394 protein-coding genes, 34 tRNA genes, 9 rRNA genes and 4 riboswitches (2 of these 441 cut by a window edge) are annotated in these 461,373 nt (G+C 47.7%); of the genes, 319 read left to right on the plus strand and 118 right to left on the minus strand.

Annotated elements, in window-relative coordinates; genetic code table 11:
* Window positions 1-375 carry the 5' portion of a uridine kinase gene (gene udk, locus V6669_RS01295; RefSeq protein ID WP_017691162.1) on the minus strand. The gene continues 258 nt to the left of window position 1, outside the view, so the window shows 375 of its 633 coding nt (coding positions 1-375); its start codon is at window positions 373-375; its stop codon lies off the left edge, out of view.
* A 313-nt stretch (window positions 376-688) separates the two neighbouring features.
* On the opposite strand from udk, the gene V6669_RS01300 reads away from it, so the two are divergent.
* The 4 genes from V6669_RS01300 to V6669_RS01315 all read left to right on the plus strand — a co-directional run bounded on the left by V6669_RS01300 (window position 689) and on the right by V6669_RS01315 (window position 6,114).
* Window positions 689-1,534, plus strand: a complete 846-nt coding sequence (locus V6669_RS01300) for a PRD domain-containing protein (protein WP_235200849.1) — start codon at window positions 689-691, stop codon at window positions 1,532-1,534.
* A 138-nt stretch (window positions 1,535-1,672) separates the two neighbouring features.
* Window positions 1,673-3,601 carry a beta-glucoside-specific PTS transporter subunit IIABC gene (locus V6669_RS01305; protein ID WP_338590043.1) on the plus strand — a complete coding sequence of 643 codons (1,929 nt, stop codon included), beginning with the start codon at window positions 1,673-1,675 and terminating at the stop codon, window positions 3,599-3,601.
* Window positions 3,602-3,690: 89 nt separating this feature from the next.
* The gene (locus V6669_RS01310; protein WP_338590045.1) at window positions 3,691-5,148 is read left to right on the plus strand and encodes a family 1 glycosylhydrolase; all 1,458 of its coding nucleotides are present in this window, start codon (window positions 3,691-3,693) and stop codon (window positions 5,146-5,148) included.
* Window positions 5,149-5,154: 6 nt separating this feature from the next.
* Entirely contained in the window at window positions 5,155-6,114 is a 960-nt protein-coding gene (locus V6669_RS01315; protein WP_338590047.1) for a 2-keto-3-deoxygluconate permease, read from the plus strand.
* 103 nt (window positions 6,115-6,217) lie between these two features.
* Here the strand turns inward: V6669_RS01315 and V6669_RS01320 are convergent, their stop codons facing one another.
* Window positions 6,218-6,901, minus strand: a complete 684-nt coding sequence (locus tag V6669_RS01320; protein ID WP_338590049.1) for a type 1 glutamine amidotransferase domain-containing protein — start codon at window positions 6,899-6,901, stop codon at window positions 6,218-6,220.
* Between the two features lie 384 nt (window positions 6,902-7,285).
* On the opposite strand from V6669_RS01320, the gene V6669_RS01325 reads away from it, so the two are divergent.
* The gene (locus tag V6669_RS01325; RefSeq protein WP_338590051.1) at window positions 7,286-7,750 is read left to right on the plus strand and encodes a hypothetical protein; all 465 of its coding nucleotides are present in this window, start codon (window positions 7,286-7,288) and stop codon (window positions 7,748-7,750) included.
* A gap of 145 nt (window positions 7,751-7,895) precedes the next feature.
* Here V6669_RS01325 and V6669_RS01330 read toward each other — a convergent pair whose 3' ends face one another.
* The gene (locus V6669_RS01330) at window positions 7,896-10,916 is read right to left on the minus strand and encodes a DEAD/DEAH box helicase (RefSeq protein WP_338594806.1); all 3,021 of its coding nucleotides are present in this window, start codon (window positions 10,914-10,916) and stop codon (window positions 7,896-7,898) included.
* A 5-nt stretch (window positions 10,917-10,921) separates the two neighbouring features.
* Window positions 10,922-12,700: a hypothetical protein gene (locus V6669_RS01335; protein WP_338590053.1), complete on the minus strand. Its 1,779-nt coding sequence runs from the start codon at window positions 12,698-12,700 to the stop codon at window positions 10,922-10,924.
* A gap of 280 nt (window positions 12,701-12,980) precedes the next feature.
* On the opposite strand from V6669_RS01335, the gene V6669_RS01340 reads away from it, so the two are divergent.
* Complete coding sequence (locus tag V6669_RS01340) at window positions 12,981-13,799, plus strand: endonuclease/exonuclease/phosphatase family protein (protein ID WP_133387229.1); 819 nt, start codon at window positions 12,981-12,983, stop codon at window positions 13,797-13,799.
* A gap of 162 nt (window positions 13,800-13,961) precedes the next feature.
* Here the strand turns inward: V6669_RS01340 and V6669_RS01345 are convergent, their stop codons facing one another.
* The gene (locus tag V6669_RS01345) at window positions 13,962-14,789 is read right to left on the minus strand and encodes a methyl-accepting chemotaxis protein (RefSeq protein ID WP_249913659.1); all 828 of its coding nucleotides are present in this window, start codon (window positions 14,787-14,789) and stop codon (window positions 13,962-13,964) included.
* A 564-nt stretch (window positions 14,790-15,353) separates the two neighbouring features.
* On the opposite strand from V6669_RS01345, the gene V6669_RS01350 reads away from it, so the two are divergent.
* From V6669_RS01350 to V6669_RS01525, 36 genes are all read left to right on the plus strand, one after another.
* Window positions 15,354-17,597 carry a glycoside hydrolase family 88 protein gene (locus V6669_RS01350; protein ID WP_338594807.1) on the plus strand — a complete coding sequence of 748 codons (2,244 nt, stop codon included), beginning with the start codon at window positions 15,354-15,356 and terminating at the stop codon, window positions 17,595-17,597.
* A gap of 343 nt (window positions 17,598-17,940) precedes the next feature.
* Complete coding sequence (locus V6669_RS01355) at window positions 17,941-19,281, plus strand: ABC transporter substrate-binding protein (protein ID WP_338590059.1); 1,341 nt, start codon at window positions 17,941-17,943, stop codon at window positions 19,279-19,281.
* Between the two features lie 47 nt (window positions 19,282-19,328).
* Window positions 19,329-20,279 carry a sugar ABC transporter permease gene (locus tag V6669_RS01360; protein WP_315939021.1) on the plus strand — a complete coding sequence of 317 codons (951 nt, stop codon included), beginning with the start codon at window positions 19,329-19,331 and terminating at the stop codon, window positions 20,277-20,279.
* The gene (locus tag V6669_RS01365) at window positions 20,276-21,124 is read left to right on the plus strand and encodes a carbohydrate ABC transporter permease (RefSeq protein ID WP_338590064.1); all 849 of its coding nucleotides are present in this window, start codon (window positions 20,276-20,278) and stop codon (window positions 21,122-21,124) included. Before V6669_RS01360 ends, V6669_RS01365 begins: the two co-directional genes overlap by 4 nt.
* Before the next feature lie 28 nt (window positions 21,125-21,152).
* Entirely contained in the window at window positions 21,153-23,021 is a 1,869-nt protein-coding gene (locus V6669_RS01370; protein WP_338590066.1) for a histidine kinase, read from the plus strand.
* Window positions 23,018-24,622: a response regulator gene (locus tag V6669_RS01375; RefSeq protein WP_338590068.1), complete on the plus strand. Its 1,605-nt coding sequence runs from the start codon at window positions 23,018-23,020 to the stop codon at window positions 24,620-24,622. The genes V6669_RS01370 and V6669_RS01375 overlap by 4 nt, the downstream gene beginning before the upstream one ends.
* Window positions 24,623-24,674: 52 nt before the next feature.
* Window positions 24,675-25,220, plus strand: coding sequence for a GNAT family N-acetyltransferase (locus V6669_RS01380; RefSeq protein WP_338590070.1), 546 nt, complete (start codon window positions 24,675-24,677; stop codon window positions 25,218-25,220).
* A 631-nt stretch (window positions 25,221-25,851) separates the two neighbouring features.
* Window positions 25,852-27,404, plus strand: a 16S ribosomal RNA gene (locus tag V6669_RS01385).
* A 308-nt stretch (window positions 27,405-27,712) separates the two neighbouring features.
* Window positions 27,713-30,639 (plus strand): 23S ribosomal RNA (locus tag V6669_RS01390).
* 74 nt (window positions 30,640-30,713) lie between these two features.
* Window positions 30,714-30,830, plus strand: a 5S ribosomal RNA gene (gene rrf, locus V6669_RS01395).
* The 16S, 23S and 5S rRNA genes sit together here with 17 tRNA genes alongside, the layout of an rRNA operon.
* Before the next feature lie 38 nt (window positions 30,831-30,868).
* Window positions 30,869-30,942 (plus strand) — tRNA-Ile (locus tag V6669_RS01400).
* Between the two features lie 34 nt (window positions 30,943-30,976).
* Window positions 30,977-31,052: transfer RNA gene (locus V6669_RS01405), tRNA-Ala, on the plus strand.
* Between the two features lies 1 nt (window position 31,053).
* Window positions 31,054-31,129 (plus strand) — tRNA-Asn (locus V6669_RS01410).
* A 4-nt stretch (window positions 31,130-31,133) separates the two neighbouring features.
* A tRNA-Glu gene (locus tag V6669_RS01415) sits at window positions 31,134-31,205 on the plus strand.
* Between the two features lie 122 nt (window positions 31,206-31,327).
* Window positions 31,328-31,403: transfer RNA gene (locus V6669_RS01420), tRNA-Val, on the plus strand.
* 16 nt (window positions 31,404-31,419) lie between these two features.
* Window positions 31,420-31,493, plus strand: a tRNA-Met gene (locus V6669_RS01425).
* 26 nt (window positions 31,494-31,519) lie between these two features.
* Window positions 31,520-31,597 (plus strand) — tRNA-Asp (locus tag V6669_RS01430).
* A gap of 16 nt (window positions 31,598-31,613) precedes the next feature.
* Window positions 31,614-31,689, plus strand: a tRNA-Phe gene (locus V6669_RS01435).
* A gap of 19 nt (window positions 31,690-31,708) precedes the next feature.
* Window positions 31,709-31,784: transfer RNA gene (locus V6669_RS01440), tRNA-Thr, on the plus strand.
* A 9-nt stretch (window positions 31,785-31,793) separates the two neighbouring features.
* Window positions 31,794-31,879, plus strand: a tRNA-Tyr gene (locus tag V6669_RS01445).
* Between the two features lie 10 nt (window positions 31,880-31,889).
* Window positions 31,890-31,965: transfer RNA gene (locus V6669_RS01450), tRNA-Lys, on the plus strand.
* A 6-nt stretch (window positions 31,966-31,971) separates the two neighbouring features.
* Window positions 31,972-32,052, plus strand: a tRNA-Leu gene (locus tag V6669_RS01455).
* Window positions 32,053-32,062: 10 nt separating this feature from the next.
* Window positions 32,063-32,137 (plus strand) — tRNA-Gly (locus V6669_RS01460).
* Window positions 32,138-32,144: 7 nt separating this feature from the next.
* A tRNA-Arg gene (locus V6669_RS01465) sits at window positions 32,145-32,221 on the plus strand.
* Window positions 32,222-32,238: 17 nt separating this feature from the next.
* A tRNA-Leu gene (locus tag V6669_RS01470) sits at window positions 32,239-32,317 on the plus strand.
* Between the two features lie 7 nt (window positions 32,318-32,324).
* Window positions 32,325-32,398 (plus strand) — tRNA-Pro (locus V6669_RS01475).
* A gap of 10 nt (window positions 32,399-32,408) precedes the next feature.
* A tRNA-Gly gene (locus V6669_RS01480) sits at window positions 32,409-32,479 on the plus strand.
* A 402-nt stretch (window positions 32,480-32,881) separates the two neighbouring features.
* Window positions 32,882-34,747 (plus strand): 3D-(3,5/4)-trihydroxycyclohexane-1,2-dione acylhydrolase (decyclizing), encoded by a 1,866-nt coding sequence (gene iolD / locus V6669_RS01485; RefSeq protein ID WP_338590072.1) that lies wholly within the window; start codon window positions 32,882-32,884, stop codon window positions 34,745-34,747.
* Between the two features lie 53 nt (window positions 34,748-34,800).
* Window positions 34,801-35,703, plus strand: a complete 903-nt coding sequence (gene iolE, locus V6669_RS01490) for a myo-inosose-2 dehydratase (protein WP_338590074.1) — start codon at window positions 34,801-34,803, stop codon at window positions 35,701-35,703.
* Between the two features lie 199 nt (window positions 35,704-35,902).
* Entirely contained in the window at window positions 35,903-36,913 is a 1,011-nt protein-coding gene (gene iolC / locus V6669_RS01495) for a 5-dehydro-2-deoxygluconokinase (RefSeq protein ID WP_249913850.1), read from the plus strand.
* A 99-nt stretch (window positions 36,914-37,012) separates the two neighbouring features.
* Complete coding sequence (locus V6669_RS01500) at window positions 37,013-38,488, plus strand: CoA-acylating methylmalonate-semialdehyde dehydrogenase (RefSeq protein ID WP_338590077.1); 1,476 nt, start codon at window positions 37,013-37,015, stop codon at window positions 38,486-38,488.
* A gap of 68 nt (window positions 38,489-38,556) precedes the next feature.
* Entirely contained in the window at window positions 38,557-39,609 is a 1,053-nt protein-coding gene (gene iolG, locus V6669_RS01505) for an inositol 2-dehydrogenase (RefSeq protein WP_338590079.1), read from the plus strand.
* A 111-nt stretch (window positions 39,610-39,720) separates the two neighbouring features.
* Window positions 39,721-40,527, plus strand: coding sequence for a 5-deoxy-glucuronate isomerase (gene iolB, locus V6669_RS01510; protein WP_338590081.1), 807 nt, complete (start codon window positions 39,721-39,723; stop codon window positions 40,525-40,527).
* A 120-nt stretch (window positions 40,528-40,647) separates the two neighbouring features.
* Entirely contained in the window at window positions 40,648-41,655 is a 1,008-nt protein-coding gene (locus V6669_RS01515) for a LacI family DNA-binding transcriptional regulator (protein WP_338590083.1), read from the plus strand.
* A 333-nt stretch (window positions 41,656-41,988) separates the two neighbouring features.
* Window positions 41,989-42,516: a hypothetical protein gene (locus tag V6669_RS01520; protein WP_338590085.1), complete on the plus strand. Its 528-nt coding sequence runs from the start codon at window positions 41,989-41,991 to the stop codon at window positions 42,514-42,516.
* A complete protein-coding gene (locus V6669_RS01525) occupies window positions 42,513-43,019 on the plus strand; it encodes a GNAT family N-acetyltransferase (RefSeq protein ID WP_338590087.1) in 507 nt (168 codons plus the stop codon). Before V6669_RS01520 ends, V6669_RS01525 begins: the two co-directional genes overlap by 4 nt.
* A gap of 146 nt (window positions 43,020-43,165) precedes the next feature.
* On the opposite strand, the gene V6669_RS01530 is transcribed toward V6669_RS01525, so the two are convergent.
* The 3 genes from V6669_RS01530 to V6669_RS01540 form a co-directional block, all read right to left on the minus strand.
* Window positions 43,166-43,525 (minus strand): hypothetical protein, encoded by a 360-nt coding sequence (locus V6669_RS01530; protein ID WP_338590089.1) that lies wholly within the window; start codon window positions 43,523-43,525, stop codon window positions 43,166-43,168.
* Window positions 43,526-43,786: 261 nt separating this feature from the next.
* On the minus strand, window positions 43,787-44,587 hold the full coding sequence (locus V6669_RS01535; RefSeq protein ID WP_338590092.1) for a DUF4261 domain-containing protein: 801 nt from the start codon (window positions 44,585-44,587) through the stop codon (window positions 43,787-43,789).
* A 115-nt stretch (window positions 44,588-44,702) separates the two neighbouring features.
* Window positions 44,703-45,059, minus strand: coding sequence for a DUF1304 domain-containing protein (locus V6669_RS01540; RefSeq protein WP_036608019.1), 357 nt, complete (start codon window positions 45,057-45,059; stop codon window positions 44,703-44,705).
* Window positions 45,060-45,324: 265 nt separating this feature from the next.
* On the opposite strand from V6669_RS01540, the gene V6669_RS01545 reads away from it, so the two are divergent.
* Complete coding sequence (locus V6669_RS01545) at window positions 45,325-45,858, plus strand: MOSC domain-containing protein (protein ID WP_338590097.1); 534 nt, start codon at window positions 45,325-45,327, stop codon at window positions 45,856-45,858.
* Window positions 45,859-45,875: 17 nt separating this feature from the next.
* Here the strand turns inward: V6669_RS01545 and V6669_RS01550 are convergent, their stop codons facing one another.
* The gene (locus V6669_RS01550) at window positions 45,876-46,715 is read right to left on the minus strand and encodes a helix-turn-helix domain-containing protein (protein WP_338590098.1); all 840 of its coding nucleotides are present in this window, start codon (window positions 46,713-46,715) and stop codon (window positions 45,876-45,878) included.
* Between the two features lie 28 nt (window positions 46,716-46,743).
* On the minus strand, window positions 46,744-47,481 hold the full coding sequence (locus tag V6669_RS01555; protein WP_249913854.1) for a WecB/TagA/CpsF family glycosyltransferase: 738 nt from the start codon (window positions 47,479-47,481) through the stop codon (window positions 46,744-46,746).
* Window positions 47,482-47,738: 257 nt separating this feature from the next.
* On the opposite strand from V6669_RS01555, the gene V6669_RS01560 reads away from it, so the two are divergent.
* Window positions 47,739-48,188 carry an SRPBCC family protein gene (locus V6669_RS01560; protein ID WP_017691129.1) on the plus strand — a complete coding sequence of 150 codons (450 nt, stop codon included), beginning with the start codon at window positions 47,739-47,741 and terminating at the stop codon, window positions 48,186-48,188.
* 177 nt (window positions 48,189-48,365) lie between these two features.
* Complete coding sequence (locus V6669_RS01565; RefSeq protein ID WP_338590105.1) at window positions 48,366-49,895, plus strand: PAS domain-containing protein; 1,530 nt, start codon at window positions 48,366-48,368, stop codon at window positions 49,893-49,895.
* 144 nt (window positions 49,896-50,039) lie between these two features.
* Here the strand turns inward: V6669_RS01565 and pyk are convergent, their stop codons facing one another.
* Window positions 50,040-51,455, minus strand: coding sequence for a pyruvate kinase (gene pyk / locus V6669_RS01570; RefSeq protein WP_338590107.1), 1,416 nt, complete (start codon window positions 51,453-51,455; stop codon window positions 50,040-50,042).
* Window positions 51,456-51,567: 112 nt separating this feature from the next.
* On the opposite strand from pyk, the gene V6669_RS01575 reads away from it, so the two are divergent.
* Window positions 51,568-52,347: an AraC family transcriptional regulator gene (locus tag V6669_RS01575; protein WP_338590109.1), complete on the plus strand. Its 780-nt coding sequence runs from the start codon at window positions 51,568-51,570 to the stop codon at window positions 52,345-52,347.
* Window positions 52,348-52,481: 134 nt separating this feature from the next.
* On the opposite strand, the gene V6669_RS01580 is transcribed toward V6669_RS01575, so the two are convergent.
* Window positions 52,482-53,153: a phosphatase PAP2 family protein gene (locus V6669_RS01580; protein WP_338590111.1), complete on the minus strand. Its 672-nt coding sequence runs from the start codon at window positions 53,151-53,153 to the stop codon at window positions 52,482-52,484.
* 306 nt (window positions 53,154-53,459) lie between these two features.
* Between V6669_RS01580 and V6669_RS01585 the strand changes: the two genes are divergently transcribed.
* The 4 genes from V6669_RS01585 to V6669_RS01600 all read left to right on the plus strand — a co-directional run bounded on the left by V6669_RS01585 (window position 53,460) and on the right by V6669_RS01600 (window position 55,646).
* Window positions 53,460-54,248: a CPBP family intramembrane glutamic endopeptidase gene (locus V6669_RS01585; protein WP_338590113.1), complete on the plus strand. Its 789-nt coding sequence runs from the start codon at window positions 53,460-53,462 to the stop codon at window positions 54,246-54,248.
* 150 nt (window positions 54,249-54,398) lie between these two features.
* On the plus strand, window positions 54,399-54,635 hold the full coding sequence (locus V6669_RS01590; protein ID WP_036607962.1) for a hypothetical protein: 237 nt from the start codon (window positions 54,399-54,401) through the stop codon (window positions 54,633-54,635).
* 395 nt (window positions 54,636-55,030) lie between these two features.
* Window positions 55,031-55,231, plus strand: a complete 201-nt coding sequence (locus V6669_RS01595) for a cold-shock protein (protein WP_024633772.1) — start codon at window positions 55,031-55,033, stop codon at window positions 55,229-55,231.
* A gap of 187 nt (window positions 55,232-55,418) precedes the next feature.
* The gene (locus tag V6669_RS01600) at window positions 55,419-55,646 is read left to right on the plus strand and encodes a cold-shock protein (RefSeq protein ID WP_017691121.1); all 228 of its coding nucleotides are present in this window, start codon (window positions 55,419-55,421) and stop codon (window positions 55,644-55,646) included.
* Window positions 55,647-55,892: 246 nt separating this feature from the next.
* On the opposite strand, the gene V6669_RS01605 is transcribed toward V6669_RS01600, so the two are convergent.
* Entirely contained in the window at window positions 55,893-56,237 is a 345-nt protein-coding gene (locus V6669_RS01605; RefSeq protein ID WP_091039268.1) for a hypothetical protein, read from the minus strand.
* 164 nt (window positions 56,238-56,401) lie between these two features.
* Between V6669_RS01605 and V6669_RS01610 the strand changes: the two genes are divergently transcribed.
* Window positions 56,402-57,136, plus strand: a complete 735-nt coding sequence (locus V6669_RS01610; protein ID WP_133387561.1) for a class I SAM-dependent methyltransferase — start codon at window positions 56,402-56,404, stop codon at window positions 57,134-57,136.
* Between the two features lie 58 nt (window positions 57,137-57,194).
* On the opposite strand, the gene V6669_RS01615 is transcribed toward V6669_RS01610, so the two are convergent.
* Entirely contained in the window at window positions 57,195-57,839 is a 645-nt protein-coding gene (locus V6669_RS01615; protein WP_338590119.1) for a GntR family transcriptional regulator, read from the minus strand.
* 328 nt (window positions 57,840-58,167) lie between these two features.
* Here V6669_RS01615 and V6669_RS01620 point away from each other — a divergent pair, with 328 nt between their 5' ends.
* From V6669_RS01620 to V6669_RS01740, 25 genes are all read left to right on the plus strand, one after another.
* Window positions 58,168-58,989: a transporter substrate-binding domain-containing protein gene (locus tag V6669_RS01620; RefSeq protein ID WP_338590121.1), complete on the plus strand. Its 822-nt coding sequence runs from the start codon at window positions 58,168-58,170 to the stop codon at window positions 58,987-58,989.
* 23 nt (window positions 58,990-59,012) lie between these two features.
* A complete protein-coding gene (locus tag V6669_RS01625; protein WP_338590123.1) occupies window positions 59,013-59,669 on the plus strand; it encodes an amino acid ABC transporter permease in 657 nt (218 codons plus the stop codon).
* A gap of 141 nt (window positions 59,670-59,810) precedes the next feature.
* The gene (locus tag V6669_RS01630; protein ID WP_338590125.1) at window positions 59,811-61,031 is read left to right on the plus strand and encodes an ornithine--oxo-acid transaminase; all 1,221 of its coding nucleotides are present in this window, start codon (window positions 59,811-59,813) and stop codon (window positions 61,029-61,031) included.
* Window positions 61,021-61,986 (plus strand): arginase, encoded by a 966-nt coding sequence (gene rocF, locus V6669_RS01635; RefSeq protein WP_338590127.1) that lies wholly within the window; start codon window positions 61,021-61,023, stop codon window positions 61,984-61,986. Before V6669_RS01630 ends, rocF begins: the two co-directional genes overlap by 11 nt.
* Window positions 61,987-62,602: 616 nt before the next feature.
* Window positions 62,603-64,155: ribosomal RNA gene (locus V6669_RS01640) — 16S ribosomal RNA — on the plus strand.
* Between the two features lie 308 nt (window positions 64,156-64,463).
* Window positions 64,464-67,389 (plus strand): 23S ribosomal RNA (locus V6669_RS01645).
* A gap of 80 nt (window positions 67,390-67,469) precedes the next feature.
* Window positions 67,470-67,586: ribosomal RNA gene (gene rrf / locus V6669_RS01650) — 5S ribosomal RNA — on the plus strand.
* 57 nt (window positions 67,587-67,643) lie between these two features.
* Window positions 67,644-67,717, plus strand: a tRNA-Ile gene (locus tag V6669_RS01655).
* A 34-nt stretch (window positions 67,718-67,751) separates the two neighbouring features.
* Window positions 67,752-67,827: transfer RNA gene (locus V6669_RS01660), tRNA-Ala, on the plus strand.
* A 1-nt stretch (window position 67,828) separates the two neighbouring features.
* Window positions 67,829-67,904: transfer RNA gene (locus V6669_RS01665), tRNA-Asn, on the plus strand.
* 3 nt (window positions 67,905-67,907) lie between these two features.
* Window positions 67,908-67,999: transfer RNA gene (locus V6669_RS01670), tRNA-Ser, on the plus strand.
* A 17-nt stretch (window positions 68,000-68,016) separates the two neighbouring features.
* Window positions 68,017-68,088: transfer RNA gene (locus V6669_RS01675), tRNA-Glu, on the plus strand.
* 6 nt (window positions 68,089-68,094) lie between these two features.
* A tRNA-Val gene (locus V6669_RS01680) sits at window positions 68,095-68,170 on the plus strand.
* Window positions 68,171-68,186: 16 nt separating this feature from the next.
* Window positions 68,187-68,260: transfer RNA gene (locus V6669_RS01685), tRNA-Met, on the plus strand.
* Between the two features lie 27 nt (window positions 68,261-68,287).
* Window positions 68,288-68,365, plus strand: a tRNA-Asp gene (locus V6669_RS01690).
* A 22-nt stretch (window positions 68,366-68,387) separates the two neighbouring features.
* Window positions 68,388-68,463: transfer RNA gene (locus tag V6669_RS01695), tRNA-Thr, on the plus strand.
* A gap of 97 nt (window positions 68,464-68,560) precedes the next feature.
* Window positions 68,561-68,636 (plus strand) — tRNA-His (locus tag V6669_RS01700).
* 11 nt (window positions 68,637-68,647) lie between these two features.
* Window positions 68,648-68,722: transfer RNA gene (locus tag V6669_RS01705), tRNA-Gln, on the plus strand.
* 10 nt (window positions 68,723-68,732) lie between these two features.
* A tRNA-Lys gene (locus V6669_RS01710) sits at window positions 68,733-68,808 on the plus strand.
* 9 nt (window positions 68,809-68,817) lie between these two features.
* A tRNA-Leu gene (locus tag V6669_RS01715) sits at window positions 68,818-68,905 on the plus strand.
* An 8-nt stretch (window positions 68,906-68,913) separates the two neighbouring features.
* Window positions 68,914-68,988, plus strand: a tRNA-Gly gene (locus V6669_RS01720).
* A gap of 6 nt (window positions 68,989-68,994) precedes the next feature.
* Window positions 68,995-69,071: transfer RNA gene (locus V6669_RS01725), tRNA-Arg, on the plus strand.
* A gap of 16 nt (window positions 69,072-69,087) precedes the next feature.
* Window positions 69,088-69,161, plus strand: a tRNA-Pro gene (locus V6669_RS01730).
* A gap of 12 nt (window positions 69,162-69,173) precedes the next feature.
* Window positions 69,174-69,244: transfer RNA gene (locus V6669_RS01735), tRNA-Gly, on the plus strand.
* A gap of 184 nt (window positions 69,245-69,428) precedes the next feature.
* Window positions 69,429-70,034, plus strand: coding sequence for a short chain dehydrogenase (locus V6669_RS01740; RefSeq protein WP_338590129.1), 606 nt, complete (start codon window positions 69,429-69,431; stop codon window positions 70,032-70,034).
* Between the two features lie 138 nt (window positions 70,035-70,172).
* Here the strand turns inward: V6669_RS01740 and V6669_RS01745 are convergent, their stop codons facing one another.
* From V6669_RS01745 to V6669_RS01760, 4 genes are all read right to left on the minus strand, one after another.
* On the minus strand, window positions 70,173-71,225 hold the full coding sequence (locus V6669_RS01745; protein WP_338590131.1) for an ABC transporter substrate-binding protein: 1,053 nt from the start codon (window positions 71,223-71,225) through the stop codon (window positions 70,173-70,175).
* 94 nt (window positions 71,226-71,319) lie between these two features.
* The gene (locus V6669_RS01750; RefSeq protein ID WP_338590133.1) at window positions 71,320-73,002 is read right to left on the minus strand and encodes a helix-turn-helix domain-containing protein; all 1,683 of its coding nucleotides are present in this window, start codon (window positions 73,000-73,002) and stop codon (window positions 71,320-71,322) included.
* Window positions 73,003-73,315: 313 nt separating this feature from the next.
* Window positions 73,316-74,176: a hypothetical protein gene (locus V6669_RS01755; protein ID WP_338590135.1), complete on the minus strand. Its 861-nt coding sequence runs from the start codon at window positions 74,174-74,176 to the stop codon at window positions 73,316-73,318.
* 128 nt (window positions 74,177-74,304) lie between these two features.
* The gene (locus V6669_RS01760; protein WP_338590137.1) at window positions 74,305-75,231 is read right to left on the minus strand and encodes a LysR family transcriptional regulator; all 927 of its coding nucleotides are present in this window, start codon (window positions 75,229-75,231) and stop codon (window positions 74,305-74,307) included.
* 354 nt (window positions 75,232-75,585) lie between these two features.
* Here V6669_RS01760 and V6669_RS01765 point away from each other — a divergent pair, with 354 nt between their 5' ends.
* From V6669_RS01765 to V6669_RS01780, 4 genes are all read left to right on the plus strand, one after another.
* A complete protein-coding gene (locus tag V6669_RS01765; RefSeq protein WP_338590139.1) occupies window positions 75,586-76,602 on the plus strand; it encodes an ABC transporter ATP-binding protein in 1,017 nt (338 codons plus the stop codon).
* Window positions 76,603-76,672: 70 nt separating this feature from the next.
* Window positions 76,673-77,746: an ABC transporter substrate-binding protein gene (locus V6669_RS01770; protein ID WP_338590141.1), complete on the plus strand. Its 1,074-nt coding sequence runs from the start codon at window positions 76,673-76,675 to the stop codon at window positions 77,744-77,746.
* A 66-nt stretch (window positions 77,747-77,812) separates the two neighbouring features.
* On the plus strand, window positions 77,813-79,498 hold the full coding sequence (locus V6669_RS01775) for an iron ABC transporter permease (protein ID WP_338590143.1): 1,686 nt from the start codon (window positions 77,813-77,815) through the stop codon (window positions 79,496-79,498).
* A complete protein-coding gene (locus V6669_RS01780; RefSeq protein WP_338590145.1) occupies window positions 79,495-81,084 on the plus strand; it encodes an MBL fold metallo-hydrolase in 1,590 nt (529 codons plus the stop codon). The genes V6669_RS01775 and V6669_RS01780 overlap by 4 nt, the downstream gene beginning before the upstream one ends.
* A gap of 75 nt (window positions 81,085-81,159) precedes the next feature.
* On the opposite strand, the gene V6669_RS01785 is transcribed toward V6669_RS01780, so the two are convergent.
* Together V6669_RS01785 and V6669_RS01790 are read right to left on the minus strand one after the other, a co-directional pair.
* Entirely contained in the window at window positions 81,160-81,720 is a 561-nt protein-coding gene (locus V6669_RS01785) for a GerMN domain-containing protein (RefSeq protein ID WP_338590147.1), read from the minus strand.
* Between the two features lie 34 nt (window positions 81,721-81,754).
* Complete coding sequence (locus V6669_RS01790; RefSeq protein ID WP_338590149.1) at window positions 81,755-83,167, minus strand: N-acetylmuramoyl-L-alanine amidase family protein; 1,413 nt, start codon at window positions 83,165-83,167, stop codon at window positions 81,755-81,757.
* 282 nt (window positions 83,168-83,449) lie between these two features.
* Here V6669_RS01790 and V6669_RS01795 point away from each other — a divergent pair, with 282 nt between their 5' ends.
* Window positions 83,450-84,679, plus strand: a complete 1,230-nt coding sequence (locus tag V6669_RS01795) for an anhydro-N-acetylmuramic acid kinase (RefSeq protein WP_338590151.1) — start codon at window positions 83,450-83,452, stop codon at window positions 84,677-84,679.
* Between the two features lie 125 nt (window positions 84,680-84,804).
* The gene (locus tag V6669_RS01800; RefSeq protein WP_036616797.1) at window positions 84,805-85,644 is read left to right on the plus strand and encodes a MurR/RpiR family transcriptional regulator; all 840 of its coding nucleotides are present in this window, start codon (window positions 84,805-84,807) and stop codon (window positions 85,642-85,644) included.
* Window positions 85,645-85,790: 146 nt separating this feature from the next.
* Here V6669_RS01800 and murQ read toward each other — a convergent pair whose 3' ends face one another.
* Together murQ and V6669_RS01810 are read right to left on the minus strand one after the other, a co-directional pair.
* Complete coding sequence (murQ, locus tag V6669_RS01805) at window positions 85,791-86,696, minus strand: N-acetylmuramic acid 6-phosphate etherase (protein ID WP_338590153.1); 906 nt, start codon at window positions 86,694-86,696, stop codon at window positions 85,791-85,793.
* Between the two features lie 22 nt (window positions 86,697-86,718).
* The gene (locus V6669_RS01810) at window positions 86,719-87,681 is read right to left on the minus strand and encodes a BadF/BadG/BcrA/BcrD ATPase family protein (RefSeq protein ID WP_338590155.1); all 963 of its coding nucleotides are present in this window, start codon (window positions 87,679-87,681) and stop codon (window positions 86,719-86,721) included.
* 358 nt (window positions 87,682-88,039) lie between these two features.
* Between V6669_RS01810 and V6669_RS01815 the strand changes: the two genes are divergently transcribed.
* The 7 genes from V6669_RS01815 to nagZ all read left to right on the plus strand — a co-directional run bounded on the left by V6669_RS01815 (window position 88,040) and on the right by nagZ (window position 96,511).
* A complete protein-coding gene (locus V6669_RS01815; protein WP_338590157.1) occupies window positions 88,040-89,392 on the plus strand; it encodes an extracellular solute-binding protein in 1,353 nt (450 codons plus the stop codon).
* Window positions 89,393-89,447: 55 nt separating this feature from the next.
* Window positions 89,448-90,371: a sugar ABC transporter permease gene (locus V6669_RS01820; RefSeq protein WP_289390902.1), complete on the plus strand. Its 924-nt coding sequence runs from the start codon at window positions 89,448-89,450 to the stop codon at window positions 90,369-90,371.
* A 64-nt stretch (window positions 90,372-90,435) separates the two neighbouring features.
* Window positions 90,436-91,269: a carbohydrate ABC transporter permease gene (locus V6669_RS01825; protein WP_338590161.1), complete on the plus strand. Its 834-nt coding sequence runs from the start codon at window positions 90,436-90,438 to the stop codon at window positions 91,267-91,269.
* 43 nt (window positions 91,270-91,312) lie between these two features.
* Window positions 91,313-92,422 carry a sn-glycerol-3-phosphate ABC transporter ATP-binding protein UgpC gene (gene ugpC, locus V6669_RS01830; protein ID WP_338590163.1) on the plus strand — a complete coding sequence of 370 codons (1,110 nt, stop codon included), beginning with the start codon at window positions 91,313-91,315 and terminating at the stop codon, window positions 92,420-92,422.
* Window positions 92,423-92,854: 432 nt separating this feature from the next.
* Complete coding sequence (locus V6669_RS01835; RefSeq protein WP_338590165.1) at window positions 92,855-93,565, plus strand: hypothetical protein; 711 nt, start codon at window positions 92,855-92,857, stop codon at window positions 93,563-93,565.
* On the plus strand, window positions 93,565-94,761 hold the full coding sequence (locus V6669_RS01840) for a DUF1343 domain-containing protein (RefSeq protein ID WP_338590167.1): 1,197 nt from the start codon (window positions 93,565-93,567) through the stop codon (window positions 94,759-94,761). Before V6669_RS01835 ends, V6669_RS01840 begins: the two co-directional genes overlap by 1 nt.
* 31 nt (window positions 94,762-94,792) lie before the next feature.
* A complete protein-coding gene (nagZ, locus tag V6669_RS01845; protein ID WP_338590169.1) occupies window positions 94,793-96,511 on the plus strand; it encodes a beta-N-acetylhexosaminidase in 1,719 nt (572 codons plus the stop codon).
* Window positions 96,512-96,679: 168 nt separating this feature from the next.
* Here nagZ and V6669_RS01850 read toward each other — a convergent pair whose 3' ends face one another.
* Window positions 96,680-98,080 carry a serine hydrolase gene (locus V6669_RS01850; RefSeq protein ID WP_338590171.1) on the minus strand — a complete coding sequence of 467 codons (1,401 nt, stop codon included), beginning with the start codon at window positions 98,078-98,080 and terminating at the stop codon, window positions 96,680-96,682.
* 267 nt (window positions 98,081-98,347) lie between these two features.
* Here V6669_RS01850 and V6669_RS01855 point away from each other — a divergent pair, with 267 nt between their 5' ends.
* The 3 genes from V6669_RS01855 to V6669_RS01865 all read left to right on the plus strand — a co-directional run bounded on the left by V6669_RS01855 (window position 98,348) and on the right by V6669_RS01865 (window position 102,005).
* Complete coding sequence (locus tag V6669_RS01855) at window positions 98,348-100,321, plus strand: methyl-accepting chemotaxis protein (RefSeq protein WP_338590174.1); 1,974 nt, start codon at window positions 98,348-98,350, stop codon at window positions 100,319-100,321.
* Window positions 100,322-100,538: 217 nt separating this feature from the next.
* Entirely contained in the window at window positions 100,539-101,732 is a 1,194-nt protein-coding gene (locus tag V6669_RS01860) for a DUF2087 domain-containing protein (RefSeq protein WP_338590176.1), read from the plus strand.
* A 99-nt stretch (window positions 101,733-101,831) separates the two neighbouring features.
* Window positions 101,832-102,005, plus strand: a complete 174-nt coding sequence (locus V6669_RS01865) for a hypothetical protein (RefSeq protein WP_176873052.1) — start codon at window positions 101,832-101,834, stop codon at window positions 102,003-102,005.
* 188 nt (window positions 102,006-102,193) lie between these two features.
* Here the strand turns inward: V6669_RS01865 and V6669_RS01870 are convergent, their stop codons facing one another.
* On the minus strand, window positions 102,194-103,690 hold the full coding sequence (locus tag V6669_RS01870) for a monooxygenase (protein ID WP_338590179.1): 1,497 nt from the start codon (window positions 103,688-103,690) through the stop codon (window positions 102,194-102,196).
* Window positions 103,691-103,835: 145 nt separating this feature from the next.
* On the minus strand, window positions 103,836-104,117 hold the full coding sequence (locus tag V6669_RS01875; protein ID WP_338590181.1) for a Rid family hydrolase: 282 nt from the start codon (window positions 104,115-104,117) through the stop codon (window positions 103,836-103,838).
* Window positions 104,118-104,404: 287 nt separating this feature from the next.
* Between V6669_RS01875 and V6669_RS01880 the strand changes: the two genes are divergently transcribed.
* Window positions 104,405-104,884 carry a MarR family transcriptional regulator gene (locus V6669_RS01880; RefSeq protein ID WP_235193904.1) on the plus strand — a complete coding sequence of 160 codons (480 nt, stop codon included), beginning with the start codon at window positions 104,405-104,407 and terminating at the stop codon, window positions 104,882-104,884.
* Between the two features lie 475 nt (window positions 104,885-105,359).
* On the opposite strand, the gene V6669_RS01885 is transcribed toward V6669_RS01880, so the two are convergent.
* Entirely contained in the window at window positions 105,360-107,360 is a 2,001-nt protein-coding gene (locus tag V6669_RS01885; RefSeq protein WP_338590185.1) for a methyl-accepting chemotaxis protein, read from the minus strand.
* A 446-nt stretch (window positions 107,361-107,806) separates the two neighbouring features.
* Between V6669_RS01885 and V6669_RS01890 the strand changes: the two genes are divergently transcribed.
* The 7 genes from V6669_RS01890 to V6669_RS01920 all read left to right on the plus strand — a co-directional run bounded on the left by V6669_RS01890 (window position 107,807) and on the right by V6669_RS01920 (window position 116,326).
* Window positions 107,807-108,511 carry an AzlC family ABC transporter permease gene (locus tag V6669_RS01890; RefSeq protein ID WP_338594809.1) on the plus strand — a complete coding sequence of 235 codons (705 nt, stop codon included), beginning with the start codon at window positions 107,807-107,809 and terminating at the stop codon, window positions 108,509-108,511.
* Window positions 108,502-108,831 carry an AzlD domain-containing protein gene (locus V6669_RS01895; protein ID WP_076319591.1) on the plus strand — a complete coding sequence of 110 codons (330 nt, stop codon included), beginning with the start codon at window positions 108,502-108,504 and terminating at the stop codon, window positions 108,829-108,831. Before V6669_RS01890 ends, V6669_RS01895 begins: the two co-directional genes overlap by 10 nt.
* Before the next feature lie 289 nt (window positions 108,832-109,120).
* Entirely contained in the window at window positions 109,121-109,918 is a 798-nt protein-coding gene (locus V6669_RS01900; protein WP_338594811.1) for an NAD(P)-dependent oxidoreductase, read from the plus strand.
* 300 nt (window positions 109,919-110,218) lie between these two features.
* Window positions 110,219-110,875, plus strand: coding sequence for an SGNH/GDSL hydrolase family protein (locus V6669_RS01905; RefSeq protein ID WP_338590190.1), 657 nt, complete (start codon window positions 110,219-110,221; stop codon window positions 110,873-110,875).
* Between the two features lie 364 nt (window positions 110,876-111,239).
* Complete coding sequence (locus V6669_RS01910) at window positions 111,240-113,171, plus strand: heparinase II/III family protein (protein WP_338590192.1); 1,932 nt, start codon at window positions 111,240-111,242, stop codon at window positions 113,169-113,171.
* The gene (locus V6669_RS01915) at window positions 113,164-115,116 is read left to right on the plus strand and encodes a glycosyl hydrolase (protein WP_338590194.1); all 1,953 of its coding nucleotides are present in this window, start codon (window positions 113,164-113,166) and stop codon (window positions 115,114-115,116) included. The genes V6669_RS01910 and V6669_RS01915 overlap by 8 nt, the downstream gene beginning before the upstream one ends.
* Window positions 115,117-115,189: 73 nt before the next feature.
* Window positions 115,190-116,326 (plus strand): glycoside hydrolase family 88 protein, encoded by a 1,137-nt coding sequence (locus V6669_RS01920; RefSeq protein WP_338590196.1) that lies wholly within the window; start codon window positions 115,190-115,192, stop codon window positions 116,324-116,326.
* A gap of 300 nt (window positions 116,327-116,626) precedes the next feature.
* Here the strand turns inward: V6669_RS01920 and V6669_RS01925 are convergent, their stop codons facing one another.
* Window positions 116,627-117,232, minus strand: coding sequence for a class I SAM-dependent methyltransferase (locus V6669_RS01925; protein ID WP_036616541.1), 606 nt, complete (start codon window positions 117,230-117,232; stop codon window positions 116,627-116,629).
* Between the two features lie 208 nt (window positions 117,233-117,440).
* Between V6669_RS01925 and V6669_RS01930 the strand changes: the two genes are divergently transcribed.
* Window positions 117,441-119,816: an Ig-like domain-containing protein gene (locus V6669_RS01930; protein ID WP_338590199.1), complete on the plus strand. Its 2,376-nt coding sequence runs from the start codon at window positions 117,441-117,443 to the stop codon at window positions 119,814-119,816.
* 158 nt (window positions 119,817-119,974) lie between these two features.
* On the opposite strand, the gene V6669_RS01935 is transcribed toward V6669_RS01930, so the two are convergent.
* From V6669_RS01935 to V6669_RS01970, 8 genes are all read right to left on the minus strand, one after another.
* Window positions 119,975-120,520 (minus strand): chromate transporter, encoded by a 546-nt coding sequence (locus V6669_RS01935; RefSeq protein ID WP_145152194.1) that lies wholly within the window; start codon window positions 120,518-120,520, stop codon window positions 119,975-119,977.
* A 2-nt stretch (window positions 120,521-120,522) separates the two neighbouring features.
* Complete coding sequence (locus tag V6669_RS01940) at window positions 120,523-121,110, minus strand: chromate transporter (protein ID WP_338590204.1); 588 nt, start codon at window positions 121,108-121,110, stop codon at window positions 120,523-120,525.
* Between the two features lie 12 nt (window positions 121,111-121,122).
* Complete coding sequence (locus tag V6669_RS01945; protein ID WP_062837151.1) at window positions 121,123-121,617, minus strand: Lrp/AsnC family transcriptional regulator; 495 nt, start codon at window positions 121,615-121,617, stop codon at window positions 121,123-121,125.
* Window positions 121,618-121,884: 267 nt separating this feature from the next.
* On the minus strand, window positions 121,885-123,000 hold the full coding sequence (locus V6669_RS01950; RefSeq protein ID WP_338590209.1) for a PAS domain-containing protein: 1,116 nt from the start codon (window positions 122,998-123,000) through the stop codon (window positions 121,885-121,887).
* A complete protein-coding gene (locus V6669_RS01955; protein ID WP_017691068.1) occupies window positions 122,993-123,643 on the minus strand; it encodes a response regulator transcription factor in 651 nt (216 codons plus the stop codon). The genes V6669_RS01950 and V6669_RS01955 overlap by 8 nt, the downstream gene beginning before the upstream one ends.
* Before the next feature lie 122 nt (window positions 123,644-123,765).
* Entirely contained in the window at window positions 123,766-124,764 is a 999-nt protein-coding gene (locus V6669_RS01960; protein WP_338590212.1) for an ABC transporter substrate-binding protein, read from the minus strand.
* Between the two features lie 117 nt (window positions 124,765-124,881).
* Window positions 124,882-126,492, minus strand: coding sequence for an AraC family transcriptional regulator (locus V6669_RS01965; protein WP_338590214.1), 1,611 nt, complete (start codon window positions 126,490-126,492; stop codon window positions 124,882-124,884).
* A gap of 215 nt (window positions 126,493-126,707) precedes the next feature.
* Entirely contained in the window at window positions 126,708-127,139 is a 432-nt protein-coding gene (locus V6669_RS01970) for a GAF domain-containing protein (protein ID WP_338590216.1), read from the minus strand.
* A 378-nt stretch (window positions 127,140-127,517) separates the two neighbouring features.
* Here V6669_RS01970 and V6669_RS01975 point away from each other — a divergent pair, with 378 nt between their 5' ends.
* Window positions 127,518-128,294, plus strand: a complete 777-nt coding sequence (locus V6669_RS01975) for a Crp/Fnr family transcriptional regulator (protein ID WP_240768291.1) — start codon at window positions 127,518-127,520, stop codon at window positions 128,292-128,294.
* An 89-nt stretch (window positions 128,295-128,383) separates the two neighbouring features.
* Here the strand turns inward: V6669_RS01975 and V6669_RS01980 are convergent, their stop codons facing one another.
* The 3 genes from V6669_RS01980 to V6669_RS01990 form a co-directional block, all read right to left on the minus strand.
* Complete coding sequence (locus tag V6669_RS01980; RefSeq protein WP_338590220.1) at window positions 128,384-128,938, minus strand: GNAT family protein; 555 nt, start codon at window positions 128,936-128,938, stop codon at window positions 128,384-128,386.
* 124 nt (window positions 128,939-129,062) lie between these two features.
* The gene (locus V6669_RS01985) at window positions 129,063-129,218 is read right to left on the minus strand and encodes a hypothetical protein (RefSeq protein ID WP_017691064.1); all 156 of its coding nucleotides are present in this window, start codon (window positions 129,216-129,218) and stop codon (window positions 129,063-129,065) included.
* Between the two features lie 153 nt (window positions 129,219-129,371).
* Window positions 129,372-129,665, minus strand: a complete 294-nt coding sequence (locus tag V6669_RS01990; RefSeq protein ID WP_338590222.1) for a hypothetical protein — start codon at window positions 129,663-129,665, stop codon at window positions 129,372-129,374.
* Window positions 129,666-129,889: 224 nt separating this feature from the next.
* Between V6669_RS01990 and V6669_RS01995 the strand changes: the two genes are divergently transcribed.
* The 4 genes from V6669_RS01995 (at window position 129,890) to V6669_RS02010 (ending at window position 135,928) form a co-directional block, all read left to right on the plus strand.
* Entirely contained in the window at window positions 129,890-131,404 is a 1,515-nt protein-coding gene (locus V6669_RS01995) for a DUF6359 domain-containing protein (RefSeq protein ID WP_338594813.1), read from the plus strand.
* 206 nt (window positions 131,405-131,610) lie between these two features.
* Window positions 131,611-132,240, plus strand: a complete 630-nt coding sequence (gene cdaS / locus V6669_RS02000) for a sporulation-specific diadenylate cyclase CdaS (RefSeq protein ID WP_338590224.1) — start codon at window positions 131,611-131,613, stop codon at window positions 132,238-132,240.
* A 287-nt stretch (window positions 132,241-132,527) separates the two neighbouring features.
* A complete protein-coding gene (locus V6669_RS02005; protein ID WP_017691060.1) occupies window positions 132,528-133,634 on the plus strand; it encodes a Glu/Leu/Phe/Val dehydrogenase in 1,107 nt (368 codons plus the stop codon).
* Between the two features lie 227 nt (window positions 133,635-133,861).
* The gene (locus V6669_RS02010; protein ID WP_338590227.1) at window positions 133,862-135,928 is read left to right on the plus strand and encodes a methyl-accepting chemotaxis protein; all 2,067 of its coding nucleotides are present in this window, start codon (window positions 133,862-133,864) and stop codon (window positions 135,926-135,928) included.
* Window positions 135,929-136,258: 330 nt separating this feature from the next.
* On the opposite strand, the gene V6669_RS02015 is transcribed toward V6669_RS02010, so the two are convergent.
* The 4 genes from V6669_RS02015 to V6669_RS02030 all read right to left on the minus strand — a co-directional run bounded on the left by V6669_RS02015 (window position 136,259) and on the right by V6669_RS02030 (window position 140,452).
* The gene (locus V6669_RS02015) at window positions 136,259-136,831 is read right to left on the minus strand and encodes a nitroreductase (protein ID WP_338590229.1); all 573 of its coding nucleotides are present in this window, start codon (window positions 136,829-136,831) and stop codon (window positions 136,259-136,261) included.
* Window positions 136,832-136,837: 6 nt separating this feature from the next.
* Window positions 136,838-137,854 carry an iron-siderophore ABC transporter substrate-binding protein gene (locus tag V6669_RS02020; RefSeq protein WP_338590231.1) on the minus strand — a complete coding sequence of 339 codons (1,017 nt, stop codon included), beginning with the start codon at window positions 137,852-137,854 and terminating at the stop codon, window positions 136,838-136,840.
* 87 nt (window positions 137,855-137,941) lie between these two features.
* The gene (locus tag V6669_RS02025; protein ID WP_338590233.1) at window positions 137,942-139,525 is read right to left on the minus strand and encodes an AraC family transcriptional regulator; all 1,584 of its coding nucleotides are present in this window, start codon (window positions 139,523-139,525) and stop codon (window positions 137,942-137,944) included.
* 63 nt (window positions 139,526-139,588) lie between these two features.
* Window positions 139,589-140,452 (minus strand): LysR family transcriptional regulator, encoded by an 864-nt coding sequence (locus tag V6669_RS02030; protein ID WP_338590235.1) that lies wholly within the window; start codon window positions 140,450-140,452, stop codon window positions 139,589-139,591.
* Window positions 140,453-140,617: 165 nt separating this feature from the next.
* Between V6669_RS02030 and V6669_RS02035 the strand changes: the two genes are divergently transcribed.
* The gene (locus V6669_RS02035) at window positions 140,618-141,670 is read left to right on the plus strand and encodes an alkene reductase (protein WP_338590237.1); all 1,053 of its coding nucleotides are present in this window, start codon (window positions 140,618-140,620) and stop codon (window positions 141,668-141,670) included.
* 141 nt (window positions 141,671-141,811) lie between these two features.
* Window positions 141,812-142,180: a VOC family protein gene (locus tag V6669_RS02040; protein WP_338590239.1), complete on the plus strand. Its 369-nt coding sequence runs from the start codon at window positions 141,812-141,814 to the stop codon at window positions 142,178-142,180.
* Window positions 142,181-142,322: 142 nt separating this feature from the next.
* On the opposite strand, the gene V6669_RS02045 is transcribed toward V6669_RS02040, so the two are convergent.
* Entirely contained in the window at window positions 142,323-143,537 is a 1,215-nt protein-coding gene (locus V6669_RS02045) for an MFS transporter (RefSeq protein ID WP_338590241.1), read from the minus strand.
* Window positions 143,538-143,805: 268 nt separating this feature from the next.
* On the opposite strand from V6669_RS02045, the gene V6669_RS02050 reads away from it, so the two are divergent.
* Window positions 143,806-144,384, plus strand: coding sequence for a TetR/AcrR family transcriptional regulator (locus tag V6669_RS02050; RefSeq protein WP_338590243.1), 579 nt, complete (start codon window positions 143,806-143,808; stop codon window positions 144,382-144,384).
* A gap of 96 nt (window positions 144,385-144,480) precedes the next feature.
* Here V6669_RS02050 and V6669_RS02055 read toward each other — a convergent pair whose 3' ends face one another.
* Window positions 144,481-145,605 carry an LLM class flavin-dependent oxidoreductase gene (locus V6669_RS02055; protein WP_338590245.1) on the minus strand — a complete coding sequence of 375 codons (1,125 nt, stop codon included), beginning with the start codon at window positions 145,603-145,605 and terminating at the stop codon, window positions 144,481-144,483.
* 264 nt (window positions 145,606-145,869) lie between these two features.
* On the opposite strand from V6669_RS02055, the gene V6669_RS02060 reads away from it, so the two are divergent.
* The 10 genes from V6669_RS02060 (at window position 145,870) to V6669_RS02105 (ending at window position 156,957) form a co-directional block, all read left to right on the plus strand.
* Complete coding sequence (locus tag V6669_RS02060; protein ID WP_338590247.1) at window positions 145,870-147,255, plus strand: transcriptional regulator; 1,386 nt, start codon at window positions 145,870-145,872, stop codon at window positions 147,253-147,255.
* 209 nt (window positions 147,256-147,464) lie between these two features.
* The gene (locus V6669_RS02065; RefSeq protein ID WP_338590249.1) at window positions 147,465-147,989 is read left to right on the plus strand and encodes a pyruvate kinase; all 525 of its coding nucleotides are present in this window, start codon (window positions 147,465-147,467) and stop codon (window positions 147,987-147,989) included.
* 310 nt (window positions 147,990-148,299) lie between these two features.
* Window positions 148,300-148,488 carry an aspartyl-phosphate phosphatase Spo0E family protein gene (locus V6669_RS02070; protein ID WP_036673231.1) on the plus strand — a complete coding sequence of 63 codons (189 nt, stop codon included), beginning with the start codon at window positions 148,300-148,302 and terminating at the stop codon, window positions 148,486-148,488.
* A gap of 241 nt (window positions 148,489-148,729) precedes the next feature.
* Window positions 148,730-150,553, plus strand: coding sequence for a sensor histidine kinase (locus V6669_RS02075; RefSeq protein ID WP_338590252.1), 1,824 nt, complete (start codon window positions 148,730-148,732; stop codon window positions 150,551-150,553).
* Between the two features lie 5 nt (window positions 150,554-150,558).
* On the plus strand, window positions 150,559-151,326 hold the full coding sequence (locus V6669_RS02080; RefSeq protein WP_338590254.1) for a response regulator: 768 nt from the start codon (window positions 150,559-150,561) through the stop codon (window positions 151,324-151,326).
* A gap of 103 nt (window positions 151,327-151,429) precedes the next feature.
* Window positions 151,430-152,725 (plus strand): sugar ABC transporter substrate-binding protein, encoded by a 1,296-nt coding sequence (locus tag V6669_RS02085; protein WP_338590256.1) that lies wholly within the window; start codon window positions 151,430-151,432, stop codon window positions 152,723-152,725.
* Between the two features lie 30 nt (window positions 152,726-152,755).
* On the plus strand, window positions 152,756-153,457 hold the full coding sequence (locus tag V6669_RS02090) for a hypothetical protein (protein WP_338590258.1): 702 nt from the start codon (window positions 152,756-152,758) through the stop codon (window positions 153,455-153,457).
* A 350-nt stretch (window positions 153,458-153,807) separates the two neighbouring features.
* Complete coding sequence (locus V6669_RS02095; protein ID WP_338590260.1) at window positions 153,808-154,722, plus strand: sugar ABC transporter permease; 915 nt, start codon at window positions 153,808-153,810, stop codon at window positions 154,720-154,722.
* Window positions 154,706-155,560 (plus strand): carbohydrate ABC transporter permease, encoded by an 855-nt coding sequence (locus V6669_RS02100; protein WP_338590262.1) that lies wholly within the window; start codon window positions 154,706-154,708, stop codon window positions 155,558-155,560. The genes V6669_RS02095 and V6669_RS02100 overlap by 17 nt, the downstream gene beginning before the upstream one ends.
* 59 nt (window positions 155,561-155,619) lie before the next feature.
* The gene (locus V6669_RS02105; RefSeq protein WP_338594815.1) at window positions 155,620-156,957 is read left to right on the plus strand and encodes an FAD-dependent oxidoreductase; all 1,338 of its coding nucleotides are present in this window, start codon (window positions 155,620-155,622) and stop codon (window positions 156,955-156,957) included.
* Between the two features lie 507 nt (window positions 156,958-157,464).
* Here the strand turns inward: V6669_RS02105 and V6669_RS02110 are convergent.
* The 4 genes from V6669_RS02110 to V6669_RS02125 form a co-directional block, all read right to left on the minus strand.
* Window positions 157,465-158,115, minus strand: a complete 651-nt coding sequence (locus V6669_RS02110) for an amino acid ABC transporter permease (RefSeq protein WP_036673117.1) — start codon at window positions 158,113-158,115, stop codon at window positions 157,465-157,467.
* Window positions 158,116-158,339: 224 nt separating this feature from the next.
* On the minus strand, window positions 158,340-159,062 hold the full coding sequence (locus V6669_RS02115; protein ID WP_036616642.1) for an amino acid ABC transporter permease: 723 nt from the start codon (window positions 159,060-159,062) through the stop codon (window positions 158,340-158,342).
* A 101-nt stretch (window positions 159,063-159,163) separates the two neighbouring features.
* Entirely contained in the window at window positions 159,164-159,994 is an 831-nt protein-coding gene (locus V6669_RS02120) for a transporter substrate-binding domain-containing protein (protein ID WP_047840395.1), read from the minus strand.
* A gap of 39 nt (window positions 159,995-160,033) precedes the next feature.
* Complete coding sequence (locus V6669_RS02125) at window positions 160,034-160,762, minus strand: amino acid ABC transporter ATP-binding protein (RefSeq protein ID WP_051449904.1); 729 nt, start codon at window positions 160,760-160,762, stop codon at window positions 160,034-160,036.
* 480 nt (window positions 160,763-161,242) lie between these two features.
* Here V6669_RS02125 and V6669_RS02130 point away from each other — a divergent pair, with 480 nt between their 5' ends.
* Window positions 161,243-162,856, plus strand: coding sequence for a glycoside hydrolase family 28 protein (locus tag V6669_RS02130; RefSeq protein ID WP_338590271.1), 1,614 nt, complete (start codon window positions 161,243-161,245; stop codon window positions 162,854-162,856).
* Between the two features lie 152 nt (window positions 162,857-163,008).
* On the opposite strand, the gene V6669_RS02135 is transcribed toward V6669_RS02130, so the two are convergent.
* Complete coding sequence (locus V6669_RS02135; protein ID WP_017691033.1) at window positions 163,009-163,860, minus strand: AraC family transcriptional regulator; 852 nt, start codon at window positions 163,858-163,860, stop codon at window positions 163,009-163,011.
* Window positions 163,861-164,117: 257 nt separating this feature from the next.
* Here V6669_RS02135 and V6669_RS02140 point away from each other — a divergent pair, with 257 nt between their 5' ends.
* Window positions 164,118-164,576 (plus strand): cupin domain-containing protein, encoded by a 459-nt coding sequence (locus V6669_RS02140; protein ID WP_076216501.1) that lies wholly within the window; start codon window positions 164,118-164,120, stop codon window positions 164,574-164,576.
* Between the two features lie 153 nt (window positions 164,577-164,729).
* Here V6669_RS02140 and V6669_RS02145 read toward each other — a convergent pair whose 3' ends face one another.
* From V6669_RS02145 to V6669_RS02155, 3 genes are all read right to left on the minus strand, one after another.
* Window positions 164,730-165,581: a hypothetical protein gene (locus tag V6669_RS02145; protein WP_338590274.1), complete on the minus strand. Its 852-nt coding sequence runs from the start codon at window positions 165,579-165,581 to the stop codon at window positions 164,730-164,732.
* Window positions 165,578-166,096 carry a sigma-70 family RNA polymerase sigma factor gene (locus V6669_RS02150; protein WP_338590276.1) on the minus strand — a complete coding sequence of 173 codons (519 nt, stop codon included), beginning with the start codon at window positions 166,094-166,096 and terminating at the stop codon, window positions 165,578-165,580. Before V6669_RS02150 ends, V6669_RS02145 begins: the two co-directional genes overlap by 4 nt.
* A gap of 275 nt (window positions 166,097-166,371) precedes the next feature.
* Window positions 166,372-167,199, minus strand: a complete 828-nt coding sequence (locus tag V6669_RS02155; protein WP_338590278.1) for an aldo/keto reductase — start codon at window positions 167,197-167,199, stop codon at window positions 166,372-166,374.
* Window positions 167,200-167,653: 454 nt separating this feature from the next.
* Between V6669_RS02155 and V6669_RS02160 the strand changes: the two genes are divergently transcribed.
* The 4 genes from V6669_RS02160 (at window position 167,654) to V6669_RS02175 (ending at window position 171,221) form a co-directional block, all read left to right on the plus strand.
* On the plus strand, window positions 167,654-168,910 hold the full coding sequence (locus V6669_RS02160; protein WP_338590280.1) for a DUF445 domain-containing protein: 1,257 nt from the start codon (window positions 167,654-167,656) through the stop codon (window positions 168,908-168,910).
* Between the two features lie 379 nt (window positions 168,911-169,289).
* The gene (locus tag V6669_RS02165) at window positions 169,290-169,571 is read left to right on the plus strand and encodes a hypothetical protein (protein WP_017691026.1); all 282 of its coding nucleotides are present in this window, start codon (window positions 169,290-169,292) and stop codon (window positions 169,569-169,571) included.
* 31 nt (window positions 169,572-169,602) lie between these two features.
* Window positions 169,603-170,892 (plus strand): hypothetical protein, encoded by a 1,290-nt coding sequence (locus tag V6669_RS02170; protein WP_338590282.1) that lies wholly within the window; start codon window positions 169,603-169,605, stop codon window positions 170,890-170,892.
* 56 nt (window positions 170,893-170,948) lie between these two features.
* On the plus strand, window positions 170,949-171,221 hold the full coding sequence (locus V6669_RS02175) for a hypothetical protein (RefSeq protein ID WP_338590284.1): 273 nt from the start codon (window positions 170,949-170,951) through the stop codon (window positions 171,219-171,221).
* 232 nt (window positions 171,222-171,453) lie between these two features.
* Here V6669_RS02175 and V6669_RS02180 read toward each other — a convergent pair whose 3' ends face one another.
* From V6669_RS02180 to V6669_RS02195, 4 genes are all read right to left on the minus strand, one after another.
* Entirely contained in the window at window positions 171,454-172,215 is a 762-nt protein-coding gene (locus V6669_RS02180) for a YcnI family protein (protein WP_243391377.1), read from the minus strand.
* 385 nt (window positions 172,216-172,600) lie between these two features.
* Window positions 172,601-174,316: a copper resistance protein CopC gene (locus V6669_RS02185; protein ID WP_338590288.1), complete on the minus strand. Its 1,716-nt coding sequence runs from the start codon at window positions 174,314-174,316 to the stop codon at window positions 172,601-172,603.
* A gap of 249 nt (window positions 174,317-174,565) precedes the next feature.
* Window positions 174,566-175,222 carry a response regulator transcription factor gene (locus tag V6669_RS02190; protein ID WP_036616682.1) on the minus strand — a complete coding sequence of 219 codons (657 nt, stop codon included), beginning with the start codon at window positions 175,220-175,222 and terminating at the stop codon, window positions 174,566-174,568.
* A 1-nt stretch (window position 175,223) separates the two neighbouring features.
* Window positions 175,224-176,054 carry a histidine kinase gene (locus tag V6669_RS02195; protein ID WP_338590292.1) on the minus strand — a complete coding sequence of 277 codons (831 nt, stop codon included), beginning with the start codon at window positions 176,052-176,054 and terminating at the stop codon, window positions 175,224-175,226.
* Window positions 176,055-176,359: 305 nt separating this feature from the next.
* Here V6669_RS02195 and V6669_RS02200 point away from each other — a divergent pair, with 305 nt between their 5' ends.
* On the plus strand, window positions 176,360-176,527 hold the full coding sequence (locus V6669_RS02200; protein ID WP_017691019.1) for a hypothetical protein: 168 nt from the start codon (window positions 176,360-176,362) through the stop codon (window positions 176,525-176,527).
* A 133-nt stretch (window positions 176,528-176,660) separates the two neighbouring features.
* Here V6669_RS02200 and V6669_RS02205 read toward each other — a convergent pair whose 3' ends face one another.
* From V6669_RS02205 to V6669_RS02215, 3 genes are all read right to left on the minus strand, one after another.
* The gene (locus V6669_RS02205; protein WP_338590294.1) at window positions 176,661-178,493 is read right to left on the minus strand and encodes a diguanylate cyclase; all 1,833 of its coding nucleotides are present in this window, start codon (window positions 178,491-178,493) and stop codon (window positions 176,661-176,663) included.
* 494 nt (window positions 178,494-178,987) lie between these two features.
* The gene (locus V6669_RS02210) at window positions 178,988-179,578 is read right to left on the minus strand and encodes a DUF5317 domain-containing protein (protein ID WP_338590296.1); all 591 of its coding nucleotides are present in this window, start codon (window positions 179,576-179,578) and stop codon (window positions 178,988-178,990) included.
* 242 nt (window positions 179,579-179,820) lie between these two features.
* A complete protein-coding gene (locus V6669_RS02215; protein WP_338590298.1) occupies window positions 179,821-181,242 on the minus strand; it encodes a hypothetical protein in 1,422 nt (473 codons plus the stop codon).
* 276 nt (window positions 181,243-181,518) lie between these two features.
* Here V6669_RS02215 and V6669_RS02220 point away from each other — a divergent pair, with 276 nt between their 5' ends.
* The 7 genes from V6669_RS02220 to V6669_RS02250 all read left to right on the plus strand — a co-directional run bounded on the left by V6669_RS02220 (window position 181,519) and on the right by V6669_RS02250 (window position 188,648).
* Window positions 181,519-182,550, plus strand: coding sequence for a BMP family protein (locus V6669_RS02220; protein ID WP_017691014.1), 1,032 nt, complete (start codon window positions 181,519-181,521; stop codon window positions 182,548-182,550).
* A 331-nt stretch (window positions 182,551-182,881) separates the two neighbouring features.
* A complete protein-coding gene (locus tag V6669_RS02225) occupies window positions 182,882-184,381 on the plus strand; it encodes an ABC transporter ATP-binding protein (protein WP_338590303.1) in 1,500 nt (499 codons plus the stop codon).
* Complete coding sequence (locus V6669_RS02230) at window positions 184,378-185,445, plus strand: ABC transporter permease (RefSeq protein ID WP_062837193.1); 1,068 nt, start codon at window positions 184,378-184,380, stop codon at window positions 185,443-185,445. Before V6669_RS02225 ends, V6669_RS02230 begins: the two co-directional genes overlap by 4 nt.
* Complete coding sequence (locus V6669_RS02235; RefSeq protein ID WP_338590306.1) at window positions 185,429-186,352, plus strand: ABC transporter permease; 924 nt, start codon at window positions 185,429-185,431, stop codon at window positions 186,350-186,352. Before V6669_RS02230 ends, V6669_RS02235 begins: the two co-directional genes overlap by 17 nt.
* Window positions 186,353-186,398: 46 nt before the next feature.
* Window positions 186,399-187,070: a sulfite oxidase-like oxidoreductase gene (locus V6669_RS02240; protein ID WP_017691010.1), complete on the plus strand. Its 672-nt coding sequence runs from the start codon at window positions 186,399-186,401 to the stop codon at window positions 187,068-187,070.
* A gap of 1 nt (window position 187,071) precedes the next feature.
* Window positions 187,072-187,830: a nucleoside phosphorylase gene (locus V6669_RS02245; protein ID WP_338590308.1), complete on the plus strand. Its 759-nt coding sequence runs from the start codon at window positions 187,072-187,074 to the stop codon at window positions 187,828-187,830.
* Between the two features lie 206 nt (window positions 187,831-188,036).
* The gene (locus V6669_RS02250) at window positions 188,037-188,648 is read left to right on the plus strand and encodes a hypothetical protein (RefSeq protein ID WP_338590310.1); all 612 of its coding nucleotides are present in this window, start codon (window positions 188,037-188,039) and stop codon (window positions 188,646-188,648) included.
* Window positions 188,649-188,713: 65 nt separating this feature from the next.
* Here the strand turns inward: V6669_RS02250 and V6669_RS02255 are convergent, their stop codons facing one another.
* Window positions 188,714-188,899 (minus strand): hypothetical protein, encoded by a 186-nt coding sequence (locus V6669_RS02255; protein ID WP_101314872.1) that lies wholly within the window; start codon window positions 188,897-188,899, stop codon window positions 188,714-188,716.
* A gap of 159 nt (window positions 188,900-189,058) precedes the next feature.
* On the opposite strand from V6669_RS02255, the gene V6669_RS02260 reads away from it, so the two are divergent.
* The 8 genes from V6669_RS02260 to nfsA all read left to right on the plus strand — a co-directional run bounded on the left by V6669_RS02260 (window position 189,059) and on the right by nfsA (window position 196,355).
* Window positions 189,059-189,247, plus strand: coding sequence for a hypothetical protein (locus V6669_RS02260; RefSeq protein ID WP_244898276.1), 189 nt, complete (start codon window positions 189,059-189,061; stop codon window positions 189,245-189,247).
* A gap of 123 nt (window positions 189,248-189,370) precedes the next feature.
* A complete protein-coding gene (locus V6669_RS02265; RefSeq protein ID WP_338590317.1) occupies window positions 189,371-189,859 on the plus strand; it encodes a GNAT family N-acetyltransferase in 489 nt (162 codons plus the stop codon).
* Window positions 189,860-189,985: 126 nt separating this feature from the next.
* The gene (locus tag V6669_RS02270; RefSeq protein ID WP_289392660.1) at window positions 189,986-190,387 is read left to right on the plus strand and encodes a metal-sensitive transcriptional regulator; all 402 of its coding nucleotides are present in this window, start codon (window positions 189,986-189,988) and stop codon (window positions 190,385-190,387) included.
* Between the two features lie 59 nt (window positions 190,388-190,446).
* Window positions 190,447-190,647 (plus strand): copper ion binding protein, encoded by a 201-nt coding sequence (locus V6669_RS02275; protein ID WP_017691004.1) that lies wholly within the window; start codon window positions 190,447-190,449, stop codon window positions 190,645-190,647.
* Window positions 190,648-190,864: 217 nt separating this feature from the next.
* Window positions 190,865-193,351, plus strand: a complete 2,487-nt coding sequence (locus V6669_RS02280; protein ID WP_338594817.1) for a heavy metal translocating P-type ATPase — start codon at window positions 190,865-190,867, stop codon at window positions 193,349-193,351.
* 352 nt (window positions 193,352-193,703) lie between these two features.
* A complete protein-coding gene (locus tag V6669_RS02285) occupies window positions 193,704-194,864 on the plus strand; it encodes an ABC transporter permease (RefSeq protein WP_338590320.1) in 1,161 nt (386 codons plus the stop codon).
* 155 nt (window positions 194,865-195,019) lie between these two features.
* Window positions 195,020-195,619 carry a TetR family transcriptional regulator gene (locus V6669_RS02290; protein ID WP_315939289.1) on the plus strand — a complete coding sequence of 200 codons (600 nt, stop codon included), beginning with the start codon at window positions 195,020-195,022 and terminating at the stop codon, window positions 195,617-195,619.
* Entirely contained in the window at window positions 195,612-196,355 is a 744-nt protein-coding gene (nfsA, locus tag V6669_RS02295; protein WP_338590324.1) for an oxygen-insensitive NADPH nitroreductase, read from the plus strand. Before V6669_RS02290 ends, nfsA begins: the two co-directional genes overlap by 8 nt.
* Window positions 196,356-196,470: 115 nt before the next feature.
* Here the strand turns inward: nfsA and V6669_RS02300 are convergent, their stop codons facing one another.
* The 7 genes from V6669_RS02300 to V6669_RS02330 form a co-directional block, all read right to left on the minus strand.
* Window positions 196,471-197,301, minus strand: a complete 831-nt coding sequence (locus V6669_RS02300) for a TatD family hydrolase (protein WP_338590326.1) — start codon at window positions 197,299-197,301, stop codon at window positions 196,471-196,473.
* Window positions 197,302-197,382: 81 nt separating this feature from the next.
* Window positions 197,383-198,291 (minus strand): ABC transporter ATP-binding protein, encoded by a 909-nt coding sequence (locus tag V6669_RS02305; protein ID WP_338590328.1) that lies wholly within the window; start codon window positions 198,289-198,291, stop codon window positions 197,383-197,385.
* Between the two features lie 37 nt (window positions 198,292-198,328).
* Complete coding sequence (locus V6669_RS02310; RefSeq protein WP_338590330.1) at window positions 198,329-199,087, minus strand: ABC transporter permease; 759 nt, start codon at window positions 199,085-199,087, stop codon at window positions 198,329-198,331.
* Window positions 199,087-199,377 carry a thiamine-binding protein gene (locus tag V6669_RS02315; protein WP_127551654.1) on the minus strand — a complete coding sequence of 97 codons (291 nt, stop codon included), beginning with the start codon at window positions 199,375-199,377 and terminating at the stop codon, window positions 199,087-199,089. Before V6669_RS02315 ends, V6669_RS02310 begins: the two co-directional genes overlap by 1 nt.
* A gap of 216 nt (window positions 199,378-199,593) precedes the next feature.
* A complete protein-coding gene (locus V6669_RS02320) occupies window positions 199,594-200,634 on the minus strand; it encodes an ABC transporter substrate-binding protein (RefSeq protein ID WP_338590334.1) in 1,041 nt (346 codons plus the stop codon).
* Window positions 200,635-200,943: 309 nt separating this feature from the next.
* Window positions 200,944-201,056: riboswitch (TPP riboswitch) on the minus strand.
* 145 nt (window positions 201,057-201,201) lie between these two features.
* On the minus strand, window positions 201,202-201,957 hold the full coding sequence (locus tag V6669_RS02325) for an NAD(P)-dependent oxidoreductase (protein ID WP_338590336.1): 756 nt from the start codon (window positions 201,955-201,957) through the stop codon (window positions 201,202-201,204).
* Window positions 201,958-201,974: 17 nt separating this feature from the next.
* Window positions 201,975-202,361: a VOC family protein gene (locus tag V6669_RS02330; RefSeq protein WP_338590338.1), complete on the minus strand. Its 387-nt coding sequence runs from the start codon at window positions 202,359-202,361 to the stop codon at window positions 201,975-201,977.
* A 173-nt stretch (window positions 202,362-202,534) separates the two neighbouring features.
* On the opposite strand from V6669_RS02330, the gene V6669_RS02335 reads away from it, so the two are divergent.
* Window positions 202,535-203,044: a hypothetical protein gene (locus tag V6669_RS02335; RefSeq protein ID WP_338590340.1), complete on the plus strand. Its 510-nt coding sequence runs from the start codon at window positions 202,535-202,537 to the stop codon at window positions 203,042-203,044.
* Window positions 203,045-203,483: 439 nt separating this feature from the next.
* On the opposite strand, the gene V6669_RS02340 is transcribed toward V6669_RS02335, so the two are convergent.
* Window positions 203,484-204,719 carry an MFS transporter gene (locus V6669_RS02340; RefSeq protein ID WP_338590342.1) on the minus strand — a complete coding sequence of 412 codons (1,236 nt, stop codon included), beginning with the start codon at window positions 204,717-204,719 and terminating at the stop codon, window positions 203,484-203,486.
* A gap of 388 nt (window positions 204,720-205,107) precedes the next feature.
* Between V6669_RS02340 and serS the strand changes: the two genes are divergently transcribed.
* The 29 genes from serS to V6669_RS02485 all read left to right on the plus strand — a co-directional run bounded on the left by serS (window position 205,108) and on the right by V6669_RS02485 (window position 235,897).
* A complete protein-coding gene (gene serS, locus V6669_RS02345) occupies window positions 205,108-206,406 on the plus strand; it encodes a serine--tRNA ligase (protein WP_338590344.1) in 1,299 nt (432 codons plus the stop codon).
* Between the two features lie 273 nt (window positions 206,407-206,679).
* Window positions 206,680-207,786 carry an Ig-like domain-containing protein gene (locus V6669_RS02350; RefSeq protein WP_338590346.1) on the plus strand — a complete coding sequence of 369 codons (1,107 nt, stop codon included), beginning with the start codon at window positions 206,680-206,682 and terminating at the stop codon, window positions 207,784-207,786.
* Window positions 207,787-207,972: 186 nt separating this feature from the next.
* Window positions 207,973-208,173, plus strand: a complete 201-nt coding sequence (locus V6669_RS02355) for a hypothetical protein (RefSeq protein WP_036673178.1) — start codon at window positions 207,973-207,975, stop codon at window positions 208,171-208,173.
* Window positions 208,170-208,721 carry a GrpB family protein gene (locus tag V6669_RS02360; protein ID WP_338590349.1) on the plus strand — a complete coding sequence of 184 codons (552 nt, stop codon included), beginning with the start codon at window positions 208,170-208,172 and terminating at the stop codon, window positions 208,719-208,721. The genes V6669_RS02355 and V6669_RS02360 overlap by 4 nt, the downstream gene beginning before the upstream one ends.
* A 4-nt stretch (window positions 208,722-208,725) precedes the next feature.
* Entirely contained in the window at window positions 208,726-209,133 is a 408-nt protein-coding gene (locus V6669_RS02365) for a DUF2809 domain-containing protein (RefSeq protein ID WP_338590351.1), read from the plus strand.
* Between the two features lie 27 nt (window positions 209,134-209,160).
* Window positions 209,161-209,718: a GNAT family N-acetyltransferase gene (locus V6669_RS02370; RefSeq protein WP_338590353.1), complete on the plus strand. Its 558-nt coding sequence runs from the start codon at window positions 209,161-209,163 to the stop codon at window positions 209,716-209,718.
* 51 nt (window positions 209,719-209,769) lie between these two features.
* Window positions 209,770-210,099, plus strand: coding sequence for a DUF952 domain-containing protein (locus V6669_RS02375; protein WP_091038169.1), 330 nt, complete (start codon window positions 209,770-209,772; stop codon window positions 210,097-210,099).
* 68 nt (window positions 210,100-210,167) lie between these two features.
* Window positions 210,168-210,758 carry a DUF1572 family protein gene (locus V6669_RS02380; RefSeq protein WP_338590357.1) on the plus strand — a complete coding sequence of 197 codons (591 nt, stop codon included), beginning with the start codon at window positions 210,168-210,170 and terminating at the stop codon, window positions 210,756-210,758.
* Window positions 210,755-211,345 carry a histidine phosphatase family protein gene (locus tag V6669_RS02385; protein ID WP_338590359.1) on the plus strand — a complete coding sequence of 197 codons (591 nt, stop codon included), beginning with the start codon at window positions 210,755-210,757 and terminating at the stop codon, window positions 211,343-211,345. Before V6669_RS02380 ends, V6669_RS02385 begins: the two co-directional genes overlap by 4 nt.
* A gap of 3 nt (window positions 211,346-211,348) precedes the next feature.
* Window positions 211,349-212,182 (plus strand): DUF2785 domain-containing protein, encoded by an 834-nt coding sequence (locus V6669_RS02390; RefSeq protein ID WP_338590361.1) that lies wholly within the window; start codon window positions 211,349-211,351, stop codon window positions 212,180-212,182.
* A 37-nt stretch (window positions 212,183-212,219) separates the two neighbouring features.
* Window positions 212,220-212,936, plus strand: coding sequence for a 5-oxoprolinase subunit PxpB (pxpB, locus tag V6669_RS02395; RefSeq protein WP_338590363.1), 717 nt, complete (start codon window positions 212,220-212,222; stop codon window positions 212,934-212,936).
* Window positions 212,933-213,964 carry a biotin-dependent carboxyltransferase family protein gene (locus tag V6669_RS02400; RefSeq protein WP_338590365.1) on the plus strand — a complete coding sequence of 344 codons (1,032 nt, stop codon included), beginning with the start codon at window positions 212,933-212,935 and terminating at the stop codon, window positions 213,962-213,964. Before pxpB ends, V6669_RS02400 begins: the two co-directional genes overlap by 4 nt.
* Entirely contained in the window at window positions 213,964-214,737 is a 774-nt protein-coding gene (locus V6669_RS02405; RefSeq protein ID WP_338590367.1) for a 5-oxoprolinase subunit PxpA, read from the plus strand. The genes V6669_RS02400 and V6669_RS02405 overlap by 1 nt, the downstream gene beginning before the upstream one ends.
* 86 nt (window positions 214,738-214,823) lie before the next feature.
* Window positions 214,824-215,282, plus strand: a complete 459-nt coding sequence (locus tag V6669_RS02410) for an NUDIX domain-containing protein (RefSeq protein ID WP_091038181.1) — start codon at window positions 214,824-214,826, stop codon at window positions 215,280-215,282.
* A 457-nt stretch (window positions 215,283-215,739) separates the two neighbouring features.
* A complete protein-coding gene (locus V6669_RS02415; RefSeq protein ID WP_074093246.1) occupies window positions 215,740-216,156 on the plus strand; it encodes a pyridoxamine 5'-phosphate oxidase family protein in 417 nt (138 codons plus the stop codon).
* Between the two features lie 477 nt (window positions 216,157-216,633).
* Window positions 216,634-218,883: a bifunctional 2',3'-cyclic-nucleotide 2'-phosphodiesterase/3'-nucleotidase gene (locus V6669_RS02420; RefSeq protein WP_036673194.1), complete on the plus strand. Its 2,250-nt coding sequence runs from the start codon at window positions 216,634-216,636 to the stop codon at window positions 218,881-218,883.
* Between the two features lie 214 nt (window positions 218,884-219,097).
* The gene (locus tag V6669_RS02425; protein ID WP_338590373.1) at window positions 219,098-220,165 is read left to right on the plus strand and encodes an EAL domain-containing protein; all 1,068 of its coding nucleotides are present in this window, start codon (window positions 219,098-219,100) and stop codon (window positions 220,163-220,165) included.
* Between the two features lie 173 nt (window positions 220,166-220,338).
* A complete protein-coding gene (locus V6669_RS02430; protein WP_338590375.1) occupies window positions 220,339-222,426 on the plus strand; it encodes a methyl-accepting chemotaxis protein in 2,088 nt (695 codons plus the stop codon).
* Between the two features lie 187 nt (window positions 222,427-222,613).
* Window positions 222,614-223,906 carry an arsenic transporter gene (locus tag V6669_RS02435; protein ID WP_338590377.1) on the plus strand — a complete coding sequence of 431 codons (1,293 nt, stop codon included), beginning with the start codon at window positions 222,614-222,616 and terminating at the stop codon, window positions 223,904-223,906.
* Window positions 223,907-224,468: 562 nt separating this feature from the next.
* Window positions 224,469-225,395 (plus strand): phosphate ABC transporter substrate-binding protein PstS family protein, encoded by a 927-nt coding sequence (locus V6669_RS02440; RefSeq protein ID WP_338590379.1) that lies wholly within the window; start codon window positions 224,469-224,471, stop codon window positions 225,393-225,395.
* Between the two features lie 142 nt (window positions 225,396-225,537).
* Window positions 225,538-226,446 (plus strand): phosphate ABC transporter permease subunit PstC, encoded by a 909-nt coding sequence (gene pstC / locus V6669_RS02445; RefSeq protein WP_100528178.1) that lies wholly within the window; start codon window positions 225,538-225,540, stop codon window positions 226,444-226,446.
* Between the two features lie 2 nt (window positions 226,447-226,448).
* Window positions 226,449-227,336 carry a phosphate ABC transporter permease PstA gene (gene pstA / locus V6669_RS02450; protein ID WP_026081329.1) on the plus strand — a complete coding sequence of 296 codons (888 nt, stop codon included), beginning with the start codon at window positions 226,449-226,451 and terminating at the stop codon, window positions 227,334-227,336.
* Window positions 227,337-227,348: 12 nt separating this feature from the next.
* Complete coding sequence (pstB, locus tag V6669_RS02455) at window positions 227,349-228,104, plus strand: phosphate ABC transporter ATP-binding protein PstB (protein WP_036616781.1); 756 nt, start codon at window positions 227,349-227,351, stop codon at window positions 228,102-228,104.
* A 195-nt stretch (window positions 228,105-228,299) separates the two neighbouring features.
* Window positions 228,300-229,316 (plus strand): phosphotransferase, encoded by a 1,017-nt coding sequence (locus V6669_RS02460; RefSeq protein WP_338590386.1) that lies wholly within the window; start codon window positions 228,300-228,302, stop codon window positions 229,314-229,316.
* A 77-nt stretch (window positions 229,317-229,393) separates the two neighbouring features.
* On the plus strand, window positions 229,394-231,694 hold the full coding sequence (locus V6669_RS02465; protein ID WP_338590388.1) for a collagen-like protein: 2,301 nt from the start codon (window positions 229,394-229,396) through the stop codon (window positions 231,692-231,694).
* A gap of 134 nt (window positions 231,695-231,828) precedes the next feature.
* Window positions 231,829-231,953: riboswitch (glycine riboswitch) on the plus strand.
* 280 nt (window positions 231,954-232,233) lie between these two features.
* On the plus strand, window positions 232,234-232,923 hold the full coding sequence (sdaAB, locus tag V6669_RS02470; RefSeq protein ID WP_338590390.1) for an L-serine ammonia-lyase, iron-sulfur-dependent subunit beta: 690 nt from the start codon (window positions 232,234-232,236) through the stop codon (window positions 232,921-232,923).
* Window positions 232,913-233,851: an L-serine ammonia-lyase, iron-sulfur-dependent, subunit alpha gene (gene sdaAA, locus V6669_RS02475; protein ID WP_036672202.1), complete on the plus strand. Its 939-nt coding sequence runs from the start codon at window positions 232,913-232,915 to the stop codon at window positions 233,849-233,851. The genes sdaAB and sdaAA overlap by 11 nt, the downstream gene beginning before the upstream one ends.
* A 264-nt stretch (window positions 233,852-234,115) precedes the next feature.
* Window positions 234,116-235,330 carry an ABC transporter permease gene (locus V6669_RS02480; protein WP_338590394.1) on the plus strand — a complete coding sequence of 405 codons (1,215 nt, stop codon included), beginning with the start codon at window positions 234,116-234,118 and terminating at the stop codon, window positions 235,328-235,330.
* 54 nt (window positions 235,331-235,384) lie between these two features.
* Window positions 235,385-235,897 carry a PadR family transcriptional regulator gene (locus V6669_RS02485; protein ID WP_338590396.1) on the plus strand — a complete coding sequence of 171 codons (513 nt, stop codon included), beginning with the start codon at window positions 235,385-235,387 and terminating at the stop codon, window positions 235,895-235,897.
* Between the two features lie 142 nt (window positions 235,898-236,039).
* Here V6669_RS02485 and V6669_RS02490 read toward each other — a convergent pair whose 3' ends face one another.
* On the minus strand, window positions 236,040-237,794 hold the full coding sequence (locus V6669_RS02490; protein WP_338590398.1) for an alpha-glycosidase: 1,755 nt from the start codon (window positions 237,792-237,794) through the stop codon (window positions 236,040-236,042).
* 215 nt (window positions 237,795-238,009) lie between these two features.
* On the opposite strand from V6669_RS02490, the gene V6669_RS02495 reads away from it, so the two are divergent.
* From V6669_RS02495 to V6669_RS02520, 6 genes are all read left to right on the plus strand, one after another.
* Window positions 238,010-238,693 carry a response regulator transcription factor gene (locus V6669_RS02495; RefSeq protein ID WP_192135550.1) on the plus strand — a complete coding sequence of 228 codons (684 nt, stop codon included), beginning with the start codon at window positions 238,010-238,012 and terminating at the stop codon, window positions 238,691-238,693.
* A gap of 44 nt (window positions 238,694-238,737) precedes the next feature.
* Window positions 238,738-240,255 carry a HAMP domain-containing sensor histidine kinase gene (locus V6669_RS02500; RefSeq protein WP_338590403.1) on the plus strand — a complete coding sequence of 506 codons (1,518 nt, stop codon included), beginning with the start codon at window positions 238,738-238,740 and terminating at the stop codon, window positions 240,253-240,255.
* Window positions 240,256-240,335: 80 nt separating this feature from the next.
* Complete coding sequence (locus V6669_RS02505; protein WP_036672188.1) at window positions 240,336-241,250, plus strand: ABC transporter ATP-binding protein; 915 nt, start codon at window positions 240,336-240,338, stop codon at window positions 241,248-241,250.
* Complete coding sequence (locus V6669_RS02510; protein ID WP_338590406.1) at window positions 241,247-241,963, plus strand: ABC transporter permease; 717 nt, start codon at window positions 241,247-241,249, stop codon at window positions 241,961-241,963. The genes V6669_RS02505 and V6669_RS02510 overlap by 4 nt, the downstream gene beginning before the upstream one ends.
* Before the next feature lies 1 nt (window position 241,964).
* Window positions 241,965-242,699: an ABC transporter permease gene (locus V6669_RS02515; protein WP_338590408.1), complete on the plus strand. Its 735-nt coding sequence runs from the start codon at window positions 241,965-241,967 to the stop codon at window positions 242,697-242,699.
* 643 nt (window positions 242,700-243,342) lie between these two features.
* The gene (locus tag V6669_RS02520) at window positions 243,343-246,051 is read left to right on the plus strand and encodes a PAS domain S-box protein (RefSeq protein ID WP_338590410.1); all 2,709 of its coding nucleotides are present in this window, start codon (window positions 243,343-243,345) and stop codon (window positions 246,049-246,051) included.
* 162 nt (window positions 246,052-246,213) lie between these two features.
* Here V6669_RS02520 and V6669_RS02525 read toward each other — a convergent pair whose 3' ends face one another.
* Window positions 246,214-247,167: an L-lactate dehydrogenase gene (locus V6669_RS02525; RefSeq protein ID WP_338590412.1), complete on the minus strand. Its 954-nt coding sequence runs from the start codon at window positions 247,165-247,167 to the stop codon at window positions 246,214-246,216.
* A 544-nt stretch (window positions 247,168-247,711) separates the two neighbouring features.
* Here V6669_RS02525 and V6669_RS02530 point away from each other — a divergent pair.
* Both V6669_RS02530 and V6669_RS02535 read left to right on the plus strand, forming a co-directional pair.
* The gene (locus tag V6669_RS02530; RefSeq protein WP_338590414.1) at window positions 247,712-248,398 is read left to right on the plus strand and encodes a hypothetical protein; all 687 of its coding nucleotides are present in this window, start codon (window positions 247,712-247,714) and stop codon (window positions 248,396-248,398) included.
* Window positions 248,399-248,533: 135 nt separating this feature from the next.
* Window positions 248,534-249,355 carry a protein kinase gene (locus V6669_RS02535; protein WP_338590416.1) on the plus strand — a complete coding sequence of 274 codons (822 nt, stop codon included), beginning with the start codon at window positions 248,534-248,536 and terminating at the stop codon, window positions 249,353-249,355.
* A gap of 216 nt (window positions 249,356-249,571) precedes the next feature.
* Here the strand turns inward: V6669_RS02535 and V6669_RS02540 are convergent, their stop codons facing one another.
* Window positions 249,572-249,781 (minus strand): hypothetical protein, encoded by a 210-nt coding sequence (locus V6669_RS02540; protein ID WP_017690946.1) that lies wholly within the window; start codon window positions 249,779-249,781, stop codon window positions 249,572-249,574.
* Between the two features lie 207 nt (window positions 249,782-249,988).
* Here V6669_RS02540 and map (V6669_RS02545) point away from each other — a divergent pair, with 207 nt between their 5' ends.
* Together map (V6669_RS02545) and V6669_RS02550 are read left to right on the plus strand one after the other, a co-directional pair.
* Window positions 249,989-250,735, plus strand: coding sequence for a type I methionyl aminopeptidase (map, locus tag V6669_RS02545; RefSeq protein ID WP_211084250.1), 747 nt, complete (start codon window positions 249,989-249,991; stop codon window positions 250,733-250,735).
* Between the two features lie 174 nt (window positions 250,736-250,909).
* A complete protein-coding gene (locus V6669_RS02550) occupies window positions 250,910-251,923 on the plus strand; it encodes an NADP-dependent oxidoreductase (RefSeq protein ID WP_036607487.1) in 1,014 nt (337 codons plus the stop codon).
* 119 nt (window positions 251,924-252,042) lie between these two features.
* Here the strand turns inward: V6669_RS02550 and V6669_RS02555 are convergent, their stop codons facing one another.
* Window positions 252,043-252,528, minus strand: coding sequence for a cytochrome c biogenesis protein CcdC (locus V6669_RS02555; protein ID WP_338590424.1), 486 nt, complete (start codon window positions 252,526-252,528; stop codon window positions 252,043-252,045).
* 217 nt (window positions 252,529-252,745) lie between these two features.
* On the opposite strand from V6669_RS02555, the gene V6669_RS02560 reads away from it, so the two are divergent.
* Genes V6669_RS02560 through V6669_RS02570 form a run of 3 tightly spaced genes read left to right on the plus strand, consistent with a single transcriptional unit; the run spans window position 252,746 to window position 256,508 of the window.
* Complete coding sequence (locus V6669_RS02560; protein WP_338590426.1) at window positions 252,746-253,900, plus strand: HEAT repeat domain-containing protein; 1,155 nt, start codon at window positions 252,746-252,748, stop codon at window positions 253,898-253,900.
* A complete protein-coding gene (locus V6669_RS02565; RefSeq protein WP_338590428.1) occupies window positions 253,881-255,323 on the plus strand; it encodes a glycosyltransferase family 2 protein in 1,443 nt (480 codons plus the stop codon). Before V6669_RS02560 ends, V6669_RS02565 begins: the two co-directional genes overlap by 20 nt.
* A 54-nt stretch (window positions 255,324-255,377) precedes the next feature.
* Window positions 255,378-256,508, plus strand: coding sequence for a hypothetical protein (locus V6669_RS02570; RefSeq protein ID WP_338590430.1), 1,131 nt, complete (start codon window positions 255,378-255,380; stop codon window positions 256,506-256,508).
* A 492-nt stretch (window positions 256,509-257,000) separates the two neighbouring features.
* Here V6669_RS02570 and V6669_RS02575 read toward each other — a convergent pair whose 3' ends face one another.
* Window positions 257,001-257,573 carry a TetR-like C-terminal domain-containing protein gene (locus V6669_RS02575; protein WP_338590432.1) on the minus strand — a complete coding sequence of 191 codons (573 nt, stop codon included), beginning with the start codon at window positions 257,571-257,573 and terminating at the stop codon, window positions 257,001-257,003.
* The gene (locus V6669_RS02580; protein ID WP_338590434.1) at window positions 257,570-258,301 is read right to left on the minus strand and encodes an MBL fold metallo-hydrolase; all 732 of its coding nucleotides are present in this window, start codon (window positions 258,299-258,301) and stop codon (window positions 257,570-257,572) included. The genes V6669_RS02575 and V6669_RS02580 overlap by 4 nt, the downstream gene beginning before the upstream one ends.
* 431 nt (window positions 258,302-258,732) lie before the next feature.
* Between V6669_RS02580 and V6669_RS02585 the strand changes: the two genes are divergently transcribed.
* The 3 genes from V6669_RS02585 to V6669_RS02595 all read left to right on the plus strand — a co-directional run bounded on the left by V6669_RS02585 (window position 258,733) and on the right by V6669_RS02595 (window position 260,086).
* Complete coding sequence (locus tag V6669_RS02585) at window positions 258,733-259,197, plus strand: Rrf2 family transcriptional regulator (RefSeq protein WP_338590436.1); 465 nt, start codon at window positions 258,733-258,735, stop codon at window positions 259,195-259,197.
* Window positions 259,198-259,262: 65 nt separating this feature from the next.
* Window positions 259,263-259,394, plus strand: coding sequence for a hypothetical protein (locus V6669_RS02590; RefSeq protein ID WP_268745231.1), 132 nt, complete (start codon window positions 259,263-259,265; stop codon window positions 259,392-259,394).
* A 65-nt stretch (window positions 259,395-259,459) separates the two neighbouring features.
* Window positions 259,460-260,086, plus strand: a complete 627-nt coding sequence (locus V6669_RS02595; RefSeq protein WP_076215923.1) for a nitroreductase family protein — start codon at window positions 259,460-259,462, stop codon at window positions 260,084-260,086.
* A gap of 194 nt (window positions 260,087-260,280) precedes the next feature.
* Here V6669_RS02595 and V6669_RS02600 read toward each other — a convergent pair whose 3' ends face one another.
* Window positions 260,281-260,964 (minus strand): S-layer homology domain-containing protein, encoded by a 684-nt coding sequence (locus V6669_RS02600; protein WP_282319572.1) that lies wholly within the window; start codon window positions 260,962-260,964, stop codon window positions 260,281-260,283.
* A gap of 146 nt (window positions 260,965-261,110) precedes the next feature.
* Complete coding sequence (locus tag V6669_RS02605; protein ID WP_338590447.1) at window positions 261,111-261,971, minus strand: AraC family transcriptional regulator; 861 nt, start codon at window positions 261,969-261,971, stop codon at window positions 261,111-261,113.
* A 235-nt stretch (window positions 261,972-262,206) separates the two neighbouring features.
* Here V6669_RS02605 and V6669_RS02610 point away from each other — a divergent pair, with 235 nt between their 5' ends.
* The 6 genes from V6669_RS02610 (at window position 262,207) to V6669_RS02635 (ending at window position 269,333) form a co-directional block, all read left to right on the plus strand.
* Window positions 262,207-263,262: a lactonase family protein gene (locus V6669_RS02610; RefSeq protein ID WP_338590449.1), complete on the plus strand. Its 1,056-nt coding sequence runs from the start codon at window positions 262,207-262,209 to the stop codon at window positions 263,260-263,262.
* Between the two features lie 500 nt (window positions 263,263-263,762).
* Window positions 263,763-265,508 (plus strand): rhamnogalacturonan lyase, encoded by a 1,746-nt coding sequence (locus V6669_RS02615; RefSeq protein ID WP_338594820.1) that lies wholly within the window; start codon window positions 263,763-263,765, stop codon window positions 265,506-265,508.
* 482 nt (window positions 265,509-265,990) lie between these two features.
* Window positions 265,991-267,070, plus strand: coding sequence for a sulfate ABC transporter substrate-binding protein (locus V6669_RS02620; protein ID WP_338590451.1), 1,080 nt, complete (start codon window positions 265,991-265,993; stop codon window positions 267,068-267,070).
* A gap of 87 nt (window positions 267,071-267,157) precedes the next feature.
* Window positions 267,158-267,994 carry a sulfate ABC transporter permease subunit CysT gene (gene cysT / locus V6669_RS02625; RefSeq protein WP_017690928.1) on the plus strand — a complete coding sequence of 279 codons (837 nt, stop codon included), beginning with the start codon at window positions 267,158-267,160 and terminating at the stop codon, window positions 267,992-267,994.
* 67 nt (window positions 267,995-268,061) lie between these two features.
* Window positions 268,062-268,937, plus strand: coding sequence for a sulfate ABC transporter permease subunit CysW (gene cysW, locus V6669_RS02630; RefSeq protein WP_074093283.1), 876 nt, complete (start codon window positions 268,062-268,064; stop codon window positions 268,935-268,937).
* A gap of 156 nt (window positions 268,938-269,093) precedes the next feature.
* Window positions 269,094-269,333 carry a YezD family protein gene (locus V6669_RS02635; RefSeq protein WP_036607453.1) on the plus strand — a complete coding sequence of 80 codons (240 nt, stop codon included), beginning with the start codon at window positions 269,094-269,096 and terminating at the stop codon, window positions 269,331-269,333.
* A 93-nt stretch (window positions 269,334-269,426) separates the two neighbouring features.
* Here the strand turns inward: V6669_RS02635 and V6669_RS02640 are convergent, their stop codons facing one another.
* Both V6669_RS02640 and V6669_RS02645 read right to left on the minus strand, forming a co-directional pair.
* Window positions 269,427-271,067 (minus strand): extracellular solute-binding protein, encoded by a 1,641-nt coding sequence (locus V6669_RS02640; protein ID WP_338590457.1) that lies wholly within the window; start codon window positions 271,065-271,067, stop codon window positions 269,427-269,429.
* Between the two features lie 288 nt (window positions 271,068-271,355).
* Window positions 271,356-273,677, minus strand: coding sequence for a helix-turn-helix domain-containing protein (locus V6669_RS02645; RefSeq protein WP_338590459.1), 2,322 nt, complete (start codon window positions 273,675-273,677; stop codon window positions 271,356-271,358).
* Window positions 273,678-274,041: 364 nt separating this feature from the next.
* Between V6669_RS02645 and V6669_RS02650 the strand changes: the two genes are divergently transcribed.
* Complete coding sequence (locus V6669_RS02650) at window positions 274,042-276,753, plus strand: S-layer homology domain-containing protein (RefSeq protein WP_338594821.1); 2,712 nt, start codon at window positions 274,042-274,044, stop codon at window positions 276,751-276,753.
* Window positions 276,754-277,530: 777 nt separating this feature from the next.
* On the opposite strand, the gene V6669_RS02655 is transcribed toward V6669_RS02650, so the two are convergent.
* Entirely contained in the window at window positions 277,531-278,418 is an 888-nt protein-coding gene (locus tag V6669_RS02655; protein WP_338590461.1) for a hypothetical protein, read from the minus strand.
* Window positions 278,419-278,529: 111 nt separating this feature from the next.
* On the opposite strand from V6669_RS02655, the gene V6669_RS02660 reads away from it, so the two are divergent.
* The 10 genes from V6669_RS02660 to V6669_RS02705 all read left to right on the plus strand — a co-directional run bounded on the left by V6669_RS02660 (window position 278,530) and on the right by V6669_RS02705 (window position 290,680).
* Window positions 278,530-278,943: a GNAT family N-acetyltransferase gene (locus tag V6669_RS02660; protein WP_253429549.1), complete on the plus strand. Its 414-nt coding sequence runs from the start codon at window positions 278,530-278,532 to the stop codon at window positions 278,941-278,943.
* A gap of 155 nt (window positions 278,944-279,098) precedes the next feature.
* Complete coding sequence (locus V6669_RS02665; protein ID WP_047840324.1) at window positions 279,099-279,476, plus strand: hypothetical protein; 378 nt, start codon at window positions 279,099-279,101, stop codon at window positions 279,474-279,476.
* A complete protein-coding gene (locus V6669_RS02670) occupies window positions 279,466-280,737 on the plus strand; it encodes an MFS transporter (protein WP_338594822.1) in 1,272 nt (423 codons plus the stop codon). Before V6669_RS02665 ends, V6669_RS02670 begins: the two co-directional genes overlap by 11 nt.
* 186 nt (window positions 280,738-280,923) lie before the next feature.
* A complete protein-coding gene (locus V6669_RS02675; protein ID WP_161799395.1) occupies window positions 280,924-281,061 on the plus strand; it encodes a hypothetical protein in 138 nt (45 codons plus the stop codon).
* Window positions 281,062-281,179: 118 nt separating this feature from the next.
* Window positions 281,180-283,924 (plus strand): lanthionine synthetase LanC family protein, encoded by a 2,745-nt coding sequence (locus V6669_RS02680; RefSeq protein WP_338590471.1) that lies wholly within the window; start codon window positions 281,180-281,182, stop codon window positions 283,922-283,924.
* Complete coding sequence (locus V6669_RS02685) at window positions 283,902-284,702, plus strand: hypothetical protein (protein ID WP_338590473.1); 801 nt, start codon at window positions 283,902-283,904, stop codon at window positions 284,700-284,702. The genes V6669_RS02680 and V6669_RS02685 overlap by 23 nt, the downstream gene beginning before the upstream one ends.
* Window positions 284,699-286,165, plus strand: a complete 1,467-nt coding sequence (locus V6669_RS02690) for a hypothetical protein (protein ID WP_338590475.1) — start codon at window positions 284,699-284,701, stop codon at window positions 286,163-286,165. Before V6669_RS02685 ends, V6669_RS02690 begins: the two co-directional genes overlap by 4 nt.
* Window positions 286,147-287,901, plus strand: a complete 1,755-nt coding sequence (locus tag V6669_RS02695) for a prolyl oligopeptidase family serine peptidase (protein WP_338590477.1) — start codon at window positions 286,147-286,149, stop codon at window positions 287,899-287,901. The genes V6669_RS02690 and V6669_RS02695 overlap by 19 nt, the downstream gene beginning before the upstream one ends.
* A gap of 263 nt (window positions 287,902-288,164) precedes the next feature.
* Window positions 288,165-288,797: an NAD(P)H-binding protein gene (locus V6669_RS02700; RefSeq protein ID WP_338590479.1), complete on the plus strand. Its 633-nt coding sequence runs from the start codon at window positions 288,165-288,167 to the stop codon at window positions 288,795-288,797.
* Window positions 288,798-289,000: 203 nt separating this feature from the next.
* Window positions 289,001-290,680, plus strand: a complete 1,680-nt coding sequence (locus V6669_RS02705) for an NAD(P)H-hydrate dehydratase (RefSeq protein ID WP_338590481.1) — start codon at window positions 289,001-289,003, stop codon at window positions 290,678-290,680.
* Between the two features lie 1,037 nt (window positions 290,681-291,717).
* Here V6669_RS02705 and V6669_RS02710 read toward each other — a convergent pair.
* The 4 genes from V6669_RS02710 to V6669_RS02725 form a co-directional block, all read right to left on the minus strand.
* On the minus strand, window positions 291,718-293,370 hold the full coding sequence (locus V6669_RS02710) for a methyl-accepting chemotaxis protein (RefSeq protein WP_338590483.1): 1,653 nt from the start codon (window positions 293,368-293,370) through the stop codon (window positions 291,718-291,720).
* 26 nt (window positions 293,371-293,396) lie between these two features.
* Window positions 293,397-294,410 carry a BMP family ABC transporter substrate-binding protein gene (locus tag V6669_RS02715; RefSeq protein ID WP_338590485.1) on the minus strand — a complete coding sequence of 338 codons (1,014 nt, stop codon included), beginning with the start codon at window positions 294,408-294,410 and terminating at the stop codon, window positions 293,397-293,399.
* A gap of 366 nt (window positions 294,411-294,776) precedes the next feature.
* Window positions 294,777-296,387: a gamma-glutamyltransferase family protein gene (locus V6669_RS02720; protein WP_338594823.1), complete on the minus strand. Its 1,611-nt coding sequence runs from the start codon at window positions 296,385-296,387 to the stop codon at window positions 294,777-294,779.
* A 124-nt stretch (window positions 296,388-296,511) separates the two neighbouring features.
* Window positions 296,512-297,411 carry a glucose 1-dehydrogenase gene (locus V6669_RS02725; protein ID WP_338590487.1) on the minus strand — a complete coding sequence of 300 codons (900 nt, stop codon included), beginning with the start codon at window positions 297,409-297,411 and terminating at the stop codon, window positions 296,512-296,514.
* Between the two features lie 155 nt (window positions 297,412-297,566).
* On the opposite strand from V6669_RS02725, the gene fosB reads away from it, so the two are divergent.
* Together fosB and V6669_RS02735 are read left to right on the plus strand one after the other, a co-directional pair.
* Window positions 297,567-297,986 carry a metallothiol transferase FosB gene (gene fosB / locus V6669_RS02730; protein WP_338590489.1) on the plus strand — a complete coding sequence of 140 codons (420 nt, stop codon included), beginning with the start codon at window positions 297,567-297,569 and terminating at the stop codon, window positions 297,984-297,986.
* A gap of 141 nt (window positions 297,987-298,127) precedes the next feature.
* On the plus strand, window positions 298,128-299,939 hold the full coding sequence (locus V6669_RS02735) for a S9 family peptidase (RefSeq protein WP_338590491.1): 1,812 nt from the start codon (window positions 298,128-298,130) through the stop codon (window positions 299,937-299,939).
* Window positions 299,940-300,109: 170 nt separating this feature from the next.
* Here V6669_RS02735 and V6669_RS02740 read toward each other — a convergent pair whose 3' ends face one another.
* Both V6669_RS02740 and V6669_RS02745 read right to left on the minus strand, forming a co-directional pair.
* Window positions 300,110-301,147, minus strand: a complete 1,038-nt coding sequence (locus V6669_RS02740; RefSeq protein ID WP_338590493.1) for an aminoglycoside phosphotransferase family protein — start codon at window positions 301,145-301,147, stop codon at window positions 300,110-300,112.
* Between the two features lie 21 nt (window positions 301,148-301,168).
* The gene (locus V6669_RS02745; protein WP_338590496.1) at window positions 301,169-302,143 is read right to left on the minus strand and encodes an SMI1/KNR4 family protein; all 975 of its coding nucleotides are present in this window, start codon (window positions 302,141-302,143) and stop codon (window positions 301,169-301,171) included.
* A 60-nt stretch (window positions 302,144-302,203) separates the two neighbouring features.
* On the opposite strand from V6669_RS02745, the gene V6669_RS02750 reads away from it, so the two are divergent.
* Window positions 302,204-302,785 (plus strand): hypothetical protein, encoded by a 582-nt coding sequence (locus tag V6669_RS02750; RefSeq protein WP_338590498.1) that lies wholly within the window; start codon window positions 302,204-302,206, stop codon window positions 302,783-302,785.
* A gap of 386 nt (window positions 302,786-303,171) precedes the next feature.
* Here the strand turns inward: V6669_RS02750 and V6669_RS02755 are convergent, their stop codons facing one another.
* Both V6669_RS02755 and V6669_RS02760 read right to left on the minus strand, forming a co-directional pair.
* On the minus strand, window positions 303,172-304,203 hold the full coding sequence (locus tag V6669_RS02755; RefSeq protein WP_036607380.1) for a ribonucleotide-diphosphate reductase subunit beta: 1,032 nt from the start codon (window positions 304,201-304,203) through the stop codon (window positions 303,172-303,174).
* A 209-nt stretch (window positions 304,204-304,412) separates the two neighbouring features.
* On the minus strand, window positions 304,413-306,731 hold the full coding sequence (locus V6669_RS02760) for a ribonucleoside-diphosphate reductase subunit alpha (protein WP_047840293.1): 2,319 nt from the start codon (window positions 306,729-306,731) through the stop codon (window positions 304,413-304,415).
* Window positions 306,732-307,504: 773 nt separating this feature from the next.
* Between V6669_RS02760 and V6669_RS02765 the strand changes: the two genes are divergently transcribed.
* Window positions 307,505-307,831, plus strand: coding sequence for an MTH1187 family thiamine-binding protein (locus tag V6669_RS02765; RefSeq protein WP_017690882.1), 327 nt, complete (start codon window positions 307,505-307,507; stop codon window positions 307,829-307,831).
* A 175-nt stretch (window positions 307,832-308,006) separates the two neighbouring features.
* Here the strand turns inward: V6669_RS02765 and V6669_RS02770 are convergent, their stop codons facing one another.
* A complete protein-coding gene (locus V6669_RS02770) occupies window positions 308,007-309,131 on the minus strand; it encodes a PsbP-related protein (RefSeq protein WP_338590505.1) in 1,125 nt (374 codons plus the stop codon).
* A gap of 347 nt (window positions 309,132-309,478) precedes the next feature.
* Here V6669_RS02770 and V6669_RS02775 point away from each other — a divergent pair, with 347 nt between their 5' ends.
* The 6 genes from V6669_RS02775 to V6669_RS02800 all read left to right on the plus strand — a co-directional run bounded on the left by V6669_RS02775 (window position 309,479) and on the right by V6669_RS02800 (window position 314,737).
* Window positions 309,479-309,583 carry a hypothetical protein gene (locus tag V6669_RS02775; RefSeq protein ID WP_017690880.1) on the plus strand — a complete coding sequence of 35 codons (105 nt, stop codon included), beginning with the start codon at window positions 309,479-309,481 and terminating at the stop codon, window positions 309,581-309,583.
* A 43-nt stretch (window positions 309,584-309,626) separates the two neighbouring features.
* Entirely contained in the window at window positions 309,627-309,734 is a 108-nt protein-coding gene (locus V6669_RS02780) for a hypothetical protein (RefSeq protein ID WP_017690879.1), read from the plus strand.
* 265 nt (window positions 309,735-309,999) lie between these two features.
* Complete coding sequence (locus V6669_RS02785; protein WP_017690878.1) at window positions 310,000-310,311, plus strand: hypothetical protein; 312 nt, start codon at window positions 310,000-310,002, stop codon at window positions 310,309-310,311.
* A 1,146-nt stretch (window positions 310,312-311,457) separates the two neighbouring features.
* Window positions 311,458-312,054: a sigma-70 family RNA polymerase sigma factor gene (locus V6669_RS02790; protein ID WP_338590510.1), complete on the plus strand. Its 597-nt coding sequence runs from the start codon at window positions 311,458-311,460 to the stop codon at window positions 312,052-312,054.
* Complete coding sequence (locus tag V6669_RS02795) at window positions 312,051-313,034, plus strand: anti-sigma factor (protein ID WP_338590512.1); 984 nt, start codon at window positions 312,051-312,053, stop codon at window positions 313,032-313,034. Before V6669_RS02790 ends, V6669_RS02795 begins: the two co-directional genes overlap by 4 nt.
* Before the next feature lie 191 nt (window positions 313,035-313,225).
* Entirely contained in the window at window positions 313,226-314,737 is a 1,512-nt protein-coding gene (locus V6669_RS02800) for an HD domain-containing phosphohydrolase (protein WP_133386881.1), read from the plus strand.
* Window positions 314,738-314,741: 4 nt separating this feature from the next.
* On the opposite strand, the gene V6669_RS02805 is transcribed toward V6669_RS02800, so the two are convergent.
* On the minus strand, window positions 314,742-315,395 hold the full coding sequence (locus tag V6669_RS02805) for a phosphatase PAP2 family protein (RefSeq protein ID WP_083657323.1): 654 nt from the start codon (window positions 315,393-315,395) through the stop codon (window positions 314,742-314,744).
* 478 nt (window positions 315,396-315,873) lie between these two features.
* Here V6669_RS02805 and V6669_RS02810 point away from each other — a divergent pair, with 478 nt between their 5' ends.
* From V6669_RS02810 to V6669_RS02825, 4 genes are all read left to right on the plus strand, one after another.
* Entirely contained in the window at window positions 315,874-317,289 is a 1,416-nt protein-coding gene (locus tag V6669_RS02810; RefSeq protein WP_338590518.1) for an ATP-binding protein, read from the plus strand.
* A gap of 154 nt (window positions 317,290-317,443) precedes the next feature.
* Window positions 317,444-318,655 (plus strand): MFS transporter, encoded by a 1,212-nt coding sequence (locus tag V6669_RS02815; protein ID WP_338590519.1) that lies wholly within the window; start codon window positions 317,444-317,446, stop codon window positions 318,653-318,655.
* A gap of 113 nt (window positions 318,656-318,768) precedes the next feature.
* Window positions 318,769-319,449 (plus strand): oxidoreductase, encoded by a 681-nt coding sequence (locus V6669_RS02820; protein ID WP_338590521.1) that lies wholly within the window; start codon window positions 318,769-318,771, stop codon window positions 319,447-319,449.
* Between the two features lie 148 nt (window positions 319,450-319,597).
* Window positions 319,598-319,972 carry a RidA family protein gene (locus V6669_RS02825; RefSeq protein WP_338590523.1) on the plus strand — a complete coding sequence of 125 codons (375 nt, stop codon included), beginning with the start codon at window positions 319,598-319,600 and terminating at the stop codon, window positions 319,970-319,972.
* Window positions 319,973-320,084: 112 nt separating this feature from the next.
* Here V6669_RS02825 and V6669_RS02830 read toward each other — a convergent pair whose 3' ends face one another.
* The gene (locus V6669_RS02830; protein ID WP_338590525.1) at window positions 320,085-320,843 is read right to left on the minus strand and encodes a tryptophan-rich sensory protein; all 759 of its coding nucleotides are present in this window, start codon (window positions 320,841-320,843) and stop codon (window positions 320,085-320,087) included.
* 227 nt (window positions 320,844-321,070) lie between these two features.
* Between V6669_RS02830 and V6669_RS02835 the strand changes: the two genes are divergently transcribed.
* Window positions 321,071-322,036: a bile acid:sodium symporter gene (locus V6669_RS02835; protein ID WP_338590528.1), complete on the plus strand. Its 966-nt coding sequence runs from the start codon at window positions 321,071-321,073 to the stop codon at window positions 322,034-322,036.
* A 358-nt stretch (window positions 322,037-322,394) separates the two neighbouring features.
* Here V6669_RS02835 and V6669_RS02840 read toward each other — a convergent pair whose 3' ends face one another.
* Window positions 322,395-324,023: a response regulator gene (locus V6669_RS02840; RefSeq protein ID WP_338590530.1), complete on the minus strand. Its 1,629-nt coding sequence runs from the start codon at window positions 324,021-324,023 to the stop codon at window positions 322,395-322,397.
* Between the two features lie 5 nt (window positions 324,024-324,028).
* Window positions 324,029-325,858 (minus strand): sensor histidine kinase, encoded by a 1,830-nt coding sequence (locus V6669_RS02845; RefSeq protein ID WP_338590532.1) that lies wholly within the window; start codon window positions 325,856-325,858, stop codon window positions 324,029-324,031.
* Between the two features lie 143 nt (window positions 325,859-326,001).
* Between V6669_RS02845 and V6669_RS02850 the strand changes: the two genes are divergently transcribed.
* The 15 genes from V6669_RS02850 to V6669_RS02920 all read left to right on the plus strand — a co-directional run bounded on the left by V6669_RS02850 (window position 326,002) and on the right by V6669_RS02920 (window position 346,321).
* Entirely contained in the window at window positions 326,002-326,883 is an 882-nt protein-coding gene (locus V6669_RS02850) for a sugar ABC transporter permease (protein WP_036607341.1), read from the plus strand.
* Window positions 326,883-327,719 carry a carbohydrate ABC transporter permease gene (locus V6669_RS02855; protein ID WP_091038297.1) on the plus strand — a complete coding sequence of 279 codons (837 nt, stop codon included), beginning with the start codon at window positions 326,883-326,885 and terminating at the stop codon, window positions 327,717-327,719. The genes V6669_RS02850 and V6669_RS02855 overlap by 1 nt, the downstream gene beginning before the upstream one ends.
* A gap of 882 nt (window positions 327,720-328,601) precedes the next feature.
* Window positions 328,602-329,900, plus strand: a complete 1,299-nt coding sequence (locus V6669_RS02860; protein ID WP_036672088.1) for an ABC transporter substrate-binding protein — start codon at window positions 328,602-328,604, stop codon at window positions 329,898-329,900.
* Between the two features lie 314 nt (window positions 329,901-330,214).
* Window positions 330,215-331,438 (plus strand): ATP-grasp domain-containing protein, encoded by a 1,224-nt coding sequence (locus tag V6669_RS02865; RefSeq protein ID WP_091038299.1) that lies wholly within the window; start codon window positions 330,215-330,217, stop codon window positions 331,436-331,438.
* A 22-nt stretch (window positions 331,439-331,460) separates the two neighbouring features.
* Window positions 331,461-332,513: a YqcI/YcgG family protein gene (locus V6669_RS02870; RefSeq protein WP_338590538.1), complete on the plus strand. Its 1,053-nt coding sequence runs from the start codon at window positions 331,461-331,463 to the stop codon at window positions 332,511-332,513.
* Complete coding sequence (locus tag V6669_RS02875; RefSeq protein ID WP_338590540.1) at window positions 332,510-333,778, plus strand: ATP-grasp domain-containing protein; 1,269 nt, start codon at window positions 332,510-332,512, stop codon at window positions 333,776-333,778. Before V6669_RS02870 ends, V6669_RS02875 begins: the two co-directional genes overlap by 4 nt.
* A complete protein-coding gene (locus V6669_RS02880; RefSeq protein ID WP_338590541.1) occupies window positions 333,775-335,007 on the plus strand; it encodes an MFS transporter in 1,233 nt (410 codons plus the stop codon). Before V6669_RS02875 ends, V6669_RS02880 begins: the two co-directional genes overlap by 4 nt.
* Before the next feature lie 338 nt (window positions 335,008-335,345).
* Window positions 335,346-335,912 (plus strand): TetR/AcrR family transcriptional regulator, encoded by a 567-nt coding sequence (locus V6669_RS02885; protein ID WP_338594825.1) that lies wholly within the window; start codon window positions 335,346-335,348, stop codon window positions 335,910-335,912.
* Window positions 335,913-335,972: 60 nt separating this feature from the next.
* Window positions 335,973-337,964, plus strand: a complete 1,992-nt coding sequence (locus V6669_RS02890) for an alpha/beta fold hydrolase (protein ID WP_338590543.1) — start codon at window positions 335,973-335,975, stop codon at window positions 337,962-337,964.
* Window positions 337,965-338,056: 92 nt separating this feature from the next.
* Entirely contained in the window at window positions 338,057-339,004 is a 948-nt protein-coding gene (locus tag V6669_RS02895; RefSeq protein WP_338590545.1) for an aminopeptidase, read from the plus strand.
* A 612-nt stretch (window positions 339,005-339,616) separates the two neighbouring features.
* Window positions 339,617-340,048: a chemotaxis protein CheW gene (locus V6669_RS02900; protein ID WP_176873076.1), complete on the plus strand. Its 432-nt coding sequence runs from the start codon at window positions 339,617-339,619 to the stop codon at window positions 340,046-340,048.
* A gap of 205 nt (window positions 340,049-340,253) precedes the next feature.
* Window positions 340,254-343,457: a DEAD/DEAH box helicase gene (locus V6669_RS02905; protein ID WP_076215546.1), complete on the plus strand. Its 3,204-nt coding sequence runs from the start codon at window positions 340,254-340,256 to the stop codon at window positions 343,455-343,457.
* 46 nt (window positions 343,458-343,503) lie between these two features.
* The gene (locus V6669_RS02910; RefSeq protein WP_338590550.1) at window positions 343,504-344,304 is read left to right on the plus strand and encodes a hypothetical protein; all 801 of its coding nucleotides are present in this window, start codon (window positions 343,504-343,506) and stop codon (window positions 344,302-344,304) included.
* 407 nt (window positions 344,305-344,711) lie between these two features.
* On the plus strand, window positions 344,712-345,686 hold the full coding sequence (locus V6669_RS02915) for a M15 family metallopeptidase (protein WP_338590552.1): 975 nt from the start codon (window positions 344,712-344,714) through the stop codon (window positions 345,684-345,686).
* A 233-nt stretch (window positions 345,687-345,919) separates the two neighbouring features.
* Window positions 345,920-346,321 carry a RidA family protein gene (locus tag V6669_RS02920; RefSeq protein ID WP_091038316.1) on the plus strand — a complete coding sequence of 134 codons (402 nt, stop codon included), beginning with the start codon at window positions 345,920-345,922 and terminating at the stop codon, window positions 346,319-346,321.
* 651 nt (window positions 346,322-346,972) lie between these two features.
* Here V6669_RS02920 and V6669_RS02925 read toward each other — a convergent pair.
* Window positions 346,973-348,037 (minus strand): copper amine oxidase N-terminal domain-containing protein, encoded by a 1,065-nt coding sequence (locus tag V6669_RS02925; protein WP_338590555.1) that lies wholly within the window; start codon window positions 348,035-348,037, stop codon window positions 346,973-346,975.
* Between the two features lie 249 nt (window positions 348,038-348,286).
* Between V6669_RS02925 and V6669_RS02930 the strand changes: the two genes are divergently transcribed.
* Complete coding sequence (locus tag V6669_RS02930) at window positions 348,287-348,763, plus strand: GNAT family N-acetyltransferase (RefSeq protein WP_017690853.1); 477 nt, start codon at window positions 348,287-348,289, stop codon at window positions 348,761-348,763.
* A 47-nt stretch (window positions 348,764-348,810) separates the two neighbouring features.
* Complete coding sequence (locus tag V6669_RS02935) at window positions 348,811-349,881, plus strand: Gfo/Idh/MocA family oxidoreductase (protein ID WP_047840275.1); 1,071 nt, start codon at window positions 348,811-348,813, stop codon at window positions 349,879-349,881.
* Between the two features lie 93 nt (window positions 349,882-349,974).
* Here the strand turns inward: V6669_RS02935 and V6669_RS02940 are convergent, their stop codons facing one another.
* The 3 genes from V6669_RS02940 to V6669_RS02950 form a co-directional block, all read right to left on the minus strand.
* Window positions 349,975-350,343, minus strand: a complete 369-nt coding sequence (locus V6669_RS02940; RefSeq protein ID WP_076332722.1) for a hypothetical protein — start codon at window positions 350,341-350,343, stop codon at window positions 349,975-349,977.
* A gap of 93 nt (window positions 350,344-350,436) precedes the next feature.
* Complete coding sequence (locus tag V6669_RS02945) at window positions 350,437-350,754, minus strand: hypothetical protein (RefSeq protein ID WP_338590559.1); 318 nt, start codon at window positions 350,752-350,754, stop codon at window positions 350,437-350,439.
* 20 nt (window positions 350,755-350,774) lie between these two features.
* A complete protein-coding gene (locus V6669_RS02950) occupies window positions 350,775-353,354 on the minus strand; it encodes a UvrD-helicase domain-containing protein (protein ID WP_338590561.1) in 2,580 nt (859 codons plus the stop codon).
* A 349-nt stretch (window positions 353,355-353,703) separates the two neighbouring features.
* On the opposite strand from V6669_RS02950, the gene V6669_RS02955 reads away from it, so the two are divergent.
* Window positions 353,704-354,519, plus strand: a complete 816-nt coding sequence (locus V6669_RS02955; protein ID WP_315939146.1) for a zinc ribbon domain-containing protein — start codon at window positions 353,704-353,706, stop codon at window positions 354,517-354,519.
* A 73-nt stretch (window positions 354,520-354,592) separates the two neighbouring features.
* A complete protein-coding gene (locus V6669_RS02960) occupies window positions 354,593-355,399 on the plus strand; it encodes a helix-turn-helix domain-containing protein (RefSeq protein WP_338590564.1) in 807 nt (268 codons plus the stop codon).
* A 269-nt stretch (window positions 355,400-355,668) separates the two neighbouring features.
* Here the strand turns inward: V6669_RS02960 and V6669_RS02965 are convergent, their stop codons facing one another.
* Window positions 355,669-356,364 (minus strand): NUDIX domain-containing protein, encoded by a 696-nt coding sequence (locus V6669_RS02965; protein WP_338590566.1) that lies wholly within the window; start codon window positions 356,362-356,364, stop codon window positions 355,669-355,671.
* Between the two features lie 79 nt (window positions 356,365-356,443).
* Here V6669_RS02965 and V6669_RS02970 point away from each other — a divergent pair, with 79 nt between their 5' ends.
* Window positions 356,444-356,746 (plus strand): hypothetical protein, encoded by a 303-nt coding sequence (locus V6669_RS02970; protein WP_017690846.1) that lies wholly within the window; start codon window positions 356,444-356,446, stop codon window positions 356,744-356,746.
* 241 nt (window positions 356,747-356,987) lie between these two features.
* Here the strand turns inward: V6669_RS02970 and mscL are convergent, their stop codons facing one another.
* Window positions 356,988-357,482 carry a large conductance mechanosensitive channel protein MscL gene (mscL, locus tag V6669_RS02975; protein WP_338590569.1) on the minus strand — a complete coding sequence of 165 codons (495 nt, stop codon included), beginning with the start codon at window positions 357,480-357,482 and terminating at the stop codon, window positions 356,988-356,990.
* 271 nt (window positions 357,483-357,753) lie between these two features.
* Window positions 357,754-357,853: riboswitch (purine riboswitch) on the plus strand.
* A gap of 300 nt (window positions 357,854-358,153) precedes the next feature.
* Between mscL and V6669_RS02980 the strand changes: the two genes are divergently transcribed.
* Both V6669_RS02980 and V6669_RS02985 read left to right on the plus strand, forming a co-directional pair.
* Entirely contained in the window at window positions 358,154-358,741 is a 588-nt protein-coding gene (locus V6669_RS02980; RefSeq protein ID WP_036613196.1) for a xanthine phosphoribosyltransferase, read from the plus strand.
* Between the two features lies 1 nt (window position 358,742).
* Window positions 358,743-360,104: a nucleobase:cation symporter-2 family protein gene (locus V6669_RS02985; RefSeq protein ID WP_338590573.1), complete on the plus strand. Its 1,362-nt coding sequence runs from the start codon at window positions 358,743-358,745 to the stop codon at window positions 360,102-360,104.
* Between the two features lie 287 nt (window positions 360,105-360,391).
* On the opposite strand, the gene V6669_RS02990 is transcribed toward V6669_RS02985, so the two are convergent.
* From V6669_RS02990 to V6669_RS03000, 3 genes are read right to left on the minus strand one after another with little or no spacing between them, the layout of a single operon-like run.
* The gene (locus V6669_RS02990) at window positions 360,392-360,730 is read right to left on the minus strand and encodes a hypothetical protein (protein WP_338590575.1); all 339 of its coding nucleotides are present in this window, start codon (window positions 360,728-360,730) and stop codon (window positions 360,392-360,394) included.
* Between the two features lie 28 nt (window positions 360,731-360,758).
* Window positions 360,759-360,911, minus strand: coding sequence for a hypothetical protein (locus V6669_RS02995; RefSeq protein WP_338590577.1), 153 nt, complete (start codon window positions 360,909-360,911; stop codon window positions 360,759-360,761).
* An 11-nt stretch (window positions 360,912-360,922) separates the two neighbouring features.
* Window positions 360,923-361,198 carry a transposase gene (locus tag V6669_RS03000; protein WP_338590579.1) on the minus strand — a complete coding sequence of 92 codons (276 nt, stop codon included), beginning with the start codon at window positions 361,196-361,198 and terminating at the stop codon, window positions 360,923-360,925.
* Window positions 361,199-361,597: 399 nt separating this feature from the next.
* Here V6669_RS03000 and V6669_RS03005 point away from each other — a divergent pair, with 399 nt between their 5' ends.
* The 9 genes from V6669_RS03005 (at window position 361,598) to V6669_RS03045 (ending at window position 369,214) form a co-directional block, all read left to right on the plus strand.
* A complete protein-coding gene (locus tag V6669_RS03005) occupies window positions 361,598-361,786 on the plus strand; it encodes a hypothetical protein (protein WP_017690840.1) in 189 nt (62 codons plus the stop codon).
* Window positions 361,787-361,919: 133 nt separating this feature from the next.
* Complete coding sequence (gene map / locus V6669_RS03010; RefSeq protein ID WP_091038334.1) at window positions 361,920-362,681, plus strand: type I methionyl aminopeptidase; 762 nt, start codon at window positions 361,920-361,922, stop codon at window positions 362,679-362,681.
* Window positions 362,682-363,246: 565 nt separating this feature from the next.
* Window positions 363,247-364,299, plus strand: coding sequence for a cytochrome c oxidase subunit II (gene coxB, locus V6669_RS03015; RefSeq protein ID WP_047840266.1), 1,053 nt, complete (start codon window positions 363,247-363,249; stop codon window positions 364,297-364,299).
* A gap of 32 nt (window positions 364,300-364,331) precedes the next feature.
* The gene (gene ctaD, locus V6669_RS03020; protein WP_338590583.1) at window positions 364,332-366,221 is read left to right on the plus strand and encodes a cytochrome c oxidase subunit I; all 1,890 of its coding nucleotides are present in this window, start codon (window positions 364,332-364,334) and stop codon (window positions 366,219-366,221) included.
* Window positions 366,218-366,844, plus strand: a complete 627-nt coding sequence (locus V6669_RS03025) for a cytochrome c oxidase subunit 3 (RefSeq protein ID WP_047840264.1) — start codon at window positions 366,218-366,220, stop codon at window positions 366,842-366,844. Before ctaD ends, V6669_RS03025 begins: the two co-directional genes overlap by 4 nt.
* Before the next feature lie 3 nt (window positions 366,845-366,847).
* Window positions 366,848-367,168 carry a cytochrome C oxidase subunit IV family protein gene (locus tag V6669_RS03030; protein WP_036613178.1) on the plus strand — a complete coding sequence of 107 codons (321 nt, stop codon included), beginning with the start codon at window positions 366,848-366,850 and terminating at the stop codon, window positions 367,166-367,168.
* A gap of 108 nt (window positions 367,169-367,276) precedes the next feature.
* Window positions 367,277-368,200, plus strand: a complete 924-nt coding sequence (gene ctaG / locus V6669_RS03035) for a cytochrome c oxidase assembly factor CtaG (RefSeq protein WP_338590585.1) — start codon at window positions 367,277-367,279, stop codon at window positions 368,198-368,200.
* 35 nt (window positions 368,201-368,235) lie between these two features.
* Window positions 368,236-368,700 (plus strand): DUF420 domain-containing protein, encoded by a 465-nt coding sequence (locus V6669_RS03040; protein WP_036613174.1) that lies wholly within the window; start codon window positions 368,236-368,238, stop codon window positions 368,698-368,700.
* Between the two features lie 142 nt (window positions 368,701-368,842).
* Window positions 368,843-369,214, plus strand: a complete 372-nt coding sequence (locus V6669_RS03045; RefSeq protein ID WP_074093350.1) for a hypothetical protein — start codon at window positions 368,843-368,845, stop codon at window positions 369,212-369,214.
* A 113-nt stretch (window positions 369,215-369,327) separates the two neighbouring features.
* Here the strand turns inward: V6669_RS03045 and V6669_RS03050 are convergent, their stop codons facing one another.
* On the minus strand, window positions 369,328-369,654 hold the full coding sequence (locus tag V6669_RS03050) for a hypothetical protein (RefSeq protein WP_338590591.1): 327 nt from the start codon (window positions 369,652-369,654) through the stop codon (window positions 369,328-369,330).
* Window positions 369,655-369,854: 200 nt separating this feature from the next.
* On the opposite strand from V6669_RS03050, the gene V6669_RS03055 reads away from it, so the two are divergent.
* From V6669_RS03055 to V6669_RS03100, 10 genes are all read left to right on the plus strand, one after another.
* Window positions 369,855-370,568 (plus strand): hypothetical protein, encoded by a 714-nt coding sequence (locus tag V6669_RS03055; protein WP_338590593.1) that lies wholly within the window; start codon window positions 369,855-369,857, stop codon window positions 370,566-370,568.
* Between the two features lie 89 nt (window positions 370,569-370,657).
* On the plus strand, window positions 370,658-371,047 hold the full coding sequence (locus tag V6669_RS03060) for a GntR family transcriptional regulator (protein WP_091038380.1): 390 nt from the start codon (window positions 370,658-370,660) through the stop codon (window positions 371,045-371,047).
* A 15-nt stretch (window positions 371,048-371,062) separates the two neighbouring features.
* A complete protein-coding gene (locus V6669_RS03065) occupies window positions 371,063-371,959 on the plus strand; it encodes an ABC transporter ATP-binding protein (RefSeq protein ID WP_338590596.1) in 897 nt (298 codons plus the stop codon).
* Window positions 371,960-371,979: 20 nt separating this feature from the next.
* A complete protein-coding gene (locus V6669_RS03070; protein WP_338594826.1) occupies window positions 371,980-372,882 on the plus strand; it encodes an ATP-binding cassette domain-containing protein in 903 nt (300 codons plus the stop codon).
* The gene (locus tag V6669_RS03075; RefSeq protein WP_338590598.1) at window positions 372,875-374,170 is read left to right on the plus strand and encodes an ABC transporter permease; all 1,296 of its coding nucleotides are present in this window, start codon (window positions 372,875-372,877) and stop codon (window positions 374,168-374,170) included. The genes V6669_RS03070 and V6669_RS03075 overlap by 8 nt, the downstream gene beginning before the upstream one ends.
* Window positions 374,171-374,319: 149 nt before the next feature.
* Window positions 374,320-375,540 (plus strand): TraB/GumN family protein, encoded by a 1,221-nt coding sequence (locus V6669_RS03080; RefSeq protein ID WP_338590600.1) that lies wholly within the window; start codon window positions 374,320-374,322, stop codon window positions 375,538-375,540.
* A 540-nt stretch (window positions 375,541-376,080) separates the two neighbouring features.
* Window positions 376,081-377,633, plus strand: a 16S ribosomal RNA gene (locus V6669_RS03085).
* 305 nt (window positions 377,634-377,938) lie between these two features.
* A 23S ribosomal RNA gene (locus tag V6669_RS03090) occupies window positions 377,939-380,864 on the plus strand.
* A gap of 77 nt (window positions 380,865-380,941) precedes the next feature.
* Window positions 380,942-381,058 (plus strand): 5S ribosomal RNA (gene rrf / locus V6669_RS03095).
* A 279-nt stretch (window positions 381,059-381,337) separates the two neighbouring features.
* On the plus strand, window positions 381,338-381,691 hold the full coding sequence (locus V6669_RS03100) for a FlxA-like family protein (RefSeq protein ID WP_338590602.1): 354 nt from the start codon (window positions 381,338-381,340) through the stop codon (window positions 381,689-381,691).
* Window positions 381,692-381,851: 160 nt separating this feature from the next.
* Here the strand turns inward: V6669_RS03100 and V6669_RS03105 are convergent, their stop codons facing one another.
* Window positions 381,852-383,207, minus strand: coding sequence for an MATE family efflux transporter (locus tag V6669_RS03105; protein WP_338590604.1), 1,356 nt, complete (start codon window positions 383,205-383,207; stop codon window positions 381,852-381,854).
* A gap of 162 nt (window positions 383,208-383,369) precedes the next feature.
* Here V6669_RS03105 and V6669_RS03110 point away from each other — a divergent pair, with 162 nt between their 5' ends.
* The 11 genes from V6669_RS03110 to V6669_RS03160 all read left to right on the plus strand — a co-directional run bounded on the left by V6669_RS03110 (window position 383,370) and on the right by V6669_RS03160 (window position 393,975).
* Window positions 383,370-384,104 (plus strand): class I SAM-dependent methyltransferase, encoded by a 735-nt coding sequence (locus tag V6669_RS03110; RefSeq protein WP_338590606.1) that lies wholly within the window; start codon window positions 383,370-383,372, stop codon window positions 384,102-384,104.
* 228 nt (window positions 384,105-384,332) lie between these two features.
* Window positions 384,333-384,911, plus strand: a complete 579-nt coding sequence (locus V6669_RS03115; RefSeq protein WP_338590608.1) for an RNA polymerase sigma factor — start codon at window positions 384,333-384,335, stop codon at window positions 384,909-384,911.
* Window positions 384,908-386,179: a hypothetical protein gene (locus V6669_RS03120; RefSeq protein WP_338590610.1), complete on the plus strand. Its 1,272-nt coding sequence runs from the start codon at window positions 384,908-384,910 to the stop codon at window positions 386,177-386,179. Before V6669_RS03115 ends, V6669_RS03120 begins: the two co-directional genes overlap by 4 nt.
* Before the next feature lie 58 nt (window positions 386,180-386,237).
* Window positions 386,238-386,696: a DUF523 domain-containing protein gene (locus tag V6669_RS03125; protein WP_338590612.1), complete on the plus strand. Its 459-nt coding sequence runs from the start codon at window positions 386,238-386,240 to the stop codon at window positions 386,694-386,696.
* A 192-nt stretch (window positions 386,697-386,888) separates the two neighbouring features.
* Window positions 386,889-388,634, plus strand: coding sequence for a methyl-accepting chemotaxis protein (locus V6669_RS03130; RefSeq protein ID WP_338590614.1), 1,746 nt, complete (start codon window positions 386,889-386,891; stop codon window positions 388,632-388,634).
* Window positions 388,635-388,844: 210 nt separating this feature from the next.
* Entirely contained in the window at window positions 388,845-389,522 is a 678-nt protein-coding gene (locus tag V6669_RS03135) for an NAD(P)H-dependent oxidoreductase (RefSeq protein WP_338590616.1), read from the plus strand.
* Between the two features lie 181 nt (window positions 389,523-389,703).
* On the plus strand, window positions 389,704-390,126 hold the full coding sequence (locus V6669_RS03140; RefSeq protein WP_338590618.1) for a MarR family transcriptional regulator: 423 nt from the start codon (window positions 389,704-389,706) through the stop codon (window positions 390,124-390,126).
* A gap of 165 nt (window positions 390,127-390,291) precedes the next feature.
* Entirely contained in the window at window positions 390,292-390,873 is a 582-nt protein-coding gene (locus V6669_RS03145) for an NAD(P)H-dependent oxidoreductase (RefSeq protein ID WP_338590620.1), read from the plus strand.
* A 115-nt stretch (window positions 390,874-390,988) separates the two neighbouring features.
* Window positions 390,989-391,300 carry a metalloregulator ArsR/SmtB family transcription factor gene (locus V6669_RS03150; protein ID WP_036668255.1) on the plus strand — a complete coding sequence of 104 codons (312 nt, stop codon included), beginning with the start codon at window positions 390,989-390,991 and terminating at the stop codon, window positions 391,298-391,300.
* Window positions 391,301-391,459: 159 nt separating this feature from the next.
* Window positions 391,460-392,494: an LLM class flavin-dependent oxidoreductase gene (locus V6669_RS03155; RefSeq protein WP_051449565.1), complete on the plus strand. Its 1,035-nt coding sequence runs from the start codon at window positions 391,460-391,462 to the stop codon at window positions 392,492-392,494.
* Window positions 392,495-392,814: 320 nt separating this feature from the next.
* Window positions 392,815-393,975, plus strand: a complete 1,161-nt coding sequence (locus V6669_RS03160) for an AI-2E family transporter (RefSeq protein WP_036614215.1) — start codon at window positions 392,815-392,817, stop codon at window positions 393,973-393,975.
* A 151-nt stretch (window positions 393,976-394,126) separates the two neighbouring features.
* Here the strand turns inward: V6669_RS03160 and V6669_RS03165 are convergent, their stop codons facing one another.
* A complete protein-coding gene (locus V6669_RS03165) occupies window positions 394,127-394,498 on the minus strand; it encodes a metalloregulator ArsR/SmtB family transcription factor (protein ID WP_100526808.1) in 372 nt (123 codons plus the stop codon).
* Between the two features lie 345 nt (window positions 394,499-394,843).
* On the opposite strand from V6669_RS03165, the gene V6669_RS03170 reads away from it, so the two are divergent.
* The 7 genes from V6669_RS03170 to V6669_RS03200 all read left to right on the plus strand — a co-directional run bounded on the left by V6669_RS03170 (window position 394,844) and on the right by V6669_RS03200 (window position 403,137).
* Entirely contained in the window at window positions 394,844-397,183 is a 2,340-nt protein-coding gene (locus tag V6669_RS03170; protein ID WP_338590628.1) for a heavy metal translocating P-type ATPase, read from the plus strand.
* A gap of 215 nt (window positions 397,184-397,398) precedes the next feature.
* Complete coding sequence (locus V6669_RS03175; RefSeq protein WP_338590630.1) at window positions 397,399-397,761, plus strand: SdpI family protein; 363 nt, start codon at window positions 397,399-397,401, stop codon at window positions 397,759-397,761.
* 190 nt (window positions 397,762-397,951) lie between these two features.
* Window positions 397,952-398,404, plus strand: a complete 453-nt coding sequence (locus V6669_RS03180; protein WP_338590632.1) for a MerR family transcriptional regulator — start codon at window positions 397,952-397,954, stop codon at window positions 398,402-398,404.
* 219 nt (window positions 398,405-398,623) lie between these two features.
* Window positions 398,624-399,844 (plus strand): MFS transporter, encoded by a 1,221-nt coding sequence (locus tag V6669_RS03185; protein WP_062837652.1) that lies wholly within the window; start codon window positions 398,624-398,626, stop codon window positions 399,842-399,844.
* A gap of 21 nt (window positions 399,845-399,865) precedes the next feature.
* Window positions 399,866-400,288, plus strand: a complete 423-nt coding sequence (locus V6669_RS03190) for a universal stress protein (protein ID WP_338590636.1) — start codon at window positions 399,866-399,868, stop codon at window positions 400,286-400,288.
* Between the two features lie 241 nt (window positions 400,289-400,529).
* On the plus strand, window positions 400,530-401,954 hold the full coding sequence (locus tag V6669_RS03195) for an aldehyde dehydrogenase family protein (protein ID WP_338590638.1): 1,425 nt from the start codon (window positions 400,530-400,532) through the stop codon (window positions 401,952-401,954).
* 370 nt (window positions 401,955-402,324) lie between these two features.
* Window positions 402,325-403,137 (plus strand): TipAS antibiotic-recognition domain-containing protein, encoded by an 813-nt coding sequence (locus V6669_RS03200; protein ID WP_315939908.1) that lies wholly within the window; start codon window positions 402,325-402,327, stop codon window positions 403,135-403,137.
* Window positions 403,138-403,288: 151 nt separating this feature from the next.
* On the opposite strand, the gene V6669_RS03205 is transcribed toward V6669_RS03200, so the two are convergent.
* Window positions 403,289-403,786 (minus strand): GAF domain-containing protein, encoded by a 498-nt coding sequence (locus tag V6669_RS03205; protein WP_338590641.1) that lies wholly within the window; start codon window positions 403,784-403,786, stop codon window positions 403,289-403,291.
* Window positions 403,787-403,971: 185 nt separating this feature from the next.
* On the opposite strand from V6669_RS03205, the gene V6669_RS03210 reads away from it, so the two are divergent.
* The 3 genes from V6669_RS03210 (at window position 403,972) to V6669_RS03220 (ending at window position 406,593) form a co-directional block, all read left to right on the plus strand.
* Window positions 403,972-404,268 carry a hypothetical protein gene (locus V6669_RS03210; RefSeq protein WP_036614170.1) on the plus strand — a complete coding sequence of 99 codons (297 nt, stop codon included), beginning with the start codon at window positions 403,972-403,974 and terminating at the stop codon, window positions 404,266-404,268.
* A gap of 199 nt (window positions 404,269-404,467) precedes the next feature.
* Window positions 404,468-405,040 carry a GNAT family protein gene (locus V6669_RS03215; RefSeq protein WP_338590643.1) on the plus strand — a complete coding sequence of 191 codons (573 nt, stop codon included), beginning with the start codon at window positions 404,468-404,470 and terminating at the stop codon, window positions 405,038-405,040.
* Between the two features lie 47 nt (window positions 405,041-405,087).
* A complete protein-coding gene (locus V6669_RS03220; RefSeq protein ID WP_256332459.1) occupies window positions 405,088-406,593 on the plus strand; it encodes an MDR family MFS transporter in 1,506 nt (501 codons plus the stop codon).
* Between the two features lie 465 nt (window positions 406,594-407,058).
* Here the strand turns inward: V6669_RS03220 and V6669_RS03225 are convergent, their stop codons facing one another.
* A complete protein-coding gene (locus V6669_RS03225) occupies window positions 407,059-407,520 on the minus strand; it encodes a MarR family transcriptional regulator (protein ID WP_338590645.1) in 462 nt (153 codons plus the stop codon).
* A gap of 472 nt (window positions 407,521-407,992) precedes the next feature.
* On the opposite strand from V6669_RS03225, the gene V6669_RS03230 reads away from it, so the two are divergent.
* The 3 genes from V6669_RS03230 to V6669_RS03240 all read left to right on the plus strand — a co-directional run bounded on the left by V6669_RS03230 (window position 407,993) and on the right by V6669_RS03240 (window position 412,618).
* Complete coding sequence (locus V6669_RS03230; protein ID WP_338590647.1) at window positions 407,993-409,324, plus strand: MFS transporter; 1,332 nt, start codon at window positions 407,993-407,995, stop codon at window positions 409,322-409,324.
* A 207-nt stretch (window positions 409,325-409,531) separates the two neighbouring features.
* A complete protein-coding gene (locus V6669_RS03235) occupies window positions 409,532-410,884 on the plus strand; it encodes a hypothetical protein (protein ID WP_338590649.1) in 1,353 nt (450 codons plus the stop codon).
* Window positions 410,885-410,929: 45 nt separating this feature from the next.
* A complete protein-coding gene (locus tag V6669_RS03240; protein WP_338590652.1) occupies window positions 410,930-412,618 on the plus strand; it encodes a hypothetical protein in 1,689 nt (562 codons plus the stop codon).
* Between the two features lie 80 nt (window positions 412,619-412,698).
* Here the strand turns inward: V6669_RS03240 and V6669_RS03245 are convergent, their stop codons facing one another.
* Both V6669_RS03245 and V6669_RS03250 read right to left on the minus strand, forming a co-directional pair.
* Entirely contained in the window at window positions 412,699-413,091 is a 393-nt protein-coding gene (locus tag V6669_RS03245) for a type II toxin-antitoxin system death-on-curing family toxin (RefSeq protein WP_338590654.1), read from the minus strand.
* Between the two features lies 1 nt (window position 413,092).
* On the minus strand, window positions 413,093-413,386 hold the full coding sequence (locus tag V6669_RS03250; RefSeq protein ID WP_176873173.1) for an AbrB/MazE/SpoVT family DNA-binding domain-containing protein: 294 nt from the start codon (window positions 413,384-413,386) through the stop codon (window positions 413,093-413,095).
* Between the two features lie 195 nt (window positions 413,387-413,581).
* On the opposite strand from V6669_RS03250, the gene V6669_RS03255 reads away from it, so the two are divergent.
* The 3 genes from V6669_RS03255 to V6669_RS03265 all read left to right on the plus strand — a co-directional run bounded on the left by V6669_RS03255 (window position 413,582) and on the right by V6669_RS03265 (window position 416,241).
* A complete protein-coding gene (locus V6669_RS03255) occupies window positions 413,582-414,313 on the plus strand; it encodes an ABC transporter ATP-binding protein (RefSeq protein WP_338590657.1) in 732 nt (243 codons plus the stop codon).
* Between the two features lie 21 nt (window positions 414,314-414,334).
* A complete protein-coding gene (locus tag V6669_RS03260; protein ID WP_338590659.1) occupies window positions 414,335-415,582 on the plus strand; it encodes an ABC transporter permease in 1,248 nt (415 codons plus the stop codon).
* Between the two features lie 275 nt (window positions 415,583-415,857).
* Window positions 415,858-416,241, plus strand: a complete 384-nt coding sequence (locus V6669_RS03265; protein ID WP_338590661.1) for a hypothetical protein — start codon at window positions 415,858-415,860, stop codon at window positions 416,239-416,241.
* 148 nt (window positions 416,242-416,389) lie between these two features.
* On the opposite strand, the gene V6669_RS03270 is transcribed toward V6669_RS03265, so the two are convergent.
* Window positions 416,390-417,658: an NAD(P)/FAD-dependent oxidoreductase gene (locus V6669_RS03270; RefSeq protein ID WP_338590663.1), complete on the minus strand. Its 1,269-nt coding sequence runs from the start codon at window positions 417,656-417,658 to the stop codon at window positions 416,390-416,392.
* A gap of 195 nt (window positions 417,659-417,853) precedes the next feature.
* Here V6669_RS03270 and V6669_RS03275 point away from each other — a divergent pair, with 195 nt between their 5' ends.
* The 3 genes from V6669_RS03275 (at window position 417,854) to nadE (ending at window position 421,153) form a co-directional block, all read left to right on the plus strand.
* Window positions 417,854-419,548 (plus strand): ATP-binding protein, encoded by a 1,695-nt coding sequence (locus V6669_RS03275; RefSeq protein WP_338590665.1) that lies wholly within the window; start codon window positions 417,854-417,856, stop codon window positions 419,546-419,548.
* Between the two features lie 221 nt (window positions 419,549-419,769).
* Window positions 419,770-420,204, plus strand: coding sequence for a BrxA/BrxB family bacilliredoxin (locus tag V6669_RS03280; RefSeq protein WP_091038991.1), 435 nt, complete (start codon window positions 419,770-419,772; stop codon window positions 420,202-420,204).
* Between the two features lie 139 nt (window positions 420,205-420,343).
* Window positions 420,344-421,153, plus strand: coding sequence for an ammonia-dependent NAD(+) synthetase (nadE, locus tag V6669_RS03285; protein ID WP_338590668.1), 810 nt, complete (start codon window positions 420,344-420,346; stop codon window positions 421,151-421,153).
* A 160-nt stretch (window positions 421,154-421,313) separates the two neighbouring features.
* Here the strand turns inward: nadE and V6669_RS03290 are convergent, their stop codons facing one another.
* Entirely contained in the window at window positions 421,314-422,129 is an 816-nt protein-coding gene (locus tag V6669_RS03290; protein ID WP_338590670.1) for an alpha/beta fold hydrolase, read from the minus strand.
* Window positions 422,130-422,378: 249 nt separating this feature from the next.
* On the opposite strand from V6669_RS03290, the gene acpS reads away from it, so the two are divergent.
* On the plus strand, window positions 422,379-422,777 hold the full coding sequence (acpS, locus tag V6669_RS03295; protein WP_091038994.1) for a holo-ACP synthase: 399 nt from the start codon (window positions 422,379-422,381) through the stop codon (window positions 422,775-422,777).
* A 29-nt stretch (window positions 422,778-422,806) separates the two neighbouring features.
* Window positions 422,807-424,174 carry an A/G-specific adenine glycosylase gene (gene mutY, locus V6669_RS03300; RefSeq protein ID WP_338590673.1) on the plus strand — a complete coding sequence of 456 codons (1,368 nt, stop codon included), beginning with the start codon at window positions 422,807-422,809 and terminating at the stop codon, window positions 424,172-424,174.
* A 316-nt stretch (window positions 424,175-424,490) separates the two neighbouring features.
* Here the strand turns inward: mutY and V6669_RS03305 are convergent, their stop codons facing one another.
* Window positions 424,491-425,102 (minus strand): superoxide dismutase, encoded by a 612-nt coding sequence (locus V6669_RS03305; RefSeq protein ID WP_338590675.1) that lies wholly within the window; start codon window positions 425,100-425,102, stop codon window positions 424,491-424,493.
* A gap of 420 nt (window positions 425,103-425,522) precedes the next feature.
* On the opposite strand from V6669_RS03305, the gene V6669_RS03310 reads away from it, so the two are divergent.
* From V6669_RS03310 to V6669_RS03345, 8 genes are all read left to right on the plus strand, one after another.
* The gene (locus V6669_RS03310; protein ID WP_017690782.1) at window positions 425,523-425,948 is read left to right on the plus strand and encodes a GNAT family N-acetyltransferase; all 426 of its coding nucleotides are present in this window, start codon (window positions 425,523-425,525) and stop codon (window positions 425,946-425,948) included.
* Window positions 425,949-426,272: 324 nt separating this feature from the next.
* Window positions 426,273-426,878 carry a signal peptidase I gene (lepB, locus tag V6669_RS03315; protein ID WP_240768333.1) on the plus strand — a complete coding sequence of 202 codons (606 nt, stop codon included), beginning with the start codon at window positions 426,273-426,275 and terminating at the stop codon, window positions 426,876-426,878.
* A 171-nt stretch (window positions 426,879-427,049) separates the two neighbouring features.
* Entirely contained in the window at window positions 427,050-428,930 is a 1,881-nt protein-coding gene (gene queG, locus V6669_RS03320) for a tRNA epoxyqueuosine(34) reductase QueG (protein ID WP_338590677.1), read from the plus strand.
* Window positions 428,931-428,945: 15 nt separating this feature from the next.
* Window positions 428,946-429,977, plus strand: coding sequence for an HD domain-containing phosphohydrolase (locus tag V6669_RS03325; RefSeq protein WP_017690779.1), 1,032 nt, complete (start codon window positions 428,946-428,948; stop codon window positions 429,975-429,977).
* 165 nt (window positions 429,978-430,142) lie between these two features.
* A complete protein-coding gene (locus V6669_RS03330; protein ID WP_017690778.1) occupies window positions 430,143-430,406 on the plus strand; it encodes a YneF family protein in 264 nt (87 codons plus the stop codon).
* A gap of 113 nt (window positions 430,407-430,519) precedes the next feature.
* Entirely contained in the window at window positions 430,520-431,113 is a 594-nt protein-coding gene (folE, locus tag V6669_RS03335) for a GTP cyclohydrolase I FolE (RefSeq protein WP_036668229.1), read from the plus strand.
* Window positions 431,114-431,300: 187 nt separating this feature from the next.
* Window positions 431,301-432,155, plus strand: a complete 855-nt coding sequence (locus V6669_RS03340; protein WP_338590680.1) for a lipoate--protein ligase family protein — start codon at window positions 431,301-431,303, stop codon at window positions 432,153-432,155.
* Window positions 432,156-432,225: 70 nt separating this feature from the next.
* Window positions 432,226-432,450 (plus strand): hypothetical protein, encoded by a 225-nt coding sequence (locus V6669_RS03345; protein ID WP_036614132.1) that lies wholly within the window; start codon window positions 432,226-432,228, stop codon window positions 432,448-432,450.
* Window positions 432,451-432,598: 148 nt separating this feature from the next.
* Here V6669_RS03345 and V6669_RS03350 read toward each other — a convergent pair whose 3' ends face one another.
* Entirely contained in the window at window positions 432,599-433,879 is a 1,281-nt protein-coding gene (locus tag V6669_RS03350) for a Fe-Mn family superoxide dismutase (RefSeq protein WP_338590682.1), read from the minus strand.
* 149 nt (window positions 433,880-434,028) lie between these two features.
* Window positions 434,029-435,054 (minus strand): alpha/beta fold hydrolase, encoded by a 1,026-nt coding sequence (locus tag V6669_RS03355; protein ID WP_289391078.1) that lies wholly within the window; start codon window positions 435,052-435,054, stop codon window positions 434,029-434,031.
* Window positions 435,055-435,413: 359 nt separating this feature from the next.
* Here V6669_RS03355 and V6669_RS03360 point away from each other — a divergent pair, with 359 nt between their 5' ends.
* On the plus strand, window positions 435,414-436,157 hold the full coding sequence (locus V6669_RS03360; RefSeq protein WP_017690772.1) for an IclR family transcriptional regulator: 744 nt from the start codon (window positions 435,414-435,416) through the stop codon (window positions 436,155-436,157).
* A 149-nt stretch (window positions 436,158-436,306) separates the two neighbouring features.
* Window positions 436,307-436,420: riboswitch (TPP riboswitch) on the plus strand.
* Between the two features lie 450 nt (window positions 436,421-436,870).
* A complete protein-coding gene (gene thiC, locus V6669_RS03365) occupies window positions 436,871-438,628 on the plus strand; it encodes a phosphomethylpyrimidine synthase ThiC (RefSeq protein WP_338594829.1) in 1,758 nt (585 codons plus the stop codon).
* Between the two features lie 531 nt (window positions 438,629-439,159).
* Here the strand turns inward: thiC and V6669_RS03370 are convergent.
* The 4 genes from V6669_RS03370 to V6669_RS03385 form a co-directional block, all read right to left on the minus strand.
* Complete coding sequence (locus V6669_RS03370; RefSeq protein ID WP_338590687.1) at window positions 439,160-439,849, minus strand: hypothetical protein; 690 nt, start codon at window positions 439,847-439,849, stop codon at window positions 439,160-439,162.
* A gap of 178 nt (window positions 439,850-440,027) precedes the next feature.
* On the minus strand, window positions 440,028-440,195 hold the full coding sequence (locus V6669_RS03375) for a hypothetical protein (RefSeq protein ID WP_017690769.1): 168 nt from the start codon (window positions 440,193-440,195) through the stop codon (window positions 440,028-440,030).
* A gap of 469 nt (window positions 440,196-440,664) precedes the next feature.
* The gene (locus V6669_RS03380; RefSeq protein WP_338590690.1) at window positions 440,665-441,483 is read right to left on the minus strand and encodes a zinc ribbon domain-containing protein; all 819 of its coding nucleotides are present in this window, start codon (window positions 441,481-441,483) and stop codon (window positions 440,665-440,667) included.
* A 73-nt stretch (window positions 441,484-441,556) separates the two neighbouring features.
* The gene (locus V6669_RS03385) at window positions 441,557-442,507 is read right to left on the minus strand and encodes a YafY family protein (RefSeq protein WP_338590692.1); all 951 of its coding nucleotides are present in this window, start codon (window positions 442,505-442,507) and stop codon (window positions 441,557-441,559) included.
* Window positions 442,508-442,591: 84 nt separating this feature from the next.
* On the opposite strand from V6669_RS03385, the gene V6669_RS03390 reads away from it, so the two are divergent.
* The 7 genes from V6669_RS03390 (at window position 442,592) to V6669_RS03420 (ending at window position 447,106) form a co-directional block, all read left to right on the plus strand.
* On the plus strand, window positions 442,592-443,287 hold the full coding sequence (locus tag V6669_RS03390) for a response regulator transcription factor (RefSeq protein ID WP_338590694.1): 696 nt from the start codon (window positions 442,592-442,594) through the stop codon (window positions 443,285-443,287).
* Window positions 443,280-444,368 carry a HAMP domain-containing sensor histidine kinase gene (locus tag V6669_RS03395; RefSeq protein ID WP_338590696.1) on the plus strand — a complete coding sequence of 363 codons (1,089 nt, stop codon included), beginning with the start codon at window positions 443,280-443,282 and terminating at the stop codon, window positions 444,366-444,368. Before V6669_RS03390 ends, V6669_RS03395 begins: the two co-directional genes overlap by 8 nt.
* Before the next feature lie 99 nt (window positions 444,369-444,467).
* A complete protein-coding gene (locus V6669_RS03400; protein ID WP_338590698.1) occupies window positions 444,468-445,331 on the plus strand; it encodes a M15 family metallopeptidase in 864 nt (287 codons plus the stop codon).
* A 28-nt stretch (window positions 445,332-445,359) separates the two neighbouring features.
* Window positions 445,360-445,920 carry a VanZ family protein gene (locus V6669_RS03405; RefSeq protein WP_338590700.1) on the plus strand — a complete coding sequence of 187 codons (561 nt, stop codon included), beginning with the start codon at window positions 445,360-445,362 and terminating at the stop codon, window positions 445,918-445,920.
* 13 nt (window positions 445,921-445,933) lie between these two features.
* Window positions 445,934-446,143 (plus strand): hypothetical protein, encoded by a 210-nt coding sequence (locus V6669_RS03410; protein ID WP_338590702.1) that lies wholly within the window; start codon window positions 445,934-445,936, stop codon window positions 446,141-446,143.
* Window positions 446,144-446,360: 217 nt separating this feature from the next.
* Entirely contained in the window at window positions 446,361-446,759 is a 399-nt protein-coding gene (locus V6669_RS03415) for a hypothetical protein (RefSeq protein WP_338590704.1), read from the plus strand.
* A gap of 32 nt (window positions 446,760-446,791) precedes the next feature.
* The gene (locus tag V6669_RS03420; RefSeq protein ID WP_338590706.1) at window positions 446,792-447,106 is read left to right on the plus strand and encodes a hypothetical protein; all 315 of its coding nucleotides are present in this window, start codon (window positions 446,792-446,794) and stop codon (window positions 447,104-447,106) included.
* Between the two features lie 132 nt (window positions 447,107-447,238).
* Here V6669_RS03420 and acnA read toward each other — a convergent pair whose 3' ends face one another.
* A complete protein-coding gene (gene acnA / locus V6669_RS03425; RefSeq protein WP_338590708.1) occupies window positions 447,239-449,953 on the minus strand; it encodes an aconitate hydratase AcnA in 2,715 nt (904 codons plus the stop codon).
* A gap of 377 nt (window positions 449,954-450,330) precedes the next feature.
* Between acnA and V6669_RS03430 the strand changes: the two genes are divergently transcribed.
* The 10 genes from V6669_RS03430 to V6669_RS03475 all read left to right on the plus strand — a co-directional run.
* Entirely contained in the window at window positions 450,331-451,335 is a 1,005-nt protein-coding gene (locus tag V6669_RS03430; RefSeq protein ID WP_338594830.1) for an amidase domain-containing protein, read from the plus strand.
* Window positions 451,336-451,472: 137 nt separating this feature from the next.
* Complete coding sequence (locus tag V6669_RS03435) at window positions 451,473-452,573, plus strand: D-alanine--D-alanine ligase (protein ID WP_338590710.1); 1,101 nt, start codon at window positions 451,473-451,475, stop codon at window positions 452,571-452,573.
* A 30-nt stretch (window positions 452,574-452,603) separates the two neighbouring features.
* On the plus strand, window positions 452,604-452,927 hold the full coding sequence (locus tag V6669_RS03440) for a hypothetical protein (RefSeq protein WP_338590712.1): 324 nt from the start codon (window positions 452,604-452,606) through the stop codon (window positions 452,925-452,927).
* Window positions 452,928-453,082: 155 nt separating this feature from the next.
* A complete protein-coding gene (gene uvsE / locus V6669_RS03445; protein ID WP_338590714.1) occupies window positions 453,083-454,084 on the plus strand; it encodes a UV DNA damage repair endonuclease UvsE in 1,002 nt (333 codons plus the stop codon).
* A gap of 98 nt (window positions 454,085-454,182) precedes the next feature.
* Window positions 454,183-455,055, plus strand: a complete 873-nt coding sequence (locus V6669_RS03450) for an inositol monophosphatase family protein (protein WP_338590716.1) — start codon at window positions 454,183-454,185, stop codon at window positions 455,053-455,055.
* A gap of 230 nt (window positions 455,056-455,285) precedes the next feature.
* Window positions 455,286-455,576: a hypothetical protein gene (locus V6669_RS03455; RefSeq protein ID WP_338590718.1), complete on the plus strand. Its 291-nt coding sequence runs from the start codon at window positions 455,286-455,288 to the stop codon at window positions 455,574-455,576.
* Window positions 455,577-455,777: 201 nt separating this feature from the next.
* On the plus strand, window positions 455,778-457,100 hold the full coding sequence (locus tag V6669_RS03460; protein ID WP_338590720.1) for a stalk domain-containing protein: 1,323 nt from the start codon (window positions 455,778-455,780) through the stop codon (window positions 457,098-457,100).
* A gap of 250 nt (window positions 457,101-457,350) precedes the next feature.
* Window positions 457,351-459,138, plus strand: coding sequence for a histidine kinase (locus V6669_RS03465; protein ID WP_338590722.1), 1,788 nt, complete (start codon window positions 457,351-457,353; stop codon window positions 459,136-459,138).
* Window positions 459,113-460,666 (plus strand): response regulator, encoded by a 1,554-nt coding sequence (locus V6669_RS03470; protein ID WP_338590724.1) that lies wholly within the window; start codon window positions 459,113-459,115, stop codon window positions 460,664-460,666. Before V6669_RS03465 ends, V6669_RS03470 begins: the two co-directional genes overlap by 26 nt.
* A gap of 221 nt (window positions 460,667-460,887) precedes the next feature.
* Window positions 460,888-461,373, plus strand: partial view of a sugar ABC transporter substrate-binding protein gene (locus tag V6669_RS03475; RefSeq protein ID WP_338590726.1) — the 5' end (the start) only. The gene runs 798 nt beyond the window's last position; the window shows 486 of its 1,284 coding nt (coding positions 1-486); its start codon is at window positions 460,888-460,890; the stop codon falls past the right edge of the window.

Below are 461,373 nucleotides of genomic sequence, written 5' to 3' on the forward strand. Positions count from 1 at the left end.
TTTGATGTCCATTAGACTGCGAAGGTGTTCGTCAATCAGCACATGCAATCCTTCTACAATGACAATATGGTTCGGTGCCAGTTCAACCGTCTCATTGGCAGCACGGTTATCTATGGTGAAGTCATATACGGGAGCATACGCCGCTTGGCCTTTTTTCAACAAGGTGAGATGCTCAATCAACAGATCATTATCGAATGCAAACGGGTGATCGTAATTGGTGAGTCGGCGTTGCTCAGGTGTGAGCTGCGACTGGTCTTTGTAATAATTGTCTTGGGATATAAAAGTAACCTTACCTGATCCCAGACGGTCTATGACGGAGCGAGCTACCGTCGTTTTACCGGAGCCGGTTCCTCCGGCGATACCAATGATGAGCATGGTTGTTCCATAAGCCTCCCTAGAATGGCAGCATAATCATGAATAAAAAGCGCTGTTCCACAATCGATTCAGCACCTTTATTCACATGTCTGTCTCTGAATACACAATTCCTTCATTGTACCACAGCGCTTTGCTTTTTTCATCTGCTATGCAGAGGCATGTTTTCCCTAAGATTGGATGATTGACTTTTTCAAAAACAGCACTATAATAAACTTATATTCATAACACGGACTGTTACTGGGGAAACCAGGCATGACCGAATTCGATTGCTTTACTGTAATCGCTTTCGGTCTTTTTTTATTTTTGTTGGGGGGTGAGAACATTGAAGGTTATCAAGAAAGTAAACAATAACGTAGCCATCGCTATTAATGAACATAACGAAGAGGTTTTTGTCGTAGGCAAGGGTGTAGGATTTCTGAAAACGCCTTACGAGCTGACGGAGACGGACTTAGTGGAGAAAATATTCGTAGCACCAAAGAACATCCGTATGTATGACCTGCTGAACAGTATTCCGATTGAGGATATTTATCTCGCGGAGGAAGTCATTAAGCTGGGCAGTCAGATCCTGAATAAAACATTTAACCCGAATCTGCTTCTCACCCTGTCCGACCATATCAGTTTTGCATTAACCCGAACCAGAGAAGGCATCCGAATCAAAAACCCGCTGGAATGGGAAGTGCGGACACTCTATCCGGACGAGACCCGGGTGGGGGAGGCTGCGCTGAAGCTGATTCAGGAAAAAACGGATATCGCTCTGCCAACAGCCGAAACAACACTGATTGCTCTGCATTTTGTTAATGCACAGGTGGGCTCTGGAGAGATGACGGATACCACCAAGGTAACCACAGTTACGGGCGAGATCCTGTCCGTGATCAAATATGCGCTCAAAATTGACTTTCAGGAGGATTCCATCCATTTCATGCGCTTTGCCACACATATCCGGTATTTCATTCTGAGGCAGATGAGCGGCAAGTCGCTCAAGGATGAGAATGAATCGCTGTTCCTGATGGTGAAGGAGAAGTTTCCGAAAGAACTGGCTTGTGTGGAGAAGATTGCTGACTTCCTGAAAAATAATTACGGCTGGACCTGTTCCGATGATGAAAAATTATATTTGATTCTGCATATCCAACGATTGATTTCGAATGAACCAACGGAATGAACTAGTGAAGGAACTAACCGAATAATCCATATTGGACTGTTACTGATTCGATCAGGCATGACCAAGCGTAGGGAATGACGATTCCCCGGCTTGGTCATTTTTTATATATCCAATTTATTCATGTAGAGGAGAAGGGTCATGAACAACAAAGACTTGGCTAAAAACGTACTTGATCTCGTTGGCGGCGAGCAAAATATATCCGGTCTGACACACTGTGCAACCCGTTTGAGATTCGTATTGAAGGATGATAACAAAGCAGACCTCAAGGCGCTGGATCAGCTCGAAGGCGTGCTCAAGGCACAAAATTCCGGTGGACAGGTTCAGGTTGTTATCGGTGCTAAAGTAGACGCGGTATACAGTGAAGTGAAGAATTTAACTTCTGACAAGATTGGCGAGCTTACAGAGTCTACAGACAGTGGACCGAAAAAGAGACGTAACCCCGTCAACGTAGTGCTTGAAACCATCGCAGGTATATTCACCCCTGTTCTGCCAGCACTTGTTGGTTGCGGGATGATCAAGTGTTTGGCTACCGTTATAACTGCCATGGGTTACCTGGAAGGCTCCGGTTTCTTGACGATCATTAACATGATCGGGGACTGTATTTTCTACTTCATGCCATTCTTCCTGGCTGTTAGTGCAGCAAACCGTTTCAAAACCAATCCCTACTTGGCGGTAGCTCTTGCTGCGGGATTAATGCATCCAACCATTTTGAACGCTGCGGCTCAGATTGCTGAGACGGGTGTAAACAGTATTGATTTTCTCGGTATGCCGATTCTGTTAATGAAATATTCCTCTTCCGTCATTCCAATCATTCTGGCGGTGTGGATTATGAGTTATGTGTATCCGATCGTCAATCGAGTGATTCCCAAGTTTCTACAGGTCCTGCTTACCCCAATGATTGTTTTGTTTATTATGATTCCAGTGGAACTAATCGTGCTTGGCCCAGTAGGATCATATATCGGTGACTGGTTGACCAATGGTATCAACTCATTGTTCTCAACCGCAGGTGTTCTTGCTGGTGCGATTCTTGGATTTTTCAAACCGATCATGGTCATGTTTGGTATGCACTATGCCATCATGCCGATTCAGGTTCAACAAGTGGCTACATTGGGTGCAACCGTGCTGTTACCAACGGCACTGGCAGCAAATTTGGCACAGGCTGGAGCAGCCTTCGGTGTGTTTGTACTGACGAAGAGTAAAACGATGAAATCAGCCGCTGCTTCAAGTGGATTCACCGCTTTGTTCGGGATTACTGAGCCGGCGATCTATGGTGTTACGCTCAAATATAAACGTCCCTTTTTCGCAGGTTGCCTGGCAGGTGGATTAGTCGGTGGATTCTACAGCTTGGTGCATACAACAGCGAATGCAATTTCACTGCCAGGTGTATTGGCAATTGGTACGTATACATCAGATCGTTACATGTATGTCGTTATTGGTTGTATTGCCGCAGTTGTACTCGGGTTTGTGTTCACGCTATTGGCTGGCATCAAGGAAGATACAGATGGAAATAAATCAAAGCAGCAAGCTACGAATAGAGTAAATAGCAATCAGGCGGCAGTTGCAACGGACACTACTCCGGAGTCAGTGCCATCACAGACATCCACATCTTCTGACATGCTTATCGTTAGTCCAATGACAGGGGAGATCAAACCGATCTCTGAGGTGGAAGATCAGGCGTTTGCCCAAGAGTTGATGGGTAAAGGCATTGCAATCGTTCCGACAGATGGCAAGGTATACGCTCCATTTGACGGAGTAGTTGAGGCGCTTTATCGCACCAAACATGCCATCGGTTTGAAGGCAGCGAATGGTGTCGAGATACTGATTCATATCGGGGTGGATACCGTCAGTTTGAAAGGCAAATATTTTAACGCCCATATCGAGCAGGGACAGACAATCAAGGCCGGGGATTTATTGGTGGATTTTGATCCGGAGGGCATTACTTCAGCGGGCTACAACACCATTACGTCCATTGTCGTTACCAACATGCAACAGTACGGAGATGTGCTGACTACAGCGACCAGCGGCCCGATCCGGGAGAGTGAACCTTTGCTTAAGCTGATTCCGTAAGAACTGCTCATCTTTTCATTAAGCTACAAGTTACAAGCTAGATGGTCTTAATAAGACTTAATAACACGTAATAACAGGAGGAAACTAAAATGACAAATTCCAATTTTCCAAAAGATTTTTTATGGGGCGGTGCACTGTCTGCCTGTCAGGCCGAGGGAGCTTATAATGTGGATGGCAAGAGCCTGACCATCCCAGAAGTGATGAAATTTAACGAGAAGAACGATCGCAAAGTGACCAAGCAGATCAGAGTGAATTGGGAGATGATTGAAGAGGCCAGGAATGACCCGGATACCGTGAAATATCCGAAGCGCCGGGGGATCGATTTTTATCATAACTTCCGTAAGGATATCGCTTTATTTGCCGAGATGGGATTCAAAGTCTTCCGTTATTCCATTTCATGGGCCAGAGTATTTCCAGGTGGCGACGATGCCGCTCCAAACGAAAAGGCACTAGAGTTCTATGATCAGGTTATTGATGAATGTCTTAAGCAGGGTATGGAGCCCCTGATCACCATCAGTCACTTTGATACGCCAATTGTACTTATGGACAAGTTCGGAGGATGGTATAACCGCAAATTGATCGATCTGTATGTGAACTATTGCGATGTGTTGTTTAATCGATACAAGGGCAAAGTGAAATATTGGGTGACGTTCAACGAGATCAACATGAGCGTGAAAGCATCGGCCAAGACGCTGGGAATCATTGATTATGATGCTCCGAATTATGAGGAAATGTTGTTCCAGGGGTTGCATCATCAATTTGTAGCTGCGTCCAGAGCAACCAAGATGGCTCATGAGATTGATCCGAATAACCAGATCGGAAGTATGGTCGCTTATTTTACAACGTATCCTTACACTTGCAAGCCGGAGGACGCACTTCAGATGCAGCAGGATGATCAGATGAAAAATCAGTTCTATCTCGATGTGCTCAATAAAGGCGAGTATCCTTACTATAGTAAAACGTATTTCAAAAACAAGGAGATCCAGTTGAATATCGAAGATGGCGATCTGGATAGCATTCGCGCACATACGGCTGACTTTGTGGGGATGTCGTATTACAACTCGATGATTTCCAGCAGTGATACGGAGCAGCTCGAACTAACAGCAGGCAATGTACACAGTGTATATAAAAACCCGCATCTGCCTGCAAACGAGTGGGGTTGGCAGATTGATCCGATTGGCCTGCGTTATACGCTTAATCTTGTCTATGATCGGTATCAAAAACCAGTCTTCATTCTGGAGAACAGCTCAGGCTTCTACGACAAGCTGAATGAGGACGGAACGATCAACGATCCATACCGGATTGATTTCCTGAGTAAACATATCGAACAGATGGGACTCGCCATTGCGGATGGGGTCGAGGTGTTGGGATACACGATGTGGGGACCAATCGACATGATCAGTTCAGGGACCTCCGAGATGAGCAAACGGTACGGATTTATCTACGTCGATCAGGACGACTATGGCAATGGTACGCTGAAAAGATATCGTAAGGACTCCTTCTTCTGGTATCAGAATGTGATCCGTACCAACGGAGCAGAACTGTAACAGACCATGAACATTCTGGGTCGTATCAAAAAAATACCCGGCGGCTTGCTGATCGTTCCTATGCTGGCCGCCGCGGTCATCAACACGGTGTTTCCATCGTTTTTTCAGATCGGAGATCCAACAACAGCGCTATTCACATCGAAAGGTACCATGGTGCTGATCGGTATGATTTTACTGATATCAGGAACACAGCTTAACTTGTCACAGCTTCTAGTGACCTTGAAGAGAGCAGGGGTGCTCTGTATTTCACGTATCCTCATCAGCTGTCTGTTCGGCTGGGCGTTTGTACACTTTTTTGGCATAAGTGGGGTCGGGGGAGTTTCTGCGGTAGCCTTCATTGCCGTTCTAACCAGTTGTAATCCGGGATTATATCTGGCCTTGATGAACACGTACGGAGATGATGTGGATCGTGCTGCGTTTGGTATTCTGAATCTGATCGCCGTACCGGTTATTCCGGTTATGATATTAAATTCGGCGAGTGGTGTTGGTATTGATTATCTCAGTGTACTTGCTACGCTAGTACCTTTCTTGATCGGGATACTGCTTGGTAACCTGGATAACAACATACAGAAGATGTTCGCTCCGGGAACACTGATTCTGCTGCCTTTCCTGGGTACAAGCTTTGGGTCCAATATTGATCTGCGTATTGCATTTCAGTCCAGTCTGTCCGGCTTGTTGGTCACGGTATTATTTTTGCTGATCTGCATGCTACCGCTCATTGGAATCGATCGCGCGATGCTAAGGCGGCCCGGTTACGCAGCGGCTGCGACATGTTCGGTAGCTGGATTATCCATGGTGGTGCCTTCGATGGCTGCCGGGTTCAATCCGGCGTATGCGCCTTATGTGGACACAGCTATCGCTCAGATTGCCTTTGCCGTGATCCTGACGTCGGTGACCGTGCCTTATATCGTGAAACGTCTGGCTGGAGGAACAACGACGGAAGCTTCTGCATCAACAAATCACTAGAAAAAACAGCACGTGTTCTGTCAGGTCATGACGGATCACGTGCTGTTTTGCTTTATACATCTATATGATCTCCTGGGGGAGGAGGGGGATAGATCGGTTTATTTTACAGACCCAGCAATTGTTTAACACTTTCGGCTACAGCTTTGCTGGATTGCGGATTCTGTCCTGTGACCACGCGGCCATCTGTTGTGATATAAGAGCTGAAGGCAGCCGCTTTATCGTATTGTGCAGCACGTTCTCTCAAAGCATCTTCCAACAGGAATGGAACATACTCGGTTTGTTGAGCCAATGCTTCCTCTTCATTCGTGAAGCCGGAAACGGTTTTGTCGTTGATCAAAAGCAGACCGTTGGACAGCTTCACGTTCAGCAAGGCTGTAACCCCGTGGCACACGCCGGATACAACGCCACCTTTTTCATAGATATCACGAGAAAGCTCTTGAAGTTCAGCATTGTCCGGGAAGTCCCACATCGTACCGTGACCGCCAGTGAAGTAGATCGCATCGTAGTCACTCGCGTTTACTTCGCTAGGTTTCAGCGTATTTTTCAATTGGTTCATGAACGTTTCGTTCTCGAAATAGGCTTTGGTGCTTTCATCCAGAGAGTCGCCGAGGCTTTTCGGATCAAGAGGTACGTTACCACCTTTAGGGCTAACCAGATCGATCTGAACATTGTCGTTGTGATCAAACTCTTCAATAAAGTGAGTTGCTTCGCTCAGCCATAAGCCAGTAGGCTCGTCCTTCGTTGCGTATTTATCTACATTTGTTAGGATAACCAGTATCTTTTTCATATAAAAAACCTCCCGTAAAGTATATAACATTAATTTATATTAAATATTACAAAATTAAATTGTGTAAAACCTATAATCAAATATAACACAACTATTTTTTAAAGTAAAATCATGAACGTATCTTCGATCTCTAATGTGACTTTCAAGTGTAGGAGTAAAGAACAATCTAGTCGTAGTAAATATGCCCGTAAGAATGCACTTTTACTTATAATGCCCTGTTTATTTTACTCATATTGTAAGCCGAGGTAGGCGTGTGTAAGGTATATCAAAATTAATTCAAATTTGATGTTAATTTGATTGAACAACTAGTACTTTTGATTTAGAATGACGGAAGATGCCAACAAAAAACTGGTACATATTACATATGGACTCGGAGGAACAGTTATGAAACGTTCAGGTAAATTTTTCGCTTCATCCGTAGTTGCTGCTGTCGCTGCAGTATCTATCGTCTCTTCAGCTTCAGCGAGCACAGTTTCCGTCTCCAACATCTCTGGCGTAACACCTATCAACTTTAGCAGTATGGATATCGAAACAGCATTGATGATGGTCCAACAAGAACGTACCAAATTACTGGATGCACAATTGCAAACGCAAATCCAGGAGGTACAGAACCGTAATCAACAGATCGCGGATTTGAACTCTCAATTGCAGATAGCCCAGCAAAACGGGGATGAAGCAGCTGTTCAAAAGCTGAAAGGCCAAATTGACGCAGCGAGCAACTCCCAACAGATGGACATGCTTCGTCTGCAGTCCATGTCCAACAAGCGTAATGAAGCATTTGATGTCATGACGAACTTTATCAAAAAAATGCAGGATTCAAGATCATCTATCATTGGTAACATGCGTTAAGAACGGATGATTAACTGCAACAAGACAAAAAAGAGCGGAGCCGGAATTTTAATTCCGAAACTTCGCTCTTTTTGTGTTTCTTATTTATTTTATTTGATTTCTCTGAAATCTGATTTTTGGCCTGTACTGTAAATCTTCTATTAAGTTAGCCCGACCAGTCACGACGCCGCGTGAACAGATCTTTCAGCTCATCTGTCGACAATTCCGTAATCCAGTTCTCGGAGCTTGTGATGATGTTATCGCTAAGCTGCTGTTTGCTCTCCAACATCTCGTCGATCCGCTCCTCCAGTGTGCCAAGAGAGATGAACTTATGCACCTGAACATCCTTGGTCTGACCCATCCGGTAAGCCCGGTCGGTGGCTTGATTCTCAACAGCAGGGTTCCACCAGCGGTCAAAGTGGAAGACATGATTGGCTGCGGTCAGATTCAATCCCACGCCGCCTGCCTTGATGGACAGAATGAAGACGGACGGTTGTTTGTCCTCAGGCAGTGTGCGGGATTGGAATTCCTCAATCAAGCGATCCCTTGCCGTCTTGGATGTGCCCCCGTGCAGATACAGCACAGGTTCCTGCAACTCTTGACGCAGTACTTGTTGCAGCATCTGACCCATACCGATGTATTGGGTGAAAATCAGGCATCGCTCGCCCTCGTCCCGCAATTCTCGGACAAGCTCCATCAGTCGTTCCAGCTTTGCGGAGCGGCTGATCAGCATCGCCATATCCTGCGGGCTGTACACGTCATAAGCAGATGTCAGTGCACCGTCTTCGGGCAGTTCCTCCGGCAAAGCTTCTTTCGTTAACAGCAGAGGGTGATCACACAACTGTTTAAGCTGGGTTAACGCCGATAGAATTGCACCTTTGCGCTTGATACCTTCCAGCTCTTTCATTTTATCCATCAGGGCCTGTACGGACTGGTCATATAATGCACTTTGTTCGCCCGTAAGGTGAATGTAAGTTTTCATCTCGTTTTTGTCCGGCAGATCAAGCTGGATATTGGGATCTTTTTTCTTGCGGCGCAACATGAACGGTTTCACGAGCTGTTGCAGATCTTGCATTCGCTGCTCATCCTTATCTTTCTCTATGGCACTGATAAAGCGAGTCTGGAATGCCCGGGCACTGCCCAGATATCCTGGATTGGTAAAATCATAGATCGACCACAGCTCAGACAACCGATTCTCGATTGGTGTGCCTGTCATGGCAATGCGGTGTTTCGCCGGAAAACTGCGAACAGCCAGGGACTGTTTGGTCTGGGCATTCTTGATATTCTGTGCTTCATCGAGACAGATGCATGACCACGTATAAGTTTGCAACATTTCCTGATCCAGTGTAGCGGTAGCAAAAGATGTGATGATAATGTCCACTTGTTCTGTCTGCTCCCGGAATTCTTCCCCGCTTAATCGGCGTGCGCCATAATGCAGACTGACATGAATGGAGGGTGCGAAGCGGCTAATTTCCTTTTGCCAGTTGCCCAGTACGGAAGTTGGACAGATCAGAAGTGCCGGAGCTTGTCCCGGCTTACGTGGTTCATGTTCTTTGATGTGTAACAGATACGTGATGAACTGAATGGTTTTCCCGAGACCCATATCATCGGCAAGACATGCCCCAAGTCCGAATCTGCGCAGGAAACCAAGCCATGCAAAACCTTCCTTCTGATACGATCGCAGCTCGGCATGAAGCCCTGTAGGAATGGGTAGGGAAGGCGCACCGCCTTGTCCGCCCCCCAGTTGTGCAATGACCCGGTTCAGGTGTTCGTTAAGTTCAACTTCCAGCCGAATGTTCTCATTAGCCTGTGGTTGCTCTTCCTCTTCGGCTTGTTGTCCTTCCTTCCATTTCTGGTTGCGGTATTCCCGTTGCTCATTATGCAGCAGATGCAGGTGCAGAATATCCTGAAATGAGAGTCCCTGTTCCCGGTCTACACCGCCCATGGCACGACGTATCTGTTCCAGCAGGTCGGGGTCGAGAGGAACCCATTCTCCGCGGAAGCGAACCAGTCGTTCATTACGGGCAACAAGGTCGGCGAATTCATCTTCGCTAAGATCCGTGTCACCAATCGCAATTCGCCAGTCAAAATGAATAATCGAGTCCAGTCCAAAGAATGATTGTCCCCGCTCACTGCCTTCCTCCGGCTGCACCTTGGCACGCAGCTTTGGTTTCTTCTTACGGGCTGCTTCCCACCAACCAGGCAGCAGAACTTGCCAGCCCGCTGCGAGCAACCGCCCACTATCCTGCGTCAGGAACTGCCAGGCTTCCTGATCTCCCAAAGGATCACTCAGCACATCCCGCCTGCCGCTAATGGAGCTTCCAAGACGCGGCAGATGTGCACGCAGCTGATCCAGCCATCCGGCGGAGCGATCCAGAATGAACGGTGTCCATACCTCTGGCCATTCGCCTTCAAGGCGGCCCCGTGAATCCAGCATGACGGGCACCAATACGGCGGCATCCAGCTTATGCTGCAATACCAGTCGCAGCCGCCAAGATGGCTCATCCTCGTCTGGCTCCTGCAATTGCAGCATGGGTCTGAATGGTGCGGCATCTGCTTTCCAGCCAATGGATACGAGCCAGGACTGAGCATCCATCCCGGCTGTCTTGGGTAGAGTGCCGCGCTCTGGGAACAACTGCGGGAATTCACGCCGAAGATCCGTTGCAGCTTCTTCCGAACTGTACCAGCGCTGGAATACAAAGGCGGAATAGGCCGCCCCAAGTCCTTCGGCATAACTCTCGTCCGTTTGCTGAATCGCTTTGGTAAGCGATGCCCGCTCCTGCTTTTTCAAGCTATCCGGGTCCCAGGTCCACTGAAGCTGTCCTGCACGGTATGCCTCGAAGCTAGGTACGTATTTTCGTTTCTCTATGGAGGATGCCAGTGCTGGAGCTAGTCGAATCAGATGTTCCGCTTGCTCGTCCCACTTCCATTCAATATGAAGCAGAGTATGCATCTCGGCAAAAAAGGGAATCACTTCTTCCGCAGGCAGAACAACCAGCTCAATCTCCTCGATCTGCCGAACTTCCAGTTCGGTACCGTAGAAGGAAGGCACATGCCAGGCGAACAATCGCTGCTTAAGCGACTGTCCCGATACAAAGTGGTGTGTGTTGAGTGCTCCGTAAAACAAAGCATCGCCATATCCGGTTAAAGCGACGTGAACCTCAATCGTTTCAGTGTAAGGATGAATTAAGCTCATGAGATCAGTTTACCTTTCCGAAGCTCTTCCTGCAGGGCGCGCAGCCGACTGTTACGAACGGCAAGTGTGGTGATGAATTGCTCCCAGTGCTCTTCTTGCTTCAACTTTTTATAGATTTTGGACAGACGTTTCAGCAGCTTCACCGCCGCTTTGTATCCATCCCTGTTCTTGTGTCCGATATAACGCTCCACCGCCTGGTGATAGAAGGGGAGCAGCAGTTCAGGTGCATCTTTTTCAATTGGTTGCAGCATGGCTACGCGGAATTCGAGAGGTTCCGTTCCCGTACTCAGCTGAAAATCAATCCACCTGCGCCATTGTCCACGCGAATGCATGGCATCCTCGTAGGCGGGGCGGGAGTGGGGAAGCATACTGACAAGCGTGTCCCACATGCGGTTCTCTGTATCTGGCAGATGCTGAATGGCCGTGTCCCACAGATGCATGTAATCATTCAAAGGTGTGTTACGCCGATTCGCCAGCAGGGGACCAAGTTGTACCAACCAATCCCCAAGCCGCTTCCATTCAGCCAAATCTGTGAGTACATGGAGAAAATGCAGCAGATGTTCTGGTGGGATGCCATAGGCTGAGCTTCCATGGACGAGTCGTTGCCACGCCTGATCATCCTGCCGCAGATGGAAATGCATCCAGCTTTGCGCGAGTACTAGCGGCAGGGGCAGTGTTACCGCTTTGCTTGGTCTATCAATACTACTTTCATTACTCTGAGCGCTACCCAAGACACTTTCACCTGACTGGGAGGGTATTGAAGCGGCGGTTATATTGCGCTCTATATCATTTAAGATGGCCTGTTCCGACGTTAACATGTCCCGCGACCCTTGAAGCTCAGGTACGATCCAGTTCAACCACAGCTGTCGATAGATCGGAGTGAAGAACATCATGCTGGCTGTCTCAGGCATCATCTGTTTGCGTAAATAAGCTGAGGTTTCGGACAATCTATTCCATAGTTGTTCAAGCTTGTTTCCCTTTAGACCGGACAGATCGAGCGGGTGGTTAAAGATCCGTTCAATGTCTTTCAGAAGTGCATCCACCGCGAGCTGAGCAGGGTAGCTCAAGTACACGGGGGTATGCGTGATTGAGTTACGAGCTGGCGGCACGCAGAATCGGATGAGGTGCAGCTGCACATGTAGTTCAAAAAGTTGGTCCATCGCAGCGGTCAGCCTTGGCTTAATCGCATATAACTCGTCCGTTGCTTCCTGCACGTAGGATGTGCTGGCTGTGCCGGTACCCAGCCGTCTCAGACAGGAGTGGAATAGTTCGTGCCATTCCGAGATTTCGAGATCGGCAAGCTCTATTGCACGCTCCTTGATCTGGCTGTATTGGTTGTCCGGAATGTCCATATCCTGCTGTTCATCGGCATCTGCGTAGCTGGATAGTCCTGCGGACATGGCCCCGACAGGTTTGGTCGTTTGTTTGAGCGCAGTACTGGAGTGCGCATTCACAATCGCATGTACAGGTCGCTCCAGATGCTCGGCATAACTCATCAAGACAGCCGTCATATGTTTGCATACGGAACTCACCGGGCAGGTACAATGACTTGTAGACAGGGATTGTATGCTCAGGGTGACCTCATATTCTTCCGATCCTTGTACAACCGCCGAGATCCCTTGTTGTTCGGAATAGGTTAATGGTCCGACACGTTTCTGTTTATAATATTGGAATCCGCGCATGATCGTCAGGTTATTAAAATGCTCTGCAACCTGCCTGATCAACTGTTGCCACTGCGCATCATCCATCCTCATGTTATTCGGTATGTTCATCATTCCATCTCCTGGGGTAAACATAGGTTCAGTAGTCACCACGTCTATGACGTGATGTTGTAAATTTGTTGTATCCATCATATCAGTTATGAGCCAATCCGTGCATGGGTTATGAAGAATTTGAAGTTATTTTAGACCAACTGGAATCAGGATGAACACGTCGGTTCTGCTGGCGGCCGACATGCAAGAATGCACCATATTGTGTATGCTTATGGTATGTATTCCTATCAGGAACGATGCAGGCCGGGGAAACGGCCATATTACACACAACAGGAGAGAGCATATGAAAATACTTACGTTAAACACACACGCTTGGGCGGAAGAGGATCAACTGAACAAGATCAGTCAACTGGCTGATTTTATTAATACACATCAATTTGATGTGATCTCCATGCAGGAGGTCAACCAATCCATGCAGGAAGCGGCGCTTTCTGAAGAAGAACTGAAGATGTATTATGCTACTGAATCCGATGCTGTGATTAAAAAAGACAACTATGCCTACGTTCTGCTTCAGCAGCTGACAGAGCAATATCACTGGACGTGGATTCCCGCGCATGTCGGGTTCCAAAAATACGATGAAGGACTGGCGATCCTTAGCCGGACGCCGATTACACAGGCTTTTGGGGAATACGTGTCCCACATGCGGGATTATAACAATTACCGTACACGCAAGATTGTGGGAATCCAGACGGTCGTCCAAGGTGAAGCAACCTGGTTTGTGAACGGACATTATAACTGGTGGGATGATGCGCAGGAACCTTTCAAGGGACAGTGGGAGTTGACGGAGAGCAAGCTTGCCCCCTACATGGATCAGCCGTTATATATAATGGGTGATTTTAATAATGTCGCGGAAGTGCGTGATGAAGGTTACGATTATATGATGAGCAAAGGATGGAATGACCTGTACACCACAGCATTGCAAAAGGATGAAGGAGCAACCGTGGTGAAGGCCATTGCCGGCTGGGCAGATAACAAACGCGATCTGCGGATCGACTATATTTTCTCCAATCGTCCGATTCAGGCTAAATCTTCTACCGTGGTCTTGAACGGTAAAAACGGACCGGTCGTATCTGACCATTTTGGCGTAGCTGTAGAGATATAACAGCCATTTGACCATAAACCATAAAGGTGATATCACCGCAAATACGAAACAAAGCCTCCGCTGACTTCCTGCAAAGGGAAGTCGCCGGAGGCTTTTCGCATTCTAAATCATTTTCTATGTACATTTCATATCGTTTGTTCTTTCTGTTGTGGAACTGTATTATTATTCGAGCGCCAGCATCTGATGTACAAACTTTTTCAGATTCGCGCTTGTCTCACTAAGCTGTTCGATACTTTCCATGAACTCGGTAACAAGTTTGGCCTGATCCACTGTTGCAGTTGTAATCTGACCGATCTCCTGCTCCATATGTTTCATGGAATCTTGTACACTACCGAGGGATGTTTCGATATCAGCTGCTGCTTGTTTCGTGTGATCCGACAGCTTGCGTACTTCACTGGCAACTACACCGAAGCCGGCTCCCTGATCGCCCACACGAGCTGCCTCGATCATGGCGTTGAGTCCAAGCAGATTGGTTTGTTCCGATACTTCACGAATGACGTTTGTTACTTTAGACACACTGACGGAGTTCTCTGAAGCTTTTTTGGAGTTGCGTAGAATCTCTTCCGAGGTTGCAGAGAGTTCTTCGGAATGTGCTGCAATCTGCTGAATGCCGCCGACGAGCGCATTAATGGTAGTTTCATTTTCACGTATCAGCGTTTCCAGTGTCATGTGACTATCCAGTGCGTAGTTCACACCCAATATACCCACGACCTGATCGTTTTCCTTAATGGGAATAAGGATGGCGTCGAAGGGTCTGCCTTGCAGATCACCAGGCATACGTGCCACGGTACGTGTATCCTTGTTGGTGAGCATTTTGAAATTTTTATAATCGTCATGCAGCTCATCCCCAACCTTCACACCAATCTCCAGACTTTTTGCTTCGGAAAAATACAATACTTTCTCATGATCATTAATGGATATGGATATGTCGTCACGGAACATTTGGCTAACAAAAGGCATAGCATTTACCAGAGATTCAAGAGTATTCAATGTGCATCTTTCCTTCCCGTTACAAAAAGTGGAATTTTCCAATCTATATAAGTTGAACTAAAGATATATTCACACGTACACTCCGATGACAGAATAACCTTCCAATCGCTGTTATCTCCAGATTTTTTGATTCCCTTTTCTCAAGGGAAAAATCCGGTGATAAAGGCGAACGCTTCGCTTTTTCAGGTTTTTTCTGTCCTCTACGTTTCGGTGTAAATGATTAGTTCAACTTATATAGTCTCTATATCGGTAACATTTTCCGTTTTTTTGAATTAATGTCTCAATGAAGGTGTAATTGGCGAAGGAAAAACCGAATTTCCTGATTTTTTGTAAGCGTAATCAAAAATCTGTAGCCACCACAGAACATGTCAGTTATACTGGGATTATTAATTGGTGTCTGAGTAAACTAGAAGGTATTAACGTTCAGGACAAGGGAGTTTCTTACGAAGGTTAAGCGCTATATCTCCTGAAGCTGTTATAGCAGAATACGGATCTGGCTTGCCCAGGCGAACGTTTTATTTCGGATAAGATTTTATTTCAACGGGAGAAGGATGTGTGCCATCGATGACGACCTATTTCAGTGAACCACAGAGCATGTATTACCGATTTGGAGAAGATCAGGATCAGGTGCTGAAGGTGCTGGCCGAGAGATATATTGGGGCCAATGCGCAGGCAGATTTTGTATATCGGGTATTCCAGAAGTCTGGTATTTTGCAAAATGAGAAAGGACTTTATGATCTGAATTTAGGTAAACGCTTTCCTGATGCACCTAAAGACCATATATCCTACGCAGCTGCTCTGGTTTGGGGGGACGAGGACCGAAACCTGGATGTACTGGTCCGCTGTTATGGACCTGTTCGTTTCTATTTTAATGAGCAGATGGTCTATCGCTCTACCGTGATGGATGAGATTAGTCCTGATGCAACGGTGAAGCTCAGCATCGACATCAAACCCGGTTGGAACACCATATGGCTCGAAATGAAAAATACCCCTGCCGGATTTGGCTGCCAGTTTGGTTCAGATGAAGGTAAAGTGCGTATTCTGAACGTATTTGCTCCATTTCAGGAGAGACAGGGACAAGCGGGCTGGGTATTCTCCCAACCGAACCGAACCGCGAGTAAGCAACCAGACCTGCTTGGAACAGAAGCAGATTACAGTTTGAAGTGGCTGCCTGAGACAGGCTGGTCTGATAAAGATAAAACCAAGCCAGCTCTCGAACGAATATACGGGAATCTTCCTGGGCGGCATGTGTATGCTTGGACTCATCTGAACAATAACGATTCAACCGGAAGTCAGGTACGATTGTCAGGTCAATCCTCCGGTTCTCTAAGTATATGGATTAGCGGCAAGCCTGTGGCGCAAATGAAAGAGGCGGGTCCGTTCGAGGTGGATGTACCAGCCTCTTTTGGACGGAGTGATCTGCTTGTCCGAAGTGAATGCAACGCTACCGAGGGACCTTGGCATTTTAATTTGAACGCAACCGTTTCGGGTAAGCCACTTTCACTGGAACTTCCTCAGCGTGTGCACGGTGCTTCCGGAGAGTCTTGGTTATATGTCGGCCCTTTTGAGTCGGAGGTTGAACCGGATTTGCAGGATCTGACTCGAACGGACCGAGTGTATCAAACGGGGCAAGGACAGACATATTGGCGCTTAGATCGACCGGATGCTTGGATCAGACCTTATTATGAGAACGCGATGTTAAGCAACAAATGGACAGTGGGCAGTGTGACCAATTATGGTCGCTGGGATTATCCATTGGGTGTCACTGTATATGGTCTATTACGGACGGGGCGTTATTTGCAAAGACCGGACATTACACGTTATGCGGCTGAGCATGTGCAGGCCTGTACCCAGATGTATGAATACTCCTTATGGGATCGGGAGCAGTATGGTTTCCCGGCAGTCAATCAACAATTGGTCATGCTGAAAATGCTGGATAACTGTGGTTCTTTTGGTTCGGCCATGCTAGAAGCGTATTCAGAGTGTCATGAACCAACGTTTCTTCCGATTGCTGAACGGATTGCAGATTTCATGCTTTCCCGCCTGGAACGGCAGGAGGATGGTGCATTTTATCGCACATGTGTAGGGGAGTATGCCGAGAATACCATGTGGGCAGATGACCTCTATATGAGCACGCCGTTTCTCGTTCGTTATGCACGGGTGACAGGCAACTCAGCCGCATTGGATGAAGCCGCCAGACAATTTTCATTGTATCGGAAGTATCTGTTTATGCCTGAGTTCAAGATCATGTCCCATGTGTATGATTTCAAATACGGACAGGCAACGCAGATTCCATGGGGACGGGGAAATGGCTGGACACTGTTTTCCTTGACAGAGGTATTGGAAGCTTTGCCAGCAGAGCATCCTGAGCGCCCAGCCTTAATAGATTTCTTCAATGAGCTGTGTGAAGGGTACGCAGCGCTTCAAGGGGAAAGTGGGTTGTGGCATCAGGTGTTAAATGTTCCGCAGACGTATGAAGAAGCCTCCTGCACGGCAATGTTTGCCTATGGTTTTGCGAGAGGTGTACGCTTTGGCTGGTTCAAAGACCCTGAAGTTTACGTCACAGCTGCCGAGCGGGCTTGGAAAGGACTCATCTGCAAAGCAATTGACCGTCAAGGGAATGTCCATGGCGTGTGTAGCGGATCACGATATGCGTTTACGGCAGAGTATTATGATCAGGACTTGCGTACCGTCACCAATGACAATCACGGAATAGGCATTATGATGCTGGCTGGAACTGAGGTAGCCAAAATGAAGGAACATCTGGCTGAGCACAGGGTGTCTTCACCTGCCGTCTCACACTCCTGACAGACCATATCTATACGGAATACAACGGGGGTGGGTGTTAACAGCTCATCGCCACGCAATGAGTCTGATTGATGTAAAGGAGATACGAGGTCTGATTTTCATACTATCGTTCCTATACAACAAGTTGTCTTCTGCTCCACGTAGTACGGTTGTATACCCGTAATCATATCTGAGACGGGAACATCACCGCCGGGAATGGTATTCCCGGTGGTTTTTGATTCCTTCAACTCCTTACTTTTTTGACAGGAAAGCTTACTTTTGTTTATGTCATGTGCAGCAATGGACCGATACAATAGATTTTGTAAGCGATTCCATAAATGCAAGAAGGGGAGGAAATTCATTTATGATGATCACTAAAAAGTGGGTAACCCTGTTCTGCCTGTCCCTGTTATTGTTCGCTACAGCCTGTTCGGGAGGGGCCGCCGATACACCATCTTCTTCTGGTGAAGCAAGTGAAAGTGAAGGAGACTCTTCAGGCAAGATTGAACTGCGTATGACCTGGTGGGGATCACAGACCAGACATGATCTGACGACCAAAGTCATTCAATTATTTGAAGAGAAACATCCGGGAATCACCATCAAGCCTGAATATTCCGGTTGGGATGGTTACTTTGACAAGTTGACCACACAGGTAGCTGGTTCGAATGCACCGGACATCATCCAGATGGATTACGCCTTTTTGACTGACTTTGCCCGGCGTGGTGCTTTGCTTGACTTAACCCCGTTTGCAGAGAGCAAAGAGCTGCGGACAGAGGACCATGATCAGAGCATGATTACAGCCGGATCAATTGACGATAAATTATATGCGATTACCCTCGGAGTAAACGCACCAGGTGTCATATATGACGCCACGGTATTTCAGGAATTAGGTATTGAAGAACCGCAAGAGAGCTGGACATGGAAGGATTTTGGGGATATTGCAACCAAGATTGCCGCAGCCAAAGGTGAGGGGTTCTATGGATCTGCAGACATTTCCGGTACAACAAACATGTTTGAAGTGTTTATCCGCCAATCCGGGAAAGGATTGTTCGACGGTGGCACAATGACCGCTACCAGCGAGGAGCTTCAGCAATGGTTCGATATGTGGGGCGCACTACGCGAGAATGGTGGAGTGACCACAGCGGAGATAACGGCATCCACAACCAATGCGCTGGAGACACGCCCGATTTCTCTAGGTACAGCTGCCATGGATTTTGCCTGGTCCAATCAATTGCTGACATTCCAGCAGGTGAACAAAAACCAGGACCATAAGCTTGGCATCCAAGTACTCCCGCATGGTGTTAACGAGAAGCAAATTGGCGAATACCTGAAACCAGGCCAGTTCCTCTCCGGTTATGGCAAAACCAAACATCCGAAGGAAGTTGCCATGTTCATTGATTTTATGGTCAATGATCCGGAAGCAACCGCTATCCTTGGTTCTGAACGTGGTGTGCCGGTTAACTCCAGCATTCGTGAGCAGATGCAGCCAACGCTGCCGGAAGCGGAGCAAGTCATTTTCCAATTTATCGATACCGTATCGAAGCACTCCAGTGCGATTGATCCACCATACCCGCAAGGATTTGCTGAAGTGGACACAAGTTTCAAGAGCGCAAGCGAGCAGATCGCTTTCGGTCAAGGCAATACTCCAGATGTCATTGCCCAGTTTATTGAAGGAGCCAAGGCTACGCTTGGATCAAGTCAATAACGGTTGGAACGGTCTCAGACTTCTAATTCTGCGGGGAGGTTGCGAAGATGAACACATCACAAGTCAGTCAAGCCCGAATCGAGCGTGTAGCTACCCGGCGGGTCAAACGGAGATATGCGCATAATGGAGCCGCGCTTCTGTTCCTCGCCCCATGGCTTGTCGGATTGTTATTTCTAACCCTTGGTCCCATGTTGGTATCCTTGTACATTTCGTTCACCGATTACAGTATCCTGGCCGCCCCTTCCTGGGTCGGTCTGGATAACTACACGACGATGTTTACATCCGATAAACTGTTTACCCAGTCGCTCAAAGTCACATTCACGTATGTCGCTGTATCCGTACCGGTCAAATTGATTTTCGCGCTGCTTGTAGCGATGTTGCTCAACAAAGGGATTCGAGGATTAGGTATTTATCGGACAGTGTATTACATCCCGACATTGCTTGGAGGTAGCGTGGCGATTGCGATGTTGTGGCGTAAAATGCTGGGTGGGGACGGGCTACTCAATAGTGTTCTTGCCATGGTAGGCATTAAAGCGCCCGATTGGGTAGCGAATCCGAAATATGCGCTGTACTCCATCGTGCTGTTATCCGTGTGGCAGTTCGGATCGTCGATGATTATTTTCCTGGCAGGCCTGAAGCAGATTCCACCCGAGTATGATGAAGCCTCAGCGGTAGATGGTGCAGGTCCTCTGCGGAGATTCTTCTATATAACGTTGCCGATTCTGTCACCCGTTATCTTCTTCAATCTTGTCATGCAGCTGATTACGTCCTTTCAATCGTTCACACAGGCTTTTGTTATCAGTAATGGTAGCGGAGGACCAGTGAACTCAACCTTAATGTACTCTCTGTATCTGTACAAAAAAGGATTCTCATTCTTTCAGATGGGTTATGCTTCTGCGATGGCCTGGGTGCTGGTCATCCTGATTGGCGTATTTACATTGCTCGTATTCCGCAGCAGCAAGCTGTGGGTGCACTATGAGGATGGTGGGAAATCATGATTGGACAACGGAACTCTACAGCATGGGTCGTCAGCAAACATGTGTTAATCTCAGGCATCGCCTTTGTCATGCTCTACCCGATCCTCTGGATGCTGGGTAGTTCATTTAAACCGGGACATATGATCTTTACGGAAACCTGGTTTTGGCCACAGGAATGGAATTGGCAAAATTATATGAATGGCTGGTCGGGTATTCAGGGCAATCCGTTCTCCCGCTTCCTGACCAACTCTGTCATCCTGTCGCTTGGTGCCGTGCTGGGCAATGTCATCTCCTGCTCTATGGCGGCATATGCCTTCGCCCGATTGAATTTTCGTTTCAAAGCCATCTGCTTCGGCCTGATGCTCATGACAATCATGCTGCCCCATCATGTGACGCTGATCCCGCAGTATGTCCTTTTCAACCATCTGGAGTGGGTGAATACGTATCTGCCGCTTGTCGTGCCAAAATGGTTGGCGACCGACGCCTTCTTCATTTTCCTCATGGTACAGTTCTTCCGGGGATTGCCCAAAGAGCTGGATGAAGCGGCAACTATTGATGGATGCGGTCCTGTGAAAATATACACCAAAATCATCATTCCACTTGCTTTTCCAGCGCTGGTTACCACGATGATCTTTACGTTCTTGTGGACATGGGACGACTTCTTCAGTCAGTTGATCTACTTGAGTGATGTGAGCAAATACACCGTACCGCTGGGTCTGCGTCTGTTCCTTGATTCCAGTTCTCAATCCGATTGGGGTCCGATGTTTGCCATGTCGGTGTTGTCGTTGGTGCCATGTTTCATTGTGTTTATCGTGTGTCAAAAGTACTTCGTGGAAGGAATCGCGACCTCTGGGCTCAAAGGGTAATTCCAAGACGAAACGAGTTGATTTTTCCATGGGGAAAGGAAGATGGTCTTCATTCATTAATCAAAAGCTGCAACAAAGCAAGCTCTCCACGTTGATGGTGACTTGCTTTATTGCGTTTAACCTGTTGCTCGTCTCGGTTGTTGTCTGGCTGGCATATCAGTCTTTCTCTGCGGTCACATTTGCCGAGATTAGCAAAGCACGTCTGGCTCTTCTGAACGAAAGTACACGTCGGGGATTTGATTTCATCACAGGGGTAACAGGAACCGCATACGGTTTAGCAAGCAATCGGGAACTGTCCAATCTGCTCGAAAAGGCCGATACGGGCAGGCTTGCACAGATTCACCAGCGGAGAGAGGTCTCTCGAATCCTGGATCATACCATGGTTGTGAGTGAAGGCATCACCTCCATTGAATTGTATACGGATGTCTTTAATGAAGTGACAGTCACTATGGCTGATCGCATATTTCCGGTGGACACCATCACGCACGACTCTTGGTTTGCTGCGCTGGAAAAGGCTGATGCAGCTTGGGTTCCGTTGCGTGAGAACGAATCGGGCCAATCCCTGGTCGGATACGCTCAGCGAATTTTTGATAGTCGGGGCGGAACGGTTGCCTATGTGCTCATTCGACTGAGCAGAGCGGACATCGTACGCAGGTTTGCTGATGTACCCATGGTGCTTGATGGAAAAGTGCTGTTGGTCGATACGGCTGGTAATGTCGTAATGCAGATGGGGAGAGTTGATCCAGCAGGTGAGAATGGACGAGCGGATAGAAGAAATGAAGCGAGTGCAGTACAGGAAACGGGTGAAGCTGTAAGTTCATCTTCTTCTATTATAGATAGCGCATGGATTCAGGAACATGTCCAACCTGGTGAAGACGGATACGAAGTGGTTTCCGGCCAACCCGGAGGTGCTCAATTGGTGCTGTACTCCAGACCAGCCATGCTTCAGTGGCGCCTCGTTCAGACTATTCCGGTATATACACTGTTATCTCCGCTCAGACAAGCGGGCTGGCAGATCCTCGGCATCGCCGTGCTGGGACTATTATGCTCGGCTGTACTTGCGTACCTGTTTGTAAGGCAGATCATCCGTCCTCTGCGACAATTGATCAAGCGAATGAGACAACTGGAGAAAGGAGACTTTGATACCCGGGTGCAACTTTCGTTTACGGAGGAATATGCCCACTTGGCTTATGGCTTTAATCACATGGCTTCACAGCTCACAACGCTGATGGAACAGGTGAAGGAAGAGAGCCGAGCCAAGCGCGAAGCCCAGACGGGCTTGCTTGAGGCCCAGATCAAACCCCATTTTCTATACAACACCCTCGACATGATCCACTGGCGCGCGCTCGATTACGAAGCCAAGGATATCAGTCGTATGATTGTGCAGCTCAGTAAGCTGTTACGGATCGGACTGAGTGGAGGGAGATTGTTTATACGGGTTCGAGATGAGTTGGAGCATGCCCGTTGCTACGTCAACATACAGTCAGAGCGGCTACCGTTCTCCATTCAATATCAGGAGCAGATCGATCCGCGTATTCGCGGTTGTTACATTCCCAAGATCATTTTGCAGCCCTTTATCGAAAATGCCGTTATGCACGGGCATCCTGAAGAGGGCACACTTCGAATTCAGGTGCATATGCACGAAGAGGTTGGCCCACATGAGGATATCGTCATTCGTATCACGGATAATGGGCGGGGTTTGCCGGAGGGGTGGAAACTCGAAGGGACGTGTGGCATCGGTGTACGGAATGTACATCAGCGCATTCAGCTTTATTGCGGGAAGAGGTATGGCGTTCAACTGAGCGATAGAGAGACAGGTGGCGTGGAAGTGACCATTACGCTGCCGCGTATTGAGACCGACGAGCAATTAAATCTATGGCTGGACGGTGAAAAATGATGAAGACCATTATGCTTGTTGATGACGATCCTCATATTGTAAAGGCATTAACAGATCATATCGATTGGCCTTCTCTGGGCCTCAGCATTGCAGGCACTGCTTCCAATGGCTTGGATGCACTGGAGCTGTTTCACAGCATGCATCCAGATGTCGTTATGACTGACGTTTATCTACCGGGGATGACCGGGCTTGAGATCACACAGACGTTGCGACGTGACCATCCCCACCTGCCGATCATCATTCTTAGTGGATATGATGAATTCGAGAACGCCCGGGCAGCCATGCGCTGGGGTGTGAATCACTTTTTGCTGAAGCCGGCGGAGGTTGAGGAGATTGAGTCTGTGCTGCGGGAGGTGCTACTGGAACAAGATGTGCGGGAGCGGCATGAGCGGCTGGAGCGGACGTACAAGCAGGAGGTTGGACGGGTGCTTCCGTATTTGCGCAAACAATTCCTTCACGAACTGCTGACTACGCGATATCGGGCAGACGAACTGCCTAAAGAACGCATGGACTATATAGGCATTCATATGTCCTCACAGACACGCGCCATTAGTCTGCAACTGAATCGCCCCGTATTTTTGACACGGATGAAAGAACGGGATTGGCAGCTTCTCCGCTATGGGGCGGCTGATATTATTCAGGAGACGGTGAAGGAGCAAGCGGCGCGCATGAATGGTCAGGTAGAGATCGTTGATTATTCGGATCAGGTATTTGTGTTGCTTCTATTAGGAGATAAAGATCATCTGGAGGAATGTCTGCCACTTGTGGAGCGGATGATCGATCAGATCTTTACGTATCTGAAAATTGAAGTGAGTGCTGGAATCGGGAGATCCAAGAGTCACCCCTGTGAGGTGATAGATTCTTATCTAGAGAGCAGGGAAGCGGTGGAAACGGCAGAGTTTCAAGGTGGAAGTCGTATCTACCACTATGAAGCGTCTGAGGATACAGAACCAAGTGTGACCGATTATTCAGTATTGCTTCGTCAATGGAATGAGGCTTGGGCGGACATTAGACCTGATATGGCGGAAGAGGTATGGCATCATATTTGCCTTTTGCTGAAAGAAGGCAACTGTGTTGGCATACAGGATGTACAGGTGGTGGCCGTCAGTCTGTTTGACACGTTGATTCATAGCTGGAACCGACTTCACCCGATGTTACCCCCGCCGCTGGCGATGAGTGATTTTTTGCGTGAAATTCAATCGAAATATGCGTTGCATGATCTGGTAAGCTGGATGGATCGTATTATCTGCAACTGGCTAGAACAGATCCGCAAGGAGATGGGCGAGAAGAAAAGCAATAAACTTATCGAGCAGGTGAAACAGTATGTAGAGCTTCATTACGCCGAAGAGATTAGTTTTGAAGCGATAGCCAAGGGGCTGTTCGTACATCCGAAGTATCTGAGTCAACTGTTCAAAAGGGTGACCGGTGAGAATTTCGTGAGTTATTTGAACGGGTACCGGATTCAGAGAGCGTTGGAACTGTTGCAGTCGGGACATTACATGGTATATGAGGTGAGCGAGATGACGGGGTTCCGTAATGCGACGTATTTCAGCCAGGTGTTCAAAATGCTTACGGGCAAGAGTCCGTCTGAGGTGGGGTAGAGCGATACAGGTACAGTATTTTAAATAAAGTGGAAGAGGCGGAATGGTTCTTATGATTATCGATCAGCAGGAATATAACATTAAAGGCTTATCTTACTCAATTAGATCGGCAGAGGAAAAAGATGCTGAGGCCCTGTCTTCAATTCGTGTACAAATGGACGGGGAAACCGAGAACATGGATCGTGAAGAGGGCGAGGCGTATATCGACGCAGCAGAGTTTAGTCGGGTCATCCATTCGGACACTGAGAAGTCACGGAATCTGTTCCTTGTTGCAGTAGTGGCGGGCGAGATTGTGGGGTGCTCCCGATGTGAAGGCAGAGAGTTGAAGCGCTTTTGCCATAAGGTTGAGTTCGGCGTGTGTGTAACCAGACAGTTCTGGGGACATGGAATTGGCAAGAACTTGTTGGAGAAGTCGATAGAATGGGCAGACCAGACTGGTGTAGAGAAGATGACGTTGAACGTGCTGGCATCCAATGAAAAGGCAATCGAGTTACACCAAAAGAGTGGCTTCGAGATCGAAGGTATTTTGAAAAAGGATCGGCGACACGCGGATGGACAGTATCATGACACGATAGTGATGGGCAGCTTCAGAGACTAATAGTATAAAAAGTGAAAAGCACAATCTATATAAGCCCACAGCTTATGGAGTTCAGTTATTAGATTCGAAATCCACATAACAGATAGCAGCATTATTGAGTAGAGGTATTATGTTTCTTATTTTATTGAACGAATGTAATGATGTTGAATGGGTCTGTTCACAACCTATATTGAGACAGGTTAGACTGGTGAGTGTATATAGGATATAGTAAGAGGATATTGCCATTGGAAAAAGAGATTATGAAGAGATTGAATCAAATATATAGTTAGTTTGCTGATGGGATATTTTACAAGTAGTAATTGTATTGTGTATATGATATATTCTATTTCCGGCCAAAAAAACACGAGAAACAAAGTGCCGCAGGCAAAACAAATAAGCTTCGAAAGAAACTTAAAAAAAGAGCTTGCTAAGTTGGATCGGAAGTGTTATGATATAAAAGTTGCTGAGGAGAACAACGCTCGGTAACAAAAACAATTTTGATCTTTGAAAACTGAACAACGAGTGAGTAAACATTCTGCTTGCAGAATGAACGCGAAAGTTTGAGACAAGCCTTGGCTTGAATCGACTGGAGCACAAATGAGATTTTTAATCTCGTCAGATTCAAAATGAGCTTATCGCTCTTTTCAATACTTTATTGGAGAGTTTGATCCTGGCTCAGGACGAACGCTGGCGGCATGCCTAATACATGCAAGTCGAGCGGACTTGATGAGAAGCTTGCTTCTCGGATAGTTAGCGGCGGACGGGTGAGTAACACGTAGGCAACCTGCCCTCAAGTTTGGGACAACTACCGGAAACGGTAGCTAATACCGAATAGTTGTTTTCTTCGCCTGAAGGAAACTGGAAAGACGGAGCAATCTGTCACTTGGGGATGGGCCTGCGGCGCATTAGCTAGTTGGTGGGGTAACGGCTCACCAAGGCGACGATGCGTAGCCGACCTGAGAGGGTGATCGGCCACACTGGGACTGAGACACGGCCCAGACTCCTACGGGAGGCAGCAGTAGGGAATCTTCCGCAATGGGCGAAAGCCTGACGGAGCAATGCCGCGTGAGTGATGAAGGTTTTCGGATCGTAAAGCTCTGTTGCCAGGGAAGAACGCTTGGGAGAGTAACTGCTCTCAAGGTGACGGTACCTGAGAAGAAAGCCCCGGCTAACTACGTGCCAGCAGCCGCGGTAATACGTAGGGGGCAAGCGTTGTCCGGAATTATTGGGCGTAAAGCGCGCGCAGGCGGTCATTTAAGTCTGGTGTTTAATCCCGGGGCTCAACCCCGGATCGCACTGGAAACTGGGTGACTTGAGTGCAGAAGAGGAGAGTGGAATTCCACGTGTAGCGGTGAAATGCGTAGATATGTGGAGGAACACCAGTGGCGAAGGCGACTCTCTGGGCTGTAACTGACGCTGAGGCGCGAAAGCGTGGGGAGCAAACAGGATTAGATACCCTGGTAGTCCACGCCGTAAACGATGAGTGCTAGGTGTTAGGGGTTTCGATACCCTTGGTGCCGAAGTTAACACATTAAGCACTCCGCCTGGGGAGTACGGTCGCAAGACTGAAACTCAAAGGAATTGACGGGGACCCGCACAAGCAGTGGAGTATGTGGTTTAATTCGAAGCAACGCGAAGAACCTTACCAGGTCTTGACATCTGAATGACCGGTGCAGAGATGTACCTTTTCTTCGGAACATTCAAGACAGGTGGTGCATGGTTGTCGTCAGCTCGTGTCGTGAGATGTTGGGTTAAGTCCCGCAACGAGCGCAACCCTTATATTTAGTTGCCAGCACTTCGGGTGGGCACTCTAGATAGACTGCCGGTGACAAACCGGAGGAAGGTGGGGATGACGTCAAATCATCATGCCCCTTATGACCTGGGCTACACACGTACTACAATGGCCGGTACAACGGGCTGCGAAATCGCGAGATGGAGCCAATCCCAACAAAGCCGGTCTCAGTTCGGATTGCAGGCTGCAACTCGCCTGCATGAAGTCGGAATTGCTAGTAATCGCGGATCAGCATGCCGCGGTGAATACGTTCCCGGGTCTTGTACACACCGCCCGTCACACCACGAGAGTTTATAACACCCGAAGTCGGTGGGGTAACCGCAAGGAGCCAGCCGCCGAAGGTGGGATAGATGATTGGGGTGAAGTCGTAACAAGGTAGCCGTATCGGAAGGTGCGGCTGGATCACCTCCTTTCTATGGAGAATCGTTTCCTGCAACGGAAACATTCAAATAAGCAGCTTAGCTGCACAAACTACTCACTCGTTGTTCGGTTTTGAGAGCTCAAACTCTCAAACAGCTTGCTTTTGCATGGAGCTTGTTCTTTGAAAACTAGATATCGAAACGAAACAAACGCGAATTAGAACATTCCTTTTTAGCTGAACTTGTGTTAAACAAGTTTCAATAAAAACGGTAGATTGCACGTACGATGGTATCGAATGGGAGCGACTTTTGGCTTTGCGCAAGCAAAACAAGGGAAGCGAGCAGTCGAAACCGGAGCACGAGGTTAAGCTACTAAGAGCACACGGAGGATGCCTAGGCGCTAGGAGCCGATGAAGGACGTGGCGAACAACGAAACTGCCTCGGGGAGCTGTAAGCAAGCTTTGATCCGGGGGTGTCCGAATGGGGAAACCCAGCTGGGGTAATTTCCAGTTACTCATAACTGAATACATAGGTTATGTAGAGGCATACCAGGGGAACTGAAACATCTAAGTACCCTGAGGAAGAGAAAACAATAGTGATTCCGTCAGTAGCGGCGAGCGAACGCGGAGAAGCCCAAACCAGAGAGCTTGCTCTTTGGGGTTGTGGGACGTCTCACATGGAGTTACAAAGGAACCGGTTAAGCGAAGAGGTCTGGAAAGGCCCGCCAAAGAAGGTAAAAGCCCTGTAGTTGAAAGTCTGTTCCCTCCGAGACGGATCCCGAGTAGTGCGGGGCACGTGAAACCCCGTATGAATCCGGCAGGACCATCTGCCAAGGCTAAATACTTCCTAGCGACCGATAGTGAAGCAGTACCGTGAGGGAAAGGTGAAAAGCACCCCGGAAGGGGAGTGAAATAGAACCTGAAACCGTGTGCTTACAAAAAGTCAGAGCCCGTTTTAGGGGTGATGGCGTGCCTTTTGTAGAATGAACCGGCGAGTTACGTTCCCGTGCAAGGTTAAGGTGAAGAGCCGGAGCCGCAGCGAAAGCGAGTCTGAATAGGGCGACATAGTACGTGGACGTAGACCCGAAACCGGGTGATCTACCCCTGTCCAGGGTGAAGGTGCGGTAACACGCACTGGAGGCCCGAACCCACGCATGTTGAAAAATGCGGGGATGAGGTGGGGGTAGCGGAGAAATTCCAATCGAACTCGGAGATAGCTGGTTCTCCCCGAAATAGCTTTAGGGCTAGCCTCGGAAAACAGAGTCGTGGAGGTAGAGCACTGATTGGGTGCGGGGCCCGCAAGGGTTACCAAGCTCAGTCAAACTCCGAATGCCATAGACTTACTTCCGGGAGTCAGACAGTGAGTGCTAAGATCCATTGTCAAAAGGGAAACAGCCCAGACCATCAGCTAAGGTCCCCAAGTGTGTGTTAAGTGGGAAAGGATGTGGAGTTGCACAGACAACCAGGATGTTGGCTTAGAAGCAGCCACCATTGAAAGAGTGCGTAATAGCTCACTGGTCGAGTGACTCTGCGCCGAAAATGTAACGGGGCTAAACACACCACCGAAGCTATGGCTTGATGCTTTGCATCAGGGGTAGGGGAGCGTTGTATAAGGGTTGAAGGTGTACCGTAAGGAGCGCTGGACATTATACAAGTGAGAATGCCGGTATGAGTAACGAAAAGATCAGTGAGAATCTGATCCGCCGAAAGCCTAAGGGTTCCTGAGGAAGGCTCGTCCGCTCAGGGTAAGTCGGGACCTAAGGCGAGGCCGAAAGGCGTAGTCGAAGGACAACAGGTCGAAATTCCTGTACCACCGTAAGCCGTTATGAGCAATGGGGGGACGCAGTAGGGTAGTGACGCGGACTGATGGATGTCCGTCTAAGCAGTGAGGCTGATGTGTAGGCAAATCCGCACATCATTAAGGCTGAGCTGTGATGGGGAGCGAAAATTGTAGTAGCGAAGGTCATGATCTCACACTGCCAAGAAAAGCCTCTAGCCAGGTGATGGTGCCCGTACCGCAAACCGACACAGGTAGGCGAGAAGAGTATTCTAAGGCGCGCGGAAGAACTCTCGTTAAGGAACTCGGCAAAATGACCCCGTAACTTCGGGAGAAGGGGTGCCCCGGTAGTGTGAATAGCACGAGGGGGCCGCAGTGAAAAGGCCCAAGCGACTGTTTAGCAAAAACACAGGTCTGTGCGAAGCCGTAAGGCGAAGTATACGGGCTGACGCCTGCCCGGTGCTGGAAGGTTAAGGGGAGTGGTTAGGAGCAATCCGAAGCTGTGAACCGAAGCCCCAGTAAACGGCGGCCGTAACTATAACGGTCCTAAGGTAGCGAAATTCCTTGTCAGGTAAATTCTGACCCGCACGAATGGCGTAACGACTTGGGCGCTGTCTCAACGAGAGATCCGGTGAAATTTTAATACCTGTGAAGATGCAGGTTACCCGCGACAAGACGGAAAGACCCCATGGAGCTTTACTGCAGCTTGATATTGAATTTGGGTACGATCTGTACAGGATAGGTGGGAGCCTTTGAAGCATGAGCGCCAGCTTGTGTGGAGGCAACGTTGGGATACCACCCTGATCGTATCTAGGTTCTAACCTGGTACCGTAATCCGGTGCGGGGACAGTGTCAGGTGGGCAGTTTGACTGGGGCGGTCGCCTCCTAAAGAGTAACGGAGGCGCCCAAAGGTTCCCTCAGAATGGTTGGAAATCATTCGAAGAGTGCAAAGGCATAAGGGAGCTTGACTGCGAGACCTACAAGTCGAGCAGGGACGAAAGTCGGGCTTAGTGATCCGGTGGTACCGCATGGAAGGGCCATCGCTCAACGGATAAAAGCTACCCTGGGGATAACAGGCTTATCTCCCCCAAGAGTCCACATCGACGGGGAGGTTTGGCACCTCGATGTCGGCTCATCGCATCCTGGGGCTGAAGTAGGTCCCAAGGGTTGGGCTGTTCGCCCATTAAAGCGGTACGCGAGCTGGGTTCAGAACGTCGTGAGACAGTTCGGTCCCTATCTGTCGTGGGCGTAGGAAATTTGAGAGGAGCTGTCCTTAGTACGAGAGGACCGGGATGGACGTACCGCTGGTGTACCAGTTGTTCCGCCAGGAGCACCGCTGGGTAGCTATGTACGGACGGGATAAACGCTGAAAGCATCTAAGCGTGAAGCCCCCCTCAAGATGAGATTTCCCAGTATGTAAGACCCCTTGAAGACGACGAGGTAGATAGGCTGGGGGTGGAAGTGCAGCAATGCATGGAGCTGACCAGTACTAATCGGTCGAGGGCTTATCCAATAGCAAGTTCTAAATCGCGTGTTTCGTTTCGAATCTAGTTTTCAGAGAACGATCTCTGAAATGTAAGCTACGCGTTTGGTGGCGATGGCGGAGGGGTTCCACACGTACCCATCCCGAACACGACCGTTAAGCCCTCTAGCGCCGATGGTACTTGGACCGCAGGGTCCTGGGAGAGTAGGACGCCGCCAAGCGAAACCCCATTGGGGTATTTTTTTTCGAAAATTGATAAGGGCCCTTAGCTCAGTTGGTTAGAGCGCACCTCTGATAAGGGTGAGGCCGGTGGTTCGAGTCCACCAGGGCCCATAGCAAGACCACAACAAGAAATACACCAGAGTATGGGGCCATAGCTCAGCTGGGAGAGCGCCTGCCTTGCAAGCAGGAGGTCAGCGGTTCGATCCCGCTTGGCTCCACCATTCCCTGATAGCTCAGTTGGTAGAGCACTCGACTGTTAATCGAGTTGTCACAGGTTCGAGCCCTGTTCGGGGAGCCAGTAAGGCCCGTTGGTCAAGGGGTTAAGACACCTCCCTTTCACGGAGGTAACAGGGGTTCGAATCCCCTACGGGTCATAGCAATACCTATTGCTTCAACAAGGGATGAGAATCCCAAAGGTTCGTCGGAGGATGTACTTCGTTAGCAACAGCTTCGCAGTCTCGAACGAAGTGAGAGTATCCCCTACGGGTCATATTATGGAGGCTTAGCTCAGCTGGGAGAGCATCTGCCTTACAAGCAGAGGGTCGGGGGTTCGATCCCCTCAGCCTCCACCATATAACTTTATAACGACGCGGGGTGGAGCAGCCCGGTAGCTCGTCGGGCTCATAACCCGAAGGCCGCAGGTTCAAATCCTGCCCCCGCAATTATACTTTCCTTGAGAAAGTGATCTGGAACCGTGGTGTAGTTGGCCTAACATGCCTGCCTGTCACGCAGGAGATCGCGGGTTCGAATCCCGTCGGTTCCGCCATTTTTTGATTTAGTAAGGCTCGGTAGCTCAGTCGGTAGAGCAGAGGACTGAAAATCCTCGTGTCGGCGGTTCGATTCCGTCCCGAGCCACCATATATAACACCTTTAATACGCCGGTGTAGCTCAACTGGTAGAGCAACTGACTTGTAATCAGTAGGTTGGGGGTTCAAGTCCTCTCGCCGGCACCATGTAATCCTGGAGGATTAGCGAAGCGGCCAAACGCATCAGACTGTAAATCTGCTCCCGTACGGGTTCGGTGGTTCGAATCCATCATCCTCCACCAGTTTTTCTATGAGTCATTAGCTCAGTTGGTAGAGCACCTGACTTTTAATCAGGGTGTCGAAGGTTCGAGCCCTTCATGACTCACCATTATATGCGCGTGTGGCGGAATTGGCAGACGCACTAGACTTAGGATCTAGCGTCTTTGACGTGGGGGTTCAAGTCCCTCCACGCGCATTCTTTATTTGCGGAAGTGGCTCAGCGGTAGAGCATCGCCTTGCCAAGGCGAGGGTCGCGGGTTCGATTCCCGTCTTCCGCTCCAATATTTTGCGCCCTTAGCTCAGCTGGATAGAGCGTTTGACTACGAATCAAAAGGCCGGGAGTTCGAATCTCTCAGGGCGCGCCATTATAACTTCATATTTTGCCGGCGTGGCGGAATGGCAGACGCGCTCGACTCAAAATCGAGTGGGAAACCGTGGAGGTTCGAGTCCTCTCGCCGGTATAGATAACGGGATGTAGCTCAGCTTGGTAGAGCACCTGGTTTGGGACCAGGGGGTCGCATGTTCAAATCGTGTCATCCCGATTGTTGTTATGCGGGTGTAGTTCAATGGTAGAACTTTAGCCTTCCAAGCTAATAGCGTGGGTTCGATTCCCATCACCCGCTTACATATTGAAAAAGAAAGAGATGGTACTCACCGTCTCTTTCTTTTTTTTGCATTCACAGGCATATTGGCCAAGATTGTATACAAAGATCACGGATTCACGGATTATTTGGCTGAATATAATGTACCAACATGTATCCCATCCTCACGATATATTTCCCCCTTTTTTAAGTCTGTTCTTAGTCATTGTTGAAGTGTACGAATAGAGAAGGTCTAACACATGTTCGAACACAAGAATATCTTTTCTTTACCACATTTCATAAAAACGCTTACAAAAATAGCTTGCGTAAATCATTAACCTGTAATACCATATCAATTAAGCGCTTAACCTTCAGGGGTAAGGCGCTTAAACTTAACGTAGATTAAGCGCTTAACCCGTAAAGGAAAGGACGGCGATCAAACTCATGAAAACAATTCGATTAACGATGGCTCAGGCACTGCTTCGATACCTGGATCAGCAATATATCTCGGTTGACGGAGTGGAAACCAAGTTTGTGAAGGGCATCATCGGTATTTTTGGACATGGCAATGTAACAGGGATTGGAGAAGCGTTGGAGCGCAGTCCGGGAAGCCTGACGTATATGCAAGGCAAGAACGAACAAGGTATGGTGCATACGGCAGCGGCTTATGCCAAGCAGAAGAACCGCAGACAGATCTATGCATGTACAACATCCATTGGACCTGGTGCTTTGAATATGATTACGGCGGCAGCTACTGCAACGGTGAACCGAATTCCGGTTTTATTGCTTCCTGGAGACAACTTTGCTACACGGGAACCGGACCCGGTACTTCAACAGTTGGAAGTGAGCAGTGATTATACAATCTCAGCCACTGACCCATTCAAAGCCGTCAGCAAGTACTGGGATCGCATTGTTCGTCCCGAACAGCTGATGATTGCTGCTACACAGGCCATGCGTGTGCTTACCGACCCGGCAGAGACGGGAGCTGTTACGCTCGCACTGCCGCAGGATGTGCAGGCAGAGGCGTACGATTATCCAGAATCGTTCTTTGCCCGCAAAGTACATTATCTGGACCGTCGCCCCCCGGTACAGGCAGCCATTGAGCGGGCAACGGAGCAGATTGCCCGAGGCAGAAAGCCGATGCTCGTTGCAGGCGGCGGTGTGTTGTACTCTGAGGCGTCCGTTCAACTCGTGGAGTTCGCCGAAGCATTTGGCATTCCGATCGCCGAGACGCAGGCGGGCAAGAGCGCAGTCTCTTGGGACCACCCACTGAATGTGGGGGCCATCGGGGTTACCGGCTCTCTGGCAGCCAATAGGCTGGCGAGAGAAGCAGACGTTGTGATTGGCGTCGGTACGCGGTTCTCGGATTTCACGACGGCGTCCCGCTCTGCTTTTCAGCATCCGGAAGCTTCATTCATCAACATCAACCTGAACGGCATGGATGCCGCCAAGTTAGGCGGAGAAGCCATCCTGGCAGATGCGCGCGAAGGATTGCAGGCTTTGCAGAAGGAATTGCAGCAAAGACAATACCGCAGTGCATATGGTGCATCCGAAATCGCTGATCTCCGCGCTGAGTGGAATGCAGAAGTGGATCGGCTGTATGCAGCTCAACATGAAGCAGGGCTGGCACAGACAACGGCAGTCGGCATAGTTAATCGGACGATTGATCCTTCCTCCGTTATTGTGTGTGCGGCAGGCAGTCTGCCAGGAGACCTGCATCGTCTGTGGCGTGCGGCTGAACCAAAGACGTATCACATGGAGTATGGATTCTCCTGTATGGGGTACGAGGTAAGCGGAGCGTTCGGAGCAGCACTTGCTGAGCCGGATCGTGAAGTGTACGCCATGGTGGGGGATGGCAGTTATCTGATGCTGCATTCGGAGTTTGTGACCAGTTTGCAGGAACAGAAGAAGATGACCGTTCTATTATTCAACAACAATGGATTCCAGTGTATTCATAATTTGCAGCGGGAACATGGTAGTGACGGGTTCGGCAATGAGTTCCGTTATCGGGAATCCGAGAGTGGACGACTGACCGGGGATTACATGCCAATGGACTTTGCTGCACACGCACGAAGCATGGGAGCCAAATCCTATAGAGCGGAGACAGCAGAACAGCTGGAACAAGCACTCCGAGATGCGAAGAACGAAACAGTGAGTACGCTGATTGAGATTCCGGTCGTGCCTGGGACCAACGCAGGTGGATACGAGTCGTGGTGGAATGTAGGTGTACCAGAAGTATCTGCCGAGGAAAAGGTAGTTCATGCCCATCAAACCATGCAAGCCAACCGCGCTAAAGCAAGACTTATTTAATCCGGTTTAATATAGTGAACCACAATGTTGAACGACAAAGGAGACGTGGGGCAATGAGCAAGCTGCCATTCCAGCTTGGGATTCATCCGATCAATTGGGTCGGTGAAGATGTGAAGGAGCATGGTGATGCGACAACGTGTGCACAGATTCTGGATGATATTCAGCGTCTTGGGCTGACAGGTACAGAGATGGGACGTAAATATCCAACTGATCCTGCTATATTGCGTGAGGAATTGAGTAAAAGGAATATCAATCTGGTCTCCCAGTGGAAATCGGTACTTTTCTCCGATCCGGCGTATCGTCAGTCGGAGCTGGACAGTTATCGCAGACATGCGGAATTTCTGCAATCCATGGGCAGTAAGGTGATCAGTACGGCGGAGGTAGGCGGGTCACTTCATTTTGATCCAAGACGGACAACGAATGAAAAAGAAGTGCTTAGACTCAGCGAATCTGAATGGCATATCCTCGCTGAAGGATTGAATGAAGCAGGAGCCATTGCCCGTGAACATGGGTTGAAGCTTACGTACCATCATCATGGAGGCACAGTGGTAGAACAACCGGATGAGATTGATCGACTGATGGAGCTGACAGACCCTTCTCTCGTGTATCTGCTCTATGATACTGGTCATGCCTATTATGGCGGAGCCAATCCACTTGAACTGTTGCGCAAACATTATGATCGGATCGCCTATATCCATCTGAAAGACATTCGCCCTCATGTGCTGGATGAAGCACGCGCGGAGCAGTCTGATTTTGTCGGATGTATTCGTAGAGGCGTGTTCACTGTACCAGGAGATGGATGCATTGATTTTGCACCAATTCTGCAAGAACTGATCACACGAGGGTACGATGGCTGGGCGATGCTAGAAGGAGAGCAGGACCCTGCGATTCATAACCCTTATGAGTATGCCAAGCGATCGTTGAACTATATGGAATCGTTATACCAACACAGCTGAATCGTTCAGTATTGCAGCGGTCAGAGGCCACACCCATGAAGTGAAAAAGGAAGAAGGCCAGCAAGAGTATAACGTTACGATTGGAAAATAAAACTGACTTACTCTAGACGTTTACGAGTCCTTACAATGGAATGAGTAACTAGTCTAGATATCCATATACAACATGTAAAATCCCACCACAGAAAGGGGCTCACATGCAATGACTTACGTATCCTTTCCAGAATCCAGGAAGAAGGATTTCACCGCGATTGGTCGCTTGTGCATCGACTTGAACGCCAATGAGATCAATCGCCCGATGGAAGAGACGATGACGTTCACGAAGTATGTTGGCGGCTCTCCGGCCAATATTACGATTGGCATGTCCAGACTGGGTATGGAGACGGCTTTTATCGGTAAGATCGCCAATGACCAGATGGGCAGATTCATCCAGAGTTATTTGGAGAAGAACGGCATCGACACATCAAATGTAGTTACAGATGACACCGGAGCGGTGACAGGGCTTGCTTTTACCGAAATCAAAAGCCCAACGGATTGCAGTATCCTGATGTACCGAGACAACGTAGCGGATCTGTTACTACAGGCGCAAGAGGTACAAGAGCAGTTGATTGCTGACTCCAAAGTGCTGCTAATCTCAGGCACAGCCCTCGCGCAGAGCCCATCCCGTGAAGCCGTATTACAGGCACTTACGTATGCGAAAAAACATGGTACAGTTATTGTGTTTGATCTGGACTATCGCCCATACACATGGACATCGGACGAAGAGACGGCGGTCTATTATAACCTCGCAGCCGAGAAATGCGATATCATTCTGGGCACACGTGAAGAGTTCGACATGATGGAGACATTCGACCACAATCCGGATCATAGCGATCAGGTAACTGCACAGAAATGGTTTGATTTCTCAGCGAATATTGTAGTAATCAAACACGGCAAGGAAGGGTCCATTGCTTACACACGTGAAGGGCTTTCTCACCGTGCGGACAGTTACCCGGCAAAAGTGGTCAAAACGTTCGGTGCAGGCGATTCCTACGCAGCCGGGTTCCTGTATGGATTGATGCAGGGCTGGACGATTGAGCGCAGTATGGCGTATGGCAGTGGCGCAGCAAGTATCGTCATTTCAAGCCACAGCTGTTCGGATGCGATGCCAACGGTGGAACAGGTGAATGACTACATTGAACGTTGCAATCGGGGCGAGATCACCGTGTCTTGAAGCTCGTTGCAATATTTTGAATAACACACTCATACAGATCAACATCAATGATATAAGTTGAACATACGGGATCACACATAAGCGGAGGGAGACAGTGCTATGGGAAAAGGAATTTCTGAAGCGTCTGCAACAGCGACAATGGTACAAAACTGGATCGGAGGTGCCTGGGTAACCCCAGTGGCAACTCGTACGGAGCCGGTTGTGAATCCGGCTACAGAAGAAGTTATTGCACATGTGCCACTGTCCGAACAAGCGGACGTGGATCTGGCGGTTCAGACAGCACGAGAAGCGTTCAAGTCATGGAGCAGCACACCGGTTCCACGCCGTGCACGTATTCTGTTCCGCTACCAGCAGCTGCTGGTGGAACATTGGGAAGAGCTCGCTCGCCTGGTGACACTGGAGAACGGTAAAAGTTATGCCGAAGCGTACGGCGAGGTATTGCGTGGCATTGAATGCGTCGAGTTCGCGGCAGGTGCCCCGAATCTGATGATGGGCAAACAACTGCCTGACATCGCGACAGGACTGGAGTCGGGCATGTACCGCTACCCGATCGGTGTTATTGGGGGAATTACCCCATTCAATTTCCCGATGATGGTGCCGTGCTGGATGTTCCCACTGGCTATTGCGTGCGGTAACACCTTTGTTCTGAAGCCGTCCGAGCGCACACCGCTACTGGCAGGCCGCCTGGCTGAGCTGTTCAAGGAAGCGGGGCTTCCGGACGGCGTGCTCAACATCGTTCACGGTGCGCATGATGTCGTGAACGGGTTGCTGGAACATAAGGATATTCAAGCGATCTCCTTTGTCGGATCACAACCTGTGGCTGAATACGTTTATACCACTGCATCCAAGCATGGCAAACGGGTACAGGCACTGGCTGGTGCCAAAAACCACTCCATCGTTATGCCGGACGCCGATCTCGATCTAACCGTGAAAGAGATTACCAGTGCAGCCTTTGGTTCAGCAGGGGAGCGTTGCATGGCATGTGCGGTTGTTGTGGCTGTGGGTGATGTGGCTGACGAACTGGTACAAAAGCTGGTGGAAGCGGCAGACCGCATCACCATTGGTAACGGCATGGATGAGGGCGTGTTCCTAGGTCCTGTCATCCGTGGACCACATAAAGAGCGTACACTCAGTTACATTGAATCCGGAGAGCAGGAAGGCGCGGCATTGATTAGGGATGGACGTAAGGATCAGGCGACAGGTGAATCCGGTTATTTTGTAGGGCCTACGGTATTTGACCAAGTTGATAGCAATATGAAAATCTGGCAGGATGAGATCTTTGCTCCAGTACTCTCGGTGGCAAGAGTGTCTACGCTGGAGGAAGCCGTTGAGCTGGCAAACCGTTCTGATTTTGCCAACGGGGCGTGTCTGTTCACCCGCAGCGGAGCGAGTATGCGTCAATTCCGCGAGACGATTGATGCGGGCATGTTGGGTATTAACCTGGGCGTACCTGCGCCAATGGCATTCTTCCCGTTTTCCGGGTGGAAGAAATCCTTCTACGGTGATCTGCATGCCAATGGCACGGATGGTGTTGAATTCTACACTCGCAAGAAGATGGTAACGGCGCGCTGGTAACAACCAGAGCATCACTCGGGCTAAGGGAACGCCTAGCCCATATGGACGCACATAGGGAGGATAACGGAATGGGCAAGGACAAAGTGAGAATTGGCATCATTGGTGCTGGACGGATCGGCAAAATTCATGCAGACAATCTCCTGCGCAACCCGCATGCCGAGATTGTGGGAATCAGTGACTTGTTTGCAGGTCCTGAATTGGAGGCTTGGGCCTCCGACCGTGGCATCCCTGTGGTAACAACGGATAGCAGCCAGTTGATCTCGATGCCTAATGTAGACGCGGTGCTGATCTGTTCTTCAACTGATACACATGTGCCGCTGATCGAACAGGCCGCTCAGGCGGGCAAACATATCTTCTGCGAGAAGCCGGTCAGCATGGATCTGGCACAGACCCAAGCGGCGGTAGCAGCAGTTCAGAAGGCTGGTGTGAAGCTGCAAATTGGTTTTAACCGTCGATTCGATCACAACTTCAGACGGATACGTGCACATGTGCAAGATGGTACGATTGGTGATCCGCATATTATCAAAATTACGTCTCGCGACCCGAGTCCACCGCCTGCGGAGTATATTCGGGTGTCTGGCGGGATCTTCATGGACATGATGATCCACGATTTTGACATGGCCCGTTATCTGTCCGGGAGTGAAGTGGAAGAAGTATACGCCCAGGGCAACGTGCTGATTAATCCGGTCTTTGCAGAACATGGTGATGTGGATACAGCGATTGTAACGATGACGTTTGTCAACGGTGCGATTGGTGTTATTGATAACAGCCGTCAGGCAGTATACGGATACGATCAGCGTGTTGAAGTATTTGGTTCGATGGGCAGCGCCGCAGCGGCGAATGATCATCCAAATACGGCTGAGATCAGTACAGCGACTGGGCTCATGCGCGACAAACCATTGCACTTTTTCCTGGAACGCTACAATGAAGCGTATGTGCAGGAGACGGCTTTGTTTATCGATGCGATCATTCATGATACACCAGTTATCGTAGATGGCCACGATGCAGTACAGGCAGAACGAATTGCACTGGCAGCAAAACTGTCCATGGAGCGGGGAAGACCTGTGAAGCTGAGTGAAGTCCCTGGGGTGTCACTGGAATCGCAAACGGCAACGCCTTAGGTGGATGATTAAAGTCACTTTTTTCTAATAGAGCGCATGAATGGTCCAGGTTTTTGTTTTTTATAAGTATCAGGTTGTTGTGGACGACTACAGAAAGGAGTGGATGGCAAGATGTCAGAACGTATTGTGAAACCCGTGGTCAACCCGGAGGGGGACGGTACACTTATCAACGTAACACCGGAGTCGGCCGGGTGGGAATATGTTGGATTTCAGGTAGCGAAGTTGGCAGAAGGGGAGACGTTAACCCGTGAGAGCGGTGATCAGGAACTCTGTGTGGTGCTTCTCAGTGGTTTCGCCAATGTAAGTACCCGGGAGCACACATGGGATAATATCGGAAAAAGAATGAGTGTTTTCGAGAAAATTCCGCCGTATTCGGTCTACGTCTCAACTTCCGATCAAGTACAGATCACAGCACGTACCGAACTGGAAATCGCTATATGTGTTGCACCCGGTAAAGGCACGTACCCGGCTCGTCTCATTGCACCCGAAGATGTAGGGGTAGAGACGCGAGGATATGGTAATCTGGAACGCCAGATTCACAACATTTTACCGGAACAAAAGGAAGCGGACAGTCTGCTCGTTGTTGAGGTATTCACACCAGATGGGCATTGGTCCAGTTACCCGCCACATAAGCATGATCGGGACGCACTTCCGGATGAATCTTTGCTGGAAGAAACGTATTATTTCCGTGTGCAGCCTGAGCAGGGATTTGCCATTCAGCGCATATACACGGATGATCGCTCTGTGGATGAGACGCTTGCAGTGAAAAACGGTGAAGTGGTGCTTGTTCCGGACGGATATCATCCGGTAGGTGCTCCTCCGGGGTATGAGGTCTATTATTTGAACGTGATGGCCGGCCCTACTCGGACCTGGAAATTCCATAACGACCCTGACCATGAGTGGTTGATGAAAAAGTAAAACAATTCATGCTACGCACAATGTGCTCAATTCAAGTTGCGTATGCAGACTTCCCCCTGCATAATGAGAAGAGAACAATTATCTATGTATATTATATATAGCACAAATGGGGAAAAAACAATGAAAGCAACCATATACGATATAGCACGCGAGGCGGGTGTATCCATTGCAACCGTCTCGCAGGTCATTAATGGAAAAGGTAAGATCAGTGAGAAGCGGCGCGCCGAGATTATGGAGATCATGGAACGCCTTCACTATCAGCCCAGCGCGATCGCAGCTGCACTTACAGGCAAGCAGACGTATACATTGGGGCTGCTCGTACCGGACATCTCAAACCCGTATTTTGCAGAACTGGCGAGAGCGGTCGAGGATCGAAGCCGTCAATTGGGCTACAGCGTGGTCATCTGCAGTACGGATAATAAGGACGAGCGGGTAGAGCGTTACCTGAATCTGCTTCAGCAAAAAAGGGTCGATGGCATGATGATCGGAACCGGGATCGATAATGCCGAAATTTTGTCACCCCTCTTGCAACAGTCAATACCTGTTGCTCTGATTGCCCGTCATATGCCATCGCTGTCGGTACATACGGTCACCATTGACGACATACTCGGCGGAGCACTCGCAGCGGGGCATCTGCTTGAACTTGGGCACACCCGTGTAGCGGTATTGTCGGAACCGTCCAAAGTCAGCAGCAGTCAGGAACGTGTACGTGGATTCCGTGAAACACTGATTAAGGCAGGTCATACGCTGGAACCGACTCAGATCCGAGAATCGGCAGCAGACCTGAGCTCGGCCAAAAAAGAGGCGCTACTGCTGCTCGGTGAGAACGATCACCCGACAGGTTTGTTCTGTTGTAATGACATTCAGGCCATTGGTGCTCTTCAGGCAGCCAAAGAGCTGGGGCTACGCGTGCCAGAGGATGTGTCGATTATCGGGTTTGATAATACCATTCTGGCTTCGGTAACCAGTCCACCACTTACAACCGTGGCCCAACCAATTGAAGAACTGGGACATCGCGCTGTAGATCTGTTGATTGAAGAGTTAAAGGATGAGCGTAAAGAACCGCAGAAGATTGTCCTGAAGCCCGAGCTGGTTATCCGAGAATCTGCAGGCCATATATTGCTCTAAAAAATAAGGTTTCGGAAGTAACCTGACCAGTTGTGAGTCCAAGCCCACGTGTGTCATATTCATTGCTCGGGATAAGGGTTATCGTCTTACCTTGTTCTGAATAGGTAATAAAACAATATAACAAAGTTAACAAACAAGCCGCGTTCACCCTATGGGAGAACGCGGCTTGTTCATTTAGATCTTTAATTTTTAGTGTAGCTCATAACGTCATCTTCATTGAGGGACACCAGAGATGAGAAATGACATTGGAACAGAAGGAATGAGATGTTATACTGGAATGTATCAATAATTACCAATTTATATGTTTTATGTAGATATAGAAGGGGGATTGGGATGATTAAACGAGTCAAGATGATTATGGGTATCGCTATGATTATTGTTTTTTTAGCTATTGCAGTGCGTATGTATACCTCTGGTCAATATACTATGTATATCCCCAGCAAACATACCACGTTTCGGGCTGAGGTCACAGATCATATGACGATGCTGGATAAATTGGATCGACTGACGATTAAAAAGGTTTCAAATCATGAACCGTATAATGAAGATGATGAAGTGACGATTAAAGACTCCAAAGAGATTAGAGACATGCTGAAGCTATTAAAGGATGTTGATCTTAAAAGAGTACGGGAATTCGACGTTTCTGAAAGGAATCCGCATTACTATGAGTGGCAACTTACCATAAATAAAGAGGGTCGCTTTACTGAAGATTTCGGAATCACGTTTTATAATGAACAATCTATCTCCATCTACAGCGGTGCGAAAACGAGAGACCAACTTGAGGACTACGAAATTACCAATGAGTTTAATCTGAGTGAGATGGACCGCCTTTTTGAAAAGTTGAAGGAGGAGCAAACATGACCAAGACCAACTATTATATACGTGCGATCGAGGAAGACGATATCCCCTTTCTGTGGGAAATGTTATACGCATCCCTGCATAGGAGAGAAGGTGATGAACCTTTTCCAATCGAAAGTGTACATACTCCTGAGCTGTCCAAATATGTTGAAGGCTGGGGAAGAGAAGGGGACTTCGGGTATGTTGCAGTTGACCAGCAAGGTAAGAGATTAGGTTCAATAACATTAAGATTCTATACGGATCAGAATGCGGGATACGGTTATGTGAATGCAGCTACGCCAGAGATGGGGATGGCTGTAACGGAAGATGCACGTGGAAAAGGAGTAGGTACCTTACTGCTTCAGACCGCATTAGATGAGGTCGAACGGCGGGGAATTGAAGCAGTCTCGCTCAGTGTTGACCCGGATAACCAAGCGATTCGCTTATATAAGCGGTTAGGATTTGTGGAGGAGTGCCTAAATGGTACATCTGTAACGATGGTGCGTGTAAGTAAACTTGAATCTTAAATGATGAGCGGTCGTATCACTGGCAAAACTAAGTAAGCCACGTAGAACTGCAAAAGAAAAAGGCGCTTCCTCACGGGAACGCCTTTTTCTTTGTGCAAGGTACAGCATCAGTAGCTCTCTTATACTGAGTCCGTATCACTTCAATATTATTTCAACAAAAATGCCAAAGCCTCGTCATACGTTTCCCATTGGAATTCAGTCTGGTGCGCCGACTCTTTGGAGATCCGATTCAATTGCATTTTGGCGATCGCACCACCTACGGCTACACTGGCTCGCTTCATACCCCACTGTGTCAGTAGTTTCTGGTGTTCCACAATTTTTTCTTTGGTGTCCTGAGGGAAAGCCTTCATGTTCCGCATATCTACTAGCACATCAAACGAACTTCCCAATTGTTCAGCTATTCTCTGAATTTCTGTATTTGCTTGTTCGACATGTTCAGGAGAAACAATACCTTCCCAGATAATTTCAATAATAGGTTTAGTTGAATCCAAACGTCTAACAGACATGTAGGCAACTCCTCGATAATAAGATAATATGTAATATATGAGACTATAAGCCTATTAATTATACCTTTTTATAGCGAGAATGAAAACTGAATTCACAATTTAGTGGTTCTTATGGACTACTTATTCCTAAGGAAGTTAAATTCAGGGATTGTTATCATATCTTCATTGGAAGGAAGGTTAAATAGCTAAAAGCCGCCCAGAGTATGAACTCCAGACGGCTTCTACAACTGTGACACGATAAAGTTAAGATAACTACGTAAGTTAGAAGCCAATCTTCAAACTGTTACCTTCCGTTGCTACACCTTTGGAAAGGGAAATGCTCAGCTTTTGCTCTGCCGAGAAACCAAGTGTTTCCCCGTCATGCAGTGTGACGTCGTTCTCAACCACATACGTTGTGGTCATGAACATCATCTCAAATACATCGCTTAAGGACTCCGACGATTGCATAATCTCCATCTCTTCTTTACCAAAGTTACGTAGTCCGTAAGTATAAGCTGAAGCGCCTTCGGCATTTTGGTATAATCCGATAAAAATCCAGAGCGAGACGGGCAACTCATCATGTTTGATCCCACGGCTGATTTCGACATACTGACTGGCTTCAACGACAAGCGGGGCCATGTATATTGCCAGCGCGTGATCCAACTGTAATAAGGCACTCGCTGTTTGAGTGAACAGAACATGTCCCTCAATAGCATTTGTTGCGTTCAGAACAGAGACAATAATCTGAGACTGGTGCCGTGAGGTAACTTGCTCCGCTTCTCGCCAAAGGATGTTGAGTTTGGCATTCTCCTCAACTTCACGGTCAGGCACAGGCGCAGCAATGTGAGCACATACCACCTGCATCCCATTCACTTCGAAAAAGAGATTGCCCTCCTCCGGGCGTTCTTCAATCTCGATATCCCATTCGTTCTTCATGTTCCTGATGAAGAGGTCAAAATCACAATCGTCACGCTCCAGCAGGACAAAACCCACGATGGTTTCACTGTAATTCGTCGATTCGACAGCACCACCTGCAGGTACCTTCTCCTTTTTGCGCCGCCGAAGCTTGTCAAACAATCCCATGACATGTTCTCCTTCCAATTCCAGAACGATTCTGGTCATTGTACACTGCTATCTATTCACTACCTTACCATAAAGGAGTTAACATGAATCGAAGCAATGCACCATTCGACAGAAATTACAGGAACAGAACTAGCAACAATGCAATAATCGCAGGCAATCCTTGTTTGATAATGATCGACCGTGAGGAAGTTGCTCCCCCATAAAGAGCCGCGATAATCACACACGCCAGGAAGAAAATCTGAATATGCTGTCCAACGGCAGCATCCGGATATACGAGTCCCCAGATCAGACCTGCCGCAAGAAATCCATTGTAAAGGCCTTGATTGGCCGCAAGGGATTTGGTGGATTTGGCGAATTCCGGCGTGAGATTAAAGGTTTTCATTGTGCGTGGACGAGTCCACATAAACATCTCCATCACCATGATATAGAAGTGTTCGACAGCTACAAGAGCTACAAAAATGATACTAATCAAAGGAAACACCTTGCTTTCTGATATGTAATTTATTTACTTGTCCATTCTAGTATAAATGTTTGCAACGAGAACGGAAAGAGTGAAATTAATTTGTAACAATTTAATTGTGTGTTATATAAAATATTTATCGTTTTCCAAGTGAGTTATAATGTTGAAATAAAAAAATCGTACAAAGGTAAGCATACGCCGATTGTCGACAATCCATTCATTGGGTAATAATGAACAATAGAGAAGTGATAATGCTCAGGAAAGGGAGGAGATTACTATGGGAACAGTTCAATTCGTCTTGTTGGCTGATGATCCATCCACATTTGTGACCCGAGTTGTACCTTTTGTCGACATTGAGCTCGCAGGAATTCCGGGTGACCGTCATTATGGTCTGCTACGTCCAGCGGACTCGCGTCAGAAAATCTACAAGCGCGGTACACCGATTGCGAATCGCCGCCAGATCAGTATTGTGTCTGAGGAAGAATGTGCTCTTATTGCTGAGAAAATGAACATTCCTGAAGTGCGTCCAGAGTGGCTTGGTGCCAATATACTGGTCCGTGGCATTGATCGATTGACGGAACTGCCTGCCGGAACACGGCTTCTATTTCCGAACGGGACAGGGTTAATATGTGAAGGGGAGAACCTTCCCTGTGTACATCCGGGGAAAATGATTGAACAATTCTACGAACAGGATGGTTTGCGCAAAAAATTCGTGCCTGCCGCTCGCAAAAAACGTGGGATTGTGTGCTCGGTCGAACGGGAAGGTGTCATTCATACGGGGGATACCATAGAAGTCATTCGCCTGTCCTGATTTTCAGGACAGGTTTCTTAATTGATCAGCCCTCGGCGCTCACCATTCGGATGTCTAGAGTGTAAGTACTCCTCTGGTGTACTGCCAATAATAGACTTGAAATCTCGGATGAAATGGGATTGATCATGATATCCAAGGTCCTGAGATAGCTTAATCAGGTCACATTGAAGACCGCGGTCCATCATTTCTGCAGCATTTTGCAGACGAAACAACTTAATTACCGTTTTGGGTCCGATGCCCACATACTGATTAAACAGGCGCTGAAGCTTTCGGGTATGCATATTCCAATAGGAAGATAGATCATCTACTCTTAGCATCTCCCGGTTCTGTTCAATCTGCTGCACAATATCGTTAACCATTCTCGCTTGAGCATCTTCAGCAGGAAGGTGTGCACATAATAGCTGGTCGATGTAACTGGTTTTATCCGCATCATCCCCCGCCCCAAGAAGTCGGTCTTCCAGGGAGTCCGCTGTGACGTCAAGAATATTGGATACATTCATCGGCTGTCCGTACAATGAAGAGACAGGAACCCGCAGGAAGGGATAAAAACCTCCTGGTTTGAACTTCACGCCAAATACACGACCTTTCCCGCTCACAAGATAGGAGAATTTACGTCCCGATGGTCCGAAGAAAAACGTATTGTTTCGTTCCACGACCAGATTGACACAGGGGTTAGGCACGACATGTTGGGGATACGGTTCAAGTCCAGTCAGATCCCACGATACGATCCAGTAATGTTTAACAAAAGGGCGAAGTGCTTCGGATGGAGCATGGCGTGTCAGTTGATATTTATGATCACCTTTATTAAGATCCAGCAGGCCCATACTTGGTCTGTCTCCTTGTTCTACCTGTTTCATTCGAGTCATCCCTCCTGCTCATCTCACATTATTTAGGTTCTCTGAACAACAATGCCCGCACAGCAAAACGGGGTAAAATGAGTTGCCTGCGCCATCTCGAAGGTTGACTGAAGAGGCGATAGAGCCATTCCAGATTAAGCTTCTGCCATATCGCAGGGGCACGTTTGGTTTTGCCTGCCACGATATCGAGACTGCCTCCAACACCTATGGCTACACGAGCGTTCAACTGGTGGCGATACTTGTTAATCCAGTGTTCCGCATGGGGTGCGCCAAGAGCCACGATAAGAAAGTCTGGTTGAGCAGTACAAATCTCTTCCACAATCTGTTGTTCCTCATCTACCTGGAAATAACCATGGTGTCTGCCTTTTACAACAACTCCCGGATAACGTTGCGCAATAACTTTCACGGCCTGTTCACTTACGCTTTCCTCTGCTCCCAGCATGTAGAATGACCAGTGTTTTTGATCGCCTTCCTCTAATAAACGAAACAGCAGATCACAACCCGTTACCCGTTCAGTTAATTGTCCGCCCCGAAAACGGGATACCATCACAATGCCGGCACCGTCAGCCGTGACCAACCCGGCTTGATCGACGACTTTGCGAAGAGAGGCATTCTTTTGACAGGACATAACAATCTCGGGGTTACCTGTGATGACATGGAATAGTTCATTGCTTTCCTGACCTACGACTTCACCAAGGATTGCAACAGTTTGATTCATCGTTACATTGGGAAAAGGGATGCCCATAATATTCGTTGATTGGCTCATATCTCAATTCCTTTCAAATTTCGTCCTATCACCTTGAACAGTCCTGTTATTTCATTCCAGTTTAGTATATCTGATCTTCTAGGAAAGCACTATATGGGCGCAACCCGTTTGGATCATGGTATAACATTCCCGAAAATATAAAGAGCTTATATTTTACCTGATGTCGCGTTTTTACAATACGGCCTTTGGGGTATAACGATAGGATAGGAGTGCGAGGTTGGCAGATCGCTTATCCAATACATAAAGGGAGTGAGTCCATGGAACTGAAATATGAATTCTATATCAACGCAGGACTGGAAGAGGTGTGGAATGCTTTAATATCACCAGACGGCACACGGAACAGCTTTTTCGGCAGCGAACTTCGTACCAATTTCCAACCAGGTCAGCCGTTTGCTTATGTAGGGCCGGGCAATGATGGTGCAGAGACTGTCCATGTGTATGGAGATATATTGGAATTTGAACCGTTGTCCAGACTTAGTTACCAGGAGCATCCCGGACCGTCATACCATGCCAATCATGCCGAGCTTCAATCCAGAGTGGTCTTCCAGTTGGAGACTGTGGGGGAGTGTACGAAGCTGACACTGATTAATGATCAATTTACAGATAACCATCCTTCCATTGCGAATGCACAGAGTAGTTGGTGGATGATTCTAAGCAGCATCAAAACTTGGGTGGAGACGGGGAAAACACTGAATTTTGGCTGGTAGCTGGTAAGAGGCAGTCATTTAAGATTTATTTTCATAAAAAATAAAGGCATTTAATATAAGAACCAGTGCTGATTCAGCGCTGGTTCTTGTTTTTATGCAAAATTAAAACCATTGCTCTACATTTAATGTCTGATAATGTCGAAATATATATCATATGAGCTAAGAGGAGAAATGAGCATGTTTCGTAAACGTACTGAATCGACCAAACACCTTCGTACAGATGCGCATCAGAATTTACTGGAGTATAGTCGTAAACTGGTAGCAAATACAGAAAAGGGCAACTATGACGCATGGATCGAAGATGGCATTGAGTTTCAGGATACCGATGAAATAGCTAGTAATATCAAAAAAGCAGTACATATGATGAAAGCACAAAACGAAGCCGTGGAAATGCGCCTTAGAATGCTGAATCAGGCAATGAATGTGGGATTATGGGAATCTGAAATTGTTGCTGGTGATCCACTGGATAACAATAATATCGTCACATTTTCGAATGAATTCCGCCAAATGTTAGGGTTCCATAATGCCAAGGATTATCCCGATTCATTTGCAAGCTGGGCCAAATCGATATATCCGGATGACAGACCCCAACTGGTGCAGGAGATTATGAAACATGTGAATGACACAAGAGCAACAACTGCCTATAACGTCATCAGCCGTATGATTACAAAAAGTGGAGAAATCCGCTGGTTCCGATGCCTTGGACAAGTCATCCGAAATCAGGCTGGCGTTCCGGTCAAACTTCTGGGCATCATGTTTGATATTCATGAGGAGAAGAGCAAGTCTGATGAGCTGGAAGCACTCGTTACCCGATATGATCTGGTTAACCGCGCCTTGGTGGAGGCACCGTGGGATATGACCGTTGTGGCTGGAGATGTAGTTAATCCGAACAATGAATTTTGGTGGTCACCCCAGTTCCGTAGAGAATTAGGGTTTAAAGACGAGCAGGATTTCCCGAATGTGTTCAGCAGCTGGAGCAGCCGACTTCATCCGGAAGACCATGATCGGACGATCAACGAATTTGCCAGACATATGAACGATTACAGTGGTCGTACACCGTACGATCTGGATTATCGTTTGCAGCGCAAAGATGGGGAGTACCGTTGGTATCACGCGGGTGGGGAGACCATTAGGGATCAGGATGGAGTACCGCTCCGTGTAGCTGGAACCATTCGGGATGTCACCCATGAGAAGAATAAGGAACAGATCGTGGAAGCCATGAATCTGAAAACAAAACAATTGTCGGAGTCCATTGGCGAGATGGTACGTGGAATCAACTCGATCACCGATCAGGCACAGGATCTGGTTACTGCTCAAGAGTTATCTGCCGATGCAGCTATTCAAGTGAAAAGCAGTGCAGATGATACGAAGAATATCACGGTGTTTATTCGAGAGATTGCCAGTCAGACCAATCTGCTGGGGTTGAATGCAGCAATTGAAGCTGCACGAGCGGGGGAGCTGGGACTGGGATTTGGCGTCGTTGCAGGTGAAGTGCGGAAACTGGCTGATCACAGTTCGGAGGCCACAGTAAATATCGAAGATAGCATGCAGAAGATGAAAACACTGATTGATCAGATTCTTGAACATATCGGTAATATGTCCACGTTAACGCAAAATCAGGCTGCCCTGACACAGCAGGTGAATGCTTCAATGGATGAGATCAACACCATGTCACAGGATCTGGTTGATTACTCGCGGAATCTATAATTTCGAAGCCGATTGTTGTAACATCACCATCATTGCCACACATCATCTAACAAAAAAAATACACCGGGATGCATTTCTGCTCTCGGTGTATTTTTGTATTTCTATATATAATTAAGATGTATAGCTTCAGTTTCAGCTATTGAATTAAACTTGTTGAACTTTGATCAGGTTTGTATTACCGGATTGACCGATTGGAACACCAGCGGACAATACAATGATGTCACCTTCTTCAATGTAACCTGTTTTGATTGCGTTACGCGTAGCAGATTCGAACATTTCATCCGTTGTCGTTACTTTGTCGCCCATAACCGGAATAACACCGGAGAGCAGGCAGATTTTCGCCAATACTTCTTCATGTTGTGTAACTGCGATGATTGGCGCTTTTGGACGATATTTGGAGATCATACGTGCTGTGAATCCACTCTCAGTCGAAGTGATGATTGCTTTTGCATTCAGTACGAGGGAAGAACTTACAGCGCCCTGACTGATAACTTCAGTAATATCAGCGATTTGTTGAGCCGATTTTTGTGCGAATTGCTCTTTGTAATCGATCATTGTTTCAGCACGGCGAGCAACAGCAGCCATCGTACGCACGGATTGTACCGGATATTTACCAGCAGCTGATTCACCGGACAACATCACAACGTCAGCACCTTGAAGTACAGCGTTTGCCACGTCACTAACTTCGGAACGAGTAGGGCGTGGGTTCACTTGCATGGACTCCAGCATGTGTGTAGCTACGATAACCGGTTTACCAGCGCGGTTACATTTATCGATCATTTCTTTTTGCATCATCGGCACGTCTTCGATGGGTACTTCAACCCCGAGATCTCCACGAGCTACCATGATACCGTCAGATGCTTCAATAATATCGTCCAGGTTAGTCATACCTTCCTGGTTTTCAATTTTGGAGATGATCTGTACGTGGTCTACACCGCGTTCTTTCAAAATGCTGCGGATTTCACGGATGTCATCGCCTTTACGAACAAAGGATGCTGCGATAATTTCGATATCGTTTTCGATCCCAAATCCGATGTGCATAACGTCACGCTCGGTTACACCTGGCAATGTCGTTTTGATTCCTGGCAAGTTAACCCCTTTGCGTGGTTTCAGAATGCCGCCACTGATGATTTTACAATGGATATCGGATCCTTCCACAGACAGTACAGTCAGATCCACAAGGCCATCATCGATGAGGATACGATCGCCAGGTTTCACAACGAGGTTCAGTTCTGGATAGTTTACCGAGATACGCTCAGCGTCACCAAGAATTTCTTCGGTAGTCAGGATCAGCTCTTTACCGGCTTGCAGATGGCAGGATGCTTCTTTCAGTTTACCGATACGTACTTCCGGCCCTTTGATGTCCATCATGATCGGTACATAGGTGTTCAGTTCGGAAGCTGCTTTACGGATATTGTTAATCCGTGTCACGTGATCTTCCAGTTCGCCATGAGCCATGTTCAGACGGGCAACGGTCATACCTTCCTGAATCATTACTTTTAACAATTCGATTGAGTCACAAGCAGGTCCCATGGTACAAATAATTTTTGTTTTTAACATGCTAATTTCCTCCTCATATTTAAGCTTATATGTGTATTGTAGCGTTTTCTGTCGAATCAGGGTATGAACTATAGTACAATGATTAGAGTATAGTCCGATAATGAGGTGTGTTATGGTCACTCCACTTGAAGTACGACATATTAATGGTGTCGGTTGGTACGAAGAAGCTGTACAATCTCAAGAAACTTGGCGGCTTAGCTTGGTTACTTATGGAAAATGTGTATATTGGGTGAACGGTGATAAACAGATCATGGAAAAGGGTGAATTGCTCCTCATTCCAGGTGGTGTCCCATATTACGGCAAAAGTATTCCTACAGTAACGCACACACAGATTGTAATTCAACTGCAACGCGACCATACGGAAACTTTGCCAGCATTGGAACGGTATGAGGCTTTGCGGCATAAACCTGGATGTTACGAACTGATCCATCAACGCATGAGCGCTATTTATCAACAATGGCAGGAGCGTCCGTCTTATTATGTCATGATGAGCCAAGCCTTATTGATGGAAGTGTTGATTTATATGAACAGGGAGCTTGATCGTGGAGTCATCCCGCCGGAGAGGCATAATCATGTTGAACGGATGAAGCGGTATATTGAGCGGCATTATCGGGAGAAAGTGACGAAGGAAGAACTCGGGGACGAGATCAATAAAACGCCCAATTATGCTGCTGCATTATTCAAAAGCATGACAAATCAGACCATCAGTCAATATGTCCATGATCAACGGATGAAACGAGCCATATATCTGCTCACTGAGTCGCAACTCTCCATCCAGGAAATTGCCGAATTTCTCGGCTATCGGGATCTGTCTTATTTTTACCGCATATTCAAACGTATAACCGGAAGTCCACCGTCTGACCTTCTTCATGAACGGCCACCTATAGTATGAAACGCGTAGTCCAACCCAAATAAAGTTCTTCTATATAAGTAGGTTTAATTAAATGAGTACAAAAAAAGAGGGCCTATGCCCTCTTTTGCTGTATAGCAGGATCATCATCCCACCTGTTACATATATAAATGTCGTTATACATGACTGCTTGGATTAGAAGCTGTAAGTGGCTGCTTGCTTTTTTTTCGTGCCTGCCCAAGACGAAGAGCAAAGACATGTACAGTCCAATACGCCGCCTCAGCAAACAAAATGCCTCCAGCGATGTCCAGCAAGGAATGCTGTTTTACAAACACCGTTGATGCAATAATCAACCATAGCCATACCGACCAAGAAATCCGTGCCAAAGGCCTAAAGTTCAAGTGTCTGTTAATCACAATAAACAGCAAATAGCTGGTCAGAACATGAACACTTGGGAAACAGTTGAAGGGCGCATCATTTGTATAGATAAACTGCACTAACACGCTGCTCAGATCAGTTCCGCCGACCTCCGGACGTGGGACATGGGTAGGGAACACCGCAAAACAGACATTGGCAGCCATGACACCAACATTATAGGTAATCAACGTACGCCAGAATAGCGACTTGTTCGTCAGACCCAAATAGAGAAATCCAAGATACAGAATGGGCATCCAGCTAATGTACGGATAAATAAATTCTTTGAGAAAAGGAATCTGTGTATCAATCCAAGCATAATTGTAGAAGACATCACTTCCGGTGTTACTGCCTAGAAATACGTAAATGGAGCCTTGGAGCGGTATGCACAGAATAGCCAGTAAATGCCCCCAGCGCTGAAAGAATGCTTTCATAGTATCCCCCTGATTTCATTATGCATTGTAAAACTATCGTTAATGGGTACTTCATAGATATATGACGTTGGAGAGTCGCCACACCCCTGCAGCATTGAACTCTTGTAATACTATAATGGACAGATCAAGGTATAAGCCATACCTGATTTTAGGGGAAAAGAAGTCAGGATAAGTCTCTTTTTTGTTACTTTTATAGTTTTATCCATAATAGGGATATTCAATATACGGATGATGTGATACAACTATATTGGCATATAAATTCATATGACAACGAAAAAAAGTAAATGAAACGAGGTAGGGAAATGTATGATTAATCCGCAATCCAAGCCAAAACATTCCTTTTCCGAGCGCAAACCTGTGCTCACCGTTGTGATTATTGAGCTACTTCTCTTGTTAGCCGTATTTGCTGCAGGAGCCATTGCGACGATAAAACAACTGGACTACACTTCCCCTGTACTCATTTCCTTTACACCCATCGCAATTGTTCTGATGATCTATCTGACGTTAAGGCGCAAGTGGGGAGAGACTGGCTTCCGATCTTTGCGAAGTATCCCGGCTGGCCACGCAAAGTATTATATTCCACTACTCCTTGTACTGGGTACACTTTCCCTGAAAGGATTTGGGGAGCTGAGCTTGTCTAGAGTAGCTTTTTTCATCTTTTTTACCTTGCTCGTAGCTTTTGTAGAGGAAACGATCTATCGTGGACTTATTTTCAAAACATTGCTTCAAAAAAGTGCAGTGGCCGCAGTTGTGACCTCCAGCATATTGTTTTCGATTACACATCTGCTGAACGCATTGTCTGGTCAGGATATGACGGATACGATCATGCAATTGATCTATGCGCTGCTCCTGGGAGCTGTACTGGCGCTATTGATGCTGAAGAACGGCAACATCGTACCGCTTATATTTTTTCATTTCATACATAATCTGATTCAATTTCTAGCGAATGATCTGGAGGACACAGGTACACTTCCTTACGATCTGTTCATACTGGTAGTACTGATTTCTTACTGTGCATGGTTAGTGTGGAGCAATCGAACAAATTTGTCCATTCCTCCCAAAGGGAGTAAGCAAGCAAATACGGTTGTTGATTAAGGGTATTGCGGGTATTGCTTAAAAGTAGTTATCATACAGTTTCCCGTCAGCAGTTGGATCATGGTATACTTCAGTCTGGCGGGAAGACAGATATGTTCATGATACGAGGTCTGCCTATCCGTACATTAGGTTTAGACAGTAGGTGATATAGTGGAGAAGACAGCACAAGGTGTAGCAGAATGGATGGTACAGGAGATTAAATTCACAGGAACACTTCATCAGGAAGCTGCCATAGAATATGTGAAGACCCATTTTGGCGAAGAGTTTGTTTTTGTGAACGAGAACGGCAATACATCATTGTCCAAAGAAGTGAAGAAAGCTTTCCGAAAGCTTCATCGTGGGCAGATCGCCTGGGATCGGGATGCATTTATGTGGGCATGGACATAGTGTGTTATACTGGAGTAAGATGATTCATTGGTTGTGTTGGATATGCATGTCAGAATATTATATAAAAAATGTATAAGATGGATTAGATCTGCATATCCTTTCATAAGACCGTACACAAGCGACCAGGCACATAAGCGTTATGAACCCTGGCCCCACGCGTGTTAATAACATGTATTTCCAAAGCTGTTTGAAAAGAAAATACAAAGATTTGCTTTTTGGCTGAAATGGAGTTATAATAAAAACAAGTTGTAGAGAGTGGAAAACCTAATTCATATATTGTAAAGGGCGATCACTTATAGGTTTATGACTGGTACCTTTTTCAATGTGTGAATTTTTATTTGCTTGCTGCAAAGAACAAAGGAACATGTTAATCTTTATTTGGAGGTGTAATTCACATGCAAAACGGAACAGTAAAATGGTTCAACGCTGATAAAGGCTTCGGTTTCATCGAAGTTGAAGGCGGAGAAGATGTATTCGTACACTTCAGCGCTATTACAGGCGAAGGCTTCAAAACGCTGGACGAAGGTCAACGCGTGCAATTTAAAATTGTACAAGGAAACCGTGGTCCTCAAGCAGAAGAAGTTGTAAAACTGTAATTAAAGCATAGCTGCCTTTAACATGTTATAATGGTAAAGGCAGCTTCTTTTTTTTGATCAGTTATATAAAAGTCGACCCATTAGTTGTCGAGGCAGGGTCTGGTGGGACGTGAAACTTCCGCTAAGTGTAGGCTTCTGTGAAATAACGTCGGTTAGATGTTTTTCCATAACAAAGGGGGTAGAAGTCATGTATAATCGCAAAAAACCGTTGGAAGAGATTCCACAAGCTGATGCGGCAATCTGGGAATGTACGAGTGATACGTGCAAAGGATGGATGCGGGACAATTTTGCGTTTGATAACGTACCTACTTGTCCGATATGTGCTTCTGAGATGGTCAGCACGACTAGGATGCTACCATTGCTTGAGAATTCGAATAGTAATCTGAAAACGATGCCTAAAGGAAATCGGATTTAACATAGCTTACCCGCCTCTAACGAGGTGTTTTTTTTTAAGATCAAATTGACACCCTGTGCGAAGGTAAGGGTATTAAATATGAAGTTCCCGGCATTCGTTTTAGCGAATGCCTTTTTTTGTATCATTTTTTAACAGAAAATATAATGTAAATGACGAGAATCACATGAAAAAAACAAAGACCCTTTTTGCTTATAGCAAAAAGGGTCTTTGTTATGACTACAATCTTACCGCTAGCAGATTTGAGTTTTAAATGAACAGGAATGGCAGCAAAAACAGAGTTGCTACCAGAGCCAGTTCGATCCCTGCTCCTGCTCCATAGCCATAACCGCGACCGTATCCATATCGACCGTAGGCTGAAGATTTAACTTTTTTTGATGCAACAGCGTTTTTCTTGCTGCTTTTTACCAGCTGTTGTTTGGACTTGACTGAACATAGACGTGGTCCCTCGAAACATCCGTTCAAATAAACTTTGCCATCACGACATTGACTAAGCGTACCATACATATGCTTACCGTCTTTCATAACGAGACAAACGGAACGTCCAACGTGCGGAGAAACCGTTTCTTCACATACTCGATTAATTCTGTACATGCAAATCCTCCTCATTAGATGCGGTTGCCGCTTGAATTCAACGGTTTGTATATCATAGTAAAAAGAAGACCAATTGGTATGGACGAGTACCCGGGAAATCGAATAGGGAGGAGCCGTTTTTGAGTTTATTCCATACACTGGGAGGAGTGAGGAGGGGATGTCGCGTGGATTATCATGACATGCTGGCTCGGTTAGGGGAGGGGAGTGCCCATCCCGGAGGATTTTTGGCAACGCTGAAGTTGCTGGAGAGTTTATCTCTGCCTGTGGATAGTCATATCCTTGAGATAGGATGCGGGACTGGGAGGACTGCGTGTTACCTGGCTAAAAGGGGTTATCAAGTAACGGCCATTGATCTTAATCGCCAGATGCTGGATAAGGCCGTTCGGCGAGCAAGACGAGAACGGGTGGATGTTCGATTTGTTCAGGCTGATGTAGCATCGTTGCCTTTCCCGGAAAATCATTTTGATATGGTATTCGTGGAGTCGGTTACGATCTTTACTCCATGGCGGAGTGCACTAACTGAGTATAGAAGAGTGTTGAAGCCCGCTGGACTTTTGGTGGATCGGGAGATGGTTCTATCAGGCCAAAAGACCGAATTGATGTGTCGCCGGTTAAAGCAATTTTACGGTATACGAACTCTGGTAACGGCCACAGCATGGAGAAAACGCCTCAAGCAGTGTGGTTTCACCAAGGTAGAGGTCAAGGAACATTCGCGATCCATGGGAAAATGGGGCGTTGATCATGATCCACATCGTGAGATCGATATGAATTGGTTTGAGGATGAACGTATGCAGCGAATGAGTCAAACCAATGATAGGTTGCTCGCGAAATACGGCAAAAAGTTGGGGTATGCTGTTTTTGAAGCAAGGGCACCGTTGGAGGTCAAAAAGGAAAAATAGGAAAAAGGCAACTCACACAATCGTGTGGGTTGCCTTTAGTTTGTTTCGACAGAACGTACTACAGCATATCGTTGTCGATAATCCGCCAGTGGTGTTTGAGCAGGGCTTCCAGTTGGCTCTTATCCTTAGCTCGAAAAGCACTTAAAATTTGCCGGTGCTCTTCATTAACTTCGAGCAGTACCTCAGATAGCTTTGGTTTATTATCACTAACATACGACTGCCGGATGAAACTGTTCTTCAATGTGTTTAACATCTCAATGACTGTGGCGTTACCACATCGCTGAATGTACAGATTATGGAACTGATATTGGTTCTTGTTGTAGGCAGCAAGATCAAGTTGGCTGATATCTTCGTCCATTCGGACAACGAGAGTTTCCATCTCCAAAAGTTCAGATGGTCTGAGATGGTCTGCTGCAAGTGTGGCAGCAAGTGCCTCCAGCACACCGATCGCTTGGGAGAACTCCAGTTTTTTGCCTGCATCAAAAGGAGTGACAATAAATCCCCTGCGTGGGATGTATTGCAGCAGATTGTCTGAAGCCAGCTGGAAAAGGGCCTCCCGAGTAGGCGTGCGACTGATGTCCAGCTTTTTGCATATTTCGGCCTCGTTGATCTTCTGGTTGGGAAGTAACGTCCCGTCCTGAATCTTCTGGGCAATGTAATCGTATACGTGATCTTTCAAGGACCGGTATTTGGGTACCTCCATACCGAATCCTCCTTTCTATGTATAGTGAATAAATAGTTGGGTGTAAGGCCGTACTGTACGCGCCGTTCAGGCGTTTCAAGTTTTTATCATCTTAACACCGAGGGGGAAGTTGGGCAAGCAAACTTCATGTTTCAGCCGATGTAAATGCCGTGTTATATATAGCACATTTTATGGAATTATAGTGTATAATTGTTTAAAAAAATGATTGTGATAAATCAGAATGTTTGTTAGTATTACTTACATATAAGTCCATATATTGTCTTATGTATATTGTATACAAATTTATCATTATGCTACTCAGTCTAAAAAAAGAATAGGGGTATGCTGTGTGAGAAAAGTATTGTTGCCAATGATGCTGTTGTTAATCGTTGTAATCATGTCCGCATGTGGTCAGGAAAAAACGACAGGAACCGAATCGGATGCTACTTCGTCTTCGGGTAGTAGCTCTGAGGAAAAGGAAGTAATTGTACTTGGAACGAGTGCGGACTATGCACCCTATGAATTTCATAAGAAAATTGATGGTAAAGATACTATCGTAGGTTTTGACATCGAGATTGCCAAAGCGATTGCGGCTGATCTGGGAGCCGAGCTGAAGATTGAGGACATGGACTTTGATGGCCTTCTTATGGCTCTCGGTACCGATAAGGTTGATTTTGTAATATCAGGCTTAACCCCTACCGAGGAACGAAAGAAGAACGTTGATTTTACGGATATTTACTATTATGCAGAACAGGCTGTCCTTGTTAGAGGAGGGGAAGGTGCGGCATTAAAGTCCATAGATGATCTATCAGGCAAGCAGGTTGGCGTACAAAAGAGTTCCATTCAGGAAGGCATCGCTCAGGAAATAGAGGGAGCAAAGCTCACTTCTCTGGCCAAAATACCTGAACTGATTCTGGAGTTGCAGACGGGGCGGGTAGACGCACTCATCCTGGAGAAGCCGGTGGCTGAACAGTATGTGAAGAACCAAGAGGGGCTTGTTGTTGCGGATGTAGAGATTGAACAGGCTGAAGATGAGGGTGGTTCGGTCATCGCGGTGAAGAAAGGTAATCAGAAGCTGCTGGATCAGATCAACACTACATTGGAAAAGCTCAAAACGAACGGAGATATTCAACGGTTCGTCGTTGAAGCGAATGAGATGCTCGGCGAATAAACCGGACGAGTGAGGGATATGCCGTGAATTTAGATTTTTCCTTTCTATTAGAACATTGGCAGGATTATGCACGAAGTGCGTGGGTCACGCTTGAACTTTCCTTCTTCGGTGTATTGTTTGGTACGTTACTTGGTGTGATCATGGCATTAATGCGAATATCCCGAATATGGCCAATTAAATTTGTGGCATCGGCGTATATTGAACTCATTCGAGGAACACCGATGCTCGTACAGATTCTTATTATTCATTATGGTCTGACGGTTGTAGGTGTGAACTTGCCGGCATTTATGTCGGGGGTGGTAGCTCTCACGATGAACAGCTCCGCTTATATGGCGGAGGTGTTTAGGGCCGGGATTCAAGCGATTGATAAAGGACAGACCGAGGCTTCGCGCTCCCTTGGTATGACACATGGTATGACACTTCGCTATATTATACTGCCGCAGGCTTTTCGTAACATGCTTCCAGCCATCGGTAATGAATTCATTATTATCATTAAAGATTCTTCGCTTGTCTCCATGATCGGCATAGCCGAGATTATATACACGGCCAGAACAATTCAGGGTGTTACGTTCCAGCCGCTTGCTCCGCTGCTTGTTGCCGCTGGCCTCTATTTTATAATTACATTTACACTGGCTAATTTACTCTCTTGGTTGGAACGTAGACTTTCTACTTCTCGCTAACTATGGATAAAGGATTGGATTCGAGAAAGGCTTGGATTAGGCTGGAGTGGAAAAAGAGGGATGTAGTCGTAAATGGCGATGGCATCGCATACATTGTTATTGTATTTTGTATACAATATTTTGGAAAGGTGTTGGGTGTGTATGTCAGATTCCAAAATGTTAATGGATTGGTCGGAGCGTTATGCTGCACCTAATTATCATCCGCTCCCTATTGTTATTGAACAGGCGGAAGGGGTATGGGTGGAAGACCCTGAAGGCCGCCGTTATATGGATATGTTAAGTGCATACTCTGCATTGAATCATGGTCATAGACATCCTGTGATCATACAGGCGCTCAAGGATCAGGCAGATCAGGTTACGCTGACATCACGGGCATTCCATAGCAGCTCCGCTTCTCTTTTTTATCAAAAACTCTCACAATTCACGGGGAAATCGAAGATTCTCGCCATGAATACAGGAGCAGAAGCGGTGGAGACTGCCGTGAAGGCGGTACGCAGGTGGGCTTATCGTCGAAAAGGTGTACCGGAAAATCAAGCCGAAATTATCGTATGCTCTGGTAACTTTCATGGAAGAACTCTGACGGTTACATCCTTTTCTTCCTCAGCGGAGTATAAAAAAGATTTTGGACCGTTCACACCTGGATTCCGGATTATTCCCTATGGAGACATTGAAGCGCTGAAGCAGGCCATTACGCCAAATACGGCTGGTTTTCTTGTAGAGCCTATTCAGGGCGAAGCTGGAATCGTTATCCCGCCTGATGGATATTTGGCTAAAGCCTTTGCTCTGTGTAAGAGCCAGCAGGTGTTGACTGTAGCTGATGAGATCCAGACCGGATTTGGAAGAACGGGTCGCCGTTTTGCCTCCGACTGGGAAGGGGTTGAACCAGATATCTGGATTATGGGCAAAGCGCTGGGGGGAGGAGTCATGCCCATCTCGGCTATCGCTGCTGATGCGGAGATACTTGATTTGTTTGAGCCGGGGTCTCATGGTTCTACGTTTGGGGGTAACCCACTCGCCTGCGCCGTGGCTATAGCAGCTCTGAAAGTTCTTGAAGATGAGAAGCTTGCCGAGCGATCGGAGCGTCTGGGGAACTATTTTATGAAAAGACTTCGAGATATTCGCAGTTCAGCCATACGGGAAGTTCGGGGCAGAGGGTTATTTATTGGTGTTGAGCTGCATGAATCAGCACGTCCCTATTGTGAGCGATTGATGTCTGCTGGTTTGCTATGTAAAGAAACCCATGAAACGATCATTCGGTTTGCTCCACCACTGACGATTAAAGATTCCGAGATTGACTGGGCACTGGAGAGAATTGAGCAGGTGTTGATCAACAATGAGGGAGCTGACCTAGATGAAAAATGATGATGATGTACATGGTGGAATAAAAGATACTTCTATTGATACAAGTCAACCATCTGTGCGACGTAATATTGCTATCATTAAGGTTCCTTTTGGACTCGGTGGAGCAAGAGGTGGAGCAGAGTTGGGGCCTGATGAATTGATTACAGCTGGACTGAAGCGGGAGATTGCGAGTCTTGGGCTAGTACTTTCCAAAGAAGTGCGGGTAGATTGTCCTTCTGAACCGGCTGCCACTATTGAGCGAAATCGTGTAAAACATTTAAATGAGGTACGTCAGGTCAGTCAGAAGGTGTGTAGTGAAGTATCAGGCGCAGTAGAGGAGGGGGCTTTTCCACTTGTGCTTGGGGGAGATCATAGTGTGGCGATTGGTACTTTTGCCGGGCTAACAGCGCATTATTCGAATTTGGGTGTGATCTGGTTTGATGCGCATGCAGACTTGAATACGGAAGAACGTAGCTTATCCGGTAATATGCATGGGATGAGCGTGGCTGCATCCTTGGGGCATACTGCATTCAATCTGTCACACATTGCTGGAGCAGGCGCGTTTATTGATCCGTCCAACTTGGTCTATATTGGTCTGCGTGATTTGGATGAGTATGAGAAAGAGCAGATTAAGGGACTGGGAATCCGAGCATTTACGATGCATGATATTGACCGTATGGGAATACAGCAAGTTATTGAGCAAGCAGTAGCTACAGCGGGAAAAGGGACAGATGGTATTCATGTCAGTTTTGACATGGATTGTCTGGATCCGCGGGAAGCTCCGGGTGTAGGCACCCCAGTACCGGGTGGTTTGAATTACCGAGAGGCACATTACGCATTGGAGATACTTGCTTCCACAAATCAAGTTACGTCGATGGAACTGGTTGAGGTGAATCCGTTGTTTGATCATAATAGACATACGGCAAGGCTTGGTGTGGAACTGATCGCTTCGTTACTTGGTAAGCGCATATTGTAAGCACTGAGAAGTGAAGCGGAGTGTGCAAGCTGTGCCCAAGGAATATACTTTCTTATCTATTATAGAAGGAAAGAAAACTGAGATCCCGATAAACCCGGGGCTAGTCACAAGAAATTGTTCACTGCAATCGCAGTGGAAGTGACTTCCCTGGTTATGTTTAATGGATGTGTATATTAGAAGCAATGTAATAGGGGTGCTGAGAGTTATTTGTATGTACAGGAGCGTCAGATTACATATGGTACCGATGTTGTGGGTGATTATCATTTTTTAAAAAAAGACTTGCAATTGAAATCTGTACATGATATATTCTAATTCCGGCCAAGAAAACACGGTTTACACGGTGCGGCAAGCAAATGAAATAAGCTTCGAAAGAAACTTAAAAAAAGAGCTTGCAAAGTTGGTTCGGACATGATATTATATAAGAGTTGCTGAAGAGAACGACATTCGGTAACAAAAACAAGTTTGATCTTTGAAAACTGAACAACGAGTGAGTAAACATTCTGCTTGCAGAATGAACGCGAAAGTTGAGACGGGCCTTGGCTTGGATCGACTGGAGCACAAATGAGATTTTTAATCTCGTCAGATTCAAAATGAGCTTATCGCTCTTTTCAATACTTTATTGGAGAGTTTGATCCTGGCTCAGGACGAACGCTGGCGGCATGCCTAATACATGCAAGTCGAGCGGACTTGATGAGAAGCTTGCTTCTCTGATGGTTAGCGGCGGACGGGTGAGTAACACGTAGGCAACCTGCCCTCAAGTTTGGGACAACTACCGGAAACGGTAGCTAATACCGAATAGTTGTTTTCTTCGCCTGAAGGAAACTGGAAAGACGGAGCAATCTGTCACTTGGGGATGGGCCTGCGGCGCATTAGCTAGTTGGTGGGGTAACGGCTCACCAAGGCGACGATGCGTAGCCGACCTGAGAGGGTGATCGGCCACACTGGGACTGAGACACGGCCCAGACTCCTACGGGAGGCAGCAGTAGGGAATCTTCCGCAATGGGCGAAAGCCTGACGGAGCAATGCCGCGTGAGTGATGAAGGTTTTCGGATCGTAAAGCTCTGTTGCCAGGGAAGAACGCTTGGGAGAGTAACTGCTCTCAAGGTGACGGTACCTGAGAAGAAAGCCCCGGCTAACTACGTGCCAGCAGCCGCGGTAATACGTAGGGGGCAAGCGTTGTCCGGAATTATTGGGCGTAAAGCGCGCGCAGGCGGTCATTTAAGTCTGGTGTTTAATCCCGGGGCTCAACCCCGGATCGCACTGGAAACTGGGTGACTTGAGTGCAGAAGAGGAGAGTGGAATTCCACGTGTAGCGGTGAAATGCGTAGATATGTGGAGGAACACCAGTGGCGAAGGCGACTCTCTGGGCTGTAACTGACGCTGAGGCGCGAAAGCGTGGGGAGCAAACAGGATTAGATACCCTGGTAGTCCACGCCGTAAACGATGAGTGCTAGGTGTTAGGGGTTTCGATACCCTTGGTGCCGAAGTTAACACATTAAGCACTCCGCCTGGGGAGTACGGTCGCAAGACTGAAACTCAAAGGAATTGACGGGGACCCGCACAAGCAGTGGAGTATGTGGTTTAATTCGAAGCAACGCGAAGAACCTTACCAGGTCTTGACATCTGAATGACCGGTGCAGAGATGTACCTTTTCTTCGGAACATTCAAGACAGGTGGTGCATGGTTGTCGTCAGCTCGTGTCGTGAGATGTTGGGTTAAGTCCCGCAACGAGCGCAACCCTTATATTTAGTTGCCAGCACTTCGGGTGGGCACTCTAGATAGACTGCCGGTGACAAACCGGAGGAAGGTGGGGATGACGTCAAATCATCATGCCCCTTATGACCTGGGCTACACACGTACTACAATGGCCGGTACAACGGGCTGCGAAATCGCGAGATGGAGCCAATCCCAACAAAGCCGGTCTCAGTTCGGATTGCAGGCTGCAACTCGCCTGCATGAAGTCGGAATTGCTAGTAATCGCGGATCAGCATGCCGCGGTGAATACGTTCCCGGGTCTTGTACACACCGCCCGTCACACCACGAGAGTTTATAACACCCGAAGTCGGTGGGGTAACCGCAAGGAGCCAGCCGCCGAAGGTGGGATAGATGATTGGGGTGAAGTCGTAACAAGGTAGCCGTATCGGAAGGTGCGGCTGGATCACCTCCTTTCTATGGAGAATCGTTTCCTGCAACGGAAACATTCAAATAAGCAGCTTAGCTGCACAAACTACTCACTCGTTGTTCGGTTTTGAGAGCTCAAACTCTCAAACAGCTTGCTTTTGCATGGAGCTTGTTCTTTGAAAACTAGATATCGAAACGAAACAAACGCGAATTAGAACATTCCTTTTTAGCTGAACTTGTGTTAAACAAGTTTCAATAAAAACGGTAGATTGCACGTACGATGGTATCGAATGGGAGCGACTTTTGGCTTTGCGCAAGCAAAACAAGGGAAGCGAGCAGTCGAAACCGGAGCACGAGGTTAAGCTACTAAGAGCACACGGAGGATGCCTAGGCGCTAGGAGCCGATGAAGGACGTGGCGAACAACGAAACTGCCTCGGGGAGCTGTAAGCAAGCTTTGATCCGGGGGTGTCCGAATGGGGAAACCCAGCTGGGGTAATTTCCAGTTACTCATAACTGAATACATAGGTTATGTAGAGGCATACCAGGGGAACTGAAACATCTAAGTACCCTGAGGAAGAGAAAACAATAGTGATTCCGTCAGTAGCGGCGAGCGAACGCGGAGAAGCCCAAACCAGAGAGCTTGCTCTTTGGGGTTGTGGGACGTCTCACATGGAGTTACAAAGGAACCGGTTAAGCGAAGAGGTCTGGAAAGGCCCGCCAAAGAAGGTAAAAGCCCTGTAGTTGAAAGTCTGTTCCCTCCGAGACGGATCCCGAGTAGTGCGGGGCACGTGAAACCCCGTATGAATCCGGCAGGACCATCTGCCAAGGCTAAATACTTCCTAGCGACCGATAGTGAAGCAGTACCGTGAGGGAAAGGTGAAAAGCACCCCGGAAGGGGAGTGAAATAGAACCTGAAACCGTGTGCTTACAAAAAGTCAGAGCCCGTTTTAGGGGTGATGGCGTGCCTTTTGTAGAATGAACCGGCGAGTTACGTTCCCGTGCAAGGTTAAGGTGAAGAGCCGGAGCCGCAGCGAAAGCGAGTCTGAATAGGGCGACTTAGTACGTGGACGTAGACCCGAAACCGGGTGATCTACCCCTGTCCAGGGTGAAGGTGCGGTAACACGCACTGGAGGCCCGAACCCACGCATGTTGAAAAATGCGGGGATGAGGTGGGGGTAGCGGAGAAATTCCAATCGAACTCGGAGATAGCTGGTTCTCCCCGAAATAGCTTTAGGGCTAGCCTCGGAAAACAGAGTCGTGGAGGTAGAGCACTGATTGGGTGCGGGGCCCGCAAGGGTTACCAAGCTCAGTCAAACTCCGAATGCCATAGACTTACTTCCGGGAGTCAGACAGTGAGTGCTAAGATCCATTGTCAAAAGGGAAACAGCCCAGACCATCAGCTAAGGTCCCCAAGTGTGTGTTAAGTGGGAAAGGATGTGGAGTTGCACAGACAACCAGGATGTTGGCTTAGAAGCAGCCACCATTGAAAGAGTGCGTAATAGCTCACTGGTCGAGTGACTCTGCGCCGAAAATGTAACGGGGCTAAACACACCACCGAAGCTATGGCTTGATGCTTTGCATCAGGGGTAGGGGAGCGTTGTATAAGGGTTGAAGGTGTACCGTAAGGAGCGCTGGACATTATACAAGTGAGAATGCCGGTATGAGTAACGAAAAGATCAGTGAGAATCTGATCCGCCGAAAGCCTAAGGGTTCCTGAGGAAGGCTCGTCCGCTCAGGGTAAGTCGGGACCTAAGGCGAGGCCGAAAGGCGTAGTCGAAGGACAACAGGTCGAAATTCCTGTACCACCGTAAGCCGTTATGAGCAATGGGGGGACGCAGTAGGGTAGTGACGCGGACTGATGGATGTCCGTCTAAGCAGTAAGGCTGATGTGTAGGCAAATCCGCACATTGTAAGGCTAAGCTGTGATGGGGAGCGAAAATTATAGTAGCGAAGGTCATGATCTCACACTGCCAAGAAAAGCCTCTAGCCAGGTGAAGGTGCCCGTACCGCAAACCGACACAGGTAGGCGAGAAGAGTATTCTAAGGCGCGCGGAAGAACTCTCGTTAAGGAACTCGGCAAAATGACCCCGTAACTTCGGGAGAAGGGGTGCCCCGGTAGTGTGAATAGCACGAGGGGGCCGCAGTGAAAAGGCCCAAGCGACTGTTTAGCAAAAACACAGGTCTGTGCGAAGCCGTAAGGCGAAGTATACGGGCTGACGCCTGCCCGGTGCTGGAAGGTTAAGGGGAGTGGTTAGGAGCAATCCGAAGCTGTGAACCGAAGCCCCAGTAAACGGCGGCCGTAACTATAACGGTCCTAAGGTAGCGAAATTCCTTGTCAGGTAAATTCTGACCCGCACGAATGGCGTAACGACTTGGGCGCTGTCTCAACGAGAGATCCGGTGAAATTTTAATACCTGTGAAGATGCAGGTTACCCGCGACAAGACGGAAAGACCCCATGGAGCTTTACTGCAGCTTGATATTGAATTTGGGTACGATCTGTACAGGATAGGTGGGAGCCTTTGAAGCAGGAGCGCAAGCTTCTGTGGAGGCAACGTTGGGATACCACCCTGATCGTATCTAGGTTCTAACCTGGTACCGTAATCCGGTGCGGGGACAGTGTCAGGTGGGCAGTTTGACTGGGGCGGTCGCCTCCTAAAGAGTAACGGAGGCGCCCAAAGGTTCCCTCAGAATGGTTGGAAATCATTCGAAGAGTGCAAAGGCATAAGGGAGCTTGACTGCGAGACCTACAAGTCGAGCAGGGACGAAAGTCGGGCTTAGTGATCCGGTGGTACCGCATGGAAGGGCCATCGCTCAACGGATAAAAGCTACCCTGGGGATAACAGGCTTATCTCCCCCAAGAGTCCACATCGACGGGGAGGTTTGGCACCTCGATGTCGGCTCATCGCATCCTGGGGCTGAAGTAGGTCCCAAGGGTTGGGCTGTTCGCCCATTAAAGCGGTACGCGAGCTGGGTTCAGAACGTCGTGAGACAGTTCGGTCCCTATCTGTCGTGGGCGTAGGAAATTTGAGAGGAGCTGTCCTTAGTACGAGAGGACCGGGATGGACGTACCGCTGGTGTACCAGTTGTTCCGCCAGGAGCACCGCTGGGTAGCTATGTACGGACGGGATAAACGCTGAAAGCATCTAAGCGTGAAGCCCCCCTCAAGATGAGATTTCCCAGTATGTAAGACCCCTTGAAGACGACGAGGTAGATAGGCTGGGGGTGGAAGTGCAGCAATGCATGGAGCTGACCAGTACTAATCGGTCGAGGGCTTATCCAATAGCAAGTTTTAATTCGCACACTTTCGTTTCGAATCTAGTTTTCAGAGAACGATCTCTGAAATGTAAGCTAAGCTATGCGTTTGGTGGCGATGGCGGAGGGGTTCCACACGTACCCATCCCGAACACGACCGTTAAGCCCTCTAGCGCCGATGGTACTTGGACCGCAGGGTCCTGGGAGAGTAGGACGCCGCCAAGCGATTTCCCTTTGGGGTATTTTTTTTGCCCCCCTTGCCAAGGAATAAGGGATATATAAGGGCCCTTAGCTCAGTTGGTTAGAGCGCACCTCTGATAAGGGTGAGGCCGGTGGTTCGAGTCCACCAGGGCCCATAGCAAGACCACAACAAAGAAATACACAGTGTATGGGGCCATAGCTCAGCTGGGAGAGCGCCTGCCTTGCAAGCAGGAGGTCAGCGGTTCGATCCCGCTTGGCTCCACCATTCCCTGATAGCTCAGTTGGTAGAGCACTCGACTGTTAATCGAGTTGTCACAGGTTCGAGCCCTGTTCGGGGAGCCATATGGAGAGGTGTCCGAGCTGGCCGAAGGAGCACGATTGGAAATCGTGTAGGCGTCACAAGCGTCTCGAGGGTTCGAATCCCTCTCTCTCCGCCAGATAATTTTTTTAGCAAGGCCCGTTGGTCAAGGGGTTAAGACACCTCCCTTTCACGGAGGTAACAGGGGTTCGAATCCCCTACGGGTCATATTACGGAGGCTTAGCTCAGCTGGGAGAGCATCTGCCTTACAAGCAGAGGGTCGGGGGTTCGATCCCCTCAGCCTCCACCATATAACTTTATAACGACGCGGGGTGGAGCAGCCCGGTAGCTCGTCGGGCTCATAACCCGAAGGCCGCAGGTTCAAATCCTGCCCCCGCAATTATACTTTCTTTTGAGAAAGTGATCTGGAACCGTGGTGTAGTTGGCCTAACATGCCTGCCTGTCACGCAGGAGATCGCGGGTTCGAATCCCGTCGGTTCCGCCATTTTTAATTAAATATACACCGTGCCGGTGTAGCTCAACTGGTAGAGCAACTGACTTGTAATCAGTAGGTTGGGGGTTCAAGTCCTCTCGCCGGCACCATTTTTAGTATTTACATCTGGATTTGTGATAGAATGTATATTATAAATACAGTTGCTAATACTAAGATTCTCTTAGTGGATGAATGGCTTACTCTATGGCGATCGTGGCGAAGTGGTTAACGCACCGGTTTGTGGATCCGGCATTCGGGGGTTCAATTCCCCTCGATCGCCCCATGATTTTTTAATGGGGATTAGCCAAGCGGTAAGGCAACGGACTTTGACTCCGTCATGCATAGGTTCAAATCCTATATCCCCAGCCATTTCATTTATGAGTCATTAGCTCAGTTGGTAGAGCACCTGACTTTTAATCAGGGTGTCGAAGGTTCGAGCCCTTCATGACTCACCATTATATTTTGCGGTCGTGGCGGAATTGGCAGACGCGCACGGTTCAGGTCCGTGTGGGCTAACCCCCCGTGGAGGTTCGAGTCCTCTCGACCGCACCATATGTTTTGCGGAAGTGGCTCAGCGGTAGAGCATCGCCTTGCCAAGGCGAGGGTCGCGGGTTCGATTCCCGTCTTCCGCTCCAATATTTGCGCCCTTAGCTCAGCTGGATAGAGCGTTTGACTACGAATCAAAAGGCCGGGAGTTCGAATCTCTCAGGGCGCGCCATTATTCTCATAAGTATCGGGATGTAGCTCAGCTTGGTAGAGCACCTGGTTTGGGACCAGGGGGTCGCATGTTCAAATCGTGTCATCCCGATTTTTTTATTTTGCGGGTGTAGTTCAATGGTAGAACTTTAGCCTTCCAAGCTAATAGCGTGGGTTCGATTCCCATCACCCGCTTCCGAGTAACATACAGAAAAGCCTTTGCTTATAGCAAGGGCTTTTTTTGCGTTAAAAAGAATAAGTGGATTCCTTTTAAAATAGAGTCAATTGTCATTTGATTAAGGATGGAATCTTTGTTTTAATAAATAGAACAATTCGTATCTGATTTACCGTGTTTATTTATAAAGGAGGACAAACAGTAATGAAAAGAGCTCTGGTCATTGGTGGAAACGGAACGCTAGGTAAAGCTGTTGTTGCGAAACTGAGAGATTATTCCGTTGAGGTTATTACAGCAGGTAGACAATCCGGGGATGTTCAGGTGGATATGACTTCGACAGAGAGTATTACTACCCTCTTTGAAACGGTGAGTAATATTGATTACGTCATTGTGGCGGCAGGTCAGACCCATTATGCGAAACTCGAAGAACTTACACCTGAGAACAATATGATTAGTGTGCAGGGTAAACTGCTAGGACAGGTTAATATCGTGTTGATTGGTCAGCACTATATTAATGACAAGGGGAGTTTCACGTTGGTCAGTGGCATAATACAAGACCACCCTATTGAGAAAGGCGCATCAAGTGCTATGGTCAATGGGGCTATTGATTCGTTTGCCAAAGCGGCAGCGTTTGAGTTACCAAGAGGCATCCGTTTGAACTCAGTTAGTCCTAACTTGTTTGTAGAGTCGGCGGAGAAATATAAGGATTTCTTTATTGGATTTAATCCTGTACCTGTAGAGAAAGTGGCTAATACGTTTATCCAGAGTGCACTTGGGATCGAAACAGCCCAAAACTTTAAAATATATTAAAAGCCTGATGTGAATGAAGAATTACTGGAATGAAGAACTGCTGGATGAGACCATTTGGAATATTAAATATAAAGGAGATCCACCGAAAATCCGGTGAATCTCCTTTTGTTTGTTGTGGATGAAACAGAGGTATGTTTACTATTGTGAAGCAGGTAGTCCAAGAACTTCGAGCATTTCATTACGTTTGAGCGATTCGGCAATGGGGCCGTCAATAAGCCATTTCTTAGCATTGAGGACATAGACATGACCATTTTGAACAGCGGGTAGGCTTTTCCATACTTGGAGTTGCTGGATTTCGTTGAGTTCATCTTTTGTTTTTTGCAAAGCTTCAGCTGATCCATCTGAGCTAATGGACACAATGAACAGATAGTCTGCTTTGATTTCAGGCAAAAGCTCAACCGAGATACTGGCATTCATCCGATCTGGATTCTCAGCCTCGAGTTTGGTAACGAGAGCATCGGGAGTGAATCCAATTTCATAGCCCGCTCCTACATAACTAGAAGCTGGGAATGGCGTAGATGGAATGGACGAGAAGAACAAACGCATATCTTTCTCTTCCAGGCGCAGGAATGCAGCTGTTGGTTTGGTCTTGGTGATATCGGCTGCGAGTTTCTGAGCTTCAGTTACCTGATCTTTATTTTTTTGTAAAAGCTGTTCAGCCCGCTTTTCAATATCCAATGCAGTAGCTACCTGTACGATAGATTCCTGCCAATTACGGCGATCATAAGTGATCGTAGGCGCGATTTTCTCAAGTTGTTCGAGAATTTTGGCATCCAAACTGGCATTGGCAATAATGAGGTCCGGATTGGCGCTGACTACAGCTTCAAAATTGACACTTTCATTAATGGGTTCGACAGCCACGCCTTGGGCTTCAAGTTGCTCATTCAGGTAATCTTGCCGGCCAATAGGTGTAGCAAGTACCAGTGGTACCTCCAAGGAGAGGAGAATGTCCTCCATATTAATGGACACAATCCGTTCGGGATGTGCTGGGATTTCTTTGCTGCCACTGGCGCTCTCCACGGTTTTAGTAGTTGATTCAGTGGATGAGTCCCCATCTGTCCCCGCAGCTGATTTTACGCCATCTGCAGATGGCTGCGAAGTGCTTGCAGGTGTCTGTCCACACGCAACAAGTAACATGGCGAGTATGAACAGGATCCCCGTTATTTTGACATAATGCTGTTTGTACATCATAATCCCCCTGTGTTTCTAATGATATTGATTCTCAGTACACTTTATATTGTAGCGGTCTCATGTTGGGGGAGACATAGCCTTCTGTGCTATCCGGTCATGGATTAATGTGCTGAGTACCACCAAAAAGTTTCAGGGTTTCATCAATAATTTGATCATGGGCATATGGTGAATAATCCAACCAAGGCATTTCATCTAGCAGATATACATGCTGGTTCTGCACGGGCATCAATTGTTGCCATAGCTGAGTATGTTGTAGTTTATGCCAACGTTGCTGGGATTCTGAGTCCTGGTCCACAATCAGTAACATGCGATCTCCAACCATTTGAGGCAACTCCTGTTCATCCAATGCACGATAGACTTGCCCTGGAAGCAGATCGTATGAAGGGGACACGCCCAGGTCGTTATATAGAACAGCGCCCCCATTGCGTCGCCCGTAGATTAACAGATGACCCATCATGATATGAATGATGGAGACCGTATCCTTACCGATGAAATGAGTAAGCTGCTCTTTGGCATGGATTACCTTGTCATCATACTGCTCCAACCACTGCTGAGCATCCTGTTGCTGTCCCACAATGGAGGCAACTTGTACGAAGTGTTCGCGCCAGCTCAATCCTTTCCAGGGGATAACGATGGTAGGAGCAATTCGCTGCAGCGTTCTTTTTAACGTATGGGCTTCGTACTCATTACAGAGTATGAGATCCGGGCTCGCTTGCATCAACAACTCAACGTTGGTTTGCCAGATATGAGGATTCATGCGTTTGCTACGTCCCAGATGATAAGGGATATTGGAGAAAAACAGATTCCTATGTTGATCCCGTCGATTATCAATCAATGCCGCATGCGGGATGATCTGTAATGCCAGCAGATGGCCAGTGGTTCCGAAGGAGAGAGCAGCAATTTTACTGCGTTTCTGCCGTTGATAGGTAGAGGGAGACACACCAACATATTTTTTGAATTTACGACTAAAGTAAAACTCGTCCTGAAAACCAACCTGTGAGGCGATATGTTTGATAGTTTGGCCGGGGACGAGCAGCATCTCTTTGGCCCTGTCCATGCGGATGTTATTCACGTACTCCATGGGACTGATGCCAGTGCGGTTTTTAAATACCCGTGAATAGTGCCATACACTCATGCCTGCCACACCGGCAAGAACTTCACGAGAAAGATGCTCAGCATATCCAAGCTCAATAAGTTCAAGCGTTTGATCCAAAGCAGAGGTGTGTTCGGAATCTCCTACTGTACTTTCTTTGGGAGGAGCATACACATGGGTCAACAATTCATGCATCAAAGTCTGAATACGAAATGGACGATTTTCTTGAGGTACAGAGATGCATTCATGGAGCTGTGAGGCAATTCTGGTACATTCCTGAAAAAGTTCATGCGGTAATTCATCGGCATAAGACGAACGAAGTAACCCTTTTTGGTAAATCTCCATTACAGTAGAGCCGGAAGTAGCTTTATTGATTTCGGAGAGAGGCTTCAACATATCAAAATATATCGCGATGCCCTGTAAAGGATGAACCTCATCCGGTGTATATTCTATCGCTGTTCCTGGCAGGATCAGATACATTTTGCCGAGTGTGGCATGATTCAGCCTGTGCCCAATACGGATATCGGCCTCACCACCAGTACAGATGAGCAGAAGATGTGAGTCCGTTAATACGAATGGGGGAAGAAAAGACGCTTGATCTAGAACTTCGGATGTCTTGAATCTTGCATATAGGTCACGGGTATGTTCACCGTTAGATATCAGTGGAAAGACTTGCAAAGTCACCAGAATCCCTCCTTAACTTGCAATAGTAACATTACATATGATGTATTTGAGAATCATTATCAATCATCGCATATTGTCATACAAATAAGAAGTCCATATGATAATATGAAATGAAATAGCGAAGAGAATACAAAGGTGGTTTCAGGGCTTCAAGTTTGTTACAGAAGGTAGGCAGATAGATGTTTTGTTAAAGCATGGAATTACACGATATATATAATCCAGGGCATTCATTAATTCACTACGCAAAAAAGACAAGCCCTCTCCTACGATGTCCGCAGGAAGAGGAACTTGTCTTTTGTGTTAGATCTAGCGATTAGTATCTTTCCAGAATCGTCTGTGTTTTCAAGCCATCTGCAGGAATCAGCCAGTTGTTGTTCTCCAGCAATTGCAGCAGTTGGGTACGCAGTCCGGATACGGCTACAGCATCATCGGTTTTGAAAGAAATCTCTACGATATTCTCAATACCTGTACCTGCTGCGTCACGGATCGGCCATACTTCGAGTGTAAGCTCTTGACCATTCCATGTACCTTCATATCGTTGGAACGTTATCGGACCATATGCACGGGATTGAGTCAGTTGCTGCTTGCCCCAGTTGGAGGAAGTCCAGTTTTTCAATTTGCCCGGAAGCTTGTCCAGTAACATGTTCAAGGCTTCTTGCTGCGAAGGAAGTTGAACACCTGTCGTTTTGGTATCGACTTTTTTAGTATTGGAGAAGCTTAGTGTCTGTTTGCCGTATCCCCAATCAATTTCAGCCTCGTAGTTATCATCTGATTTATCAAAACCCTCTTGGTTAGCCAGAGTCAGCGCTGCGTTGATATCGCCATTGATCACAGGGTAGCGTTTTTTATAAGTCAATTCGTAGTTATTCTTGTCATCCTTTTTGCGAAAACGAACGTTCCATCCTTGTTGATCCAATCCGAGAGCATTGGTGTCGAAGTACTCTACGTTAATGTTTCTTGGCGTGGAACTCAGGCCGAGTGTCTGAATCACTTCACTGCGTGGTGTCCCATCTGTATTCAAAACCAGTTCCGGCTTGGCCAGAAACTTCACTTCATAAGCAGGAACGGCATTGGCAGCAGCTGAAGCCTGGGGTGCTCCCAGAAATGTCATTCCACTTCCCAATGTTACGATGCTTAGCATCAATGAGGCGGTTACCTTTTTCCACTTTTTCAAAACCAATCACTCTCCTAATCTGGATTAACGTACAGATCCCACTTTATCGCCCGAGTATCTGAAAGCGATTAACGGGGAGCGCACATTGCGTTAACCCTGCATAGATTTGATGAATGGCAAACGATAGTTTATAGCGGATCAAGGCAATCAGCCATAGAAAGGGGGGAGCCGTGACTCACCTCTCGTAGGACTTCTTTGAAGCGGTTTACCTGAACTGAAGGGTGGCGGTCCTTGTTATGTACCGTATAGATATGGCGCGGCGCTTGCTCTCCCGGAATGGGAAGAACTTGAATGAGCCCGTGCTGTTCCTCCCACTGTACCGCCATCCGAGACATGAATGAGACATGCCCCCCGATTAACACCAGCTGTTTGATCGCTTCTAGAGAATCCATCTCCACCGTGCTCCGCAAACGTATATCATGTTGCGCGAGCCATTGGTTGGTTAACCGACGAGTACTGGATTCATTGCCGTGTAAGGCAAAAGGAATCTGCGCGATATGATCAGGGGTTAATGCATCCTTCTGGGCCAACCCATGTTGCGGAGAACAGATCAATACCAGGTCGTCTTCACACAACGTCTCAGCTTGCAGTGCGGGTCCAACAAATGGCTCGGAAGAGATCACCCCCAGATCAATCTGATGTCGAATCAACATCTCGCGAATAACAGGTGATGGTTTGACGGATAAGACGATACGAATGCCCGGGAATTCCTGCGAAAAGGTATTGAGTATGGTGGGAAGCAAATATGTAGCCGGTACATAGCTTGCCCCAATGTGCAGGGTGCCCCGATAGAGACTGTCATATTCCTTCACAACCCGCCGTGCCTCTTGGGTAAGAGCATTGATTTTGACGGAATAGTGGAGCAGAGCTTGTCCGGCCTCGGTTAAAAAAGTCTTCCCGCTGCGTGATTCAAATAATCGCACACCCATCTCTTCCTCCAATGACTTCATATGAAATGTAACGGTCGGTTGTTTGATTCCCAGTAACTCGGCCACGCTTGTCATGTGATGATGCTTGTCGATCAGCTCAACAATTTGCAATTTGATCAGATTCAATGTCCCGACACTCCTCTCACTTCTACTATATAAATTGAACTAAAGATTTACACAGACACTACGATGACAGAACAACCTTCCAATCGCTGTTATCCCCAGATTTTTTTGATTCCCTTTCTCAAAGGAAAATCCGGTGATAAAGGCGAACGCTCCGCTTTTTCAGGTTTTTTCTGTCCTCTCCGTTATCGTGCAAATGATTAGTTCACCTACTATAGATTTAATCTATGAACATCAACAGAATTCATCTAAAAAGTTAATTCCAATTTTACATACAAGACATACAACTCGCGAAAGCGGACGTTAGACTGAGAACAGTGCAAGAGATCAAGTAACAGAAGACAGGCAGGGATGCTTATGAAATTAGAGATGACAGGAATTCAAAAATCATTTAATCAAACACCCGCGCTGCTGCCGACAGATCTAACGCTTGAACATGGAAAGTTCACGACACTGCTCGGCCCATCAGGCTGTGGCAAAACAACACTGCTCCGTATGTTGGCCGGGCTGGAACAGCCGGACGCGGGGGAGATTCGTGCAGATGGTCAGTGTATCTACTCTGCGGCGAAGCGGATTGATATACCAACACACAAGCGTAATCTGGGCATGGTGTTTCAGGATTTTGCATTATGGCCGCATATGACTGTATACGAAAATGTAGCATTTGGCCTGAAGGCCGGAAAACAGAAATCTGATCTCCGGCAAAAGGTGAACGAGGCGCTTGGCATGGTTCGCCTGCAAGGCATGGAAGATCGATATCCTCATCAGCTGTCTGGTGGACAGCAGCAACGGGTTGCTTTTGCCAGAGCCGTAGCGGTCAGACCTGGTGTGATCCTATTCGATGAACCACTGAGTGCACTGGATGCTGTACTTCGGGAAGAGATGCGGATTGAGATGATGTCCTTGGTTCGGGATATGGGACTGACTGCGCTGTACGTCACACATGATCAGATTGAGGCGATGTCGATGTCGGATGAGATTGTGGTGATGCAGAAGGGGCGGATATTGCAAAAGGGAAGCCCGGAAACGATCTACTCGGCACCAAGTGATCCGTATGTCGCTTCGTTTATCGGAAAGTCCAACTGGCTCACGCCTAATCAATCGATGGTGCGTCCAGAACATGTCACTTGGAACAAAACAGGTCATGATGATCTGTGTTATCCAGGGACGGTACTTAGTGTCAGCTATGTAGGTGAGCGTTATGAAGTACGGGTGCAGATGGAAGGGCTGGGCGTATGGACAGCCTATATGAACCAAAGAGTGCGTGTGGGAGAGCGGGTTCAGCTTCATGTAGCCCCCGAGCGGATATGCCGAATGGACGGTTATGACCACCCGAGTATGAAGCAGAACGAAGCGATCGCAGTGGCATATTAAATTGTTGAACAAGCACGCAGTTGGAAGCAGGAGTACACATTTTATAAGAAACCAGGGGAGATGGACGAATATGTTGAATATGAAAACACGGAAAAAGAGCGCAATGCTGTTATTAACAGCGGTCATGAGTATCAGTTTGTTCGGATGTAGTACAGGGAACTCGACCACAGGCAACGCGGCACAACCCGCGGGTGAAGGAAACACAGCAGCAGCGGCGGAAACAACGAAACCGGCTGGCGGCAAGCTGGTTTTGTACAGTGCTGGCCCACAGAAGCTGGCGGATAACATCGTGAGTGGATTTACGGACAAAACGGGAATTGAAGTCGAGATGTTCCAGGGAACGACAGGCAAAATTCTGGCTCGTATGGAAGCAGAGAAGTCCAATCCGGTTGCAGACGTTGTAATTCTAGCCTCGCTGCCTTCAGCACAGGCTTTGAAAGCAGACGGACTGACCATGCCTTACCCTGAAGCAGCCAATGCAGACAAGCTGAACAAGGATTGGTCGGATGCAGAGGGCAACTATTTCAGCAGCAGTGCTTCCGCACTGGGTATTGTGTATAACACCAAACTGGTATCTACACCACCAACAAGTTGGGCAGAGCTGGCTACGCCTGCGTGGAAAGATGCAGTGAACATTCCCGACCCTACATTATCAGGTTCAGCACTCGACTTTATCACTGGATACCTGAGTGCAAATGGTGAAAAAGGATGGGATCTGCTGAGTGCCTACAAAGCCAATGGTGTAGCGATGGCAGGCGCCAATCAGGAAGCACTTGATCCAGTCATTACGGGTGCCAAAAGCATCGTAGCAGCAGGTGTGGACTACATGGCGTATTCCTCTAAGGCAAAAGGCGAACCACTGGATATCGTATACCCTGAGGAAGGCACGGTAATCAGCCCAAGACCAGCAGCGATTCTGAAATCCAGTCCAAATGTAGAGAATGCCAAAGCGTTCATTGACTACTTGTTGTCCGATGAAGCACAGAAGCTGGTTGCAGATGCTTATCTGATCCCGGGCCGCGAAGACATTGAAGCGACTAACCGTGCCAATGTGAAGGATATTCCACAACTTAAAGTGGATTGGAACTGGATGAGCGAACATGGCGAAGAGACAGCGGCGCGTTTTTCCGAAACTTTTAAATAATAGGATAGAGACAACTAGGCAAAAGGAATACCTGCTGTCTGTGGAAAGTCATGTGAGGTGAACGTAGTGAAACCTGTTGTATTGGACAACAACCGAATTTTTCGGAGAGTGGGCGTGATTCTGGCCCTCTTTCTGCTGACCATAAGTATTGGCGTGCCGCTCTTGCTGATCTTCTGGCAAAGTGTGTATCCGGACGGGCAATGGGACTGGATGGCTCCGATTCGCACGATTACAGGTCATCATCTATCAGGTGTATTGCTGAACTCCGTCTGGCTTGGCATCTGCGTTGTAGCGGTAACCACACTGCTGGCGCTGCCGCTAGCCTGGATGATGGCGAAGACTCGGATGGGTGAGTATCGCTGGGTCGATGTAATCCTGATGATTCCGTTCATGACCCCGCCGTATATCGGCTCGATGGGCTGGATTCTGTTTATGCAAAAAGGGGGATACCTTCAGCAATGGGTGCCATCATCTGCGGGCTGGAGTGAGCTGTTCTTCAGCTTCTGGGGCATGGTGCTCATCATGAGCTTGCACCTGTTCCCGTTCCTGTATCTGCTGCTTCGAGATGCATTGATCCGCATCGGTGGCAATCTGGAAGAAGCGGGAGCCGTGCACGGTGCGCGTGCAGGGTGCCGTTTCAGACGCATTATTTTACCCTTATTGTTGTCGTCTTACGGCATGGGGATCATGCTGGTCTTTGTCAAAACGATTGCGGAATTCGGAACACCGGCAACCTTCGGGCGCAAGATTGGCTATTATGTCATGACCTCCGAAATTCATAAGTACATCTCCAGTTGGCCGATTGACTTCGGCAAGGCGACTTCGCTGGCATCGGTGCTGCTGTCCGTCTGTCTGGTGATGTGGTACATGCAGTCTGCGATGAGTCGAAAGTTCACGTATCGTCTGGTTGGTGGCAAAGGGCAACGTTCAAAGCGATATTCTCTTCGTGGCGGAGCAGGATGGTTGTGTGGGGCGTATCTTGCAATCCTGTTGATCCTGTCGATAGGTATCCCGTATTTCTCCATCATCGCCGCTTCGACCATGAAGTTACGGGGATCAGGAATTGCTTTTGATAATCTGACCTTGGATCATTACAAGGAGCTGTTATCTTGGGGATCGGTGAGTATGAAGGCTATCGGGAACAGTCTGGGATTATCCCTCGCGGCTTCAACCGTTGCTGTTATTATCGGTACTGGGTTTGCACTCGCGATCGGCAGATCATCTTCATTCATGCAGCGTGTGATTGACTTGTTCAGTCTGTTGCCTAATACGGTGCCGGGCATCGTGATGGTCGTGGGTCTGATTCTCTTCTGGAACTCACCCTGGATGCCAGTCACGTTGTATAACACCTACGGCATGGTTGTGCTCACGTACGTTGTTCTCTTCTTGCCTTACACCGTGCAGTATGTAAAATCGAGCTTTACCCAGATTGACGGAACGTTGTTCCAGGCTGGGCAAGTGTTTGGCGGGAAACCGCTGTATATTCTGCGGCGAATCCTGATCCCGCTGATCCTACCCGGCATGCTGGCCGGATGGATGATGACCTTTACGATTGCTACCCGGGAGTTGGTAGGTTCGTTATTGATTCTTCCGCCATCGATGCAGACGTCCGCTACGTATATTTTTGCCCAGTTTGAGCAAGGTCAGGTATCCCTCGGCATGGCGATGGCCGTCGTGACAGTAGGTATGACGGTGTTCATGCTGCTTGGAATCGAAATGCTGAATTCAAAGAGAAAGTGGAATGCATCATGATCAAACTGAACGTATGGGGCGGCGCAGGGGAACATGGACGTTCCGCCTATCTCCTGAGCGGGAGCCGGTTTCGGCTTTTGCTGGATTGTGGTGTGAAAAAAGAAGGCAAAGGCCAGTATCCGCTGATCGATCCGGAGATTGTCCCACAACTGGACGCGGTCCTCTTGTCCCACGCCCATGAGGATCATTCGGTCGCCATCCCTTTGCTGTATAAGATGGGCTACCAGGGTGAAGTGTGGACGACGAGAGAGACGAGGGCGCAGCTGCGTACGTATTTTGCCAACTGGCGTAGGTTTGTAGAGCGTATAGGCGAAGAACTTCCTTATGATGAAGTAGATGAGCAGGCTATTCGTTATCGGTATCTGGAAGATGAGGTCGTATCCCAAACCTGGTTTGAACCTTTTCCAGAAGTAAAAGTGATGTGGGGCCGGAGTGGACATCTGGCTGGATCGGTGTGGTTTGGGGTTGAAATGGAAGGTAAGCGGATTTTCTATTCCGGGGACTACACGTCCGAATCGCTGCTTTTACAGGAGGATTGTCCAGCGGAGGCGTTCTGGCAGACAAACATGCTTCGTGAGAATCCTGTGTTCGATGCTCCGAGCAGCGAACGGTGGGGTACAGAGGAACTAATCGCCATAAACAGTGGGCAAAAGGCTGGAGAATTCATAACGTCACAAGATCATACATCTGTTGCATCAGAGGCATCGTCAAGAACACTTGTATCCATGGAGATACCCATGAAGCAGAGAAATTTCACATCCAACGGAGCAGATGGAGCAGACAGAGCAGACAGAGCAAACGTAGCAGACGCTGCGCCAATATCTTCCGTCGGGCTAGTGGATCTGGCGATCGTTGATGCGGCCTACGGTACGGACCAGGATACACAGGCCGACAAACTGGAACAGCTTGAACGAGCCATTCGCCAGACGATTGCTCAAGGCGGAAAGGTGCTCTTACCCATGCCTGTCGTAGGTCGTGGACAGGAGATCATACTGTGGGCACAGCAACAATTCCCGGCTATCCCAATCGTAGTGGAACACGGGCTGGTAGACGGCATGAAGCAGCTTATGCATGTTCCGTATTGGTTGAGGGAGAAGGGAGAGCATGTCATCGGAAGTTCGTTGAAAGACAAAATTGATGGCTTTCTGACTGGACGAGGATGGGATCTGCCTACGACCACCCAAGAGCGGGAACAGCTGTTGGAACATCATGCTGCTTCGCTATGGTTCATTCCGGACGGCATGATGCAGTCCTCGCTTGCCCGTTGGTATTATAGTCAATTATCGGACAGGGAGGAGAATCTGATTCTGCTCACCGGGCATGTTGCTCATGGTACATTTGGTGATAAGCTGCTACGGGTTCCTGACAAGTATGGAGTGTGTGTGGTGCGGAAAATACGTTATAAAGTGCATCAGGGCTGGAAGGATGTTGAACGGATGCTGCATCAGGTTCCAGCAAGGCATACGGTCCTTGTGCATACTGACCGGGCAGAGACGGACCGTTTAAAAGAAGGTTTGCTCAGAAATAGCCCGTCACCGGGAACAGTTATACATTCACTGTCTGCTGGTGACGAGCTATATGTGTGAATTGTGCATGAATCGAATTGATGCGTCAGATTGGAACGTCCCTGGGGACGTTCTTTTTCCATTGTTGTGTGATCTTTAGGGTTCGCGATGAATAGGGTGTTCCAGTTCGGCATGACCCATCAAACTATCCACGGCTTCACCATCCACCAGTATATCCAGGCTGTTCACTTCATCAAATTGAAACATCGTTGTAGTTAAAGCTTCCAATGCGAGCAATTCTCCACTGGTACCAAGATTGGCTTCAGCGGGGATATGAACATCCAAAGTCACTGTACCCTCAGCATATTGTATAGAGAGCAATTCAACCTGCTCCCAGAGGGAAACAAGCTCTGAATCGGTGTTCGTTTGCAACGCTGCAAATGTTTTTTCATATTTTTCGGAATCATCCTTGTATTCAATTTCCTGCTCTGTTTTCTCAAGCTCAAGTACCTGAGAATCTGCCAAATAAACATCGACGACTTGTGTATTCATTGTGCCCAGATCCACCTCCGTTTCGGATGGGTTTGGTGCCTGCACCTGTCCCCCCTGAACAGCAGGTTCATTTGAGCCGGATTGGCTCACTGGCTTCTGGGCACATCCAACTCCGATAAGGATCAAGCATGATAATATAAGTGCACAACCTAGCTTCTTATTCAAAGAATCACTTCCTTTATCTGATTTATTATATGATTTATAGGCCCAAATACTCCTTGATTCCATCGGCTATCGCTTGAGCGGCTTTCATCTGAACAACTTCGGACGACATCAGTTCTTCATCGAGTACATTACTCAAGAATCCCACTTCCAAAAGCACTGCAGGCATGGTCGTGTCTCGGATCACTTCCAAGTTTCCATTTTTCACACCACGATCTCTGAGACCCATGGCTTTCACCAAACGTTGATGAATGATAGTGGCTAATTCCTTGCTATTACTGCGTTGATAATAATATGTCTCTGTACCTGTGGCTTGGGGGGCGGACTTCACACTATTGCCATGGATAGATACAAATACATCTGCATTTAATTGATTGGCGAGCTGAACACGCTCAGGACGGGTCGGATAGGTATCACCTTCACGAGTCATCACCAATTCGATATTGGGTTCATTGAGCAACAGGGCTTGTACTTTGTGAGCCAATGCCAGGTTGTATTCTTTTTCGGGTTTGTTCGTGATGCTGATCGTCCCCGGGTCACTGCCACCGTGTCCTGGATCGATGACCACGACCTTGCGTCCTGAATCGCCTACTGGAGTGACTGGAGCAGGTGTGACATTGTCTCCCGCAACATTCAGATCAATAATCAGTTTGTCGGCAATCACATTGTGGTTGTACTGGACATTCTTCACATTATTCAATTCCACGACAATGCGAACTTGTGCCGGTTCTCGTTTGAACAGTGAATATCTCACTTCTGTCACATTGGGATAACCGCTCACATCCAACTTGCCATTGAGTCCTTGATCCAGCGGTTGGGAGATATCACCAAAGGTGGCTCCGGGCAAGTCCACAACCAGACGATCAGGGTACTTGAGGGTCGTTACTATCGGCTGAACGGCCCCATCGGTGGATAAAACGAGCTGATTATTAGCAAATTGGATATCGGTAACCTTAGCGGTAGACGTTGAATCCCCTTTTCCAGAACTGTTGCCTGGGTCGATAGCAGGTCCCTTACTGGTGTTTGTTAAGTATACGATCTTGTCTTGATTGTTCCATCTTACCTTAAGCCCCATTTGTTCACTGACAAATCGAATGGGCACCACCAGCGTTTTATTCAAAATTTGCGGTGCTGTGTTCAAAGTGACTTGTTTGTCAGCAACCATGGCTTGCTTTTGGTCCACGGTTAGGGAAATCGTCTGTTGATCTTGCTGAATTTTTACAGTGCGTGCTTGTTGGTTCCAATCAACTTTGAATTTCAAATTTTCGGCAACGACACGAATCGGGATCATCACGTTTTTATTGATAATCGTCACCTGTACATCACTTGGGAGGACTAATTCCTCTCCATCCATAAAGATTTTCGACGAACTTGCAGCGGCATTTCCCTGATTAGGGAACAAAACGAGTAAGAACAGGCTCAGAAACAATAGTAAAATGGTTTTCTTCATTATGCACCTCGACTAGTATTAGATCTATATATGACTACCAAAATATACCTACATATTATAAACGGTAAAAATGTAAAAATGTTTCTCTTCTGATATCTAATTATCAATTGATGGAAGAAAACATGATGTGTGATCGCAAATGGGATGAATATCTCTCTTTTTATTTTCAATAATGTAATTAAATTTCATATAATGTTTGACTTGTGAAATTTAATATCATATACTGGGTGAAATTATGGCAGGATGACGTGTTTATCGGGTCTTGCAGGAGGTTGGAAGTGGATGGATACAGGCAGCTATCCGATGTGGGAGAAGTATCGTTTGAAGCAGGAGCATCTGGTCATCGGACTAATGTCAGGAACGTCACTTGATGGAACTGACGCGGCATTGGTGCGTATTCAAACCGATATGAGCGGAGCATTACAGCAGATAGAGCTGGTTGATTTCGTCTGTGTGCCGTATTCGAATGGATTGAGAGACGTGATGATCCGGTTATGTTCACCGGGGACAGCTCGTGTCGACGAGCTGACAGCCGCGCATTTTGGTGTATCGGAGTGGTATGCGCATAGCGTTACGGAACTGATGCGGTCTGCCGGTATTTCAACGCAGCAGGTGGATGTGATTAGCATGCATGGACAGACGGTATGGCATGCTCCTGTAGCCTCTGCATTTCCAGGGCCAACGGGAGCCAGTATTGATGTGGTATCGACATTGCAGATCGGTGAATGTGCTGTCGTTCGAGAACGGACAGGGCTGCCAGTGATTGGTAACCTACGAGCAAGGGATATGGCGGCTGGTGGGGAAGGTGCCCCGCTTACGCCTTATGCGGATGCTCTGATGTTCCGCAGCCCGACGGAAGGACGGCTGGTGCAGAATATCGGCGGCATTGGCAATGTGACGGTGCTTCCATCCGAGTCATCTACCGAAGGTATTTCGGCATTTGATACGGGACCGGGGAATATGGTGATGGACGCCATTGTGCGGCAGGCAACGGATGGGCGGCAGCATTATGATCCGAATGGAAGTATTGCCGCACAGGGGAAGGTCGATCAGGGTCTGGTAGAACTGTGTTTGGAGGATGAGTACTTCAAAAGACTTCCGCCGAAAAGTACCGGGCGAGAAGTATATGGAGCCGCATATGCAGTGAGACTGATGGAGATGGCCGCAGCGCGTTCCTTAACGCTTGAAGATACGCTGGCTACTGCCACCTGTCTGACCGCGGAGACCATCGTGCGTGCAGTGCAGGATTTTATCCTGCCCAAGGTGCAAATATCGGCCATGCTTGCGTGCGGTGGTGGCACTTCCAATGCCACGTTAATGGAGATGATCCGTCAGAGACTACCGAAAGATATCCGTTTGGAACGAACAGCAGATTATGGCGTACCTGATGATGCTCGGGAAGCCATTGGATTTGCTCTACTTGGCCATGAGGCACTTATGGGAAGAACCAATACACTCCCGGCAGTAACCGGAGCGAAACACGCCGTAATCTCAGGCAATCTCACACTCTAGTGAGGCCTGACTTTAATTGGAGTTCAGTTATGGAAGGGCGAGGGATTCGATTAGACGCGAGTGGAATTATAAGATAAAATGCTTGTACATGAATGCAGTACGGAAAGGAGGAGCGAATGGAAGGCATGAAAGGTGGACTTGTACGTTTACGCGCATTAATGGATGACTTGACCCCGTCCGAACGGAAGATCGGAGCTTATATTCTCGATCACCCGCAAGAAACTGTTCAATCCTCGGTGGCCCAGTTGTCTGAACGGAGTGGAGGCAGCCCAGCTGCCATTATCCGTCTCTGCAAATCACTGGGTGTAACGGGTTTTCAGGAGCTGAAGCTGAAGATTGCCGGAGATTTGCAGACGAGTGAGCCATATCAATATACGGAGATTCGTCCCCAGGACTCCATGGAGAGCATTATTCAGCATGTGTCCGCAAACAATATTCAGTCGGTGAAGGATACGGTTCATATTCTGGACCCACGTCTGGTGGAAAAAGCCGTGGACGTGCTTCATCAGGCAAACCGGATCTTTTTCTATGGAGTAGGGGCCTCCAACCTGATTGCGCTGGATGCACATTACAAGTTCATGAGAATCAATCGTACAAGCTTTTCGTTCGCCGATCCGCATATGCAGATTTCGTCCGCAACGACGCTTCGTGAGGATGATGCGGTGGTATGTATCTCGTATTCAGGGGAGACTTCAAACGTAATCTCCTGTCTCAAGCATGCTCACGATGGCGGTGCAGCGACAATCAGCATTACCAAGTGGGGCAGCAATACACTCAGTAGTATGGCGGATGTGCCTCTGATGATTACTTCCACCGAAAGTGATATTCGGAGCGGAGCCACATCGTCACGGATTGCTCAGTTGAACGTGATCGACATTTTGTATCTGGCGATTGCCAGTCGGGATTACAACCAGTCGGTGGAGTATTTGGAGAAGAGCCGACAGGCTATTCTGGAGCACAAGTGAAGTAGAACCATATGAATCCCTTTCTGTTTATACAGGAGGGGATTTTTTGACGGATTATATCCGCTTTTAGAATGAAAAAATAAAAAAAGAGCCCAGACCAATGTTGGGCTCCTCTCTTACCACCTCTAATGATATCCCTGTACGGCTCAGGAAGGCTTCGCAATGGCGCTGCGGACAAATCCGTTAGCCAGATCAAGCCTGTGCTGGGCTTCTGTTGCATCCACGCCTGCCATCAGCATGACGATTGCCGTTTTTACATGACCGTCTGCACCGGTAAAAGCCTCTTCAATATCTGCTTCATTCGCTCCGGTTGCCAGATGGATCATGCGTTTGGCCCTATGGACAAGCTTCTCGTTCGAAGGGTTCAGATCAACCATGAAATTACGGTAAACCTTGCCCAGACGAATCATGGCGGTAGTGGTGAGCATGTTCAGAATCATTTTCTGGGCGCTGCCTGCCTTCATACGTGTTGAACCCATGACAACCTCTGGGCCGACAACAGCCTCAATGCTCACATCAGCCAACAGGGTCATCGGCGTGCCTGCATTATTACTCAGGCTGATCACCGTAGCCCCAATCTCCTTGGCGTGTCTCATCGCACCCAGCACATACGGCGTTCGTCCACTGGCTGCAATGCCAACCACGACATCTTTTTTGTCTAAGCCATGTTCATCAAGGTCCGCAGCTCCCAACTCCTCACTATCTTCAGCACCTTCAACCGGGTCCTTCACTGCCCGGAATCCCCCTGCAATAATACCCTGCACCATGGAGGGCGGGGTTCCGTAGGTAGGCGGGCATTCCGAAGCGTCAAGTATTCCTAATCGTCCACTGGTACCTGCGCCTACATAAAAAAGCCTGCCGCCAGACTGAAACGCCTTCAAGATCCGATCCGCAGCCTGAGCAATGACCGGAATTAGGGGCTGAATGAGCTCCGCAATCCGTTGATCTTCCTTATTAATTAGCTCCATAATTTCTGCCGAAGGCAATTCATCTATATGATCCGTTAGTGGATTGGGTTGTTCTGTTATTAGTGAATTCAGCATGTGATTCATCTGTATGGCCTCCTTCTCTCTTTTAAAATGATTCATTCAGGGAACAGCGTTTTCTTGCCAGTTGTGCTGCGCCAACCGCTGGAGCGGGGGCATCTTCACGATATACAAAGTCCAACTCTCCATAATATCCCGATAACTTCTGAATAAATGTATTTCGGAAAAGTGCAGCGTATCGAAAAAGTGATCCGGACAGGACAACCTGAGTGGATGCAAATTCCCGATGACGGGCAATCAGCGCCTTGGCGGTATCCGCCAATTGGGAGGCTTCGTCGATGATCAGTGCCCGGGCGGCCTCATCTCCGAGTTCAGCTGCTTCTATAGCTAAGCGGGCGATGGATGCGGTCTCGGTTTTGCCCCAATCCGTCTGATACACCCGTGTCTTTAGCTCCGATATATCCCGAAGGTTCAGTTTCTTTAGAAGAAGCGGGGTTAAACGGGTTGGAGGAAGAACACCGTCATAACTCTGCATAACCACTTGGAGTGCACGCTGCCCAATACGATAGCCGCTCCCCTCATCTCCGAGCAGGTGACCCCAGCCTCCTGCACGGTATCGCTCGCCTTCCCGCGTAAATCCGTACACGATGGACCCTGTTCCAGAGATGCATAATACACCGTGCGTATGTCCGAGAGAGGCCATCAGAGCAATCTCTCCTTCGGATACAACCCAGACTGGACAACCTCCTGATGCCTGTCGATTACGACTCTTCATATAGTTATTTACTGCTTTGGCTATAAGTTGCCGCTCTTGGATCGTATCTACACCTGACATACCAAGGCATATACCCTCACAATTTGTCGATAAATCACTTATTAGATTAAATAGCTGTTCCAGCACTCGTTGCAGTTCGGAAAGGGCCTGTTCAGTTGATACGCTATGAGGATTCGTGGGACCTCCGCTGAGTCGGGAAAGAATTTCACCAGATTCGGAAATGATTGCTGCATCAGTATTGGTACCGCCTCCATCTACGCCTACATATACTCGCAAAGTGGCTCACCTCGCTTGCTTGGGTTTTCTTTTTACATAGTATAGTGGCATGAAAAGAAAAAGTAAAATTAAATTTTATAATAAAAAATAATGTTGAATTTTTATTTTACAACTCATATAATGAACTCAATCTACAATTTTGGAAGGAATTAATACTGTTAATGTCAATTAAGTTGACGTTAATATTGCATTTAAGAGATTTAGCCTGCGACTGGCAGGTCCAATCTCCAGGGGAGGTGCTTTTCCTTACTGCCGAGTTTATGGGTGGATGCCGTTTAAAAGGCTGAATGATCAAAAAAGGGGTAGCATGGTTAGGCAATGAAAGAATCGGATGATGACATGCAAAGGAGATGAAGGGATGAAAAAGAAGGGTCTGGTATGGACGATGTTGTTGATGATGGTCTTGGTTACTGCCTGTGGGAATAGCGGGGGTGCTGCTTCAGATGATCCGAATGCGGAAGATACAGTGACGGTATGGACCTATCCTGTACATGGCACATATGAAGATGAACTCAAGGATCTAATCGTTGATTTCAATAAAGAACACCCCAACATTACCGTGAAGACGGAAATGCTCTCCTGGGCGGAAGGCCCCAAAAAATTCGATGTCGCTTTGAACGCGGGCAACCCGCCGGATCTTTACTTTCACAGCGTAGACGGCACATATGTGAATACGGGATTGGCACTTGAATTGGACAGTTACCTGACACCTGAGGTTAAGGACGACTACCTGCCAGGTACGCTGGATTTAGGCCAGATTCAGGGGAAACAGTATGGTCTGCCCTTGTATCAATTCCAATGGGCTTGGGGTGGTAACAAACGCATTCTGGAGGAAGTGGGCATTGATTGGAAGTCCATTCAGCAAAATGGCTGGACCTGGTCCGAATTCAACGATGCTGCTGCCAAGCTGACCAAAACGCTGGATGGCGGGGCCAAGCAATATGCACTGGTTACCGACGGAACCTCGCTTGACTTCATTGAAATGCTGTCCCGAAACAACGGGATGATTGATGTTCTTGATAAAGACGGCACGTTCCAATGGAATGATGGTCGGATTCTGGATACCCTCTCTTTTATCAAAAACCTGATGGATCAAGGGTATATGCCGAAGGAAACGGCGGCTCTCGCGCCAGCAAAACGGACGGATATGTTCTACGCGGGGGAAACGGCGATTATCTCCAAAGCGATTCCTTATTATGATGTGATGATTCAGAACCGCAACAAGGACATCGATGATGGCAAGGTGCAGGGAGAGAAGATTGATTTTGTCCTGTTGCCTGTACCGCATAATGATGATCAACCTGCAGCAACAACGATGGGCGGCGAAGGGTATGTAGCCTTCAAACAGAAAAAGGACAAGGGCGAACAGCATGCCAAAAATACGTTCCTGGTGATGGAGGCGCTTAGTGGTGCCAAAGCAGGGAACTCGGCCAATGAACTGGCGCTTCCATTCGTAAGACAGTCCCAGGTGGAACTGTTTAAAGGAAAAGAGCTTGGTCAACCGGATAATCTGGCTGCTGCAAAAGTCATGGCAGAGAATATCGCGATGCCGGTTGTACTGGAACTGGATATCGACAAAGCATCCCAGCAAAAACAATTCAAGGAACAGGTTGTGAAGCCAAACATCCAGGCGCTGTTCTCGGGAGAAAAATCACCAGAGCAGATCGCAGAAGACTTCAAGAGCAAAGGCCAGCAGATGTTTGGACAATAACTCGGACAATCAAACATAACGCAAAACCACACTGATTAGGAGAGGAGGATTCGCCATGCAGACCGCCCTTGCGCCAAAACCGTCCGTGCCTCGGACTTCCCGGGTTGCCCGGTTTTGGCGAGACTACGGGTGGGCGTATTTGTTTATTTTGGCGCCTGTCCTGCTGTTTCTCATTTTCACACTGTATCCTGTTCTGACGGCTCTTGTGATGAGCTTCCAGAAATACAACATTATGAACTCAACGTGGGTTGGATTGGATAACTACGAGCGTTTAGTGAAGGATGAGACGTTCTGGAAATCGATTAAAAATACAGTGATCTTCACCGTAGGCACAGTCCCGGTCAATATTCTCATTACATTTGTACTGTCTTATTTCATCTATCAAATGAAAACTAAATGGCAGACATTTTTCAAAGCTACAATGTATCTGCCTGCGGTAGCCTCCGGGGTAACCATCTCCATTGTATGGCTGGCGATCTTTGACCCGACGGATTCAGGACTGCTGAACCGCTTCCTCGGCCTGTTCGGTCTTGACCCGGTAATCTGGCTGGGCCAATCGGGAACGGCACTTTTTTCCCTCATTCTGATGAACTGGCTTGGATCACACGGAGCGGGCATTATTCTGTATCTGGCAGCCATGGGCGGTATTCCGAAATCGCTGTATGAAGCGGCGGATATTGATCATGCCAGCGGCTGGACCCAGTTCAGCAAGATTACATGGCCGCTGCTCAAACCAACGACGCTGTATCTGCTCGTCACGGGTGTCATTACATCCTTCCAGGTGTTTATCTCGGTATATCTGATGACACAGGGTGGACCGAACTTTGCGACAACAACGATCGCTTATCTGATCTACGAGACGGCATTTAAGTTCTATGAGTTCGGATTGGCTTCGGCACAGTCGTTCGTATTGGCAATTATCATCATTGTCATCTCCGTCATTCAGTTCAAATATTTCTCCAGCGATATTGAGTATTAGAGGTAGTTCAAAACACGTGCTATTAGAGCACATTGCATTAAGCATCCGGGGGTGAATGAAATCCATGAAATCAACACAGAAAAAGATCCTGCTCGTTGTTGCATCCTTTCTGCTGGTGGTCTGGGCACTGGTGACGGTCATTCCGATGTATTGGATGCTCGTTGGTTCGGTGCAGGATAGCGCGATGTCGGCTTCGTTTAAACCACAGATGATTCCAGAGCAGCTGTCGTTATCACCATATGAGCGCTTTTTTGCCAAAACCGATGCCTGGCGCTGGTTATACAACTCGCTGCTCATCTCGATCATTCTGACCGTTACAAATGTATTCTTCGCCTCCTTGGCGGGATATGCGTTCGCCAAACTGAAGTTTCCGGGTAGTCAGGCGGTATTCTGGACGTTGCTTGGGACAATGATGATCCCGGCACAGGTGACGCTGATTCCTTTGTACATTCTGATGGTCAACGTGTTTGACCTGGGGGATACGTATACGGCCATTATTCTGCCTGCTGCCGTTAGCGTAGGGAACATATTCTTGATGAAACAGTTTATGTCCACGCTGCCCACATCGCTGATCCATGCGGCACGTATCGATGCATGCAGTGAGTTCGGTATCTTCTGGAAAGTCATTCTGCCGATGGCAAAGCCGGGAATCGCGGTGCTGGCGATATTCACGTTTGTGGCTTCGTGGAACGAATTCTTCTGGCCCTTCCTCATTACCAATTCCAGCGAGATGCGTACCATTCAGGTGGGGTTGGCCTCGTTTGTATTTGCCGAATCAACGGACTTCGGCGCAATGATGGCAGGGGCAACAATAGGTGCGTTGCCAATGATTATTCTGTTTTTCTCACTGCAACGTTACTTCCTGCAGGGCATTACGATCGGTGCGGTTAAAGGTTAACTGTTAGTTCAGGACAAGCGACAACGTAAAGGGGGATCTACCTATGGCACGCGTGGAGTTTCGCCAAGTGCGCAAAGAATTCAAAGACGATCATAAAGGAACGTTCACGGCTGTGGCCGGCTCGGACTTTGTTATAGAAGATAAGGAATTCGTAGTGTTTGTGGGTCCTTCGGGCTGTGGCAAGACAACGTCACTGCGGATGATTGCCGGACTTGAAAAACAAACGAGCGGTGATATTGTGATCGGTGACCGGCTTGTTAACGATCTGCATCCGAAGGATCGGGATATCGCGATGGTGTTTCAGGATTATGCACTTTATCCGCATATGACCATCCGTGAGAATCTTTCCTTTGGCCTGAAAAATCTGAAAAAGCCAAAGTCCTATATTGATGAACAGGTGCAGAATGCGGCCTCCATTCTTGGACTGGAAGCGATGCTGGAGCGCAAACCACGCGAGCTGTCTGGTGGTCAGCGCCAGCGTGTTGCGGTGGGACGGGCGATCGTCCGTGATCCGCAGGTGTTTTTATTCGACGAACCACTATCCAATCTGGATGCTAAGTTGCGGGTACAGATGCGGGTGGAGTTGGGTGAGTTGCATAAACGTCTCGGTGCCACGATTGTATACGTGACGCATGATCAGGTAGAAGCCATGACACTTGGGGAACGCATCGTGGTCATGAATCATGGAGATATTCAGCAGGTGGCTTCACCGAAAGAACTGTATGCGAGTCCGCGGAATATGTTTGTTGCCGGATTTATCGGTTCCCCGGCGATGAATTTCATTGATGCGCGGATTGAAGGCACGCAGGTTGTCGTGGACGGTGCATCATTCACCTTGCCAGAAGATGTACTCGCTCGTCTTCAGAGTCATCAAGGCAAACCGGTGATTATGGGTCTGCGTCCAGAGCATATTTTTGGTGATGATGTCGCTCCGAATATCCCGACAGACCACATGCTGCAGGCGCGAGTTCAGGTTGTAGAACATCTGGGCTCCGAGAATTTGGTGTATTTCCATTCTGGTGCCCGTACCGTTACGGCCAAGGTTCACCCCGAAACACATGCTTATGTAGGTATGGACAAAAAGTTTGTGCTGGACCTGCGTAAGGCACACTTTTTCGATCCAGAAACGGAGCTTGCGATTGGACGGGAGTAAGTGGGGCTGTCCTAAAAGCAATGAGCGTGAATGTGTACTATTTTTTCTCGTTATAATTTTGTTTTAAGGAACCTTACACACGTTATTCGCTCCCATTTGCACCGGTTTGAAATGTAACGAATCACAGAGACGTTATTTACTCGAAGATGTTGTTTTTTAGGCTCTGACGCCTTGGTTGTACCGAAATAACGGCACTGAAGTTCGTTAAAATTGGCATGCCTCGAAAATCTGTCGTTTAAGGTGCGGTAGATTCGTTAGCACGTTGCAAGTTTGGTACAACATACTGACCGGCGGTGCGGCCAAGCCAACCCAAATGGGGAGCCCTTTTAAGATAGCCCTTTGTTGGCGAACGCTTCTCTTCTCCATATTTGTTATGTTTTCTCCGTTATTGAGTAAATGTTTAGTCCAACTTATATAGAAGGGAGAATAAAAATGCGTAAGCTAAGTGAAGTATTGATCAAGTCGGGCGCGGAAATCTATCGGGATATTATTCCGGTGGCCTTGTACAGTGTCGTTAGCTCTATCGTATTGGTTCCCATTCTGATGTTTGCTCCGCTGCCGATCGCTATACTGCTCCTGGCCTTAATATATATGCCCATCCTGTTCGGTGTTTGTTATGCCGTGCATCACAGATTGGAGCGTAAGGAACGGCGCAATGGGCTTAAGGATATATGGATCGGAACGTTGAAGGGAATAATCCCTGGAGTGTCGGTGGGGGTGCTTTTCGCGGTGCTTGGCTTCATTCTATGGTCAACCTGGTGGTATTACGGTGGACAGGGTGGAATTACAGGTACAGCAGTGGGTGTATTCCAGACGTTCTTTGTTCTCATGGCGCTGATGTCACAGTTCTATACCTGGCAGCTTGTTTTACAAAAAAACATGGGCATCGTTCAAGCGATGGGGGAAAGTGTAAAGCTGTTCTTCCGTCACCCGGGGTACACGATGGGCGCTTGTTTTCAGGCCATGTGCCTGACTGCGCTGCTGATGCTGACTGTCGTTGGTTTCGGAGCACTGTTTGGAGGTATGTTTGCCATCTATCAGCATAAGGTTGCTCTTAATGTGCTGGAGCCTCAAGAAGAGCCTGTCGTAACAGGCGGTAATGATCACCAGCATACAGGCTGGATAAGCCAGGGGAATGTGTGATGGGCCAGTTGAAGGGGACCGAGCAGATCCCGGCTGTAAAAACGGGAGTTGATCTTCTGTCCGGAGGGTTATCGCATCCGTGGTTAATAGGTGCTCGAATCGGTCTAATTACAAACCCGACTGGTATTACAGCGGATTTTGTATCGACAATAGATGTGTGCACCGGACTGGCTAATACTGAGCTTACAGCGCTCTATGCCTGTGAGCACGGACTGGATGGAGAGCTTCAGGCGGGTGTCAGATTCGGAGACATGCTTCATCCACGTCTGGACATTCCGGTGTTCAGCCTGTATGGAGATTACAAGAGACCTACGCCTGCAATGCTGGCTGGAGTGGATACGGTGCTATTCGACATTCAGGATGTGGGCATCCGTTATTACACGTATGCCTCAACCTTGTTCCATATGATGGAGGTCTGCGCTGGAGCGGGCAAACGCATGCTGATTCTGGACCGTCCCAATCCGCTGGGTGGAAACGTTGTGGAAGGCGGTGTGCTGAACGCGGGGTATGAATCACTCGTTGGCGCTTGGCGTGTACCTGTACGTACCGGATTGACGGTAGGTGAACTCGCCCTGATGGTCAACAGCGAGATGGATGTACCTTGCGAATTGGACGTGGTTGCCATGGAAGGATGGCAGCGCTCCATGGAGTATGCGGATTGTGGTCTTCCCTGGATGTTACCCTCTCCCAATATGCCCACGCTGGACAGTGTGCGGGTATATGCGGGGACGTGCCTGTTCGAAGGCACTAATGTATCGGAGGGTAGGGGCACGACCCGCCCATTCGAGTGGATTGGGGCCCCCTGGGTTGAGGGTGAACGTTTGGCGGAACGATTTCGGGAATACAAGCTGGAAGGTGTGCATGTGCATCCAGTGTACATGTCCCCAACATTCTCCAAACATACAGGTGAGCTGTGTGGTGGTGTAAGGATTTTTGTAACGGACAGCAGGAAATTCCGGGCGGTAGAGACAGGGTTGGTGCTTTTACATGAACTGGTATCACTCTATCCGGAGCAATTCTGCTGGCTGGAGCCACCAGAGCCGGGTTCAAGGTACTTTATCGACCTGCTGGCAGGGGGTAAGGAAGTCAGGGAAACGATTCATGACTGGGCGGGCTTCGTTCGTTTAATGGAAGCGTGGAATGTACAGGCAGCGGAATGGAAGGAGCGGCGAAAGCCGTTTTTGTTATATCAATGAATGGATGTTTGTTATCGGAGGGAGGCATGAAATGAGTGGGCTAAACGAGTTATACCAGTCGAGGCTGAAACAGATGACTTTGCGTGAGAAAGTTGGGCAAATGCTGCTTTGTGGCTTTCATGGCACCGAAGCTGTTGGCGATGTGGAATCCTTTCTCCGAAAGTATCCAATTGGTGGCGTAATCTACTTTGCTCGCAACGTTGAGTCGCCAGAGCAGGTAGAGCGGTTATCGTTAGGGTTACAGCAGATTGCCAAAAGCAGTGGTAATGTGCCGCTCTGGATCTCCATTGATCAGGAGGGCGGCATGGTTGCTCGAATCACCGAAGGGATCGCCTTGATGCCTGGACCAATGGCCATTGCCGCTGCCGGTTCCATTGAAGATGCGTATCAGGCGGCATATATCAGTGGGTTGGAGCTGAAGTCCATGGGCATTAACATGAACTTTGCTCCGGTATTGGATGTGAACAATAACGCGGTTAATCCGGTCATCGGTGTGCGATCATTCGGCGAATCTCCACAATCCGTTGCAGAATATGGGGCCAGAACCATCGCGGGAATACAGGACGCTGGGATTGCAGCGACAGCCAAGCACTTCCCGGGGCATGGGGATACGGATACCGATTCCCATCTGTACCTCCCAATCATCACTCATGATCGTGAACGGGTAGAGCGTCTGGAGTTGATTCCATTCCGAGCCGCTATCGCCGAAGGTGTCGATGCCATGATGTCGGCGCATATTTATTTCCCTGCACTGGAGCCAGAGCGTCTGCCCGTAACGCTATCGCAAACCGTATTAAGCGGTCTGCTTCGCCAGGAACTGGGTTATGAGGGCATGATCGTGACAGATTGCATGGAGATGGATGCCATTGCCGTGAACTATGGCACTGTCGATGCAGCCGTAATGGCGGTAGAGGCCGGGGCAGATCTGGTGTTAATTAGCCATACGGCTAAGCTTCAGGCAGAAGCATTTGAAGCGTTGATAGCAGCTGTGAGAAGCGGGCGGATTAGCGAGAGACGTATTGATGAGTCGGTGAATCGCTTGCTGATGTACAAGGCGAAACGTGGTTTGCTGGAGAGTGAAACAGGTGGTGCAGGTGATGAGGAATTGGACAGTGTAGTATCGAATGCACCTTCGTCAAAGGCATCAAATGATCCTGCTCATTCCAGTGGGCCTGAACGCAACAGTTTATTACACCAAGAGGTTGCCCGCCGTATTAGCGAGAACAGTATCACACTGGTGCGCGATCAGCTGAATATGCTGCCTTTGAAGCCGGAACGCACGCTGGTCATAACGGTTGCCACGTCCGTGACGACAATTGCCGACGAACAGCTGACTCAGACGTTCACCTTGGGCTCAGCCTTATCCAATTATGGTCTGGATGTTGTTGATCTGACGGTCACACCCGAGGACGTTGCCATTCGTTCCGCACGTCTGCTTCAGGCAGCGGAAGCAGATGACATTCGGCAGATTGTGGTGGGAACCTACAATGCGGGAAGTCCCTCCGGCGATCCACAGTGCAGGCTGATTGGTTGGATACAGCAATTGGGCAAACCACTGGCTGTTGTGGCATTGCGAAGCCCCTATGATCTGCTGGCGCTTCCGGATGCCCAGGTCTATGTAGCGGCTTACGAGAGCCGGCCACTTGCCGTGGATAGCGTCGCTCAGGCGCTGATGGGGTGTATTCCTTTTGCGGGGAAACTTCCTGTAACATTAAAGCAGACAGATGATGAAAGAGCGGATGTCTCCTAGGCAGTAATAAGAATATGAGTAAATCTACCTTTTGCAGGATGGAGAAGAGATGGATTGTGGGTTGAGCGAAACGGAAGTGTGAGTCGTTAAAATGAGAACATATACAACACAAAGAGACGATCCTTTAAAGGACCGTCTCTTTGCTCATTATAAGCTATAAATTATAGATTATTGCAATTGCAGTGCTTTGGCTGTTTGTGCCTCAACTTCATCCAAAAGTGAAGTCATGTCCATGCCTGCGTGGTTGCCGAGCAGGATAATCGTGATATCATCGGACAGATTACGTGAAAAGGCTGTAGCGAACCCGCCACCACTACCGTTGTGGAAGACGGTACGGTTTGTGCCGTTCTCTTTGAGAATCCAGGCGTAGCCATAGTTTTTATCGGAGTAGGGCTCATACATCTGTTCAATCGTATCTTGGCTTAGAATCTTGTCCGTATACAACGCACGATCCCATTTCAGCATATCGTCCACCGTGGAATATATGGTTCCTGATCCGGATTGGGAAACATAATATGGGGCAGTTACCCATGCGTTATCTTGTTGAACAAAACCACTAATCGTGTGCACTTTACGGGAAGCCTCTCCCGAATTCTTCATGCCAAGTGGTTTCAATATCGTCTGCTGCACGTAGTCGGCATAACTCATGCCAGATACCTGTTCAACGACGTATGCAAGTAAAACATACCCGCTGTTGCTGTACAGATAGGCACTTCCTGGTTCAAACTTCAGCGTTTTGTGGCGAATCTCCTCTACAGTCTCTTCCATAGAAGTTCCTTCACCCCGACCGAATGCCGATGGCAGACCTGAAGTCTGGGATAACAGCATATGCAGCGTGATCTGATCTCCCTTCGGTATACCGGAGATGTACTTAGAGATTGGATCTTGCACATTAATCTTACCATCCTCCACGAGACTCAGAATGGACGCGGCTGTGAAGGATTTGCTCAGCGATGCGATTCGAGTCTTCTGATCCGGACGATTCAGCGTCTGTTCGTCGGCAAGTCCGTAGCCTTGTCTTAGCAGAACTTCGCCATCACGGGCAATCAGCGCCATACCTGGATAGTTGATCTCGCGCAGATACGCATCTACACTGGCAACTTCGCTGTTCAGCAGGCTAACTTGATCAGTGATCATACTGACACTCATCTGCCCCGTGGCTGTGCGTTGGACCTTGATGTCTGCCTTGATTGCATTAGCCATAGCCCGGACAGGTATCATCAACGTACCGTTAACGGTACGTGAATTCACACCTGTGGCCAGATCGACCTTGTTTACCTTAATGGAATTGCTGCCAGCCTGATGGATCAGCTTGTCTCTGCCAACGGTAATGGTAGCCGTCTTGGTGCGATTATCCCATTTCAACGTGCCTTTAACCGATGTGACCACATCCCGTAGTGGAACAAACGTTGAGCCTTTGATTATAAGTGGTGCGTTCTTCCAAGATTGTTGCTCACCATTCACTTCAATGTGAACTGCTTGCGTCGTCTGCGCTGCGGATGCCGTAATACCAGCTTGTCCCAGAATCGGGCCTGCGCACAGGATGAGCGCTAACAGAATGCGGAACATGGATGAATATAACGTGGAAATACGTTGTCTTTCATTTGACTTGCGTAAGATGTGAATCCTCCCCTTCCAATCGTTTCATGAATAGTCAACTTATGAGCATTGTAAACGATCTCGCGTAGACGGTCAAAACGATTAAGCGGATATAATCCATATCATCTGATCAGATCATTTAAATTAAATTTGTACTAATTTAGTATCGATACATAATATTTTTACAGCGATTGTCCGATAAAAGGATGGGTGAAGATTATGATGGGGGATAGTTAAATGAAGAAAAGGATTCGAAATTGGTTTACTTTAACCGTAAAAAAACGCCTGATCGCTGCATTGCTCCTGTTCCTGATTGTACCGAGCATTACCGTGGGATGGTTGTCTTATCAAAAAGCTGCTGACCAGGTTAAAATGGAAATTATTCGTTCCGCACAGGCCAAAACAGAAATGCTTAGTCTGCAGATAAATCAAATGCTGGATATGGAGAAGGATAACGCAGCGCAGATGGCTGCGGGTATTACTTCAAACGATATTATTAATAAATCCCCTGCACTGCAAAGGCAGATGGATCGGATGTCTCAGAATCATAAGGAACTGGGTGTACTCACCGCAGGTGCGGAAGATGGCAGCTGGATGAAATCTCCTGATCCTGGGGAACAGATCTATGATCCGCGTGAACGTTCATGGTATACGATGGGCATGTCTCAGGACGAACCTGTAATCTCGGATACATTCCAGTCGGCCACGACAGGTGAATGGGTCGTAACGGCGGCTGCCAAGCTGGCTGATGGCAAAGGGGTATTCGGGGCCAATGTCAGTCTCAATCATCTGAAAGAATCCGTTGATCAGATACGTATTGGTAAAGAAGGCAAACTGTACATGCTGGATAACGGGGGTAAATTCCTGTTCCACTACAATATTGAATCCGGTACACAGTCGGATCAACCTTACATCAATGAGATGTATACGAAGGAAAGTGGAACGGTGAAGTATACATATGATGGTCACGAAGTGGAAGCTGTGTATTTCACCAATCCGGTGACAGGTTGGAAAATTGTTGGCGAGATGGTTCCTTCCGAAGCAAGTGAAGCCGTAATGCCTATTTTGATCCGTGCAATTACAATTGTTGCATCTGCATTGGTTATCGGGTTGATTCTGCTTATATTCATTATCCGCAGCATTCACCGGCCATTGCTGCAATTAACGCAGGCAGCATCCAAAGTAAGCGCCGGGGATCTCACCGTTCGGGTTGGTTTGCAGCGCAAGGATGAGTTCGGACAGCTTGGAGATAGCTTCGATACGATGACGACTTCACTTCGTAATGTGCTTGGAGAGGTGCATGATACGTCCAGCCAGCTGGCGGCATCTTCTGAAGAGTTGATGGCAAGTTCCGAGCAGACATCCAAAGCGACAGAACAGGTGGCTGAACTGATGCAGGATGCAGCTGCAGGAACGAGTTTGCAAAACAATAGCCTTGCTGCTACAGGCCAACTCGTGGGCGAAATGTCCATTGGAGTCAAAGAGATCTCATCCAGTGCTGAAAACACCGCTCGTATCGCTCTGGATGCTTCCACCAAGTCGGAAGCGGGTATGGTTACAGTAGAAGAAGCGGTTACCCATATTCAGCAGGTGAATGATGAGAGCAAAGCCATGTCTGTCGTCATTGAGGATTTGCGCGCGAAAAATGAAGAGATTCTTGTGATCGTGGCCGAGATTACGGCCATTGCCAAGCAGACGAACATTCTCGCTTTGAATGCATCTATTGAAGCTTCAAGAGCTGGTGAGCAAGGGCGTGGATTCGCGGTTGTAGCCAACGAAGTGAAGACACTGGCTCACAGTTCAGGCGCTTCAGCCGAGCGGATTAATGAACTTATGCATGAGATGCAGGAGAAAACCAATGCGGTGCAATCCACTTTTGCCCGTACGGGAGAAGGTATGGTGAAGAGTTCGCAGATGGTTACAGAAGCGGGCGAAGCATTCAATAACATTCGTACTGCGGTTCAGTTGGTGGCTGCACAAGCTGGAGAAGTATCCGCGGCTTCCCGTCAAATTGATGGGGGCATGAGTCATATCAACAAGGCAGTAAGTGATACAATGGTTCTGTCGGACAGAATTGCCTCTGGAACGGAAGATGGATCAGCGGCTGCTCAAGAGCAGTTGGCTACAATGGAAGAGGTTGCAGCTTCTTCGGCAGCATTGTCACGTATGGCTGAAGATCTGCAAAGCATGATTGAACGGTTTAAGTTGTAACAGGGATTGAAATGAGACTGCAGGGTTGCGACCCTGCAGTCTTTTTTCTGTTGAACAAGGGGCATCCGTTATGTATTTAAACACAGCATTCTTTTTCGTTATATTGACATATAACAAACAAAATTATATTATATCTATAAATAAACAAACAAAATTATATTATATTTGATTATTATACGGTTGAAATGACCATAACAATGATAAAAGGAGCTTTTACATGAAATCATCGGAATCCTGGTTGCAAACAGCTTCATTGGAAGAGATCAAGCGTGGTTATATGGAGGAGGGTCCCGCCTATATATGTGTCTGCTGCGGATACAGGACGGAATCTGGGATTATCTACCCTGAAGAAGGAGTGCTCTATGAGGCAGCCCGTTATATGCGAGTGCACATTGAGAAGGTTCATGGATCGGTATTTGAGTATTTGTTGGAGCTGGATAAAAGCGTAACCGGATTGTCTGATGTCCAGCGTGGATTGCTGGCCCAGTTTTATGAAGGAAAGAAGGATGCTGAAGTACAGAAGGCCCTTGGTATCGGGAGTGCCTCCACGATCCGTAATCATCGGTTTGTATTAAAGGAGAAGGAACGACAGGCCAAGATATTCCTGGCATTAATGGAACTGCTCAAAAGTAAGGATACCCAGGCTCCAGCCGAATGGGTGTCACCGGTGACAAGACATGGACATACCATCCATCGTGATTCATTTGATATTACAGAACAGGATCGGGAGAAGGTGCTGAATAAGTATTTTCCAGAGGGTACTGGCGGTCGGCTGACGACGTTTCATATGCAGCAAAAGCATAAATATATTGTGCTCACCGAGATTGCCAAACGATTCGATACAGAGCGCAAATATACCGAAAAACAGGTCAATGAGCTACTGAATGAAGTTCATGATGATTACGTGGAAATACGGAGGTATCTCATCGACTATGGTTTGCTGGAACGTGAGCCAGACGGCAGTCAGTATTGGCTGGCAAGCAGCGCAGATCAACAGATCGCCGGAGATGGAAAACAGGAACGCAAAGAAAAGGGGGAGCAGGAGAAGATGAATCGTCGCAAAGAATTGCAGGAACAGGCCAAAGAAGTTAAAACGGAAGCGGGCGTCTACCAGATTCGGAATGAACGTAACGGTAAAGTTTATATCGACAGCACACTGAACCTGAAAACCATTAACGGACAACGGTTTATGTTACAGATGGGTAGCCATCTGAATCGAAGATTGCAGGCTGAATGGAATGAATATGGAGAGACTGCGTTTGTGATCGAGGTGCTGGAGACATTGAAACAAGACGATAACCCGTATTACGATTCCAAAGATGCACTCGCCAAATGTCTGAATCGCTGGTTTGAACAGTTAGAGCCCTATGGAGATCAAGGGTACCACGGAGATAAAAAGCAATCGGTTTAACTCCGTTATTCCGTACCAAACCCCTCTTATTCAAGCGAATGCATAGAATTGCTTAATTTTCTCAGGCTTCAGGGATCATCATGAGTTCGAATAATTCTATTGTGCAGTTGGGCAGCTGTAGAGGCTGTAATCGGAGGTATTGTTGTAGAAAGCATCTCGCTAGCATCCGTTGGTTTGCTTGGTGGAGCTTTGGTTGCCATTGGACTGATCCCGGCAATTATTTCATTGTCCCTGCGTCGCCGATCTGCAGCTGCGGAACGAAATGGAGCGTAAAGTACCTTCTTTCTCAGAAATGAAAATACCGCCTGAGCGTTGTTGAATAACGCTCAGGCGGTATTTCCATACTCATGGAGAACATTGCATTGCGTTTTTTTAAGTGCAGTATACCGTGATAGTTCATTCAGACGCCCCAAATACAAGTTCATCCTATGGGAAGTCAGTTGTGCACCTCGAACGAATGACTACACGGTAATGTCTCCGCACCAGCGAGTGATTCCTTCATTTATGGTTTGCATTGGATTTGGATCGGATAGAGAAATCGCCCAGGCAATATGCCCATCCGGCCGAATAAGCGCCGTGTGGATGTCGTTCCAATCCGCGTCAGCCTCAGCCAAAGAGGCATGTACAACTTGAAGGTTGTTATACGATTCCCATTGACCGCTATTCTGTTCATTAGAATGGAAATGCAGCAGAAGAAAAGTACCTTTGTGTAGTAACGGATAGGCGTTGATCAATTGCCCGTCTTTCAGCTTTAAGCTTAGATCCTTAAAACGTTTCCCATTTAAAGGATGGGGAGGCGCTTCGGCGTCTGGAGCATAATGTACATCCATTGCGGAAACTTGTGCGGCGATTTGATAATTTGCCTCCGGTATTTGAATCAGTTTAGCTAACATGCTTCGAAGTTCCGTGATAGGGGGAGTCACGTCCAGAAGCAAGGTTTGGACCTCGGTATTCCGGAGCAAGGCCGTATTCCATGGAAAGCGTTCGGCATGATAACTGTTCAATAGCCAGTCCGGAGCCCAGCCTTTGATTGCTCCTGCAAGCTTCCAGCCTAAGTTCATCGCTTCTTGTAAGCCAACGTTCATTCCCTGTCCACCAGCGGGAAAATGAATGTGCGCCGAATCTCCCGCCAAGAACAATCGACCATTCCGATATCGTCCCGCTTGCCGCGTCGCGTTTCCGAAACGGGACATCCATTTCACATCGTTCAATCCCAGGTCGCTTCCGGTCGTACGGATGAGCGATGAACGAAACTCTTCCAATGTAACGGGCTCATCCTTAGAGATGTTACTTCTCTCCATATCGATCATCAAGACCCGATACATATGATCATTGATCGGCATGATGCTGACCAATCCTTTTTCTGTAATCCGGGATATGACACTCATAGGAGCCAAATCAGATAGAATGGCATCCCCCAGAATTGCCGTGAAGGTCGCATCTGTACCTTCAAATGATATATTTGCATGCTTGCGAACCAAACTTCTGGCTCCGTCTGTACCTACCACATAAGCTGATCTTAACGTTGTTTCTCCATGAGGTCCTGCGATCTTAACGTCAACCCCATCCTCATCCTGGTGTACAGATAGAGCCTCAACCTCTCTCCAGACCTCTGCGCCAAGGCTAAGCGCCCATTCCTCCAATACCTTCTCCGTCTCACTCTGCGGTAAAAATAGAGTGTGATTGGAAGAAGAATCCAAAACGGTGAAATCCAAAGGAGTTTCTAATCCGGCGAAATGTCCTCTCGAAAGTAAGCGGCCTTGACTGATTAATTGTGATTTCACTCCACGCATATCTAATATTTCAAGAGTTCGAGGATGTACGGTAAGCGCGCGTGAATAAGGGGTTGTCTCTTTTAATCGCTCAATGACGCAGACCTTTACACCGGCTAATGCCAATTCCCCAGCCAGCATCATGCCGACAGGTCCGCCACCAATCAGGATGACTTCATATTTCATATCAAAACCCTCTTTTCTTATACATTATGGGAAAATCACGATAGCGTCTATTTCGATAAGCCATTCAGGATCGGCTAGTGCTTGAACGCCTATATACGTACTTGCTGTCTTCGGCCAGTTAGGGCCAAACACATGAAATCCTGCCTCAAAAATAATAGAAATCAATTCCGGGTTGTGGTTTACAACAAAAATATTCATTTTTTACAATGTACAAGGGATCCGCTCGCACGGCTTCCAATGCATACTTAAGGTTGGTGAACACTTGAATCGCTTGCGCGTAATAGTCCCCTGAACCGACCAATAATCCTGTTTCATCTACAGAAACCTGACCTGAGATGAAAGCCAATTTGGAGGCAGTAGTCACCACGACATGAGAAATTACAGATGTAACCTTATCCGTCAAGGTCTTCGGATTTACGACTTCCATAGGCAGGTATGCTCCATTTCCATATTTTATAAATTTCCTCTTGAAAAGTGGGCAAGTATTTCCGTCAAACCTCCTTCATCAATTATTGTTTCGTTAGAACCTTTTTTATTGCCTGTTAAAACAAGTGTGATGAAAATTATATATAATTTTAGTTTCATACGAAACAATATAACTTTACTTGGTTTCTATTTACCATGTCAACCCCAATCCCAATATGGGTATGCCCATATGTTTCTCAGAGAACAATCTATGATATAATAAAACAAATAAGTCGAGGAGCCAGCATAATGATGGATACTGCCAGTAAAAACAAAACGGCCATTCATGAATTTTTCGTTCAGTTTCTTGAGCAAAAAGAGCAATATGAAACCCGAATAACTGCCTCATACCTGGAGGATATCCGGAAGCATATTGAATCAGAATTCAGCTTGAATATGACGGAACTGCACACCATTGCATGCATCGGAGAGCAGGAGCCGATCAATCTCACTTCCATCGCGGAGAGAATCAATTTAAGTAAAGGAAATACCTCCAAGATCGCAAATAAATTACTAAAGGCAGGTTGGGTGCGAAAATCCCAGTTCAACGACAACAAAAAGGAAGTGTATTTTCGGCTAACGCCTATCGGCAAAAAGCTATTTGCTGCTCATGATGAGCTTCATACGAAGGAAAAGCAAAGAATGTACGAATTTTTGGAAAGATATAACGAAAGCGAGCTCGAATTTATTAAACGGCTGTTTGGAGATATGGTGGACTTCTATCGGTAACGTACCCAATAAATTGTTGTACATAGGTTAGACATCAATAACAATTGGGGATACAGTTCAAGTGGGAGGCTGCTTATAATTAATTCATCGGGCGGTCTATTAAAGTGAAGAACTGACAGAAAACAAGACATGCACAAAGTATGCAGAAAACAAAGGAACCGAGGGCAAGAATATTACACGCTTAACCTCGTCCGCAAAATGCAATATTTTAGCGAAGTATTGATCTTAAGTTGAAACACGTTGGTGAACACATCGATGATGCTCATCAGGAAGAAGAAGCGTCCTTCGCCTTCGATCCAGCCATATTTCACGTCCTATCATTACCAAAATCCCCTCTGCCAACGTGATGGCAAAGGGGATTTTGATGTAACAGACTATTTATTATATAAGTTGAACTAATCTTTTACACGATAACAGCGATTGGATGGTTATTCTGTCATCGTAGTGTCGGTGTAAACCATCTTTAGTTCAACGATTACAGCTTGAATTGTTCCACCAGCTTCTGCAGCTTGTGAGCCAGATGTGCAAGGGAATCAGCAGAGGATGATATCTCCTGCATGGAAGCCACCTGCTCCTCCGTAGCAGCAGAGATGTTCTCCGTTCCATCGGCATTGGTTTCCGATATCGCGTGGATCTGATCAATGGATTGCACCACTTCGGCTGTACTTGCAGACATCTGTTGTGAGGCAGCTGCAATGTTCTCAAGCTGATGATTGACGACCCCAACAGCCTCACTAATCTGGGCAAAAGCTTCATCTGCAAACTGAACGGCACGAATGCCGTTGCTTACATCCTGTTGCCCGATCTGTACATTGTGATTGGCCATGGAAATCTCCTGTTGAATCGCTCCGACCATCTCTACAATCTTCTGGCCTGAAAGGCTGGATTGTTCCGCGAGCTTGCGGACCTCGCTGGCAACAACGGAGAAGCCGCGTCCATGCTCACCTGCACGAGCTGCTTCAATGGAAGCATTGAGAGCAAGCAAATTGGTCTGTGCAGCGATATCTGTAATGACAGATACCATCTCACCAATTGATGTGGAATGCTGTTCAAGTCGTCCAGCAGTATCTGCCATACCTTGCACAAAGCGACTCACGGAACTCATCTCGGATACGGCCGTCTGCATGGTGGCATTCCCTTTATCCGCGAGCTCACTTGCTTGCATGGCAGCTTCGGATACTTGCTGTGTGCTGTTCGTTACCTGTCCTACACCTCCAGCAAGCTCATTCATCTGTAGTGCCGTATGTTTCAGGCTGCTTGTTTGTTTCTCAAGTCCAGCTGCGGATTCTTCCGTGATTAAGGCGACTTGCTCTGTTGCTTTGGTTGTCTCCGATGAGTTGACTGCCAATTGTGTAGATGAGGCGGTTAACTCGTCAGCCGTGTGTCGCACGTCCTGAATAACGGTTCGCAGGGATTCGCTCATTTTATTGAAGCTGGTGCTCAGCTTGCCAAATTCATCCTGTCCCAATACAGCAACCTCGATGGTCAGATTACCATTACTAATTTCGTCAGATGCCTTCACCAAGCGGTTCAGTGGTTTGGTGATTGATTGCACAATCCAGAAAATAATGATGGAGCTTACCGCAATTGCAATCGCTACAACAATAAGTGTGGTGTATAGGATTGGACGGACAGAAGCCGTCACTTCCCCACTGTCAATGACACCAACCACGGTCCAACCCGTCGTTTCATTGGTGGAGAAAAAGGCGTGTTCCTGGTTTCCATTTAGCGTATAAGTCAGACTTCCGTTTTTCTGTGCAAAAATATCTTTATAGGGTGCCATGGTTCCTTCGGTCCCCGGTTTTTCGGTAGGATGTACAATGATTTTATTCGCATTATCAATGATATAGATATAACCCTTCTCGCCAATCTTTGTGGAATTAACCGTCTTCGAGAGAGCTTCAAGCGATAGGCTGACAGAGACGACACCATGGCCATCCGCTGAGGTCTGAGCTACCGAAGCAACAACATTGCCGGTATTGCTTGATATGTAGGGGGTGATTACGGTAGGGACATCTTTGTTCTGTGTAGCAGCCTGATACCACGGGCGTTCGCGCGGGTCATATCCTTCTTTGTTCACCGCAGTTACAGGGGAGTTAATATACACACCCTGATCAGTACCGATGGAGGCAAGTTCCACGTCATCATGGGTTTCCTTATACGCGTCGAGCAAGGTACGGATGGTCTCCGTTTCGTCACCCTGATTAGGTCCGACATTGCCTGCGTCCAGCTGACTTGCCAGGAAATCAACATTTTTGCGTGTTGCACCAATGATCTGGTCAATGGTCTGGTTGAGCACCGTAACACTGCTGATCGCGTTCTCATACATTTTCTCTTCAACCTTGGCTTCGGCTGTTTGGAAAGAGATAATGCCCAGACTGATTGTTGGAATGAGTAGCACGATGGCAAATGACAAAATCAGTTTCTCTCTCATCTGCATCGTTCTCTCGGCCCCTTGTTTACGAATCTTTTTCATACACATTCCCCCTCTGTGTAACTCATCCCCATGTCTAGTGGACAAGTCCAACTGTTAAAAGATATTTCGTTCCATTCTTTCCAGAAGTTTCTGGTGCTATCGTATGACAAAATTCGAGTTTATTCAACATTTTTTATGAGTTTCACGAAAATTTTTTTCGTTTTTATAGGTATTTAGGATCACATCTGTTCTATGAAAATTAAACTGTCTCTCCCTTAGTGCACATCTTGTGGTATATTTCTAGATTAATGTGAAGTGAATACTGCAGATTGCGAAATCCATAAGGCATGTACCTGGTCATGTTGAATACATAAAGAAGTTGTTTTCATGGAGAATGTACCTGGATGGATCTACATCCATATATATCGGTTTATGGAGACAGAAATTGGAGAGGGGTTGTACCGCAGTTGGACCAAAGTACACTACAGATATCTGGACAGGAGAACATGGAAGAGGTCCAGGATCAGGCTACATTCATGCAGGGGGTCAAAGATTGTATCCCAACCCTGCTTGGTTATTTGAGTATTGGTTTTGCAGCGGGTGTCATTGAAATGACCGCAGGTCTGAGTCTGGCGGAAACGGCACTGCTCAGCCTGATTTTATATGCAGGATCGGCTCAGTTCATTGCAGCAGGCATGCTCGCATCGAATGGGTCAGCAGTAGCGATCATATTCACCATATTTTTTGTGAATCTTCGCCATTTGCTGCTCAGCGCAGCTGTATCGCCGTATTTTCGGCATCTGACCCCGCTTAAAAATATGTGGATTGGTTCATTGCTTACGGATGAGTCTTTTGGCGTAGCGATGACACGTGCGATTGGCAGAGGAAGGCTCAGTGAACGCTGGATGCATGGTCTGAATATTACTGCGTACCTGAACTGGTTCGTGGCTAATATGGCGGGAGCATACTTTGGACGCTGGATTACCAACCCGGAACGACTGGGTCTGGATTATGCCCTGCCTGCGATGTTTATCGGACTGGTTGTACTCCAGTTGGTGCATCGTAAAAACAAAAAAATACACATTAATGTGGCAATTATCGCCGTTGTCTGTGTAATCTTCGCCAGCATGGCTTCACTTGGCAGCATGAGTGTCATTGTGGCTGCGGTCATTGCGGCAACGATGGGAGTGTTCATGGAACGATGGAAGTAAGATGGGATGTATTCTGGATTATTATGGGCTCGGCGCTATTAACATTTATCCCGCGTGTACTGCCACTGATGCTGTTCAGCAAGATACAGATTCCAATGTGGTTGTTACGCTGGCTGGAGTATGTACCCGTAGCGGTCATGGCAGCACTGATTGGTCAGGAACTCTTCATGTCGGACAACCAGTTAGTGCCGATTACGCAAAATGCAGCTCTGTGGGCTTCCCTGCCTACGATTGCAGTAGCGATCTGGACACGCAGTCTGCTTGGAACGGTATTGGTCGGTATTGTGGCTATGATGATTTTGCGATATTGGATCGGATAGTTGAACTAAAGAATATTTACACTAACCACTTCGATGACAGAACAACCTTCCGATCACTGTTATCCCCAGATTTTTTAATTCACTTTTATAAAGGTGGAAATCTTGTGATAAAGGCGAACGCTTCGCTTCTTCAGGTTCTTTCTGTCCTCTACGTTCTCGTGTAAATGGCTAGTTCAACTTATATAGGTTGTATTGTAATATCCGGTAACTCTTTCGCAGGATCGGTTAATACTGTTCTATAGAGGACAGATAGCCTATCTGAGCGAAGGGAGCTGGATTCATGAGTGAACTGAGGCGCAAGTTGTTAATTACGGGAGCTGCCGGAGTCATTGGTCGCAGTCTGCTGGAGGGGCTGAGAGCCAAGGGTGCGTATGACATCGTTGCAGCTGATCTGCGTGAAGACGAGGAAGCTGGCATTGTAGCCATGGATGTGACAGATGGGGAACGTCTGAAGGAACTAATGCAGGGGGTTCACACCGTTCTGCACATTGCATGGGCCAAGGATGAGGAAGATTTTCTGGGCAAAGTTCTGCCGATCAACCTAACCGGAGCTTACCATGTGTATGAAGCTGCACGGTTAAACGGTGTTCAGCGGGTGATCTTTGCAAGTTCCAACCATGCGACAGGCTTCTATCCTACAGGTGAAGATATTGAAGTGGATGACCCATACCGGCCGGACAGCTTCTATGGACTTAGCAAATGTTATATCGAACTGCTGGGACGTTATTACGTCGACAAATATGACCTGTCCTCATTCAACATTCGGATCGGAAACTTCTCAGGTGATACATACCCGCACTCGGAGCGCTCGGCTCATATTTGGATCTCACCAAGGGACATGGTCCAGCTCGCTGAGTGTTGTATTGAAGCGGATTCGGATATGAAGTATCTGAATCTGTACGGGACTTCAGCGAATACAGACAATTACTATGATATTGGCTATCTGGCGCAGAAGATTGGATACCGCCCACAGGATGATGCAGCCGAGTTGTGGGAAGAGGCAAAGCTTAGAGGCGTACCCGACAAACAGGATGAGACAGCCTATCAGGGCGGAGGCCATGTGGAGAAAGAACCAAAGGATTCATAGATGGGTATCTATATAAGATGAATTAATCATTTATACGATAACGGAGAGGGCAGAAAAAACCTGAAAAAGCGAAGCGTTCGCCTTTATCCTCGGATTTTTCCCTTCGGAAAAGGGAATCAAAAAAATCTGGGGATAACAGCGATTGGAAGGTTGTTCTGTCATCGAAGTGGCGGTGTAGATATGTAGGTTAACTTATATAGTGATGAAAACGCTATTTTCTATTTTAGCCGAAGGGGATAAAATGGAGACTGAGGTGTTCAGTGTTTCCATTTTGCACAAGAGGAAGGAACGATTTCAATCATGAGTACTAGTCCATCCGTTATATTGTTTCAGGGAGACTCGATTACAGATGGGGGAAGATCACGCAATGATGATCCGAATCATTTTCTCGGACACGGATATGCGTATCTGATCTCCAGCAAACTGGGTATGGAACTCGCGGGCAAGGATAAGACGTTTTATAACAGAGGTATCAGCGGGGATCGGGCATCGGATCTGTACGCACGCTGGAATGAGGATACAATTAGTCTGAAACCGGACCTGATCAGCATCCTGATTGGGGTTAATGATGCATGGCGCACGATGAATGGTGAACCTAGCGGGGTAACGGATCGTTTCGGACGGGCGTATCGCCATTTGCTCGAAGAAACTCGGGAAGTGATGCCGGATACGGGGCTGATTTTGATGGAGCCGTTTATTCTGAGAACCGGAGCGACCGCGGAGAAATGGGAAGCCTGGGAAGAGTATGTCGGTCAGTATCAGAAACTGGCCCGAGGTCTTGCTGAAGAATTTGGCGCTGTGTGGGTGCCATTACAGCAGACGTTTAATGACGCTCTGAAACAGGCGGATGCAGCGTACTGGTTATGGGATGGCGTACATCCAACCGCAGCAGGTCATGAGCTGATTGCACGCCAATGGTTGTCTGTTGTACAGAATTCTTCGCTTGCGATTGTGTAATAACAACAGCGGACAGTTACAATATGGGCAACAGCATTATAGGTATACAGGATTAGTTGAGGATATAAGATAGTTAAGAATATGAGATAGCCATAAAAAGCCTGTAGTGACAGGCAGAATGCAACGGAGGACCTGACGAAGGTTCTTCGTTTTTTGGTGTTGGGAAGGAGAAGGGTGTAACGTCGTGGAAAGGGTTCTAATGGATAATTCTTCAAAAGTGCTATCATATCCGGTAAAATGAAATCGATTACATTATAATATTGATATGACAATCCATTAACAAAGAGTGGTGAATCCAGTGGAAGATTCCATTCACGAAGTCGAAAATGAAAATATAAACCAATGTGGAAATGAGAGCAGAGCATTGAGATCCTTAAGTGCCGACAGACTCTTAGAGAAGTTATCCCGGCCTGAGTTGGCTACGTTATACACAGACGTGAAGGTTTACGCTGAACGTGCCTTGAAAGAACCGATGCCTTCCTTGTCGTTCCGTCTATATCGACAGTTCGGCGATACGGGGGAGCGGAAAGCCTATGAGCAGGCTTATTTCGATCGAAGAGGCAGACTTGCTACTGTGGCGATGCTCGCCTTGGACACGGCTAGGCCGGATGCACTGCAAGCGCTGGAAGAAATGTTGTGGGACGTGTGTGGTGAGTATACGTGGTGTTTGCCCGCACATCTGGGTACGGGCGAGGTCAACCAAGTGGCTGGAAACATCGATCTGTTCGCCGCAGAGACGGTACATATGCTGGCCGAGATTGTGACCATTCATGCCGAGCGGCTGGACCGCCTTGTCATAGAACGGATCCGGTTCGAAGCAGAGCGGCGAATCTTCACTCCGCTTTACCGGGATCAGCAGAAGTTCCACTGGCAGACAGCGGATCACAATTGGTCGGCCGTCTGTGGTGGGTGCTGTGGCATGGCCGCGTTGTTGCTGCTCGAGGATGAGTTCACACTACAGGAATCGATCTCCCATACGGTCAGCTGTATGAACGCATTCTTGAGCGGATATGGCGAGGATGGCGGCTGTGCAGAAGGCATTGGATATTGGGTATATGGATTCGGTTATTTCACCTATTATGCCGAGATGCTTTGTGAGTACAGTGAGGGCGAACTAGATCTACTGACGGGTTCCAAAATAACAGCTATCGCAGCCTTCCCACTGCAAGTTCATCTGTCAGGTGGAACATTCGTAAATTATTCGGACAGTGCCGAGCAGGAAGAGATCCCTTCTGGATTGCTTTCCCTGCTCGCGTCCCGGGTTGGGTTGCAGATAGATCTTCCGTTTCATATTCCACTGCTTACTGATGATCCATGTCATCGCTGGGCTCATCTATTGCGGAACGTGATGTGGAGCGATCCGGCAGTATACGGTGATGAAGGTGCCTCTGGGCAGGCTGAACGAGGATTTATTTTTCAAAATCTGGGCTGGATGATTGCAAAGGGATCGTTCGATTCTCCGGATACAAAACATGCGAACGGCGCACCCCTTCATGTGGCTATTTCCATTAAAGGCGGGCATAACGATGAACCTCACAACCATAATGATCTGGGGCAGTTCATTATCCATTGCGGTGGTGAGAATATTCTGTGTGATCCAGGAGCAGGGTTGTATACCCAAGCGTATTTTGCACCAGGCAGAGAGCAGTTGTTCCACATCTCATCATCCGGGCATAACGTTCCGCTCATTGAAGGCCAGGAGCAAAGCTCGGGCCGGCAAGCGCAAGCCCATGTGTTAGAGGCAAAGCTGGCAGAGGGTGGCGGCGAGCTGAATGCAACAATGGATCTAACAACCGCATACTCTGGAGCTGCTTCACTGGCTCGTTATACGCGCCAATTTCATTGGAAGATGGCTGCTGACGGTAGCGGGAATGGAGCGGAATTGCGTCTGATTGACCGTTTTCAATGGAAGAGCAGGATTATGCCTTCGGCTAAACGATCATCTTCAGTGGACGATTCAGTTTCACATGCAGAGTGTTCAAGTGTTGTGGAGCGATGGATGAGCAGAGTAAAACCTGAGGTGGTGAAGAGCGGTAATCTTCGCTGGCAAGGCATACATGGAACGGTCCATATGATGTATGATGCGAACCAGTGGCAGGTCTTTACGGAGGCAATAGACACAGTTGATCATGATAATGTTCCGGTCACATTCTATCGGACGTCACTATCATGGACAGGTGTGATCGATGAGACGGATGTTCGGATAGAAAGTTCTGATCTGATTGAAACGATATGTGAGGTACGCTTCATCATTAATCCGAAAATGGGAGAAACCGAGGTGAGCATGCGTGATTAAATATACATCTGCGTCCACGTATCCATGGAAAGACGAACTCGAACATTACCGTACATTGGCAGAACAAGAGGGCCCTCCTCCGGCAGACGGCTGGAATAGGGAGCGCAAGTTGGCACTTGTTGAAAGTGTTGTTCGCGCTTACACACCATATCAGGACAGCCAGGGTGCAATTATCGACCCGTTCTCGGGTGTGGAGAGATATTATTCTACACCGGCCTATGCGATGGCTGCGGCAGTTCTGGTTGATGCGGGGCGTACAGATCTGCTGGATTCCGCAGCGGCAGCGCTATCACAGAGCATTGATGCCGTAGTCAATGGTAGTGCACCTGACAATCACCCTGATTTTTTTCCGGTGCTCATGATGAGAGCTTATATGTTGTTGAAGTCACATCTGCCTGAACAAGCACAGATCTGGGCTGAGGCACTCAAGACGATTGATCCAGAACAAGATTATGTATTTACGATGAGCAAGATGAATAATCCCAATCGCATGATTAACTGGAACGCCATTATGATCTCTGGCGAGTATCTACGGTGGCGTGAACAGCTGGCGAGTGAGGATACAGCGTGGATGGATCGTTATCTGGAAGCCTATCATGTGCCCCGATTTACAGCACTCGGATTGTATCAGGATGGACCGCTGGACCGCCCGAATTGTCCATTTTCCTATGATATTGCTACCCGTTATCACCTTGGGGTGATGCTTGAAGCTGGTTACGAAGGTGCCACTGCCGACAGGTTGCATGAGCAGCTGCGCCATGGTGCCTTCAGCTCGCTACTGACGCTCTCGCCGCTAGGTGAGATTCCGCCGCGTGGTCGCAGCTCCCAGCACCAGTGGAATGAAGCAGCCGCAGCTTATGTATGCTCCACACATGCAACGCAGGCTCTGGAGGCGGGAGATCCGGTGATGGCGGGTGCTTTTGCACGTGCGGCCAATCGGTGTTTTGCTGCTGTTGAGCGCTGGAAGATGGATGATGGACGTTTGAAAATCGTGCGCAATGAATACTCGCCAGAAGATCGGCACGGGTATGAAATCTATACCAACCACACCTGTTACAACCTGTGGACGGCAGCAGCGCTGGCTCACGCTTGTCTCAGTGATCCGGGAGACGATGTGGGCGAAGTGTATCTTCCTTCCGAGGTGGGCAGCCGGGTTTTGCAGACCGATGGGTGGTTTGAAACTGTGATTGCTTCCATACCTGGTCAGCAACTGGTATTACACACGGCGATGAATGATCCGTATACGATCCCTGGTTTGGTACGGATTCAGCAGATGGGGTTACCTGGTCTGATTGGTCCGTCCGCTGCCAGCCATGTGCAGGCCGGGTTTACGGAATTTGCCGAAGGGGAGGTCCGTCCGCTCAGCTACTGTCCTGCCTGGAAGACACCAGATGGGGTATGGCACAGTCTTGCAGAGGGGATTCCATCCGGTGGTGCATATGATCGTGACGTTGGATTGGACCCTGCACAGGGAGGAGGTTCCATTGTGTATGAGAAGGCGGACCATGATACCCGGAATCAAGTGGAGCAGTATCTGGCGGAAAGAGCGGCGGAAGATGTGGTAAACGCCTCGGAAAATTCTTTTGCCGTGACATGGGTTGGTCCATTACCCGGAATTGAAACATTGCGTACTCATTATGTGCAACAGGCAGACTTGCTGACCATAACGTATGAATTCGAAGGTGAGATCGCGGCGGCAGGTGCACTCATTCCGTTGATGTTCCATGATGGTCGTGAACAGGCGGTGATTACCCACACGGATTATAGTGTGCGAACGGAGTATCGCGGGGCATATGTAGAATCCACAGCGCTGGATCAGGGAGCCATTATACATCTGGAGGAGCAGGCCGTGGCTTCACGTAATGGGTTGCTGAAGGAAGCATGGATTGAAGTGAACGGAGCACGTAGTCTGACATTTTCGATCCGATTGGGCGAGTTTAACTGAAGGTGTTCAGGTTGAGGATGAGCTGGAGCATCAAGCATAGATGTCTGGTATTGAATCGAGGAGGGATATGTTCATGAACACATCAACATCGGTAAAATGGCTCGAGGAAGCGTGGCAACAGGGTGCTGCCAAAACGATTCGGAACGCAAAGCGGATCAAGGATACATTTCCACACATTGCCCCTCAGGGGATGTATGATCGAAATGATCCGGAATGGTGGACAGCAGGTTTCTGGCCTGGATTGTTATGGCTGGTCTATGGGGATACGCCGGAAAGTGAAGCGGCGGCTCCACTACATCGCATTGCCGAAAGCTGTGAGCGGCAACTGGAAGGTTGTCTGCGTGATCCCGAATCGGTGGATCACGATCTGGGGTTCATCTGGCTGCTTAGTGGCGTAGCCAACTACCGCCAGACGGGCAGCATGGATGGACGGCGGCGTGGAATGCTTGCCGCCAACCTGCTCGCTGCCCGGTTCCACGTGCGCGGTGAGTTCATCCGCGCCTGGAACTTCAGCTCGTCAGCAATGGATACGCGCGGCGTAGCCATCATTGACAGCATGATGAACCTGCCGCTGCTCTACTGGGCATCTGAGCAGAGCGGCGACCCTCGCTTCCGCTGGCTGGCGGAAGCACATGCGGACACCGTGGCGCGCGAATTCATCCGCGCTGACGGGTCCATCTGCCACGTGGTGGAGTTTGATCCACACACGGGGCAGAAGTTGCGAGAGCATGGCGGACAGGGCCATGCTCCAGGTTCCGCCTGGGCGCGGGGGACCGCCTGGGCGTTGCATGGGTTTGCGCTGTCTTTCCGGTATACGGGCGAAGCCCGATATCTGGAGACAGCGGAGCGTGCGGCCGATTTCTTCCTCGCCATGCTTGGCGAAGAGATCGTGCCGGTGTGGGATTTCCGCGCACCTGCGGAGCATCAGGTGGCGTGGGACTCGTCCGCTTCGGCGATTGCCGCGAGCGGGTTGCTCGAGCTGGCGAAGCTGTCGCCACGCGGGGAAACCTATGCCGCCGCGGGAGAGCGTATCGTCCGCGGCTTGCATGAGCACTATAGCTCTGGCGACTCGGCAGCGGAAGAAGGTCTGATCATGCAGGGAACGGTGCATTACCCGGAAGGGCGAGGGCTGAATGTGCCGATTATATACGGCGATTATTTCTATATGGAAGCGCTGGCGAAGCTGCGTGGATATGCGGGGTTATTTTAAAAAAAGATTTGAGTGCTATGAACAAGAGGAACTGAAGGTGAGAACGGATCAGTAGGGTTGTGTTCGTGTTATAAGCCTTCGAGTTATTTCATTAGATTCAACCAGTTAACCAGTTATATATTCAGTATGTAATTGTCAGTAGCATCATTAGCAAACCATCATCACCTGTCCGCGTGCGGTTGTCTCTAGGATTAGGAACGATATCCCTTCTATTGGAGACGGAGTATACCTAAGTTTGAGCTTTGAATAGAAAATCAAGGTGAGCGGACAGGCGGATGGCCCTACTGAAAGAATCGATTTTCACTTCGAAGGCGTACGTCTCAGGATGACAAAGTCGGCAGAAGATTGATCTGGATAACGCTGCGGAATAATCTCATGAACTTTGAAATCAGGGTAGTCGAAGAGATATTCGAACAGATTACGGTCCTGGATTGTATCAATCCCCGGGTTGCCGTTTTCTTTCAAACGGGTGTAAAGCACCACCCATGCTGTTGAGGAGTGCAGAATATCATAGAGGGTATTGCGAAAATCTGTTTCATCCGTGATGTGATATAACACATCCAGACAGACCGTCAGATCGGCTTGCAGGAAACCTCGGTTAATCCATAGGCCTGGTGTATACAGCATGAAGCTCTTGGACGAATCCTTGGCAAATTGGGAAGCACAACGCTTTACTGAAGAAGCCGCTACATCCACGCCCAGGTAGTCCTCATAATTCATGTATTGCAACTGGTTGCCATCCCCACACCCAAACTCAATGACACGATGAATACCTTCACGTTGAATCAGTCCATTCACGACCTCGGCCTTAAATTCAGCCAAAACGCCGTATGAACCCCTCCCAGAAGTTTCACCCGAACGATATGTTTCCTCCCAATACCCGATGTAATCAAAAGGCTGATGCATTATGTTTCCTCCAATCCTGTTAAAAGAAGTTCAAGACAGTCAATATACATAGGTATGCGTAATATACGCAGGTATGATCAGTTGAAACAGGAATAGAAGATAAATTAATTTCCATAGAATTCCCTGAAAATTTCCTGAAAGTCTAAACATCTGGAAAGGACTTGCCGACATAAAACATAAGGAAAAAAATGATGATAATCGGGGGGAAATGATGTTAAAGCCAAGATTGACCAAGTACATGGTGATGATGCTGGTGTTGATGCTGAGTATTTCCAACGTAGGCTTGGCCGCTGCGGCAGATAAAGAACTGTCCAAAATTGTGGTTTCCAAGAATGAGATGTCGCTCGAAGTTGGTGATTCCAGTTCCGTTACGGTGACAGGTGTATATTCTGATAATACGTCGGCAAACGTAACGATCAGTTCATCCTGGAGTACCAGCGATGCTTCGATAGCAACTGTATATAATGGCGCAATTACAGCCAAAAAAGAAGGTACAGCGACGATTACCGCAGCTTACCAGGGTCAGAGTCAGACCGTTCAAGTGAAAGTGACGAAGAAAGTCAAAGCCCTTTCGAAAAACGTGCAAAGTCTGGATTTGCGCACGGGAGATACAAAAGAAATTATTTTGACAGCAACGTATAGTGATAATGAAACAAATAATGCAGCAGCAAGTACCGCAGAATGGTCTACCAGTGATGAGAAGGTTGCTACCGTGGTGAATGGTAAAGTAACTGGACAAAGCGCGGGTACGGCAGTTATTACTGCGAAAGTTGGCAGCCAGAGCGTGACGGTGGATGTTAACGTTGAAGTGGTTAAACGTGTAGATGTAGATAAACAGCAGGTTAACCTGTTGTTGAACAAAAGTGAAAGTGTGAAAGTGACGGCTACGTATCCAGATGGCACAACCAAAGATGTAACGGATCTGGCGGAGTGGACATCCAGCAATGAGAAGGTCGCAGACGTTCTCAAAGGCGAAATTACAGGATACTCGGCAGGTTCTGCCAAGATCACAGCCAAATACGGTACGAAATCCGTTTCCGTTGACGTGGATGTAGATCTGACCAGCAAGCTGAGTGTGGAGAAACAAAGTATTTTCTTCCGTTTGAGTGAGACAACCAAAACGGCTAATGTCGTTGTAACGGCTTCTTATCCAAACAGCAGCGATGTGAATGTAACGGATCAGGCAACATGGACATCCAGCAACGAGAAGGTTGCAACGGTGTTCAAGGGACAGATCACAGCCATTAGTGCAGGTTCAACAACGATCAAAGCAACCTATAGTGGCAAAACTGTAGAAATTGCTGTGGATGTAGATACGGCAAGATATTTGGATATCAAAGATGTAAATGACAAACTCGCCATGAGTGTTACGGGTGATAACAAGTCCAAGACATTGGTAGCCAATGCAGAGTATATTGATGGAAGCACAGAAATTGTAACTTCCAAAGCAACGTGGACTTCAAGCAATGCAGACGTTGTATATGTATCCAACGGCGATCTGATCGCATACAAATCCGGTACGGCTACGATCTCTGTAACTTATGGCGGTAAAACAGCTAAGTTTACAGTAAATGTTGACGTTCCGGACAAGTATGAAATGGATAAGAAAAAAGCATCCGTAGCTGTTGGTGGAACGACTTCTGCCAAAGTACTGGCGTTGTATGGTGAAACATCCAAAGATGTATCTGAAGATGCAACCTGGAGCAGCAGCAGCGACAAAATCGCTGAGGTAGATAGCAAAGGGGTTATCACAGGTGTTGCCACAGGTAAGGTAACCATTACTGCGAAAATTGAAGGCAAAACGCTGACTCTGCCTGTTGAAGTAGGTATGGCTAGTGGACTGGAAGCAGATGTGAACTTCGTTGTTCTGTCTGCCAAAGAAACTCAGACGATCCTTCTAACAGGTACGGATGAGGACGGCAACACGCTGGATGTTACATCCGAAGCAACCTGGAAATCCAGCAATGCACGTGTAGCGGATGTGAAAAAAGGCGTGATCACAGGTAACAGCAGTGGTAAAGCCAACATCACAGCAGAATACGGCTCCAAAAAAGTGACGATCCAAGTTGAAGTGGATGTCATCTCACGTATTGAAGCTTCCGAGCCGGCTCTGTCCCTGAAATCAGGCGATACAGCTGATCTGACAGTAACTGCTATCTTGAGCGATGGTAGCGAGCGTGATGTTACGGACAAAGCTGAGTGGAAAACGAACAGTTACAAAGTAGCTCAAGTGACCAAAGGTAAAGTCAAAGCTACAGGTTCAGGTAAAGCCAAAATCACGGCCAAATACGGCAGCAAGTCTGTCACGATCGCTGTAGATGTGGATACACTGAAATATTTGCAGACGGATAAAGTAACGTTGACCATGAAACCTGGTGAAAAGGTAACTGTGGCGGCAACTGCAACGTATGCCGATGGCAGTGAAGCCAATGTATCCAAACCGGCTCTCTGGAAATCTTCCCGTATTGCAACAGCATCGGTGAAAGATGGAGTTATTCAGGCGAACGGCAAAGGTAAAGCAACGATTACGGTGACATTTGCAGGTATGAAAACCAAAGTCACGGTAGTGGTTGAAGCGAAGTAATTGCTTTTCCAAATGTGAGCGTGAAACACACAAATAAAAACGGTGATGCCAGCTAATAGCTGGTATCACCGTTTTTGGTCTATAAACTAGAACGTGTCTTCAAGCGCTAACGAATCTGAAACGTCTTATTCAGGGATCGTTCCCTGTATGTTCTATAACTACATCGTGTGAGACAGTACCAGCGCACCATAGGCAAAAGCGATCACGATTAGAATGGCTGGATGCAGCTTGGTCTTGGTCATGACCCAGAGCGAGATGCCTGCAATGATCAACGTCTGCCAGATGCCGATGGAATCGGTGGATAGCTGGCCGAATTCCCATGTGAGCAGAATCATGAGTACAGCGATAACCGGCTGCACGAGTAGGGTCATACCTTTGACTTTTGGTGACGTGCGATGTTTGTTCAACAGACGAAGTAATAAAATTAATGCCGTTGCGGAAGGTACGATCGTGGCAAAACTTGCGATAAATGCCCCAAACCAGCCTGCCACGTGATACCCGACAAATGCAGCGATTTTGGTTGCAATTGGGCCGGGAAGGGCATTACCAATCGCCAGTACATCCCCGAATTGCTCTGTGGTCATCCATTGGTAATGGTTCACAATCTCTTCCTGCATAAGCGGAATGGAAGCTGGACCACCCCCATATCCCAAGATGTTGGCTACAAAAAATCCCCAAAATAATTCCCACCATGTCTGGAGCATCCTTAGGACACCCCCTTATCGGACTTGCCTTTGGATTTGAAGCGCTGGACTAGCTCCAGATGGAAGACACCATATCCAAGGAAAACAGCGATCACAATCCCCGGATGGATATCCAGAAGCTGCAACAATACAAAGGCAATCACGCCGAATAAGGCGGCAAAAACTTTACCGAGTCCCTTCCAGGCTTTCATGGCAAATTCATAAGCCATCATGCCCAGCATGACAAAAATGACCGGCCGCACGGCGGCTACCATGCCTGCTACCACTTTTGACTCGCGCAGCGCGTACATGGAACCGAGCAGAGCAATAATGGCAATGCTTGTCGGTAAAATATGAGCGAGTACGGACACAATCGCGCCCAGCACACCTTTGATTTTATAACCGAGATATGCGGCCATCTTGGTTGCGATGGGACCCGGCAGGGCGTTGGCGATAGCCAAAATCTCGCCGAACTCCTCATCACTGACCCATTTGTAGCGCGTAACGGCTTCGTAACGGATTAATGGGATCACCGAAGGGCCACCGCCATATCCGAGAATTCCGGTTCGTACCATTCCGATGACGAGACCGTTGTAATCTTTCCAACCCATGCTGATTTCCTCCTAGAGTCTCATGCCCATCCGGCTTTTATAACGTTTCAACAATAGCTGTGATTCCACTTTGACGATACCTGGCATCTTATAGAGCTTCTCCAGCAAGAACTGCTCCATCTCTTCCATATCCGCAAAAATACCGTGCATGTGCAGAGTACTCGGACCTGTCATATGATAAAGGCTGGTGACGGCTGGCTCTTCGTCCAGTTTCTCAGCGACTTCATCCAGGAAGGGCGGTTCAACATCGACATTAAAAAAGGCGGAGACCTGAAGCCCAACCTTGCCAGGGTTGATCACCACGGTGAAACGTTCGATGATTCCTTTTTCGGATAACGCATTAATGCGCGCCTGAACAGCTACACGCGACAACCCAATCTGTGTACCCAGGTCCGTGTAGGATATCCGGCTGTTCTTGTGAAGCGCGGCGATGATTTTGCGATCCATCTCGTCGAGATTGTACATTTGTGGAATTTCTCCTCCTTTGGAGGAGCGTTTCTCTGACATGTTGACCATCCTTTTCTCTCGCTATATGAAATGAACAATGAAATTTTACTAAACATACAATGTGTATGTGGCATTCATAGTTTAATGACGAATCGTAACTGGAGTCAATCTATTTATCTTGATTATTGAATTTAACCGATTTTGAGCCTTCATTTTGTCATTTTGACCAATCGGAAATAAAAAAGACCACTCGCACAGTCCAATAGCGAGCAGCCGGTTAATAGGTAGCTGAAGTGAAGCGAAGAGCACGATACGAAGCATGTCCGGTTATACTTGGGCTGTCTTGGGCAGTAAAAGGGTAACTGTCGTGCCTTCGCCAGGCTCGGAAGAAACTCTCAACGTTCCTCCTGCACCACGGGCACGCTCTTCCATACTGAACAATCCAACGCCATTGCCAGCAGTCGCTTCGCTGAATCCGGCACCCTGGTCTTCAATAATAACCATCGTCATGTCCTCAGCGTCTTCTATAGTAACACGTGCCTCGGCAACATCGGCATACTTCGCGACATTCGTTAAGGCTTCCTGAATAATTCGGTAGATGGCTATCTCCCGGTTCATCTCCAGTCGTTTGCGCAAATTACATTCCAGATCAACTTCGATCCCGTAGTGACGGGTGTAATTCTCGATATACGTACGAATCGCCGGAACAACACCCAGGTCATCCAGAACGGACGGTCTCAGCTCCCATGCCATACCACGTACATCTTCCATAATACCCGTGACCTGCTTACGAAGTGCTTCAACCCCGGGTTGAGGCTGGTCTGCCAGCAGTCGGTCCATCTGAATCACCAGAGAGAAGAGACTCTGTCCAATCCCGTCATGCAGTTCACGCGAGATTCGGCGTCGTTCCTCTTCCTGAATATTCATGACCTGGGACATCATCTTCTGCAATTCGGCTTCAACGGATTTCAGCTTGGTGACTTCACTACGTACAGCCAGGTATTGATATGGCTCGCCGTCGTTATCAAGGAAAGGCACGATGGTGGTGTTGACCCAATAATGACTGCCATCTCTGGCACGATTGCGAATTTCCCCGTTCCATACCTTACCTGAGGATATCGTGTCCCACAGGTTTTTCATAAAACTTTTGCCATGGTATCCGGAATTAATGATTCGATGATCCTTACCGATCAGTTCCTCACGCTCATACTGCGAGATTTCACAGAATTTATCATTAACATATTGGATTTTCCCTTTGCGGTCCGTGAGGGCAACAATGGAGGACTCATCCAGAGCGAACTTCAGATCACTCAGTTGATGCAGGGAACCCTTCAACCTGCTGCGAAATTCATTATCCGTAATGTGATTATCGATTTCGTTCAGCAGGAGGCGTACGGGCTGGTCTGCGAGTCCACTTAGTCTGTTCTTGCGTGCACTACTCAAAGTTCAGCAACCCCTTTTTCATGGCGAACTTCACCAGTTCCGGTCGTGTACGCAGGCCAAGTTTCTCCATCAGATTGCTTTTGTGGGATTCGACCGTTTTGACACTGATGATCAGATGTTCGGCGATTTCCTTGTTGGCGTAACCTTTGGCAATCCAGGACAAAATCTCTTTCTCCCGCTCGGATAACGTGTCATACGGTCCGGCGTTTTCCTGTTTGGCTTTGTCCAGGTATTCACTCATCAGCCGTTTGGTCGCACTGGGGTACAGATAGGCGCTACCCTCTGCTACGGAACGAATCGCGGCAAGCAATTCTTCATGCGGCGCACTTTTGAGTATGTATCCGGATGCTCCTGCATGGATGGCGCGGAACAAATATTCTTCATCGTCATGCATGGTCAGTATCAAAATGGAGACATCTGGCATCAATTTCTTCAATTCAGCAGTAGCGGTCAGACCGTCTTTGCCTGGTGGCATGCTGAAATCCATCAAGACCACATCTGGCTTCAACTCTTGTGCCTTGGCAATGGCTTCATCGCCATCTGCGGCATCTCCAACGATATGTATATCATTCTTTCCTTCAAGTAAGGCGATCAGCCCGGAACGCACGACAACATGGTCGTCTACAACTAATAGTTGAATCACATGATTTCCCCCTGTCCGCTTCCTTAGTTCTTATCTATATCATAACAAAAAAAGAAGCCATTCAGAGCTTTAATCTCCGAATAGCTTCTTTCTCTCAACTTGTGGGATAGAAACATTGAACCTTAATGTTCTGTTTGGCCGAAACGTTCCTGAATCATATTGGCAATCTCCTGGACCTGTGCCTCCACGGCAAGAGGATCATAAGGCCAGAACCGTTCCCCATCCAGCTTAAACACTCGATTGTTCTTCACAGCGTCCAGGGATGACCAGACGGGTGATGTTTCATCCAGCGAACCTCCATTGGATAAATCGAGGAAAATATAATCACCTGCATAATCCGCCAGTTTCTCCTCGGATACAGTTACAGTATCTTTATCCTGATCAATCAGTTCCTTTTGCACAATGTCTGGTGCTTTCAGTCCGAGCTGTTGGTAGATGGCTTGTCCACCGCGGTTGACACCATCTCCGTTGATGTACCAATCCTTACCAAAGAGACTGAAGTTGGAAAAGGTCGTACCTTCCTTGACCAGCCCTTGAATGGAGTCCTTGGCTGACTTCACTTTTACTTCGAATTGGGATAACCAGTCTGCAGCTTCCTTTTGTTTGTTTAGGATTTCCCCAAAGGCAGTGATTTCCTCATGCACATTGTCGTATGTACCATAAGGGATGATGAGGGTTGGTGCGATTTTGCGATATTGCTCATTCAGCTTCTCATCCCCACCTACAGTGACGATCAGGTCGGGCTCAAGCGAAAGAATTTTTTCGACTGAACCGCCGTCGATACGACCAATGTCTGCTACGCCTTCAATCAGATCAAGCACATAAGGGCTTTCCAGCTCATAATCCGGTGCGCCTACTGGCTTGACGCCAAGTGCGAGAAAATCAGCGAGGTAACCCTGCGTCACAATCCGCTGCGGGTTCGTGGGTATTTCAACGTCTCCATTAACGGTGGATATGATCTGCGTTTCTGCGGAGCTGTCTGCCGTTTGTTCTTTTGTAGTAACATATGAGGAAGTTTTATTTTCTCTTGTATCATCCGCTTGGCTTGAGCAGCCAATAATTCCAATCACCAGTACCAGGAACATAAGCCCAGTCCACCATTTTGATTTAACCCCTGTCATTCTGCTTCTCCCCAATCAATAATGATTATCTTTCTCAATAAAACCTCCTTAGTATCGTAGCTTTTGGATACAAGTATCGTCCATCTCAAAATGTGACCTCTTGAGCATGGACAATGGTTACCTGTTCTTTTCACCATTCTCCCGAATCAGGATATCTACCATAAGCTGAAGCTGCTTTTCCAGAGCCAGCGCATCATTACACCAGAATTGTTCCAGCTTGAGCGGATATATCCGGCTATTTCCGTTATTCATAATCTTGTTCCAGTATGGTCTTTCCCTGAGTTTGACTTGTGCATCATGATACAGACCGCCTTCATGTGAGGGAAGCACGAGAAACATATGGTTTGCCGCATAATCCGTCAATTGATCTTCCTGGATAGACTGATGATTGTGGGATTCCAGAACGTCACGCAGGATATTGGGGGCAGGTGTAAGATTAAGTCCGTAGTATACGTTGTATGCCGCTCTGGCGGTTACATTCCAGATACAGATCGTGCCATCTTCCCAGAGTTCATATAACCCAACGGTTTCATCAGGCTGGATTGCAGCACCAAGTCGTTCAGCTTCACTGCTGACCAGTGCGGTGTAATGCTCTATCCAGTCTTCGGCAGCCTGCTCTCGACCTATGATTCGTCCGATGAGTTGAACGGTCTCCAGTCGATTTAACTGGTCCCATGGCAGGACCATAACCGGAGCAATCTGTTCCAGTTGTTCGAGCTTATGGGGCAAATAGTATAGATAATCTGGCGCAATGATCAGATCAGGTGGTTCAGTTCGGAGGATTTCTTCCACACCATGTTCATCCAAATCCAGCACATCATGCAACTCGTCTTGGATCAGCGGTGACATCGCCCAGGGTAGGAATGAGGCGGCAATGGGTTTAACGCCTAAGGCTAACAGATCTCCTGTGTACTGTACGGTAGCAATTCGTCTTGCGCGGGGCTGTAGTCGGTATTCACTTGGGCTAATCCCAGTAAACTGTTTGAATTTTCGACTTAAGTATAAACCATCGGAGTACCCCACAAGCAGCGCAATTTCATTCAAGGTGGCCTGCGTAGACAACAGATATTGCTTCGTCTTGTCCATACGAACTCGGGTCAAGTGAGCCTGGAAGCTGCGTCCAACCTGTTTTTGAAAGAACCTCGAGAAGTAACTCGCATTAAACCCGGTTAATCTGGCGAGTTCTTCACGGGTGAGATGGCTGTCATAGTGATGGTTAATATAGCGAAGTGCTTCACGAATTATACTGTCTACCATCTCTGTAGAAGGTTTAATCGCCAGCTTGAATAATTCGAGCAATTCACTCAGCAGATAATGGGATCTGGCTTCTTCGGTCTGGGCACTTCCTGTCCTCGTTTCGGAAAGCTCCTGGATGATTGCGAGCATTCGCAGAACCTGTGGACTTGCTCCGGTCTTCGAACCATGTGAGGGCAAGTTCATTGATGTAAGCTGATAAACACGCTTGTCAGGACTCTCTTCCGTTAATGCGTAATCCTGAAAACCGATATGATACAAGGTGAAGACAGAAGGCGGGATATGTATAAGCTCCAGGGAGCACTGGGAATGTAGAAAAAGTAACTGCCCTTTATGTAGAACACCGTGTTCATTACCATATCTATAGTTCACCGTCGCCGTGCAGGTAACCAACGAAGGCGTTTTTATGGAAATGGCACTGTTGTGCTGTGTGGATTCCCATGGAATAACACTGGCATTTGTCAGTACAAACATATCTGTGGCCTCCTTAGCTGTATATACTATCTATGAACATATGGATGTATGGACTCGATTATATCAATCTGTGTAAGAGACGTCGATGTATACAGATGAGCGAAGACAGGTGAACAGACTAAGGCTTGCTCCGCTGTGAATAACTATAATAAAAAAAGCCTTGATACTCCCCTAAGGAAATAACAAGACTTCTTCCATATTAAAGACAGATGTCGTTATCCATATACGTACGGCTGAAGATGTAGAGCGACTTGCTCCGTCTGCCGGACCATGTCGGGTGAGAAGGTGCAAGGCAGTCTGCTGCCAACGAGCAGCACGGCGCCAGGCACGCTTCCTTCCTGGAACACAGGTACCGCTATGGCACTTACCAACCGCTCAGCAAGCATTAACGGGCAACGACCGGGTGTATGCTCCCCGGTGGATTGTGCATCAGATCGGGCTGTGCGTCCAGTCCGAAGGGCTGTGCCCACCAGATCTTGTCCGGGGCGCATTTCCATGCGCTTCACCCGTTCATTACTAGCCCCGGAGGTATACTTCCAGCGTAGCATCGTCCCGTTCAGACAGGCAAGTCCACAGAAGTCGCTGGATGTGTTCAGGCGCAGGCCGTCGATCATCTCCTGAATGCCAGATGGCAGTTCATCATGCATGAGAGGACACTTCCTTTTTCGGATTATATCGATCATTCCTGTGTAATTAATATCGGTAACCTTGGTTCAAGGATCATCTTCCAAGTAAGGGTATTAGGATGTTAGTTCTATTGTAGACCCTTTCTCGTACATTGTAATTCAGGGAAAACCCCTATTTCCGTTCCGTAATTTACTGAACTTGGGCAGTGGAGGACTCCTGAGTCAGGTGCACCAAGGGATTGAAGAAATGCGAAGGATGAGGCATATCGGTGAAATGTGACTTTTCTCACAGCAAATTCAGGGAGTTTCTCGTCAAGGATCAGGTAATCCCCCGATAACCCTCGCGTTACTTTCGCGGTATGATGGATACATAAGGAATCACCGAGGGGGACGAAGGTTATGGGTACAGTATTTGTAGAAAGAACAACCCAAAGAGCAGAGCAGAAACAAGCGGAGGCGGGCAAAATGACACGGGAAACAGGCGGAATCCTTTCGTTCGTTACATCTGAGCAATGGGACCTGATTGAAGCAAAAATGCAACCCAAACGGGTGAAGTCGGGATATAGTCTCTTTCTCGAAGGCGATGAAGCCGGATATCTGTACTACATTCGTTCGGGACGAGTGAAAATGACCAAGTCGACGGAGGATGGCAAGGAAATTATTTTATCCATTCAACAAAGCGGCGATCTCATCGGTGAATTCGGAGGCATCGGCGGATTGAATCATAGCTACAGTGCAGAGATGGCGGAAAAAGGGGAACTGGCCATTATCTCGCTTAGCGATCTGGAAAGTATACTCAGCAAACATGGCGACCTTGCCTTGAAATTCCTGCAATGGATGGCACTGTCGCAGCGGATTACCCAGTCGAGATTCCGTGATTTGCTGCTCTATGGCAAGGCGGGTGCCCTCGCTTCGACACTGATCCGTGCCAGCAATTCGTATGGCAGGGTTACACCGGATGGTATTGTGCTGGACATGAAGCTGAACCATACCGATCTTGCCGAGATGATTGGAGCTACCCGGGAGAGCGTAACGCGGATGCTGGGGGCATGGAAAGAACAAGGTACGCTGGATATGATGGACGGCAAACTGATGATTCGGGATCTGGCAGCCTTGCGTTGTATGTGTGGATGTCCGACATTCCCGAGCTGTCCGGTAGAGCTGTGCCGACTGTAAATTAGTTTGTTCAGAGGCTTCACCTCCATTGGCGATTGGGGTCGTTACGGAGAAAAAGAAAAGAAAAGCTGGCGTCCCATATATGGGAGTCAGCTTTTTGAGTTTCCGTGAAATTGTTCATGTGCATATTCCTTTGCAAGAATCGAATATAGACACGAATCATGATATTCCCCTTTGTAAAACCAATGCTCTCGCATCAGACCTTCACGCTGCATACCAATCTTTTGCATAACGTTCTCTGAAGCTTTGTTGTTCGGGCGGCATTTCGCATAAATTCGGTGTACACCAAGTGTATTGAAGCCAAAGCCAAGAATGGCTCGGGCTGATTCGGCAGCATACCCTTTTCCCTGATAAACGGGATTGAGCACATAACCGATCTCAGCGTTCGTGTTTTCGATGTGAAGGCCAACACCACCGATCAGTATGCCCTCCTTTTTCAAACATATCGCCAGTTCAAAGCCCGCTCGTGGTTGTGTTTGCTGCATGTCCAACACAAACTGCACGTATGCTCGAGTATCCTCTTCGGTATTTGGTCCCCATGCCGTGTGTTGAGTAACCTCTGTCATGGATGTGTAGTTATGTATACTCTCCCAGTCTGTCTCCAGAATATCCCTGATGATGAGTCGTTCAGTCTCCAATTGCATCGTTGTTCACTCCTTCACGTTTGAATAACTTTACTGTACATTGTACAACAAAAATAGCCCATAACAGATTCAACGAATGAATCGGTCATGAGCCGTAATGTAGATCTATGATGTATAAGGCATGCTATTGTGGTTGTTTACATTGAACTGCGGGATAAGTATAAGCCAGCTTACGGATAATTTCCTTTTGCCATCTCGTATCACCCAGATTGGTTGCCAGGTTCAGAAGATCCAAATAATCGTCAAGCTGCAGATCAGCCTTTTGCAGAGTTGTATTCATTCGATGTTCGTTCCCCTTTATCTATAAAATCGTAAAATCATATGCAGTAGAAAGTTACAAAGAGACAAGTTCAAGAATGATAATCATTATCACATTTATATATTCATTATGCAATGAACGCTGGCAAAATGCAATCCCAAGTCCGCAACGAATTTAACTTTTTTCTGAAAATAGGCTCATCCACAGCACATAGGGAATGTATACACCGAGATATGCAGACGGATACAGGAACCAGCCATTCAGCAGGAAATGGTGAATCTCGGTGGTGAATGTGGTCATATGCGCATTCGTCGCATACACATCACCTGCGATGACCGTTGCCGCACTATAGAAGCAGAGCAGCGCAAGAATATGAAACAATCGTCTAACCATCCGGGAACGAAGAGCAACATAAGCCATAATCAGCGGAACAATCAACAAGATTATCAAAAATACCAATTTCATCATCGTTTTACTCCTTCGGTAAATGGAATTCTAATGATAATCAGTATGGGCCAATAGACTCAACTTCTAAACTTTTTCATAAACTTTACAAAAAGAAAGAGGAATTCAGCATATGAACAATTAAATTAAAGGAGGATAACCCATTATCAGGTAATTATGAGGAGGAGAAAGGGAATATGAAAAAGGCGTTATGGCAGCACTGGATCGGGGCATTCCTGGTCTTTATCATGATGGCAACCGCACTGCTGGGGCTGGGTTCACAGAGTCCGGTACAAGCTGCAGCACCACTTACGGTATCTCAGGCCATCGCTGCCCAGAGCGGTGGAGGAACAGCGACGGTTGAAGGAATCATTGTTGGACATGCTACCGGGTCACTTACAGCCAAGTTTACATCTCCGTATGCCAATGATTTTAATGTTCTGATTGCCGATTCAGCGTCAGAGCGAACTAACGCCAGATTATTGGATGTGCAGATTCCCTCATCTTTCCGATCGCAATATGGATTGGCGTCCAACCCCAGTCTTGTAGGCAAAAAGATCATCGTAACCGGAACCCTTGGTGCTTACAACAGCTATGCAGGAGTCAAAAACCCAACGTCCATCGCGCTTTCCTCCGGAACAACCAATCCTGATCCAGAACCGAACCCGGGCACAACACTGCCGGATGGTACCGGTAAGAAAGTATTGTTCGATAATACCCACGCCCAGACAGCAGGTGCTGCCGACTGGATTATTGACGGGGCATTTTCGGATTTTGCCAATGGTTTGCGAAACGCAGGCTTTGCCGTGGATCAGCTGGAACGCAGCATCCCGTATACATTCGGTGAGCAAGCCATCACCTATAATAAATTGAAAGATTACGACGTCTTTGTCATTGGCGAAGCCAACGTACCGTTCAAAGCGACAGAACAGGCTGCGCTGGTGCAGTACGTACAGAACGGAGGAAGTGTTTTCTTCATCTCCGACCACTACAATGCAGACCGCAACAAAAACCGCTGGGATTCTTCTGAAGTATTCAACGGCTATCGCCGCGGTGCCTTCCTGAATCCAGCCAAAGGCATGTCTTCGGCTGAAGCCGAATCACCAGCGATGCAGAGTGTGACGAGTTCAGACTGGCTCGCGACGAACTTTGGTGTCCGTTTCCGCTACAATGCTCTTGGAGATGTAAATGCATCGGATATCGTTGCACCTGCACAATCCTTCGGCATTACGGCTGGTGTTAATTCTGTAGCGATGCATGCGGGATCGACCATTGCGATTATAGACCCTAACAAGGCTAAAGGCTTGGTCTATGTACCAAGTGGTGTGTCCAAGTGGGGTAATGCCGTGGATCAGGGCGTATATAACGGTGGTGGACGAGCTGAAGGAGCCTATGCTGCCATTGCAAAGGTTGGTGCGGGCAAAGCCGCATTTATCGGTGACTCTTCACCTGTAGAAGACGCGACTCCGAAATATTTGCGTGAAGAGACCGGTGCTACGAAGAAGACCTATGATGGATTCAAAGAAGTGGATGATGCAACGTTCCTTGTGAATACTGTGAAATGGCTTGCGGTCAAAGAGAGCTACACCAGTCTGGCACAAGTGCCAGGACTAACATTGGATACGGCAACAAGCCTGCTTTCGATGGAAGCTCCAGCTGCATCAACCGAGCCGCAACTTGAGCCATGGGCTGCACCCGCGGCAGGGTACAAATGGTATGACCCAACTACATTTAAAGCAGGTTCATACGGAAAAGCACAATAAGTGAAGTAGACATCAACTCAACATGTGAATAGGGCCTGGCCGTGGAGTTTTGCGGACAGGCTCTTTTTTTGCTTGTTATATCAGTGACATTCACGAACATGATTAGCTCATACCACCCTGCCATTGCATAAATATCTGCTACGGAGGGGAAGGTATGGGTACTAATGATGCGGCGTGAAGCCCAACCCAACCAGAGGAGGCGGCGAATGATGACTCACCAAGCAGACTGTGACAGTTCCTCGATGAGACAGAAGCTCAAGGCAGATCTGCATCGTGTGGCGGATCGAATGAACATGACGTTATCCCGTTTTGACAATGACAGTGTCTGTCTGTTGGGGCAGTTTGCAGAGATTCGAGCGGAAATTAAGCAGATTGAGGTGCTCGCCTCTTCGTTTTATCTGGATTGTTATCTGTCACCCTTTACCGAGAAGTTTGCCGAATTAACATCGAGCGTACAGCATCTATCTGACCGGAGATATGGGGCGTTGATTGTGATTGAACGGGAGATTCCGTTGGAGTCGATCATTCACTCAGGCGTGACTGTGGATGCAAGAGTGACACATGCGTTGCTGGAATCATTGTTTATCCCCGGTGCACCTCTGCATGATGGGGCTGTTCTGATTCGTGGCAATCAGATCGTATCCGCTGGCAATGTGCTGCCGTTGTCGCAAGCGGAAGTGCATGAACGAAAAATAGGCACTCGTCATCGGGCAGCACTGGGACTCAGTGAATTGACGGATGCGGTTGTGCTGGTTGTCTCCGAGGAGACAGGACAGGCTTCATTTGCTGTGGATGGGGATTTGCATCCAATTAATGTGGTTGAAACGCTCCCTTAAATGTGAACGATCAAGTAGCCTACTTGGGGCTATTAAGTTGATGCAGTTGAAGGAAGTGTACCTTTCTCCTGTAAGGGAGAGAGGTTTTTCTATTGATAGACGATAAAATTAAAATCTGAAATTCGACAGCTTTGCTCCCCCCATACGAGAAGCATCGTTCGATGCTTCTCTGACATTGCGATGTGATTTTGCACAAACTGGGTATTCATGGGTACAATAGAGGATGGTCAATGAATAGAGAACAATGCGATTGGATCGCAAAAATGGTTGGAGGAGACGGTTAGCACATGAGTTGGTTTGAAGCAATGGAGCATCACGATTATGAGGAACTGGTTCTGTGCCAGGATCGAAATTCAGGGTTAAAAGCAATTATCGCCATACACGACACAACACTCGGCCCTGCGCTGGGAGGCACACGGATGTGGACTTATGCTTCAGAAGAAGCCGCCATTGAAGATGCCCTGCGCCTTGCCCGTGGTATGACATATAAGAATGCGGTATCCGGACTGAATCTGGGCGGCGGCAAAACCGTTATTATCGGAGATCCAAGGCGCGACAAAAACGAAGCCATGTTTCGAGCGTTTGGACGATATATTCAAGGGTTGAACGGACGTTATATCACGGCCGAAGATGTGGGAACAACGGAAGAGGACATGAACCTGATCTATCAGGAAACCGATTATGTGACAGGCATCTCGGCGAGCTATGGTTCATCCGGTAATCCATCACCTGCAACGGCTTGGGGTGTATATCGGGGGATCAAGGCAGCAGCGAAAGAAGCATTTGGTACCGATCTGCTGGAGGGTAAAACGATAGCGGTCCAAGGTGTCGGCAATGTGGCGATGCATCTGTGCAAATATCTGTATGAGGAAGGTGCACATCTGATCGTTACGGATATCCATAAGGACTCGGTGAAACAGGCTGTGGATCGCTTCGGCGCGACAGCTGTTGACCCCGCAGACATTACTAGTGTGGATTGCGATATCTATGCACCATGTGCACTGGGCGGCACGATTAATGACGATACGCTTAAGACACTTAAAGCGAAGGTTGTAGCGGGCTGTGCCAATAATCAGCTGCTGGAGACCCGGCATGGGGATCAACTGTATGATATGGGCATCGTTTACGCGCCTGACTATGTTATCAATGCAGGTGGTGTCATTAACATTGCGGATGAGCTGAACGGTTATAATGCGGATCGGGCCTGGAGCAAGATCGGAGAGATCTATTCCAATCTGGAGAAAATATTCGAAAGCTCACGTACCGAGGGCATCGCAACCTATGTTGCCGCAGATCGACTGGCTGAGCGACGGATAGAACAGATGAAGAATACGCGCAGTACATTCCTGCAGAATGGTCACCATGCACTGAGTTCCCGGAGATTGCGCAAGTAAACGTAATTGAATCATTACCAAATCTGTAATTGGTCTGTTAGATAACGGCAACATCCATTCCCAAGATGGATAGTCGATCTGACAGGCCATTTTTTTATGTTGCTATCAGAAAAAAAGAAAACAGTGGCAATATCTCCCTAAATGATCAATTCTACTATAGATTTTTCCGATAATGTATGTACATCGTTCAGATGCATATGGTTCAGGGAAGTGGGGAGAAGTGGGAAATGGGGAAAAGAAAAGGGTTAGGGCATAGGATCAAAAATATGTCGCTTAAAATCAAACTGCCTTTCATGATCAGTGTATTGGTTGTTTTGGTTCTGCTTGGTGCAACGACCACAAGTTATATGATCTCATCTGATGTTGTGGTCAGGAAAAGCAAGGATGAGATTAATGTGATGGCTGACCGCCTTGGGGAAGGGCTTTGGACAGCGATGCAACTTCAGCAACAATTGAGTCATGCGATATCCGTACATAATACCTTCAAGGAACTCTTGGAGCTGCGTAATACAACTGACATGACGGATGAAGAATTTTTATCGGATGAGAACCCATATTTTAATAAGGCCAATACGATCTTGACCGACAGTATATCGGAAACGGAAGGAAGTAAGCCAGATCTGTTCGTGTTTGATAAGGAAGGAATCATGGTGGCGGGAACCATGCCGGAAGTGATTGGACAGTCACGGGGAGATCGGGAATATTTCCAGGAGTCCATACAGGGGAAATCCTTCATCAGTGATGCGATCGTTTCGAAGAATAGCAAGAAGCTCATTATTGCATTCTCGGAGCCCATCATCGATGAAGAGGGGAATATCCTGGGTGTGCTTGCTATGTCGGTGGACAGCAGCTTTTTCCTGGGCCAACTCGGGGACATCCAGATCAATGGTCAGGGCAGAGTTGAAGTGCTGAGCCGGAGCGGTATCATTATGTATGATTCATTGGATCCTTCCATTGTGGGACAAACGCTGGAAGAGGACAAGGAAGCCATGGAACTTATGGAGGCCAGAGCCACCGACAAAGTGAAAATCAATTCGATGGATCGAGATGATACCTACTATCGTATCAATCAGATTCCTGGTGCAGATCTCTCCGTGGTCATTATTGACGATTATGATGATATTAAGCGCCCGGTAGAGGATATACAGCGCCAGATGCTTATCGTGACCTTGATTGGAATTGCTCTGGCTATTGGCGTGGGATTGTTGATCTCTCGTAGTATAACGAGACCTATCATTCGTCTGATCGGGCTGTTCAAACAGCTTGCTCAAGGGGATCTGACCGTTAAGGCCAATGGCAGATATAACAGTGAATTCAAGGATCTGGCTGAGAGCTTTAATGGTATGGTGGAGCAGAACAGGAACCTTATTACCGATATGAATAATTCGATTCATGTTCTTCAGGACAGCACTCAGGAATTGGAGGAGACATCCAGACAGACGGCAAGATCCATTGATGAGACCTCGGCGACGTCCATGGGGATTGCAAAAGCGATGGAGGCTCAATCGGAAGATACCGAGCAGATTGCAAGTAAATTCAACAGCTTTGGCGATAAAGTGGCTGCCATGAACAGCAGTGCACAGGATGTGAAGGCAAGAGCGGATGAGATCGAAACGGTATTCCACAACGGGAATGAAGTCGTCAATGAACTGATGCGTATCAATGAGGTGAACGAACGGGAAGTGGAGAAGATCTCTGAGATTACCGTCAAACTTCAAACGAGTTCGGGCAGTATTAGTCAGATCACGGAAGCCATCAGCCAGATTGCGAAGCAGACCAATCTGCTTGCATTGAATGCTTCAATTGAAGCATCACGGGCGGGGGAGCATGGCAGAGGATTTGCAGTTGTAGCCGAGGAAATCCGCAACCTGGCAGAGCAGAGTTCCCGCCAGTCCAAGGAAATCTCCAGCATTATCGAGCAGAATCTGGCCGATGTCGCCGAGAACAACCAAAGTGTTGCAGAGATTCACACCATCTCGTCCAGACAGGATGAGCTTGTCATTCAGACCCGTCAGGCGTTTGATGTGATTTTGGAGAAGGTATCGGTCATTAATCAACAGATCGCTACAATGGCAGGACAGATGCAAGAGATGTTGCAGAACAAGGATGTTGTACTGGAGTCAGCCCATAGTTTGTCGGCTTCAGGAGAGCAGGTATCCGCTTCGGTTGAAGAAGTAACAGCAACCATGATGGAGCAGTCTTCCACGGTGCAGCAGTTGGCAAACATGGTCGATACGATCGATCAATTGACGCAAAAGCTGGCCGAATCGGCTGCGCGATTCAAGGTGGAGTAAGAGTCTGTCTCAAAAGGAATTCCGCCTCGCTCCAAGCGCTAACGAACCTACCGCACCTTAAAAGGCGGATCATCAGAGCTTGCAAGATTTAAAGAATCTCAGTAACGCTATTTCGTCAAAAACGTTGTCAAAACCTAAAAAATCGAGCGAACCGACGAAATAACGTCTCTGTGATTCGTTAAATTTCAGATTGGGGCAAATGGGACCGAATAGCGTGTCTCAGGTTCATTAAAACAAAATAACACGAACAAGGGATGTCCCCTGTCATATTCATGACTTATAGGACATCCCCTTCTTTTTTATGGTCCAGATCAATGTGCTCTAATCCATTTAGTGATCAATGAGATGCAACAGTTGAGGGAGCGGTGTGCGAGGCTTGGGCATAGGCTGATCTTCAGCGTTAAAATACCCCATGTGAAGTGTGCCTACTATTTTTTCCTCTGATGTCACACCAATGGCTTCACAGAATAGTGGATTTTCGTTGAAAGGACTTGTCTTCCATACGACGCCGATCTGTTGTTCCCAGGCGAGCAACTGTATGTTCTGAATCAGTGCCGAGGTTGCAGCAAAAGCCTCTTCCCACGCTTTGGAGGGCAGGTTGGCTGTCATAACCACAACCAGATGCACAGGTGTCTGTTCACAATAGGCTGCTCTGATTTGTTGTCCGTACTTTGCTACAAATTTAGGATTGCGTGTACTCAATACAGCGCTCGCGAATGTTTCTCTGCCCTCATTCATAAACAGAATGAAGCGCCAAGGTTCCTTTTTGGAGTGAAAAGGAGCCCATATCGCGTCCCCCAGAATCTCATGAATCGTTTCCAAGGGAATGGGTAGGCCATTAAATTCCTGAATCGTGCGTCGTTCGATCACGGTCTGCCTAAGGCTTGTTTTGGGTTTCATCATGTCCATCTATAACTCGAAGGAAGCAGCGATCTCATCAATAATTTTGCTAAGACCGATGGGACCGTATCCTGCAAACCACAGGTTGGCATCACCGATATATACATGATCGTTCTTGACTGCATTCAGATTGGACCAGATGGATGTATCCATGATGTTATTAAGCACAACCTTGTTTTCTTCCCCTGGACGAAGAATGATAAACAGTCGATCCGGGTTCAGCTCAGGCAGAATTTCCTCGGAGACTGCCACATTCCATGATCCCTGGAAGTCTACACTGTCTACTGAAGCAGGGGTTAATCCCAGAGCACCAAACAGAGTGAAGTTATCATCAGGTTTAATCAACTGAAGCTGTTTATCCTGTACGCGCATGTAGGCCACCGTTTCGTTTTTGGCTTTTACGGCAAGCTCATCATGGGTTGTGGTCACTTTGGCATCATAGGCATCTTTGACCGCTTGGGCTTCTTTTTCTTTGCCAAGAACGGTTGCCGTTTCCATGAATCGCTCCCAGTCTCCTTTTTCTTCATTATCAAAAAGGATCGTTGGAGCAATCTTGGAGAGTTGCTCATAGTTTGCTTCATTTAACGTTTTGGAGGCCAGAATGAGATCCGGCTCAGCCTGGAGCAATGCTTCAAAATTGGGAGACTCGCCGGATCCTATGGCAGTGGTATCTTTCATCTGATCTGCCAGATATTCAGGGAATCCGAGATCGTTATACGTTACCATGGCTGTCGGCTCAATGCCGAGAGCGAGTAATTGGTCAGCAAAGACGTAGAGCATACCCGCTATTTTTTTGGGTTCAGCAGGAATTTCGATGTCCCCTTTAATCGTGGAAATGGTACGTGTATTCTCACTTCCCTGTTCAGCCGTTGATGGTTCTGCCCCATTGGATTCGGGTGAAGCGGAGCTCCCGCTGTTCTGGGAAGTCCCACAGCCCGCAAGCATGCTGCATAGAAGAAGAACGGTTATAAGGAATCGTCCTGATTTGAAAAAGGTAGAGAAGCGTTGGTTGTTAGGTAAAGACACGTTGTACACACCCTTTAACTGATTTTGATTATCATTATCAAAATAATTATAGGTGCATTCCAAATCGTAATCCATGGATATTCCTGTTTAATCCATGGACGTTTGGCTCAGGAACAACTGACTAACCCGATTGAGAAACAGATTATGAGCCAAGGAAGTATAACAGGAGTAGGGGGAGGAATCGCCCAATTCATAGACTTGATTCGTACGAACCGCCTTCCATTGCTGCCAGATTGAATTTTGCATAAGCAACGCTACAGTGTGCGCACGCTCGTCTGCTCGGCCACTTGTAAACAGAATGAAGTGTTCAATATCGGACTGGACCAGCTGTTCCAGTGACATTAAACGGGAATGGGATACGTGGTGTAGAGCTTGGGGTACGGATAACTGCAAATCATCATAGAGTACCGTCCCCAGATTACGGTTGCCGTAGACCCGGAACTGTCCATCCTCGTATTGCGCCACAGCCACAGGACGGTCATCCAGGGCATGTTGTATTCCGGATATGTTTCGGTTGACCGATAACTCATAACGTTCCAGCCATTCTTCACCAGCTGTCATTTTGCCCACGGATTGTGCAATGGAGTACAACTGTGTACGCCAATCTCCTGCAAAAGGTATGGTACAAGTGGAGGCAATATGCCGAAATAATTCGGCTTTTTTGGGCTCTTCATAATCGGTTCCTTCATAACCAATGATTAGTTCCGGGTGTGCGTTCATTAATAGTTCCAGATCAGGCTGATCTCTGCCCACTTGAATCACATTTTTGAATTCATATGAGGTTCTATGGACCGGATTAATCAGTGCCGCATATGGCTCAATACCAAGGGCAAGCAGATGCCCCGTATATGGATGGGCAAGTGAAGCGATACGTGTTACGGAGCGATGCTTTTTAATATAAACCATGGGAGACAATCCGGTGGTTGCTTTGAATTTTCGGCTGAAATAGAATTCATCTTCATACCCGACCTGGCGTGCTGTTTGTTTGATCGTGTTGTCTGAGGCCAGTAGCAGATCGCCGGCTTCCCGGATACGTACGGCATTCAAATATTCGATGGGGCCTTGTCCAATCATTTTTTTGAACAATCTGGAATAACGGTTGACACTCAGTCCAGCCATTTCAGCCAGTTTTTCGCGTGTGAAGTTCTCCTGATAATGTGTATGGATATATTTTTGGCTCTGCCTTACCGCTTCAATTGCTGTATCTTCCTGGAATTTCTGCTTCTTCTGCTTCAATAGGACAAGACAAAGTTCCTGAAAGAGGATCTGACGTGCCATTCCAGCCCATGGATCTTTCTTCTGCCCACCTTCATGGATTTGAATGGCGAGAACGGGAGCTGAGGGAACAACAGTGGCAATGCATTCAAGATGTGGATCAATAACTTGCTGCATGTTGCCATCCAGTTCTTCGTTGTAGACATTGTAGGTTAAGGTGACACATTCAAAATCAGGCTGTACCTCGGTAGTTGCGATACAGGTGTGAGAAGGCGGGACGGAAAGGACTTGAGGAGCGCATAGGGAGATGATTTTGTCTTCGACTTTGACGGTCAAGCTCCCTTTGATCACAATAAGCAGCGTATGATGTGGTTGGGATGGAAAGGACACTTGTTCAGCATTGTTGTCGATACGCCGGGCATCAATGAGCCTATATAAAAGATTCATGAGTTTCATCTAATCTTCTCCTGACTGCTGTGAATGTACATACTATACTGCTGCTTGTAAAAGTTCTCTATATCAAAACGTAATGCACTTCTGGTTCAGCAGCTTCATGAATTGATCCAGCGCACTGCTGACATACCGATCCTCACCGCGGACAAAGGTTGTCGTGGTATGAGTAAAGCGATCTGCGAGATCAAATACGGAGAATTCATCCGGTTTCTTGTGAATAACGTTGCACGGCATAATGGTAAAAGCAATTCCAGACTCCACACAGCTAAGCAGGTTTTCCATCGTACTCACTTCGATAATATTGCGAGCGGACAACCCCTCTTCCTGCAAAAATTCTTCGGTCATTTCACGATACGGGCAGCCCTCGGGGAAAACAACCCATGATACTTGGCACAGGCTTTCGGGTGGTGTATCCATGCGCTTGGAGATGATATGAACCGTGTCCTGCATCTCATATTCCACCTTCAGACCCTCTTTCACACAAGCCCCGCTGATAAAAGCACCATCAATCTCATAGTTCTGTATTTTCTTGCGCAGTACTTTGGGTGAAGTGGCGTTAACAAGTGAAATGGACACCTTCGGGTAGGTTATTTGATATTCATTCAGAATCTCCATAAAGCGGCTGGATGCCGCCGTTTCTACAATGCCGATTTTCAGCGTACCGGAAGGTTCACCGGGATCGGTCATATCCTGCTTCAGATCGTGTAAAAGGTTGTGAATGCGTGTGGCGTACTCAACAAACTGCTCACCTTTGGAGGTCAGGACAACGCCTTTGGGAAATCGGTTGAACAGCTGGATTTGATATTCCTGCTCCAGTTTTTTGATGCGTGTAGTGACATTGGATTGTGCGTAATTCAGTTCTTTGGCAGCCTGTGAGATTTTGCCTGAACGTGCCACCGCGAGAACAATATCGATATCGGAAAGTTCCATGCTGTATCCTCCTGAACGTGGATTAACTTACATTGCTTCCGCAGATGTTGATGTTAGGTATCTCTCTGAGAGATACAAGTATATATTTCAATCATTTTACGATATATCAGAGCCGCCGTACAATATCCCTAATGACAAAGAGAGTAGGGATATGAGATGGATAACATGAATACACGTTCAACACTATTAAGCCCGGTGACGATTCATCAGTGGCAATTAAGGAATCGAGTGGTGATGGCACCGTTGACCCGGGGATTTGCTGATGATCAGGAGGGGACCGTGACGGATGAGATGGTGGCATATTATGAGCAGCGTGCGCGGGATGGTGTGGGACTGATCATTACCGAGGGTATTAACCCGAATCTGGCAGGCAAAGGCACTTACGGCATCCCCGGTTTATATACAGATGAACAGACGACTTCTTGGAAAAGGGTAACGGATGCTGTTCACAGACATGGCGGCACCATTATTGCTCAACTGTGGCATGTCGGCAGGTTGTCCCATTCCGATCTGATCGGAACCGCTCCACTGGCACCCTCCAGCCTTGCAGCAGAAGGAAGAGTGCATAAGCTGCATAAGCCGTATCAGGTGCCCCAAGCGATGAGTACACAGGATATAGCGGATACGATTCAGTATTTTCAGACGGCCGCCCGCAATGCGGTTCTGGCAGGGTTCGACGGGATCGAGCTGCATGCTGCGCATGGGTATCTAATCGACCAGTTTATCAATGAGAAGACCAACCACAGAACAGATGAATATGGAGGAGACACTGCGGGTAGATTGCGGTTCCTGCGGGATATTATTGTGGCTGTGAAAAAAGAGATCCCTGTCGATCTCATATCGGTACGATTTTCCGAGAAAAAGGATGATGATTCATCCTATGCATGGGCAGATAAAGCTGGAATGATCGATGCATATCTGAACTTGTTCCGCGAGACGGGAATTACGATCTTGCATCCCTCAACAGATCATTATGCGAAAGCGTGGGATGGTGAGCAGTCCTTTCACGAGCGGATTCGAAGTCAGTGGGATGGAATCATCATTGGTGTGGGGGATCTGGATGTTCATGCTGCAGAGCACGCTATTGGCAAGGGAAGTATAGATCTGGCTGCGTTCGGAAGACCGTTTATCGCAAACCCTGATCTGGTGCGTAAATTGAATGCGGGTGAGCAATTGGTCGAGTATGATGCGACTACGCATCTGCCCGTGTTGGTGTAAAAGAGAAAATCGAGTAAGAGAAGAAATCGAAAAAATCGAAAAAAGTAGAAAACACTACTGACATACTGTTGGCAAGAGCGGTCTTGTATGATCAAGATAACCTAAACAACCAACCCCATATATAAAGGAGATCATTACATTATGTCAGTAATTGGACCGGATTTCATTTCACTTCAAGTGAGCAATCTTGAAGGCTCTGCCGAATTTTATCAAAACTATCTTGGCCTGGTACGCTCACAGGCGGGACCACCTCATGCGGTGGTCTTTGACACCAAGCCGATTGCATTTGCTCTACGTGACCTATTGCCAGGAACAGAACTCGGTTCAAGTGCGCAGCCAGGACTTGGTGTTGCTCTGTGGCTTCATGCCCCGGATACGCAAGAAATTCACGACAAGCTTGTTGCAGCAGGCGTGAAAATTACATCTGCACCAATAGATGGACCATTCGGACGAACCTTTACATTTGCCGATCCAGACGGGTATCAAGTTACCATTCACAGTAAAGCCTAATACGTAGATGTATCCATCTTAATAACAGTGATACCTTCCTGTCACAGGGAGCCAAGTGAGTATTACAACAATAAGGGCAGAGCTAATCTTGATGATTAGCTCTGCCCTTATTCCGTTATTCGGATTCAGCGATATATTCATTCTATTCATTGCTGACAACTACCGCTTTCTTTTCCGTAAAGTAATACACCAAAGCGAGCAGCGGCATGATCAGGCCAATCAGCGTTGTGAGACTCCAGCCTCCGTGAGCATAAGACCAGCTTCCAAGAGATGAACCAATCGCACCGCCGACAAAAAAGATCGACATGAATATGCCATTCACACGCCCTCTCGCTTCACTTCCTAAGGAGTAGATGATGCGTTGACCCAGCACCAGATTTCCTGAGACAGCCATATCCAGTGTGATTGCCACGATAACAAGCAGGATCAATGCAAACGTGGAGTGGCTCTGGAACACATAAGCAAGACCGAATGAAGCAGCAGCGATCACCATGGCAGCACCCGTCAGAATACGCGTTAGCCCACGATCGGCCAGTCTTCCGGCAATGGGAGCGGCAACAGCACCTCCGACACCAGCCAGAGCGAACCAGGCAATGCCTTGCTGTGACATGCCAAAATCGTTAGCCAGTCTCAGCGGAACCGTGGTCCAGAACAAGCTGAAAGCACCAAACAGACTGGCCTGATAGAACGCCCGGCGGCGCAGCAGCGGCATCGTTCTGAACAGTGTGCCCAAGGACACGATTAATTGCCCGTATTTCAAGGTGGGTTCAGGTTGGCGAGCAGGAAGAGCACGTGACAGGAGCAGCATGAGAAGTGTTATGACAATGGCGGAGAATACAAAAACTGTCTGCCATCCGAAGAGGCTGGTGATAAAGCTTGCGACAGGACGAGCCAGCATAATGCCCAGCAGCAGACCACTCATTACATTGCCCACAACACGCCCGCGCTGCTCTTCGGAAGTAAGATATGTTGCATAGGGCACCAGAATCTGAGCGACAACAGAACCTATACCAATGAATAGAGAGGCAGTCAGAAATACAACAGCTGTAGGTGAGAAAGCCGCAGCAATCAGGGCAACAACCAGTACGATGAGGAAAAGAACGACCAGGCGTCGATTCTCGGTAATGTCACTGAGCGGCACGATGAATAACAAACCAATAACATAACCAATCTGAGTCAACGTTACGATCAATCCGGCAGCGGCAGAAGATAGCCCCGTGGTTATGCTGATCGGTCCGATAACGGTCTGAGCATAATACAGATTTGCCACGATCAATCCACAAGCGGATGCCAGCAAAAAAATAATCCAGGTGGGTACAGGTGCCTTCTTCACTTGTTGTCTCATATCCATATCCATGATAATCATCCTCCACAATTCTACATTTGTATTCGCAATAAACAGTTAATATTAAAATCGTCAATTACTAAACGTTGTGTTCACTAATTACAAATATATAATAAACTAAACGTACAGTATTGTAAATAGGCGGAATATATTTGTGGAAAAAATACATATGCGGAGGATAGAATTGTGTGTACTCATGGCAGTTTAGTATAATGAACGTATCGTTTTTATGAAAATTACTGATGATTAAATATATTTTATACATCCAGGAGGGCTCAAGATGACTGCCAAAAGAGGACGTCCACGTAACATGGAAACCCAGAATGCCATTCTTACAGCATCGTATGATTTGTTGTTGGAGCACGGATTCGGGGCGGTTACAATCGAGAAGATTGCTGAACGTGCACAAGTGAGCAAAGCCACTATCTACAAATGGTGGCCGAATAAAGGCGCTGTCATCATGGACGGATATATGTCTGCTGCAACGGCAAGATTGCCAGTGCCGGATACAGGCTCGGTATTGGAGGATATACGCATACATGCGAGTAATCTGGTTCGTTTTTTGACCAGTCGGGAAGGAAAAGTGATTACGCAGATTATTGGGGAAGGGCAGTCGGATGAAGGGCTTGCCGAAGAATACCGCACAAGATATATCCAACCACGTCGGCGTGAAGCTCGGGGAATTCTGGAGAAGGGTGTGGAGCGTGGCGAATTGAAAAGTGGGATAGACATTGGACTGTACATTGATCTGATCTACGGGCCGGTGTTCTATCGCATGTTAGTGACGGGTGAAGCGATGGAGGATGCGTTTGTAGATGTGTTGCTCCGTTCCTTGTTTGAAGGCATTCAGGCCAAATAGGTACAGAGAGAGCGGCGATACAAGTGGGAGGAAGAGGGAAGAGGGCGATTCGTAGGAATCACCCTGGAAGGAACCGAAGTGTATTGTCGGGGAGAACTAAACCTGGAATATAGGTGAGATGGCTGTGGGCCATGAATCTGTAACATTAGAGGAAAGGAAGGATGAGTGCTGGGTTAACATCGGGGGTTCATTCCATACCGAACTGGGCAGTTCGCGGCGTAATACAGGGGCAACTTCCTTGGCAAAACGCTCCACTTGCTCCAACTGCTCGCTATGCGTCAGTCCATCTACGCTGATACTCAGCACCTGATGTCCGTAAGCGGCATGGTAGTCCAGAATTTTCTCAATGACCTGCTCCGGACTCCCGATTAACGCTGGACCTCGTGCAATGTTATCCTCCAGATCGGTAAAAGGAGACTGGTTATGCTGTGCGGCGGCGGTGGCATGGAACGCTTCATAATATGGCTTATAACGGCGAATGGCTTCTTCACCCGTATCCGCCAGATAGAGACTGCCGGCACCAGAGCCAATTACGGCTTGCTGCGGATCATGACCATAATAATCGAGGCGCTCCCGATAATGATCAATTAACGCTTTGTATTTGGCCTGAGGGTGAAAAGAATTCGACGTGAAGAGCGGCTCGCCATATTTGGCAGCGAGTTCGGTCGAGACCGTGCTGGACGCGCTACCATGCCAGATCGGGATGGATTGCTGAAGCGGCCTGGGCCACGTGGTCACTCCCTCAAGAGGAGTGCGATACGTTCCCTGCCAGGTTACATTCTCTTCAGACCAAAGTCGTTTTAGCAAATGATAGCGTTCATCAAGTGAATCCCATTGTTCCTCTTCGCTTATGCCGAACAGCGGATAGTGCCGAGGGTCATTGCCTTTCCCGATGATCATCTCCAGCCGTCCGCCCGATAATTGATCCAGCGTGGCATAATCCTCGGCAACCCGGACCGGATCAAGTATACTAAGAACAGTAACGGTGGTTAGTAACCGAATGCGTGTGGTTGCTGCGGCTATTGCGGTTAATACGACAGGTGGCGAGGAAGATAGAAAAGGCGCACCGTGTCGTTCACCGATTCCATAGGCATCGAATCCCAGTCGTTCAGCCAGCTTTGCTTGCTCTAATATATTGTGGAATTTCTGCTGAGTCGTCAGAGCTTCCCCGGTTACGGCATTAGGCAGATTCATCATGAGACTAAACAAGGCAAATTTCATCTGACCTTCTCCTCGAACTGAATTGATAGTATCTGTGTCGTATAATCCTATTGAAATAGTAGGATATGTAAGTTGGATTAAATGTATCACGTTCTCACGGATTCTTCTAATGGATTTTTTCTATAAGCAGGAACAGCGAGGCCTCCTTGCATAAATGTGAAGGGAATTGCCACGATTTTTATTGACCGCTGTAAAATTTAGGATTAAAATTGTGCTTATCATATAAATTCAAAATTATGGATTTTCATTGTGGAGGTGGGATACATGGAACCTACAACTACGATACGCTCATATATTGAGGACTACATCAGGAAACAGGGGTACACCCTGCAGTATTTTGCCGATATATCGGGAGTTAACGCTGGAACGCTTAGTGCAATTATTAAGGGGACTCGGCCCATCGCTATGGCGCAACTGGATCTGATTACCCAAGGCATGAAGCTGGAAGAGGGGTATTTCTACGAGATTTATGGGGCTGAATGTTTCGTGGAATCGGCACCTCATTGGAGGAGACTGGAACCATTCCTGCAGCGCTGTGCTGAATTGGACAAGCTGGAATGTATTCATAAGGTTATCCAGGAAGTGACGGATGATCGCTCGTATATCTCGGAGTTGTTTGAGATGGCTGAAGGCATGCTTGAACGTGGACAGACGAAGGCTGCACGGATGTTGTACGAATGTGTGGCGGAGTGTGAGAAATATCAACACTCGGAACGTCTGGCTCTGTGCCAGTATCGCATCTTCACCCTCTCACTCGGTCAGAATCAGCATGATAATCTCCGGGCCGCTGTGCACTTTGAGCCGTATATTAATCGCTTGGATGAAGAGAGGCAACTGGATGCGATTAAGGATTTGGCGAATACGTATGCTTCACTTCGATATCGGGACAAGGCTTTTGATCTGGCTGAAGAATTAGATCAGAAAACAAAAATTTTACAATCGTATACAAAGAAGAAAATAGATAAAAGCGATAGACTCACTGCCTATCCTTTATTCGTATATAGAGCATATTCCAATTTGCTTAAATCATCGGCATGTGAGAAGCAGGGACGTTATGAAGAAGCTTTGCTCTATACAGAAGTCTATGCCAAGCTTGCTAAAGTCTCTGAACCGGATGAAGAGGATCAGATTTTTATTGATAAATTTGCTGGTTGGGCGGAAGCCAATACTTATTTATATAAATTGATGATGGGTGATCAAAACGTTTTACCTGCATATGTGGAATTTATTGAAAGAAATGAAGAGGAAATTTTACCTGCGATAATTAATATTTTGGAGGTAGCTAATAAGTTTGATAGAAATATTGATGATATTTTGAATAGGTTCAGCGATCGGATTAACTCCGAAATAAATGGTTTAAAAGGGTACACTGAGCAGATGAAAAATGAAATTTATGCAGCATTCTTGTTGGAACGTTCACTCTACCACTTAAATCGCCATGAATATCCGGAGGGTTTAAAGCAACTTATGCACTGTCTGAGAGAGTCTGTACGATTTAACAATCAAACAGATATCATTCATTGTATTTCGCTTTATGAGAATTACAAAAACATGGGTACGACTGAAATCGAGCATCAGTACAAACTTATCATGATGGAGGTTCAGAAATCTTATGAAAAAAAAGAAGATCTTCTATGTAATCTTGCTTAGCATAATGATTATTAATATAGATCAATTAGTTAATTTGGATAGTGATGTTATTACACAAATAATGTCTGTAACGCATGGCGAAGGAAGACTATAACAGCTAAGATATATTAAATCCTTTCATTAACATGCGTCTTATTTCCGGGATATGGAGATGGGGCGCTTATTTGTACTATCCATTAGATCATCCATAACGAAAAGAGGATTTATCATTGCAGATTGATATTCAGAAGCTTTACGACAAATATATAACTTTGGACATTCCTAATCCATTCACTTTAGAGCAGATTCATGACCGACTAACCAAGAAATACTACGCTGATAAGGTAGATTTAGAGGAGTTTTCCGACTTACGTAACGATCCTTATGCGGGATTTGATCAGGCGATTGCAGCTTATGTATTTAAGGATGAGAGGGGAACCAAACAATTAATTAGCCTGAACAAGGAAGAAGATATCCATGAACCATTAGAGTTTGCATGGATCATCAATTCCGCTGTGCGAGGATTTTCTCTTCTATTAGTTCTTGAAATCGAAGTATTTTACGGAATGGAAGAGAGTGAAATGACTCTGGGCAATCCACGTTTTGAGGAATATCTGATCCTACTCTATTTAACAGGTTACATTGAGTTTGAGAATGACTCCTTCATTAATCCATTGCGTGCTCGTTATCGAGAGGGCTACAGACTTCGTTATTTTGGTATGCAGAACGGTGATGAAAATTATCTATACAATTAGATTACTTTTCGATAAAATTATTAACTTCTCGCGAGAGAAAGGTGCAAGAGATACTTAGGATAAAATGGATAATATGTCCATAACGCACTTTAACGGTAAAGGATTCGTGTATTCTCGAATACGATATGTAGACATGTTATAATTTTCTTTTCCCACATCTTGTAGAAAAGAAGGGACGTCAACTCTCTATGCAAATTGCTTGATGTTGAAAGTATCTCTATGTAAATAAATATTTTATTCTGCAAAGGAATATAATATGAATTTTTTGGCAATGTATCCTAAAATGTTATACAAAGAGGGGGTGCATGCTGTGAGTGAACCGATACAGATCACAGATAAAATCGAACGGAACAGGCAAGAGTTGAGTCGTTTGGCGGAGAATCATGGCATGCAGGACAACCAAGTCCTCCGACAGTCCATGGTACTGGACGAGCTTATTAATGAATATAATCGATTCAAATATAAAAGCCATCTTAGGAACAGACAACCGATTGCATAATGCAGTCGGTTTTTTTGTCTAATTAGTGTTCTATAGAAATAGCGTAGTCGACTGTAGCGATACAGTCGGCTTTTTTGCGTTCATCTGAAACTAATGCGGATAACTTGAAATTCCGTACCAATTCCAGGATTGGCAGGATAGCGAATGATCCTTAAAACTGGATATGATGACCCCAGTTATATCCAGATTGATCTGTGAAGGGGGCTCATACAATGATCGGGAGAGGGAGGGATAAACGGAAATGATGGACAAGGTACGCATTTTTTTCGGAAAAGACCTAAACCTGCGCACCAAGTTGCTCCTGTTGTTCCTGGCGCTGACGTTGCTGCCGCTAAGTTTGCAGGGAGTGATGAACTACAAGCATTTCTCGCAGACGATGGATCGCAAGACCGAGCAGTTCACCATTGAACTGGTTCGCCAGATTAACGCCAATCTGAATCGGCTGCTGAAGGACTTTGAGCGGTTGTCGCTCTTGCCGCTTTACGATCAGATGGTGCTTGGCATTCTGGGCAAATACAACGCTTCAATGGGTTCGGGTACATGGGCGAGGTCTGAGGATTATCTGAAAATGAAGCTTTACACATCTGGTCAAGCTTATGACCGGCCCGAGATTCGGGGGATTCACCTGATCAGCAACAGCGGCATTTTGTTCTCCAATCTCGATTCCCTGGCGGTCAAGCCGGTATGGGACAGTAGGCAGGATGATTGGTTTGCAGAGCTTGAAGGCTCGGAAGGGACATGGCGCCTGCTTCCTCCGCATCAACCCAGCTATTACACGGGTGGTCAGCAAGAATCGTATATATCGGTGGGCAGAGTGCTTCGAGATCCGGGTACGCTCCAGCGATTGGGTTACATTCTGATTGATATCCGTCTGGAGGCCTTCGGTCAACTGTTATCCAATCTGAATTATGAGCAAGATGCAAGTCTGATGATTGTAGACAGCAAGCAGCGTCTGCTGTTCGAACGGACCTCAATCGGAGGAATGTCTGCGTACGACCAGTTGCTAATGCAGGGACAGCTTCAAAGCTATGCAGGAAACCAAAAAGTTGTTCTGGATGGGCAGGCCTATCTCTATGTACAACACCATTCCAGTTATTCCGGGCTTTCGGTAATCAGCCTTACACCTATTGCCGTGATTCAAAAGGAGTCAGGTGAGATGCTCACCTTCACGATATGGTTCGCAGTGTTGTGTATGGCGGGGATAGCGATTCTGGCGGTTCTGTTATCCTTTCGTATCACCCGGCCGCTGATTCGACTGAAGCACCACATGATTCGGGTGGAGCAGGGAGATTTTAGCCAGCGGGTAGCACACTTCAGCAGTGATGAATTCGGACAGATAAGCCGGGGCTTTAACCGAATGATGGAAGAGATTCATCGACTGTTCAATGAGGTGTTTCTGCTGGGCATTCAAGAGCGGGAGGCAGAGTTGTCAGCGTTGCAAAGCCAGATGAACCCACATTTTATATACAACACGCTGGAGTCCATTAACATGATGGCTATTCGCCAGAAGCACGCAGAGGTGTCGGACATGGTGACGGCGCTTGGCAAGCTGCTGCGCTATACGATTGATAAGGTGGACCGGATGGTTCCACTTGGGGACGAACTTGCTTTTGTACAATCCTATGTACGCATTCAGCAGGTCCGTTACAACGGCAAGTTAGAGATTATCTATGACATCGAAGAAGGGATAAACGAGTATTTGATTCCTAAGCTGGTACTGCAACCGCTGGTGGAAAATGCCGTCTACCACGGCATTGAAGGGCAGGAAAATGGAGGAGTAATCTGGGTATCTGCCTTGAAATTCGATCATGAGCTACTGATTAGCGTACGAGACAACGGTAAGGGGATGACTCAGGCTAAGATTGACGAGTTAAACGAGTCCATATCAAAACAGCCTTCCAATGAGGCATTACGTTGCCATGCCGGTGATAGTCTGGGGCTTAACAATATCGCCCAGAGGCTTCGCCTCATGTATGGAGAAGGCGGCAGCCTAAGCATTGATGGAAGTCCCGGGCAAGGCCTGGTGGTCACGATATCCATTCAACTTCTACCGAAAGGGGATTGAAGCGCATGTATAAAGTATTGCTTGTAGAGGATGAGACGGTCATCCGTCAGGGACTGAGGGAGCTGATCGTACAAGTGTCTTCTCAGTTTCAGGTAACGGGCGAAGCGTCGAGCGGTACCGAGGCGCTGGATTTTCTGAGATCTGAGGTGCCGGACGTGTTAATCACGGATATTCGTATGCGTGAAATGGACGGATTAACTTTGGTAAGCAAAGCCAGAGACATGTATCCTGAATTGCTAATGCTCATCATTAGCGGCTACGGCGAGTTTGAATATGCACGCAGAGCGATGGAGTTTGGAGTGTTGAACTATTTGTTGAAGCCAATCGATCGTTATGAACTGGCATTATGTATACAAAAGATTCAATTGCTGCTGGATCGCAGATACGGTATTACAACTCTTTCTATCCCTGAGCCATCTGGGAAAACAGAACACGCTGGTGGAGATACACGGAAGATTATCCGAGATGTGAAGGAGCATATCAAGCAACATCCCGATGGAGATCTGCGACTTCAGACGATAGCAGATCTTGTTAACTTGAACCCTACTTATTTAAGCCAGTTGTTCAAGAATGAAATAGGCATCAATTATTCCGAATACATCACAGAGGCACGTATGGAGCGGGCCAAGTGGTTGCTGATCAATACGGGTCTCAAAATCTATGATGTGGCACGGTTATCCGGGCATCAGAGCCCGAAACACTTCATGCTGGTGTTCAAGCAGCAGGTGGGATGGACCGCAGGAGAATATCGAGACCGATTCAGTATCTCTTGAAAAACCATACCATTTCTGTAGTTGACGTGATTTAAGGGGGAACCATGCTTTCGTTATACTTTGGTTGCACATGTATACCACGACGTCCATAAGGGGGATTTACATGAAAAAAGCAGGACTGATACTGGTGTTTATACTCATGATGATGGCTTCAATCGCGTGCGCAAGCTCCAATTCTAACAGTGAATCTGGCAGTGCAGGCGGGGAGAATGGAGAGGTGGAGCTGAAGTTCATGATGTGGGGCAACCAGGCACATATGGATGTATACAACAAGCTGATTGATGGCTTCACCAAGGAAAATCCAGGCATCAAAGTAACGATGGAATCCGTACCTTTCGCAGAATACCAGCAAAAAATTTCGGTGCTTGCCGCCGGAGGCTCTCTTCCCGATCTCGCCTGGGTATCGGAGCGAATGGTGCCTCAATTCAAGTCCAATCACATTCTGGCCGATGTATCCGAGTTCAAGGATGATGCTCAGTTTAAGCTGGATGATTATATTCCAAGTACATTGGATTTGTTCCGTGATGGCGATGAACTGCTGGGATTACCTTTTTCTACACCTCCGGTGGTCATGTTTTACAATAAAACGCTGTTTGATCAAGCCGGCCTGAATGATCCAAACACACTTGCTACCCAAGGACAATGGACATGGGAACAGTTCGAAGAGTCCGCCAAAGCCATTGCCAGTAAGGATGCGACTAACCGAGTCTATGGTGCCAACTTTTTTCGCGATTGGAAGACCTGGGCGGTGCTTTCCTCCTACTCCTGGTCCAATGGAAGCGGTCCATTCGACGAAGGCATGACTAAGTTCACCTGGAACGATGACTATGGCGTACAGACCTTTGAATTGCTGGAACGCATGATGTTCACCGATGAATCACACCCGAAGGCGGGCGAACAGGTCAGCTTTGATGCGGGTAATGTGGGCATGTTCTTTGATAATTACAGCTATGTTTCCAAAGCAAGAGAAATTACGGATTTTGAATGGAGCATCGCTCCTATGCCTTCCGGTTCACAAGGCAGTGTACCGATGCTGGGGCAGGCCGGATATGCCATGTTCAACGACAGCAAACATCCAGAGGAAACGAAGAAGCTGTTGAAGTATTTTGCCAGTGAGCAGGGGATTCAGGCGACAGCCACCTACTTTGTGCCTCCGCGTACCTCTGTTCTGAACTCAGATGCATTCATTCTTCAGCCGAATAATCCAAGCAAAGAGCATATCGTGCAGGCCGTTATTGATGAAATGCCAAAAGCGCGCTTAATTCCCGGTCATATCCGTTGGCAGGATATCGACAATGCGGTATTGCAGGGATTTGACCGACTATTTGCAAAAACAGCGACAGCTAAGGATAACCTGAAACAAATGCAGGAAGAGATCCAAAGTGTGTTGCAACCCTAAATCATTCGATCGAAACCGGAGGTGAGAACGATGGGCAAATTCAAAGAATTACTTGAACGGAGACCGCTGTCGCTGGTGGTCAGTCTGCCTGAGAATGATATTGGTTTGGCTCGGGCAGCCATGGAAGAGGGCGCTGATGCACTGAAGGTGCATTATAATGTCGGTCATCGCGCCAGCGGGAATCATTTTGGTCCATTAGACATGTATGCCGAGGTGTTTCAGGCGATCCGCAGTGAGTTTGGTGGTCCACTTGGGGTTGTACCTTCTGGCAGTATTGATGGGGCACAAAGGGAGGATGTGGAGGGGCTTTCCGGGCTGGGTTTTGATTTCTATTCCATCTATGCACATCACTTGCCATCCTTCATGTTGAATGACTTGGGGCTGGACCCAACGTTTGCGATCAATGAAGAATATGATGCTTCCCTCGTAACATCGGCAGCGTACTTCGGCTTCACCGCTCTGGAGGCATCCATTGTACCTGGAAAAGAATATGGTACACCGCTCAGCTTCGCGGATGTGCTTAAGTATCGCCGTCTGGTCCTGCAAGCCCAGATACCGGTATTGGTTCCTTCCCAGCGAAGGCTGGTGCCGGAGGATGTTCGGGTGCTGCGCGATACCGGGGTAAAGGCGATTATGCTTGGAGCGGTCGTGACTGGCAACACGGAGGAACAGCTGCGAAGGGCTGTGAACGGGTTTCGCAATGCAGTGGACAGTCTGAACCGTCCGAATTAATCAGTTGAAAGTCACGTGAATCACGGGGGCACCCCATGTTAGCATTCATTTGTTCTAACGAATCGAGAACATGTTATTCACGTCCATTTGTACGGATCTGAAATTTAAGGAATCAGAGAGACGTTATTTCGTCCATTTGGTCGATTTTTAAAATTCTGGCGACATTTTATAGAGATATAAGATGACTGAGATTCGTTACCCGGTGCATTCTTTAAAAATCTGCCTTATAAGATGCGGTAGATTCGTCAGCGCTTGGAGCGAGGGAGATCAGTCCTTTTGATACAGCACCTTATATAGAATCGTCGCAGAGTTCAGCTTCGGAGGAAATTGGATTAAAAGGGGGCCTGATTGTGACCCATTCACGCAAGCGCAAAAGAGGGGGGCCGCTCGCCAGAGAGGCACAGATCGCAGGTTGGCTGTTTGTATCGCCGATGGTGCTTGGGTTTACCCTGCTGCTGTTATTTCCCATGGGTCTCGCGTTATATATGAGCCTGACCGATTGGCCGTTGCTGGGGGATCATCATTTTATTGGATTGGAGAATTACCGGAATATTATGACAGACGCGATGTTCTGGAAAGTGCTTGCCAATACGGTTTATTTCACAGCGGGGCTGGTGCCGCTTAATATTGTGCTCGCCTTGCTACTTGCGTTGCTGCTATCCAGAAATCTGCGGGGCATCGGAATTTTCCGAACCGCCATCTTTGTTCCGGTCATGACCTCATTGATCGTATGGGCCATCGTGTGGAAGCTGATGTATGCGACAGACTCGGGACTGATTAATCAGCTTCTGTTGATGGCCGGCATCAAGGGTCCGGCCTGGCTTTACAATCAGGATTTGGCAATGCCGGCGGTGATTGTGACAAGTGTGCTGAAAAATGTCGGTCTGAATATGGTGCTGTTCATTGCAGCGATTCAGCAGGTACCGCGTTCACTGTACGAAGCAGCAACATTAGACGGGGCGGGCAAAAGGGGAACCTTTTTTCACGTCACGCTGCCCATGATCACGCCAACCGTGTTTTTGACCGTAGTTATGACCGTGATTGGTTCACTCAAAGTATTTGGGCAGATCTATGTGATGACACAGGGCGGGCCGAGCAACAGCACAAAGGTATTGGTTTATTATATCTGGGAAAAAGCATTCAAACTATTTCAGTTCGGCTATGCTTCTGCCCTTGCGTATGTACTGTTCTTTATCGTGCTAATTCTGACGCTGCTGCAATGGCAGCTCCGAAAGAGGTGGGTATTCAATGAAGGCGATGCCTAGTCCTTCGGGGCGGAAGATAGGAAGTACCCTGGGGACGTATTTGTTGCTGACTCTGATTTCCCTCATTATGATTGTGCCATTTATCTGGATGATATCGACATCATTCAAGGAACCCCAGAGCATATTCACCTATCCACCGCAGTGGATACCGGAAACATTCCGATTTCAGAACTATATCGATGTCTTTCAATTGATACCGTTTCACCGTTTTTATTGGAACAGTATCTACATTTCTGCGTTGGTTGTGCTGGGAACGGTATTTTTTGCTTCCCTCGCCGGTTACTCATTCGCCAAAATTCCGTTTAAAGGACGTAATGTGGTATTTCTCATCCTACTGAGTGCGATGATGATTCCCCATGAGGTGACGGCGATACCGATGTTTCTGTTCATGCGGCAGCTGGGGTGGATTGATACCCATCTTCCGCTGATATTATTGCCGATCTTTGGCGCGGGTGGTGTGTTTGGCATCTTTGTGATGCGGCAGTTCTTCATTACGGTGCCAACGGAGCTGGAGGAAGCGGCGATGATTGACGGCTGCAATCGCTTCCGAATATATGCACGAATTATGCTGCCGATTGCCAAGCCCGGTATGGCTACGCTGACGATCTTCACGTTTGTGACGATCTGGAATGAGTTTTTTGATCCGTTGATCTTCATTAACTCGCGTGATCTAATGACGCTGCCGCTTGGTTTATCCCTGTTTACAGATGAAGTGGGTACAGCCTGGCAATATCTGATGAGCGCCACCGTCATGGCGACCTTGCCACTGTTAATTGTTTTTTTCCTGGCACAACGGCGCTTCATTGAGGGCGTTGCCATGACGGGACTGAAAGAGTAAGCCGTGCAATACGTGCAATAGAAAGGAAGGAGGAACAACATTTGCGTGAACGGATGAGCATGAAAAAGGAAGAGGCAGATGTCGTTATTGTGGGAGGGGGCCCTGCGGGTATAGCGGCAGCCATTGCGGCTGGACGGCAGGGTATACGAACAGTGCTGGTGGAGCGATATGGATTCGTTGGCGGGATGTCAACCGCTGCTATGGTTTATCCCTGGATGACTTTCCATACGGAGCGTGGGGAGCAGGTTATTAAAGGCATTGCGCAGGAGATTGTGGATCGATTGCAGGCACATGGCGGCTCTCCGGGGCATCTACGCGATACGGTTGGATTTGTGCATACCGTCACGCCGTACCATCCAGCCATCTTTCAGGTGGTTGCGGCAGAGATGTTGCAGGAGGCCGGTGTCCGGCTTCTGTTGCACAGCTTTGTGGACGAGGTGGTCGTTGTAGATGATCGGGTGGAAGCGGTGCGAGTGACCAACAAGTCTGGACGAAAGGAGTTCCAGGCGAACGTATTCGTGGATGCCAGCGGTGATGCGGATCTGGCTTATCTTGCGGGTGCTTCTGTGGCAAAGGGACGAGACGGCGACCATCAGTCACAGCCGATGACCATGAAATTTCGCATGCGTGGTGTGGATCTTGGACGAGTGAAACAGTATATGCTGGAGCACCCGGAGGATTTCTATGTGAAAACTCCCTTTGCTGAACTGGACAGCATTCCGTTAACCGGGGTGAGCGGCTTCTATTCCCAATGGAAAAAAGCGGGTGTACCGATTAATCGCGACCAGGTATTGTTTTTTACCGGACCGGCAGAGGATGAAGTGCTGATTAATTGTACGCGGGTGCAGGGACTTGATGCGACAGATGCCGAGGATCTGACCTCTGCGGAACAGGAAGGGCGGAAGCAGGTGCTGATGATTGCTGAGTTTTTGCAGCGTGATGTGCCTGGATTCGAACGGGCTTCGATCTCGGCAGTAGCGCCGCAGATTGGTATCCGTGAATCCAGGCGGATTATAGGTCATTACGCTTTGACCCAGGTGGATGTGGTTGCAGGACGGAAATTTGACGATGTGATTGCCAGAAGTGGTTATCCGATTGATATCCATGACCCTTCGGGTCAAGGTGTTGTGGCTGCCTTTATAGAGAGGGATGGGGCATATGATATTCCGTATCGCTGTCTGATCTCTAGCAATATCCGCAATCTGCTGGCGGCAGGACGCTGCATCTCTACCACACATGAGGCGCATGCAACGACAAGGCTGACTCCAAGCTGCATGGCTACCGGGGAGGCCGCGGGGACAGCGGCTGCACTAACAGTGAAGATGAAGCTGGACCCGGTTGATCTGCCAATCGAGCTGTTACAGGCGGAATTACGTCACAACGGAGCAGCGATCTAGCGGATGAGCTGATTGTGGACGAATTGGGCGAATCGGTGAATCATTAATAGTGGGAGTGGGTGTTTATTTAATTCGCGGTGGCGTACGTTTTAACGAACCTGAGACGTCTAATTCGGGGCTATAAGCTGAAATAAAAAATGTAACGAATCTCAGTGAAGCTATTTTTGCTCAAAATGCTCCAATAGGGGGTAATAGCGGGGTAAATCGGAAGAATAGAGCGTCTAAGATTCGTTAGATTAGGAAATGTCCCAAAAATGGCTAAATAAGCTTCTCTCAGTTCGTTAGAAATTGGTGGGAAGCTCGTGAATTGATGAGCGTAACTGTAGCCCCAATGACTCCAATTCCACTGCATGGGTGGATTTAGAGTCTTTGGGGCGCTTTCATACTTTTCATACATTTGGTTCTTTCCTTCATCTCTATTCCTTCATATCTAATCAATCACGAGGTCTCGGTTCCTTGATGTTCATTCATGCATCGTATTCTTTCATGCCCTATTCCTTCCGATTATCAATTCATCCGTGCCTCAAGTCGTCTTGCAACAATGGACAACGCGTAGTTGATGACAAAATACAATACGGCTGCGAGTAGCAGGGCCGGGATAATGTAATCGAAACTTTGACCGCCAAGGATCTGCACGTTGTGCATCAGCTCCGGCAGAGAGATGATGATCGCCAGTGAAGTATCCTTCAGGAGTGAGATGAACTGGCTGACCATCGGCGGGGACATGCGACGTAGCGCCTGTGGCATGATGATGCCACCGAGTGTCTGCATGTAGCTGAGGCCCGAGGAGCGGGCGGCTTCTACTTGACCGCGCTCAACGGACTTCAGACCGCTACGGACGATCTCGGCGATCATCGCGCCTTCAAACAGACTCAGTCCAACGACCGTGGACCAGAAGACGGACATTTTAATCCCGAGCTGTGGTAGTACCATGTGGATGAAGAAAATGATAAGCAACAGCGGCAGATTCCGGATCGTATCCACAATCACTGCCACGATCTGTGACAGAACAGGGATACGGGTAAACCGGATCGTACCCAGCACAGTACCAAGCACAAAGCTGAATATAATGGATAGCCCTGCTACCTGCAGGGTGATCAGGAATCCGTGGAGCAGGAAACGAAGGTTGGGCCACGCATAGGCCCCGCTAAAGTCCATATTTTATTAGCCTCCTTCTGTATGCAGGAATGGAATATTGAAGATCAATAGATGGGGCATGGACTGTGTATAAAGCAACTTAAGCACTGTAGCAGTGAATTACAATATGCACTGTGACATGATCACCAATGCCAGCAAAACACAGACGATCCAGTACTCATTTAAACCACATGGACAAGCCAATATATCTCCCTAAAAATCTACGCCAGGTACAAGTCGATCTGTTACATGGTAACCTGACCTGCCGGTTTGTTCTTTTTCGGTTTGCCCTTGGTGCTGCGCGCCTCTGCATCGCTCTGTCCAAACCTGCGCTCCATATAATGCACCAGGAAGCTGAGTGGTAGTGTCAGCACCAGATAGAACAGCGCAACAATGGTGTACACACTTAGCGGTTGGAACGTATCCGAGTTAACCAAGTCGGCAAAATACATAAGATCCATACCGGCGACAACGGCAAGAATGGATGAGTTTTTGACCAGATTGATGAACTGGTTGCCGATGGATGGCAATACAATCTTGATGGCCTGGGGCAGAATGATCAGGTTCATGGCCTGTACATAGGACAAGCCGGAAGACCTTGCTGCTTCCAGTTGTCCACGCGGCACGGTCTGAATGCCCGCTCGGATCGCTTCGGCAATGAAAGCGGCGGTGTAGATGGTCAGACCCAGAGTACCGGAGACAAACCCATCCAGCGAGATGCCTAGTGCAGGCAGTCCAAGATAGAAGAAAAACACAACCAACAGCAATGGGATGTTTCGGATAAATTCCACAAAAGCCGTGCCGATCCAGTTCAGCGGTTTCACAGGGGATATCCGAAAGATAGCCAGGATTGCGCCAAGGATAAAGCTGCCAATGAGAGCCATAATGCTCACTTGAATCGTATTCAGGAACCCTTCCAGAAAACGATCCGAGTGTCGCATTAGTACGCTGAAATCCAATGTGCCCATATAGGCGAAGCCTCCGTTCTCCAGATGTAGAAACGGCGATTACGTCTGCTCATGCTTCGCATCCAGCAGACGAATTCGCCGCTTACCTATCTTAATTCGGGTTACTCGGGCTTCGCGCCCAGCCATTTCTCATGTAAAGTGTCATATTCCCCGCTGTCTTTCATGCTTTTGAGCAGCGTGTTGACTTCCTCCACGAAGGCAGTGTCGCCTTTGCGAATGGCCATACCATAAGGTTCGCTTGTGAAATTGCCACCAACCAATTGGAAGCTGTTATCCGTCTGTTGCATGCCGATGAGGATGATGTTATCTGTGGTCAGCGCCTCGCCTTTACCTGCTTTGAGAGCAGTGAATGCATCCTGATAGTTATCGAATTCAAGCACCTCAGCATCCGGGGCTTTCTCGCGAATATTCTGAGCGGATGTGGAGCCTTTCACCGCGAGTACTTTCACCCCGCTGAGGCTTTCCAGGCCGGTAATCGCACTGTCGTTTTTCACCAGCAGGGATTGGCCTGCTTCAAAATAAACATCACTGAAATCTACCTGTTCCTTACGCTCATCCGTAATTGTCATTGTGGCGATGATGATGTCGATGTCTCCATTTTGCAGCATGGGAATACGTGTCTTGGAAGTGACCTCTTTCAGTTCAACCTTGGTCTCATCTCCAAGGATCTGTTTGGCGAGTGCCTTGGCGATATCAATATCGAATCCTTCAACGTTGCCACTTGCAGGATCTTTCAAGCCAAACAGCTTCGTATCGTATTTTACACCGGCGATGAGCTTGCCACGTTCCTTAATCCGCTCAATCGTGCCTTTCGCCTCGGCGTCACCACCACCGCTCGCTGAAGGTGTATCTGTACCTGTACTACAACCTGACAATACAAGGGAGAGAATGAGGACAAGCATAAATGATGGCCATTTCAATAATTTCTTCATGAATAAAGACCCCTTTCAAAATGGAATAGTGGATTATTCTCAATGATGAATCAGACGGCTCAGGAATTGCTGTGCTCGTTCTTCTCTGGGGTTGTCAAAAAATTCGGCAGCGTTGGCCTCTTCTACAATTCGGCCTTCGTCCATGAAGATGACCCGGTCCGCAACTTCGCGGGCGAATCCCATCTCATGGGTAACGACGACCATGGTCATGCCATTATGGGCAAGGGAACGCATAACATCGAGGACTTCCCCGATCATCTCGGGATCGAGAGCAGAGGTAGGTTCGTCAAAAAGCATGATTTTGGGCTCCATGGCGAGTCCTCTGGCGATGGCTACCCGTTGTTGCTGTCCACCGGACAATTGGGAGGGATAACTGTCTGCTTTGTCAGCAATGCCCACCCGGGTCAGATACTTCATTGCTGTTGCGGCTGCCTGTTCTTTGGGTTGTTTGCGCACCTTCATGGGTGCAAGGGTAATGTTATCGATGACTTTTTTGTGAGGATAAAGATTGAAGTGTTGAAATACCATGCCGATGTCACGGCGGAAGAGGTTAATGTCCACCTTTTTCTGATGTAGAGGAATCCCACTGACGACAAGTTCACCTTCGGTAATGGTCTCCAGGCGGTTAATACAGCGGAGTAACGTACTTTTGCCGGAGCCGGAAGGTCCGATAATGACAACGACTTCTCCTTCTTCAATGTGAAGATGGATATCCTTGAGGACATGAAAATGACCGAAATGCTTCTGGACACCCCTAAATTCAATCAAGAGTACACCCCATCCTTTCTGCAACGTCTGTGTGTAAAAGGAATAATAAGGAATAAATTGAAACTAGTTATTTAATCATACATAGTCATCCTGCTTATGGCAATTGGTTTGTGATAAAACATGACATAAGTAATGGGTTTTCTAGGGCTATAGCCAGAAAATATGTTATATATCTGTCATGTTATTAAACCCCTTGTGACGAATCCTGACAGAAAAATGAATCTATTCTCCTAGTTGTTTTCCAACCTTTGGAATAGTTGTATAGAGTATACTGAAAGTGATGTTTGATTTATGACTCTGATTAACAAAACAAATAGCATCAAGTTCCACGTGTACATGGCAAGAAAGCTCAACCCTACACGTCATGCCATTGATATGATGGAGCGAGAGAGCGTCCGTTTGAACGTAAGTAAGGAAAGTAAAAGCGATGTATTGACCCTATAACAATTCCAATACATGTAGAGAGGATGATTCTGCACGATGAATACATATCACTCCCCAATGTCGACAGGAGCAAGTACCCAGTCCGATGTTCGAGCTTATGAAGCCAATTTGCCTGTCATTCCTGCTCAGGATTTTCAGCTTACAGACTATGGAGCTGTTGGAGACGGCGTAACAGATAATACGGAGATGTTCCGACTTGCCATCGCTTCATGTGCTGAAGCAGGAGGTGGGAGAATCGTAATTCCTGCCGGGGTATGGCTCACAGGCCCGATTGTAATGCGCAGCCGTATCGAACTACATGTGGAAGCAGGGGCACTGGTTACATTTAGCCGAGATTTTGATCAATACCCATTAATTGTATCAAGCTTCGAAGGCTGGCAGGTGGTACGTTGCCAATCCCCGCTCGATGGTGATCAACTGGAGGATATTGCGATTACTGGTGAGGGGATATGGGATGGTGGCGGGGAAGCGTGGCGTCCGGTGAAACGCTCCAAAATGACCACTTCACAATGGAACCGATTAGTCGCTTCTGGTGGTGTTGTAGAGCAATTCGGTGGAGATGAAGAAATCTGGTGGCCTACCACAGCTGCACTTGAGGGCGGTACTATCGCGAATCGGTTGCATCAAGAGCAGGTACGTGATGTCTCTGCCTATGAAGAAGTCAGAGACTTTTTACGTCCCAACATGGTCAGCTTGCGCAGATGCAAACGGGTATTGCTGGACGGTCCAACGTTCCAGAACTCGCCTGCATGGAATCTGCACCCCTGGGCATCCGAGCATGTCACCATTCGTAACGTGAGTGTGCGTAATCCGTGGTTTTCACAGAATGGAGATGGGCTGGACATTGAATCCTGCCGTCATGTGGTGGTGGAGAAGAGTGTATTCGATGTCGGTGATGATGCGATCTGTCTGAAATCAGGCAAGGATGCCGAAGGCCGTGAACTGGGTCTGCCATCGGAGTACATCACCATTCGGGATTGCACGGTGTATCACGGTCATGGCGGGTTTGTAATTGGCAGTGAAATGTCCGGTGGTGTGCGGCATGTGCGTGTGTCGGATTGTACGTTCATCGGCACGGACATTGGACTTCGCTTCAAAAGCGCACGTGGGCGCGGCGGAGTGGTTGAGGACATTCAGATTGAGCGCATATATATGAAAGATATCATTATGGAAGCGATCTCGTTTTCCTTTTTCTATGCAAATCAGGAAGGGTCTGCCCGGGGCAGTGATCTATCTCAGGAGATTAGCGAAGAGACGCCAGTGTTCCGGGATATTCGAATATCGGATGTGGTCTGTGCCGGTGCCGACACTGCGTTGCTTGTGAGTGGATTACCGGAACTGCCTTTGGATGGGGTGATCATCCAGCGTTACAACGTGCAAGCTCGCAGTGGTATCCAATGTGCTCATGCGAAACATCTGCATATCGCTGAATTGCAGGCGCAGATCACCGAAGGTCCGCTGGTTCATTTGCACCAGTGCAAAGGGGCAGAGTTAGAGAGCATTCAGGGCAAGGGTGCAGATGGGCGACTTCTGATGGTGACCGGACACGAGTCCGCAGGCATTGTATGTCGTGAAGGCGATGCTGACACAGATGGTCGTCAGATCTCTGTGGGTCCTGAAGTACGAAGTGGCGTGATCATTCGCAGGTAAAAAGTATGTAGTAGGGTTTAGACAAGTTGGTCCAATTCAGCCGTAGTGGTGCAGCCATAGATCCAGTAATCGCGATGCCTTTTGATATAAGGAGTACGTAATCTCTGGAGCGAGGCTACCCACTCGGCTTTTATATGAAGTGATCTGATGATCTACCGGTGTTCCTTGCGATAGCGCAGCGGTGTTGTACCGGTAACCTGTTTGAATGTTTTGTTAAAATGAGCCGTATGCTCAAATCCTACCTTCTCTGCGATCATCTGGACACGCTCTTGTGTGGACAGTAATCTTCGTTGTGCTTCCCGGACACGAACAACCCGCAAATATTCGCTAAATCGAAACCCGGTAAACCGGCTGAACATTCGGCTCAGATAAGATGGACTGATATAAAAACGATTGGCTGCACCCTCCAGCGTAAGTGGTTCGGTATAGTTTTTATTCACATAAGTGACAATTTCACTGATTTTGTCCTGCATTGGATGCAAGGGACCGGGGCATGACTGCCGAATGTTCTCCTCTACCCGATGAATACGGATCAAAAGTTGGGCAAGAAGACTTCTTACGGCGATCTCATAGTGAGGGCGTCGCTCTTTGCATTCTTGCAACATCTGCCACAATATACGCTCCATCTCAGGCTGTTCCGCTTCAGGCAGGCGAAGGAGTCTTGAACAGTTAAAAGGCAGCAGACCACATATGCCGAGTTCCATCCCCGTTGCAAAAGCAGGCGAAAAACCGATTAGAATTCGTTCGAAGCCGGGAATGCTTCCTTTGGAGGTGGTATGTACATCGTGTGGATTAATCAGAATGAAATCACCCTTGCGGGCGGACAGAATCTGACCATTCATGGAATACACTCGTTCACCTTCAAGTAAGTAATACAGTTCGTAGAATGGATGAGCGTGAGGTTGTGGCATACCGTTCCCATCATGTCTTCTCATATGTTCAATGGTAAATGAATGTTCACCGATTCGATATTTGGGTCCAATCCGATCCTCTATGAGACTCATGGTACAGCTCCCCTCTGCTTCACGGATTAACAACGATATCCATATCATAACGGAAAATCCATCTTTTTGTAAACGCTATCATTGGAAATGAAATATTTCTTTAATCCTATCGTTAAATACCCAGAGAACGAATCTGGCATGACCCATATGTGCTGTCAAGGTGACAAAACTTGAATGATGTTTTAGAGTAGGGGGAGAGAGGCGAAACTCTGGTTAAGGAGTGTCTCCAATATGATTTGGAAGGAAGGAAACAGGTTATGACGACACATGAATTATCGCCATTGGTTGCTGCGCTCAATATGCAGCCTCACGTTGAAGGCGGTTGGTATAAGGAAGAATGGAAGGCATCTTATCAGATTCCACAGTCCGTTCTGCCGGATACATACTCCGGCCCACGATTCTCGGCAAGTTCCACGTATTTCCTGCTGCACGCACATGAAATCTCCGAGTGGCATACGGTTCTGTCCGATGAACTTTGGCTGTGGCACAGCGGCAGTCCAGTTGAACTGAAGCTGGGTGGCAACGGGGAGAATCCGGAGAACGAGGAAGTTCTTGTTCTGGGGATGGATATTGCTGCGGGGCAATCACCACAGGTGCTCGTTCCTGCCGGCGTATGGCAGACAGCACGTCCGCTGGGCGATGAGCCTGTACTGGTAACTTGCGTAGTAGCGCCAGGTTTCCACTTTGATGATTTCAAGCTTGTATCCAAAGGCTAAGTATAATTTTTATCACGAAATCCCGATCCAGATGCATAGGCATCCGAATCGGGATTTTTTTTGGATCGAGCGTATTAAGTATGCTGAGGTCTATACCCAGTTCGGGGATGTAGGATTCCCTTTTGGACCAGCATCACTTTTGGCAATGACTAATCACTTCGGATTCTCGTTACTCATCCAGCTGTCCACATAAAACTCCTCATGATAATCCGGTTGCTGAGCGAGTTCTTCGAGCTTCTGTTCAGCTTCTTCAGCGGTAAGATATTCTCCAATAACTGCTGTAAACTCACCAGTGGACGTTTTGAGGAAAGAGATGTCCTCATCCGGATAAGATTCTTTAATTATACCCATCGATTCTCCAAAAGGCATTGATTCTGTGCGGAGAGAGTATACCTTCCGAGGTGTGACCGGTTTGCCGTCGGAAGTCAGTTTCACTTCCAGGTATCCAGGGTTCTTGAATTCCGTTACGGCATACTGTACCCCTTCTTTTAAAACAACTACGAATCCGACGGAAGAGTCGTCTAAAATCATGGAACCATAAACATCTTTCACTAAAGGCTGGGTCATGAAGTCGGCTTTGACTTTCTCTATATCCATGTAACGTGCACCGCTAAAAGTGAAGAGGATACGATTCGGTGCTTCTTTGTGTATTACATTATAATGGGGTGCATCATTAGTCTGATCTTGCTCGTCGGTGCTAAAATTGATTTTAAGCGTATTTTCGGTTGCTTCCGATCCCACAGTTACTCCATCGGTAATCTTGCCTCCATCGCCAAATTGCAACACCTGAACAATAGAGCCGACCACAGGTATTTTGACCATGGCGTTTGCGACAGTAGGAATGTTGACTATGAAGAGAAAAGCAGCACATGCTGCCAGAATGGAAGCAGAGCGAATGATACGGGAGGAGCTTTTGCGAGCGGCAGCCTTTTGCTGGGCTTGATTAATAACATCTGTAAGTTGAGCTGGAATTTCAATGTTTTCGTAACGTTCTTTACCTGTCATAGATCTCCAACCTCTCCTTCAATTAAATCCATTTTTAATTTGTTGATAATCCGATAGAATTTTGACTTAACGGTATTCTCCGACAGGGAGAGCACTTCAGCGATCTCCCGGAAACGCATATTACCAAAGAACTTTAATATAATATAGGCTCTATCTTCGGGCACGAGTCGATCCAGTGCATCATACAGATCCATTTTCTCTTCCACGGATGCCCCTCGCTCTGGAGCCACAAACTCCTGCGCATGATCCTCCATATAGGTCACTCGCTGGTTGCGTCGAATATGATCTATCGCTGTGTTAATCACAATTCGTGACATCCAGGAATCAAAATAAGTCATGGACTCCATCTTTCCATAAGCGATGTACCCTTTATAGACCGCTTCGGATACGATATCCAGCGCTTCTTGTTCATTTTTAACATAGCAGTATGCCAGTCGATATAATTTATTTTGAATCTCTGTTATTTTTTCGCTGAACTGTTCTTCTTTTGTCTTTCTATGGTTCAGTCTAATCACTCCTGATCCCCCCTGATAAACCTAAATATTCAAGTCACCGCTCGTTCCAGGCCTGGATTCCATATAAGTGCTTGAGTTCGCTTGACACTCGTTAGACTGATGAGGAGACAAAATAGTTCTAAACGGTCTAAAAAACTTTTTTTCTTTCGGCTCTGAATAGGATAACGAACCTCGCCTCCATTCTTAACAACGAAGAGACTGCCTATAACATCACATACCAAAACACCCGCTCTTCTAAGATCGAAGGCGGGTGTAATCGAATTAATTTGCTTATATTAGAAGTTAAAGTTGTCTGGATCAGAACCAAAGCGTTTATTCTCATTCAGGCCGTTAATCTGCTCTACTTCTTCCGAAGTTAACTCAAAATCGTAGAGATCGGCATTCGCGTGAATACGCTCAGGCGTGACGGATTTGGGTATGGTCACGATGCCGTTCTGCAGATCCCAGCGCAGAATCACTTGTGCGGGGGACTTGCTGTATTTCGCGGCGATATCCTTCAGCAACGGATGGTCCATCAGATGACCTTGTCCGAGCGGAGACCAGGCTTCGATCTGAATCTGATGTTTGTTGCAGTACTCACGAAGCTCTGACTGAATCAGTAGTGGGTGAAGCTCCACCTGATTAACGGCTGGTTTGATCGTGGCATCGATCATCAAGTCTTCCAGATGGTGAATCTGGAAGTTGCTCACACCGATCGCGCGGATGCGTCCTTCTTTATGGAGTTTCTCCAGCGCTCGCCATGTATCTTTGTACTTGCCTTTAACCGGCCAGTGGATAAGATAGAGATCCAGATACTCCAGTTCGAGTCGTTTCATGCTGGCTTCAAAGGCAGCTAGCGTGGATTCATATCCCTGATCACTATTCCATACTTTAGTGGTAATGAACAGATCCTCACGAGCTACTCCAGATTCACGAATACCCTGAGCGACACCTGTTTCGTTGTTATAAGCTTTGGCTGTGTCGATGCTGCGATAACCAGCTTGAATGGCTGTTTTGACAGCATGAACGACTTCGTCTCCGTCTTTAACTTTGAATACCCCAAAACCCAGCCATGGCATTTTGACTCCATTATAGAGCGTGGTTGTGTCCTGCACGTGTTTCATGGTCCGAAATTCCTCCTCTTATTGATTCATTGTTCCACTATGTAATTACCCTGCTGTTCAGCAGCCAATCGATATCGAAGGGCCGTCTTGAATGATTATACTAAAATCTGCCTGGTCTTGGAAAAGGGAGCGAACCATTTTACGAAGTAAACGCCGTTATTATCCTTTTTCTTCAACCAGAGGTTTGGTTTTGACGCTTGTGGGTGATAAGATGAAGTATACGATATATGGAAGTCAAGACTTTGCTATGGAGAGTTTACATAAGCATTTTGCATAAATCCCATGAGCGTCTTCCGATCAGCAAGATATAGATCGAAAAGATCCTGTTCGTCTATATCTTGTACCCGTGAGCGTTTAGAATCGAATTATGCAAGATGCCGACATAAGAACAGACGAAGTGCGGAATCGGACTATTCCGGACCGTACGATTTAATCATAAAGGAGAAAGAATACAATGGCTAAACCTAAACAAACCAAAAAAGCAGCTGCTTGGTCTCTCGTAGTAATGGGAGCGGGATTTGCTGCATCCTTGCCGTTCCAGGGCGTTCCCGTGGGCAAGTTGCTGGTAGGATCATTTGAAGCGGGACTCGTGGGTGGACTTGCCGACTGGTTCGCCGTTACCGCACTATTCCGTCACCCGCTGGGTATTCCAATTCCGCATACAGCTTTGTTGCCAAAAAATCGGGATAAAATGACGGAAGGTCTGGTCTCCGCGGTAGAGAATAACTTGCTCAACAAAGACAGCATTACCGAGAAAATTGCAGATTTCAAAGCAGCAGAGACGGTGCTCGATACGTTGACACGTGAGCTTCACAGTGACGGGATCAAGATCATGGTTGATACGCTCTGCAAACGAATTCTGGCTGGTCTGCCGTTAGAGCAGATTGCTCCGCTCGTAGCACGTGAGATCAAGTCACAAGCGGGCGCCTTCGATCTGGGTCCGATTCTGGAACGAGCTGCCCACCAGATGACAGAGCGGGGTTACGACGCCAAAGCGCTGGACTACGGACTGAAGCAAGCCGAGGAGTGGCTGGTTAAGCCCGAGACAATCATGTTTTTAGGTGAAAGCGGCATGAAAGCCATCAGCGGCATTCAGATGAACGGATTGATGCAGTTTGCGATGAATGCGTTCTTGGGTTATATGAACGAGGAGCGTCTGGGTGGCATTTTACAAGGATATCTCTTCGATCGGGTAGAGGATATGAAACGTGAAGGCAGCGCTCTAAGGTACAAGGTGCTTGATATGGTACGTACCCAGACGGTGCGTCTGGCAATGAGCGAGGCTATGCAAGATGGAATCAACAGTTGGAAGAACAATATGCTGGAGGGCTGGAACGCAGAGGAAACGGTGCTGAACAAACTCACCGAACTGAGAGACAAGGCGCTCGCCGCGATGGAAGATGGACAGTATGTAGATACGTATGCATTGCCTGCCATTGAGCGGGTATTGGTTGATCTGCGGGCAGATGACGAGTTGATGACAGGCATGAATGCCAAGATCGTAAATGGCGTCACAACACTGCTGGAGAAAAATCATTCCAAAATCGGTAAACTGGTACGCGAAAATGTGGACAAAATGGACAATGCCACTTTGGTTTCAATGATTGAGGATAAGGTTGGACAGGATTTGCAATGGATTCGGATCAACGGAGCTGTTACCGGATTTGTTATCGGGATTGCGCTGACTGCGCTGCAAATGGCATTGGCATAACAGTTCAACATGGCAGAAATGAGGGCCGCTCTTTACGAGAGCAGGCTCTTTTTGCCGTGGATGGGAAATACGAAATACTTTAAACATTCATGATGCAAAATTCAGGAAATCGGGTAATATACACGCGAACACGCGTATGAATCATATAGGAAGAAAGATACATAAAAACGATGCTCTCAGCCGATGTGGTCATGTTGATTTTGTACTATGATTCAGTTAACAGAAGCAGAAGGCATGGGTGAATGATCCTGATTCATTGGGTGCACATATACATTGAAATCATAAGAAGAAGGTGATTGGTATGAGGCCAATACAAAAAAAGGTATGTGTATTCTTACTAATTGTGCTATCTATCTTTATTTTGGGAGGCTGTCAGAACATGAAAGAAAGTGAGAAACAGGCACTTTTTCAGGAAGCAGAGGCGAAAGCGGTCAAATATTTCAAAGACAAGTATGAGATGAATGTTGTTATTACCAGCAAGGAGTTGCTACCCGAAATGGCACTGGACTCGATTGCAATGGAAGGGCATGTGGTAGAGCAGGAGGATCAGGAGTTCACTATTTCCTATGACTATAATGATAAAAAAATCAAAAATTTTGGAATGAGCCCTGCAATCAAGGCAGCCATCATTGAGAAAGGCTACGATCCTTTTGCCAAGTAGATTGTATTGAATTTTGGGAGGTGAACATAACATGGGAGATACACCACGAATTGATGATGAAACATACCGTCTGATGTCGGAACTGGCTTACGAAAATGCCAAAGCAGGCACCGAATATGCGAATCTACCAGGATGGCAAGTGCTTGAGGATACCCATGGCAACGGTTATTCCGGGTTTGACGCAGTGACTTTTTACAATCAGGAAACGGGGCAGGCGGTCATTTCTTACCGAGGAACAGAAGGAAGTGCCGGATGGGATCGTAAAGGGCTTGATTTTCTGGCGGATGGTCAGATTGCGATCCCCGAACTGGGCAGAAAAATTGAACAGTCTACCGATTTTACACCCGATTGGTTATCAGGTGGAATCCAAAAGGTAAAAGACGTCACTGGACTGACCCATTTGGATAATGCTGTGGGTGAGCTGGATAGGCAGATTGATAAAAAGCTGAATCCTTTTCCGAATCAAATGTACGAAGCAGAAGACTATGCGAAGGATATGCAGAACAAATACAAGAATTTGGACTTCTCTCTGACAGGGCATTCACTAGGCGGCGGAAATGCTCAGTATGCAGCAGCCCATACGGGAATGACGGCAGTGACCTTTAGTGCGCCATCTGTAATATCCAGCTTGACACCATCACTGAAACGCAAGGCAGAAGAGGGTGGATTCGATAATCAGATCGTAAACTTCGGTCACCCGGGTGACTTTGTTGCCAGTGGATTCTTTGGTGGCTATGATCGTCATGTGGGTTCCATGTATTACATCAACTCTAATTACAAGGACATGAATGACAACATGAGCATGGGGGATAAGATTGGTAACACCTTTGGTGGGAAGGAATACCACGACCTGAAGCAGTATCAGTTCGAGAATGGTTATATTTCCAATGATCTATACGACCCTACCACTGGTGAGAAAATCAATAAAACTCCCCGTGAACCTTCCAATATCATGACGGAGCTTGCGGATATTATGCGTAGCTTTGGTGTGCAGACCAGCAAGATGGTTGCAGGTGTCGGTTCAGTGGGGGGAGCTTCTGGACTAATTCAGGTAACGCCGGAAGAACTGAAAAGTGTCGCTTCACGGTGGAAGCAAAATGCACAACAGTGCAATGCGGAGCTGAATCAGGTGCGAACCCGCATGGCCCAATATCTGCATACAAGCCGCAGTCGCAGACTGGAGCCAATTGTCACCCAATTGGACGCATCCATTCATGAGCTTGGCACATGGCATATGAAACACACCAGCCAGTTCCTGAACTTTATTGATGAGAAGGCGGATGCCTTCCGGCAGGCTGACGAGAGTCCGGTTCATTTTTAATTCGGATTTCTGGGTGGCTAGCGTTGATATCACGTACATAGGGGAGGGGAACACGAGTGGGTGGACAATTGCTGGTGGAATTGAATGATCTTCGGATTGCGGAAAAAGAACTGACACAGCTTCTTGCCCGTCTGCAAGCCGATGAGCAAGAAGCGCGGGCGCTATACAGTCGGCTGAACGATTGGAAAGGCCAGTCCGCAGATCATACACGGCAGCAGATTGAAGAGTTTTTTGCGGGCCTGTCCAAACGTATTCAATCCATCGAAATGCAGAAGAAAAGCTTGTTGCAATATATTGAGATTATGATCCAGACGGATCAGGAACGCTAGCTAAAGAGTGGTTTGGCTGATGCCATATTGCGGATGGCAATCAGCGTGGATAAGAGTGTGACCGTGGAGCGGCATGATTAGTGCTTTAACCACGGATTGTAAAGAACATGGGTAGCCAATCAAGATGATGATAGCTAAAAAGCCTATGGCACATCGGGTTTGATCCCGTATGCCATAGGCTTCTTTGTTATCTGAATTTTTCTCAGGTTTTCGTAAAACTGTAAGTTAGTTCTTAACGTTTTTTGCGACGTGTAGCCAACGCAATCCCCAAGAAGGACAAGATCAGGGCCAGAATGGATACAATCAATGTTGCTTGTTGAAGCTTCAGTGTACCCGGATCTGTATCCGTGTTGTTTGGCTCACCTGTAACGGTGTCATTAAGTGCATCGCCCAGCGTGGTGTCATCATTTGCTTTGCTATCGTCGGTAGCTGCATTATCCCCAGTGCTTCCTTCTGTACCTGCACTATCATGTCCGCCACCTGCCGCAGCATTATCAGCAGCAGCCGGATCTTCGCTAATCGTCGTGATACTGTGCGGGTTGGCGTCACTTGGTTGACCTGTCCATTCTACGATGCTACCATCACTGTAGTATTGGAAGGCATCCCAAGCTACTTCAGCTTCCGCCTTAGGGTTCTGTGCAACGAAGTTGAACTGCTGGAATTGTCCTGCCAGAATCCCTTCGTTATCGCCGTCAATTTCCCACGTAATCGATGTTACTTCATTGGAATCGTTTTTCTCTGTAGTGATTTTCCAGCCTGCCAGTGGTTGATATTGCTTGAATGCAACACCTTCCGGAACTTTCATGGTGATTTTGGTTGTAGGCAGTTCTTTCTCGGATGGAATCTTAATCGTGTACGTCTGCCATGCGCTTGTCTGTGCAACGGATGGGCTAACGGTAACGTGAGCGCTCGCGAATCCGGCGAATAACATGAATGCTGCGGTACCTGTTGCGATAGTGGATGTTAGTTTGGAAATCCATGATGTTTTCTTCAAAATAAATAACCCCTCTCAGTTCTTATCATATATGATGCGGCCCATTTTCTTAAATGAGTGTCTACGTTCTGCAAAGGCACCGTTCGGTTACGAATGGTCTTTCGAGTGATTAAAAGCAGGTTACACTTGCTACTTCGATGACAAAATAACCTTCCGATCGCTGTTATCCCCAGATTTTTTGATTCCCTTTTCTTAAAAGGTAAAATCCGGGGATAAAGGCGAACGCTTCGCTTCATCACGCTATTTCTGCCCTCTCCGTTCTCGTGTAGATCAGAAAGCTTTTAGCTTCGCTTCTCCAGAATCAATTTCGTTCCCTTCACTGCATTTGCAGTGTGTAGAAACACTAATTTTAGATTGGGTCACTTTTCAATACAAACGTGTGTAACTATGGCTTGGCAGTGTCGATCTCAAATTCGGCATCCAGTGCATCCAACGTTTTGGTCAGAAGATGCACCTTGATATTCCAACGTCCAGGCATGGAGATGTAATCTTCAGCCTTGTACACACCGGTGTCGTTTTTCGGAATGGTAATCTCATAGATCCCCATATCCATGTCCAGATGTGTGAGTGACAGTGTGATCTGTTCCAGATCGTTAACGATACTTCCATCTGCTCGTTTCACATCGACTTCAAATTGGTTCTCTCCCGTTACATTGGGACTCACCTGAAGTGTGATCGCCGAGCCATCTTCTGTAGTCTTTGTCTCCTGATACGGTCCGACCGCAGCCGGTTGTCCTGGAGACAGGTGTGTCAGTACGGCAGCAAGAGCGAGAATCACAGCACCAGTAGCAAGCTCGGCTTTCAGGCTGCCGGATAATCTGCTTCCCGTTGCTGCTCTTGCTAATCTGGCATGACGCCATGCAAAGAGAACCATCACAATCAGCAGAATGATCTTGCCGATCAGGACAAGGCCGTAGGCTGTAGTGAACAAGGAGGTCAGCACAGGTGCTGGTAGAATAATCAGACTGCTGTATATTCCTGTAGCGACCAGAGCGGCTACGGCGCCAATCCCCCAGGCGGTAAACCTGCGAATGGCAGTCCAGTAGACTTCTCCTCGTACCTTCGAAGGTAGCTTGTCGGCGAGTGGAGGCAGACATATCGCCATGGCGGTTAGTGCACCAATCCAGAAGGCTGCCCCGATCAGATGCACGAAGTCCATGGCAATCGCGAGAGCTCGTTGATCCGCCGCAGCTGGATGTCCCGTCATGGCATGAGTGAACAGCCATCCAAGCACGAGCACGAGTGACCCGTAAGAAGACCAGATGCGAGCACGGATGGATCGATCGCGATCATATCCAGAGAGTATCGTGACGGCCAGCAGCATTACAATGAGTATCTGTAACATCCAGATCTGACCAAAGGATGTCAGCTTGAGCGCACTTCCGATTAGTCCCCAGCTTAGCTCGCCCAGAGCCACACCAGATTCATATAACGTATTTAGTGGCAGGCTGATCAGAGCGGCAAAGGAAGCAGCAGCATAGCTGATCCATAACAGTCTGTAGCTGCCCGGAACATCCATAGGTTCTCTTGTCATGGATGTCGGTGCGATTCGCAGCAGCAAGAATGCAAGTGTCCCCAGAATGACAGACAATCCGAGATACTGAATCCAGTCTGTCAGGGATACGATCCATTTCAGCGGCCCACCTGTTGAGCCGGAACCGGATGTAAGATCACTTAGTCCGGCAGGAGAACCGGATGGTTCACCGATATGGAAAACATATGCTCCTTGAATCGGGTGTCCATCGGCAGACACAGCTTTCCAGTTAACGGCATAAGTCCCGTTCCCGAGTCCAGCCCGCAGGCCAGTCTCCAGAATATGAGGGCGATCCACATCAATCTGAACTTTTCCATCGTCTGCCTGAGTACCGTCAGGACCGGTAATTTTGATATCATAAAAGGCCGTCTGCAAGGACTCGTTGAACTCCATTGTCAACCGCTCCGGAGCAGCTACGAGGATCTCATTTTCTCCTGGCGAAGCCTTAACAATATAAGCATGGGCAGATGCCCACTGTGGCATAACAAGGCAGCACACAAGCAACAGGCTGGTGACCAATGCCCAGTGCCGTTTGCCCCATTTCAGGGTAAAGCGTGTAAAAATCAAAAAATCATCACCCTCAGGTTATAGATTTGTAGTCATTCATGGCCTTTAAACACAATCTAACCTATTATAACTTTGTCCAAAATGCCTGCGTATGACTACATTGGGCTATAAAAAAACGATTTGGTCTACATAATTGTGACAAAAGCATGAATGTGTAAGGTGCAAAGCGCCCTCTCGTCTTATGTTACAAATCTCATATTGGTGTGCGATACGTTCGTGCTACCATTCACATATTGTTACGAAGCCACATTATTTGCGAAGTTTACGTCCTGCAAGCCCGCTCTCTAGCGCGTAGCGGGTGAGTTGTACCCGGTTTTCAAGCTGCAGCTTCTGCAAAATGTTCTTCAGATGATTCTTCACCGTCTGGTCTGAAATACCGAGCTGATCAGCGATCTCCCGATTGGTATATCCCGCGGATACCCATTGCAGAATCTCAAGCTCCCGCGCTGTTAGCGGGTTATCTTGCACATCTTCACTGCGTGGTGCGGGAAACTCCTGCAAAATCCGGTAGGCCAGTTCCTTACTGAGCGGTGCATCGTCACTGACGATGGCGCGCAGGTACTCCAGCCAGGTGGAAGGTGTTAGATTTTTGAGCAAATAACCTTGAGCGCCTTGTTTCAATGCTTCGAACAGAAAGGTCACATCATCCGATACCGTGACCATAACAACAATAACATAAGGGAATCGCAGCTTGATCTGACGGGTGGCTTCCAGCCCATCCATGCCCGGCATCTGCACGTCCATCAGGATCAGGTCAGGCATCCATTGTCCGGTGAGCTCCAGCGCTTCCTGTCCATTCGAAGCTGTACCAATCACTTCAAACAGGCTGTCCTCGGATAAAATGCTACAGATCGCTTCACGCGCATGCGCATGATCATCAACAACCAATACACGTACATGTTCCATACTAAGCATGCTCCTTCCCTATCGTCATTCGTGTATGCCCCGGTCTTGAATCGAGGGTAAAAGACCACCCCATCTCGGCAGCACGCTCCTTCGTAATTCGCAGTCCGTACCGATCCTTCAGATGAAGAGGATCTTCACTTAGTCCATTCCCATTATCCTGAATATAAATGAACCAGGCAATCGGGTTGCCCTCCGCGTGAACCTGAACGTGGGTAGCCTGTGCATGTTTGCGTACATTCAGTAAACCCTCCCGAATACAGGCGAGCAGTTCCACTTGCTCCTTGGCAGAGAAGGTTACACCCCTCAGGTCCCAATGAATCTGTGCACCAGGTACCGTTTCCTTGACGAGCACTTCGACCTGCGCATGCAGTGAAATAATCTCGGGTGCCACGTTAGAGGAAGGAACATAACGCAACTGGGCAATGGCTTGCCTTACATATGTATTGACTTCATGCACGGTTTTTTGAATCTCCTGGATCTCATGCTCATACCCGCTCCCTGCCAGACTACGGCCTGCTTTATCGGTCTTTACTGACAGTAGGAAAAGAGACTGAGATATGCCATCGTGTAGCTCTCTGGCCAATTGGTCACGAGCTTCCAGAGCTGCTTTCGCGGCACGTTCCTGCTCCAGAGCAGCCCTGGCACCTTCGAGCATGTGGAACAATCGGCTGAGCAGTGTCACGCTGACGAGGTAAACGATGACGGGTGTTAACCAGTTACCGGCATCCATCGAAAGGTACGGCATCAGAAACTGATGGCGAATATATTCCCAGATGCCAACCGTGAATGTGGGGATCAGCAGAATCATCCATTTAATTTGTTTATAGGACATGAATGCAGAACTCCTTTGATCTAGGATTAGCTTAATTAGGTACTTTATTTATACAGGGATGGGACCATTATAACGCAAGCTTGTCCAAGACCCTAGTCTGTGACTTTGAAGAAAGCTGGGGAGGATCAGGGAGTATTTAGAAGGATATCTAAGAATGACAAGGGGTGAAATGTTGTCACGCTAGGTGAGGGTTGGTGTGTCCAGCTGAGGAAGGCTGAGTCCGTTTTCCCTATCGGAGAAGGTCCTCTATACTTAATATAGAACGTGAATTCATTACAAAACATGTTAAGGAGTGACGCAACAACATGAGTCAAGAAGTATTGGAACGTCGCAGTGAATTGCTCAAAAAGAACATTCATCAGATGCTTGTTCAAGACAATCAGCACGGTATCAGTCGCCAAGACAACATGTTTTTGCAGCAGATGATTAAAGAGCTGCATCAGACCTCACATGAGCTGAATACCAAATCTTAATGTAGAATCTGCACGAGAATGAAGTTGTCTGGTGTACGATTCATTCCATGAAAATGAAAATGGCGCTATCTCCGATCAGACCGGGGATAGCGCTTTTACTTTTTCTGGGCTTATAGAAGAAGAACTGTTTATTTTACTGCAACTGTTGCTGAGCGGTTCTTTTCTCAATATATTGAATGAACAACTCGGCAAGCTCCGGATCGAACTGTGAACCCGAACATGAGCGTAGCTCCCGAATCGCTTCTTCCACGTTCTTGGTTTCCTGATACGGCCGCTCTGTCGTCATGGCATCAAAGGAGTCAATCACGGTCAGCATGCGGCAGAGCCGGGGAATCTCGTTACCCTTCAGTCCGTAAGGATAGCCCTTGCCATCATAACGCTCGTGGTGAAGTTCAATGTACGGAATCAGATCGGCGAAGCGATCGTTTGTGATCACCATTTTTTTGCCCCAGGTGACATGTCCTTTGATCGTTTCCCATTCTTCTGCGGTGAGCTTGTCCTTTTTGTTCAGAATGGACCAGGGAATCTCCAGTTTTCCGATGTCATGAATCAGTGCTCCCAGCACGAAACGACGCTTTTCCGCATTGTCCAGTGCGAGCAATTCACTGATATCCAGTGCATATTTGTAGACCCGTTTGGAATGTTTAAACGTATCCATATCCTTGTATCTGAACAGATTAAGCTGCTGCTCGATGTCTCGAACGTCCTGTACCAGATCAATCTCGTGTTCCATGCCATCATTGCTTCCGTGGCGGTGCACGTTGTTTTTGCCCTGTTTCTTCGCATAATACAGTGCTTTATCCGCCTGATCTACGAGCTGGGATTTGTTATACATGTCCACCTGATAGGGGGCGACGCCACCCGAGAAGGAGAGACAACCGTGTGGAAACACTTCAACGCCTTCAAACGGCGTGTCGTTTAGTTGTTTGCGCAGCTTATTCATAAACTTGTAGGATTCGTCCAATTCCATTCCTGGCATGAGCAGAGTGAACTCTTCCCCTCCATAACGAAAGGCGGTAACAGGTGTACCTTCCGTCTTTCGCATCAGAAAATCCCCCAGCAGAGCCAGCAGACTGTCGCCTTGAAGGTGGCCAAACCGATCGTTATACTTTTTGAAATCATCGATATCAATAAGTCCCAGACAGAGTGGAGTTCCTTGCGTACGAGCGGTAGTGAGTTCATTTTCCAGCATACTTTCAAAATAACTATGGTTGAACAGACCTGTACGTTGATCCGTGTTAGCTTTCTCCTCAATAGTCTGATACATGACAAACAACTGCTTGAATGCATGGGAGAGCAGAATACTGAGACTCAGATACAATAACAGACCGAGCACGCCATTGTGCACAACCAGAATCGTCAGGACAAGAGCCAGAATGAGCGTACATAAATAAACCAGCAGGGATTCGGTAACGAATGCCCGCTTCATCTGCTGTAATGCATCCTTCGTTGAGAAATGAAAGAATAAGCCAAGCGTAATCGTGTTGATGATGAAGTAGGCTGCGAGCGCTGCAAAATAAGGAATCAGATTATAGCCGTCCAAAGTTCCCGATTGCCCGCCAGTCCACTCAAACACGGCAGCTGCTCCCGTAATCATGAGACTGTAGATGCTGAAATTGACAATGTGTTTCCACCAGGTGAGCTTGCGGTCTTTAATTAACAGGATGATGGAGACAGGAAGCAGGACAGATAAACTGAAAGCTCCGCCAAACATGAATATACAGGCAAGGTATACCGATGAGTCCATGGATTGCTGATTGCCTTTAGGTGGAATCTGGAACGTGAAATAATCCAAAATTAACGCCGCACCCAGCATGGTGTAGACCATGACCCAATCCGCCGTGGTTAGATGAAGGTAAGACCACTTGTTCATGTACAGAAAAACACCGATCCCGGTACAACTAAGCAAAATAACATACAGACTGCTTCGATCTGCCTTATGGATAAGGTTACGAATAAAGTTCATAAAAAATCTCCTGCTTGGGTTTAGTCTACTCTTGATGTGTATATAAATTGAACTGATAGGTATTAACACTTACACTTCGATGACAGAACAACCTTCCGATCGCTGTTATCCCCAGATTTTTTGATTTCTTTTCCAAAAGGGAAAATCCCGGGATAAAGGCGAACGCTTCGCTTCTTCAGGTTATTTCTGTCCTCTCCGTTTTCGTGTAAATGTTCAGTTCAATATATAATTGGTGTTCTTGTATAGGGGTATACTATATAGATGTATAACATAACAAGTTGCCTGGCAAAAATCCAGAAAGAAAAAACAGGCCGCTGGCAGCCTGTTTGTCTTGTTTGGCGGTATGGATACTAGCCGCCCAGCTTGTATCCCGAAGTTAATGCTACAACGACAGAAGCCACGATGATTGCGTTGATGACAATGCGGGAATATTTCACACCTTCAAATTTTTTCATGGAGAAGACCTCCCTTCCTTGGAGTCTACCTGGTTCTCATTAAGCCTGATGAGTTTTAGCAGGTTGCACAGCCTTTTTGTCCCGATTCACCATCATGTACTGGATAAAAAGGAATATGCCCACGTTCATGACTACGTCACCGATGCTGATGACTTGAGTCCGTGGATAAGGGCTGGAGAGTGGGATGATATCACCGAGAAAAGGCAAACGTGTAGACGCATCCATCATAAAATGCTTTGATACGGCGCCGCCTTCCCGGAGCATGTCTACATAGTAGGGTCCCAGTACAGCAGAAGCTTCTACAGAAACTGGCATTCGCCCACCATTTACAGCCATAACGGCAAAATTGAGAAATACCCCAATCCAGATGAGCATGAAACCGGTGTGGTGTCTGTTAAGCCACAGGAAAGCGAGCCCTGTAATGTAGACGGCAGCAAAGAGATATCCATTAATGGATGCCACCCATTCGAATCGTTCCTGGAGGTAGAAAATAAAGAACTGGATTAGCAACAATACAGGGAAAATCCAGCCACTTCGCAGCTTGAGTGCTGCAAACTGGTTGAGCCCATGCCGCAACCCGCCCCGAAAAAATCCAACGATCAATCCTAGTAGAATACCGTCATATACCATGGAGTAACTCCTGTTCGTGCGGAGATATGCAATATGATTGCGTGTTTGTGTACATAAAGGATTCGACCTTATATTGGTAATTCCTGCATGAGAAAAATGATTTTTTAGAAGAAATTTGCAAAATGCTGAACAAAAAACCGCCTTTACGAATCCAGGGGTCGAAATCCCTGTAAAATTCGGTAAAGACGGAGGTTTATAATGGCAAAATACGAGCTTTAATTCGGTTGGAGTTGGAACTTATCTTATTCGGAACCACCGTTCAGATAATTGAAGAAAGGCTGGTCCACCCAGAAGTCATAGGTCGTAATGTCTGCATCAGGTGCCAGTTTCAGGAAACCTTCCCGAATGGCTTTCGCATTTTCTTTCAGCGAGAAGGACTGAGCATAGTAATTGCCAAGCGCGATCTTATTATTGGAAATGACCGGATAGTTGGCTAATGCAGTTGGTGAGTAATAAAGTGGTTGCCACCAGGAACTGAGAATCAATGGCGATGTACTGTCACTGTTCTTCTTGGCATATTTCAGCACAATGTCGTTGAAGCGAACTTTGTCTGCCACATTGTTGAACTCGAACTGAATATCATATTCCTTCGCAGAAGCAATATAGTTGCCGTTCTCGATCTGTGTCACTTTATAGTCTGGTGTTTCCTTCGGCTCGCCCCATTCCTTCAAATAAATGAAGGCAGATGTCTTCGGCTGGAATTGTACATCGGCGTCAATGCCTTCGCTACGCAGCAAACCAACCAACTGTACAGCATGTTGAATATTATCGTGGCCGTAGGTAAGTGTCAGTTCATCGATAAAGTTGGAATCAAAGCGGCTATCCTTCAGGTTGTAACCTGTTACGAGATCATCTCGCAGGGCCTGATCCACAATCTTTCTCAGCTCAGGTGATTCGATCAGATCCGCTGTGCGATATGCAGCATACAGTTTGGAATAGATGTCCGCATCGCCAGAACGCCCAATCTCATGTTTGTATTTCCCTTGGCTGACTAGCACGCGTCCAAGCAAAGTATTAGCAAAATCTTTACTTGCCACGCCACCCTTAAGGAGAGCAGGGTAAAGGCTCTCGGGAATCAGGCCTGTATCAATCGCTGCAGCCAGTTCCTGTGCGGCTTGTCCCTGAACACGGTTCGGGCTAATGCCAACTTTGGCAAGTGCTTTGGCCGTTTTCTCTGTGGGATATGTATAAGCGAGTTCCTTGAATCCGGCTGCTTTCACCGCGATGAAGACGGTGGCATAAGTGCTCAGTTGATCCTTGGCACGTACTTCTGTACCCGTAAGAACCCCATTATTGTATAAGGATACGGCAGCATCATAGGAAGAATCACCAGAAGACAGATCGGTAAAGACAGGAGTTTTGGCTTCACTGTCACTTGTTTGAGTTGCTTCCGTGATGGCTGCAATGGCTTGAATGAAATCACCTTTGGTAATCTGTTGCGGCAATTGAACGTTGTATTTCGCTTGCAAGAATTGAGCAAAATCCGCTGCGCTTTCCGTGTAAGCAACTGGAGCCTGAGCTACCGGTCCTTTGACACTTTGTGAGGTGGTTGGTTTAGCCGGAGTTGCAGATGCTGCAGAAGCAGAAGCGGGCAAGCTAAGGCTGCCGAGTGTTACCGGAGCGGCGAGTAGGGCCGCCAACGTGATCTGGGTGATCTTTTTCAAATGAATAGCCTCCTTAAGATGGGTTGGAAAATGATCAGCTTTGGGTTATAATTCTGACAATTCCTATCAGAATAGAATAATTGGATTGACTTTAGCACGGAGACGCGCTGGATGTCAACGAAAAAAAGCTTGATACAGAGCGGTTTCCAAAGCTTGGTAGAAAGCGAGTTGTCAATTATATTCTATTTGAGTGTATACGCTCAAAGATTTATTGACAAGGATCGACAGTATCCGCTAGGATAAGAAAAAAGAATGTTGAAAAGGGGTATTTTCAAAATGAAAAGAGGTTTATCGTTCGTCTTATCGATCATCATGTTGGCTATTTTGTTGGCAGCTTGTGGGAATTCGGCTTCCAAAGACGAACAATCCGCCCAAGGCAGTGATTCGGAGAAATCTCTTCGGATGGCCCTCGTACTTCCCGAAAAAATAGGGGTTAACCCTTTCTTTGTACAGATGGATGAAGGCTTCAAAAAAGCAGGCGAAGAATTCAAAGTAGACACCAAGACGATTGAATCGACAGATCCGGCAGCATTTGAACAAAATCTGCGTGCTGCGGTTGCCGAGAATTATGATCTGATTATTACAGCCACTTTCCAGGCAGAAGATGCATTGAAGAAAGTTGCTGCAGAAAATCCGGACAAGTCCTTTGCAATTGTAGATACAACAGTGGATCTGCCTAACGTACGTAGCGTTGGTTTCCGTGAATATGAAGGGGCGTATCTGCTTGGTGCAGCTGCTGGATTGTCCACCAAAACAGACAAAGTCGGCATGATCGCAGCAATGGATGTACCATTGATCAAGAAATATACGGAAGGTTTCAAAGCAGGATTGGAATCCGTGAATCCAGACGCAGAATTCCTCGTGAACTATGTAGGTGGATTTAATGACCCGGCCAAAGCAAAAGAATTGGCACTGGTACAATTCGGCAAAGGCGCTGACTTTATCGCTGGCGCATCCGCTGTAGGTGACCTTGGTGTGTTCGAAGCAGCAAAAGAAAAAGGCTTCTACACTTCCGGTCAGGATACGGACCGTACCGTTGAAGACCCGGAACATATCGTATTGTCTCAATTGAAATCAACCGATACGGTTGCTTATGAGACTGTGAAAGATTTTGTAGAAGGCAACTTCAAAGCAGGCGCTGTTAACTACGGTTTGAAAGAAGACGGTGTGGGCCTGACTTACGTTACACGTGACAGCGAATCTCCATTGAATGCTTTTGTTGGACAAGAAGTGATCGACAAGGTTAAAGCAATCAAGGATGATATCGTATCCGGCAAAATTGTAGTCAAAGATCCATTGCAACAATAGTTTTGATTGTTCTTTTCAATGAATGAGTGATGGAATTGATCAGCCGGCTGCCCGATCAGGCAGCCGGTTTTGCTGCTATTAAATGACCAGTATATGTTCAACTTATCGTTTACACGATAACGAAGAGGACAGAAATAACCTGAAGAAGCAATGCTAAAAGCTTTCTGAAAGAAAGCTGCTTCGGAAGCATACACCTCGCCTTTATCACCGGATTTTCCCCTTTATAAAAGGGAATCAAAAAATCTGGGGATAACAGCGATCGGAAGGTTGTTCTGTCATCGTAGTGGCGAGTGTAACCTTTAAGTTGAACTGAGGGGAGCGAACGCGAGATATGCTGTTGGAGATGGAGCACATTACGAAGAAATACGGCGGCTTCACCGCTAACCGTGACATCCGTTTTAATTTGCGTGAGGGAGAGATTCATGCCCTTGTCGGTGAGAACGGAGCCGGTAAAACAACCTTGATGCGTATGCTGTACGGTATGGAACAGCCTACGTCAGGCACAATCAAAGTCCGTGGACGCGAGGTAAGCTTTGCTACGCCTTCCCAGGCGATGGCAAGTGGTATCGGCATGGTGCACCAGCATTTCATGCTGTTCCCTTCCTTTACGGTGGCGGAGAACATCGTGATCGGACGCGAACCGGCTAAGGCAGGCGCATTTGACCGCAAAAAAGCAGCGGCTCAGGTAAATGAGCTGGGCAGACAATATGGCATGCCGGTTGACCCGTGGAAAAAAGTGTCCGAGTGCCCGCTTGGCATGCAGCAACGTGTTGAAATTCTCAAGGTGCTGCATCAGGGCGCAGACATCATTATATTGGACGAACCTTCAGCGGTACTGACACCGCTTGAAGTGAAGGAACTGCTGGCGAATATGAAATCTCTCGCCAAGCTGGGCAAAACCTTTGTACTGATCACGCACAAGCTGCAAGAAGTCATGGATGTAGCCGACCGGATCACGGTACTTCGGGATGGTCAGGTGACAGGTACGTTGGAAGCGAAGGATACACATGTGGAGGAATTGTCCCGTCTGATGGTTGGTCGTGAACTTGTGCGTATGGACAAGCAGCCATCGGTTCCAGCGGAAGCGGTGCTTCAGGTGGAAGGGGTCAATCTGTCCGGAGCGAAGGATCGTTCCGCGCTCAAGGACATCCACATGGAGGTACGAAAAGGCGAGGTTGTTGGTATAGCAGGTATCTCGGGTAACGGCCAGTCTGAATTGATTCAGGTCATTGCCGGACTGCGTAAGGCGGATAGTGGTCGCGTTGTGCTCTCCGGGCAGGATACAACCAACTGGCCTGTACGGCGCATCCGGGAGCATGGACTTGCTCATATTCCGGAAGATCGTTACATGTGGGGAGCGGCCAAGGATGCGAGCGTTCGCGAGAACGGGTTAATGGGACACCATCATCGCTTACAATCACGCGGCATTATCAAAGCCAAAGCAGCAAGAACGATGGTAGAGAGCTGGATCAAACAGTTCAGCATCAAGACAGGTTCTGCGGAAACCAAGGCACAGTTCCTGTCCGGAGGAAACTTGCAGAAGCTGATTGCTGCCCGTGAATTTGCACAGGATACACCGTTTCTAATTGCAGCCGAACCAACACGTGGTGTGGATATCGGAGCGATGGAGACGATCCATGCCGAATTGCTGCGCAAACGCAGTGAGGGTGCGGGTATTCTGCTCGTTTCATCAGAGTTGTCCGAAATTTTGCAATTATCTGATCGCATTATTGTCATGTATGAAGGAGAAATTGCCGGAGAATTGAGAGCAGAGGAAGCGACTGAGGAACAGATCAGCTTGTTAATGGCAGGAGGGAAAGAGCGGATATGAATCGGGTAAAAGAAACACTTCGCGGACTCGTACAGCCGCTGCTTGCCGTATTCATCGGTCTGCTTGCAGGGGCTGTGGCGATTCTGATCGTTGGCGGTAATGTGGTGGATACGTATGCGGAGATGTGGAAAGGGGCCTTCGGCAACTTCTACTTCTTCACCAATACGTTGGCTCGTTCCACACCAATCATCTTGGCGGGACTTGGCGTAGCATTGGCATTCCGTGCCGGATTTTTCAATATGGGAGCCGAAGGTCAGATGATTCTTGGCGGGCTCAGTGCGGCGCTCACGGCGCTTTATCTGCCAGGCCCGGGCTGGTTTGTGTGTATTGCTGCGATTGTGGCTGGTATTGTTGCCGGTGGAATCTGGTCCCTGTTTGCAGGTTGGCTGGATGCTCGGTTTGGCATGAACTTGTTAATCACAACCTTACTACTTAATTATATTGCCATTTATTTTGGGGGCTACATGGTCTCCTATCCATTTAAGGATCGGACTGGATCAGCAGCGATGGCGCAGACACCCATGATTGATCAGAGTATCTGGTTGCCGAAGTTGTTCCAAGGTATGGGGCTACATGCTGGCTTCATTATTGCCATCGTAGCGGCTATTCTGATCTACTGGTTCACCCACAAAACGGTGACTGGTTACGAGATCCGCATGCTCGGAAGTAACCCGTCCTTTGCAACCTACGGTGGTGTTCGCCGCATTCGCATGATGATGTTGTCCATGGTCATTAGTGGTGGACTTGCTGGACTGGCAGGTGCGGGAGAAGTGCTCGGTACACAGTACCGTTTCCTTGATGGCTCACTGTCATCGGCAAGTTACGCATGGAGCGGCATTATGGCAACGCTGCTTGCCCGCTCGCATCCACTCGGTACAGCTGTGGCAGCTATTTTGCTGGCTGCGTTACAGACAGGTGCCATGGGGATGGAACGGAATACGGATGTGCCGCTGGAAGTTGGCAGTGTCATCCAGGCTGTATTGACGTTATTTGTATCAGCTCAGATCGGTTATTCATTCCTGAAGCGGAGAAAGGAGAAAAAGTCCAATGCAACAACTGTTTGATGCAGCCATGTTTGGCTCAACCTTGCGGATTATGACTCCAATCCTGCTTGCAGCGCTCGGTGGGGCTTTATGTTCCCGTGTCGGTCTGTTCAACGTGGGTCTCGAGGGACTGGTTTTGATCGGTGCGTTCTCCGCCATTGTCGGCAATTATCTGTTCGGCAATGTGCTGCTTGCTGTACTCTTTTCCATTATTATTGTGATGTTATTCTCGGCGCTCTTTGCCTTTATAAGTATTAACCTCAAGGCTAACGCCATCGTGGTCGGGATCTCGCTAAACTTCCTGGCTGCGGGAGTGACGACCTTTGCACTGCGTGCGATTTTTGATGTAAAAGGTGCATACTACGACAAAGACATGGTGGGACTTCCCAAGTGGGATATTCCGCTAATTAAGGACATTCCGTGGGTCGGCGATGTATTATCGGGACATAGTCCCCTGGTCTACCTCGGCATTGTGCTCGTGATTGCATTACAATTCTATCTGTTCAAAAGTGTATCTGGCTTCCGCCTGCGCTCCGTCGGTGAGAACCCGATTGCAGCACAGAGCATCGGGATCAAGGTACGTGGCATCCAGTATGGTGCCGTTCTGATGTGCGGCGTGTTGTGTGCCCTCGCTGGAGCACAGTTGTCGCTTGGTCAGGTGACGATGTTTACTGAAGGCATGACTGCGGGTCGTGGTTTTATCGCACTGGTAGCAACGATGCTGGGGCAAGCGAATCCGCTAGGCGTGATGGGCTCCAGTGTGCTGTTTGGCTTCATGGAAGCATTGAGTATTCGTCTGCAAGGATTCTCCTTGCCAACCCATTTCACGTTGATGCTGCCGTATATTGTGACGCTGGTCGCAATGTTCTTTTTCAAAGACCGTACCTATGCACAGGATGCACTGAAAGCGGGCGGAAGCTCGCGTTAATTCTGAATGTCTATGTTAGAGACAGTAAAAGAAGGAGGAATTCCACTTGCATAACAAGGCTGAACGTTTGAAAAAAAGTAAAACCCCGGCACCCAAAACAGGTAACGATCACGGAGATCGTTTGCCGCCAGGGCAGATGCTGACGGAGAAATTCCCGATTCTGCATGAAGGGGAAGTGCCGGAATATGACCTGTCCACATGGGACCTGAAGGTATTCGGCGAAGTGGAAGAGGAGAAGGTGTTCTCTCTAGCTGAGTTACAGGCGATGCCACAGGTGAACACGGTGAGTGATATCCACTGTGTCACACGCTGGTCGAAATTCGATACGCCGTGGGAAGGTATTCGCTTCTCCGATTTTGTAAAACTTCTGGGGGTTAAACCGGAAGCGAAATACGTCATGATCCATGCCGATCACGATTATGAGACAAATGTACCGCTTGAAGAGTTGATGCATGATGATGTACTGCTTGCATTCAAATATAACGGCGAGCCACTAACACCCAAGCATGGTTTTCCACTGCGTATGGTCGTGCCACAACTCTACTTCTGGAAGAGTGCGAAGTGGATACGTGGTCTGGAGTTTATGACAGAAGACCGTAACGGCTTCTGGGAAGTGAATGGTTTCCACCATTTTGCCGATCCGTTCAAGGAGCAACGCTTCTCGGGTGAAGATCTGCCGATTCCGGAAGACGAGTGGACGAAGAAGGAGTTTGATTAATATGTTGATGCCTATTTTGCAGATTCATTCGGAAGACATGCCGGCATATGCCATCGTCTGTGGTGATCCGGCACGTGCGGAGAAGATTTCCCGTAAGCTGGAGCAGGCGAGAGAACTGGCGTTCAGTCGGGAGTATCGTACATTTGTTGGATTGTATGAAGGGGTACAGATCGCTGTGGTCAGCCATGGTGTAGGTTCACCTGGAGCAGCTGTCTGCTTCGAGGAATTGATTCGCGCGGGTGTAACAACTCTGATTCGTGTAGGTACCGCAGGGTCGTATACAGCCGATTATCCGGCAGGCAGTGTGATTGTGAGTACAGCCGCTGTTCGTACGGACGGGTTGACTCGCCAACTGGTGCCGGATGGTTTCCCGGCGGTAGCGGACATTGGGGTGACACAAGCGTTGATCGAAGCTGCTCGTGAGCAAGAAAGCGCGGATGCTGCAACGTTTGCAGGCAAAGTGGGCGTTGGTATCACCGTAACGCTGGATGCGTTCTTTGCAGGTGTGGAAGAGATTCCACACCGCAAGTACAAGCAGGCTGGAGCACTTGCAGCCGAGATGGAAATTGCTGCGCTCTACATCGTCAGCACCTTGCGTGGCGCTCGCGCCGGAGCGATTGTCGCGATCGATGGATTCGCGGACAGTGATCTGGCTGCCGAGTATGATCCGCATACGGATGCGGTTGGACAAGCGGTGGAGCGCGAGATTAATGCAGCGCTACGCGCGCTCGCCGCACTTGCTCGCCAGGATGAGGCATAGTTGGTGAAGGCAAGTATGCATTTTTGCTCATAGTTACAAGCAAAACAGTAGATGATGTCCATTTGAGGTGGACAATATAAAAAGGGCGTCCCGAAAGGTCACGAATATGACCTAGGGGGCGTCCTTTCCTTTTTAAGAGGGAGATGCAGGTACAGTAGCGAATTGTATTTGCATGGCATGTCATTAAATTAGGAGAGTGATTAAATATGGGCTGGAGTGAATTACGTGAAATTCCTAATGAATACAGCGATGAGGTACAGCGGATTGATGAGCAACTTTTGAAACTGGTTGCAGCCAGAAAGGACATAACCGGAGCTGCCCAATACCAACCCCCTCAAAATACCATCGATGAATGGGTGAGCTTACTGGATATGAAGGAGGAAGATATCCGATATGTTCTCCGTAGCGTGCAGCCGATGCCGCAAAGGCACTACTTTCCAAGTGAACCTCTCCAATTGACAAGTGTGGTGCCGATTATGAAGAAAATGTTCAAAGATTCGTGTGAGTATATGATTACGCATTCAATGCAATATGAAGGCGAAAGCCTCGTTTACGTGGAAATTCGATATAAGGGGAATGAAGCTGAGCGTATACAAATGGTTCCACATTTGGCTCTGGAAATATTCAGCGAACAGAGACATATAACCATGAGACATGGTAGTCGAGGAGGAGGTGGGGAGACTCAAATTAGTTTCCGAGTGGTTCCTGCTCTTCCTTCTTCTCTGGATAACGTTCGATTCTCCTTGATTCCCTCAATACCAGAGATGGAATACAAAGTAGAGGAAATCATTTTGGATAAACAGGTTGATTTCGATTAACGGGGAACAGGATATATCATGAAAAATGACGTATGGATAATGCGCATGTACTAAGGGCGCAAAATCTATACGTCATTATGTGTATCAGGGGTAATAACACCTTGTTCTTTCTCAAATTCTTCAATATGTTGTTCAATAAGATACTCAATTTGCATTGCAATAGATCGTTTGTTTTTGTCCGCAATCACTTTAATTTTCTCAAAATTCTTTTCTCGCAACCTAAGTGTAAAAACTCTTTTATCTGTAGCCATGAAATAAAATCTCCTCAAAAAGTAATGTTCATATTGTATCATTAATTCAAGTAACACATAACTTGGGGACGGCCTGATCCTCGAAGAGAATGATAATGCAGAAAGTGGGCACGTTATATAAAGGAACATCAACCATGAATACGAAAAAGGGAGGACTCTATGATGACACAGAACAATCAACCTCAGGACGAGGCGGAAATTCGCAACAAGCTGGATGAAGACGGGGATTCCTTGATGGAGAAAAAGAAGATTTTGAGCGGAGTAGACATTGAGCCACAGGCGGACGAATGGGCAGCGAAGCCATCACCTGTTGCATTTAATGAAGGAAATGCTTCTTCGAAAAAATAAACAACATGAGCATCACATTCGCTTTGTGGAATGAAAATAAATTTAGCGAAGCAGGTACCCTTATGGTATCTGCTTTTTGGTTGTATAATAATGTAAAATTCAGTAGATGAAAGAGTGATGGGGATGAGTACGGGTACGATTAACATCAGAAAGGCAGAAATGAGGGACTACTCTGGCGTGTCATTATTGATGGATGAACTACACCAGATGCATGTCGAGGGGCGGCCCGATCTATACAGAGCGTTGGAGACGAGAATGGAGGAAAAGGAGTTCACCGAACTGCTGGAAACGGACAAGCGTTATCTGTATGTTGCCGAGTCCTCGGAAACGGGTTTGATTCTGGGTTACGGGAGCGCGCAGTTAAGTGTAATTCAGGATAACCAATTGATGGTGGATCGCAAGATGTTGTACATCCATGAACTTGTAGTTGATACCAAACATCGGGGCCAAGGAACAGGCAAACGGTTACTACAAGCATTCATCGAGCTAGGGAGAGAGCTTCAGGCAGACAGTGTGGAATTATCCGTGTCGACGTTTAACTCTGGCGCACAGGCTTTCTATGAACAGATGGGTCTGGTCGTTCGCAGCAGCAGAATGGAGTATACCTTGTAAGATGCATCGCCCTATTTAATTTTAGGGAGTAATTCATCCATTTTTAATAAAATATCAGAATACTCTTGAATACCCCCATGGGGTATGTTACTCTTAGAAAAGAACGAAAGAAAAGGGGTGTTCATGATGGATCATCAGAGCCATCCCGAGGAACCTTTGCAATCCTCCAAGTCCGATTCAACGGAAGTTTTGGCTACAGTTCAAGAAGAAGCGGTATCCTGTCATGCCGAGGGCAGTGATGGGAAGCATGTGCGCAAGAGTCACCATTCGCAGGAGATGAAGAGTAACCTGGTTTCTCGTTTGAACCGTGTGGAAGGTCAGATTCGCGGGATCAAGGGATTGATCGAGAAGGATACGTATTGTGATGATGTGCTGACGCAGATCGCGGCGGCTCAGTCTGCTCTTAATTCAGTAGGCAAACTTTTGCTTGAAGGCCATATGAAGAGCTGTATCGTTGAGCGTATTCAGGCTGGTGAACATGAAGTTGTGGATGAACTGCTGGTTACGATGCGGAAGTTAATGAAGTAAGCTGAATCAATTCACCTATTTAATTTATCATTTTAATATACCCCAAGGAGGAATTTACAATGTCTAATGTTACATTGAACGTTACGGGAATGTCTTGCAATCACTGCGTGAAATCAGTTGAAGAAGCTGTGAAGAATACCGGTGCGAGTGGTAAGGTTGATCTGGCAGCGGGGACAGTAGCGGTGGAATATGATGAGCAGACGGTGAACGTGGATCAGATCAAAGCTGCGATTGAAGATCAGGGATACGATGTAGTCTAACGGGATCACAGGCTTAAACCGAACATGCTCATGGGCGAAAAAGAGGTCAGAGTACCTTTTTCCAAGAGTCAGGTTTAAGCCTAATTTTCTGTCTGATATATACCCCTTGGGGGTATAATGGAATGCAACATACAAAAATTGAATTGACATGAAAGGAGCTGACATGATGGATAACTCAACGAATAAACCAATGGATAGATCATCCGAACCCACACCAATGCCACCTATGGCAGAAGCACCAGGACTAAAGGCAACACTGCACATCACGGGAATGACCTGTGCTGCATGTTCGACGCGAGTGGAGAAGGGATTGACCCGCATGGAAGGGGTACATGAGGCCAATGTGAACCTTGCCATCGAACAGGCAACCGTATCTTATGATCCGAAGACAACCAACGTGAATGCGTTGCGGGATAAAGTAGAGGCGCTTGGCTACGGTACGGTGTCCGAATCAGTTGATTTGAACATCACCGGTATGACGTGTGCTGCCTGTTCTGCCCGGATTGAAAAAGGTCTTTCTCGACTACCGGGGGTATCTCAGGCGAACGTGAATTTGGCACTGGAGACAGGGCATATTGAATATGCCGCAGGCACATTGAAACCTTCGGATATTACCGCCAAGATCAAGCAAATGGGCTACGGTGCTGAACTGCAATTGACGCAAGAAGAGACCACATCGGTTCGTGAACGTGAGCTGCAACGCAAAAAGTGGAAATGGATGATATCTGCGTTGTTATCGATTCCTTTGCTGTGGGCAATGGTCGGACATTTCTCGTTCACATCCGGAATCTATGTCCCAGATCTGTTCATGAACCCATGGTTCCAACTGCTGCTGGCAACACCGGTACAGTTCGTGATTGGGTGGCAGTTCTATGTAGGGGCGTACAAAGCCCTACGCAACCGCAGCGCGAATATGGACGTTCTCGTCGCACTGGGTACCAGCGCAGCGTTTTTCTACAGTCTGTATCTGACCTTATCCAGTGGGTACTTACCTTCTACAACGATGGATCATGGTGCAATGGGAACAAGCACAGCCGCCATGCCTTCGGTAGAACTCTATTATGAGACAAGTGCAATTCTGATTACGTTAATTTTACTGGGAAAATGGTTCGAAGCTGTGGCGAAAGGTCGCTCTTCACAGGCGATCAAAAGCCTGATTGAACTGGCTCCACGTGAAGCCCGTGTCATTCGTGATGGACAGGAAGTGTTGGTTCCTGCCGCATATGTGGCGGTGGGTGATCTGATCATGGTGAAGCCGGGGGACAGCATCCCGGTGGATGGTATCGTTGAAGAGGGGCAGTCCTCTGTGGATGAATCCATGCTAAGCGGAGAGAGCCTCCCCGTGGATAAAAAACCGGGAGATGCCGTTACAGGTGCTACGCTGAACAAAAACGGGGTATTACGACTGCGTGCGACTCGAGTGGGATCGGACACGGCTTTATCCCAAATCATCAAAGTGGTGGAGCAAGCTCAGGGCTCCAAAGCACCGATCCAGCGGATCGCCGATGTCATATCAGGCATATTTGTACCGATTGTCGTGGGTATTGCCGCGTTGACATTCCTGATCTGGTATCTGTTTGCAAGTCCTGGTGACTTCGCCGGTTCCCTTGAAAAAGCGATTGCCGTGCTCGTTATTGCCTGTCCATGTGCATTGGGGCTGGCAACGCCAACCTCCGTCATGGCTGGATCAGGACGTGCGGCTGAATATGGTATTCTGTTCAAGGGGGGCGAACATCTGGAGTCGGCACAACAGATTCAGACCGTGGTGCTCGACAAAACAGGTACAGTAACCCAAGGTAAACCCGTCCTTACTGATGTTGTTACGGCTCCGAATTGGACGGAATCCGATCTGCTTGAGCGAGTGGGAGCGGCAGAACAGAGTTCCGAGCATCCGCTGGCAGAGGCGATTGTTGCGGGTATCCGTGCCAAGGGTCTGGAGTTAACCCCAACAGAGAAGTTTGAGAACATACCGGGATACGGTGTGCGAGCTTCAGCAAAAGGGCAGGAAATACTGGTCGGCACGCGTCGTTTGCTTGCAGATGCAAAGGTGAATGTCTCTGAGGAAACCGTTCAGCAGATGAACCGTCTGGAAGAACAAGGGCGTACAGCGATGCTGGTCGCGGTGGATGGTCAGTGGGCAGGGATCGTGGCTGTGGCTGACACCATCAAGGATACTTCTCGTGAAGCCATCGGTCGTCTTCAAGCGATGGGGATCGATGTCATTATGATCACGGGAGACAATGAGCGGACTGCTCGCGCTGTAGCAGAACAGGCAGGGATCGGTAAAGTTCTGGCTGAGGTACTGCCGGAAGGTAAAGCTGCGGAAGTGAAGAAACTTCAGGAGAGTGGCCTGAAAGTTGCGATGGTAGGTGACGGCATTAATGATGCTCCGGCACTCGCTACTGCTGATATTGGGATGGCCATCGGAACAGGAACGGATGTAGCGATGGAAGCAGCGGATATTACGTTGATGCGTGGTGATCTGAACAGCATTGCAGATGCGATTGAGATGAGTAGGCGCACGATGGGTAACATCAAACAAAACCTGTTCTGGGCACTCGGATACAATGTTATTGGTATTCCCATTGCGGCAGTTGGCTTCTTGGCTCCATGGCTGGCAGGGGCGGCGATGGCGTTCAGCTCCGTGTCGGTTGTCCTGAATGCGCTACGTCTGCAACGCATGAAGCTAAATAGAAACGGCTGACCAACTTTTGTTTGGAGATATATTCAACGCCTCATTGTAATAAAGTGAGGATAATAAATGCACGGTTCGCTGCAGCGGGCCGTGTTTTTTGTTAAGAAAACAGAGTTTGAATCGCCAGACAAGAGCGGCCTCAATTGTTGGTATAGATTTTCTTTTCTACAGAGAAATGATAGCATAATACTCTTTTGTGAAAACGAATCAATTGCATTCATGAATAAAGCTTATATTTTCTGAATTTTTCAAAAAATGAGTTGACAATATGGACATATTCACATAAAATTTAAACGATCGTTTGATTCAAACAACTGTTTAAATCAAATTAGAACTATTTGAGTAATGGAGGACACCTTTTATGTTACAGGCTTTACGTACATTGTTTAAAAAACCGCCAGTGATTGTAGGGATCGTAACAGCACTTATGTTTCAAGTGATCTTTAGCGTGATCTGGATGACCGCATATTCTGGAGTAAATGACCGTACGAAAGAATTGACGGTTGCGATTGTGAATGAGGACGGCGAAATGTCCAAAGGAATTGCAGACTCCCTCGCAGGAACACTGCCTTTCCACACCGTATCCAATCTGAGTGCGGCTGAAGCGTTGGATCAGCTGAATCATCACAAAGTACACATGGTGCTGGATATCCCGGCAGGGTTTAACGAATTGCTTCAGACGGCTGGTTCAACCGCCGAGATTAAATACACCATTAATGAAGCGAACCCGGTTACGATTAAAAGCATGATGCAAGGTGTATCACAAAGTGTGACAAACACAATTAACAAACAAGCTACAGCACAAGGGGTACAGACGGTGTTGACTGCTTCAGGCGCTCCTGCCGAACAGGCTGCTGAAGCCGCGACAAACCTGACTACCCGAGTAGAAGGAACAACAACGTCCATCAACCCGGTTAACGGGATGAATAATCAGATGGTGCCGATGATGATGGTACTGGCTTCCTATGTAGGTGCCATGATCATGGGGATGAACCTCCAGACAGCGATGGGTATGCTGTCATCTACCTATTCCCGATTGACTTTGTTTGGCGCGAGAGTAGTCATTAACGTGGGTTCTGCATTGGTCGTTTCCTTGCTGGGATCTTCACTGATTGTGGCACTGGGAGGACAGATTGCACAAGGATTCGTTGCATTCTGGTTGTTCCAGGCGCTCTTCCTGTGCACGTTCATGTTCTTCTCCCAGTTCTTCCTGATCTGCTTTGGACCAGCAGGAAGTCTGTTCAACATCATCTCACTGTCCTTGCAACTGGTATCTTCCGGTGCAATGGTACCACGTGAATTGCTGAACAGCTTCTATAGTGGCATTGGGCAGTACCTGCCTGCAACATACGCCGTTCAGGGTATTCTGAGCGTGCAGTTGGGAGGCCCAGGGGTTCAGTCTGCTGCGGGCTCTATCGTCATTGTACTGTTGGTTGCTGTTGCTTTGTCACTGGTCGTGACGTTATTGAAAAAACAACGCATGCCAGCTATGGCTCCAAGCCCTGCTCAAGCAAACAACTAATACAGCAGATGCATACCATTGCATCATAGGATAGGACAAGCACCCCGATGATTTTCATCGGGGTGCTTGGTGTAATATAATAGACAGATGAGTCGCTGGCTGCAGTCCTTGAGCTGGAGCGAATGAGATGAACGGACAAGAGGGAGCGGAACGGAATGACGGAACCGGAGTTGGATATCAAAACGAGGATATTGCTTGCAGCCAAGAAGCTTTTTGCACAGCAGGGGTATGACGGGACGAGTGTTCGTCAAATATGTGATGAGGCAGGTGCCAATGTGTCGTTGGTGTCTTATCATTTTGGCGGCAAAGAAAAGGTGTTCGAAGCGTTATTTGAGCATTTTTTTCCTGGGCATATGATGAACGCGCTGGCTGAAGAGTCCGTGTCCTCGCCTGTGGAAGGTATCCGCCGAATTATTGGTGAAGTTGTGAAGTTCACGATGACGGATCGGGAGATGAGCGATATTGTGCAGCTTGAAATTACACTGCGTACACATCGCACAGCTACCGTATTTCGTTTTTTGGACCCTGTCTGGACCCGAGTGAGGGAACTGCTGCAAGAAGGAAAAGACCAGGGGTTGTTCCGGGTCGAGTCCGTATCTTATGCGATGCTTCAGGTTATGGGTGTGGCTTTGGCGCACAAACGGGCCAAGAATTCACGATTTGGCTTTGATTATCAAGATATGAATACAGACGAGCTCGCTGAGCAGACAATTGAGTTCGTACTTCGAGGATTGGGAGTGAACCACCATGAATGAAACCATTGAGTTGATGATGAAACACCGCTCTGTACGCAAATTCAAGCCAGACCCGGTAAGTGAAGAGCAGCTTGCAGCCATCGTAGCGGCTGGACAGATGGCTTCCTCTTCAAGTAGTGTGCAAGCCTATACCGTAATTGCTGTGACTAACTTAGAGCAGAAAGCCAAGCTGGCTGAATTGGCAGGCAACCAGGCCTATGTCAATGAATGTCCGGTATTTCTCGTATGGTGTGCTGATCTGTATCGGCTGAGTGATGCTGCGAAACGTCATCTTCCTGAGAAGGAATCGTATGCCGATTCAACCGAGAATTTCATGGTAGCTACGATTGATGCTGCATTGGCTTCCCAGAACGCCGCTCTTGCAGCGGAGTCACTAGGGTTCGGAATCGTATATATTGGCGGGCTTCGTACCCGAATTGAGGAAGTAGCCGAGTTGCTGGGTTTGCCGGAAGGAGTATATCCGGTGTATGGCATGTGTATTGGTGTTGCAGATCAGGAAACGGGAATTCGCCCGCGTCTGCCACTGGATGCAGTGCTGCATCATAATCGCTATAATGCCGAGCAGAGCATCAAAGGTGTTGAGCAGTACGACGAGACAACGACGGCGTACATGAAAGAACGGACCAATGGTGAACGAACGACCCCATGGTCCGAACTGATGGCGAAGCGCCTGACTGAGCCGACAAGGTTGCAAGTGAGACCGTTCCTGGAAGGCAAAGGATTCTTGAAGCGTTAAGTTATATAGTAAATTAGAAGTCAGTCGGAGCGAAACCGACTGGCTTCTTTGTGCTTTGTTGTAAAGTGCTGTGTTGGCAGGGCAAGCGAGAGTGCTTGCTGCTACCAGCTGGTACTTAAGTTAAGCCATAGAAACGCTTTGTGTTCTGATAAAAGAGACGGGCGGCCCGCTCGGTTCCCATGCCAGTGATTTCACTCCATGCCTGGATGACCTGTCTGGTCATGGCCGGGTGTGTTATTCGTCCCTGAAATGGCCCTTCGAAGGGCCAAGGTCCGTCGGTCTCGGCCATCACTTGTTCTGATGGATATTGCCGGGCGAGTTCACGAATCTCTTCTTCATACCGAATATCCGGCGTGAAAGAGATGAAATAACCGTTGTCAGCCATACGCCGTATCGTTTCGCGGGATCCTTTGAACCAATGGAAATGGGCGCGTCGGAACTGATATTGCTCCAGCAGATCACAGACGATATCTGCATCATCGTATACCGCATGAAGTACAAGTGGTTTGTTATACTTTTTGGCGAGTTGGATGAAACGTTCAAGCAGCTTGATATACCCGCTCTGATCGAAGCGCTGCCCTGCCTGTTCCGCTTCCAGACGGTTGTAATAGGGAAGGCCGACTTCTCCTATTGCTATGGCTTGTCCCATATGCTTCTCGATCCATTGGAAGAACAGGTCCATTTCTTCAGCGGACGGCAGTTCCTGTTCCGGATGGAAACCGAAGGCTGGATAGATGGTGCGTGGATGTTGCTTGGCAAGCTCCAGATTGGCCTGGGCAGAAGCGAGATTCATGGACACGGCTATGACGGCTTCGACCTGCTGAGACGGGAAAGATAGCAGCATCTCGCGTTGTTCGTCAGGGGTATACTGATCGAAGTGAATATGAGCATCAATTAATGGTGCAAAAGCTTGAGAATGCACGAGGGAATTCCTCCTTGTGTTCATTTATATTCTAACTATGTTACGCAGAATTCCTTGTAGTGGATCACCCATTAAAGGAAAATAATAACTTAAAAACCCGCGCTATCAAGATAGGCGGGCTTTCTGCTGTTCTTCTCTCATCCACTGTGAAATCTGCCGTTTACGCTCCAGAAAAGCGGATTCCTCCGTAATTTCTTCTCGTCTTGGGCGATCAAAAGGAACATGTACCTCGTGCAACACTGTTGCAGGTCGGTTGGATAACACATAGACCCGATCCGCAAGCAGCAGTGCTTCTTCGATATTATGGGTGATGAACAGCACCGAGCGGCGGTTCTGTTCCCAGATATCGAGCAGCCAGCGTTGCATGTCGCTACGTGTCAGTGCATCCAGCGCGCTGAAAGGTTCGTCCAGCAGCATGAGTTCCTGCGGACTGAGCAGGGCACGCAAAAATGCAGCACGCTGCTGCATTCCGCCAGACAGCATATGAGGGTATGCTTGCTCAAACCCGGCAAGACCCACGCTGCTTAACCACTTACGAGCTTCTGCAAGTGCTTCAGCCCGAGGGGGAGCACTCGAAGCTACTTCACCAGCAAGCAGTACATTGTCTTCAATGGTACGCCACGGGAAAAGGGCGGGCTGTTGTGGCATATAACTGATCTTGCCCCGTTGGCCCGTCACATCATGACCGTTCATGAGCACTTGCCCTTCCTGTGGCTTCAGCAGACCGCCAATGATATGGAATAGGGTGCTTTTACCACAGCCGGATGGTCCAACGATTGCGACAAACTCGCCTTGCTCCACAGTCAGGGACAGGCCGTTCAGAACCGGTAACCTGCTCCGCCGTTCACGGAATGATGCATGAACATGAACAACGTCCAGTGCAGGTGGAACCGGAGTAGGAGTCGTATTGGCAGGTCGATCAGGCGTAGCCGAGTTTAACTTTTCACCGTGCGTTGGCTCCACTACACTTGCTCCTCGTCCAGGCTGGACTTGTTCGTCCTGTTGCCGATTCATATGGTCATCACTTCCTAATATACAGATTACTTCTTTATTATCGCTTCTGTGGCCGCCAGCGCACGAGTAGCTTCTCCAGCAGGGCAATGAACAGGAAGAGCAGCAAGCTGAGCGCGACAATAATCATGATCGCCACGAATAGGCGGTCCGTACGATAAGCCGACTTTTGCAGCATCATATAATAACCAATACCCTTGTCTGCACCAATCCATTCGGCGATGATGGCACCCATCACGCTATAGGTAGCAGCGATTTTGACACCGGAGAACACGGATGGCAGCGCATGGGGGAGCTCCAGCTTCCAGAAGATCTGATGACGTTTCGCACCAGCCATGCGCATATAGTTCATCATCGCCGCGTCAGTACGGGTCAAGCCATCCATGGCCGCCACTGCAACGGGGAAGAAACATACCAGGATGATCGTAATCAGCTTGGGCAACAGCCCGAATCCGAACCAGATTAACAGAAGCGGTGCGAGCGCGATGGTTGGGATATTTTGACTAAGAATAAGTAAAGGATACAGGGCTGACTTGAGAAAAGGGACCAAATGCAGCACCATCGCAATTAATAAACCAACCGCGGTGCCAGCCGCGAATCCGATCAGCGTTAACTGAATGGTTGCGGAAGCGTGCATGCCAAGCCGCTCGGCCTGGGTTGCCGCTTCGCGGGCGATGTCGGATGGTGCAGGTAGCATCCATTTCTCAATATGGAAGAGGGAGACGGCTCCCTGCCATATCGCTATAAAGAGAATAACCGCCACAATGGGCGGCCATACATTTTTGAAATAGGCATGCATTAGCGATACTTCTCCGTCAGGGTATCCATGCTGAAGCCAGCAGGGCTATGGGCGATTTTGATCTGGGAGATGATGCTTGGGCTGCCAGCCTCCACAAGTACCTCGTGCATTTTACGGACAACCTCGAGCAGTTCCTCCAGTTCTCCCTCCATCGTGGTGTCGAGCGCGTTCACCTGATATTTCAGGCCGGATTGCTGAATAACTTCAATGGCGCGATCTACGTAAGGATAAGAATTCTCGCCATTTGGCGTTTTGGGAATAACCTGAATGCTAAGTAGTGTGCTTGCCATGAGAGATCACGGCTCCTTTCGTGATAAATTGCATGAATTGAACCAGGTTTACACTTATCACTCCGATTGCAGTACCCTCTTCTGATCGCTGTTATCCCCAGATTTCTTGAATCCATTTTCAATGGGGAAATCCGGGGATAAAGGCGAACACTTTGTTTCTTCAGATGGGTTCTGCACTCTTCGTTCTTGTGTAAAAAAGTTAAACTTAAGCAATTTTTATTGGGGTAAAAACTCGTTTGTATATGCTTTGCTTACATCGATCTGTTCATCGAGCAGTTTTTTGCTAAACATCCAGTCGGTGTAGTTCTGCCACACTTCCTGTTTTTGCTCACCCCAGCGCGTGGCGTCATCTGTGTACTTGGGACTAAGCCACTTCTGGCTTGCCAGGACCAATTCCTTGTCCAGATCCGGTACAGCCTTGATCAGAATGTTCGCCGCGTCTTCGGGATGATCAATCGCATATTGATACCCTTCGGAGGTGGCTTTCAGGAATGCTTTCACCAGCTCAGGGTCGTTTTGGATCGTCTGCTCGTTTGTTACAAGGACAGGTGTGTAATAATCCAATGCTTCTGAATAATCCTTCACATATAACATGTCGATTGGTTCCCCGCGAAGTTCGGCTTCAATCCCCGTCCAAGCGTAGAAAATCCATGCGAAATCAATGTCCCGTTTCACTGCGGTGAAAAAGTCAGCGTCACCCATGTTAATGTTTTTCACTTTGGATACATCTGCTCCGTCGCCTTCCATAATGGATTGCATCACGGCTTCTTCGACTGGGGAACCCCAACCGCCATAGGTTTTACCTTCAAAATCCTTCGGTGATTTGATATTCCGATCCGCCGGAGCAGCGAACCCGGATGTATTATGCTGAATAACTGCTGCGATGGAGACGAGAGGAACACCCTGTGTGCGGGCTTGAGTTACACTCTCCTGATAACTTACGCCAAACGGTACTTCATTGGAGGCAACCATCGTATCCGCGCCACCGGCACCTGGTTGAACAATCTCTACGTTTAAGCCTTCGGCCTTGTAAAAACCTTGATCTACAGCCGCATACAGGCCGGTATGATTCGTATTTGGTGTCCAGTCGAGCACCACTTTAATATCCTTTAAGGCGGCAGTGTCACCTTCGTTGCTGCTTTCCTTATTTGTGTTGCTGTTCTGTTCTGCCGGGGCAGCTTCTTTGCCGCCACATGCGGCTACAGTCACCATAAGCACGCATAAGAGCAACAATCCTATCGTTTTACGCCATTTCATCTGTGATTCTCTCCTTCGGTATGTCCGGCCGATTGGCACGGGGTACTCCTTGGCTTCATATCCAATCATCTTGCATAAATCGACAGATTTATACCAGTTGAGATCTGGATGACGTTATTTTTGAACGAAAATAAAACGTCCATCGATGTCATTCAAGGAAGCCAGACCGCGTTTAGCGGCAGTTTTTCATGCAATATCAGAAAGGTGATGCTTCCAAACTTATACTTTCTGATAGTAACAAAAAAAGCGTCCCGTAATCCGGGACGCGTGCAGGCGTTAGAGAGGTGGCGTTCAGCCATAGGGCTGTGCCATTTCGATATACTCCGATTCCTACGCTGGCATGATCCAGATCAGGTCTAAGGGTTAGTATCTTGGTGGGATACACTCTCAGCCGGCCAATTCCGACTCCCCTGGGAAACTATGAAGTTACGGGCATTACTAGGTGTAATTATAGGCCAGCCGGTGGAACGTGTCCAGTCAGGAACTGGATGGGGACACGTATGAACTTATCAAACAGACCGTTATACATATGTATAACAGTCTGTTTGGATGTGTTATTTTCAATAATTATCGTGGGGAATCATATAAGGCAATCTGACTGAGTGCAAAAGCATCGGATTTGGGCTCATAACCTACCTGTTTCTGAGTGGTTTCCAGATTCAATCGTTTAAACCGATTATTCGAGATCCCATGCAGTATGGTGAAGGGTTCCAGATCAGTAGTTGTAATTGCTTTGAACATCAAATCACACAAGTCAGCCGGACTAATATACGCGCTCATATCCCTTGCCTCCAGCACGGGTCCGTCTGGTTGAAAATCATCATATGCACCTATACGTATCGCAACACTTTGTAAACCCTCGGTATACGCAAAATAGGAAGCGAGTGATTCTCCAAAACATTTGCTAACCCCGTACAAATTCCGTGGGCGTGTTGGCATGTCCGGATAGACTTGAGCATCAATGGGATACCCCTCAATCGTCTGTGCACTGCTTGCAAGAATGACTCTTCGTACACCTTGGTCTTTAGCTGCACGGAATACATTAAATGTACCTTTGATATTGATATCCAACAACGATTCATAGAATCCGGCATGCGGGGAAGGGTCTCCCGCCAGATGTACAACCACATCCATGCCTTCGCATGCATGCTGACAGGCTTCGGGGTCTGTCACATCCAGTGTCATGATCTCATGACGGGTTTCTTGATACGTTTGCAGTCTGTCGGTATTCAAATCCGTTAGTCGCAGGTGATATGCTTCTGACAAGTATTGGGACAAATCACGTCCAATTTTCCCGGCTGCGCCCGTAATTAAAATGTTCATGAAATCAACTCCAATTCTTAGCGCTGGAAGAACTCAATCCATTCCTTTTCAGGTCCATAGATGAAGAAGTAGCGGTAACCGTTAGGCAGTGTGATAATCTCTCCATCGATAAATTCGGCTTCGGTGGCTTGGATACGTTTGTACTCAGAATCAAGATCATCCACGTGGATCGCAAAATGGTGCACCGTACCTTCGGAAGGCAGCTTGTCGCTGTATCCTTGAATTAACTCAATCTCAGTCTCGTTACTTCCATTGAAGCCGAGGAAGGCAAGCTGAATAACGCCGTTGGTATGCGTCACCCGGTCTTTCAGTTCCAATCCAACAACCTCTGTGTAGAAACGCAGCGTGGTCTCCAGATCACGAACGGCAATGCCAACGTGGTCAATGCGCTTTTGAAAACTCATAATTATATTCCTCCAAATGTAGTAAATTCTCTACCATTTTAAGGGATATCATAGGGCTGTACTACGAGGTTGTCAAATCGGATTTTAATTTGAAAAAACCATAAATGTTCACATAATGTTCACTTATGTGGAGGGTTTCCTCATCTCTATAATTACGAAGGTAAACAGAGAGGATGAGAGAATTGCCAGCAAGCAAGAAGGAACAAATTATTTTCGGATTAATGATGTGTACAGGAATGGTCTTGGTCATGATGTTCTTCAATCTATGGCACAGTGGGTTACTCGGCAAGATGTCCCCGCTTGAGATACTGCTTCAATTCATATTATGTTTTGTCATCGCGTTTCTGGTGGAGTCTTTCATTGTTGGCCCTGTGGCGAGAAAGATTGCATTCTCCTTGCCCTTCGACAAGTCCAACAAGATTTTGGGTGTGCTTGCTATGTCATTTTTTATGGTGATTGGCATGGTACTGATCATGTCCATGTATGGAATGATCTCGGCATATCTCGCGGATCAATTAAGTGGGTCATTCGTACTCCGTACGTACCTTCATACAATCGCTCGTAACTTCAGCCTGGCGCTTCCATATCAATTGATCATTTTGGGGCCACTCGTCCGATATGTATTTGGTAAATTCATCAAGGATAACGGGCCCGTAATGCCTGTCGTTAACAAAAGTGTGTGATTCGGTTGGCCATAAGTATTTCCTGGGCAATCTTGTGCAAATGAATAGATCATATGCTCACCTTTAATGAAAGGTGATCAGAGAATAAAGATAGGACACTTTCCACCATGATAACAGCGCTAACGAATCGAGGACACCTTATTAGGCCAGTTTTTAGGGAATGAAAAATCTAACGAATCTCAGCGGCGTTATTATGCAAAAAACCTTCAACGAGACCTTGAATTTTAGATAATTACCTATAATAACGTCTCTAGGATTCGTTAGATTTCAAATATCCTGAAATGCAGATAAATAGCGTGTGCTAGGTTCGCTAGAACAGAGTAACGCTACAAAAAAATGTCCATCGCCAATTCATGGCGGTGGACATCTCAATCTCTATAATAGGTATTCTATTTCTGATTCTAATTCTCAGGTTCAGGCCTGCATCGACACATAACTGTTAAGTCGCTGTATCTACCACATATTTGTTCTGCCATTGATACGTGATCACGCTAATAACAAGCAGGCCAACTGCAAAGATCGCAAGCATCCATGCAGATTGATTAACCGCCAGATGATCCAGACTCCATCCCGTGGTCAAAGGCAGAATGGCACCGCCAACCCCACCTGAGGCAATCAAAATACTGGGTGTGGATTCTTCGGTTCCGGGCAGCAGTTTACTGGCGAAGACAAGGGCAATAGAGAAAATGCCTGACATCGCAAGTCCAAGCAGCAAGATGATGAGAAATGCAGACCAGATTTGGTTTGTAAATGGAAATACCATTAACAAAAGAACAGATGCGAGACAACTGTACAGAACGTAGACGCGGTATTGGAATTTCTCTGCGACATACCCGGCGAAGAGTCGTCCTACGGACATGGCAATCCAGAAACAGGTGACACTAAGCGCTGCTCCGGCTTCTTTCATGTTCATTTTCTCAATCAGAATCGCTGGCATGAAGTTCGCAAGACTCATCTCGGTGCCAACATATAGGAAGAAGAACAGGACGAATAACACCAGAAGAGTTCTGTTACGGCCACGATAGGTTGGACTGGGCGTACTTGCAGATGCGGGATGCATCTCACCCGATGTCCCAGCGGTGTGGGCATGTACTGAACTTTTATTTGAACTCTGTCGCTCCAGAAACTTATCGAGTTCACCGAATGATCCTTTTGCCCAGAAAACAAAGGTCAGCGCTGCGCAGATCGCAACAACGAGAAAGGAAAGGCGCCAGTATCCGGCAGCAATCAGACCGCTGGCAATGAGCGGCATGACCATCGCTCCGATCCCAAATAACACTTCCAGTCGACTCATGGCAACGGCTGTATTGTCTTTGATTGCAGCGATGATAATGGTACCAATGACTGCTTCAACCATTCCGAACCCAAAGCCGGCAGCGGGTGCAATGACGAACATCCAGCCCCATGGTGGCAGCAGCATATAGGATAATTCTGCAATACAGAGCAACGCTGTGGCGATTAACAGGCCCCCGCGTTTACCAAAGCGTCTGTTCAGCCATGGAGATAACAATACACCACCGAGGAATCCGGCAAATTGAGCAAAAATCAGCGTTCCGCCTTGGCTATAATCTTTGCCGTAATGTTCAAGTGCAACCGGTAGAATGGAACCGAGCACAACGTGGGCAAGTCCAATCAGGAAATAGGACAGACATCCGATCCAAAGTAATTTTTTCATAAAGAACTCCTTCTACTTATATACACAAATTGAGGATCACAATAAAGCGCAATCTTGAAGACAAAGTCTATCATAACAGGACGTGTTAAGTTGTGCCATGAATTCCTGATCGATACAAAAGGTTGCAATTTGGTCCGGCGTTCATATATACTGAGACACAACAATTACAGATCGGACCATGCCGTTGAAGAGAATCCAACTCGGAGGCGTTTTCGCCAGGGGAGCGATATTTCCCCAAGTTAACCGGAACCGCCCGTTATCGCGGACCAAGAGGCTGGAAGCAGGATATCCTGATTCAGCAAGTTGGGTGGCACCGCGAGCAGAGCGCTCCTCGTCCCAAGGGATGAGGGCGCTCTTTGCATTTTTACAGCCAAAGGAGACGGTGACCATGTTGGAAATGAAGTGGATTCGTGCACATGAAGAAGAGGTTCAGGCGGCAGCGGACGGGAAAAAAATTAATATCAGCATTCGCACATTGCTGGAGCGGGATGAGGAACGCAGAGCACTTTTGCAGGAATCGGAAGAAGGGCGCAGATTGCGCAATACGTTATCTGCAGACATTGGCAGACTCATGCAAGCTGGGGATCGGCAACAGGCTGAGGGTTTGCGGGCCCAGGTGAAACAGCTCAATGAACAGTTGGAACAGGTGGAAGCGAGGCTGGCCCCTGTGCAGGAGGAAGTAACCAAGCTGCAATGGCTGGTACCCAATATCGTATCCCCGGATACCCCCAATGGCTCGTCGGATGCGGATAATGTAGAGCTGCGACGTGTGGGAGAGGTGCCAACGTTCGAGTATAATACCAAAGATCACGTGGAACTTGGGGAGTTGCATGATCTCATCGATATTCCCCGTGGAGTTAAGATTGGTGGTACACGAAGCTATGTATTAAAAGGCGCTGGTCTGTTATTACATCGGGCAGTACAGCAACTTGCCTTGGATCTGTTGCTGAAGCATGGGTTTACACCAATGGAGGTACCGCTGATGGTCAGGGAGGATGCACTGGTGAACACCGGATTCTTCCCAACCGGTCGAGATCAGGTCTATGAACTCGAAGGGGAGAACAAGTGGCTGGTGGGAACTTCTGAAGTGCCGCTGGTATCGTATTATGCGGATGAGATTGTTGATGTTCAAGAGCCTGTGAAGCTGGCCGCGGTATCGACGTGTTTCCGCAGTGAAGTTGGCTCCGGCGGACGTGATGTACGCGGATTGTATCGGGTGCACCAATTTGCCAAAGTTGAGCAGGTCATCCTCTGTGCCCCTGATGCGGAAGAATCGGAGCGCATGCTGCAAGAGATTACAGGACACGCTGAAGAATTGCTGCAATTATTGGAACTGCCGTATCGTGTTGTCGCTGTATGTACCGGGGATATGTCGCAGAAAACGTACAAACAGTATGACATTGAGACCTGGATGCCAAGCCGCGATGCATATGGAGAAACGCATTCGTCGTCGAATCTGCATGATTTTCAGGCGCGCCGTTCGAATATTCGTTGCCTGGATGCCGAAGGTAAGTTGGCCTATTGTCACACGCTGAATAATACGGCCGTAGCGTCGCCGCGTATCCTGATACCTTTGCTTGAGAATCATCAGCAGGAGGATGGAAGCATTCGCATTCCGGCAGCCCTGCGGCCCTATATGGGCGGGGCCGAGAGCTTGATTTTGCCAGAGCAGGATGAAGTGAAGTAGAGAGGTTAGGTAACGCTCTAGTAATTCAAAAAGGGGATGTTCCAAACGTCATGTTGCATGTGACGATGGACATCCCCTTTTCAACTGAAATAGTATTTACATAAACCAAGCTCCTACTATGTTGGGCTAGATTCAAAGGTTTTTATAACGATTACACGCTGATCTCATGAATTGTTCAAAGACTCCCACTTATGTTATTCAACTTTATGCAATTCGTATCCGATATAATATAATAGAAGTAAAATATTGGATTATGGGAGTTGGAAATTAAAAATGAATAGAATCAAACTGGCGCTTCGAGGCACGCTTGCTCTAATTATGGCATTGACCGTACTAGTCCCTTCGTTGGCCTTGGCGGCTACCGGTGACGTGAAATCGATTGAAATAACCAATAACAGCCCGCAGAAGATGAGTGTTTCCGAAACAGCTGCGCTTCAGGTGATGGCAACGGTAGAAGGTTTTGATAACAAGCAGGATGTTACCGAGGGCGTGACTTGGTCCACCAGTAATGCAGCGGTTGCGACGATGGTGAAAGGCAAAGTCAAGGCTGTAGCCGCAGGCGAAGCAACCATTTTTGCAGAGGTAGACGGGGCTAAAGCCCAGTTGGTTGTCCAGGTGCAGGAGAAGATCAAAAGCATCAAAGCTTCACCGAAATCCTACAGTTTTGTAAAAGGCAGTGAAAGCAACCTTCCGAAAGTAAGCATTACCCGTGCGAATGGTAAGGAAGAGGATGTGACGTCTGAGATTGTGTGGTCCGTATCCACTTCTTCGGCTGTGCTGGAAAACGGTAAAATCAAAGGCGTTACACCTGGCAGAGTATTGCTGCAAGGCAAATATGGAACAACGATCGTGAAAGTCCCCGTTGCTGTGACGGATGAGATTACCAAAGTTGAAGTCACTCCTGCCACAATGCAGCTGAACATCAAGAAGTCCAAAGCGTTGAAGGTGATCGGCACCTACGCGAATGGCAAAACCATTAACCTTTCGAAACAAGTGATATGGACCTCTTCCAATACAAATGTAGCTATCGTGAAAAATGGAGCAGTCAAAACGCTGACTGAAGGACAAGCGACCTTGACAGGAATTTATCAAAATCAGACAATAAAGGCAGAGGTTACCGTTGTACCTTTGCTCAAAAAGTTGATTACAGGGCAGAAAAAACTGGTTTTATCCCCACAGGGAAGTACAACGCTGAGTGTGATGGCACAGTATGATACTGGCAAAACCACTGTTGTGACGAACAGTGCGGTGTGGAGCAGCACAAAGCCGGGCGTAGCGACAGTAACAAATGGCAAGATCGTGGCTGTAGGCAAAGGTAAAACGTCTATCACGGCCAAGTGGGGCAACAAAAAAGTGACGATCCCTGTGACGGTAAAATAAATCTTCATATAATGAAGTGCTTTGCATCAATTCAAAGATAAAATCAGTACATGACACGTTAAAATCATCAATATCATCAATGTAACAGACAACTAGGGGCGTAGACATACGCTCCTTTTTGGATATATAGAAATATGTATCTGAAATGCCTTCTGCTTTAACAACTATATAAGGGGATTGGATGGGATGAAAATGAAAGCATCGATTATAAGCTCAGACGCTAACTCTAGTGATCTGGCTTACCTGAAATATCTTCTTTTATCCCTAAGTTCCACACTTACATTTCAACGGAGTACTACGATTGAGCGCATGAAGCAACGCACCTATGAAAAATACAGAGAAGGTTACCATTTAAAATGTCATGGTGAAGAGGAGGTGCCTGAATGAAAGATCCAATGCAACCGGAAAACTGGCCTGCCTGGGCGACAGAGTCGGTAGAGATTGCTCCGGCCAACCCCAATTGGGATGCGCAGGCTCAGGATGAAATCCGGCAAATCAAACACTTTTTACAGCAGTTTAATATCCATCAATTCGAACATATTGGAAGCACGTCCATTCCAGGGTTACCCGCCAAACCCATTATTGATCTAATGGCAGAGGTACAGTCATGGGACGACATGGATTTGATTGCCGATCAGTTGAATCCGTTGGGCTGGAACTATGTTCCGCCTGAACTGGATGGCCGGGATTATAGACGATTCTGGGTGAGAGTTAAGGATGGCAAGAGAGCTGTGCACCTTCATCTTATGCGCCCGGGAGAGGACCGTTGGGATCGTCAAATTCGGTTTCGGGATGTGCTGAGAAAACGCCCAGATCTGGTGGAAGCTTATGCCGTCCTGAAGATGAAGCTTGCTGATGAGAATAAAGAAGACAGGGAATCGTATACCGCTGCCAAAACGCAATTTATTTTACAAGTGCTTGATGAAGGCGTGTGATTGATTGAAAAGCGTACTTATCAGAGACAGGCTGATCTATTTCTTCGCAGTCATGATGACCATGGCGGCAGGGCTCGCATCCAGACACTATGGTGAACGATTGCCGGGTTGGGTGCATGAACATTTCGGGGATGCATTATGGGCGGGCATGATTTATTTCGGAGTACGCATGGTGTGGCCTCATCGCAGCTTGGTATGGGCGATGTGTTTGAGCTGCGTATTCAGCTGGATGATTGAGTTCTCACAGTTGATTCAGACGCCTTGGCTGATTGAGATACGCTCAACCGTATGGGGTGCTCTTATTTTGGGACATGGTTTTCTGGTAATCGATCTGATTCGATACTCGGTCGGTATTCTGTGCATGGTTATGATAGATCGTTATTTCCTGAGAAATAAGATGGCTGGATCCTGAATTCAAGTGAATCATGGAGGTGCGCTGATGAATGTAGAAAAACTTTTTGCCGAATCGCCCGAATTCGAAACACAGAGGTTAAAGCTTAGACGCCTTGCGATGGATGATCTTGAAGATTATTATGCATTTGCCTCTGATCCGCTAGTGAGTCAGCAAAGCTTGTGGAACTGCCATGAGTCAGTGGAGGATTCAATTCAATATATTCAGCGAGTACTGGATAATTATGAACGAAAAACGGTACATATCTGGGCTTTTGTTTTGAAGGAAACAGAGACCTTGATCGGGAGGGGTGGCATTTTTCATCTCAACGAACCCATGCAGAGTGCTGAACTGGGGTACGCGATAGCCAGCAGTCAATGGGGTAAGGGGCTTGCAGCAGAAGCGATGCAACCTATCGTGGATTATTGCTTTCGGGAACTGGACTGCAATCGGCTGGAGGGAAAATGTAATGCAGGCAACATAGGCTCTGCACGCGTAATGGAGAAGCTGGGCATGTCGTACGAAGGTTTGATACGCAAACAGTTGAAGATCAAAGGTGTATTTACAGATCAAAAATTGTACTCCCGTATTCGGGATGATCTATAATACTTCCAATGACACATAGGGTACATCGCAGAAATTGAAGGAGGCGGAACCATGATCTATAGTATTATTTCCCGTTCGTTGTGGGAGCAAGTGTCAAAGGGGAGTGAGTATGCACCAGATAGCCTGGAGACGGACGGATTCATTCATTGTTCCACCAAGGAACAGATCCCATGGGTAGCCGGGCAATATTATGCAGGCCGCACGGATCTATTATTACTTAGTATTGATGAGAAGGCGTTAAAGCCAGAGTTGGTATATGAGGATCTCTACGAATTGAATGAGCTATTTCCACATATCTATGGAGAACTCAATCTGGATGCGGTTCGCAAAGTCATTCCATTTGAACCGAATGCAGACGGCACATTCTCATTTCCTGAATAAATAACATGTGACGCTTCTGTTTGGACGTGATCAGGGGACAACATACTTTTCCGAAGGGTGGTTAACGGATGGATATGAATCAGGTTTTTCTGGAGACAGCCGAGAAACAATTCCTGTATTACAAGCAGCTCGGGGAAAAAGCTATGGCACAACTGGATTCCGAGCAATTGTTTCAATCCTGGAATGAAGACGCGAACAGCATTGCGGTTATCGTAAAACATCTATGGGGCAATATGCTGTCCCGTTGGACGGATGTACTGACAACAGATGGTGAGAAACCGTGGCGTGAACGGGACGCCGAGTTCGTGAATGATATTTCTTCCCAGGAAGAGTTGCTCGTCAAATGGGAGGAAGGCTGGAATTGTCTACTCGAAGCCATTCGTTCGTTTACCCCGGAACAATTGTCTCATATCATATATATTCGGAATGAAGGTCATACCATTATGGAGGCCATTATTCGGCAATTAGCACATTATCCGTATCATGTTGGGCAGATTGTATTTGCCGCGAAAATGCTCAAAGAAACAGCTTGGGACAGTCTCTCCATTCCGAGAAACGGGTCTTCTCAATATAATGGCGGCAAATTTGCCAAGCCGAAGGCACGCAAACATTTTACAGAAGATGAACTTCATATAGAAAAAGGTGAGGAACAACAATGACTCAAATTGCATTGATTCGCCATGGAAGCACAGCGTGGAATAAGGAAAAACGTTCACAGGGCCAGACGGATAATCCGCTGGATCAGGATGGAAGGGAACAGGCTGTTTTACTTGCTGCTAGACTCGCCGAAGAATCCTGGGATGCCATCTATGCAAGTGACTTGGAGCGCGCAAGTGAGACGGCTCGCATCATCGGTGATCGCTTGGGGATTCAGGAAATTCATCTGGACCCTAGACTCCGCGAGATGGGCGGAGGACAGGTCGAAGGAACGACGGAAGAGGAACGGTTAGCCAAGTGGGGAGTGGACTGGAGTACTCTGGATCTGGGACGTGAGCTTGCAGATGCAGGGACTGTTCGAGGCAGTGCTGTGCTTGAGGATATTGTACAGCAGCACCCCGATGGAAGAGTGATCGTTGTCAGTCATGGGGCCGTCCTGCGGAACACACTGCGAGGTCTGGTGCCTGAACTGGATATCAGCGTGAAGCTGTCCAACACATCCATTACTCGGATTGTCAAAAAAGATGATACGTGGCAATGCGAACTGTACAATTGCAGCGTGCATTTGGATTCGTCCAGGGAGTCTTAATAGATGGATGCTCTGATATTAAAACAAAAATTACAGCATATTCAGTCGTCTAATCATGCCATTGATCACGAGGAACAGCCTTACGAATTGGCACTGCATATGATGAAACATATTGGCAGTACTGACCCTGTCCTGCGGGATGAATTGATCTATGTTACGTTTGCAACATGGATTGGACAAGGTGTATTTTCGGAAGATCAGCTAAGGCATGTGTTGCAGTTGGCGCTGGACGATCAGCACCTGTTCTATGGGATCGGAGAGCAGGGAACGGATAGTGTGTTTACGCGGACATTCTCCGTATTGTTACTGCCTCCCATTCTGAATGTGGATCGTGAGAAGCCTTTCCTGAACGAGGAGGATATCGCAGGGATTCATCATCGGTTGACTACATATCTGGAATGCGAAAAAGATCTTCGCGGCTATGCCGATGAGAAAGGCTGGGCGCATGCCCCTGCACACGCGGCGGATGCGGTTGAAGATCTGGCACAGTCGCCATATCTGAAGCAGGCGGATCTTTTGGAACTTTTGCATGCAATCAGTCTGAAAATAACCGAATCAAGTGAAGTTTACATCCACGATGAAGATCAGCGAATAGCGCATGCCGTAACAACCATTCTGCGTCGCAATCTGTTGGAGCAAAAGGATATTACGGCGTGGATCGATTCCCTTCATCAAGGGGATATGGCAGTGAACAGATCATTTCTGGAAACCAGTCATAGGAGCCTGAATGTGCGTCTGTTTTTGCAGACACTGTATCTTGCGATACGTACAGAAGAAGATGAGCCGTTTCCGGCGGTTCGTTCACTGGTACTGCAGGCACTGGAGAGAGATAAATAACGATACGCTAAACGTGTGGATAAGGGGGAGATGGCGCATGACCGAATTGACGTATGCATGGACAGAGGAGATTTTATCTCCGCTGGGTGAGGCAGCGGTTATCATCCAGTGTGGAGATCAATTGTCTGACGCTGTGCAGCGCAGAGTGATGTCTGTATGTGCTTTGCTGGAAAAAAGCACTTTGCTAGCCATGATCGAATGGGTGCCTTCATATACATCCGTTACAGTATTTTATGATCCGTTCATCTCCCCGTACCCCGAGTTATGCCGTATTTTGCTTCAGCAGTTGAATCAAATGAAGGAATCCATACAAGACAAACCCAGAACGGTCACGATTCCCGTATGTTATGGTGGCGAGTGGGGGCCTGATCTGGACTACGTTGCCAGTGAACATGGACTGACCCCAGAAGACGTTATTGCGATTCATACATCCGGGGATTATCTCGTACATATGATTGGATTTGCACCGGGTTTTCCGTATCTCGGCGGGTTGTCTGAACAGATTGCTACGCCCAGACGGGCAACGCCAAGGCTTCGGGTTGAGGCGGGTACAGTAGGTATCGGTGGCAAACAGACGGGAATCTATCCGGTGGATACACCCGGGGGATGGCAATGTATTGGACGAACGCCACTCCGGTTGTTTCGGCCGGATGAGAACGTACCGAGTTTGCTGGCAGCAGGTGATCGGGTTCGATTCGAACAGATTACGATGCAGGACTATCTGGCGTTGAAGCGGAAGGAGGGCGAACGATGAGTATTGAAGTGATTCGCCCTGGTCTGTTATCTACCGTTCAGGATGAAGGCAGAACCGGCTATCGCCGGTATGGTATTCATCCTGGCGGGGTCATGGACACCTTTGCAGCCAGAGCAGCCAATATGCTTGTGGGCAACTCCCGACATGCGGCAGTGCTAGAGTTGACGATGACGGGGCCGGAGCTTCGATTTCAGGAGAGCCAGCTCATCTCATTATGTGGGGCCGATCTGACGGCAACGGTGGATCATCTGCCTGTACCTTTGTGGCGTCCCGTGCTGGTGCAGGCTGGAAGTGTACTGAAGTTTGGTCAATGTCGTCATGGTTTGCGTGGATATCTGGCGATTGCGGGTGGAATAGCTGTGCCTGAAGTGATGGGCAGTCGAAGCACAGACCTCAAGACAGGTCTTGGCGGTATGGATGGGCGAGCCTTACGCGTGGGGGATCTGTTATCCATAGGTGAACCTTCTGGTGAAGCGCAAGGTTGGATGCAGCGTATGGAGCAGCAGGTAAAGGAGAGTGAGCGGGATCAACGATTTTTGGCCCCTGCGTGGTTTTTATCTGAACGTGAGAGACCTGACTATTATGGGAGATCTGTTATTCGTGTGATGGAGAGCAAGGATAGTTCGCTGTTCAGTGAGGCAAGTCTGGGACAATTCTATGCCGAAAAATACGTGATCTCTCCGCAATCCGATCGGATGGGCTATCGCTTGCAAGGCTCCAGACTGGAGCTGGATCAGGCCCTGGATCGGCTGTCAGAAGCCGTTACCTATGGCACAGTGCAGGTGCCACCTGATGGCCAGCCCATCATCTTGATGGCGGACCATCAGACGATTGGAGGTTATCCTGTCATTGCACAGGTAGCTCGGGTGGATATACCTATCCTGGCTCAGGCTAGGCCAGGAACCCAAATTTCTTTTAAAAAGATTATGCATGATCAAGCTGGACAGTTGTATATGCAACAGGAAATCAATATGCAGCTCATGGATAAGCTGATACGCAGAAGAATGGCAGGATTGGAGGGCGCTTAATGAATAACCCGAAAACCTTGGATATCAATTGTGATCTGGGCGAAAGTTATGGTATATATCGCACTCTGTCTGACGAAGCCATTCTACCCTTGATTACATCAGCCAATATTGCCTGCGGGTTTCATGCAGGAGACCCGGCTACAATGCGGCTGACGGTGGAGAGGGCATTGGAGCATCGCGTTGCGATTGGGGCCCACCCCGGGTTGCCGGATTTGCAAGGGTTTGGCAGAAGACGTATGGACATTACCCCACGGGAAGCATATGACATGGTGGTATATCAGATGGGTGCGCTGGATGCCTTTGTCCGTGCAAGTGGGGGGCACATGCATCACGTAAAACCACATGGTGCCTTATACAATATGGCCGCAGAAGATGCGAAGCTTGCTGAAGCCATCGCCGAGGCGATCTATCAAGTAAAGCCTGACCTGTATTTGTATGGTCTGGCGGGCAGTGAGTTGATTCACGCTGCGGATCGCATCGGTATGCGCAGTGTGAGCGAGGTGTTTGCAGATCGAACCTATGGGGCGGATGGTAAGCTAACCTCTCGAAGCCAAGCAGGAGCTGTCATTGAAGAGTCGGGACAAGCGATTGCTCAAGTACTCCAGATGGTGAAAGACGGCGTGGTTGTATCCACGGACGGTACGCTGGTTCCCATTAAGGCAGAGACGGTCTGTATCCACGGTGACGGAGCGAATGCTCTCGCATTTGCTCAAGAGATTCGTCGTGTGCTGGAATCGGAAGGCATTAAGTTATCCACGCATACAGCTGGATGATACGCCTGTTCAGTAGAACAATAGTAGTATCAGGTTGTTCGGATTGAACTTTGAAATCTTGGAATGACAAGGAGTGAATGAACAGAATGAAACCCATACGCAACTCGGCGAAAGCTGTCATTGTGCAGAATGGACAATTGCTGGTCATCCGGCTGGAAGATCAATATGGTACTGCTTATGTGTTCCCAGGTGGAGGACAGGAGAAAGGTGAAGAACTCAAGGATGCGGTCGCGCGCGAATGTCTGGAGGAGATTGGTCAGGCCGTGAACGTGGGAGAGCTGTTACATATCCGGGAGTATATCGGAAAAAATCATGAATTCGCCGAGTGGGATGCAGACATCCACCAGGTTGAATTTTATTTTGCGTGCAGCCTGATAGATCCGGAGGCAACCGTTTTTGAAGGCTCCAATCCAGACGACCACCAAGTCGCTGTGGAATGGATTGCACTTGAAGAGCTGTCCCAGATTCGTTTATATCCAAAAACAATTGGCGAATTGCTTCTTAAATCGGATTCTTCATCAATCTATCTTGGAGATCTGAATTAAATCAGCGATGAAGAATTTAAGCGATAACCCCTTTATGTAAACAATTTTATAAAGAACTTTTCCAATTTTGTCACGTTAGCGTATCGGTTCATGGATTCACCATAGGTGAGGTGGGTACACTATAAGTACAGGCTTATTACAAAAGCATTTGCATTAAGCTGTCTATAGTAATACGAGAATAATGAACTGTCATTAAACACAAAGAGGTAGTAACAACTACACTACTCTTTGTACTTTTATTATTCACACTTAATTGGAAGAACGGTAGACGTAGTGGAGGGGACGGAATCGATTCTGAGGAAGCGAAGCGTTCGCCTTTATCACCGGATTTTCCCTTTGAGAAAAGGGAATCAAAAAAATCTGGGGATAACAGCGATCCAAAGAACGATCCGTACCCGAAACGGCCGCCTACAAGAGTCCTTCCAATATACCTCCAAAACCGAAAGGAGCACTTCCCATGAACCAGACTGAATTGGAACAAAACATTGTAAAAGCATTGGAAAACAACCCTTTTTGCAGCTTCTCAACTGTGGAGAATGGTAAACCGAAATCCCGCTATATGGCGCTTTTCAACGATGGACTGAACATTCATCTGGCAACGAACCGCCGTACACACAAAGTAGAGGAACTGGAGAATAATCCGAATGTTAGCCTGCTACTTGGTTACGAGGCTGGTGGTTCCAAGGAAGTAGTTGAGATTGAAGGAACCTGTGAAGTGACAAAGAACGAAGGTTTGCGTGAGCAAGTGTGGAACGATGAACTGAAGGCGTGGTTCGATGGACCTAATGATCCGAACTATGTCATTCTGGACATCACCCCGACTCGTATTGAATACACAGGGAAAGATCATGAGCATCATGTGTGGGAACAATAATCCGAATATGAAAATAACCTCTGCAAAGTAGCGTCCTTATGCGAAAATACGCGCAGAGTTTAATCCAACCGTGAAAGCCCTTAAGGTTTCACGGTTTTTGGTATGGATGAATAACGCTTAATTGGATTTACATGTAAGACACGTGTAATATACGTATTTTAAAGATAATAAGCACTATATACCTACTAAAATGTTGAAAAAAATGTCGAAATCACGCATGATAATGTAAACTCGCCTATGTATGTGCGGGTAATGTAAAAAATAATGCTTTTCAATGTCTGAACATTGCGTTATGATTTGGAATGTAAACGACAAGCACAGACATAAATAGATGTTCATGTGAGATAAACTTACCTGAAATTCCGATGCATGTCATCAGAGCGTCAGTACGCACAACCCATGAAATCTATCTTTTTTCTGCGCTCTTCGTTTGCCCATTAATGCATGATTCAATGTACATAACCGGGAGGGGTTATTTTGAAGACGAGTAAAAAAGTATTATCAAGCCTGACTGCCGCTTTGGTTGCATTAAACGTGCTTGCGGTGTTTCCAGTACCTGTATCGGCTGCGGATGCTGCCAAGGTAAAACTGCGGATCATGGAAACCACAGACATTCATACCAACCTGGTTAACTATGACTACTATTCCGACAAAGAGACAGACCAGTATGGACTCGCCAAAACAGCTACACTGATTAAGAAAGCCCGTGACGAGGCGAAGAACAGCCTGCTGTTTGATAACGGGGATCTGATTCAGGGGAATCCGCTGGGAGACTACTCTGCGAAAATTGATCCACTGAAAAAGGGTGAGACTCACCCTGTATATAAAGCGATGAATCTGCTCGATTATGATGCAGGTAACATCGGTAACCATGAGTTCAACTATGGTCTGGACTTCCTGGACATGACGCTGGAGGGAGCGAACTTCCCTTACATTAATGCCAATGTTTATGTAGACGATGGTGATGATGATGAGACAAATGACAAGAACTATTTCACACCGTATGAGATTTTGGATAAAAAAGTAACGGATGAGACTGGCAAAGAACATACGATCAAAGTAGGTGTGATCGGATTTGTACCGCCACAAATTATGCAGTGGGACAGCGCTAACCTTGAAGGCAAAGTAATCGCCAAGGATATTATTGCTACCGCGAAAAAATTCATTCCGAAAATGAAGGCCGAAGGTGCCGACATTATTGTAGCTATTCCTCACTCCGGATTTGAGGAAATTCCTCAAACGGATCTGATGGAGAACTCCGTACTGTATCTGAGCCAAGTTGAAGGCATTAATGCCATTCTATTTGGACATGCCCACAAAGTGTTCCCAAGTGCTGATTTTGCCGGCAAAAAAGGGGTAGATCTGGAAAAGGGCACCATTAACGGCGTTCCTGCTGTAGAGCCAGGATTCTGGGGTGATCACCTGGGGATTATTGATCTGGATCTAGAACAAGTGGATGGCAAATGGAAAGTGGTCGATTCCAAAACGGAAGCACGCCCAATCTATGACACAGCGGGCAAAAAACCATTAGTAGAGGCTGATCAGGACATCATTGATGCGGTTCATGAAGAGCATGAAGGTACATTGGAGTATGTTCGTGGTCCGGTGGGCGAAACGACTGCACCTATCAACAGCTTCTTCGCTCTGGTTCAGGATGATCCATCCATTCAGATCGTAACGAATGCACAGAAATGGTATGTCGAAAAACATATGCAAGGTACGGAATATGAGAAAATCCCTGTATTGTCCGCAGGTGCACCATTCAAAGCCGGTGGACGTTCAGGCGCTTCGTATTACACGAATATCCCTAAAGGCACCATTGCGATCAAAAACGTTGCTGACTTGTACGTGTATCCAAATACGGTACATGCTGTAATGGTTAACGGCGCAGAACTGAAAGAATGGCTGGAATGGTCTGCAGGCCAGTTCAACCAGATCGACCCGGCTAAAGGTGGACAACAACAACTGATCAACAATGACTTCCCGACGTACAACTTCGATGTTATCGATGGTGTAACGTATCAGATTGATGTGACCCAACCAGCCAAATACGATAGCAAAGCTACGATTGTTAATGCATCTGCAAGCCGGATCAAGGATCTGAGCTTTAACGGCAAACCGGTTGACCCAGCGCAAAAATTCATCGTAGCGACGAATAACTACCGTGCTTCTTCGTCCAAGCTGGCTAACCCGGACGGCAAACGGATCGTTCTGGCTGCACCGGATGAGAACCGTCAAGTGATCATCGACTACATTCGTGAAAATAAAACGATTAATCCGGCAGCGGACGGCAACTGGTCCCTGGCACCAATCAAACCATCTGCTGGTGTAACCGCAGCAGCGCTGAACGATCTTGAAGTTGTGTTTGCTTCTTCTCCGGATGCGAAAGATCTGGTTGAAGCGAACCCGGCGATGTCATTCATCGGTACAAACAATGAAGGTTTTGCAGAGTATGGCTTGAAACTGACAGGTGAAGCAACGACAACACCTGAAACAGGTGCGGAGCCAGCTCCAACGCCTAAACCAACGCCAACACCGACGCCTAAGCCACAACCTGAGAAACCGGCAACCAACAACAAGGTTGTATATGTAGTGAAAAAAGGGGATAACCTGTACCGCATCGGTTTGAAATATGGTGTGGACTGGCGGAAACTTGCGACAGCTAACAAGATCTCAAATGTGCATAACCTGAAAGTTGGACAGAAAATCGTGATTCCCGCTTCTTAAAGTTTAATAAGCTGAGGAGGAGACCGACAGTCATCAGACTGCCGGTCTTTTTTTCTGCAAATTTGAATATATTTGTTCCAAGAACCGTCATACAGGAAGTCATCAAAACAGTAGAGATTAATTTTAAGACCCATGATATAATATTTACAAACTTTGGGTATATACAAGTGAACATTAATGGACATGGAATCTAAATTGGCAAGGGGGGTCCTACATGAATTGCAGTGGCTGCAGTCCAATCTATCCTATAGAGGGCCAAGGTACCTTGTACTTGCGTCCCATTTCCCCCGCTTTGCTGGAAGCGCTACAAACGCTACAAACGCCGGGAAGACTTATCGAGACGTCGAATGACATGATGTGGATGCATTTTTCGAATCTTGAGACAGTTCAGAGCTTAATAGAAGAGATCGGCGAAATTGATCCGACATTACGTGATTCCCTAACTGTTCAGATTATGCCTATTTACGAACAGGCTAATGAAGAAAGCTGGATTAGTCTAACCATGCAGGAGTCCCGTTTCAAACATGCGGAGCTTGTTTCCATTATTCTCGAGCATCAATTCAGCAGTCATATGCAACCCATCGTTGATGCATCGGAGCAGATTATCGGATATGAGTTTTTGCTTCGTCCTGCTGAGAATGGAAAATCCTTCAGTTCCTATGAATTATTTGAAGTTGCGCGTGAGACTGGACTACATTCTTTTCTGGATCGATTGGCGCGTATTACTGCTATTGAGACCAGTGCCCTTTTTCTGCCGCATGGTGTCAAACGCTTCGTAAATTTTCTGCCTTCCTCCATATATAATCCCGAATATTGTCTGACACATACGTTTGAAGCGATTGAACGTCTTTCGCTGGACCCTAAAGATTTTGTGTTTGAAGTCGTGGAAACAGAGCAGATTCAGCATATGCCCATCTTGCAGCAAATATTTGAGGTATATCGTTCTCGTGGAATGTCGGTTGCACTGGATGATGTGGGTGCCGGATATTCGACAATAGAGTTGATGAATCGGTTAGAACCGGATTTTGTCAAAATAGATCGAAGTCTTATTGACCGTTGTGATCAGGATTCGACCAAACAACAGAAAATTCTTCATATTGTTGAGATGTCGAGTCGATTTGGAGGGCAAGTCCTTGCCGAGGGGATCGAACGAATGGAAGAGTTTGAATTCTGTCGTTCCATAGGTATTGAGCTTGCACAGGGCTACTATTTTGGTAAACCCTCGGCAAAACCCCCAAGCGGTCCATACTCCAATACTTCATCTAATTCATGGAATAATTAGTAACCTGTACCTTGTACAAGTCGCTTCTGATCAGAGGTGGCTTGTTTGGCGTGCATGCACATTTTTCTCTCAAATAAATACCCTCATTTAGCCGATATATAAGATAAGCCTTTGAGATTGATCCATACATACAAAGAAAGAGGGCATTTTTACATTTTGAGGGGGAGAAAGACATGAGTGAAACTCAGGATAATAAACCAATGAAAGCAGCGAAACCTGCCAAACCAAAACATAATCAAAATAAAAAGAAGAAAAAGAAAGGTTTCGTCTGGAATATAAGGAACAAACTATTGGTCTCCTTCCTGGCCGTTCTACTCCTGCCAAGCTTGGCAGTCGGTTTGATCACACTAACGATGGCTGAAGATGGCGTACAAGGACAATTAGTAGATAGTGCCATGCAAAGTGTGAGCACTGCCAATACCATTGTAGAAAGCCAAGTGAATTACAAGATTCATGACATTAACTATTTCGCGGATGCCCTTGATCCGAGCCTGATCAAAGGGGAGAACGATAGTCCGGAGCTTCAGGTGAAGCTGGAGCAATACCTGGGCTTGCATCCCGATGCCATGAATATTTTTGTGGGAACAACAGACGGAGTCATGGTTCGAGGTAAACCAACAGCGAGCAGTACGCGGGGAGATGCTTATGATCCTAGGGAGCGGGAGTGGTACAAACTAGCGATGGAAAAGCCAGGTACAGCTGTTGTATCAGCTGTGTCTGTTAATACCGATGGTGTTGCAGTTGTATTTATTTCCAAAACATTAAAGGATCAATCCGGTGTTATCGGTTTGTCTCTGGATCTGACAGACCTGCGAGAGCAGGCATCCATTAAGGTGGGCAAAGAAGGTTACGTCATTATTATGGATGCAAACAAAAACTATGTCGTTTCCCCTATAGCAGATGCAGGTACACAGGAAACTAGCGGCACCCTTGATGAGATGTATCAGAGTCAAGAAGGTCAATTCGATTACGTGTATAACAATCAGCCGAAAATGATGATTTTCTCAACAAATGAAGCAACGGGCTGGAAAATTGCCGGCACGATGTTCAAGAGTGAAATAACCAATGCGAGTAAGGATATTCGCATGGCCACATTTATTGTTATTCTGGCGGCTACGTTCCTTACGCTCATCTTTATTATCTGGTTTACACGCTCCATGCTGCGTCCAATTAAACGACTGCAGGAATCCGCCAGAGCCGTGAGTAAAGGTGACTTGACCGTGAAAATGGAAACAGGGCGTAAAGATGAAGTCGGAGAACTTGCGAAGTATTTTGAACGTATGGTCGATAACCTTCGAATGATGATTCTGGGCGTACAGGAAACGACAGAGCAGGTATCTGCTTCTTCTCAAGAGTTGTCTGCCAGTGCAGAACAAACCACCAAAGCGATTGAACATTCAACACAGGCCATTCAGGAACTGGCTGAAGGTGCAGAGCAGCAGGTAAACAGCGTGAAAGACGGATCGGGACAGATGAGCCGAATGGCAGAAGATGTTCGAATGATGTCGGAGCGTGTGCAATCGATTACGGCGAATATGCGGAATACGTCCGGAGCAGCTACTTCTGGTAATGAGGCAGCAGGACAGGCTGTGGTGCAGATGAACAGTATCCAGGAAACGGTGGAGCAGTTGGGGACTGTGGTTCAATCTCTGAATGCTCGTTCCGTTGAGATTGGTAGTATGGTTGATGTCATTGCATCCATCTCCAAACAAACGAACTTGCTCGCATTAAATGCTTCTATTGAAGCGGCAAGAGCGGGAGATGCGGGTCGTGGGTTTGCAGTTGTAGCCGGTGAGGTACGCAAACTGGCAGAAGAATCCGGAAGTTCGGCAGCGCAGATCGGTGAGGTGGTTCATAATATCCGTCAGGAGATGGATGCCGCTCTAATCGCGATGAATGCGGCTCAGACTCGGGTAGGAGAAGGAATTCAGGCCGTGAATACGTCAGGACAATCCTTTGCTCAGATTCGGGAGGCGGTGGAAGATGCGGTTCATACATTGGATGACTTGTCCGCAACAACGAAACAACTGGAGAGTGGAGCTTCCCACGTTGCCAAGGCGATGAGTGATATTTCGAATGTGACCCAGGAATCGGCTGCGAATACAGAATCCGTGTCTGCATCTTCGCAAGAACAACTGGCATCGGTAGAAGAGATTGCATCATCGTCGGCACATCTGAATAGCATGGCAGAACAATTACAAGGACTGCTTGGCATGTTCAAGATGGTAGAGGATACACCGAAGGATAAGGGCAAAGAATAAATCCTAGCATTTTACCACCACAATTTACCATAGATTTTATAATAGAAGAAAATAAAGATAGACATTGCTCCTGTAGCCCTGTATAAATATATCGTCTGGTTATTCTGCGCATATAGCGGTGTAATCTTACAAAACAAGATCGAATTAACGAAATAATATATGGATACAGGGTACAGCAGGAGGCTCTATGGTATACGTAGCAATACTGATTTTTGTAGTGACAATCACCTTGGTAATCTGGCAACCTCGTGGGTTGGGTATCGGTTGGACTGCCTCGGGCGGGGCATTGCTTGCCCTGCTATGTGGAGTTGTCAGCTTAAACGATGCCTCGGATGTGGCATCTATTGTATGGAATGCAACGCTGGCCTTTGTCGGCATTATTATGATTTCTCTCATTCTCGACGAGACGGGTTTCTTCGAATGGGCTGCCCTTCATATGGCAAGGCTGGCTGGAGGAGATGGTCGCAGACTATTCTTCTACTCCATTCTGCTGGGAGCGGCGGTGTCTGCTCTGTTCGCGAATGATGGTGCGGCGCTCATTCTGACGCCAATTGTGCTGGCAATGGTGCGTGCATTGAAGTTTGATGAGCGCATGGTACTGGCTTTTGTGATGGCGAGTGGATTTATCGCCGATACCACGTCGTTACCGCTGGTAGTCAGCAATCTGGTTAACATAGTATCGGCCGATTTCTTTGGTATTACCTTTGTGGAGTATGCGGTACGCATGGTTGTACCCAATCTATTCTCAATCGTAGCGAGTACGGGGATGTTGTTCTTGTTCTATCGCAAAAGCATACCCCTTCGCTACGACATCTCCGCGGCACGTGACCCGAAGGAAGCGATACGTGATCCACGGATGTTTCGAATCGCTTGGTACATGCTTGGGTTGTTACTGGTTGCCTATGCATCCAGTGAGTTTCTGCCGATTCCCGTGTCGGTTATCGTTGGCTCCGTTGCCTTGCTGTTCGCCTTGTTGGCACGCAAGAGCGAGGCTGTTGATCTGAAACGGGTCATCAAGGAAGCGCCATGGTCGATTGTGGTGTTCTCGGTGGGCATGTATATCGTCGTATATGGACTGCGTAATGCAGGGTTAACGGATCATCTGAGCCGCTGGCTGGATGCCATAGCAGAGCATGGTCTGCTGGCTGCTTCGCTCGGGATGGGCATCATCGCTGCTGTATTATCATCAGTGATGAACAACCTGCCAACCGTGTTGATTAACCTTCTGGCCATCCAGGGCGCGCATACCGAAGGTATTATTCAGGAAGCATTGATCTATGCCAATGTCATTGGTTCTGACCTGGGTCCCAAAATGACCCCGATTGGATCACTTGCCACATTGCTGTGGCTGCACGTGTTATCCCGTAAAGGTGTGAAGATCACATGGGGGTATTATTTCAAAGCAGGCATCATCCTGACGATTCCAACATTGTTAATTACCCTAGCCGGGTTGGCATTGTGGTTATGGATCCTAGGTTAGTAAAATTAGATTTTACATTAAGTATCAATAAGGTAATTCTGTTGTAATGTAAAAGCTGCTCTCACAGCTGGTGCTACGCACTGGCAGCGAGGCAGTTTTTTGTTCCTCTTTCATTTCTTCTATAGAAGAAATGAAGTTTCTATTTCAATTAAGCGCCTAAGCATTGAAAGAAGGCCAGCCCATTGTAGGGCTGGCCTTCTTTGCCTACTCCCCAGGCAGGAGATTGAAATGCCTGAGATCCAACAAGCGCTGACACAGCGCAGGGAGCGGAACGATTGTGGAAAAGCGAAGCGTTCGCCTTTATCCCCGGATGTATTCTATATAAAAAGTAAATCATATAAATCCGGGGATAACAGCGATTGAAGCAACGTCCACTCCCGAAGCGGCCACCTCAGCGCCAAATAAATCCCAAATGTTTCAATATACAGCCGATATTTTTAACATTGCGTTTACAAAACATTGATTTTAAGATGACATACCGAAACTACAATGAGTAAAGAGTTGATGGTGAACAAACAAATTCACAAAACGCCATCACTACATTGGGGGAGGAAAACAAAACATGTTTAAAAAGTTGCCGTTTATTTTGATGACCTTAACGTTCGTACTGGTACTCGCAGCATGCGGATCGAAAAATGACGCTGGTACAGAGGGTGCCGCAAGCAATGGATCAGGAGAAGCTGCTACTGAGCTTAGCGGTAACATTCTGGCAGTCGGATCGACAGCATTGCTACCTCTGGTAGAACAAGCTGGACAGAAATTTATGGCAGTTGATGAATATAAGAACGTAACGGTTCAAGTTCAAGGTGGCGGTAGTGGTACTGGTTTGACACAAGTATCTGACGGACAAGCTACAATCGGTAACTCTGATGTATTTGCAGAAGAGAAACTGGAGGACGAAGCCAAAGTAAAAGAACTGGTTGACCATCAAGTAGCAGTAGTAGCTATGGCGCCAGTTAGCAACAAAGATGCAGGTGTAGAAGATTTGACGAAGCAACAACTGGTCGACATCTTCTCCGGTAAAGTAACAAACTGGAAAGACGTTGGCGGCGCGGATAAAGCAATTGTTATTGTAAACCGTCCGAGCAGTTCCGGTACTCGTGCAACTTTCGAGAAGTATGCATTGGGTGCAAAAATGGGTGATATCCAAGGTTCGATTCAAGAAGATTCTTCTGGTAACGTAAAAAAATTGGTATCTGAAACGCCAGGTGCTATTGGTTACCTTGCCTTGTCTTATTTGGATGACAGCTTGCAAGTGTTGAAATACGAAGGTGTAGAAGCAACAGTTGAGAACGTAGAAGCAGGAACTTATCCAGTATGGGCTTACGAGCACATGTACACGAAAGGTACGCCAGATGCAGCAACACAAGCATTCCTGGACTACATCTTGAGTGACGAAATTCAACAAAATGACGTGACAGAACTTGGATACATTCCAATGTCAGGTATGAAAGTAAAACGCGATGCAGCAGGTAATGTGGTTCAATAATCTTTGAACTTGCGCATACAGCGAAAGAGGCGGACTTAGGTCCCGCCTCTTTACGCGGTTTGCTCTAAAATAATCCCATATTTTGCATTAATTCTACTATAGAAGGATGGTTGTTATGGAACAGACCGAAGGGGGAACGGTAATGAATAACAAGTTGAAACCGCGCCGGCCCTTAAAAGAGAAACATTATTGGGAAGAGTGGACGGGACGGATCTATACGTCGATTTGTGTCGTTTTCCTGATCGTTGTCATGTTTTCCATTGTTTATTTTGTAGCGTCCAAGGGACTATCAACATTTTTCCAAAATGGAATAAGCATAAGTGAATTCCTTGGTGGGAAAACGTGGAATCCAACGGGGGAACCTGCTTTCTATGGGGCATTGCCGTTCATTACAGGTTCTTTCATTACAACCTTGCTTGCAGCGCTTATTGCAAGTCCGCTTGGTCTGTGTGCAGCGCTCTTCATGACAGAGATTGTACCGGGTAAGGGGAAAAAGATCTTGCAGCCTGCGATTGAGCTCTTGTCCGGAATTCCGTCTGTTGTATACGGATTTATCGGTCTGAGTGTCATCGTACCTTTGCTTCGCAGTATCTTTGGTGGAACAGGCGTCGGGATTGCAGCCGGATGTCTTGTTCTCGCGGTAATGATTCTTCCTACGGTGACAAGTATTATGGCAGATGCATTGTCCGCATTGCCAAAAGGATTACGTGAATCCTCCTATGCACTCGGTGCCACTCGCTGGCAAACCATCTACCGTGTCATTATTCCAACGACTTTGCCAGCTTTGTTGACAGGTGTCGTTTTGGGTATGGCCCGTGCTTTTGGTGAGGCACTTGCTGTGCAGATGGTTATTGGTAATGCACCGCATGTTCCAACATCCTTGCTTGAATCAGCTTCAACATTAACAAGTGTAATTACACTCAGCATGGGTAACACCACGATGGGTTCTGTTCATAACAATGCACTGTGGAGTATGGCGCTTGTCCTGCTGGTGATGACATTTGTCTTCGTCATTCTGGTTCGCCTGCTTGAAAGGAGAAACCGGGTATGAAAATGAAGGCAAAGACGGTAGATAAAATTGCAACATCCGTTATCGTTGTACTGGCCCTGTTCATTGTTATTCTATTGCTCGGTCTGCTTGGTTTTATCATGTATAGAGGTATTGGACATATCAGTTGGAACTTCCTGACAAGCGCACCACAGTTGCTTAAGGGTGGCGGCGGGATTGGTCCACAGCTCTTCAACTCCGTATTCTTGCTTGTCCTGACCTTGATTGTTACCATTCCACTCGGATGGGGTGGCGGGATTTACATGGCGGAATACGCCAAACCAGGCAAGATTACCAGCTTCATTCGTCTGGTCGTTGAAGTATTGTCATCATTCCCATCCATCGTTATCGGTTTGTTTGGTCTCTTGCTGCTAGTAAATCAATTTGGTCTTGGTTTCTCCCTGATCTCGGGTGCCTTGGCTCTGGCGATCTTTAACTTGCCACTGATGGTACGGACAACGGAGCAGGCCTTCCGGGCCGTTCCGAAGGAACAGAAGGAAGCAGGTCTGGCGCTTGGACTGTCCAAGTGGAAGATTATCACTTCCATTCTGCTGCCTGTGGCATTGCCGAGCTTGATTACGGGTACGATCCTGGCATCGGGCCGGATCTTCGGTGAAGCAGCCGCGCTGATGTTCACCGCAGGTATGAGTAGTCCACCATTGGACTTTACAGATTGGAATCCGACGAGTCCAAGGTCACCGCTTAATCCTTTCCGTCCGGCAGAGACACTTGCTGTCCATATCTGGAAAGTGAATAGTGAAGGTATTGGACCAGATTCCAAAGAAGTGGCAGCAGGGGCATCCGCCGTGCTTGTCATTCTCGTGCTGGCGTTCAATCTAAGTGCACGCTGGATCGGTCGGGTTGTATTCCGCCGCATGACAGCTTCGAAATAAGGAGGAACCAACATGGCCATACCTTTTGGTACGGAACAGTTAAGCATATATTATGGACATTTCCAGGCGGTCAAGCAGATTAGCCTGACGTTTCCTGAAGCAAGCGTAACGGCTCTTATTGGGCCGTCTGGTTGCGGTAAATCCACGTTCCTCCGGTCGCTGAACCGGATGAACGACGAGATTGCCGGTTCCCGTACAGAGGGACATATCTGGATGGACGGGAACGATCTGAATGAGCCTGGAACCGATGTAATCAAGCTTCGCCAGAAGATTGGCATGGTGTGGCAGAAGCCGAACCCTTTTCATAAGTCCATCTACAACAATATCGCGTTTGGCCCCCGCTACCGCGGTACGAAGAGTAAGAAGGCACTGGATGAAATTGTGGAAAAAAGCTTGCGTCGTGCTGCGCTCTGGGACGAAGTAAAAGACAGACTGCATGAGTCAGCTCTGTCTCTCTCTGGCGGACAACAGCAGCGCCTATGTATCGCTCGCGCTTTGTCTGTTGAACCACAGATTCTGCTGCTCGATGAGCCGGCATCTGCACTTGACCCGGTATCTACGGGTAAAGTTGAAGAGTTGATTACCGAGCTCAAGAAGGAGCTGCGGATTGTTATTGTTACCCATAACATGCAGCAGGCGGCACGCATCTCGGATTATACAGCTTATTTCTATCTGGGAAGCATGATTGAGCACGGGGATACAGAGCATATTTTCACGAACCCGGACAATCGTCTGACGCAAGAATACATTATGGGTCGTTTCGGTTAATTGGATCATGGAGTGTCACATAGAGTAACAGACAGAGAGATTAAGAAATAAATAGAGACAAAAGAAAGCACAATGCCTGGACGGTTGTTCGGGAGTTGTGCTTTTTTAATTTCATTTTGGAAAAAATTGCTGTATGTAAAGCAATCATGCTACGATATTTAGTAATAAGAGAACGTTTACATTACTTTGAAGGAGATGTTGATAATCACTACGGATCAGACGTCTTACGACCATATGGCAGCTCAGATTATACAGAACTACGCTATTGAGAAACCTGTCGTTTCATATATTCGTCATAATGAGAATCTGACATATCATGTCGTCGATGAAGCAAGCGGGCAGAAGTATCTGTTACGTATCCATCAAGCCGCATATGCAGGTATGTCAGGGATTCAACATACGCTTCCTGCGCTGGAGGCAGAGATGAACCTGCTTCATGAGTTAAATGCAACGACAGCATTGCGCGTGCAGCATCCGGTACGGAATGTATCGGGAGAGTGGGTAACGGTATGGACAAATGAGGAAGGGAAAGAGATTTGTTGTACGGTACTGGAGTGGATTGAGGGAAGGGACATCCAGCAGGGAGAACGCCTGACAACAGAGCAGATCTATGATCTTGGGGCACAACTGCAGATGCTTCATCAATATGGGCGTGAGCAGAATCAGACAGATCGAACAAAGGTGCGGCCGGCATATGGCAATAGCCATGAGAACTTGGTCATGCTAGGGCAGCTGGAGGAAGGCGTCCGACTGGGGATTTTTACAACGGAAGACTTCGATCTGCTTCGTGAGACGTTTGAGAACATTAATGAGCAGTTAGAAACATACCCGCATCACGCAGGGACATGGGGGATCATTCATGGGGATATTACTCGCAACAATCTGCTGATAACGGAGCAGGGGATTTCCATGATTGATTTTTGTCTACACGGTTATGGTTATTATCTTTTTGATGCCGGAGGGGCAGCACTTATGTTCAATCGGGAGGAACGTGACATATTTTTATCCGGTTATACCCAACAGATCGCACCACTGACGGATCGTGATATTCGATTGATGGAAGGGTTCATGTTGATCTTTACACTGGGTTATTATGCCTTTCAGATGGCGAATGAGTCGAGGCACGAATGGATGAAAGATCACATGCCGAAGCTGTGCAGCAAGTATTGCCGACCTTATGTGCAAAATGAGCGTATTTTCTATGAACTGTGACGACATCTACCTGTTTGCTGCATATACATAAAGGATGATCATGACCCGGCGAAGGCTGGCAGAGGAGGCATCCATGTATGGCTGTTTTATCAACAGGACCCATTGAAAATAATATTGTGGGGGGAAGTGGGCGCCCTACCCAAAGAATTACGGTAAGACTGGATAATCGGAATATGGTTAGTATTTATACGGTTCTTGTTCAAGGATACTATTTGGTAGGTGTACGCACATTATATATCGAAGAGTTGTTCAATGTTCTGCCTAATCAGGTAATAACCAAAGATTTTTATGCGGATTTGGACGGGTTTGAATTTGTTTTTACAACGGGTGATGCTGCTGTGGAAGAGGTGCAGATTTCGGTCTGGGGGAAAAACCAGAATGGAGAACTGGTCACCGCCCATCGTCTCGTATCCGAGGAATTACTGGGGGCAGAAAGTGCTATTCCAGGTGTAACAGGAGCCACTGGAGGTACCGGTGCTACTGGAAGTACGGGAGCGACAGGACTGACGGGAACGACAGGAGTCACCGGTGTTACAGGTGTAACAGGCCCGACTGGATTGACAGGAGTCATTGGGGCTACCGGAGGGACTGGTGTAACTGGCACAACGGGAGCGACCGGAGTAACAGGTACGACGGGGTTTACCGGGGTTACAGGTGCAACAGGTGTGACAGGAACGACAGGAGTCACCGGTGTTACAGGGCCGACAGGACTGACGGGAACAACCGGAGTCACTGGTTTTACAGGTGCGACAGGCGTAACGGGGACGACCGGAGTTACTGGAGATACAGGCACAACAGGCGTAACGGGTGCGACCGGAGTTACTGGAGATACGGGCGCAACAGGAATGACGGGAACAACCGGAGTCACTGGTGTTACAGGTGCAACAGGCGTAACAGGGACGACTGGAGATACTGGGGCTACAGGTGCAACAGGCGTAACAGGGGCGACTGGAGATACTGGGGCTGCAGGTGCAACAGGCGTAACAGGGGCGACTGGAGATACTGGGGCTACAGGTGCAACAGGCGTAACGGGTGCGACCGGAGTTACTGGAGATACGGGCGCGACAGGACTGACGGGAACAACCGGAGTCACTGGTTTTACAGGTGCGACAGGTGTAACGGGGACGACCGGAGTTACTGGGGTTACAGGTGCAACAGGCGTAACAGGGGCGACTGGAGATACTGGTGTTACAGGTGCGACAGGCGTAACGGGGACGACCGGAGTTACTGGAGATACTGGTGTTACAGGCGCGACAGGACTTACAGGAACGACGGGAGTTACTGGGGCTACAGGTGCAACAGGCGTAACAGGGGCGACTGGAGATACTGGTGTTACAGGTGCGACAGGCGTAACAGGGACGACCGGAGTTACTGGAGATACTGGTGTTACAGGCGCGACAGGACTTACAGGAACGACGGGATTCACTGGGGTTACAGGTGCAACAGGCGTAACAGGGGCGACTGGAGATACTGGTGTTACAGGCGCAACGGGAGTAACGGGAACGACTGGAGGTACTGGGGCTACAGGAGCCACAGGCGTAACAGGGGTTACAGGTGCAACCGGATTGACAGGAACAACAGGCGTAACGGGTGCGACCGGAGTTACTGGAGATACGGGAGTGACAGGACTGACGGGTACGACGGGAGTCACTGGTGTTACAGGCGCAACGGGAGTCACTGGTATTACAGGTGCAACAGGCGTAACAGGAGCAACAGGAACGACGGGAGTCACAGGTGCAACAGGAACGACGGGAGTCACAGGTGCAACAGGGACGACGGGAGTCACAGGTGCAACAGGGACGACGGGAGTCACAGGTGCAACAGGAACGACAGGAGCCACAGGTGCAACAGGAACGACAGGAGTCACAGGTGCAACAGGAACGACAGGAGCCACAGGTGCAACAGGAACGACGGGAGCCACAGGTGCAACAGGAACGACGGGAGCTACAGGTGCGACTGGATCAACAGCTGCTTCTGCTCCTGCGGATTCTTCCCTGTTTGCTGACAGTCAGACAACGGCATTGCCTCTTCCATTGACCGGTGAAACGACCATTCAGACACTTAATGTACCCGTGGTGGCAGGTCAACGCGTGAAAATCGATAATAGTACACAAGTAGCAGTAGTTGTAGGGTCTAACTGGAGTATCGCATATAACGTTAACTTGAGACGTAACGGAGTTCTAATTAATCAATTGCAGCTCTCACGAACCGGTAATGCTTCGGGAACGTTGAGGTTTCTTTCTTCCAACACCTACGTGGATACTGCTCCTGCGACAACCACTAACGCATATACGATAAGTATTGAATTTACGACAACTAGCAGCGTCACTAGTGCTTCAGCGGAAGTGAGAAATATTAATGCTATTCGCTTCAGCTAAAATAGACATCGAACTTATGATAATTACACGTTACTTTTGTTGACATATATGATGTTGTACATTACTCTATGGGTATACTTGATCAAAAACTTAGAAATGTACCAATTCGAATCGAATTAAAATAATACAGCGGATGATAACGAGCGGGAGAGACCTGGATTAGCCGAGCAATATGGCTAGTGTTCAGGCACCGAAGGAGCAAGCTGTTGCGCACCCGGCGCAGTCGTTAATCTCTCAGGTAAATGTACCATCGTTGGACGCAACTCTGGAGAGTGCGCGAATTGCGCCACCCAAGGGGTATATGATCAGTTAGCCCAGTGAACTTGTCTGTAATCGCAGGCAATGCACCTTGTCGTGAGACACTGCTGATCGTGAAACTCTCAGGTATCGAGGACAGAGAGAGGGCCTAAGGCCTTCTTCTGTCCTTTTTTGATGTCATCATACCCCTAGATAAGGGTCATTGTGGATGGAACTCCTGGATCGAAATGACGAATACATTTTACAAATATGAATCATGATTAATAATGGAGGGTTACAAGGTGCGATTTAAAGATGTTTTCTCAATTATTGGTCCGTCGATGACGGGGCCTTCAAGTTCACATACAGCTGGAGCGGCAAGGTTAGGGAGAATTGCTCGACAGTGGCTGGGATGTACGCCAGATCGTGCACGGCTGACGTTATACGGTTCATTCGCTGATACGTATCAGGGGCACGGAACAGATTTGGCACTGATCGGCGGTCTGCTGGATTATGTCACAGACGATCCACGTATCCCGGATGCAGAGCAATACGCAGAGGAAGCGGGCATGGAGGTTGAGTTCTATACAAGTGGAATACCTGCTCCTCATCCTAATACGGTCAAAATTGAGTTGTGGCATGGAGAACGTGTCTGCTCCTTAATCGGTGCATCCATTGGTGGTGGAAGCGTATCGGTGCATTCGATGAATGATTTTCGTGTTCAGATTAGTGGTGAGTTTCCAACACTCGTTCTGCGACATGCAGACAAAGCAGGGGTGCTTGCGTCGGTAACGTCCACGATCAGTTCATCCGGGGTTAACATCGGGTATATGCAGGTGGACCGGAAAGCCCGTGATGGCGAAGCGCTTACCGCGATGGAAATGGATGGTGTGCCTAATCCTGATATGCTCAAGCGTCTAAGGGAGCTGGACCATGTATTGGACATTCGTGTCATTGATTTGAAGAGAGGAGTTGATTCGGATGCGGTTTAAACATTTGCACGAACTGAATACGATCTGTACAGCAGAATCCAAAACCATTGCTCAGCTGATGATCGAGGAGCAGGTTCAGGAGACCAATACACCGGAAGCGGATGTTGTGAAGCAGATGTCTGAATATTATCAGGTGATGAAGGAAGCGGTACGCAAAGGGTTAACGGAAGATACGACATCACGCAGTGGATTAACAGGTGGAGACGGCAAAAAAATGGCTGAGTACATTCGCAAGGGCGAGACTTGCTCGGGAGATGCTTCCGCACTTGCCATGGCGTATGCCCTGTGTGTATCTGAAGTTAATGCCTCCATGGGTCGGATCGTGGCAACACCAACAGCCGGTTCCTGCGGCATCATCCCCGGTGTGTTTATTAGCTCACAGGAGCGATTTGGCTGGACGGACGAACATTTGGTGAACGGGTTGTTCTGTGCGGGAGCGATTGGTTATGTTATTGCCAACAATTCATTTATCTCCGGGGCCGAAGGTGGCTGCCAGGCGGAAGTGGGTTCCGCGATCGGCATGGCTGCGGGTGCCATGGTTGAACTGCGTGGAGGTACACCGGAACAGGTCGTTCATGCCGTTGGTTTGGCGTTAAAAAATACACTGGGCCTTATCTGCGATCCGGTCGCAGGCCTTGTTGAAATCCCCTGCATCGTCCGTAATGGACTGGGTGCAGTTACGGCGCTGGCTGCGGCTGATATGGCCCTGGCCGGAGTGCGTAGTGCCATTCCGTCAGACGAAGTCATCGATGTCATGCTGGAAGTAGGCAGTGCGATGCCGAGCCGCCATCGGGAGACAGCCCAAGGTGGACTGGCCCAGACACCAACCGGCCGAAAAATGATGCAGAAGCTGGCTAAACCAAAGGCCAAGCGTGCCGAGCCTGAGCCTGAGTCCCCTGCTGAAAATGACGTAGAAACTAAGGCATAAATCGGATTGATATGAATTAAATCTAACGCTAACTTGTGGAGCCTTTAGCCTTGATTATTAAAGGTGAAGAAGAGTTCCTTACATGATACGAAAAGCCGATACAAACCTTCCTGGTGAAGAGATGTATCGGCTTTTTTTGTCTTTTTCCAACGAAGAAAAACAAAAAAACATTGACGATCTATATATCGGTTAGATATATTAATTATTGTCATATATCAATTCGATATATATAGGAGCGAAACAAAATTAAAGGAGATGGATAGAATGAAAGGTATTTTCCAGACGAGTCTATTGTTTTTGAAAAACGGAGCCACCATTGTAGGTTTAATTACGGCTGTACTGTTTCAGGTTTTTTTTAACATCATCTGGCTTAGCGGATACGACCAGGTTAACGAAAGAATGACTCAATTGGCTGTCACCATCGTGAATGAAGATGGGGTAGCGGCTGAACCAGTGGCTAAGTCTTTGGCGGCAGGTCTGAATTTCGAGATCAAACCATCTGAATCGATGCAAGAAGCACGACAGATGTTAACGGATCGGAATGTGTACATGATTATTGAGATTCCATCAGGTTTCATGCAACAGGCAGAAGACTTGTCAAAACCGATGACAGTGAAGTATGTGATGAACGAATCAAACGTGGCTACCGTGAAAAGTGTGATGCAGAACGTAGCCGCACAAGTTACAGCGACGTTGAACCGTGAAGTACAAGAGAATGGCATTCGCGGAGTGCTGAATCAGTCCGGTATGACTGCTGATCAGTCCGATGCGCTTACGGTAGGGTTATCTTCACGCGTGGAGGCAGAGGTGGAGCGACTGAATCCTGTTGATAATTTTGCTTTCTCCATGGTACCGATGTTGATTGTAACCGCTACGTTTACCGGAGCAATGTTGCTTGGCATGAATCTGCAAAAAGTGTCTGGAGAACTGAGTGGCAGGGCAGGGAAATGGGAGCGCTTCTGGGCCCGCAACATCGTTAATGTTGGTGCGGCATTTATCGTCTCGCTTGTTGGATCGGGGATGATGCACATTATGGGGGTATCGTCAGCAGCCGGTTGGTTCATGTTATGGCTGTTCCAGTTGCTGGTCACCATATCTTTTATACTCATGGCTCAGTTGAGCTTGTTGTTGCTTGGCAATGCTGGGGCTTGGTTAAACAGTGCGCTGTTGCCTCTGTTGATGCTGTCCTCGGGATCAACGATTCCGCGAGATGTAATGCCTGACTTCTACCAAGTGATCGGTCATTATCTGCCAGCGACTTATGCCGTAGAGGGGATGATGAACCTTGTACTCGGAGGAAACGGGATCGGCCGGGATGCGATGTTGCTTGCCGTAATCGGTGGAGTAACACTGACCCTTGGTGCGCTTTGCACCTGGATCAGACGCTCCGGCCCGGTACGTTCTGAAGCTCGTAGGGAGGACCAGCCTGCTGCTGTGCCTGTTGCTCTGAAAGCAACCGTTTCGTCATCTGATCATTGAACAAGGGGTACTGATTGTGATACGTTAAGGGGAATGGAAAGGAGCGGTACACCGATGAACACGCAGCATGTCATCCTCGGAATACTGCACAATCAGCCAAGTTCCGGATACGAGATCAAGCAGTACTTTGAACATTATTTTTCATTTTTCTTTGATGCCAGTTTCGGCACCATATATCCTACACTTGCGAAGATGGAAAAGTCAGGATTGCTGACTAAGGAATCGGTAAAGCAGGAAGGGAAACCTGATAAGAACGTGTATTCATTGACCAATGAAGGAGCAGCGCAATTTCACACCTACCTGATGAGTCCCCTGGAAGACGAGGTGTTCCGTTCTGATTTTCTGATGCGGTTGTATTTCGGAGAGTTGGCGGATGAGGCCACTGTAACGGGGTGGGTTTCGTCAGAGTTGAAACGCAAGGAATTGTTATATGACGAACTTCAGCGTCAGATGAAGGAATTCGGCGAATGGATTTCGCCTTCACAACGTTTGTGCATGCAAGTGGGACTTGTGCAGTATGAGGCCACCATCGAGTTGCTCAAGAAGCAACTGGCTCAGCCGGAGTAATCCATGGTCATAATGAATTACGTCAAAATCAAATAGGCACTCATCAGATCCGGAACAGGTCTGTGAGCGCCTATTTGGTTTTTATATTCCGATGAAGTGGACCCATGTCCGGTCTTGCATAAAAGCAAATACATCTTGGTGTTTATGTGAGACTAGTACTCAGTACGGCATATCCATACGCGGGCAATTCGATGGCCAGTACGCCATCTTCCTTGGCGGTACGATGGTTTCCGCCGAATAACTCGGTCCATTCCTCGTCACCGGCCTCCAGCTCGACAATAGCCGTCTCTTCTGATCGGTTGAACAGAACCAGAATGCGTTCCTCCTCATTTTGCCGCTCAAATACCAGTTGGCTACCATCGGGACGAGCCTGTAGGAAACGAACGGTACCTTCTGCACGCAGGGCAGGATGAGCATGACGCAGAGAGATCAGTTTCTGATAAAAGTCGAACAGCTCTCGGTCTTGCTTCGCTTCATCCCATTCCATACATTTACGGCAGCCCGGATCATGTTCGCCGTCCATGCCAATCTCGTCTCCGTAATAGATGCATGGAGCACCCATGTAACTGAACTGGAATAACGCAGCCAGCTTCATCTTGCGCTGGTCGCCTTCACACAGCGTAAGCAGCCGCGTGGTATCGTGGCTGTCCAGCAAGTTAAACGCCACTTCGCTGGCCTGAAGCGGATAACGGGATAACTGTCGCCCGATGGAGTTTGCGAACTGTTCGGCGTGCATCGTATTTTTCACAAAGAATGCATTCACGGCATCGGTAAACGGATAGTTCATGGACGCATCGAACTGGTCGCCTTGCAGCCAGGAGGAAGACTCGTTCCATACTTCGCCCAGAATGTAGGCATCCGGATTAGCGGCTTTGACTACACGGCGGAAATCGCGCCAGAATGCATCGTCCACTTCGTCTGCCACATCCAGCCGCCATCCGTCCGCGCCCACTTCCTTGATCCAGTACTCAGCAACCTCCAGCAGATAGGCCTTAACCTCGGCATTCTCCGTATTCAGCTTTGGCATGTGAGCTTCGAATCCGAAGGTCTCATACGTAGGAATGCCGTCCTTCACGTCCAGCGGGTATTCATGTACATGGAACCAGTCCTTATATTTGGATTGTTCTCCGTTCTTCTGCACATCCACAAACGGCGCAAATGTCTTCCCGGAATGGTTGAACACAGCATCCAGAAGTACACGAATTCCACGTGCATGGCACAGCTCAACCAGTCGTTTCACGGTATCTGCGTCACCAAAATGCCGATCTACCCGCAGATAGTCTTCGGTGTCGTATTTGTGATTGGTGGTGGCTTCGAAGATGGGTGTGAAGTAGATCGCATTAATGCCAAGATCGCTGATGTAATCCAGATGGTCGATCACGCCCTGAAGGTCACCGCCGAAGAAATTGAAAGGTGTTGGCTCGCCGCCCCACGGCTCTAACTTTTCCGGACTGATATCCGGGTTGCCGTTGGCGAATCGTTCAGGAAAAATCTGATAGAACACCGCATCCTTAACCCATGCAGGGGGTGTGAATACAGCTCTGGCATGAATATAAGGGAACTGGAACATACGACCCGGATCGTCCGGTTCTTCTTCCTGGAAGTCCGTCTCGGTCATCCAGATCTGTTCTTCGCCGCTTTTGAGCAGAAAAGAGTATTTGAGTCGGTGGTAGGGAGGTTTCACTTCGCCTTCGAAGTAATCGAACATGGAGTCAGAGGTGAACTTCGTTAAGGGAACCAGCACTTTGGTTGCATCCCACGCATATTTATCCCCGGTCAGGGCATGTACCTCGGTCAGATCATTCTTTTTGGCACGCAAACGCAGATGGATTGTATCTTGGTCATAGGCATAGGCCCAGTTTCGTTTCGGTTGATGATAGATGGCTTCCAGCAGCATAATGAATTTCCTCCCGTCAGGTGTAGAACTAGTATGTACTTGGTAGACTTGATGGATATGACGTTACCCGAGTTAATGGATAAGCTATAATTAGAATGCGTGATAACGCGAGACTTCAACAAGACATGAATCCATATGGTATAGACAGCTTTTATCATGATGATGCTCAGATATATCATTAACCCAATGAGGGCAGAAAGGAAACGATTATTCGGATGAAAACCAAACTGTTATATATTGAAGATGATACGGAAATTGCGACTTGGGTCAGAGCCGATCTGGAGGAGCGCGGTTATGAGGTGGTATGGCTCGGCAGTGGTGAAGGTGCAGCGGAGGCTGCTGTCGGTTGCTCACTCATTATTCTGGATGTCATGCTGCCCGGGCTGGATGGATTTACGGTAGGCCAGCGACTGAAAAAAGAACATCCTGCCGTGCCCATTGTCATGCTCTCGGCCAGAACGTCTATTGACGACAAGTTACACGGTCTTGATTTTGCCGATGACTATGTGACCAAACCATTTCACCCCGATGAACTGGCTGCCCGGATTGAAGTACAGCTGCGTAAGGCAGGAACAGCGGTATCCACGGATGCTGCCCTGAAGCTGGATCATCTCTCCATCTATGAGAAGGACAACCGGATCGTTAATGAGGAGACGGGGGATGAGATTATTTTATCGGGAAAACAGTTCCACATCTTCGCCTACCTGCTACGACATATGGGCATGATTCGAACCAAAGAGCAGATCTATGAAGCCGTTTGGAACGAGCCCTATCTGGATGGGGACAAAACTTTAATGGTACATATTCGGCATCTACGCGAAAAGCTGGAGCTTGATCCGGCCAATCCTGCAATTATTCAGACGGTCCGTGGTGTGGGATATCGTGTGAAGAAGCCATGATCCGGTGGTTCAGGGAACGGAAGATCATGAAGGGAGAACGAAGCATGATTCAAAAGCAATCCGGGCGGCGCAAGCTTCGCTTTGGGCGGTCCTTGATGTCCAGATACATCCTCCTGATCTTGGCGGCTGTATTATTTGTGCCCGTTGTGCTTCCGATCATATCCGTTATATATATTGTCGTAGTGAATAACACGGACACGAATACGAACCGAGCGGCACCTTATGGTGATGTTACTCGGATAAGTAACCTCTGGTCACGTGAAGCGAAGAACCTGGATGGTGCTTCGGATGAAGAGATTAAGGCCCGGTTGGAGCAATTACATGGCTCGTATCCCAAATCTTCGATGTATCGTGTGAATGTGAAAGGGGAGACCCTACTTATTCTCGGTGGTGAAGATGTAACGCTTCTAAAATCCACGTCGCCGGATGGCAGGACAGACACGACATTGAGATGGTCATTGGATTCCGGGCAAACGACAGAGACTCATATTCCAGCCTTATGGAATGTAAATAATACAGTGCAATTCATGAAAGAAGCTTCCTTTCGCGATCCACTCACCGTAGTTGCATATATTGGCGGAGATGAGCAGGACAAAGGACAGGGATTCATGATCATTGAAGTGCCGCGGTCACTTCTGCAAATGAATCAGAGTAACTGGCCGATGGAACTCTTGTATCTTGGTATCGTAATGACCCTCATCTTTCTGATCTTCATCATTATGTCGATTCTCTTCTTCGCACGCATTCGCAAACGACTTATTCGTTTGCAGACGGCCATGATGACCACAGGCAAGGAAGGCCTCCCGCTTCCGGTAGATATCCGCCGGTCAGACGAGATTGGTCAACTGGAAGAATCCTTCAATCAGATGGTGCATCAACTGTCCAACAGCCGCCACCGTGAACGCGAGGAAGAACAATTGCGCAAACGTCTCATTGCGGGGCTTTCCCACGATCTGCGTACCCCGCTAACGGTAATTCGTGGACATATGCATGCTTTGCACAAGGAAGAGCTGAGCGAGCAAGGTGACCGTTCATTACATCGCATGGAAGCGAAAATGGAGGACCTCGGTGGGCTCATTGACAACATGTTATCCTACAATTTGCTCACGAGCGGGAAATATACACTGAAGCTGGAAGAGAAAGATATACTGCGGATCGTCAGGGAAACGGCGGCGGCCTGGTACCCGGTCTGGGAGAAAGAGCAATTTGATATTGATATTGACCTCCCGGAGGAACCGCTGATCTGGCATATGGATGAACAGGGCATGCGCCGTGTACTCGATAATTTGTTTCAGAACGTAATCCGTCATGCTGCTAGCGGGAAATATATTGGCATAACAACCCAGGAGATTCAGGGTGAGACGGCTATCGTTATTCAGGATCGGGGTCCGGGTATGCAACCGAATTCCGACACAAAAGGCACAGGTCTAGGCTTATCCATTGTAGACCTGTTGATTCGTGAGATGGGTCTGCGCAAGCGGGTAGACAGTTCCGAAACGGGTGTCCAGACATATATCTACAGTGGTAAGGGAAACAGGGAAAACAACAAACCGCTGAAATAGCTTTTTTAAACTAAACTTAAACTAGAGACTACTTTGGCTTTAACCTTGGAAGGTTACGATAGTTCCGAGGTGATCATACAGTGAGTGAAAATATAATTCAAACGGCGAATTTATGGAAAACATACCGGGACCGTGCAGCGGTCCGTGAACTTGATCTGCACATTAAAAAGGGAGATATCTACGGCTTCCTCGGTCCCAACGGTGCCGGCAAAACAACAACGATTCGCATGCTTCTCGGCTTGATTAAACCAACCAAAGGCGTGATCCGTGTCTTCGACAAGGATATCCGCAAGGATCGCATGGATATTTTGCGCCGTGTGGGCTCTTTGGTCGAATACCCGTCCTATTACGGACATCTGAACGCAGTAGAGAATCTGGAAACTTTGCGCCGCATCATCAATGTACCAAAATCAAGAATTGCTGAAGTGCTGTCCATTGTAGATCTGACCAAGGATGCCAAACGTTCGGTAAAGGGATACTCCCTTGGGATGAAGCAACGTCTAGGTATTGCCAGCGCTTTGCTGGGTGAACCGGAGTTGCTGATTCTGGACGAACCAACGAATGGGCTTGATCCTGCCGGTATTCAGGAGATTCGGGAACTGATCAAACGCATGCCTCTGGAACATGGCATTACCGTTCTGGTTTCTAGCCACTTGCTGAGTGAAGTCGAACAGATGGCAAGTCGCGTTGGTATTATCCGTGAAGGCAAGATGGTGCTTCAGGATACCATCGCAAGTCTGCATAGTCAGACGGGTAGCTCTATCCGGTTAACGGTTTCCGAGCCGGAAGAGGCTATGAAGCTGGCGAGAGAACAGGGACAATTTGGTCAGCAACAAGGCTCTGCTTTAACGTTCCCTTATATGGATAACAGTTCAGTGGCACTGCTTGTGCGCCGATTAATTGAGCAGGATCATGATGTGTATCGTGTAGAGGAACAGCGTCAGTCGCTGGAAGATCTGTTCATGCGGGTCATTGGCGAGGGGGCTTCCATATGACCGGGCGTGCATTATCGTCGGACTGGCTCAAGATTCGGGGGAAAGGGATCTGGTTTCTTGTTTTTCTGGCCCCTCTTGGATTGACAGCGATGCAGGCGCTTAATTTTGGCTTACGGCTGGACTATCTGAAAGAGCAGTATGCAGATAACCTGTGGGGCGGATTGCTCGGCAATGTGGTGGTCTTTGTTCCCTTGTCTCTGATGCTGGGAGCAACCATTCTCAGCTCCATGATCGCTAATGTTGAGCATGAACAGGGATCATGGAAACAGCTGCTCGCGATGCCGATTCCCAGACCAGCCGTGTATTTAGCCAAGTTCCTGCTTGCTTGTGTGCTGCTGGTAATCTCCTGCCTGCTGTTAACCGCAGGAATAGTAGGTCTGGGTCTGATCCTCGGATTCCATGCCAGCGAAATACCTTGGACACATGCGATCAAGCTGGGGCTATTGCCTTTGGCTGGTGCACTTCCGGTGTTGTCACTGGAGTTGTGGCTCACGATGGTTAACAAGAATCAGGCACTTCCCGTCACCCTGGGCATCGTTCTCGCGATAACGGGCATGTTCGCACTCAGTATCTCACCGAACTTTCCACTCGCTTGGGCGCAGATGGCCTGGAATGGACCCAATCCATATCTGTATGCAGGCATGGGTGCAGGTCTGGGAATCTTGATTCTGTTGCTGGGTATGGTGCACTTTAGCCGGAAGGATGTGGCCTGACATGAGCTTTGCGACAACGTACTTCCGAATTTTGTCCGCTGAACGATTGAAAATGGGCAAGTCCCCCATATGGCTTCTGATTCTGCTGAGTCCACTCATTGCGCTGCTCATCGGACTGTTGTCCACGCCATCGGGAAATTGGCAGGTATTGATGACCACGATGGTTTTCCTGCACGGATTGTTATTGTTACCGATGCTGACTGGTGTGTTTACGTCCTTTGTCTGCCGTTTTGAACATGCAGGTGGAGGGTGGAAGCAGATGCTGGTTTTACCGCTCACACGTTCAGGCGTATATGCAGGTAAACTGACAATTGTGCTCATGCTTCTGGCGGGTACACAAGTATTATTGCTGATGTCCATTCTGCTGGCAGGCATGATTCACGGCATTACGATGCCTGTACCTTGGGGATTCTTGGCGAGCAAACTGCTGCTTGGGTTGCTAGCTTGTGTACCCTTGGCTGCCCTGCAGATGTTCGTTTCATTGGCGTGGAGCAGCTTTGCCGCACCGCTCGCACTGAATTTTGCACTGACCATACCGAATATTCTCATTGTAAACTCGGCGACATATGGGCCATATTATCCATGGGCACAACCGATGATTCTGATGACACCCGTTGATGGCGGAGGTTTCGGAGCCTACAACGTGCCACTGATGACAATGCTGGCGGTTGTTGGAGGCAGTGCTGTCATTTTCATTGGAATCGGCATGATGTATTTTGCGAAAAAAGAAATCTGAATAATCCGTTACACACTTGGTTATCGTAATCAAAATCCTCTTTAAGCAAAACATGCAAAGCTCTATTGTATGTATGCTTCAGGAGGATTTTTTCTAATGTCTGACCCACCCATCATGAATGGTCACCTCGCTAACGAATCTGAGGAGTCTTATTCAAGGATTTGAAGTGATCTCAGAAATCTAAGGAACTTGAGACATGTTATATCCAATGAAACAACCGTTTGCAGCGTTTTTGTCAGGAGATTATGGGGATTAACGTGTCTGATGTTCTTTAAAATTTTAAAAGGGGACCTGGACACCAAATAAGATGTCCTGAGTTCTTTAGAAAATCGTTTAGCCATTCGTCAGAATCAGCTGACATGGAATTGAACTTCAAGCTTGTTAGAGGCTTAATTTGATCCTTGTATAAATTGTCTGCCTTTGCAGGCACCTCCTAAGTAAAATCAAAATTCCAAGTATTACATCACACATTATGTGAATTGGATCATAGATTGTAAGCAAAATGAGACGAGAATCTGGTAAAATAAAAAAAGCTGTTTCTAGGCAGGCTTACATGGTTATTCGAGGGTAGGCCCATTTTTGTAAGGGATAATTAATCCCTGCTGTTAGATGAAGATATTGGCTGAGAAAAGAGGGGTAAGCCTTGGATATTAATAAAACGGAAACCCTGAAGCGCATTATTTCTGAGGGAAGTTCTTACCAATCACTGTTTTTTAACCATCCGGATGCCATTTATGTAATGGACATCCATGGAAACTATATTGATGCTAATCCCTCGGTAGAGCGGATATCTGGGTATACACTGGATGACTTGATTCGTATGAATCAGAGTGAGATCTGTCCTCCGGACAGTGAAAATTCACGCAAACAATACATTAAAGAGGTACTGGCTGGACGTTCAGTCAGTAATCCCATTACTTTTTATCATAAAGACGGTTCCCTGAAACACGCAGAAATAACGTATGTGCCTATAACGGAGGGAAAAGAAGTCGTAGGAATCTATGGCATTGCCAAAGATGTTACCGATATCCTGGAAGTGCAACGTGAGCTTAAGGAGGCACAGGAGAAATATCAGGTGCTGGCTGACCATGCACAAGATCTGATTACCACTTGTGCTACGGATGGCGAGTTGTTATACGTCTCCCCTTCCGTGTACACCCTACTGGGTTATAAGCCGGATGAAGTCATAGGAAAGTCCTTCAAGGATTATTGTTATCCGGGAGATTATCCGGACCCTATGGATCTTTCCAAGATCGGCAATGGCTGCAAGATGCGTGTGTTGCACAAGAAGGGACATTATATCTGGATGGAGACATTGGCGAAGCCTGTGGTTGGAGAGCGTGGCAAGAGTGTCCAGATTGTAAGCATCAGCAGGGATATTACCCAGCATAAGGATGCGGACAGACGTCTTCGAGAAAGTCGTCAGCGATACAGATCGTTGTTCGAATATAACCCGGCAGCTGTTTATTCATTGAATCTGGAAGGTAAATACAGCGCAGTGAACAGCAAACTGGTGCAAATGCTGGATATTCCGCGCAATAAGCTGATTGGCCAATCTTTTTTATCTAATCTGGATAAATGCGAAGTTCAATATGGCAAACATTATTTTGACATGGTGAAGCAAGGCGAACCGCAATATTATGAGACCCGAGTCGTTAATTCAAGTGGTCGGAAGATTGAAGTATCTGTTACGAATGTGCCCATTATTGTGGATAAGGAAATGGTGGGCGTCTATGGGATCGTGTCCGATATTACCGAGCGCAAGGAATACACGGAACGGATTCAGGAGCTCAGCAAGCAACATGAGCTAATTCTCAACACGGTTACGGAAGGAATATTTGGTTTGGATGCGGATGGAATCACCATGTTTATGAATCCAGCAGCAGCTTCGATGTTCGGTTATGAGGCGCAAGAATTCATTGGCAAAAACTCACATCCTATCATCCATCACACCCGTGCAGACGGAAGTCATTTGCCACAAGAAGAGTGCCCGATCCACATGACTGTGTTGGATGGACAGAGACGTTCAATCAAGGAAGATGTATTCTGGCGTAAAGATGGCAGCAGCTTTCTGGTGCAGTATCAGGTGACGCCGATTATTGAACAGGGACAGATTCAGGGCGCGGTGGTTGTATTTAATGATGTGACTGGCGAACGTGAAATTGTACGTGCCAAAGAAACAGCTGAGCTGGCGGCTCAGGCCAAGTCAGAATTTCTGTCAATGGTTAGCCATGAGATCCGGACACCGATGAACGGGATCGTGGGGATGACAGAATTGTTGATCGGTACCGATTTATCGGAAGAACAGCGTGAATATGCCGAGATTATTCGAGACAGCGGTGATGCTCTGCTGAACATCCTTAATGATATTTTGGACTTCAGTAAGCTGGAATCCGGGAAAATGGCACTGGCTTATGAACCATTTGCATTACGCAAGATGCTGGAACAGGTTGCCGAACTGTTTAAACCGCGTGCAGATGAGAAACATCTGGAGATCAGATATCGCCTCAATCCGAGCATCCCTGAGTTCATGGTTGGTGACGCCATACGTATCCGGCAGATTCTGGTGAACTTGGTTGGTAATGCGCTCAAGTTCACAGATCAGGGAAGCATTGATGTTGCCGTGGATATTATCAAGGGCAGAAAGCCTGAAGACAGCGTTCTTGATTTTGCGGTGCAAGATACGGGAATTGGCATCCCGGCTGACAAGCTGGATCAGTTGTTTCAGTCCTTCTCTCAACTACATCCGGTGATTAACCGGAAATATGGTGGTACCGGACTGGGACTGGTCATTTCCAAGCGACTCGTGGAGATCATGGGAGGCAGCATCAGTGTCGAGAGTATAGAAGGCGAAGGCTCAACCTTCCGGTTTGCTGTTCCTGCGGCGAGTGTAGATGCTTCAGCAGAACAGACAGCAAGTCAGTTCCATCATGATCGTACACGTCAGAGTGATAAGGTTGCCATGCGTATTCTGGTGGCGGAGGATCATCCGGTAAACCGGAAGATTTTGCGAGAATATCTGGAGAAGCTTGGATACCAGGCAGATGTGTGCACTAATGGCGTGGAGGCGATTGATGCCATCTCTCAGAATGCTTATGATATTGTCCTGATGGATATTCATATGCCTGTGATGGATGGACTGAAGGCGACAGACCTGTTACACCGCCTAATTCCACAGGATCGCATACCTCCAATTATCGCAGTTACAGGCAATACCAAACGTGAAGATAAGGAAGCTTGTCTGGAGATTGGAATGCGTGACTTTATTAGCAAACCGGTTATGCTGAGTGAGTTGAAGCGGGTGTTACAGCAATGGGGGCCAAGGGACGAACCTCAGCTTGCACCAAATTGAACAACTACTCAAATCAATTATGAATTTGATTCATCTGGCTGTGAAAATAATAAACGCAAACACGCCAATAATCCTCCACTGATGGAGTGTTATTGGCGTGTTTGCGTGGACAGGCTTTTGAAGTTGAGCTGAAGCGTATGCAGTGATCTGTATACGAATGAGTTATGCCAATGTCAGGCGATTAATGTTACCAGATAATATTTCACAGGAGCTGTTGAATTTCTCACGTTCCGTTGCATCCAGATGCAATTCGATAATCTCTTGAATACCATTACCACCGATGATTGCAGGAACACCAACGCAGACGTTGTGCTGCTCATACTCTCCGTCCAGAATAGCCGATACGGCGATGATCTTGTGTTCATCATTGAGGATGGAACGGGTGATATGCGCGAGGGCATTACCGATTCCGAATTGGGTAGAACCTTTACGGGTAAAGATCTCCCAGCCAGCATCCTTTGTTTTGCGCGCAATATCGTCCAGATCCAGATGTTTGAAACGCTCCTTGTGCTGATCCATGATGTGCATAATCGGTTTGCCGCCGATGGTCACATGTGACCAGGCCACGAACTGGGATTCTCCGTGCTCTCCGAGAGCATAACCATGCACACTGCGTGGATCAATGGAGAAGACTTCAGACAGCAGCGTTTTAAGCCTTGAAGAGTCAATGGATGTTCCTGTGCCGATGACATGCTCACGCGGAAGACCAGATAATTTCCATACCATATAAGTTACTATGTCAACCGGATTGGCAGCGACGACAAAAATCCCGTTAAATCCACTGTTCATGATCGGGATCACGATGTCTTTGGCAATCGATTCCGCTTCCTCCAGAATATCCAGTCGTGTCTGTCCTGGCTTGGGATTCGCCCCGGCAGTTAAGATAATAACATCCATATTGCCACAATCGGCGTACGTGCCTGCATATACCTTGGTGCGGTTATGTGTAAAGTCCATACAATGGGAGAAATCCAGTGCCTGCGCTACAGCACGGTCATACGTCCGGTCCACCATCATAATTTCCCTGCATATCGATTGATTAATCATGGAATACGCACAACTCGAACCGACAAGACCCGCCCCGATCACCGCTACTTTTCCTGATTTGCCTAACACTGCCGTTCAGCCCCCATTTAGATTGATATTTATTCGTCACTTACGCGTCCTATGTTAAGTATAGTCCTTTATTTTATGCTGGAATGCACTTCTACGTTACATAAGATAACACATGGAAAAGCTGTGCAGCAATGATATCCGCTATCGCGGGAGCGTATTGGAGTAACGGAGTTAACAAAATTGACATGAATAATTCATAAACATAAGATTTGACGGCGTTTGCACCTGTGTCATTCGACATGACAGCATTCATGCTCGTTGTCGGATTGGGGGTTATTTATGCAGATTATATACCTGACAAAACTTCTTAGGAATCCGCAGAAACAGAACAAAACCGCCAAAGGGATCTGCCGAGGAGCTGACGAATACATACGGACAAGCAAAAGATAAGCATACTTGATCCATGAGACAGATTGCCCCGATCCGATGATGGTTCCAAAAAGGAACGCTGAAGCCATAATGTTTTTATCCAAGAATCAATTTCATAACTCAATAAAGTTATATGAAGTTGATTCCCAAAAGACTTCATTCCGGGAGGGAATTAATGATGATTGAAGAAGCAGGAGCAACGACGGAAACGGCCAAGAGCCTGGGCATAGGTGCCAGTACTCTTCGTAAATATGCGGCGGCACTGGAAGAACAGGGATACCGGTTCGAACGGTCCGCCAACAAATCCAGACTATTCAAATCCGACGACATCGAGTGCATTGAACGCCTGATGACCGAACTCAGAGAGCATAATCTACCTCTGGCTGATGCTGTGGTGACTGTATTGGCTCCAGAAGTACCTGTAGCTGTAGTTGAAGTAGATGTTCCGGTGGTGGGAATTGAAGGTCTGTCAGAGTCGGAATGTGCAGCGACAGTCATGCCATCCGTATTCCCTGAAGAACCTGAAATAATGGGTAATCTGAGATCCTATGAAGGTCTGGGGCAACTTGTAAGTGAGGTGACTTATGGTGCTGTAGAACAACAGCAGGATGATCGGGTACAGCTGCTGCAACAGCGGGTCGATGAACTGGAGCTGACCCTTCAGCATCTGGCGGAGACACATATGGCGCTCCAGGAACAGATGGAGAAACAACGCGTGTGGATGAATGAGAAGCTGGAGGAAGAGCGGGATCGTGAACTGGTGACCAACTTGCGCAGCTTCCAGGGAAGAAAACGCAAACCAAAAGGAGTATCCCTGCGTATGTTGTTCGGGTTCCTGCCGAAGAAGCATAAGGAAGCTTGAATGACAGGCTCTTGCTCATCGTGATTTTGCATTATGGGCCTGATATAATAAGCTCCATACAACATGAAGACTGGCAACGGACTGCTCAGTATAGATAAAGACTGAGTGGATCAGGAAGCTGGCGTGGGAGGATCTGTGGAGCTGCGACGAAGTTGGCAAAGATTGCTTGGACTATGGACGGATCGTCCTCGGCGGGAAGGCACGACCATTGCTGAGCGTTATACAATACAGGAACTGCTGGGTATGGGGAGCTATGGGCTGACATACCTGTGTACAGATGACCAGAATGGCAGGGAAGTGGCGTTGAAGGAGTCCAAGCCTAGCAAGGGAAGACTCTCTGCGAAGCTGTTGGAGAGGGAGGCGGACGTGATGAACCGTCTGCATCATCCGGCGATCCCTGATCTATTGGATGTGTTCACATCCGGGAGACGAAGTTATATCGTTACCGAGTATATTCGTGGACAGACGCTGGAAGATTGCATATTTGAGCAAGGTCTTCGATATACGGAGCGGGAATGTCTGGAATTGGCAGGTCAACTGCTGGCTCCGGTGGCTCATGTGCATGAGCAGGGATATATTCATGGAGATGTGCGGATTCCCAATGTTATTTTACGTGAAGGGACGGTACATCTGATTGACTTTGGCCTGGCGAGACGCTTGGGGGAGCCGTTGTTGCCAGAGTTAAAGCGACGTATGCGTGAAGTCCCTGAGCCTGAAGATGAACCGGCTACACCGGATCATGATCTGCAGGATATCGGCCACTTTCTTCTCTTTATGCTGTATTCGGCTTATGAGCCAGAGAAGGGCCGTGAACCCGCCAGCTGGCAGGAGGAACTCAAGCTTACGCCGGAATTACACCAGATGTTGGAACGACTCCTTGGACTCCGTCCAGGTTATGAGGGTGGGGCGAGGGAGTTACAGGCAGTTATGGAAAATGTGTTGCTGAAATTACCATGAAATAAGCTCTGTAGGCGGGCCTATATTTGTTATCCGTGACCTCTTCGTATGATATCTGTAGGGGTCTTTTTCCTTTTTGCTATATAGAAACAATAAAGGGGTGTTCTGTTAGCCGTGTGTATGGCTAGCGAACCCCCCTTTATTACATATTCATTTATTGTAGCGTCTAATAAGCTGGCACGATCATTGCTCTTTAAAAGCAGTCGTGAGAGCAGCTTAGCTGGAGCTGTATTTTCTGCTTTTGTAATACCCGGAGCCACTGCGGCTGTCCCGGTATTTCACATCCGAAGAAGAATAGCGCTTGTAGGAACGCTTGCCTGAGGAACTGCTGTGACGTTTATATGAGCGCCTGTCCGAGGAGCTGTAACGTTTGCGGTGAGATGAAGATTTGGAATCAATAAGTTTGCCGATAATCTTTTTGAACATGAGCTTTCACCCTTTCGACTTCAACTGTTTTAAGCATATACGTGGCTAGATCAGAAGGGGTTTCGATTTTTTCATGGATAATTGTATTCATTGGACAGGAGCTTGGCGTATAATAGGATGTTGCTGATTGTACGGAATTTTTTATTTTGAGCGTTTAGCGTTACAATAGAGGACAGGATAAGATTTTAACGGACAGGAGTAGTTATTATGATTACATTGAAGACCAAAGAACAGATTGAATATATGAAAAAAGCCGGAGAAATTCTCGCCGCATGCCATAGAGAAATTGCAAAGATGATTCGTCCAGGCATTACGACACAGGAGATCGACCAGTTTGCAGAAGCTTTTATGAAGAAAAATGGCGCTACGCCGGAACAAAAGGGATATAACGGATACCAATATGCGACATGTGCGTCGGTTAATGATGTGATCTGTCACGGGTTTCCGGGAAAATATGCACTGAAAGACGGCGATATCGTTACAATCGACATGGTGGTTAATCTGAATGGCTGGTTGGCCGATTCGGCCTGGTCTTATGCTGTAGGTGAAGTGACTCCGGAAGCACAACATCTGCTGGATGTAACCAAAAACTCTCTCTACAAAGGCATTGAACTTGCCGTGGTGGGCAACCGGATCGGGGATATCTCCAATGCGATTCAAGTGTATGCAGAAGGTGAAGGCCTATCGGTTGTGCGTGAGTTTATCGGACACGGCATTGGTGAGAAGATGCATGAGGAACCACAAGTCCCTCACTACGGTCCGCCTCATCGGGGTCCGCGTCTCAAGGAAGGCATGGTTATTACGATCGAACCGATGCTGAATATTGGTACGTTCCGAAGTAAGCTGGATTCAGATGGATGGACTGCTCGTACTTTGGATGGAAGTCTGTCTGCCCAGTATGAACATACGATTGCGATTACGGCGGATGGTCCAGTGATTTTGACAGCACAATAATAGCCAAAAGCAGCTACAATGTGACGATATTTGCATATTTCAAGGCGGCCCACGTTTGTGAACCGCCTGTTTCGGTTTAAACTATTAAGAAGTGATAACACAGAGCCAGTGGTAAGTGATCTCAGCTGACAAGGGTTAACCTTGCGTCCACTTGGCAACAAGGAGGTAATTTTGGTGTCTTTAAATAAACAGATCGTACTTGCTTCTCGTCCCGAAGGTGCCCCATCCAGAGAGAATTTCAAATTCATTGATGCACCTCTTCCTGAACCGGAAGCTGGGCAAGTCCTGGTACGTACATTATATTTGTCGGTTGATCCATACATGCGGGGCCGCATGAAAGATACAAAATCCTATGCTGCACCGTACGCGTTAAATGAAGTGATTAAGGGTGGAGCCATTGGACAGGTTGTGGAATCTTCGGAACCGAATCTGCGCAAAGGTGACCTCGTATCCGGTATGTGGGGCTGGCAGCAATATGCCGCAGTGAATACGGCTGATCTTTCGCTAATTGATACCGAAGAAGCACCAATCACGGCTTATCTGGGTGCGCTGGGCCTGACGGGTCTGACGGCTTATTTTGGTATGGAGGATATCGGCAAACCGAAGGACGGCGAAACGGTTGTTGTATCGGGAGCAGCCGGAGCGGTAGGCATGATTGCTGGTCAGATTGGTAAAATTGTGGGAGCACGTGTGGTTGGTATTGCAGGCTCTGATGAGAAATGCGCTTATTTGAAAGAGAAGCTGGGCTTCGACGTGGTGTTGAACTACAAGAAGGAGCAGGATATGTCAGCGGCCATTGAACGGGCTTGCCCGGATGGTGTAGATGTCTACTTTGACAATGTGGGCGGTGACATCTCGGATGCAGTCTTGCGCCACATCAATCGGAATGCACGTATTCCGTTATGCGGTCAGATCTCATCCTATAATCTGGAGAAACCGGATATCGGGATGCGCCCACAGACGTTGCTGTTAACAAATACAGCATTAATGAAAGGTTTCCTGCTGGGTGACTATACGAAATCCTTCAAAGAAGGCCGCGCCAAGTTGGCGAAATGGATCAAGGAAGGTCATATCCAGTATGAAGAAAACATTGTGGATGGGTTCGAACAGACGCCGGAAGCATTCATGGGCCTCTTCTCGGGAGATAATCTGGGCAAGCAGCTGGTTAAGGTTGCAGATCCTGAATAGATATTGAATGGTTTACATGTACTATTAGTTTGAAAACGAAAAGACACGTTCTGCACACCGAGGGTGCTGCAGAACGTGTCTTTTTATCTGTAAATCTGTGCGTGGTCTATGTAGGGTGACTAGTGTTCGGCGACCAGCACTTCTTTGTAGTGTTTGTACATATATACACGCCAGCGTACAATCATGCCAAAAGCCAGCAGGAAGAACAATCCGCCCGTTTGCGGGATGCTTACATATCGCTGAATGACTTCATGCAGGATCAGACGTACGGCCAGCAATCCAAGCAAGATAAAAGCAAAGCTACGAGAACGTGTGGCAAAAATTTCTTCGCCTACTCGTTCAAACCGTGTACTGCGAATGAGGGGATAGGAGAAGAGGAACCAGCCCACCAGAAACGCAATGAATGCCCAGAGTAGAGGAATATGAGTTTCCGGTACAACAAACATAAGAAATCCTGTGCTCATGCCGAGCGGAGGAATAAGGATTTTGCGAATGGTCACCGGTCTGTGACTGGCTTTCATGCGGATGAAGATGGCAAGCAGTGCCATGACGAGCATGCCCACGGTTGCTCCGATTTGCAGGTAGTACGGACTGATTTGAGCCACGTAGAACTCCCTCTTTCTGGAATAATATGTTATCCGGAGATCCGGAACTCAGTACGAATTGCCGGAATTTTCAGTTCCTATTATATCACAAACGTAGAAAGCCGATAGAAAGCTTAGTGTATCATATACCCGATATGTATTCACAGGGTGTATTTGAAAATTTTGTATTATTGTGCCCGTTGTAAGGCCGTTTATTCGATTAAGGGGAAATCATGCAATGATTGGACAACAATGGATGTATTTCAAGCTTATAGGCTCACATCATAGAGGGTGGCTTGTGGGTAATACAGATTGGTTAGTACATGTGGTCAGCCTTGTATGTGCAAGTGTACTGGCTTTTTTGCTGATTATCTACGGTTACATCTTATGGATGAAATATAGCAGTAGGCGCAGGGAAAAGGTTAAGACGGTACTGATGCAGGAATTAATTTCTGAAGATTCGGTGCTACAGCGGTATCTGGGCCAAGGAGAAGTAAAAGTAGACTTATTGAATATGAGTGGAGATCAACAGAGTGTTTTGCAGCAGCTGTTATTGCAACGGCTCACTCAAGGTCCGGTAGAGCACGAGACTCTGCGAATTCGTCTGTTATCCTGGCAAGTCTTTGGAAGTTCATACCGGTCGGTTTTGAAGACGGGAAAGTGGAGTGAACGGGTCAACACGTTGTTATATATTGAACAGTTTCATATGGTGGAGCTCCTGCCCAGGTTAGAGGATATGCTAAGGGTTACCTCCTGTACGCCGCTTGAACGCTTCATCATTTTGCGCATATATGCCAGAACCGGTTATTTCAGAATCGTGAAGGAATTGTTGCGTGAGCAATATGTATGGTCCGATTCGCAGTATCTGCAGATTCTGCTGTTGCTTACCGATTCATCCTGGACTCGTCTTAAGGATCATTTCAAGGAGGTACCTTATCAGGTCCAGTCTAATATCGTACATGCCATTCGTATTCGGGATGACCAGACGGAGGGTGCTGTTGTTCTACTGGAGAAGCTTATTCTTGGAGAGGATGCATTGCTGCGTACCTACGCTTATCAGGCATTGGCTCAAGTGGGCAGAGGTCGCGAAGAGTTGCTGAAGGGGCTATTGCTGGTATGGAACGAATCTGGCGAGGAAAGGCAACGCTCTGAAAGACTAACAGTGACCCAGCTTATGGGCACTGTTCATGCGGATGCTTTTATTCCTAGACTGAAGGTAATGATGGGTGATCCTTCTTTTCAGATCAGACAGGAAGCGGCGAACTCCCTTGCCCGGTACGAGCAGGGACTTGAAGAACTCCGGGATACGGCTGTAAACCATCCGGATAGATATGCAAGGCAGATAGCGGAAGAAACGCTGGAAAGGATGCAGTATGGACGAAAGATGGATTGAGATGCTGCGGAGTTTTGTTTTGGCATGTTACGAGGGTATATTTATCTATCTGGTGCTTGCGATTTTGACGTGCAGTGTTCTGGTAGTTGCTGCCGCTCGCACATTGATCCCGAGAAGGGATCTGGACCCGCTGCAATATCACGAGATGTTGGATGAAGAATTGGCTCCGGCGGTATCCCTGCTTGTCCCCATGCGTAATAGCGAGAATACGATCGTACAGCGAATTAATTGTCTGCTGGATATTCAGTATTCACGCTATGAAGTGATTATCATTAATGATGGATCAGAGGATGGAACAATGCCACAGTTAATAGAAACCTATGATCTGATGCCGATTCGGAGTAAAGTTCATTACTCGGGACTCGGTCAGGAGACGGCTCAGATTAAATGTGTCTACCAATCCAGGCTGCATCATCGTCTGATTGTGATCGACAAGGCGTATGGAGGACGAATGGACTCCTTGAATGCAGGTCTGAATATCTCGCAATATCCTTATATCGCCTCAGTTGGACCCCGGACATTTCTGGAACGGGATGCATTGGTGAAGATTATGAAACCCGTTATGGATGCTCTCCCAGGAGAAGAGGTCGTTGCTTGTAGTGGACGAGTAGATCTCATGGCCCCCAGAAATACGGATCAAACGGATTCAGCCGACAACAGCACAAAACTTACGGGCAGTACGTTGTATGTTATGCAGACCATTGAATACTTGCGTGCTTTTCTGATTAGCGGCGTGGGACTCGTTCGTTATAATATTAATGTGCTTTTATTTACAGCAGAAGTATTCGGTGTATTCAAAAAGAACCGGGTGATGGAAGTTGGGGGTTACAAGAGCGATGACCAGGTTGCTCACATGGAACTGGTAATGCGGTTACAGAAACATATGAAGCAGATCCGGGAACCTGGCCGTATTATATATATTCCCGATCCGATCTGCAGGGTAGAAGTACCTGGTACATGGCGTAAGCTGTGCAGACAGCGTATCGGTTGGCACATGCAGCTTGCAAGCAGTCTATGGACTCAGCGGAGCATGATCTTCAATCCGGCCTATGGCTGGATGGGGATGGTATCCATCCCGTATTTTATTTTGATCGAATTGCTGGGACCTGTGATGGAACTGGGAGCGATTTTGCTGTTCATCTCAGGCATAGGGCTACAATTGGTGGATATCAACCTATGCATCATTCTCGCTCTACTGCTGACGCTCTATGGTTCACTGTTGTCCGCAGGTATGTTAATGTTCGAGGTATGGTGTTCACGCAAAGCGTACACGTCCAGAGAGGTGACGCGTCTGTTATTGTATGCTTGTTCGGAGACGTTCTGGTTCAGACCACTGAATAACATATCCCGTATATATGGCATGTTTCAGGCTATGGGATTGCGGAAGGCAGAGGAAAAGGACAGCAGACATGGATTAGGGTAATCTAACGACCGATCCTGACAATACCTTGGAACAGAGCAAGGAGGAATACGCTTCATGAAAAAAAGTTACAGGCCAGCCACGATGTGGACGCTGGCTTGTTTTACAGTGGTATCAGTGGTGCTGGTTGTCCCCTGGATTATGTGGCAATCCCAGGCCCCGGTTCCACTGAACATCATGATTATTGACAAGAGCAGACCAGACTTATCCTATCAGGGGCACAAGGGGTTGGTTTGGCTTCTGAATCAACAGAAGATTGTACAGCACACAGGGGAATACTACTCGTATGAAGAGGATTATTACGGCTATGATCTTCAGGACGGGCTTCCACGGATGAAACAACTGCTGCCTGATGAGGTGACGGATACGGATCTGATCTATCTGACGGCGAATCGGAGTAGTCTGTCTGCACACAAGAATGAACGGAAGCAAGACGAAATTTATGAAGGATTAACGATATATGATGTGCAGAAGATCCGTGAGGCTGCTTATAAAGGGGTAACGGTTGTCGCCGAATATAGTGCATTGGCAAATACGGCTTCGAAAATGACCAGAGAGCAGCTGTATCCCATTTTGGGAGTGAACAGCAGTGGATGGCAGGGGAAATCGGTATCTAATCTGCAAAGTATGGAAGAAGTCCCCCGGTGGGTTCGGGCGAATTATGAGCAGCGGGAGAAGAAGAAATGGTCTTATCACGGAGCGGGTATGCTGCTGATCCATATGGATGGACAGGTCATGGTACTGGAGAAAGGTCCGGATGTGAAGACAGGCAATATACAGATTGCATTTACACCGGCAGGCAGCGATTGGAGCGGTATAACCCAGGATATACATTACAATGGCTGGTTCGATATCATTGTCCCGCAACAGCAGAATTCCATACTGGCCTGGTATAAGACGGATCTGACGGGGACAGGCGAGCAGAAGCTGGTGGATGCAGGAATTCCCGCGGAATTTGCTGCACTTGTCCGATATGACGACTATAATCGGTCGTATTACATGGCAGGGTCATTCGGAGAGATGAAGCATTATTCCTTCTGGCGCCGAATCCGGGGTTGGGAGGTCGTCAGGTCCAAGCTTACGCCAGATCAGAAAGATGTTCCGGACATGTTCTACTGGAAGGTGTATGTGCCCGTGATGAAGCATATTTTGAATGAAGTGCAGGATGGACGGCAACAATGGCCATAGGGTGAGTGTAAAGAAAAACGTTCGGATGGAGAGCAGGTAGTGAAAGGCCGTTGTTCTGGAGTGAGGACCGGGGATGTACATATTAGAGAAGCGCGTAGATGTGAGGGGCAGAAGTTTTGAGCGGAGCACGATATGTATCAGGCGGAAATTAAATTGCAATGTGTAATGCGATGCCGCTATGGCATCATGAACTGAAGTAACATATGTAGCAGACTCTAACGAACTTAGCACGTCTTATTCGGCCTGATTTGCTACGTTGGTAGATCTAACGAATCACAGACACGTTAAATGATGGAATATGCTCATTTTGCCTGTCCCACTGCCAGTTTTCTGCGAAATAGGGTGTGTGGGGTTCGTTAGATTTTTCTATCCGCTCTAATTGGCGTTATAGCGTGTCCTGGGTTCGTTAGATTTTGGCAAGAAGGTGGAACAGCAACGTAAAAAGGACTGCAGCGAATCTGCAGTCCTTTTTTATGATACAACCCGTGCGTACTAGTTTTCGTGAAGATGCCGGAGTCCGTGCAGAAATGCGGATACGGTCAGACGCAGACTTTCGTCCGGATCAAAGTCCATGCCGAAGCCGCCTTGTGCCTCAATGGAGGCAAATCCATGGCAGAGGCTTCGCAAACCACGAACGGCGTGTAATGCTTCCGCTTCGGTTAGCGGGTAGGGCTGCAAGCTGCGCAGCAGCAACTCCAGCGTGGCTGTGCTGGCCGCGGCAAGCTGTGGCTCCTCGCGGTCCGGGGCATGGAATGAGGCTTCGTACAGCCCGGGGTGCTCGCGGACGAAGCCAATGTATGCCGCAGCGATGGCCTGGATGGCATCATCGCCAGTGCGGTCAGCAGTAGCCGCGGTTAATGCGCGGCTGAGCTGTTGTACGGACATCAGCGCCATTTCCTGGCGAAGCCCGGGAAGTCCGCTGATGTGGTTGTAGAGCGACGGCGAGCGCACATCCAGCCGCTGGGCGAGTGCGGCCAGTGTCAGCGCCTGAAAGCCGTCGCTGTCAGCAAGCTGGGCTGCAGCGCTGAGCAGAGCGCCGCGATCCAGCCCTTGCCGGGGGCTCATCGTTGCCCCCCGGCAAGATCGAACCGCTGCTGTGCATCAGCGGTTGCCGCGCGCATGGCGCCCGCGGGCTGGCGTTGCATCCGTCCGTGGCCTACAGCCAGCACGGACGGTTCCAGCTCCGCCAGGCGCTTCGCGCTGGCCAGAGCCGCTTCGCGGTTCCACGTTGCCAGCGCGGGGAACGGGAAGAGCGGGCGCACGCGGCCGGATACGGCAAGGCCGCCGTGCAGCTGGTACGCGTCGCCAGCGATGAGCACGCGGTTGCGCGTATCCATGAAGGACATATGTCCCGGCGTATGTCCTGGTGAGGCAATGGCGACCAGTGAACCAATCTGGTCACCGTCATCCAGCAAGTGGTTTGGCTGGGTGCGCACCGCTTTGGGCTTGGGCACGCCGCCGCGTACCGGGGTTTGAGGCTCACCGGGAAGAAGGGAAGTATCACCCGCCAATAGCCGTGCATCCCGTCTGGAGATGAAGACCTCAGCTTGGGGTAGTGCCTCTTTGAGACGATCCAATGCACCAATATGGTCGCTATGAGCGTGAGTCAGAATGATCTTGGTAATGGGTTTTCCAAGGGACTGGGCAGTTGCCAAAATCCCCTTAAAACTGAATGGTATTCCGGCATCAATCAGGGTTAATCCATCTTCCTCTTCAACCAGATATACGTTCACAGGGAAGAGTCTTGGAAAAAACGTAACTTGAACGACATCAAACTCTCGGGTAATGCGCATCGATAAACCCTCCTTAAAACTAATGATATTAGTATAATAACTAATGGCATTAGTTTTAGCAATACTTGTTGTTCATTTTATTCAAATAAAAAAAAATTGAAATAATGATTCACTTTACAAAAAAAGCGTTTTCAAATTGGAGATTACCGATTATAATAATCACGTAAGCCCTTTCATATGTCTATCTTATTGGAGCCCTTCGCGTAGCGGAAGGCTCACTTTTTTTGTCTTTTTTAGATTAGAATGAAGACGGGATGTTAATCCCAGCTTAATTGTGTTGATGAGCTGTAAGTATTGGTATAACAGGAAAAATCACGTTTGATCTCCATCCTGGTTGAAAGTTGACAAACATAACTGTTATTCATATAATGACAGTTATACTTACCTTGGGTTGGAGTTCATCGGTGTTGTAAGCCGGGAAGGAGTAAGTTATGAACAGCGAATTTACCATAGCGGTGCATTGTCTTGTTTTTCTGTCGATGAGAGATGAGTGTATGGCCAATAGTGAAGATTTGTCCCAGAGTGTGGGTACACACCCGGCCAGAGTCCGTAAGGTACTTAGTGTTCTGCGCAAGCATGGTTACCTGACGACCAAGGAAGGTGCTCATGGTGGGTACTTGCTTAGCCGTCCAAGTGAAGAGATCAAGCTTGGAGAATTGTACAGACTGGTAGCTGGTGGCTCACTCGGTCCCAATTGGTGCTCAGGGGAGTCCGGTTCATCGTGCGTGGTATCTTCCAATATGCAGGATGTGATGGGGAACATATATAACGGAGGCGAAGAGGCGCTCAGCGCTTATTTTGACCGTATATCGATTCAGGATGTGAAAGAGCGTATAGGTCATGGGGAAGCGATAAACTTGTCGCTGAATGGATTGCCTGCAAAGGAGAAGTCCTGACGGAGTCCACAACGAATGGTCCTTCATGACATGGCCTTGGTTTAGTCAGGCATGGTGGACAAGTTATGGCATTGGCGTGTGCTCCGGTGAAAGATCCATTGATGTTCTCAGGCGATTCCGGGCATAACGTGAACACAGATGGGGAGAGATCGTCTGCGCTGATGTTATTTTCGGAAGGCAAATCCTTGGTAGAGTAAACTTCGAGATCACCTTGCGGAAGTAAAAGTAGAATAAACAAATTAGATTCTGGGGAGTGGAACACATGTCAGGCATTGAAAAAAATGAAACACTTCGCGTCATTAGCGAACGCCATGCTGTCAAAAAGTACGAAAAAGGGTTTGAATTGCCTGAAGCTGATCTCAATGCGATTCTGACAGCAGCTGCGGAAGCACCATCTTCATGGAACCTGCAACACTGGAGATTCCTCGTGATTGAATCCGAAGCAGACAAAGCGAAATTGCTGCCAGTTGCTTACGGTCAAAGTCAGATCGTGGAAAGTTCGGTTACGATTGCTGTTCTCGGAGATTTGGAAGCAAACCGTAACACGGTAATCTACGATCAAGCTGTTGAAGCAGGCGCACTGACTGCTGAGGTTCGTGACGCATTGGTTGGACAGATCAACGGTGCTTACCAAAGCCCGCAAATCGCTCGTGATGAAGCGATCCGCAATGCATCCTTTGCTTCCCAAAATATTATGCTTGCTGCACGCTCCCTGGGTTACGATACATGTCCAATCGGTGGATATAATCCACAAAAACTGATCGAAACATTCAACATTCCTGCACGATTTGTGCCAACGTTGTTGATCACTGTAGGTAAAGCGGCACAGCCAGCTCGCCCGTCAGGACGTTTGCCGTTGTCTGAGGTTGTTGTTAAAGGTTCTTTCTAAGTTAGAAAGTTAAATCTGATGATTTTGCATCAGTGATATAAGTATAATACAAACAGCCGTACTTTCCTGTTGAGGGAAAGTGCGGCTGTTTGGCATATTGGGGTTGTATGGAAAAGTCCAAACTCACTTTAGTGGTGACTCCAATAGATCAGATTCCACACTAAAGTGAGTTCGTAGCTTCCAACATGAAATGATTACTTCTCAGGTGTTTCCGGGATTTGTGGTGCATGGAACGATTCCATGTACTCGATTGCGTTATACATCATCACTGCTGCTTCGGCACGGGTAATCGTTTGTTTGGGATTGAAGTTTCCGTCGGCATCCAGTTCATTGATTTTGAGAACAAGTGAACGCTGAATGGCACCTTGATACTCTGGCGTAAGTTCCTGTTCGTCGGTAATGTCCACAGGTTTGATATTAATCATTGGCAGACCGCCTTTGGCCTCGATGCCTTGCATCAGGAACAGTGTGAATTGTTCACGAGTAAGCGGTTTGGACGGATCGATACCCTGTGACATCTGAATGCCATTATATTGCGCGCGGATAAATGCATCACTGTACCATACGCCATCTTTTACAGCAGAGAAGTAGTCACTTGGTACCGGCATTTTGATAAAACGAATCGTGTCCAGATTCAGATTCAGGCCGTCCGCAATCAGTTGAATGCCCTGAGCGGTATTTAACTCCAGTTCAGGTTTGAACAAGCTGTCACTCACGCCTTTGATGAATCCATCTTTATGGAGAGATTCGATTTTGTCAGCTCCTGCGATACCTTGAATATCCGTGAATTGGGCCTGCGCCGCGTTGATCGGTCCTGCACTTAGAGACAGCGTGAGCAGAGCTCCCGCAGTTAATGTAGCAAGTATATTTTTTTTCATGATAGGTTCGCCTCACTTTTCCAGGGATGATCCCTTTATATAAAAGTTATTTGCCCCTATAGACGACCCTTCTGTTCAAAAGGTTGCTGCAATTTTCCAACTGAAATTCATAATCATTTAGAAAGGGCTAAGTGAAGGCACTGCATCTATCCTTTGGATTTATTTCGATAATCCGTGGGTGAACGTCCCATCATTTTGCTGAACAGACGGGAGAAGTAGTACGGGTCTTTGAATCCAAGCTCGGAGCTGATCTGCTTCACGGTCCAATCGGTAAAATCCAGATAGCGGCAGGAATGCTGAATCTTCAGCCGCAGAAAATAATCGATGGGCGAATGCCCAGTAGCTTGCTTGAATAACTGAGAGTAATGAGGGACAGACAGCCGCGCATGAGCCGCCAGTTCCTTGAGGGTGATTCCATTCTCCAGGTGCTCCAGCATATATTGAACGGATTGTTCAGCCGCACGTTTGCTGCTCACGATCCCGCCATCCGTTCCGGTTGTCTCCGGTCCATAAGCGAGCATGCCAAGCATATAGCCAATAATCTGGGAGGCATACGTCATCGTCTGCATGGAGTAACCTGTCTCTAACGCGCCGTAACATTCATGGAACAGCTCAAGCCATTTTTGAGCCTTGGCCGGTGGCATGGTAGTGATATGATGGGTTAACAATGGTTCTATGTAGGTTAAAGCGTGTTCCCCGCGCAGATGTATCCAGAAGATGCTCCATGGTTCAGCTGTGTTGGCTCCGTACACATGAGGAACGTGTGCAGGCAATATGACGAGGTTTCCCGGTCGGACATCATATGTCTTGCTACCATCCATCGTATACCAGCCTGTGCCTTGGGCACAGTACATCAGAATGTGTGACTCACAACCATCGGGACGGTCACGGTAATGATGCTCCGCTTCGTGAAAGTAACCGATATCGGTAACGTAGAGTCCAGACGTGACCGGATAAGCTGCGGTTTCTTGCAGCAGTGAGTCTGGAAGCACAATGAGTTTTTGCATACGAAATCCGTCAGATTTACGCTGTAGGGGTGGTCTGTTGTTAGGTCTCATACTTTGTATTATGGTGAGAGGGGATAAGGGAGTCAATGCCAGATATGAGAGCGCTCACCGGGGGGTGTTCTCAATATAGAAAGCCACGTTACAGGAAGTGAAGCAGTTGCCCGTGAATTGGGTAAGTACATACCAGTGGAAAGAATCAGACCAATGAATATATAGGATAAGGGAGAGATTAGATATGGAACCAGTCACAACTCAGGAAACACTTTTCTATACAGGTACGTATGCGTCAGCGGATGAACCAGGAATATTCCTATGTGCGTTGAATGCGGATTCAGGAGAGATGCGGATCGTCAATCACATGGATGGCGTGGATAATCCGTCTTATCTGGCGCTATGCCCGGATGGAAACTGTCTGTATGTGGCGAGTGAGACGGACGAGGGAGAGGTGTTGGTCTATCGTAGAGATGCAGCAACGAGTGAGCTGCACCTGATGGATCGAAAACAGACCAGAGGGGCTTCTCCATGTTATGTGTCTGTCTCCACGGATGGTCAGTGGGTGTTCTCATCCAACTATAGCAGCGGCAGTGTCAATGTATTCCCGGTTGGCGATCAGGGGACGCTTGGTGAGATGAGTGCATGGGTGGAGCACACGGGAAGTGGAATCAACGAAGAACGGCAGGAAGGGCCGCATGCACACTCCATTCAGCCAGATCCGTCCGGGCAGTATGCTGTCGTATGTGACCTCGGTCTGGATCAGATCATTGTGTATCGGTTGGAAGAGGGACGTCTGGTAACCCATCGTGAGATGGATCAGCCACCAGGCGCAGGGCCAAGGCATCTGGTGTTCCATCCCAACTCGAAGTGGGCATATGTAATCAACGAGTTGAACAACACCGTTACGGCATTCCTATATGATGAGCGCAGAGGAGAGTTCACTACGGTGCAGCACATCTCCACACTTCCAGAAGGGCACAAAGGAGAGGGGACGGCTGCAGACATCCGTATATCTCCATGTGGACGTTTCCTGTATGCATCCAATCGGGGAGATGACAGCATCGTCCTTTATCATATTGACCAGGAGAGCGGCGAGTTGGAAGCTGTAGAGTGGACGTCTACGATTGGGCAGACACCGCGTAACTTTAATATTTTGCCAGGTGGGATTCTGGTCGTGGCAAATCAGGACAGTAATAACCTCGTAGGTTTCCAGATCAGTGAAGAAGACGGACGCCTGACGCATAACGGGTTCAAGCTGGAACTGCCTCGTCCGGTATGTATTGCGCCTGTGGTATAAAAGTTGTAATACCGTGAAGAGAACGTGAAATACTACATCTAAAAAGTGGTCTAATAAGCTGTGAAATCATGGAGAAACACATGGTTTTACAGCTTTTTTAGGCTTTTTATGCGAACATGGGAATCGTCCCATATCCGTGAGTCAGTTGATTGCGATTCCAGTTGACTGAAGCAATTCGAAGAATGGACAACGGCTAACCGAAGGAGAAATCCTTCGGCTTTTTTATGTACCAACCATTCATTTACTAAATTAGACCTATAGATGGAATTATATGTTTAATTTAAAATGAGTATATTAAAGCGCTTACATAAAAAGATGGCGCTACAAGGGCATCGGGCTTACCAAACCAATTGGGGAGGCAATTGTTTATGGGGAATCGATCATCATTGTGGAAGCGCACATTACGTACAGCGGGAGTATCCCTGCTGAGTTCCGCGCTACTGGTTACTTCGTTTGGTCTTGGCAACACGTCGGTAACACATGCAGCAGGTGCAAGACAGATGGAATATCTGGATCGTGGTGTGGTGGCTGTGAAGACCGGGACAGGTGTGTTTGTCAGCTGGCGGCTTCTGGGAACGGAAGGATCGAATGTATCGTTTAATGTCTATCGGGATGGAACCAAGGTGAACGCTACGCCTATAACAAACAGCACCAACCTTCAGGATGCAAGCGGGACAAGCAGTTCCAAATACACGGTTCGCGCTGTAGTGAGTGGAGCGGAGCAGGCTGCTTCAGCGGCAGCGAGCGTGTGGGGCAACAACTATTTGTCTGTTCCTCTTAGTGTACCCGCTGGTGGGACAACGCCTGATGGAGTAGCCTACACCTACAGTGCCAACGATGCCAGTGCAGGTGACCTGGATGGTGATGGTGAGTATGAATTGATTGTGAAGTGGGACCCTTCCAACTCCAAGGATAACTCCCAGAGCGGTTATACCGGGGAAGTGTTTATCGATGCCTACAAATTAAACGGAACACGCCTCTGGCGAATTAGTTTGGGCAAAAATATCCGTGCTGGCGCTCACTACACCCAATTCATGGTGTATGATCTCGACGGTGATGGCAAAGCCGAAGTTGCGATGAAAACGGCAGATGGCACCAAGGATGGCACCGGCGTGGTCATCGGGGATGCAAGCAAGGATTACCGCAATTCCAGCGGTTATGTGTTGTCTGGTCCCGAATTCCTGACGGTTTTCAATGGGCAGACTGGCAAAGCTTTATCCACGGTGAACTACGAACCGGCGCGTGGCAATGTGTCCGACTGGGGAGATAACTACGGCAATAGAGTGGACCGATTCCTTGCCGCCATTGCGTATCTGGATGGAGAGCGCCCAAGCCTGGTCATGGCGCGTGGATACTACACCCGTACCGTACTGGTAGCTTATAACTGGCGGAATGGACAGCTGACCAAACAATGGACATTTGATTCCAATACGTCCGGTAACTCAGGTTATGCCGGGCAGGGTAATCATAATCTGAGTGTGGCGGACGTAGACGGAGATGGGAAAGACGAGATCGTTTATGGTGCCATGGCGGTGGATGACAACGGCAAAGGATTGTACACAACAGGACTTCATCATGGCGATGCCATGCATCTGAGTGACCTCGACCCGGACCGCCCTGGACTTGAGGTATTTCAGGTTCATGAGACACCGTCCAATGCCGGAGTAGAATTCCGTGATGCAGGTACAGGCCAATTAATCTGGGGAGTCAAAACAACAAAGGATATTGGACGCGGCATGGCGGCAGATATCGATCCAAGATATAAAGGCGCTGAAGTATGGGCAGACGGCAGTCTGTATACAGCCAAAGGGCAGAAACTCGGGACAACCCTGCCGTCCTCCACGAATTTTGGCATCTGGTGGGATGGGGATCTGCTCCGTGAACTGCTGGACAGCAACCGAATCGATAAGTGGAACTATGCCAATAACACAACGGTGAATCTGCTCACCGCTTCCGGCGTATCTTCGAACAATGGAACCAAGTCTACGCCGAATCTGCAGGCCGATCTGTTCGGGGACTGGAGAGAAGAAGTGGTATGGCGGACGAATGACAGTTCTGCACTGCGGATCTATACCACAACAGCAATTACGGACAAACGCATCTACACGCTGATGCAAGATCCAGTGTACCGTCTTGGCATCGCTTGGCAAAATGTAGCCTACAATCAACCGCCGCACACCGGTTTTTATCTGGGAGAAGGCATGAGCACACCACCGGTGCCCAATATCCGGTATGCGGGCAGATGAGGAATGGACAAGGTGTGGCCGTCCAATTCCGTTCATGTTTACAATAGCCAGCGAAGCATGGGATTCGCTGAAGGGAACAACGGACGATGGTTCGTTGTTCCTCTTTTTTTTGCCAATGGTGCAGAAATACGGTAAAAATCGGAAAAAACGTTTGACAGGTATATAGACTGCCTTTATTATACGTATATAACTTACTAAACAGGTAGGAATAATAAAAATGGGTCTGTTTTCATTTTGAGAACGGTCATTTTACAGACAGATGCAACCATGCAACCTGAACAGAATAACGTTCTCACCGTATAGACGGAGGAACACCGCAGCGCATCCTTTCCGGATGAAGCATGCACGGCCTTAAGCCGGCATGACTTTATGGGGAGAAGTGCGCGGGGGTTCCTCCGTCTTCTTGTTTTTTTACGGGGCGTTCGATCCTGTTCAGCCGGCCTGAGGTAGTCATGCAGATCTATATCGGGGGAGTGTTATTCATGAAAAAGAGAATTCATAAGGGTATTTTGGTTGGTCTGGCACTGGTATTAACAGGAGTTCTGGCAGCATGCGGATCGGATAGTGGCGGGTCCAGTGCGGCAGGAACATCGGGGGGAGCGGAAGGCGGCACAGAAGGGCCCAAGGCCATCGAACTGCTGAATGTTTCCTATGATCCAACGCGGGAACTCTATGAACAATATAACAAAGCGTTTGCGGCGCATTGGTTGAAAGAGAAAGGCCAGGAAGTGACCATCAAGCAGTCCCATGGGGGATCGGGTAAACAGAGTCGTTCTGTTATTGACGGACTGGATGCAGACGTGGTGACGCTGGCGTTGGGATACGATATTGATGCGATTGAAGATAAAGGTCTGATTAACGAAGGCTGGCAGGATAAATACGAGTATAACAGCTCTCCGTATACCTCTACGATTGTATTCCTTGTACGTAAAGGTAATCCAAAAGGCATCAAGGACTGGGATGATCTGATCAAAGGGGATACACAAGTCATCACACCGAACCCAAAAACGTCCGGCGGGGCGCGCTGGAACTATCTGGCGGCATGGGGATATGCCCTTAAGCATAATAACAATGATGAAGAGAAAGCGAAGGAATTTGTTGGTGAATTGTTCAAACATGCGCCTGTGCTGGATTCGGGTGCTCGCGGGTCTACGACAACGTTTGTTGAACGTGGCATTGGGGATGTGCTTCTTGCTTGGGAAAATGAAGCTTTCCTATCGGTAAAAGAGTTGGGTCCGGACAAATTCGATATTGTCGTGCCTTCGGTTAGTATCTTGGCTGAACCACCCGTTGCAATTGTGGACAAAAATGCAGACAAAAAAGGAAGCCGCGACGTGGCGGATGCCTATCTGAAATATTTGTACAGTGAAGAGGGACAGACGATTGCGGCTGAAAATTATTACCGCCCAACGCTGGACAGCGTGGAGGAAAAATTCAAGGATCAGTTCCCGGCGCTTGAACTGTTCACGTTGAAAGATGTATTCGGCACATGGCGGGATACTCAGGCCAAACATTTTAATGACGGTGGTATCTTCGACCAGATCTATGTTCCAGGCAGCTAAGATTGCTCTGTTTAGTGAACACCCGATCAATCGCGCTGTGAGCGGCCAACCAGCCCTACCGGCTGAAGGCAGAGAGGATGAACGTGCATGAGCAAGGTGATGGTGGCGCGGAGACGCACATTGCCGGGATTTGGATTAACGATGGGTTACAGTGTGTTCTACCTAAGCCTGGTTGTACTTATTCCACTGGCTGCGCTGTTGTTTAACTCCACAGGACTGACGTGGGCAACCATGATTGAAGTTGCGACCAATCCCAGGGTGCTGGCTTCATTCCAGGTCAGCTTCCTGACCGCAGGTGCAGCGGCGCTGATTGATCTCGTGCTGGGGTTACTCCTGGCATGGGTGCTTGTTCGGTATGAATTCCCGGGTAAAAGGCTGTTTGATGCGGTCATTGATCTGCCTTTTGCCTTGCCGACAGCGGTAGCAGGGGTTGCTCTTACGGCGATCTATGCCGGCAATGGCTGGATTGGTCAGTTTGTAGAGCCTTTGGGCATCAAGCTGGCCTATTCACAGGCCGGGATTACGCTGGCGCTGATGTTTATCGGAATTCCATTCGTAGTTCGCACGGTGCAACCGGTGTTAGAGGAGCTGGAGGCGGAGGTGGAAGAGGCGGCTGCCACACTGGGAGCAGGAAGATGGCGGATATTCCGTACCATTCTGCTGCCGGATCTGATTCCGCCACTGCTGACCGGTTTTGCTCTGGCCTTTGCCCGGGGCATTGGTGAATATGGCTCGGTTGTATTTATCTCAGGTAATATGCCGATGAAAACGGAGATTGCCCCCTTGCTGATCATGGCTAAGCTGGAGCAGTTCGATTATGCAGGCGCTACAGCTGTAGCTCTGCTGTTGCTACTGGTTTCTTTCATCCTGCTGCTGATTATTAATTCCTTGCAACGTTGGAGCCGGAAGGCGGGCAGGGCATGAGAATGAAACATGATGCAATAAGGATATTAAAAGACGTCACTCACCCAAACCAAAGGAGGTGCGGCATATGGCGGGTTCCGTTCCACTGAGCCCTGTTCCACCCGTACGAGCTGGCCGCGGAACGAACCGTGCAACAACGGAAGCTCCATGGGTCAAATGGTTATTGATTGGACTGGCGAGCTTGGTACTCATATGGCTGCTTATATTGCCACTGGCCATTGTGCTCATGGAGGCGTTGAAGCAGGGATGGGGCGTGTATATTGCCGCTCTTACCGAGCCGGATGCCATGTCTGCACTGAAACTCACGTTATTGGTTGCGGCGATTACAGTGCCGCTGAATACGATATTTGGTGTGGCCGCTGCCTGGGTCATTACCAAGTTTCAGTTCAAGGGCAAGGGACTCATGATCACGCTGATTGATCTTCCCTTTTCCATCTCACCTGTGGTGGGCGGGTTGATCTTTGTATTGGTCTTTGGTTCCAATGGGTGGTTTGGGCCGTGGCTGTCCGAACATGATATCAAAATCATTTTTGCGCTGCCAGGCATTGTCATAGCAACGTTGTTTATTACCTTCCCTTTCGTAGCGAGAGAACTGATTCCGCTGATGGAGGACCAGGGAACCCGGGAAGAGGAAGCGGCGGTTACGCTGGGTGCTTCCGGGTGGCGAATCTTCTGGAGTGTAACCTTGCCCAACATCAAATGGGGGCTGCTGTACGGCATTATTCTGTGTAATGCCCGTGCTATGGGTGAGTTCGGAGCGGTATCTGTGGTCTCCGGACATATCCGCGGAGAGACCAATACACTGCCGCTGCATGTGGAGATTTTGTATAACGAATATCAATTCTCGGCTTCGTTTGCCGTAGCTTCCCTGCTCCTGATTCTGGCTCTTGCCACGTTGCTGCTCAAGAGCTGGCTTGGACATAAAGCCGTTTCAGAAAAGTGATTATGAGAAGAAGAAAATACAGATTGACAGCTACTGGAAGCCCTGATAATGTATAAACCAAGTATATAGGTTGGATAAGAATGATTTATAAATCCGTTGGATGACAGCGTACTTAGGAATATGGCGGGCAATAGCCCGAGAAGAGGAGGCGGCTCTATGGCTAAGCCGTTAAAAGTGGATGAGGTATGGTTGGACCGAATTGCCGGACAGCTGAATGACATGGAGTTTGGTTCTTTGCATATCGTGGTGCACGAAGGTCAGATTGTGCAGATGGAGCGGACCGAACGCAAGCGTTTTGAAAATACGCCCTCAGGCAGCGCCTCCAAATCCGGAAGCACGGCACGAAGCAGTTCAGCCCGTTCACTACGCGGATCAAATGCGAGTGCAAAGGGATAGAGAGTGCCGTTGTATCAGGGAAGGATGGGTGTATAGGAATACACATGTATAATCCAGAAACTCATGGGAAATGTATGTTTCACACTGTCCTACCTATTGCGCACGACTTGTTTCCTTATGCTCCTTATACCAATGATTCGCTTCAAGCAGCACCTGTTGCCCACCTGCATCCATGAATTCTTCCACAAAGGTATCGAAATACCCCACAGGCTGATCGCCGGTGATGATGGAGATGTACGCTCTGTCTCTCATGCGAATCAATTCAGATGAATATTGAATCAGGGCAGGGGTTGCAACCTCCAGGCGATTATAGATACCATTCTCCGTCAACCCTGCAGATGCAGCCCACTGTTCACGTTTATCCGAGGGTGTACCTGGAACCGTCATGCCGATACTTGAGCCGATCATATTAATATAATTCTCCATTCTGTTGTATGGGTAAAGTAAATGGAACGAGTTTGGATCTTCAGCGCTCCAATTCCAGTGTTTTCCTGGAAGGCCATACTCCATTTTGATCTGCTCCTCCGGATCGGGGTTGGCACTTACATAATCGAGTATCTCCAAAATTTTCTCCAGTTTCCCCGGCTCCTTCGCAGCCTCAGCACCTATAGCAATAAAATTCATCAGCAGATTGTTCCCTTTTGAACCGCTATGTCCATCAGGACCAATAACAGGAGAACCAAATACAACCTCTGCAGCTGCGTTCTTCTGTAACAGCTCATTAACATTGAACGAGGCTCCCACAGGGGTTGCTTGGCCATTTTCATTGAGGACACTGTAGTCTCCCTCTTGATTCCAATGATAGTAGTTGCCCATCGAGGTCATCCCAATTTTTCCATTAATAAAAGCATGGGATAGATGTTTATAACCACCCTTATTTTCGCCGGTTATAAATTCAGGGTCGATAATCCCGTCCCGATACCACTTTTGCATATAAGTTAGGGCTTTTTTCATCTCCGGCTCCAAAGCGCCGATCACGAGTTGGTTGTTTTTTTCATTAAAATACAGCTGCTCGGTGAAAACGGTCTGTCCAAAGGCGCCAAACACGACATTTAAGCCCTCTCTGGATAGGCCATACGTATCCTTTTTACCATTCCCGTCCGGATCATCTTTGGCAAAAGCATACATAACCGTCTCAAATTCCTCTAATGTCTTCGGTACGTCCAGACCAAGCCGCTTAAGCCAGTCCTCTCGATATACGACAGGAGTTCGATAGATGTTGGTCTCATTTATGGCCGGTATTCCATATAAGCTGCCGTTTATTTTTCCATACTCCAGATAACGTGAGTCATAATTGCGAATTCGCTGTACGATATTTGGCGCATATTGTTCAAGTACATCCGGGGGGATTTCCGCTAAAACCCCCTGCATTTGATACTTCAGCAGATCATGCGGCTGCCTAATCCGGAACAGATCCGGTATTTTACCTTGAGCAAGCTCCAGATCAAGCAGTTCCTCGTACCGCTTGTTCTCAAGGTTCCACACCTCCAGATCGACATCAAACCGATCCTCAATATAGGCAATCATCTCCGCGTCTTCAGGAACAGGAACATTTTGATGCATGGTCCAGGATATCGTGTATTGTGGTGCTGTCTCCTTCTCAGCGCTTGCTAGATGGTCTTGCTGTTGCACTTGTGCTGTTTCTCTTCCTAAAGAGGTACACCCACTTGTAAATACGAGAAGGAGGAGCATTGCGGAATATAGACATATCTGTCTTGAAAGGTTGATGTTCATAGCAGCTCCTTTACTAATTTTAAATTCTATATAGGTTCAATTTAACATTTACACAATAACGGAGAGGACAGAAAGAACCTGAAGAAGCGAAGCTACAAGTTTTCTGTAAGAAAACTACTTCGAAAGCATACGCTACGCCTAAAAGCTTTCTGAAAGAAAGCTGCATCGGAAGCATACGCTATTCCCGGATTTCCACTTTTAGAAAAGGGATCAAAGAAATCTGGGAATAACAGCGATCGGAAGGTTGTTCTGTCATCGGAGTGTCCGTGTAAATATTCCTAATTGACCCTATATAGATCCCTGTTCCATTAGACTGCGCATAAAGTTTTTTGGCGTACAGCCGTGAATTTCTTTGAACTTTTTAATGAAATAAGCAGGGGTTCGGTAACCGACAGTACTTGCGACCTGCTCAACCGTAATTTCGCGTTGTGTCATGAGTTCCCGTGCGCGTTCCATTCTCTGATTCGTAACATATTCGGAATAAACAATCCCGGTTTCTTCCTTGAAAAGTTTACTGAGATATTTAGAGCTGATGAATACTTGCTCTGAGACATGATCCAGCGTGAGATCGCCCGATAAGTGCTCACGAACATAGGCTTTGACAGCCGAGATGGTATCCACACTTCGTACCTCACTTCGCTTCTCCATATGCATCACAAATTCGGTGACGAGATGAATGATCCATTCCGAATAGCGGTTGATATTGTAGAACAATGAAAATTGCTTGTACAAATTCAATGAATTCGCCTCGGCGGGCTGCCAACGAACCTGATTAATACACTCAGCGTAAATAGATACCGTTTTTAATAAGATGATCCGACTGTATTCGGCGGAATAGGGGCCTTCCTTTAATGTCGCGACCAATTCCTGAATGGCCTGAACCGTACCTTGCACATCCCGAGTCTGCAATTTCTTCTCAAAATTTACGAGGTATGAGTCCGAAATTTCCAAGCTGCTGGCTTCCCTGTTCAGAAGATCAAGATCCTGAATGGCAGATTGCTCGGGAAAAAAGTAGCTGTATCGAATCAGGGTATTCGCCTGATGATAACTTGTGTGAATCTTCGTGAAGTGTTCTACCCATCCGCCTAACGATAGTACAAATTCCAGACCAAATCTGCTGCTCGCCTCAGCGTGAATAAAGTCTACAATGTGATCAGAGAGAGGTGCCTCCGGTTGATTGGTACAGATGATGACCGCGATTTTGTGATCCTGCAATTCCTCTGCCAGCAGTTGAGTTCCATCCATTTCTGCGATCTCCAGTTGCTGGATCATCGTATACAACGTATGCTGCAACTGTCGTGGCTGCAGATCCTTCCACTTCTCATTGACAGGGTCAATGACGATGCAGCGAAAGCGGGAGTAAGCCATCGAAATGTGAACAGATTGCAGTTGCTCCGTAAGTTCCTCAGGTGTAAATCGATTATTTAACATATTAAGCATGATACTATGCTTAATCATTCTGTGATTGGCCTGTAAGGTTTCTTCAAGACTATCAACTTTATTGGACAGACTATTAAACGTTGTATCGATGAACCGATATTCGTCCTGCTTTAAGCTGGTTGGGCTATCCATCCGGCTCTTGATGTTATTCAGGATTCGCTTAAGAGGACTATAGTTGGCCCTGGTAAAGATAGACGACATCGCTATCCCAACCGCAACAGCCAATAAACCGAGAAGAACCGAAATCTCCTTCAAGCTATCCAATTTATAATAGAAGCTTTCATTAGGTGTGGTGGTGTAGATTCTCCATGTATTTCCTTTAAATTGATCTTGGGTAACGACATGAGAGTCATAGTTAAATACAGGCGTGAAGCTCTCATCTGAAGAATGAAAGGTGAGCAGCGACTGCGTCAGATTCTCCTCCGTGGAGCTGCCTATCAACGTTTTGTCCGCGGCAGATATGACAGTTCCGTCCTGGTCGATGATTAATGTATTCGCATAGTCAGCAGGGAGCATATTTTTAATGATCTGACTGATCGCTGACTCTTTGATATCAATCGCAATCATGGCCGTACTGTCCTGTCCAGACGATTGAAACGGGTAACTGTGGACATAGGAAATCAGAGGACTCATGTTGTCCTGTTCCCGTGATTCGATATAAGCATCCTGAGGCACCATGCGAGTCTTCATCCATAAGGAGCTTTCTGGAGTCTCTTTCATCGCAGCAATCCAATCCGTCGTATGATCCACACTCGAAGGCGTGTCCTCATAGAGCAATAGCCCATATACAGATGAGACAATGAAGTGGTTCTTCGTATCGTACACATGAATAGCTTCAATGAGATCGGAATAATTTTGCACCATATTTTTGAGGGACTGTTCGATGTCCAGGATTTTGCTATGGTTTCCTTTTAAGCTATCTAGATCGATACTTGCAGCGTTACCGAGTGCCAGGGACAGATAAACCTGATTCACCTTCTGGATAACGGAGCTCTCAATAGTATTGACAGTGCTTTTCAGCGAAAGTTGATTATTGATTCGAATTTCTTTGCTGTATTGATGGGAGAAGAAGAGGTATAGAATGGAGCCGAAAAGAAGCGCAATGACAAGAACGACAGCAAGGTAGGAAAGAACCATTTTGGATCTCACAGATTGAAATGGCTTAAGCATTCTTTTTCCCCCTTCATTTCTCTTTTCTAAACAACTTCATCATTATATAGCAGGCCGAGGACTAGAAATCATGTTGATCGAAATTTAACAAACTCCCACTCCATAATTTACTTTCAGTTAATAAAGCGTTTACAAAAGTAGGTATTTTAATTGATAAATGTAGTATCTAACTCCATTGTTGTTGGCATATAAGCTCCGGAACGTACGATTTTGATATAAAACGGAATTTGTTCTATAGATGCGAAACGCTCCCTAATGCTACAGTAACGGCAGATCAGACATCTGTATAGAGTCTTTCTTACTCATTTGCAGATGCAGAAGCAAAAAAATAATTTACCATAACGGGAGCGTGTATTTGCAAGCCATGAGAAAACCACTTAAAAAGTCACTGGCATTACTTCTAATGTTGTCTATGGTTGGTCCGACATTTGCAGAGAAGAGTTTTGCAGCCGATCAGAAGATTCAGTTCTCTGATATTAAGGGACACTGGGCGGAAGCAAATATTCAAGCATGGGGTGATGAAGGATTAATTCGAGGTTACCTGGATCGTTCATTCAAACCGAATACGTATATTACCAGAGCAGAATTTATGAATTTGGTAAACGGTGCTTTTGGATATTCCGGACAAGCTAAAATTACCTTTAACGATGTGTCTGAGAGTGCATGGTATTACGAAGCAATTTCTATTGCAAATGCGAATGGATATATAGATGGATACACCGATGGCACAATGAAGCCACAAGATCCGATCACCCGTCAAGAAGCAGCTAAAGTGATCGCTGGCATTTTGAATCTGGAGTTAAATGAAACAGCAGCGAATGTATTTAGCGATTCATCGTCTATTGCGGCGTGGAGCAAGGGAGCTGTAGGTGGAGCGGCAGCAGCGAAAATTATCTCCGGTTATGCAGATGGAAGCTTCAAACCGCTTAATTCCATTACGCGTGCCGAAGCGGTGTCTGCGCTCGTTAAGGCTGTGGAAACAGATGCTACTACAGCTGCCAAACCAGCTAAGCCAAAAGGAACGGCAACCGTACTGAATGTTAATCCCCCAGCAGATGAAGCTCGGTTATCCGCCGTGAAGCACGGAGCCAATGCCGGAGACGACACCTTGAAAAATATTGCCGAAACCAATCCGTTTATTGATATTTTGGACGGTTTTGATCAAGTATGGTCCATGAACCAAGCGGATTGGAGAGATGGGACAGCGGCAACCAAAATTGGAGCTGACGGCAAAAATGCAAAGTATGGAGATGGACCGTCCCCATATTATGATGGCTTTAAAAACGATCCAACCGTAGCTGTCGCTGATCAGAAAACATATGCAAATGAAGAGATCCGAAACAAAGCGACTTGGGAAGCCAATATCAAATATGTAGAAAAGGTCACGCAAAATCGCACGGCTGAAGAGACATTGGCAGCCTATTATGATGACCAAAGAGATAAGATCTATAGCGTGATGGAGGGCTTTGGTCCGTTGGCTAACACGTATGTAGATATCATCAAGCCAAAGACAAACGTTGAACGAACGGTGGACGAAATGAATGTGGTATTGACCGAAGAAACAGTGGAAGATGAAAGCCAAGGCATTGGAGATTGGGAAGCAAAGACGGAACTTTCAGACTTGGTCAATTTAGTTGATCTGGTTCGATTCAAAATTCCTGCCTCATCTAATCCTTCTAAATATTTCTACTCTTCCCCTAGACCGTGGAGAATGAATTCCAATGGAGAAGTGAAAGAAGTTGTTGACAGCAAGGGACTGCCTGTATGGGAAACCTTGGGCGAAGGTGAGAAAAAAGAAGTACCTTTGGCTTCAGGCGGCACCAAATCAACAGGAGAAAAACATTACCAGCAATACGAAACTAACGTTAAGCTTATTCCTGCGTTAACTTATGTCAAACGAATCGCTGAGGATGGAAGAGGAAAAGATGGCGCATTTCCGAGCGGACATACCAGTGCAGCTTACTTATCCGTATTTCCTTTGGCATACGCTACACCAGAACGATTCTCTGAATTGTTAACGAGAGCAGCTCAGTTGGGCGAGAATCGAGTCGTAACAGGGATGCACTCACCGCTTGATATTATAGGAGGAAGAATACAGTCGACAGCCATGGCTGCCTATGCACTTAATCAGGCTGAGAACAAAGATGTGTTAGAGAAAGGCTATGAGAATGCAGGAGAAGTATTTGGAGCTGCAGCCAAGGAAAACAATATGAGTCTGTATGAGTATGCACACACCGTAACCGAAGATTACACGTTCAAGAGTGCTTACGATGAACACAAATGGGAAGATCATGATGCCAATAAAGCCTTCTATAGAGAGAAGATGACTTATGGTCTACCACAAACAGGAACCAAAGGGTTGGCTCCCGTTGTACCGCAAGGAGCAGAAGCTCTGTTGGAAACACGTCAACCGTATTTAACAGATGAGCAACGCAGACAAGTATTGTATACAACATCCATTGACTCTGGATATCCTGTACTGGATGAATCCAAGGGCTGGGGTAGAATTGATCTGGTCACGGCTTCGGATGGATACGGTGCATTTTTGAACAATGTAACTGTGGATATGGATGCTTCCAAAGGACGGTTTAATGCAGAAGATTGGTGGAGAAATGATATTACGGGTAGTGGAATGCTTACGAAAAAAGGAACAGGAACCCTTACATTGACAGGAAAAAATAGCTACACAGGCGGAACCTTACTGCAAGCAGGAACATTGGTAGCCGAATCCGCAACGGCTTTTGGTACGGGTGATCTGTATGTAGAAAATGGAACAGTTGTTGTAAATGTCGATGGAGCATTAACCTTGAATAGAAACTTCACCATGGATAAGGGGACGCTGGAATTGGTTGTCGCTGATGGCAACAGTCAACTGAATGTTGGCAGAAAACTCTATATTGAAGGAGGAAGTCTCAAACTCGACTTGTCCAACTATAAGATTGAAGGTTCCAAAGATATTACGTTAATCACGGCTAATGGAATTACAGGTGAATTCGACAGTGTAACGGCAGATGGTTATGACGTTACGGTCACGTATGAAAAAGGTCGTATCATTGCACATGTTGTAGCCAAATAATGAAGTAATTATTCCATGATACAAAGTGAACTAAAGAATGTCACACATGCGACTTCGATGACAGAATAACCTTACGATCATTCTTCGCGAGACAAAATTAGTAATATAGAAAAGGGCTGAAACTACATTGTAGTTTCAGCCCTTTTTGCGTACAGATACGTTGGATTTAGAGCGTTCTTTCAAAATCTACTGAAAGCCGAGACGTATATTAACGAGTCCAGAGTTGGAAAGCGTGCTGCATACTGAATAAGAGCAAGCGATCAGGACTTCACAAAGGTGGCTTCCCTATTTTCCTCTACCAATGAAAATTTTCTTTTCGTAAGGGAGGGACACGAGCTTGTCCTCTCAGTCGCTCTTGGAACAGAGCATGAGCAGGGATTGAGCGCTAACGAATCTGAGGCGTCGTATTCAAGGATTTGAAACGCCCGCAGAAATCTAAAGAATCTGAGACACGTTATATCGAAATGTACGGCGTTTTAGAGCATTTTTATCGAGCGATTTTGGGAAATAACGTGTCTGAGGTTCTTTACAATTTTGAAAGAGGCTGTAGAGGTAATATAAGACGTTCTGTGTTCCTTAGAAAATCGACTGGCTACTCAATAGGAACAGCCAGACGGGAGCTCGATAATTTTGGGACACTGACATTCATCATCGTATAGCATGCCGAGTAAGGAGACACGACCTGATCGGTGGAAATCCAGCCGAGAGAGGAACGAGTCTCGTATCATCGAGGTGGGTATCTAAGTTTAATCATACGGAAGCGGCTGGATGCGTAGGTTATTCGTCGGTGTTGGTACCAGATGTACGACGTGTATTCCCTTCTATCTCCGTAGAGACTTGCTTCGTAGGTTCCAGATCCGTATGTCCTGCGTAGGGGCGATCACTGCGAGAGCGCGTCCCAGTCAACCCGAAACCCGAAGTAAATATAATCAGCTGTAGTCCCAGTGCATAGGGTGCAGCAACAGGTCCAATCAGATGGAGCAAGGAGCATAGGGCGATCAGCAAGGAGAGCATTTTGGTTACTGTACGTGACCTATCCCGTCGTGGGCTGGCCCAGAGCAGGTAACCATATATTATGGTGATCATTAGGGAAATTGCGCGAATCCATGGCAAGATGTTGTCCCATGAGTCCACAGAAACGTCCAACATCCGCTGACGAAATACCAGATCTGTAACCAGAAACCCTGTGGCCGCCAGTGCGGCAGGTTCGGCTACAGGCCGAAGGATGGTCCAGACCGCTGTGCCCCAATGATCTGCAAGAGTATCCCGGCTGAGTTCATCCGATAATACGGTGCACTCCCGTTCCAGTGCTCTGTGCATCAGTCCGATTCTGGCAGGATCATGATCCTTAATACAGTCACGGATCTGGTCCTGTAGCTGAGGGGATAGGTAAGATGCAGCTTTGCAGGCTAACATTGCCGTTATCAGATCGTTATGTTCGTGTTCCGACCGTTCATAATTCCGATTTTCCTGGATGGTAAGTTGTCCCAAGAGGGCTGTACTTATGTATAATGTATCTCGTATCCTTTGCATTCGCCTTTCGTGGCTGCGGCGAACTTCAGTGGCAGACCATATGTATATTCCCAGAAGCAAAGCCATGACGCCAAGCAGCACAGCCACAGCACCTGGGCGTGATGTCAGATCCTCAATCCAACGTTGAAACACACTTGTTCCTCCTTTGCAGCAACTTCACGTATCATGAAACACGCTTCACGTAAGCTTTCTCTCACTATTACACAGGAAGTAGATGAATTCAAGCAGAAAGGGGCACAATTCATGGATCATGTGAGTATTGAACACACACCACCCGCAGCAGTGGAGTATCTTGCCTTGCGGCAGATTGCCGGCCTTAGTGCAATGAGCAGGGAAGGGGCGGAGATTGGATTACCGAATAGCCTGTTTGCCGTATGTCTGCGTGAAGAGGATATGCTGATAGGCATGGGGCGAGTGATTGGAGATGGAGGTTGTTTCTTTCAGGTCGTCGATATTGCTGTACACCCGGATGTTCAGGGAATGGGGTATGGAAAACTGATCATGAGCGAAATTATGAATTATCTGCGTAAAGCAGTACCTGCCCGTGGTTTGGTCAGTCTGCTGGCGGATGTTCCGGCTGATCAACTTTATGCTCAATTTGGATTTGAATACACCAGCCCAAAATCGGAGGGGATGTGGTGGAGGCAGGGAGACTAGTGAACTAGTTAAAAACATATTCGGCGAACCTTTGGATATCCAAAGGTTTTTTGCTTTACAACCATTTATTTACAGGTATAATGTAAATTGAATCCAATTTACGATTTACAAATTACGATATACGCGTGCACTCGTGAAGAATGGAGGAATTGAATATGTACAATGACCAGAAAGCTCAGTTTAACCAGATGGTGGAACGATCTGTGGAGCAGGCGAACAAAAATCTTTCGGGAGCCAAGGGAGTTGTTTCCGTTCGATTAAGTCAGGAAGAGATTGATATCATAGATCAGCTTGTATTTCTTGAATTAGCGAAAAACCGTTCTGATGCGACTGCAATGTTGATTAGGGAGGGTATACGAACCCATCAGACCTTATTGAACGAGATACGCGAGTATACGGCTGAACTGGAACGGGTAAAAGCCAAGATACAACAGACCATTCGAGATTCAGGTTTGGTTACGCGTCTGCATCGTATTAGTGATGATGAATCTGTTACGTACGAGGGAGAGGTGCGTGAAAAAGATGAAAAATGAAATTCGCGGCGACAGCTATCGAGCGGTTTTGCGCCTTCCTTCTTTTGTTGTGCTTCTTGTTGGTAGATTAATTTCTGGCGCAGGTCAGATTTTATTTTCTATGGCGACGATGTGGTATATCCTCCAATTAACGGAGTCGGCACTTGCTGCCGCACTGATTCCGATGTTGCCGTACTTGATCTATGCATTTTTGGGTATTCCCTTGGCTACGATCAGCGATCGCCTGCCGAAAAAGCAACTTTTGATCTGGACAGATATATTGCGTGCAGGCGTAGCTTGCATATTGGCTATTTTGTTCATGACAGGATCCATGCTTCCGTGGCATATTTACGCAGCCAATCTGCTCATTGCAATCCTTGGTTTTTTGTTCAATCCGGCAACCCAGACAGTCATCCCCGCTATTTTGCCAGAACCTGCAAAACAATTAGCTCCAGCCAATGCACTACTCAACTCTTCCTCCAAAACGATTGAATTGCTTGGATACGCCTTGGGGGGAATATTGATCGCGCTCATCTCCGTTCAGTCCATCCTGTTCATCTATGCCGTTACATTTCTGCTATCCGCCATATCCATTTTTTTTATCCGCATCCCTGTAACCAAAGTAGTGAAACAAAAAGGAGTCTCCGGTTTTGTTAAAGATAGCATGCAGGGAATTACATTCCTGTTTTCCCGTAAAATTTTGGCCTGCTGCATTATCTTTGGAGCTATTATCAATTTTGCGGGGGCGCCACTGCACATTTTCACGCCGATTTTTGCCAATATGGTGCTGCAAGCCGGACCACAAGGCTACGGTCTGCTTCAGTCAGCCTTTGCCGCTGGCAGTATTGCAGGTTCTCTGCTCAGTGGTAAATATGCCAAACGACTCTCGCTCGCTCACTGGTTTTTGATCAGTTATCTCATCTCAGGTACAAGTTTGCTGCTCATGCCGATGTTTCCTAACCTGTATATCGCGATTGCATGTTCATTTTTGTTGATGATGGGACTTGCTCTTGTGAATGTACCATTGGTTACTTCCATTCTTTTATCCACCCCGGAAGAAAAGAGAGGACGTGTCATGAACAGTATGGGTGTTTTGATGAGTGGCATTAGTAATCCGCTCGGGTTGTTGCTGGGAGGGTGGTTCATTGAAACGTACAACCCTTCATGGGTGTACATGGGGATTGGTACATTTGTTATTTGTATGGGCATGGCAAGCCTATTTGTCCGACCTTTCCGTGAAGAACGTAGCAAGCGTACCCGGCAACAAACGACCTCGATGTAGTCTGAAATCTGATGTCATATTGCGCCTCTTTTTAGTCTGAGGAAACAAGTAATTTGACATGATCAGGCGAAATAAATGGATTAAGTAAATAATTTATGTAAAATAATTCAATTAAAAAGAAGGAATATCAAATTTTATGTAGAATTTGGTTTATAAGAGGGGGAGACAAATGGGAGGTAATATATCATGGAAAACAAGGAAATTTTATCTGTACAGGATTTGATGGCACTAGAGGTTGAAGAGGATAACAACATGTTTGAGGAAACAAGCTTGTGTACAGTGTGCAGCTGGACTAGCTCACAAACAATCGTTGTTGAGAGCTAGGAACTTCTTTTCACGCTCTATTCACTGAATCATTTGAAAGATAAGTCTTTGATTTTCGCGCATTACTAAAATAATTGTACCTCCCCCTCTTACTTTATTCAAAAAGGAGTGATTCTCATTGAAATTCGCAAGCGTAACCCCAAAGAAGGACGCCTTTGAGAACGCTTTGGAACATATAATCCGGGAACTTCCCCAATCCATCCAATGGTCGAATGACGGCCATTGGATTTGTTTTAGACCGGAAAAATTAAGGCTTCCCGCACAGGGCTGGAAAATTCATCTGTCTGTTATCCCTGTGGAAGGAGCTGAATTGTTGCGACGCATTGCACCTGTTCTCACAGAAAATGATGTGCAATGGAAAGTAGTGAGCAGCGGGCTGAAACTGATTGAAACATCTAACGGTTCCATACCTCTCCCTCAGACTGGGAAGTGTGTCACCATCTACGCACGAGACGAAGAGCAATTCTTGAAGTTACTTGAGCTAATGCATTCATGTACACGTGATCTAAAAGGACCCGCTATTCCGACAGATCGGGCATACCTAGGTAGCCAGTGTGTATTTTATCGTTATGGTGCATTCACTGATCGTTTCTACTATGACCGGTACTCGGGTGCAAAAGTGTATGCCATCCAGAATCCAGAAGGCATGCTGGAGGAGGATCGAAGAACACCTGGCAGGTATAAACCGGAGTGGGTGAATGAACCTGAGGAGTTACTGCGGATTCAAGCCATGGAGAAGAACCAGGCTGCTTCTCGTCACTCCGATTCCAATAACAATGAGTTTGGTATACGAAATATTCGTGTGAGACGTGTACTCAAGAAATCCGGCAAGGGAGGAGTATTTCTCATCTCTGGCACATCCTATGAACAGGCTGTCATGAAAGAAGCGGTCTACCGCATGCGTGTAGACGGTGGTGGGCGCTCTGCTCATAACTATTTGGATAATGAGTATCGCGTGCTTGATCTGATGAAGGATACGGGGGTTACCCCAAGGCCGCTTGATCTGTTTAGTACTGAAAATAACCGCTATCTGATCCTGGAGTATTTTGAAAGCATCAGCTTGCGTGAATATATACATCGCAGACATGTAGCCGCAGATTACAACCGGGCGGATATGCATCGGATGGGTATACATATTCTCAATATGGTGCAGCAATGTCACGATAAAGGAATTGTGATCAATGATCTGACGCCCAACAATATTGTTGTGCTGACGGACGGAAGTGTACGCCTGATTGATCTTGAACTGGCTTATGTCAGAAGTGATGAGAGTCAGGCTGATCCATTGACCGGTCATACTCCGGGCTATGTACCACGGGGACGTGAGCACAGCAGGCGATCCAGTTATGCGGATGATCTTTATGCACTGGGAGGCGTCTTCTATTACATGGCCTCATCCATCGACCCCTATCTGAAATATCGGCAATCCCATCTGGAAGCTGCACAGGCTTATCTGGATCATCAGAGTAATACACAGCTCCGTGGCTTGGGAAGTCTGGGCATCGAGATCATGTCAGGCGGATATGTGGAGTTATCAGAAATTCGTAAAACACTGGTTACATTGCTGGAGCGGCAAGAGGTCAATTCAGGAGGAAGCAAGGATGTAATAGAGAAAAATGAATGCAATATGGAGCCAGAAGAAGTACTCCGTCAGGCCGAGCGTATGGTAAACACATTGTATACTTCTCTTGATTTTAATAACCCCTTGCAACTGTTCCCGGAAAACAGCATGGGCAAGATGTTTCATCCGGCGAATTTCAACTTTGGCTGGACAGGGATGATCTTTGGTTTTAATCACCTTGGTCAGATTACACAAAACAGACAATACCATCAATATGCGTATGAAGTATTGGAATGGATTTTGACGAATCACCCTTACGTTCCAGATGAGACACCTGTAGCATTATACTTTGGATATGGCGCTGTTCCCTGGGCAATGGCAGAGACGGCTGAACGAATAAATGATCCATCGTTGCTTCGACGTGCAGAGGATCTGGCATTGGAAATCACCCGGCATGAGCCAGTACAGACCAATATTAGTCATGGAGCGGCGGGGTTGGGATTGATGCTGCTTGAAATATACCGTATTGGCGGCCGCCCTGAACTTCTGGCAAGAGCAGAGGAACTTGGTGTTTATATTTTGGAACAAGAAGAGCAGACAGATGAATCATTGAGTTTGTGGAAAGTGAAAGATAAATCGGACAAAAAAGGCCATCATTCCCTTGGATTCTCTCATGGCATCGCAGGCATCGGATATTATTTGCTTGCCTTGGCGCAGCGTACAGGAAAGGAAGCGTACTATTCTGCTGTGAAGCGAATTGTAGATACACTTGATCGTACGAGTCATGGAGGACAGAATGGCGTGAGCCTGTGGCCTGCATCCCCGGAAAAACCGGATACACTCTGGGTACATTGGTGTAATGGATCGGCGGGTATAGGTCGATTTTTGATGGCAGCGGCTGATATTTTACAAGATCCCCTCTGTACCAGACTTGGTCTTCAAGCAGCGGATGCAGTGGCACAGGCAACGGTATTTGCTTCTTTTGGGCAGTGTCACGGAATTGCAGGCAATGGAGATTTTCTGCTCTTGGCTAACCGCAAGTTCCCAGGCAGATATGAAACCAAACTAGCGGAGTATACACAGAGTTTGTATGTATTGCGAAGTGATCCACAGGAAGACATATGGATGTGGCCTCTGGAGGACATGGAGTCCTTCTCCCCGGATTATATGACCGGTTATATGGGGATCTATACATTCCTGCTACGCCGTTTTTATCCGTCTGTTACATCCGAACCACTGGTTTATTCAGGTTTCGATTATAACAGGGAGGGGAAAGCGTATGATGCTAACATCCATATCTGACATCCTGCCGCAATGCCAGCACGAATCAGGGAAAACGGGGGATCGCTATTATGCAGTTGAACCTGGAAATGAGAATACCCTATCTTCGTTCATGATGATTGATCAGGGTGAGGGGCAGTACACATTGGATTTATGGAGTGAAGCACATTCCAATCCTTATTGGGGAGATCGGATGTCATCCGTTTTGGATAAAATCACATGGTCCTCTCTATATGCAACTGCTCCTGCCTCATTTCCGTGGGAGAAGCTTGGATACCGGGCGGATGTTCTTGCCCATCGGTATCGATTTTTCGGCAAGTTGAAAGACGTTCCCGTGCCGGTTATGCCTAATGAAGACGCGGTTTGGATGTCTGCGGAGGGGCAGGCGGATTCCCTTGCACACTTGCTCCAGGCCAGTGATCCTACCTGTCCAGGTTGGGAAGCTGCTCGTCAAGCTATCGGAGATATTTATCAGGGTGTATATGGCAAGCTGCTGAAAGGTTCCGGGCTTGTGGAACTGGAGGGAAGTAAGATTGGGGGCTGCCTGTTAAGCGATGAGTTTGGGAGTGTACTCCTTGCTCATATATTCACAATACCAGAAGCGAAACGTCAAGGTTGGGCCCGTTGGCTTGCTGCATATGGTCTCCATCGGTACAGTTCAGATCCGGATCAGCGGATTAAAGCTTCACTTGATGCAAACAACCGGGGCAGTTATCAATTGATGACGGCGTTGAATTTACAACAGGTACCTGAACTTATACACGTATGCCGAATCACGAAAGAGAGTGAACTTTCATGATGCCTGTCTCACTGGAAAGTACGGATTATCATGATCTGAGAAGTAAATGGTTTCGTGTGAGTCATGAACCTGGATTGTTTGTTGTTGAAGGGACATCAGATGCGGTGAAGCATGAAGTTCACAAACTGAAAACGCATTGGCAGGATAAGGTTATACAAATTGCGGTTGGTGATCCGTATGCTACTCTCCCGCTGATCTATCAACTAAATCCATTTCAGCCAATAGATGATCTTGTGGCATGTAAAAATGCGTTATTGAGATTCCAAAGATCAGGGTGGACGCCTGGTAATCGGAAATGGGTTCTGGTTGAAGTATCTTCCTACCTTCACCCTGCGGATCTGGGAGCCATCCACTATATCTTGTATCGACAGAAGCTAAGGGGAGTAAGCGTAGTGCTTTTTTTTCATCGCTATCCAACCATGGCGAGTCATCCTGAGGACATACCCAAACTTCCGGTATCCCTTGTCAGGGATACGCCCGATCAGACCCGACGTTTGTTGGAAGAACAGCTACAAATGGTAAGCAAGGATAAAGGGAAGGAAAAAGAGGCAGCATTGGCGCTTTACAATAGGCTGGCCTGGGTTTTGTTATCCAAATCGGCTGATCCGGCCCGCTACAGGTCCTGTTTTCATTTTTTTGACCATAATTCGTTATTTCAACGGTTGTCGGCGACACAACAGGCAGTACTCTGGTTTGAGTTGGGTCAGCTGTTGACCAAAAACGGGAAGCATTATACCGAAGCGCGACACTGTTATTCCAAAGCTCGGGAAACCATTGCCCATGAAGAGTTAACTGAAACGTATCGTACTGGGAAATGGGCTGCACTTGATAATGGTGAAGCATTAATTGAGATGCAGGAGGGCAATGTAGAACGCGCAATTACGTTGGAGCAACAGGCGGGTCAGCGTATACGCCAGCTTCCTGATGGACCCGATCAGCAGGTTTTTCAGATTCAAACGCTACTAAACATTGCGGGCTTGCAGCTCCGAGCGGGTCTTTATGCAGAGGCAGGTAAGACGTTGCTGGCTGCGGAGAAGTTTTGTGTTGATGCGTATGTAGATTGGTTGGGGCATGTACTGCAATTAAAAATGGTATTACATCAACAGCTTGGTGAGCAGGAGCAGGAATATGAACTGTTGATTCAGTTGTTACGCATGAAGACAAACACTATCCATTCCAAACTGCTTGGCCGTGCCGTGGAAATCGCTGGCGCGCTGATTACTCAAGGATCAGAGGAACGGGCATCCCGGGTGTACCGTCTATTGATGATGGGGCTGCCGGTTGCCAGTCTGCCACAGATCAGATTGATTCGGGAAACATTAGGCAGACTGGGGACCGTTACGCCCCTAGATGCATACACGCAGGACCAGTATATTGATAAACTGGAATCGCAATTGGAGGGATGGGAGCAGTTAAAGAGCTGGAATGAGAGGAGGAAATCCGGTTGGGTTATCCATTCTTGACACGAATGAGCGTGAATAAGGAACGAACGAGTATGCTCTTGGGCTATGATGACAATACATGTGAATGGTGCAGTCTTGATGATACAGGCCGCATGGATAGCCGGCAGATCCTTTCTGAACATGAGACAGAGTCAGAGCAGCACACGCAGCATATTCAGTTTATGGGCAGGAACCGTGTTCTGGTGATTACACAGGACAAGACGGGGAAATGGCTTCATATATACGAGGATGAGGAGCAAGCAAGGCTGGTTCAGAGTCTTTTTGTGAAGTTTCCATTTCCTGTGATGCAGGCCGCTTGGCAAGAGGGGCAATTAATTCTGCTATTTTCCATTAGACATCGTTCAGGAGCTGTTCGTATAGGTCTTTACGATCCCGAGAAGGATGAGGCGCGATGGGTTACTCCTGATCTGGACAACCCGCAATTTGTATTCTGGTCTGCATCAACACGAGAGGTTGGTGTAAACGTTGGTGGATTTGGAAGAGTGTACTCGTATTCCGAAGATATCCTTCCATCATCCAAAATACCCTATAAGGAGTATGCCTACCCTGTGATGGATAAGCAGGGGGATCTGATAGCCGTTTCTATTCCTGTGGAAGATGGCTTCCAGCCGGGATGGATCAGGCAGGGAGAGGATCGGGTGCATGAATGTTCAACGGATAGCCAACCCTTCTCTGAACTGATCAGAATGCAACTCGATCTACATCAACAGCTAGTCCTCTGCGAAGGGATAACCTGCGGCAGGTGGCAATATGTTCAATATACATTGGACAGAGAGAAGAGGTATGAGCTGTATGATTATCCGGGAATCTTGACACAGGCTGTGCTCAGCAGGGACAGGCAGGGCTTGATCGGAAAATATGAATCTATTGTAAGTCCTCCGGTGCCGGGGATATACCGGTTTTTGGAACAAACGCGTACGATTACCCGTTTCCCGGTTGAGCGAGATGAGAGAATTGGCAAGCATCCTGACGAGGAACCCGATGTAATCTATGGATGGGTTCGTTATGGACATGAGATGATTCCGTACATGGACATACACCCGGAGGGCGCAGAACAGGTGGTTATCTATCTTCATGGCGGACCTCATAATTGCCTGTTTGACAGCTTTAGTCCGGTCATCAGCGGATTATATCAGGCAGGAGTGCGGGTTATCGGGCTGAACTATCCCGGTAGTTCAGGGTTCGGCACGGATTACAGGATGCGCATTCAGAACGATTGGGGCGGCGTGGATGCAGATGTCATCCAATTCATGCGGGAGCAGATGTTATCTTCCTATTCACACGTATCTCTCTATGGGGTGAGCTATGGGGCTTATCTGGCATTGCTGGTAGCAGGTAAAAGTCCGGCGTTATGGAGTACTGTGGTTGCCTGTGCACCGTTTACGGATCTGGAAGGACTGTACGCAGGCGGAGGAGCGAAGCTGAGATCATTCTTGGAAACTGAAATCGGTGAGCTTTTGCATGATCCATCTGCCCTGCGGGATAGAAGCCCAACAGCTTATGTATCCGGACTCAGTGAGGTGGATATTCAGCTCATTCATGGTCAGGCTGATCAACTGTGTCCCGTAGAACAGACGGAGAGGTTATATCTGGACATCATGGAAAACAAGCAAATGTCTGGTGCTACAGGCAGGATTGAGCTTCATATCGAGGATATGGCGCATGAAGCTTATTCGGAGCGAATCTGGGCGCAGAAGGCTGTTGATTTTCTAACCTGCAGTAGAGTATCCACGTAAGATAAATACGTGATGTTGAAGCCGCAAATGCGGCTTTTTTGGCTATATTTAAGGTAACGATATGGAAAGGAAATGTTGTTGGGGAAGTGTTGTTCGTGGTCTGATGCGTAGCTTGAGAGGTTAAGCGAATGAACATTAACGTTTACAAGATGTCACATCCGGTTTAAGATGGCGTGAGCCGTTTAAGGTATATAACAATAGGATTAAGTATTAAAATAACGGTAAGTTGACAAGATGATATCTACAGAAAAGAGGGAATTCATATGAAAGTAGCCATTTTTGGAGCAACCGGAGCAATTGGCAAGACGATACTGTGGGAGCTGATGGATCGTGGGCATGAAGTGACAGCGGTAGTGCGTGACCCTTCGAAGGTTGAGATGGTGCATGAGCGTTTGCGTGTAGAACAGGGAGATCTGCTTAACCCGGATCAGGTGGCTGACTTTGCAGCGGGTCAGGAAGCGGTTGTGAGTGCATATGGACCGAAGTTTGGTGGAGAAGAAGAGATGCTGGAAGTGACACGTTCGTTGATCGAGGGTGTGCGCCGGGCAAAAGCAGGACGTCTGGTTGTAGTTGGTGGAGCGGGAAGTTTGCTAACCGATTCAGGTGATATGCTGATGGATACGCCGGGATTCCCGGAAGAAGTCAAACCACTGGCAAAAGCACATGCAGAAGCATATGACCTGATTGAAGCATCAGGTATTCACTGGACCTATATGAGCCCTGCTGCAACAATCACAACAGGACGTCGGACTGGCCAGTTCCGAGTTGGTATGACCCGTGTGATTACAGATGATATCGGGGAAAGCTCAATTTCTGTTGGTGATTTTGCAGCGGCTTTGGTGGATGAACTGGACGATCCGCAGTTTATCCAGGCACGGTTTACGGTAGGTTATTAAGCGAAGACGGGCTTTGGAATGGATAATTTAATCTGAAGGTCTCGTACACGGAATCGATAGAGTTTTCGATGATGTATCGATTGGATTGTGGTAACTGGATGAGGTAAGGGGAAATATAGTGATACACATATAAGATGCAGCGTTTAGGTGCAAAGTTGCTACTTTTAAGTATGAGATGAGCTTGTCACGGGGAGGGATGAACGTTGTTTATCGTAACCGCTGAACAAATGAGAGCTGTGGACGAGTATACCATTCATAAGCTGGGTATTCCTGCTGCCAGTCTAATGGAAAATGCAGGCCGCGCCATAGCCGAGGAAGTCATCAAGCTGTGCCGGGAAGGGCAGGCAGCAGGCCGGCTTGTGGATTCAGGGCAGCTTGGCTATAGCAGCAAGACCGATGCGAGGCGGGCACACACCGGGCCCGGTGATTGGCAAGGTTATGGTGGCGACATCATCGCCGATCCGGCGCTGGTGATGGAGCGCCCGGGAGATCAGCAGTGGTACATGCTGATCGGCAAGGGCAATAATGGCGGCGATGGGCTGGTGGCCGCGCGCCATTTGGTTGAAGCAGGGCTTGGCGTGACATTGGTCTACGCCGACGCCCCTGATGCACTGCAGGGCGAAGCTGCAGTGCAACGGGATGCCGCTGCGAAGCTTGGCATCCCCGCTCTTGTCCACGGGCGCGAAGCCGTGGACTTCAGCCGGTGCACAGGCATCGTGGATGCGCTGCTGGGCACCGGGTCGCGGGGGGCGCCGCGCGGAGCTTACGCGGCGCTGATTGAGGCGGCGAACGATAGCGGCAAGCCGGTCGTGTCTGCCGATGTGCCAAGCGGGCTGGACGCCGACACCGGAGAGGTGTACAAGCCCTGCATTCAAGCCCGGGTGACTGTATGCCTCGCGCTGCTTAAGCGCGGGCTGGTGCAGTACCCGGGCGCTTCTGCCGCGGGGCGCATTGTGGTGCGCGCTATCGGCATTCCCGCGCGGCTTGCGCCACAGCATGGCCCCTCGGTCCGTCTGCTGACGGACGAGGTGCTGCGCGGTGCGCTGCGCGTGGATACAGGCCGTCTCCGGGCACCGGACGGCCACAAGGGCACCTACGGCCATGTGTTGCTGGCCGCAGGAAGTCTGCCGATGAGCGGCGCTGGCCTGCTCTCGGCCAAGGCCGCGCTGCGCGCAGGCTGCGGGCTCGCCACATGGGCGCTGCCCGCGGCACTGCTGCCGCATGTCATCGGCACCGTGCCCGAGCTCATGCTTGCTGCCGCCGCCGATGGAGACAGCGGCGAATGGAACGCGGCTTCCGCGGGCGTCGTGCTGCGTCTCGCGGAGAGCCGCGACGTGCTCGCGACCGGCCCCGGCCTCGGCCGCTTCAAGGGCGACACAGACTGGCTTCGCCGTCTGTGGCAACATACGGATCGTCCGCTCGTCATCGACGCGGACGCCCTCAACATGCTGGCAGACGCTGGCCCACATGGGCCTCGCGACTGGGGCCAGCGAAGTGCGGCGACAATCCTGACGCCGCACCCTGGCGAGATGGGTCGACTGCTGGGCATGTCGACCCAAGAGGTGCAGCGTGACCGCATTGGACACGCTGCAAAATACGCCCGCGAGCAGGGCGTGACCCTTGTGCTCAAAGGAGCACGAACGGTCATCGCAACGCCAACCGGCGAGGCGTACATCAACACCACCGGGAACGCCGGCATGGCGACTGGCGGTGCCGGGGACGTATTGACCGGCATCATCGCCGGTCTGCTTGCCCAAGGGCTCAGCGCGGAGCAAGCCGCCACGTTCGGCGTATATCTCCACGGACAGGCCGCCGAACGAGCAGCACTGCTGCGCGTTGACCCGTCGTCCCTACTGGCCGGAGACATCATCGACGCACTGTGAGGATGGGGCAGGTGCGAGACAAGCTCGCGGTTTTGGGTTACTGTCTATGACTAATCATTTCTAAACTGCAAGTGACCCATCGTCCCTGCTGGCCGGAGATATCATCGATGCACTGTGAGGATGGGACAGGTGTGGGACAAACTCGCGGTTTTGAGCTACGCCTATGACGATTCATTTTCAAACTGCAAGTGACCCAACGAACCAGCGCATCAAAAGTAGATGAGTGCACGTTGTCCATTGCTCAATGCTAAATGCCCATTGCCCGATGCCCATCGTCCATTGCTCAGTACTCAATGCTCAATACCAATGCCCAGTGCTCATTGCCCTAACGAACCTGATACACCTTATACAACGGTTTACATTGAGGAACAAAAGCTAACGAATCTCATCCACGTTATTTCTGTGTATTTCAGAGAAAACACCTGAAAAACCAGGCTAAATTAGGGAATAGAGTGCCTGAGATTCGTTAGATTTTATAATCTGCAATTAATGGCCCAATAAGGTTTGCTCCGTTCGTTAAACGTTTGGATCTGAAATACTGATGCCTTGTTATCTATATAAGTTGATCTAAAGAATATTTACACTGGACATTCCGGTGACAGAACAACCTTCCGATCGCTGTTATCCCCAGTTTTTTTATAAACTAGGAAATCCGGGATAGCGTATGCTTCCGAAGTAGCTTTCTTTCAAAAAGCTTTTAGGCGAAGCATATGTTTCCGATGGAGCTTCTTTCAGATAGCTTTTAGCTCCGCTTTTTCAGGTTCTTTCTGTCTTCTCTGTTTTGTGTAAATGTTTAGTTCAATTTATATACTTTCATATCTTTGAAACGATTAATTTTCAGATGGAACAACGATTAGTTACTGAAAAGGGGAGCCCTGTCATGATTCATGACAGGGCTCCCCTTTATTTGTTTGTATGTTCACGATACCTGATCCTGGTTCGGATCTAACCAGCCTATAATCTGCCTGAAATTTGCATCTAACCTGCATCTAAACTACTTCCGACCTACGTCCGGTCGGAATTCTCCGGCATCCTGCTTACAACCGGAATCGCAGCAGTTCCTGATGCATCTCCGCACTGATATCACGCAATGACTTCACCTTGATACTTGCATCAGCGAAGGAGCGTTGTTGTTCCGACGTGGAGGCGGTAATCTCTTCACTGCTGGCAGCTGACTGCTCGGTAATGGCACTGATATTTTCGATGGCCTGTTGCACCTGTGTACTGAGTTCATTGGAGTGTTGCATGTCCTCTGCAAGCTGGTGGATCCCCGTACTAATGCGCTCCACACTTTCACGAATGGCGGAGAAGGATTCACGAGTCTGGCCAGTGGCTTGTTCCTGTTCGCCAAATAGCTGCATGCTCTGTGCTACAGAGTTCTTCACCTTGTCCATGGAGGATGTGATCTCGCCCACAGCCGCATAGATATGCTTGACCGATTGCGCAGATTGTTCGGCGAGTTTGTTCACCTCGCCCGCAACAACAGCGAAGCCACGTCCGGCTTCTCCAGCGCGAGCAGCCTCTATGGAGGCATTTAACGAGAGCATGGTCGTTTGTTTGGCAATCTCCGATACATATGCCGTCATCGTAGTGATTCGAACCGCGCTTTCTTCCAGTTCCCGCACCGTTTGTTCCACCTCTGACATCGCCATGCGATTCACTTCGGCCAGGCGGAGTTGCTCTGCTACAGCCTTATTGCCTTCCTCAACGGTAGTTAATACTTCACGTCCATCGATCACCGATTGGGAAGTGGCCTCCAGATTGTTATTGAAGGTAGACTGCATTTTGTCCACAACCATCACCGTTTCACTCAGATCCTCGGCAATCTTTTGACTGCCAATCGACAGTTCCTCCGTGGTGCGGGATACTTGCTGCACAATCGCTTGGGCTGTATCATTGCCACGGTCAATATCTTGCGCCATCAGATCGACACGATGCCCCGCTTCACCAATCGACTGAATAATGCCGCGGATATTATGGGTCATGATCCCGAAGGAGCGACTCAGGTCATCGAGTTCATCTTTGCCCCGAGCTTCCGGTAATTGTCCGGTCAGGTCACCGTCCGCAATTTGTCCCGCGGCGTCTTTGAGTGTTCGAATACGTTTGGCGATCTGACGTGAAGTATACATATTAAACAGCATTACGGCGACGAGCAATACGATGGCTCCTACCAGAGCGGCTTGCCACGTTTGCTGAATGTCATGTTCCAAATCGACGGTATATTGATCATAACGATCCCGAGTCATCTCATCTAACGAATAGATATCATTCTGTATGCCCCGAACCCGAGTGCTGTACCGTTTCGCTTCCGCACTGTTCATTGCGCTCATCGCTTCGGTGGCTCCCTGGTTGAGAGCTTGTAATTTTGTCTCGATGGACTGAATAAGCTGTAACTGCTGATCTGTTTCGAGCAATCCGTCCGTAAGCTCCTGAATCATCGTTTGACCTTCATCCAGCAAGCGAAGTACGGCGTCCTGGTTTCCTGCTGTCATGGAGAACGAATAGACATCCAGCGCTTGCTGGGTTTGAATCTGATTGGCGTTCAGTTCACTCACCTTGAGCATGGCAGGTACCAGATTTTGATTTTTGGCATTCATACCGAGCAATTGCATGATGATATAAGCGACTAGCACAAGGCATAGAAGTAGTGAAATTAAAGCATTAAGTATCAGTTTTCCCTGTAGTTTCATGTGCGTACCTCCTCGTATCCGATGGGTTATTGATCAAGCGTAATTTTGATTTGACCGGAAGAGATCTTTGCCTTCAGATCTTCGAAGGTTTGCTGTTGTTCATCACTGAGCGTGATATTATGTAGAGCAGTCAGACCCACGGCGTTCTCCGCCAGCCCCTCCACGATTTCCTTTTGAGGGAAGGTATGATTGTTTTTAATAAACGTGTTAACGGCATTATAGATAGAGACATCCACATTTTTCAGCATGGACGTAAGAATGGCTTTTTCCGCCAAAAAGAATTGATCGGTATCTACACCGATGGCGTATTTCCCTAATTTCTGAATCTCCGTCAGTGCGCCCACGCCTGTGAGACCAGCAGCTACGTAGATCACGTCAGCGTCCTTTTCCTGAATCATCTGTGCAGCCAGTTGTTCACCGAGCTCGGCATTACCGAAGTCCCCTGCGTAGACCGCATCAACGGTTGCATCCGGCTTGATAGCCAGAACACCTTGCTTAAAACCCTGCTCGAAATCACGAAGGACCGGTATCTCCATCCCACCAAGGAACCCGACATGATCTTCCGTTGAAGCCATAGCGGCAATAACACCTGCCAGATAACTTCCTTCTTCCGCCCGGAATGAAATGGAGGCAATGTTAGGTAGTTCAGACTTACTGTCAATCATGAGGAACTGCTGATCAGGATATTTGGCTGCAACTTTCTCCATATCTGCTTGGACCGTATCACTCAGGCCGATAATCAGATCGAATTTGGCTTCTGCAAACTCCTCAAATGCAGCTTCGGCAGTTAAATTGTCGCCCGGTTCACGATAGTCGAAGATAATGCTTTTCTCATTTCTGGCCTGAACCAGTCCATCAAAAGCAGCATCATTAAAAGAACGGTCACCCAGACCCACTTCCGTAAGCACGATCCCGACCTTTGTTCTTGTGTCTGTTGCCGTTGTTGTATTATTGGCTGAACATGCCCCCAGGATCAGTACCGTCAGGATCATCATTATGGTGAGACCTAGACCTGCGCGTCTGTTCTTGTTTGTTTTCATGTGTGATACCCTCATTTCTGTAGTCGCATTTTTCTGTTTTGCATGGTTCCTTAGCTCAAGGGAATGACGTGTACATGATGACACGTATGGCGAGGATTTCCCTTTATCTATATCGGTCAGAAAGGCACTGTGATTTATGATATGTAGTGAAAATTTACGAAAAAATAAATATTTTTCATGAATTATACAGTTTTTTACATTTCTCTGGTTAAAAGGGTACATAAATATCTACAGTAAGTTGTTTACTGACGTTAAAAGTCCCAAAAAGGCACAAGAGAGGTGACATGAATCATCTCTCTTGTGCCATAGAATAGCACCCTATACGGATGATAAGGTGATCATCCTATTATAAAAATGAAGCGAATTTTACCAAGCCGCAATTGAGCCATCCGCTCGGGTTTCAGTACCCCCGCATAATACGCCATTGTCCGGGTTGCGCCAGATGATCTGACCGCGTCCAAACTGGGATGGATCAAGCGCCACTTGAATATCATGTCCTTTGCGGGCGAGTGCCTGTGCAATGTGCTGCGGGAAACCCGGTTCCACGAGAATTGTTTTGCCCTTCGTCCACTGCCAGCGTGGAGAATCTAAGGCGGCCTGTGGGTTCAGGTGATAATCAATCGTATTCATGACCACCTGTACATGACCTTGCGGCTGCATGAAACCACCCATGACACCGAATGGCCCGACCGCTTCGCTCCCGCGGGTGAGGAACCCCGGAATGATCGTGTGATACGTCCGTTTACCCGGCTCCAGGGCGTTGGCATGATTCGGGTCCAGTGAGAAATTATGTCCGCGGTTTTGCAGAGCAATGCCTGTCCCCGGAACAACAAGTCCGGACCCAAAGCCCATGTAGTTACTTTGGATAAAGGAGACCATGTTGCCTTCACCATCCGCTGTAGCCAGATAAACCGTTCCACTTGCTCGTGGATCACCTGCCTCAGGTGCACGTGCGGTATCACCAATGAGTTTGCGCCGTTCTTCCGCGTAGGCCTCGGATAGCAATTCCTCCACCGTCACGCCCATTTTGCGTTCTTCGGTAATATATTTCTCCCCATCGGCAAATGCCAGCTTCATGGCTTCGAGCTGCTGATGATACGCCTGAACCGATTCTTTCTCTTCAAATTCATATCCTTTCAGCAGATTAAGCGCCGCCAGAGCAATCAATCCTTGTCCATTCGGCGGAATCTCCCACACATCGTATCCGCGATAGGAGACGGAGATGGGATCAACCCACTCCGGCTGGAAAGCCTTCAAATCTTCGCGAGTCAGATAACCACCGTGCTCTGCCATAAAGGAATGAATGCGTCCTGCCAGTTCTCCTTCGTAAAAGTCTCGCGCTTCGCTCTCGCCAATCTGGCGCAAAGTCGCCGCATGATCCGGCGAGCGCCACATCTCTCCAGCTGCGGGAACACGCCCGCCTGGAGCAAATGTCTCAAACCACGCACGCCCTGCCGTCGCATCACCCTGGCGTGCATAGATCTCGGCTGCCCTTGCCCAGTGGCGGGCCAGCCCAGGCGCAAGCGGGTAACCTTCCTCCGCGTAGCGGATGGCCGGTTCCAGCGCTTCCGCCAGCGTGAGCCGCCCAAAACGGCGGCTCAGCTCAGCCCAGCCCGCCGGTGCGCCAGGCACCGTCACCGGAACAACCCCAAGCTTCGGCATCTCCGTATAGCCTGCCGCTTGAAGCGCCTCAATGGATATGCCCTGAGGCGCAGGGCCGCTGGCATTCAGGCCATGCAGTTTGCCCTCGGTCCAGACGAGGGCAAAAGCATCGCCGCCAATGCCATTGGACGTAGGCTCCAGCACCGTGAGTGCTGCCGCAGTTGCAATGGCGGCATCGATGGCATTGCCGCCTTTTTTCAATACATCCAGGCCGGCTTGTGCAGCCAGTGGCTGTGACGTGGCGACCATGCCTTGCTTGGCATACACAGGCACGCGGTAAGAGGGGTACGGTTGGTAGAGTGGATCGAAGTTCATCAGGTTGTTCAGCTCCTTGTCGCTAGATGTCAGGCTCCGGCATAACCGGATCATACTCCTAACCCTCTTCGCAACCGGACAACCGATATCCTGCCACACCTGCCAAATCCAACCTGACATCAGCCTATGTCGTCACCATATCGCCGCCATTGACATGAATGCATTCACCTGTGACGTAGGATGAATCGCGGGAAGCGAGATAAACGTAGGCTGCCGCCAGTTCGTAAGGCTGACCAGCCCGACCCATAGGCGTCTCCGTTCCAAATACTTGCACATCCTCCGCTGAGAAGCTGGAAGGAATGAGCGGTGTCCAGATCGGGCCGGGGGCGACGGAGTTCACGCGAATTCCCTGTGCAGCAAGCGATTGGGCGAGTACCCGAGTCAGCGATACGACGGCTCCTTTGGTAGAAGAGTAGTCGATCAGTTGGGTATTTCCTTTGTATGCCGTAATGGAAGCCGTATTAATGATAGAGGCACCTTTACACAGATGTGGGAGAGCGGCCTGGATCAGAAAGAAATAGGCGAACACATTTGTTTGAAAGGTGTGGTACAGCTGTTCTTCTGTAATATCAACGATGCTTGGCTGCACATACTGTACGCCATGATTGTTGACCAGAATGTCGATCTTCCCATAGGTTTCCATCGTCGAGCGGATGACGGCTTCGCAGTTTTTCTTTAAGCGGAGGTCAATCTCGATTAAGAGACAGCGCTGTCCCAATTCTTCGATCCGTTCACGAGTCCTTTCGGCATCTGTCCGTTCATATAGATAAGCGATGACGATATCTGCACCTTCCTTGGCAAAAGCGATGGCGGCCGCCCGTCCGATTCCACTATCACCACCCGTAATAATGGCAACTTTGCCTTGGAGTTTGCAGCTGCCGATGTAAGCAGGATCTTCACTAATCGGTTCAGGCACCATCAGGGTTTCCAGACCGGGTTGCTGGTCCTGATGCTGAGGTGGAAATGCCAGCTTTTGCTCCTTACACACCGTTTTTTCACCATAAAAAGGATAGACAGGATTCATTCGCTTTACATCCTCCTCGAACGTTCATTGATACGGATAACCTATGCATTCGCCCAGAAGAAGGTGCGGGAGGAAGCAGCAGAGCGGTTGTTTTTTGCGCAGAATATACCATAATAAGGATAGATCCTTAAATTGATGGAGGTGTCAGGAGCCACATGAATATTCAAGGAATTAATCATTTGTGCTTTTCCGTATCCAATCTGGAGCGGGCTATTACCTTTTATGAGCAGGCTCTCGGTGCCCGAATTCAGGTGAAAGGACGCAAACTGGCTTATTTTGAGCTTGCCGGTCTGTGGATTGCCCTGAATCAGGAGGATGTTATTCGCAACTATACGGAACGAACCTATACCCATATTGCATTTACCGTTACAGAAGAGGAGTTCGACGCGTCTGTGCAGCAGCTGCGAGCAGCGGGGGCTGACATTCTTCCCGGAAGGGCAAGAGATCCGCGGGATGCATTATCTGTATATTTTACCGATCCGGATGGTCATCTGTTCGAACTGCATACAGGTACGATGAAGCAAAGGCTGGATTATTATCGCGAAGACAAAGCTCATATGACCTTTTATACGTGAGTTTCATGTACAAATCGAGAAAATCTGGAATTATAACTCACATATCTATTGTCTAAACATTGGCATTACCTATAATATGGACAAATGGTACCTTAATTTACCAATGTTAAATTCGTTGGTTCAATTCCAAGGAGGTTTGTCATGATTCAGTTCCCTAAACCGGATGTCGAGCAATATTTTCAGACGTACCGTATTTCGCATTTTGCCGTATCGGCAGACGAGAAACGTTTGTTCATGGACAGCAATCTGAACGGTCAGCCGAATATTTGGGCGATGGATTTGCCTGGAGGATATCCGTATCCTTTAACGTACTTGAATCAGAGCAGTCAATTTATCAAAGCAGACCCGCAAGGACGTCATCTTCTTACTGCATTTGATCGAGATGGAGATGAGAACTATCATCTGTATGCACTTCCACCCGAGGGTGGCGTTCCACTGCCTGTGGTTCCGGCAGAACCAAATGATCGCTGTTATTTCTCTGAGTTGTCCGAGGATGGACAGCGTCTCTATTATGTCACCAGCGCAGGTAATCCAAATTATCTGAATTCACGTCGCATCGATCTGGAGACAGGGGAAGATGAACTGTTATACAGTGGAGAAGAGGTTACGAGCAGTCTGTTTGCAGTAAGTCCTGACGAGAAGAGTTATGTTATTTTAAAAATGTACTCCAATACGTATCAGACGGCGCATCTGTATCGTAATAATGAAGAAATGGTGATTCTGCCAGCTTCAGAACGCCATAGTCAGGTATCCGATCTGATTTTTGCAGATGACAATCGTCTTCTGTTCATTACCAATGATGACTCCGCATACGCCTATGTGGCTGAGTACCGTATCGATACCCGCGAATTCCGTTTATTGTGCAAAATCGAAGGGGAAGATGTGGAGTTTATCCGCTGGCATCAGGCTTCCGAGACCTTATATTTCTGGACACTTACAGGTCCGGAGAATCGTATGTACGTATTGGGCAAAAATGCCGATGAGCCTCGGCGCATAGATATGCCGCTGGATACGATAGAGCAGGTGAACGTTACGAAGGCTGGCAATGTGTATATCCTCGGACGTGGAGCGATCCAACCGCATAACATCTATCGCAAAATGGCAGGTGCTGAGTCCTGGGAGCCGCTGACTGCCAATCGGGTAACCGGACTGGACCCAAGTGATCTCGTGTACCCTGACGTTATTCGGTATAACTCCTATGACGGACTGGAGATCGAAGCTCTTTTGTTCAAAGCAAAGCCAGAGCAAGCCAATGGTTACACCGTATTTTGGCCTCATGGTGGGCCGCAAGCATCCGAAGCAAAGTTTTTTCGGCCGATGTTCCAGATGATGCTCGCTCAGGGCTATCATGTCTTTGCACCGAATTTCCGGGGCAGTACCGGATATGGTGCGGAATTTGTCAAGATGGTTGAGCGTGATTGGGGTGAGGGTCCAAGGCTGGACTGTGTTGCCGGGATCAACTGGTTGTTTGATCAGGGAATCACCTCGCCAGAGCGGTTGTTTGTAGTAGGGGGTAGTTATGGGGGATATATGACCCTGCTACTGGCAGGTCGCCATCCGGAGCTGTTCCGGGCTGCGGTCGATATTTTTGGGCCAAGTAACCTGTTCACATTCCTGGAATCCGTACCGGAAGACTGGAAGCCGATGATGGATAACTGGTTGGGTGATCCGGTCCGTGACCGCGAACGTTTAACGAAGGATTCACCGATTACGTATCTCGATCAGATGGTTAACCCCATGCTGGTCATTCAGGGTGCCAATGATCCAAGGGTCGTGAAGGCCGAATCCGATCAGATCGTGGCTGCGCTCCAGTCGAAGGGACTTGATGTGGAATACATCGTTCTGGATGATGAGGGACATGGCTTTTCCAGAAAGACTAACGAGATTCTCGTATACCGCAAGATGCTGGAGTTTTTGCAAAAACATCAGGAGTCACCCGTCGCACAGGCTTAAGTTGAGAGATTCCATCGTTGACTGAAATATAGTGAGATGAGGAAAACCGCCAAAGATCAAGGATGATCTCTGGCGGTTTTATGCGTGCGCCCGCATGTTGGGCGACATATATGGAACGATACATACGTTGGTTTGGAAAAGCCGCTATCCATGGAGCAACATGTCCAAATCTACTCATCCAGCAATGAGAGAATCGAATGGATGGACTGCTCCGCCCACTTTGCAAAAGGCAGGTCGGCTGCCCACGTTACTTGTCCTGTCGCTTTGGCTTCGCCCCACCACAAGATACGTTGATAGAGCAGATGCATGCTGAGACGTGTGCGGAAGTGCTGGCATTTCTCCTCATCTGCTGCACAGACCAGATCCCGGTAGCAGCGAAGGAACTGTGCGGCAAGCTCTGGTTGACCCTCACGAACATACCTGGTGGATATTTTGGTTAGGTCGGCTGTACCATCTCCGAAATAGGCAGTTGTAAAATCGAACAGACCACTAATCTGCCATCCTGAAGAACGGCCGTCCAGATTTTGAATCAAAATATTTTCGACCTTGAAGTCTCCCATGACAAAAACCGGAACAGCTTTGGAACGAAATGCTGGTTCAGCATTCTTGAATTGCTCGTCCACCCACTGAACATCTTCATCCGTAATCACCGAGTACTGTTCAGCATCATGTAACCAGTGACGAATGGTTCCGTACAACCAGTCCAGATAATCGCCTGCAAAGGAAACAATCTGCTGCGCTACAGGGTCATATTCCCCTGCATCAGGCACCTTCCAGCGGTGCAGTTCAGCCAAAGTATGGGCAAACATACAGGCGATCTCTTCCTGATCTTGCTGTGACAGCGAAGCCTGGAATGCTGGATCATACAGGTGATTCCCGGGCAGGCGCGGCATTATGGCATAACTCCAGCCTAGCAGATGGGTATCTTCATGTAATAAATATGGATCAGGGACAGGAATGGACGTATGTTTTGCCAGTTGTTCTACAAAGAACTTTTCTTCCTGTAACTGTCCTGTATATAAAGGATTGCCTTTCAGAATATACTCTCCACGGGAAGAGCGAATGAGCAGTGTCTGACCCATAACACCTTTATCCGTTCGGCGATAATCTTCTAGGGTTCCCAGGTCAAGCTCATTCAGCGCATCCTGCAATGAAACTGCGGCCACTTCGCCAAGTTGATTGGAACCAAAATATATACGGGTTGTCATATGGCCGGACCCTCCTGGGTGTTAGTCCTCATTAACTTCGTCAGACAGGTCATACGTATCCTCATCGACCAATCCACGGATGAAAGCTTCAAAATTCGGCGCAAGATATGTAATCTCATAATCATTTTCCTGATCCACATGAACTACACAGGGTTCACCTTCAGGGCCACAGAAGCGATAATCCAGCATAACAACATCATGACCAGCGGATGGACAATCACAGATTACAATCCCCAGGTCGGGGTATCCCCAATCTTCGATCATGAACCGACTTCCCAGCTCACCAGCGAGTGCGTATATTTTATCGTGTCCAATTCCCATAATGCTTGAAATGGCAATGTGATCCTCAGCCCAGGAAGTCGCTTCTTTGGTGGGAAATACAGTGAGCGCAGGGATACCGCCGTTTTGCGTATTCATCAGTTGGATATAGGAAGCGGGCAGCTTGTAACCCAATTCTTTCTCAATAGTCAAAATCTCTTCTTCATCAAAAGGTTCTGATACATGATTGTCCTGCGCATAATCACTCTGTACCCAGAACGTTGCGGGATCATAAGTCCCTGAAGCAGCTCTTAGATGGTTCTGTGTACCGCTCTGTTCCAATGCTGCGATATTCTCTTCATGACGTTGACGATCCAGCCGCATCTTCTCCGCTTGGGGACGAATCTGGCGAAGGAATTCAAGGGTAGATTCATCATGAGGCAGAAGTTCGTCAGCTCTCTCAAAAGCGAGTAGTGCCTGCTCATAGCTCGCGATGTAACAGTATGCGTAACCCAAGCGATATTGCCAGATCGGGTCGTTTACCCCTTGCTCCTCGACAGACAACAAATGTTGAATAGCTTCGCGGTAACGTGCGTCATTATTATAGGCTCTGGCGAGTTGACCAATCAGCTCATAATCCCGCTCTGAGACGGGGATACGTTCAATACGTTCAATAATGAGTCTGAATTGGTCCTGCTCATGCCATAAGTTGATTTGTTCCAGCAGTTCTCTTTCCATGAATAGACCTCACTTCCGTAGGAGGGGTATGAATCTCTTTCATTATATAATAAGTGTAGGTTGGTTGGAGAATGTATAAATCAACCTCTTCGTAGCCTGGATGAATCTATCTTTGAAGATTCTGATATTTTTAGAGAAAAGTATGTTACTCTTCTCAAACATCCGTTAAGTCAAGCAGTGGATGTACCGACAGGAATTACAGACAGTGGTGTTCCTTCTATTGAAGCTGTACGTTCTTATACTCCTAAAGAATTATCTGTATTTTTTGGAGTAAGTATTACTACGATTTTCAACTGGATTGATCAAGGCCGTTTTATGGGAGTTCAAAGAGCCGGGTCCAACAAACATAATCAAATCCCAGACGATACTACATATGTGTGTGGATCAGGTAAGAGAACGACGATTAAAGAGATTGTGACTATGTGGAAAAAGGAAGAGGCAGAACGCCAATCAACAATAGGAGTCAGTGACCTGGATTACCACACAGGGCAAATTGCCTTATATGAAGATAAATACAAAGGGGAATTCGAACGGACACTCGGAACTAAATTGAACTTAACACCTGAAGAAGAAACCGATGCACAAGTTTGGAAACACCATTTGGGGAGGCAGCGTCTTGGCTTTAAAGATACCGAAAAGTAATTTTCGTTTTATTGAGAATGATTTTTCAGATATTATCTTGAAAAGAAATATCTCTAATAAATTATAATAGTTCAATACTGATATGAGATTGTACATACGAATTAAACAACACTCCCTGAACTTAGGCGTAGTAGCCACAGTTCAGGGAGTGTTGTTTTTATTTATAGTATATGTGATTAAAACGATATGAATTGAACTAATCATTTACACAACAACGGAGAGGACAGAAAGAACTTGAAAAAGCGAAGCGTTCGCCTTTATCACCGGATTTTCCCTTGAGAAAGGGAATCAAAAAAATCTGGGGATAACAGCGATTGGAAAGTTGTTCTGTCATCGTAGTGTCAGTGTAAATAATTTTCAGTTTAATTCGATATGGGGAATCTTTATTACAAATCGTCAAATCCGTTATCGTCGCCAACTTTACCGTAGTTACGGGATTTAGCTTCGAAGAAGTCGGTTTTGGTTGCATTTAGTGCTTCATCGGAGAATGGTTTAATCCAAGGCATGCAGTTTACATCCACACCTTCATATGCTTTTTCCATACCCATCAGACGCAGACGTTTGTTGGCGATGTACTTGATGTAATCTTCCAACTCGTTCAGGTCAATACCGCGCACGTTGCTGAGTGTGTAATGTGCCCAGTTGGTTTCAAGCTCAACAGCACGATGGATGGTTGTGTATACGTAGTCCATGTTCTCAGGTGTGTTCAGTTCAGGGAAGTCCACCAGCAACTGTTTGTACACTTCAGCGAAGAAGTAACAGTGTTGGTTTTCATCCCGCTGGATATACGAGATCATCTGGCTGGTTGCCATCATTTTCTGGTCACGGGCCAGGTTGTAGAAGAAGGCAAACGTACTATAGAAGAAGATTCCTTCGAGTACCAGATCGGCTACCATAGCCTGGAAGAACGTCTGTGGAGACGGCTCGTCCCGGAATGTTTGGTAGATGTCTGCGATGAAACGGTTACGGTCAAGCAGGACCGGATCATGTTTCCAGTATTCAAAAATTTCCTTTTGCTCCCGATCCGATACGATCGAAGACAGAACGTAGGAGTACGATTGGTTATGAACGACTTCCTGTTGTCCGATAATGGCCGAGATCGCTTCGAGTGAAGAATCGGTAAAGTAACGTTTTACGTCACCAACAAACATCGTCTGCATGGAATCGAGTACCGCGAGCAGGGAGATGTTGATTTTGAACGTACGTTGCTCTTCCTCATCCAGTTGAGCAAACTGGGAAGCATCTTTGGACATTGGAATCTCGTCTGCGATCCAGTGGTTAAGCAGCAGTACTTTGTACAATTTGTACATATGAGGCATGCGAATGTCGTTCCAGTTCAGGATACCGGAGCATTCACCTTCAATAATACGGGTTGATTGGTTAGGGGCTTCGGTGTTGAAAATTTTCTGTACTTGCATTGTTCCGTTCACTCCTTGAAATTTCATAATGTTCTGCCGACAGAACTTTGGGAAATCATCTATATCAACATCTTGCGATGCTGTGATCATGTTTTAGGCAAAAAAGAACCAGGGCAGCGCCATTTTGCAATCAAAACAGGATGCCCTGGTGGTCACCTTGAATCTAGTAAATCTTCTCTATCATGGATGAAACGCAACTTGCGCAAAAATCAAGATTCTTCAATCGTTAATGCCCGGCTACGAACATAATAAGTTGATTTCATGCCGGCTCTCCAGGCGTGCAGATGCAATTCCAGGAATTCTGTTGCTTTAATATCTGGTCGAACGTAGAAGTTGAAACTTTGTCCCTGATCGACGTGGCGCTGACGGGCAGCCGCCATATTAATGGAAGCATGTTGGTCCACCTGGAACGCCGTTTGGTAATAAGGGCTTGTTTTTTCGGACAGATCCGGAGCCGGGTTGGCAATTTTGTATGTTGTTTTCTCTTCATAAGATAACAGCTCATAGAGCGGATCAATACTAGCCGTTGAGCCGGCAATGATGGACGTGGAACCATTGGGTGCAATGGCGAACAACCAAGCATTACGTACACCGTTTTGTCGTACTTCGGCTTGCAGTTCTTTCCACTGTTCGGTTGTCACGAACTCGCCTACGCGCTCACCTGATGTGTACTCGCGTTGGTCGAAGTAGTGACCACTTTCCCAATCGGAACCTTTGAATTTCGGATAATGTCCTTTTTCCTTGGACAGCTCCATACTGGATTTCACGAGCAGATAGTTAATTTTTTCATACAGATTATCGTTATACGTTACCGCTTCTTCAGACTCCCAATGAATGCCTTCGAGAGCAAGCAGGTGGTGAAGTCCAAACGTTCCCAGACCGACTGCGCGATATTGGCTGTTGGTATATTGGGCTTGCAACACTTCAATGTTGTTAATGTCGATAACGTTGTCCAGCATGCGCACCTGAATTGGAACGAGACGCTCCAATACATTATGAGGTATAGCACGTGCCAGATGGATGGAGTTCAGGTTGCAGACAACAAAGTCGCCAGGCACTTTGGAAATCACGATGCGAGTTTGTCCATCCTTGGTTACGAGTTCTTCCTTTTCAATCACAGTGGCAGACTGGTTCTGCATAATTTCGGTACACAGGTTGGAGGAGTATACCATACCGTGTGCACGGTTAGGATTCGAGCGGTTAACCGTATCCCGGTAGAACATGTATGGCGTACCTGTCTCCAGTTGGGATTTCAGTACACGCTTCATGATGTCAATCGCCTGTACTGTAATCCGGGACAGCAGTGGGTGATTCACTGCTTCTTCGTATTTATCACGGAACGCACCTTCGCCAAAGGACTCATCATAGAAATCTTCCAGTCCGAGTGCACGACCATTCTCGTCCTTCCAGCCCATTACTTTCTTTGTTTCGTGCGGACAGAACAGGCTCCATTCGCCGCGAGTGGATACCCGCTCCATGAACAAGTCAGGCAGACAGATGCCGTGGAATACGTCATGCGCACGCATACGCTCGTCACCGTTGTTCAGCTTCAGATCGAGGAAGGCCAGAATGTCTTTGTGGAAAACATCCAGGTAGACGGCAATGGCCCCTTTACGCGTACCGAGCTGGTCTACGCTGACCGCTGTATTATTCAGTTGGCGAATCCAAGGGATTACACCGGAACTTGTATTTTGGTGACCACGGATATCCGAACCACGAGCTCTGACTTTGCCGAGGTAAACGCCGATGCCGCCACCCATTTTGCTCAGACGAGCTACATCCGTGTTGGAATCGAAGATACCTTCGAGTGAGTCGTCCACCGTATCAATGAAGCAGCTGGAGAGCTGACCGGCTACTTTTTTACCTGCATTGGACATCGTAGGAGTAGCTGCGGTCATGTACATGTTGCTCATTGCCCAGTATGCTTCCTTGACGAGATCCATACGTTTCTCGGCAGGCTCTTGGTGCATTAGGAACATGGCGATAACCATATAACGCTCTTGCGGCAATTCCATTACTTTTCCATCAAAATCGTGAGCGAGGTAACGTTCTGCCAGTGTGAGCAAGCCGATGTAATCGAAGAGCAGATCGTTGCGGTAGTCAATGCACTCAGCAAGTTCGTCGATCTGTTCTTTGGTGTAACATTCCAGCAATTCTTCGCGGTAGATCCCTTTTTTCACGAGATCTACAAGAAGAGGGTGGAATGCGCCATAAGGCTCGTCCGGGTAAGACTTGTATCTGCGGTTGGTAGCCGCTTTTTTGTACAGGGAAGTGAGCAGGGAGCGTGCCGCTGCAAATTTCCAATTAGGCTCCTCTTTGGTTACCAGTTCCAGTGCGCTCATGATAAAAGCGTTGCTGATTTCGTCTCCGGTAACTTCATCACGGCGGAGCTTGCTGTTTACCCCACGTACCAGACGTTCCTTGTCCAGCATTTCCAGTCCTTCCAGAGTACGGTCGGCATATACCGAGATGCGCATATCATCAAAGGCAAGCTGGCGGTTGTTCGGCTTGGTCACAACTTGTGGCATGAATATTCCTCGCTTTCGCATGTTTAAGAGATAAATTGGAGAAATTCTTTATATAAAGAATTGAGTGTTGTCTTACGGTGAGAAAAAGGTAAAGGTTGCTTTTGGCAGACTGAAACGGCGGTGACAAGTTCATGTCTTAAATCGCTCAACTTGAGGAGCACAAAACAGCACAATTCAGAACATGCTCATATAAAAAGCATTCTCCCGCCTCGCGGCTGAAAATGCCCATGGATGCTCTGGCTTCCTTACTGTCTTAGAGGTTCAGGATATCGACAGAAAAGGGTGCTTATGTAAGCTTTGGTCTATTGCAGATGTGCCTGTAGTTTGAGGATACCGGATGCAGTCCAAACAGCCCCGTTAACCTCCATGTCAACTCTGTTTCGAGAAAGCGATTTACACCTACAGGGACGTGCCTTTGGAGGTGATTTCATCCTGTTTTTCGCGAGAATGCAGAAGGTGACTAATAGAAGCGGAGAAATCTAGTGTTACTACATTTTGTAGCTGTCAACATACTGTAACCCAACATATTGTGTTTGTAAAGTGGGCCGATACAGTAAAACGTAATTCCGAGTATACCATTTAAGCCAGGAATCCGCAAAGGAAAAGGACTGGAAGATTTGAAGATTTATCAAAAAAAATTTTTGACCAATTTGAATGACGTCTTCACGTCAGTTTGAATTGTAACGTATTCAACTGGTAGAATAAAAATAGTCAAAAATCGACTAAAATTAGCGGCAGCGGTTGTTCACGGGGCCCAGAGGAGGCGGAGCAAAATGGCAATAGCAGAAGTGACTGTAATTCCAATCGGAACGGGTACAACCAGTCTAAGCAGTTATGTGGCGGACATGCAAAAGGTATTGGAACATCAACGGGGCATTACATATCAGTTAACTTCCATGAGCACCATTATTGAGGGACCGCTTAACGAGATCTTTACAGCAATTGCGGCTCTGCATGAAGCACCGTTTTTGTCAGGAGCTCAGCGCGTTTCCACATCCGTCAAGATTGACGACCGTCGTGATAAACCGGATGCCTCAAGTATACAGAAGTTACAATCGGTTCAGGATAAACTGACGTCACTTCAGGCAAGACCTAATTAATGGTTTAGTCCAAACATCCGTATATACGGTTATTCGCTATGTTATTTAATTAAAGGTTAGATTGTGTCTGTCTGTGTAGTTAACGTGAATTTCTGACATCTATAAACAGAAAAACAAAAAGACCAGCTTAACGTTCATTAAGCTGGTCTTTTTGTATACTCATTTAACATTTTCATTAATCTGCAACTACCAATGAGGCTCCAATCAAAGTGGCGTTGGTGTAACCACCGCCAACATTTTCAAAAGAGAAGTTGGTAATTGGCGCACCGATAACAGTGGCATAATCACCATCAAGCAAATCTCCGGTCGTTGCAGGATATAACGCTATAATATCGTTTCCGTTCTCATCCATGACATGAACGATAGAGAAAGTTGCTCCGAGAGAGCTATCTTCTTCAACGGAAATGACTTCCCCGTTAACTTGTACGAAAGTATTGTAATAGTTGGCTACATTTTTATTCAGATGACGGGTCGTTACATTGGAGTCAACGAGCCCTTGTACCTTTTTGCTTAGTTCTGCCGTAATGGCTGGGAATACATCGTTATGTTTACCAAAGAAATCATAAGATGCCTGCTCCATAAAGGCTGTGTCTTCTGTAATGTACGGAGTTAACTCATTAAAGAAATCGGCAGCTGATGCCGTAACAGATGAATTTCCAGTCGTTGCAGTTGGTGCTGTTTGCTCCAGAGAAGCAGTAATGCTTAGGGAATCAAGGATATCTTTGATCTCATCCTGATTATAAGTATCCTTGGCGTAGGTTAACGTCATGGTATAGAGTTCTGTATTGGTCGGAATCAGATACTGCACAAGGATAACATCTGTACCCGAGGAATGCTTATAGGCTCCTTCCAAGACACCAGCGCTATATTCTTTATAAGGCTTGTTTGTATAGCTGGTTTTTTTATAATCGGAAATGCCGATGCTGGAACCGCTTTGTGTGTAATAATCCACTATATTATTGGCGTATTCTTCAGGATTAATTGAACCGGTTGAACTGGCCTCAATCGTCAGATTCATATTATCTGCAAATGTGACTGATGAAGATTGGTCTGAAAAAGCAGCTTTAATGGATGGAGCATTCATTTGACTTGTATCTACGCTTTTCCAGGATTCAGGATATGCAAAAGAAAATCCTTCTCCACTATATGTAGTGTATTTCGTAGCTTTTGCTTCTGTTGAGACAGTTTCAGTTGCCTTGGATGCTTCGGTCGTTGGGCTATTGGTTGTTGTGTTTGTTTCTGAATTACTACAAGCACTAAGCAATGTGGCTAATGCCAAAATCGTAATAAGTTTCTTCATTATGTCTAATTTCTCCTAATGTGCTTCCCATCGGTTGGGATTTTTTTCTAAGGTCATCATTTCGTTTGGGATAATCTAGTTTAGGTGGTGGGGATAGAAACTCCTTTCTGCTTTTATTAGTAAAATAATAACATAAATAAATATTTCAGTATTCATAATTACTAAAAAGGTAATTTATCTGTATTTAACAAGTTAAAAGCTAATAATGGACCGTAGGGGTATCCATTTTGAACGATAGTACATACATTTGATTGATATAACCGTGAGCCCATTTTCGACCTGAGCCCGGTCCCATGTGTGATTGGTGCATATAGTGAACTGTACCTCAAATCAAAGGAGGGGTTTACATGAGTGGAGTAGTAGGTGGATACGGCGGCGCATGGACATCGACTGGCGCGATCTTGGTTCTCTTTATCTTGTTGGTCATCATCTCTAAAGCATTCTTGATCTAATAAACCGCTTGGACCCTAATATATTTGTAAAGGAGGGTTCTGCATGAGCAACGTAGTTGAAGGCGTAGGATACGGCGGTTGGACATCGACTGGAGCAATCCTGGTTCTGTTCATTCTTCTCGTAATCATCACTAAATCTTTCTGGGTATAATATGGCGAGCTCTGCCGGGCAACCGGTGGGGTTTTTTTTCTAGAGGACAAGCATGGTGGAGAGCCAGGAAGATGAGTTAGCTTTTGGTTCAACGGAAGAATTGGTGGAATTCAAGAAATGGAAGGACGGCGTATGTTTCTCGAAAATGGGAAAGGTACCTAATGGCTAAACGCCCATTTTGTCAAAATGAGGGCGATAGCCCGGTCCAGAGGTAGGCTGAATACATAGCTTAGGGGTGTAGGCAAATGTTAAGGAGGAATGAACAATGAGCGAAGTAAAACCGAATTCACCGAACGGACAGGGACACGTATACGGACATATGGGAGGTTATGAGCATATGCAAGGATACCAATACACAGGTCATGAAATGCATGGGTATGGATATGGTTGTGGAACAATGCCAATGGGATATGGCTATGGATACGGACACCATGCCAATCAGGCTCCAATGATGCACGGTTATCAACAGGGTTGTGGAGTATCCTATGGTCATGGCGGCGGAAGCTGGGGTTCGATGGGTACGATCCTCGTACTGTTCATCTTGCTGGTCATTATCTCCAAAACGATGTTTATCTAAGAATTTGTGGGTGCAAGGAGACTTTGCTGATCGTGGATCGTTGCGATAGGTGCTCTAAATAAACTCCGAGTTTGAGTTCCATGTAGAGGCATAACGTACCTATGGTTTAGAAAGGGACAGCGTAGGATTTCATCCTGCGGTGTCCTTTTTTTATCAGAATTAAGTGAAGGAGCGTTGGGATTACTTTCTTTAACGAACTCCACAGCCTCTATTCCATGCATTTTTGCCATTTCACAAGTTTAACGAATCGTAGACGTCTTATTTCCTCAATCTGGGCATGTTTGGAGCCTATATTCATGAAGTGACATGGATTAACGTGGCTGAGATTCGTTAGATTTTACATAGCATAGAAATCCCTAATATAAGGTGTGCAGGATTCGTTAGCGTCTGGTGAGCGTAAACATTTACTTTATAAGCCCGGGTTATTTGCACAATTGGAGAAGTTAGGAAGTTAGGAAGTTAGGAAGTTAGGAAGTTAGGAAGTTAGGAAGTTAGGAATGTAGTCAGTGGGAGAATGGAAAAGTTTTAAAAGCAGAGACGAATTTATCTGGTTAGTCTGATAAGTGAAAGGAGGACTTTACTCAATGGTGGGGGGAGCGCTTGTCTGTAGATGTTGCTAAATTGGATATGTAAGACATGGATAAACACCCGGAACCCAATTCCGGGTGCTTTGTGTATGTTTTCAATCTTCTCAAGAATAAGTGATATCCAAAACAACAAAAGCCCTACCTCTCTTTTGTCCTTGCGGCTCCGATGACCGCGCCAGTGTGAATGGGAACATCTTGTGAAACTCTGTACTACCGGGTTATTGTGATTCAGGTTCTTCAATCTTCATAGGTTAATTGTGCTTAAAAATTCGCTGCGGTCGCAGCATGAAGAAAATATTCCGGGGTTTAAAGAAGACAGAAATCATATGAGGTTGTTTAATACAACTTTTATAGTATACCACAGGTTGTAATTTTCTGCAATAAAAAGGAAAGCGCGACCAGAGCAACATGTTTTCGGACTGTTTTTAAGTTAGAAAGTGAAAGATTGTTTTGAAAAGATACAGAAAATTTTTCAAACTATTTCTTCATAGGGGTAATCCTCTTCAAAAGATTCTGCGTAGGTTATAATAAGAGGGAAGAAACAGAAAGGGGCCCTCGCATGACTGAATCGATGGAGGACAGCAGGTTAATGCGGCAGATCGCGGAACGTGATGCCTCCGCACTGGAGCTTTTATATGACCGTTATGAGCGAGCGGTGTATTCTTTTGCCTATCGGATCGTTGGTGATCCTATGACGGCAGAAGAGACCGTTCAGGAACTTTTTATGCGGGTCTGGAATAATGCTGAACGTTACGATGCCTCACAGGGGAAGCTGACCACATGGATGTTTGCGATTACGCGTAACATTGCAGTGGACATGCTGAGGCGGAAATCGAAAGGGGCAGTGGCTACTTCAGTTGAACACGAGACACTGGCAGCCTATGCCGATGAGCATACGAACACGGAAGAAGAAGTGCAGCGTAAATGGGAAGGTACCCGGATTAAAGAGGCGTTGTCCCAATTGAACGGTGATCAGCAACAAGTTATCGAATCGATATATTATGCGGGATTAACCCAGCAGGAAGTATCCAGCCGATTCGGGATTCCGCTGGGTACAGTAAAGAGCCGTGTCAGGCTTGCCATGCGACAGCTCCAAAAGTTGCTGGCCGATGCTGAATTGCATCCGGACGCGGGAAGGGAGGGCATACATCCATGATAGAACGACATGAGGAGTGGTCTGATCTGGCACCGATGTATGTGCTGGGCGGACTGGAAGCAGAGGAAGTGGCGGCGTTTGAAGCGCATATGGCAACTTGCGAACCTTGCCGCCAGGAGGTGAGGGAATTGCAGGAAGTGACTGGCTTCCTGCCACTTGCGGCGGAACCTGTAGCACCGCCGCCAGGCATGCGAGCACGTGTGCTGGGCAACGTGCTCGGACATGTGCAGGAGAGCGCAGAGGCGAAGCCAGCGGCTGCTCCTGCAGAGCCTGAAGCACCGGTGGTGCTTCAGGAGGATCTTGCGCCGCAGCACAAACGTGCGGCGCAGCCCGGACCAGGCTTGCCGCCGGTAACGGCGGTGCCTGCGGCCCGGGTGGAAGAGGCTGCCCAGGCACAGCCATGGCAGCCACAAGCGCGCGCGCGTGCGCGCAGCAGCAGCGCCTGGCGCATAGCCAGTGCCGGCCTTGCGGCCGCGGCACTGTTGCTGGTCGTGTACACGGCGCAGCTGCGGAGCCAGATCGACTCGCTGACGCAGCAAGCGGCGGGCTCGTCGGCTACGCAAGAGCAACTGGTGCAGACACAGGCGCAGAATGCGCAGCTGCAAGAGCAGCTGGCATCAGCTCTGGAACCTGCACAGGGCATGCAGACTGGCGAGGCAGTGAAGCTGAATCCTGCAACGCAGGACATTGTAGCTCAGGGTCTCGCAACCATCGTTATTGACAGCAAAGGCACTCACCTGGTTGTGCAGGCTGAGAACCTGCCGAACCTGGAAGGCAACGAGGCTTTTCAGGTCTGGTTGATCAAAGGAGATACCCCTCAGAATGCCGGTACGTTCCTTAGTCGTGACGGAACGGGAGCAGTATATTACACATTGGATTCGGCCAACGACTATGATACGGTTGCCATCACGCTTGAACCGGATGCAATGGGAGATGAGCCGCGTGGTACAATGATTCTGGCTGCCAAGATTAAAGGATAAATATAAGATATATCACTAAAGGCTGCTCCGTCGTGGAGCAGCCTTTTTGTGTTTTCCAGTTCTGATGCCCACCCATTGGATTTTATTAATTTTTTTAGTTGAAGCAACCGATAAACAAATAGAAGGCAATACCCTTAGTCTCCCTGTGTCTCAAGGGAGAACTGGTTGCACATAGAGAGTGAGGGGTTCAGTTGGAAGCATACCGTTCATTTATCTTTCGCCTGATACGCAATTATCTGATCGGTTCACTGGCAGCTGTTTTTGTTGTCGGTACAGTAGTTATGGTATCTACTCTGCAAATACCCAATATTCAATTTGTTCGACTCATCTTCATTGTACTGATTTCACTCTTGTTCATGCTGGTTGCAGAATTAATTACGCTGTGGGTGCAGCTTGGCCCCATAAGACAATTTTTCACTTCCGAGCATCATGAGAGAGACGAACTGAACCACATGTATGAGAAAATTCATCGTTTCCCGGGACAGACCATATATCGGATCATGGGTCCGCACATGCTTGGTTTTTCACTTCCGGCAGCCGGATTAACAATATGGATGATATCCACAGGGTGGCTTGAATTCCCTTACTTGTATATTGTCGTGGCCGCTGCGTGTGCCTTTCTGATTGCCATCATGCATGCGCTGATAGAGTATTACCTAACGGTGCGGGCGATAAGACCCCTGTTACTTGAGATTCGTCATCGAGGCAAAGTCCAATACGGGATGGAACCTTCACTGGGAGGACGCATTCTCGTATCGATCCAGCGTAAATTTCAGCTAAGTACGGCACTGATTGGCTTATTTCCTCTATTTCTATTTTTCCTGGCTACATATATCCGACTTCAGTATATGGACAGTGAATTTGCGAAAGAGTACATTCTGTGGGGAATTCTCATCGTTGTTCTGGGCGCGGGGTTTGCGCTGGTAGGAAGCTGGCTGTTGATTCGTGATGTTCGTGATCCAGTTGCTGAACTGACGCATGAGATGAACCGAATTCAGGGGGGAGATCTTGGCAGACGAGCTCCGGATCTATATGCGGATGAGTTTTCGGCACTGATCTCCGGCTTCAATATGATGATTAATCGGCTGGAGATGAGACAGGAACGCAATCGACAGCTGTTGCAAAGTTATTTTTCTACACTGGCTGCTGCTTTAGACGCCCGAGATAAGTACACGGCAGGGCATTCCATGCGTGTGGCAGAGTATTCGCTGATGATTGGCAAGCTGAGCGGAATGAATGAGGAACAGGCGGATTTATTGTACAAATCAGCCCTGCTTCATGATATCGGGAAAATCGGCATACCTGATGAGGTACTGTTGAAGGATGGAAAACTAAGCGATGAGGAATTCGCCATTATTCGCACACATCCCGTGCAGGGAGAGAGTATTTTGTTACAGATAGAGCCTATTGATGCCATGGCCGACTTTCTGCCAGGTGTACGATCTCACCATGAGAGATATGATGGCAAAGGATACCCGGATGGGATGGCTGGTGATGATATTCCCCTTTTTGGCCGCATCATTGCAGTAGCCGATGCCTTTGATGCCATGACGTCAGATCGACCATATCGGAATGGGATGAGTCACGAGAAAGCGCTAACGATTTTGGAAGAAGGAAAAGGGACCCAATGGGACCCCTATTTTGCAGGTTTGTTTATTGATGAATGGAGACGACAACATCATCTTCAGAAACCATCGAAGTGAGGGATCAGTTGATCCCCTCTGTCCACTTCGATTCTTTTCTGCGTCTCCGGTGTAGAGCGAGGCCTGTTATGATGGTGAGAACACATTCGCCGAGTATGACTGCACCCAAGGCATCATAGATCACATGTTGTTTGATCATTAGCGTGGATACGATAATGGTTGCTGCCCCGGCGGCCACCAAAATCTTGATGGGTTTGCGGATGCTTGGAACCGAGAGAACGGCACGCATAACCAGATAAGAGTGAAGAGAATGAATACTTGGAAAACAATTATAAGGACGATCCTGGCTATAGAGCCATCCGAGAACAGATGCTCCCAGGCCTGTACCCGTCAGTTCCGGGCGCGGTACCATGGTCTGAAAGTTGAAGTAGATCAGATAACATATCCAGACACAGATATTCATGGATAACAAGACACGGTAATACGTCAGGCGATCCTTGGCACATAGGTAAGCGAGCACACCGAATACAAACGGGTACCAGCCCAAATATGGAATGGACATGCCAGGCACGTAGGGAATGATCCGGTCGAGCGGTGAATCAAGAACTACGAACCCGCGTTCCGGACTATTAAGAATATCATAGAAGAGCCCCATGACGGCCAAAGAGAGCATTAAACTCAATGACAGCCAATAGGATTTGCTTTTTAACAATTGCACAACACCTTACTCCTTTCATTCATGCTCCCTAGGAGCATGACCCCAGCAAATAACTATATAAGTTGCACTATACATTCATTTACACGAGAACGCAGAGGACAGAAATACCCTGAAGAAGCGGAGCTAAAAGCTTTCTGAAAGAAAGCTGCATCGAAAGCATACGCTTCGCCTTTATCCACGAATTTTCCCTTTCAGAAAAGGGAATCGAAAAAATCTGGGGATAACAGCGATCAGAAGGTTGTTCTGTCAACGGAGTGGCCAGTGTAATTATTCTTTAGTTCAATCTATATAGTAGTTTAAATTTAAACAACAATATATTCTACTACGACCAGCGCACAAATTGAATCCTGATTTGTGTATTTTTGTGTATTTTTTTGACGAAGAAGGAATGCCGAAGCTTCAATGGGCATGATATGATAGAGACACATACGGACGAAGGCACTTTGGCCAGTAAAGTCGGTACAACAGGAGTGAGTGAATGCAATTTTCAAAAATGTTCGTATTGAATATGGGGATGCTTATTACCATTGCATATCTTGCTAGTGTGTTCTATAAATATGTCGTAATACGTACCTCTTCCCGAGTGAAGCAGATCAGTTCAGTGCTTGTCCTTATATTTGCAGGTTGGATCAGTACGGTTTTTGGGTTTCAACTCACCGATGAAGTGGTCTTTGACCTTCGTTATGTTCCTTTAATTGTTGCCGTTCTAACGTATAGACAACCCTATAGCGTAATTATCGTGGGTATTGGGATTGGGCTGTCGAGGCTGACTTTTGGCATCACGGATGCTACATTGGCGGCAGTACTTAACATGTCTGTTTTGGGCGTGATATGTGCAGGTTTGAATATATGGATGAGACGCAGCAACTACAGACTGATTATTAAAGGAATCCTTGTTACAGTTATCGTCAATGTGGTCAATAGTGTAAACATTGCTATCGTTGGTGTGATCCCGGCTACATACTTCTTTTCACATATTATGCCTTATACACTCCCTACAGGCATTTTGCTAAGCCTTATTTTTGCATTTATTTTACGTGATTTTCAGAATGAACAGAATCGAATTTTGCTTATCCAAAGTACAAATCGGCTCTTGTCTGTGCAAAAGGAAGAGTTACAAAAAGCCCAGATTGTACTGGAGGATCGAGCCAAACAATTGATGATTGCCTCACAGTACAAATCCGAATTTCTCGCCAATATGTCACATGAGCTGCGTACACCACTGAACAGTGTCATTAACTTTGCCCAGATGATCAGCGAGAATGCCGACACGATGGATCAGGAGGATATTGTACGTTTTGCCAATATGATCGACCACTCCGGGCAGGAACTGCTTACGCTCATTAACGATATTCTGGATCTTTCCAAAGTAGAAGCTGGGCGGCTGGATATTGTACTGGAGGATATCAGTGTCGCACAACTTACAGAAGATGCCATGAGCCACTTTCAGCTCGTTGCCGAGAAAAAAGGTATTCAGTTGGTTCTGGATAAGAAACCGGGACTGCCTGATACGCTCTGGTCTGATCCCCAGCGGGTTCAACAGATTTTACGGAATCTGATGTCCAATGCCATCAAGTTCACTCACCGGGGGAAGGTCACGCTGACCGTAAGCACCAAACAGATTAAGAATGCAGGTATTCAGAATCGATGGCTTATTTTCTCCGTTCAGGACACAGGTATTGGCATTTCTGAGGACAAGCATCATTCCATATTTGAAGCATTTCAGCAGGCTGACGGGTCGATTAGTCGAAAATTTGGCGGTACCGGACTAGGCCTGTCAATCAGTCGGGATTTAGCGAGATTACTGGGGGGATCGATTGAACTGGAGAGCACTGAAGGTAAAGGAAGCACCTTCCATCTCCATCTTCCGTTGGACCGTGAAAAAATGAGTTGACAACCTTCGCGCTGTGAGTAGAATTTGGGATGACAACTAGCATCGACCGGCTTTTGAGACCCGGTCTAAGGAGTGTATCCCCATACAGAAGACGGTCAACGTTAACCCTCCCCCGTCAGCAAGCAAACCACGGCGCAAGGGTTCGACACAACGCATGAATTTATCGATTGCAACATGGGAGGGTGTACCGGCAATTATTTTACAGACCTTGCTGGGAGGCCCGTTTTTAACCGGATTTCTGCTGTACCTTGGGGCCGGGTCGAGACATATCGGCTTTGTGCTCGCGATTACAACGTTCGTAAACATTGCCCAGATCGGAGCAGCTTACTGGATGCAGCGTATTCGCAGCCGAAAACGCATGTTGCTACTATTTGTGGGCACACATCGTATCTTGTGGAGTGCGACGGGACTGATCCCGTTTATATTTCCCAAAGAGTGGTGGGTAAGCGTATATATTGGCGTGTATACGGTTGCTTTTATATCAAATACCATCGGCGGCATGATCTGGACTTCACTGATTGGCGATATCGTACCTGCCAAGGTGAGAGGGCGTTATTTTGGAATTCGAAATACGATTCTGAATGCTCTTGGAAGCGTATGCTTATTCGCTGGTGGTATTGTTTTGGACCGTTACCCCGGAGAAATGGGCTTTCTGATCCTGTTTATTCCGGTTTGGATCTGTGCCATTGCCAACACAGTCATTTATTTCTTCTATCCGGACGTTCCATTTGAACGTTCTACCGAAAAGGTTTTCTGGCGCATGTTCATCAAGCCGTTCCAGGATCGTTCTTTCCTGAAAGCAACGCTGTTCCTGGCTGTCTGGTTATTGATCCAGACCTTGATTGTTCCGCTCTATTCCTATGTGATGTTGGATCTATTGAATATTAATTATCAGACCGTATCCCTGATCACGGTAGTCCAGACGCTGGTTATGATGGCCGGTTTCTATGTCTGGGGCAATCTGAATGCCAGATTCAGCAACAAAACCCTCCTATTCTGGACATTGCCAGTCATTGCGCTCTCCTGTCTGTCGTGGGGGTTAATGTCGTTCATGCCTGTATTGATCGCACTATTTTTATCGCATATCTTCCTTGGGATCGGTGTAGGTGGATTCAATCAGCTGGCATTTAACTTTACGATTGGAGACACGCCCAAAAGTGAAAGACCGATGTTTGTCGCGGTGTATTCGGCTCTGACCGGAGTAACTTCATTTATTGGGCCGCTGTTGGGCGGCTGGTTGTATGAAAAGATGGGGACTTGGTCCGATGCGCTGGCCTGGATCTCAGCCTATGGATTTCAGGTGGGGGTCGGTGTCGTGATGTTGATTCTTACATTTACCCTTGGACGTCGTGTACTGTTAAAATAGATATTGAATATTTACACTGGCACTTCGATGACAGAACAACCTTGTAAATGTTTAGATTGATCCTATATATCTGGTATGACTTCAAAAAAAGATGGCGAAGTGGAGGGATGTAATTGAATCGTCTCGAACGGAAAGCCATGGTGATTGGAGCCACGGGGCTTGTAGGCGAATTACTGGTTCATAATCTGCTGGAGCACTCGGTATACAGCTTGGTTCGGGTTCTGGTTAGACGTCCGCTTGAGCTGCAACATCCCAAACTGGAACAGCATGTGGTGGACTGGGAACAGCTGGAGAACCAAGGCCACTTATTCGATGGAATCGATGACCTTTACTGTTGTTTGGGTACAACGATCAAAAAAGCGGGCAGTCAGGACAATTTCCGTCAGGTGGATTATCATTACCCGGTTCGTGCAGCTACTATGGCGAAGCAACATGGTGTATCACAGATGCTGGTAATCTCCTCCATGGGAGCGAGTGCTGGTTCCAGGGTCTTTTACAGTCGGACCAAAGGGGAAATGGAGGATGCATTGTCCGATATCGGTTTTCCGTCATTGCATATCTTCCGCCCTTCCTTAATTCTGGGAGATCGAAATGAGAAGCGGTTTGGTGAGCAGATGGCTGCCCATGCCATGAAGTTTCTGGATCGCTGGATGAAAGGCAGAGCAGACAAATACCGGGCGGTACACGCCGCAACCATCGCACAGGCCATGACAAATATTGCGTTGGTGCAAGCCAAGGGAAACCATGTGTATTCGAATGAAGTCATTCATGTCCTTGGTGTGGACGGGGGCTAAGAAACCTTTGAACGAGCTGTTTGCTTCATGTGGCTAGTGAGGAGCGTTTCTCGCTTGAGGTAGATCGTGGTATAATAGGCAACAAAAATGAGTTCGAACCCTGACTCCATGCGGCAGCAGGATAACGAACATGAAGGAGAACTCGTCCATGAAAAAACCAATCTCTACCGATCAGGCGCCAGGCGCCATTGGTCCATACAGTCAAGCCGTTGATGCAGGCGATTTCATCTACACTTCCGGGCAACTTGGCCTGAATCCTCGAACGGGAGAGTTCGGCGCAGATGTACAGGAGCAGACACATCTGTCCCTGAGCAATGTAAAGGCTATCCTTGAAGCAGCAGGCACAAGTATGGATAAAATCGTGAAAACGACGGTGTTCCTGAAAGACATGAACGATTTTGTTCCTGTGAATGAAGTGTATAGCACGTTCTTCGAACAGCCGTATCCTGCACGCAGTGCAGTGGAAGTTGCTCGTTTGCCAAAAGATGCACTGGTGGAGATTGAAGTTATTGCCCTGAAATAGGACAATCTTCATTCGCTAAGGTATACATAAAAAGCCGATTTCAGGTCGAATGACCAGAATCGGCTTTTTGCATTTTTGCGTTACATTTAAGCGCTATATAGAAGGGGGAATTTCAATCACGATCCTGATTACGGGCGAAGAACAGCCATACCGCATAGATGGCCAGTACGATCGCAATGATGATTGCCGTATAATATACGGAAGTGACATCCTTTTGTTTAAGTGCAATGGCGATATACGCCCATGTGAACACAAGTGGGTATATGCTATCGCGATAACGGAAGCTAACGAGTACAGCCAGCACCATACCCACAATCAGCATAATGATCGTCCAGGTCGGTTCGCTGAGACCAAAACCATCCCAACCGATTTTATATAACAGCACAGCTGCATTGACAATGGTTGCCACGCTAATCCATCCAAGATAAATGCTGAATGGCAGCTTCACAAGCCAGATCTCAGCAGTGGTTGGAACCGTAATGGTACGTGTTTTGACATACAGCACGATCAGAGACAACAGAAGCAGTACAATGATTAGTAAAGCGAGACCGGTCTGCAAGTTTTGAAAAGCAAAAATCCAGGCTACGTTGAAAGCACAGCTTGCCAGAAACCAATACCCGAGACGGGTAATCGAATCCCTTTTCCAAGAAGCGGGCACGAACTGATAGATCACAAACCCTGCTAATAGCAGGTAGATCAGACCCCATATAGAGAAGGCATAGCCAGAAGGTGTGAGCAGCACAGGGTACATATCCGATACTTCCTTATTGGTTCTGCCCCCGATCGGCAGAGCGTTGGAAAGGTAGTTCACGATAATTACAGCGATAAAACCAATGGCGTTTAACCACTTGTACGGATTGTTACGTGACATTGTGTTTCCTCCTTGGTTTAACGAAATGAATGAACCACGGGTCAGTCTACAATGAATATACCCAGTTCTTGCACATTCTAATAACAGCCGCAAAAAATTCACAAGTTGATCTTTCAGATCCTTGCGCTCTGCCGCTATGTTGGAACGGTACTCTGTCCCAATGTACGCGAAACGATGCAGAAATATGTCCATGCCCACGATGTCTCACTAATGAGAGGAGGCAGAGAATGCTTACAAGAGAAACGATGGAGCAACAGCAGACTTGGTTCTATGTAGTTGCATTGTTCTTAGGAGCAGTGATCGGGCTGAGTAATCCGGTATGGGGGAATGCTTTACACTACACCGTGTCCCCGGTTCTTGCCGTTCTGTTATATAGCATGTTTGTACAGATTCCCTTTTTACAGTTAAAAGAGTCCTGGTCGAATCTTCGATTTATGGGGGCGCTACTGGTGGCTAATTTTATCGTTGTACCTGTAGTCGTATGGTTGCTTACACTGGTCTTTCCACAATCACCAGGCGTTCTGATTGGAGTCTATCTGGTACTGTTAACGCCCTGTATTGATTACGTCATTGTGTTCACACAGCTCGGCAGGGGCAATGAGAAACTGATGCTCGCCGCAACACCCCTTTTATTTGTTATACAAATGATCCTGTTGCCGTTTTATTTATGGGTATTGATGGGGGCTGAGGTGGCGCAGGTCATGCAGGTAGGGCCGTTTGTGGAGGCTTTTCTGTTCCTGATCGTTATTCCACTGCTGCTCGCTGTTGTTACACAAGTTCTCTCCAGAGGTAAAGCGAGCGGCGAACGGGTCATGAATGCGACGGCATGGCTCCCAGTTCCGATGATGGCGCTTGCGCTAATCGTGGTTGTCGCTTCCCAGATTGGCAAAGTCTACAATGATATGGCGATCATCGTGAACGTGATTCCGATCTATGTTGCTTTTCTAATTCTTATGCCTTGGATATCTCGGCTCATTGCTACTTGGTTTGGATTGAATCCGGGTGCAGGGCGGGCGTTGATATTCAGTTCAGCCACACGGAATTCGCTGGTCGTTCTGCCACTGGCGCTGGCACTCCCTCCACAATGGGCAAACATAGCCGCAGCTGTTATTGTTACACAGACGATGGTGGAGCTTGCAGGGGAGCTAATCTACATTCGGCTTGTACCTGCGGTGATTTTGCGGGATCGGTGAGCGGACTAGGACGTATCTATGTTATGATTTAATATAATTAATAAAACCATTTTTGGTAAATAAAAGGGAGGTGAGAATCCCTATTTATCGGAAGATTATGTTCTACCTGGATATTGTCCTATTACTGTTCAGCCTCATCTATTTCCCCGTAGTGGCTCATAAGACAGGAAATAATATGGCTTATGGATTTATGGCTGTGATTTTAATCGGGACAATATCTCGGATCGTATCCTATCTGAGAAAATTAAGAATCAACAAATCGCCATGATATAGGCTATTTTCTGTAAAAGAAAAATATAAAGAGTACTTCCGGTGGGTTATGCCGGGAGTACTCTTTTTAATTCGGATCAGGTACTCGTTACGTACCAGCCTCCAATAATGTTTTACGATATTCCGCTGGCGTGATGCCCTCCATTTTTTTGAACACTTTGCTGAAATACTTTTCATCCTGGAATCCAACCATCTCCGAGATTTTGGCAACTCGCAGGGAAGGGTTTTGCAGTAGCAGCTTGGCGTTATTGATTCGCAGTTTGCCCAAATATTCCGACCAGTTCAGGCCAAATTGCTGTTTGAATTTACGGGAAATATACTCCCGGCTCAGGTAGAAACGCGCGGCAATCTGCTGCAAGGACAGGTCCTCCTGATAATGGGCGTCCATATAACGTGCAATCTCACTCATGGGATCGGGATTGGCGTGGTGATGAGCGGTGAGCGCCTTTCCTGCGGCAAGCAGTCGTTGTTCCAATAATGAACGAAGCAGGGGGAAGGATAACAGTCCTTCAGCGTCCAAAGGTAACTCGGCAAAGGGAATAGACTGTTCCTCCGTTACTTCTTCCTCTTTGGGTGACGAACCTGCCGTATCATCAAGCCAGCGGCTCAGCATCCATTCCAGCTCGTCGATCCATTGCTGAATCTGCTCAGCACTGACAACTTCAAGATTAGTAATCGGGTCAAGCCACTCGGCGACCGCAGCAGATACACTGGAAGACCGGCAGCTCATGGCTGCCATACGCAGGGGTTCTTCATGGGCGGTTAAGCGCCTGATTTTCTTCCCATTTGATGATTCCACTGACGCATGAATTCGCTGTTTAATTTGCACAGCGTTACGTCTCCACAGTCTTGAACTTGCTTCCAGATATGCTGCTGAGATTCCGCCAGGGTAGGACTCACAGGTGGAGATGCCAAAATGAAGCCGGCGCTGAATCGTCTGCTCCAATCCCTGATTAACCTTGTCCAGAATATGTTCCAATGAAGTGGATGGGCCCCAATGCAGCAGAACAATCTCGTCCGGTTGATCCAACTGCCGAAACATTACGCCTTCGTCTGGTGTGGATAACATCTCGGCACAGATATTGAGCACCGAGAACACAAGCAGATCTGGTTGACTGCGGTATTTTGCCAGACAATCTGCATCCAGATGGGACAGGCTGGTGACAGCGACACTACAGACAGGGATAACACTGGGGAGATTCAACTCATCCTGCAATCGCTGCATGTGTGATGAACTGCTGCCTCTGCCGACGGCAAGTTCAGTGAGCAGACGATCCTGGTAGTGGGGGCGCATTCGATTAACGACAATGGATTGCCTGGTGGATTGTATCCGAATGGCGTCTTCCTCTCCCCAAGCTGTAACGGCCTTTAATAGAGAGGCATTCAGCTCATCTGCTTCCACAGGTTTCAGGAGGTAGTCCATGCCACCATGTCTGATTGCATGCCTCACGAGTTCAAAATCATCATATCCACTAATAACGAGCACTTTGCTGTGTGGGGTATGAGCCGATATCCATTCAAGTAATGCCATACCGTCCTTGCCCGGCATACGCATGTCACTGAGTATGATTTGAGGTTGATGTGCCGTGATGGCGGCGATGGCTTCATCCCCGTCTGCCGCTTCGATTAACGTATCAATGCCAAACTCTTCCCAATGACCAAGCAACCTTATGGCATCGCGGACATGTTTTTCATCATCTACAAGCAGTGCCTTCATGTTGTTCACTCTCCCGCGTATAGTTTAACCGTGATCTTCACACCATTGGGTTCCCGATTGCTGATCTCAAGTCTGGCTGAGTGACCGGGATGTGAGTTCAATTGAAGTCGGCGTATTACATTTCGTAGACCGATGGATTCAGACTCGTCGGATTCTTGTGTAGATAACCCGGTTGTTGTATGACTTTGATGCAGCCATCCGCGGATCTCCAGTAATTTATCTTCAGGTATGGAAGGTCCGTTATTATTCAGTTCTATTTCAATCCAATGATCGTTGATCCGGCGGCTGGATAGGGATATGTGACCTTTGCCAGGCTGAATATCTGCTCCATGTTTAAAGTAGTTCTCAATTAAAGGTTGTAACGTCATTCTTGGCATTTCGACAGACAAGGTATCTTCGGCAAAACCCAAATCTACCTCCAGGCGGTCACCGAACCGCTCCTGCTGCAGTTCCAGATATAACCGGGCATGCTCCGCCTCTTCGCGTAAGGTCACGGAGGTCTGATCCCGCATGCTGTAGCGCAGCATTTTGGACAGGGAAGAGAGTAGTGTATACGCCCGTTGTCCTTGCTGTTGAAGGGCAAGTGTACCGATCGATTGCAGTGTATTATACAGAAAATGCGGATGAATCTGCGCTTGCAACGCTTTGAGCTGATTTGTCTTATTGGCGATTTCGAGTCGATATTCCCGCAAAATAAGATTATTTACCGTATCCATCATATCTCGGAAATGACGAGCGAGCACCCCGAATTCATCTCGGCTGGATAGATGGATATCCACGTGCAGACGCCCGGCTTGGATCTGGTTCATATATCGCATGAGTTGCTTGAGTGGACCGGTGATTCGGATGGAGATGAACAAGGTTGCAACAATGACCAATACAAGTGCCGCAATGGCAATCATCGCGTTATTCCATGTAAGTGTGGTCGCTCTGGCGTATAACGTCTCATTCGGAATCTGTTTGACAATGGTCCAGTCGGCGTACGTGCTGCCAAGCTGCTGGTATACATACATGGAACGATCCTGTTCAAAATGTCCTGCGACATTCTGGGCTGTACCAGCGCCAGTTCGCGCGATATTCAGTTCACTGGCCGTTTCCTCTCGCAGTGCATCCGTATGATTGGCCTCGGAACGTCCCTGGTAAATGATCTGATTCTGACCATCCACAACATAGATCTGTTCCCTAGCCGGATCATACAGTCTGCCACAGATTGCTGCAATGGTATTCATATTCAGATCTATGGCGAGTACACCCAGACGCTCTGTGGACGGAATATCCTTGATCACCCGATGCAGGGTAATGACCGTTCTTTCAGGATCATCAGGGGAGGCAGCCTTGAATCCGTACGTGTGACTCATATGGGCCGATTCCACCCAGATATCCGGGCTGTCACCGCCTGTTTTTCCATGGAGCGAGCCGGAGTAGGCCTGTTTGCGTTCCTCCCGCTTCGGAAAGGGATTTGTAATTAAGGTGGATTGATTGGCGGCAAAAGAGTGCAAATACAGCTGGAATACATCCGGCACAGCCGCGCGTATCGTCTGCAAAGTGGTGTACACCTCGGCAACCGCACGATAATCACCAGGAATTTTTGCCAAGTTGCGCAGAAAGTTCGGGTCATTATACACAGCCAGCGACGCTCTGGCCACGTTATCCACATAGTTGTTGAGATTGGTGGACGCTTGGTAGATCAGGCGTTTGTTCTCTTCAACAGCCTGTTCCCGCAAGGCTGTCTTGGTCTGAATAAACGTCATGCTGATCGAAGCGAGCAGTGGAAGTGTGGTAGCGATGAGCATAAAGGCAATCAATTTGGTGCGTATACTGTAGTATTTGGACATCGGAACACCCCTTCTGGTTGCAGGTTAAGAGAGGACAATATTTTACCCCCAACTGTTCACGAGGGTCGGTGTTTCCCTCGGCGATATTGGGGTTTAATAGAAAAAGAGACCAATTTCATCCATCTATAGAAGGGGAGAACGATATGAAGCATCGCAAATCTTCACAGCTGTTACAGCAGCTTGTGTTCGTGGGTCCCTCCATCGTGTTTTTTATTCTCATCATCGTGGTCCCTTTCCTGCTTGGCATGGTGTATTCCTTCACGGACTGGAACGGGGTATCCGAGAACATTAATTGGGTAGGGTTCGATAACTTCGTGCATGTTTTTGCGAATGATCCCAAGTTCCAAACGGCGTTTTGGTTTACGGTGCGCTTCACCGTGGTTGGTGTGGTACTGACCAATGTGATTGGCTTTTTCCTGGCGTATTTCCTGACCAAACCGCTCAAGACGAGAAACATTCTGCGTACGATCTTTTTTATGCCTAACGTGATCGGTGGGTTGTTGCTCGGCTTTATCTGGCAGTTCATATTTGTGAAAGGGTTTTCAGCAGTAGGCGATGTAACCGGCTGGTCCTTCTTCAACCTTCCTTGGCTGGGAGACGAACCAACCGCCTTCTGGGGAATCGTGATTGTGTTTGTATGGCAGACCGCAGGATATCTGATGGTTATCTACATCTCATCTCTGACCAATGTATCCCCTGATCTGCTGGAAGCTGCCGAGATTGATGGCGCAAGTCGCTGGCAGGTACTGCGGAGCATCATTCTTCCGCTCATTATGCCGGGTGTGACAATCTGTTTGTTCCTGGCGATCTCCTGGTCGTTCAAAATGTTCGATCTCAATCTGTCGCTGACCAAAGGTGGACCGTTCGGATCAACAGAGTCGGTTGCACTTAATATTTACAATGAAGCCTTTGTGAATAACAGATATGGCATCGGAACCGCCAAAGCGCTCGTGTTCTTCGTAATCGTTGCCATCATCACCATGATTCAGGTACGTCTGACGAAGAGCAAGGAGGTAGAAGCCTAATGGAGACGACGAAAAATTACCGCTTCAGTACCATTTTAACCGAGATTGTCATGGTACTCCTTGGACTTTTATTCCTGGTTCCGTTTTACTTCCTGTTTGTGAATTCGGTTAAAACCTTCGGTGACTTGCTCACCAATTCGGCTGCATGGCCGGAAGTGTTCCAGTGGGGCAACTATGCGAACGCTTGGGAGAAAATTAACTTCCCGTCCGCGCTGATGAATTCGCTTATCGTTACGGTGGTCAGCAATCTGTTGCTTGTGCTGATCAGTTCCATGGCCGCGTACCGAATGGTCCGCAGTGATACCCGGTTCAACCGGATTTTGTTCGGCATGTTCATTGCCGCCATGGTGATTCCGTTCCAGTCTATCATGATTCCACTCGTTACTGTAACCAGTAATCTGGGATTGATCGACAGCCTTGGCGGACTCATTATCTGTTATCTCGGTTTCGGGGCACCGATGTCGGTCTTCCTGTTCCACGGATTCGTAAAATCCGTCCCGCTGGAGATTGAGGAAGCGGCCCGGGTAGATGGAAGCTCTGCCTACGGGGTGTTCTTCCGGATCGTATTTCCACTCATGAAACCGATGTATGTAACCGTCATCATTTTGAACACACTCTGGATCTGGAATGATTATCTTCTCCCATCCCTGATCCTACAAAGCTCCAACCTGCGTACGATCCCGATTGCGACCTTTGCGCTCTTCGGACAATATACGAAGCAATGGGATCTGGCCTTGCCAGCACTTGTGCTTGGCATCATGCCGATCATTATCTTCTTCCTGCTGATGCAGAAGTATATCATTCAGGGGATTACGGCTGGATCAGTTAAAGGGTGAGGGTGCGAGGGAAGGGTCGCTGCGGGCTCAAGTTGCGCTTTCGGTCGCTGTTGCTCCTCGGTGGCCTGAATGTATTGGGGCAAGGAAGCCACCGAGTATCAAAGGCGAACGCTCCGCTCCTACATCGCATCCTGATCCCTTTGCACACCTCGCATGGAGGTGTGCAAAGGGAGTCATGCCTGCATAGCTTGGGCATGACTCCTGGGGAAAAGAGCAATAAGAGAAATGAAATGACCAAGAAAGAAATGATTTAAAGACCAGGTTCGATAAGACAGAAGGTGAGTTTGTATGTGTAGGGGCGCTGCGGGCTCAAGTTGTGCTTTCGGTCGCTGTTGCTCCTCGGTGGTCTGAATGTATTGGGGCAAGGAAGCCACCGAGTATCAAAGGCGAGCGCTCCGCTCCTACATCGCATCCTGATCCCTTTGCTCCCACCTCGCATGGAGGTGTGCAAAGGGAGTCATGCCCGTATAGCTTGGGCATAACTCCTGGGGAAAAGATTAGTCAAGAGAAAAGACCAAGAAAGACGCTTGTATAGCCAGGAACTTCTTTTACAGAGTGATGGCATGCTCCCTTTTCAAAGCGCTAACGAACCCACCGCATCTTAATAGTTGGATAATCAAGGAATAGAAATTATAACGAATCTCAGTAACCTTATTCCGGTGAAAAAAGGCGTCAGAGCCTTGAAAATCGACCAAATCGACGAAATAGCGTCTCTGTGATTCGTTAGGCTGGAGATTTGCGCAAATAGGAGCGAATAACGTGCGCTCGGTTCGTTAGAATGAAAACACGCTTCAAGGGAAGGTTATTCTGTCATCCGATTGCCGGTGTAAATACGTATTAGTGGAACGGGTATACTGAAACTACTATAGGGAGAGTGTATGTATGAAAAGAATGACAAAGTTGACGTTGCTTATGCTGATTGCTTTTTCGGTAATGCTTGCGGGTTGTGGCAATGGAGACAAGAGTGGCAGTCCGGTCAACACGGATACTCAAGGTGGTGGCGAGGCTGCTGCTGGAGATAAAACTATTAAAATCTTCCAATTCAAAGTCGAAATTGCGGAAGCGCTCAATCGTCTCAAAGCGGAATATGAATCTTCCCATCCAGGCGTCAAACTGGACATTCAAACCGTAGGTGGCGGTAGTGACTACGGCGCTGCATTGAAAGCCAAGTTTGCCGCAGGCGAACAACCGGACATTTTCAACGTAGGTGGTTATCGTGAATTGGATACATGGCTTGAATATTTGGAAGATCTGTCTGGAGAATCATGGGCCAAGGATGCACTCGAAGTAGCCAAAGAGCCAATGACCAAAGACGGCAAGCTCTATGGACAGCCGCTCGCGCTGGAGGGTTATGGTTTCATTTATAACAAAGACCTCTTCCAAAAAGCAGGTATTACCGAAATTCCAACAACACTGGAACAATTGGATCAAGCTGCACAGAAACTTCAAGCCGCAGGCATTACCCCATTCTCGAACGGATATCAGGAGTGGTGGGTGCTGGGCAACCATAATGTAAACGTGGCATTTGCAAATCAGGCAGATCCGGTGAAATTCATCCAAGGACTCAACGAAAGTACGGAGAAGATTCCTGGCAACCAAGTGTTCGCCGACTGGATCAACTTGCTCGACTTAACGTTGAAATACAGCAACAAAAACCCGCTGACAACCGACTATAATACACAAGTTACGTTGTTTGCGAGTGGAGAAGCCGCGATGATGCAGCAAGGGAACTGGACTCAAGTACAGATCGATGGAATCGATCCGGATCTGAATCTGGGTATTCTGCCGATGCCAATTAACAATGAGCCCAATGACAAATTGTTTGTCGGCGTGCCGAACTATTGGGTTGTGAACAAGAATTCCCAAGTGAAACCGGAAGCAAAAGAGTTTTTGGAATGGCTCGTAACTTCGGATATCGGGAAACAATACATGACAAAAGAATTCAAATTCATCCCGGCGTTCAGTTCCATCACAGCATCCGAAGAGGATCTGGGTGACCTCGCCACAGAGATCATGAAGTATAGCCAGGAAAATAAAACACTCAGCTGGAACTTCAACCGCTTCCCTGAGGGGGTTCCACAAGAGTATGGCAGCACAATTCAGGCTTACGTTGCAGGCAAATCGGATAAAGCCGGATTGCTCGACGCATTGCAACAGAACTGGGATAGTCTGAAAAAATAACGGCTTCCCCTTCAATGAATGAAGGTGTGGATAAGTAAAAACATATAAAAAGGTGACTCCAGATTAATTGGAGTCGCCTTTTTATAATGAGAAAATTTCCAGTTAAAAAGTGCAAATATGAACCCAAATATCGACTAATACAGATGGTCGGGTGTTTGTATGGTGTCTACAACCTGTTGTTAGTACACATAATGGCAACAAATAGCCAAACTTTAAATATTTGTAATTTTTAGATTGACAGTTCCAAGTTATATCCATATTATAGAAAAATATAGCAGAAAGTAAAGATATTTGAATCGGAGGTGAAGTTCTTTATGAGGGATATTGTATTCCTGTGTGACAAGCGGATTAACACCAAAACAGGGTTTCTCGAAGCCTTGTCCAAAATTTCGGACACAACCAACATTTTGCTGGTGGAACAGGGCTATGAACAGTTTGCTACATTACCAGAAGGGCTGTTCAGTGCAGTGTTCGAAGTGGGTGATATTACTCGGATTGACCAGGTGGAAGAGGTTTTTGAGCGCATTTTGGATGAATATGATGTGGAGCGCATCATTGCCCCGACTGAAAATGTGGTGGAGACAGGCGGGTATCTCAGAACACGTTTTGGTATCCCTGGTATTCAAAAGAATCAGGCTGAGACGGTACGTAACAAATGGATCATGAAGGAGACATTGCGGCAGGCGGGAATCCACACGTCACAGACACGTATTGCGTCCAATGCAGTACAGATCAGAAAGATTGTCGCAGGCATTGGTTTTCCCATCATTATCAAACCGATTAGTGGGTGGGCGACGATCATGACGTACAAGCTCAATAATCAAGAGGAGCTTGAGCAGTATATCAACCATTCCTGGAATCGGGAATCAGTGCTCATTGAGGAATTTATTACGGGTAGGGAGTTTCATATTGACTCCATCGTTTCAGAAGGTGAGCTTGTATTTTCCTCCGTCTCTGAATATTTGTTTAATTGTCTTGAGATTGTCCAAAATGATCGCCCTTCCGGTACGATCTGTTATCCCACTAATACACATTATGAATATGTAGAACGGATGCAGTCGTTTAATGAAGAGATCATACGGACACTGGGGATACGTAACAGTGTGTTCCATGCAGAGGTATTTCTTTTGCCGAATGGGGAGATCTGTTTTGGAGAGATTGGAGCAAGAATTGGAGGGATTGTCATCATTCCACCTATGGTGTTGAATTCCCATCAGGTTAACTTGTTTGATGCAGCCATTCAAACGGAACTTGGAATATATGAAGCGCCAACCTCGGTTAATACAGGCAAGTACACCGGTGCGGTTAATTTTCCATCTGCTGTAGGCAAGATCGAAAGCATCTCATCCGCAGAAGATTTCAAATCGATGGAAGGACTCATTGATATTCGAATTAACTATACATCAGGCCAGTCCATTTCAGGTGGTCGAGATACGATGTCCAGATCCGGATTTGCCATTGTGGAAGGCCCGGATATTGAATTCGTTAGAAAACAACTTCTAGAATTACATGACAAGTTTGTCCTGGTTCACCATTAAACCATTCTAGGAGGGCTTTGGGTTGTTGCTAGATAACGCTGATGTGAAGAGATTGGATAGTCATGATTGGAGAAAGCAGGAATTTGAGCATTTTGAAAAGGATATGACCAGTGACAGCCCTCGGTTTCCCTGCATTTTCGGTTCCATGGGGCTTAACCGCAATGAGCTGCGGTTCTCCTTTTTGGATGATGTAGAAGACCATTCCATAGAAGAGCTTGCAAAGGCATTGAGAGAATATGTGGAACAGGCAAGGAGCTTCGGAAACTACACCTCCATGGTTACATTTTTTAATATTGATAAGGATCTATCCATCCATGAATATCAGCATACGTTTTGGTCCATCCTGACCCGGCTGCACACCATCGACTTGAAAGAATGGCCAGAATTCATACCGAATGAAGAGAATGATCCTTTGTGGGAATTTTGCTTTCATGGGGAACCCATTTTTGTCGTTTGTAATACACCAGCACATGAGGTGAGAAGGAGCAGACATGCCAATACATACATGATTACCTTTCAACCACGATGGGTCTTTGAATCGATTGGCTTGGGAACACCAAAAGGAGATAAATCCAAGGATTTGGTGCGAAGCTTGCTTCGGCAATACGATGCCATTGATCCATTCCCGCATCTAGGGATCTATGGGAATCCGAATAATCGAGAGTGGCTGCAATATTTTATTCCAGATACCAATGAAGTTTCTGCTACAGCGCAATGCCCATTTCATCATATGAGGAGGAATAGTATGAGTTCAGTTCAATATATTAAAGGGTCTGACATAACACTTGAAGAAGCTGTAATGCAGTTGCTGCCTGTAACCGGTTCGGTAGAGGTTCAAAGAGATACACCATTCAGGGAGCACAAATCCCACACCCATCCTACAGACGAGACACTTCTGATTATCAATGGAGATATTACCTTCTTCACAGAAGAAGGAGAACTGCATTGCACGCCAGGTGACCGCATTCTGCTTCCGGCTAATACGGTGCACTCCTCCAAAGCCGGGGAGAAGGGAACGTTGTATATTATCGCTTTGGAGTTTGTGGAGCAGCCGAAAGAAGAGGTTCTGGCATGACTCGTTCCTCCGTTGGTTTGCTCATGAGAAAAGGCTTATCCCTGCACGGGGATCATATTGAAGCTCTGGGAAGAATTTTCGAAGAGGTCCATTTATGGACCTCTGTTTCTGGATTTGAACAAGATCCTCGCTTTCGTTCTGTTCAGCATATTCCCAAGAATGAGAATGTGGAAGAAATGATCGTGCAGGCGAGACAAATAGGCGTTCCGTTTTTCATTACCTGGCAGGAGACGGATATTGTACTAAATGCGAGATTAAATGAAGGATTGGGAAGACAGGATATTCCTGTCCAAGCGGCCGAAATTGCCAGAGACAAGTCCAGACAGCGTCAGTTCCTGAAGCAAGAGGACGTGGCCTGTCCTGAATTTTATGCCGTAAATACGTTGGATAAGGCTGTTACAGCCGCAGCAAGTGTAGGCTATCCGGTGATTATTAAACCCACACTGGCCGCATCCAGTAGCCATGTTGCGCTCGTTCATTCGCTTGCCGAATTGAAGGAGGCCTTCGATAGCATATCGCAACTGGCCATTTCGCAGTCCGGGCTATATTTTGACGAGGAATGTCCTGCAATAGCGCTGATTGAAGAGTTCTTGCCGGGGGAAGAGATTACGCTGGATGGCGTAGTTGTGAATGGCCTGTTTTATCTGGGAGGAGTACATAACAAGCTCAGAATGCCAGGTCCTTACTTTGAAGAGGATGAATATACGCTACCTTTTCAGGGAGAATCCAATGTGGAACAAGAACTTTGCGAGATGGCTCAGCAAATATGTACAGGTCTGAAACTTGAAAATGGTCTGTTTAACGTTGAAGCCAGACAAAACGCCAATGATGAGTATAAAGTGGTGGAGTTCAGCTGTCGTATCAGTGGTGGGCATGTCTATCGCAATATACGTGATGTGTATGGGACTGATCTGGTGACCGCTCATGCTTATGGTCTTCAGGGCGAGGAAACGTTGGCAGTCCATTTTGCGAAAAGAACAGCTCCCAAGTGTGCTACCTGTATCAAATTTGTATACCGTGATGGCAAGGTGTTGAATAATGCCAGCGGTGAGGCAGCAGATGATGTCAGGTACCGGGCTTATTATCCAGTGGCTGCCAAAGGTAGAGTGGTCCATTCTGCTCCGAAAGGATTCGATATTACAGGTCTGCTGTCTGTGCGTACCCAATATGAGGGACCTGAGGACATCGAGTCGGTAAAACAAGCCGCAAGATCTCTGGAACAAAAGCTGGATTTGCAAGTTGCTGAGGTGAGACAGCTTCAATGATACAGACTATTTTGTTCATACTATTTCTGTCGATTACCCTATGTGGAGATACGATTCTAAATATTACTCTGATCTGGTCTGTACTGGAGCAGGGCGGATCTATTACTCATCTGAGTATTATTATTACGATCATGAGTTTGGTACCTATTTTATTGCAAAAATATAGCTTTTTTCTCAAAACTGCGCTTAAAGAACGACCCTTGCTGATTTTCAGCTTAGCACGCATCTTGGGCATTGTGTTTCTGCTTGTGTTTTTAATTCAATTTGCGGGCAACACCAATGTGTATGGCTTATATCTGATTGGTGGCGTATTCTCCGTGATTCTGTTTTTGACCAATCAGAGCCTGGAAATCTACATGTCCCAGATGGTGCTGGATGGGAAAATCAAATCACACAAGGCCTCACATGACTTGCAGACTGCGATTCAAATTGGTGCCTTTGGAGGAAGCGCAATAACCGGAGTTCTACTCAGTATAGGCGGATTGCCAATGATCTCGACCGTACTCATGGTGACGCTGGCTGTCGGTATGATGGCTCCATGGCTCATTCCGATTCTGTCCCGATCCGGTCAGGCTGAGCAGAACATACAGAAAGAAAAAACGGAGGCTCCGCAGATTACATACTCCGACGCCGTGCGAAAAAAAGTACTGAACATGACCATATTGGCGGTAGTTGTATTAACCGTGCAATTGGGAGCAATTAATTTTATCGTACCGATTTTGTTCCACGATATCTTCAATTGGGACTCATCCCGTTACGGGGCCATCGGAGCAGCGATGGGGCTAGGTGCCTTTCTTGCAACGCTGATTCGTAAGTGGGAACACCGAATTCCAATGTATCTATTTATACTGATCGGCGTGATCGATATCATCATTGGCACGGTACAGGTGTTTGCGGTGTCGTTAATCTGTGGATTCATGCTTGGGTTTGTGTTTAACCGGACTCGTATTATGCAAAGGTCTGTCATGTTTGATAACTTACGCAGCCGCGAAGAGACCATGAAGTGGTCGGGGAGATCAACGTTCGCCACTCAATTTACAAGATCAGTTGTCCCATTGGTGCTGGCACTTCCGTTGTCCCTGATGGGGCAGGAGAATACAGGCGTACTGTTAGGAACACTCGGTGTTACGGTGACGATAATCCTGTTTGTCGCCATCCGATTGGAGAACAGATTGCCGCTTCAAGGTAACGAACCGATTATTGCTGGGGACAGTAAACCTTCGGTTTGAAGCAGGGAAACAAAAGTAACAGTTGGAAAATGAATTGTACGAAGGGTCAGCCGGGTGCGTTCTGGTTGGCCTTTTTTTGTTTTATTCACTGGAATACATGTGGATAACCCAAAAGCAGTTTAACGATCTCATGACGTATTTAACACAGAGTTAATACTATATGTGGATATCCTGTGTGTATAACACTCTAAATGTGGACAAGTATGGAGTAGTTGGAGTAGGAAATCCTCTTTTGTTAACAGAAATACTTGTTTTCAACTTACTAGTACTGTATAGTTCTAAATATGACAAATCAAAAAATGAACATGAGACCTGCCAAATCCAAAAGTTCCAATCCGGTGAACCGGACCAAGGCGGTTGAAGTGGCGGCACAATTATTTCTGCGTCAGGGGTACAGCTACGTCAGCATGGATGAAGTCGTGCGAGTGAGTGGGGTATCCAAGTCGAATATTTATTATCATTTTAAAAACAAGGAGGAGCTGCTCCAGGCCGTGGTACAATACTGGATTGCCCAGTATGAGTCGGAGCTGTACCTGCTGCTCAGTCAGCGTGAACGAGGAGTGGAGGAGCGTATCTACTCATTCATGGCATTGCTGTCGGCAGGTATTGAGGGCCGAAATTACGAAGGGAGCTGTCCCTTTGTTACGTTATATATGCAGACACCTGACAGTGCACCCCAAGTGAAGGAAAGCATATCCAGATTCTTTCGTGAGCTTAGACCTATGGTGGAGAAGTTGTTTCAGCAAGGTGTGGATCGTGGTGAATTTCGCCAGGGAATCGAACCGGGACCGGCTGCGTTGTTGTTTATTGCAGCATTGGAAGGTTCACTGATCCTCGCGGGAACTGCGCGTGATGTAGGGATTATAGAACAATCGGCGCGTACTTTTTGTCAGATGCTTCGTTAATCGAAGCTCTTTTTTTGAATATAACTAGTACTATATAGTACTAAAAGGAGCCGTAACAGAATGATTGTACATACTAACCGTGTATCCAATGAAGTAAACACAGCAGCAAATTCAACAAAGATGAATCAGGTAATAAGCAAGTCTGATATTGCAGCCACGACCATTTTTATGACAGGAAGCACAGGTTTTATCGGCAAAGAAACGGTCAAACAGCTCACGCAAGGAGAAGCTCAATTACTCTTGCTGGTTCGTTCGGAACAGCGAGCCAGAACTGTGCTGAAGGCTTATGGAGTGAAGGATTTCGACCGAATTACCTTTATTACAGGTGATTTGTCCATGTCGGGTCTTGGCCTTACCGCAACGGACCGGGAGCGTGCTCTTGAAGCGAATGTGATCATTCATGCGGGTGGAACGATGGACGTCACTTTGGAACGAAAAGTAGCCGAGCAGATATTCATGAACGGGGCCAGAGAAGTGGCACAGCTAGCACAGGAAATCCACCGTACTCATGGATTGAGACACTTTATCCACGTTGTTGGTTATATGAGTCCTTATGGAGAGCGGAATGAACAGGGGAATTATCTACAGGTTGAGCATGTGGATAACAATGAAAGTGCATATGAAGAGATGAAGTTCCATGCCGATCTGCACATTCGCGAGCATGCAGAACAGCATCACTATCCCTTATCCGTTGTAAATCCGAGTACAGTGGTTGGACCACGTCCCACAGGTGAAACCGAGCAAACGGGTGGGATTGGACTGCTCATTCAGGCGATTCAGAAAGGGCTTATGCCGGTAGTGCCGGGAGGTTCATCCTATTGGTTACCGCTTGTGGAGAATGACATTGTTGCACAGACGCTTGTTTTTCTATCCAGGGAAGCTGCTCCAGTCGGAGGAACTTATCCACTGTTGGCGCGGAAGGAGGTCAGTCCCAATATGAAGGAACTGCTGCAACTCTTGGCGCAGCAATTGGACGTACCCAAGCCCAAAGGGGCTGTGCCACTACCATGGATTCAATGGATCATGAAATCAGGTGGTTCACGCATCAGTGGTGTTCCAGCGGAGTCGGTTGCTTTTATTACCAACAGGTCATTCCCGGTTGAAGAGACGGAGGCTCTGTTCACACGTATGGGGCAATCGTGGCCGGACATCCGGGAACAGCTTCCGCTGGTTACAGCTGATCTGGACTATCGTCTGCGGTATACGCCGTTACCTGAGGGTTTTCCGACAGATTATATTCGGTCACGGAGCGGAAATATGGCTATGCTTGGTTGGGAGGGTGAGGGAGAGCCTTGGATTATTGTACATGGTCTGCTTCAATCTGCGGATGAGATGTTACCGTTAGGAAAACAGCTTAGGGACCGGACCGGGAACCCGGTATGGTTAATCGATCTCGCTGGATTCGGACGGTCCCCGGTGCATCAGGGGGATGAAGCATTTGAAGGTCAGGTGGATGCACTGCTTACGGTTCTTGGTGAGTTTGAAGGTCCGGTGAAGCTGGTGGGCCATTCAATAGGGGCTGCTATTGCAGCTGAGGCACAGATGCGTAGCGGGCGCACAAACATTCGGTTAGGTTTGCTTCAGCCAGTTGCCAACAATTCGAATCCGAATGTGCTAAGATGGGTTTCCCGTTTGCCAAGAGGGGTGATGCGCTCTCTGCTGCGTGGACGATCGGAGAAAAGTTGGAATCAAATGTTCAGTTCACATAGCGGCGTAGGCGACAGCAGTGTTATGGCCCATACCATGGGCAAGAGAATACGTTCCAGTCTCCAATCCCCTCGCATTGCAGGAGCACATGCAGACTTGTTGCGCTGGATTCACTCGGGTCAGAGGAAAGGCGCCAGATCAACGTTGTGGGCGAAAATGGAAAGTCAGCATTATGCCAAGAATGCATTAGTTGTATGGGCCAATCAAGATCGGGAATATCACTATCCCCAGGATATGAACTCACAGGTCAAACGGATAGATGTACCCTATGGACATTACTTTCCGACATTTCAGTATAAGGAAACAGCCGCAATCCTCGCCGAATGGGCCGATACCTTGAGGTGAGTTCAGGTTTGGACATGCAGGAATCCCGTGCCAATTGTCGAAAGGGTCAAGTCGACTTTGAGAGCTGAACCAAAGACAGGAGAGATGAATGTATGAGCAAGCAACGTGTGGAAATCAGTAAAAATGTGCTAACGGAATGTCTCGGACTGCGCAGCGGAGAGAATCTGGTGGTTGTCGCAGACGATATGAAACGGGATCTGGCTGAATCCATCTATGAGGCAGGCAAAGCACTTGGCGCAGAGTCGGTCCTGTTAATCATGGAGGAACGCAGCAGATCTGGAGAAGAGCCACCTGCGCCGATTGCAGAGGCCATGATTCGAGCAGATGTAGCCGTGTGTGTAACGCGATATTCATTAACACATACCCAGGCACGCAAAAAAGCCGCTGCTTCAGGGACCCGAGTGGCAACAATGCCTGGCATGACAGAGGATATGTTTGTGAACGGAGCCATTACAGCTGAATATTCGCAAGTAAAGGCGTTGACAGAGAAGGTAACGGCTCTATTAACCGCAGGTCGCCATGTGCGAATAGAGAAGCAGGGCCATAGTCTTTCCTTTTCCATTGAAGATCGTGACGGTGTACCAAGCACAGGTATGTATTTGAACCCTGGTGAATCGGGCAACTTGCCATCAGGAGAAGCCTATATTGCTCCCGTTGAGGGCAAGGGCGAGGGCAGTATTGTTGTAGATGGTTCCATTGCTGGAATTGGGGCACTCCGTGAACCGATGCTATTGACCGTTAATGAAGGACGGTTGGTGTCAGCTGAAGGACCAGATGGGGCTCAATTACTGGAAACGCTTGGTGAGGGCGATGGTCGTTTTCTCGGCGAATTCGGTATTGGTACCAATAACAAGGCACGAATCACGGGTGTTGTGCTGGAAGATGAGAAGGTGTACGGCACAATTCATGTGGCCTTTGGCAGCAATAACACATTTGGTGGAACGATTGCCGCGGGTGTTCATATTGATGCAGTTGTACAAAAGCCGGACGTGTACATCGATGACAAGCTGATCATGCGTCAGGGTGAATTGGTCGAATAACTACAGTGAAGGAAATTAGGCATGTCCACAACGTGTCCACAGTAAGGGATAACTGAAGCGGAAATTTAGATTTTACGTTAGATTTACAAACAAATACACAACATGTCCACATTAAATTAATGAATATCCACATGAAACGCCAAAGATATCCACAGCATGTGTGCAATATGTGCACAACTTATCCACAAATCAGGTATAACTCGTGTTTTCATCCGATAAAACAGTCGTTTTGGAGTAATGAAACAAGTTATCCACAGGAATATCGCTTTTTTGTTCCAAGTATTTGAAAACATAGAAACAGATCCATAATATATGGGGATAAAAAAGACCAAAAATCGGCATAAAGCTGATCTTTGGTCTTTTTTTGAATATATTTTTTCAATCCAATGTCAGGTTACTTACTCTCAATATTAAAACGACTGACTTCCACCACCCCCCACAACAGGGCAAATGAGCAGAGCCGAGACAGCAACCGTAATGCAACGTCTGTTGAAGTTGGCAAAATTGATCTGAAGCCTAAACATTTGATCAAAAATAACCGATACACCAAAGTAACATCTAATAGGACGAAAGTAGTCTGATTATACGGAATGAGAGGGTATGGGGATAACTATGGACGAGGGAATGCAATATATTAATTTTTCGGTAGGAGACCAGATTTTTGCACTACGAATTGATGAAGTTCATGAGATCATCAGAATGGTGCAGGTGACTACGGTCCCGTTTGGAAGTCCGGAGATCAGAGGTTTTGCTTCGTTGTACGGTAAGGTCGTTTCGGTAGTGAGTCTTCGAGTATTGTTAGGCATGCCGGACCAGGAGGATACCTCTTCTACACGTATTATTGTGGTGCCTTACAAAGGAGGATTTGTACCTCTAATCGTCGATATGGTTGATTCTGTCGTAAGTTACGATCGTTTCGAGGAACCTGCTGAGGAACACCGCCGTTTCATGCTTGGCGTTTTTGACAAAATCGGGTTCTGTGCAGATCACCGTGCAGGCATTTTGAACCTGGATGTATTACTGGGCAGCTTGATCAGATCATAGTAGTATAACGATCCGTTATTCTTTCAATTTTCAGTATTATCCTTCGGTTTACCCAAATGTTCCTCATCCGCTTTTCGGGAGAAGGGACATTTTTTTGTGCTGCAAAGCATCGAAATAACCACTTTTTATGGGCAAAGGTTTTTAAATCCGGTCATTTTCGTATATGATGGAGAGTAACAATGCGAAGGGATGACGGGAGACTTTAATGATGCAATCGCTGTATGGAGTATGGCTTGGTGACGTATTTTTTTGTTTTTCCGGTGAAACATCGGAACCACGTGTGGATGCATGGAGCCACGTGGTAAGAAGGTTGAATTTTGGCGACGGGGGTCGTCTGTTTCAGCCTGCCGCTCTGCGTCTTGCGGAGCTGCGCTGGCCGAATCCGTTGAGGAACACGGCTGAAGCGAAGAACACGAAGCGGCGTCAGCTGCTGGGGCGCACATTGGAAGGATTGGCAGTCTCGCCTAAGGATGCCTTCAGGTTGCTGCTGCAATGGGATGACCGTTTGTTAAATGCAGCCGGAATTCAGGTTGGAGAAGAGATGCGTTACTGGATCAAAGCAGCGCAGTTCACACAGGAGCTGCTGTTGCGAGGAGCAATTGCTCCATCGGCTGAATTCGCAGCAAAGACCGGAGCACGGCGACGGACCGGGCAAGAGACATTAACAGGTGTATGGCGGCCACGCTTGCAGCAGGAGGAGGACATCGAACGCTTCCGCGATCTTGCAGAAGCGATGCCTCCGATTGGATTGGCTGCTCCTGGAGCTTACGCTTCATTGGAACCGGAAACGCGTGAAGAAGCAGGGGCTGCGGTATTATTTTCATTCATGAGTGGCATGATTCATGCTGTAGTGACAAGTGAACTGGAGGGCATGGACAGTGAACTGTCCCGTTACCGCACCCCATATCGACGCGGATCTTCGCCAGTAGCCGAACTCTGGTGGAACAGTCTGATCTCGATGTTCCGTCCTGTGACGGTGCAAGGGCCGACGGACGATATGACAGCGTTTATTCATACGCTGCAAGAAGTTGGTGGAACGTCAATGCCAATCGTGGGAGCAGAAGAGATGGCGCCTGCTGAAGGCCAATTGAAGCTGGTGCTCCGCTTGGAGCCTCCACTGGGCGAACATGAAACGATCTGGGGAATAAGCTTTTGGGTGGACAGTGAGCAGGAACCAAGCCTGAGGTTGCCTGCACGGACCATCTGGGCACATCCGGAGCGAGATCTGGACCGAGGTAAGGTGTTATATACCTCGGCGGCAGAGCAATTATTGATGGCACTCGGGCAAGCAGCAGAATTGGCACCTGAATTGGAGACGGCGCTGCTTACCGCTCGCCCAGAGGAAATTAAGCTGGAGCAGCAGGGTTTCTTTGAATTTCTCACGCATGCGGTTCCACGTCTGCAGAAGGCTGGGATAACCGTTCTCATGCCTTCAAGGTGGAGTCGTGCCGGGAAACGTCGTGCGGGACTCCGTCTGCAGATGTTGAATCGGGGAACAGAGCGGTTGCCTGGAGCCACATCGGCACTGGGCATGGAGCAATTGGTTGCTTTCAAAGCGGAGCCTATGCTGGATGGTAAACCGGTCACGGCGGAGGAACTGGCAGCGCTCGCTGAATCCACAGTTCCCTATGTCATGTTCCGCGGTGAATGGATTGAAGTGGATACAAAAGAGATTCGCCAAGTCTTGCGTTATATGAAAAAAGAAGAAGAACAATACATGCCTCTCTCCGAATGGCTGCATCTGGCAGCGGATGAAGGGGAAGATTCCGCATGGAAGGGCCTTTCCGTCTTTGGTGCCGAATCCGATGGGATGCTTGCTTTCCTGCTTGATGGACAGGTGCTTCGCAGCATTGAGCCTCGTCAGGTTCCGGCAGAATTGCATGGTGAACTCAGACCTTATCAGGAACGAGGTTACCAATGGTTATCCGCGATGCGTGAGCTGGGCTTTGGCGTATGTCTTGCGGACGATATGGGACTTGGGAAGACCATTCAGGTAATTACCTGTCTGCTGGACCGCAAACACGAGGAACGCCAGGCGGCTGAAGAGGAAGCACGTGAGAATGAGCTGTTGAATGGATCAGATGATTCTTTCTCGGCGGATCAGCACACGAATGAGCAGCCTGTTCATCTGCCTGCACTTATTGTGTGTCCTACCTCGCTGCTCGGAAACTGGCAGCGTGAGCTGAAGCGATTTGCCCCGGATCTGTCGCTGTATATTCATCATGGCGGACAACGGTTGCACGGGAATGATTTTCAGGCAGAAGCGCAGACACATGACATTGTACTGACGACCTATCATCTGGCAGGCAGAGATGGCCCGGATCTGGCTTCGCTGCACTGGTCCACCATTGTGCTGGATGAGGCTCAATATATTAAGAACTATCGTACCAAACAAGCGCAAAGCGTAATGCGCCTGTCTACACTTCATCGTATTGCGATGACGGGAACACCTGTAGAGAACCGATTGAGCGAACTTTGGTCGATTTTCCAGTTTCTCAATCCGGGGTATCTGGGCACAGCTTCATCGTTCCGTCAGCGGTATACGGGACTGGGGCCATCCGAAGAAAATGCAGCATCCTTGCGTGAGCTTCATCGACTGGTATCTCCATTCATGCTGCGCAGGCTGAAAAGTGATCCGGATATTCGCAAGGATCTGCCAGAGAAGCTTGAACTGAAATCCTATTGTTCCCTGACGCCGGAGCAGACGGTGTTGTACCAACGTGTAGTGGATGATCTGATGGGTGGTCTGGACGGCAGAAATGGCATTGCCCGGAAGGGGATTGTTCTTTCCTCCTTGACCAAGCTCAAGCAGATCTGTGATCATCCAGTGCTGGCGGACAGTAATCGGAAAGACCACGGCAAGGCTGAGGCATCTGGTAAGATGGAGCGATTGCTTGAACTGCTGGACGCCATCCGTGATAACGGGGAATCGGCTCTGATCTTCACGCAGTATGTTGCTATGGGAGATCTGCTGGTATCGAGGTTGAAACAGCGATATGAGGAAGAACCTTATTTCCTGCATGGTGGTGTGTCGAAGGCGCAAAGAGATGATATGGTGGAGACTTTCCAAAAAGGAGAGGGGCCGTCCATGTTTGTTCTATCTCTTCGTGCCGGAGGTGTGGGTCTGAATCTGACACGGGCGAGTCATGTCGTTCACTATGATCGGTGGTGGAATCCCGCGGTTGAGAATCAGGCGACGGACCGTGTATTCCGAATCGGACAGAATCGCAACGTGCAGGTGCATAAGTTGATCTGTCAGGGAACACTGGAAGAACGGATTGATGAGCTGATTGAGAGCAAGAAGGCACTGTCCGAGCAGGTCGTTGGTTCGGGTGAGAATTGGCTGACAGAGATGTCGGATGATGAGCTGCGTGGTCTAATCTCACTTCAGGGTGAGACGTGGCTGTGACCTTGAACTTTCAGAGGAATATAGATGTTGAGAAAGGGGGATTATTGTGAGCGAAAAATGGAAGATCGAGCTGCATATGTCCCCCGGTGGATGGACAGCAGAAGTAAATACAGCAGCGGAAGCGGACCAGGAAGTTTCCGCTGCTGAGGGCAAGACCGGATCAGCCGCAGGCATGTTCACGGTCACGGGAACGCCCGCGCGACTGAGCGAGGCCCAGCGCGAGGCTGTACTGGCTCAGCTGCGCAAGCGCCCGCTGACACTGTACGCCCTGCTGCTCGGCGGCCCGGCGTCCGAGGAGCTCGCCGGGCTGCTGCCGACTGCGCAAGCGCCCGAGGGCTCGCCAGGCGCAGCAACGGCCAGCGCGGCCGTGGCATGCACCTGCGGCCGCACTGGCTGCGCGCATGCCGCGGCCGCTGAGCGCGCCGTAGCCGCGCGCCTCGCGGCCGAGCCGCTGCTGCAGCTGGCGCACGCCGGCCTGCCGCGCGAAGCGCTGCTCGCCGGCGTGCTGGGGGCATGGGCGGAGGAACTCGCCCATGATCCCAGCGGCCCCGGCCGCGCAGCGGAAACGGCTGGCCGCCCGCAAGTGCGGGGCGGCGAAGGCGGCGCGGCCGTCGGCGAGTGGATCGCCGAGGCTGCCGCGGACGGCGCCATGCACCAGCCGGGGCCGGGCTTTGGCGCCGTTGAGGTGCGCCTCGCGCAGCCAGGCAAGCCGCCGGCGTTGCCGGAGCTGACGGCGCTGCTGCCGGGCGTGCCGGCCACCGCAGGGCTGGATTTGATCCGCGAGCGTGTAGCCGCGCGGATGTGGCAGGCTGTCCAGAAGAAGACGGACAGCCCGGCAACCAAATGATACACCCATCAGAGCGGGGGAGATCTCAGATCACCTCTGCTTGTTTTTATTACAACATATTGAATTATTCAATTCGATTCATTTCATTACATTTCCGGGTACAAAACGCTCTTTGTCTTGATTGAAAATGCTCATTAGTTAGTAAAGTACATCTCGGTATAATCACTTTTTGGATACGATGAAGACATATTCCCTTTTCACTTCTGTTGTGTACAGCACGGGGATGTTGCTCTAAAAGTCCAAAAAACGTTCATACAGGCTGTACAGCCCGTATATGTTCATTCGGATCTCTTCTAAAGGACGTCTTTACCGGTGGAGCTTCGCTCCCAATTAAGGTATACTGTCGCAGGGAACATTACACGCAGACAACTAGACAACTTTTATATTATTGCGATAGGAGTTTTTACATGAAATCAACTACAGGAAGACAGCGCCGTATGGTGGTTATGCTGTCCTCATTGATGATATGCGGAGCATTGCTTGCCGCGTGCCAGAACGGTTCAGGCATAGAGGAGAGCCAGAATCCAAATGGAACAGGTAACACACAACAGGAGACGGACGGCACAATGGTTCATTTTACGGAGGATAAAGGAACGGATGGCGACAATGCTGGCGGGGATGACACATCATCTTCTGGCAACAGCGGTGAAGGCACGGATAGCGAGTCTGGGAATGCTTCAGCGGGCGAAGGGCAGGGCTCTTCGGACAATGGGAATGGCGCGACAGCGGAAGATCCATTGCTGGAGAAACGCAGTATCAGCGCACTGCAAACGACAATTGATGCACAATCTGTGGTGACCAATGCCGAGTCTATGACCGTCATTGTGAACAAACAACGGAGTCTGCCTGACGGGTACGAGCCGGACGATCTGGTAGAGCCGAATGTACCGTTCTCCTTCGACGAACCTCACGAGAAGCGGCATATGCGCAAGGAAGCTGCGGAGGCACTGGAGAAGTTGTTTGCAGGTGCAAAAGCGGATGGCATTGAGCTTCGTGCGGTGTCCGGTTATCGTTCATATCAGCGTCAGGTATCCATCTATAACAATAATGTCAAAACCAAAGGTCAAGAATACACAGATCGCGTGAGCTCTGTGCCGGGCCGAAGCGAACATCAGACGGGTCTTGCCATTGATGTATCCAGCCCGAGTGTGGGCAATGTGTTGGAAGAGGTATTTGGCACATCGAAGGAAGGCCAGTGGTTGGCTGAACACGCTGCAGAATACGGATATGTCATCCGTTATCTGCAAGGTGAAGAAGATACCACAGGATACGTCTATGAGCCTTGGCATATCCGGTACATCGGTACAGATTTGGCACCGGATGTGGCGAAGAGTGGGTTAACTCTGGAAGAATACTTCGATGAGGCTAATATCAAGTTGTAATTTGGATGTTTCATCCTTAAAGAAAAGATACTAATACTAATTCTCATAAATCCCCGAATGAACCGTCCTTGATCTAACCAATGGGTAGTCATTCAGGGGATTTTTTCTGTGCAAAAATGTTAATGGAGTTAAGATAGAATTAGACCTCATTCCATTGTTTTGGATGATGATAGACTGATATAATTCATGTTTAATCCGAAGAGACAAATACAACCAAAGCGAGGGACGAGAGAATGAGCAGACAGCAGGTATTTACGGGCTCCCCATGGGAACCATTGGTGGGATATTGCCGTGCCATCCGTGTAGGGAACCGAATTGAAGTGGCGGGTACAACCGCGATGCAAGATGGTGTAGTTGTTGGGGCGGGTGATCCGTATGCACAGACAAGGTTCGTTTTGCAGACGATCGAGAATGCACTGAAAGAACTGGGGGCTGACATGTCGCATGTGGTGAGAACCCGGATGTTTGTGACCGATATCTCCAGATGGGAGGAAGTTGGCAAGGCGCACGGTGAATTTTTTGGACAGATCCAGCCTGTAGCCACCATGGTTGAAGTTAGTGCACTCATTGATCCCTTATTGATGGTTGAGATTGAAGTGGAAGCGATTGTTGAAGATGAAGTCCAAGCCGATTGATTCTGACCGTTATCCGGAAGATTTTCTTTTTTAAGGAACGCAGGACGTCTTATTTGGCCATCAGGTCCTCTTTCTAAAATGTAAGGAACATCAGACACGTTATTTCCCGAATTCCTCTGATAAAAATGCTATAAACAGCTATTTATTCAAACATAGCGTGCCTGAGATTCCTTAGATTTCTGCGGGTGCTTCAAATCCTTGAATAAGACGCCTCAGATGCGTTAGCGTTAACACCGCTTGCTCTTACATTCAGTATGCAACGTATTTCGAATGCAGCGCACATCGCACGTGTCTGCTCCGGACAAGTTTCAGGTACACTTCGGTTTGAAGCAGTTTGTAGACACGCTCTAAAAAACTAAAAACTAAAAACTAAAAACTAAAAACTAAAAACCAAAAACCAACAAACCAAAAAATAACCTTACCCGTGCTTGTCAGAAGACAAGCGGGTAAGGTTATTATGAATTGACTTCGCCGCCTGGCCGCACGGCTGAGTTCTTGATGCGCCAAACTCATTACACCGCGCGCCAGGAGCTACATGCGGATGGCTGGTCTTTATGATGCTCCACACTCATAACCCCGTGCTAAGCGATGCACACGGTCGTCTGCAACAACATGTAACATGTGTTTCAGCCAGACGTTTTTCCAATTGTATTATTTCGCTTCCAGCTCTGCTGCAGGTGTTTCAACAACCACTTTCCAAGCTGTTCCGATCGGAGGCAGGCTGCGTGTCAACACAGGGCTGTAGAACCCAATGACTTTAGTTCCTTTGGTCAGTTCTTCAGCTTTCACTGTTTCACCTTCGTGGTTCACGATCATTGTGTCTTTAGCAATGTTCAGCACGACATGGTCAGGAGCTGTTTCTGTTAAGCGTGTACCTGTAATCTCAATCTGTGAGATGCTGCCTTCAGCTGTTGTTACATTTTCAATCGTACCCGCTGTCCCCAGAACGTCTTTCAATTGTGATTCCGCAGCGTCATCCAGTACAGTGACTTTGTAAGTCGGCGTTTGTGGTGGCAGACTGCGGGTGGTGATCAGGGAATGTTCAGCTTCCACGTTCATGCCAATGGCCAGATCAGTCAGTGCAATCTCTTTCCCTTCAACTGAGATGAATTTCGTCTCATCGCTCAGATTGAGCACAATACCATCCGTACCTGCACCGCCAATCTGGATGGACTTATATTTATCTTGGTTCGAGATTCTGGTAATTACACCACGTTCAGTAACCGTCTTCACGTCCTCTTCACTGGTGATCGTCACCTGATTTCCTGTTGTGTTCACTTCTCCATGCAGTGCTTTTTCTGCAAAAGAAACCGGTACATACAATTTGCCGCCTGTGATTTCGGGCGCTGTACCCAGCGTGAGCAGCATTTTATTCACGGAATATTGATCCTTGCCTGTGATTACCTGTGTCCAGAGAGCACCACGAGTCAGCTCTGCAGTTTTAGTTTCTTTATTCCATTCCAGTTCAATACCCAGTGCGTCGGTAAGATCACGCAGCGGGATCATGGCTACTTTGCCATCTTTGTTCCAATAACCATCAGAAATGGTTGCACCATTCACGGATACGTTTACTACACTCACTGCGTTACTATCTGCTGAAACGGATGTTTGATGGACTGGTTGTGTGTTGTCCAGTGTTGCTGCATAAGCGGCTCCACCACCCAATGCCATGGATAGGGCCATCAGTGCACTTACTTTTTTCATGTTGTTGTTCATCAATATTCATCCCTTCTAATCTGTGTACTGACGCGGTAAAATCTTCCTTAGGGCCGCGCTTCAAGTTAATAGACGGGACAAATCGTCTAAGTGTTGCAGTTGAAATGCAATGAATGTAAGCGGTAGATTATTTTAAATTAGAAATATCGCTTGTATTGCAGGTTATCCGCAGCAGGATCAGGTTAATTTCAGGTAAGTGGCCAAACCTTTGTCCTATTTCACATTCAAGTACGAGGAGGAACGGATTAGATGAGTGATATGTTGGTAGCGCTCTATCGTTTACCGGAGCAAGAGAGTGGACTGAGAGCGTTGGAGGAATCCTCCATTGTGATTCGAAGAGCCATTGCCCCAGAGAAACAGCTTGTACTGGATTGGGTGAGGTCACATTTTAGTCAGGCTTGGGTGGATGAATGTGAGGTCGCTTTTGCGCGTCAGCCGGTGTCCTGTTATATTGCGGTTGAACATGGGAAAATGATTGGATTTGCCTGTTACGAAGCGACGTGTCGCAACTTCTTCGGACCGACAGGTGTGAGCCAGGATGCACGGGGCAAAGGTGTAGGCACAGCCCTGTTACTGGCCTGTATGCATGCGATGAAGGCGGACGGTTACGGGTATGCGATTATCGGATCAGCGGGACCTGTGGATTTCTATGCCCGGACGCTGGGTGCCGTGAAGATTGAAAATTCAACGCCGGGTATTTACGAAGGCATGCTGCGGGCAGACTAGACGATAATGATGTTGTGGAAGTTGTGGAAAAGGAAGGGAGGACGATGATGAGCACGAAACAAATGTTACACATCGGAATGATCGGTACAGGATCAATTTCGGATCTTCATATGAGGTGTTATGCCAAAAACGAGGATGCCGTCATCTATGCCATCTGTGATCTGAACGAAGAGCGGGCTAAAGCTGCTGCGCAGAAGTATGATGCTCAATCCGTATACACTGATTATCGGGAGATGCTGGAGGACCCGCATGTGGATGCTGTCAGTATCTGTACCTGGAATAATACACATGCGGAATTTGCCATTGCTGCACTGGAGGCAGGCAAGCATGTATTGCTTGAGAAACCGGTGGCAACCAATGTGGAAGATGCGCTACGGATTGAAGAAGCGGTTAAGAAGAGTGGACGTACCTTTATCGTTGGATTTGTGCGTCGATATGATAACAATATGCAGATGATGCGCAGATTCATTGATGCCGGGGAGTTTGGTGAACTGTATTATGCCAAAGCTTCCATTCTGCGGCGTCATGGCAATCCAGGCGGTTGGTTTGCTGACAAAAGCCGTTCCGGCGGCGGTCCCCTGATTGATCTCGGCGTACATATTATCGACCAATGTTGGTACCTCATGGGCAGGCCGAAACCTGTTTCGGTCAGTGGTAATACGTATCGGAAGTTGGGCAATCGTGCCCATATCGAACATCTTTCTTTTTACAAAGCAGCCGACTACAGCGCAGCTGTGAATGACGTGGAAGATATGGCGAATGCACTTATTCGGTTTGAAAACGGGGCTTCGCTGGCGGTGGATGTGAGCTTTACCCTGCATGCACGCGGAGATGAATCTTCGGTGAAATTATACGGCGAGCGTGGTGGGTTCGAATTGGAGCCGGAGACACTGATCGTCACGGAGAAAAATAATACCATCCTGAATATTGAACCCCAGACGGACAATACGGGTCTCCATATTCATAGTGCATTCCAGAACCAGATTGACCACTTTGTGGATTGTTGTCTGAACGGTACAGAGCCGATCAGCCCAATTGCGGATGGTGTGGCTTCCACGCGCATGTTGTGCGGAATCTACGAATCCGCTGAGAAAGGGCAGGAAATTCGTCTGGATTGAGATCATTTTACACATGGCAGTTGTCCTTCATCATATTTAAAAAGCATGCGTCTTCCGCGTGATCTGCGGTTACGCATGCTTTTTGGCATCAGGTCATTTATTCAGTGGTGAATTCTCGTATCCAGGGTCATCATAATCCGTATCCTGCAGCCTTGGAAGCACGTTCATGCTCTCAATTGCCTGCCGGGTATCCGGCGTACCATGGTCATACAGAAAGGTATACAGCAAGGTCATGCCATCCGAAAATTGCTCTGTTGCCTCATCGTGGTCTGCTGATTTGTAGGGTACCGGCGCCCGTTGCAAGGTATAGGCATCGTCATCCTCCAGCACCTTCATCAGATCTTTTAATCGGCCCAACTGCCCGTCATCCACCAACACTTCAAAGGGTGTAGATTCGTTCTTTGTTCGTTCAATCAGGTTATGAGTTACCGATACATACAGATGTTGTTTGTCGTCCTGCATAATCCAACCCCCATTCTGAAATGGAAAAAAGACGCTTCTACTGTTAATAAACAGCAAAAAGCGCCCTGAAACGAGCTTGTATGCTCGTATTAATTACTCATCAATATGTTCAGTCACATATGACCAGCCATTGCCTTTACCTTCTAATCGACTTTGTTCAAAAAAATCAATTCCATCTACTGTGATGCTAACTGACACGAGTGATGGTTCATCTTTAACGGGATGAACCACGATGAACCCTTTATCTAATAGATAAGTAATGGTTCTAAGTCTTTCAATATGTGCTTGTGGAAAAAGTTTTTCTTTGGGAGCGATATCAGCCGGATTTTCGGTAAACCACATATCGTACAATTCCTGTAGGATGTCGAATCTTTCTTGAATCCGCTCTTTAATAATCATGTCTAACTCCATAAGGGACCTCTTCCTTTGAGTTATTTCCCAAATCTCCCCGTTACGGGAACCTGGCGGGTACTGGCCTCCATCGATCCTGAACACAGGGGACAGGCGGGAGGGCCTGATGATGCCTTCTTGGTTACTTTAGAAGGCACAGAAGGCTTCTGTCTTAGCCACGCTTTACAGGTGGAGGAACTGCACTTCCAGACCGCAACGGTCTCCGTACGCTCAGCATTACCTGAACCTGAAGTGTACGAATGTGAACTAGAGGAACTCGCAGCTGTCGGACTTATGCCTGTGGTGCTGAATGCCTTATGGTTGCGAATTTCACCACTGCCACGTCGTTCACCGAAGCGATCCTCATCACGTTCGTTGTGAACCTCGTAGTCACGACGGTCACTGTGGCTGATGGCACGACGCTGTGCCACATCCCGACCTTCGGAACGGGCACCTGAGCCCGAGCGGGCATACTGTCCATTACCTTTACCATATGAAGCCTGACTGCTCGTCCGGCTCTCCTCACGAGGTTTACGTTTGTCCGGAACTTCCATGCCGAAGGCTTCAAGCAGGAAGCGGGACACATCCGCTGGTTTTCCGTGATGGCTCGCCGGTGAGGTAACGTACAAGTACTGCTTGGCCCGTGTGATGGCAACGTAAGCGAGCCTGCGTTCTTCCTCCAGTGCCATGTCCAGCTCCGCGTCTGTCTGCTGCACAGCAAGCGCAGCTTTCTGATCCTCAGGGATATCCTGGCGCAGTGCTGTACTGTGAGGCACAATGCCTTCACTGGCTCCGATCCAGTAGACACAAGGGAACTCCAGTCCTTTGGCCCGATGAATGGTCATCAGCTGCACTGCGTCACTGTCCTGTGCGCGGCGCAGAGATTCCATCTCCCGGTGTCTGCGGGAGAGCTCATCCGCGAATTGGATGAACTCTTCCACGGTTTCGAATTTTTTGACGGCAGCTTCAAATTCATCCAGGGTTTCCAGCATCGTTTCCTTATAATGGGTGAAGATACTGGGATCACCACTTTCCATATACTTGTCGTAGAACTGCCTGCGCATCTCCTGAATGGCGATGATGGGCTTTAGTTTGTGCAGCGATTTGATCAGCTTGATGCGTTCCTTGACCTGTTCCTGCTGGAACGGTTTCAGCTTGTCCCATTTTACCAAATGAATAAGCGGATATTTTTTCGCCTGTTGTTGTTCACAGCGCTGAATCCACTCCAGACCCGCATCACGTGATACATAGAGCGGTCCCAATGCACTGGGGAGAGCATCCATGGCACGTGGATCAAGGGACAGACGCAGATGATCCATCAGGGGTCTGATGAGAGACTGGTCATAGAACACCGGTGAAGCACCATGCTGTACAAAAGGTACATCTTTCAACACAAGTTGCTCAAATACAGCCCGGCTGCTGCTTGCTGTCCGGTGAAGAATCGCAATATCACGATAGGTGTGTTGTCCTTCTTCAACCTGCTGGCACAGCTGGTTTACAACCCACGCCGCTTCTTCCTCTGCATTGGAAGGTGTAGCGAAACGGGGCGCATCTCCACGGTTTCCGGCGGCACGCAGCCGTTTGTCACGTCTGCGTTTATTGCGGGCGACCAGTTCACTTCCGAGTCCCAGAATGCGTGCATCACTGCGATAATTGATATCCAGCGTCACAATGCGTGCACCGGGGTATACTTTATCGAATTCCAAAATCGATTCCTGGCGTGCGCCATTAAAGGTATAGATCGTCTGGTCATCGTCTCCCACAACCATCAGGTTGCGGTGAGCGGAAGCCAGTTTTTGCACAATTTCATACTGTAGGTGGTTGGTATCCTGGAACTCATCGACCATAATGTACTGAAAACGCTTCTGAAGCGGCCCCAGAACAGCAGGGTCACGAAGCAGGGCGGCTGCCCGCAGTAAAATATCGTCAAAGTCCATTTTGCCCCGATCCTGTTTCCAGGCTTCGTAACCAAGCAGAACACGCTTGGCATCGCGTTCTTCCTGCGATTTTTCAGGCAGGTCGGTTGTTTCCGATCCTTGCATCTTCCATGCGGAAAGCATGGCCAGCAGACTTTCAGGCTGGAAGGCTTCACTCATGCCATTTTGGCGAAGAAGCATCTTCAGCACCGTGTGCTGAGCCCGCGACTCGCCAAAGATCTCTTCCTGTACACCGTAATGACGCAATAATGTCAGGGCAAAAGAGTGAAAGGTACGAGCCTGCACGGCTCTCGCGGCTGCCGGGCGTATACCTGGCAAAGCCGCGATCCGGTCTTTCATCTCGGTGGCGGCTTTGTTCGTGAACGTCACCAGCAGGATACTGCCTGCATGTACGCCGCTGACCTCTATGAGGTAACCGGCTCTTGCAGCCAGCACAGTGGTTTTGCCACAACCAGCTCCGGCAAGCGTCAGAATCGGTCCTCTGCCGTGACGGACTGCCGAGATTTGTGGTGCATTTAACTTGATACCTGCCTCTTCCAGAGAACGAAAATAAAAGGCATCCTGTTGCTCATTACCCACGAGTTGCCGACTGGTCTCCAGCGGAGCAGACGGGGACTGGGGCAGGGACGCCGCCGGGGTAACCCCGAGCGGACGGGGGTAGAACGTTGAGTTCGGACTTAACATGTTTCATCCACCTCTGTATGCATTCAGGGATAGGACTATCCCGGCTAAAAGTAAACCATTTGCCCTTTTCACAATCACATTGTAAATTGGTATGATAGAGTTAGTCGCCTAATCAGGCGGTTAAGTATGGTCAAAGCTTCATTATACCCGAACATATGGTCTTGACGAAAGCCCCCGATTTCATCCAGTATCGGTATAAAACGGGCACCTGCACGAGATTACGCAACTTTTTGGCATGATATCGTATAAGTTATATGCCTGAGCATTTTGCATGAAGGATGTAATATGCTAATTTACTACTAAATAGAAATGATAATATTGGTTTTGACGGGACAGAGGAGGAATGGTCATGAAACTGCTTCAGCGCATCAAAGACGGAGCGAACAAAGCAACAGAGCGTGCCCAACACGCCGTTGAGATTGGGAAACTGAACAACCAGATTGTGGGCTTGCAACAGGAACAGGAAGTCCATTTTACAGATATGGGTCGCATCTTCTATGAGGGTTATCGGGCACAGGATATGACGCGTGCGGAAAAAGAAATGGTGGATCTGTCGCAGCTCTGCGACGAATTGCAGGACGAGATTGATGGTCTGCGCAACAAGATTGCACAACTTAAGAACGAACGGTTGTGCGAGTGTGGACACGTCGCTTCCCTGGATGCCAACTTCTGCCCTAAATGCGGACGCAAGTTGGGTGAACTCAAGACAGCAGCGCCCAAAGTAGGAGCAGCAGGAGTCGCAGGAGCCACCACAGCCGCAAGACAGGAGGCAGCTGTAGCTCAGACCCCAACTGAAGAGCCGGACTTTTACGATGCGCCACCTGAGTTGGAACTGGAGGAAGACGAGCCGTATCATACGGTCATTCCGTCCATAGCGGATCTGGAAACGGAATCGGAATATAACAGTACGGAATTTACCCAGGAAGAAAAGGAAGCGTTTGATGCGGAGTGGGAACGTCGCAGAGATGAAGAGATGCAACGGGAACGTGAGCGTCAGCAGGAACTGGACGAACGCATCCGCTACTGGAAAGAAAACAACCCGATCGTGAACACGGTGGACGTACAGACCGAAGTATCACGTGAAATGGTGAATTGTCAGATTTGTGCAGCCGAGCTGCCCAAAGGGTCGAAGTGGTGCCCGCGCTGTGGTGCCGAACAGATCTGATCTGATGCAGTAGAAGCACTGCCGCATCAGTGTGAGGCAGTGCGGGTTGCTGACAGCATGGGGGGACGGGAATATGGACCAACTGCTGCATCATTTGCGTCATCTCGGGTTTACCGAGATGGAATCTAAAATTATGGTGGAACTCGCTCGTCAGGGATCAGCCTCAGGATATGAGGTTGCGAAGCGGCTGGGCGTGTCCCGTTCCAATGTATATGCGACCCTGCAACGGCTGGAACAGCGTGGGTTCTTGCGGTGTAGTCCGGGGGAACCGGCGAAGTATAGTGTGCTGAAGCCGGAGGAGATGACACGTATGATCTCCGATCAAATGCGTACCTCTCTGGATTATGTTCAGAGCAGCATGCCCAAGAGTGAACCGGAGAAGCCTGTCTTCTATAACGTCGAAGGGGACAAAAATGTGTTTGAGAATCTGAGCCGTGAATTGGCCGAGGCTCAGCATGAGATTGTTGTGGACGTTTGGCGTGAAGAGGCAGAACTGCTGCGTAATGACTTACAGCAGGCTGAAGCTCGGGGTGTGCGGCTGTTATGGTCGTGTGATGGTGGCGAAGGCATGCTCGATCAGCCTGTCCCTTGGTCGGGTCTGCCTATGTATGGTACAGGTAATGGTCGGAAATTTTCCCTGGTGGTAGATCGCCGCTGGTGCATGCTGGGCATGCGCGGGGAATCATGCGCCACACAGGCAGTGGTGACGGAGCATCCGGTGATGACCGGACTGCTGCTGAATCATTTTGCTCAAGAGCTGGTGTTGTACGAACTGGAACAGGATATGGGGGAGGAACTGGAGTCCCGATATGGGCACCGGTACGAAGAACTCTCTGCGCGTTACTGGTCTTCTCCTTCAGGAGAGGGTGACCAGAGCTAGACAGATCGGCGACTAATTCACTTCTGATGGAGTGAACATGCCAGCACAAAGGTATCTATCTTGATGAAACGAATGCGTGTGTACATAAAGCAGGCGCTGCCCGAAGGCAGACGCCTGTTTGTGCTGATTTGAGATATGACAGTGATGTTCGTCACAGCATCTGTTTCCAGTCAAGTCGATAGTAAAGGTATGAAGTTATGCTATTTTTGAGAAAATGAAGCTATGAACATTCGATTGAACTGGATCGGGTTGAATAGGATTGTACATGATCATTCTTTGGGCACGTGATACAGAGCTTCCAGCACGTCCGTATAATAAGCTGTACCATGGGGTACAAATTCCGTTGCCCGAATCTCGCGAACGATACGTTCCGGTTTATCAGCTGCATGATCACTGCTTGACGGGTCCTTATGACCGATGGAATGTGGTGGTGATATCAATGGCTGAGTCTGAACTCCAGTAGCTTGGATGACGTCGATCTCGCCACGGAACATAGCGAGTAGATCATCCAGCGGCACTTCATACAGGCTATCCACCTCGCTGGGCTGCAGAACGTAGGCTTCGAGCGGCTGGTTCAGACATAATCCATAGACGGCGCTGAATTCCCGATCTATGAATGGGACACCACGCACCTCTCCTTGGAGCTGCTGTGTAGCCGTGAGTAGATAGGTTAGTGCCTCGAATGGAGTATTCACACCCAGTTCTTCCTCCAGCTCACGACTGGCGTCTTGCAGTTGTTCACCTGCGGTAAGATGGCCTGCTGCTGTAATGTCGTAACATCCGGGAAAGGTATCCTTAATATCACGCCGCCGCTGAAAAAGGACCTGTCGCCGCTCGTCTTTGTCACGCACGATCCAGCAGTGGAATGAACGGTGCCAATATCCTTTGGCATGGACCTCGCTGCGTAGTGAAGTGCCGATCCAATTTTGCTGATCGTCATAAATGTCGAAACGTTCTGGGGTCATGAAACGTATCTCCTTATATAGCAGATTTTAAAGTTCAAAATTTCACAAAGTATGTTTTAAACGAAAGGGGAACGATCGTATGGAATGCATTGTACACTTTCAGGTGATTTATCCGCAACCTCAGGAACGTAAAAGTCTTAGAGGACTTATATTTGTAGGGCAAGGTCAGGAACCGGCTAACAGTCAGTTAAGCAGCATGTTTAAGGATATGGGATTTAATGTACGTTTGGAAGATGAGGCACAATTGTTGTTCAAGCCAGTGGATGCTTCGGCAAACTTTGAATATATTCGCGTGACAGAACTGGATACCGGGGAAGAAGTTTACAAAGAAGATAAGGATCTGAAGTCGATTCTGGAGCATTTGCTGCCACGCCGTTTCTAGTTCATGAGCATGGCTGCAAATGACATTCATGGGGGAGCACGTGTAACACATGTATGTTAGGCACAAAAAAAGGCCCCACCTTTACGGTGGAACCTTCAACCCTTTAAGCTACGCAACCATTGTTAATGAAGCCCATATGGCTAGCTTTTCATACATAAACCCTAGCAAGTAAGAGGTTGTCCCCCGCATCAGGATTTATATCCGTAATTCAACTCGGTGCGTCTTTATACGTTCATTGTGATTATGCTAGAGCGCCGGTTCCTTCTGCTTCCAGTTCTGAAGTACAGTGCGAGCAGCGGGTAGCTGCGGCTGGAATTTCCGATAGGCAATACTTGCAAGCCTTGGTCGTTTTTTGCGGCTCGGGCTTTTTGTGTTCTTTGCTTTTGAGATAGTTGATGCCCTTCACAAGCATGAAGATACAGAACGCAACGATAAGAAAATCAATCATGACATTGATGAACTGACCATAAGCAATAACGGTAGCCCCAGCTTCGTTGGCTTGAGCGAGGGTGGTGATGTCCTGTCCGTTTGCTGTTTTCATGTCTCTATCCAGGTTGATGATTTTCTGACTGAAGTCGATTCCACCCATCAGTTTTCCAACCGGGGGCATGATGATATCATTCACAAGGGATGTGACGATTTTACCAAAAGCAGCCCCAATAATGACACCGACCGCCAGATCGATGACGTTGCCGCGGACGGCAAATTCCTTGAATTCGTTAAGTACGCCTTTCATGTTTGCATATCTCCTTTGATCATTCGATTCAAAATATAGGTCGCGTTTCCATCCATTCTCCGTTCAGATCCGCGCTTCCGTTCTCATATTGTACATAAAAAACAGATTCCAATCACCCCCTGTTTGCAAATTAAGACAAGTTTCCGCAACTTCCATGAAAATACTTCTTTATTTCACGCCGCCGATTCGGTATACTTCTAACATTGTCAGTTATGTTTAACCATTTACATTCAGGTTCGCGATCATACATTGTAACGAATCATGGAGCCAAAAAATTAAATATGCCGTTACTCGTATATGTGCAGGAATAGGCCTGCATGTCTCTACCCGATCACCGGAATGATCGGACTACGGGAAAGATGTTGCAATGTTTTGTATGGTTGGCATGAGATCATTCTCAGACAGTTTGAGTGAAGAGCAGGTTTAAATAATTTCTATCTGTTTCTGATCACACTGTTTGGAGTTTTTCACAACAGGATTGAACTTCTGTCATTCTGTCCATCCAGCACACTTGCAGCATCCATACGGCTTGTCCATATACGTACAAGTCCGTCTTTCCCGTCTCCGGTTATTCCGCAGCGTGTGAAAAGGCGGGCTTTTTGCTTTTTTACCATGCGATTGGAAGAGCATGTGGGATTCTGTGCGGAGGGCATTCAGGGGGAAGAATTACAATGCAATTGTTAAAAGACAAGGTAAGACAGGAAGGTATCGTCCTGTCCGAGCAAGTACTCAAAGTGGATTCATTCCTGAACCACCAGATGGACCCGGTTCTGATGAAGGAAGTAGGTAAAGAATTCATTCGCCGCTTTGAAGGTGAGAATATCACACGTGTGCTGACAATTGAGTCGTCAGGGATCGCACCGGGCATCATGACCGCGTTGGAGCTGAACGTGCCGCTGATCTTTGCACGGAAGCAGAAGTCGCTCACACTGACGGAAGACATTCTGGTAGAGAAGGTCTACTCCTTCACGAAGCAGGAGACCAATGAAATTACTGTTGCCAAGAAGTTCATGAAGCCTGGTGATCGCGTGCTGATCATTGATGATTTTCTGGCGAATGGTGAAGCAGCATTTGGTCTGGCTCGCATAGTGGAGCAGGTTGGAGCCGAAGTGGTGGGTATCGGTATTGTTATTGAAAAAGCATTCCAGCCGGGAGGTCGCTTGCTGAAAGAAGCAGGATACCGTGTGGAATCGCTGGTTCGCATCGGGGCACTGTCGGATGGACAGGTTACATTTGCGGACGAGGAGGGCACGAACTAATATGGCACGCGAACGTATTTTTCAACGGCATCGGCACCCAATCAAAACGTTCTCCCTCGGACTACAGCACGTGCTTGCTATGTATGCAGGAGCCGTCGTTGTCCCATTGATCGTTAGTAACGCATTGGGTTTTACACAGGAACAACTAACCTATCTTATTGCCATTGACCTGCTCGCATGTGGTGTGGCTACACTGCTTCAGGTATGGGGAAATAAATATTTCGGCGTAGGGCTGCCTGTCATGCTCGGCTGTGCATTCCAGGCTGTGTCTCCGATGATCCTAATCGGGATGAACAGTGGGGTATCTGCCATTTACGGAGCAATTATTGCTTCAGGGCTTTTCGTATTGATATTCTCCGGAATCTTCGGGAAGCTTATTCGGCTCTTTCCGCCAGTGGTTACGGGTTCGGTGGTTACGATCATCGGTTTAACCTTGATTCCGGTTGCTTTCCATGATCTGGGCGGCGGTCAGGGGTCAGAAGATTTTGGCAGCGGAGTTAACTTGTTACTCGGTTTCGGCGTGCTGCTCTTTATCATTTTAATGACTCGATTCACTACAGGTTTTATCCGTTCTATCTCGGTACTGATTGGTCTGCTGGTAGGTACAGTGGCAGCAGGGTTTATGGGTGAAGTGAACTTTGCCCCTATTCGCGATGCAAGTTGGTTTCACGTTGTTCAGCCGTTTTACTTCGGCAGACCTACGTTTGAGATTGTACCGATCCTGACGATGATCCTGGTGGCGATTGTCAGCGTGGCCGAGTCCACAGGTGTATTTATGGCTCTGGGCAAAATCCTGGACAAGGACCTGTCCTCCAAGGATCTGGCCCGCGGTTATCGCGCAGAGGGTCTGGCCATTGTGCTGGGTGGTATTTTTAACTCGTTCCCGTATACAACGTATTCGCAAAATGTAGGACTGGTACAGATGACACGTGTGAAGACACGTGATGTCATTGTTGTGGCTGGTGGAATCCTGGTGGTCATTGGATTTGTACCAAAAATTGCAGCCCTCGCACAGCTCGTTCCAGGGGCAGTACTTGGCGGAGCCATGGTGGCCTTGTTTGGCATGGTGGTATCATCAGGCATTCGGATTATCGGCAGTCAGGTTGATCTGAACCGACATGAGAATCTGTTTGTCATCGCTTGTTCTGTAGGTATGGGGCTGGGTGTTACCGTTGTACCTGAGTTGTTCGCAGGTGCACCGGCCTGGGCTCAGATTATGCTCGGTAATGGTATCATTGCAGGCAGTTTCACGGCGATCTTCATGAACCTGCTGTTCAATGGTCTGGGTACCAAGGAAACAGCCGCCAAGATGGCTGAAGAACAGGCAGATGCCATCCTTGGAGAGACGGGCAAGTCAGCTTAATTAGCCGAATTAGGATGGGATTATTATCCAGCATTATTGTTATGTTAACTGTTATGAATAGACGATTCACAAGATGAATAATGAATCAGGTTAATCATGGTGATATACAGCGTGAATGGTTCATGACATACATCATTTATGCTATGAATGTTCAATCGCATGAACAAGTCATCTTTACATGTGAAATACCGAAGATCCGTTGAAGTGGGACATATAATCAAAAGACGATCCAAACCCCGTTTGAAAGGGGATGGATCGTCTTTTTTTTGGATCATGTCTTCCTAAAGTTACAGATGTCGCATCTGTTTCTCCGCAAAATCGCCAACCCACGGCAGTTTTAGCCATTTCCCCTGCAGGCTGGTAACGACCATGATAAGCCAGACCACTACACCAAGCAGGGACAACAGCGATGCCACCAGTGGTCCGAACAACGGAAGGAAAGCCGATAATACATGCCCGACCATAATGATGCCAAAGACCGTTACAGATTGCAGCGCATGAAATAACACGAACCGACTCCGCTTCTCCACAGCGAGAAAGACAATCCCGCCTATAAAGGTAAACAGATAACAAAGCATGCCAGCAATATTTTCATCCAGACCGCTAGACGATTTCATGGGGGACATCCGGTCCAGCCTCCTTTGTCCTTTTTAACTAGGTTATGAGAGAGATGGACAGAACTGAACCGATGAATTTATTTGCCTGTGAACGGATGGGAATCAACACATAGGAAAAAGCAAACAGGGGCAGAGCAAGCCATTGTACAGCCTGCTCTGCCCCTGTTGTCGTTACGATTAAACGTTGCAAGAACGAAATCGTTATCCGCCCTCGATCTGTCTGCGAGGGTTTGTAATCTTGCCCATTTTATCGGTGTCGTTTTCTTTGGGAACCAACCGCTCATCGGTTCGTCCTTCGTGATGATTATCATATGCATATTCGGTCAGTTTCCATTCTGACTTGCCGAGAACGGGATCTGCCGGGAAGTGTTGCCCGCGGTGCAAATGTTCCTCACGTCCGGCTTCGTTGATATATACTCCGTCGACTTCCACCTTTTCATGTGAAAGGGGCAGCATATCCTGTTCTTTGCGTTCCATGAAACGGCGCCTCCTTTGGATACCATTAATTTAACTGTATGGGTTGTCCGTGATAATATCCCCCGAATAGTTCAGTGTTATGCTGGATATATTAATTCCGTATAGAATGGTGGCAATCTTAACATATGATTCGGAATTAAACTTTTTGGGCATGAAAACCGTTATATTTATTAGAGGAAATCGTCAAGTCGTAAGATACTTCCGAATATGCTACAATAAGATTATGATTCATTCCGAATCATATCGGGTATTTATAGTGTCAGGTACTTGCTTTCTAGCGAGGTTCCCGACCTAAAGCTTGCTTTAAGCCGCGCACACAACTTCATGGATGGCATTTAAGACTTATTCGGCATTCTCTAAACGGAGCATTCACTTTCAACGTTTTGGGAGGGAATTACAATGGCAACGAAAGGTCACAATGAGGTCAAAGAAAGTTTGAGGGAAATGACTCGGATTTTCCGTCCTAAAGATCCAAAAAAATTCGTGAAGGAGTACGTGAGAAAATACCGGATTACGGGTGGATACGAGGAAGAATTGACTTCTGTGGTTGAGCATGAGCTTGTCAAGATGGATTCTTCCGTGTCCTGAAACAACACACAACTCTGATTATACTGTTCCGATAATGAATAGAACCGTCTCCCGGGCGATAAGCTCCGGCAGGCGGTTTTTTTTGCGTTCCTGCTGCATATATATGGGAGTACACCTACAGCGGGAAGGATGAATGCATGTGGACCCTATTTTGAAAACCAAAGAAGAGATTGGCTACATGCGGGAAGCTGGACGAATTTTGCGAAGTTGTCACCAGCATATTGAGCAGTGGATGATACCCGGTATCACGACAGCAGAGATTAATGAGCGGGTGGAAGAGTTTCTGGCAGCACGAGGAGCCACACCTGAGCAAAAAGGGTATAAAGGATATCCGTACGCGACGTGTGCTTCTGTTAATGAAGTAGTCTGCCACGGATTTCCTGGGGAAGAGGAGCTGGCAAGCGGGGATGTAGTGACCATCGATATGGTCGTGAACAAGGACGGCTGGCTTGCTGACTCGGCCTGGACATATGGAATTGGTGAAACAAGCAGATCCATTCGCAAGCTGATGAGACGCACGGAGAAGGCACTTGAGCGGGCGATTGCCCAGGCAGTTCCGGGGAATACACTCGGAGATATTGGAAGTGCCATTGAACGAACAGCCAGATTGTATCGGTACGGGATTGTGAAGCCTCTCATCGGTCATGGGATTGGTCAATATATTCATGAACCCCCAAACGTTCTGCCTTATGGCAAACGCAGAACGGGCACGATGCTCACCGAGGGCATGGTTATTACGATTGAACCAATCTTTACAAAAGGCAGTTCCGGGGCCGTTGTGTGGGATGAAGATGGATGGACGGTAAGGACCGTAGATGGCAGCTGGGGGGTCCAATATGAGCATACGGTTGCGATTACTGGGAATGGCCCCTTGATTCTGACCGATGGCACGTGAGATGAATTCAGTGAAGAAGAGGACTTGAGTTGAACTTTCTCCGAAATGCTCCATGCTGTTTTGAGCTTGAAAATAGCGGTATGGAGCGATAGGCATGTCTTTAGAATGGATATGGAAGAGGTTTTCCATAAATTCTGATCTTTCTTTTGCATAATAGCACATGTTTTCAATGTGAGAAAAATCGCCAATAAATCGAGATTTATCACCGAAATTTGGCAAAAATTTTCAAATGTAGAGTGTAATACTTTTAACTGAAATCGTTTGCAAATCAAGTTGTAGAGCGGTTTTTTACATAAAGTGAACAATTTGTGAACATGTGTCCAAAGATTGACAAAATCATACCCTCAACTTATATTTAATAAGTGATTGAAGCATATAGAATGAATTGGAAGAATGCGCAGACATGCCCTGAGCAGGAAATCACGGGAGTACTGGAAGCGTTATTTTTTTAAGCGTTCTGTATGATGAAGAGGATTATGCGTATCGTGCTGAAACGTACCTTTTGTTGCCTTTCTACCGAACGACAACGGTAATCTACGAAAACGTAAAAAAGTGGGGTAGATCAATGATGAAACAGTGGCAGGTTGCAAAGCGAATTCTCCCCTTGCTGGCGGTGTTCTCTTTGCTGCTATCCGCATGCGGGCGGGAAGACTTGTCGGTAATGAAACCTCAGGGTCCTGTAGCGCAAGGCCAATATGATCTGATGAAGTTATCCATTGCGATTATGATCGTGGTGCTCATCATTGTATTCGCCATAGCTGCCTATGTTCTGATCCGGTTTCGTAGACGAGCCGGGCAGACTGAGATGCCCGAACAGGTTGAAGGTAATTTCAAGCTGGAAGTAATATGGACAGCCATTCCGTTATTGCTGGTTATTGTTCTGGCAGTACCGACGGTCCAAACGATTTTTGCCCAAGGCGAAGATCTGTCCAATGACAAAAACGCACTTAAGGTCCAAGTCACCTCGCATCAGTATTGGTGGGAATTCACTTATCCTCAATATGACGTAACCACCGCTCAAGATCTCATCATCCCGACCGGAACAAAAATCGCATTCGAATTAAAAACCGCTGACGTGCTTCACTCCTTCTGGGTGCCGTCACTTGCGGGCAAAATGGACACAAACCCGGATGGAACACTTAACAAGTTCAGTTTCTCTGCACCGAATGAAGGCGTTTACCGCGGTAAATGTGCCGAATTATGTGGCAGATCGCATGCTTTCATGGAGTTTAAGGTAAAAGCAGTGAGTCAGGAATCCTTTGACAGATGGGTGAACCAGATGAAAGCACCCGCAGTCCTTCCTGAAGACACTCAATTGGCCGAAAAGTTCAAAACAAACTGCCTTTCTTGCCACGCTGTTGGTGATCAAGGTGGACCGGTTGCACCTAACCTGACGGGAATCGGCGGCAAGGAATCTGTCGCAGGCATTTTGCTGAATTCTCGTGAGGGACAGGAAGAAGGTAGCCCGGTACTGGATAACATGAAAGAATGGCTCCATGATCCACAATCCGTGAAGCCGGGCAATACCATGCCGAATCCCAAAGATCTTGGGTTGACGGATGAAGAAATCGACGGAATTGCCGAATATCTGGCCAACTACAAATTGGACTATGAATAGAACAGCAAGGACGAAGAAGGGGGTACACAACCTTGGCTCATGCGCATAGCGTCAAGAGGTACAGGGGCTTGATGGATTGGATCACCACCGTCGATCACAAAAAAATCGCCATTCTCTATTTGGTTGCGGGTGGATTTTTCTTTGGAATCGGCGGCATTGAAGCCATTTTGATTCGGATTCAACTGATGAAGCCTATGAATGATTTTGTATCGGCACAGGTCTTCAACGAATTGATTACAATGCATGGAACAACAATGATTTTCCTTGGTGTCATGCCACTTATTTTTGCCATTATGAATGCTGTCGTGCCTTTGCAGATCGGGGCACGGGACGTTGCTTTCCCGTTTCTTAACGCGCTGGGTTTCTGGACATTCCTGTTTGGTGGATTGTTGCTGAACCTGAGCTGGGTTATGGGCGGAGCACCGGATGCGGGCTGGACCTCATATACGCCGCTTTCGGGCAGTGAGTACAGTGGAACGCATGGTGTGGATTTCTACACCATCGGCCTTCAGATCGCGGGTCTGGGAACGCTCATCGGGGGCATTAACTTTCTCGCAACGATTATTACAATGCGTGCTCCAGGCATGTCCTACATGCGGATGCCGATGTTTACATGGACGACATTTATTACATCCGCCATTATCCTTTTTGCTTTTCCTGCCATCACGGTAGGGCTTGTACTTTTAACGTTTGACCGTATACTGGGAGCGAATTTCTTCGATGTCGCAGGTGGCGGTAACCCCGTACTCTGGCAGCACATCTTCTGGATCTTCGGGCACCCGGAAGTATACATTCTGATTTTGCCCGCATTTGGGATTATCTCGGAGGTTATTCCGACCTTCTCGCGTAAACGGTTGTTTGGATACAGCTCCATGGTATTTGCCACCATCCTGATTGCCTTCCTGGGCTTCATGGTATGGGCGCATCACATGTTTACAACAGGTCTGGGTAATGTAGCCAACGCGCTTTTCTCCATCTCCACGATGTTGATTGCCGTACCTACCGGGATCAAAATCTTTAACTGGCTCTTTACGATGTGGGGTGGACAGATCCGCTTTACAGCGGCAAACCTGTTTGCTGTTGGATTTGTTCCAACCTTCGTTATGGGTGGTGTTACAGGCGTCATGCTGGCATCTGCTCCGGCAGACTTCCAGTTCCATGATACGTACTTTGTTGTAGCCCACTTCCACTACGTTATTGTAGGGGGACTGGTGCTCGGCTTGTTCTCGGGACTGCATTACTGGTGGCCGAAGATGTTCGGACGTATTCTCAGCGAAACACTGGGCAAATGGACGTTCTGGACATTTATGATCGGTTTCCAATTAACGTTCTTTGTACAGCATTTCCTCGGTCTGATGGGGATGCAGCGCCGGATCGTTACATACCTGCCGAATCAGGACTTTGACCTGCTCAATCTGGTCAGCTCCGTCGGTGCGTTTCTAATGGGTGTTGGGGTTATCATGTTCCTCGTGAATATCGTGATCACAACGAGAAAACCGGCTGGCGCGCCAAACGATCCGTGGGAAGACGGCCGTACACTGGAATGGTCTATTCCATCTCCGCCGCCGGAATATAACTTCAAGCAGACGCCGCTGGTACGCGGAATTGATGCATATTGGAAGGAAAAAATGGCAGGACATACGGAGATGACACCGGCAGAACCTGTAGGTTCGATTCATATGCCTTCAGCAACACCGTTGCCGTTTGTAATGTCAGTAGGTATCTTTATCGCCGGACTTGGCTTGATGTTCAGCAAGGACGAATTTGGTAATGCATTTATGAATGTCATTTTTAACAATTATATTGTAGTTATTATCGGTCTCGTAATCACATTTGGCGCAATGGCACTTCGTTCACTTTATGATGATCATGGCTGGCATATTGAACCGGAGGATCAGGATGAGAAGGAGGCTAGAACATGACAACCTCACATGCCGAACCGGTGAACGACAAATTGCCGCATGAACCGGAGAAAGCAACGCTGGAAGGCCGTAACAAACTTATCGCCTTCTGGTTGTTCCTTGGCGGCGAGACGGTACTGTTCGGTACACTCTTTGCTACCTTCCTGGCTCTTCGTGGCCAAACCAATGATGGACCTACGGCGAATGAACTGTTCCACCTGCCACTTGTGGCCGCTGCAACGTTCATTCTCCTGGTCAGTAGTTTGACGAGTGTATTTGCGATTCAGGCCATGCATAAGGGCAAGCGAGATGCACTGGCGTTGTGGCTTGGCATCACGGTAGTGCTGGGTATGGGATTTCTCGCACTGGAAATTTACGAGTTCTACGAGTATGTGAAACATAAAGAGTTTGGCATGACCACGAGTGCATTCAGTTCAGCATTCTATACACTGGTCGGGTTCCACGGAGCCCACGTTGCTTTTGGTATTGTGTGGATCGGAATCATTATCGGTCAGCTGTTCAAAAAAGGATTGACGGTCGTAACCGCACCTAAAGTATACGTCTCCGCAATGTACTGGCACTTTATTGACGTGGTCTGGGTGTTCATCTTTACGGTCGTGTACCTGCTCGGAAAGGTGGGGTAGCACATGTCGGCACAGGATAAGACAGATCAACAGCCTGTGAAACACCGTCACCGGACGGAAGGGCCACAGAAACACGTCGTGGTGTTTATCTTCTCCATTATTCTTACGCTGATTGCGTTTGCGGCTGCTTCTGCCGGAGGGGTCAACACAACCTTTATCATTATTATTTTGCTCGTCATGGCTATTCTTCAGGTATTCGTTCAATTGGGTTATTGGATGCACTTGAAGGACAAAGGGCACTTGATGCCGATTCTGTTCATGGCCTTTGGCTTTTTCGTAGCCTTTACGTGCATCATTATGGCACTCTATTGGGTCTGGTGGTAAAAGAGATGGCGGCGGCGCATTGCCGCCGTCTTTTCCCCTTTTTGGCGAATGAATCTTCACAAAGTAATGAAGGCAACAACCAAATCAGGTCACGGGGAGGTTTCCCGTATGCTCGGGTTGCAATATTTTAGCTTCAACGACTTATGGAGTCCGCTTATATTGGCTTTATTTCTGATCATTGCTGCGGCTTATCTGGTGCTTGTGGGACCGTTAAGCGAGCAAATAAAGGATGCAGAATCTGCGACTGTTGCACAGAAAATCATGTTTATTACAGGGTTGTTTGTCCTGTATCTGGCTCAAGCTGGCCCATTTAATCTGCTTGGTCACGTAATGTTTAGCTTCCACATGGTGAGCATGGCGTTATCCTATCTGGTAGCGCCGCCGCTGATGATGAAAGGTTTGCCGATCTGGGTATGGCGCAGAATCGTACGCTGGTTGCCAACACGCCAGCTATCGTTCCTGGCTCATCCGATCGTTGCGGCTGTGATCTTTAACGGGCTTTTCTCGCTGTATCACCTACCGATTGTACATGATTATGTCATGCTGAATTTTACCGTTCACCGGTTGTATTATATTGCACTGTTCATCACCTCGATGCTCATGTGGTGGACATTGCTGAATCCGTTGCCAGAGGGTAGACAAGCGTCGGGGTTATCCAAGATTGGTTTTATTTTTCTGAATATGGTATTGCTCACGCCTGCCTGTGGCTTAATTATCTTTGCATCAGAGCCGTTGTATCAGACGTACAGCAACCCGGCAGTATGGGCTGAAGCCATGCGGTATTGTGTGTCTGGAGATTCTACGGCTTTACTTCGCTCCTTCGGTGGGCCAGCCTTCTTCAACTTTCTGTCTTCCGCGAAGGAAGATCAGCAGGTTGGTGGCATTGTAATGAAGTTTATTCAGGAAGGGATCTTCGCCTCCATGCTGGCTTATGTCTTTTTCCAATGGTATCGGAAAGAGAAGCAGGAAGACGACGATGATTCGTATCCTGCAGGGGGCGCAGGGGGGCCACTCAATCCGGCTGCCAAATAATTAAGTCAATGTTCTGACAAGAGGGGGAACACACGATGGATATGTATTTTTGGCTACCCACGATCAGTACTTCTTTCATTGTGATTAGTGCAGTACTGGTGGGGATTGGATGGGTACTGATTATTCGGGGTAAACGTGAGGCTCATCAGTCCGCCATGGTAGCAGGTGCGATTGCAGCTCTAATCTTCTTTGTGATCTATATGTCGCGAACGGTGTTCGTGGGTAATACGGCTTGGGGCGGGGACCCGGATCTGGAGATCTTTTATCGGATATTTCTGATCTTTCATATTATCCTCGCTACCGTGGCAGCGATATTCGGCATCTCCACACTGGTCCTGGGGTTCAAAAAGAAGTTCGGAACACATCGCCGCTGGGGCAAGTTCACGTCCATGATCTGGTTCGGATCAGCGCTAACAGGTGTTGTCGTGTATGTTCTTCTATATCTCTTATATCCTGGTGGTCATACACGTCCGGTATGGGAAGTTATCCTCGGCGTATAAAAGTATAGGTATAACCTCTGGCTACTTAGGCGTGTGTCACTATGACCTTCTGAAACTATGAAAATAGACGAATCTAGTAGACGATTCGTCCACGCTCCCTTTCTCATTCATTCATAGAATGAGTTTGAGAGGGGGAAAGTAAATGAAAAAAACAGTCAATGTCAGTCAAACGTATCCACGTCTCACGGTGTATTCTGAAGAGAACTACAGAGGGAGAAGCCGCATTTATCGTGGCAATACGGGGCTCCGCAACCTGGACAATATTTTGGATGGGGTGGAGAGCCTACGCTTTTTCTCAACAAGTTCGAATGCAACGCTGGTTGTGTTTACGCGTCCTAACTTTCAAGGTGGATTCCGTGTCTTCCGTGGCAACACCAACTTGAGAGATTTGGATGATCTGATCCGTGGCAATGACGTGGAATCTCTGATCTCTACGAATCAGCGGTTGACTCTGGCCGAGATTCGTGCGATCCGCGCCAACCGCAGTCTGCCTAGTGGCTATAACCTCGTTTAATCGTAAGGCCTCTTCTTCTAACAGGTGCTAGAGAACGGCAAAGGGCTGTATCTGTTATTGTGTGTGTACACAATAACGGGTACAGCCCTTCTTTTGTGCTTGGGGAATTTCGTTTAATCCCCACCGCCCCCACTGTCGCCGCCACTATCCCCACCACTGTCGCTGCTGCTACCACTATCGCTGTTGTGATGAGAATGTGTGTCTGATGAATAATCCGACTCATGATGTTTGTGATCCGGTGTGTATCTGGAATGTCGATCGTAGGAGTCATCTCCTGTAATGACCGGATATCCCGAAGCAGAGTCGGTATAACCGTTGTTACGACGGATGCGGTGTCTCCCTTTTTTGGCAGAATGACGATGAGGCTCGTCCCGAAGGACCAACCATATTACGACGATAAGGAAAAGTAGGACAAATCCGATCTCTACCAGCCAATCCATAGCTGTAACCTTCCTTTCTTTGATTCATTACTATAATTTATTGTAACGTAAATTCGTACTGTGTCCCATTCCGTCTTCCTGATTCAGGAAAATTAGGGGTTGACGGGATGAGAAATAGGTCTGTATACTGTGTATATTGATATATACAGTAAACACAGTAAGCAACATGAGTGAATGACAGGTGAAAGGCAGGCATGCATATGAACGAATGGAAGCAGGCGTGGTGGTTGACCCGCAGCCAGATGAGTAAGGATAAGCTCCAATGGCTATGGTCTGCATTATTCATGATATACACTGGCGGCATGAGCGGTGTGATGTTTTTAGGACAACAACAGACAGATATCATTAATCCAGTGGTGGATGCCTTCTTTTTGATCATGTTGCCATTTCAAGGGTTTATGTTCTGCAGGCGCTCCTTCCGTTACATACAGGAGGATTCTTATACGCAGATGCTGGCCTACTATCGTAGAATTCCCATCCCTGAACAAGTGGTGATGTGGTCCAGGCTACAGCAGTCTCTGATGGCGTTTACGTACAATGGAATCTTTTTCTACGGATCGTTATACGTGGTTAACTTTCATGCCGAAGGATTCCGATGGGATCAGTATCTGGCCTTTAGCCTTACCTGTACAGGTTATGGCCTTTTGGTAACAGGATTGTATATTTACGGAGAGTTTCTGAACAGTGGTAAGAAATACTTGCTTCTCAGTACGCTTTTTATACCCATCGCCATTGGCATATCCATACTGATTCGAATGTCAGGCAGTTACGGATTACGGATTGTAATGGATGGAAGTAAATCATGGGGGCTACTTTCCCCGATCATGTGGATTTCTCTGGTGGCTGGCGTAGCGGGACTGTGGCTGTTTAGTCGCTTGACGCTGAAGAAGCTGGTTCAACGGGATTTGAATTAAAATGAGAATTGAGCTTATGTACGAATACAGGATGAAACCGGCACGGTCAGGTAACAGACTGGAGTGTACCGGAGGGCGAGGTGCAAGATGTGAAAATACCCATTCAAATTAATGAAAATAGCGCTGAACCTTTATACCACCAAATTGAAAATCAGTTAAGATCGTTAATTATTACGGGTCAGTTGGGGGAGGGAACACATTTGCCGTCCATTCGTGAGTTCGCCGGAGCACTGAATTGCAGTGTTATTACGGTTAGACGGGTCTATCAGGATCTGGAGAATGAAGGCTTGCTTCGTACGAAGCAGGGGACAGGTACATTTGTGGCCCAGGTAGAAGCCGGCGACAGAGAAAATTATAGATTAAAGGCCGCACAGGAAGCGATGCAAGCAGCGGTGCAGTCCGGGAAATCGGTAGGCTGTACGGAAGAAGAGATGGAGAGCCTGTTCCGGGAAGTCCTGAAGGCTATTTACGCGAAGTAAGGGAGTGATTCATACGTGGAACCGATAGCAATCCAGTTGAACGGCGTATCCAAAATGCGAAAACGTAGAGTTATTGGCCCAATTGATCTGACCATCCCGGAAGGGTATATAGTGGCTATTCTCGGTCACAACGGTTCAGGCAAAAGCACCCTTCTTAACATGCTGCAGCAAGTGGTGCTGCCAGATGCTGGGCAGATTATATGGTTTGGTCAGGAACATGATGGGCCACTTCCCATTGAACTGAGACAACAGATTGGTTTTGTGGCAGATAACGCTGGTTCAGAAGAGAACCGGATAACAGCACAGGAAGCAGCCCATTTCCGGGCGTACTGGTACCCACGTTGGGATATGAAGTTGTTCGACCAACTGATTCACGATATGGAAGTACCTGTTGATGTGAAGCTGAACAAGATGTCCAAGGGAGAGCGGCGAAAATTTGAGATTGCAGCTGCAATTGCAGCTCGCCCAAGATTATTGCTTTTGGATGAGCCTTCATCAGGATTGGACCCCTTTGCCTGGAAAGTGATGGTTGAGCAGTTCCGTACCTTCATGGCAGGGGGAGACACCACGATTCTGATTGCCACACATATCGCGGATGAAGTCAAAAGGCTGGCGGATTACATCGTATTGATGCACCGTGGTCAGTCGCTGGGGATGGCCGAGAAAGATATGGTGCTCGATCAGTGGAAGGAAGTCTGGTATGAAGGAGACTTAAGGCCAGAGAGTATCCCCGGTGTTGTGGAATCTTCTTTGGAAGAGGGAAGTCTGGTTCGCGTAATTACAACCCGGGTCAGCGAAGCGCAGGAAAGGCTGGAACTGTCGAATAACCGGGTATTGAGAATCCGTAACTTGGAATTGGATGAAGTGCTGGCATTCTGGATTGCCGGGTATGCACCCGTACAGTGGAAATAACCGAAGGGAGACGATAAATGATGAACCGATTGGAATTGAAGCAAGTCGTCAAGCAATATGCAGACAAAACAGCCGTTAATGGAGTCACTCTCAATGTAAAAGAGGGGGAGATTTACGGATTGCTCGGAGCCAATGGTGCAGGTAAAACAACAACAATGCGCATGGTGCTCGGACTGATTCACCCTGATGGAGGGAATATCCTGTACAACGGCAAACCCTATAATACGGAGCTGCAACAGATTATGGGTTATCTTCCGGAAGAGCGCGGATTGTACCCCAAGGTGAAAGTCAGCGAACAGATTAATTACCTGGCACGACTTCGTGGCATGAATGGTAAGGACGCAGATCAGAGCCTCAAGTACTGGCTGAATCGGTTTGAGGTACCTGAGTATTACGATAAAAAGATCGAGGAGTTATCCAAAGGTAATCAGCAGAAAATGGGCTTTATCGCGGCTGTAGTGCATAGACCGCAGATTCTTATTCTGGATGAAGCGTTCAGTGGTCTGGATCCTGTGAACGTGGAATTACTCAAGTCCACTGTCAAAGAATTGCGTGACGAAGGCACGGCCATTCTGTTCTCAACACACCGTATGGAGCACGTTGAAGAGTTGTGTCGTCAGATCACCATTCTGCATCGTTCCAACACGGTGGTACAAGGAGAGATCAAGGAGATCAAGAGCCGGTATCCGCGTGAACAGGTATTCCTGGGTACGATTGGTAGTGTGGAAGGACTCGAACAGTTGTCTGGTGTGACGAAAGTCGAGCGGAATGAGCGTGGTTACCTGATACATATTAGTCAGGTGGAAGCGGCTCAAGAGATTCTGAGAACAGCCATGACTCAGACGACAGTGGAACACTTTGAACTGAAGGAACCAACGCTTAACCAAATCTTTATTCGTGAGGTAGGTGAGTCGAATGAATAAAATGGGAACGATTACGGGTTTTACATTTAAAAACAAAGTTAAAACGAAATCATTCATGGTAACGACCATTGTACTTGCACTTTTAATTTCAATCGGACTTAATGTTCCATATTTCATTACCTTATTTAATGGAGGTTCCATTGGTGGAGCTTCAAGCAGTAATCCTGTAAATATTGGTCTTCTGAGTACAGGGCAGCCTGAAGTTTCCGAGAAACTGGAGAGCTTCTCTGCGGCTCAAGGGGATCAGGCCTATCGATTCATTGCCAGTGGTGACAAAGATGAGGCTGCTCTTGCGGCGGATGTGGAAGCAGGGCTTACCGATGGTTATCTGAAGTTTGAGGCTGTTTCCGGGCAAGAGTTCCCGCAGCCCATTCTATATTCAGCAGAAGACGTATCACCTCAGATCATTGCATCCATTGAAGCGGCATTACAGAGTGTGAAGCTGGATGTGGTTGTGAAGGATGTACTCACAGCGGAGCAGAAGGAACTGATTACAACACCTGTGAAGCTCACCGAGCAAAGTTTGAGTACAGATGAGAGCGGAGCAGGTACTGAGTCTGAAGGTGCCATGAGCCCGATTAACTATATTGTGGTGTACTTGCTGATCATCCTGCTGTTTACCTCAACGATGATGACAGGTAACATGATTGCCTCCGAGATTACAGCTGAGAAGAGTTCACGTATTATGGAGATTTTGATTACGAGTGTATCACCGCTCAGTCAGATGTTTGGTAAAATCATCGGTATATTCATGGTGGGGATGCTGCAAATCGGGATCTTCGGAGCGGTGGTTGCCGGAAATATCTTGCTGCCGCATAACCGTGCAGTATTAGGTGACTTCAATATGAGTCTGAGTGATGTGAATAGTGCAGTTATTGTGTACGGACTTATATTCTACATTCTGGGTTACTTCCTGTATGCCGTGTTGTTCGCTGCCATTGGTTCAATGGTAAGCCGTACTGAGGAACTCGGTCAGGCTGTTCTGCCGATCACGATGTTGTCGCTTGTATCCTTCTATATTGCGATCTTCAGTATTTCTACGCCGAACATTCTGTTGTTGAAAATCGCAAGCTTCATTCCATTCACGTCGCCGACCGCGATTCTGGTACGAATTGGCGCAGGAGTTGCGCCAACTTGGGAGATTCTAACGTCCTTAGCGATTCTCATTGTATCGATTATCATCTTCGGATGGCTTGCAGCCAAAATCTATCGCACGGGTGTGCTGATGTACGGTAAACGCCCAACCTTCAAGGAATTGTTTAAAGCGATGAAGGCTTATAAGATCTAGGTTGAGTGTTTGAAGGGGAGGGATTGGATAAGTGCTGCTCCGTTTGTGGAGTGGCACCAATTCCCACTTTTATCCGTAGTATCTAAGTATGTTTATTCTATTAAAAATTTTGGATTGGCAACTATATTCAATAAAGGAGATTACATAATATGAAAAATTGGAAACGCATGCTCTTATCTCTTACCATCTCGGCAGGTTTGCTCTCATCTGCAGTGCCGGCTATGGCTGCTCCACAAGGAACTTCCGTCAAGGTCAATGACCAGGCTGTGAAATATGCTACAGGAGCACCAATCTTGGATAAAGGTACAACATTGGTTCCACTGCGGACTACGCTGGATGCTATGGATGTGAAGCTAACAACTGCGACAGATAATACGATCACGGCTGTGGTAGATGGCAAAACGATTACACTCAAAAGCAAGCTTACACGTATCAACGGTGTAACGTATGCGCCAATCCGCATCGTCGGTGATGCTGCGGGTTATGAAGTTCGCTGGGATGCTGCAACGCGCACAGTACTGTTGGTATCCAAGGGCGGAGCAACCGAAACTGCTCAAACCGGTGGACGCGGCTTCATGTGGGAAGTTGAAAGCAATGGCAACACGGTCTATCTGGTAGGGTCTATGCATATTGCTGATGAGAGCTTCTATCCATTGCGTCCGGAGTTCGAAGAAGCCTTTGCGGAAGCCGACTATCTAGGGGTAGAGATTGATATTAGCAAAGCCGCTGATGAAGAGCAGCAAAAGCTGGTTCTAAGTCTGGGTTCGTATCAGGATGGCACAACACTGAAAGATCACATTTCCAGTGAAACGTATACTAAGCTGGGCGATGTATTGAAGAAAAATGGTCTGGAGCCTAATGCTTTGGATGCATTTAAGCCTTGGGTAGTAGAGAGCACACTCGCAAGTTTGAAGTCCGCAACGGCTGGATACGAAGCATCTGCAGGAGTGGATCTGTATTTCATCCAGAAAGCGATCGAGCGCAAAGTTCCAGTTATTGAGTTGGAGAGTTATCAATCTCAACTTGGCATGTTTAACGACTTTTCCAAAGAAACACAAGAGGAAACACTGAAAGCGACAATCGAAAACTTCGACGTGTTGGATAACAGTGTAAATGAAATGGCTGAGATGTGGAAAACGGGTAATGACGAGCAATTACTTGAACTGACAAACAGCTTCTCCACTAACGAGGAGTACAACAAAGCAATGCTGGTTGATCGTAACATTGGTATGGCGGACAAAATCGATGGTTACTTGAAAAACGGCAAAGGCGAGGAGTATTTCATTGTTGTTGGCGCGGCGCACTACTTGGGCGATCACGGCATCGTGAAACTACTTGAGGATAAAGGATATAAAGTAGAACGTAAATAAATATAGATTACTATATAGAAGGTAACCCTATCGTCTCGAATAAGAGAGTTGAGAGGGTTACCTTCTTATATATAGAAGAAAGACAGATTAAATAGAGAAGATCAGCTGCAGGATAATAGAATTGAACCTAGGAGTTCATTGTAGATTCATGGCCCTTAATATGGTTAGATTGAGGATTTGATATGTTTTGAAATTAACTCTTTACAAGTGTGTGTGTCGCATGGTATATTCTATTTCCGGCCAAAAAAACACGAGATACACGGTGCGGCAAGCAAATGAATTAAGCTTCGAAAGAAGCTTGAAAAAAAGAGCTTGCAAAGTTGGTTCGGACATGATATTATATAAGAGTTGCTGAAGAGAACGACATTCGGTAACAAAACAAGTTTGATCTTTGAAAACTGAACAACGAGTGAGTAAACATTCTGCTTGCAGAATGAACGCGAAAGTTCGAGACAAGCCTTGGCTTGAATCGACTGGAGCACAAATGGAGATTTTTAATCTCGTCAGATTCAAAATGAGCTTATCGCTCTTTTCAATACTTTATTGGAGAGTTTGATCCTGGCTCAGGACGAACGCTGGCGGCATGCCTAATACATGCAAGTCGAGCGGACTTGATGAGAAGCTTGCTTCTCGGATGGTTAGCGGCGGACGGGTGAGTAACACGTAGGCAACCTGCCCTCAAGTTTGGGACAACTACCGGAAACGGTAGCTAATACCGAATAGTTGTTTTCTTCGCCTGAAGGAAACTGGAAAGACGGAGCAATCTGTCACTTGGGGATGGGCCTGCGGCGCATTAGCTAGTTGGTGGGGTAACGGCTCACCAAGGCGACGATGCGTAGCCGACCTGAGAGGGTGATCGGCCACACTGGGACTGAGACACGGCCCAGACTCCTACGGGAGGCAGCAGTAGGGAATCTTCCGCAATGGGCGAAAGCCTGACGGAGCAATGCCGCGTGAGTGATGAAGGTTTTCGGATCGTAAAGCTCTGTTGCCAGGGAAGAACGCTTGGGAGAGTAACTGCTCTCAAGGTGACGGTACCTGAGAAGAAAGCCCCGGCTAACTACGTGCCAGCAGCCGCGGTAATACGTAGGGGGCAAGCGTTGTCCGGAATTATTGGGCGTAAAGCGCGCGCAGGCGGTCATTTAAGTCTGGTGTTTAATCCCGGGGCTCAACCCCGGATCGCACTGGAAACTGGGTGACTTGAGTGCAGAAGAGGAGAGTGGAATTCCACGTGTAGCGGTGAAATGCGTAGATATGTGGAGGAACACCAGTGGCGAAGGCGACTCTCTGGGCTGTAACTGACGCTGAGGCGCGAAAGCGTGGGGAGCAAACAGGATTAGATACCCTGGTAGTCCACGCCGTAAACGATGAGTGCTAGGTGTTAGGGGTTTCGATACCCTTGGTGCCGAAGTTAACACATTAAGCACTCCGCCTGGGGAGTACGGTCGCAAGACTGAAACTCAAAGGAATTGACGGGGACCCGCACAAGCAGTGGAGTATGTGGTTTAATTCGAAGCAACGCGAAGAACCTTACCAGGTCTTGACATCCCTCTGATCGGTACAGAGATGTATCTTTCCTTCGGGACAGAGGAGACAGGTGGTGCATGGTTGTCGTCAGCTCGTGTCGTGAGATGTTGGGTTAAGTCCCGCAACGAGCGCAACCCTTATATTTAGTTGCCAGCACTTCGGGTGGGCACTCTAGATAGACTGCCGGTGACAAACCGGAGGAAGGTGGGGATGACGTCAAATCATCATGCCCCTTATGACCTGGGCTACACACGTACTACAATGGCCGGTACAACGGGCTGCGAAATCGCGAGATGGAGCCAATCCCAACAAAGCCGGTCTCAGTTCGGATTGCAGGCTGCAACTCGCCTGCATGAAGTCGGAATTGCTAGTAATCGCGGATCAGCATGCCGCGGTGAATACGTTCCCGGGTCTTGTACACACCGCCCGTCACACCACGAGAGTTTATAACACCCGAAGTCGGTGGGGTAACCGCAAGGAGCCAGCCGCCGAAGGTGGGATAGATGATTGGGGTGAAGTCGTAACAAGGTAGCCGTATCGGAAGGTGCGGCTGGATCACCTCCTTTCTATGGAGAATCGTTTCCCGAGTGGAAACATTCAAATACGCAGCTTAGCTGCAAAACACTCACTCGTTGCTCAGTTTTGAGAGCTCAAACTCTCAAACAGCTTGCTTTTGCATGGAGCTTGTTCTTTGAAAACTAGATATCGAAACGAAACAAACGCGAATTAGAACATTCCTTTAAGCTGATCTTGTGTAAACAAGTGAAGTGTTTTTATAAGGTAGATTGCATGAGCGAGTGATCGAAATGGAACGACTTTTGGATTTGCGCAAGCAAACCAAGCGGAGTGACAGCTCGAACACGAGCGATATGGTTAAGCTACTAAGAGCACACGGAGGATGCCTAGGCGCTAGGAGCCGATGAAGGACGTGGCGAACAACGAAACTGCCTCGGGGAGCTGTAAGCAAGCTTTGATCCGGGGGTGTCCGAATGGGGAAACCCAGCTGGGGTAATTTCCAGTTACTCACAACTGAATACATAGGTTGTGTAGAGGCATACCAGGGGAACTGAAACATCTAAGTACCCTGAGGAAGAGAAAACAATAGTGATTCCGTCAGTAGCGGCGAGCGAACGCGGAGAAGCCCAAACCAGAGAGCTTGCTCTTTGGGGTTGTGGGACGTCTCACATGGAGTTACAAAGGAACCGGTTAAGCGAAGAGGTCTGGAAAGGCCCGCCAAAGAAGGTAAAAGCCCTGTAGTTGAAAGTCTGTTCCCTCCGAGACGGATCCCGAGTAGTGCGGGGCACGTGAAACCCCGTATGAATCCGGCAGGACCATCTGCCAAGGCTAAATACTTCCTAGCGACCGATAGTGAAGCAGTACCGTGAGGGAAAGGTGAAAAGCACCCCGGAAGGGGAGTGAAATAGAACCTGAAACCGTGTGCTTACAAAAAGTCAGAGCCCGTTTTAGGGGTGATGGCGTGCCTTTTGTAGAATGAACCGGCGAGTTACGTTCCCGTGCAAGGTTAAGGTGAAGAGCCGGAGCCGCAGCGAAAGCGAGTCTGAATAGGGCGACTTAGTACGTGGACGTAGACCCGAAACCGGGTGATCTACCCCTGTCCAGGGTGAAGGTGCGGTAACACGCACTGGAGGCCCGAACCCACGCATGTTGAAAAATGCGGGGATGAGGTGGGGGTAGCGGAGAAATTCCAATCGAACTCGGAGATAGCTGGTTCTCCCCGAAATAGCTTTAGGGCTAGCCTCGGAAAACAGAGTCGTGGAGGTAGAGCACTGATTGGGTGCGGGGCCCGCAAGGGTTACCAAGCTCAGTCAAACTCCGAATGCCATAGACTTACTTCCGGGAGTCAGACAGTGAGTGCTAAGATCCATTGTCAAAAGGGAAACAGCCCAGACCATCAGCTAAGGTCCCCAAGTGTGTGTTAAGTGGGAAAGGATGTGGAGTTGCACAGACAACCAGGATGTTGGCTTAGAAGCAGCCACCATTGAAAGAGTGCGTAATAGCTCACTGGTCGAGTGACTCTGCGCCGAAAATGTAACGGGGCTAAACACACCACCGAAGCTATGGCTTGATGCTATGCATCAGGGGTAGGGGAGCGTTGTATAAGGGTTGAAGGTGTACCGTAAGGAGCGCTGGACATTATACAAGTGAGAATGCCGGTATGAGTAACGAAAAGATCAGTGAGAATCTGATCCGCCGAAAGCCTAAGGGTTCCTGAGGAAGGCTCGTCCGCTCAGGGTAAGTCGGGACCTAAGGCGAGGCCGAAAGGCGTAGTCGAAGGACAACAGGTCGAAATTCCTGTACCACCGTAAGCCGTTATGAGCAATGGGGGGACGCAGTAGGGTAGTGACGCGGACTGATGGATGTCCGTCTAAGCAGTAAGGCTGATGTGTAGGCAAATCCGCACATTGTAAGGCTGAGCTGTGATGGGGAGCGAAAATTATAGTAGCGAAGGTCATGATCTCACACTGCCAAGAAAAGCCTCTAGCCAGGTGATGGTGCCCGTACCGCAAACCGACACAGGTAGGCGAGAAGAGTATTCTAAGGCGCGCGGAAGAACTCTCGTTAAGGAACTCGGCAAAATGACCCCGTAACTTCGGGAGAAGGGGTGCCCCGGTAGTGTGAATAGCACGAGGGGGCCGCAGTGAAAAGGCCCAAGCGACTGTTTAGCAAAAACACAGGTCTGTGCGAAGCCGTAAGGCGAAGTATACGGGCTGACGCCTGCCCGGTGCTGGAAGGTTAAGGGGAGTGGTTAGGAGCAATCCGAAGCTGTGAACCGAAGCCCCAGTAAACGGCGGCCGTAACTATAACGGTCCTAAGGTAGCGAAATTCCTTGTCAGGTAAATTCTGACCCGCACGAATGGCGTAACGACTTGGGCGCTGTCTCAACGAGAGATCCGGTGAAATTTTAATACCTGTGAAGATGCAGGTTACCCGCGACAAGACGGAAAGACCCCATGGAGCTTTACTGCAGCTTGATATTGAATTTGGGTACGATCTGTACAGGATAGGTGGGAGCCTTTGAAGTGTGAGCGCCAGCTTGCATGGAGGCAACGTTGGGATACCACCCTGATCGTATCTAGGTTCTAACCTGGTACCGTAATCCGGTGCGGGGACAGTGTCAGGTGGGCAGTTTGACTGGGGCGGTCGCCTCCTAAAGAGTAACGGAGGCGCCCAAAGGTTCCCTCAGAATGGTTGGAAATCATTCGAAGAGTGCAAAGGCATAAGGGAGCTTGACTGCGAGACCTACAAGTCGAGCAGGGACGAAAGTCGGGCTTAGTGATCCGGTGGTACCGCATGGAAGGGCCATCGCTCAACGGATAAAAGCTACCCTGGGGATAACAGGCTTATCTCCCCCAAGAGTCCACATCGACGGGGAGGTTTGGCACCTCGATGTCGGCTCATCGCATCCTGGGGCTGAAGTAGGTCCCAAGGGTTGGGCTGTTCGCCCATTAAAGCGGTACGCGAGCTGGGTTCAGAACGTCGTGAGACAGTTCGGTCCCTATCTGTCGTGGGCGTAGGAAATTTGAGAGGAGCTGTCCTTAGTACGAGAGGACCGGGATGGACGTACCGCTGGTGTACCAGTTGTTCCGCCAGGAGCACCGCTGGGTAGCTATGTACGGACGGGATAAACGCTGAAAGCATCTAAGCGTGAAGCCCCCCTCAAGATGAGATTTCCCAGTATGTAAGACCCCTTGAAGACGACGAGGTAGATAGGCTGGGGGTGGAAGTGCAGCAATGCATGGAGCTGACCAGTACTAATCGGTCGAGGGCTTATCCAAATATGCAAGTTGTAATTCGCATGTTTCGTTTCGAATCTAGTTTTCAGAGAACAACACTCTGAAATGTAAGCTACGCGTTTGGTGGCGATGGCGGAGGGGTTCCACACGTACCCATCCCGAACACGACCGTTAAGCCCTCTAGCGCCGATGGTACTTGGACCGCAGGGTCCTGGGAGAGTAGGACGCCGCCAAGCAACAGGAAGACACACTTGAATGATTTCGAGTGTGTCTTTTTTGTGTTACTATTTTCTACCGAGAAAGAACTAACTATATAGATAAGGCAGCATCAATATTTTCACTTAGTATGAAGACTCTAAGTTTTCATAATTGGACTCCGGATTAATGCTGATATATATACTTCCATATGATCGACTTCTGATTCTTAACTCCTTCAGCAACCTTTCAGTTGAATTTAACGTACGTTTCAGTGGGATAGGGTATAGTGAAGCCAAGTAAAGAGGAGGAGAATCATAATGAATATATCTTCTACAGCCAGCTCCACTACATCTTACATATCGACATCTTCGAGCTCGGACAATTCAAGTAGCTTGGAGAAACAAAAGACGAAGCTCGAAGCTCAACTGGAGAAAGTGCAATCTAGCAAGGACGATGAACAGACTAAGGAGACAAAGACCAAACAGCTTGAGCAGCAAATCAAGCAGATTGAGGCACAGATTGCACAGCAAAGCTCTCAAGGAGCCGGTACAACTGGTATGAAGGAGGCACCACCTGCCCAACCTCCATACAATGGAAAGGGCGTAGCTACCCCTAAGGAATTTGCTAATGCAACCACAGATAGTAATGGCCGATTTGATATACGTATCTAGTTGCTTACATCTAATGTAGGATAAAACAAAGCCCTGACCGATCTATATTAATCGTGCAGGGCTTTGTTTATTTGTCTGTTAAATTATTGATGAGGTCTACCTACATGCTACCTTCGTATCATGTATCTTCTATCTGATGCCGCTATATTATCTGTTACCGTTATTCAGACTGCAACGCGTGTATTCGATCCGTAAGGGATCGTTTTCTATAGTACAGGGCTATGGTTGCAAGAACCAGCATTTCGGACAGCGGTACGGCAAGCCACACACCCGTGACACCAAAGAATGAAGGCAGGACTGCAATCAACGCTATCATGATAATCATTTCACGCGCAGCTGTAATCCAGATGGCCATTTTGGCATTACCTACAGATTGGAAATAGGTACTCATGACAAAGTTAACACCCATAAACACATAGGCAAATGTAAATATACGTAATCCGTAAACGGCATTATCCGTTACGTCGCTGCTGAAGTTTCCAAAGATTTGCACGAAATAAGGTGCACCGATTTGAACAACAATCAGTAATAATAGACCGCATGCCAGAGCTGTTTTAGTCGCTAAACGTATCGTTTGTTGTACCCGTTTAATCTGATTGGCACCGTGATAATAACTTATAAGAGGTTGGGCAGCGGATGCCAGACCCAGGAACGCTAACAGTACCACACCATGAATATAGTTCAACACGGTAAAGGATGCTACGCCATCCGTGCCCGCAATGCGGTCCATGGAGATATTATGGGAGACAGAGAAGACCGACATGCCAAGTTCAGCCAGAAAGCTGGGGAAACCAATGAGTAGAAGGGAAGCCAGCAGTTTGTTGTTCCATTTGAACCCGGTAAACGTGAGATTATTTGTTTTTTTGAAAAAGTGAGTGAACAGAACAAGTAGCGCAAGAGACGCCGATACAATTGTACCGAGGGCCACACCGCGTACACCCCATTCGAGTACATACAATGTTACATAATTGATGATGATATTGGCCACAGCAAAGGTAATCTGAGCGTACATGGATGTGTTGGGATCCCCATCGTTTCGTACAAAGACAGAGAGTGCATTCTCAATGGTGAAAACAAACCCGAACAGTAACATGATATTCATGTAGTCCGAAGCAAACGGGAAGGTCTCGGCGTTAGCACCGAGGGAGTATACCAGGTTGTCTTTGAACGTAAATGCAGTATATCCAATGGCTATCGTAACGAGCATAATCAGCATAATAGATTTGGTGAAAATTTGTTTGGCTGATGTGATATCTTTTCTACCCATCGCGTTGGAGTACAAGGTTGCCCCGCCCATACCAATCCACAGTGACATGGCAACAAAAAGCGTGTAGACAGGAGAGGCAATGCCGATCCCGGCCATCGCGGTAGAGCCCAGTTTGTGTCCAACCATAATGCCGTCGATAATAAAATTAAAAGCAACTACCAGCATCCCCAATACGGAAGGCACAAGGTAACTTATAAAAGCTTTACCTACAGATTGCCCTTCCAGTGGATGCGTCCATTTCGTATTCATAATGACCTCCGTTAGTAAACTGAATGTTCATTCTGTATTAAATAATACTGAACGTTCGTTCTGTATAATAACACGGCTTGAATTCTCTTGGCAACTTTTGCGTTTCAATATCGTTTATGTGGTAGAGTAGGTGGATATTTATAAGGCGGGAGGAATCGCTTAATGAAACAAAATAAATACGATGAAGTTGAGTTTTTTGATAACTACAGTAAGATGGCTCGTTCTGTTCAAGGGCTGGATGCAGCTGGGGAATGGTATGAATTGCAGACCCTTTTGCCTGAGTTGAAAGACAAACGTGTGCTGGATTTGGGATGTGGTTTTGGCTGGCATTGCCGGTATGCGCGTGAACAACAAGCGAGTTCAGTGATCGGTGTAGATTTGTCTGAAAATATGCTTCAGCGTGCTCGTGAAATGACGGACGATCCGCAGATCGAGTACAAGCAGCTGGCGATTGAAGATATTGATTTTGCACCGGGACAATTTGATGTTGTGATCAGTTCACTTGCTTTGCATTATATTGAACGGTTAGACACGGTGTATGCTAAGATCAATGATTGTCTCGTAGAAGGGGGCACATTTGTACTATCTTCCGAACATCCCATCTTCACCGCTCGCGCTGCGCAGGATTGGCATTACGGACCCACAGGTGAGATTCTTCACTGGCCCGTGGATGATTACCATGATGAAGGGAAGCGTGTGGCGAACTTTTTGAATCAGGATGTGGTTAAATATCATCGCACACTGGCAACACATATGAATGAACTCATAAAGGCAGGGTTTGCTATTCAACAGGTAGCTGAATCCAAGCCATCACCAGAGATGATTGAACAGGTTCCTGGCATGCGAGACGAGAATCGGAGACCGATGTTTCTGATGATTGCTGCGGTTAAAGTATGATGTAGAAAGTGATTCGTTAGACTAGAGGGCAGAAAGAAACTGGGGAAGTGGAGTGTTCCCCTAAAAGATTTCTGATAGAGATTTCTAACTAAGCAAACTTGAAGGAATCAGTGTGTTCAGCGATGTTGAACATGCTGTTTTTTTATTTTGCTACAATTATAAGAAATAATGTCCAAAACGGAACCAAACCACAGTAGACTCAGTCATATTAAGTGAGGTGAACAACAGTTGGATGATCAATTACTGGCACAGGCTCAGACCATAGACAATTACACACTTAGCAGCATAATGGATGACTACGGAAATGACGTGTGGAATTACGCTTATTTTCTGACAAAAAGTGCCGAACAGGCAGATGAATTGTCGCAGGAGGTATTTATTCGAGCGTACTCGGGGATTGCTCATTATCGTGGAGATTGCTCACTGAAAACATGGCTGTTGACGATTACTAGAAACACGACTTTTACATATCGAAAATCCAGATTCTTTCGTAGCAGTCTGTGGGGAGAGACGTTACCCATTGAGACAGAGCGTGGGGGTTCGGGCCAAAGAGTCATGATTGCAGAGCAGCCTGCACATCCTTCGGCCGAGATGGAAGTGATGCGTAAGGAGCATATCCATGAAATCTGGGATATTGTTCTGGCGTTGCCAAAGAAGTTCCGGGAGATTCTTTTACTGGATCTGAAATATGAGCTTACGACGAGTGAGATTGCTGAGATGTTGAAAATCAGCTTAGGCACAGTAAAATCCAGACTTTCCCGAGGTAAGGATAAGGTACGGAAACAATGGGAGGAGCGAAGCGAATGAGACACAAGGATGAGCAATGGGAAAAGGAAATCCGGAAGGGACCGTTTGCTTCGTCTCCTTTTACAGAGGATCACAAGCGAAAGGTGCTTCAACAGGTGGAGTGGATGAAGAAGTCGGAAGTGGGAAGCAAGGGAGATAGGCCAGAGAGCAGATCCAGGTTGTCCAGGCCGCAAGTAGGCAGCGTGTCACACAAGCGTCGCCCTAGAAGAGGACCTCTTGTTGCAGGCGCGGGTGCATTGGTTATTGCTGCTGGATTGTTCCTATGGATCTGGGATGATGGACAGCTGGTGAAACCCGTAATCGAGCAGGTCTATCCGACAGCAGCGTTACAGTTATCTGATGGTTTGAACACGAATCTGCTAACCGACAAAATGAAAAGAAATGTTGCGACTACGATGCGAGATGATCTGGGTAAACAGCTGAAGATTACGAAAGTGGAAGACTTGCCTGTGTCCGGCAGAATATATGTAGAGGCTGGTAGCGAAAGCGAGAAGGAGTATGCGCAGATATGGCTCGATGCGACAACAGGAAATCTGCGTGAAGTACAGATGAGACGTGAGATGCAGCCAAGCGAACTGGAACACCGTTATTTGCGTCAAGTTCCATCGCTTTTGCAAAGTATAGGCAGCACTCCAACGCTTAAACCTGTATCAGTCCAGCGTTATGTGAGTATGAAGCAAGGGGAGTCGGAGCCAATATCGCATACGACATTAGCGTTAGAGAATGAGACTGGTTATGGGGAGATTGTATGGCAACAGGACAAGGCTGTATCGATCACAGGCGACCTTAGTCCTGATCAGGTATCCCAGGCAGCACTGACGGATGCCAGAAAAGCAATTGAGGCACTGTCTGGTAAAGCCAATCTTGATCTGGTAAGAGCAAGTCGAAGCAAAGATAATGAACTCGGCAAGGATACAGTCTTTTTTTCCTTTAAAGATAACTACTTTGTGCAGATGACCGAAGGAAAAGAGGGCTTGGGCTATACCGTAGGGGATGCTAATTATTATGAGCAACAAGAAATAGGCAACATCGAAGAGATGGAGGCTTATCATGAAAAATTATATAATATTGATGAGTCTCTTCTTAGAGAAAAAGTGGGGCCAATAGTTAAGAAGATATTTAACATTGATTTTGACGCCTATAAACTACACAGAAATGCTGAGCAATTGGGAGTCGTCACATTTGAACTGGAGTCGAGCAAGTATGTTTTTCAGGTTGAATACAGGGAAGATGGACGGATCAAGATGATCACCAGAGGCGAGCTATAGGGCTGATCTTATATGTTACAATTTACTTTATAGATGGAATGAGTATAAGGAGATAACGATGAAATATTTGGTGAGTTCATGTCTGGCAGGGGTAGCTTGCCGTTACAATGGAACAGCGAGCCTGGATAAGAAGATTCAGGAGCTTGTGGAGCAGGAGCAGGCTAAGATGGTATGTCCGGAGCTGCTTGGCGGATTTTCCACTCCACGGGAACCGGCTGAAATTATCGGTGGCACGGGCAAGGACGTACTGGCAGGTACAGCAAAAGTGAACGAGAAAAGTGGCAAGGACGTCACAGAGCTGTATATCAAGGGAGCCTATCAGACATTGGAATGGGCCAAAAAATTGAATGTGTCTTGTGTTGTGTTGAAGGAATTCAGTCCGTCCTGTGGTACACAGATGATCTATGATGGTAATTTTGCCAATCACAAGGTAATTGGAGAAGGTGTCACCTCAGCATTGCTGAGACAAGAAGGATATACCGTCATTTCTGAAAATGAATGGATGGATTATTTATAGGTCGCACAGATATCGTTTCATATTTACAGAAAAGCCGCTGGATTATATCCTGGCGGCTTTTCTGTTGTCTCCCATTACTTTTCTCATTAAAAGAATAAAGTCGATTTTCCTGAAATGCTAACAAACAGTATGTATACATACGATAAATATATAAGATATATGGATATCAACTACATAAGCGGGGGAATACTCATGTCAATTCAGTCTAAGTCAAAATATAAGAAAGGAAATAAACTCAAAAATATAAAATTAACAACAACGATGATCATCATGACTGTAATTAGTCTAATCGGCTTGTTTACTGTCTTTCTGATTGGGATTTTCGGAATGAACGAAGCAAAAATGGGACAAGGTATCCTCTACAATGACCGCTTTCAGCATCAAACCAATGTTCTTGAATTGAAAAGTAATTTCTATAATATGCGTGCCAATTATACAAAGGTTCTTGATAATGCAGAGTATACCGACAAACAGTACGATCAGGTTCAGAAAGGTAAGAAGAGTATCACGGATGGCTTGAATGAATTTTCAGCAAGAACATTGGATACCAAAGAAAAAGAGATATTTGCAGATTTGGTAGCAAAGATGGATACATATTATCAGGATATTGAGCAAATCATGGATACCAAAAAGATGTCGGGCACCTACGATAGTGAAGAAAGAGGAAGAATTAACAAAAGCAGTACAGCGATTGTGGAGACGATCACCCTTTTGAGTGCGTATAACGAAGAAGAGTCAGCCAAGCTCTATGCGGATACACAGGAAGTGATTCAGCAGCGAGCCTTGGTGCTCGGTTCGGTTCTTTTGCTTTCGCTCGGGGCACTCATTCTTATTTCATTTGTAATGATTCGCAGTATACGTCAACGAATGAAAGCAATCACCCGTTATTGTGAAGAAATAACACAAGGTAACTTAACGGCATCCTTAGACCCGCATCTAACGCAGGGAAATAATGAGATAAGTGTCATAGCACGAGCTATTCGTACAATGACCGATTCCACAACAAACGTCATTCGTGGTGTAATTCAGGAATCTCATCATATCAACCAGGTTAGCGATCATACCAACCAGAACATGGCTGGTCTGAATGAACGGATTCGTGAAGTATCAGCTACAGTTGAAGAACTCTCTGCTGCAATGGAAGAGGCTTCAGCCCATACGGAAAATATGAATCATTCAGCTAATGAGATGCAACAAGGAGCTGAATATATATCGGAACGGACATCTAAACAAGCAGAGTCCGCCTATGTGACCAGCACGAAGGCTGAAAAGTTGAAGCAGGAAGCTCGCGAATCTAGTCGAGCAGCCATAGACATGTATGATCATACGAGTAAGAAGATGTCAGAAGCGCTGGAACGTGCAACAGCCGTAGATCAGATTGGTATATTATCTCAGTCTATTTTGGATGTTACGGCACAGACCAATCTGCTTGCACTCAATGCATCCATTGAAGCTGCAAGGGCTGGAGAAGCAGGCAGAGGTTTTGCGGTTGTAGCAAGCGAGATTCGAAAGTTGGCTGATGATTCCAGACAGGCTGCTGATCAGATTCAGCAGGTCACGGAAGAGGTTATGCAGTCTGTAACCAATCTGTCCTCGAATGCCAAAGAGTTGCTATCCTTTATGTTCAATCAGGTTGGCAAAGACTATAAATTATTGGAGGATACAGCTGAACAGTATTATGTCGATTCTCTTGATCATGCCAATGCAGTTAAAGATCTCAATGCAACCTCACAACAAGTAACTGCGAATATCAAAATACTAGTTGGTTCCATTCACGAGATTGCATCAGCCAGTGAACAATCTGCCGCATCCAGTCAGGAAATCGCAGGACATATGGTCGCATCTGCTGCGCAATCTGTGGAAGTAGTTAAACAATCTGATCAAGTGAAAGATAGTGCATTAAATCTGAATAAGCTGGTTCAAGATTTCAAGATTTAAAAGGAAAAGAGTCGTAGATAATCCACTAGGCCATGTAAGTGCCCAGTGGATTATTGCTGTCTTTCTCCAATACTTACTTTTATAAACCAAGAAACAATAATGTGCGTACTTTTAATTTATATGCATAGGACCTAAACTAATACTTGAGATGAAACCACTTAAACATTATTGTTCAACATAAAAAAATATTTAAAAAGGACGTGGAGCTACATGGAAGTTACAGCAAAGTCAAAGACAAAGGAAGACATCTTAAAGGCATATCATTTCCGGCATGCAACAAAAATATTTGACGATACCCGCAAAATCTCGGATGAGGATTTCCAATTTATATTGGAAACAGGCAGATTATCTCCAAGTTCCATTGGTCTTGAACCGTGGAAGTTTCTGATTGTACAAAATCCAAACCTGCGTAAGCGTCTGTCCGAAGTCTCTTCCGGCGCTCAAAAGCAATTGGCTACAGCAAGCCATTTTGTTGTTATTTTGGCCCGATCAGATGCTAGTTATAATTCTCCTTATGCGGAGTACATGTTGAAGGAAACAAAGGGAATGCCAAATAACGTATTTGAGCTAACAAGTGAGGCTTATGGAAAGTTCCAAAATAACCAGAAAATTCTGGATAATCCACGATCATTGTTCGACTGGGCATCCAAACAAACTTATATTGCTCTCGGCAACATGATGACGGCGGCAGCTCAGATCGAGATTGATTCTTGTCCGATTGAAGGTTTCAGCCGTGAGGATGTCCACCGGATTATGGAAGAAGAGGGCTTGCTGGAGGATGGCGCATGGGGCGTTTCTATGATGGCAGCCTTTGGTTATCGGGCAGAGGAGCCCGCGCGTGAGAAGTCCCGTCAATCCGTTGAGAAAATCACGCAATGGATTAACTGAATTCAGCATGAATCCAACATGAATTCAAAAAACGATTAGCTAAGATCTAACTTTAAAGATAAGGATTAAGCAGATTCGGAACAGCCCGATATTTTCCACATGCTAGAAGGGTGGAGAGGGCTGTTTTGCTTTTTATAAAAAAGAACTTGAAAATACATAGATATCTATGTATAATGAGGTCATGCCAAAATACAACGCAATTGCACTGATTGCAAGAATCAGGGACCATGTCAACAAACGGATTGTACACGAATTGGAACAGCATGAGGTAACAGGGATTGTTCCTTCTCATGGAGATGTGTTGATGTTCTTGTACCGGGAAGAGACGCTGTCGATCAAGATGTTGGCTGAACGTGTTCAACGCACGCAACCAACGGTAACGGTACTGGTCAACAAGCTGGAGAAGCTTGGCTATGTTGAACGCAGCAAGAGTGCCGAAGATAGCCGAGTGACGATGATTCGCCTAACCGAACAGGGGAAGCGACTCGAACCGATCTTCCATCAGGTATCAGAGCAGATTAATGACATCATCTATAGTGGCTTGTCCGATGAACAGTCAGAGCAATTGGAGAGTTTGCTGTCCATGATTGTCCGAAAGTTATAATGAATGAACTCTTCTGTCTGCAACCCATCCAGATTTGAATGGGTGGAGGCAGAGGAGCCCAAATATTTTTTTAACCACATACATAGATATCTATGAATGTGGAACGTATCAATGTAACCCCATTTTCGCAAGCTAACTCAAACCAAACCTGGAGGGATTCACACTATGAAACATCTTATCGTATATGCTCACCCGCACACAGACAGCCTTAATGACGCAATCCTCAATACTGCTGTAGAAGCTCTCGAAGCTCAAGGCCATGAAGTGGTAGTTCGTGACTTGTATAAGCTTGGATTCCAACCCGTACTGACTGAAGCCGATACAGCTTCCATGCGAGCAGGACAGACACCACAGGATATCGCTACAGAGCAACAGTTTGTTACAGATGCAGAAGCCATTACATTCATCTATCCGATCTGGTGGACAGGTCTTCCTGCCATTATCAAAGGATATGTTGACCGTGTATTCGCTTATGGTTTTGCGTATGCAGCGGGTGAAGCGGGAATCGAGAAATTGCTGACAGGCAAAAAAGGCCTCATCATCAACACACATGGTACACCAAGTGAAATTTATGATCAGATTGGCATGACTGCTGGACTGAAATTAACTTCAGACGTAGGTATCTTCGATTTTGTAGGCATTGAAGCCGTAGATCATCTGCTCTTTGGAAGTATTGGATACCTGGATGCACCCGCATATCAAGCCATGTTGGATCAGGTTAAACAAACGGTTACAACCAAATTCTAATTATGGATGTTGATTCCAAATACGGATTCCATATGATACCAGACCGACTCGATCATGAGTCGGTTTGTTTGTTCATGTGTTTGCAAAATGGTTGAAAGGGGGTATAATCGTACCCATGGAACCTATACTTATATTCAAAGCATTATCGAACGAGACACGTAGACAAATCTTGTTGTGGCTCAAAAACCCGGAGCAACACTTTCCACCGCTGGAACTATCTCAGCATCCGGATGGTGGTAAGAACGGAATCTGTGTTGGCACGATTCAAGTGAAGGCTGGACTGGCTCAGTCGGTTATATCCAGTTATCTGCTGACCATGCTCAAGGCAGGGTTGCTGCTCTCCGAGCGAAGAGGACAATGGACGTATTATCGGCGCAACGAAGAGACGATTCGTCAGTTTGCCGAGTACGTGCAGAACGAGTTATAAGCCGGATGCCGGAACGGAAGCTAGGATGCACATGCAGGCAGGGATTCCGTCCGGATGTAAACGGCTAGTTTATCATCACATCACCCTATCCAGTTGTGATTTAATTAATCTATATATCTGGATATACAAAAATATAATCATCGAGGAGATTAAACGATAATGACTACAGAAAATACAGCTTCATCCCATAAAGAACATATTAATGACGTTAAGCTTTCCATCCTGGATTTGGCTCCTGTTGTAGTGGGTGCAACACCTGCTGATGCTTTGCGCAACAGCCTGGATCTGGCACAGCATGCTGAGCGTTGGGGATATCACCGTTACTGGGTAGCTGAACATCACAACATGCCGGGTATTGCTTCTTCCGCAACTTCGGTCGTTATTGGATATCTGGCTGGTGGAACCAAAACGATTCGTCTGGGTTCAGGAGGCATCATGTTACCTAACCATGCACCGCTTGTCATCGCTGAGCAGTTCGGCACACTGGAATCCTTGTATCCTGGCAGAATTGACCTGGGACTGGGTCGCGCACCAGGTAGTGACCGCCGTACATCGCTTGCACTACGCAAAGATTTGAACAGTGGGGAAGATTTCCCTGAGCTTTTGGCAGAACTTAGAGCATACTTTGATGCTTCGGCGACATCTTATCATGCGCCTGTTCGCGCAGTTCCTGGAGAAGGATTGAATATTCCAATTTATCTCTTGGGGTCCAGTGATTTCAGTGCACGTCTGGCAGGTCAGCTGGGATTGCCGTTTGCTTTTGCCAGCCACTTCTCGCCCGATTACACCCGGATTGCACTAGAGACGTATCGAAATAATTTCCAACCATCTGATAGCTTGAAGGAGCCACATGTGATTGTTGGTGTTAACGCTGTTGTTGCAGATACAGACGAGGAAGCCGCATGGCTGGGTACAACGATGCAACAGCAGTTCCTAAACATTATTCGCGGCACAACGGGATTGGTACAGCCTCCGGCAGAGATGGAAGGCAAATGGACGGATCGTGAGAAAGCTGGTGTGGAGCAGACGCTGAAGGCAGCTGTTAATGGTTCGCCAGAAACCGTACGTGGACAGTTGGAATCCTTCATTCGGCAGACGCAGGCAGATGAGCTGATTATTACGTCGATGATCTATGATCATAAGGCACGTCTGCATTCCTATGAGTTAATCGCACAATTGGCGGGAAAAGCCTGATCTTAAATTTTTCAGCATATAAGCTGCTTAAAGGTAAGTTATAGATACAATTTTACGGTTCGTCTCCCAATGAGGCGGGCCGTTTTTGAATAGGGAGAATTTGCAAATATTTCGTGTGGGGCAGAAGACTCATTTTGGGGTAAAATGACTTTACCGGTTTAATTTGAAACGGTTAATCAGCACCATACGTATAAATCCAGAGTGTTATACATATGTTGGCTTGTACAAGGTACTTTATTTTATTCGTGTGTAAGGGGCGTTTATCTAGATTTACAGTTTGAATTTTTAATTAAGGATACATGAGAGAGGACGACACGCCTATGGAGCAACCTGAGCAACCCCGCGTTTGGCCGGAGCGGTTCAAGCGATTTTTTCTTAACAACAAGTTTGTGCTATTTCTGCTAATTCTGCTGTTGGTGGGACTGAATGTCATGGTTCTGACCAAAGTATCCTTTGTTCTTCATCCGCTCGCAGTACTCATCAAAACCATTGTGTTACCTATTATTCTGTCAGGCATACTCTACTATCTGCTGAATCCGATTGTGGATGTGATGGAGAGGTGGAAAATCAAGCGCGGCTGGTCCATTCTGATCCTGTATCTTGCGATTGGAGGCATTCTGACAGTCGTAGTATTGGCGGTCATTCCGGTTGTGCGTAACCAGATTGTGGGGCTGATTGAAAATTTCCCAACGTACAGTGAGACGGTAAAACAGCAGTTTGAGGAGCTTACGGGCAGTAAATTGTTCGGTCAGTTCCAGGAAACGGTGAATCTGAATTCGCAGGACTGGTGGGGAACAATCTCCCAAAAGGCTACTGAAATTCTGAACTCGACCTGGACCAAATTGGGTGGATTCCTCGGCGCTTTCACGGAGACCGTGCTATCCATCGTAACGGTTCCGTTCATTCTGTTCTATCTGCTAAAAGACGGCAAGAAGCTGCCAGCGAAAATTCTGTCTTTCCTGCCGATCAAGAGCCGTACGGGCGCAATGCATGTGCTGGAAGATATCAATCACCAGATCAGTTCATTCATTCGTGGACAGATTATCGTCAGCTTCTGTATCGGTATTCTGCTGTACATCGGTTATATGGTCATTGGTCTGGATTATGCACTGATTCTTGCAATTATCGCATCGTTCACGAGTGTTGTTCCGTATCTGGGACCTGCAATTGCGATTACACCAGCATTGATCGTGGCACTCGTCACTTCCCCGGTGATGCTGCTGAAAATGGTTGCCGTGTGGACGATCGTACAGTTAATTGAAGGTAAATTCATCTCACCACAGATCATGGGTAAAACGCTGAAAATCCATCCTATCACGATTATCTTTGTCATTCTGACTTCGGGTAATCTGTTTGGAGTCGTGGGCATTCTGCTCGCTGTTCCAGGATACGCGGTGCTGAAAGTATGTGTATCGCATATCTTCAACTGGTTCAAGGACAGATCGGGCCTTTACGATCCAAACAAGAACAATCTTTTATAACCAAAGTGGCAAGTTCCAATGGATAGTTAATCAGAAGATTTAGTCACTTTTTATTTTGTACAAAACGGTACCCTTACCAAGAAGAACCCCCGTCCATCGGCAAATAGCCGAGAGGCGGGGGTTCTTCTTCATGAACAAGCTTGGCTGCTGCCTAGCTGTGTTTAATATGCTGGAGCGTTTGCAGGAAAATCTGCTCAATATGAGTATCATCCAGAGAGTAGTACACCGTCTTGCCTTCCTTGCGCCGCTTGACGATCCGCATGTTGCGGAGAGAACGCAGCTGATGTGAAATGGCCGACTGTCCCATGTCGAGCAGAACCGTCAGGTCATGAACACATAATTCCTTCTGTAACAGCGCATCAATAATACGTAGACGTGTGGGGTCGCTGAATGCTTTGAACCAATCTGCCATCTCGGAAGACGTCTCCCGATCTATGAGTGAAGTGCGAATCGTCTGCACGTCGGCTTCAGTACCTGAGCAGGCTGCATCACATTCGCTTGGTGCTTTAACCGGTTGTTCCATTTCCTATCACCACCTATGTTAACTCAACATTTGCATAATTCGATTTAACCATTTGGTAAGTACAACAACTAGACGAATAAAACCATTTCGATCTAATTGTTGTTGATTGGAATTCACTGGTTCGGATTTATGCAAAAGTTTAACTATAGCTCTATTATATCCAAAACCCGCCTAAAGCGAAATGATTACTATTAGCATAATCTGTATGAAAAATCAACAACGATTGTTGACACTCATGTTTAGGCGTGCATATAATAGGGGTAACCAAACATATGAATGAGTGCTCATATATTGAAGACAATTGAAATATAACATCGGTTTTGTACTGCAAAGGGGAGAATTCACATGGGAACCGGACAGGAACAGGTGAAAAGGGAACTGCTGCTTGATGGACTGGATTGTGCGAACTGCGCATTAAAGATCGAGAATGGCGTCAAAAAAATTAAGGGCATTAACGAATGCTCTGTCAATTTTGTTACCAAAACATTATCGCTACACACCACTTCCGACATGGATGAACAGGTAGTGGAAGAAGCAAAACGCAAAGTGCTTCGGCTGGAGCCGCATATTCGCATTTCGGAAAAAGGAAAACACGTGAACGGACATGTGCACACCCATACAGGGAGTGCAGGTAGTGCAAATAACCACAGTCATGACCATACTGGACATGATCATGGACATTCACATGGCAAACACTCGCATACTCATGATCAACATCAACATGGTCACGCACATGATCATACACATGAGCACGGGAGTCATGCTGGGCATGATCCCAGCCATACCCATGATGATGCCCATGCAGACCACTCACATGAACATGGTGCAGGACAGACAAAAGTGTTGCTTGCTCGTCTTGCTGCAGGTTCTGTGCTGCTCGCAGCTGCGATCTGGTCGCCGCTGGAGGGCTGGGCACAGCTTACTCTATATGCGCTCGCTTATCTGATTGCCGGGGGAGACATCGTGCTCCAGGCGTCCAAAAACATCATCCGCGGTCAGGTGTTCGATGAATACTTCCTGATGTCCGTCGCTACCTTGGGTGCCTTTGCTATTGGAGAGTATCCCGAAGGGGTAGCGGTCATGCTTTTCTATCAGCTCGGAGAGCTGTTTCAGGGCATGGCGGTTAATCGGTCACGCAAGTCGATTCAGTCACTGATGGACATTCGCCCAGACTACGCGAATATCCTGACGGGTTCGGGTGACGAGACCCGTCGTGTATCTCCAGAAGACGTACGGATTGGTGATCGTATTGTCGTGAAAGCAGGAGAGCGAGTACCGCTGGATGGTATCGTTAGAGCTGGGCGTTCCATGGTGGACACTTCTGCTCTGACAGGTGAATCGGTACCTCGTGAGCTGGAGCCCGGAAATGATGTACTGAGTGGATTTGTGAACAAAAATGGTATGTTGACGATTGAAGTGACCAAAACGTTTGGTGAATCAACGGTATCCAAAATTTTGGATCTGGTGCAGAACGCGAGCAGCCGGAAAGCGAAAACAGAGCATTTTATTAGTAAATTTGCCCGTTATTACACACCGGTTGTTGTTATCCTTGCGGCCTTGATTGCATTTGTTCCGCCGTTGATACTTAGTGGTGCAACATTTGCCGATTGGATCTATCGTGCATTGGTCTTCCTGGTTATCTCATGTCCTTGTGCGCTGGTGGTCTCTATTCCACTTGGTTTCTTTGGTGGTATCGGAGCAGCTTCACGTAACGGGATTCTTGTCAAAGGCAGTAACTACCTTGAAGCGCTGAACGATGTGAAAGTTGTTGTTTTTGATAAAACGGGTACACTAACCAAAGGTGTTTTCAAAGTAACAGCCATTCGTCCTGAAGGTGGACACACGGAAGAAGAACTGATGAAGCTGGCAGCCATTGCCGAAGCGAATTCCAATCATCCGATTGCCGAATCCATTCGCGCAGCTTGGGCCAAAGCGATTCCCACGCAAGGTGTGGAAGGTTATGATGAAGTTGCCGGACACGGGATCAAGGTGAGCGTGGATGGTCGGGAAGTGCTGGCAGGCAACGCCAAATTAATGAAGCAGGCAGGTATATCCTATACCACACCGGAGACGGCCGGAACGATAGTCCACGTGGCTGAAGCTGGCAAGTATGTTGGTCATCTGATCATCGCCGATGAAGTGAAGGACGATGCAGCTGCTGCGATTCAGGCGCTGAAGAAGCTCGGCATCCGCAAAACGGTCATGCTGACAGGTGATGCCAAAGCCGTGGGTGAAGCGGTAGGACGTGAGCTGGGTGTGGATGAGGTCTATGCTGAATTGCTGCCACAGGACAAAGTCGAACGACTGGAGCAACTGGAAGCTGCCAAATCTCCGAAGGAAAAAATGGTGTTTGTCGGTGACGGCATCAACGATACACCTGTACTGGCGCGCGCCGATGTGGGCGTGGCCATGGGTGGACTTGGTTCAGATGCCGCGATTGAAGCCGCTGATGTGGTCATCATGACCGATGAACCGTCGAAACTAGCGAGTGCAATCCGCATTGCAAAGCGTACACGAATGATTGTGTGGCAAAATATCGCGTTTGCTCTGGGGGTTAAAGCGATCTTCCTGCTACTCGGTGTGTTCGGCATAGCTACCATGTGGGAAGCGGTATTCTCGGATGTCGGTGTCACGGTGCTGGCTGTTCTGAACGCCATGCGTGTACTTCGTGTGAAGAATATCTAAGTTTACGAAACGATCCAGGCGGCTCTTCGTATATACGTAGAGCCGTTTTTATATTTTTTCAAGGCATTATGTAGATAAGTCTAACTAGACATTTACACGAGAACGGTGAGGACAGGAATAACCTGAATAAGCGAAGCTACATCGGCAGGTTATTCTATCATCGGAGTGTCAGTGTAAGCAGGTCTATGGAAGACAACAGTGAAGGGGAGAACGTTTTGACAGGAGCAATAGTTGGGATCATCATTGGAGTGTGTTATTTCATTCTGGGGTTCATGGTGTTCAAAAAACCACCGAAAATGATTAACGGAATATATGGTTATCGGACCCCGCGTGCAATGAGTAATCCCGAGTTGTGGGACGAAGCGCAAAGTTATAGCGCCAATCTGATGATGCAATTTGGTGTGATTATTACGGTATTCGGCATTATCGGTTTCTGGCTTACAGATGTACGAGCTTTGGTGCTGAGTCTGGTTGCTACAGGGTTCTATACGATCAGACTATTTACCAGAGTTGAAGGTCGGTTGAAGCAAATGCAGCGTGCTCAACAGCAACAGCAACAGAATGAGCAGAACGTTTAATGTAAGATGAATGAATAGTGTAGAGATGAAGACCTGCGTGTGAAGCGGGTCTTTTTTGTTGAAGTTAGAGAAGCGAAGAGGCTGTTAAACTCGCTAAGACTTCATACATAAAATCTAACGTTGACGTTAACGTTAATATTATATATAATTATGTACATAATATTATAGACATATGGAAGAAGTGAGGGAAATGAGTTTATATAAAATCGACGACGTAGCCAAGGAATGCGGTTTGACCAAGCGAACCATTCGGTATTATGAAGAGATTGGTGTCATGCCTTCACCTCAGCGGACAGATGGCGGGACGCGATTGTACACTCGAGAGGATATCGATTATCTGAAGAAGGTGGTTCGCGCCAAAGAGGTACTTGGATTCTCCCTTCAGGAGCTACATACCTATGTGGCAACGGCAGATGCCTTGAACGAACAACGTTTTGACTACCAGCAGACGACCGAAGTAAGAGAACGGATCGAGAAGCTTGCCACGATGGAAACAACGCTGGATGGTCAGCTACAACTGATTGAGCAGAAACTTCAGAGCATACATGCCGTACAGACTGAACTGGAAGAGCTGCGTGAACGCGTTCGGAGCGGTATTCAGAAGTTACAGGCACATGATCCGCAGAGTGATGAGGACGGCTAACCGAATTAGCATCTATAGTTGAATCAATTTCATAATCGCTACATGGAGTGAGTACCATAGTACCTGTGGCGATCCTGTACAAGCACCGGATGTTCCGGTGTCATTTGTGCCGTTTTGTTACCTCTATTCATGAAAATAAGCGCAATGTTTTCATCGTTTTCACGGACATTTTCAAATAAAAAGTTTCACCACATAAATTATTCACAGGAGGAATTACGTATGAAAAGAGAGCCATCATTACCGGACGAATTGCCGTCATCACGTGGGGGCCTGTTATCCCAGCCGCGAGCGGTATGGGCGGTTGCCTTTGCATGTATCATATCCTTTATGGGTCTGGGTCTGGTTGACCCGATTCTGCCCGCCATTGCAGATCAGCTGCATGCTTCCAAAAGCCAGGTGTCACTGCTATTTACCAGTTATAACGCTGTAACCGGGGTAGCGATGCTGATTACAGGTGTTGTATCCAGCCGAATTGGTGTGAAGTGGACGCTGCTCAGCGGTATATTGTTGATTATTATCTTCTCGTTCCTCGGCGGTACCTCAGACACGGTAGGTGCACTGGTTGGTTACCGTGGCGGTTGGGGACTAGGTAATGCCTTGTTCATCGCAACGGCGTTATCTGCCATTGTGGGACTGTCCACGTCGGGGACAGCCAAAGCGATTATTTTGTACGAAGCAGCACTTGGTCTCGGGATTGCGGTTGGTCCGCTGCTTGGTGGTGAGCTAGGTTCCATCTCTTGGCGTGGCCCGTTCTATGGGGTGGCTGTCCTGATGGCGATTGCCTTTATAAGTATTACATTTATGCTGCCCAAGATGGCCAAACCAAAAACACGCAGTTCTTTGTCTGATCCGTTCAAAGCATTAAGTTATCCTTCATTGAAAACATTGGCGATTACGGCCTTCCTGTATAACTTTGGTTTCTTTACCTTGATGGCTTATTCACCATATGTTATGAATCTGGATGAGCACGGGTTGGGTTACGTATTCTTTGGCTGGGGACTGATGCTGGCGATTACGTCGGTATTCGTCGCACCAAGATTACAACGCCGATTCGGATCGGTTCCGTCCATGAGTGTCATGCTTACATTGTTCGCGATTGATCTGGTTGTTATGGCAGTAGGTACGGTGATGGGTTCACCAACTACCGTTATTGTGGCGGTCATTGTAGCGGGGATTTTCCTTGGGATTAACAACACATTGATTACAACGGCTGTTATGGAAGCTGCACCTGTGGAGCGTTCTGTTGCTTCTGCTGCATACAGCTTCGTTCGTTTCCTGGGTGGTGCACTTGCTCCATGGCTTGCAGGTAAATTGTCCGAGTGGTTCCTGCCGGAAACGCCGTTTTATTTTGGCGCATTAATGGTTCTGATTGGTGTCGTGGTACTGCTGGTACGCCGTCATCATCTGCGGGATATTGATTCCGCCATTACATCTCATTAATTCACTGGAGGAGGAATTGCAATGCTGAAACATATATTGGTTGCTGTTGATGGTTCGAATCATGCGCATAAAGCTTTGGAGCAAGCACTGATTCTGGCTGAGAATATGAAACAACCCGCAAGTCTGTTGATCGTGCATGTTAATCCTGCCATCTCCATTAATGAACCTGCATTGGGTGTTGATCTGGAAGCTCGGATTGCCGAAGAAGGGCAACATATCATAGAACCGGTGACCAGACAGTTGTCCGGACGAGACGTAGCATATGAAACACTGCTGATTGCGGGTGATCCCGTTAATGAGATCTGCCGTGTGGCGCGTGAGCGAGATTGTGGAATGATCGTGATGGGTACCGGCGGGAAAGGCATGCTCGCAGAGATGATCGTGGGCAGTGTCAGCCATGGCGTGTTAAAACATGCAGAATGCCCCGTCCTGACGGTTAAATAGGTTGTGAAATCCTTTATAATGCAATAGCTCAAGATCGCCACAATGGCTCATCAGGCACGTTACAAGCTATGATTGCCGAATACCGTAGTGGGTTGATAGCATGGAAATAGTGTATAAATAGATTATATAAATTGAACTGAACTTTTACATGAGACAGCGATTGTATGGTACTTCTGTCATTGAAGTGGCAGTGTAACATTCTTAAGTTCAATAGGTTCTAAAAGGATGGAGGATGCAGCATATGAAAAAACAACATCTGTTTATCGGTGGCAAACCGACCGAATCCGTAGATTATAAAACACTTCAAGCACCATACTCCGGGGAAATGCTGGCAGAAGTCTCTTCGGCTTCATCCGAGGAAGCGGAGGCTGCTGTTGCAGCTGCGGTTCAAGCTGGGAAGGCAATGCGCCAGATGCCTGCACATCAGCGTGCAGATATTCTGTACAAGTTGTCCTCCATGCTCGAAGAACGTAAGGAAGAAGCAGCGCGAATCATAGCGCTTGAAGCGGCGAAGCCAATTACGGCAGCACTGGCCGAGGTTGACCGGACGGTGGAAACGTATCGTTTTGCCGCTGAAGAAGCCAAGCGACTGACCGGAGAGACGGTTCCGATGGATGCAGCCAAAGGTGGAGAAGGGCGTATCGGCTATACGATGCGGCAACCTCTAGGTGTCATCGGTGCGATTACACCGTTTAATTTTCCAATGAACCTGGTAGCTCACAAGGTAGGTCCAGCGCTCGCAGCAGGCAATACGATCGTACTCAAACCTGCGGAGCAGACGCCGCTGTCTTCCTATTACATCGCTAATTTGCTGCAGGAAGCCGGACTGCCGGATGGTGCACTGAATGTGGTGAGCGGTGATGGCAAAACCATTGGTGATGTGCTTGTGGAGCACCCCCATGTTGCTCACATTACGTTTACAGGCAGTCCAGCGGTAGGCACGAGCATTCGTAGCAAAGCAGGACTCAAACGGGTGACACTGGAGCTTGGGTCGAATGCGGCGGTGATTGTGGATAAGGACGCAGATCTGGACAAAGTGGTTCCTCGATGTGTGACTGGTGCTTTCACGTATCAGGGACAGGTATGTATCTCGCTACAGCGAATCTACGTACATCGTGACATCTCGGAAGAATTCATCCAGCGTTTCGCTGAAGCGGCTAAACAAGTAGTGGTCGGAGACCCGCTGAGCCCGGATACGGTGGTCTCTGCGCTAATTACCTCCAAGGATGTACAGCGTACACTCGACTGGATTGAAGAAGCCAAACAGGCCGGGGCTGAAGTAGCAGCAGGTGGTCAAGCTGAAGGAGGCGTTCTTCGTCCAACGGTATTGATTAACGTTCCGCGTGATGCGAAGGTATCTTGTCAGGAAGTGTTTGCACCCATCGTTGTGATCAATACGGTAGATTCCGTTGAAGAGGGTATTGAAAATGTTAACGATTCGATATACGGGCTTCAGGCAGGCGTATTTACAAACGATATCCATACCGCCCTCCATGCTGTCGATCAGATCGAAGCAGGCGGAGTTATGATTAATGATATTCCGACGTTCCGAGTGGATCACATGCCCTATGGTGGGGTGAAACAGAGTGGTATTGGGCGTGAAGGTGTTAAATATGCTGTAGAGGAAATGACGGAATTGAAGTTTGTTATGTTTAACAAAGGGTGATTCTCTTCCATTATTTTACTCGATATAACCTATGCCAATGAAAACATAACTACACACGCCTGTGCCAGAATAATGGCACAGGTTTTTTTATATGAAGATCATGGAAAAAAGTTTTCAAAAATACATGCGGATTCTTAGCCGACTGCGGGTTCACATCTGATGAGACGGGTATAACATAGTTAACATACCGCAACATAACTGACCAAACGCCGCTCATATCACCGAAGCATGATGTACCCATCCAGAGCACGAGCGGAATGAAGCGGTACAGCATTGCCGAAAGTCTTATATTCTCTCATTATTCAAATACAATGCAGTATGAATTAAGCCTGAACTCTGGAGTTGCAGGACAGGCAGGAGGTGTATTCAAATGGCGTATTCCATGGTTGACGTATCGGGAATGTCAGGCGTAAGTCTGAACGAACTGAGTCAGTATGCAGAGACAGGTCTTCTAAATCCGGCTTTTGGGGATGTAGATGAGGACATCTATTATGAAAAGCAGGAATTGTTGAGACTCCAGCAAATCCTTTTCTGTAAGGAAGTAGGTATGAAGGAGAATGAGATTGGACCGATGCTCCGGGATAATCCTCAGGATGTCATACGCATCATGAAGCAGCACCGCATTGATATTCTGGAGAAGGCACTCCGTCTGCATGGATTGATTCAGACACTGGACAAAACGATCTCTCATTTGCAAGGTGAAAAGGAAATTGATGAACATGAGCTTTATTTCGGTTTTGTAAATAAGGGGCGTCACCAGTTGCTGAATGAATCGGGTTCTGACCCTGTAGTCACTAATGATATGAGCCATGTGCAGACAGACGGTGCTCAGAGGTCCGACATCCAATCTTCCAATTCATCCACATTGCCTGAAAATCAGGAGTTAAAGTCAAAAGAAGATTATCTGGATTCCCAGGCGAAAATTGATCAAGTTCATCTGGACTTGCAACAGGCCATTGAGGATGGCTTGGAACCCGGTAGTGCAAAAGTACAACGGATTATTGGCAGGCATCTTGAATGGATCAAAGGTTATTATACACCCACCGCTGAGATCTATCGGGATTTGGCCAATCTGTATGTAGAGCATAAAAATTTCCGTCAGATGTATGATGGTTACCACCCGAGACTGGCTGAATTCCTGCGGGATGGGATGATGATTAAAGCGGAACATGATTTATCCTAGATGCATAAAGTAACATGGGCGAGCAAGAACATGGGTGTGAATCATAATGGATAACAAAGAGCGCAGACCTCTGAGAGGACTGCGCTCTTTGTTATTACGGGCTCTTCATCATCGTGTGTGATGAGACTCCGATCATCTTAATCATCATTTCCTAAAGAGGTATGGTTGCCTCCAACTGCTCTGTGAGCAGGCTTACGGCTTTCTCCAGGAAGACGCGGTCTTCGTCGTCAAAACGGTTTTTGATCGGGCTGTCGATATCCAGCACCCCGTACAGTTCGCCGTTTTTGATAATCGGTACGACAACCTCACTGTTCGATGCTGCATCACAGGCAATGTGGCCTGGAAAGGCATGAACATCATCAACGACCAGGGTACGTTTTTCCGCAGCAGAAGTGCCGCATACACCACGTCCCAGTGGAATTCGGATACAGGCAGGCAGTCCTTGGAATGGCCCGAGGACCAGTTCTTTTCCATCATACAGATAGAAGCCGACCCAATTGGTGTCGGTCAGAAATACATTGAGCAGCGCAGCAGCGTTCGCCAGATTGGCAATCGCACTAGGTTCATCGCGGATCAGAGCACTTAACTGTCCCAGGACGGCGGTGTGCTGCTCACTTCGTGTTCCTTCATAGGAAACAGCTTGAAACATGGTAAATCACCCTCCCGAGCAAAATGGTACTTATTTTCAAGATAGTGCAGAGGATGCGGTTAGTCAAGCGGAGGATTTCGGAAAGGGAAGGGAATACCTGAAGAATCCTCCTGTTTCTCAGCTTCTTGCGTGGGGTAATTACTTAGCAACCACGGAGGGCTACAACCCGGGAAGGAGCTTGGCTTATGCATGCAGAGGTACAGAATCTTTTTGTACGGATTCATCTACTATATTTCGCGCAAAATCAGGATTTGAACGTTAGCGAGGCACTGCCCCTATTGGAAGAACGGGGATATCGCGTTGGAGAGCGGGAGATCAAGCAGGAGCTTGAGCACCTGACACAGGAGAACTTCCTGACTGCCCACGGGGACCAATGGAGCCTAACCGGGACTGGCATCGAAGAATTCAAGGAAATCACGGCTGTGTTTGGCCGGGTTAGCGATGAATTACTGGGGAAGGGCAAGAAAACGTCCAAAGCTTAAAATTCATTTGGACAAGCCATGATTCCGTAATTCACTCAAACTTGAATGGATCCATACGTACAACAAGACCGGGAGTGACATTGGCCCGGTTTTTTGACGTGTGTGCATGACTGAATAGTTGCCATTCGGCGCAGGTTATGATTAGATGACTATTGAATATTATGGTCTGCGGAGATAGATCGGATCGGAGTGTCTTTATATGTATAAATGCAAAGGAAGAATTCCCGAAATGGAGACTGCGCGGCTTCGTCTGCGTAAAATGCGTCGCCGGGATGCGGCCCAGATGTTCGCATGCTGGTCAGATCGCGAGGTGACCCGTTACATGAATCTTGCACCCATGATTGGGACAAGCGAAGCGGCGGACATGATCGCACTGCTCAACCAAATGGCAGGGGAAGAGGATGCGATCCGGTGGGGGATTGAACTCAAAGAAACAGGCAAGCTCATAGGCAGTTGTGGCTTCAATACATGGCAGCTTGAAGGCGCATTCCGGGGTGAGATTGGTTATGAGCTGGGACGTGATTATTGGCGCCACGGTTATATGACGGAGGCTTTCTCTGCATTGCTGCCTTTTGGATATGAGACCATGGGTCTTAATCGAATTGAAGCGCTGGTTGATCCGCGTAATCTGGCTTCCGGCGAGTTCCTGACAAACCGCGGCTTCACGCGGGAAGGGTTGCTGCGACAGGTGCAACATACGTCGACCGGATATAAGGATATGGTGATGTACTCGATGTTGTATGATGAGTTCCTTCGCAAGCGAGGTAAATAAAAGAGAGAAACGAAGAGAGAAGGGTTTGTGTGAATGCAACTGGAGGTTTGAAGCGCAGTTTCATCTTGACGGGGCTGTTACTCGCGACATTTCTGTCAGCGATTGAAGGTACCGTAATTGGTCCGGCAGGGCCGACCATTGTCAGTGAGCTGGGGAGTGTACAGCTGCTGAGCTGGATTTTCACCGCATACCTGCTGACAATGGCTGTGAGTACGCCCATTTTCGGTAAAATCAGTGACTTGTATGGACGAAAGCCTGTATTTCTGATTGGCTGTGCCTTATTTTTACTGGGTTCCCTCTTGTGCTGTCTGTCGCAGAATATGGAGCAGTTGATTATTTTCCGTGCTATACAGGGGATTGGTGCAGGTGCGGTAGTTCCTGTTACATTTACGATTATTGGGGACATCTACGCCATTGAAGAACGTGGCAAAATTCAGGGCTGGATCAGCTCCGTGTGGGGCATTTCCTCTCTGGCGGGACCGCTGCTTGGCGGTTATTTTGTAGATAATCTGGGCTGGCAGTGGATCTTTGGTTTTAATGTGCCGTTTGGTCTGCTCGCGATGTGGTTTGTATTTCGTTATCTGAAGGAAGATATCTCTCCACGTACAGCCAAAATTGACTATGTCGGTGCGCTGACCTTCACGGTGGGCATTACCGCATTGTTATTTGTCCTGTCGGCGGGTGGGCAGTATTATGCCTGGAGCTCTCCGTTGATTGTAGGACTGAGTGTGGTTGCCGCTCTGTTTATTATTTTATTTTTTGTGGTGGAAAAAAAAGCTCAGGCCCCAATGGTTCCACTACATTTGTTCCGAATTCGTGATATCCGTGTGGCGAATATCGCTGGACTCCTGACCAGTACTTTGATGATCGGCCTGACCAGTTATTTGCCGCTCTGGGTGCAGGGTGTTCGGGGAGGTAATGCGACGGAATCCGGGTTGCTACTCGCGCCGATGTCGGTGGGTTGGCTCATTGGTAGTGTGTTGGCAGGCCGCCTGTTGATGAAAATTGGATCACGGTTGACCGCATTGATTGGATTAACGGGAATTGCGATCGGATCGGGTGGACTCTTTCTGGTGGGCGGGACATCCCCGCAGGCTGTGCTATTTATATTGACCTTTATTTATGGTCTCGGCTTCGGGTTTGCATTCACGATCTTCACCATTATTGCGCAGTCCTCCGTAGGGTATAAGGAGCGTGGCTCCTCTACGGCACTGCACACGTTCATGCGTACATTGGGACAGACGATTGGTGCAGCGGCTTTTGGCACCTGGTTGAACTATCGAATCTCCACGTTATCGAGTGAGCAGAATCTGGCGGAGGCTGGAATTTCGGAGAATGATCTGAATGAACTGCTCGCACCACATACGGATGCAGCACTATCAGATGATAAATGGGCGCTGCTGCGTAACGTGCTGGAAGGAAGCTTGCATTCCCTGTTTGTGATTATGTTTGTCATTGCACTGGTCTCGTGGGTAACGACGCTTGCTCTACGCAAACGTTTAATTGTACCCGAAGATGCAGATGCTCCCCCGCAGCCACAAGGCTCAAAGTAAAGAAGATATATATACGAAAAACATATGAAAAACCGGATTCGCCGATGTCAGGCAAATCCGGTTATTTTTGTTGATGGCACACGTGCAGTGGACTAGAGTGTAACTTCAAACTCAGGCAAGAGATACGTTGGGGGATGCCCGGGTCTAAAGCATTTTGAAGTACAGGCTGGCTGATCCTGGTGAATCGTCCAGACGAATTTCTTAGGAACGGAGGACTTCTTATTAGACCTTCTACTCCTCTTTCTAAATTGTAAGGAACATGAGACACGTTATTCCCCGAAATCACCTGAAAAACACGTTGTAAACGGCTGTTTATTCAAAGATAACGTGTGTCAGATTCCTTAAAATGCTGCGAGCGCTTCAAACCCCTAAATAAGACGTCACAGGTTCGTTAGCGCTCCCGCTCCATATCTGCTCCAGTACATTCTGTTACGCTCCCGCTTTCGGCAGGTTGGAAGATACACTCTAGTTGCTTGCTGATAAACGGTCTGCAGAATGTGCAAGCCTTCCCAAGAGTTCGGACAGCAATTCCTTGTCTTCCTCACTTAGTCCACTTACAGCACGATCAATCTTCAACGCATAGCCTGGATAGATGTCATCCATGGTGCGCTGTCCTTCTTCGGTCAGTTCCACAAAGATGATACGTCTGTCTTGCGGACAATGTTTGCGGTGTAACAATCCTTTTTGCTCGAGCTTATCGATCACATAGGTCACGTTACCACTTTGCAGCAGAAGTTGTGCGCCAACCTGTTGAATCGGCTGAGCTCCTTTCATATATAACACTTCGAGCACCCCGTATGCGGTGGGGTTGAAGCCATGCACTTTGCTTCCGGATACAGCGTGTTCATTCACGCTCTTGAATGTCTGGGCCAAGGTGCGGTACAGATGAAGTGAACGTTCGGTTCCGATTTCTTGTAATTCCAGCATGCTGATCCCGCCTTTTCAGATTAGTTTTATAAGTTGAAATGATAAAGTTACAACCTACCACTACGAGGACAGAACAACCTTCCAATCACTGTTATCCCCAGATTTTTTGAAATATTCTTCAAAGGTAAAATCCGGTGATAAAGGTGAACGCTTCGCTTTTTCAGGTTATTTCTGTCCTCTCCGTTATGCTGTTCATGTAAAAGAGTATTTCAACTTATATGAGTTGGTTAGTTATGTTTGACGATTCAGGTTGTCGCCATGGTTTAATTGTAAACTTCTATTTCTACGAAAAACATGCGATATGTCACAAGATTTGCATTTTTAGCATTTAAAATTTGATCATTCATCATGCTAAAAAAATCATCCTTCAGATGTCGCTTCTTCTCCGCCTCTGGCAGGAGGTTGAGTCAAGCCCTAATCTCTTATAATGAGTTCATATTATGAATTCGGAAGGTAATGGAGGAGAAGAAGGATGACAAGTGATTTAACGTTTGCAGGACAACGACCGCTGAAAAATAACCGATCTTTTGTAACATTGATGGTGGCACAGGCCATTTCCAATCTGGGTGATTGGCTGCATCTGCTCGCAATCCTGACCCTCGTGGGTATCCGCTGGAATGCAACGCCATGGGAGATTACATTTGTCACACTTTCCGCAGCACTGCCTATTCTGTTGACAGGGCCATTCGCAGGCACGCTTGCAGATCGCCTGAACCGAAAATGGCTGATGATTGTAGCTGATGGTGCACGGATCATCATTGTGGGTGCGTTAATTTTTGCTGACCAGATCTGGCACGTTTACATACTGCTTGTCCTCAAATCCCTGTTCGATGTAATCTTCTCTCCGGCCAAAAACGGAAAGCTGAAGGAAATTGTACCTCGCGAACAGCTTGCGCAAGCTGTATCCATCAGCTCGGTGATCGAACAGATGTCCAAAATTATCGGTCCAGCGCTTGGTGGACTGCTGGTAGCCGCTTTTGGCATCACCTGGTGTTTTGTTCTCGATTCAGCCTCTTTTCTGATCTCCGGCATCATTTTATTGTGGATTCCTGGAACTCGGGTGATCCAATCTGCAATTCATAACGTAACAGAAGTAGAGGAAGAGACAGCTGGGGATGTTCGCAACCTCCCAAAAGACTCTTTTTGGAAAGAAACACAGGAGGGCATCCGTATGCTCGCATCTCTCCCTCATGTAGGAACGTCTCTGATTTTGCTTGCTTCAGCCATACTTTTTCTGCAATTTGCCGATTCACAGACTGTGGTGTTATTCAGACAACTTCCCGGAATTTCAAGTGATCTGCTGGGATGGTGCGTGGCAGCAAGTGGCGTAGGTACATTAATTGCGGCGATGAGTGTACGGAAGTGGAGGCATGCAGGGCATGTTTTGAAAATGGGTCTGGGTACCATACTCATGGGTCTGGTTATCGGCGGAGCCGGAGTTATTGTTGGGATTTGGCCGCACGCCGGGCTAGGTGCTAATCTGTTGTTAGTATCCCTTTTTGCCCTGGCAGGTGTCGGAATTGGGTTTGCGATTGTACCCTTTCAGATCCTGTTGCAGGAACAGACACCTGAGGCAATGACAGGCAGGGTATTTGGAACGGTAGGCAGTGTGATGACAGCCAGTAATATTATGGGCCCGGTAGTAGGCGGATTCATGGTCACCTCATTTGGTGTAGTGCCGGCTTTTGTCTGTTCAGGCATTTTGCTGACCCTGCTTGGGTTGATTTATTTGATGAAACGTAGCAGGGAAAAAGCCGATCTGAATGGCTCCATTGCAGCAAAGACCATGGTTGCAGGCGACTGAAAACAGGCCGAATCTGCTCAGGTTAGAACAGTTGAAATGAAGGTTTGAATTTACTTCAAATTTTAAGTTTATGATTAAAAAGCGTTTGAGTAAACGCCTTCACGTTTAATGAGGAACAGGCATAAATCCCTGTATTCAAATTATTCCTAGGGGAAAACTCATATGCCTTGTCCCACCAACGCATTAGCGGAAAGGGGGTGAAGCAACTTGAATGTAAAGTTACCAAAATCCATAGTACGTCTTGGAAGCATACCACTGGCTATACTTGCCGGGACTTTGCTTCTGGGAGTTGGATCGTCACATGTATACGCCGATGATGCTCAGGTATCTTCTGAAAAACCGTCCAGCGGATTGTCGCTAAATTTGTTTTCACGTGATTCGGATGGCGGGTTGAATCTGACTCCGTCGGTATCGGTATCCACACCACTACTGGATGTTGAAGTTCCGTCGATCAAAGCGAACGAATCCACAGGTAAGCTGAGTGTATCTGAGCTGAAAGTAGATACACCGCTTGGATCGGCCGGAACATCAGAGATTGGGATTGATGCGAAGAAGGGAACCGTCGAACTGCCGTCTGTACAGGCGGATACACCGGTGATCAAAGCCGATGTATCAAGCAGTCAGGTGAACCTCAACGAAGGGACAGCTTCCTTGCCTGGTGTTACCGCAGAGGTACCCAAAGTGATCAAGGCAGAGACGTCTGCTGTGAAAACAGACCTTCGACAGGGTAAGGTTGAATTACCTTCCGTGAAGGTGGATGTACCCGAGGTTACTTCGGTCAATATCTCTTCATCCCGAGTGGATCTGAGTAAGGGAAATGTCCAGCTCCCTTCTGTGAGAGCAGAAGTTCCAGTTGCAGACGTATCCGCTGAACTCAATCCTGATCAGGAAAAGGTGGAGATTCCAAGTGTGAAACCGGAACGGCCTGTAGTCACTCCGGAACAACAGGGGGTCGTCAAAACACCAAATGTTGAAACTTCCAATACGAGTGCACTCGCAGATTCTGTTTCATCACAGAACAACGAGGAAGAACGGGACCCAGTACAGGTTACGGGCAAAGTGATTAAGGTCACCCCGGAACCAGAAGTACGTCCAGAACAACCCGCTGCCCCGCAGGCAGTGCCTGTAGAAGGAACCGATCTGACGCAGGATTCCGATGTTAATGCAGGTTTGCCCGATAACGAGTTATTCCTCGTAGATCAGTCATCTGCTAAACCAACTGTCACTGAACAAGTGCAGAGTAACCAGGAAGCCATTCTGAAACAAGATGATGCTGATGCAGCATCTCCATTGCAGCCTCGCACAGAACGACCAACCAGTTGGTCTGTTGCAGCAACTTCTCCTGGAGCAGCTAATGCTTCCGCCGGGACAAGCTCCGGTTCGTCCGGTGTAACTGGAGGTGGAGCAACCGCTCCAGCCGCTGCACTTCCGGGAGCAACAACGGGTCTGGTTACGCCAGATTACGATTTTGCTTTCCGAATGGAACGGCTCGATGGATTCAGTCAATGGTCACAGGCACCGCCTGGGCGGCCGCCGCAATATACCTCTTTCTCTCAATAACAATGGCGTTAATTCAACCAAAATTGAGAAGGAGTGTATATAATCATGAAAAAAGTGAATCGTTGGGTAAAATTGTCGGTATTGTCGGGTACGTTGGTGGCTGGATTGCTGGGAGCTTCGCAGGCAACTTACGCAGATAGCTATAGCAATAACAGCAGTGGCAATCTGGATCTAAATGCAGGTTTGCGCCTGGAACTGGGATCTCTTCTGTCTGGACACCGTGACACGGGTTACGGTAACCATGGTAGCTATGGAGGTTCATCCAGTGCAAGCGGAGCATTGAATTTGGATCTTGGACTCAATGCCGGCTTATCCTCAGAGAGCACGAACCGATACAATGATCGTTCTTCCGACCACACTGCTGAGCGTAGCAGTGCTGGCAAGCTGGGCCTTGGCCTGAATGCCAATGTGTCGGGAGAAGGTACAACGATGAGCGACTATTCACGAGGCGGCGATGATCGGAACGTAAACAGCAGCTATGCGAGTGAAAGTCGTGGAGCGCTGGGGCTTGGTCTGAACATGAATGCCGAAGGAGAGAGTGTGACGTGGACTCAATCCGAACGCAGCAACAGCGCGAAAGCCAGCGAACGTAACGTGAGCAAAAACGTTGCGAGCGAAAGCCGTGGCGCCTTGGATCTGGGTCTGAACGCGAAAGCCGAAGGAGAGAGTGCAACGATGGCTCAAACTGAACGCAACAACAGCGTGAAAGACAGCGTGCGTAACGTGAGCAGTAATTTCGCGAATGAAAGTCGTGGAAGCTTGGATCTGGGTCTGAACGCGAAAGCAGAAGGAGAGAGTGCAACGATGACTCAATCCGAACGCAACAATAGCGTGAATGACCGTGAGCGTAACGTAAACAGTAGCACTGCGAGCGAAAGTCGTGGAGCACTGGATCTGGGTCTGAACGCGAAAGTTGAAGGAGAGAGTGCAACCGTTGCTCAATCCAACCGTAGCAACAGCGTGAAAGACAGCGAGCGTAACGTAAACAGCAGCTATGCGAGTGAAAGTCGTGGAGCGCTGGATCTGGGTCTGAACGCGAAAGCCGAAGGTGAGAGTGCGACATGGACTCAATCCGAACGCAACAATAGCGTGAATGACCGTGAGCGTAACGTAAACAGTAGCACTGCGAGTGAAAGTCGTGGAGCGCTGGATCTGGGTCTGAACGCAAAAGCAGAAGGAGAGAGTGCGACATGGACTCAATCCGAACGCAACAATAGCGTGAAAGACAGTGAGCGTAACGTAAACAGCAGCTACGCGAGCGAAAGCCGCGGAGCCTTGGATCTGGGTCTGAACGCGAAAGCAGAAGGAGAGAGTGCAACGTGGACTCAATCTGAACGCACTAATAGCGTGAAAGACCGTGAGCGTAACGTGAACAGCAGTTACGAGAGCGAAAGCCGCGGCGCACTGGATCTGGGTCTGAACGCTAAAGCCGAAGGAGAGAGTGCAACGATGGCTCAATCCGAACGCAATAATAGCGTGAAAGACCGTGAGCGTAACGTGAACAGCAGTTATGCAAGCGAAAGCCGCGGAGCCTTGGATCTGGGTCTGAACGCTAAGGCAGAAGGAGAGAGTGCAACGACGGCTCAATCTGAACGCAGCAACAGCGTGAAAGACACCGAGCGTAACGTAAACAGCAACTACGCGAGCGAAAGCCGCGGAGCACTGGATCTGGGTCTGAACGTGGATGCGGATGCAGAGAGTGGAACTACATCTGTGGTGGAGACAAATCGGTAATATGAGATTTTCACTGTAATATGAAGAAGCAGGGGATCCGGAACCCCTGCTTCTTTTTTTGCATTGTTACGACATATGAGTTAGCGTTCTTCTGAATGTTCTTCTAATATGCGCACTATCTTTTCGAATGTATACTCGCCTTCGGCAATGTTGACCATAAATTCTACGGCATATTTACGTTCCATCTGCAAATGGTAGCCATTCACTCGCAGAAAGGACTTGGTTACAAGATAAGCTGTACGTTTATTTCCGTTATAGAAACAGTGGTTTTTAACCAATGACTCTAATAAGGCAGTAGCTTTATCAAATATGGAAGGGTAGGCAACCTCTCCAAACAAACTTTGGAGAGGTCTATTTATCGCAGAATCCAACAAAGCAGAATCCTTAACCCCAGCTTGTGCTGTATCATTCATCTTCTTCATCATAAAATGGTGAGCGGCTACTACTTCTTCAATGGAAAGGAATATGGTCATCTTAACGATCCCTTAAATCATTTAGGATATCCTCATCTTCTTCGAAAACGTCGAAGAAAGCTTCCAGTACTTCGGGTCTTACATGTTCGGGTATTTTCATTTGTTTAACCTTTTTTAGTACAATTTCTCCCTGACTATTTTCAATAAATTCAATCTCATCGCCCTGAGAAACATGGAGCTTATCAATCAAAACCTTAGGCAAGCTAATGCCCAAGCTGTTTCCCATCTTGCCTATTTTGCGAGAAAGAATTTTTCTTTTGGAATGCTCCTCTTTCATCTGAGCCCCACCATTCATGATATATTCCTCCTATAGTATGATCTAACTTATGAAAGTAATACATTTGTATGTAATAATGTTAGTATGTAATAACATTATAACATGGTTTGTACTTCAAAATGCTCAAAATGATCAAACATACAACCCGCAACTCGATTACAATAAAACATAAAGAATGAAATAAACGCCTGATCAGAACAGGGAGTGAATGATATGGGAACGGAATATAAAAGCACGGAAGTACAGGAGTCCATATTGGACGTACATATTACCGAGGCAGGATACGAGCCGGGACAATCGACCATACGCAATATTCGAATGAATGTGGCGCGAGGAGAACTGGTGGGTATTATCGGACCAAATGGTGCGGGCAAAAGTACCACAATCAAAACACTTCTTGGTCTGCTGGAACATGCGAACTATGAAGTGACGATTGGAGGAGATGGTCGTTATGCCTATATCCCGGAGCAACCGGTTTTTTACGAATATATGACCCTGTGGGAACATCTTGATCTAGCCGCAGCGGCGTATGAAATGGAGGAAGAGGTCTTTGTAGCCAGAGCGGAAGAACTGTTGGTTCGCTTCGGCATGGACCACGTTCGAAATGATCTTCCAGCCAGTTTTTCGAAGGGCATGCGGCAGAAAATGATGCTGATGATCGGGTTTCTGTCTTCGCCGGATATCTATATCGTGGACGAGCCGTTCATCGGACTGGACCCTCGTGCAACCAAGGATTTTCTAAAATTACTAGATGATGAACGTCGCCGTGGTGCGGGTGTGCTCATGTCTACGCATGTGCTGGATACCGCTGAACGAATCTGCGACCGGTTTATTCTGATTGCTTCGGGCAGATCTGCTGCCGAGGGAACATTGGATGAGATCCGTGAAGCAGCAGGATTGCCGGAAGCCTCTTTGTTTGACTGTTTTGATGTACTGACGTCTTAGATAGAGAGAGGGTGAGAGAGAATGGAAACTTCCCAGCGTTATACCCCACTTCGTTTATACAGGCGAAGACGCAAAGAGCACTTCAGGGAACAAATGAAAAATCTCAGACTCGTCGTGGATTGGACGGTGTGGGTATATCTGCTTGTTCCGGGTCTACTCTATCTGATTGGGTGGTACACGAGTCTGTGGACCAAACCGCTGCCTGCATGGGCGACAGGATTACCACTACCCGTACTGACCGGGCTGATCGACGTCATTATGCTTACCGGTGGTGTGTTGATATTTGTGGAGGAAGCGGATGTATTGTTTCTGAAGTCAAGGCCGTTGTGGGTGCGCACGTTAATGAGGCAAGGGATCTACCGGTCCTGTCTGCAACATCTTGGCAAAATGATCATGATTACAGCGCTGACTGCTCCGCTATGGTCCCGTGTCTATGAGATGTCGAATCTCCAGATTGCACTTATGGCTGTCTGGTTTGGTGCAGTAGCTTCATTCCAAGCCATAACACTACATATGACAAAGGTTCGACATACAGGATGGCGACGCTGGATTCAGATGATCCCTCTCGTCATAGGCATAGGTTATATGACCATTCATACGACATCATGGATGCATGGACAGACGTGGAAAATCAGTTTTGGAATCGTAATTATCATGCTTCTTCTAATTACAGTTGGACAGATGAGGCTACTGATGAAGGGAACATTTGAAGGGGATGTGCGGGAGGATCTGCGGAGCAGGCTGCAGCTTACAGCTCTAATGTTAAGCCGGGCGGTGAGCAAGCCGAAAGCCCCACGAACACGGTCCATCATCTTCCGCAAACCGCGTAAACTGTTACGCAAGCGTTCCATCGCGAATCGGACAGCGGAGATTGCGTTCAAGGCATTTTTCAGGAACTCGGCCACGATGAAATTATATTTACAGCTTGGCGGACTATCCATCGCAGCGGTGGCATTGCCACCTTTTCCGGTCAATGTCATTGTGTGTGCGTTATTAATCATCATGTTGACGGTGATGTTTTATCGTTCCTGGGATGTTTTTGCCACGTCCGACTATGTTCAGCTTATAACATATGACTCGGAGGCGCTGCATCTTGCAGGTTCAGTGATGGTTCGGATGTTGTTTGTCCCGATTGGTATTCTTATGGGATTCACGCTGGGATTGGCTTGGCTCGGCTGGATCGTCGGTATTCTGACAGCTGCAGGTGCGGTGGCTTTTGGACTCTGTGTCTTATCTATTGCTGGATGGGTTCGGCTGACCCGGGCCTAGGACGTGTCTCAAAAACTCGCTGAAGTTCATCTTTTACCGCCTTTTCGCCCCATGCTGTGTCACTTTCCCTTGACGTGCCCCGGCACGCCTGCGGAAAACTTCCTTGCTTGGAACGAAAATTCGGCAAAATCTGCTTCCTTCGGAGTTTTCAGACACGCCCTAAAGGAATTCCTTTCTAATTCGGAGCATATCGTGCGCTATATCTGACCATGCTATAGGAGAAGAATCTCATCTATGGATGATGAGAGATTAGCTGTAGCAAGGAGGAAGAGACGATGATGGATAATAGCGAACTACAGGTGCACTTTTCAGACGATTCAGCGTTGAATGCCGCTAGAGCAACCTTGGAGGAATTGGGATATAAGCCATATCAGTCCGGCCCGCTGGAATTGTACATCCCCACAGATCGCCAAGATCCTCAGTCTGCCGTAGAGATTGTACAATCTCATGGAGGAAGTGCCGTATTTGCCTCACAAACGGAAGAGCTGGATCAGTTTCAGAATATATCGATTCCGGCTCATCTCGTGAATGAAGACTGGAAAGAGGGTTATGCGAGCGGAAACCAGGGAAGCCAGACGGAGCAAGGCAGACATAACTATAGCGAGGACCCGACATACGATGATTCGGCTGATGGATTCTCAGGCAGTGTCAAAGCATAGAAGGGAAAAGATCACAAGTTAAGAGTGGTTCGTTCCGTCTTTCTAAAATGGCATAATGCCCAAAAACCCCGATCGTCCACAAATAGTGGATATCGGGGTTTTTGGTATTAGAGCTAATTCATAATAGGGTTAAAGTGTGTAATACCTATTATAGTTTAGCGTGTTTATATTCTGCCGCATGCATGCCAGCCGTATATCCGGTGGAGAATGCAGCGGTGATATTATACCCTCCGGTGTAACCGTGAATATCCAAAACTTCACCGCAAAAGAATAGTCCAGGCAGCAGCTTGGATTCCATTGTTTTTGGGTATATCTCCTTTAAGTGGATTCCTCCCCCAGTAACAAAGGCTTCTTTGAGCGATCTCGTTCCGTCTGCACGGAAGGTAAAAGCTTTCATTAGCCCACACAAGTTGCTTAACATACCTTTAGGGAAATGGTGGAACGTGAGGTCATCGCTGATCTCTGCCCGTTTCATCATTAAGGGAATCATACGTTCAGGAACCCATGTTTTTAAGATGTTTTTGACAGCCTTGCGGGATTCTTGTTCCAATACCTGTTGCACCTGAGCTTCCAATGCACCTGGGGACAGCTCCGGGAACAGATCAATACTCATAATGACCTGTGGGTTTCCAGACTTCATCTGAACCTTGCGGATAAATTGGCTGCAACGCAGTGCGACGGGTCCGGACACCCCAAAATGCGTGAAGATCATATCCCCGCGATGGGAGATGACTGTTTTTCCCTTGGCATCCACTACGGATAGAGCGATATCCCTCAAAGACAAACCTTGCAGTTCTTTGGACTGAATCCAACTCTCTCCAGACACAATGGGCACTTCGGTCGGATATAACTCCGTTATCGTGTGGCCCGCAGCCTCAGCCCAAGGATAACCGTCTCCGGTTGATCCGGTTTGGGGTACGGATTTGCCGCCGGTAGCGATGATGACAGATCGCCCAAGAATGGTTTTACCGGATATCAATTTAACACCCTGTACCTGTTGACCGTTCTGAATAATTTCCTTGACCGGTTCTTTGGTGCGAATCTCAACGCCGAGGGAGACAATCTTTCCTACCAGCGCATCCACAACTGTTTTTGCTTTATCGGTTACAGGGAACATTCTGCCGTTGTCTTCTTCTTTCAGGGCAATTCCGAGATTTTCGAAGAAACGCATGATTCCCTGGTTGTCCAGATTTTGAAACGAACTATATAAAAAGCGTCCATTACCCGGAATATGTCGGATGAGTTCATCCGTTTCCTTGGCATTGGTTACATTGCATCGACCTCCGCCAGAGATGCCGAGTTTACGACCCAGTTGATCTCCTTTATCCAGCAGAAGCACGGAGGCTCCATGCTCGGCAGCAGCAACGCAAGCCATCAGGCCCGCAGATCCACCACCAATTACAATGACATCATACATATGTTATTACCCTCTTTTTTCATTGATTTTGTCTGTTTTACGTAAAATGTGTCTACTCCTGGCTTTTTCTGAAATATAATGGAGTTATGAGCAGTTCTATTGTGCAGTCTTAAGGGATATATTGTAATATACTGTCGCCTATGTTTTAATCAGAAATACATGAGGGAATGTGCAGGCAGAGGAGGAGATGGCATTGTGGTTGCGTTAAAGGACATGCTTTTACAAGTACTGCTGGCAGGGTCGGCGGTATTTCTGATTCCCTTATTCCGTCTGGTACTCTCCAAGCGGGCTATTGCCAGAATGGAACATGCCGGAACCGTTGATACCAGTTTTGCTGTGACAAGTGTCGCGAGCATGTTATTGTGTATGGTGTTTGCGCTCGATACAAGCCCTGTGACCGTACCCATATCATTAAGCATCGTACCTGTGATACTTGTTATTTTGTATTGTAAGTCCGTTATAGGCATAACGCTGTCCATTCTACATATTCTCTTCTATTTTCTTTTTGCGCATCCCTATGATCTGTACGGATTTCTCCTTCATACGGGCATTCTTCTCTATCCTATTGTATGGTTGTCTGCCAAACGATTCAAGCATAATACACCTTCGCGCAAAATGGCGATCCTCATCATCCTGATTACAATGGAACTGGTTGTAACGAGTCTGTTATGGATCGCATCCCTCCAGAATGAATCCACACACTCTGCGACCTACATGATACTTACAGCACTTGGATATACCGCTGGAGCCATTGTTGCGGGCAGTCTGAGTCTGCTATGGCTGGAACGGATGAAGCACTATCGCGGGCTGGAGCAGCATCTCTCGGAAGTCCACCACCGATACATAGCCGAAACGGAGAAACTTCATCAGATTCTGAACGCAGTGCCTCTCTCCATTGCTACCGTAGATAAACAAGGCACAGTGATGTTTGTCAATGAGATGATGGAGCAAACCGCAAGGGAGCAGCTACCTTGTACCTCCACGCCTGATCTCATTGGACAGCCTGCCAGTCAATTTGTTGAACAAGGTCAGGCGGACAAGATGGATAAAAGCATTCGCAGAGCTATCGTTCATGGTGAGATTAGTGGGTTGACCGTTCGTTACGGTGCGCACGTATTTCAGTCCCGAACTGTACCGATCTATGCCTTTTCAACAGAGCCTGCGAGAGAAGTTACAGGAGCCATGCTGATCATTCAGGATATCACGGAGCTTGAGATGTTGCGAAGTGAACTGGATAATGTGGATCGTCTCAGTCTGGTGGGGCAGATGGCTGCAAGCATTACGCATGAGGTGCGTAATCCAATGGCGGTTGTGCGGGGTTTTCTTCAGCTTATGCAGGAAAAGAGTCCTGACTCCCTCGATCACTATTACCGGATCGTTCTGGAAGAGCTGGACCGGGCCAACAGTATCATTAATGATTTCTTGTCTTTGGCTCAGAATCGTGTTGCCGAGAAAGAAGAATCCCAGTTACACGATATCATACATGAACTCAGTCCATTGTTATGGGCGGATGCGAACCTGCGTGGTCAGAGTATAGAACTCATGTTGGCCCATAATGTGCCGAAGCTGAATCTCAATTCTAAGGAAATCAAACAGGTGGTGTTGAACCTGGCCCGTAACGGGATGGAAGCCATGAATGAGAAGGGTGTGCTTACGCTGGAGACACGGATAGTGGATGATAAGGTGGAACTGTGTGTACGTGACACAGGACCTGGTCTACCCAGAGTGAAGAAGGAAAAGCTGTTTGAACCGTTCTATACGACAAAAGCCAAGGGAACCGGACTTGGATTGTCCATGTGCCTGAGTATTGTGGAACGACATAACGGAACAATTACTGTGGAATCGGAGGAAGGCCAGGGCACGACCTTCAAAGTGGCATTTGAACGTTAGTCATTCAGCATATTTTGCCAGACATTGAGACATAATATTATGGAAGAGGCCTTTCCGCAGGCGGTTTCTGAATCTTGCTTTCATTGCTTATGGATGTATAATAGGAATAGCACATCATTACATCCATAATGTTCGATATGAATGTAACGTTGTTTTGGAGAGTTATTCGCCTTTAATTCTATCGAGATCATAGAACAACCATTTATAAGGAGTGAAACCGAATGTCGATGTCATTTGATCAATACATGAAAGATATGGTTCAACCCATGCGGGATGAGTTAACTCGTCTAGGAATCCAGGAGTTGCGTACTCCTGAAGAAGTGGAAGCAAGTCTTCCGGATGCAAAAGGAACAGCGCTGGTTGTCATTAACTCTGTCTGCGGATGTGCCGCAGGTCAATGTCGTCCAGGTGTGTCCCAAGCACTTCAGCACGATATTACACCGGATCACCTGTACACTGTATTTGCTGGTCAGGACAAAGAAGCAACTGCAAAAGCACGTGAATTCTTTGCACCGTATCCTCCATCTTCACCGTCCATCGCTCTGATGAAAGACGGAGAACTCGTTCACTTTATCGAGCGTCATCAAGTGGAAGACCGTTCTGCAGAGGATATTGCGGCTGATCTCAAAAGTGCATTTGACCGTTACTGCCGTTAATTCGCTCCAATAGAACGCCCCGCCCTTCGGATCACCGATGCCGGGGCGTTTCATTTTGGATAGATAAGGTTATTGAACCATTCGGACCTTTCAAGCTGGACATCAAATTTCATTCATTGAGAAACGGGGTGTGTGAACGATGAGTTTGCAAGAACAGATCATCGCTGAATTGAAGGTTAAACCAAGCATTAATGAAGAAGAGGAAGTACGCAAGCGTGTTGATTTTCTGAAGACGTATGTGAAAAATGCGGGTGCCAAGGGGTTGCTGATTGCGATCAGCGGCGGTATTGACAGTGCAGTGGCTACGGCGCTTTGCAAAAAAGCGACGGACGAGCTTACGCAAGAGAACAACCAAGAGTACAAAACGCTTGGTGTGTTCCAACCTTATGGTGAACAATCCGATATCGACCACAGCTACGCTGTAGCCAAAGCATACGATCTGAAGCATGTCGTGGAAACCAATATCGAAGATGCAGTTAACGAGATTGCGCTCGAAGTGGAGCAAGGTTTCAAATCCTTGGGCAGCCCACGCCATATGACTCACCAAGGCAAAGGTAATGTTAAGGCGAGAACTCGTATGGTTATGCAATATGCGCTTTCGTTTGAAGAGAACCTGCTTGTTGTAGGGACGGATCATGCGTCCGAAGCTATTACAGGTTTCTATACCAAATGGGGCGACGGTGCTGTGGATATCACACCACTGAGCACCCTGAACAAACGTCAGGTACGCCAGCTGGCAGCATATCTGAACGTGCCACAGGCTATTTTGGACAAGGCACCATCTGCAGGATTGTGGGAAGGTCAGACGGACGAAGATGAGCTGGGAATTTCATATGAAGCAAACAGCGACTATCTCGAAGGCAAACAGATCGATCCGGCTGCACAAGAGCGCCTCGAAGCGTTCTATACGCGCACACATCACAAACGCAATGCCATTCCTGGTATCTAATACGGGTGGATGAGCATGATCGTTATAAGCTGTTAACACCAACATTGAATACCGTCCCTCTTAGGGAATGCAAAAAGAGTCACTGTTCACACAGTGACTCTTTTTGTTATGTGGAACGAGAAACCGCAAAAATCCAGGTGACTACTATATTAAAGATGAGTTAGTTATTCCAGTCTTTGATCTGTTGCAGGGTTTGGGTGATGGCTTGCTCCAGTTGTGAAGTGGTTTCTTTAAATGGATGTACCGTATTAAAGGTGTGGTTCCCTTCAGGTATCTGGTGCCATTGGATATCAGGGCGGGCTTGCACAAGTGCGGCAGAACCGTCACGCAGACGCTGGGGATCTTCTGTTCCCTGAATGAGTGCGACTCGCAACGTTGAAGCACCCAAGCGGTCAATAATAGCATATCGTTCGTGATGCTTGTCCAGGTCTTCCAGTATAGACACGTCCAGTGGCATCTGCTGGCCTGTTCGTCCGTTAACGACATGGCTGCGGCCATGCGTACGCATCTCTTCTTTTTGCTCCGCTGTGAAGAGATCCAGATTGGTTACGCCATTCCAGGAGATGACACCTGCCACCTGCTCGGGATGATCCAGTGCATAGACGAGACTTACGCCCGCACCGCGGCTATGACCAACCAGGTATACAGGAAGTCCTGTGAGTTCAGGTTGTGTAGCCACATGTTCCAGTACCAGGGCCAGATCGGCAAGCTCCCGGCTGTAGGTATTCACTGCGAACTTTTCAAGTTCAGAGAATTGCTCCAGATATTCGCCGATACCGTTGTGAGAGAAATTAAAGGTCAGCACATGATGTGTCTGGCTTAGCTGTGCAGCTGCATAGGGGAACATGCCCCAGTCTTTGAAGCCTTTGTATCCGTGAGACAGAATGATAACACCTTGAGCGGGTTGTTGTGCAGGAAAAAAGTCTCCGCGAATGATCGCATCTACGTCAGTGGGCAATTCAAAAGTTATGGGCATTATTCAGACCTCCTAAGAATTTCAGACGATTCCTGATTCATATTTTAGCATATATGGTAATGCGGATAGGTACTCGCTTCTGATCGCCCCTCCTGCTACAATAGAATACGTGTTCGGAGAGTTACGGATCATGTGATTGAATGGAGATCTTTTACAATGAAGGTTCAAAAAGAGCGGTTTTCAGTACCGAGAAGATGGAACTTTTGAACAACCTCTTACAGTATAAAAGATTAAGCGGGTGAAGCGTTGATGATATATGGCATTGGTAATGATGTGCTGGAGATTGGACGTATGCGGAAGCTGCTGTCCGGTCGCCATGCGGAAGCATTTCTGAAACGAATTTTAACGCCAGCAGAGTGGGAGATCGCGGTTCGTCGAGGGAAGCGGATGACGGAGTTTGTATCCGGTCGATTTGCAGCGAAAGAAGCGGTGTCTAAGGCATTTGGCTGCGGTATTGGTGGTGTCATGGGTTTTACTGACATTGAGGTGTTGCCTGATGGGACAGGACGTCCAGTGGCCTCGCTGTCCAGTCAAGCCTGGGAACGTCTGCAGCTGCCATACGATAAGCAATATGATATTCATTTGAGCATTACGCATCAGACGGAATTGGCAGCGGCCTTTGCGATCGTAGAACAGATGGAAAAGTAGCTAGCTTGGCAATAGGAGAGGACGGAAATATGGGTTTACAGGAACAGAAACAACATTTCAGCGTGAATTTGCTGGACTGGTATATGGTCAACCGACGGGATTTGCCGTGGCGTCGCCACAACAATCCGTATTTCACATGGGTATCGGAGATTATGCTTCAGCAGACTCGGGTCGATACGGTAATTCCGTATTTCAATCGTTTTATCGGGAATTTCCCGACCGTGCAGGCGTTGGCGGAAGCACCCGAAGAGGATGTGTTGAAAAATTGGGAGGGACTCGGTTATTACTCCCGTGCACGTAATCTTCAGGCAGCCGCGAGACAAGTCATGGAGCTGCACGGAGGCGAGATGCCGCAGGACAAGCAGGCTGTCTTTGCATTAAAAGGGGTGGGCCCGTATACTGCCGGGGCCATTCTCAGCATTGCCTTCAACCAGCCGCAGCCTGCGGTAGATGGCAATGTCATGCGGGTACTGTCCCGATACTTCCTCATCGATGAGGACATTATGAAGGGCAGCACCCGGGTGTTGATGGAAGAGCTCGCAGGAGAGCTCATTCCGGAAGGGCGGGCGCGTGATTTCAATCAGGCGCTGATGGAACTTGGCGCGCTGGTGTGTACACCCAAAGCGCCGCACTGCCTGACTTGCCCGGTCATGGAGCAATGTTCCGGCCGTATCGCCGGAAGAGAGCTTACGCTGCCGGTTAAGACCAAGGCGAAGCCGCCGCGCCCTGAGCAGCGGCTGGTCGCGATTGTGGAGGGCCGCGGTGCTCATCGCGGCCAAGTGCTTGTGCGCCAGCGCCCAGACACGGGCCTATTGGCCCGCATGTGGGAGCTGCCGCATGTGCTCGCGGCGCCCGCCGCAGCGAGCAAGAAGGCGGCGCCGCTGGCGGATGAGCCGGCCATGGCATTGCTGGCCGGCAGTCTATGGGCGGAAGGCTTCGCTGCCCGCCCGGAAGGGCTGGCTACCCATGCGGAGCATGTGTTCAGCCACATTGTCTGGAGCCTGCAGGTGTACAAGTGTACCGAGCAGGACCAGAGCAGTGAGCTTCCGCTGATCGCAGCGGAAGCCAGAGCCGCCTACGATGCACAGGCGGCAACAAGGGAGGGCACAGCCTCATCATCAGCTGTGTCACCTGAGCCAGCCACAACGCATTCATCGGAGCCATGCACGCCTAATGCGCAGAACATCTCAACATCGCTTAACGATGGAGAGTTGTTGATGTCATCATCTGACGTTAGTGACCTAGCGCTGAGCACTCCGACACTGACTGGTAAAGGCGATGGCTTGACCTACCGCTGGATCGGTCCGGAAGATATGGACAAGATGGCATTCCCCAACATATTTCTGAAGCTGATCAGCAGTTATTTTGCTGGTGCGTATGATCAAGTGAATGATTAAATGGGAGAGCTAACGAACTCCAGAGGTCTTATCATGTGGATATACCACAATTGTAAATTCTAACGAACCTGAGTGACGTTATCATAGCCAAATCAACCCAAAAGCGCGCATCAAAGCCCGTATTTGGGGAAATAGCTACTCTGAGATTCGTTAGGTTCGCGATACGATGAAATATGGTGCAATAGCGACTCCTGGGTTCGTTAGAAACAAAACACCCATTAAATACAACTATAGCGATAGCAAAAAGAGAGCCTGATCACGGTCATGATGACCGAATCAGGCTCTCTTTTATGTTAACTGTTGCATGCTAACAGTCTTATTTTGCAGAAGAGTAACGTTTGTTCACTTCATCCCAGTTGATTACATTCCAGAAAGCGGCGATGTAGTCAGGACGTTTGTTTTGGTAGTTCAGGTAGTAAGCGTGCTCCCATACATCCAGACCCAGAACCGGAGTCAGACCTTCGAAGAGAGGGCTGTCTTGGTTAGGTGTGCTAGTGATGGACAACTTACCATCTTTACCAACTACGAGCCAAGCCCAGCCGGAACCGAAACGAGTTGTAGCTGCTTTAGCGAAATCTTCTTTGAATTTGTCAAAGCCACCCAGTTCGCTATCGATAGCTGCTGCGATATCGCCTGTAGGAGCGCCGCCGCCGTTAGGTCCGATGATTTCCCAGAACAGGCTGTGGTTAGCATGTCCACCACCATTGTTGCGAACCGCTGTGCGGATGCCTTCAGGTACGCTGTCAAGGTTAGCAATCAGATCTTCCAAGCTTTTTTCTTGCAGTTCAGGAGCGCTTTCCAGAGCTGCGTTCAAGTTGGTTACATAAGTATTGTGATGGCGATCATGGTGGATTTCCATCGTTTTTGCATCGATATGTGGTTCCAGTGCGTCGTTAGCGTAAGGAAGTGCTGGTAATTGAAAAGTCATAATGAAATACCTCCTGAGATTTTAGGTTTTTTTGAAAACAGGTACATATGTAATAATACCCTTGCCACTAATATTAAACCGCATTCGAGCTAATTAAGCAACATTTTTGTTTATTAAGTCCCCCGAGGCGTTGATCTAATGAAGGGCCAGAGATAACAAACATATTTTACCCTTTATTCAACTATTTATGTGTTTTCAGGCGTTTAAATGGAGGAAAAGTTTAATATTCGTATGTAAACGGTTACAATTAAGCGATTTCAAAAGAAAATGCGTGTTTTATGGAGAAAAGTATGGTTTAATTGACGAAGAAGCGGTATTTTCTCGTTTTTTGTCATTATATGAACATTGGGTTTTTGGTAAAAAGGGATTCCCTTTTTGTAAAAAACCTCATCTAAGCTAACGAAAAGGGAGATTTAAGACATGCACGTTCGTTCCTTTCAGTTGAGTGATGCAAGCCAGATGACGGAGCTTCTCCAGGTTGCACTATCGGAAGAGTGTTATGAGAACACGATGGGCCCGTTTGCCCGTCAATTGTCATGGGATTCTGACCTGATCATGGTTGCGGAAGAAGAGGGAGACCTCGTAGGCGCTTTGATCGGTACGATTGATCACAACCAAGGTTGCATCTACCGTATTGCGGTACATCCAGACTATCGTCGCCGTGGAGTCGGCAAAACACTTGTCGAGGCTATGGAACAGCGGTTCCAGCAGCGTAAAGTCAGCCAGGTATGGGTGGCGGGTGATGAGCACAACAAAGTAGCCATGCCTCTATATGAAGCAATGGGTTACGGTGCCAATCAGATTATGAGCGCTTTCCAGACTCTTAGTATTTTGTCTAAAGCTTAGTTTGCATGTTTAAAAAGAAATAAAAAAGATTCTCATTTCATATTAGGCATATCTCTTTAACGTGTAATAACGTGAGGGATGTGCCTTTCTATTTATATGAGTGTTCTTCACGTCATATTCCTCTGGTTTCCTCATTTACTGAACATGCTTCGGTGTCTCCGAATTTTATTTAAATCACCGCGACTATCCCGGCTGAATTGACGATAACCAAGGTATTGGTGCTCATAACCAATTGTTTCACTCTCCCAAATGGAGTAGACTGAAAGGGAGTATGGTCACTATGTTACAAGTTTAATTCAACTATTTAATAAATGAGGTGTCCCTTTGAATTCCAATAATCATTCAATGGAACATGTGACTTCCGAGCAACGAAATGAACCGTCAAAGCCTGAACAACCGGGCAAATCCTGGGTTGTCGAGCTGTGGGACTGGGTCAAAACGATTGTTGTTGCTTTTGTAATCATGATGCTGCTGAACCTGTTTGTGTTCAATCTGTCGATGGTCAAGGGACAGTCCATGCAGCCGACACTGGTTGAGCGAGATCGCCTTTTCGTCAACAAAATTGTATACCATCTGGGTACTCCTTCCCGATCAGATGTGATCGTACTTCGTGATCCAAGCGAAGGCGTGGAGAAGAAGGATTTTCTGGTGAAACGGATCGTTGGACTTCCGGGAGATACAATTGAAGTCAGGGATCACCATCTATATGTGAACGGCGAGCAACAAGCGGAAACGTACACCGATATTGAGGTGCAGGACCCGGATTTTGGCCCAATCACACTGGAGCCGGATCATTTCTTCGTGATGGGGGATAATCGTCATGAAGGCAAAAGTAAGGATAGCCGAGTGTTTGGCAGTATTACATCCGACCAGATTGTAGGCAAGGCTGAATTTATTTTCTGGCCGTTTTCTGAATTGAAGAAATTGTAAAATGCTGACAGGACAACAACTTCAGACTGCATTTTGCGTTAAACCATATAGACTTGTTCCGTTTGAATTCAAGTATGCAAGGCATATATAGAAATTAACGCCTGTCCTCTTACCGTGAGGCGGGCGTTCACTATTTACGGAATAAGTATCGGAAGAAGAGAGGGAAGAGAAATGACGAGCGTACAGACCGGGGCAGCACAGGATGCCTCCGTATGGGAGAAGTTAAAACAGGAGATCAAGGCAGCTGGCCCCGGACTGGGCATTGATGATATCGGATTTGCTTCGGCTGATCCCTTTGTTTCCCTGAAGTCGCTGCTGGAGCAGTCGCGGGATAAGGGGTATGCTTCAGGTTTTGAAGAGCCGGACATTGAAAAAAGAGTGCACCCCGCCTTAAAAGATGGCGAGCCCGCTTCACTTATTGCAATAGCCGTGGCATACCCATCCAAAATGGTGAATCCGCCGAAATCGGAGCCTGGTGCGTATCGAGGTATTTTTGCCCGTTCGGCTTGGGGTCAGGATTATCATCAGGTCCTGCGTGCAGCGATGGACAAGCTGGTAAACTTTATACGTGAACGTGTACCTGAGGCCATGATCGAAAGCATGGTAGACACCGGAGCACTGGTGGATCGTGCGGTGTCACAGCGTGCGGGGATTGGTTTTAGCGCCAAAAACTGTGCCATTATATCACCCAAATTCGGTTCATGGATTTTTCTCGGGGAACTGGTGACGAATATTCCTTTTCAACCAGACACACCTGTGACCGAAGACTGCGGTGAATGTACAAAATGTATCGATGCCTGTCCTACAGGAGCATTGGTGGGGCCGGGGCAGTTGAATTCACAGCGTTGTATTTCTTTTGTAACCCAGACGAAAGGGTTCGTGGACGAAGAATTTATGCTGAAAATAGGCAACCGTCTGTACGGTTGTGACACGTGTCAGATTGTCTGTCCGAAGAATCGGGGCAAGAACTGGGATCACCATCCCGAGTTTCACCCCGATCCGGAGATTGTGAAGCCACTCCTGCTACCGTTACTGGATATTGGTAACCGGGAATTCAAGGAACGTTTCGGTCAGAGTTCCGCCGCTTGGCGGGGCAAGAAGCCGATTCAACGCAACGCCGTTATTGCCCTGGGCAATTTCAAAGATAAAAGTGCTATACCCAAACTTACAGAAGTATTAAAACGTGATCCGCGCCCCGAGTTGCGGGGAACCGCAGCCTGGGCGTTAAGCAGAATTGGAGGAGAAGACGCCATGAGAGCAATTGGGGAAGCTGCCGCTAACGAACAAGATGGGAACGTACTAAGCATGCTGCAGAAGGCCGAGGAGCGACTGAGTTCGTCCGAGACCTTACCCAAACAGCCACAGGCTGGGCAAGTGAGTAAGAAGCAGCCAGAGGAACAGAACAACGAGAACAATGCCTTACGTGCGTTACAACAGGATTTGAAAATGGAAGCTGGGATTGAACCGGGTAGTGAGCAGTCTGCACAGCCTGCCAAACCGGAAGCCGCAGCGTGGAAACCTTCAGCCGTTACGGGTCTTCATGGCAAGCCCGTATACTACGATGAGATACTGACACCGATTGGTACTCTTACGTTATGCGCGACGGATGAAGGGCTGTGTCACATAGATTTTGGCGCCTTTCACGTACGCGAAGCTCATCTGCAACAATGGGCTCGCATCTGGATTGGCGAGTATCGATATGAGAAGAATGAAGAGAAGCTCAGCGAAGCTGCAAAGCAGTTAAAGGAGTATTTTGCAGGGGAGAGAAAAACGTTCGACTTGCAGCTTGATCGGCTTGGAACACCATTCCAGCTACAAGTATGGCAAGTTCTGTCCGATATATCTTATGGAGAGGCCTCATCACACCAACAGGTTGCGGAAATCATCGGCAGACCCAAGGCTGTTCGTGCAGTTCTGGACGCCATTAGCAAGAATCCGATTCCGATTATTATTCCCTGTCACCGTATCAGTGGTAAAGACGGTACCCTGGTGGGTTATGTAGGCGGTCTGCAAACCAAGGAGCAATTGCTCGCATTGGAGCAGCTATCGTAAGAGCGGGGGACGTTCATGAAGTATGTAAACGTGGAGAGCGTGGAAGCGGGGGAGCTTCTGGGCAAGACGGTATATTCCAGTAACGGCACGGTATTGCTGTCTGCCGGAGTCCAGCTCACCGTATACATGGTCAATACGCTGAAGCGTATTGGCGTGACCATGTTATACATCCAGGATGAAGCGTATAAAGATGTGGATGCAGAAGACATTCTGGATGAAACCACGAAACGGGCAATAATTAACGAAATGAGTGTCACACTCGAATCCATTCGCTCCGGGAAAGACTGGAGCCCGAGAAAGGTTGCCCTCAGTATAGAGAAGTTGCTGAATGATGTACTGAACGGGCGTGAAATGCTTGTGCAGCTCACCGATATTCGTACCAAAGACAATGCACAGTATGTTCATGCGATGAATGTATGTTTGTTGTCTTCGGTCATCGGACTGAATATGGGACTCAATTATAATCAACTGAAGGACCTTGCCGTGGGGGCATTATTGCATGATATTGGCAAAGTGGGGGAACCTCCGGGCAGTGGCTCTGCTGCGAATTCTTCGCTGCACCATACATGGCGTGGATTCGAAGTAATTAAGAACAAACGGGAGTTCAGTCTGTTGGTCGCCCATACAGCCCTGCAACATCATGAGCATGTAGATGGTACAGGCATGCCGAGAGGGATCAAGGGGAGTGACATTCATCTGTTTGCGAGAATCGTTAGTGTGGCTAATATCTATGATAATCTCATTAATGGTTTATCCAAGGACAGTTTGATGCCACATGAGGCCTGTGAAGAGATGATGGCGTTGTCTGGTACGAAGCTGGATCGGGACATTCTGATTGAGTTCAATAAGAGTGTATCCGTGTATCCCAATGGTACAGCGGTACGACTGTCCACCAAAGAGACTGGAGTCATTGTGCGTCAACATCGGGGATTGCCCGGCAGACCTGTAATCAGGGTGGCGCGCGGAAGTACGCGTTATTCTCTGGATGTGGTTGAAATTGATCTGGCTCAGCATACAACCGTTTTCATTGAAGCTGTCATGACGTAGCTTGTGTGCGGTTCAACTGGAAAATCCGTTTGCTCAAGGCGTGCGGAAATGCTATGATACTTTCAGGAAATCCGGTCTGTGTCAGGTTTGCAACTTATGTGTTGAACATCATGAAGTGACACGGATTATCAGGCTTTTTAGAATGCATACAGAGGTGTCTAAGAGATGGATATTGTTATACCGATTATCACATTGATTGTTGGTCTGGTCGGGGGATTTTTCATCGGGGTGTTCTACTTGCGTAAACAACTTGAGAAAATGCAAAGCAATCCGGACATGCTTCAGAAAATGGCCAAGCAAATGGGCTACAACCTGAATGGCAAGCAAATGCAGCGTGCCCAGCAGATGATGAAGAATCAGCAGCCAGGAGCGAAAATGCCTCAGCCGCAACAGCATCCTGCGCGTAAAAGTTCGGGCCGCCGAAAATAATAGCAGGGAATAACTGCTTAAAGTGCGTGTTCAAAAAGTTGGGTTTTCAGTACCTAAAAGTGTACTTTTTGAACAACCTCTTACAGTAGTGGTTCGAAAGGAGGCGTTCGGCAGTGGCTGGCGTTAAAGATTATTTGAATTCAAAAGTATCCGACAATCGGGAAAAGATCGAATATCATGTAGAGCAGATCCTGAAATTGATCGGAGAAGATAGTACACGTGAAGGGCTGCTTGAAACGCCTGCACGTGTGACCCGAATGTATGAAGAAATTTTTGGCGGATATGAAGTAGACCCGCGCGATGTGCTCGGTGTCACGTTTGACGAGAATCATGAAGAACTGGTTATCGTCAAGGATATAGTCTACTACAGTCAGTGTGAGCACCACATGGCGCCGTTCTTCGGCAAAGTGCACATTGGGTATGTACCAAGCGGCAAGATCGTTGGTCTGAGCAAAATGGCTCGTCTGGTCGAAGCAGTAACACGTCGCCTTCAAGTGCAGGAACGTATTACTTCACAGATCGCTGACATTCTGACAGAGGCCGTTGAGCCTCATGGAGTTATGGTCGTTGTGGAAGGCGAGCACTTGTGCATGTGTTCCCGCGGCGTGAAGAAACCGGGAAGCAAGACGGTAACGTCTGCTGTACGTGGTTCTTTCCGTGAGAATCCGGCACAACGTGCGGAGTTCTTGTCTTTGGTGAAAGATTAAGATCAGGTATGTCCACTTACTGGACAAGCTGGATGTGTAAGTTCCTTTGGTTTGGAAGCAGCAGTTCTAAGCCATAGGATGTGATATAAATAAGCCGTGTTCCCTGGGAACCGGCTTATTTATATATGCGTTGTCATTCCTATATACTGGATACATATGAATTCGTTAAGCCGGAGGTAATGGAACGATGAGTGCACCTTCCCATTCAGAACACCCGGTTCAGCCGGAACAGGGAATACAAGCGGATAAACATGCTACATTGCGTCTGCAAATCTGGGAGACACCACTCAAGCGACATGGTAGCAGTGTACTCGAAGCTTTTGCTTGGGAAGAAGTTATGTGCAGGCGGGTTGGGGCAGGGCATCTGCCTGTTGCACATATATGGAGGCACCCAGATGCCTTTGTAGCGGGTCTGCGTGACCGCAGGTTGCCACAGGCTGTAGAAGCGATGGAACGGATAAGAAGCCAAGGGACAGCGGTCTGTGTTCGGCCTTCCGGTGGAGCGGCAGTACCCTTGAATCCAGGGGTAGTTAATGTGTCACTGATTCTGCCTAATCCCGGACATGCCATCAATATTCATGATGATTTCCGGGAGATGGCTTCGATTATTGCCGAGTCGCTAACGCCGTGGTCGAATCAGGCGCAAACTGGTGAGGTTCAGGGTGCTTTTTGCCCGGGAGACTATGATGTCAGTGTAGGTGGGCTGAAATTCTGTGGGATTGCCCAGCGCAGGCAGGCTAAGGCGTATATTATTACTGCTTTTATCATCGTGGAAGGTCAGGGAGATCAACTGGCAGCGGACGTGCGTCAATTTTATCAGCATGCAGCAGGCGGGGCGAGTGAAGGATATCCTGATGTTCAGCCTGGCACGATGGCAAGTCTGAAAGAATTGGCAGGTGTACCTTCAGCTGCGGCATATACTGCTGCTTTAGTTCGAACACTGCGCGATCGCTATCCACAGGCGGAGACCAGCAGGGTGCTTAGCGTTGGCTCTGAAGAAGTACGCCTGACAGCTGAGCAGATGAAGCTGCGCTACGATTAACACTTTTTACTAGGGCTTGGAATTGGTTAATAGAGATGATATGATGTGATTTCGGAAGGAGAGTGTTAGGATGGACACATTGAGATATACGTATTTATATGAGGTTGTATCAACAGGCGAAAAATCCGAGTTTAGCCAAATGGCAACAAGCAAGGAAGAGGCTGCTGCACTGATCGTTGCACGTATAGCCGATCTGGAGTTTACAGATGAGTCTGATATCAAGCTGGGCGATCTGATCTCCATTAGCAAACAGGTTGGCGACAACTATGTGGCGTGCGAGGGCTGTGCTTCTTAAGTGAACATTTAGAAATAGGAAGTCTCTCAAAATACAAGTAAGTCTCTTTTCACAGGAGGCTTGCTTTTTTGTATACACCCAAAAGAGATATCTTTCAGTCATTCGGCTGGAGATATCTCTTTTTTCTCTAATCCATCTAACCCCAAGCTTAATAAGGCGGCCACAACAACTTGCGTGCTGTTTCGTAACGCTCGGCAACAGCGGGCCAGTAGACAACATTCCACCAATCCTCGATATACTTTTTGCGTTCGTTTTGATGTTTCAGATAGTAGGCATGTTCCCACACATCCAGTGGCAGGAGCGGTACGATATCGGACTGGGACAGGTTCTGGTGTTTTTCCGCCTGCAAAATCTCCAAACGATGTGCTCTCGGGCTCCAGACAAGCATCGCCCAGCCACTGCCTTCCACCTTGTTCGCGGCTTCTGTGAATTGATTCTTAAACGCTTCATAACTCCCGAAATCTCGCTTGATCTGCTCTGCAAGCATGCCGGAGGGTTTGCCACCGCCAGCAGGATTCATAATCGTCCAGAAAATCGTATGCAGGTAGTGGCCTGCCCCGTTGAAGGCGAGTTCACGTTCCCAATGTTTGATGAGTTCAAAGTTATTCTTTTTTCGCGATTCCGCCAGCTTTTTCTCTGCTACATTTAGTCCGTCCACATAAGATTGATGGTGTTTGTCATGATGGATACGCATCGTCAGCTCATCAATATGTGGCTCCAGCGCATTGTACGCATAGGGAAGGGAAGGCAGTGTGTGTCCTCCAATTGGAACCGGCTTTTCTTTTACAGGAGGTGCTGTAGAGCTGGGTGTGGCTTGTGTTGTTCCGGTAGAAGGCGGTTGAACGGTTGCAGATTGGATCTGAGCTGAAGCGGCAGGTGCATTTACATTCCCCTCTGGAGAAGTTGGAGCTTCTGAAGCTTGGCGATGGATGCTTCCTGACTCTGACGTATGCAACGCATTTTCCAGAAAAAGTGACGGCTCCGAATCCGTCTCGCGCAAGATGCCAGGTTGGCCAAGCGTATCCAATACGCCCAGAAAATATTCCGATTCCCGGATAAAATGCAGAATGAGTACTTTGGCAAGCGGAACAGCTTGCACAGCAGCACTTTGCTCCAGAAGAACGTACAGCTGTCTGATGAACTCTCTCGATTGCTGCCGAGCTGCCAACACAAGTTGATCGATACAACGAACCATGTAGGGAGCAGGTGGATGGGTTGCGGGCAATAGTTGTTTTAAAAGCTGATTGGCTACTCGCTCACTGTTTGCAAAGGTAGCCTCCCAATCCTCCAGTAACTTGACGTATGGGGGCTCCAGATCAGGAACCAGGGCACGAATGACGAGTGTATGTTCTTTCTCCTGCTCTTTCCAGAAACGGATTTCCTCCAATGTTCGCAGAGGCAGTAGGTGACCATATCCATACCAGTTCATCTATGTTGAACCTCCTTCAGATGAAATTCATTACATGCAGACCATCTGTTCATGCGTCCCAAGAGTATATTCCACGAGCTTGTTGTCCTATGAGTGCAAAAAAAAGAGCCCCTGAGGGCTCTGGAAAAAATTCAATGATTGAAATTTGGTTATTCTCCACTATTCGTGTTTTGCACATCGTCACTGCTTGTCTTCGTTACATGACTCAGGAAAGTTGAGACACGGCGCAGGTATTCCTTTGGATGCTCCCGGAAGATCAACTCATGATGCGCATCCTGGACAATCCATACATCCGAGTACGGATTGGTCTGGTTGGCGGCGAGCTGCTCCGCAATTGGATAAGGCGCCTTCTCGTCCTCTGTACCATGGATGAAGAAAATCGGGAACGGATAATCTTCCTTTTTCACTTCCTGATACGGGATCTGTTGCAATCCGGTACCATTCAGAACAGGGAACAACAGATTCATGATCTCGAGTGTAGGCTGACGCGGGAGATCGATCTGGTTATGAATGTTGTGGTACAGCGTATCCGGCTCAAGCAGGAACGTACTGTCCAGAATCATTGCATCCACTTCCTGTGTAATCAGCCCAGTCTGAAGCGCTGTACCGGCACCCATCGAGAAGCCCCAGACAACCAGTTCCTGCGCACCACGTTGCTTGGCGAACTGGATCGCACCGAGCAATTGCTGTGACTCAGCTTTGCCACCTGTGGCTACAGCTTTGTTCACCTGTGAGGCGAAGCCATAATCGAACATGACCACGTTGAACCCAAGTTGATGGGCATAGTGTGCCAGGTCATACATGGGTACCCATGTTTCTTCACGATTGGCACCATAGCCGTGACTGAAAATAATCGTTTTGCTTGCAGCATTGTCAGCAGGTATATACCATCCCTGCATCGTGCGGCTGCCATCTGCTGCCGGGAACGTGATGTCTTCATACTTCATGTTCTTGGCCTGCATTGGATTGGAGAAGACCGGTGCTACAGTAGGATTGGATAATACCCATGCGATATAACCATGCAGTGCAATAAAACAAAACAGTAGAAAAAATACAACGGAGAGCAGCAACGCTACGATAATATGTTTGAACCGAATCAGCCTCGGTGATAGGGAAGAGGGCAGATCGGACACTTTTGTTTGCAGCGGGGCTTCGCTCTGGGATGTTGGATACATGAATGCCCCTCCTTTGAAGTTCAGTTGAAGATAACAACGACATGAAAAGAGAATTGCGTTTATTTCAGAGCCTGCTTCAGAGCGATATCTTAATGTAATATATCTTTATCGTATGTTCCAATATAGTCAAAGTCAATTGATTGAGGGCATTTGTTACGCAATTGTTATATAGTTCTTAAGATATATGGGTAACATTACCTTAGTGTGTAAATTACAGGGGATTAAGTCTTATAAAAAGGAAAAATTTACAGGTTGGCCTATTTTGATTTTGGCTCTTTTTGGTTTACAGATGAGACCGTTTCTCATATAATTTATGTAACCAAGTTTCATGTGATGAAACATGAGGAGGGCATTATGCCATGGAAGATCGCAAGTTAACCGTCCGGGCTGTGGAACGGGCGCTGGATATATTATTATGTTTTACCACACGCAGTGATCTGGGACTCACCGAAATTGCCAGCCAGATCGGCTTGCACAAAAGTACAGTGCACCGTTTGATGGCTACGCTGGAGGATCGAGGGTTCGTGATCCGTGATGCAGCAACAGAGAAGTACCGACTTGGCATCCGAATCTGGGAGCTGTCAGCTCATATGTCCCGCAGTGATGATCCCGCTATTCTGCTGCTGCCTGCGATGGAGCGACTGAGAGATCGATTGGGAGAGACCGTGAGTCTGTACCTGCGTGATGGGAGTGAACGGATACGGATTCAGGCTGTGCAAAGTGATCAGGCGATTCGCCGAGTCGCCCCCGTTGGTGTTAGACTCCCGCTGTCTGTGGGCGCTTCCAGCAAAGTTTTGATGGCGTTTGCCACGGACGAGGATCGTGAAGAACTGATGAACGGCCCGGAATGGCCGGTGTTTATTGATCCGGCGGTGTATTTGGCGCAGATGGGAGATATCCGGGATAACGGATATGCGACGAGTTATGAGGAACGTGAGCCGGGAGCTGCCGCGGTATCTGTACCGATTATGGATCGCAGAGGCAATATTGCAGCTGCGCTCTCGGTCTCAGGGCCTGTCAGCCGACTCTCGCAGGAGACATTGCATGAATACGCACCTGTGTTGAAGGATGCTGCTACGCAGATGGGGCTCATGTTATCCTGATGTTGAGGTGAGGTTTTTTCTCCAATTGAGTTAGTGTTCTGGAATATAAAGGTTGTTTTTATGTTCCGGTTGCGCTACTCTGTAATGGACGGCCCAACGGAGCCAGCTTCATTGAATATGAACGGCGGCTTATGTAAGCCGCAACTTACTAACGTTACTGGGGGAGTCCGAATTGTCCGGACTGAGACGGAATCGCATGAGATTCCGGACCCTTTGCACCTGATCTGGATCATACCAGCGTAGGGAAGTAATCGGCGATATGACCACAAACCACCACATGATGTGACCCTTGTAGGGCTCTGTTAAGGAGCTGCGTAAAGGTGCATTATTGGTGATGGACATAAAAGTCGGTTCCTTCGGGGACCGGCTTTTTTATATACAGTGAACGGGCGATATAGAGCGGATTCTATGGGCTCCTTTTTCAATAATCTGCGAAAGTGGGCTTGGATGATGAGAGAGAAGTCACCATAGATTCATGATCTGTGTCAGCCTCCGTCTGTTGTGAACTGTACATGAATAATGTCTCCTCTGGTCTGGTGTAGGATCGCTCTTTCTTCTCTGTGCTCTGGATGATTTGGGACAGGTGCGTAAGTGAGCTGATGACGATACCAATGAAACCAAGTGAACGAACACTGAGGAGGAGACAAGCGAACATGAGTACAGGAAACCAAACGGGACAACAAGCGATGGAACAGGAACATAACGGTCAGCAGATGGAAAAGGAAACAGGAGCGGCCGAACGGGTTCAGCCCTTTCCGGGCAGCCGCAAAGTCTACATTCAGGGCTCACGGCCGGACATTGCTGTACCGGAGCGTGAGATAGCCCTTCATGACACAAATACTCCCCAAGGGGTGGAGCATAACGAACCGCTACGTGTCTACGATACGAGCGGCCCCATGACCGATCCCGCATTTCATGCGGATATCCGCGCAGGTCTGCCAGCCCTGCGCACTCGCTGGATCACAGAGCGTGGCGATGTCGAAGCTTATCAGGGCCGTACGGTTAAACCGGAGGATAACGGACAAAAGCCCGGAGGGAAGAGAGCCGGCGCCGAAGAGTACCCTGGATTGCGTGGCAAACCGCTGCGAGCACAGACAGGACGCTGTGTGACTCAGATGCATTATGCGAGGCAGGGAGTCATTACGGCAGAGATGGAATTCGCCGCCATTCGTGAGGGCGTAGAACCGGAATTTGTAAGGCAGGAGCTGGCGAGTGGACGTGCGATTCTGCCATCCAACATCAATCACCCGGAGAGTGAACCGATGTTGATCGGTCGTCATTTTCACGTGAAGATCAATGCCAACATAGGTAACTCTGCCGTATCTTCCTCCATCGAGGAAGAGGTGGAGAAGATGACCTGGGCGGTACGTTGGGGATCGGATACGGTGATGGATCTGTCCACAGGCAAAAACATTCATACCACCCGGGAATGGATCATCCGTAATTCACCTGTGCCGATTGGTACGGTGCCGCTGTATCAAGCGCTGGAGAAGGTGAATGGCGAAGCGGAAGCTCTGACCTGGGAGTTGTACCGTGATACGCTCATTGAGCAGGCAGAGCAGGGCGTGGACTACTTTACGATTCATGCAGGTGTATTGCTGCGTTATATCCCCATGACCGCCAAGCGGATGACAGGCATTGTGTCTCGGGGCGGTTCCATTATGGCAGCATGGTGCCTTGCGCATCATCAGGAGAATTTTTTGTACACCCATTTTGAAGAAATCTGCGAGATTATGAAAAGGTATGATGTGGCGTTTTCGCTGGGAGATGGACTTCGTCCAGGCAGTATCTACGATGCCAATGACGAAGCTCAGATGGCGGAACTGGCTACGCTTGGAGAACTGACGCAGATCGCATGGAAGCATGATGTGCAGGTGATGATCGAAGGCCCGGGGCATGTGCCGATGCACAAGATCAAAGAGAATGTGGACTTGCAGATGGAGATATGCCAAGAGGCACCGTTCTATACGCTGGGGCCGCTGACGACCGACATTGCCCCGGGTTACGATCACATCACCTCCGCCATTGGTGCGGCCATGATTGGCTGGTTCGGCACGTCCATGCTCTGTTATGTTACACCAAAAGAACATTTGGGCCTGCCCAACAAGGATGATGTGCGGGAAGGGGTCATCGCCTACAAGATCGCAGCTCATGCCGCAGATCTGGCGAAGGGTCATCCGCGTGCCCAGCGCCGGGATGATGCATTGTCCAAGGCACGCTTCGAGTTCCGCTGGCGTGACCAGTTTAACCTGTCACTGGACCCTGAACGTGCGCTGTCCTACCATGATGAGACGCTGCCGGCAGAAGGAGCCAAAGAAGCTCATTTCTGCTCCATGTGCGGACCGAAGTTCTGTAGCATGCGCATCACGCAGGACATTCGTGCCTTTGCCGCGGATAAAGGATTGTCCGAGAATGAGGCTGTAGCTGCCGGGATGCAGGAAAAGGCCGAGGAATATCGGACACGTTCCTAAGCGCCGGTACAGCGCAAGCTGGGCAGTCTGACATCGTTTGAAGGTGAGAATACTGCTATAATGTCGTCTGCTTCATCTTACTGATCAGCTTCCTGATACTTTTTATCAGCATTATGGTTGATTGTCTAGCAGATGTTTAATAAAATGAATGTAAGTAAACACCAATAAGAGTAGCCAGGCCAATGGCTACTCCTGCACAGCATTTGCGGTGGGTATTCCTCCGAGTGCAGCAAGTTCAGATGAAGTGACCCGTCAGGCCGTCAACCTGTGGCGGGTCACTTCTTTTTACGATCGATGTATGTCAGGAGCGCAATAATTAACATCGCGAACACGATTACGTCGTTAAAAGAGAAGTTCATAGGATCACCTCCCACTGGAGGCAAGCCTATTTCCCACCACAAATTGGCTGTACAAAGTGATTATACCATTTGAAATGCTCTTGTTCGAGAGCGTTTTTATTTTGCAAAAGGAAGCAATATAGTAGTTTTCACATGATTTTAGCGATTGTAATACTTCACTCCAAACCCACTACTACAATCGAGCCAGGCCCAAATTCTTCTCCAAATACGCCGCAAGCAATGCCAGCGGACTATGGATTGTAATACCGCGATCTATTGTAACCTGGGCAGCTGCGGGAGCCATAGATAGTTGGGCTGCCACTACCGTTTTACCCGAATACTGCTCAGCAATCTGCTGTAATCCTTCACGTACCGCTTCGAGATACCCTTGCTGATCTCCACGCATAATCAACTCAAATGTCCCAGGGATGCATACAGCTTCCGTCTGAGATGTCTTGGCAACGTGTAGTTGCCCATGCTCATCCTCTTGCTGTAATGCCTGATTCACCCGTGCCATCGTGCCTTCAACGGTTGCAGGGTTGGTGAATGCTATGATGTAATCTCTTGGTACTCGCCGCATCTCCTTCAATAACGGATCATCTATGCCGATCACGGGCACAGGGACCTGTGTGGCTTCCTGCTCCAGTACTGTCGCAAACAGGGTGCACGTGACCAGAATGGCATCTGCATGACACTCAGCGATCCATTGGAGCGTCTGGGCTACCTTCTCGTGAATAACGACCTCGGAAAAGTCAGCGTCATGTTTAAGACGGTCCAGACCTGGATCGACGTAATGGACCAATTCAACTTCATAAGGAGCAAGCGTCTCTTCAATTAAGGCGATGTTGGAATAATGAGCGTGAAAACAACCAATGGTGATCATGTGCTAAGTCCCCTTTTACAGTTCGTATATGTCATGGATCTCGTAGATATTTAAACCATTATAGAAACATGACTGAGGACTGTACAGTCGTTTATTGCTAAACGCCAATAACCGCCATTCCGCCAAGCTGCGGAAAGACGGTTGATAACCGGATTCGACTAGGGTCCGGAGTCCATATTTATCTAAGGGAAGGAGAAGCATTTTTCTTCGCCATTTTTTGCTGTAAAATTTCATGAAAGGATAGACCTTGAGTGTTCTCATTCTCCTTTTTAGGAGCAGTGGTCGCCGTGTTGCGCGGATATTGGTGATGGTACGGGATCATTTGCTGAATAGGCATGCGGATCATCTTGGTTCCTCCTTTGATGCGTTTTTTTTGAATTATGTATTTCGATTGGTTACCATGCCAGGTGCGCATATAGGTACATGTGACTTGTTAGACGAAATAGACGACTTTAGAATGTAATTCCAATTGGATTGTAGTGATTTTACCCGGTTTTAAGGAGATGTAAACGTTTTTAGGGAAATTCAGGAGTAAAGGACCTGATATGAAAGGTTTGATATGGGAGGATCGAATCGGTTGTTATGTGAATAGTCCCAATTTTAAGGAAGTCAATGGTACCCGCTTATGAGGCATATTGTCTGATTAAATGATGCAAAGCATGCTAACTAACTTGGTACCATGGTCGGGTTGTTTAGGTGGTAATGTAGTTCCGGATATAACAAAAAAACTGCCGAGCGAACTCGGCAGCTTGCATGATATACAGAAGGATGCCAGGGAAACTTGGATCCTGTGTGAGGTGGTATCGTGTTGGGTTTTATCTACTTTGGCGAACAGCGATGTATATATCCACTTGTACACTTTCGGGATTCAGGCTGCGTTCATCATACAACTCAAAATCCCCGGTGAACGTACGATCGCTTTGTTTGTCCCATGCCCACACGGCTCCCCAAGCTTCGTGAGCAACCTCTGCCATCGGCCCTGTTCTGGAAGTAAATACGGCGTAAGTTGCAGGAGGGAGTAAAATGTCATCCAATCCTTCAGGCAATGATTCGTTCGGACTGACCTCATGCCCTACCAGTATGGTGTATTCTCCGGTTATGCCATCGGTGTAATCCGTGTAACAGCCATAGCGAACAACTTCAGGTGCAGGGAGGTGCTCTGAGGCAAAATAATTGTTCCAGAGTCCCTGAATACAGCCTTTGCCACTGATCTCAATGGCGTTGGTTGTGCGGGCGGATACGCCGGCAAGACGTTTGCCTGGGAGCGTGACATAACGAACGGGCTGGGCAGAGAACGAATAATCTGTTGTTACCTGACCAGGATTAGCGGAAGCAGTAGAGTTTTCAGCGAGTGATTCTGCATGTTGATCCGTTGTATTTATGCGCCAACGCTTCAAAAAAGGAAGCTGGTTGCGCAGCATCGAACGAGCGGATTCCTCATCCATGCCCTCGTCCTTCAGAATGGCAGTGCACATCTCCGTCATGCCTTCGAGTGAAATACCGGGCTGCTCGAACTTGCCCTCTTTGTAACAATAGATACAGTACTCACGGGTTGTGCTCCCATCTGCTTCCGTTCCGAATTGGGCAGGTGCTGTGAGCGGCATGCCGCAGCTTTGACATACAGTGACGTTCATGATTGGTTCCTCCTCATATATGTACAGATTGTATATATCTGAAGTATACGGGGAGGAACTGGACAGCTGTCTGTCAGGTTTGAGTCGGAGGTATATAATTTTGTACAATTTGCTCAGCGATACGGCAGATCTCGTCCCGAATATGCTGAGGTTCCAATACTTCAACGTCCGCGCCGAAGCCCAGAATGAACCCATATAACCAGCCATCCTCGGGAAAAGCAACCTGGCTAATATAATACCCAGTCCCATCAGGCATGACGTTCTCGATCCCAAACCATTCTTCCGCAGTATGACGGACGCGAGGATGGAATTTCAAGGTTAACCTAGCCTGATTGTCCGGACGGCTCCATTCCTGCTGCCAGGGTCTGTCCTGTGGGTTGATGACTTTACGATCGAAGTGCTCATTAGCAAGTGTGACATCTTGCATGCGCACAAGCTTGAACATGCGAAATTGATTCCGCTCGTGGCAAAAAGCATACAGATACCAGGAATGCTTCTTGAGTACGATGGTATGAGGGTCGGCAGTTCGGTGAGTATGGATACCTTCCGCACTGCAGTAGGTAAAGGTTACGGGTCGTAATTGATCCATACCCTGTTCGATAAGTTCAAGCTTGATTTTCAGCGCTTCGGGATGCGTCCAGGTTGAATAATCCACGATGAATCGATTGGTATTGGCCTGAAAATCGTCATTTTTGGATTCAGGTACGATACTGCTGAGTTTTTCGACCAGAAGCTCACGCGCCGCATTGGCATGGGAAGTGGATACACTGCGCAGTGCAGTGACGATGGAAGCGAGGTCCTTGTCTGTTAATACGTTTCGATCCAGACGGTAGCCCTCTGCCAGACCAATCCCGCCACTTGCCCCCTGATACGTCACCACAGGGATACCTGCTTGACCCAATGTATCGATATCTCGATAGATGGTCCGGATTGATACTTCGAACATATCTGCCAAGTCTTTGGCTTGTACCCGTCCACGATTGATTAGCAGCACTACGATGGCTAATAAACGCTCCAGTTTCATATGTATGGATTCCTTTCATTGGTTTATCTGTTGGATTCAAATATGTTATAATGCCCAGCATCACACATAGGAGTGGAATAAGCAATGAAGCGAATTACGATTCTGATCGCAGACGATGAAGTTGAGATCGCTGATCTGGTTGCTTTACATTTACAAAAAGAAGGATATCACACCATCAAGGCCTTTGACGGGAAGGCGGCGGTTCAAGCTGTTCAGACTCAAGCGATAGATTTGGCGATTCTGGACATTATGATGCCTGGCATGGATGGGTATGAGGTGACTCGTAAAATTCGGGAGCAGCATCATTTACCGATCATTTTCCTGAGTGCCAAAACGTCAGATATGGACAAAATTACGGGACTCGTGATGGGCGCGGACGATTATATGACCAAACCGTTTAATCCGATGGAGCTTGTTGCCCGGGTTAACTCCCAGTTGCGTCGTTCTCTGCAATTCAGCCAGTCTGCGCCTGTTCAGAGGTCCATTCTGGAGAAGGGTGGGCTCATCATCACGCCAGATCAACATCGCGTTACACTCTACGGCAGACCAGTGGAACTAACACCGAAGGAATTCGACATTTTGTATCTGCTCGCGAGCCACCCCAAGCAGGTGTTCAGTGCAGAAAACATTTTTGAACAGGTGTGGGGAGAAGCCTATTACGAGAGTGGGAATACCGTGATGGTCCATATTCGGACCCTGCGAAAAAAGCTGGGGGAAGATGTGAACAAGAACAAGTTTATCAAAACCATCTGGGGTGTGGGGTACACGTTTAATGACTAAACGAAGAAGTTTTCGTACAACCATGATTATGTTGCTAGGGTTAAGCATGCTTGCCTCTGGTGCAATTACCTATGGGATTTACAAGCTTATGCAAGCCTATTATTCGGGTGTCCGTGCAGAAGATCAGCTCGCTGAATATCGTCATTTTATGAGAAGTATCGGGGATATCTATTTCTTCCTGATTTTATTTATCCCACTGGCCATTCTATTTTTCTTCTGGTTTACCAAGCCCTACGCGACGTATTTCAAGGACATTTCCACAGGGATCAGGCATTTGGCCAATGGAGACTTTCAGCATCGTGTGCAGATATCTTCGAAGGACGAGTTAGGTACGATTGCGGAGGATGTGAACCTGGCAAGTGAGAAGTTAAAGGAAGCGGTAGAACGAGGGGATTTTGCTGAAAATAGTAAGGACCAGCTTGTCGTCAATCTGGCGCATGACCTGCGAACACCACTGACGTCTGTGCTTGGATATTTGGATCTGCTCATGAAGGATGATCAGCTAACGGAGGAGCAGGTTCGGCACTTTACGTCGATTGCATTCACCAAATCACAGCGTCTGGAGAAGCTGATTGATGATTTGTTTGAAATTACCCGTATGAATTATGGCATGTTGCCTATAAACAAGACACAGCTGGATCTTAGCGAACTGCTAAAACAGATGAACGAAGAGCTCTATCCTGTATTTGAAAAGAACCATCTGACCACCCGATTAAAAATAGACACTGACCTTACCATTTCCGGTGATGGAGAGTTGCTGGCTCGTGTGTTCGAGAACCTGCTGATTAACGCTGCACGGCACGGCAAGGATGGCATGTACGTAGATATTAATGGATATCGGGATGCTGAACAGGTCATCATTCAGGTAATTAACTATGGTGGACATATTCGTCCGGAGGAATTGCCACATATCTTCGATATGTATTACACCGGAGATCGTGCCAGAACCCCTCAAGAGGGTGGGACAGGCCTTGGCTTGTTTATCGCTCGCAATATTGTAGAGCAGCATGACGGTACAATCTCGGCCCAGAGCGACGTGGTACGGACGTTATTCGAAGTTCGTTTGCCCGTCTTCCAATAAGGCTCGACGTCAAATTTAAGAAAAACTTTAAAATTGCCCTGCTTTTTCTTTAACTTGTGTTGTCTATCCTTGATGTATGAGGTAAAAGGAGGAACAAGCATGAAAAAGTGGGGCTTTTTGATATGTATCATTTTGATCGGATATATCGTTACGCAATCACCGGGATGGATTCAGCAGAAGGATGAGTTGCCCATCGAGATTCAGAATACACGTGAAAATCCCGCAGGTTATACCGTATCCGTCACCGGAAACATTCAGGATCAGGTACATAAGGGCAACTTGTTACTGGTCGATAAGCAGTACCCCGTTCACCCGGAAGGAGTTAAATCCGATATTGTATATGTGGCACATGAGGATGATCTGCTTCGTGGATATGGAATACTGGATCAGAAAATCATGTTATCACGACAGGTGGCCCAGGAGTTTCAGAGGATGGTTGAAGCAGCAGGCGAAGAGGGAGTCCGATATTTTCTCGTCAGCAGTGGGTACAGGGACTTTGAAAAGCAGGACGAGTTATATCGGGAAAAGGGTTCAGACTATGCACTTCCTGCGGGTCACAGTGAGCACAATCTCGGGTTATCCCTGGATATTGGCTCCAGCCTGGCTGCGATGAATGAAGCACCAGAGGGTGCGTGGCTGGAGAAGAATGCATGGAAATACGGATTTATTTTACGTTATCCAAAGGATAAAGTGCGCATCACCGGTATTCAGTATGAACCATGGCACTTTCGATATGTAGGGCTACCGCACAGTGCTGTCATGTATAAGAATAATCTGGTGCTGGAAGAGTATCTCGATATGCTTAAAGAGAAAGAGAACATTACTGTGGAAGTAGAGGGTGAGGAGTATCATATCCGCTATTATCGAGCCACCCGAGACACAACCGTTTACATACCTGAGCAAGGACAAACTGAAATATCGGGTGATAACAAGGATGGCGTCATTGTCACCGTGAAGAAATAACAGGGCAGCACAAGGGAGGCGAAACAACATGAAGCACAACAACCAGAAGAAAAGCAAACATTACATCCTTTGGATTGCCGTTTTCATTATCTATTTATATCTGCTGACTAAGCTGATCCTGTTCAAAGGAAGCTCGGTCGATTTTGGCATCGTGAAGGATCGACTGATGGCGTTCTTGCAACAACCGGATCTGGTCCATACGCGAACCGTCAACCTGACACCATTTCAGGAAATCTCACGAGACTGGAACAGTCTGTCGTTACATCGTCCGGGTACCGCAATCCATCTGGCAGGTAATATACTGGCCTTTATCCCGCTGGGCATCTTCATTCCTGTGTTGACGGGCAACAAGTTATTCTCTGGAATAAAGGTGCTCCTGCTGTCACTGCTGCTCAGTCTGGGTTATGAAGTGACACAGTTAGTGACTGGCATGGGCATATTTGATGTGGATGATCTGATGCTTAATACACTCGGCGGCTTGATTGGATATATTGTTTTCACTATGGCTATGGGTCTGAAAAAGGTGCTGGTGGGAGGAGAATCCCGCGTGACGACGAAAAAGTTAAATTCTAAGGGAAGTCACGTGTAAGGATGAGAAGAACTTGATTATAATGGCTGTACTGTTCATTAGCGCAGGGATAATGTTTCTCGTGTATCCACACAAGGTAACGGATGCTTCGGAAAAACAGATTACGGAGCGAGTGATCATGTCTAGATGGGTCGGAGGCTCGTTAATTGCTCTGTCGTGTTTGTTTCTGATCATGGGCACGATTCAACTGTTAGATCAAGCCTCACATCACATTGGGCATTAGAAGGCAGTTGGCCTTGAAGCAACGGAGAACACACACATACTGAAACCCAAGGCTCTCCATCACTGTGCAGATTGCACGTTACGGGGAGTTTTTTTGTTGTTTCATAAGGTATCGAATTTAGCATAGGACCAGTGAACTTTGCGAGTAACATCGCAAATGAGGTAGAGTAGAGATGATGCGTTAGTGCCTATTCCTTACAAAAAAAGGAGGACATACATTGTATTCATTAGCTAAAGAACTAGCAGGAACCATGAGAGCCATTATGCAAATTGAAACCGAAATTGCTGAAGCTACGAATAATCACTACGATGAAGTAGTAGTGCGTGATTTAGAACAGAAAAGAACTGATCTGATAAGAGCTTGTACACGTGATGAGTTGCTGGTGATAAAAACAGTCATGAAAGTGGGACAATCGGAGAGAGGATATCGTCATTATTTCGATTCGAATGATGTTGAGATTATTTATCTCCCTGTTGAGTTAAACGAGCATGAGTTGATGCAGAAATATTCCTATTATCTTATACATAAGACTGAACGCGAACTTGCGGATAGCATTGAGTACTATACCGCTGTGTCAGAACAACTGAGAGAAGGTATGAAGATCTTAAAACTCTAAACTGTGATCTGTAAGTTCTAGGAGGCTTGTAAATGTTAATGAGAATTGTTGTATATCACTTCGATGTGTTCTACTATTACGTTCCCAATCAATATGCAGGAAAAATTGGCGAGTGGAGAGGAGAATTTATCGATTTTTTGCAGAGCCTAGAGTATAAGCACCCATTCACCCTGTATATCGAGTCTATTGATCATGAGGGAAATACGGAATATGCTCACTTTATTCGTAGTTACGGGGCGGATGATTTTGTGGACTGGATCAACGTGGAGAAATTAAATTGCAGAGGTGTATATCGTATTCCTGAACCACCTGATGATTCAGAAGTTGGATTAAATTTTGAGTTTTAAGTGATAAGAAGCTACTCATAATTAAATTGATGATGCATATCGATAGTTAAATAAAAAGCTCCCCACCACGTGCTGATTGCACGGAATGGGGAGCTTCTTTTTATAACTTCGTTACATTAATGATTCATGTAATTAAGCTTTTTTCATCATTTGACGCAATACAGTTTGCAGGATACCGCCGTTATGGTAGTAATCCACGTCAACCATGCTGTCCAGACGAGCGATAACAGGGAAGTCAAACTGTGTACCGTCTTCACGAGTTACGGTAACTTTCAACTCTTGTCCTGGCTTCACATCATTGCTGAGGCCAGTAATGTCATACGTTTCACGTCCGTTCAGACCAAGGCTGGACCAGCCATGACCTTCCTGGAATTGCAATGGCATTACGCCCATGCCCACCAGGTTACTGCGGTGGATACGCTCGAAGCTTTCCGCGATAACGGCTTTGACGCCGAGCAGGAATGTTCCTTTTGCCGCCCAGTCACGGGAGCTTCCTGTACCATACTCTTTACCAGCGATAACGATCAGGTTCTGTCCTTCATCCTGATACTTCATGGAAGCATCGTAGATGGACATTTCTTCGTCCGTTGGCAGGTACTTCGTGATACCGCCCTCGGTGCCCGGAGCCACCTGGTTACGAATACGAATGTTGGCAAACGTACCACGCATCATGACTTCATGGTTACCACGGCGTGAACCGTAGGAGTTGAAGTCTTTGCGCTCTACGCCATGATCTTTCAGGTACAGTCCAGCCGGGCTGGATGGTGCAATATTACCTGCTGGCGAGATGTGGTCCGTTGTTACGGAATCCGCAAGCAAAGCCATCACGCGTGCAGAACGGATATCTGCGATATCGTTCAACTTGTCGCCAAGCTCTTGGAAGAACGGAGGATTCTGAATGTACGTGGAGTTCGGATCCCACTCGTACAATTCGCCTTCCGGTACAGAAATTGCATTCCAACGCTCATTGGCTGTAAATACATTCTCGTACTTGTTGCGGAACATCTGAGCGTTCAGGGAACTAGCGATAGTATCCTTAATTTCCTCGGAGGTAGGCCAGAGGTCTTTCAGGAATACAGGCTCATTGTTCGTATCATAACCGATTGGATCGGTTTCAAAGTCAATATTCACAGTACCTGCAAGTGCATATGCCACAACGAGTGGTGGCGATGCCAGGTAGTTGGCTTTAACCTGTGCGTGTACACGGCCTTCGAAGTTACGGTTACCGGACAATACAGCCGCTACGGTCATATCGTTCTCAGCAATAGCTTCGCTCACTTCGTCCGGCAGTGGGCCGGAGTTACCGATGCATGTTGCACAACCGTAGCCGGCAACGTTGAATCCGAGTTGGTCGAGGTACGTGATCAGGCCTGCTTTTTCCAGGTACTCGGTAACAACAAGTGAACCTGGTGTCAGACTGCTTTTCACATATCCTGGTTTGGTCAGGCCGCGTTCAACTGCTTTTTTCGCCAGCAGTCCCGCTCCGACCATAACACTTGGATTCGAAGTGTTCGTACAACTTGTGATCGCTGCGATCACAACAGCGCCTGCTTTCAGTTCACTGGTGGAACCGTTCGGGTGTTTCACAGGTACGGTTTGTTCGATTTTCTCATCACTCAGCCCGTATCCGCCTTTATCTACAGGTGTACGGATGATGCTGTTGAAGCTTTCTTTCATTTGTGTCAGCTCGATGCGATCCTGTGGACGTTTTGGTCCGGCAAGACTTGGTACAACAGAGCCGAGATCCAGTTCAATCACATCTGTGAATTCAGGGTCAACGGTGCTGGAAGTACGGAACATGCCTTGAGCTTTGTAATAAGCTTCAACCAATTCTACTTGCTCGTCAGGACGGCCAGTGCTGCGCAGATAGTTCAACGTTTCACTATCAACAGGGAAGAAACCGATCGTTGCGCCGTACTCTGGTGCCATGTTGGCTACTGTTGCACGGTCAGCCAGACCGATGTTGGCAAGACCTGGGCCGTAGAACTCAACGAATTTACCAACAACGCCTTTTTTACGAAGCAATTGGGTAACGGTCAGTGCCAGATCCGTTGCTGTTGCGCCTTCACTCAGGCTGCCTGTCAGTTTGAAACCGATAACGTCCGGTGTTACAAAATAAAGCGGTTGGCCAAGCATACCAGCTTCGGCCTCGATTCCACCAACACCCCAACCAACAACGCCAAGTCCGTTGATCATGGTGGTGTGGGAGTCTGTACCTACGAGGGAATCCGGGAATACAACGGTCTCGCCGTCAACGGTTTTTGTTGCTGCCACGGAAGCCAGATACTCCAGGTTAACCTGGTGAACGATCCCTGTGGATGGTGGAACTGCACGGAAGTTGTTGAATGCCGTTTGCGCCCAACGCAAGAAGCGGTAACGCTCTTCATTACGCTCGAACTCAACTTTGATATTGTAATCAAGTGCATCATTGGTACCAAAAGCATCAACCATGACGGAGTGGTCAATAACGAGATCGACCGGTACGAGTGGGTTGATCTGTTTTGGATCGCCGCCTGCTTTTTTCACAGTATCACGCATTGCAGCAAGGTCAACGACAACCGGTACACCGGTGAAATCCTGCAGAACGATACGTGCAGGGATGAATGGGATTTCCTTGTTATTATCACGGCCATCTGCCCAGCCGGTCAGTTGTTTTACATGTTCTTCGGTAATGGCACGTCCGTCGAATTGACGAATTGCTGCTTCAAGCAACACTTTAATGGAGAAAGGAAGCCTGGAAAGATCGCCGTGGCCGTTTTCCTGAAGAGCATCGAGACTGTAGTAGCGGTAAGACTTGCCTCCAACCTCAAGACTGCGAGCGGCGGAGAAATGATTCTTTGCTGACATACATGTACCTCCTTGGGATGTGTCGGTGAGATGAAGAAAACGTTCATTTAGGTGAAGAACAGGCCTTCATCGTTCCGTGTTCTTGTTCGTTAGTTTCATCAGATGAAACGTAATTTCATAATCATGACTTTAGTTTTAAGTATACCGTTTTCACCTCCGTACGTAAAGGTCTTTTTGCCTGATCAAGCAAGCTTTTGCACCAATGAAGGCGTTTTCGTGAAGCAGGCAGGAATAAGATATCTCATGTACCTGTATTTGCCGAATTTTGGATCTCCTTCCCGAGCCGTGTACATACAACCGAGGACCCTTTCATATGAATAGTAGGAGTTTATATACGCAATGAAATATTCCAGACAGAACTCATGCCAAAGGGGGACATAGGCTTGGAACGGGAATGGAAGAGTGCCTTATATACTTACGTGAACCAGTACAATCGCTGTGAGATCGACTACCGTCCACAGACCAGCGAACGGATCGTTACCGATCCTGACTTCGTGGTGGAACGGGGAGAGCGTATGGCAAGGCTGGACGAATGGTATCGTAAGCGGCGCGCCGTGCCTCTTCGCAGCGAGACCAGCGCCAAGCTTGTGCGCACGCTTATGGATGGCCATGAAGAAGCGGTGGTGGATGTACAATTGTACAGCAGACTGTTCTACGAGAAGAGCGGGATCACCCACCGGGAGGACCGGATTGAGCGGGAGCGGTTAACCTTTCTGCGGCAGAGTGGTGGATGGATCATTGGACGGGTAGAGCGAGAAGTGCCGGAGCGTCGCCCTGCTGGGGAAGGACGTCCGTTTCAACAAGCTGATTTTGTACAGGCGATGAATCGGCCGCTGCTGAATCGGGAAGTGCTGGGTCAAGGAAGAAGCTCACGGCAACAGTCATATCGCAGAGATCTGGCAGTTGCCTATGCAGATCGGTGGTGGAATGCGGGGAATCCGGCATTTGAGGAATTTGATGTAGATTGCACCAATTACGTGTCCCAATGTCTCTTTGCAGGGGGCGCACCCATCCACTATACTGGTAGAAGAGAAGCTGGCTGGTGGTATAAAGGGTATGTGAACGGCTCCGAAATGTGGAGTTACAGTTGGGCAGTTTCCAACAGTCTGGAGCGTTATTTGTCAGGCAGCAGCTGGGGTCTGACCGCGACAGAAGTGGAGCGTCCTGAGCAGCTGATGCTCGGCGATGTTATTCTCTACGATTGGGATGGAGATGGACGATTTCAGCACAGCACCGTTGTGACCGCGTTTGATGCAGGCGGTATGCCGCTTGTTAACGCACATACGGTTAGCAGCCGTCACCGATTTTGGGATTACCGGGATTCTTACGCTTGGACGGAGCGGACGGTATACCGGCTTTTTCATATTGCAGATGAGTTTTGATGACGAAAGATTTTCGGGATGCGGTGACGCAGACATCCAGTTCCGTGTAAAATAAGATCAGATAACGCAAGCAGAATAACAAGGGTGCTGAGCATGCAAGCATGACAGCATCAGGCACAGATAATCGGAGGGTACACATGAGTATGGATAAATTAAAAGTAGGCGTCGTGTACGGCGGGAAATCGGGCGAGCATGAGGTGTCGCTGCAAACGGCGTTTGCTGTAACAAACGCATTTGATTATGAAAAGTATGAACTGGTTCCTTTTTATATCTCCAAGCAGGGTACGTGGAAAAAAGGACCTGTCATGCATGCGCCGTTCGCGCAGATTGAAGAATTGAAGCTGGAGCAATCGGCGGGTGGAACGCAGGATGCTCTGAACGCACTGTTTGGCCGTTTGTATGGCGGAGCAGAAGCGCTGGACGTGATGTTCCCTCTGCTGCATGGTACGTTTGGAGAGGATGGTACCATTCAGGGCATGTTTGAGATGGCGGATATGCCATATGTAGGTGCAGGTGTACTGGCTTCTGCTGGCGGCATGGACAAAGTGGTCATGAAAAAGCTGTTTGCACAGGCTGGCATTGACCAATGTGCCTTTACGTATTTTAATGCTACACAATGGAAGCAGACAGAGCACGAAATGATCGTACAGGTCGAAGATCAGCTGGGGTATCCTTGTTTTATCAAACCGGCAAATCTGGGCTCCAGTGTAGGCATCTCCAAAGCGCGTAACCGCGATGAGCTGAAGACAGCTGTCGAGTTCGCACTTCGGTATGATACGAAGGTTGTCATTGAGGAGTTTGTCGAAGCACGCGAGGTTGAGGTCAGCGTCCTCGGCAATGACGAGCCAATGGCTTCCGTTCCAGGCGAGATCGTATCCTCCGGTGAGTATTATGACTATGCAGCCAAGTATATTGATGGTCAATCACAGATGCTGATTCCAGCTCCACTGGACCCAGAGGCCGCAGATCGCATTCGCGAGGCAGCTTTGCAGGCGTTCCGTGCGATTGAAGGTAACGGTATTTCACGTGCGGACTTCTTCATTCGGAAAAATGACGGCGCCTTGCTTATTAATGAAGTCAACACCATGCCTGGTTTCACACCATACAGCATGTATCCACTTCTTTGGCGTGAGACAGGTGTATCGTATGCCGAACTGCTGGATCGCATGATTGAGCTGGCACTGGAGCGTTACAACCGCAAGCAGGCACTGAATTACGAGAACGGCGTCCAGGCGTAGCCTGCGACCACAAGATCAGGAGGGATATGCATGGGATTTCAGACTGAATTCAATTCCGTATGCAAGTTCAAGAATGAGCAGGAGCTGTTCGAACTGCTTGAATACGGACGCGGCAAAATGGTCAAACAGGGTTTCCGGGTATTTCCTACCGGCCAGAAAGTGATTGCATACACACCGGATAACGTGGCTGTAGCCATCGTCAAGATCGTGGTTTCCATTGCAGAGATCAACTTCCAGGGGCAAGAGGTAACCGAGGTGGAGATGCTACTCGTCCGCAAATTGACTGAGGAAGAATCACGCATCCAGACTGCCCTTGCGGATGAGATGTTCTTTGGAGAGCAAGCACAGGAGTAGTTGTTGACTGTAAGTGCGAGTCGGAAGGACTGATTTGCCAGAATACGATTATGGTCACTCTTTTAGGGTAAAACTTGGTTATATACAGTGACGGTACATCCTGACGGCTGAATATGCCGTGCGGGTTCTCCGCCCTAATAGAGAGGAAGAGATTCATGCTCGTACGCTTTGGTTACGTGGCAATGTCCGTGCTTATAGAGAACGCCTCGCCTTCCCGGACCATGACCATGTCGAGTTTTAACAAAATCGATGACAGGGAAGCAGCGATCCGCAAGCTCGAACGGATTGCAGCCGAGAACCTGCACAATACATTACGTTTGCTCAGGCACAACAAGGGTAGCCATATTCATGTATATCGCTTCTCTTCCAAATTGATTCCACTGGCAACACACGAGGACCTGAATGACTGGGACCCGTTCCCGGCACTGAAGCAGGACTTTGCGGCCATTGGTGATTTTGTGAAGGAAAATCGTATGCGTGTGTCCTTTCATCCGGATCATTTTACCGTACTTAGTACCCCACGCGAGCAAGTTCTGCACAACTCGATTCGCGACCTTCGTCATCATGTTCGGATGCTGGATGCCATGGGGCTGAATGCCACTGCCAAGAACAATATACATATTGGTGGTGCATACGGGGACAAGCCTTCGGCGGCGCTTCGTTTTGAAGAAAACTTTTTGAAGCTGGATCGGGACATCCAGGAGCGGCTCACACTCGAAAATGATGACAAAACGTTCAATGCGCCTGAGACACTAGCCGTGTGCCAGCGCTTGGGATTGCCCATGGTACTGGATATCCATCACCAGTGGGTGAACAACGAAGGAGAACAGGCATGGGATCTGTGGCCTGATATTCTAAAGACTTGGCAGTCGCCGCTTGCTCAGGCAGATTCACCGGCTGATCAGCCATTGCCACCCAAAATCCACGTCTCTAGTCCGAAGAGTGAGAAGGATCTGCGAGGTCATGCCGATGGTGTAGAGGTAGAGCCTGTGCTCGACTTCTTGCGTCATATCGCAGCAGACACCCCGAGGCTTGACGTGATGATTGAAGCCAAACGCAAGGATGAGGCTCTTGTGCAACTGATGCAGAAGCTGGCATTCTATCACGAAGAGGGTGTGGAGTGGGTGGACGAGTCTACCGTCATCATTCATCCGTAGTGCCAAAAGGGGCCTGGGCAACGAGAAACTTTATGACCTGTGGGGCGTATACTTTTAACAAGTATTTTAACTTTTCGTAGATTGATATAGAAAGTAGAGTGAACGCTTTGAATGAGAAGGAAAAGACACCTTATGTCGTGACAAGCAAAAGCTATACTGCCGTTGCCATTAATGCAGCTTCCAAAGCTGGCGAATGGATCAAAAGCCGTCTTGGGACGGTAGCTGAACTTGGCACCAAATATTCACCCCAAGATCTGGTGACCGAAGTGGATAAAGGAGCGGAACAGATGATCCGCCGCCTGATTCTTACGCATTTTCCCCACCATGCCATTCTGGGTGAAGAAGGCGTCGAACCGGGACCGGAAGCTTCGGCAAAAGCACTGAAAGAAGCAGAGGAAGAAGAGTTCCTGTGGATTGTTGATCCTGTGGATGGAACGACGAACTTTGTACACGGATTCCCGTTTTATTCGGTGTCCATCGCATTGGCTCACAATGGCGAAGTCATTGTCGGCGTGATCTACGACCCTTCCCGTGATGAAATGTTTGTTGCGGAAAAGGGGAAAGGAGCATATGTTCACGGAAACCGGATGCTGGTATCTGGTGAAAAGGAATTGGCTCAAAGCCTGATTGCGGTTGGATTCCCGGCAGACACAACCTTTGCGTTGCCACTGAATATGGCCGCTGTGCAGGCTCTTGCTCCGCAAGTTCGTAACTTGCGTGCAGGCGGATCTGCCGCCCTCCATCTGGCATATGTTGCAGCAGGACGTCTCAGCGCCTATACCGAAGTTGGATTGAAACCGTGGGATATTGCCGCAGGTGCGCTGCTGGTTGAAGAATCAGGTGGCAAGGTGACGGATACCATCGGAACACCTTATCAACTGTCTGTGAATCATGTCGTTGCCAGCAATGGCAAAATCCATGATGCACTGACGGATGTGCTGAAGGAAGCGAAAGCTACTGGTCTGGAGTGAGTCTATTCAACTCATCGATGCTTTAATTACTTTTAATTGTACATTAACGGAGGGGACAGAAGGCATCTGAAGAAGCGGAGCGCTCGCCTTTATCACCGGATTTCTACCTTGGAAAAGGGAATCAAAGAAATCTGGGGATAACAGCGATCGGAAGATGGTTCTGTACACGAAGTGAAAGTACAATAGTAATAATTAACGCATGTATGACTTTAATTAAAGGAGCGAAAACAATGGATGAATCCAAAGAACTGGAACGACGGCTCAGTGATATGCTGACGGAAGGGGACATGGAAGAGTCCGGCGACACCGATCAGCGTGAACGCCAGCTGATTCCTCCCAAGTATGAAGTGCGAATCCAGACGGAACGTGATCCAATTGTCGAGGAAACGTTAAAGTACCGGAAGATGGCACGCGAAGTGGACGATCGTTATGATCGATATCTGGAACGAGCTACCGGGAACAAACCGGAGAGCGACAAAGGTCATTCGATTGCTGAAGACTCGAATAAGCCGCAATCTTAACTAATCACTGAACGTCATAGCTGAGCTTATCCAGTAACAGGCCCCCCTTTAGGGAGCCTGTTATTTCATGTGTGCTCTCAGCAGAGAGGACAACGCCTACTTTAAAATGATAGAATAGAGTAACACGACTTATATCATTGGAATGACCGATGTACTATATATTAGTGTAATTATAGATTCGCGAAAAGGAGTGTTACCTGAATGAAGCGTAAACGTATATGGGAAAATACAGCTGCCGGTTTAACGGTAAGCATGTTGGCAGGAATGCTGCTCTTTACATCATCTGCATTGCCTGCACACGCGGCTGACACCAAAACCGGTGTATTGCCAGCAGGTACAAACGAGACTTCGCTGACTGCGAAGAAAGATGCAATAGCCGTAACCAAGGAGTTCCGCATCGTCACATTGGGAGATTCCATAACGGTAGGTTATGAGCCCAACACAAAAGAATTGCCTTATGGTTATGTAGAACGTTTGCATGAGCAGGGTTTGCTGCATGGACGTACACAGGTGGACAACTACGGGATTGCCGGATTGAAAACCAGTGGCCTGAAAAACTTCACTACTGCAATTAAGGATGGCAAAACACTGACTTCTGAAGCCATTCAACCAAGTCTTCCTGATCCAAGAGCGGGACAGATCGGAGCCAATACTGCTGCAATCCGTGAGAGTGTAGCACAGGCCAATCTGGTTGCAATTACCATTGGGGGAAATGATGTATCTGAGCTTCTCGGTACAGCAGACAAACTGAGTGATCAGGAACTGCAAGCGAAGGTAAAAGAATTACTCGCAACATATACAGCTAATGTTAGTGCAGCGATTAATGATATCCATGAAATTAACCCGACAGCTACAATTGTCATCGCCGACCAGTATCAACCGATGCCAGAAGTAGCAGGCAAGGCACTCTATGCCAAACTGATGGAGGCATCCCAAGGCTTCACACAAACTATTGATGGCATTGCAGCACAATTTACTGCTCAGGGTACCGATGTCAAAGTCGCACACGTCGCCAAGGAGTTTGTTGGTGGTGAAGGCACGATGACACATATGATCAAAGATCGTGATTTCCACCCGAATCAATTTGGATATGCGGCCATTGCCGAAGTATTTGCCAAAACGATCTGGGGAGATTACACCAAGCTGACTGCACCTGCCACAGGTGAACCAATGAATATTATCGTGAGTGGCAAAACATTAAATACACCGTACAAACCGATTATCCGTAACGGCAAAAACTTTGTGGCGATTCAAGACATCGTAAACGCTGTGGGTGCTACTACGGTGTGGGATAACAAAACTTCAACCGCAACCATTACATATGGAGACCGAAAGGTTGCTGTGAAGATTGGTGCCAATGCTGTGAAGGTAAATGGAGCATCGGTTACCGTGGATACACCTGCATTCCTGAATAAGGTAGGCAAAGAGTCCAAAACATATGTACCACTTGCCATGGTGGCTGAAGGTCTTGGCTTTGATGTGCAGTATGTAGCGAAGCTGAAAACTGTTTTTGTTAACCCGTAAATTGTATTTCACACTTTAACATGATGTTATTCAACAGCCAGAATACCTTGATCTGTTCAAGGTATTCTGGCTGTTTTGTGTTCTTTTTGAGTTGCTGACACAGATGTATACCTTCTCTAATGACCTAAAATGTTGCATAAATATATCTTGTCAGATGACCAATGGATGTGTAAATATGAAAATAACTTACAATAAAACCACTAACCTATAGCATGACAGGCACCCCTCGCAAGCCAAAGGAGCGCTTAGGATGAACAAAATTAAGAACGCTTTCACAACACTACCGATTCATCACAAAACGATTCTTCTCATCGGACTCTTGATGTTAATCAGCTTTACGTTTTATGCGTCCGTACTCCGATATGTGTTCAGTATCTATGACCGTCAGATCTATGAGAAATCCTCGCAGGTCCTCAATATGTCCTCGGTAGGTATTGAGAATCAACTACGTGAAGTTTCCAATCTCTCCTTCAAGGTGATGTCAGACGAGCCGCTTCAACAATATTTGCTTCAACTTGAAAAGGCCGAGACGGGATATGAGAGAAATGGTCTGCGCAAGAAAATTACCAACCGATTGGTTGCTTATGCGGGTTCTGAGAAATATGTCTATTCCATGCTATTTATCGATAATGATAATAACGTCATGGCTGCAGGGAACCGGGAAGGGATTTCGGAGTCGAAGCAAAGGGAACTGGTATCGCTGGGAGATCAATATACAGGCTCCAATGTCTGGCACACTAGCGGGGATAAACAAGCCAGGCTTTTATCTGTACGACAGGTGAAATCTTTTACTGGGGGCGCATTTACACTGGATAAGCTCGGGACTCTAATTATCCGAGTGCGTCTGGACCGAATCGTACAGGATCAGATGCAGGAACCCGCAGAGGACTCACAGTTATTGATTTCGGATGGAAAAGAAGTAATCTATCCAACCGAATCTTCGGTAAGTGAAGCTGAGATTGAATCGGAACTGAAGCGTACCCAACCCTATGGAATTGCCATGTTTGAGCAGGGGAGACACTTTGTGGCCCGTGCCAATTCTTCCTACACAGACTGGACGTACCTGTACACCACTCCTTTTGACCAGATGTTTAAAAAAATTCAGTTTGTTAAACAGTTGGTCACGGTTATTTTTATCATGATTTTTCTGGGGGCACTCATAATTGGAGCAAAGTTCTCCCGCAGTATTACCCATCCGATTGCGCAGCTGATCAAAAAGATGCGTAATATCGAAAAAGGTGATCTGGATAAATTGGAGGAAGCTGCCTTAGGTAACGTTCCGATGTCTCCACAGAATGAGGTTGGGCTGCTGCATCGCACATTCAAGATGATGCTTCAGCGGATTCGTGAATTAATTGATGAGAATTATGCGAAGCAACTGGTGATTCGTGAGACTGAGTTGAAAGCGCTTCAAGCACAGATTAATCCTCATTTCCTATACAACACGCTTGAATCCATTAACTGGATGGCCAAAGTACAGAAACAACGTCAGATCTCGGAAATGGTTGAGGCGCTTGGATTCCTGCTGCGCAGCTCTGTGAATATGACGGAGAAGTGGATCACGCTGGAAAGAGAGCTGGACATTGTCCGCAGCTACGTTACAATTCAGCGCACCCGTTTTGAAGAAAGACTGGATTTTGATATGGAAATTGCACCTGAGGTGGGATCAGCACGAATTCCCAAGTTAACATTGCAACCGCTTGTGGAGAACGCCATACATTATGCACTCGAACCAAGCATTGATCCTTGCCGAATTCGAATAAGGGCGAGAGCAGAGGGAGAACAAGTCATTATTGAAGTCGAGGACGATGGTCCAGGGATGACACCGGAATTCCTCGAACAATTACAAGAAGGACGCATACAGACAAGAGGACAGGGCATTGGGTTATCTAACATCCAGGAACGAATCAGACTGACCTTTGGCGAAGAAGGCAGAATGGTGATGAGCAGCAAGCCCGGATCAGGAACTGTAGTATCGATCAGCATACCTTGGATTAGAGAGGACGATGACGATGTACAAAGTGATGCTCGTAGATGATGAACGTGTCATTCTGGAGGGAATATCCCAAGTAGTCGATTGGGCCGCAGCAGGTACGGAATTAGTGGGTACGGCGCGGAATGGGATTGAAGCGCTGGACAAAATTGGGCAGTCGAAACCCGATATTATCATTACGGATATTTCCATGCCGGGTCTGGATGGTCTGGGACTCATAGAGAAAGCATCCGAAGCATACCCGGGAGTACGGTTCATTATGTTATCTGGTTATAAAGAGTTCGAATACGCCCGTAGAGCGATGCAGTATGGTGTGAAGCATTATTTGCTCAAGCCTTGCAACGAGAATCAGATCCATGATGCGTTAACTGAACTGTTGCAGGAACATCAGGATGCGCAGGTGAAGGAGCATGTCGCTGGTGAGATGAAACAGCGTTTGCAACGGGTCCTTCCCCATGTAAAGGAACAATTTTTGCTGGAGTTCATGACGAACCGAACCTATGGGCCGGTTGATCTGGAATATTACCAGGAGCTGTTTGATCTGGAACTTGAAGATACAGAAGTTCGGTTACTACTGTTCCGAATTGCAGATGAACATGATTACAGTCATTTATTTGCCATCAAAAATATCGCCAGTGATCTGCTCCCACATGTACTGTTAAGCACAACCATTGAAGGTAGACTCTTGATCCTGCTTGCAGATTCAGCTGATCCGGCTGGACTGAACGAGAATATTGAAGAGGTTCGGGCTGCATTTACCAGACTATATAAATTGGAAGTGACCGCTGCACTGAGCGAAGCAGATCGAATGATCCAGTCTCGGCGATTATTCCGTGAGGCATTACAATATTTGAATCATCGCTTCTTTATTGGTGAAGGCAAGTTGATTACGAAGAATGATCTGGTTCTGGCCGGAGAATGCGACGGGTTGCATGTAGAACAGGATGCCGAGCAGTTGTGTCAGTTGATCAAATCGGGCAATAGCGAGGAAACAGCCGCAGAGGTGGATCGTCTTTTCGATCTATTATCGGGTCAGCAGTTGGAGATTGAGGTGACACGTTCGTATGTAGTGCAGCTGTACTCGGCGATGATTCATGTCTGTCCGCCTGAAGAGGCAACAGAATTTACTCAACGTATGGCAGAGTTGCCCCATATGGACACGTTATCTGCTTTGAAGTCTTTTGTAGCGAGCAGTGCAGCCCGGTTAACCTCTGGTTATTATAAAAATCATATAAGTCGCCAGTCTTCAGCCGTGGAGAAGATGATGGACATCGTGGATCGTCATTATGGAGAGGCAGATCTTTCACTCAATGGAGTCGCCCATCAGATGTTATATATGAATCCGGATTACCTCGGTAAAATTTTCAAAAAAGTCACGGGAGAGAATTTCTCCAACTACGTGAATCGTCTGCGCATTGAACGAGCATGTGATCATATTCGCAGAGGCGGGGATGTGAAGGTATTCGAGCTTGCGGAATTATTCGGATTCGGTGGGAATTCACAATATTTCAGTCAGGTGTTCAAAAAATGGACGGGGATGACACCTACGGAATTCCGCAGGATCGGCATATAACAATGGGCTACCAATCATGTGATTCTTGTCTGGGGAGGACGAACAGCTCCGAGAGGGGGACTGTTGTCCTCCTCTGTTTTTTGAACCAACAAGACGGTTTTGTGTATTCAACTCTGGTCGTACATTTGCGAAAATGACATTAACAAGTTTGTGAAAGCGTTATCAGAAATAAAAAGATAACTCCTTCACACAACCATATCAACATAAAAGGGGAGATTGGCATGGTGAAAAAGGCAATATTCCTGATGATGGCTGCTTTGCTCGTGTTTACAGCGGCATGTAGCTCAGGTGGAGGAACTGAAGGAGCGTCTGGGGACGACTCGGTTACCCTGCGGATCGCTTGGTGGGGCTCGGATGCAAGGCATGAATATACACAGAAGGTCATCGACCTATACAAATCGAAAAACCCGAATGTCAAAATCGATGTGGAATATGCTTCATTTGATGACTACTGGAAAAAGCTCGCACCACAAGCAGCGGCAAATCAGTTGCCTGACATCGTTCAGATGGATATTTCCTACATCAGCCAATATGCACAGAATGGTCAGCTTGAGGACCTAGCACCTTATCTGGGCAACCAGATCAAAGTGGACGATGTGTCCGAGAACGTTATTAGCACAGGTGTAATTAACGGTAAACAATATGGTGTACCTGCCGGTGTAAACGTTCTGGGCTTCCAATATGATCCGGCATTGCTCAAAAAAGCA

Origin of the sequence: Paenibacillus sp. Y5S-9, from assembly GCF_036894235.1 — a bacterium.
Classification (GTDB): domain Bacteria; phylum Bacillota; class Bacilli; order Paenibacillales; family Paenibacillaceae; genus Paenibacillus.

Excerpts from the sequence above, each read along its gene's own strand:
- V6669_RS01305 (WP_338590043.1), top strand. The coding sequence starts at position 1,673 with ATGAACAACAAAGACTTGGCTAAAAACGTACTTGATCTCGTTGGCGGC.
- V6669_RS01310 (WP_338590045.1), top strand. The coding sequence starts at position 3,691 with ATGACAAATTCCAATTTTCCAAAAGATTTTTTATGGGGCGGTGCACTG.
- V6669_RS01315 (WP_338590047.1), top strand. The coding sequence starts at position 5,155 with ATGAACATTCTGGGTCGTATCAAAAAAATACCCGGCGGCTTGCTGATC.
- V6669_RS01320 (WP_338590049.1), bottom strand. The coding sequence starts at position 6,901 with ATGAAAAAGATACTGGTTATCCTAACAAATGTAGATAAATACGCAACG.
- V6669_RS01325 (WP_338590051.1), top strand. The coding sequence starts at position 7,286 with ATGAAACGTTCAGGTAAATTTTTCGCTTCATCCGTAGTTGCTGCTGTC.
- V6669_RS01335 (WP_338590053.1), bottom strand. The coding sequence starts at position 12,700 with ATGATGAACATACCGAATAACATGAGGATGGATGATGCGCAGTGGCAA.
- V6669_RS01340 (WP_133387229.1), top strand. The coding sequence starts at position 12,981 with ATGAAAATACTTACGTTAAACACACACGCTTGGGCGGAAGAGGATCAA.
- V6669_RS01350 (WP_338594807.1), top strand. The coding sequence starts at position 15,354 with ATGACGACCTATTTCAGTGAACCACAGAGCATGTATTACCGATTTGGA.
- V6669_RS01355 (WP_338590059.1), top strand. The coding sequence starts at position 17,941 with ATGATGATCACTAAAAAGTGGGTAACCCTGTTCTGCCTGTCCCTGTTA.
- V6669_RS01360 (WP_315939021.1), top strand. The coding sequence starts at position 19,329 with ATGAACACATCACAAGTCAGTCAAGCCCGAATCGAGCGTGTAGCTACC.
- V6669_RS01365 (WP_338590064.1), top strand. The coding sequence starts at position 20,276 with ATGATTGGACAACGGAACTCTACAGCATGGGTCGTCAGCAAACATGTG.
- V6669_RS01370 (WP_338590066.1), top strand. The coding sequence starts at position 21,153 with ATGGGGAAAGGAAGATGGTCTTCATTCATTAATCAAAAGCTGCAACAA.
- V6669_RS01375 (WP_338590068.1), top strand. The coding sequence starts at position 23,018 with ATGATGAAGACCATTATGCTTGTTGATGACGATCCTCATATTGTAAAG.
- V6669_RS01380 (WP_338590070.1), top strand. The coding sequence starts at position 24,675 with ATGATTATCGATCAGCAGGAATATAACATTAAAGGCTTATCTTACTCA.
- iolD (WP_338590072.1), top strand. The coding sequence starts at position 32,882 with ATGAAAACAATTCGATTAACGATGGCTCAGGCACTGCTTCGATACCTG.
- iolE (WP_338590074.1), top strand. The coding sequence starts at position 34,801 with ATGAGCAAGCTGCCATTCCAGCTTGGGATTCATCCGATCAATTGGGTC.
- iolC (WP_249913850.1), top strand. The coding sequence starts at position 35,903 with ATGACTTACGTATCCTTTCCAGAATCCAGGAAGAAGGATTTCACCGCG.
- V6669_RS01500 (WP_338590077.1), top strand. The coding sequence starts at position 37,013 with ATGGGAAAAGGAATTTCTGAAGCGTCTGCAACAGCGACAATGGTACAA.
- iolG (WP_338590079.1), top strand. The coding sequence starts at position 38,557 with ATGGGCAAGGACAAAGTGAGAATTGGCATCATTGGTGCTGGACGGATC.
- iolB (WP_338590081.1), top strand. The coding sequence starts at position 39,721 with ATGTCAGAACGTATTGTGAAACCCGTGGTCAACCCGGAGGGGGACGGT.
- V6669_RS01515 (WP_338590083.1), top strand. The coding sequence starts at position 40,648 with ATGAAAGCAACCATATACGATATAGCACGCGAGGCGGGTGTATCCATT.
- V6669_RS01520 (WP_338590085.1), top strand. The coding sequence starts at position 41,989 with ATGATTAAACGAGTCAAGATGATTATGGGTATCGCTATGATTATTGTT.
- V6669_RS01525 (WP_338590087.1), top strand. The coding sequence starts at position 42,513 with ATGACCAAGACCAACTATTATATACGTGCGATCGAGGAAGACGATATC.
- V6669_RS01530 (WP_338590089.1), bottom strand. The coding sequence starts at position 43,525 with ATGTCTGTTAGACGTTTGGATTCAACTAAACCTATTATTGAAATTATC.
- V6669_RS01535 (WP_338590092.1), bottom strand. The coding sequence starts at position 44,587 with ATGGGATTGTTTGACAAGCTTCGGCGGCGCAAAAAGGAGAAGGTACCT.
- V6669_RS01545 (WP_338590097.1), top strand. The coding sequence starts at position 45,325 with ATGGGAACAGTTCAATTCGTCTTGTTGGCTGATGATCCATCCACATTT.
- V6669_RS01550 (WP_338590098.1), bottom strand. The coding sequence starts at position 46,715 with ATGAAACAGGTAGAACAAGGAGACAGACCAAGTATGGGCCTGCTGGAT.
- V6669_RS01555 (WP_249913854.1), bottom strand. The coding sequence starts at position 47,481 with ATGAGCCAATCAACGAATATTATGGGCATCCCTTTTCCCAATGTAACG.
- V6669_RS01560 (WP_017691129.1), top strand. The coding sequence starts at position 47,739 with ATGGAACTGAAATATGAATTCTATATCAACGCAGGACTGGAAGAGGTG.
- V6669_RS01565 (WP_338590105.1), top strand. The coding sequence starts at position 48,366 with ATGTTTCGTAAACGTACTGAATCGACCAAACACCTTCGTACAGATGCG.
- pyk (WP_338590107.1), bottom strand. The coding sequence starts at position 51,455 with ATGTTAAAAACAAAAATTATTTGTACCATGGGACCTGCTTGTGACTCA.
- V6669_RS01575 (WP_338590109.1), top strand. The coding sequence starts at position 51,568 with ATGGTCACTCCACTTGAAGTACGACATATTAATGGTGTCGGTTGGTAC.
- V6669_RS01580 (WP_338590111.1), bottom strand. The coding sequence starts at position 53,153 with ATGAAAGCATTCTTTCAGCGCTGGGGGCATTTACTGGCTATTCTGTGC.
- V6669_RS01585 (WP_338590113.1), top strand. The coding sequence starts at position 53,460 with ATGATTAATCCGCAATCCAAGCCAAAACATTCCTTTTCCGAGCGCAAA.
- V6669_RS01595 (WP_024633772.1), top strand. The coding sequence starts at position 55,031 with ATGCAAAACGGAACAGTAAAATGGTTCAACGCTGATAAAGGCTTCGGT.
- V6669_RS01600 (WP_017691121.1), top strand. The coding sequence starts at position 55,419 with ATGTATAATCGCAAAAAACCGTTGGAAGAGATTCCACAAGCTGATGCG.
- V6669_RS01605 (WP_091039268.1), bottom strand. The coding sequence starts at position 56,237 with ATGTACAGAATTAATCGAGTATGTGAAGAAACGGTTTCTCCGCACGTT.
- V6669_RS01615 (WP_338590119.1), bottom strand. The coding sequence starts at position 57,839 with ATGGAGGTACCCAAATACCGGTCCTTGAAAGATCACGTATACGATTAC.
- V6669_RS01630 (WP_338590125.1), top strand. The coding sequence starts at position 59,811 with ATGTCAGATTCCAAAATGTTAATGGATTGGTCGGAGCGTTATGCTGCA.
- rocF (WP_338590127.1), top strand. The coding sequence starts at position 61,021 with ATGAAAAATGATGATGATGTACATGGTGGAATAAAAGATACTTCTATT.
- V6669_RS01740 (WP_338590129.1), top strand. The coding sequence starts at position 69,429 with ATGAAAAGAGCTCTGGTCATTGGTGGAAACGGAACGCTAGGTAAAGCT.
- V6669_RS01745 (WP_338590131.1), bottom strand. The coding sequence starts at position 71,225 with ATGATGTACAAACAGCATTATGTCAAAATAACGGGGATCCTGTTCATA.
- V6669_RS01765 (WP_338590139.1), top strand. The coding sequence starts at position 75,586 with ATGAAATTAGAGATGACAGGAATTCAAAAATCATTTAATCAAACACCC.
- V6669_RS01770 (WP_338590141.1), top strand. The coding sequence starts at position 76,673 with ATGTTGAATATGAAAACACGGAAAAAGAGCGCAATGCTGTTATTAACA.
- V6669_RS01780 (WP_338590145.1), top strand. The coding sequence starts at position 79,495 with ATGATCAAACTGAACGTATGGGGCGGCGCAGGGGAACATGGACGTTCC.
- V6669_RS01790 (WP_338590149.1), bottom strand. The coding sequence starts at position 83,167 with ATGAAGAAAACCATTTTACTATTGTTTCTGAGCCTGTTCTTACTCGTT.
- V6669_RS01795 (WP_338590151.1), top strand. The coding sequence starts at position 83,450 with ATGGATACAGGCAGCTATCCGATGTGGGAGAAGTATCGTTTGAAGCAG.
- V6669_RS01800 (WP_036616797.1), top strand. The coding sequence starts at position 84,805 with ATGAAAGGTGGACTTGTACGTTTACGCGCATTAATGGATGACTTGACC.
- murQ (WP_338590153.1), bottom strand. The coding sequence starts at position 86,696 with ATGAATCACATGCTGAATTCACTAATAACAGAACAACCCAATCCACTA.
- V6669_RS01815 (WP_338590157.1), top strand. The coding sequence starts at position 88,040 with ATGAAAAAGAAGGGTCTGGTATGGACGATGTTGTTGATGATGGTCTTG.
- V6669_RS01820 (WP_289390902.1), top strand. The coding sequence starts at position 89,448 with ATGCAGACCGCCCTTGCGCCAAAACCGTCCGTGCCTCGGACTTCCCGG.
- V6669_RS01825 (WP_338590161.1), top strand. The coding sequence starts at position 90,436 with ATGAAATCAACACAGAAAAAGATCCTGCTCGTTGTTGCATCCTTTCTG.
- ugpC (WP_338590163.1), top strand. The coding sequence starts at position 91,313 with ATGGCACGCGTGGAGTTTCGCCAAGTGCGCAAAGAATTCAAAGACGAT.
- V6669_RS01835 (WP_338590165.1), top strand. The coding sequence starts at position 92,855 with ATGCGTAAGCTAAGTGAAGTATTGATCAAGTCGGGCGCGGAAATCTAT.
- V6669_RS01840 (WP_338590167.1), top strand. The coding sequence starts at position 93,565 with ATGGGCCAGTTGAAGGGGACCGAGCAGATCCCGGCTGTAAAAACGGGA.
- nagZ (WP_338590169.1), top strand. The coding sequence starts at position 94,793 with ATGAGTGGGCTAAACGAGTTATACCAGTCGAGGCTGAAACAGATGACT.
- V6669_RS01850 (WP_338590171.1), bottom strand. The coding sequence starts at position 98,080 with ATGTTCCGCATTCTGTTAGCGCTCATCCTGTGCGCAGGCCCGATTCTG.
- V6669_RS01855 (WP_338590174.1), top strand. The coding sequence starts at position 98,348 with ATGAAGAAAAGGATTCGAAATTGGTTTACTTTAACCGTAAAAAAACGC.
- V6669_RS01860 (WP_338590176.1), top strand. The coding sequence starts at position 100,539 with ATGAAATCATCGGAATCCTGGTTGCAAACAGCTTCATTGGAAGAGATC.
- V6669_RS01870 (WP_338590179.1), bottom strand. The coding sequence starts at position 103,690 with ATGAAATATGAAGTCATCCTGATTGGTGGCGGACCTGTCGGCATGATG.
- V6669_RS01875 (WP_338590181.1), bottom strand. The coding sequence starts at position 104,117 with ATGGAAGTCGTAAATCCGAAGACCTTGACGGATAAGGTTACATCTGTA.
- V6669_RS01880 (WP_235193904.1), top strand. The coding sequence starts at position 104,405 with ATGATGGATACTGCCAGTAAAAACAAAACGGCCATTCATGAATTTTTC.
- V6669_RS01885 (WP_338590185.1), bottom strand. The coding sequence starts at position 107,360 with ATGAAAAAGATTCGTAAACAAGGGGCCGAGAGAACGATGCAGATGAGA.
- V6669_RS01890 (WP_338594809.1), top strand. The coding sequence starts at position 107,807 with ATGGAAGAGGTCCAGGATCAGGCTACATTCATGCAGGGGGTCAAAGAT.
- V6669_RS01895 (WP_076319591.1), top strand. The coding sequence starts at position 108,502 with ATGGAAGTAAGATGGGATGTATTCTGGATTATTATGGGCTCGGCGCTA.
- V6669_RS01905 (WP_338590190.1), top strand. The coding sequence starts at position 110,219 with ATGAGTACTAGTCCATCCGTTATATTGTTTCAGGGAGACTCGATTACA.
- V6669_RS01920 (WP_338590196.1), top strand. The coding sequence starts at position 115,190 with ATGAACACATCAACATCGGTAAAATGGCTCGAGGAAGCGTGGCAACAG.
- V6669_RS01925 (WP_036616541.1), bottom strand. The coding sequence starts at position 117,232 with ATGCATCAGCCTTTTGATTACATCGGGTATTGGGAGGAAACATATCGT.
- V6669_RS01930 (WP_338590199.1), top strand. The coding sequence starts at position 117,441 with ATGATGTTAAAGCCAAGATTGACCAAGTACATGGTGATGATGCTGGTG.
- V6669_RS01935 (WP_145152194.1), bottom strand. The coding sequence starts at position 120,520 with ATGCTCCAGACATGGTGGGAATTATTTTGGGGATTTTTTGTAGCCAAC.
- V6669_RS01940 (WP_338590204.1), bottom strand. The coding sequence starts at position 121,110 with ATGGGTTGGAAAGATTACAACGGTCTCGTCATCGGAATGGTACGAACC.
- V6669_RS01945 (WP_062837151.1), bottom strand. The coding sequence starts at position 121,617 with ATGTCAGAGAAACGCTCCTCCAAAGGAGGAGAAATTCCACAAATGTAC.
- V6669_RS01960 (WP_338590212.1), bottom strand. The coding sequence starts at position 124,764 with ATGACAGGGGTTAAATCAAAATGGTGGACTGGGCTTATGTTCCTGGTA.
- V6669_RS01965 (WP_338590214.1), bottom strand. The coding sequence starts at position 126,492 with ATGTTTGTACTGACAAATGCCAGTGTTATTCCATGGGAATCCACACAG.
- V6669_RS01970 (WP_338590216.1), bottom strand. The coding sequence starts at position 127,139 with ATGCATGATGAACTGCCATCTGGCATTCAGGAGATGATCGACGGCCTG.
- V6669_RS01975 (WP_240768291.1), top strand. The coding sequence starts at position 127,518 with ATGGGTACAGTATTTGTAGAAAGAACAACCCAAAGAGCAGAGCAGAAA.
- V6669_RS01980 (WP_338590220.1), bottom strand. The coding sequence starts at position 128,938 with ATGCAATTGGAGACTGAACGACTCATCATCAGGGATATTCTGGAGACA.
- V6669_RS01985 (WP_017691064.1), bottom strand. The coding sequence starts at position 129,218 with ATGAATACAACTCTGCAAAAGGCTGATCTGCAGCTTGACGATTATTTG.
- V6669_RS01990 (WP_338590222.1), bottom strand. The coding sequence starts at position 129,665 with ATGATGAAATTGGTATTTTTGATAATCTTGTTGATTGTTCCGCTGATT.
- V6669_RS01995 (WP_338594813.1), top strand. The coding sequence starts at position 129,890 with ATGATGGCAACCGCACTGCTGGGGCTGGGTTCACAGAGTCCGGTACAA.
- cdaS (WP_338590224.1), top strand. The coding sequence starts at position 131,611 with ATGATGACTCACCAAGCAGACTGTGACAGTTCCTCGATGAGACAGAAG.
- V6669_RS02005 (WP_017691060.1), top strand. The coding sequence starts at position 132,528 with ATGAGTTGGTTTGAAGCAATGGAGCATCACGATTATGAGGAACTGGTT.
- V6669_RS02010 (WP_338590227.1), top strand. The coding sequence starts at position 133,862 with ATGGGGAAAAGAAAAGGGTTAGGGCATAGGATCAAAAATATGTCGCTT.
- V6669_RS02015 (WP_338590229.1), bottom strand. The coding sequence starts at position 136,831 with ATGATGAAACCCAAAACAAGCCTTAGGCAGACCGTGATCGAACGACGC.
- V6669_RS02025 (WP_338590233.1), bottom strand. The coding sequence starts at position 139,525 with ATGAAACTCATGAATCTTTTATATAGGCTCATTGATGCCCGGCGTATC.
- V6669_RS02030 (WP_338590235.1), bottom strand. The coding sequence starts at position 140,452 with ATGGAACTTTCCGATATCGATATTGTTCTCGCGGTGGCACGTTCAGGC.
- V6669_RS02035 (WP_338590237.1), top strand. The coding sequence starts at position 140,618 with ATGAATACACGTTCAACACTATTAAGCCCGGTGACGATTCATCAGTGG.
- V6669_RS02040 (WP_338590239.1), top strand. The coding sequence starts at position 141,812 with ATGTCAGTAATTGGACCGGATTTCATTTCACTTCAAGTGAGCAATCTT.
- V6669_RS02045 (WP_338590241.1), bottom strand. The coding sequence starts at position 143,537 with ATGGATATGGATATGAGACAACAAGTGAAGAAGGCACCTGTACCCACC.
- V6669_RS02050 (WP_338590243.1), top strand. The coding sequence starts at position 143,806 with ATGACTGCCAAAAGAGGACGTCCACGTAACATGGAAACCCAGAATGCC.
- V6669_RS02055 (WP_338590245.1), bottom strand. The coding sequence starts at position 145,605 with ATGAAATTTGCCTTGTTTAGTCTCATGATGAATCTGCCTAATGCCGTA.
- V6669_RS02060 (WP_338590247.1), top strand. The coding sequence starts at position 145,870 with ATGGAACCTACAACTACGATACGCTCATATATTGAGGACTACATCAGG.
- V6669_RS02075 (WP_338590252.1), top strand. The coding sequence starts at position 148,730 with ATGATGGACAAGGTACGCATTTTTTTCGGAAAAGACCTAAACCTGCGC.
- V6669_RS02080 (WP_338590254.1), top strand. The coding sequence starts at position 150,559 with ATGTATAAAGTATTGCTTGTAGAGGATGAGACGGTCATCCGTCAGGGA.
- V6669_RS02085 (WP_338590256.1), top strand. The coding sequence starts at position 151,430 with ATGAAAAAAGCAGGACTGATACTGGTGTTTATACTCATGATGATGGCT.
- V6669_RS02090 (WP_338590258.1), top strand. The coding sequence starts at position 152,756 with ATGGGCAAATTCAAAGAATTACTTGAACGGAGACCGCTGTCGCTGGTG.
- V6669_RS02100 (WP_338590262.1), top strand. The coding sequence starts at position 154,706 with ATGAAGGCGATGCCTAGTCCTTCGGGGCGGAAGATAGGAAGTACCCTG.
- V6669_RS02105 (WP_338594815.1), top strand. The coding sequence starts at position 155,620 with ATGAAAAAGGAAGAGGCAGATGTCGTTATTGTGGGAGGGGGCCCTGCG.
- V6669_RS02110 (WP_036673117.1), bottom strand. The coding sequence starts at position 158,115 with ATGGACTTTAGCGGGGCCTATGCGTGGCCCAACCTTCGTTTCCTGCTC.
- V6669_RS02115 (WP_036616642.1), bottom strand. The coding sequence starts at position 159,062 with ATGGGCACATTGGATTTCAGCGTACTAATGCGACACTCGGATCGTTTT.
- V6669_RS02120 (WP_047840395.1), bottom strand. The coding sequence starts at position 159,994 with ATGAAGAAATTATTGAAATGGCCATCATTTATGCTTGTCCTCATTCTC.
- V6669_RS02130 (WP_338590271.1), top strand. The coding sequence starts at position 161,243 with ATGAATACATATCACTCCCCAATGTCGACAGGAGCAAGTACCCAGTCC.
- V6669_RS02135 (WP_017691033.1), bottom strand. The coding sequence starts at position 163,860 with ATGAGTCTCATAGAGGATCGGATTGGACCCAAATATCGAATCGGTGAA.
- V6669_RS02140 (WP_076216501.1), top strand. The coding sequence starts at position 164,118 with ATGACGACACATGAATTATCGCCATTGGTTGCTGCGCTCAATATGCAG.
- V6669_RS02145 (WP_338590274.1), bottom strand. The coding sequence starts at position 165,581 with ATGACAGGTAAAGAACGTTACGAAAACATTGAAATTCCAGCTCAACTT.
- V6669_RS02155 (WP_338590278.1), bottom strand. The coding sequence starts at position 167,199 with ATGAAACACGTGCAGGACACAACCACGCTCTATAATGGAGTCAAAATG.
- V6669_RS02160 (WP_338590280.1), top strand. The coding sequence starts at position 167,654 with ATGGCTAAACCTAAACAAACCAAAAAAGCAGCTGCTTGGTCTCTCGTA.
- V6669_RS02165 (WP_017691026.1), top strand. The coding sequence starts at position 169,290 with ATGAAAGAAAGTGAGAAACAGGCACTTTTTCAGGAAGCAGAGGCGAAA.
- V6669_RS02170 (WP_338590282.1), top strand. The coding sequence starts at position 169,603 with ATGGGAGATACACCACGAATTGATGATGAAACATACCGTCTGATGTCG.
- V6669_RS02190 (WP_036616682.1), bottom strand. The coding sequence starts at position 175,222 with ATGGAACATGTACGTGTATTGGTTGTTGATGATCATGCGCATGCGCGT.
- V6669_RS02195 (WP_338590292.1), bottom strand. The coding sequence starts at position 176,054 with ATGTCCTATAAACAAATTAAATGGATGATTCTGCTGATCCCCACATTC.
- V6669_RS02200 (WP_017691019.1), top strand. The coding sequence starts at position 176,360 with ATGAGTCAAGAAGTATTGGAACGTCGCAGTGAATTGCTCAAAAAGAAC.
- V6669_RS02205 (WP_338590294.1), bottom strand. The coding sequence starts at position 178,493 with ATGAACTTTATTCGTAACCTTATCCATAAGGCAGATCGAAGCAGTCTG.
- V6669_RS02210 (WP_338590296.1), bottom strand. The coding sequence starts at position 179,578 with ATGGTATATGACGGTATTCTACTAGGATTGATCGTTGGATTTTTTCGG.
- V6669_RS02220 (WP_017691014.1), top strand. The coding sequence starts at position 181,519 with ATGAAAAGAGGTTTATCGTTCGTCTTATCGATCATCATGTTGGCTATT.
- V6669_RS02225 (WP_338590303.1), top strand. The coding sequence starts at position 182,882 with ATGCTGTTGGAGATGGAGCACATTACGAAGAAATACGGCGGCTTCACC.
- V6669_RS02230 (WP_062837193.1), top strand. The coding sequence starts at position 184,378 with ATGAATCGGGTAAAAGAAACACTTCGCGGACTCGTACAGCCGCTGCTT.
- V6669_RS02235 (WP_338590306.1), top strand. The coding sequence starts at position 185,429 with ATGCAACAACTGTTTGATGCAGCCATGTTTGGCTCAACCTTGCGGATT.
- V6669_RS02245 (WP_338590308.1), top strand. The coding sequence starts at position 187,072 with ATGTTGATGCCTATTTTGCAGATTCATTCGGAAGACATGCCGGCATAT.
- V6669_RS02250 (WP_338590310.1), top strand. The coding sequence starts at position 188,037 with ATGGGCTGGAGTGAATTACGTGAAATTCCTAATGAATACAGCGATGAG.
- V6669_RS02255 (WP_101314872.1), bottom strand. The coding sequence starts at position 188,899 with ATGGCTACAGATAAAAGAGTTTTTACACTTAGGTTGCGAGAAAAGAAT.
- V6669_RS02260 (WP_244898276.1), top strand. The coding sequence starts at position 189,059 with ATGATGACACAGAACAATCAACCTCAGGACGAGGCGGAAATTCGCAAC.
- V6669_RS02265 (WP_338590317.1), top strand. The coding sequence starts at position 189,371 with ATGAGTACGGGTACGATTAACATCAGAAAGGCAGAAATGAGGGACTAC.
- V6669_RS02270 (WP_289392660.1), top strand. The coding sequence starts at position 189,986 with ATGGATCATCAGAGCCATCCCGAGGAACCTTTGCAATCCTCCAAGTCC.
- V6669_RS02275 (WP_017691004.1), top strand. The coding sequence starts at position 190,447 with ATGTCTAATGTTACATTGAACGTTACGGGAATGTCTTGCAATCACTGC.
- V6669_RS02280 (WP_338594817.1), top strand. The coding sequence starts at position 190,865 with ATGCCACCTATGGCAGAAGCACCAGGACTAAAGGCAACACTGCACATC.
- V6669_RS02285 (WP_338590320.1), top strand. The coding sequence starts at position 193,704 with ATGTTACAGGCTTTACGTACATTGTTTAAAAAACCGCCAGTGATTGTA.
- V6669_RS02290 (WP_315939289.1), top strand. The coding sequence starts at position 195,020 with ATGACGGAACCGGAGTTGGATATCAAAACGAGGATATTGCTTGCAGCC.
- nfsA (WP_338590324.1), top strand. The coding sequence starts at position 195,612 with ATGAATGAAACCATTGAGTTGATGATGAAACACCGCTCTGTACGCAAA.
- V6669_RS02300 (WP_338590326.1), bottom strand. The coding sequence starts at position 197,301 with ATGAACACAAGGAGGAATTCCCTCGTGCATTCTCAAGCTTTTGCACCA.
- V6669_RS02305 (WP_338590328.1), bottom strand. The coding sequence starts at position 198,291 with ATGAATCGGCAACAGGACGAACAAGTCCAGCCTGGACGAGGAGCAAGT.
- V6669_RS02310 (WP_338590330.1), bottom strand. The coding sequence starts at position 199,087 with ATGCATGCCTATTTCAAAAATGTATGGCCGCCCATTGTGGCGGTTATT.
- V6669_RS02315 (WP_127551654.1), bottom strand. The coding sequence starts at position 199,377 with ATGGCAAGCACACTACTTAGCATTCAGGTTATTCCCAAAACGCCAAAT.
- V6669_RS02320 (WP_338590334.1), bottom strand. The coding sequence starts at position 200,634 with ATGAAATGGCGTAAAACGATAGGATTGTTGCTCTTATGCGTGCTTATG.
- V6669_RS02325 (WP_338590336.1), bottom strand. The coding sequence starts at position 201,957 with ATGAACATTTTAATTACGGGCGCAGCCGGGAAAATTGGACGTGATTTG.
- V6669_RS02330 (WP_338590338.1), bottom strand. The coding sequence starts at position 202,361 with ATGAGTTTTCAAAAGCGCATTGACCACGTTGGCATTGCCGTTCGTGAT.
- V6669_RS02335 (WP_338590340.1), top strand. The coding sequence starts at position 202,535 with ATGAGAGAATTGCCAGCAAGCAAGAAGGAACAAATTATTTTCGGATTA.
- V6669_RS02340 (WP_338590342.1), bottom strand. The coding sequence starts at position 204,719 with ATGAAAAAATTACTTTGGATCGGATGTCTGTCCTATTTCCTGATTGGA.
- serS (WP_338590344.1), top strand. The coding sequence starts at position 205,108 with ATGTTGGAAATGAAGTGGATTCGTGCACATGAAGAAGAGGTTCAGGCG.
- V6669_RS02350 (WP_338590346.1), top strand. The coding sequence starts at position 206,680 with ATGAATAGAATCAAACTGGCGCTTCGAGGCACGCTTGCTCTAATTATG.
- V6669_RS02355 (WP_036673178.1), top strand. The coding sequence starts at position 207,973 with ATGAAAATGAAAGCATCGATTATAAGCTCAGACGCTAACTCTAGTGAT.
- V6669_RS02360 (WP_338590349.1), top strand. The coding sequence starts at position 208,170 with ATGAAAGATCCAATGCAACCGGAAAACTGGCCTGCCTGGGCGACAGAG.
- V6669_RS02370 (WP_338590353.1), top strand. The coding sequence starts at position 209,161 with ATGAATGTAGAAAAACTTTTTGCCGAATCGCCCGAATTCGAAACACAG.
- V6669_RS02375 (WP_091038169.1), top strand. The coding sequence starts at position 209,770 with ATGATCTATAGTATTATTTCCCGTTCGTTGTGGGAGCAAGTGTCAAAG.
- V6669_RS02380 (WP_338590357.1), top strand. The coding sequence starts at position 210,168 with ATGGATATGAATCAGGTTTTTCTGGAGACAGCCGAGAAACAATTCCTG.
- V6669_RS02385 (WP_338590359.1), top strand. The coding sequence starts at position 210,755 with ATGACTCAAATTGCATTGATTCGCCATGGAAGCACAGCGTGGAATAAG.
- V6669_RS02390 (WP_338590361.1), top strand. The coding sequence starts at position 211,349 with ATGGATGCTCTGATATTAAAACAAAAATTACAGCATATTCAGTCGTCT.
- pxpB (WP_338590363.1), top strand. The coding sequence starts at position 212,220 with ATGACCGAATTGACGTATGCATGGACAGAGGAGATTTTATCTCCGCTG.
- V6669_RS02400 (WP_338590365.1), top strand. The coding sequence starts at position 212,933 with ATGAGTATTGAAGTGATTCGCCCTGGTCTGTTATCTACCGTTCAGGAT.
- V6669_RS02405 (WP_338590367.1), top strand. The coding sequence starts at position 213,964 with ATGAATAACCCGAAAACCTTGGATATCAATTGTGATCTGGGCGAAAGT.
- V6669_RS02410 (WP_091038181.1), top strand. The coding sequence starts at position 214,824 with ATGAAACCCATACGCAACTCGGCGAAAGCTGTCATTGTGCAGAATGGA.
- V6669_RS02415 (WP_074093246.1), top strand. The coding sequence starts at position 215,740 with ATGAACCAGACTGAATTGGAACAAAACATTGTAAAAGCATTGGAAAAC.
- V6669_RS02425 (WP_338590373.1), top strand. The coding sequence starts at position 219,098 with ATGAATTGCAGTGGCTGCAGTCCAATCTATCCTATAGAGGGCCAAGGT.
- V6669_RS02430 (WP_338590375.1), top strand. The coding sequence starts at position 220,339 with ATGAGTGAAACTCAGGATAATAAACCAATGAAAGCAGCGAAACCTGCC.
- V6669_RS02435 (WP_338590377.1), top strand. The coding sequence starts at position 222,614 with ATGGTATACGTAGCAATACTGATTTTTGTAGTGACAATCACCTTGGTA.
- V6669_RS02440 (WP_338590379.1), top strand. The coding sequence starts at position 224,469 with ATGTTTAAAAAGTTGCCGTTTATTTTGATGACCTTAACGTTCGTACTG.
- pstC (WP_100528178.1), top strand. The coding sequence starts at position 225,538 with ATGAATAACAAGTTGAAACCGCGCCGGCCCTTAAAAGAGAAACATTAT.
- pstA (WP_026081329.1), top strand. The coding sequence starts at position 226,449 with ATGAAGGCAAAGACGGTAGATAAAATTGCAACATCCGTTATCGTTGTA.
- pstB (WP_036616781.1), top strand. The coding sequence starts at position 227,349 with ATGGCCATACCTTTTGGTACGGAACAGTTAAGCATATATTATGGACAT.
- V6669_RS02460 (WP_338590386.1), top strand. The coding sequence starts at position 228,300 with ATGTTGATAATCACTACGGATCAGACGTCTTACGACCATATGGCAGCT.
- V6669_RS02465 (WP_338590388.1), top strand. The coding sequence starts at position 229,394 with ATGGCTGTTTTATCAACAGGACCCATTGAAAATAATATTGTGGGGGGA.
- sdaAA (WP_036672202.1), top strand. The coding sequence starts at position 232,913 with ATGCGGTTTAAACATTTGCACGAACTGAATACGATCTGTACAGCAGAA.
- V6669_RS02480 (WP_338590394.1), top strand. The coding sequence starts at position 234,116 with ATGAAAGGTATTTTCCAGACGAGTCTATTGTTTTTGAAAAACGGAGCC.
- V6669_RS02485 (WP_338590396.1), top strand. The coding sequence starts at position 235,385 with ATGAACACGCAGCATGTCATCCTCGGAATACTGCACAATCAGCCAAGT.
- V6669_RS02490 (WP_338590398.1), bottom strand. The coding sequence starts at position 237,794 with ATGCTGCTGGAAGCCATCTATCATCAACCGAAACGAAACTGGGCCTAT.
- V6669_RS02495 (WP_192135550.1), top strand. The coding sequence starts at position 238,010 with ATGAAAACCAAACTGTTATATATTGAAGATGATACGGAAATTGCGACT.
- V6669_RS02500 (WP_338590403.1), top strand. The coding sequence starts at position 238,738 with ATGATTCAAAAGCAATCCGGGCGGCGCAAGCTTCGCTTTGGGCGGTCC.
- V6669_RS02510 (WP_338590406.1), top strand. The coding sequence starts at position 241,247 with ATGACCGGGCGTGCATTATCGTCGGACTGGCTCAAGATTCGGGGGAAA.
- V6669_RS02515 (WP_338590408.1), top strand. The coding sequence starts at position 241,965 with ATGAGCTTTGCGACAACGTACTTCCGAATTTTGTCCGCTGAACGATTG.
- V6669_RS02530 (WP_338590414.1), top strand. The coding sequence starts at position 247,712 with ATGATGATTGAAGAAGCAGGAGCAACGACGGAAACGGCCAAGAGCCTG.
- V6669_RS02540 (WP_017690946.1), bottom strand. The coding sequence starts at position 249,781 with ATGTTCAAAAAGATTATCGGCAAACTTATTGATTCCAAATCTTCATCT.
- map (WP_211084250.1), top strand. The coding sequence starts at position 249,989 with ATGATTACATTGAAGACCAAAGAACAGATTGAATATATGAAAAAAGCC.
- V6669_RS02560 (WP_338590426.1), top strand. The coding sequence starts at position 252,746 with ATGATTGGACAACAATGGATGTATTTCAAGCTTATAGGCTCACATCAT.
- V6669_RS02565 (WP_338590428.1), top strand. The coding sequence starts at position 253,881 with ATGGACGAAAGATGGATTGAGATGCTGCGGAGTTTTGTTTTGGCATGT.
- V6669_RS02570 (WP_338590430.1), top strand. The coding sequence starts at position 255,378 with ATGAAAAAAAGTTACAGGCCAGCCACGATGTGGACGCTGGCTTGTTTT.
- V6669_RS02575 (WP_338590432.1), bottom strand. The coding sequence starts at position 257,573 with ATGAGCCCCCGGCAAGGGCTGGATCGCGGCGCTCTGCTCAGCGCTGCA.
- V6669_RS02580 (WP_338590434.1), bottom strand. The coding sequence starts at position 258,301 with ATGCGCATTACCCGAGAGTTTGATGTCGTTCAAGTTACGTTTTTTCCA.
- V6669_RS02585 (WP_338590436.1), top strand. The coding sequence starts at position 258,733 with ATGAACAGCGAATTTACCATAGCGGTGCATTGTCTTGTTTTTCTGTCG.
- V6669_RS02590 (WP_268745231.1), top strand. The coding sequence starts at position 259,263 with ATGGCATTGGCGTGTGCTCCGGTGAAAGATCCATTGATGTTCTCAGGC.
- V6669_RS02595 (WP_076215923.1), top strand. The coding sequence starts at position 259,460 with ATGTCAGGCATTGAAAAAAATGAAACACTTCGCGTCATTAGCGAACGC.
- V6669_RS02600 (WP_282319572.1), bottom strand. The coding sequence starts at position 260,964 with ATGAAAAAAAATATACTTGCTACATTAACTGCGGGAGCTCTGCTCACG.
- V6669_RS02605 (WP_338590447.1), bottom strand. The coding sequence starts at position 261,971 with ATGCAAAAACTCATTGTGCTTCCAGACTCACTGCTGCAAGAAACCGCA.
- V6669_RS02610 (WP_338590449.1), top strand. The coding sequence starts at position 262,207 with ATGGAACCAGTCACAACTCAGGAAACACTTTTCTATACAGGTACGTAT.
- V6669_RS02615 (WP_338594820.1), top strand. The coding sequence starts at position 263,763 with ATGGAATATCTGGATCGTGGTGTGGTGGCTGTGAAGACCGGGACAGGT.
- V6669_RS02620 (WP_338590451.1), top strand. The coding sequence starts at position 265,991 with ATGAAAAAGAGAATTCATAAGGGTATTTTGGTTGGTCTGGCACTGGTA.
- cysT (WP_017690928.1), top strand. The coding sequence starts at position 267,158 with ATGAGCAAGGTGATGGTGGCGCGGAGACGCACATTGCCGGGATTTGGA.
- cysW (WP_074093283.1), top strand. The coding sequence starts at position 268,062 with ATGGCGGGTTCCGTTCCACTGAGCCCTGTTCCACCCGTACGAGCTGGC.
- V6669_RS02635 (WP_036607453.1), top strand. The coding sequence starts at position 269,094 with ATGGCTAAGCCGTTAAAAGTGGATGAGGTATGGTTGGACCGAATTGCC.
- V6669_RS02640 (WP_338590457.1), bottom strand. The coding sequence starts at position 271,067 with ATGAACATCAACCTTTCAAGACAGATATGTCTATATTCCGCAATGCTC.
- V6669_RS02645 (WP_338590459.1), bottom strand. The coding sequence starts at position 273,677 with ATGCTTAAGCCATTTCAATCTGTGAGATCCAAAATGGTTCTTTCCTAC.
- V6669_RS02650 (WP_338594821.1), top strand. The coding sequence starts at position 274,042 with ATGAGAAAACCACTTAAAAAGTCACTGGCATTACTTCTAATGTTGTCT.
- V6669_RS02660 (WP_253429549.1), top strand. The coding sequence starts at position 278,530 with ATGGATCATGTGAGTATTGAACACACACCACCCGCAGCAGTGGAGTAT.
- V6669_RS02665 (WP_047840324.1), top strand. The coding sequence starts at position 279,099 with ATGTACAATGACCAGAAAGCTCAGTTTAACCAGATGGTGGAACGATCT.
- V6669_RS02670 (WP_338594822.1), top strand. The coding sequence starts at position 279,466 with ATGAAAAATGAAATTCGCGGCGACAGCTATCGAGCGGTTTTGCGCCTT.
- V6669_RS02675 (WP_161799395.1), top strand. The coding sequence starts at position 280,924 with ATGGAAAACAAGGAAATTTTATCTGTACAGGATTTGATGGCACTAGAG.
- V6669_RS02685 (WP_338590473.1), top strand. The coding sequence starts at position 283,902 with ATGATGCTAACATCCATATCTGACATCCTGCCGCAATGCCAGCACGAA.
- V6669_RS02690 (WP_338590475.1), top strand. The coding sequence starts at position 284,699 with ATGATGCCTGTCTCACTGGAAAGTACGGATTATCATGATCTGAGAAGT.
- V6669_RS02700 (WP_338590479.1), top strand. The coding sequence starts at position 288,165 with ATGAAAGTAGCCATTTTTGGAGCAACCGGAGCAATTGGCAAGACGATA.
- V6669_RS02710 (WP_338590483.1), bottom strand. The coding sequence starts at position 293,370 with ATGAAACTACAGGGAAAACTGATACTTAATGCTTTAATTTCACTACTT.
- V6669_RS02715 (WP_338590485.1), bottom strand. The coding sequence starts at position 294,410 with ATGAAAACAAACAAGAACAGACGCGCAGGTCTAGGTCTCACCATAATG.
- V6669_RS02720 (WP_338594823.1), bottom strand. The coding sequence starts at position 296,387 with ATGAACTTCGATCCACTCTACCAACCGTACCCCTCTTACCGCGTGCCT.
- V6669_RS02725 (WP_338590487.1), bottom strand. The coding sequence starts at position 297,411 with ATGAATCCTGTCTATCCTTTTTATGGTGAAAAAACGGTGTGTAAGGAG.
- fosB (WP_338590489.1), top strand. The coding sequence starts at position 297,567 with ATGAATATTCAAGGAATTAATCATTTGTGCTTTTCCGTATCCAATCTG.
- V6669_RS02735 (WP_338590491.1), top strand. The coding sequence starts at position 298,128 with ATGATTCAGTTCCCTAAACCGGATGTCGAGCAATATTTTCAGACGTAC.
- V6669_RS02740 (WP_338590493.1), bottom strand. The coding sequence starts at position 301,147 with ATGACAACCCGTATATATTTTGGTTCCAATCAACTTGGCGAAGTGGCC.
- V6669_RS02745 (WP_338590496.1), bottom strand. The coding sequence starts at position 302,143 with ATGGAAAGAGAACTGCTGGAACAAATCAACTTATGGCATGAGCAGGAC.
- V6669_RS02755 (WP_036607380.1), bottom strand. The coding sequence starts at position 304,203 with ATGCAAGTACAGAAAATTTTCAACACCGAAGCCCCTAACCAATCAACC.
- V6669_RS02760 (WP_047840293.1), bottom strand. The coding sequence starts at position 306,731 with ATGCCACAAGTTGTGACCAAGCCGAACAACCGCCAGCTTGCCTTTGAT.
- V6669_RS02765 (WP_017690882.1), top strand. The coding sequence starts at position 307,505 with ATGGCAATAGCAGAAGTGACTGTAATTCCAATCGGAACGGGTACAACC.
- V6669_RS02770 (WP_338590505.1), bottom strand. The coding sequence starts at position 309,131 with ATGAAGAAACTTATTACGATTTTGGCATTAGCCACATTGCTTAGTGCT.
- V6669_RS02775 (WP_017690880.1), top strand. The coding sequence starts at position 309,479 with ATGAGTGGAGTAGTAGGTGGATACGGCGGCGCATGGACATCGACTGGC.
- V6669_RS02780 (WP_017690879.1), top strand. The coding sequence starts at position 309,627 with ATGAGCAACGTAGTTGAAGGCGTAGGATACGGCGGTTGGACATCGACT.
- V6669_RS02785 (WP_017690878.1), top strand. The coding sequence starts at position 310,000 with ATGAGCGAAGTAAAACCGAATTCACCGAACGGACAGGGACACGTATAC.
- V6669_RS02790 (WP_338590510.1), top strand. The coding sequence starts at position 311,458 with ATGACTGAATCGATGGAGGACAGCAGGTTAATGCGGCAGATCGCGGAA.
- V6669_RS02795 (WP_338590512.1), top strand. The coding sequence starts at position 312,051 with ATGATAGAACGACATGAGGAGTGGTCTGATCTGGCACCGATGTATGTG.
- V6669_RS02810 (WP_338590518.1), top strand. The coding sequence starts at position 315,874 with ATGCAATTTTCAAAAATGTTCGTATTGAATATGGGGATGCTTATTACC.
- V6669_RS02815 (WP_338590519.1), top strand. The coding sequence starts at position 317,444 with ATGAATTTATCGATTGCAACATGGGAGGGTGTACCGGCAATTATTTTA.
- V6669_RS02825 (WP_338590523.1), top strand. The coding sequence starts at position 319,598 with ATGAAAAAACCAATCTCTACCGATCAGGCGCCAGGCGCCATTGGTCCA.
- V6669_RS02830 (WP_338590525.1), bottom strand. The coding sequence starts at position 320,843 with ATGTCACGTAACAATCCGTACAAGTGGTTAAACGCCATTGGTTTTATC.
- V6669_RS02835 (WP_338590528.1), top strand. The coding sequence starts at position 321,071 with ATGCTTACAAGAGAAACGATGGAGCAACAGCAGACTTGGTTCTATGTA.
- V6669_RS02840 (WP_338590530.1), bottom strand. The coding sequence starts at position 324,023 with ATGAAGGCACTGCTTGTAGATGATGAAAAACATGTCCGCGATGCCATA.
- V6669_RS02845 (WP_338590532.1), bottom strand. The coding sequence starts at position 325,858 with ATGTCCAAATACTACAGTATACGCACCAAATTGATTGCCTTTATGCTC.
- V6669_RS02850 (WP_036607341.1), top strand. The coding sequence starts at position 326,002 with ATGAAGCATCGCAAATCTTCACAGCTGTTACAGCAGCTTGTGTTCGTG.
- V6669_RS02855 (WP_091038297.1), top strand. The coding sequence starts at position 326,883 with ATGGAGACGACGAAAAATTACCGCTTCAGTACCATTTTAACCGAGATT.
- V6669_RS02860 (WP_036672088.1), top strand. The coding sequence starts at position 328,602 with ATGAAAAGAATGACAAAGTTGACGTTGCTTATGCTGATTGCTTTTTCG.
- V6669_RS02865 (WP_091038299.1), top strand. The coding sequence starts at position 330,215 with ATGAGGGATATTGTATTCCTGTGTGACAAGCGGATTAACACCAAAACA.
- V6669_RS02875 (WP_338590540.1), top strand. The coding sequence starts at position 332,510 with ATGACTCGTTCCTCCGTTGGTTTGCTCATGAGAAAAGGCTTATCCCTG.
- V6669_RS02880 (WP_338590541.1), top strand. The coding sequence starts at position 333,775 with ATGATACAGACTATTTTGTTCATACTATTTCTGTCGATTACCCTATGT.
- V6669_RS02890 (WP_338590543.1), top strand. The coding sequence starts at position 335,973 with ATGATTGTACATACTAACCGTGTATCCAATGAAGTAAACACAGCAGCA.
- V6669_RS02895 (WP_338590545.1), top strand. The coding sequence starts at position 338,057 with ATGAGCAAGCAACGTGTGGAAATCAGTAAAAATGTGCTAACGGAATGT.
- V6669_RS02900 (WP_176873076.1), top strand. The coding sequence starts at position 339,617 with ATGGACGAGGGAATGCAATATATTAATTTTTCGGTAGGAGACCAGATT.
- V6669_RS02905 (WP_076215546.1), top strand. The coding sequence starts at position 340,254 with ATGATGCAATCGCTGTATGGAGTATGGCTTGGTGACGTATTTTTTTGT.
- V6669_RS02915 (WP_338590552.1), top strand. The coding sequence starts at position 344,712 with ATGAAATCAACTACAGGAAGACAGCGCCGTATGGTGGTTATGCTGTCC.
- V6669_RS02920 (WP_091038316.1), top strand. The coding sequence starts at position 345,920 with ATGAGCAGACAGCAGGTATTTACGGGCTCCCCATGGGAACCATTGGTG.
- V6669_RS02925 (WP_338590555.1), bottom strand. The coding sequence starts at position 348,037 with ATGAACAACAACATGAAAAAAGTAAGTGCACTGATGGCCCTATCCATG.
- V6669_RS02930 (WP_017690853.1), top strand. The coding sequence starts at position 348,287 with ATGAGTGATATGTTGGTAGCGCTCTATCGTTTACCGGAGCAAGAGAGT.
- V6669_RS02935 (WP_047840275.1), top strand. The coding sequence starts at position 348,811 with ATGAGCACGAAACAAATGTTACACATCGGAATGATCGGTACAGGATCA.
- V6669_RS02940 (WP_076332722.1), bottom strand. The coding sequence starts at position 350,343 with ATGCAGGACGACAAACAACATCTGTATGTATCGGTAACTCATAACCTG.
- V6669_RS02945 (WP_338590559.1), bottom strand. The coding sequence starts at position 350,754 with ATGGAGTTAGACATGATTATTAAAGAGCGGATTCAAGAAAGATTCGAC.
- V6669_RS02950 (WP_338590561.1), bottom strand. The coding sequence starts at position 353,354 with ATGTTAAGTCCGAACTCAACGTTCTACCCCCGTCCGCTCGGGGTTACC.
- V6669_RS02955 (WP_315939146.1), top strand. The coding sequence starts at position 353,704 with ATGAAACTGCTTCAGCGCATCAAAGACGGAGCGAACAAAGCAACAGAG.
- V6669_RS02960 (WP_338590564.1), top strand. The coding sequence starts at position 354,593 with ATGGACCAACTGCTGCATCATTTGCGTCATCTCGGGTTTACCGAGATG.
- V6669_RS02965 (WP_338590566.1), bottom strand. The coding sequence starts at position 356,364 with ATGACCCCAGAACGTTTCGACATTTATGACGATCAGCAAAATTGGATC.
- V6669_RS02970 (WP_017690846.1), top strand. The coding sequence starts at position 356,444 with ATGGAATGCATTGTACACTTTCAGGTGATTTATCCGCAACCTCAGGAA.
- mscL (WP_338590569.1), bottom strand. The coding sequence starts at position 357,482 with ATGAAAGGCGTACTTAACGAATTCAAGGAATTTGCCGTCCGCGGCAAC.
- V6669_RS02980 (WP_036613196.1), top strand. The coding sequence starts at position 358,154 with ATGCAATTGTTAAAAGACAAGGTAAGACAGGAAGGTATCGTCCTGTCC.
- V6669_RS02985 (WP_338590573.1), top strand. The coding sequence starts at position 358,743 with ATGGCACGCGAACGTATTTTTCAACGGCATCGGCACCCAATCAAAACG.
- V6669_RS02990 (WP_338590575.1), bottom strand. The coding sequence starts at position 360,730 with ATGTCCCCCATGAAATCGTCTAGCGGTCTGGATGAAAATATTGCTGGC.
- V6669_RS03000 (WP_338590579.1), bottom strand. The coding sequence starts at position 361,198 with ATGGAACGCAAAGAACAGGATATGCTGCCCCTTTCACATGAAAAGGTG.
- V6669_RS03005 (WP_017690840.1), top strand. The coding sequence starts at position 361,598 with ATGGCAACGAAAGGTCACAATGAGGTCAAAGAAAGTTTGAGGGAAATG.
- map (WP_091038334.1), top strand. The coding sequence starts at position 361,920 with ATGCATGTGGACCCTATTTTGAAAACCAAAGAAGAGATTGGCTACATG.
- coxB (WP_047840266.1), top strand. The coding sequence starts at position 363,247 with ATGATGAAACAGTGGCAGGTTGCAAAGCGAATTCTCCCCTTGCTGGCG.
- V6669_RS03025 (WP_047840264.1), top strand. The coding sequence starts at position 366,218 with ATGACAACCTCACATGCCGAACCGGTGAACGACAAATTGCCGCATGAA.
- V6669_RS03030 (WP_036613178.1), top strand. The coding sequence starts at position 366,848 with ATGTCGGCACAGGATAAGACAGATCAACAGCCTGTGAAACACCGTCAC.
- ctaG (WP_338590585.1), top strand. The coding sequence starts at position 367,277 with ATGCTCGGGTTGCAATATTTTAGCTTCAACGACTTATGGAGTCCGCTT.
- V6669_RS03040 (WP_036613174.1), top strand. The coding sequence starts at position 368,236 with ATGGATATGTATTTTTGGCTACCCACGATCAGTACTTCTTTCATTGTG.
- V6669_RS03045 (WP_074093350.1), top strand. The coding sequence starts at position 368,843 with ATGAAAAAAACAGTCAATGTCAGTCAAACGTATCCACGTCTCACGGTG.
- V6669_RS03050 (WP_338590591.1), bottom strand. The coding sequence starts at position 369,654 with ATGGATTGGCTGGTAGAGATCGGATTTGTCCTACTTTTCCTTATCGTC.
- V6669_RS03055 (WP_338590593.1), top strand. The coding sequence starts at position 369,855 with ATGAACGAATGGAAGCAGGCGTGGTGGTTGACCCGCAGCCAGATGAGT.
- V6669_RS03070 (WP_338594826.1), top strand. The coding sequence starts at position 371,980 with ATGAACCGATTGGAATTGAAGCAAGTCGTCAAGCAATATGCAGACAAA.
- V6669_RS03075 (WP_338590598.1), top strand. The coding sequence starts at position 372,875 with ATGAATAAAATGGGAACGATTACGGGTTTTACATTTAAAAACAAAGTT.
- V6669_RS03080 (WP_338590600.1), top strand. The coding sequence starts at position 374,320 with ATGAAAAATTGGAAACGCATGCTCTTATCTCTTACCATCTCGGCAGGT.
- V6669_RS03100 (WP_338590602.1), top strand. The coding sequence starts at position 381,338 with ATGAATATATCTTCTACAGCCAGCTCCACTACATCTTACATATCGACA.
- V6669_RS03105 (WP_338590604.1), bottom strand. The coding sequence starts at position 383,207 with ATGAATACGAAATGGACGCATCCACTGGAAGGGCAATCTGTAGGTAAA.
- V6669_RS03110 (WP_338590606.1), top strand. The coding sequence starts at position 383,370 with ATGAAACAAAATAAATACGATGAAGTTGAGTTTTTTGATAACTACAGT.
- V6669_RS03120 (WP_338590610.1), top strand. The coding sequence starts at position 384,908 with ATGAGACACAAGGATGAGCAATGGGAAAAGGAAATCCGGAAGGGACCG.
- V6669_RS03125 (WP_338590612.1), top strand. The coding sequence starts at position 386,238 with ATGAAATATTTGGTGAGTTCATGTCTGGCAGGGGTAGCTTGCCGTTAC.
- V6669_RS03130 (WP_338590614.1), top strand. The coding sequence starts at position 386,889 with ATGTCAATTCAGTCTAAGTCAAAATATAAGAAAGGAAATAAACTCAAA.
- V6669_RS03135 (WP_338590616.1), top strand. The coding sequence starts at position 388,845 with ATGGAAGTTACAGCAAAGTCAAAGACAAAGGAAGACATCTTAAAGGCA.
- V6669_RS03140 (WP_338590618.1), top strand. The coding sequence starts at position 389,704 with ATGCCAAAATACAACGCAATTGCACTGATTGCAAGAATCAGGGACCAT.
- V6669_RS03145 (WP_338590620.1), top strand. The coding sequence starts at position 390,292 with ATGAAACATCTTATCGTATATGCTCACCCGCACACAGACAGCCTTAAT.
- V6669_RS03150 (WP_036668255.1), top strand. The coding sequence starts at position 390,989 with ATGGAACCTATACTTATATTCAAAGCATTATCGAACGAGACACGTAGA.
- V6669_RS03155 (WP_051449565.1), top strand. The coding sequence starts at position 391,460 with ATGACTACAGAAAATACAGCTTCATCCCATAAAGAACATATTAATGAC.
- V6669_RS03160 (WP_036614215.1), top strand. The coding sequence starts at position 392,815 with ATGGAGCAACCTGAGCAACCCCGCGTTTGGCCGGAGCGGTTCAAGCGA.
- V6669_RS03165 (WP_100526808.1), bottom strand. The coding sequence starts at position 394,498 with ATGGAACAACCGGTTAAAGCACCAAGCGAATGTGATGCAGCCTGCTCA.
- V6669_RS03170 (WP_338590628.1), top strand. The coding sequence starts at position 394,844 with ATGGGAACCGGACAGGAACAGGTGAAAAGGGAACTGCTGCTTGATGGA.
- V6669_RS03180 (WP_338590632.1), top strand. The coding sequence starts at position 397,952 with ATGAGTTTATATAAAATCGACGACGTAGCCAAGGAATGCGGTTTGACC.
- V6669_RS03185 (WP_062837652.1), top strand. The coding sequence starts at position 398,624 with ATGAAAAGAGAGCCATCATTACCGGACGAATTGCCGTCATCACGTGGG.
- V6669_RS03190 (WP_338590636.1), top strand. The coding sequence starts at position 399,866 with ATGCTGAAACATATATTGGTTGCTGTTGATGGTTCGAATCATGCGCAT.
- V6669_RS03195 (WP_338590638.1), top strand. The coding sequence starts at position 400,530 with ATGAAAAAACAACATCTGTTTATCGGTGGCAAACCGACCGAATCCGTA.
- V6669_RS03200 (WP_315939908.1), top strand. The coding sequence starts at position 402,325 with ATGGCGTATTCCATGGTTGACGTATCGGGAATGTCAGGCGTAAGTCTG.
- V6669_RS03205 (WP_338590641.1), bottom strand. The coding sequence starts at position 403,786 with ATGTTTCAAGCTGTTTCCTATGAAGGAACACGAAGTGAGCAGCACACC.
- V6669_RS03210 (WP_036614170.1), top strand. The coding sequence starts at position 403,972 with ATGCATGCAGAGGTACAGAATCTTTTTGTACGGATTCATCTACTATAT.
- V6669_RS03215 (WP_338590643.1), top strand. The coding sequence starts at position 404,468 with ATGTATAAATGCAAAGGAAGAATTCCCGAAATGGAGACTGCGCGGCTT.
- V6669_RS03225 (WP_338590645.1), bottom strand. The coding sequence starts at position 407,520 with ATGCTGGAATTACAAGAAATCGGAACCGAACGTTCACTTCATCTGTAC.
- V6669_RS03230 (WP_338590647.1), top strand. The coding sequence starts at position 407,993 with ATGACAAGTGATTTAACGTTTGCAGGACAACGACCGCTGAAAAATAAC.
- V6669_RS03240 (WP_338590652.1), top strand. The coding sequence starts at position 410,930 with ATGAAAAAAGTGAATCGTTGGGTAAAATTGTCGGTATTGTCGGGTACG.
- V6669_RS03245 (WP_338590654.1), bottom strand. The coding sequence starts at position 413,091 with ATGACCATATTCCTTTCCATTGAAGAAGTAGTAGCCGCTCACCATTTT.
- V6669_RS03250 (WP_176873173.1), bottom strand. The coding sequence starts at position 413,386 with ATGAATGGTGGGGCTCAGATGAAAGAGGAGCATTCCAAAAGAAAAATT.
- V6669_RS03255 (WP_338590657.1), top strand. The coding sequence starts at position 413,582 with ATGGGAACGGAATATAAAAGCACGGAAGTACAGGAGTCCATATTGGAC.
- V6669_RS03260 (WP_338590659.1), top strand. The coding sequence starts at position 414,335 with ATGGAAACTTCCCAGCGTTATACCCCACTTCGTTTATACAGGCGAAGA.
- V6669_RS03265 (WP_338590661.1), top strand. The coding sequence starts at position 415,858 with ATGATGGATAATAGCGAACTACAGGTGCACTTTTCAGACGATTCAGCG.
- V6669_RS03270 (WP_338590663.1), bottom strand. The coding sequence starts at position 417,658 with ATGTATGATGTCATTGTAATTGGTGGTGGATCTGCGGGCCTGATGGCT.
- V6669_RS03280 (WP_091038991.1), top strand. The coding sequence starts at position 419,770 with ATGTCGATGTCATTTGATCAATACATGAAAGATATGGTTCAACCCATG.
- nadE (WP_338590668.1), top strand. The coding sequence starts at position 420,344 with ATGAGTTTGCAAGAACAGATCATCGCTGAATTGAAGGTTAAACCAAGC.
- V6669_RS03290 (WP_338590670.1), bottom strand. The coding sequence starts at position 422,129 with ATGCCCATAACTTTTGAATTGCCCACTGACGTAGATGCGATCATTCGC.
- acpS (WP_091038994.1), top strand. The coding sequence starts at position 422,379 with ATGATATATGGCATTGGTAATGATGTGCTGGAGATTGGACGTATGCGG.
- mutY (WP_338590673.1), top strand. The coding sequence starts at position 422,807 with ATGGGTTTACAGGAACAGAAACAACATTTCAGCGTGAATTTGCTGGAC.
- V6669_RS03305 (WP_338590675.1), bottom strand. The coding sequence starts at position 425,102 with ATGACTTTTCAATTACCAGCACTTCCTTACGCTAACGACGCACTGGAA.
- V6669_RS03310 (WP_017690782.1), top strand. The coding sequence starts at position 425,523 with ATGCACGTTCGTTCCTTTCAGTTGAGTGATGCAAGCCAGATGACGGAG.
- queG (WP_338590677.1), top strand. The coding sequence starts at position 427,050 with ATGACGAGCGTACAGACCGGGGCAGCACAGGATGCCTCCGTATGGGAG.
- V6669_RS03325 (WP_017690779.1), top strand. The coding sequence starts at position 428,946 with ATGAAGTATGTAAACGTGGAGAGCGTGGAAGCGGGGGAGCTTCTGGGC.
- V6669_RS03330 (WP_017690778.1), top strand. The coding sequence starts at position 430,143 with ATGGATATTGTTATACCGATTATCACATTGATTGTTGGTCTGGTCGGG.
- V6669_RS03340 (WP_338590680.1), top strand. The coding sequence starts at position 431,301 with ATGAGTGCACCTTCCCATTCAGAACACCCGGTTCAGCCGGAACAGGGA.
- V6669_RS03345 (WP_036614132.1), top strand. The coding sequence starts at position 432,226 with ATGGACACATTGAGATATACGTATTTATATGAGGTTGTATCAACAGGC.
- V6669_RS03350 (WP_338590682.1), bottom strand. The coding sequence starts at position 433,879 with ATGAACTGGTATGGATATGGTCACCTACTGCCTCTGCGAACATTGGAG.
- V6669_RS03355 (WP_289391078.1), bottom strand. The coding sequence starts at position 435,054 with ATGTATCCAACATCCCAGAGCGAAGCCCCGCTGCAAACAAAAGTGTCC.
- V6669_RS03360 (WP_017690772.1), top strand. The coding sequence starts at position 435,414 with ATGGAAGATCGCAAGTTAACCGTCCGGGCTGTGGAACGGGCGCTGGAT.
- thiC (WP_338594829.1), top strand. The coding sequence starts at position 436,871 with ATGGAAAAGGAAACAGGAGCGGCCGAACGGGTTCAGCCCTTTCCGGGC.
- V6669_RS03370 (WP_338590687.1), bottom strand. The coding sequence starts at position 439,849 with ATGATCACCATTGGTTGTTTTCACGCTCATTATTCCAACATCGCCTTA.
- V6669_RS03375 (WP_017690769.1), bottom strand. The coding sequence starts at position 440,195 with ATGATCCGCATGCCTATTCAGCAAATGATCCCGTACCATCACCAATAT.
- V6669_RS03380 (WP_338590690.1), bottom strand. The coding sequence starts at position 441,483 with ATGAACGTCACTGTATGTCAAAGCTGCGGCATGCCGCTCACAGCACCT.
- V6669_RS03385 (WP_338590692.1), bottom strand. The coding sequence starts at position 442,507 with ATGAAACTGGAGCGTTTATTAGCCATCGTAGTGCTGCTAATCAATCGT.
- V6669_RS03390 (WP_338590694.1), top strand. The coding sequence starts at position 442,592 with ATGAAGCGAATTACGATTCTGATCGCAGACGATGAAGTTGAGATCGCT.
- V6669_RS03395 (WP_338590696.1), top strand. The coding sequence starts at position 443,280 with ATGACTAAACGAAGAAGTTTTCGTACAACCATGATTATGTTGCTAGGG.
- V6669_RS03400 (WP_338590698.1), top strand. The coding sequence starts at position 444,468 with ATGAAAAAGTGGGGCTTTTTGATATGTATCATTTTGATCGGATATATC.
- V6669_RS03405 (WP_338590700.1), top strand. The coding sequence starts at position 445,360 with ATGAAGCACAACAACCAGAAGAAAAGCAAACATTACATCCTTTGGATT.
- V6669_RS03420 (WP_338590706.1), top strand. The coding sequence starts at position 446,792 with ATGTTAATGAGAATTGTTGTATATCACTTCGATGTGTTCTACTATTAC.
- acnA (WP_338590708.1), bottom strand. The coding sequence starts at position 449,953 with ATGTCAGCAAAGAATCATTTCTCCGCCGCTCGCAGTCTTGAGGTTGGA.
- V6669_RS03435 (WP_338590710.1), top strand. The coding sequence starts at position 451,473 with ATGAGTATGGATAAATTAAAAGTAGGCGTCGTGTACGGCGGGAAATCG.
- V6669_RS03440 (WP_338590712.1), top strand. The coding sequence starts at position 452,604 with ATGGGATTTCAGACTGAATTCAATTCCGTATGCAAGTTCAAGAATGAG.
- uvsE (WP_338590714.1), top strand. The coding sequence starts at position 453,083 with ATGCTCGTACGCTTTGGTTACGTGGCAATGTCCGTGCTTATAGAGAAC.
- V6669_RS03455 (WP_338590718.1), top strand. The coding sequence starts at position 455,286 with ATGGATGAATCCAAAGAACTGGAACGACGGCTCAGTGATATGCTGACG.
- V6669_RS03460 (WP_338590720.1), top strand. The coding sequence starts at position 455,778 with ATGAAGCGTAAACGTATATGGGAAAATACAGCTGCCGGTTTAACGGTA.
- V6669_RS03465 (WP_338590722.1), top strand. The coding sequence starts at position 457,351 with ATGAACAAAATTAAGAACGCTTTCACAACACTACCGATTCATCACAAA.
- V6669_RS03470 (WP_338590724.1), top strand. The coding sequence starts at position 459,113 with ATGTACAAAGTGATGCTCGTAGATGATGAACGTGTCATTCTGGAGGGA.